426 protein-coding genes, 6 tRNA genes, 1 other RNA gene, 3 pseudogenes and 2 riboswitches (1 of these 438 only partly in view) are annotated in these 457,602 nt (G+C 66.9%); of the genes and pseudogenes, 269 read left to right on the forward strand and 167 right to left on the reverse strand.

Features of this window, described 5'->3' with window-relative positions; all coding sequences use genetic code 11:
- A protein-coding gene (locus tag ABTV68_RS06795) for an ABC-F family ATP-binding cassette domain-containing protein (RefSeq protein WP_433676850.1) crosses the window boundary here: on the reverse strand, positions 1-1,258 show its 5' portion. The gene continues 350 nt to the left of window position 1, outside the view; the window shows 1,258 of its 1,608 coding nt (coding positions 1-1,258); its start codon is at positions 1,256-1,258; its stop codon lies beyond the left edge, outside the window.
- Between the two features lie 408 nt (positions 1,259-1,666).
- On the opposite strand from ABTV68_RS06795, the gene ABTV68_RS06800 reads away from it, so the two are divergent.
- The 4 genes from ABTV68_RS06800 to ABTV68_RS06815 all read left to right on the forward strand — a co-directional run bounded on the left by ABTV68_RS06800 (position 1,667) and on the right by ABTV68_RS06815 (position 5,430).
- Positions 1,667-2,080, forward strand: a complete 414-nt coding sequence (locus ABTV68_RS06800; RefSeq protein ID WP_433676851.1) for a hypothetical protein — start codon at positions 1,667-1,669, stop codon at positions 2,078-2,080.
- Positions 2,081-2,201: 121 nt separating this feature from the next.
- Positions 2,202-3,428, forward strand: a complete 1,227-nt coding sequence (locus ABTV68_RS06805; RefSeq protein ID WP_433676852.1) for an alanine racemase — start codon at positions 2,202-2,204, stop codon at positions 3,426-3,428.
- Complete coding sequence (locus tag ABTV68_RS06810; protein ID WP_433676853.1) at positions 3,425-4,738, forward strand: D-arabinono-1,4-lactone oxidase; 1,314 nt, start codon at positions 3,425-3,427, stop codon at positions 4,736-4,738. Before ABTV68_RS06805 ends, ABTV68_RS06810 begins: the two co-directional genes overlap by 4 nt.
- Before the next feature lie 125 nt (positions 4,739-4,863).
- Complete coding sequence (locus ABTV68_RS06815) at positions 4,864-5,430, forward strand: LemA family protein (RefSeq protein ID WP_433677567.1); 567 nt, start codon at positions 4,864-4,866, stop codon at positions 5,428-5,430.
- A 60-nt stretch (positions 5,431-5,490) separates the two neighbouring features.
- On the opposite strand, the gene ABTV68_RS06820 is transcribed toward ABTV68_RS06815, so the two are convergent.
- Positions 5,491-6,738 (reverse strand): winged helix-turn-helix domain-containing protein, encoded by a 1,248-nt coding sequence (locus ABTV68_RS06820; protein WP_433676854.1) that lies wholly within the window; start codon positions 6,736-6,738, stop codon positions 5,491-5,493.
- 45 nt (positions 6,739-6,783) lie between these two features.
- Here ABTV68_RS06820 and ABTV68_RS06825 point away from each other — a divergent pair, with 45 nt between their 5' ends.
- Both ABTV68_RS06825 and ilvA read left to right on the forward strand, forming a co-directional pair.
- The gene (locus ABTV68_RS06825; RefSeq protein WP_433676855.1) at positions 6,784-7,959 is read left to right on the forward strand and encodes an AI-2E family transporter; all 1,176 of its coding nucleotides are present in this window, start codon (positions 6,784-6,786) and stop codon (positions 7,957-7,959) included.
- Positions 7,956-9,185 carry a threonine ammonia-lyase gene (ilvA, locus tag ABTV68_RS06830; RefSeq protein WP_433676856.1) on the forward strand — a complete coding sequence of 410 codons (1,230 nt, stop codon included), beginning with the start codon at positions 7,956-7,958 and terminating at the stop codon, positions 9,183-9,185. The genes ABTV68_RS06825 and ilvA overlap by 4 nt, the downstream gene beginning before the upstream one ends.
- A 74-nt stretch (positions 9,186-9,259) precedes the next feature.
- On the opposite strand, the gene greA is transcribed toward ilvA, so the two are convergent.
- Positions 9,260-9,751, reverse strand: a complete 492-nt coding sequence (gene greA, locus ABTV68_RS06835; RefSeq protein ID WP_433676857.1) for a transcription elongation factor GreA — start codon at positions 9,749-9,751, stop codon at positions 9,260-9,262.
- 111 nt (positions 9,752-9,862) lie between these two features.
- Positions 9,863-10,258, reverse strand: coding sequence for a DUF4307 domain-containing protein (locus tag ABTV68_RS06840; RefSeq protein ID WP_433676858.1), 396 nt, complete (start codon positions 10,256-10,258; stop codon positions 9,863-9,865).
- Positions 10,259-10,323: 65 nt separating this feature from the next.
- On the opposite strand from ABTV68_RS06840, the gene ABTV68_RS06845 reads away from it, so the two are divergent.
- A complete protein-coding gene (locus ABTV68_RS06845; protein ID WP_433676859.1) occupies positions 10,324-10,578 on the forward strand; it encodes a hypothetical protein in 255 nt (84 codons plus the stop codon).
- A gap of 6 nt (positions 10,579-10,584) precedes the next feature.
- Here the strand turns inward: ABTV68_RS06845 and trhA are convergent, their stop codons facing one another.
- On the reverse strand, positions 10,585-11,289 hold the full coding sequence (trhA, locus tag ABTV68_RS06850; RefSeq protein ID WP_433677568.1) for a PAQR family membrane homeostasis protein TrhA: 705 nt from the start codon (positions 11,287-11,289) through the stop codon (positions 10,585-10,587).
- A 141-nt stretch (positions 11,290-11,430) separates the two neighbouring features.
- Between trhA and ABTV68_RS06855 the strand changes: the two genes are divergently transcribed.
- Positions 11,431-12,216, forward strand: coding sequence for an isoprenyl transferase (locus ABTV68_RS06855; protein ID WP_433676860.1), 786 nt, complete (start codon positions 11,431-11,433; stop codon positions 12,214-12,216).
- 184 nt (positions 12,217-12,400) lie between these two features.
- A complete protein-coding gene (locus tag ABTV68_RS06860) occupies positions 12,401-13,759 on the forward strand; it encodes a PhoH family protein (protein WP_433676861.1) in 1,359 nt (452 codons plus the stop codon).
- Positions 13,760-14,084: 325 nt separating this feature from the next.
- Here ABTV68_RS06860 and ABTV68_RS06865 read toward each other — a convergent pair whose 3' ends face one another.
- The 7 genes from ABTV68_RS06865 to xseA all read right to left on the reverse strand — a co-directional run bounded on the left by ABTV68_RS06865 (position 14,085) and on the right by xseA (position 20,530).
- Complete coding sequence (locus tag ABTV68_RS06865) at positions 14,085-14,744, reverse strand: response regulator transcription factor (protein ID WP_433676862.1); 660 nt, start codon at positions 14,742-14,744, stop codon at positions 14,085-14,087.
- On the reverse strand, positions 14,741-16,243 hold the full coding sequence (locus tag ABTV68_RS06870; protein ID WP_433676863.1) for an ATP-binding protein: 1,503 nt from the start codon (positions 16,241-16,243) through the stop codon (positions 14,741-14,743). Before ABTV68_RS06870 ends, ABTV68_RS06865 begins: the two co-directional genes overlap by 4 nt.
- A 70-nt stretch (positions 16,244-16,313) precedes the next feature.
- The gene (locus ABTV68_RS06875) at positions 16,314-17,708 is read right to left on the reverse strand and encodes a class II fumarate hydratase (RefSeq protein WP_433676864.1); all 1,395 of its coding nucleotides are present in this window, start codon (positions 17,706-17,708) and stop codon (positions 16,314-16,316) included.
- A 26-nt stretch (positions 17,709-17,734) separates the two neighbouring features.
- Entirely contained in the window at positions 17,735-18,382 is a 648-nt protein-coding gene (locus ABTV68_RS06880; protein WP_433676865.1) for a carbonic anhydrase, read from the reverse strand.
- The gene (locus tag ABTV68_RS06885; protein ID WP_433676866.1) at positions 18,379-19,017 is read right to left on the reverse strand and encodes a DUF4245 family protein; all 639 of its coding nucleotides are present in this window, start codon (positions 19,015-19,017) and stop codon (positions 18,379-18,381) included. The genes ABTV68_RS06880 and ABTV68_RS06885 overlap by 4 nt, the downstream gene beginning before the upstream one ends.
- Positions 19,017-19,244: an exodeoxyribonuclease VII small subunit gene (locus ABTV68_RS06890; protein ID WP_404921533.1), complete on the reverse strand. Its 228-nt coding sequence runs from the start codon at positions 19,242-19,244 to the stop codon at positions 19,017-19,019. The genes ABTV68_RS06885 and ABTV68_RS06890 overlap by 1 nt, the downstream gene beginning before the upstream one ends.
- Before the next feature lie 29 nt (positions 19,245-19,273).
- Positions 19,274-20,530: an exodeoxyribonuclease VII large subunit gene (gene xseA / locus ABTV68_RS06895; protein ID WP_433676867.1), complete on the reverse strand. Its 1,257-nt coding sequence runs from the start codon at positions 20,528-20,530 to the stop codon at positions 19,274-19,276.
- Positions 20,531-20,656: 126 nt separating this feature from the next.
- Here xseA and ABTV68_RS06900 point away from each other — a divergent pair, with 126 nt between their 5' ends.
- Together ABTV68_RS06900 and ABTV68_RS06905 are read left to right on the forward strand one after the other, a co-directional pair.
- Positions 20,657-21,718, forward strand: a complete 1,062-nt coding sequence (locus tag ABTV68_RS06900) for a 4-hydroxy-3-methylbut-2-enyl diphosphate reductase (protein WP_433676868.1) — start codon at positions 20,657-20,659, stop codon at positions 21,716-21,718.
- Positions 21,715-22,284: a DUF6264 family protein gene (locus ABTV68_RS06905; RefSeq protein WP_433676869.1), complete on the forward strand. Its 570-nt coding sequence runs from the start codon at positions 21,715-21,717 to the stop codon at positions 22,282-22,284. The genes ABTV68_RS06900 and ABTV68_RS06905 overlap by 4 nt, the downstream gene beginning before the upstream one ends.
- Positions 22,285-22,352: 68 nt before the next feature.
- On the opposite strand, the gene fbaA is transcribed toward ABTV68_RS06905, so the two are convergent.
- Positions 22,353-23,381 (reverse strand): class II fructose-bisphosphate aldolase, encoded by a 1,029-nt coding sequence (gene fbaA, locus ABTV68_RS06910; RefSeq protein ID WP_433676870.1) that lies wholly within the window; start codon positions 23,379-23,381, stop codon positions 22,353-22,355.
- A 187-nt stretch (positions 23,382-23,568) separates the two neighbouring features.
- On the opposite strand from fbaA, the gene glpX reads away from it, so the two are divergent.
- Positions 23,569-24,555, forward strand: coding sequence for a class II fructose-bisphosphatase (gene glpX / locus ABTV68_RS06915; RefSeq protein ID WP_433676871.1), 987 nt, complete (start codon positions 23,569-23,571; stop codon positions 24,553-24,555).
- Between the two features lie 134 nt (positions 24,556-24,689).
- Positions 24,690-24,893 carry a UDP-N-acetylmuramyl pentapeptide phosphotransferase gene (locus ABTV68_RS06920; protein WP_433676872.1) on the forward strand — a complete coding sequence of 68 codons (204 nt, stop codon included), beginning with the start codon at positions 24,690-24,692 and terminating at the stop codon, positions 24,891-24,893.
- Here the strand turns inward: ABTV68_RS06920 and rmuC are convergent.
- Complete coding sequence (gene rmuC / locus ABTV68_RS06925; RefSeq protein WP_433676874.1) at positions 24,874-26,304, reverse strand: DNA recombination protein RmuC; 1,431 nt, start codon at positions 26,302-26,304, stop codon at positions 24,874-24,876. The two genes, ABTV68_RS06920 and rmuC, sit on opposite strands and share 20 nt — an antisense overlap.
- Before the next feature lie 137 nt (positions 26,305-26,441).
- On the reverse strand, positions 26,442-27,035 hold the full coding sequence (locus ABTV68_RS06930) for a 3'-5' exonuclease (protein WP_433676875.1): 594 nt from the start codon (positions 27,033-27,035) through the stop codon (positions 26,442-26,444).
- An 85-nt stretch (positions 27,036-27,120) separates the two neighbouring features.
- On the opposite strand from ABTV68_RS06930, the gene ABTV68_RS06935 reads away from it, so the two are divergent.
- Both ABTV68_RS06935 and ABTV68_RS06940 read left to right on the forward strand, forming a co-directional pair.
- Positions 27,121-27,861: a class I SAM-dependent methyltransferase gene (locus ABTV68_RS06935; RefSeq protein ID WP_433676877.1), complete on the forward strand. Its 741-nt coding sequence runs from the start codon at positions 27,121-27,123 to the stop codon at positions 27,859-27,861.
- Between the two features lie 425 nt (positions 27,862-28,286).
- On the forward strand, positions 28,287-31,430 hold the full coding sequence (locus ABTV68_RS06940; RefSeq protein ID WP_433676878.1) for an ATP-binding protein: 3,144 nt from the start codon (positions 28,287-28,289) through the stop codon (positions 31,428-31,430).
- Positions 31,431-31,470: 40 nt separating this feature from the next.
- Here ABTV68_RS06940 and ABTV68_RS06945 read toward each other — a convergent pair whose 3' ends face one another.
- Complete coding sequence (locus tag ABTV68_RS06945; protein ID WP_433676880.1) at positions 31,471-32,298, reverse strand: ABC transporter permease; 828 nt, start codon at positions 32,296-32,298, stop codon at positions 31,471-31,473.
- Positions 32,295-33,287, reverse strand: a complete 993-nt coding sequence (locus tag ABTV68_RS06950) for an ATP-binding cassette domain-containing protein (protein ID WP_433676882.1) — start codon at positions 33,285-33,287, stop codon at positions 32,295-32,297. The genes ABTV68_RS06945 and ABTV68_RS06950 overlap by 4 nt, the downstream gene beginning before the upstream one ends.
- A gap of 104 nt (positions 33,288-33,391) precedes the next feature.
- Here ABTV68_RS06950 and ychF point away from each other — a divergent pair, with 104 nt between their 5' ends.
- From ychF to ABTV68_RS06965, 3 genes are read left to right on the forward strand one after another with little or no spacing between them, the layout of a single operon-like run.
- Positions 33,392-34,486, forward strand: a complete 1,095-nt coding sequence (ychF, locus tag ABTV68_RS06955) for a redox-regulated ATPase YchF (RefSeq protein ID WP_433676884.1) — start codon at positions 33,392-33,394, stop codon at positions 34,484-34,486.
- Positions 34,487-34,538: 52 nt separating this feature from the next.
- Complete coding sequence (locus tag ABTV68_RS06960) at positions 34,539-35,366, forward strand: TIGR02391 family protein (RefSeq protein ID WP_433676885.1); 828 nt, start codon at positions 34,539-34,541, stop codon at positions 35,364-35,366.
- On the forward strand, positions 35,363-36,478 hold the full coding sequence (locus tag ABTV68_RS06965) for a hypothetical protein (protein WP_433676886.1): 1,116 nt from the start codon (positions 35,363-35,365) through the stop codon (positions 36,476-36,478). The genes ABTV68_RS06960 and ABTV68_RS06965 overlap by 4 nt, the downstream gene beginning before the upstream one ends.
- Before the next feature lie 59 nt (positions 36,479-36,537).
- Here the strand turns inward: ABTV68_RS06965 and ABTV68_RS06970 are convergent, their stop codons facing one another.
- A complete protein-coding gene (locus ABTV68_RS06970; protein WP_433676888.1) occupies positions 36,538-37,194 on the reverse strand; it encodes an AbiV family abortive infection protein in 657 nt (218 codons plus the stop codon).
- 256 nt (positions 37,195-37,450) lie between these two features.
- Here ABTV68_RS06970 and ABTV68_RS06975 point away from each other — a divergent pair, with 256 nt between their 5' ends.
- Entirely contained in the window at positions 37,451-38,983 is a 1,533-nt protein-coding gene (locus ABTV68_RS06975; RefSeq protein WP_433676890.1) for a recombinase family protein, read from the forward strand.
- Between the two features lie 182 nt (positions 38,984-39,165).
- On the opposite strand, the gene ABTV68_RS06980 is transcribed toward ABTV68_RS06975, so the two are convergent.
- The gene (locus ABTV68_RS06980) at positions 39,166-39,786 is read right to left on the reverse strand and encodes a hypothetical protein (RefSeq protein ID WP_433676891.1); all 621 of its coding nucleotides are present in this window, start codon (positions 39,784-39,786) and stop codon (positions 39,166-39,168) included.
- A gap of 745 nt (positions 39,787-40,531) precedes the next feature.
- A complete protein-coding gene (locus ABTV68_RS06985) occupies positions 40,532-40,759 on the reverse strand; it encodes a helix-turn-helix domain-containing protein (protein WP_433676893.1) in 228 nt (75 codons plus the stop codon).
- 74 nt (positions 40,760-40,833) lie between these two features.
- On the opposite strand from ABTV68_RS06985, the gene ABTV68_RS06990 reads away from it, so the two are divergent.
- The 4 genes from ABTV68_RS06990 to ABTV68_RS07005 all read left to right on the forward strand — a co-directional run bounded on the left by ABTV68_RS06990 (position 40,834) and on the right by ABTV68_RS07005 (position 43,347).
- A complete protein-coding gene (locus tag ABTV68_RS06990) occupies positions 40,834-41,631 on the forward strand; it encodes a hypothetical protein (RefSeq protein ID WP_433676895.1) in 798 nt (265 codons plus the stop codon).
- 125 nt (positions 41,632-41,756) lie between these two features.
- Entirely contained in the window at positions 41,757-42,086 is a 330-nt protein-coding gene (locus tag ABTV68_RS06995) for an Lsr2 dimerization domain-containing protein (protein ID WP_433676897.1), read from the forward strand.
- A 198-nt stretch (positions 42,087-42,284) separates the two neighbouring features.
- On the forward strand, positions 42,285-42,752 hold the full coding sequence (locus ABTV68_RS07000; protein ID WP_433676899.1) for a hypothetical protein: 468 nt from the start codon (positions 42,285-42,287) through the stop codon (positions 42,750-42,752).
- A 274-nt stretch (positions 42,753-43,026) separates the two neighbouring features.
- A complete protein-coding gene (locus ABTV68_RS07005; protein WP_433676900.1) occupies positions 43,027-43,347 on the forward strand; it encodes a hypothetical protein in 321 nt (106 codons plus the stop codon).
- Positions 43,348-43,672: 325 nt separating this feature from the next.
- Here ABTV68_RS07005 and ABTV68_RS07010 read toward each other — a convergent pair whose 3' ends face one another.
- From ABTV68_RS07010 to ABTV68_RS07040, 7 genes are all read right to left on the reverse strand, one after another.
- Positions 43,673-43,954 carry a hypothetical protein gene (locus ABTV68_RS07010; protein WP_433676902.1) on the reverse strand — a complete coding sequence of 94 codons (282 nt, stop codon included), beginning with the start codon at positions 43,952-43,954 and terminating at the stop codon, positions 43,673-43,675.
- Positions 43,955-44,058: 104 nt separating this feature from the next.
- The gene (locus ABTV68_RS07015) at positions 44,059-44,202 is read right to left on the reverse strand and encodes a hypothetical protein (protein ID WP_433676903.1); all 144 of its coding nucleotides are present in this window, start codon (positions 44,200-44,202) and stop codon (positions 44,059-44,061) included.
- Between the two features lie 2 nt (positions 44,203-44,204).
- Positions 44,205-44,570 (reverse strand): hypothetical protein, encoded by a 366-nt coding sequence (locus ABTV68_RS07020; RefSeq protein WP_433676905.1) that lies wholly within the window; start codon positions 44,568-44,570, stop codon positions 44,205-44,207.
- A 30-nt stretch (positions 44,571-44,600) separates the two neighbouring features.
- Entirely contained in the window at positions 44,601-46,652 is a 2,052-nt protein-coding gene (locus tag ABTV68_RS07025) for a relaxase/mobilization nuclease domain-containing protein (RefSeq protein ID WP_433676907.1), read from the reverse strand.
- Positions 46,652-47,023, reverse strand: a complete 372-nt coding sequence (locus ABTV68_RS07030) for a hypothetical protein (protein ID WP_433676909.1) — start codon at positions 47,021-47,023, stop codon at positions 46,652-46,654. Before ABTV68_RS07030 ends, ABTV68_RS07025 begins: the two co-directional genes overlap by 1 nt.
- A 1,763-nt stretch (positions 47,024-48,786) precedes the next feature.
- On the reverse strand, positions 48,787-49,116 hold the full coding sequence (locus ABTV68_RS07035; protein WP_433676911.1) for a hypothetical protein: 330 nt from the start codon (positions 49,114-49,116) through the stop codon (positions 48,787-48,789).
- Positions 49,117-50,557: 1,441 nt separating this feature from the next.
- Positions 50,558-51,202: a TetR/AcrR family transcriptional regulator gene (locus ABTV68_RS07040; protein WP_433676912.1), complete on the reverse strand. Its 645-nt coding sequence runs from the start codon at positions 51,200-51,202 to the stop codon at positions 50,558-50,560.
- Between the two features lie 157 nt (positions 51,203-51,359).
- On the opposite strand from ABTV68_RS07040, the gene ABTV68_RS07045 reads away from it, so the two are divergent.
- From ABTV68_RS07045 to ABTV68_RS07065, 5 genes are all read left to right on the forward strand, one after another.
- The gene (locus tag ABTV68_RS07045; protein ID WP_433676914.1) at positions 51,360-52,697 is read left to right on the forward strand and encodes an ABC transporter substrate-binding protein; all 1,338 of its coding nucleotides are present in this window, start codon (positions 51,360-51,362) and stop codon (positions 52,695-52,697) included.
- A gap of 4 nt (positions 52,698-52,701) precedes the next feature.
- Complete coding sequence (locus tag ABTV68_RS07050; RefSeq protein WP_052679080.1) at positions 52,702-53,637, forward strand: carbohydrate ABC transporter permease; 936 nt, start codon at positions 52,702-52,704, stop codon at positions 53,635-53,637.
- On the forward strand, positions 53,634-54,542 hold the full coding sequence (locus tag ABTV68_RS07055; protein WP_433676916.1) for a carbohydrate ABC transporter permease: 909 nt from the start codon (positions 53,634-53,636) through the stop codon (positions 54,540-54,542). Before ABTV68_RS07050 ends, ABTV68_RS07055 begins: the two co-directional genes overlap by 4 nt.
- A 109-nt stretch (positions 54,543-54,651) precedes the next feature.
- Complete coding sequence (locus ABTV68_RS07060) at positions 54,652-56,133, forward strand: GH1 family beta-glucosidase (protein ID WP_433676917.1); 1,482 nt, start codon at positions 54,652-54,654, stop codon at positions 56,131-56,133.
- Between the two features lie 69 nt (positions 56,134-56,202).
- The gene (locus ABTV68_RS07065; protein ID WP_433676918.1) at positions 56,203-58,059 is read left to right on the forward strand and encodes a glycoside hydrolase family 3 protein; all 1,857 of its coding nucleotides are present in this window, start codon (positions 56,203-56,205) and stop codon (positions 58,057-58,059) included.
- Between the two features lie 136 nt (positions 58,060-58,195).
- Here the strand turns inward: ABTV68_RS07065 and ABTV68_RS07070 are convergent, their stop codons facing one another.
- A complete protein-coding gene (locus ABTV68_RS07070; RefSeq protein WP_433676920.1) occupies positions 58,196-59,839 on the reverse strand; it encodes an endo-1,4-beta-xylanase in 1,644 nt (547 codons plus the stop codon).
- Positions 59,840-60,096: 257 nt separating this feature from the next.
- Here ABTV68_RS07070 and ABTV68_RS07075 point away from each other — a divergent pair, with 257 nt between their 5' ends.
- The 3 genes from ABTV68_RS07075 to ABTV68_RS07085 all read left to right on the forward strand — a co-directional run bounded on the left by ABTV68_RS07075 (position 60,097) and on the right by ABTV68_RS07085 (position 64,770).
- Entirely contained in the window at positions 60,097-60,564 is a 468-nt protein-coding gene (locus tag ABTV68_RS07075) for a hypothetical protein (RefSeq protein WP_433676922.1), read from the forward strand.
- Between the two features lie 193 nt (positions 60,565-60,757).
- Complete coding sequence (locus ABTV68_RS07080; RefSeq protein ID WP_433676923.1) at positions 60,758-63,244, forward strand: family 78 glycoside hydrolase catalytic domain; 2,487 nt, start codon at positions 60,758-60,760, stop codon at positions 63,242-63,244.
- Positions 63,241-64,770: a family 43 glycosylhydrolase gene (locus tag ABTV68_RS07085; RefSeq protein ID WP_433676924.1), complete on the forward strand. Its 1,530-nt coding sequence runs from the start codon at positions 63,241-63,243 to the stop codon at positions 64,768-64,770. Before ABTV68_RS07080 ends, ABTV68_RS07085 begins: the two co-directional genes overlap by 4 nt.
- Positions 64,771-65,172: 402 nt before the next feature.
- On the opposite strand, the gene ABTV68_RS07090 is transcribed toward ABTV68_RS07085, so the two are convergent.
- From ABTV68_RS07090 to ABTV68_RS07110, 5 genes are all read right to left on the reverse strand, one after another.
- Positions 65,173-65,787: a GDSL-type esterase/lipase family protein gene (locus ABTV68_RS07090; protein ID WP_433676925.1), complete on the reverse strand. Its 615-nt coding sequence runs from the start codon at positions 65,785-65,787 to the stop codon at positions 65,173-65,175.
- A gap of 89 nt (positions 65,788-65,876) precedes the next feature.
- Positions 65,877-67,046 (reverse strand): glycoside hydrolase family 1 protein, encoded by a 1,170-nt coding sequence (locus ABTV68_RS07095; RefSeq protein ID WP_433676926.1) that lies wholly within the window; start codon positions 67,044-67,046, stop codon positions 65,877-65,879.
- 23 nt (positions 67,047-67,069) lie between these two features.
- Complete coding sequence (locus tag ABTV68_RS07100) at positions 67,070-67,858, reverse strand: SDR family NAD(P)-dependent oxidoreductase (protein WP_433676927.1); 789 nt, start codon at positions 67,856-67,858, stop codon at positions 67,070-67,072.
- Between the two features lie 14 nt (positions 67,859-67,872).
- The gene (locus tag ABTV68_RS07105; RefSeq protein ID WP_433676928.1) at positions 67,873-70,080 is read right to left on the reverse strand and encodes a glycoside hydrolase family 3 C-terminal domain-containing protein; all 2,208 of its coding nucleotides are present in this window, start codon (positions 70,078-70,080) and stop codon (positions 67,873-67,875) included.
- Positions 70,081-70,100: 20 nt separating this feature from the next.
- On the reverse strand, positions 70,101-72,551 hold the full coding sequence (locus ABTV68_RS07110; protein WP_433676930.1) for a glycoside hydrolase family 2 TIM barrel-domain containing protein: 2,451 nt from the start codon (positions 72,549-72,551) through the stop codon (positions 70,101-70,103).
- A 234-nt stretch (positions 72,552-72,785) separates the two neighbouring features.
- On the opposite strand from ABTV68_RS07110, the gene ABTV68_RS07115 reads away from it, so the two are divergent.
- The gene (locus ABTV68_RS07115; RefSeq protein WP_433676931.1) at positions 72,786-73,745 is read left to right on the forward strand and encodes a LacI family DNA-binding transcriptional regulator; all 960 of its coding nucleotides are present in this window, start codon (positions 72,786-72,788) and stop codon (positions 73,743-73,745) included.
- Positions 73,746-73,798: 53 nt separating this feature from the next.
- On the opposite strand, the gene ABTV68_RS07120 is transcribed toward ABTV68_RS07115, so the two are convergent.
- From ABTV68_RS07120 to ABTV68_RS07135, 4 genes are all read right to left on the reverse strand, one after another.
- Positions 73,799-76,408 carry a beta-glucosidase family protein gene (locus ABTV68_RS07120; protein WP_433676932.1) on the reverse strand — a complete coding sequence of 870 codons (2,610 nt, stop codon included), beginning with the start codon at positions 76,406-76,408 and terminating at the stop codon, positions 73,799-73,801.
- A 50-nt stretch (positions 76,409-76,458) separates the two neighbouring features.
- Positions 76,459-78,057, reverse strand: coding sequence for a DUF5597 domain-containing protein (locus ABTV68_RS07125; protein WP_433676933.1), 1,599 nt, complete (start codon positions 78,055-78,057; stop codon positions 76,459-76,461).
- A 121-nt stretch (positions 78,058-78,178) separates the two neighbouring features.
- Complete coding sequence (locus ABTV68_RS07130; protein ID WP_433676934.1) at positions 78,179-79,513, reverse strand: MFS transporter; 1,335 nt, start codon at positions 79,511-79,513, stop codon at positions 78,179-78,181.
- A gap of 160 nt (positions 79,514-79,673) precedes the next feature.
- Positions 79,674-81,263: a DUF5597 domain-containing protein gene (locus tag ABTV68_RS07135; protein WP_433676935.1), complete on the reverse strand. Its 1,590-nt coding sequence runs from the start codon at positions 81,261-81,263 to the stop codon at positions 79,674-79,676.
- Positions 81,264-81,508: 245 nt separating this feature from the next.
- Between ABTV68_RS07135 and ABTV68_RS07140 the strand changes: the two genes are divergently transcribed.
- Both ABTV68_RS07140 and ABTV68_RS07145 read left to right on the forward strand, forming a co-directional pair.
- A complete protein-coding gene (locus tag ABTV68_RS07140; protein ID WP_433676936.1) occupies positions 81,509-83,704 on the forward strand; it encodes an MMPL family transporter in 2,196 nt (731 codons plus the stop codon).
- A 163-nt stretch (positions 83,705-83,867) separates the two neighbouring features.
- The gene (locus tag ABTV68_RS07145; protein WP_433676937.1) at positions 83,868-84,563 is read left to right on the forward strand and encodes a fibronectin type III-like domain-contianing protein; all 696 of its coding nucleotides are present in this window, start codon (positions 83,868-83,870) and stop codon (positions 84,561-84,563) included.
- A gap of 95 nt (positions 84,564-84,658) precedes the next feature.
- Here the strand turns inward: ABTV68_RS07145 and ABTV68_RS07150 are convergent, their stop codons facing one another.
- Positions 84,659-85,600: a LacI family DNA-binding transcriptional regulator gene (locus tag ABTV68_RS07150; RefSeq protein WP_433676938.1), complete on the reverse strand. Its 942-nt coding sequence runs from the start codon at positions 85,598-85,600 to the stop codon at positions 84,659-84,661.
- Between the two features lie 222 nt (positions 85,601-85,822).
- Here ABTV68_RS07150 and ABTV68_RS07155 point away from each other — a divergent pair, with 222 nt between their 5' ends.
- The 7 genes from ABTV68_RS07155 (at position 85,823) to ABTV68_RS07185 (ending at position 96,824) form a co-directional block, all read left to right on the forward strand.
- A complete protein-coding gene (locus ABTV68_RS07155) occupies positions 85,823-87,361 on the forward strand; it encodes an ABC transporter substrate-binding protein (RefSeq protein WP_433676939.1) in 1,539 nt (512 codons plus the stop codon).
- On the forward strand, positions 87,358-88,365 hold the full coding sequence (locus tag ABTV68_RS07160; RefSeq protein WP_433676940.1) for an ABC transporter permease: 1,008 nt from the start codon (positions 87,358-87,360) through the stop codon (positions 88,363-88,365). Before ABTV68_RS07155 ends, ABTV68_RS07160 begins: the two co-directional genes overlap by 4 nt.
- A complete protein-coding gene (locus ABTV68_RS07165) occupies positions 88,362-90,134 on the forward strand; it encodes a dipeptide/oligopeptide/nickel ABC transporter permease/ATP-binding protein (protein ID WP_433676941.1) in 1,773 nt (590 codons plus the stop codon). Before ABTV68_RS07160 ends, ABTV68_RS07165 begins: the two co-directional genes overlap by 4 nt.
- A complete protein-coding gene (locus ABTV68_RS07170) occupies positions 90,131-90,979 on the forward strand; it encodes an ATP-binding cassette domain-containing protein (protein ID WP_433676942.1) in 849 nt (282 codons plus the stop codon). Before ABTV68_RS07165 ends, ABTV68_RS07170 begins: the two co-directional genes overlap by 4 nt.
- Before the next feature lie 33 nt (positions 90,980-91,012).
- Positions 91,013-93,484, forward strand: a complete 2,472-nt coding sequence (locus ABTV68_RS07175; protein WP_433676943.1) for a family 78 glycoside hydrolase catalytic domain — start codon at positions 91,013-91,015, stop codon at positions 93,482-93,484.
- A gap of 254 nt (positions 93,485-93,738) precedes the next feature.
- Entirely contained in the window at positions 93,739-94,716 is a 978-nt protein-coding gene (locus ABTV68_RS07180) for an alpha/beta hydrolase fold domain-containing protein (protein ID WP_433676944.1), read from the forward strand.
- A 758-nt stretch (positions 94,717-95,474) separates the two neighbouring features.
- Complete coding sequence (locus ABTV68_RS07185) at positions 95,475-96,824, forward strand: hypothetical protein (RefSeq protein ID WP_433676945.1); 1,350 nt, start codon at positions 95,475-95,477, stop codon at positions 96,822-96,824.
- 427 nt (positions 96,825-97,251) lie between these two features.
- On the opposite strand, the gene ABTV68_RS07190 is transcribed toward ABTV68_RS07185, so the two are convergent.
- Positions 97,252-99,075 (reverse strand): DUF4209 domain-containing protein, encoded by a 1,824-nt coding sequence (locus ABTV68_RS07190; protein ID WP_433676946.1) that lies wholly within the window; start codon positions 99,073-99,075, stop codon positions 97,252-97,254.
- Positions 99,076-99,354: 279 nt separating this feature from the next.
- On the opposite strand from ABTV68_RS07190, the gene ABTV68_RS07195 reads away from it, so the two are divergent.
- Positions 99,355-99,744: a hypothetical protein gene (locus ABTV68_RS07195; RefSeq protein WP_433676947.1), complete on the forward strand. Its 390-nt coding sequence runs from the start codon at positions 99,355-99,357 to the stop codon at positions 99,742-99,744.
- Between the two features lie 122 nt (positions 99,745-99,866).
- On the opposite strand, the gene ABTV68_RS07200 is transcribed toward ABTV68_RS07195, so the two are convergent.
- The gene (locus ABTV68_RS07200; protein WP_433676948.1) at positions 99,867-103,544 is read right to left on the reverse strand and encodes a hypothetical protein; all 3,678 of its coding nucleotides are present in this window, start codon (positions 103,542-103,544) and stop codon (positions 99,867-99,869) included.
- Between the two features lie 469 nt (positions 103,545-104,013).
- Here ABTV68_RS07200 and ABTV68_RS07205 point away from each other — a divergent pair.
- Positions 104,014-104,298, forward strand: a pseudogene (locus ABTV68_RS07205) (SAVED domain-containing protein); the annotation flags it as partial.
- Between the two features lie 534 nt (positions 104,299-104,832).
- Here ABTV68_RS07205 and ABTV68_RS07210 read toward each other — a convergent pair.
- A complete protein-coding gene (locus tag ABTV68_RS07210) occupies positions 104,833-105,720 on the reverse strand; it encodes a helix-turn-helix transcriptional regulator (protein WP_433676949.1) in 888 nt (295 codons plus the stop codon).
- Between the two features lie 102 nt (positions 105,721-105,822).
- Here ABTV68_RS07210 and ABTV68_RS07215 point away from each other — a divergent pair, with 102 nt between their 5' ends.
- Genes ABTV68_RS07215 through ABTV68_RS07230 form a run of 4 tightly spaced genes read left to right on the forward strand, consistent with a single transcriptional unit; the run spans position 105,823 to position 108,858 of the window.
- Positions 105,823-107,091, forward strand: a complete 1,269-nt coding sequence (locus ABTV68_RS07215) for a multidrug effflux MFS transporter (protein WP_433676950.1) — start codon at positions 105,823-105,825, stop codon at positions 107,089-107,091.
- Positions 107,079-108,110 carry a zinc-dependent alcohol dehydrogenase family protein gene (locus ABTV68_RS07220; RefSeq protein WP_433676951.1) on the forward strand — a complete coding sequence of 344 codons (1,032 nt, stop codon included), beginning with the start codon at positions 107,079-107,081 and terminating at the stop codon, positions 108,108-108,110. Before ABTV68_RS07215 ends, ABTV68_RS07220 begins: the two co-directional genes overlap by 13 nt.
- Positions 108,107-108,514 (forward strand): cupin domain-containing protein, encoded by a 408-nt coding sequence (locus tag ABTV68_RS07225; protein WP_433676952.1) that lies wholly within the window; start codon positions 108,107-108,109, stop codon positions 108,512-108,514. The genes ABTV68_RS07220 and ABTV68_RS07225 overlap by 4 nt, the downstream gene beginning before the upstream one ends.
- Positions 108,511-108,858, forward strand: coding sequence for a carboxymuconolactone decarboxylase family protein (locus ABTV68_RS07230; RefSeq protein ID WP_433676953.1), 348 nt, complete (start codon positions 108,511-108,513; stop codon positions 108,856-108,858). Before ABTV68_RS07225 ends, ABTV68_RS07230 begins: the two co-directional genes overlap by 4 nt.
- On the opposite strand, the gene ABTV68_RS07235 is transcribed toward ABTV68_RS07230, so the two are convergent.
- The gene (locus ABTV68_RS07235; RefSeq protein ID WP_433676954.1) at positions 108,840-109,709 is read right to left on the reverse strand and encodes a helix-turn-helix transcriptional regulator; all 870 of its coding nucleotides are present in this window, start codon (positions 109,707-109,709) and stop codon (positions 108,840-108,842) included. The two genes, ABTV68_RS07230 and ABTV68_RS07235, sit on opposite strands and share 19 nt — an antisense overlap.
- An 86-nt stretch (positions 109,710-109,795) precedes the next feature.
- Here ABTV68_RS07235 and ABTV68_RS07240 point away from each other — a divergent pair, with 86 nt between their 5' ends.
- Together ABTV68_RS07240 and ABTV68_RS07245 are read left to right on the forward strand one after the other, a co-directional pair.
- Entirely contained in the window at positions 109,796-110,029 is a 234-nt protein-coding gene (locus tag ABTV68_RS07240; protein WP_433676955.1) for an NAD(P)-binding domain-containing protein, read from the forward strand.
- Between the two features lie 28 nt (positions 110,030-110,057).
- Positions 110,058-111,044, forward strand: coding sequence for an aldo/keto reductase (locus tag ABTV68_RS07245; RefSeq protein ID WP_433676956.1), 987 nt, complete (start codon positions 110,058-110,060; stop codon positions 111,042-111,044).
- A gap of 498 nt (positions 111,045-111,542) precedes the next feature.
- Here ABTV68_RS07245 and ABTV68_RS07250 read toward each other — a convergent pair whose 3' ends face one another.
- The gene (locus ABTV68_RS07250; protein WP_433676957.1) at positions 111,543-112,841 is read right to left on the reverse strand and encodes a PucR family transcriptional regulator; all 1,299 of its coding nucleotides are present in this window, start codon (positions 112,839-112,841) and stop codon (positions 111,543-111,545) included.
- A 212-nt stretch (positions 112,842-113,053) separates the two neighbouring features.
- On the opposite strand from ABTV68_RS07250, the gene ABTV68_RS07255 reads away from it, so the two are divergent.
- The 5 genes from ABTV68_RS07255 to ABTV68_RS07275 all read left to right on the forward strand — a co-directional run bounded on the left by ABTV68_RS07255 (position 113,054) and on the right by ABTV68_RS07275 (position 117,911).
- Positions 113,054-114,151 carry an alcohol dehydrogenase catalytic domain-containing protein gene (locus ABTV68_RS07255; protein ID WP_433676958.1) on the forward strand — a complete coding sequence of 366 codons (1,098 nt, stop codon included), beginning with the start codon at positions 113,054-113,056 and terminating at the stop codon, positions 114,149-114,151.
- 101 nt (positions 114,152-114,252) lie between these two features.
- Positions 114,253-115,626, forward strand: coding sequence for an APC family permease (locus ABTV68_RS07260; protein ID WP_433677569.1), 1,374 nt, complete (start codon positions 114,253-114,255; stop codon positions 115,624-115,626).
- Between the two features lie 392 nt (positions 115,627-116,018).
- Positions 116,019-116,375, forward strand: a complete 357-nt coding sequence (locus ABTV68_RS07265; RefSeq protein WP_433676959.1) for a DUF6176 family protein — start codon at positions 116,019-116,021, stop codon at positions 116,373-116,375.
- A 204-nt stretch (positions 116,376-116,579) separates the two neighbouring features.
- Positions 116,580-117,341: an alpha/beta fold hydrolase gene (locus ABTV68_RS07270; RefSeq protein ID WP_433676960.1), complete on the forward strand. Its 762-nt coding sequence runs from the start codon at positions 116,580-116,582 to the stop codon at positions 117,339-117,341.
- 177 nt (positions 117,342-117,518) lie between these two features.
- Complete coding sequence (locus tag ABTV68_RS07275) at positions 117,519-117,911, forward strand: VOC family protein (protein ID WP_433676961.1); 393 nt, start codon at positions 117,519-117,521, stop codon at positions 117,909-117,911.
- 10 nt (positions 117,912-117,921) lie between these two features.
- On the opposite strand, the gene ABTV68_RS07280 is transcribed toward ABTV68_RS07275, so the two are convergent.
- Genes ABTV68_RS07280 through ABTV68_RS07295 form a run of 4 tightly spaced genes read right to left on the reverse strand, consistent with a single transcriptional unit; the run spans position 117,922 to position 121,827 of the window.
- Entirely contained in the window at positions 117,922-118,716 is a 795-nt protein-coding gene (locus tag ABTV68_RS07280; RefSeq protein ID WP_433676962.1) for an ABC transporter ATP-binding protein, read from the reverse strand.
- Positions 118,713-119,753: a FecCD family ABC transporter permease gene (locus ABTV68_RS07285; RefSeq protein ID WP_433676963.1), complete on the reverse strand. Its 1,041-nt coding sequence runs from the start codon at positions 119,751-119,753 to the stop codon at positions 118,713-118,715. Before ABTV68_RS07285 ends, ABTV68_RS07280 begins: the two co-directional genes overlap by 4 nt.
- Entirely contained in the window at positions 119,750-120,793 is a 1,044-nt protein-coding gene (locus tag ABTV68_RS07290; RefSeq protein ID WP_433676964.1) for a FecCD family ABC transporter permease, read from the reverse strand. Before ABTV68_RS07290 ends, ABTV68_RS07285 begins: the two co-directional genes overlap by 4 nt.
- Positions 120,790-121,827 carry an iron-siderophore ABC transporter substrate-binding protein gene (locus ABTV68_RS07295; RefSeq protein WP_433676965.1) on the reverse strand — a complete coding sequence of 346 codons (1,038 nt, stop codon included), beginning with the start codon at positions 121,825-121,827 and terminating at the stop codon, positions 120,790-120,792. Before ABTV68_RS07295 ends, ABTV68_RS07290 begins: the two co-directional genes overlap by 4 nt.
- Positions 121,828-122,013: 186 nt before the next feature.
- On the opposite strand from ABTV68_RS07295, the gene ABTV68_RS07300 reads away from it, so the two are divergent.
- A complete protein-coding gene (locus tag ABTV68_RS07300; RefSeq protein ID WP_433676966.1) occupies positions 122,014-122,727 on the forward strand; it encodes a hypothetical protein in 714 nt (237 codons plus the stop codon).
- A 19-nt stretch (positions 122,728-122,746) separates the two neighbouring features.
- On the opposite strand, the gene ABTV68_RS07305 is transcribed toward ABTV68_RS07300, so the two are convergent.
- Complete coding sequence (locus ABTV68_RS07305; protein WP_433676967.1) at positions 122,747-123,349, reverse strand: response regulator; 603 nt, start codon at positions 123,347-123,349, stop codon at positions 122,747-122,749.
- The gene (locus ABTV68_RS07310; protein WP_433676968.1) at positions 123,346-124,506 is read right to left on the reverse strand and encodes a sensor histidine kinase; all 1,161 of its coding nucleotides are present in this window, start codon (positions 124,504-124,506) and stop codon (positions 123,346-123,348) included. Before ABTV68_RS07310 ends, ABTV68_RS07305 begins: the two co-directional genes overlap by 4 nt.
- Before the next feature lie 152 nt (positions 124,507-124,658).
- Between ABTV68_RS07310 and ABTV68_RS07315 the strand changes: the two genes are divergently transcribed.
- Positions 124,659-125,159, forward strand: a complete 501-nt coding sequence (locus tag ABTV68_RS07315; RefSeq protein WP_433676969.1) for a small multidrug efflux protein — start codon at positions 124,659-124,661, stop codon at positions 125,157-125,159.
- Positions 125,160-125,182: 23 nt separating this feature from the next.
- Here the strand turns inward: ABTV68_RS07315 and ABTV68_RS07320 are convergent, their stop codons facing one another.
- The 3 genes from ABTV68_RS07320 to ABTV68_RS07330 are packed head-to-tail and all read right to left on the reverse strand — an operon-like array spanning position 125,183 to position 129,314.
- A complete protein-coding gene (locus tag ABTV68_RS07320; protein ID WP_433676970.1) occupies positions 125,183-126,577 on the reverse strand; it encodes an L-serine ammonia-lyase in 1,395 nt (464 codons plus the stop codon).
- Positions 126,574-127,818 (reverse strand): M20 family metallopeptidase, encoded by a 1,245-nt coding sequence (locus ABTV68_RS07325; protein WP_433676971.1) that lies wholly within the window; start codon positions 127,816-127,818, stop codon positions 126,574-126,576. The genes ABTV68_RS07320 and ABTV68_RS07325 overlap by 4 nt, the downstream gene beginning before the upstream one ends.
- Complete coding sequence (locus tag ABTV68_RS07330) at positions 127,815-129,314, reverse strand: MFS transporter (protein WP_433676972.1); 1,500 nt, start codon at positions 129,312-129,314, stop codon at positions 127,815-127,817. The genes ABTV68_RS07325 and ABTV68_RS07330 overlap by 4 nt, the downstream gene beginning before the upstream one ends.
- A gap of 100 nt (positions 129,315-129,414) precedes the next feature.
- Between ABTV68_RS07330 and ABTV68_RS07335 the strand changes: the two genes are divergently transcribed.
- From ABTV68_RS07335 to ABTV68_RS07355, 5 genes are all read left to right on the forward strand, one after another.
- Positions 129,415-130,413: an Lrp/AsnC family transcriptional regulator gene (locus ABTV68_RS07335; protein WP_433676973.1), complete on the forward strand. Its 999-nt coding sequence runs from the start codon at positions 129,415-129,417 to the stop codon at positions 130,411-130,413.
- A gap of 92 nt (positions 130,414-130,505) precedes the next feature.
- On the forward strand, positions 130,506-131,159 hold the full coding sequence (locus ABTV68_RS07340; RefSeq protein ID WP_433676974.1) for a hypothetical protein: 654 nt from the start codon (positions 130,506-130,508) through the stop codon (positions 131,157-131,159).
- Positions 131,160-131,293: 134 nt separating this feature from the next.
- Complete coding sequence (locus tag ABTV68_RS07345) at positions 131,294-131,842, forward strand: hypothetical protein (RefSeq protein ID WP_433676975.1); 549 nt, start codon at positions 131,294-131,296, stop codon at positions 131,840-131,842.
- A gap of 17 nt (positions 131,843-131,859) precedes the next feature.
- Positions 131,860-132,414, forward strand: coding sequence for a GNAT family N-acetyltransferase (locus ABTV68_RS07350; RefSeq protein WP_433676976.1), 555 nt, complete (start codon positions 131,860-131,862; stop codon positions 132,412-132,414).
- Positions 132,415-132,487: 73 nt separating this feature from the next.
- Positions 132,488-133,297: a DNA-formamidopyrimidine glycosylase family protein gene (locus tag ABTV68_RS07355; protein WP_433676977.1), complete on the forward strand. Its 810-nt coding sequence runs from the start codon at positions 132,488-132,490 to the stop codon at positions 133,295-133,297.
- 115 nt (positions 133,298-133,412) lie between these two features.
- Here the strand turns inward: ABTV68_RS07355 and ABTV68_RS07360 are convergent, their stop codons facing one another.
- A complete protein-coding gene (locus ABTV68_RS07360) occupies positions 133,413-134,414 on the reverse strand; it encodes a hypothetical protein (RefSeq protein WP_433676978.1) in 1,002 nt (333 codons plus the stop codon).
- Between the two features lie 102 nt (positions 134,415-134,516).
- Entirely contained in the window at positions 134,517-134,861 is a 345-nt protein-coding gene (locus ABTV68_RS07365; RefSeq protein WP_433676979.1) for a YciI family protein, read from the reverse strand.
- Between the two features lie 113 nt (positions 134,862-134,974).
- Between ABTV68_RS07365 and ABTV68_RS07370 the strand changes: the two genes are divergently transcribed.
- The 4 genes from ABTV68_RS07370 to ABTV68_RS07385 all read left to right on the forward strand — a co-directional run bounded on the left by ABTV68_RS07370 (position 134,975) and on the right by ABTV68_RS07385 (position 138,431).
- On the forward strand, positions 134,975-135,562 hold the full coding sequence (locus tag ABTV68_RS07370; RefSeq protein ID WP_433676980.1) for a DUF6928 family protein: 588 nt from the start codon (positions 134,975-134,977) through the stop codon (positions 135,560-135,562).
- A 44-nt stretch (positions 135,563-135,606) separates the two neighbouring features.
- On the forward strand, positions 135,607-136,683 hold the full coding sequence (locus ABTV68_RS07375) for a DUF4241 domain-containing protein (protein ID WP_433676981.1): 1,077 nt from the start codon (positions 135,607-135,609) through the stop codon (positions 136,681-136,683).
- A 77-nt stretch (positions 136,684-136,760) separates the two neighbouring features.
- A complete protein-coding gene (locus ABTV68_RS07380; RefSeq protein WP_433676982.1) occupies positions 136,761-137,627 on the forward strand; it encodes an AraC family transcriptional regulator in 867 nt (288 codons plus the stop codon).
- A 288-nt stretch (positions 137,628-137,915) separates the two neighbouring features.
- Entirely contained in the window at positions 137,916-138,431 is a 516-nt protein-coding gene (locus tag ABTV68_RS07385; protein WP_433676984.1) for a CGNR zinc finger domain-containing protein, read from the forward strand.
- Here ABTV68_RS07385 and ABTV68_RS07390 read toward each other — a convergent pair.
- The 4 genes from ABTV68_RS07390 to ABTV68_RS07405 all read right to left on the reverse strand — a co-directional run bounded on the left by ABTV68_RS07390 (position 138,424) and on the right by ABTV68_RS07405 (position 140,388).
- Entirely contained in the window at positions 138,424-138,858 is a 435-nt protein-coding gene (locus ABTV68_RS07390; RefSeq protein ID WP_433676985.1) for a VOC family protein, read from the reverse strand. The two genes, ABTV68_RS07385 and ABTV68_RS07390, sit on opposite strands and share 8 nt — an antisense overlap.
- Before the next feature lie 64 nt (positions 138,859-138,922).
- Complete coding sequence (gene arr / locus ABTV68_RS07395) at positions 138,923-139,330, reverse strand: NAD(+)--rifampin ADP-ribosyltransferase (RefSeq protein WP_433676986.1); 408 nt, start codon at positions 139,328-139,330, stop codon at positions 138,923-138,925.
- A gap of 23 nt (positions 139,331-139,353) precedes the next feature.
- Positions 139,354-139,791, reverse strand: a complete 438-nt coding sequence (gene arfB / locus ABTV68_RS07400) for an alternative ribosome rescue aminoacyl-tRNA hydrolase ArfB (RefSeq protein WP_433676987.1) — start codon at positions 139,789-139,791, stop codon at positions 139,354-139,356.
- Between the two features lie 21 nt (positions 139,792-139,812).
- Positions 139,813-140,388 (reverse strand): 1-acyl-sn-glycerol-3-phosphate acyltransferase, encoded by a 576-nt coding sequence (locus ABTV68_RS07405; protein WP_433676988.1) that lies wholly within the window; start codon positions 140,386-140,388, stop codon positions 139,813-139,815.
- Positions 140,389-140,549: 161 nt separating this feature from the next.
- On the opposite strand from ABTV68_RS07405, the gene ABTV68_RS07410 reads away from it, so the two are divergent.
- Together ABTV68_RS07410 and ABTV68_RS07415 are read left to right on the forward strand one after the other, a co-directional pair.
- Positions 140,550-140,951, forward strand: coding sequence for an MmcQ/YjbR family DNA-binding protein (locus tag ABTV68_RS07410; protein WP_433676989.1), 402 nt, complete (start codon positions 140,550-140,552; stop codon positions 140,949-140,951).
- Positions 140,952-141,090: 139 nt separating this feature from the next.
- Positions 141,091-141,975, forward strand: a complete 885-nt coding sequence (locus ABTV68_RS07415) for a G5 domain-containing protein (protein ID WP_433676990.1) — start codon at positions 141,091-141,093, stop codon at positions 141,973-141,975.
- Between the two features lie 9 nt (positions 141,976-141,984).
- Here the strand turns inward: ABTV68_RS07415 and ABTV68_RS07420 are convergent, their stop codons facing one another.
- The 3 genes from ABTV68_RS07420 to ABTV68_RS07430 all read right to left on the reverse strand — a co-directional run bounded on the left by ABTV68_RS07420 (position 141,985) and on the right by ABTV68_RS07430 (position 144,880).
- A complete protein-coding gene (locus ABTV68_RS07420; RefSeq protein ID WP_433676991.1) occupies positions 141,985-142,347 on the reverse strand; it encodes a nuclear transport factor 2 family protein in 363 nt (120 codons plus the stop codon).
- A gap of 46 nt (positions 142,348-142,393) precedes the next feature.
- Positions 142,394-143,305, reverse strand: coding sequence for a glycoside hydrolase family 3 N-terminal domain-containing protein (locus tag ABTV68_RS07425; protein ID WP_433676992.1), 912 nt, complete (start codon positions 143,303-143,305; stop codon positions 142,394-142,396).
- Between the two features lie 411 nt (positions 143,306-143,716).
- On the reverse strand, positions 143,717-144,880 hold the full coding sequence (locus ABTV68_RS07430; protein ID WP_433676993.1) for an AI-2E family transporter: 1,164 nt from the start codon (positions 144,878-144,880) through the stop codon (positions 143,717-143,719).
- A 102-nt stretch (positions 144,881-144,982) separates the two neighbouring features.
- Between ABTV68_RS07430 and ABTV68_RS07435 the strand changes: the two genes are divergently transcribed.
- Entirely contained in the window at positions 144,983-145,108 is a 126-nt protein-coding gene (locus ABTV68_RS07435; RefSeq protein WP_433676994.1) for a hypothetical protein, read from the forward strand.
- Positions 145,109-145,170: 62 nt separating this feature from the next.
- Here the strand turns inward: ABTV68_RS07435 and ABTV68_RS07440 are convergent, their stop codons facing one another.
- Complete coding sequence (locus ABTV68_RS07440; RefSeq protein ID WP_433676995.1) at positions 145,171-146,655, reverse strand: DHA2 family efflux MFS transporter permease subunit; 1,485 nt, start codon at positions 146,653-146,655, stop codon at positions 145,171-145,173.
- 151 nt (positions 146,656-146,806) lie between these two features.
- On the opposite strand from ABTV68_RS07440, the gene ABTV68_RS07445 reads away from it, so the two are divergent.
- Positions 146,807-147,439 (forward strand): DUF1345 domain-containing protein, encoded by a 633-nt coding sequence (locus ABTV68_RS07445; RefSeq protein WP_433676996.1) that lies wholly within the window; start codon positions 146,807-146,809, stop codon positions 147,437-147,439.
- On the opposite strand, the gene ABTV68_RS07450 is transcribed toward ABTV68_RS07445, so the two are convergent.
- Complete coding sequence (locus ABTV68_RS07450; RefSeq protein WP_433676997.1) at positions 147,440-147,586, reverse strand: hypothetical protein; 147 nt, start codon at positions 147,584-147,586, stop codon at positions 147,440-147,442.
- A gap of 34 nt (positions 147,587-147,620) precedes the next feature.
- On the opposite strand from ABTV68_RS07450, the gene ABTV68_RS07455 reads away from it, so the two are divergent.
- The 4 genes from ABTV68_RS07455 (at position 147,621) to gcvP (ending at position 154,305) form a co-directional block, all read left to right on the forward strand.
- Positions 147,621-149,609 carry an ABC transporter ATP-binding protein gene (locus tag ABTV68_RS07455; RefSeq protein ID WP_433676998.1) on the forward strand — a complete coding sequence of 663 codons (1,989 nt, stop codon included), beginning with the start codon at positions 147,621-147,623 and terminating at the stop codon, positions 149,607-149,609.
- Positions 149,610-149,665: 56 nt separating this feature from the next.
- Positions 149,666-149,751, forward strand: a riboswitch (glycine riboswitch).
- A 1-nt stretch (position 149,752) separates the two neighbouring features.
- A riboswitch (glycine riboswitch) is annotated at positions 149,753-149,837 on the forward strand.
- A gap of 48 nt (positions 149,838-149,885) precedes the next feature.
- Positions 149,886-151,040, forward strand: coding sequence for a glycine cleavage system aminomethyltransferase GcvT (gene gcvT / locus ABTV68_RS07460; protein ID WP_433676999.1), 1,155 nt, complete (start codon positions 149,886-149,888; stop codon positions 151,038-151,040).
- The gene (gene gcvH / locus ABTV68_RS07465) at positions 151,037-151,417 is read left to right on the forward strand and encodes a glycine cleavage system protein GcvH (RefSeq protein WP_433677000.1); all 381 of its coding nucleotides are present in this window, start codon (positions 151,037-151,039) and stop codon (positions 151,415-151,417) included. The genes gcvT and gcvH overlap by 4 nt, the downstream gene beginning before the upstream one ends.
- A gap of 50 nt (positions 151,418-151,467) precedes the next feature.
- A complete protein-coding gene (gene gcvP / locus ABTV68_RS07470) occupies positions 151,468-154,305 on the forward strand; it encodes an aminomethyl-transferring glycine dehydrogenase (RefSeq protein WP_433677570.1) in 2,838 nt (945 codons plus the stop codon).
- Between the two features lie 295 nt (positions 154,306-154,600).
- On the opposite strand, the gene ABTV68_RS07475 is transcribed toward gcvP, so the two are convergent.
- The 3 genes from ABTV68_RS07475 to ABTV68_RS07485 all read right to left on the reverse strand — a co-directional run bounded on the left by ABTV68_RS07475 (position 154,601) and on the right by ABTV68_RS07485 (position 157,888).
- Positions 154,601-155,695: a DDE-type integrase/transposase/recombinase gene (locus tag ABTV68_RS07475; protein ID WP_433677001.1), complete on the reverse strand. Its 1,095-nt coding sequence runs from the start codon at positions 155,693-155,695 to the stop codon at positions 154,601-154,603.
- A 141-nt stretch (positions 155,696-155,836) separates the two neighbouring features.
- Positions 155,837-156,772, reverse strand: a complete 936-nt coding sequence (locus ABTV68_RS07480; protein WP_433677002.1) for a hypothetical protein — start codon at positions 156,770-156,772, stop codon at positions 155,837-155,839.
- 324 nt (positions 156,773-157,096) lie between these two features.
- The gene (locus ABTV68_RS07485) at positions 157,097-157,888 is read right to left on the reverse strand and encodes a CPBP family intramembrane glutamic endopeptidase (RefSeq protein ID WP_433677003.1); all 792 of its coding nucleotides are present in this window, start codon (positions 157,886-157,888) and stop codon (positions 157,097-157,099) included.
- A 453-nt stretch (positions 157,889-158,341) separates the two neighbouring features.
- Here ABTV68_RS07485 and ABTV68_RS07490 point away from each other — a divergent pair, with 453 nt between their 5' ends.
- The 10 genes from ABTV68_RS07490 to typA all read left to right on the forward strand — a co-directional run bounded on the left by ABTV68_RS07490 (position 158,342) and on the right by typA (position 172,389).
- Positions 158,342-159,985, forward strand: coding sequence for a peptide ABC transporter substrate-binding protein (locus ABTV68_RS07490; protein ID WP_433677004.1), 1,644 nt, complete (start codon positions 158,342-158,344; stop codon positions 159,983-159,985).
- Positions 159,986-160,156: 171 nt separating this feature from the next.
- Complete coding sequence (locus tag ABTV68_RS07495) at positions 160,157-161,083, forward strand: ABC transporter permease (RefSeq protein WP_433677005.1); 927 nt, start codon at positions 160,157-160,159, stop codon at positions 161,081-161,083.
- Complete coding sequence (locus ABTV68_RS07500; RefSeq protein ID WP_433677006.1) at positions 161,076-162,017, forward strand: ABC transporter permease; 942 nt, start codon at positions 161,076-161,078, stop codon at positions 162,015-162,017. Before ABTV68_RS07495 ends, ABTV68_RS07500 begins: the two co-directional genes overlap by 8 nt.
- Positions 162,014-163,681, forward strand: coding sequence for a dipeptide ABC transporter ATP-binding protein (locus tag ABTV68_RS07505; protein ID WP_433677007.1), 1,668 nt, complete (start codon positions 162,014-162,016; stop codon positions 163,679-163,681). The genes ABTV68_RS07500 and ABTV68_RS07505 overlap by 4 nt, the downstream gene beginning before the upstream one ends.
- A gap of 82 nt (positions 163,682-163,763) precedes the next feature.
- Positions 163,764-164,306 (forward strand): PH domain-containing protein, encoded by a 543-nt coding sequence (locus tag ABTV68_RS07510; protein WP_433677008.1) that lies wholly within the window; start codon positions 163,764-163,766, stop codon positions 164,304-164,306.
- A gap of 239 nt (positions 164,307-164,545) precedes the next feature.
- Complete coding sequence (locus tag ABTV68_RS07515) at positions 164,546-165,529, forward strand: ABC transporter permease (protein ID WP_433677009.1); 984 nt, start codon at positions 164,546-164,548, stop codon at positions 165,527-165,529.
- Positions 165,530-165,536: 7 nt separating this feature from the next.
- On the forward strand, positions 165,537-166,457 hold the full coding sequence (locus ABTV68_RS07520; RefSeq protein ID WP_433677010.1) for an ABC transporter permease: 921 nt from the start codon (positions 165,537-165,539) through the stop codon (positions 166,455-166,457).
- Positions 166,450-168,570, forward strand: coding sequence for an ABC transporter ATP-binding protein (locus tag ABTV68_RS07525; RefSeq protein WP_433677011.1), 2,121 nt, complete (start codon positions 166,450-166,452; stop codon positions 168,568-168,570). The genes ABTV68_RS07520 and ABTV68_RS07525 overlap by 8 nt, the downstream gene beginning before the upstream one ends.
- A gap of 52 nt (positions 168,571-168,622) precedes the next feature.
- The gene (locus ABTV68_RS07530; protein WP_433677012.1) at positions 168,623-170,323 is read left to right on the forward strand and encodes an ABC transporter family substrate-binding protein; all 1,701 of its coding nucleotides are present in this window, start codon (positions 168,623-168,625) and stop codon (positions 170,321-170,323) included.
- Positions 170,324-170,478: 155 nt separating this feature from the next.
- Positions 170,479-172,389, forward strand: a complete 1,911-nt coding sequence (gene typA, locus ABTV68_RS07535) for a translational GTPase TypA (protein ID WP_433677013.1) — start codon at positions 170,479-170,481, stop codon at positions 172,387-172,389.
- A gap of 53 nt (positions 172,390-172,442) precedes the next feature.
- On the opposite strand, the gene ABTV68_RS07540 is transcribed toward typA, so the two are convergent.
- Positions 172,443-172,991, reverse strand: coding sequence for a helix-turn-helix domain-containing protein (locus ABTV68_RS07540; RefSeq protein WP_433677014.1), 549 nt, complete (start codon positions 172,989-172,991; stop codon positions 172,443-172,445).
- A 103-nt stretch (positions 172,992-173,094) separates the two neighbouring features.
- Here ABTV68_RS07540 and ABTV68_RS07545 point away from each other — a divergent pair, with 103 nt between their 5' ends.
- The 6 genes from ABTV68_RS07545 to ABTV68_RS07570 all read left to right on the forward strand — a co-directional run bounded on the left by ABTV68_RS07545 (position 173,095) and on the right by ABTV68_RS07570 (position 177,505).
- Positions 173,095-173,814, forward strand: coding sequence for an AzlC family ABC transporter permease (locus ABTV68_RS07545; protein WP_433677015.1), 720 nt, complete (start codon positions 173,095-173,097; stop codon positions 173,812-173,814).
- The gene (locus ABTV68_RS07550; protein ID WP_433677016.1) at positions 173,811-174,128 is read left to right on the forward strand and encodes an AzlD domain-containing protein; all 318 of its coding nucleotides are present in this window, start codon (positions 173,811-173,813) and stop codon (positions 174,126-174,128) included. Before ABTV68_RS07545 ends, ABTV68_RS07550 begins: the two co-directional genes overlap by 4 nt.
- A gap of 38 nt (positions 174,129-174,166) precedes the next feature.
- Positions 174,167-174,559 (forward strand): DUF6113 family protein, encoded by a 393-nt coding sequence (locus tag ABTV68_RS07555; protein ID WP_433677017.1) that lies wholly within the window; start codon positions 174,167-174,169, stop codon positions 174,557-174,559.
- Positions 174,560-174,618: 59 nt separating this feature from the next.
- Positions 174,619-174,942, forward strand: coding sequence for a ferredoxin (gene fdxA, locus ABTV68_RS07560; RefSeq protein WP_231089659.1), 324 nt, complete (start codon positions 174,619-174,621; stop codon positions 174,940-174,942).
- Positions 174,939-176,048, forward strand: coding sequence for a succinyldiaminopimelate transaminase (gene dapC, locus ABTV68_RS07565; protein ID WP_433677018.1), 1,110 nt, complete (start codon positions 174,939-174,941; stop codon positions 176,046-176,048). The genes fdxA and dapC overlap by 4 nt, the downstream gene beginning before the upstream one ends.
- 161 nt (positions 176,049-176,209) lie before the next feature.
- The gene (locus ABTV68_RS07570) at positions 176,210-177,505 is read left to right on the forward strand and encodes a citrate synthase (RefSeq protein ID WP_433677019.1); all 1,296 of its coding nucleotides are present in this window, start codon (positions 176,210-176,212) and stop codon (positions 177,503-177,505) included.
- 60 nt (positions 177,506-177,565) lie between these two features.
- On the opposite strand, the gene dapD is transcribed toward ABTV68_RS07570, so the two are convergent.
- Entirely contained in the window at positions 177,566-178,495 is a 930-nt protein-coding gene (dapD, locus tag ABTV68_RS07575; protein WP_433677020.1) for a 2,3,4,5-tetrahydropyridine-2,6-dicarboxylate N-succinyltransferase, read from the reverse strand.
- 91 nt (positions 178,496-178,586) lie between these two features.
- Between dapD and dapE the strand changes: the two genes are divergently transcribed.
- The 3 genes from dapE to ABTV68_RS07590 all read left to right on the forward strand — a co-directional run bounded on the left by dapE (position 178,587) and on the right by ABTV68_RS07590 (position 181,144).
- Entirely contained in the window at positions 178,587-179,657 is a 1,071-nt protein-coding gene (dapE, locus tag ABTV68_RS07580; protein WP_433677021.1) for a succinyl-diaminopimelate desuccinylase, read from the forward strand.
- Positions 179,645-180,877, forward strand: coding sequence for a hypothetical protein (locus tag ABTV68_RS07585; protein ID WP_433677022.1), 1,233 nt, complete (start codon positions 179,645-179,647; stop codon positions 180,875-180,877). The genes dapE and ABTV68_RS07585 overlap by 13 nt, the downstream gene beginning before the upstream one ends.
- 93 nt (positions 180,878-180,970) lie before the next feature.
- A complete protein-coding gene (locus ABTV68_RS07590) occupies positions 180,971-181,144 on the forward strand; it encodes a DUF3117 domain-containing protein (protein ID WP_404923596.1) in 174 nt (57 codons plus the stop codon).
- Between the two features lie 60 nt (positions 181,145-181,204).
- Here the strand turns inward: ABTV68_RS07590 and ABTV68_RS07595 are convergent, their stop codons facing one another.
- Positions 181,205-181,840, reverse strand: coding sequence for an O-methyltransferase (locus ABTV68_RS07595; RefSeq protein WP_433677023.1), 636 nt, complete (start codon positions 181,838-181,840; stop codon positions 181,205-181,207).
- 70 nt (positions 181,841-181,910) lie between these two features.
- Here ABTV68_RS07595 and ABTV68_RS07600 point away from each other — a divergent pair, with 70 nt between their 5' ends.
- Positions 181,911-182,360 carry a Sec-independent protein translocase TatB gene (locus ABTV68_RS07600; protein WP_433677025.1) on the forward strand — a complete coding sequence of 150 codons (450 nt, stop codon included), beginning with the start codon at positions 181,911-181,913 and terminating at the stop codon, positions 182,358-182,360.
- Between the two features lie 12 nt (positions 182,361-182,372).
- Here the strand turns inward: ABTV68_RS07600 and ABTV68_RS07605 are convergent, their stop codons facing one another.
- From ABTV68_RS07605 to ABTV68_RS07615, 3 genes are read right to left on the reverse strand one after another with little or no spacing between them, the layout of a single operon-like run.
- Complete coding sequence (locus tag ABTV68_RS07605; RefSeq protein ID WP_433677026.1) at positions 182,373-183,494, reverse strand: Mrp/NBP35 family ATP-binding protein; 1,122 nt, start codon at positions 183,492-183,494, stop codon at positions 182,373-182,375.
- Positions 183,491-184,021, reverse strand: a complete 531-nt coding sequence (locus tag ABTV68_RS07610; RefSeq protein ID WP_433677571.1) for a DUF1003 domain-containing protein — start codon at positions 184,019-184,021, stop codon at positions 183,491-183,493. Before ABTV68_RS07610 ends, ABTV68_RS07605 begins: the two co-directional genes overlap by 4 nt.
- On the reverse strand, positions 184,021-185,307 hold the full coding sequence (locus ABTV68_RS07615; RefSeq protein ID WP_433677027.1) for a magnesium transporter: 1,287 nt from the start codon (positions 185,305-185,307) through the stop codon (positions 184,021-184,023). The genes ABTV68_RS07610 and ABTV68_RS07615 overlap by 1 nt, the downstream gene beginning before the upstream one ends.
- Positions 185,308-185,455: 148 nt before the next feature.
- On the opposite strand from ABTV68_RS07615, the gene ABTV68_RS07620 reads away from it, so the two are divergent.
- Together ABTV68_RS07620 and ABTV68_RS07625 are read left to right on the forward strand one after the other, a co-directional pair.
- Positions 185,456-186,355, forward strand: coding sequence for a general stress protein (locus tag ABTV68_RS07620; RefSeq protein WP_433677572.1), 900 nt, complete (start codon positions 185,456-185,458; stop codon positions 186,353-186,355).
- Positions 186,352-187,026, forward strand: a complete 675-nt coding sequence (locus tag ABTV68_RS07625; RefSeq protein ID WP_433677028.1) for an alpha/beta hydrolase family protein — start codon at positions 186,352-186,354, stop codon at positions 187,024-187,026. Before ABTV68_RS07620 ends, ABTV68_RS07625 begins: the two co-directional genes overlap by 4 nt.
- 85 nt (positions 187,027-187,111) lie before the next feature.
- On the opposite strand, the gene ABTV68_RS07630 is transcribed toward ABTV68_RS07625, so the two are convergent.
- Together ABTV68_RS07630 and ABTV68_RS07635 are read right to left on the reverse strand one after the other, a co-directional pair.
- Positions 187,112-188,524 (reverse strand): aminopeptidase P family protein, encoded by a 1,413-nt coding sequence (locus ABTV68_RS07630; protein WP_433677029.1) that lies wholly within the window; start codon positions 188,522-188,524, stop codon positions 187,112-187,114.
- A 33-nt stretch (positions 188,525-188,557) separates the two neighbouring features.
- The gene (locus tag ABTV68_RS07635; protein WP_433677030.1) at positions 188,558-189,586 is read right to left on the reverse strand and encodes an endonuclease/exonuclease/phosphatase family protein; all 1,029 of its coding nucleotides are present in this window, start codon (positions 189,584-189,586) and stop codon (positions 188,558-188,560) included.
- Between the two features lie 64 nt (positions 189,587-189,650).
- On the opposite strand from ABTV68_RS07635, the gene ABTV68_RS07640 reads away from it, so the two are divergent.
- A complete protein-coding gene (locus ABTV68_RS07640; protein WP_433677031.1) occupies positions 189,651-190,529 on the forward strand; it encodes a PHP domain-containing protein in 879 nt (292 codons plus the stop codon).
- 39 nt (positions 190,530-190,568) lie between these two features.
- Entirely contained in the window at positions 190,569-191,432 is an 864-nt protein-coding gene (locus ABTV68_RS07645) for a DUF817 domain-containing protein (RefSeq protein WP_433677032.1), read from the forward strand.
- Positions 191,433-191,475: 43 nt separating this feature from the next.
- Here the strand turns inward: ABTV68_RS07645 and ABTV68_RS07650 are convergent, their stop codons facing one another.
- Positions 191,476-192,945 (reverse strand): DEAD/DEAH box helicase, encoded by a 1,470-nt coding sequence (locus ABTV68_RS07650; RefSeq protein WP_433677033.1) that lies wholly within the window; start codon positions 192,943-192,945, stop codon positions 191,476-191,478.
- A 202-nt stretch (positions 192,946-193,147) separates the two neighbouring features.
- Here ABTV68_RS07650 and ABTV68_RS07655 point away from each other — a divergent pair, with 202 nt between their 5' ends.
- Positions 193,148-193,861 carry a ferritin-like fold-containing protein gene (locus ABTV68_RS07655; RefSeq protein ID WP_433677035.1) on the forward strand — a complete coding sequence of 238 codons (714 nt, stop codon included), beginning with the start codon at positions 193,148-193,150 and terminating at the stop codon, positions 193,859-193,861.
- 68 nt (positions 193,862-193,929) lie between these two features.
- Here ABTV68_RS07655 and ABTV68_RS07660 read toward each other — a convergent pair whose 3' ends face one another.
- Positions 193,930-194,220: a hypothetical protein gene (locus tag ABTV68_RS07660; RefSeq protein ID WP_433677036.1), complete on the reverse strand. Its 291-nt coding sequence runs from the start codon at positions 194,218-194,220 to the stop codon at positions 193,930-193,932.
- 1 nt (position 194,221) lies between these two features.
- Positions 194,222-194,446, reverse strand: coding sequence for a DUF3107 domain-containing protein (locus tag ABTV68_RS07665; protein ID WP_433677573.1), 225 nt, complete (start codon positions 194,444-194,446; stop codon positions 194,222-194,224).
- A gap of 197 nt (positions 194,447-194,643) precedes the next feature.
- Here ABTV68_RS07665 and ABTV68_RS07670 point away from each other — a divergent pair, with 197 nt between their 5' ends.
- Positions 194,644-197,967, forward strand: coding sequence for a PD-(D/E)XK nuclease family protein (locus tag ABTV68_RS07670; RefSeq protein WP_433677037.1), 3,324 nt, complete (start codon positions 194,644-194,646; stop codon positions 197,965-197,967).
- Positions 197,964-201,485, forward strand: a complete 3,522-nt coding sequence (locus tag ABTV68_RS07675) for an ATP-dependent DNA helicase (protein WP_433677038.1) — start codon at positions 197,964-197,966, stop codon at positions 201,483-201,485. Before ABTV68_RS07670 ends, ABTV68_RS07675 begins: the two co-directional genes overlap by 4 nt.
- Before the next feature lie 114 nt (positions 201,486-201,599).
- Here ABTV68_RS07675 and ABTV68_RS07680 read toward each other — a convergent pair whose 3' ends face one another.
- Positions 201,600-203,345 carry a phosphotransferase gene (locus ABTV68_RS07680; RefSeq protein WP_433677039.1) on the reverse strand — a complete coding sequence of 582 codons (1,746 nt, stop codon included), beginning with the start codon at positions 203,343-203,345 and terminating at the stop codon, positions 201,600-201,602.
- Between the two features lie 63 nt (positions 203,346-203,408).
- On the opposite strand from ABTV68_RS07680, the gene nudC reads away from it, so the two are divergent.
- Together nudC and ABTV68_RS07690 are read left to right on the forward strand one after the other, a co-directional pair.
- Complete coding sequence (nudC, locus tag ABTV68_RS07685; protein WP_433677040.1) at positions 203,409-204,452, forward strand: NAD(+) diphosphatase; 1,044 nt, start codon at positions 203,409-203,411, stop codon at positions 204,450-204,452.
- Complete coding sequence (locus tag ABTV68_RS07690; RefSeq protein WP_433677041.1) at positions 204,449-206,158, forward strand: ATP-dependent helicase; 1,710 nt, start codon at positions 204,449-204,451, stop codon at positions 206,156-206,158. Before nudC ends, ABTV68_RS07690 begins: the two co-directional genes overlap by 4 nt.
- Here the strand turns inward: ABTV68_RS07690 and ABTV68_RS07695 are convergent.
- Both ABTV68_RS07695 and ABTV68_RS07700 read right to left on the reverse strand, forming a co-directional pair.
- Positions 206,058-206,891 (reverse strand): hypothetical protein, encoded by an 834-nt coding sequence (locus ABTV68_RS07695; RefSeq protein ID WP_433677042.1) that lies wholly within the window; start codon positions 206,889-206,891, stop codon positions 206,058-206,060. The two genes, ABTV68_RS07690 and ABTV68_RS07695, sit on opposite strands and share 101 nt — an antisense overlap.
- A gap of 151 nt (positions 206,892-207,042) precedes the next feature.
- The gene (locus ABTV68_RS07700; RefSeq protein ID WP_433677043.1) at positions 207,043-208,425 is read right to left on the reverse strand and encodes a zinc-dependent metalloprotease; all 1,383 of its coding nucleotides are present in this window, start codon (positions 208,423-208,425) and stop codon (positions 207,043-207,045) included.
- Positions 208,426-208,549: 124 nt separating this feature from the next.
- Between ABTV68_RS07700 and ABTV68_RS07705 the strand changes: the two genes are divergently transcribed.
- Positions 208,550-209,692, forward strand: coding sequence for a YlbL family protein (locus tag ABTV68_RS07705; RefSeq protein ID WP_433677044.1), 1,143 nt, complete (start codon positions 208,550-208,552; stop codon positions 209,690-209,692).
- Positions 209,693-209,756: 64 nt separating this feature from the next.
- Entirely contained in the window at positions 209,757-212,744 is a 2,988-nt protein-coding gene (locus ABTV68_RS07710) for a UPF0182 family membrane protein (RefSeq protein ID WP_433677046.1), read from the forward strand.
- Positions 212,745-212,789: 45 nt separating this feature from the next.
- On the opposite strand, the gene ABTV68_RS07715 is transcribed toward ABTV68_RS07710, so the two are convergent.
- A complete protein-coding gene (locus tag ABTV68_RS07715) occupies positions 212,790-213,311 on the reverse strand; it encodes a GNAT family N-acetyltransferase (RefSeq protein WP_433677047.1) in 522 nt (173 codons plus the stop codon).
- Positions 213,312-213,425: 114 nt separating this feature from the next.
- Between ABTV68_RS07715 and ABTV68_RS07720 the strand changes: the two genes are divergently transcribed.
- Positions 213,426-213,989, forward strand: coding sequence for an OsmC family protein (locus ABTV68_RS07720; RefSeq protein WP_433677048.1), 564 nt, complete (start codon positions 213,426-213,428; stop codon positions 213,987-213,989).
- 43 nt (positions 213,990-214,032) lie between these two features.
- On the opposite strand, the gene ABTV68_RS07725 is transcribed toward ABTV68_RS07720, so the two are convergent.
- Positions 214,033-214,106, reverse strand: a tRNA-Met gene (locus tag ABTV68_RS07725).
- Positions 214,107-214,232: 126 nt separating this feature from the next.
- Positions 214,233-214,306, reverse strand: a tRNA-Met gene (locus ABTV68_RS07730).
- A 135-nt stretch (positions 214,307-214,441) separates the two neighbouring features.
- Here ABTV68_RS07730 and ABTV68_RS07735 point away from each other — a divergent pair.
- Positions 214,442-215,236 carry a carbon-nitrogen hydrolase family protein gene (locus tag ABTV68_RS07735; RefSeq protein WP_433677049.1) on the forward strand — a complete coding sequence of 265 codons (795 nt, stop codon included), beginning with the start codon at positions 214,442-214,444 and terminating at the stop codon, positions 215,234-215,236.
- On the opposite strand, the gene ABTV68_RS07740 is transcribed toward ABTV68_RS07735, so the two are convergent.
- Positions 215,233-216,441: an aminotransferase class I/II-fold pyridoxal phosphate-dependent enzyme gene (locus ABTV68_RS07740; RefSeq protein WP_433677050.1), complete on the reverse strand. Its 1,209-nt coding sequence runs from the start codon at positions 216,439-216,441 to the stop codon at positions 215,233-215,235. The two genes, ABTV68_RS07735 and ABTV68_RS07740, sit on opposite strands and share 4 nt — an antisense overlap.
- A 98-nt stretch (positions 216,442-216,539) precedes the next feature.
- Between ABTV68_RS07740 and ABTV68_RS07745 the strand changes: the two genes are divergently transcribed.
- Genes ABTV68_RS07745 through ABTV68_RS07755 form a run of 3 tightly spaced genes read left to right on the forward strand, consistent with a single transcriptional unit; the run spans position 216,540 to position 220,969 of the window.
- Positions 216,540-218,234, forward strand: coding sequence for a trypsin-like peptidase domain-containing protein (locus ABTV68_RS07745; RefSeq protein WP_433677051.1), 1,695 nt, complete (start codon positions 216,540-216,542; stop codon positions 218,232-218,234).
- A 57-nt stretch (positions 218,235-218,291) separates the two neighbouring features.
- The gene (locus ABTV68_RS07750) at positions 218,292-219,542 is read left to right on the forward strand and encodes a CDP-glycerol glycerophosphotransferase family protein (RefSeq protein WP_433677052.1); all 1,251 of its coding nucleotides are present in this window, start codon (positions 218,292-218,294) and stop codon (positions 219,540-219,542) included.
- Positions 219,539-220,969 (forward strand): CDP-glycerol glycerophosphotransferase family protein, encoded by a 1,431-nt coding sequence (locus tag ABTV68_RS07755; RefSeq protein ID WP_433677053.1) that lies wholly within the window; start codon positions 219,539-219,541, stop codon positions 220,967-220,969. Before ABTV68_RS07750 ends, ABTV68_RS07755 begins: the two co-directional genes overlap by 4 nt.
- A 10-nt stretch (positions 220,970-220,979) precedes the next feature.
- On the opposite strand, the gene ABTV68_RS07760 is transcribed toward ABTV68_RS07755, so the two are convergent.
- Positions 220,980-222,056, reverse strand: coding sequence for a glycosyltransferase family 2 protein (locus tag ABTV68_RS07760; protein WP_433677054.1), 1,077 nt, complete (start codon positions 222,054-222,056; stop codon positions 220,980-220,982).
- A 62-nt stretch (positions 222,057-222,118) separates the two neighbouring features.
- Here ABTV68_RS07760 and ABTV68_RS07765 point away from each other — a divergent pair, with 62 nt between their 5' ends.
- The gene (locus tag ABTV68_RS07765; protein ID WP_433677055.1) at positions 222,119-223,402 is read left to right on the forward strand and encodes a CDP-glycerol glycerophosphotransferase family protein; all 1,284 of its coding nucleotides are present in this window, start codon (positions 222,119-222,121) and stop codon (positions 223,400-223,402) included.
- An 82-nt stretch (positions 223,403-223,484) separates the two neighbouring features.
- On the opposite strand, the gene ABTV68_RS07770 is transcribed toward ABTV68_RS07765, so the two are convergent.
- From ABTV68_RS07770 to ABTV68_RS07780, 3 genes are all read right to left on the reverse strand, one after another.
- A complete protein-coding gene (locus ABTV68_RS07770; RefSeq protein ID WP_433677056.1) occupies positions 223,485-224,450 on the reverse strand; it encodes a hypothetical protein in 966 nt (321 codons plus the stop codon).
- 2 nt (positions 224,451-224,452) lie between these two features.
- Complete coding sequence (locus tag ABTV68_RS07775) at positions 224,453-225,145, reverse strand: NTP transferase domain-containing protein (RefSeq protein WP_433677057.1); 693 nt, start codon at positions 225,143-225,145, stop codon at positions 224,453-224,455.
- A 75-nt stretch (positions 225,146-225,220) separates the two neighbouring features.
- Positions 225,221-226,150: a hypothetical protein gene (locus tag ABTV68_RS07780; RefSeq protein ID WP_433677058.1), complete on the reverse strand. Its 930-nt coding sequence runs from the start codon at positions 226,148-226,150 to the stop codon at positions 225,221-225,223.
- A 79-nt stretch (positions 226,151-226,229) separates the two neighbouring features.
- Here ABTV68_RS07780 and ABTV68_RS07785 point away from each other — a divergent pair, with 79 nt between their 5' ends.
- Genes ABTV68_RS07785 through ABTV68_RS07795 form a run of 3 tightly spaced genes read left to right on the forward strand, consistent with a single transcriptional unit; the run spans position 226,230 to position 229,531 of the window.
- On the forward strand, positions 226,230-227,681 hold the full coding sequence (locus ABTV68_RS07785; RefSeq protein WP_433677059.1) for an ATP-binding cassette domain-containing protein: 1,452 nt from the start codon (positions 226,230-226,232) through the stop codon (positions 227,679-227,681).
- The gene (locus tag ABTV68_RS07790) at positions 227,657-229,219 is read left to right on the forward strand and encodes a hypothetical protein (RefSeq protein WP_433677060.1); all 1,563 of its coding nucleotides are present in this window, start codon (positions 227,657-227,659) and stop codon (positions 229,217-229,219) included. Before ABTV68_RS07785 ends, ABTV68_RS07790 begins: the two co-directional genes overlap by 25 nt.
- Before the next feature lie 45 nt (positions 229,220-229,264).
- Positions 229,265-229,531, forward strand: a complete 267-nt coding sequence (locus ABTV68_RS07795; protein ID WP_231089700.1) for a DUF3039 domain-containing protein — start codon at positions 229,265-229,267, stop codon at positions 229,529-229,531.
- 52 nt (positions 229,532-229,583) lie between these two features.
- Here ABTV68_RS07795 and ABTV68_RS07800 read toward each other — a convergent pair whose 3' ends face one another.
- Positions 229,584-230,909, reverse strand: coding sequence for a nicotinate phosphoribosyltransferase (locus ABTV68_RS07800; RefSeq protein ID WP_433677061.1), 1,326 nt, complete (start codon positions 230,907-230,909; stop codon positions 229,584-229,586).
- A 108-nt stretch (positions 230,910-231,017) separates the two neighbouring features.
- Between ABTV68_RS07800 and murI the strand changes: the two genes are divergently transcribed.
- The 4 genes from murI (at position 231,018) to ABTV68_RS07820 (ending at position 234,226) form a co-directional block, all read left to right on the forward strand.
- The gene (gene murI, locus ABTV68_RS07805; protein ID WP_433677062.1) at positions 231,018-231,842 is read left to right on the forward strand and encodes a glutamate racemase; all 825 of its coding nucleotides are present in this window, start codon (positions 231,018-231,020) and stop codon (positions 231,840-231,842) included.
- Between the two features lie 55 nt (positions 231,843-231,897).
- Positions 231,898-232,629: a ribonuclease PH gene (gene rph / locus ABTV68_RS07810; protein ID WP_433677063.1), complete on the forward strand. Its 732-nt coding sequence runs from the start codon at positions 231,898-231,900 to the stop codon at positions 232,627-232,629.
- Positions 232,626-233,231: an RdgB/HAM1 family non-canonical purine NTP pyrophosphatase gene (gene rdgB / locus ABTV68_RS07815; protein ID WP_433677065.1), complete on the forward strand. Its 606-nt coding sequence runs from the start codon at positions 232,626-232,628 to the stop codon at positions 233,229-233,231. Before rph ends, rdgB begins: the two co-directional genes overlap by 4 nt.
- A 74-nt stretch (positions 233,232-233,305) precedes the next feature.
- Complete coding sequence (locus tag ABTV68_RS07820; RefSeq protein WP_433677066.1) at positions 233,306-234,226, forward strand: cation diffusion facilitator family transporter; 921 nt, start codon at positions 233,306-233,308, stop codon at positions 234,224-234,226.
- 19 nt (positions 234,227-234,245) lie between these two features.
- Here the strand turns inward: ABTV68_RS07820 and ligD are convergent, their stop codons facing one another.
- Positions 234,246-236,609 carry a non-homologous end-joining DNA ligase gene (ligD, locus tag ABTV68_RS07825; protein ID WP_433677067.1) on the reverse strand — a complete coding sequence of 788 codons (2,364 nt, stop codon included), beginning with the start codon at positions 236,607-236,609 and terminating at the stop codon, positions 234,246-234,248.
- Positions 236,610-236,694: 85 nt separating this feature from the next.
- On the opposite strand from ligD, the gene ABTV68_RS07830 reads away from it, so the two are divergent.
- The gene (locus ABTV68_RS07830) at positions 236,695-237,519 is read left to right on the forward strand and encodes a Ku protein (protein ID WP_433677068.1); all 825 of its coding nucleotides are present in this window, start codon (positions 236,695-236,697) and stop codon (positions 237,517-237,519) included.
- Between the two features lie 48 nt (positions 237,520-237,567).
- Here ABTV68_RS07830 and ABTV68_RS07835 read toward each other — a convergent pair whose 3' ends face one another.
- Together ABTV68_RS07835 and ABTV68_RS07840 are read right to left on the reverse strand one after the other, a co-directional pair.
- Positions 237,568-238,251, reverse strand: a complete 684-nt coding sequence (locus tag ABTV68_RS07835) for a DedA family protein (protein ID WP_433677069.1) — start codon at positions 238,249-238,251, stop codon at positions 237,568-237,570.
- Between the two features lie 47 nt (positions 238,252-238,298).
- Positions 238,299-238,380, reverse strand: a tRNA-Leu gene (locus ABTV68_RS07840).
- Positions 238,381-238,540: 160 nt separating this feature from the next.
- Here ABTV68_RS07840 and ABTV68_RS07845 point away from each other — a divergent pair.
- The 6 genes from ABTV68_RS07845 to ABTV68_RS07870 all read left to right on the forward strand — a co-directional run bounded on the left by ABTV68_RS07845 (position 238,541) and on the right by ABTV68_RS07870 (position 243,717).
- Positions 238,541-238,972 (forward strand): hypothetical protein, encoded by a 432-nt coding sequence (locus tag ABTV68_RS07845; RefSeq protein WP_433677070.1) that lies wholly within the window; start codon positions 238,541-238,543, stop codon positions 238,970-238,972.
- Positions 238,973-239,534: 562 nt separating this feature from the next.
- Positions 239,535-240,683, forward strand: a complete 1,149-nt coding sequence (locus ABTV68_RS07850) for a rolling circle replication-associated protein (protein ID WP_433677071.1) — start codon at positions 239,535-239,537, stop codon at positions 240,681-240,683.
- Between the two features lie 119 nt (positions 240,684-240,802).
- Complete coding sequence (locus tag ABTV68_RS07855; protein WP_433677072.1) at positions 240,803-241,168, forward strand: hypothetical protein; 366 nt, start codon at positions 240,803-240,805, stop codon at positions 241,166-241,168.
- Between the two features lie 29 nt (positions 241,169-241,197).
- On the forward strand, positions 241,198-241,434 hold the full coding sequence (locus ABTV68_RS07860) for a hypothetical protein (protein ID WP_433677073.1): 237 nt from the start codon (positions 241,198-241,200) through the stop codon (positions 241,432-241,434).
- The gene (locus ABTV68_RS07865) at positions 241,431-242,825 is read left to right on the forward strand and encodes a hypothetical protein (RefSeq protein ID WP_433677074.1); all 1,395 of its coding nucleotides are present in this window, start codon (positions 241,431-241,433) and stop codon (positions 242,823-242,825) included. Before ABTV68_RS07860 ends, ABTV68_RS07865 begins: the two co-directional genes overlap by 4 nt.
- Before the next feature lie 370 nt (positions 242,826-243,195).
- Positions 243,196-243,717, forward strand: coding sequence for a hypothetical protein (locus ABTV68_RS07870; protein ID WP_433677075.1), 522 nt, complete (start codon positions 243,196-243,198; stop codon positions 243,715-243,717).
- Here the strand turns inward: ABTV68_RS07870 and ABTV68_RS07875 are convergent.
- On the reverse strand, positions 243,714-244,112 hold the full coding sequence (locus ABTV68_RS07875) for a helix-turn-helix domain-containing protein (RefSeq protein ID WP_433677076.1): 399 nt from the start codon (positions 244,110-244,112) through the stop codon (positions 243,714-243,716). The genes ABTV68_RS07870 and ABTV68_RS07875 overlap by 4 nt on opposite strands.
- Before the next feature lie 46 nt (positions 244,113-244,158).
- Between ABTV68_RS07875 and ABTV68_RS07880 the strand changes: the two genes are divergently transcribed.
- Positions 244,159-244,974 carry a hypothetical protein gene (locus tag ABTV68_RS07880; protein ID WP_433677077.1) on the forward strand — a complete coding sequence of 272 codons (816 nt, stop codon included), beginning with the start codon at positions 244,159-244,161 and terminating at the stop codon, positions 244,972-244,974.
- A 92-nt stretch (positions 244,975-245,066) separates the two neighbouring features.
- Here the strand turns inward: ABTV68_RS07880 and ABTV68_RS07885 are convergent, their stop codons facing one another.
- Positions 245,067-246,599: a recombinase family protein gene (locus ABTV68_RS07885; RefSeq protein WP_433677078.1), complete on the reverse strand. Its 1,533-nt coding sequence runs from the start codon at positions 246,597-246,599 to the stop codon at positions 245,067-245,069.
- On the opposite strand from ABTV68_RS07885, the gene ABTV68_RS07890 reads away from it, so the two are divergent.
- From ABTV68_RS07890 to ABTV68_RS07915, 6 genes are all read left to right on the forward strand, one after another.
- Positions 246,598-247,362, forward strand: coding sequence for a CpaF family protein (locus tag ABTV68_RS07890; protein ID WP_433677079.1), 765 nt, complete (start codon positions 246,598-246,600; stop codon positions 247,360-247,362). The genes ABTV68_RS07885 and ABTV68_RS07890 overlap by 2 nt on opposite strands.
- Positions 247,359-248,222, forward strand: a complete 864-nt coding sequence (locus ABTV68_RS07895) for a type II secretion system F family protein (protein WP_433677080.1) — start codon at positions 247,359-247,361, stop codon at positions 248,220-248,222. Before ABTV68_RS07890 ends, ABTV68_RS07895 begins: the two co-directional genes overlap by 4 nt.
- Positions 248,219-249,163: a type II secretion system F family protein gene (locus ABTV68_RS07900; RefSeq protein ID WP_433677081.1), complete on the forward strand. Its 945-nt coding sequence runs from the start codon at positions 248,219-248,221 to the stop codon at positions 249,161-249,163. The genes ABTV68_RS07895 and ABTV68_RS07900 overlap by 4 nt, the downstream gene beginning before the upstream one ends.
- Positions 249,164-249,271: 108 nt before the next feature.
- Entirely contained in the window at positions 249,272-250,627 is a 1,356-nt protein-coding gene (locus tag ABTV68_RS07905) for a sensor histidine kinase (protein ID WP_433677082.1), read from the forward strand.
- Between the two features lie 10 nt (positions 250,628-250,637).
- Positions 250,638-251,285 carry a LuxR C-terminal-related transcriptional regulator gene (locus ABTV68_RS07910; protein ID WP_433677083.1) on the forward strand — a complete coding sequence of 216 codons (648 nt, stop codon included), beginning with the start codon at positions 250,638-250,640 and terminating at the stop codon, positions 251,283-251,285.
- A gap of 34 nt (positions 251,286-251,319) precedes the next feature.
- A complete protein-coding gene (locus ABTV68_RS07915) occupies positions 251,320-251,583 on the forward strand; it encodes a hypothetical protein (protein ID WP_433677084.1) in 264 nt (87 codons plus the stop codon).
- A 34-nt stretch (positions 251,584-251,617) separates the two neighbouring features.
- Here ABTV68_RS07915 and ABTV68_RS07920 read toward each other — a convergent pair whose 3' ends face one another.
- Complete coding sequence (locus ABTV68_RS07920; RefSeq protein ID WP_433677085.1) at positions 251,618-252,130, reverse strand: hypothetical protein; 513 nt, start codon at positions 252,128-252,130, stop codon at positions 251,618-251,620.
- A 128-nt stretch (positions 252,131-252,258) separates the two neighbouring features.
- On the opposite strand from ABTV68_RS07920, the gene ABTV68_RS07925 reads away from it, so the two are divergent.
- Genes ABTV68_RS07925 through ABTV68_RS07940 form a run of 4 tightly spaced genes read left to right on the forward strand, consistent with a single transcriptional unit; the run spans position 252,259 to position 253,649 of the window.
- The gene (locus ABTV68_RS07925) at positions 252,259-252,441 is read left to right on the forward strand and encodes a hypothetical protein (protein ID WP_433677086.1); all 183 of its coding nucleotides are present in this window, start codon (positions 252,259-252,261) and stop codon (positions 252,439-252,441) included.
- Complete coding sequence (locus ABTV68_RS07930; RefSeq protein WP_433677087.1) at positions 252,438-252,842, forward strand: TadE/TadG family type IV pilus assembly protein; 405 nt, start codon at positions 252,438-252,440, stop codon at positions 252,840-252,842. The genes ABTV68_RS07925 and ABTV68_RS07930 overlap by 4 nt, the downstream gene beginning before the upstream one ends.
- The gene (locus ABTV68_RS07935; protein ID WP_433677088.1) at positions 252,811-253,239 is read left to right on the forward strand and encodes a TadE family protein; all 429 of its coding nucleotides are present in this window, start codon (positions 252,811-252,813) and stop codon (positions 253,237-253,239) included. Before ABTV68_RS07930 ends, ABTV68_RS07935 begins: the two co-directional genes overlap by 32 nt.
- A complete protein-coding gene (locus tag ABTV68_RS07940; RefSeq protein WP_433677089.1) occupies positions 253,239-253,649 on the forward strand; it encodes a hypothetical protein in 411 nt (136 codons plus the stop codon). Before ABTV68_RS07935 ends, ABTV68_RS07940 begins: the two co-directional genes overlap by 1 nt.
- Before the next feature lie 7 nt (positions 253,650-253,656).
- Here ABTV68_RS07940 and ABTV68_RS07945 read toward each other — a convergent pair whose 3' ends face one another.
- A complete protein-coding gene (locus ABTV68_RS07945) occupies positions 253,657-254,916 on the reverse strand; it encodes an MFS transporter (RefSeq protein ID WP_433677574.1) in 1,260 nt (419 codons plus the stop codon).
- Between the two features lie 146 nt (positions 254,917-255,062).
- Between ABTV68_RS07945 and prfB the strand changes: the two genes are divergently transcribed.
- The 4 genes from prfB to smpB all read left to right on the forward strand — a co-directional run bounded on the left by prfB (position 255,063) and on the right by smpB (position 258,843).
- On the forward strand, positions 255,063-256,172 hold the full coding sequence (prfB, locus tag ABTV68_RS07950; protein ID WP_433677090.1) for a peptide chain release factor 2: 1,110 nt from the start codon (positions 255,063-255,065) through the stop codon (positions 256,170-256,172).
- Positions 256,173-256,279: 107 nt separating this feature from the next.
- Positions 256,280-257,377, forward strand: coding sequence for a cell division ATP-binding protein FtsE (gene ftsE / locus ABTV68_RS07955; protein WP_433677091.1), 1,098 nt, complete (start codon positions 256,280-256,282; stop codon positions 257,375-257,377).
- Entirely contained in the window at positions 257,374-258,288 is a 915-nt protein-coding gene (gene ftsX / locus ABTV68_RS07960; protein WP_433677092.1) for a permease-like cell division protein FtsX, read from the forward strand. Before ftsE ends, ftsX begins: the two co-directional genes overlap by 4 nt.
- A 78-nt stretch (positions 258,289-258,366) precedes the next feature.
- The gene (gene smpB, locus ABTV68_RS07965) at positions 258,367-258,843 is read left to right on the forward strand and encodes an SsrA-binding protein SmpB (protein ID WP_433677093.1); all 477 of its coding nucleotides are present in this window, start codon (positions 258,367-258,369) and stop codon (positions 258,841-258,843) included.
- 59 nt (positions 258,844-258,902) lie between these two features.
- Here the strand turns inward: smpB and ABTV68_RS07970 are convergent, their stop codons facing one another.
- From ABTV68_RS07970 to ABTV68_RS07980, 3 genes are read right to left on the reverse strand one after another with little or no spacing between them, the layout of a single operon-like run.
- Positions 258,903-260,411: an MFS transporter gene (locus ABTV68_RS07970; RefSeq protein WP_433677095.1), complete on the reverse strand. Its 1,509-nt coding sequence runs from the start codon at positions 260,409-260,411 to the stop codon at positions 258,903-258,905.
- A gap of 5 nt (positions 260,412-260,416) precedes the next feature.
- Complete coding sequence (locus ABTV68_RS07975; RefSeq protein ID WP_433677096.1) at positions 260,417-261,760, reverse strand: M20/M25/M40 family metallo-hydrolase; 1,344 nt, start codon at positions 261,758-261,760, stop codon at positions 260,417-260,419.
- A 53-nt stretch (positions 261,761-261,813) separates the two neighbouring features.
- Positions 261,814-262,473 carry an SIMPL domain-containing protein gene (locus ABTV68_RS07980; RefSeq protein ID WP_433677097.1) on the reverse strand — a complete coding sequence of 220 codons (660 nt, stop codon included), beginning with the start codon at positions 262,471-262,473 and terminating at the stop codon, positions 261,814-261,816.
- Between the two features lie 179 nt (positions 262,474-262,652).
- Between ABTV68_RS07980 and ssrA the strand changes: the two genes are divergently transcribed.
- Positions 262,653-263,022, forward strand: a transfer-messenger RNA (tmRNA) gene (ssrA, locus tag ABTV68_RS07985).
- Positions 263,023-263,086: 64 nt separating this feature from the next.
- On the opposite strand, the gene ABTV68_RS07990 is transcribed toward ssrA, so the two are convergent.
- Together ABTV68_RS07990 and ABTV68_RS07995 are read right to left on the reverse strand one after the other, a co-directional pair.
- The gene (locus ABTV68_RS07990; RefSeq protein ID WP_433677098.1) at positions 263,087-263,623 is read right to left on the reverse strand and encodes a GNAT family N-acetyltransferase; all 537 of its coding nucleotides are present in this window, start codon (positions 263,621-263,623) and stop codon (positions 263,087-263,089) included.
- A gap of 86 nt (positions 263,624-263,709) precedes the next feature.
- A complete protein-coding gene (locus ABTV68_RS07995) occupies positions 263,710-264,189 on the reverse strand; it encodes an ATP-dependent zinc protease family protein (RefSeq protein ID WP_433677099.1) in 480 nt (159 codons plus the stop codon).
- Between the two features lie 26 nt (positions 264,190-264,215).
- Between ABTV68_RS07995 and rimK the strand changes: the two genes are divergently transcribed.
- Complete coding sequence (gene rimK / locus ABTV68_RS08000; RefSeq protein ID WP_433677100.1) at positions 264,216-265,418, forward strand: 30S ribosomal protein S6--L-glutamate ligase; 1,203 nt, start codon at positions 264,216-264,218, stop codon at positions 265,416-265,418.
- A 50-nt stretch (positions 265,419-265,468) separates the two neighbouring features.
- Positions 265,469-266,614 carry a hypothetical protein gene (locus ABTV68_RS08005; protein ID WP_433677101.1) on the forward strand — a complete coding sequence of 382 codons (1,146 nt, stop codon included), beginning with the start codon at positions 265,469-265,471 and terminating at the stop codon, positions 266,612-266,614.
- A 3-nt stretch (positions 266,615-266,617) separates the two neighbouring features.
- On the opposite strand, the gene ABTV68_RS08010 is transcribed toward ABTV68_RS08005, so the two are convergent.
- Complete coding sequence (locus ABTV68_RS08010; protein WP_433677102.1) at positions 266,618-267,283, reverse strand: response regulator transcription factor; 666 nt, start codon at positions 267,281-267,283, stop codon at positions 266,618-266,620.
- Positions 267,280-268,434, reverse strand: coding sequence for a sensor histidine kinase (locus ABTV68_RS08015; protein WP_433677103.1), 1,155 nt, complete (start codon positions 268,432-268,434; stop codon positions 267,280-267,282). Before ABTV68_RS08015 ends, ABTV68_RS08010 begins: the two co-directional genes overlap by 4 nt.
- Positions 268,435-268,590: 156 nt before the next feature.
- On the opposite strand from ABTV68_RS08015, the gene ABTV68_RS08020 reads away from it, so the two are divergent.
- A complete protein-coding gene (locus ABTV68_RS08020) occupies positions 268,591-269,532 on the forward strand; it encodes an alpha/beta fold hydrolase (RefSeq protein WP_433677104.1) in 942 nt (313 codons plus the stop codon).
- Positions 269,533-269,539: 7 nt separating this feature from the next.
- Here the strand turns inward: ABTV68_RS08020 and ABTV68_RS08025 are convergent, their stop codons facing one another.
- Genes ABTV68_RS08025 through ABTV68_RS08035 form a run of 3 tightly spaced genes read right to left on the reverse strand, consistent with a single transcriptional unit; the run spans position 269,540 to position 271,775 of the window.
- A complete protein-coding gene (locus ABTV68_RS08025) occupies positions 269,540-270,526 on the reverse strand; it encodes a glycosyltransferase (RefSeq protein WP_433677105.1) in 987 nt (328 codons plus the stop codon).
- On the reverse strand, positions 270,523-270,726 hold the full coding sequence (locus ABTV68_RS08030; RefSeq protein WP_433677106.1) for a CDGSH iron-sulfur domain-containing protein: 204 nt from the start codon (positions 270,724-270,726) through the stop codon (positions 270,523-270,525). Before ABTV68_RS08030 ends, ABTV68_RS08025 begins: the two co-directional genes overlap by 4 nt.
- Positions 270,723-271,775: an iron-containing redox enzyme family protein gene (locus ABTV68_RS08035; protein ID WP_433677107.1), complete on the reverse strand. Its 1,053-nt coding sequence runs from the start codon at positions 271,773-271,775 to the stop codon at positions 270,723-270,725. The genes ABTV68_RS08030 and ABTV68_RS08035 overlap by 4 nt, the downstream gene beginning before the upstream one ends.
- A gap of 284 nt (positions 271,776-272,059) precedes the next feature.
- Between ABTV68_RS08035 and ABTV68_RS08040 the strand changes: the two genes are divergently transcribed.
- The 3 genes from ABTV68_RS08040 to ABTV68_RS08050 all read left to right on the forward strand — a co-directional run bounded on the left by ABTV68_RS08040 (position 272,060) and on the right by ABTV68_RS08050 (position 273,348).
- A complete protein-coding gene (locus tag ABTV68_RS08040) occupies positions 272,060-272,737 on the forward strand; it encodes a DUF6766 family protein (protein ID WP_433677108.1) in 678 nt (225 codons plus the stop codon).
- A 126-nt stretch (positions 272,738-272,863) separates the two neighbouring features.
- Positions 272,864-273,178 (forward strand): ATP-dependent DNA ligase, encoded by a 315-nt coding sequence (locus tag ABTV68_RS08045; protein WP_433677109.1) that lies wholly within the window; start codon positions 272,864-272,866, stop codon positions 273,176-273,178.
- Positions 273,179-273,272: 94 nt separating this feature from the next.
- Positions 273,273-273,348, forward strand: a tRNA-Lys gene (locus tag ABTV68_RS08050).
- A 231-nt stretch (positions 273,349-273,579) separates the two neighbouring features.
- On the opposite strand, the pseudogene ABTV68_RS08055 reads toward ABTV68_RS08050, so the two are convergent.
- Positions 273,580-273,879: pseudogene (locus tag ABTV68_RS08055) on the reverse strand (GNAT family N-acetyltransferase); the annotation flags it as partial.
- A 22-nt stretch (positions 273,880-273,901) separates the two neighbouring features.
- Here ABTV68_RS08055 and ABTV68_RS08060 point away from each other — a divergent pair.
- Positions 273,902-274,402: a GNAT family N-acetyltransferase gene (locus tag ABTV68_RS08060; protein ID WP_433677110.1), complete on the forward strand. Its 501-nt coding sequence runs from the start codon at positions 273,902-273,904 to the stop codon at positions 274,400-274,402.
- 6 nt (positions 274,403-274,408) lie between these two features.
- Here ABTV68_RS08060 and ABTV68_RS08065 read toward each other — a convergent pair whose 3' ends face one another.
- A complete protein-coding gene (locus ABTV68_RS08065) occupies positions 274,409-275,068 on the reverse strand; it encodes an ATP-binding cassette domain-containing protein (RefSeq protein WP_433677111.1) in 660 nt (219 codons plus the stop codon).
- 85 nt (positions 275,069-275,153) lie between these two features.
- Between ABTV68_RS08065 and aztB the strand changes: the two genes are divergently transcribed.
- From aztB to ABTV68_RS08095, 6 genes are all read left to right on the forward strand, one after another.
- Positions 275,154-276,014: a zinc ABC transporter permease AztB gene (gene aztB / locus ABTV68_RS08070; protein ID WP_433677112.1), complete on the forward strand. Its 861-nt coding sequence runs from the start codon at positions 275,154-275,156 to the stop codon at positions 276,012-276,014.
- On the forward strand, positions 276,011-277,192 hold the full coding sequence (locus ABTV68_RS08075; RefSeq protein ID WP_433677113.1) for an ABC transporter: 1,182 nt from the start codon (positions 276,011-276,013) through the stop codon (positions 277,190-277,192). The genes aztB and ABTV68_RS08075 overlap by 4 nt, the downstream gene beginning before the upstream one ends.
- Entirely contained in the window at positions 277,189-278,097 is a 909-nt protein-coding gene (aztC, locus tag ABTV68_RS08080; RefSeq protein WP_433677114.1) for a zinc ABC transporter substrate-binding protein AztC, read from the forward strand. The genes ABTV68_RS08075 and aztC overlap by 4 nt, the downstream gene beginning before the upstream one ends.
- A 3-nt stretch (positions 278,098-278,100) precedes the next feature.
- On the forward strand, positions 278,101-279,357 hold the full coding sequence (aztD, locus tag ABTV68_RS08085) for a zinc metallochaperone AztD (protein WP_433677115.1): 1,257 nt from the start codon (positions 278,101-278,103) through the stop codon (positions 279,355-279,357).
- A 128-nt stretch (positions 279,358-279,485) separates the two neighbouring features.
- Positions 279,486-280,310 (forward strand): inositol monophosphatase family protein, encoded by an 825-nt coding sequence (locus tag ABTV68_RS08090; protein ID WP_433677116.1) that lies wholly within the window; start codon positions 279,486-279,488, stop codon positions 280,308-280,310.
- The gene (locus ABTV68_RS08095; RefSeq protein WP_433677117.1) at positions 280,310-280,873 is read left to right on the forward strand and encodes a hypothetical protein; all 564 of its coding nucleotides are present in this window, start codon (positions 280,310-280,312) and stop codon (positions 280,871-280,873) included. Before ABTV68_RS08090 ends, ABTV68_RS08095 begins: the two co-directional genes overlap by 1 nt.
- Before the next feature lies 1 nt (position 280,874).
- On the opposite strand, the gene ABTV68_RS08100 is transcribed toward ABTV68_RS08095, so the two are convergent.
- The 5 genes from ABTV68_RS08100 to ABTV68_RS08120 all read right to left on the reverse strand — a co-directional run bounded on the left by ABTV68_RS08100 (position 280,875) and on the right by ABTV68_RS08120 (position 285,597).
- Positions 280,875-282,341 carry a hypothetical protein gene (locus tag ABTV68_RS08100; RefSeq protein WP_433677118.1) on the reverse strand — a complete coding sequence of 489 codons (1,467 nt, stop codon included), beginning with the start codon at positions 282,339-282,341 and terminating at the stop codon, positions 280,875-280,877.
- 34 nt (positions 282,342-282,375) lie between these two features.
- Positions 282,376-282,990: an ABC transporter ATP-binding protein gene (locus ABTV68_RS08105; RefSeq protein ID WP_433677119.1), complete on the reverse strand. Its 615-nt coding sequence runs from the start codon at positions 282,988-282,990 to the stop codon at positions 282,376-282,378.
- A gap of 110 nt (positions 282,991-283,100) precedes the next feature.
- A complete protein-coding gene (locus tag ABTV68_RS08110) occupies positions 283,101-284,339 on the reverse strand; it encodes an MFS transporter (protein ID WP_433677120.1) in 1,239 nt (412 codons plus the stop codon).
- A complete protein-coding gene (locus ABTV68_RS08115; protein ID WP_433677121.1) occupies positions 284,336-284,770 on the reverse strand; it encodes a MarR family winged helix-turn-helix transcriptional regulator in 435 nt (144 codons plus the stop codon). Before ABTV68_RS08115 ends, ABTV68_RS08110 begins: the two co-directional genes overlap by 4 nt.
- A 38-nt stretch (positions 284,771-284,808) precedes the next feature.
- Positions 284,809-285,597 (reverse strand): IclR family transcriptional regulator, encoded by a 789-nt coding sequence (locus tag ABTV68_RS08120; RefSeq protein WP_433677122.1) that lies wholly within the window; start codon positions 285,595-285,597, stop codon positions 284,809-284,811.
- Between the two features lie 114 nt (positions 285,598-285,711).
- Here ABTV68_RS08120 and ABTV68_RS08125 point away from each other — a divergent pair, with 114 nt between their 5' ends.
- The 5 genes from ABTV68_RS08125 to ABTV68_RS08145 all read left to right on the forward strand — a co-directional run bounded on the left by ABTV68_RS08125 (position 285,712) and on the right by ABTV68_RS08145 (position 290,420).
- Complete coding sequence (locus tag ABTV68_RS08125; RefSeq protein ID WP_433677123.1) at positions 285,712-286,482, forward strand: CoA transferase subunit A; 771 nt, start codon at positions 285,712-285,714, stop codon at positions 286,480-286,482.
- A gap of 1 nt (position 286,483) precedes the next feature.
- Complete coding sequence (locus ABTV68_RS08130; protein WP_433677124.1) at positions 286,484-287,131, forward strand: 3-oxoacid CoA-transferase subunit B; 648 nt, start codon at positions 286,484-286,486, stop codon at positions 287,129-287,131.
- Between the two features lie 81 nt (positions 287,132-287,212).
- A complete protein-coding gene (locus ABTV68_RS08135; RefSeq protein WP_433677125.1) occupies positions 287,213-288,397 on the forward strand; it encodes an acetyl-CoA C-acetyltransferase in 1,185 nt (394 codons plus the stop codon).
- A gap of 19 nt (positions 288,398-288,416) precedes the next feature.
- Positions 288,417-288,854, forward strand: coding sequence for an N-acetyltransferase family protein (locus tag ABTV68_RS08140; RefSeq protein ID WP_433677126.1), 438 nt, complete (start codon positions 288,417-288,419; stop codon positions 288,852-288,854).
- Between the two features lie 84 nt (positions 288,855-288,938).
- Positions 288,939-290,420: a DUF222 domain-containing protein gene (locus ABTV68_RS08145; protein ID WP_433677127.1), complete on the forward strand. Its 1,482-nt coding sequence runs from the start codon at positions 288,939-288,941 to the stop codon at positions 290,418-290,420.
- A gap of 38 nt (positions 290,421-290,458) precedes the next feature.
- Here the strand turns inward: ABTV68_RS08145 and ABTV68_RS08150 are convergent, their stop codons facing one another.
- Positions 290,459-290,701, reverse strand: a complete 243-nt coding sequence (locus ABTV68_RS08150; RefSeq protein ID WP_433677128.1) for a hypothetical protein — start codon at positions 290,699-290,701, stop codon at positions 290,459-290,461.
- Between the two features lie 242 nt (positions 290,702-290,943).
- Here ABTV68_RS08150 and ABTV68_RS08155 point away from each other — a divergent pair, with 242 nt between their 5' ends.
- From ABTV68_RS08155 to ilvC, 5 genes are all read left to right on the forward strand, one after another.
- Complete coding sequence (locus ABTV68_RS08155; RefSeq protein WP_433677129.1) at positions 290,944-292,362, forward strand: alpha,alpha-trehalose-phosphate synthase (UDP-forming); 1,419 nt, start codon at positions 290,944-290,946, stop codon at positions 292,360-292,362.
- The gene (gene otsB, locus ABTV68_RS08160; RefSeq protein ID WP_433677130.1) at positions 292,359-293,135 is read left to right on the forward strand and encodes a trehalose-phosphatase; all 777 of its coding nucleotides are present in this window, start codon (positions 292,359-292,361) and stop codon (positions 293,133-293,135) included. Before ABTV68_RS08155 ends, otsB begins: the two co-directional genes overlap by 4 nt.
- A gap of 502 nt (positions 293,136-293,637) precedes the next feature.
- A complete protein-coding gene (locus ABTV68_RS08165; protein WP_433677131.1) occupies positions 293,638-295,440 on the forward strand; it encodes an acetolactate synthase large subunit in 1,803 nt (600 codons plus the stop codon).
- 76 nt (positions 295,441-295,516) lie between these two features.
- The gene (ilvN, locus tag ABTV68_RS08170; RefSeq protein WP_433677132.1) at positions 295,517-296,026 is read left to right on the forward strand and encodes an acetolactate synthase small subunit; all 510 of its coding nucleotides are present in this window, start codon (positions 295,517-295,519) and stop codon (positions 296,024-296,026) included.
- A gap of 66 nt (positions 296,027-296,092) precedes the next feature.
- Positions 296,093-297,118 (forward strand): ketol-acid reductoisomerase, encoded by a 1,026-nt coding sequence (gene ilvC, locus ABTV68_RS08175; protein ID WP_433677133.1) that lies wholly within the window; start codon positions 296,093-296,095, stop codon positions 297,116-297,118.
- 62 nt (positions 297,119-297,180) lie between these two features.
- Here ilvC and ABTV68_RS08180 read toward each other — a convergent pair whose 3' ends face one another.
- On the reverse strand, positions 297,181-297,534 hold the full coding sequence (locus ABTV68_RS08180) for a hypothetical protein (RefSeq protein ID WP_433677134.1): 354 nt from the start codon (positions 297,532-297,534) through the stop codon (positions 297,181-297,183).
- Positions 297,535-297,690: 156 nt separating this feature from the next.
- Here ABTV68_RS08180 and ABTV68_RS08185 point away from each other — a divergent pair, with 156 nt between their 5' ends.
- The gene (locus ABTV68_RS08185; protein WP_433677135.1) at positions 297,691-298,962 is read left to right on the forward strand and encodes an alpha-L-fucosidase; all 1,272 of its coding nucleotides are present in this window, start codon (positions 297,691-297,693) and stop codon (positions 298,960-298,962) included.
- A 47-nt stretch (positions 298,963-299,009) separates the two neighbouring features.
- Here ABTV68_RS08185 and ABTV68_RS08190 read toward each other — a convergent pair whose 3' ends face one another.
- A complete protein-coding gene (locus ABTV68_RS08190) occupies positions 299,010-300,155 on the reverse strand; it encodes an ROK family protein (RefSeq protein ID WP_433677136.1) in 1,146 nt (381 codons plus the stop codon).
- 202 nt (positions 300,156-300,357) lie between these two features.
- Here ABTV68_RS08190 and ABTV68_RS08195 point away from each other — a divergent pair, with 202 nt between their 5' ends.
- From ABTV68_RS08195 to ABTV68_RS08245, 11 genes are all read left to right on the forward strand, one after another.
- Positions 300,358-301,632, forward strand: a complete 1,275-nt coding sequence (locus ABTV68_RS08195; protein ID WP_433677137.1) for an ABC transporter substrate-binding protein — start codon at positions 300,358-300,360, stop codon at positions 301,630-301,632.
- A gap of 39 nt (positions 301,633-301,671) precedes the next feature.
- Positions 301,672-302,583, forward strand: coding sequence for a carbohydrate ABC transporter permease (locus ABTV68_RS08200; protein WP_433677138.1), 912 nt, complete (start codon positions 301,672-301,674; stop codon positions 302,581-302,583).
- A 56-nt stretch (positions 302,584-302,639) separates the two neighbouring features.
- Positions 302,640-303,530 (forward strand): carbohydrate ABC transporter permease, encoded by an 891-nt coding sequence (locus tag ABTV68_RS08205; protein WP_433677139.1) that lies wholly within the window; start codon positions 302,640-302,642, stop codon positions 303,528-303,530.
- Positions 303,531-303,536: 6 nt separating this feature from the next.
- Entirely contained in the window at positions 303,537-304,532 is a 996-nt protein-coding gene (locus ABTV68_RS08210) for an ROK family protein (protein WP_433677140.1), read from the forward strand.
- Positions 304,533-304,597: 65 nt separating this feature from the next.
- The gene (locus ABTV68_RS08215; RefSeq protein ID WP_433677575.1) at positions 304,598-306,172 is read left to right on the forward strand and encodes a M81 family metallopeptidase; all 1,575 of its coding nucleotides are present in this window, start codon (positions 304,598-304,600) and stop codon (positions 306,170-306,172) included.
- A gap of 1 nt (position 306,173) precedes the next feature.
- Positions 306,174-307,529 carry an alpha-L-fucosidase gene (locus ABTV68_RS08220; RefSeq protein ID WP_433677141.1) on the forward strand — a complete coding sequence of 452 codons (1,356 nt, stop codon included), beginning with the start codon at positions 306,174-306,176 and terminating at the stop codon, positions 307,527-307,529.
- Between the two features lie 151 nt (positions 307,530-307,680).
- Positions 307,681-308,394, forward strand: a complete 714-nt coding sequence (locus ABTV68_RS08225) for a copper homeostasis protein CutC (RefSeq protein ID WP_433677142.1) — start codon at positions 307,681-307,683, stop codon at positions 308,392-308,394.
- Positions 308,395-308,730: 336 nt separating this feature from the next.
- Positions 308,731-309,267: a DNA polymerase III subunit gamma/tau gene (locus ABTV68_RS08230; protein ID WP_433677143.1), complete on the forward strand. Its 537-nt coding sequence runs from the start codon at positions 308,731-308,733 to the stop codon at positions 309,265-309,267.
- Positions 309,264-309,617 carry a hypothetical protein gene (locus ABTV68_RS08235; protein ID WP_433677144.1) on the forward strand — a complete coding sequence of 118 codons (354 nt, stop codon included), beginning with the start codon at positions 309,264-309,266 and terminating at the stop codon, positions 309,615-309,617. The genes ABTV68_RS08230 and ABTV68_RS08235 overlap by 4 nt, the downstream gene beginning before the upstream one ends.
- Positions 309,618-309,902: 285 nt before the next feature.
- Positions 309,903-311,495, forward strand: a complete 1,593-nt coding sequence (gene serA / locus ABTV68_RS08240; protein ID WP_433677145.1) for a phosphoglycerate dehydrogenase — start codon at positions 309,903-309,905, stop codon at positions 311,493-311,495.
- A gap of 86 nt (positions 311,496-311,581) precedes the next feature.
- Positions 311,582-312,634, forward strand: coding sequence for a S66 family peptidase (locus ABTV68_RS08245; RefSeq protein WP_433677146.1), 1,053 nt, complete (start codon positions 311,582-311,584; stop codon positions 312,632-312,634).
- A gap of 138 nt (positions 312,635-312,772) precedes the next feature.
- On the opposite strand, the gene ABTV68_RS08250 is transcribed toward ABTV68_RS08245, so the two are convergent.
- Positions 312,773-313,303 carry a TetR/AcrR family transcriptional regulator gene (locus ABTV68_RS08250; RefSeq protein WP_433677147.1) on the reverse strand — a complete coding sequence of 177 codons (531 nt, stop codon included), beginning with the start codon at positions 313,301-313,303 and terminating at the stop codon, positions 312,773-312,775.
- A 127-nt stretch (positions 313,304-313,430) separates the two neighbouring features.
- Between ABTV68_RS08250 and ABTV68_RS08255 the strand changes: the two genes are divergently transcribed.
- From ABTV68_RS08255 to ABTV68_RS08275, 5 genes are all read left to right on the forward strand, one after another.
- On the forward strand, positions 313,431-314,981 hold the full coding sequence (locus ABTV68_RS08255) for an MFS transporter (protein ID WP_433677148.1): 1,551 nt from the start codon (positions 313,431-313,433) through the stop codon (positions 314,979-314,981).
- A 19-nt stretch (positions 314,982-315,000) separates the two neighbouring features.
- Positions 315,001-316,053: a 3-isopropylmalate dehydrogenase gene (locus ABTV68_RS08260; protein WP_433677149.1), complete on the forward strand. Its 1,053-nt coding sequence runs from the start codon at positions 315,001-315,003 to the stop codon at positions 316,051-316,053.
- Between the two features lie 41 nt (positions 316,054-316,094).
- Positions 316,095-317,174, forward strand: coding sequence for a branched-chain amino acid aminotransferase (locus ABTV68_RS08265; RefSeq protein WP_433677150.1), 1,080 nt, complete (start codon positions 316,095-316,097; stop codon positions 317,172-317,174).
- Between the two features lie 89 nt (positions 317,175-317,263).
- Positions 317,264-318,034: a fumarylacetoacetate hydrolase family protein gene (locus ABTV68_RS08270; RefSeq protein ID WP_433677152.1), complete on the forward strand. Its 771-nt coding sequence runs from the start codon at positions 317,264-317,266 to the stop codon at positions 318,032-318,034.
- Positions 318,035-318,095: 61 nt separating this feature from the next.
- On the forward strand, positions 318,096-319,340 hold the full coding sequence (locus tag ABTV68_RS08275) for an MFS transporter (RefSeq protein ID WP_433677153.1): 1,245 nt from the start codon (positions 318,096-318,098) through the stop codon (positions 319,338-319,340).
- A 176-nt stretch (positions 319,341-319,516) separates the two neighbouring features.
- Here the strand turns inward: ABTV68_RS08275 and ABTV68_RS08280 are convergent, their stop codons facing one another.
- Positions 319,517-321,196: a CocE/NonD family hydrolase gene (locus tag ABTV68_RS08280; RefSeq protein ID WP_433677154.1), complete on the reverse strand. Its 1,680-nt coding sequence runs from the start codon at positions 321,194-321,196 to the stop codon at positions 319,517-319,519.
- Between the two features lie 71 nt (positions 321,197-321,267).
- Here ABTV68_RS08280 and gltX point away from each other — a divergent pair, with 71 nt between their 5' ends.
- Both gltX and ABTV68_RS08290 read left to right on the forward strand, forming a co-directional pair.
- Positions 321,268-322,788, forward strand: a complete 1,521-nt coding sequence (gltX, locus tag ABTV68_RS08285) for a glutamate--tRNA ligase (protein WP_433677155.1) — start codon at positions 321,268-321,270, stop codon at positions 322,786-322,788.
- 5 nt (positions 322,789-322,793) lie between these two features.
- A complete protein-coding gene (locus tag ABTV68_RS08290) occupies positions 322,794-323,645 on the forward strand; it encodes a transposase (RefSeq protein ID WP_433677157.1) in 852 nt (283 codons plus the stop codon).
- 197 nt (positions 323,646-323,842) lie between these two features.
- On the opposite strand, the gene ABTV68_RS08295 is transcribed toward ABTV68_RS08290, so the two are convergent.
- A tRNA-Gln gene (locus tag ABTV68_RS08295) sits at positions 323,843-323,914 on the reverse strand.
- A gap of 118 nt (positions 323,915-324,032) precedes the next feature.
- Between ABTV68_RS08295 and ABTV68_RS08300 the strand changes: the two genes are divergently transcribed.
- Positions 324,033-324,665: a hypothetical protein gene (locus tag ABTV68_RS08300; RefSeq protein ID WP_433677158.1), complete on the forward strand. Its 633-nt coding sequence runs from the start codon at positions 324,033-324,035 to the stop codon at positions 324,663-324,665.
- A gap of 90 nt (positions 324,666-324,755) precedes the next feature.
- Here the strand turns inward: ABTV68_RS08300 and ABTV68_RS08305 are convergent, their stop codons facing one another.
- The 9 genes from ABTV68_RS08305 to ABTV68_RS08345 all read right to left on the reverse strand — a co-directional run bounded on the left by ABTV68_RS08305 (position 324,756) and on the right by ABTV68_RS08345 (position 335,173).
- Positions 324,756-325,592, reverse strand: coding sequence for an endo alpha-1,4 polygalactosaminidase (locus ABTV68_RS08305; RefSeq protein WP_433677159.1), 837 nt, complete (start codon positions 325,590-325,592; stop codon positions 324,756-324,758).
- A 9-nt stretch (positions 325,593-325,601) separates the two neighbouring features.
- Positions 325,602-327,353 carry an ABC transporter ATP-binding protein gene (locus ABTV68_RS08310; RefSeq protein ID WP_433677161.1) on the reverse strand — a complete coding sequence of 584 codons (1,752 nt, stop codon included), beginning with the start codon at positions 327,351-327,353 and terminating at the stop codon, positions 325,602-325,604.
- Entirely contained in the window at positions 327,350-329,026 is a 1,677-nt protein-coding gene (locus ABTV68_RS08315; RefSeq protein ID WP_433677162.1) for an ABC transporter transmembrane domain-containing protein, read from the reverse strand. The genes ABTV68_RS08310 and ABTV68_RS08315 overlap by 4 nt, the downstream gene beginning before the upstream one ends.
- Positions 329,023-329,937: an SIP domain-containing protein gene (locus tag ABTV68_RS08320; protein WP_433677164.1), complete on the reverse strand. Its 915-nt coding sequence runs from the start codon at positions 329,935-329,937 to the stop codon at positions 329,023-329,025. The genes ABTV68_RS08315 and ABTV68_RS08320 overlap by 4 nt, the downstream gene beginning before the upstream one ends.
- 45 nt (positions 329,938-329,982) lie before the next feature.
- Positions 329,983-330,987: an ABC transporter substrate-binding protein gene (locus ABTV68_RS08325; RefSeq protein ID WP_433677165.1), complete on the reverse strand. Its 1,005-nt coding sequence runs from the start codon at positions 330,985-330,987 to the stop codon at positions 329,983-329,985.
- Positions 330,988-331,135: 148 nt separating this feature from the next.
- The gene (locus ABTV68_RS08330) at positions 331,136-331,948 is read right to left on the reverse strand and encodes an ABC transporter ATP-binding protein (RefSeq protein ID WP_433677166.1); all 813 of its coding nucleotides are present in this window, start codon (positions 331,946-331,948) and stop codon (positions 331,136-331,138) included.
- Positions 331,949-331,983: 35 nt separating this feature from the next.
- Positions 331,984-333,054 (reverse strand): FecCD family ABC transporter permease, encoded by a 1,071-nt coding sequence (locus ABTV68_RS08335; RefSeq protein ID WP_433677167.1) that lies wholly within the window; start codon positions 333,052-333,054, stop codon positions 331,984-331,986.
- Positions 333,051-334,064 (reverse strand): iron chelate uptake ABC transporter family permease subunit, encoded by a 1,014-nt coding sequence (locus tag ABTV68_RS08340; RefSeq protein ID WP_433677576.1) that lies wholly within the window; start codon positions 334,062-334,064, stop codon positions 333,051-333,053. The genes ABTV68_RS08335 and ABTV68_RS08340 overlap by 4 nt, the downstream gene beginning before the upstream one ends.
- A gap of 305 nt (positions 334,065-334,369) precedes the next feature.
- Positions 334,370-335,173, reverse strand: coding sequence for a helix-turn-helix domain-containing protein (locus tag ABTV68_RS08345; protein ID WP_433677169.1), 804 nt, complete (start codon positions 335,171-335,173; stop codon positions 334,370-334,372).
- Positions 335,174-335,365: 192 nt separating this feature from the next.
- Here ABTV68_RS08345 and ABTV68_RS08350 point away from each other — a divergent pair, with 192 nt between their 5' ends.
- A complete protein-coding gene (locus tag ABTV68_RS08350) occupies positions 335,366-336,028 on the forward strand; it encodes a VOC family protein (RefSeq protein WP_433677171.1) in 663 nt (220 codons plus the stop codon).
- Positions 336,025-337,452: an amidohydrolase gene (locus ABTV68_RS08355; protein WP_433677172.1), complete on the forward strand. Its 1,428-nt coding sequence runs from the start codon at positions 336,025-336,027 to the stop codon at positions 337,450-337,452. The genes ABTV68_RS08350 and ABTV68_RS08355 overlap by 4 nt, the downstream gene beginning before the upstream one ends.
- An 11-nt stretch (positions 337,453-337,463) precedes the next feature.
- On the opposite strand, the gene ABTV68_RS08360 is transcribed toward ABTV68_RS08355, so the two are convergent.
- Complete coding sequence (locus ABTV68_RS08360) at positions 337,464-338,456, reverse strand: diguanylate cyclase (RefSeq protein WP_433677174.1); 993 nt, start codon at positions 338,454-338,456, stop codon at positions 337,464-337,466.
- A 191-nt stretch (positions 338,457-338,647) separates the two neighbouring features.
- Between ABTV68_RS08360 and ABTV68_RS08365 the strand changes: the two genes are divergently transcribed.
- The 4 genes from ABTV68_RS08365 to ABTV68_RS08380 all read left to right on the forward strand — a co-directional run bounded on the left by ABTV68_RS08365 (position 338,648) and on the right by ABTV68_RS08380 (position 341,902).
- Complete coding sequence (locus tag ABTV68_RS08365) at positions 338,648-339,292, forward strand: EAL domain-containing protein (RefSeq protein ID WP_433677175.1); 645 nt, start codon at positions 338,648-338,650, stop codon at positions 339,290-339,292.
- Positions 339,293-339,522: 230 nt separating this feature from the next.
- Positions 339,523-340,977: a glycosyltransferase family 2 protein gene (locus ABTV68_RS08370; protein WP_433677177.1), complete on the forward strand. Its 1,455-nt coding sequence runs from the start codon at positions 339,523-339,525 to the stop codon at positions 340,975-340,977.
- Positions 340,974-341,198, forward strand: coding sequence for a hypothetical protein (locus tag ABTV68_RS08375; RefSeq protein ID WP_433677179.1), 225 nt, complete (start codon positions 340,974-340,976; stop codon positions 341,196-341,198). Before ABTV68_RS08370 ends, ABTV68_RS08375 begins: the two co-directional genes overlap by 4 nt.
- A gap of 86 nt (positions 341,199-341,284) precedes the next feature.
- Positions 341,285-341,902, forward strand: coding sequence for a flavodoxin family protein (locus ABTV68_RS08380; protein ID WP_433677180.1), 618 nt, complete (start codon positions 341,285-341,287; stop codon positions 341,900-341,902).
- 58 nt (positions 341,903-341,960) lie between these two features.
- Here ABTV68_RS08380 and ABTV68_RS08385 read toward each other — a convergent pair whose 3' ends face one another.
- The 4 genes from ABTV68_RS08385 to ABTV68_RS08400 form a co-directional block, all read right to left on the reverse strand.
- On the reverse strand, positions 341,961-342,317 hold the full coding sequence (locus ABTV68_RS08385) for a hypothetical protein (RefSeq protein ID WP_433677182.1): 357 nt from the start codon (positions 342,315-342,317) through the stop codon (positions 341,961-341,963).
- An 81-nt stretch (positions 342,318-342,398) separates the two neighbouring features.
- Positions 342,399-343,781 (reverse strand): Nramp family divalent metal transporter, encoded by a 1,383-nt coding sequence (locus ABTV68_RS08390; protein WP_433677183.1) that lies wholly within the window; start codon positions 343,779-343,781, stop codon positions 342,399-342,401.
- Positions 343,778-344,425 (reverse strand): FHA domain-containing protein, encoded by a 648-nt coding sequence (locus ABTV68_RS08395; protein WP_433677185.1) that lies wholly within the window; start codon positions 344,423-344,425, stop codon positions 343,778-343,780. Before ABTV68_RS08395 ends, ABTV68_RS08390 begins: the two co-directional genes overlap by 4 nt.
- Entirely contained in the window at positions 344,406-344,954 is a 549-nt protein-coding gene (locus tag ABTV68_RS08400; protein WP_433677187.1) for a type 1 glutamine amidotransferase domain-containing protein, read from the reverse strand. The genes ABTV68_RS08395 and ABTV68_RS08400 overlap by 20 nt, the downstream gene beginning before the upstream one ends.
- Positions 344,955-345,140: 186 nt before the next feature.
- On the opposite strand from ABTV68_RS08400, the gene ABTV68_RS08405 reads away from it, so the two are divergent.
- Positions 345,141-346,418, forward strand: a complete 1,278-nt coding sequence (locus ABTV68_RS08405) for an alpha-L-fucosidase (protein ID WP_433677189.1) — start codon at positions 345,141-345,143, stop codon at positions 346,416-346,418.
- 93 nt (positions 346,419-346,511) lie between these two features.
- Positions 346,512-347,195, forward strand: coding sequence for a GntR family transcriptional regulator (locus tag ABTV68_RS08410; RefSeq protein WP_433677190.1), 684 nt, complete (start codon positions 346,512-346,514; stop codon positions 347,193-347,195).
- A gap of 12 nt (positions 347,196-347,207) precedes the next feature.
- Here ABTV68_RS08410 and ABTV68_RS08415 read toward each other — a convergent pair whose 3' ends face one another.
- The 7 genes from ABTV68_RS08415 to ABTV68_RS08445 are packed head-to-tail and all read right to left on the reverse strand — an operon-like array spanning position 347,208 to position 355,004.
- A complete protein-coding gene (locus tag ABTV68_RS08415) occupies positions 347,208-348,137 on the reverse strand; it encodes an amidohydrolase family protein (protein ID WP_433677191.1) in 930 nt (309 codons plus the stop codon).
- Positions 348,130-349,071, reverse strand: coding sequence for an aldo/keto reductase (locus ABTV68_RS08420; RefSeq protein WP_433677192.1), 942 nt, complete (start codon positions 349,069-349,071; stop codon positions 348,130-348,132). The genes ABTV68_RS08415 and ABTV68_RS08420 overlap by 8 nt, the downstream gene beginning before the upstream one ends.
- Positions 349,050-349,829 (reverse strand): ribonuclease activity regulator RraA, encoded by a 780-nt coding sequence (locus ABTV68_RS08425; protein WP_433677193.1) that lies wholly within the window; start codon positions 349,827-349,829, stop codon positions 349,050-349,052. The genes ABTV68_RS08420 and ABTV68_RS08425 overlap by 22 nt, the downstream gene beginning before the upstream one ends.
- 2 nt (positions 349,830-349,831) lie before the next feature.
- On the reverse strand, positions 349,832-351,793 hold the full coding sequence (locus tag ABTV68_RS08430) for a hypothetical protein (protein ID WP_433677194.1): 1,962 nt from the start codon (positions 351,791-351,793) through the stop codon (positions 349,832-349,834).
- A gap of 7 nt (positions 351,794-351,800) precedes the next feature.
- A complete protein-coding gene (locus ABTV68_RS08435; RefSeq protein ID WP_433677195.1) occupies positions 351,801-352,748 on the reverse strand; it encodes a carbohydrate ABC transporter permease in 948 nt (315 codons plus the stop codon).
- On the reverse strand, positions 352,748-353,674 hold the full coding sequence (locus ABTV68_RS08440) for a carbohydrate ABC transporter permease (RefSeq protein ID WP_433677196.1): 927 nt from the start codon (positions 353,672-353,674) through the stop codon (positions 352,748-352,750). The genes ABTV68_RS08435 and ABTV68_RS08440 overlap by 1 nt, the downstream gene beginning before the upstream one ends.
- Positions 353,675-353,726: 52 nt before the next feature.
- Positions 353,727-355,004, reverse strand: coding sequence for an ABC transporter substrate-binding protein (locus ABTV68_RS08445; protein WP_433677197.1), 1,278 nt, complete (start codon positions 355,002-355,004; stop codon positions 353,727-353,729).
- A 164-nt stretch (positions 355,005-355,168) separates the two neighbouring features.
- On the opposite strand from ABTV68_RS08445, the gene ABTV68_RS08450 reads away from it, so the two are divergent.
- Genes ABTV68_RS08450 through ABTV68_RS08460 form a run of 3 tightly spaced genes read left to right on the forward strand, consistent with a single transcriptional unit; the run spans position 355,169 to position 357,434 of the window.
- The gene (locus tag ABTV68_RS08450) at positions 355,169-355,765 is read left to right on the forward strand and encodes an SGNH/GDSL hydrolase family protein (protein WP_433677198.1); all 597 of its coding nucleotides are present in this window, start codon (positions 355,169-355,171) and stop codon (positions 355,763-355,765) included.
- 29 nt (positions 355,766-355,794) lie between these two features.
- Positions 355,795-356,502 (forward strand): hypothetical protein, encoded by a 708-nt coding sequence (locus ABTV68_RS08455; protein ID WP_433677199.1) that lies wholly within the window; start codon positions 355,795-355,797, stop codon positions 356,500-356,502.
- Positions 356,499-357,434 (forward strand): hypothetical protein, encoded by a 936-nt coding sequence (locus tag ABTV68_RS08460; RefSeq protein ID WP_433677200.1) that lies wholly within the window; start codon positions 356,499-356,501, stop codon positions 357,432-357,434. The genes ABTV68_RS08455 and ABTV68_RS08460 overlap by 4 nt, the downstream gene beginning before the upstream one ends.
- Before the next feature lie 68 nt (positions 357,435-357,502).
- On the opposite strand, the gene ABTV68_RS08465 is transcribed toward ABTV68_RS08460, so the two are convergent.
- The gene (locus ABTV68_RS08465; RefSeq protein WP_433677201.1) at positions 357,503-358,138 is read right to left on the reverse strand and encodes an MBL fold metallo-hydrolase; all 636 of its coding nucleotides are present in this window, start codon (positions 358,136-358,138) and stop codon (positions 357,503-357,505) included.
- A 171-nt stretch (positions 358,139-358,309) separates the two neighbouring features.
- Between ABTV68_RS08465 and ABTV68_RS08470 the strand changes: the two genes are divergently transcribed.
- The 4 genes from ABTV68_RS08470 to ABTV68_RS08485 all read left to right on the forward strand — a co-directional run bounded on the left by ABTV68_RS08470 (position 358,310) and on the right by ABTV68_RS08485 (position 361,249).
- Positions 358,310-358,382: transfer RNA gene (locus ABTV68_RS08470), tRNA-Glu, on the forward strand.
- A gap of 212 nt (positions 358,383-358,594) precedes the next feature.
- A complete protein-coding gene (locus ABTV68_RS08475) occupies positions 358,595-358,930 on the forward strand; it encodes a transposase (RefSeq protein ID WP_433674139.1) in 336 nt (111 codons plus the stop codon).
- Positions 358,931-358,938: 8 nt separating this feature from the next.
- Positions 358,939-359,784 carry an IS3 family transposase gene (locus tag ABTV68_RS08480; RefSeq protein WP_433674138.1) on the forward strand — a complete coding sequence of 282 codons (846 nt, stop codon included), beginning with the start codon at positions 358,939-358,941 and terminating at the stop codon, positions 359,782-359,784.
- Positions 359,785-359,935: 151 nt separating this feature from the next.
- Positions 359,936-361,249 carry a CotH kinase family protein gene (locus tag ABTV68_RS08485; RefSeq protein ID WP_433677202.1) on the forward strand — a complete coding sequence of 438 codons (1,314 nt, stop codon included), beginning with the start codon at positions 359,936-359,938 and terminating at the stop codon, positions 361,247-361,249.
- A gap of 57 nt (positions 361,250-361,306) precedes the next feature.
- On the opposite strand, the gene ABTV68_RS08490 is transcribed toward ABTV68_RS08485, so the two are convergent.
- The gene (locus ABTV68_RS08490) at positions 361,307-362,479 is read right to left on the reverse strand and encodes a DUF4349 domain-containing protein (protein ID WP_433677203.1); all 1,173 of its coding nucleotides are present in this window, start codon (positions 362,477-362,479) and stop codon (positions 361,307-361,309) included.
- Positions 362,479-363,033: an RNA polymerase sigma factor gene (locus tag ABTV68_RS08495; protein ID WP_433677204.1), complete on the reverse strand. Its 555-nt coding sequence runs from the start codon at positions 363,031-363,033 to the stop codon at positions 362,479-362,481. Before ABTV68_RS08495 ends, ABTV68_RS08490 begins: the two co-directional genes overlap by 1 nt.
- Positions 363,034-363,300: 267 nt before the next feature.
- Here ABTV68_RS08495 and ABTV68_RS08500 point away from each other — a divergent pair, with 267 nt between their 5' ends.
- From ABTV68_RS08500 to ABTV68_RS08520, 5 genes are all read left to right on the forward strand, one after another.
- Positions 363,301-364,320 carry a TerC family protein gene (locus ABTV68_RS08500; RefSeq protein ID WP_433677577.1) on the forward strand — a complete coding sequence of 340 codons (1,020 nt, stop codon included), beginning with the start codon at positions 363,301-363,303 and terminating at the stop codon, positions 364,318-364,320.
- Positions 364,321-364,399: 79 nt separating this feature from the next.
- Entirely contained in the window at positions 364,400-365,233 is an 834-nt protein-coding gene (locus ABTV68_RS08505) for an ABC transporter ATP-binding protein (RefSeq protein ID WP_433677205.1), read from the forward strand.
- Positions 365,230-365,904 (forward strand): ABC transporter permease, encoded by a 675-nt coding sequence (locus tag ABTV68_RS08510; protein WP_433677206.1) that lies wholly within the window; start codon positions 365,230-365,232, stop codon positions 365,902-365,904. Before ABTV68_RS08505 ends, ABTV68_RS08510 begins: the two co-directional genes overlap by 4 nt.
- Positions 365,901-366,611: an ABC transporter permease gene (locus tag ABTV68_RS08515; protein WP_433677578.1), complete on the forward strand. Its 711-nt coding sequence runs from the start codon at positions 365,901-365,903 to the stop codon at positions 366,609-366,611. Before ABTV68_RS08510 ends, ABTV68_RS08515 begins: the two co-directional genes overlap by 4 nt.
- 55 nt (positions 366,612-366,666) lie before the next feature.
- The gene (locus ABTV68_RS08520; protein WP_433677207.1) at positions 366,667-367,587 is read left to right on the forward strand and encodes an ABC transporter substrate-binding protein; all 921 of its coding nucleotides are present in this window, start codon (positions 366,667-366,669) and stop codon (positions 367,585-367,587) included.
- Between the two features lie 60 nt (positions 367,588-367,647).
- On the opposite strand, the gene ABTV68_RS08525 is transcribed toward ABTV68_RS08520, so the two are convergent.
- Positions 367,648-368,925: an O-acetylhomoserine aminocarboxypropyltransferase/cysteine synthase family protein gene (locus ABTV68_RS08525; protein ID WP_433677208.1), complete on the reverse strand. Its 1,278-nt coding sequence runs from the start codon at positions 368,923-368,925 to the stop codon at positions 367,648-367,650.
- A gap of 302 nt (positions 368,926-369,227) precedes the next feature.
- Between ABTV68_RS08525 and leuC the strand changes: the two genes are divergently transcribed.
- The 10 genes from leuC (at position 369,228) to ABTV68_RS08575 (ending at position 378,089) form a co-directional block, all read left to right on the forward strand.
- Positions 369,228-370,670, forward strand: a complete 1,443-nt coding sequence (gene leuC, locus ABTV68_RS08530; RefSeq protein WP_433677209.1) for a 3-isopropylmalate dehydratase large subunit — start codon at positions 369,228-369,230, stop codon at positions 370,668-370,670.
- A gap of 1 nt (position 370,671) precedes the next feature.
- Complete coding sequence (gene leuD / locus ABTV68_RS08535; protein ID WP_433677210.1) at positions 370,672-371,283, forward strand: 3-isopropylmalate dehydratase small subunit; 612 nt, start codon at positions 370,672-370,674, stop codon at positions 371,281-371,283.
- 9 nt (positions 371,284-371,292) lie between these two features.
- Positions 371,293-372,663 carry a UDP-N-acetylglucosamine 1-carboxyvinyltransferase gene (gene murA, locus ABTV68_RS08540; RefSeq protein WP_433677211.1) on the forward strand — a complete coding sequence of 457 codons (1,371 nt, stop codon included), beginning with the start codon at positions 371,293-371,295 and terminating at the stop codon, positions 372,661-372,663.
- A gap of 4 nt (positions 372,664-372,667) precedes the next feature.
- Positions 372,668-373,417 carry a lysophospholipid acyltransferase family protein gene (locus ABTV68_RS08545; RefSeq protein ID WP_433677212.1) on the forward strand — a complete coding sequence of 250 codons (750 nt, stop codon included), beginning with the start codon at positions 372,668-372,670 and terminating at the stop codon, positions 373,415-373,417.
- Positions 373,407-374,537: an NAD(P)H-dependent glycerol-3-phosphate dehydrogenase gene (locus ABTV68_RS08550; RefSeq protein WP_433677213.1), complete on the forward strand. Its 1,131-nt coding sequence runs from the start codon at positions 373,407-373,409 to the stop codon at positions 374,535-374,537. The genes ABTV68_RS08545 and ABTV68_RS08550 overlap by 11 nt, the downstream gene beginning before the upstream one ends.
- Positions 374,443-375,528, forward strand: coding sequence for a D-alanine--D-alanine ligase family protein (locus ABTV68_RS08555; RefSeq protein ID WP_433677214.1), 1,086 nt, complete (start codon positions 374,443-374,445; stop codon positions 375,526-375,528). The genes ABTV68_RS08550 and ABTV68_RS08555 overlap by 95 nt, the downstream gene beginning before the upstream one ends.
- A gap of 79 nt (positions 375,529-375,607) precedes the next feature.
- The gene (locus ABTV68_RS08560; RefSeq protein WP_433677215.1) at positions 375,608-375,886 is read left to right on the forward strand and encodes a DUF4190 domain-containing protein; all 279 of its coding nucleotides are present in this window, start codon (positions 375,608-375,610) and stop codon (positions 375,884-375,886) included.
- A 23-nt stretch (positions 375,887-375,909) separates the two neighbouring features.
- Positions 375,910-376,476: a hypothetical protein gene (locus ABTV68_RS08565; protein ID WP_433677216.1), complete on the forward strand. Its 567-nt coding sequence runs from the start codon at positions 375,910-375,912 to the stop codon at positions 376,474-376,476.
- A 27-nt stretch (positions 376,477-376,503) separates the two neighbouring features.
- Positions 376,504-377,214, forward strand: a complete 711-nt coding sequence (locus ABTV68_RS08570) for a response regulator transcription factor (RefSeq protein ID WP_433677217.1) — start codon at positions 376,504-376,506, stop codon at positions 377,212-377,214.
- Positions 377,211-378,089, forward strand: coding sequence for a sensor histidine kinase (locus ABTV68_RS08575; RefSeq protein WP_433677218.1), 879 nt, complete (start codon positions 377,211-377,213; stop codon positions 378,087-378,089). The genes ABTV68_RS08570 and ABTV68_RS08575 overlap by 4 nt, the downstream gene beginning before the upstream one ends.
- A 65-nt stretch (positions 378,090-378,154) precedes the next feature.
- On the opposite strand, the gene ABTV68_RS08580 is transcribed toward ABTV68_RS08575, so the two are convergent.
- The gene (locus ABTV68_RS08580) at positions 378,155-378,655 is read right to left on the reverse strand and encodes a DUF3515 family protein (RefSeq protein ID WP_433677219.1); all 501 of its coding nucleotides are present in this window, start codon (positions 378,653-378,655) and stop codon (positions 378,155-378,157) included.
- Positions 378,656-378,725: 70 nt separating this feature from the next.
- On the opposite strand from ABTV68_RS08580, the gene thiL reads away from it, so the two are divergent.
- A complete protein-coding gene (thiL, locus tag ABTV68_RS08585; RefSeq protein WP_433677220.1) occupies positions 378,726-379,754 on the forward strand; it encodes a thiamine-phosphate kinase in 1,029 nt (342 codons plus the stop codon).
- Positions 379,755-379,874: 120 nt separating this feature from the next.
- Here thiL and rsmD read toward each other — a convergent pair whose 3' ends face one another.
- Positions 379,875-380,456 (reverse strand): 16S rRNA (guanine(966)-N(2))-methyltransferase RsmD, encoded by a 582-nt coding sequence (gene rsmD, locus ABTV68_RS08590; RefSeq protein ID WP_433677221.1) that lies wholly within the window; start codon positions 380,454-380,456, stop codon positions 379,875-379,877.
- Between the two features lie 70 nt (positions 380,457-380,526).
- Between rsmD and ABTV68_RS08595 the strand changes: the two genes are divergently transcribed.
- The 7 genes from ABTV68_RS08595 to ABTV68_RS08625 all read left to right on the forward strand — a co-directional run bounded on the left by ABTV68_RS08595 (position 380,527) and on the right by ABTV68_RS08625 (position 386,111).
- Complete coding sequence (locus ABTV68_RS08595; protein ID WP_433677222.1) at positions 380,527-382,671, forward strand: ATP-dependent DNA helicase RecG; 2,145 nt, start codon at positions 380,527-380,529, stop codon at positions 382,669-382,671.
- A gap of 34 nt (positions 382,672-382,705) precedes the next feature.
- On the forward strand, positions 382,706-383,203 hold the full coding sequence (coaD, locus tag ABTV68_RS08600; RefSeq protein ID WP_433677223.1) for a pantetheine-phosphate adenylyltransferase: 498 nt from the start codon (positions 382,706-382,708) through the stop codon (positions 383,201-383,203).
- A 95-nt stretch (positions 383,204-383,298) separates the two neighbouring features.
- Positions 383,299-383,796, forward strand: a complete 498-nt coding sequence (locus ABTV68_RS08605) for a YceD family protein (RefSeq protein ID WP_433677579.1) — start codon at positions 383,299-383,301, stop codon at positions 383,794-383,796.
- Between the two features lie 2 nt (positions 383,797-383,798).
- Positions 383,799-384,008 carry a 50S ribosomal protein L32 gene (gene rpmF, locus ABTV68_RS08610; protein ID WP_018188062.1) on the forward strand — a complete coding sequence of 70 codons (210 nt, stop codon included), beginning with the start codon at positions 383,799-383,801 and terminating at the stop codon, positions 384,006-384,008.
- A 44-nt stretch (positions 384,009-384,052) separates the two neighbouring features.
- Positions 384,053-384,712: a ribonuclease III gene (gene rnc, locus ABTV68_RS08615; protein WP_433677580.1), complete on the forward strand. Its 660-nt coding sequence runs from the start codon at positions 384,053-384,055 to the stop codon at positions 384,710-384,712.
- Positions 384,705-385,595: a bifunctional DNA-formamidopyrimidine glycosylase/DNA-(apurinic or apyrimidinic site) lyase gene (mutM, locus tag ABTV68_RS08620; protein ID WP_433677224.1), complete on the forward strand. Its 891-nt coding sequence runs from the start codon at positions 384,705-384,707 to the stop codon at positions 385,593-385,595. The genes rnc and mutM overlap by 8 nt, the downstream gene beginning before the upstream one ends.
- 39 nt (positions 385,596-385,634) lie before the next feature.
- Complete coding sequence (locus tag ABTV68_RS08625) at positions 385,635-386,111, forward strand: hypothetical protein (RefSeq protein WP_433677225.1); 477 nt, start codon at positions 385,635-385,637, stop codon at positions 386,109-386,111.
- A 16-nt stretch (positions 386,112-386,127) separates the two neighbouring features.
- Here the strand turns inward: ABTV68_RS08625 and ABTV68_RS08630 are convergent, their stop codons facing one another.
- The 4 genes from ABTV68_RS08630 to ABTV68_RS08645 all read right to left on the reverse strand — a co-directional run bounded on the left by ABTV68_RS08630 (position 386,128) and on the right by ABTV68_RS08645 (position 389,466).
- Entirely contained in the window at positions 386,128-386,658 is a 531-nt protein-coding gene (locus tag ABTV68_RS08630; protein WP_433677226.1) for a hypothetical protein, read from the reverse strand.
- Between the two features lie 73 nt (positions 386,659-386,731).
- A complete protein-coding gene (locus tag ABTV68_RS08635; RefSeq protein WP_433677227.1) occupies positions 386,732-387,781 on the reverse strand; it encodes an NAD(P)-dependent alcohol dehydrogenase in 1,050 nt (349 codons plus the stop codon).
- Between the two features lie 88 nt (positions 387,782-387,869).
- Positions 387,870-389,177: a hypothetical protein gene (locus tag ABTV68_RS08640; protein ID WP_433677228.1), complete on the reverse strand. Its 1,308-nt coding sequence runs from the start codon at positions 389,175-389,177 to the stop codon at positions 387,870-387,872.
- 19 nt (positions 389,178-389,196) lie between these two features.
- Positions 389,197-389,466: a hypothetical protein gene (locus ABTV68_RS08645; RefSeq protein WP_433677229.1), complete on the reverse strand. Its 270-nt coding sequence runs from the start codon at positions 389,464-389,466 to the stop codon at positions 389,197-389,199.
- A 45-nt stretch (positions 389,467-389,511) separates the two neighbouring features.
- Between ABTV68_RS08645 and ABTV68_RS08650 the strand changes: the two genes are divergently transcribed.
- Positions 389,512-390,144 carry a hypothetical protein gene (locus ABTV68_RS08650; protein WP_433677230.1) on the forward strand — a complete coding sequence of 211 codons (633 nt, stop codon included), beginning with the start codon at positions 389,512-389,514 and terminating at the stop codon, positions 390,142-390,144.
- Between the two features lie 28 nt (positions 390,145-390,172).
- On the opposite strand, the gene ABTV68_RS08655 is transcribed toward ABTV68_RS08650, so the two are convergent.
- A complete protein-coding gene (locus ABTV68_RS08655; RefSeq protein ID WP_433677231.1) occupies positions 390,173-390,634 on the reverse strand; it encodes a hypothetical protein in 462 nt (153 codons plus the stop codon).
- Positions 390,635-390,686: 52 nt separating this feature from the next.
- Here ABTV68_RS08655 and ABTV68_RS08660 point away from each other — a divergent pair, with 52 nt between their 5' ends.
- A complete protein-coding gene (locus ABTV68_RS08660) occupies positions 390,687-391,841 on the forward strand; it encodes a hypothetical protein (RefSeq protein ID WP_433677232.1) in 1,155 nt (384 codons plus the stop codon).
- 125 nt (positions 391,842-391,966) lie between these two features.
- On the opposite strand, the gene ABTV68_RS08665 is transcribed toward ABTV68_RS08660, so the two are convergent.
- Positions 391,967-393,034, reverse strand: coding sequence for a GNAT family N-acetyltransferase (locus ABTV68_RS08665; RefSeq protein ID WP_433677233.1), 1,068 nt, complete (start codon positions 393,032-393,034; stop codon positions 391,967-391,969).
- Positions 393,035-393,043: 9 nt separating this feature from the next.
- Positions 393,044-393,286 carry a hypothetical protein gene (locus tag ABTV68_RS08670; protein ID WP_433677234.1) on the reverse strand — a complete coding sequence of 81 codons (243 nt, stop codon included), beginning with the start codon at positions 393,284-393,286 and terminating at the stop codon, positions 393,044-393,046.
- A gap of 475 nt (positions 393,287-393,761) precedes the next feature.
- Between ABTV68_RS08670 and smc the strand changes: the two genes are divergently transcribed.
- The 3 genes from smc (at position 393,762) to ABTV68_RS08685 (ending at position 398,768) form a co-directional block, all read left to right on the forward strand.
- A complete protein-coding gene (gene smc, locus ABTV68_RS08675; RefSeq protein WP_433677235.1) occupies positions 393,762-397,268 on the forward strand; it encodes a chromosome segregation protein SMC in 3,507 nt (1,168 codons plus the stop codon).
- A 37-nt stretch (positions 397,269-397,305) separates the two neighbouring features.
- Positions 397,306-398,175 (forward strand): signal recognition particle-docking protein FtsY, encoded by an 870-nt coding sequence (gene ftsY, locus ABTV68_RS08680; RefSeq protein WP_433677236.1) that lies wholly within the window; start codon positions 397,306-397,308, stop codon positions 398,173-398,175.
- Between the two features lie 92 nt (positions 398,176-398,267).
- A complete protein-coding gene (locus ABTV68_RS08685) occupies positions 398,268-398,768 on the forward strand; it encodes a DUF2004 domain-containing protein (protein ID WP_433677237.1) in 501 nt (166 codons plus the stop codon).
- Between the two features lie 43 nt (positions 398,769-398,811).
- On the opposite strand, the gene lipA is transcribed toward ABTV68_RS08685, so the two are convergent.
- Together lipA and lipB are read right to left on the reverse strand one after the other, a co-directional pair.
- Positions 398,812-399,798 carry a lipoyl synthase gene (gene lipA, locus ABTV68_RS08690; protein ID WP_433677238.1) on the reverse strand — a complete coding sequence of 329 codons (987 nt, stop codon included), beginning with the start codon at positions 399,796-399,798 and terminating at the stop codon, positions 398,812-398,814.
- Positions 399,795-400,448, reverse strand: coding sequence for a lipoyl(octanoyl) transferase LipB (gene lipB, locus ABTV68_RS08695; protein ID WP_433677239.1), 654 nt, complete (start codon positions 400,446-400,448; stop codon positions 399,795-399,797). Before lipB ends, lipA begins: the two co-directional genes overlap by 4 nt.
- Positions 400,449-400,541: 93 nt before the next feature.
- Here lipB and ABTV68_RS08700 point away from each other — a divergent pair, with 93 nt between their 5' ends.
- The 7 genes from ABTV68_RS08700 to trmD all read left to right on the forward strand — a co-directional run bounded on the left by ABTV68_RS08700 (position 400,542) and on the right by trmD (position 406,764).
- Entirely contained in the window at positions 400,542-401,135 is a 594-nt protein-coding gene (locus tag ABTV68_RS08700) for a TetR/AcrR family transcriptional regulator (RefSeq protein ID WP_433677240.1), read from the forward strand.
- A 12-nt stretch (positions 401,136-401,147) separates the two neighbouring features.
- On the forward strand, positions 401,148-402,704 hold the full coding sequence (gene ffh, locus ABTV68_RS08705) for a signal recognition particle protein (RefSeq protein ID WP_433677241.1): 1,557 nt from the start codon (positions 401,148-401,150) through the stop codon (positions 402,702-402,704).
- An 11-nt stretch (positions 402,705-402,715) separates the two neighbouring features.
- On the forward strand, positions 402,716-404,599 hold the full coding sequence (locus tag ABTV68_RS08710) for a hypothetical protein (RefSeq protein WP_433677242.1): 1,884 nt from the start codon (positions 402,716-402,718) through the stop codon (positions 404,597-404,599).
- 194 nt (positions 404,600-404,793) lie between these two features.
- Entirely contained in the window at positions 404,794-405,231 is a 438-nt protein-coding gene (rpsP, locus tag ABTV68_RS08715; protein ID WP_433677243.1) for a 30S ribosomal protein S16, read from the forward strand.
- Between the two features lie 5 nt (positions 405,232-405,236).
- Positions 405,237-405,467: an RNA-binding protein gene (locus tag ABTV68_RS08720; protein ID WP_404921255.1), complete on the forward strand. Its 231-nt coding sequence runs from the start codon at positions 405,237-405,239 to the stop codon at positions 405,465-405,467.
- The gene (gene rimM, locus ABTV68_RS08725; protein ID WP_433677244.1) at positions 405,467-406,069 is read left to right on the forward strand and encodes a ribosome maturation factor RimM; all 603 of its coding nucleotides are present in this window, start codon (positions 405,467-405,469) and stop codon (positions 406,067-406,069) included. The genes ABTV68_RS08720 and rimM overlap by 1 nt, the downstream gene beginning before the upstream one ends.
- 2 nt (positions 406,070-406,071) lie before the next feature.
- The gene (gene trmD, locus ABTV68_RS08730) at positions 406,072-406,764 is read left to right on the forward strand and encodes a tRNA (guanosine(37)-N1)-methyltransferase TrmD (RefSeq protein WP_433677245.1); all 693 of its coding nucleotides are present in this window, start codon (positions 406,072-406,074) and stop codon (positions 406,762-406,764) included.
- A gap of 6 nt (positions 406,765-406,770) precedes the next feature.
- Here the strand turns inward: trmD and ABTV68_RS08735 are convergent, their stop codons facing one another.
- Together ABTV68_RS08735 and map are read right to left on the reverse strand one after the other, a co-directional pair.
- Positions 406,771-408,372, reverse strand: a complete 1,602-nt coding sequence (locus ABTV68_RS08735) for a hypothetical protein (protein ID WP_433677246.1) — start codon at positions 408,370-408,372, stop codon at positions 406,771-406,773.
- Positions 408,373-408,387: 15 nt separating this feature from the next.
- Entirely contained in the window at positions 408,388-409,170 is a 783-nt protein-coding gene (map, locus tag ABTV68_RS08740) for a type I methionyl aminopeptidase (protein ID WP_433677247.1), read from the reverse strand.
- Positions 409,171-409,278: 108 nt separating this feature from the next.
- Between map and ABTV68_RS08745 the strand changes: the two genes are divergently transcribed.
- From ABTV68_RS08745 to ABTV68_RS08765, 5 genes are all read left to right on the forward strand, one after another.
- Complete coding sequence (locus tag ABTV68_RS08745) at positions 409,279-409,776, forward strand: MFS transporter permease (protein ID WP_433677248.1); 498 nt, start codon at positions 409,279-409,281, stop codon at positions 409,774-409,776.
- Positions 409,777-409,957: 181 nt separating this feature from the next.
- A complete protein-coding gene (gene rplS, locus ABTV68_RS08750; protein WP_433677249.1) occupies positions 409,958-410,305 on the forward strand; it encodes a 50S ribosomal protein L19 in 348 nt (115 codons plus the stop codon).
- 180 nt (positions 410,306-410,485) lie between these two features.
- Positions 410,486-411,301, forward strand: a complete 816-nt coding sequence (gene lepB, locus ABTV68_RS08755; RefSeq protein ID WP_433677250.1) for a signal peptidase I — start codon at positions 410,486-410,488, stop codon at positions 411,299-411,301.
- On the forward strand, positions 411,298-411,954 hold the full coding sequence (locus ABTV68_RS08760) for a ribonuclease HII (RefSeq protein ID WP_433677251.1): 657 nt from the start codon (positions 411,298-411,300) through the stop codon (positions 411,952-411,954). Before lepB ends, ABTV68_RS08760 begins: the two co-directional genes overlap by 4 nt.
- Before the next feature lie 55 nt (positions 411,955-412,009).
- Positions 412,010-412,339, forward strand: coding sequence for a DUF2469 domain-containing protein (locus ABTV68_RS08765; protein WP_404921264.1), 330 nt, complete (start codon positions 412,010-412,012; stop codon positions 412,337-412,339).
- A 52-nt stretch (positions 412,340-412,391) separates the two neighbouring features.
- Here the strand turns inward: ABTV68_RS08765 and ABTV68_RS08770 are convergent, their stop codons facing one another.
- A complete protein-coding gene (locus tag ABTV68_RS08770) occupies positions 412,392-413,426 on the reverse strand; it encodes a LacI family DNA-binding transcriptional regulator (RefSeq protein WP_433677252.1) in 1,035 nt (344 codons plus the stop codon).
- 131 nt (positions 413,427-413,557) lie between these two features.
- Here ABTV68_RS08770 and ABTV68_RS08775 point away from each other — a divergent pair, with 131 nt between their 5' ends.
- The 11 genes and pseudogenes from ABTV68_RS08775 (at position 413,558) to ABTV68_RS08825 (ending at position 425,701) form a co-directional block, all read left to right on the forward strand.
- A complete protein-coding gene (locus ABTV68_RS08775) occupies positions 413,558-414,847 on the forward strand; it encodes an ABC transporter substrate-binding protein (protein WP_433677253.1) in 1,290 nt (429 codons plus the stop codon).
- Positions 414,847-415,797 carry a carbohydrate ABC transporter permease gene (locus ABTV68_RS08780; RefSeq protein ID WP_433677254.1) on the forward strand — a complete coding sequence of 317 codons (951 nt, stop codon included), beginning with the start codon at positions 414,847-414,849 and terminating at the stop codon, positions 415,795-415,797. The genes ABTV68_RS08775 and ABTV68_RS08780 overlap by 1 nt, the downstream gene beginning before the upstream one ends.
- Positions 415,797-416,636: a carbohydrate ABC transporter permease gene (locus tag ABTV68_RS08785; protein ID WP_433677255.1), complete on the forward strand. Its 840-nt coding sequence runs from the start codon at positions 415,797-415,799 to the stop codon at positions 416,634-416,636. The genes ABTV68_RS08780 and ABTV68_RS08785 overlap by 1 nt, the downstream gene beginning before the upstream one ends.
- A pseudogene (locus ABTV68_RS08790) lies at positions 416,633-418,871 on the forward strand (family 78 glycoside hydrolase catalytic domain); the annotation flags it as partial. The gene ABTV68_RS08785 and the pseudogene ABTV68_RS08790, both read left to right, overlap by 4 nt.
- A 45-nt stretch (positions 418,872-418,916) precedes the next feature.
- Entirely contained in the window at positions 418,917-419,213 is a 297-nt protein-coding gene (locus ABTV68_RS08795; protein ID WP_433677581.1) for an alpha-L-rhamnosidase C-terminal domain-containing protein, read from the forward strand.
- The gene (locus tag ABTV68_RS08800; protein WP_433677256.1) at positions 419,210-420,166 is read left to right on the forward strand and encodes an alpha/beta hydrolase; all 957 of its coding nucleotides are present in this window, start codon (positions 419,210-419,212) and stop codon (positions 420,164-420,166) included. The genes ABTV68_RS08795 and ABTV68_RS08800 overlap by 4 nt, the downstream gene beginning before the upstream one ends.
- Positions 420,163-421,323 (forward strand): serine hydrolase domain-containing protein, encoded by a 1,161-nt coding sequence (locus ABTV68_RS08805; RefSeq protein WP_433677257.1) that lies wholly within the window; start codon positions 420,163-420,165, stop codon positions 421,321-421,323. Before ABTV68_RS08800 ends, ABTV68_RS08805 begins: the two co-directional genes overlap by 4 nt.
- A 158-nt stretch (positions 421,324-421,481) precedes the next feature.
- Positions 421,482-421,844, forward strand: a complete 363-nt coding sequence (locus tag ABTV68_RS08810; RefSeq protein WP_433677258.1) for a YraN family protein — start codon at positions 421,482-421,484, stop codon at positions 421,842-421,844.
- Positions 421,841-423,361 (forward strand): YifB family Mg chelatase-like AAA ATPase, encoded by a 1,521-nt coding sequence (locus ABTV68_RS08815; protein WP_433677259.1) that lies wholly within the window; start codon positions 421,841-421,843, stop codon positions 423,359-423,361. The genes ABTV68_RS08810 and ABTV68_RS08815 overlap by 4 nt, the downstream gene beginning before the upstream one ends.
- 167 nt (positions 423,362-423,528) lie before the next feature.
- Positions 423,529-424,731, forward strand: a complete 1,203-nt coding sequence (dprA, locus tag ABTV68_RS08820) for a DNA-processing protein DprA (RefSeq protein WP_433677260.1) — start codon at positions 423,529-423,531, stop codon at positions 424,729-424,731.
- A 67-nt stretch (positions 424,732-424,798) separates the two neighbouring features.
- On the forward strand, positions 424,799-425,701 hold the full coding sequence (locus ABTV68_RS08825; protein WP_433677261.1) for a tyrosine recombinase XerC: 903 nt from the start codon (positions 424,799-424,801) through the stop codon (positions 425,699-425,701).
- Between the two features lie 109 nt (positions 425,702-425,810).
- On the opposite strand, the gene ABTV68_RS08830 is transcribed toward ABTV68_RS08825, so the two are convergent.
- Positions 425,811-426,395: a murein hydrolase activator EnvC family protein gene (locus ABTV68_RS08830; protein ID WP_433677262.1), complete on the reverse strand. Its 585-nt coding sequence runs from the start codon at positions 426,393-426,395 to the stop codon at positions 425,811-425,813.
- 461 nt (positions 426,396-426,856) lie between these two features.
- Here ABTV68_RS08830 and rpsB point away from each other — a divergent pair, with 461 nt between their 5' ends.
- The 9 genes from rpsB to ABTV68_RS08875 all read left to right on the forward strand — a co-directional run bounded on the left by rpsB (position 426,857) and on the right by ABTV68_RS08875 (position 433,467).
- On the forward strand, positions 426,857-427,720 hold the full coding sequence (gene rpsB / locus ABTV68_RS08835; protein ID WP_433677263.1) for a 30S ribosomal protein S2: 864 nt from the start codon (positions 426,857-426,859) through the stop codon (positions 427,718-427,720).
- A 79-nt stretch (positions 427,721-427,799) separates the two neighbouring features.
- Complete coding sequence (gene tsf, locus ABTV68_RS08840; RefSeq protein ID WP_433677264.1) at positions 427,800-428,627, forward strand: translation elongation factor Ts; 828 nt, start codon at positions 427,800-427,802, stop codon at positions 428,625-428,627.
- Positions 428,628-428,721: 94 nt separating this feature from the next.
- Positions 428,722-429,444, forward strand: coding sequence for a UMP kinase (gene pyrH, locus ABTV68_RS08845; RefSeq protein ID WP_433677265.1), 723 nt, complete (start codon positions 428,722-428,724; stop codon positions 429,442-429,444).
- Positions 429,445-429,524: 80 nt separating this feature from the next.
- Entirely contained in the window at positions 429,525-430,082 is a 558-nt protein-coding gene (frr, locus tag ABTV68_RS08850) for a ribosome recycling factor (RefSeq protein ID WP_231089904.1), read from the forward strand.
- A 6-nt stretch (positions 430,083-430,088) separates the two neighbouring features.
- Positions 430,089-431,135 carry a phosphatidate cytidylyltransferase gene (locus ABTV68_RS08855; RefSeq protein ID WP_433677266.1) on the forward strand — a complete coding sequence of 349 codons (1,047 nt, stop codon included), beginning with the start codon at positions 430,089-430,091 and terminating at the stop codon, positions 431,133-431,135.
- Positions 431,132-431,692 (forward strand): DivIVA domain-containing protein, encoded by a 561-nt coding sequence (locus ABTV68_RS08860; RefSeq protein ID WP_433677267.1) that lies wholly within the window; start codon positions 431,132-431,134, stop codon positions 431,690-431,692. Before ABTV68_RS08855 ends, ABTV68_RS08860 begins: the two co-directional genes overlap by 4 nt.
- A gap of 48 nt (positions 431,693-431,740) precedes the next feature.
- Positions 431,741-432,457, forward strand: a complete 717-nt coding sequence (locus tag ABTV68_RS08865; protein WP_433677268.1) for a transglycosylase SLT domain-containing protein — start codon at positions 431,741-431,743, stop codon at positions 432,455-432,457.
- 12 nt (positions 432,458-432,469) lie between these two features.
- Entirely contained in the window at positions 432,470-432,757 is a 288-nt protein-coding gene (locus ABTV68_RS08870) for a hypothetical protein (RefSeq protein ID WP_433677269.1), read from the forward strand.
- Complete coding sequence (locus ABTV68_RS08875) at positions 432,757-433,467, forward strand: alpha/beta hydrolase (RefSeq protein ID WP_433677270.1); 711 nt, start codon at positions 432,757-432,759, stop codon at positions 433,465-433,467. Before ABTV68_RS08870 ends, ABTV68_RS08875 begins: the two co-directional genes overlap by 1 nt.
- Before the next feature lie 12 nt (positions 433,468-433,479).
- On the opposite strand, the gene ABTV68_RS08880 is transcribed toward ABTV68_RS08875, so the two are convergent.
- The gene (locus ABTV68_RS08880; RefSeq protein ID WP_433677271.1) at positions 433,480-434,532 is read right to left on the reverse strand and encodes an AI-2E family transporter; all 1,053 of its coding nucleotides are present in this window, start codon (positions 434,530-434,532) and stop codon (positions 433,480-433,482) included.
- 163 nt (positions 434,533-434,695) lie between these two features.
- On the opposite strand from ABTV68_RS08880, the gene ABTV68_RS08885 reads away from it, so the two are divergent.
- Both ABTV68_RS08885 and ABTV68_RS08890 read left to right on the forward strand, forming a co-directional pair.
- On the forward strand, positions 434,696-436,537 hold the full coding sequence (locus ABTV68_RS08885; RefSeq protein ID WP_433677272.1) for a glycosyl transferase: 1,842 nt from the start codon (positions 434,696-434,698) through the stop codon (positions 436,535-436,537).
- Entirely contained in the window at positions 436,534-437,460 is a 927-nt protein-coding gene (locus ABTV68_RS08890) for a co-chaperone YbbN (protein ID WP_433677273.1), read from the forward strand. Before ABTV68_RS08885 ends, ABTV68_RS08890 begins: the two co-directional genes overlap by 4 nt.
- A gap of 50 nt (positions 437,461-437,510) precedes the next feature.
- Here ABTV68_RS08890 and glgB read toward each other — a convergent pair whose 3' ends face one another.
- The 3 genes from glgB to glgX are packed head-to-tail and all read right to left on the reverse strand — an operon-like array spanning position 437,511 to position 443,969.
- On the reverse strand, positions 437,511-439,646 hold the full coding sequence (glgB, locus tag ABTV68_RS08895; RefSeq protein WP_433677274.1) for a 1,4-alpha-glucan branching protein GlgB: 2,136 nt from the start codon (positions 439,644-439,646) through the stop codon (positions 437,511-437,513).
- A 1-nt stretch (position 439,647) separates the two neighbouring features.
- Positions 439,648-441,729: an alpha-1,4-glucan--maltose-1-phosphate maltosyltransferase gene (locus ABTV68_RS08900; RefSeq protein ID WP_433677275.1), complete on the reverse strand. Its 2,082-nt coding sequence runs from the start codon at positions 441,727-441,729 to the stop codon at positions 439,648-439,650.
- 38 nt (positions 441,730-441,767) lie between these two features.
- The gene (gene glgX / locus ABTV68_RS08905; RefSeq protein ID WP_433677276.1) at positions 441,768-443,969 is read right to left on the reverse strand and encodes a glycogen debranching protein GlgX; all 2,202 of its coding nucleotides are present in this window, start codon (positions 443,967-443,969) and stop codon (positions 441,768-441,770) included.
- A 127-nt stretch (positions 443,970-444,096) separates the two neighbouring features.
- On the opposite strand from glgX, the gene ABTV68_RS08910 reads away from it, so the two are divergent.
- From ABTV68_RS08910 to ligA, 3 genes are read left to right on the forward strand one after another with little or no spacing between them, the layout of a single operon-like run.
- Positions 444,097-445,263, forward strand: a complete 1,167-nt coding sequence (locus tag ABTV68_RS08910; protein WP_433677277.1) for a cysteine desulfurase family protein — start codon at positions 444,097-444,099, stop codon at positions 445,261-445,263.
- A gap of 9 nt (positions 445,264-445,272) precedes the next feature.
- Entirely contained in the window at positions 445,273-446,367 is a 1,095-nt protein-coding gene (gene mnmA, locus ABTV68_RS08915; RefSeq protein ID WP_433677278.1) for a tRNA 2-thiouridine(34) synthase MnmA, read from the forward strand.
- A gap of 59 nt (positions 446,368-446,426) precedes the next feature.
- A complete protein-coding gene (gene ligA, locus ABTV68_RS08920) occupies positions 446,427-448,778 on the forward strand; it encodes an NAD-dependent DNA ligase LigA (protein ID WP_433677279.1) in 2,352 nt (783 codons plus the stop codon).
- A gap of 50 nt (positions 448,779-448,828) precedes the next feature.
- Here ligA and ABTV68_RS08925 read toward each other — a convergent pair whose 3' ends face one another.
- On the reverse strand, positions 448,829-450,529 hold the full coding sequence (locus ABTV68_RS08925; protein WP_433677280.1) for a long-chain-fatty-acid--CoA ligase: 1,701 nt from the start codon (positions 450,527-450,529) through the stop codon (positions 448,829-448,831).
- A gap of 127 nt (positions 450,530-450,656) precedes the next feature.
- Between ABTV68_RS08925 and gatC the strand changes: the two genes are divergently transcribed.
- The 6 genes from gatC (at position 450,657) to ABTV68_RS08955 (ending at position 456,386) form a co-directional block, all read left to right on the forward strand.
- Positions 450,657-450,956: an Asp-tRNA(Asn)/Glu-tRNA(Gln) amidotransferase subunit GatC gene (gene gatC / locus ABTV68_RS08930; RefSeq protein WP_433677281.1), complete on the forward strand. Its 300-nt coding sequence runs from the start codon at positions 450,657-450,659 to the stop codon at positions 450,954-450,956.
- Positions 450,953-452,488 (forward strand): Asp-tRNA(Asn)/Glu-tRNA(Gln) amidotransferase subunit GatA, encoded by a 1,536-nt coding sequence (gene gatA / locus ABTV68_RS08935; RefSeq protein ID WP_433677282.1) that lies wholly within the window; start codon positions 450,953-450,955, stop codon positions 452,486-452,488. Before gatC ends, gatA begins: the two co-directional genes overlap by 4 nt.
- Complete coding sequence (gene gatB / locus ABTV68_RS08940; protein WP_433677284.1) at positions 452,488-454,002, forward strand: Asp-tRNA(Asn)/Glu-tRNA(Gln) amidotransferase subunit GatB; 1,515 nt, start codon at positions 452,488-452,490, stop codon at positions 454,000-454,002. Before gatA ends, gatB begins: the two co-directional genes overlap by 1 nt.
- Positions 454,003-454,096: 94 nt before the next feature.
- A complete protein-coding gene (locus ABTV68_RS08945) occupies positions 454,097-455,350 on the forward strand; it encodes a DNA polymerase IV (RefSeq protein ID WP_433677285.1) in 1,254 nt (417 codons plus the stop codon).
- 141 nt (positions 455,351-455,491) lie between these two features.
- Positions 455,492-455,812 (forward strand): hypothetical protein, encoded by a 321-nt coding sequence (locus ABTV68_RS08950; protein ID WP_433677286.1) that lies wholly within the window; start codon positions 455,492-455,494, stop codon positions 455,810-455,812.
- 61 nt (positions 455,813-455,873) lie between these two features.
- Positions 455,874-456,386 (forward strand): hypothetical protein, encoded by a 513-nt coding sequence (locus ABTV68_RS08955; RefSeq protein ID WP_433677582.1) that lies wholly within the window; start codon positions 455,874-455,876, stop codon positions 456,384-456,386.
- A gap of 39 nt (positions 456,387-456,425) precedes the next feature.
- Here ABTV68_RS08955 and ABTV68_RS08960 read toward each other — a convergent pair whose 3' ends face one another.
- From ABTV68_RS08960 to ABTV68_RS08970, 3 genes are read right to left on the reverse strand one after another with little or no spacing between them, the layout of a single operon-like run.
- Complete coding sequence (locus ABTV68_RS08960; RefSeq protein ID WP_433677287.1) at positions 456,426-456,905, reverse strand: DUF2017 family protein; 480 nt, start codon at positions 456,903-456,905, stop codon at positions 456,426-456,428.
- Positions 456,902-457,207: an ATP-dependent Clp protease adapter ClpS gene (gene clpS / locus ABTV68_RS08965; protein WP_433677288.1), complete on the reverse strand. Its 306-nt coding sequence runs from the start codon at positions 457,205-457,207 to the stop codon at positions 456,902-456,904. The genes ABTV68_RS08960 and clpS overlap by 4 nt, the downstream gene beginning before the upstream one ends.
- Positions 457,204-457,554: a metallopeptidase family protein gene (locus tag ABTV68_RS08970; protein ID WP_433677289.1), complete on the reverse strand. Its 351-nt coding sequence runs from the start codon at positions 457,552-457,554 to the stop codon at positions 457,204-457,206. The genes clpS and ABTV68_RS08970 overlap by 4 nt, the downstream gene beginning before the upstream one ends.
- Positions 457,555-457,602: the final 48 nt, after the last annotated feature.

Here is a 457,602-nt window from a genome sequence, read left to right on the forward strand (position 1 = left end):
CCGTCGCCTGGACATTCTGCATCGCGCTGGCATCCTCATCGAGCCCATCGAGGCGCTGGGGGAGATGTCCCACGCGATCGGTCAACAGACGGCCGCGCGGGCGATCCGCAACCCCGGGCGATCCGTCCAGCAGTTGAGCGAGCAGCGTCGACTTGCCGACCCCGTTGGGGCCGATCAGGGCCACGCGTTCCGGGCCCTGGATCACGATCGACTGATCGCCGTCTTCGAGTTCGGCGATTCGACGACCACGCGGCACCTCCGGATCCGGCAGTGTGAGGTGGATGTGCTCGTCGTCGCGCACGCGGGCATCAGCGGCGTCCAGCGCGGCCTGTGCCGCGGCGACCTTGTCATCCAGCGTGCTGCGCAGCGCGCCCGCCGATGCCTGAGCGCGGCTGGCGCGGTTGCCGGCCAGGATCTTCGGAATCCCGCCGTCGCGCTGCGTGCGCTTGCCGGTGCGCTCCCGCCGCGCGAGTTTCGTCTCGGCCTCGATACGCTGACGCTTCTCGACCTTCAGCGCCTGTTGGGCGGATCGCGCGGCCTGCAGGGCAGCTCCCTGCTCCTGGGCCTGGTACTCCTGCCATGCGCTGTACGGACCGCCGAACGACTCGAGGGAGCCGGCATGCAGTTCGGCGATGCTGTCCATGTGCTCCAGCAGCTCGACGTCGTGGCTCACGATCACGAGCGCCCCGGGCCAGTGATCGATGAGATCCGCGAGACGGGCGCGCGTGGGACGGTCGAGGTTGTTGGTCGGTTCGTCCAGCAGGGTGATCGCGGTGCGACGCACGCGCAGGCCGGTGATGGCGATCAGCATCGCCTCGCCACCCGAGATCGTCGCCACACGACGATCGAGATCCCGCGCGGAGAACCCGATCTGCTGCAGCGCTTCGTCGGCGCGGGCCTCGATGTCCCAGTCCTCGCCGATCACATCGAAGTGGGCCTGGTCGATGGAACCCGCCTCGATCGCGCGGATCGCGGTGAGCACCGGGTCGATGCCCAGCAGGTGCGCGATCGTGTCCTCTCCGCGCAGGGTGAGCGTCTGGGGAAGATAGCCGACCTCGCCGCTGGTGTCGATTCGTCCGGCGGTCGGGTGGAGTTCGCCCGCGATCAGGCGGAGGAGCGTGCTCTTGCCCGCCCCGTTGCGGCCGATCAGTCCGGTGCGCCCGAGGCCGAAGGCGCCGGTGGTGCTTTCCAGGGCGACGGTGCCGTCCGGCCAAGCGAAGCGGACATCGTGAAGGGTGATCGTGGATGTGGGAGACATGAATTCTCTTTCTCCGCCGGTGCACGGCGGAAGGATCGATGGGAGTCGTCGACCACGCAGCATCAACACAGGCATCGGTGAATGACAGCCCCGGCACGGTCAGCGACAGCGTGAGCGTCGAGCCGCACGGCGAGTGACGACGACAAGGGAGCGGTGGCAGCCGATGTGCGGGCGAGAGGAAACATCGCCGGGGGCTGCGGAGTGGGCATCGCCAGCCGCAGCGCGTCATCGTGAAAGCGCCACCGTGAGAGCGGTGGCTAGGCTCTATCGACCTCGATCAGCTCCATCGGACCGACGCTATCAGAATCCGGAGGAGCTCAGCCGAGGGCAGCCACCTGTGAGACGTCGATGAATTGGATAGGATTTCTCTTGTCGCGCACGCAGCGCGGCTTCATCTGAGGGGGAAACATGCGCCGTTCCATCACGCTGTCCATGCTCGCTGCCACCGTGGTGCTCGCAGCCACCGGTCTCGTCGGCTGCACTGGCGGTGCCGCGAACGCCAACCAGTCCGTCGAGGACGCCTGCAAGGTCGTGCAGACCGAGATGACGTCGTTCCAGACCGAGATGGCGGGCCTTGCTGGCGAGCTCACCTCGGGTGACACGGACGCGGCCAAGAAGGCGTTCAGCACGGTCACCACCAAGCTGGACGACATCGCGGGCAAGGTCGGCAACGCCGAGGTCAAGGACGCGATCTCCGGCATGTCGCAGGCTTTCGGGACGGTGGTCGAGGGGCTTTCGGGCTCCACCCCGGATCCGTCGCTGCTCACCGAGCTGTCGGACTCCGCGAGCAAGCTCCAGACGCTCTGCCCCGGGCTCAACTGACCGAAAGCACACAAGCGCCACGGGAGATCCTCGCCGTCATCGGCGGGGATCTCCTCATGTTCGGCTCGCGTGTGTTCGAGGTGCTTCCCAACATGCGGGAGACAGGTCCTAGGCTGATCCCGTGATCCCGCTCACCACCGCATCCCCCGACCCCCTCGCCTGGCAGTCTCCCGACTCCTGGTGGCCCGCACTGTCGCAGGCCACCGCCGGCATCCCCGCCCCTGTCGCCGTCGTGTCGCACGAGGCACTGACGTACAACACCGCCGACCTCCTGGTCCGCTCCGGCGGTGTGCCGATCCGCGTCGCGAGCAAGTCCATCCGTGTGCGCTCTGTGCTGGATGCCGTGCTCGCGATGCCGGGCTATCGCGGCATCCTGGCCTTCACGCTGGCGGAGGCGCTGTGGCTCGCCGAGGATCACGACGACGTGGTGCTCGGCTACCCCACGGCCGACCGCGAGGCCATCGCGCGCCTGGCCGCCGATGAGCGCCTCGCCTCGCGAATCACGCTGATGGTGGATGACGAGGCTCAGCTGGACCTGGTGGACTCGGTCGTCGCCCCAGCGCAACGGCCCGCGATCCGTGTGGCGATCGACGTGGACGCGTCATGGGAGGCCCCCGCTCTCGGCCATCTCGGCGTCTTCCGTTCCCCGCTGTTCACCGCGGGTGACGCCGCCTCTTTCGCGCGTCGGATCGTGGCGCGCACCGGCTTCCGGCTGGTCGGTCTCATGATGTACGAAGCCCAGATCGCCGGGCAGGGCGACAAGACCGGATCCGGTGACGGCGTGATCCGCTGGATGCAGCGCCGCTCGGGGCAGGAACTCCGGGTCCGCCGCGGGGCCATCGTCGACGCCGTGAGCGCCATCACCCCGCTGGAGTTCGTCAACGGCGGCGGCACCGGTTCGCTCGAATACACCTCCGACGACGAAGCCGTCACTGAGGTCACCGCTGGGTCCGGGCTCTTCGGTGGACACCTGTTCGACGGGTACCGCGCCTTCACGCCGGCGCCGGCGGCTGCGTTCGCGTTCGACGTGGTGCGCCGTCCGCGGCCGGATATCGCCACCGTGCTGGGAGGGGGATGGATCGCATCCGGGCCGCCCCTGGCCTCGCGACAGCCGCTGCCCGTCTGGCCGAGCGGATTGCGCATGCAGGCGCGCGAGGGCGCGGGGGAGGTGCAGACACCGCTGCAGGGCGACAACGCCCGCGACCTGCGCGTCGGAGATCGCGTGTGGTTCCGCCACGCCAAGAGCGGCGAGGGATCGGAGCGCGTGCTCCGATACCATCTGGTGCACGACGGGAAAGTCATCGACGAGCTTCCCACCTACCGCGGCGAAGGAAAGGCGTTCCTGTGACACGACTCGGCGGGAGCTGGCAGAACTGGGGTCGGAGCGCGAGGATCACGCCTCAGCGGGTGGAGCGACCTCGAACGCCGGAAGCGGTGCAGCGCGCCGTTGTCGCCGCCGGCCAGCGCGGGTTGGAGCTCAAGGCCGTCGGTGCCGGGCACTCGTTCACCGGTATCGCCGTGGCACCGGGAGTCCTGCTCGACCTGAGCGATCTGACCGGCCTGGTCAGCGCGGATGCCACAACGGGACGCGTCACGCTGCTGGCGGGCACGCGACTGCACCAGATCCCTCGACTGCTGGCACCGTTCGGGCTGGCGATGCAGAATCTCGGCGACATCGATCGGCAGTCGATCTCTGGCGCCATCTCCACGGGAACCCATGGCACCGGTGCCGGATTCGGCGGGCTCGCAACGCAGGTGGTCGGTGTCACGGTGATCACCGCGGCCGGCGAGTTCCTGCGCATCGACGAGGAACACCAGCCGGAGCTGCTGGGAGCTTTCGCGCTCGGACTCGGCGCGCTCGGGATCCTGGTGGAGGTGACGCTGCAGTGCGTGCCCGCGTTCGTGCTGCACGCGGTTGAGCGACCGGAACCGCTTCAGGACGTTCTCGAAACAGTGCACGAACGCGTGGCTGAGGCGGACCACTTCGAGTTCTACTGGTTCCCGCACACCGAAATCGCACTGACCAAGACCGACACGCGGCTCCCGGAGTCGGCGGTGCGCCATCCGCTGCCGACCGTGGGGAAGTGGCTGGATGAGACGGTCCTCTCCAACGGCGTGTACCGCGTGGCGTGCGCTGCCGGCACCGCGGTTCCGGCCGTGATCCCACCGTTCAGTCGGCTGGCGACGAAGCTCACCGGCAACCGGGAGTACACCGATCTGTCCCACCGGGTCCTGACCCAGAGCCGGACGGTTCGCTTCCGCGAGATGGAGTACGCGCTGCCGGACACGGAGGTCGTGCCCGCGTTCCGCGAGCTGACCGAGCTCATCGATCGGCGCGGCTGGCGGATCTCCTTCCCGGTGGAGGTGCGCTTCGCCGCCGCTGACGACCGGTGGCTGTCGACCGCACACGATCGACCGAGCGCGTACATCGCGGTGCACCGTTACTGGCGGGAGGATCCCAGCGCCTACTTCACGGCCGTGGAGGAGATCATGAGTGCTCACGGCGGCCGGCCGCACTGGGGCAAGATGCACACCCGCACCGCCGAGGATCTCCGCGAGGTGTACCCGCGTTTCGACGACTTCGTCGCCCTGCGCGATCGCCTGGACCCGGACCGGCTGTTCCGCAACCGCTATCTGGACCGCGTACTCGGCGCATGAATGCGCGGCGCGGCTCCCGCTGCGCCGCCTTCGAGTGATCTCTGAGAAATCGCGCACGCGCAGTGGGCGCGCGATGCGCCGATAGAATGTCTGTGACCTAAGGGGGTTCAGCAAACATGGACATGCTGGCTTGGCTCGTTCCGGTGCTGGTGATCGTTCTGATCGCCGTCATCGTCGGCATCTATCTGTGGGCGACCTACAACTCGCTCGTGCAGCTCAACGTGCGCGTCGACGAGGCGTGGAGCGACATCACCGTTCAGCTGAAGCGTCGCGCCGACATGATCCCCGGTCTCATTGAAACGGTGAAGGGATACGCCGCGCATGAACGCGTGGTGTTCGAGAACGTCACCCAGGCACGCGCGGAGACGCTCTCCGCGCAGTCGCCCGGCGCTGCCGGCGTCGCCGAGGGGCACCTGCAGAACGCTCTGAAGAGCCTGTTCGCGGTGGCCGAGGCCTACCCCCAGCTGCAGGCCAGCCAGAACTTCCTGCAGCTGCAGCGCGCCATCGTCGACACCGAGGACAAGATCCAGGCGTCACGCCGCTTCTACAACGGCGGTGTGCGGGAGCTGAACACCAAGATCAAGGTGTTCCCGAACAACCTCTTCGCCCGCAACCTCGGCTTCTCCGAGCGGGAGTTCTTCGAGGTCATCGACGGGGCCGGCATCGCCGAGCCGCCGCGCATCCAGTTCTGAATCCGGGGTGTCCGGAGAGAAACGCCCGTCAGTCCGACGGGCGTTTCTTCGTGTGACGGGCTACCTGGTCCCTCGGTCGTGGCGTCCGCGGTGCTCGGGGTGCAGGGCGAGCGCGTCGGCCACGGCGTCGGCGGCATCTCCCCATCGACCCACGCTGATTCGTTCCAGGCCTTTCCAGGTCGCGGCCCGGCGCAGCTCATCGGCGATGCGCTCGACGACGGCCGGGCGCGGCTCTCCGTCCCACCAGGCGGACTGGACCAGAAGCTCTGACCGGGCGCGATCGGCCTTCAGGTCGACGCGTGCCACGAGCTGGTCGTCGATGAGCATGGGAAGCGAGTAGTAGCCGTACCTGCGACGCGGCTCCGGGGTGTAGATCTCGATGCGGTACTCGACTCCGAACAGCCGTTCCGTGCGGTCGCGGAACCACACCACGGGGTCGAAGGGCGTCAGGAGGGCGGCGGCGGACACCTTCCGCGGCACGCGCGCATCGCGATGGATCCAGGCGGGAAGGGGCCGGCCGTTGCGTTCCCACCCCTCTACGCGGACGGGGACGGCGATGCCGGTGTCTTCGAGATCCCGCAGGGCCGCCAGCACCTCGGCACGGCTGAGGCGGTGGTAGTCGGCGATGTCGGCGGCGGTGGCCACACCATGGAATGCGAGCCCGCGCGCGGTGAGCTCGCGGATGGCGTCCGCACGGGGGACGGGGGCGGCGAGAACCTCAGCGGGGATCACATCGGAGGCGAGTGCATAACGTCGTTCGAACCCGCGCCGACCCGCGATCGCCACTTCACCGGCGAGGAAAAGGCGCTCCAGCGCCCGCTTCGTCGCGCTCCAGTCCCACCACGGTCCGCGGGGACCGGTCGCCGCGTCCTGCTCGATCTCCGCCGGGCGCGACGGCCCTCGCTGAGCCAGCTCGGCACGCACCCAGTCCAGCGTCTGCTGATTGGCCTGGGCCCACGGATCACGAGCGGACACACGAGGCGCGTACTCGTCCATACGGAAGCGCCAGAGTCCCCAGTCAGCCGTGGGGATGACGGTCGCGACATGCGCCCAGTACTCCGTGTAGGACGCGTGGGAGCCGAACGCCAGCCGATCGAGCATGGTGGTGTCGTAGGCCCCCAGCCGCGAGAAGAAGGGCATGTAGTGGCTTCGTGAGAAGACGTTGACCGAGTCGATCTGCAGGACGCCCACCCGTCTCATCACGGCGTGCAGCGACGCCGGCGATACGCGCGCCGGGTGTGCGGAGCCGAACCCCTGCGCGGCGAGTGCGGTGCGGCGGGCGGCGGCGAGCGACAGTGTTTCAGGCACGGCGCTCAGCGTATCGCCAGCCTCCGACACCCGTAGAATCTATGCATGAGCGATCCGAATCCTCGTCCCGGCTTCTTCGAATCGCTGCGCACTCGTGTGGAGACGCCCTCCGACGGAGCCCTCGTCCCCAGCGCGCTGCGCGTGACCACCGCGTACGCCTGGCGAATCCTCGTGATCGCCGGAGCCGTGGCTCTCGTGATCTGGCTGGTGATGCAGCTCAAGCTGCTGGTGATTCCGATCCTCGTCGCGCTGCTGATCACGGCTTTGCTGTGGCCGGCGTTCACCTGGCTGATCAAGCGCGGGCTGCCGCGCTGGCTGGCGATCGTGATCTCCGTGCTCGGCACACTCGTGATCGTGGGCGGACTGCTCACGCTGGCCATCTGGCAGATCTCGCAGCAGGCCACGGCCGTGAAGGACCGCGCCATCGAGGGCTGGGAGATGCTGCGCGAGTGGCTCATCACCGGGCCGTTCACGCTCAGCCCCGAGCAGATCGATGCCTTCATGAAGCAGGCGCAGGAGACGCTCGCCGAGCAGCAGGAACTCCTCCTCAACGGTGCCCTCGCCGTCGGCTCCACGGCGGCTCACATCGGTACCGGTGCCGTTCTGGCCCTCTTCGTGCTGCTCTGCCTGCTCGCCGATGGCGGCGGAATCTGGAAGTGGGTCGTCCGCCTGTTCCCGCGCACCGCTCGTGCTGCCGCGGACGGATCAGGGCGACTCGGGTGGCGAACGGTCGTCAATTACGCCCGCACTCAGCTGCTCGTCGCCGTGATCGACGCGGTGGGAATCGGCCTGTCGGCGTTCTTCCTCGGCGTTCCGCTCGCGGTGCCGATCGGCATCCTCGTCTTCCTCGGCTCCTTCGTTCCAATCGTCGGTGCCGTTGTCACGGGGTTCATCGCCGTGCTCATCGCCCTGGTGTACAACGGCTGGCTGATCGCGGTGATCATGCTCGCCGCCGTGCTCGCGGTGCAGCAGCTCGAAGGTCACGTGCTGCAGCCGTTCCTGATGGGCTCAGCCGTGAAGGTCCACCCGCTCGCGGTCGTGCTGGTGGTGGCCGGCGGCACGATGGTCGCCGGAATCCCCGGCGCCCTCTTCGCCGTTCCGCTCGCGGCTTTCATCAACGTGGTCGCTGTCTCGCTCTCCAGCGGAGCGTGGCGCAGCGGCACTCTCAGCCAGGATCAGCTGATCTGGCGTCAGGTTCCCACAGAAAGGCGGGCCCGATGACGTACGGACCCCTGTTGTCCGACATCGAGTCCGCGGCCGAGAGCCTCAAGCCTCATATCGGCCACACCCCGCTCGAGTTCAGCCAGCATCTGTCGGATCTCCTCGGATCGCGCGTGATGCTGAAGATGGAGAACCTCCAGCGGACGGGCTCGTTCAAAGTGCGCGGTGCCACGTACCGGCTCTCTCGGCTGTCGGAGGAGGAGCGCTCACACGGTGTGGTTGCCGCGTCCGCCGGCAACCATGCGCAGGGTGTGGCACTCGCTGCGCGGGAGCTGGGCATCCCGGCGACCATCTTCATGCCGCTTGGCGTCCCGGTGCCGAAGCTCCTCTCCACGCGCGGCTACGGTGCCGAGGTGGTCCTCGAGGGCGAGACGGTGGAGACCCCGCTGCGGCTCGCGAAGGAGTTCGCCGAGCGCACCGGTGCGATCTTCATCCCGCCCTACGACCACCGCGACGTGATCGTCGGCCAGGGAACACTCGGCCTGGAGATCATGGAAGACGCTCCTGACGTGGAGACGGTCATCATGGGCATCGGGGGCGGCGGCCTCATCGCCGGCGTCGCTGCGGCCATCAAGGAGAAGGCTGCCGCGGAGGGTCGCACCGTCCGCATCATCGGCGTGCAGGCGGAGAATGCGGCACCGTTCCCGGTGTCGCTGGAGGCGGGGGCTCCCGTCGAGGTGGTCACCAAGCCCACCATCGCGGACGGCATCTACGTGGCGCGCCCCGGTGATGTTCCGTTCGAGATCATCCGCGAGCTCGTCGACGAGGTCGTGACCGTCTCTGACGACGACATCGCGCGCGCCATCGTGGCGCTGCTTGAGCGCGCCAAGGTGGTCGTGGAGCCCGCCGGCGCGGTGGGCGTCGCTGCCATCATGGCCGGGAAGGTGCAGGCCGCCGGCACCGCCGTCGTGATCCTCTCCGGAGGAAACATCGACCCGATGCTGCTGCAGCGCGTCGTCGCACACGGGTTGGCCGCCTCGGGTCGCTACATGACCATCCGCATCCCCCTGCCGGATCGCCCCGGTCAGCTGTCGCGGGTGTCGGAGATCGTGTCCCAGGCGGGAGCGAACGTGGTGGAGGTACAGCACACCCGCCACGGCCAGGGATTGCAGATCAGTCAGGTCAGCCTGCAGATCAGTGTGGAGACGCGCGGCGAGGAGCACAAGGAGCTCACCCTGCGCGCGCTGCGCGACGGGGGATTCGCTCCCGTCGTCATCAACGAGTGATACAAGCCCAGAGCCCCGCACACGCGAACTGACGCGGTGTGCGGGGCTCTGGGCTTGCTACGGGACTCGCGGCTCTACTGACCGTTGTAGGTCTCGACCTTGACGATCTCCACGGGGATCTCGCGGCCGTTGGGAGCGGTGTAGCTGCCCTTCTCGCCCTCCTTGAGGCCGAGGATGGCGGCACCCAGCGGGCTGACCTCGCTGTAGACATCGAGCTCGCTGCCGGCGGCGATCTCGCGGTTGCCCAGCAGGAAGACCTCTTCGTCACCCATGATGAGTGCGGTGATCACGGTGCCGGGCTCGACGATGCCACGGCTGGCGGGAGCCTCGCCCACGCGCGCGTTCTTCAGCAGCGACTGGAGGGTGCGAATGCGCGCCTCCTGCTTGCCCTGCTCGTCCTTGGCGGCGTGGTAACCGCCGTTCTCCTTCAGATCGCCCTCTTCACGAGCGATCTCGATGCGCTTGGCGATCTCATCGCGTCCCACCGTCGAGAGGTGTTCCAGCTCGGACACGAGCCGATCGTAGGCGTCCTGCGTGAGGAACGTGACCTGTGCGTCATCAGACATGGCGATCCTTCCCAGGGGGAGGTATATGGAAAAGACGCCCAGCGTGGCAGGGCGTCGGTCTGGTCAGTCTACGAAACTCCGTGGCCGAGGGCCAAACCGGGCGGGTGCCGGTCAGGAGGTCCAGCAGCCTTCGACGAGACCGGTCGTCGCCTCTGCGACGGTGCGGATGATCTCCGTATGACGCTGCTGGTGCGACTCACCCGACTCATATCGGATCACGCGGAAACCAACGATGCCCTGCTCCGGATCCAGCGCCTGCAGCGCACAGGTGACGTCCGTGCCCGGCGTCGTGGAGAACTGGAAGTCCACCGACACCGCGTGCGAATCGGTCACCTCGTAGCCGAGGTTGTCGACCGTGACCGAGTACAGCGATCCGCGCACGGTCATCCAGCCGAGCGCGCCCACGATGATCGCGCCCACCACGGCCACCGCGATCCACCACGCCCGCCGACGGGCGGGGGAGCGGGTGCGGCCGTACCGGTCATCGAGCATTGCGGTGGTCGTCATGGCGTCCAATCGAAGATTAGGCTGGAGTTCCAGGCTAACCTCCCGCGAAAGGGAAAGCAGACCCGATGCACGCATTCGAGGCAATCGTTCGATCGACCTCCACCCCCATTCCGACGCCCACGATGACGGTTCCCGCCGAGTCCGTGACGCCGGGAGTCGCTGGATTCCTCGTCATCGCTCTGCTCGTCGTCGGAGTGTTCGTGCTCGTGTGGGACATGCAGCGTCGGATCCGCCGTGCGCGTTACCGCGACGAGGTCAATGAGCAGCTCGATCGCGAGGCGGCGGAGGCGGCGCGGCAGACCGAGGACGACACGAAGTAAGACCCGCTATGCGGGAACGCCGAGCGAGGGACGCAGCGGCTCCAACGCGATGAGCAGGCACGCGGTCCAGTGGCAGAGGAACGCCAGCACCGTGCACACGTGGAAGATCTCGTGGAAGCCGAAATGTCCCGGCCACGGGTTCGGCTTCTTCAGCGCGTAGACCACGGCGCCGCCGGAGTACAGGAGTCCACCGACCACCACGAGCACCATCATCGCGACGTTGGCGTTCAGCAGATCAACGATGTACATGATGGCTGCCCAGCCCAGCAGCAGGTAGATCGCGACATACAGCCAGCGCGGGGCATTGATCCAGAACACCCGGAACAGGATGCCCAGCACAGTGCCGGACCACACCAGGACAAGCAGCAGCAGGCCCTTCTCCGGTGGCAACGCGAGCACGGCGATCGGTGTGTACGTCCCGGCGATCAGCAACAGGATGTTCGCATGATCGATCCGCTTCAGGACCATCTTGGTGGTGGGACCCCAGTTGAAGCGGTGGTAGAGCGCGGAGTTGCCGAACAGGAGCATGGAGGTGGCCATGAACACCACGCTCGCCCACTTCGCCGGAGCTCCCTGCGCGAGGCAGATGAGCACGATCCCCGCAGCGATCGTCACCGGGAAGGTGCCGGCATGGATCCAGCCGCGCCAGCTGGGCTTGATCTCGATGGTCGCGTCGGAGGCCGCGACTTCCAGCAGGGGAAGCTTCGGCACCGGGGGCGGGGTGTTCTCGCTCGTCACGTTCTGAGCGTACGACTCGCAGCATTCCGTCGGCTGTACATATTCACGGTGTGAAGTCGGCTCCGGCCCCGCCGTGCTCATGTGTCATCCATCCGCGAGCGGTAGCGTAGGGGAGTGAGCACAACGGGTCGATCCGAGGGCGCCGGTTTCCTGTACCGGCTGTACGGTTCACGACTCCGGCGACAGATCAATCCCGCCAAGGTCCCGCGTCATGTCGCGATGATGATCGACGGCAATCGGCGGTGGGCACGTCAGCTGGGATTTCCGAGCCCTGCGCACGGCCACCGCGCCGGTGCGGTCAAGATGCAGGAGTTCCTGCGGTGGTGTGACGACCTCGGCATCTCGGTGGTGTCTCTGTACCTGCTGTCGGCAGACAACCTCCGAAAACGTGACTCCCAGGAACTCGACGAACTCATCCAGATCATCGCGGAACTCGCCGATGCGCTCTCGCGGGAGGCCGGATGGCGGGTGCAGATCGTCGGGCGCCTGGAACTGCTGCCCGAGACCCTGCGCGTCGCGCTGACCGAGGTCGCGGAGCGCACCGCGAACAACGTCGGCATGCACGTGAACCTTGCGGTGGGCTATGGCGGACGCAACGAGATCGTCGATGCCGTGCGCAAGATCATCGAGAAGCACGATGCGCGCGGGGCGTCGATGGAGGAGCTTGCGGCCAACCTGACGCCGGAGATGCTGGGGGAGCACCTCTACACGGGTGGACAGCCCGACCCGGATCTCGTGATCCGCACGTCCGGCGAGCAGCGGTTGAGTGACTTCCTGCTGTGGCAGAGCGCGCACAGCGAGTTCTACTTCGTCGAGGCTCTCGGTCCTGACCTTCGCGAGGTCGATTTCCTCCGCGCCATCCGCGACTACGGAGATCGTGACCGTCGCTTCGGCAGCTGAACGTCGGTCACCTTCCGTTCACCCGCCGTCCTCCGACACGCCACGCCCGGATGTAGCGACCAGGGCTCCGGGGCGCTAGCGTCTGAGCATCGGGCAAGGTGCTCGATCGAGTCGGCTGTGATACCGGACTCGTGGCTCTCGGCCGACGCGATTGATCCGGATGGATCCGGGTTGGGGGTCGGTTGTGACCAATGCAACAGGACAGCGGCACCAGCAGCGGACGCGGCGCGTCAGCACGGATGCGAGCGAGGTGCGCCTGCGCACCTACGTGATCGACACCTCCGTGCTGCTCAGCGATCCACGCGCGCTGTTCCGTTTCGCGGAGCATTCGGTGGTGTTGCCCGTCACGGTGATCAGCGAACTCGAAGGCAAGCGCAACGACCCGGAACTGGGCTATTTCGCTCGCCAGGCGCTGCGCCACCTCGACGACCTGCGAATCGAACACGGCCGCCTCGACTTTCCGGTCGAGGTGGGATCCGGCGGGACGCTGCGGGTCGAACTCGCGAACACAGACACCAGCGTGCTTCCCGCGGGCATTCGGCTGACGGACAACGACACGCGCATTCTCGCCGTCGCGATGCACCTTCAGGAGGCGGGCGAGGACGTCACGATCGTCTCCAAGGACCTCCCGATGCGGGTGAAGGCGGCCTCACTCGGGCTGGAAGCCGAGGAGTACCTTGCCGAGCAGGCCGCGCATTCCGGCTGGAGCGGCATGGCGACCATCCACCTGGGTTCCGACGAGATCGCCGATCTCTACGACTCCGAGGTGGGTTCGCACCCGGACGCCGCCGGCCTGCCGGTGAACACCGGGTTGGTGCTGCACTCGGATCGAGGCTCGGCGCTGGCACGCGTGACCGGTGATGGCGAGTTCCGCCTGGTGCGGGGTGACCGCGAGGCGTTCGGACTGCACGGACGTTCGGCCGAGCAGCGCATTGCGCTGGATCTGCTGCTGGACCCGGAGGTCGGCATCGTCTCCCTCGGCGGCCGCGCGGGGACGGGAAAGTCGGCGCTGGCGCTCTGCGCTGGGCTGGAGGCCGTGCTGGAGCGGCAGCAGCAGAAGAAGATCATCGTGTTCCGCCCCCTGTTCGCGGTCGGCGGGCAGGAGCTCGGCTATCTTCCCGGCGACCAGGGCGAGAAGATGTCGCCCTGGGGGCAGGCGGTGTTCGACACTCTCGGCTCCGTGGTCAGCGGCAACGTCATGGAAGAGGTGCTCGAACGGGGACTTCTCGAAGTGCTGCCGCTGACGCACATCCGTGGACGCTCCCTCCATGACGCGTTCGTGATCGTGGATGAGGCGCAGTCGTTGGAGCGCAACGTGCTGCTGACGGTGCTCAGCCGCATCGGTCAGAACTCCCGCGTCGTCCTCACGCACGACGTCGCCCAGCGCGACAACCTCCGCGTGGGACGCCACGACGGTATCGCCTCGGTGATCGAGACGCTGACGGGTCACGGACTCTTCGCACACGTCACTTTGACGCGTTCGGAGCGCTCCGCGATCGCAGCGCTCGTAACGGAGCTCTTGGAAGATGGAGAGCTGGCCTGACGCCTCGCAAAGATGAGAACAGTCTCACGGTGTTGTCACTATGCTGAAGCGCCGAAACAGGGACAATGGAGATGTCGGCTTTTTGCTGACGTGTATCCCATCTCCCCGGGAGTAACAGAATACGAGGAACTCTCACTGCTTCGGGTGCGGTGAGCATAACGAGCGGTTCGGGTCCGCTCACCTCGGCCCCCCGGCACCATGTGCCGGGGGTTTCTGTTTGTCCCGGCGACGATCAGAGCCCAGGGATCCAGGTGAGTCCGAGAGAGGCATCTCGCGGACTCACCCGAATCCCTGGGCCAGAACGCCCAGCGTGAAGTGATCTGTGTCAGAGCCAGCGGTAGCCAGCGCCGCGGACGGTCTCGATGTGCTCTGTGCCGAACTTCGTGCGCAGATAGCGCACGTAGACATCGACCACGTTCGAACCGGGGTCGAAGTCCAGACCCCACACGCGGCTGAGCAGCTGCTCGCGGCTGAGCACGAGCCCGGGGTTGCGCAGGAACTGCTCCGCAAGGGCGAACTCACGTGCGGACAGGTCGACTTCGCGACCGCCCACCGTGGCCCGACGAGCGAGCATGTCCAGCGAGACCTCACGATGGCTGATCACCATGGAGTTGGCGCTGGTTCCACCCTCGCGCAGCCGCACGCGCACCCGTGCCAGCAGCTCGTCGAACTTGAAGGGCTTGGGGATGTAGTCGTTGGCGCCGCTGTCGAGGCCCTCCACCATGTCGCGCGTGGATGTCCGCGCGGTGAGGAGGATCACCGGCATCGTCGAACCGCTGCCACGGAGATGCGCAAGCACATCGAAGCCGTCCATGGAGGGGAGCCCGACATCGAGCAGCATCAGGGCGAACTCCCCGCTCAGCGCCGTCTGGAGCGCCTCGTTGCCGTCTTCGACGACCGCCGTCATGTACCCGGCCGCTTCCAACCCCTTGCTGACGAAAGACGAGATCCTGGGCTCGTCCTCGGCGATCAGGATTCGAGTCATACGGTGTCCTCTCGGAGCGCCACTGTTCCGGCGCGAATCGGTTGGGGCAGGTTCGACCCCGGTCGCCCGAGGTGAGCCGGCACGCGGATCACGAACGTGGCACCGCCGCCGGGGGTGTCCGTAACGGTACAGGAGCCGCCGTGGGCGCGTGCGATCGCATCCACGATCGCGAGTCCCAGCCCGGTCCCGCCGACATCGCGTCGGCCGCTTCCGCGGTCGAAACGACGGAAGATGCGGTGGCGCATCGCCGGGGGGATTCCGACGCCATGATCACGTACCCAGAGGTGAACCTCGTCGGTGGTGAGTGTGCTGCCCAGCTCGATCGGGCTGCCCTGGGGCGTGTACTTCGCCGCGTTGTCGATGAGCGCGAGCCAGGCCTGCAGCAGGCGATCCGGATTGCCGCGCACGATGGTGTCCGCGCGATCCAGCACCCGCCAGGGGTGCCCCGGGATGGCGACGATCATCTCGCCGATGCGCGCCGTCAGTCGACTGACATCGACCATGCCCATCGTGTACTCGTCATCTTCGACGGTGGCGAGGAGGTCGATGTCCTCCACGAGACGCGTCATGCGATCGAGTTCGGAGATGCCGATTTCTCGAGCCGAGGCGACATCGGCGGGATCCGCGGGGTTCATCATCTCCAGGTGGCCCCGGACGATGGTGATGGGCGTCTTCAGCTCGTGGCGGACGTCGTCGAGCAGTCGTCGCTGGACGTCGACCGAGCCCTCGAGCCGGTCCAGCATCGCGTTGACGGAGCGACCGACGTTGGCGAGGTCATCGGTGCCGCCCTCCGGGACGCGCGCCGCAAGGTGGGAGAGCGAGATCTCCCCGGTGGTGCGCTGCAGGTGCTGCATCGGCGAGAGCAGCCAGCGCCCGAGCACCGCCCAGGTGATCAGACCCACGACGATGAGAATGACGAGAGCGACCGCGCAGAACACCAGCGCGGCCAGGTGCAGCGGGTCCAGTGTCTCGTCGAGGTTGATCGCGCGGATCGAGACACCCGTTGTGGCATCACCCTCGACCGAGACGGGAACGGACACCCACCGCACGGTCGTGCCGTTCAGCTCCGCGGTGCCGATCGCGGGGGAGTTCGTCCGGGTGGATGTGGCGGTTGCCGAGGCGACGAAATCCGTATCGGCGGCCATCGCAGCGCTCAGGGCGCCCGCGGAGCGCAGCGCCACCTCTCCATTGATGATGCCGATTGCCGCTTCACCGTGGCCCACGATGCGGCTCAGCTCTGCGCGCAGCAGCGATTCCAGGCTGGTGTATGAGTTTGGGTCGAGCGAACCCGTCACGACCTCGGCCGGACCGTTGTCGTCGGCGTCGGGAGCGTCGGTCGCGTTCCCGAGCAGTGCATCCGCGTGGGAGAGCAGGTGCTCATCGACACGGGACAGCGCCTGGTTGTACTGCATGGTGAACGCGACGCCGCCGGACGCGATCAGGGAGATCGCCGTGACCACGAGGATCACGGCGAGCATGCGGGCGCGGGTGGAGAGCATGGTGCGCCGTGGGCGCGAGGGGAGGCCCCCCGCGCCCACGGTGCGTTTCACACCCGCGGTCACGCTGCTCTCAGCCCGCGTGGGTCATCGACAGCAGATCGAGCTTTTCGTCCAGCTGCTCCTCGGTGAGCTCGCCGCGCGCGACGTAACCGAGGTCGATCACGGCCTCCCGGACGGTGATGCCCTGAGCGACGGCGTGCTTCGCGATCTTCGCGGCCGCTTCGTAGCCGATCAGCTTGTTCAGGGGCGTCACGATCGACGGCGACATGCCAGCGAAGGCGGCCGCGCGCTCGAGGTTGGCTTCGAGGCCGTCGATCGTCTTGTCCGCCAGCACGCGCATCGCGTTGGAGAGCAGGCGGATCGACTCGAGCAGCGCGGTGCCCATGACAGGGATGGCGACATTCAACTCGAAGGAACCGGACGCTCCGGCCCAGGCGACGGTGGCGTCGTTGCCGATGACGCGGGCGCACACCATCAGCGTGGCCTCGGGAACAACGGGGTTGACCTTGCCCGGCATGATCGATGATCCCGGCTGGAGGTCGGGGATGTGGAGCTCGCCCAGGCCGGTGTTGGGGCCGGAACCCATCCAGCGCAGGTCGTTGTTGATCTTGGTGAGCGAGACCGCGATGGTGCGGAGCGCGCCGGAGGTCTCCACCAGACCATCACGGTTGGCCTGTGCCTCGAAGTGGTCCTTCGCCTCGACGATCGGAAGGCCGGTCTCCTCGGCGAGCAGGGCGATGACCTGCTGCGGGAAGCCGAGCGGGGTGTTGATTCCGGTTCCGACCGCGGTGCCGCCGAGAGGGACCTCTGCGACGCGCACGAGAGCTGCCTGCACTCGCTCGACGCCGAGGCGGATCTGACGCGCGTAGCCGCCGAACTCCTGGCCCAGGGTCACAGGCGTCGCGTCCATGAGGTGCGTGCGGCCGGACTTCACGGCGTCCTTCCACAGGACGGCCTTCTTCTCCAGCGCGGTGGCCAGGTACTCCAGGGCGGGAACGAGGTCCTCGATGAGGGCCTGCGTCACAGCGACGTGAACGGAGGTCGGGAAGACGTCGTTCGACGACTGGGAGGCGTTCACATGGTCGTTGGGGTGCACCGGCGAGCCCAGCTTGCCCGACGCCAGCGTCGCAAGCACCTCGTTCATGTTCATGTTCGACGACGTGCCCGAACCGGTCTGGTACGTGTCGACGGGGAACTGTGCGTCATACTCACCGGTGATCACCTGGTCCGCAGCCCACGCGATGGCATCGGCGATGTCACCATCGAGCGTGCCGAGCCCCTTGTTCGCCAGGGCCGCCGCCTTCTTGATGCGTGCGAGAGCGGCGATCTGGCGCGACTCCAGGCCGGAGCCCGAGATCGGGAAGTTCTCCACAGCGCGCTGTGTCTGCGCGCTGTACAGCGCGTCCTTGGGCACGCGTACTTCGCCCATCGTGTCGTGCTCGATGCGGTATTCAGTCTCAGCCACGTTTCTCTCCTTGTGGGTTCGTGTGATCAGGCAGCCGCGTCCGTTGCGGTGCCCACGGTGAAGTGCGCGTCGACGGCTCCGTCGGCGAGGCGGTAGTTGGCGGCCACGATGGCCAGGCGGCCGGCGGCCACCGCGTCGGAGATGACCTCGGACGAGTGCAGCAACTCGGCCACCGTGGACTGCAGGTGCAGCTTGCCGACCAGCTCTGCCGAGACGTCGACCGACGTCGTCCCGGTGTCCGCCTCGATCTTGCGTGCCGAGGGCACGATCGGTGCGATCAGTCGCCAGACGGCGGGCGGGAGCACCGGTGCGTCGATGGCCGTGGAGTCGATCGCAGCGCGCACCGCACCGCAGGAGTCATGACCCAGCACGACGATGAGGGGAACGTTGAGCACCGCGACCGCGTACTCCAGCGAGCCGATCACCGAGGGCGAGGTGACCTGCCCGGCGTTGCGGACGACGAACAGATCGCCCAGGCCCTGGTCGAAGATGATCTCGGCGGCCAGGCGCGAGTCCGCACACCCGAACAGCGCCGCATGCGGGAACTGCGCGCCCATCGTCTCGTGGCGACGCTCGCTGTCCTGATGCGGGTGGCCCGGGGTGCCGGTCACGAACCGGTGGTTGCCCTCCAGCATCTGGGACCAGGCCTGCGTGGGGGTGAGCTGCTGAGTCACTGCGCGGTTTCCTTCTCGATGGTCGTGGCGAGCTGCGTCGCGAATTCGCGGATGAACTCATCCGTGGTCTTCCCATAGAGCAGCACATAGTCGTCTTCGACCTGCGTGCCCAGTGCCTGTGTGACGTTCCCCGCCTTCTCGACGTCAGGGATGGTGAACACGGTCCACTCGCGGCCGCCAAGCGTCTCCGTTCCCTCGGGAAGAGCTCCCGGAATGCGCAGCAGAGCGTACTTCTCGTCGGCGTTGTAGACGTCGTTCAGGCGAACGAAACCCGTGAGCTTGCTCTTCTCCGTGGGGACATAGGAGGCGTTGAAGAGCGAGTAGTTCGCGTAGGAGTCCATGATCGCGACGTTCGACCACCAGTTCTTCGGCGCATCGATCGCGTAGGTGGCTTGACCGCTGGCGCTGGTCTGCATCGCCGCCACCTTCACCGGGTCTGCCGGCTTGATCTCCGGCGCGCTGCCACGCGGCACCACCCACACGATCACCAGAACGATGAGCATCGTGACAATGAGGGCGGCGATGAGGTTGCGGAAAGTCTGCGACCCGCGGTAGGCGGCCGAGGATGCCGCCTTGCGATCCGCCGTTTCCTGAGGGGTCTCGGGGCGGCCGAGTTCGGCCACGATGCGGGCCATCAGACGGCCTCTCCGGCGGGACGAGCAGCGTCGAGGCGAGCCTTCGCGCCCAGCAGCCATTCCTCACAGCGCTGAGCGAGGCGTTCGCCACGCTCCCAGAGGGCGAGGGAGCGCTCCAGCGTCGGCGCGCCCTGCTCCAGCTGAGCGACGACCTGCGTCAGCTCATCACGAGCCTGTTCGAAGGAGAGCTCGGAGACGTCGACGGGCTCGGCAGTGGCGTCGGTCATGGTTCCATCCTAGTTCGGGCGGCGAGGCGTCATTCGGGCAGTGCACCGGTGGAGCGGGCACCGATGGTTCCGTCGGCGAGCAGGACGACGAGATCGGTGCCGTCCGGTGCTTCCGTCGGGGAGCGGACGATGCCATCGCCCGTGCGCTGGACGATGGCGTAGCCGCGCTCGAGGGTGTGCTGGGGGCTCAGCGCACGCAGAGTGGCGTGCAGCCGCGCCATGGCGGTGTGCTCTCGTTCGATGCGGAGCGACGTCGTGGCGGTCGCACGCGAACGCAGCTGCTCCACCTGGAGCTGGCGCTCCTGCAGCATGCGGTGGGGGTCACGCATCACGGGGCGCGAGCGCAGGTGCTCCAGGCTGGTGAGGTCGTGCTGGATCCGGCTGGCGACTCGGCCGATGATGCGCGCTCGCGCCTCGCGAACCTGGGCCAGCTGCTCCAGGACGTCGGGCACCACGCGCTTGGCGGCGTCGGTGGGGGTGGAGGCGCGGAGGTCGGCGACGTCGTCGAGCAGCGGGCGATCGTTCTCGTGCCCGATGGCACTCACCACCGGGGTGCCGGCCGCGGCGACGGCACGCACAAGCTTCTCGTCGGAGAACGTCAGCAGATCCTGAAAGTCGCCACCGCCACGGGCGAAGATGATGACGTCGACCGCGGGGTCCGCATCGAGCCGCTGGAGCGCCGTGAGTAGCTGCGGCACGGCCTGTTCTCCCTGCACGGCGGCATGTTCGACGCGGAACTCCACCTGCGGCCAGCGCAGCTGAGCGTTTCGCAGGACGTCCTTCTCTGCGTCTGTCCCCTTGCCGGTGATGAGCCCGATTCGCTGCGGCAGGAACGGCAGCGCCCTCTTGCGGGACGGGTCCAGGAGACCCTCGGAGCGCAGCTGTCGGCGCAGCACCTCCAGGCGCTCCAGCAGATCTCCCAGTCCGACGTGACGGATCGAGGAGACCACGAAGGACAGCTCGCCGCGCTGCACGCGGTACTCCGGCTTCGCGCAGACGACCACGCGATCTCCGGTCTTCAGGTCCTGGGGGATGCGTGCGCGAATGCTGGACCAGACGACGAGCCGGATGGCGGCATCGCCGGAGAGATCCCGCAGCGTCGCGAACGTGCCGACCGCGCGAACGTTCCACTCGGTGAGTTCACCCTCGATCCAGGGCGATCCGAGACGGGCGATGTAGTCGCGCATATCGCGGGCGAGGTCGCCCACCTGGGTGGGGGAGTCCGGGGTGGAATCACGGGGACGCACGGGGCCGGTGAACGCCGGTTTCGTGCTCGCGTCGGTCATCTGGTCCCTCTCGTGCCGGTCGTGTTTCTGCCCGTCGAGTCATCCGGGCCGCGGCAGCTTTCGTCGTGCCGGTGTCGTACTCGGGTGTTCGGCGCCATCACAGGCCGATCACCCTAGACTCGAAGGGTGAGTTCCCCTGCCGTCCACCTGCCCGTTCCCCGGATTCCCGGCCGTCGCGGACGTCTTCAGGATATCCCCGTCGACGGACACAAGCGGGTGCTGCTCGCGGCCCCACGCGGCTACTGTGCAGGAGTCGACCGCGCCGTCGTGGCTGTGGAGAAGGCGTTGGAGCGCTATGGCGCCCCGGTGTATGTCCGCAAGCAGATCGTGCACAACATCCACGTCGTGACCGAGCTGGAGAAGCAGGGGGCCATCTTCGTCGAGGAGGTCGACGAAGTTCCCGAGGGAGCGCACGTCGTCTTCAGCGCGCACGGCGTCTCCCCGGCAGTGGTGCAGGCCGCCGCGGATCGCGGTCTGCAGGCGATCGATGCCACCTGCCCGCTGGTGACCAAGGTCCATCGGGAAGCCGTCCGCTTTGCGCGTGATGACTTCGAGATCCTCCTGATCGGCCACACGGGGCACGAAGAGGTCGAGGGGACGGCTGGAGAAGCTCCCGACCACGTCACCATCGTCAACAGCCCCGACGAGGCGGAAACCGTCCAGGTGAAGGATCCCTCCCGCGTGGTGTGGCTGTCGCAGACCACGCTGTCCGTGGATGAGACCATGCTGACCGTCGAGAAGCTGCGCGAGCGCTTCCCCGAGATGCACAATCCGCCCTCGGACGACATCTGCTACGCCACGCAGAATCGTCAGGTGGCCATCAAGAAGGTGGCGAAGGACGCCGATCTGGTGATCGTCGTCGGCTCGGCCAACTCCTCCAACAGCGTCCGTCTGGTCGAGGTGGCGCTGGAGTACGGGGCGAAGGCCGCGTACCGCGTGGACTACGTGGACGAGGTGAAGCAGGAGTGGCTCGACGGTGTCCGCACCGTCGGTGTGACGAGCGGCGCATCGGTCCCGGAGGTGCTGGTTCAGGAGGTGCTCGCAGAGCTGGCCGGTGCCGGCTACGGCGACGTTGAGGAGATTCGCACCGCGGAGGAGGACCTGATGTTCTCGCTGCCGAAGGAGCTGCGTCAGGATGCGTCCGGACGTCAGGACGAGCGGGCACGAGGAGGGCGAACACGAGCATGACCGAGTCGGAATCCCGTCCCCGCCCGCAGTACGGCGAATACGCGACCCCCGAGGAGCAGCGCGCGCACATCCGTGAGCCGTTGCCGACGACGGCCCACCCCGATCCTGCCGAGTTCTCGTGGCCCGACGCGCCTCCGACCGCCGCCCCCGCGGTTCCCGAGCCGACACCGAACGTCGCGCCCACGGACCGACTCATCACCATCGTGATGCTGGCGCTGGGCGCCATGCACGTGCTGATGAGCTCGTTCGCGCTGGCGTCGTACTCCGCCACCATGACCGAGGCGCTCATGATGTTGGGCCTCACCCGTGAGCAGGCCGACGTGCCGCGCAGCGATGTGCCCGGCTATGTCATGGCGGCCGTGCTGATCGCGGGCTTCGCTGCCACGGTGTGGCTTGCGCTTCGCCGCCTGCGCGTGCAGAAGCGGAGCTGGTGGGTTCCGCTCGCCGGCTGGGCGGTGACGTGGGTCATCGTGGTGATCGTGCAGACGGCGACCCTCATGGGCGACCCGGCGTTTCAGACCTACCTCGACCTGGCGATGAAGGGGCTCGAGACTCCGGCTCCGTAAGCTGACGCTTCCAACACGACGATGGCGCGCCCCCGGTGGGGACGCGCCATCGTCGTGTCGTGGCTGGTTCAGCCCTGCGACTTGCCGAAGGAACCGAGCTGCTTGGTGGCCTCGATCACGCGAGCGGCCATGGCCGTCTCGGCGACCTTGCCCCAGGCGCGCGGGTCGTAGAGCTTCTTGTTGCCGACCTCGCCGTCGACCTTCAGGACGCCGTCGTAGTTCTTGAACATGTAATCGGCGATCGCCCGCGTGAAGGCGTACTGCGTGTCGGTGTCGATGTTCATCTTCACGACGCCGTTGGCCACGGCCGTCGCGATCTCCTCGTCCGTGGATCCGGAGCCGCCGTGGAAGACCAGGTCGAGGGGCTTCTCGCCGGTGCCGAACTTCTCGGCGATACCGGCCTGGATCTCGCCGAGGAGCTCGGGGCGCAGCTTCACGTTGCCCGGCTTGTACACGCCGTGCACGTTGCCGAAGGTGAGCGCAGCGATCCAGCGGCCCTGCTCGCCGAGGCCGAGGGCTTCGACGGCCTGGCTGACGTCGCCGACGGTGGTGTACAGCGCCTCGTTGGAACCCTCGTGCTGGACGCCGTCCTCCTCACCGCCGACGACACCGATCTCGACCTCGAGGATGGCGTTGATCGCCTTCATGCGCGGCAGCAGCTCACGGGCGATCTCGATGTTCTCCGCCAGCGGCACGGCCGAGCCGTCCCACATGTGCGACTGGAAGATCGGCTGACCGCCAGCCTTGACCTGCTCCTCGCTGGCCTCGAGAAGCGGGAGCAGGAAAGAGGGGAGCGCATCCTTCGGGCAGTGGTCGGTGTGCACCGCGACGTTGATCGGGTAGTTCTTGGCGACCTCGGTGACGTAGCGCGCCATGGCGAGTGCGCCGGTGGCGCGCGCCTTGACGGTGTGTCCGGCGAAGTAGTCCGCACCACCGGTGGTGACCTGCAGGATGCCGTCGGAACCGGCCTCCGTCAGGCCCTGGAGCACCGAGTTGATGGTCTGCGAGCTCGACACGTTGAACGCCGGGTAAGCGAAGGCGCCGGCCTTCGCGCGGGCGAGCAAGTCGACGTACTGATCCGGGGTGACGACGGGCATAGGTGCTCCTTTGATGAAGATCACGAGGTCGATGCCACTCTACCGAAACGCGAGGGATGCCCGCTTTCACCCCCGTCTCGGGCGAAAGCGTGACCGTCCTGATGGAAATCGTAAATAGTCCGATTCCTTCGTTACGAGGCGCGCAGAATTCCATAAATCCTGACGCGGTGAGTGCCATGCTGGCCCCATGGTGAGCCTGACTGACGATATGAGCCCTCTGCACCCCGACCGCAATCTGGCGCTGGAGCTGGTGCGAGCAACGGAAGCGGCGTCGATTCGCGCTGTTCCCTTCATCGGCCGGGGGCAGAAGGAACGCGCCGACGGTGCTGCCGTCGACGCGATGCGCGCCTTCCTGCGCACGGTGAACTTCGATGGGCGCATCGTCATCGGTGAGGGCGAGAAGGACCACGCCCCCATGCTCTTCAACGGTGAGGCGGTGGGCTCGGGCCGGGGTCCGCAGTGCGACGTGGCGGTGGATCCGATCGATGGCACCTCCTTGACGGCGGCGGGGCGTAACAACGCGCTGTCTGTCATCGCCGTCGCAGATCGTGGCACCATGCTCGACGCGTCCAGCGTCTTCTACATGGACAAGCTGGTCACGGGGCCCGCCGGCGTCGGCGTCGTCGACATTCGGCTTCCGATCGGCGAGAACATCCGCCTGCTCGCGAAGGCGCTCGGCAAGCCCGTCGATGAAATCGTGGTGTCGGTGCTGCACCGCCCGCGTCACGAGCAGTTGATCGAGGAGATCCGTGAGGCCGGTGCCGGTACTCGCCTGATGAGCGACGGTGACGTGGCCGGTGGGATCAACGCCGCACGCCACAATGCGCGCACCGACATGTGTGTGGGCATCGGCGGCAGCCCCGAGGGCATCGTGACAGCGTGCGCGATCAAGGCGCTCGGTGGCCACATCCAAGGGCGACTGTGGCCGCAGACCGACGATGAGAAGCAGCGCGGACTGGACGCCGGCCTCAAGTTCGACTACGTCTACGAGGCGGATGAACTGGTCACGAGCAACAACACGATCTTCGTCGCCACAGGTGTCACCGACGGTCAGCTGGTGTCCGGCGTGCGCCGCGAGGGCGGCTACATCTACACCGAGTCGGTCGTGCTGCGCAGCGCTTCGGGAACGCTTCGTCGCATCACCTCGGAGCACCTCGCGTCGAAGTGGCTGTGAGCCGCCTGTTCGCATATCGGTCACGTTGACCATTTCGTGACCGCGCCTCCCCAGCATCTCGTGACTGTCGGTGCGAGAATGGAACGTGGTGTGGGGGCGTCCGTCCTCACCGACACGAGATCGAGGCGGATGACATGACCACCGACACGACGAGTCCCCGGACCGGCGCACACGCTGTGATCGCCAACGCATCCGACCCCGCGCGTCGTGCAGACGTGTTCTTCCGCGTTCGCCGCGAGCCCGGTCAGGCGATGAGCTCGTGGATTCCCGTCGGAGCTTTCGTCGTGGTCAGCCTCGTCGTCGTCGGCCTCATGCGTTTCATTCCTGGGGGCGCGTAACCTCCAAACGTGCGCGTAGCGCACCGATATCGGCGCTCGTGATCTGATCGGTCACGGGCGCCGTTGACGTATGTGCGGGGGACGCAGCCCCAGTGATGGGTGCGGATGCGACGTCAGGCATGGCGGTGTGGTGGTCGGCGCCGACGGATGCGGTTGCGGGGGTGTCGGACGTCCGAGCCGTGACGAACTCCAGATTCGACGCTGATGCCGACGGGATCTGTCCGTCGGTGAGGAACTCGGCCGCCAGGATGCGCCGAGGAGAAGTCTGAATCTCGGCCGGCTCGGACAGGGCAGAGACCTTCGCCGGGTCGATGCCCGGGAAGCGGCGGGCGGTGACCAGCACCCGGCTCTCGAGCGATCCGGCGAAGCGGTTGTAGGCACCGACGGCACGCTCCAGCGCGGCGCGCAGGTCATCGGTGTGCTGTGCGAGGGTGCCGAGCCGATCGTAGAGCTGGGTGCCGAGCGTCAGCAGTTCCTGCGCCTGCTCGGAGACATCCTGTTGGGTCCACGTGTACGCCACGGTCTTCAGCACCGACCAGAGGCTGACGGGTGAGGCGAGCGCCACGCGCTGCGCGAACGCGTGATCGAGCAGCGCCGGGTCCGCGTCGAGCGCTGCCGACAGCATCGCCTCACTGGGGAGGAAACACACGACGAGTTCGGGGCTGGCGGACAAACCCTCCCAGTAGGCCCTCTTCGCCAGCGCGTCCACATGGGAGCGGACCGCCTTCGCGTGCTGGATCATCGCCGCGGCCTGGTCCGAGTCGTCCAGAGCAGTGGCACGCAGAAAGGCGTCGAGCGGGGCTTTCGCATCGACAGCCAGCGCCTTGTCGCCGGGAAGACGTACCAGCATGTCGGGGCGTCCGGTTCGGCCATCATCCGTCGTGATGCTCACCTGCAGGTCGAAGTCGACATGCCGCGTGAGCCCCGCCGCCTCGACGATACGTCGCAGCTGCGATTCGCCCCACGTACCGCGCGCGGTGGTGGATCGCAGTGCACCGGTGAGCGACTCGGTGGCGTGCCGGAGAGACTCGTCCGTCTCCTGCGCGCGCCGCAGCTGCTCGGCCAGGGCACCGAACTGGGCGTGCCGGTCGCGTTCGAGCGCCGTCACGCTGCGGTGCATGAGCTGGAGCGTCTCCTGCACGGGGGAGAGCGCGGAGAGCACGGCGGCATCCTGTCGCTCGCGTTCTCGCTGGGCGGCCATCTCCTCTCGGAGTCGTTCCTGCGCCTCGGCGGCGAGCTGCTCTTCGCGACTCAGCTGCTCGCGCAGCGCCGCGACCGTCGACTCGGTGGCGGCGAGTCGCGCCAGCAGCGCCGCGTCTCCGGTGCCGCTTCCACCGCGCACTCGCCACCCGATGACGAGGCCCAGCAGCAGGCTGACCACGCAGATCAGTGCGATCCAGATTGCGTCCATGACCCCAGTGTGCCGAGGGGGTCGGACATTGGCTGGGACGCGGACGGAAGACACCGGGCCGCAGAGTCGAGGACGCCCGTACGCGAGGGGCCATGCTCAGTGCTTCTGTGCCTCGCGAGCCGTGGTCAGCGAACGCCTCAGACGAGGACGCTGAGCGCTGCTTCGTCCGGGATGCGGGAGATCCGCACGCCGGTCGCGCCGCTGAGGGCATCGATATCCGCGGACCCGGTGCGCCGCGCGGCGTCGATCACGATGTGCGCGCACGCGAGGGCGTCAGCCGAAGCATCATGGTGCTGGAACTCCAGGAAGCCCGCTGCCGCGGCCGCGTAAGGCAGGCTGTGCGACGGCAGCACGTAGACGCTGCGCGAAAGCTGCACACTGCACATGTATCGGTACGGGGCCAGCTCGTCGCCTGTCGCCGCACACGCGCGTCGCATCACGCTCATGTCGAAACCGGCGTTGTGGGCGACCAGCACATCATCGCCCAGGAAATCCCGGAGCCGAGCGAGCTGTTCCGACCATCCCGGAGCCGAAACCACATCCGCGGGAGTGATGCCGTGAATCTCGACGTTGCGCGGGTGGAATTCGTCGTGGCCGGGCGGTGGACGCATGAGCCAGCCATCGGTGGCGACCACCACGCCATCGCGTACACGAGCGAGACCGACCGCGCACGCGGAGGCTGTGGACGAGTTCGCGGTCTCGAAGTCGATCGCGGTGAAGTCCACAGGCACCCCTCCACCATCTCTCTGATCCGCCGCGTCGTGGTCAGGCGCGCCGGGGTGTTGGCGCCTCCACGGCGCGCCCTAGAGTCGGATGATGGTGAGTCACGACGACAAGTCCCGCTCCTTCGGTGTCGCTGCCGATCTCTATCAGGCCGGGAGACCCGAGTACCCGGTCGAGGCGGTCGCCTGGATGCTGGAGTCTGTCGGCGCGAACGCGCGTGTCGTCGACGTCGGAGCGGGCACCGGAAAGCTGACCCGTGCGGTGCTGGCGGCGGGAGCTGCGAGCGTGACGGCCGTCGACCCCGATCCGCTCATGCTCGCCGGCCTCCATTCGGTACTGCCCGCTGTCCCGGTGCTCGAAGGCACGGCGGAGAGCCTTCCGCTGGCGGACGACAGCGCGGACGCCGTCGTGCTCGGCCAGGCCTGGCACTGGGTGGACCCGGAAGCAGGATCCCGCGAGATCGGTCGCGTGCTGCGCGACGGGGGAGTGCTGGGGCTGATTTGGAACATTCGCGATGCCAGCATCGGATGGGTCGCGCGGATGAGCGAGATCATGCACAACTCGAATGCCGAGGAGATGATCTCATCCGGAGGGCCGCGCGTGGCCGCACCGTTCAGCACCCTCGAGTCCCGATCGTGGGAGTGGTCGCGGGGGATGACACGCAGCGAGCTGCTGGCGATGGCACGCTCGCGCAGCTATCTGATCACGGCAGGCCCCGAGGAGCGGGCGCGAGTCGAAGCCGGCTTGGAGGAGCTCTTCGACGAGATCGGCGCCGTCGGAGACGCTGCCGTCGAGCTGCCCTACATCACGACGGCGTTCCGCGCCGTGTTGTGACGTCTCGGGTGTGGTGATCCGCGCTTCGTCGGGGTTCACGCGCTGTCCGGAATCACGACATCGGAGGAGACGATCGGCGCGGCGTGGACATCTCTTCATAACACCCGACACTCGGGTGGGTGAGGGGGGAACGGTCATGGTCGTCATCATCGTGGGAATCGTCATCGCCGGTCTGGCCGGTCTCGCGCTCGCGTTCGTGTTGGATCGACGCATTGAGGACCAGGACTACGCGGATACCTCGCACGGATAAGTCCCGCGAGTGTTCGGCACCGGTGTGTCCGGCACGCGGCTCGGTTCTGGATCCCTGCGCCTCGGCAAGCGACCAGCCTGGAGTCGGTGGCCGACCCTAGACTGATCGGCATGAGAAATCGGCGGCGCAGGGTGCTCGCGCCGTGGTGGCGTGCCGTCGCTTCCCCACGCCGCGTATGACGGTGCGGCTGGAAGTGCTGGGCCCGGTGCGCCTGGACGGAGCGGAAGTCGCCGGTGTGCCGATGCGCCTGCTGCTGGTCTCCCTCGCGCTCGCCGGAGTGGGCGTGACGCGGAGCGTCTCGGCGCTTGCGGAAGATGTCTGGGGAGAGTCGCAACCACAGAATCCGCGCGCGGCCCTGCAGACGCTGATCTCGCGAGTGCGGGCGCTCGGGGGTGCCGATCTCGTGTCGCGTGAGGCGGCCGGATACACGTTGAGGGCCACGACCGACCTGGATGCCGTGCGTCGATGCCTGACACACCGCCACCAGACTGCCGAAGACGCCGTCGCAAATCTGCAGGCATCCGTCTCCTCCTGGCGTCCGGGCCTCGCCGAGGACCTGGGAAGCAGTTCGCTCGCGGGCAGCCTCGCCGCCGCCGCTGCCAGCCTTCGTGGCGACGTGCTTCGCGCGCTTGCGTCGGCGCAGGCCGCAGCCGGCTGTCCCGCTGACGCAGCGCTCACACTGACCGAGCTCGCCGACCACAGCCCGTTCGACGAGTCTGTGCACATCGCTCTCATGCAGGCGCTCGCGGACGATCAGCGCGTCGCCGAAGCGCTGGCCGTGTTCGCCCGGTTCCGAGAAGGGCTTCGGGACGCCTTGGGCACGGCACCGGGCTCCGCGATCACCGAGCTCAACGCCCGCCTGTTGCGCTCGGAGGATCACGGACCGCGGGTGCGCATCGGAATCCGCGCCACTGCGAACGAGCTGATCGGCCGGGACGCCGAGTTGACTCGAGCCCGCGTGCTCCTGCGATCGTCGCGGTTGGTGACCATCCTCGGTGCGGGAGGACTGGGAAAGACGCGGTTTGCGCAGGCACTCGCCGCCGAGTCGACCGCTCCCGTCGTGATCGTGGTTCCGCTCGCGGGTGTGCGCACCGACGACGGCGTTCCGCTGGCGGTTGCAGCGGCACTGGGAATCAGCGAGACGGCGGCGCATCGCCGCCTCGCTGATCCGCTTCCGCGTCCCGACCTCGGTCAGCGCATCATCGGCGCCCTCGGTGACCGAACGACGCTGCTCGTGCTCGACAACTGCGAGCAGGTGATCGATGGCGCCGCACGGTGGGCCGCCGACCTGCTTGCCGCGGTGCCTGAGCTCCGGATCCTGGCTACCAGCCGGTCGCCGCTGGCGATCGCTGGAGAGAGCGTCCTCGCTCTCGAACCGCTGCAGATCGACGCAGCAGAGGAGGCACCCGCCGTACGCCTCTTCCTCCAGCGCGCTCGCGCCGCGCGTCCGGATGCTCACCTACCCCTGGCGACGATCGCGCGACTGTGCACGCGCCTGGATGGTCTTCCGCTGGCGATCGAGCTGGCAGCCGCCCGGGTGCGCACGATGTCGCTCACCCAGATCGAAGAACGTCTGGAGGATCGGTTTGCCCTGCTGACGACGGGTGATCGGTCGGCACCGGAGCGTCATCGGACGCTCCAAGCCGTAATCGAGTGGAGTTGGGAGTTGCTTCCGGTCGATGCGCGCGAGGCTCTGGCGAGTCTGTCGGTGCTCCCCGGCGGGTTCTCGGCAGCGGCCGCGGCAGCGATTCTCGGGCTGCCTTACGCCGACGACGTGCTGGATGCGCTGGCATCCCAGTCGCTGCTCACCGTCAGCGAAGACATGGATTCGGGCGCCTTGCGCTTCCGGATGCTGGAGACGGTTCGGGAGTTCGGTCTTGATCGGCTGGAAGAAGCGGGGCGTGCGGATGAGGCGTGGGAGGCGGTCATCGCCTGGGCGGTCGCATTCGTGACCGAGCACGGCGCTCCCGCACGCGTGTTCCCCTCGGGGCTTACAGCACGCGGACACCGGGCCATCACGGAGGAGCACGACAACCTCGTCCACGTGCTTCGTCACCTCCTCGACGCGCAGCGCGACGACCACGCTGCTGCACTGTTCGGGGTGCTCGCCCAGTCCTGGTTCATCCGCGGCGCCTTCACGGAGCTCCTCGGATATGCACCCGCGATGTCCGTTGCCGCGGACAGAGCCGACCCCGAGCAGGACCAGTCGTTCATTGCGCTCTCGTTGGCGGCCCTGGGATGCATGATCGCCGGTGATCCTGAAGCCACGCGCGCACTGGCGCTCCTGCGCATCCGTCAGCGACGCCTCGGGGACAATCTGCCGCCCGCTTGGCGCCTCGTCGGTCGTGCGCTTCTCGCATCCGGGCGCGGGGCCGGTCTCGGACACCCCGGACCGGTTGGCGCAGATGACCCGCCGACAGTCCAGCTCGTCGCCGACCTACTGCGCTCGCACGCGGCGGAGAACGATGGTGAGCCCGACGAGGCGATGGCCGCGGCGCGCAGCGGATGGGAGCGCGCCCGAACCCTCGGAGAGCGATGGGCCGAGGGAATGGCCGCGGATCTTGCCGCGCAGCTCGCGGCCCAGTCCGGACAGCCGCAGGAAGCGGGAATCTGGCTGGAACGCGCGGCTGCGGTGTTCCGGGAGTATGACGCTCAGGACCAGCTCAACCACCAGGAGTGGGTTCGTGGCGGAGTGCTGTTGTGCCTGGGCCGCGCTGAGGACGCTCGACGGCTCTTCCAGCGCCTCATCGATGAGGGCGGACTCAGTCAGGACGGGTTGGAGTTGACGTCGATCGGCGCTTATGGACTCGCGGAGGCGGACCTGCTGGACGGAGACCGCGCCTCTGCTGCGGCCTCGTTCGATCGCGCGCTGGCCTCGTTCGCTGAACCCGAGACCCGCCGATCACCATGGTTCCTGATGGCGCTTTCCGGATACCTGAGCGCTGCCGTCCGCTCGCTCGAGCTGCCGCGCGACGATCTCGCCACGTGGGTGCGACGCCTGCGCACGCGGACCATCGCCACGTGTCGGCACCGTCGCGACGGCGTTGATCGCCCCGTCCTCGGGACGGCGCTGCTCGGTTGGTCCGCGTGGGCGGTGCGTGATCCCGCGCTGCGTGCGCGCGGTGTCGAGGCCATCGCGCTGGCGGAGGTGCTGGGCGGCCGACAGAACATGCCGACCCTGAGTCTGCCCGCTCATCTGGCCGATGCGGAGATCTTCGCCGGCCGGGAGGCGGTGGCGAGCGCTCGAGACCAAGCGCGGCGTCTCAGCCCGGAGGAGAGAGTCCAGCGCGGTCTGGCCGTTCTCGGGTACACACGCTGACGCGCAGGAGGGCACCGAACTCAGGTGCCCTCCCGCGATCTCATGCCTTTCGCATGTACGCGCGAACGGTCAGCGGAGCGAAGATCGCGACGATGACGGCGGCCCCCAGCAGCGAGATCCAGGCGTCGCTTCCGAACGCGCCGGCGTTGGTGAGATCCCGCACGGCTGTCACGAGGTGCGACACCGGGTTGATGTTGACGAACCACTGCAGCCAGCTCGGCATTGTGTCGACCGGGACGAACGCGTTCGAGAGGAACGTCAGCGGGAACAGGATGATCATCGAGATGCCCTGCACGCTCGAGGCCGTGCGGGCGATCACTCCGAAGAACGCGAAGATCCAGCTCATCGCCCAGGAGCACACGATCACCAGAACGCCGGCCGCGATCACGGCGAGCAAGCCGCCGGCGGGTCGGAAGCCCATGATGTAGCCCATGGTGAACGTGAGCGTCGTGGCGATCGCGTAGCGGATCGTGTCGGCCAGCAGCGCGCCGGATAGCGGTGCGATGCGGGCGATCGGCAGGGAGCGGAAGCGATCGAACACGCCCTTGTCCATGTCCTCGCGCAGCTGCACGCCGGTCACCACGGAGGTCGTGATGACGGTCTGCACCAGGATGCCGGGGATGATGACCGGCAGATACGACGCGACGTCACCGGAGATCGCACCGCCGAAGATGTACGTGAACATCAGCGTGAACAGGATGGGCTGCAGCGTGACATCCATCAGCTGCTCGGGCGTGCGTCGGATCTTGATGAGTCCGCGGCCGGCCATGGTCAGCGTGTTGCTGAGCGCGAGACCGAGACCTGCCCGACTCTTCAGTGACCGCTCGGCTGCCGGAACGATGGGAGTGGAGGCGACGAGAGTGCTCATACGGAAACCTCTTCACGTGAGGCGGAGGAGTCGGTGTCCTCCGCGGAATGGCCGGTGATGGTGAGGAAGACCTCGTCGAGGGTCGGCTTCTGAACGCTCATCTCCGCGAGGTGGATGCCCGCCTCGCGCAGCGTGATGAGCAGGTCGGCGATGCGGTCGGCATCGGCCATCGGGGCCGTGATGCGTGAGGCTTCGGGGGAGAGGGTGCCGCGGACGCCAAGCGCCTGTTCGACGATGCGGAGCGCGTCCCGGATGTCTGCACTGTCGCGGACCCGGAGTTGCAGCGACGAGGTGCCGACCGAGGCCTTCAGCTCGTCCGCGGTGCCCTCGGCGACGACACGACCGCGATCGATCACGGCGATGCGGTCGGCGAGCTGGTCGGCCTCATCCAGATACTGCGTTGTGAGAAGCACGGTGGAACCCGTGCGAACGAGCTCCCGAATGGTGTCCCACATCTGGCCGCGCGTGCGCGGGTCGAGTCCCGTCGTGGGCTCGTCCAGGAAGATGAGCGGTGGTTGGGCGATGAGCGAGGCGGCGAGATCGAGTCGGCGGCGCATGCCTCCCGAGAAGTCCTTCAGCGGGCGCCGCGCGGCCTCGGTCAGGCCGAAGCGGTCAAGCAGGTCCGCCGCCTTGGTGCGTGCCTCGGCGCGGCTGAGGCCCAGTAGACGGGAGAAGATCATCAGGTTCTCGTTCGCGGAGAGGGCTTCGTCCACGGAGGCGAACTGCCCCGTGACTCCGATCAGCTGGCGGACGATGTGCGGCTCGCGCACGACGTCGTGGCCGAAGATGCGGCCGGTGCCGCCGTCGGGTCGCAGCAGGGTGGCGAGCATGTTGATGGTTGTGGTCTTGCCGGCGCCGTTGGGGCCGAGCACGCCGTAGACGGTGCCGGTGCGGACCTGCAGGTCGACGCCGTCGACCGCTCGGTTCGTGCCGAACACCTTCACGAGGCCGTCGGCCTCCAGGGCCCAGTCGGTGGTGGAATTCGTCATGCCCTGATCGTGCCGGGACGGACTTTCCCGGCACTGTCGTCGCGCTTTCTGGTTCTTTCACGCGCGGACACGGGCGGAACGTCGGCCCCGTAGACTGGTCTCTCGTGGCCCTGACTATCGGAATCGTGGGACTGCCCAATGTCGGCAAGTCCACCCTCTTCAACGCGCTGACCCGCAACAACGTGCTCGCGGCGAACTACCCCTTCGCGACCATCGAGCCCAACGTCGGCGTGGTGAACCTGCCCGACCCGCGCCTGGACAAGCTCGCCGAGATCTTCGGCTCCGAGCGCATCCTGCCGGCGACGGTGTCGTTCGTCGACATCGCGGGCATCGTGCGCGGTGCCAGCGAGGGTGAGGGGCTCGGCAACCAGTTCCTCGCGAACATCCGCGAGGCTGACGCTATCGCCCAGGTCGTGCGCGGCTTCGAGGACGGCGACGTGGTTCACGTCGACGGCGAGGTCAACCCCCGTAACGACATGGAGACGATCAACGCCGAGCTGATGCTCGCGGACCTCCAGACCATTGAGAAGGCCCTCCCTCGCTACGAGAAGGAGGTCAAGCAGAAGAAGATCGACGGCGCCGTGCTGGAAGCGGCGAACGCCGCGAAGGATGCGCTGGAGCGTGGGCAGCTGCTCTCGACCTCGGGACTCGACCTCACGCCGATCCGCGAACTCGGCCTCCTGACCGCCAAGCCGTACATCTACGTGTTCAACGTGGACGAGGCGATCCTCACCAGTGACGAGAAGAAAGCGGAGCTGTCCGCGCTCGTCGCCCCCGCGCAGGCCGTCTTCCTGGACGCGAAGATCGAGTCCGAGCTGATCGACCTTGACCCCGCCGACGCGCAGGAGCTGCTCGAGGCGACCGGTCAGACCGAGTCGGGCCTGGACCAGCTGGCCCGTATCGGCTTCGCCACCCTCGGCCTGCAGACCTACCTCACCGCCGGCCCCAAGGAGTCGCGCGCGTGGACCATCCCGCAGGGCGCCAAGGCCCCGCAGGCCGCCGGCGTGATCCACACCGACTTCGAAAAGGGCTTCATCAAGGCGGAGGTCATCTCGTTCGAGGACCTCGTCGCGACGGGGTCTGTCGTGGAGGCCCGCGCGAAGGGCAAGGCGCGGCTCGAGGGCAAGGACTACGTCATGCAGGACGGCGACGTGGTGGAGTTCCGGCACGGAGGAACGGCTGGAGCCGGGAAGAAATAAGTGATCAGGGATGCGTCGCCGGTTCTCGCTCGTCTGGCAATGGTGAGTTCACATGCCCGAGTTCCAGCAGCCATGGTCGTACCCCGTTCTCAAGGCCATCGCTGACGTACTTGCCGATACTTCCGATGGATTGACTGGCCGTGAGATCGGCGATCTGCTCCTTCGTTTGCGTATGGAGGACCCGATCCCCATGGCGACCAAGCGTGACCGGCTTGCTGAAGCGTTCGTCGCTCGTCAGAACAAAGACCAGAGCTCAAAGCGCATCATTACCTTCATCGTTACTGCGATGGAGCCCGTGCGATACCGCAACCAGCCGGAGCTCTTCACCTATCGTCAGGACCGGCTCAACGAGCACCTCGCCTTCGTTGGTTTGCGGGTTAATGACGAGGGTAGAGTCGCCAAAGGCGCAGTCGCTCGGACGCTTGACGAAGCGTCTCGCCTTGCGACATCGATCCGCGACGAGCTGCGCCGGCGCGGTTGCCATCCTGAAGTGCTCCGATATTGCTCCGTCGAGGTGCTCAAGAAGGCGTACTTCCACGCCTGTCTCGAAGCAACCAAGAGCATCTTCGATCGCCTTCGGCGTCTGACGGGCGCGTCCGGCGACGGGGCTGCGCTCGTCGACGCCGCGTTGGCGCTCGGCAAGTCTGGTGTGCCGATGCTCGCGATCAATTCGTTGCGCACGCAGACCGAGAGAGACGAGCAGGCCGGGCTCGCGAACCTGGTGAAGGGCCTGAACGGTCTATACCGTAACCCGACGGCGCACGACCCACGGCTGAACCGCACGATCACCGAGGTCGAGCTGCTCGAGGTTCTCACGGTGGTTTCTGCGGTCCATCGCAGGCTCGACGGCGTGCCAGCCTCCCGCGGAGGTTTGTCATGAACGAAGACGACGACCTCACCGTCGACCCTGAGGACGAGGAACCTTCGCAGGTCGAAGAAGAGGGGCCGGAGGAACCGGGCGAACGAAGCGACAGGGAGTCGGTTGGCGGCTTCCGCATGTCGGCGAGCTTCTCCCGATCGCTGGCGCCGAACATGGACGACTATGTGGCCAGGATCGTCGCGCCGCTGCAAGAGCACGTGCGCTCGATGATCCCTGACTACAGGGCCATCGCCCGCGAGCTCCTCGCACCGATGACCCAGCGCCTTCAGGAGCAGGTGGCATCGATCGTGGCCGCCGTCCCCAGCTTCTCGATGCCGCCGCTCGATCTGCCCGCGCTGCATGCTCCTGTTCTCAACTCGGCTACCCAGGAGTTGCTCAAGAGCATCTCCGAGCAGCACGCGATCGCCATGGAGGGCCTGCGGTGGGCGCTCGGCCCGCTCTTCGACCCCGAAGCGCTCCGCGGACTTAATCGAGCTCTGCTGCCGCCCAACCTGAAGGACCACGCCGACGAGATCAGAGCAAGCCAGGTCCACGAGTTTGTCGAGCAGGAGGGCATCCCGCTGTATCTCGTGCCGCGGGGGCGGACGGCCCTGCGGTTGCTGCGGGCCAAAGACCTGGCAGAGCGACGACGAGTGCTCGGCGATTGCTACGAGTCGCTCATGGAGGACTGCGCCGCGGTGCTGGAACAGGCAGACCATGAGGTGGTCAGCGATGAGCTGGGCTTCGCTCTCGACGGTCTCGGTGCGATGCGCGCCGGCCACACTCGCTCGGCCCAGGCCATGTTCACTGTCACGCTGGACACGCTGATCTACCGGTTCTATCCCGACCGGAAGGCCCGCGGAGTCATCACGAACCGGAAGAGGGGAGCAGATGTCCCGGATGAGATCGATGAGATGGGAGTTCGAGACGCCTTCGTGTGGTTGCCGATCTGGAACGCGCACGAGGAGTTCTGGAAGCATAAGGGCGACAAAGTGCCGCACTACTACTCCCGCCACGCCAGCGTCCACGGAGTCTCCTCACGCCAGTTCAGCAAGCGGAACTGCATCCAGGTGCTCATGCTCGTCGCGAGCCTCATCGGCTACGCCGACCGGATCGCCCGCGAGTCCGACTAGCGCGTACGAGACCGAGAGCGGCACTTTCCAACTACCGTGTGCCAGCTACCGTGCGTTGCTCACGCCTCGATTCCCTTGAGGTAGTCGCCGTCCCTGAGTTCCTGCGATACGGCGGCCCAGTCTTCCGGGTGGGAGATCGGCAGGAGCCTGTGCTGCTGTTCGCGCGTGCTGTCGTAGGGCATTCCGGCCTCGAGTTTCATCCGGCTGTGGTCCTTGATCAGCAGCATCTCAATGACCCGAGCCGCGGTCCGTAGATCCTCGGCGATGGTCCCCGCCGAGACGTCGGCGGGGGACAGGACCGCTTCGCCCGAGCCATCCATGTCGACGTAGAACCCAGCCATCTTCTCGTCGTTGGCTCGCTTGCCAGCGGCCTCCGCTTCGCTCCTCTTCTTTTCGAAGTGCGCGTCCCAGCCTTCCTGCGACTGGTCCTCCGGGAGATCGTAGGACTCGTAGTCGCCCCAGAACGCGGCGAGCTCTTGGCCGAAGATGAAAGCCTCCATGTATTTGACCGCGTGGCGGCGGCCGTCAGACGTGAGCCGCGGCACCTCGCGCGCGTCCTCGGATCCGGTGCTCCAGGCCTGCTCGAATGTCTGGTAGATCCACAGCGCCTTCCCCAGTTCCTCTTGCGCGAGAACGGTGAGCGAACGTGCGCGGCCGAACGAACCGCTCTCGAGCAGGACATGGGCGTCGGTGATTAGCCCGGAGGCGTTGTCCATGAGCGCCTTCCATAACGTTCGCGCTGTGTTCGGATCCATCTCCACAAGGCGATTCTTCCGTAGAGAAGTTCGAACTGTGGCATAACTTGATGGCGCAATCAGCGGACCCCGCTATGGGGGCGAGTGTTGGGTGCTCGTGCCTGTGGCCTGCCTCGCGCCCGTCTTCCTCAAACCGTGGCACCCTTCTGGTGTGGGGTTGGATCCACGCAAGTAAGTGTTCCGGCACTGCAATGCATCATGGGGATCGGAGTAGAGGATGTCCACCATTTCGATTCGCGCTGCTGTCTACCTCCGCGTCTCCCTCGACCGGAACATGGACGGGCTCGCGATTGATCGTCAGCGAGACGACTGCCTCAAGATCGCGCGAGATCGCGGGTGGCAGGTCATCGAGGAGTACGTTGATCAGTCGAAGTCGGCGACTGACAAGACGAAGAAGCGCCCGGCCTACGACCGGATGGTGGCCGACTATGAAGCGGGCAACTTCGAGGCGATCATCTGTTGGGACCTTGATCGGCTGACCCGGCAACCCCGTCAGCTTGAGGACTGGATCGACGCGGCCAAGGATCGTGGTCTTAAGCTCGTCACGGCCAACGGCGAAGCCGATCTGACGACGGACGGTGGACGCATGTACGCGCGCGTGAAGGCTGCGGTGGCAGTCGGAGAGGTGGAGCGAAAGGCGGTACGCCAGTCGCGAGCTCAGTTGCAGCGGGCGCAGCAGGGGAGGGCGCCCAAGGGAACCCGGCCGCTGGGATATGCGACGAGTGGTGAGGTCATTGCGCACGAGGCTCAGGTCGTTGCGGAGATGTTCCGACTCTTCGCTATCTCGAACGGCACACCGATCGCCGCGATCGCGTCGGCGCTTTCGGGAAAGGCGGGGGCCGAAGCGCCCAGATCCATCCCGCATCTTCCGAAGTTCAGCCGCACACTGATGATCGAGCGTAACGAACGTCGTATGGCGGAAGGGTTGGATCCGAAGCCGGTTCCTCCGGACGGGCCGTGGACGTCCAGCACCGTCCTGGGCATTCTCCGCAATCCGCGATACGCCGGCTACTCGGTATACACGAACCGGAGCGACCGGTCTGACAAGAACAAGCGTCGCAACTGGTATGCACAGATTATCCGCGATGAGGACGGACAGCCGATCAGGGGTCAGTGGGATCCGTTAGTAGACGAACTCACGTGGCTCACTGTTCAGGAGCGCCTGAACGACCAGACGCGCATCACCAACCGAACTGGGTCTACGGCGCGTAAGCACCTCGGCTCGAGCCTCTACCTTTGCGGAATCTGCGATAGGCCCATCACCGCACACTCTCGGGGCTATCGCTGCTCCGAGGGCGGTCATGTCACGCGGTCACGTCCGCACATCGATGAGTTCGTGTTGCAGCTGATTCGCGAACGGCTCGCCAGGCCGGATTTGCAGGACGTGCTACCTGTTCGAGACGAGCCGCGGCTTCTCGCCATTCAGGCCGAGATCAGGGAGCGGCAGGGGCGCATTAAGCGCGCTCAGCACGACTATGACGAAGAGATCACCGAAGCGCACGATTTCCGCCGTATCAGGGACCGGCAGAACGCCGCGATCGCTGATCTCGAAGCGGAGCGACTGCGCCTCAGTGTCGGCAATGACCTGGGTGGTGTTCTCGGTGCGAGCGAACCAGTCAAGGCGTTCGACGATGCTGATCTCGCAGTTAAGCGGCGGGTGATCGACTTCTTTTGCACGGTCCGGCTCCTACCGGCGCCTCGGGGGCGTAAGGGGTTCGATCCGTCTACTGTCGCCGTGGCGCCGAAGTAAAGAAGCCCCTCCGCCGGGAGAAGACGGTGTCCAATAGCTTGACGCTGCGTCATCCGTCGCTGGCGAAGGTCTCACCGGTATAGCTGCTCGCTCACCTCGATACGCAGTCATCCCTCGCATGCGCGTATCCTGCGGTGAAGATGACTGCCGACCGAGGCGCAACGGGGACCGACTGCTCTCGTCTAGGTAGCCAGTTCCTGGCTATAGATGAGCGCTGTATCTACGAGCCGAGGATTGATGTGTTCTTGAAGAATCCACGCAGCCGCTGCGGTCGGGGTGGTCGCCTCGAAAATACCCAACGGTAGACACACGTCTTCACGCGCCTCCCAGTCCAGAACTGAGACGTTCGCGTGGCCCAGTGCCACGACGACCTCCACTCCTAGGTCCCGAACGTCGACGCAGAGCTCTAAGAACCTTTTGCGTCGCGCATCAGGAACATTTGTAGGCGTCCATCGGGGATTCTGTGGAGTCGGGTTTACGCCGCCTCCACGATGGACAAGCAGTATGTCCACTTGGTGGAGGTCGCTTGGGTTCCGCAACAGTTCCTCTAGACGACGTATGAACGGCTTGAGCGGATCCTTGCTGGATTCGTCACCGACCGCGTTCGCGTGGATCGACTTGCCGAGTATCACCTGAGCGCCAGCATGAGCGAAGACCGCTCGAACGTCGTGCGGCGTTGAGCCGGTTCGAGTAGTCATCGGCAAGACGCGAATCGGGTCTCGTTCCGTGTCCACTTCACCCCAGTACGCCGGGTCAAGGCTGCTCGCGGGGTCGGCGTTACCACCCTTCAGATGTTCGCTCACGTGTGTCAGCTTGTGGACCATGTAGTTGAGCTGGTGACCTTCCTGCTCGGCCCAAAGCGTTGTCGTTCGAGTCGTCCAGTAGGCATAGTTCGCGGTTGTGCCTTTCGCCCCATAATCCTGTCCCCTCCTGTATCACAGTCGCCGTAGGAGGATACGGACTTCTGCCCATCGTTCGGCGAGGTGTCGCCAGTCGCTGAGCGGGCGTCTTTCCTCGTCAAGCCAATCGAGCAAGTCGTCCGTAAGGTATCGGTCAAGGCGGAGACCAGTGCCGCCCAGTGTTGACGGACGCTTCGCCCCGAGCCAAGGACTGTCCTTCGCGATGAGATCCATCTTGAGCTGAACGGCTGCAACCCAAATCCCGAATGCGCGAGCAAACCTGACTTCGACTGCGTCGCGGCAGGCGGACACCGCATCAAGGTCGGCTTGGGTGTAGAAGCGAAGGCCAACCTCCACGCCCTGGCCCCCACGAGCTCGCCGTTTCTCAGGAACGCGCTCGAAGGCCACAATCTCGCAACACCGTAGCGACCTTCCAGCTCGACGTTCCAGATCTTCACTTGAACTCGCAAGTGACTCTGCCGCCTGGGAGACGACCCAGGCGGCAGATAGTTGGATCCCTGTCACCTATCTGTCCAATCTTGGTCGAGGCGATGAACGCTGCTCGCACGAAGCCAAGCGCGATCGGACAGAAGATACCAGTCCACCAACGACTCAAGCCTGACGTTGAAGGTGTCGCCTGCAGTTGGGTCTATGCGTCGATTGTCTCGAGCATCTCCGAGGGCTTTACGTCGAGGGCGCGGGCGAGTTTCACGATGACGTCCAACGTCGGGTTGCGGACCCCCCGTTCCAGCCCGCTGATGTACGTCCGATCCATATCGACATGATGCGCGAACGCTTCTTGCGACGTGTATCCGTGCGCCTGACGCAGTGCACGGAGATGCTCTCCGAAGACACGGCGGTGCGCAGGAACGGTCATGTCTCTAAGCGAATCGGTATGATGACTGCGAGTCCACGGACTATGAGTCACATCTGCACTTCGGGGGAAGAGAAATGATCGATAAGTCGAATTGGTCTACTCGACTGGCGCTGGCCGCTGTCATGGCCGCGAGCGCGACGCTCACGATCGCTGGATGTTCCGGCGGCGATTCCGGCGCGACGGCGTCGTCGCCGGAATCAGGCTCGGAATCCGTCGAGCAGCCCACCGCGACTCAGAACATCTACCAGTTCGATGAGGCGCGTGTGATGGACGAGGACGATCAGATCCCGTTCGTCTCGATCGATGCCGACAGCCCGATCACGGTTCGACTGTCGGAGGACCTGGTGGCTGCCGTGGCTGATGGACTCGTCGTCGCGGTAGACCATTTCGTCGTGACCGCCACGGCGTTCTCGACCGGAGTGTGCCGGATCGACGCGGACGTCTTCTACGCAGACGGCGGGCAGGAGGCGCTCTCCGCGCCGACGAGCGAGTACAAGAGTGAACCGCTGCAGAACGTTGCCGCGTCCCTCATCGGCATCTACCCCGGCCGGGAGGATGAGGTGCTGATCGTCGATGCTCCGCCAACCGACGATGAACTCGAGTATGAAGCCAGATACATCACCGCTGACGGTGCCACCCTCACACTGGTCGACGACTGTAGTGACGACCCTCAGGCCACGGACTCGGCGCAGGAGCTCGAGTTCCCGTACACGACGTTGGTGGACGACCTGCCATACCGCACGGGTATCGCCACCGCCTATGTGGGAGTCGCGCCTGGCGGAGGGCAGAGCGGTGGTGTGGGAACGACTGTTGTCCTCACTGGTGAGGTCGACGCTGACGTCAGCCCGACGGGTTCATGGCAGTCGAAGTAGCAACCCGCATCCCCCGGAAACAGCAATCCGCAAGAACGAGATCAGAGAACGGCAGGGACAGTGATGGGGCGCAGGCGAAAACTCTAGGGGCGACGTGCCCCCGGAGAGAACCGAATGGAGCCATCATGGTTACTCGCAACATCAAGGTGTCCGACCTCAGCGGAGAGTCGAACGCCTCCACCATCAAGCTCGGTGCCGACGGCAGCTGGTACGAGATCGACCTCACCGACGACGAGCAGCAGGAGCTGAACCTTCTGCTGAGCGCCTATCTGGAGGTCGGACGTAAGGCTTCCGGGCCCCCGTCGAGGCGCCTCATCCCCAAGACGACCGCTGCAGAGCGTGCTCAGATCCGCGACTGGGCCACGCAGCAGGGCTTCGATGTCGCGCCGCGCGGAGTGATTCCGAAGCGGGCCTATCGCGCCTACATTGCCGCGCACGATGATCGGGCGGCGTGAACTACGCACTGTCCGGCAAATAGGGGCACGCTCGACGGCACCGTGGGTGACGAGGAGTTCTGTGCGGTGCTGCGCCCGACGGCGCGGCACCGCACGAGCTCAATTGGGTGCCGCATGCCGTCCAGCGCTGGGGTGGCGAGCAATGCGTCACGGCGACGCCGGCACGGCAGACGTCCGTCGACGGGAGGAAGACCAGTGATGGGAAGTGATGAAGTGAGCAGACGAGGATCGAACGATATCGATGAGCATGCATTCGCTGGTTGGGATCCGACGAACGAGCTCAGCGAGGATGACCGCGAGGCGATCACGACTCTGGTGACGCTGCGTGCTCGGGATCACACGATGATTGCTGTCATCGACGCAAGGCTCAAGCTGATTGAGGGTGAGCTCGTGCCGATGTGCGAGTGTGGCTGGCGGGGTCGGGTCGAGGGCTGGATGCCGCCCTCTTCGCGCCGGGACTCGAGCCATCAGTTCATCTCGCATAAGAACAACGCCCACGTGATTCGCATTCAGCAAGAGCACGACGCACGCGTCGCAGCGTCTGCGCTGGAGCACGTGGCCGCCGAGTGGACTGGTGAGGTGAGCGTCGCGCAGTGGCTGCGCGCTCAAGCTGACCGCGTCCGCGCGGCGAAGGTCTACGACGGCCAGCATTGGCCCCACGCCTGACGGCGAACGCGTCGAGGGGCTACATAGCGGCGCGAGTTGGGGGAGTGGTTCCACATCTCGCGGGATCGACTCGAGAAGAAGGACGAGCTTCCCACGAATGTCTCTCAATAAGGAGCTAACCTGAATTCGTTGGTCTCCACCGATCCGAAGGGTCGGCGGTACGCGGCAGTGCCGGACCGGCACCGCCGTTGAGCCACACCTTGAACTTTTGCAGCGGAACTACTGATACGAGCGAATCACCGCTCTCCGTTTCGCATGAGGAAGAGGACTCAACATGAACAAGGCTGATCAGGCAGAGATGGTTGTGCTGGAGCAGGCCGCGCACAGCTGGCTGTGCAACGTAACCACGGGAGCGACGGAGCCGTGGCTGCAGCGGATTGAGGCCCAGGACGCCACTCAGTACGAGCCTCAGATGGATACGGTCGTCGAGACGCAGTTGCGCATGCTGGCGGGAATCCGTCTCGGGCTCGACAAGCTCGAGTGGGAGGCGGTCCGTGAGGCGCGCGTGGACGGGTTCTCCTGGGAGCAGATCGGAGCGGCGATGTTCCGGGAACCTGACGAGCTCAAGCAGAAGTACTCCTCAGACTCGATCTGAATAGCCCGTGGCGGCGGACACCTGCAGATCTAGGTGTTCGATGTCGTCGGCTGTCACCTGGAGGGGGTAGCGACATGACGTGTCGCGACCCCCTCCGTCATGTCTGCACGTTCGTCCGCGGCGCCGCACATCGTCGCGCGACGGACAGCGCCGTCCACGCCCGGATAAAAGCCATCATCAGAAACCGGCGAGGATGGTGCGACCGCGCCCAGTCGCCCCGAGGAACTTGTGATTCCGCGGATCTGCCTCGATCCCTGTTGTAGCGTGCGAGTTGGCTCTGCCATCGGAATTGCGGGATACCACCCTGCCAAAATGGGACCCAGAGTCACTCGGCCCTTCCGCGCCTCTCCGCGTCCCAGGTGTCGAACAAAGTTTGTACCTCGGCTGCGGTGAGCGGGCGTGCGGTGCGCGTGACGTAGAAATCAACGAAGCGGCGCACGTCGGATGGGTAGTAGACGGGGCCGGTCGGCGCCATGGCGTGGGCCTTCATCATCATGTACTCGTGAAAGCGCCCCATGTATTCGCCGAGGGCGCCAGCGAGGAGTTCCTCCGAGTAACCGAGCTCGTGATCTGGCTCGGGGAGCGGATCCGCAGCGTGCGTTGCCATGGTCCAATTCTCTCGTTGTCGTCCGGTTGGCGGAAGCTCGGTGCGAGGCCGAGCGGCTCATCTCGGAAGGTAGAGCCGCTCGGCCTCTCGCTACGACGTGCTCGCTACCTCTCGATATCGAGCTGCGGGTATCCCGGACGGTGGTGCACCTCGTCGTCCGTCAGATGGGTGCCCTCGTCGCAGTCGACACAGAAGCGCCAGCCCGCGCCGCCGATGATGTACTGCGCGCCGATTCCGAGGGTCGCCATGATCACATCCCCATGCCGTGCGTCCGGCTCGCGCTGCGCTCCTTCAGGCGCGCGTTCTGCCGCGCCTGAGACTGCTGGCGCTGGGCGATGCGCTTCTGCGCCGCGGTCGGTGCCGGCTTCTGCTCCCCGTGCTTCTGCTTGGCTTCGTCCATCGTCTTGTTCTCCTTCGTCGTGGTCTCTTGCGCGCCTTCAACGCGCGCCGTGCGATGACGGCTCACCGCACGCGCCTGGCCCTGCTGCAACTCGCGCTGAACCTGCTGCATCTCCAGTGAGCTCCCGAACCGGCGCTCGGCCTTCTTCTGCCCCTCGAGCGCGATCGCCGTCTTGATCTTCCGCACCTCGCGCGGGTCGATCCTCTGCTCTGCCATTTCCTCGTCCTCTCACCTGTCTTGCTGGAGCTACATCTCCATGCCCTGACTCTCGGTCTCCGTGGCCTTCTGGTTGTCCCTCCTCTGCCTCATCTGCTTGTCGAGGAGCCGCTGCTGTGCCGCCGTGCGCGATGTCGCAGCCGGCTCCGAGGTCTCACGACTCGGCTCGTAACCGTCGAGCTGCGCGACACGCTGGGCGTTCTTCTGCCGGAGGTGCGCGGTGCGCTCCTGCCCCCGCGAGGTGTAGATCCCCGCGGCGCGATTCGCGTCGATGCGCTCGACGTACCCCGTTTCGAACGAGAGCTCGCGGCGGGCTTCGCGACACTTGTCGGCGTCGCCACGGATGCCAAGCGGATCTGCCTTCGCGTCCCGCTCCAGCGCCGGCATCTTGTCCTTCAGCCGCTGAGCGCGTTCGAATGCCCGCTGGCGTTCCACAGCCTGCTCTGCCCGCTGTGTCAGCCGCGCCTGAAGCTCAGGGTCCAGGTGCCCGTTCACGTACTCGAGGAGCTTCGGGCCGATGCCGATCTCCGTGGCCTGCTGCTCGAATGCAATGCGCTCTTCGGGGGTGTCTGGGAGCTGCTCGCGCCAGCGCTCTTCGAACTCGGCCAGTCCATTGAGGCGACGACGGAGAGTGTCCGTCGTCGCGGGCAGATCGCGGACCTCTGAGCGGAACGCCACCGTCGGGACAGCCGGCGCGGTCGGAGCGGGGGCGACGAAGCGTCGGCGCTTGTAGGGCAGCGGGCGCGGGTCATGCGGGGCCTGCACCGGCTCCAGCTTCTGCGTCGGCTCCGGTGCCTGCTGACTCTGTCCGATTGCCGACGCCCAGGCGGCCTCCGAGGCAGCCTGGAGCTCGACGGTGTGCGCGCGGCGCTGCGCTGCGAGCTCATCGATCCGTCGCAGGTGCTCGAGGTGCATCGCTGACGGCTGCTGCTCAACCGGGCGCTGCTGCGGCTGCTCGTGCGCGCGCACGTTCCGTTTGATCGCTGCTTCGACGTCTCCGCGGCGGAAGCCATCGCCAAGACCCTTGTTCGTGCCGGGACGACCGCCTCGCCGCACGTGGGCACGTGCCGGCTCAGCGAGGGTGCCGTCCGGCTGCAGGAGCATCATGCCGAAGCTGACGTCCTGACCGCGAGCGGCAATCGTGACCCGGTACTCGCGAGCGATCGCGGAAAGATCGTCCCAGGACTGGAAGCGGGGGTCGGAGAGCGCCTCCTTCACGCGTGCTTCCAGCTCGACCTCCGAGAATCGCTCGGCGGGAGGAGCCATGCCCAGATCGGCGGCGATCAGCCGGTCACGCTCCGTGAACTGATAGCGGTCGAACTCGCGCAGCCGGCGGCTCTCGCGTGCCTGCGCGGCCGACGTCGACGTGTCGCGATGCAGCCGCACGGCATTCTCCGCGGCGGTGATCCTCCGCTGGCGGTGGCTCGGCGACAGCGCCGCCGATGCGGGGTCCGCGAGAACGGCGGCACGGGCGGCCGCCATCGCCTGCTCGGCGTTCTGGGACTTGAGTGCCATATCCGCGCGCTGCGTGAAGCCGTTCGCGGCGAGGACGCGATCGTGAGCGATGGCGAGCCGGCTGTGCGTGACGACATTGCTGTCGATGCTCTTGCCGGTCTTCGGGTGAACAGCGCCGACGACGATATGGTTGTGGACGCAGCCGGAGCGGCCGTTGATCTCTGTCGCGATGAGTGCCGGGTGACCCGGGAAGCGCTCCTCGGCCAGCGTCCGGCCCAGTTCCTGAGCTATCGTCCATGACTCCGGATCATGGGGGTCGAGCTCGTCATGCCCGAAGCTCTGGATGAGGCAGTACGCCTGAACATGCGTCGACTGGTAGATCGGCCGGCCGTTCGCATCGCGCGCAGGCACGGGGGTGCCGCTGGCATCGCGCAGGAAGTTGCCTTCAGAGTCCGTCAGCGCGCGCGGGCGCATGCCGTCCTTGCCGTGACGGACTCTGATCTCCTGGAGTCGCTTTTCGAACAGCGGCACCGAGGCGTTGAGAGCTGAGATCGCGACGGCGTCCTTCTTTGCGTAGTTTTGCGCGCGGCCACTCGTGTACGTCGACTGAGACGAGACGTTGACCATCAGAGCACCTCGCCGGAGGCTTCCGCGTCCGCTGCAGCCTCCAGAGTGCTGACCATCTCGACGAGAGCGATCTCCATGCGCTCCAGTGCCGCCTGTGATGACGTCACGGCCTCGATAGCAGAGAGCATCTCCGGGCGGCTGACCGGGCCGTCGTCGAAGTTCACCTTGCGGAGGATGCCGTACATCGACCCCCGCGCGTGCACGACCGCGTTCCGGCAGTCGTTCAGCCCATCCCACAGATCCTGCGGGACATCCACGACGTGCGAGGGCGTCCACGCCTCCGGCTGGCCCGCAAGGATCCGCGCCGCACGCTCGTTGTCGCCGAGGAGCAACCGCAGGGCTTCGGAGAACTCGACGCGATCTACCGCCACACGACGGCTCCTAGCCAGGGCGGAGCGCATTCGATCAACTGCAGCTTCTTCGGCATCACCGAGGCGCACAGCACGCTGACGGGTGTATGTCACAGGCTTCGGACGACGCTGCTTACGAGAGGGAAGAGGAACGACCATGGAAATCCTTCGAGGAGGATCCCTTGCGTCCGGCGTCCGGGAGAGCGGAAGGTCGCCGCCACCCAGAGAGAAACGAGTGTGGACGGTGGCGTTGATACGACCTGCTGTCACCACCAGCCTACGAGCACCCGTACCCCCTCGCAACAGAGACGAGGACCAGTTTGATCCGTATGACAGATACCTCGCATGCTCGGTCATCTGTCCTCCGGATCTGGTCCATCGCGCTGCGCGCTGAGCATGGAAATCGGCTCTCGCCGGACCTCCCCACCTCGCTGCGCTCGGAGGGGCCCCAAGGTCCGGCTCCCACCACAAGGCCTTTGGCGATACCTACGACTCAACGAATGTGACCACTCCGGCGTGCGAGCAGGACCGACCGCAAGGCTGAACATCCCCTGCGGTGCCGCTCTTGTGTCTTGTGGATGTCCTCGCCGGAACACCCACGAGACACAACGGGCAAAGGTATGCACCCCCGGTGCACCAAAGCGTCTCCGAAAAGTCTTTCGGGCGTCTCCAGTGCGTCCGTGAACAGCCCCCGACATGTCTGCGCTGGCTACATCCGTAGTGTGTTCTCGCAGGAACTTCGAGGTGGATGTGCCCCTCGCGTCATTGAAGTGTGCGTGTGGCGTCGCTTGCGCGTCCCTATTGTGCCCCTGATGTGTCCCCGAAGTGTCTCTCTACGGCGCTGCTCACGTCGACGACCACGGCGTACGCAAGACGTCTTGCAGGTGGCTCCGTCGTGTCTCGGTTGTGTCGCTTGGGGTCCCATTACTGGAGCGGGAGCCTTGGCAATTCAGGATGAGCTCTTTGGCGTCTCCAGAGTGTCCGGATGGTGTCCACGTAGCGTCACTTGCGGGACACCGTTGGGCTCGAGTCTTCCTGATCGCGGGCATCGCTACGAGGATTCGCGACACCCGCCCGCGACGTCTTTGAGGTGTCTTCTCGACGTCCTTCAACCGACACATGCGCGACACGATCCGGTTCGGCAACGCCAACGGCAACGGCGACGCATGCTACTAGGCCCGCCGAGAGCGCCCTGAGGCGCACATAGGCGTGCGGAGGAACGCACGACGAGCCTGAGTCCGATCGAGAACCGCGCCTGGATGGTGAGACAGCATCGTCCCTCCAGCGGCGCCGCAACAGGAGGGGACATCGTGTGCGCAGCGTCAGGTCATTGGGGAGGGGATTGAAGGAGCCCCAATCTTGCGCTAGGCCGTTCAACAACGTGACGGCCTCGAGCTCGGAGTGCGAGGGCGGGCGATCGTGGGGGAGTAGGCAACACCGCGGCCCGAGGAGGAAGCTGGATGCCGGTGCCCCGGTCCGCAAAGAGCCGCCACTGAGCGAGTTTCGTGTCGTGCTGCTCGGTCGACAGCTCATGCGTCGTCCCCCAGCGAGCCGCCGCGGGCAGTGGTCATTCTGAGCAAGGCAGAGCTCGCGGTTCTCGACCTCAAGGTGCTGGGTCTTGATATCGATAGTGTCCGGCTGGCCCAAAATTCGCCGCCGTCAGGCGCGTGAGTCGCGTTCGTTGCAGCGACAGTTCTCGCACGATTCGCGCGCGCTCGTCGGTGAGCTGCGCCATCCGCCGCACCTCCTCTGCTCGGAGGGCTTCCGCAGGGGCCTCTCTAATGTCAGGAGGCGAGGAGCTTGCGCAGCTCGTTCTTGCGTTCGGACGTCAGCTGCGGCCAACTCGCGACCATCCTTGCCGCGAGCATCTCGAGGTCCTCCAGATTCGAGGTGCTCTCTCCCGACGGCTGACACCGGCGCTCCTGCAAGACGTTGCGCCGGTGACGTGGCTTTCGCAAGAGCGGGAGATCCGACTCACGAACTGTGACCGTGCCACGACCGTCCACAACTTCGAACGGGACGTGATCTCCACGGAGCCGCTCGCGGATGGTCTGCGGATGCCCGAAGCCCATCTCCGAGAGGTCACGGACCCGGTACACGGGCTCGTCGAACATAGAGCCAGATGCGCTCGACGAAGCGCTCGGCCTCTCGAGTGCAGTTGCAGCGGACATGATAGGGCACCTCACAATGTCGATGTGATGCGCTCTCCTCGTGGAGCAGGATCAGTTCGGTGAACAGATCCATACACGGCAACGCAGTGTCTCAACTGCGGAGCTACACATCGACTCAAGTGCCGCGCCTGTCGACGCGTGTACTCGGCCGCCAGGACCTCTCAATCCCGACGACTGCACTGGTACTGTCACCCAGCTGCTGACCAGCTATCAGTCATGCAGTGGGATGACTCTCGCGAGTCATGGCGACAGACTAGCAACCCTTCGCCAAGTGACATTGCACGTTGAGCGAGACAGAGTGCCTTCTCGAGTTGCGAGTTTTGGCTGTCGATTGGTCAGCAGAAGGCGACTGCCTTCGTCATAAGAGTTCCCGAGTGTGCTGGCGCCTTTAGGCGACCAACCCGACGTCGGTTGTCGCTCGATTGCCCGGAACGACGGGCTATACGCGGATCAGTTGTGCGCGTCAGCTGTCGATGACGGCGCTGTATTCGAACGAGGAGGCAGAGCAAGGACCGACAGATCAGGGACGTCGTGGTCGGGGTCGCGCTCAGGGTGCTCGCGCAAGGCGTGCACTCCGTCGCCAGTGTGAAGACCGCACTTGAGTTCGCATTCCAACCGTGCCTGGCGGTCCTGGCCCGCAGGCCGGGCAGTTTCCGGGCATAGGCGGATACGATCCAGGCAACCTCTTATGGATCGGCATGGGAAAGTCCAAGGGAAGGCACGCGACGTGCGCGCACTTGACCACGGATCTTCGGGCGTCGCCTTCAGTACCCCGGCGTTGGAGATGGCGGCGTGGACCAGCGGCAACATCATGGGCTGGGCTATCACTCCGGCAGAAGGTCGAACTACGTCCCGCTCGTCTACACCGATCGGATCCTCGAGCGCGCCGCGACGTCCTCGGTCGGATCCGTCGGTGACAGTTATAGCTGGCGTCGACGTGCCCCGAGCTAGTGATCCCGGGCTTCGTCCAGCCGCTCGGTTTAGCGGATGGACACGTACTGGTAGCCGCGGTCGGTGCGGTACCAGTTCGTCGAATCACGTGCGGCCACGGTCGATGCGCGAGTCTTCTCGCTGCAACTTGTGCTCGATCTATTTTGCCTGCGAACACCATCGCTGTCTGCGTGCAGCGGCGTGATGGCGGGGACCAGCTCCGGAGGCAAGCGTGAGCTCTGCGAAGTCGATGGCACCGCGTTCCTCGACGGAGCCGACGGTCGTGTTTCGCCCGAGATTCGACAGCTCCAGGGTGAGGGAAGAAGGTGTCCTCAGACGAGCTTCGGCGGTCATCGGTGACTCATTCGTTCCGTTGAGGGGTGTGTGGTCACCCTACGGTAAAAACCGAACAGTTGTCACACATTGAGTGCAGTGTGCCGACGATACGTGCTCGTCATGAACGGGCGGAAGTATCCATCCCCGTCAGCGCCTCGGGGACGGCCGACTCGAAGAACAACACCATAGCGGCGCTCATGTCCGCGGACGGGTCGATGAGCCACTGGAGCTGCACGCCGTCCCACGTTGCGATGAGGAGTCGGCCCAGCAAGTTCGCGTCGCGGTTGGGGGTGATGCGCCCCTGCTTCTGGTCGTATGCGAAAGCGGCCGCAAGTTCCTGTGACTTGCGTTCATAGCGGGTGACGAACCAGTCATGCGCGGGGTGGGTCGGTGCTGACGATTCGGCCGCCAGGATCGCGAACAGTCTCAGCAACTCCGGTCGTTCGACGCTGGAACGCACTCGTTCGAGTGTTGCAGGAACGATGCCGCGCTCGATGCACGCCGCGTTGAAGTCGAAAGCCTCGTTGCCCGAAGTTGTCCCGTCGGACCTCTCCAAGACCGCCTCAAGAAGCTCGTACTTCGTGCCGAAGTGATGGACCACGCTGGTCAGGGCTACATCGAGTTGGCGGGCGATGTCTCGCAATGAACCGCCGTGGTAACCGTGCGTGCCAAACACCCTCGTCGCTGCATCCAGGATGTCGTTGGAGCGCTGCGCGGACTTGGCGTACGGCCCGCGGGTGCCGGCGGATTTCGGTCCAGTCATGAACGCGACCCTACCGACTTCCTTCACCCACGTCACGCCAGCGCGCCCCGACTCGCGCGGCGAAACGAAAATGTAGCACTTGTTCCGAATTCGAGGTATGGTGACCTCACCAAGGGTGGCCCGCGTCCGGGCATGCCATGTTCACAAGGAGGTTGACATGACCACACGCACGTCCCGCGCACGGCGAAGGGTCGTCGTTCTCGGCTCGTTCGTAGCCGCTTCGGCTCTGCTCGCCGGGTGCACCGGTGGAGGTGCCGGAGGGAGCAGTTCCGGAGACACCACGCTCGACGTCATGGTCGGAGCGCAGGATCTGTCTGAGGAGCAGATCGCAGCGTTCGAGAAGGACAACCCGGGCATCAAGATCAAAATCGTGCTGTACGACCTCACGCGCCTGAACACGATGCTCACGTCCGGCAACACGCCGGACATCGCGTTCGGAAACGCGGTCGGTAGCGCGAACTTCAACGCCCGTGGTCTGGCCACCGACCTCACGCCGTACCTCGAAAAGAGTGAGGTGCTGAAGGAAGACGACCTCCAGCCGGTGAACGACGCATTCCGTTGGGACGGCTCCAAGAGTGGTGAGGGCCCGATTTACGGCATCGTGAAGGACTGGAGCCAGGACAACGCGCTCTGGTACAACACGGCGCTGTTCGATGCCGCCGGCGTCCCGTACCTCAGCGACACGGAACCGATCACGTACGACGAACTTCTCGACATCTCGAAGAAGCTCTCCAAGTTCGAGGGCGGCACAACCACCGTCTACGGCCTGGGTATGGAGTGGCAGTGGAGCCTCTACGGTCCTCTCGCTGCGATGGTCGAGCAGCAGGGTGAGAGTCTGTTCAACGACGACCTGTCCGAGATCGACTTCACCTCTGACGCCGCTCAGAAGGCTCTCCAGTGGTTCGTCGACTACGGACAGTCCGGCGTCGGCCCGACGTCCCTCAACCCGCTCCCGGACGGTTCGGACTACTCGACCTTCGCCGCCGAGCGCATGGCAATCAGCCAGGACGGCTACTGGTTCGGAGGCAACTTCGCCGGCGACGACGCACTGAAGACGGTGCGCTTCGCGCCCGCACCCACCATGGGGGACACCCCCGCAGCGATGAGCTTCGGCGGCGCGGGACTGTGGATTCCCGAGCAGGCGAAGGACAAGGACGCCGCCTGGAAGTTCATGGAGTACTTCATGGCGGGTGAGCCTGCCGAGGCGCGTGCCTCCAGCGGATGGGGCCTCCCGTCGCTGAAGTCCCTGTCGGACAAGCTGCCGCAGGAACAGCCGTTTCAGAAGCAGGCGTACACGGTCGTGCAGTCGCAGCTCGACAGCACCGTGCCGCTGCCCGACTCGCCCTACATCTCGGCGGGGCTGCTGCAGGACACCATCGACAAGTACCTGCAGCTTGCCATCAAGGGCGATCTCAGTGTCGAGGAGGCTGGCTCGCAGCTGACCGATGAGTTGAACGACGCGCTCGCCAAGGGCGTCGACCAGATCAAGGAGTAGTTTGATGGCTCGCAAGTGGACCCGGTACCCGAAGCGGACGTTCTACGCGTTCGTCGCACCGTGGGCAATTGGTTTTCTGCTGCTGACCGCAGCGCCTATGGTGTACGGGTTCGTTGTGAGCCTGACCAACTTCGATGGAAGCTCGCCCCGTTTCAAGTGGGTGGGGCTAGCGAACTACATCGAGCTGTTCTCCGACAGCGACGTTTGGGCGGCACTTCTGAGAACGCTGGGTTTTGCAGCTCTCGTCGTGCCGCTCACCGTCGGCGGATCCCTGGGCCTGGCCGTCCTCATCAACCGTCGGCTGAGAGCGGTGGGTCTGTGGCGCACCGTCTTCTTCCTGCCCTCGGTTGTGCCGGTGGTGGCGATGGCCATCATGTGGAAACTCGTCTTCAACAAGGACTCGGGCATTCTCAATGCCATCCTCGGGACGGTCGGGGTTGACCGCATCGCGTGGCTCATCGACCCGATGGTGTTCTACTCGCTCATCATCCTCATGCTGTGGGGATTGGGAGGCGGCATGATCATCATGCTCGCAGCGCTCCAGGGCGTTCCCGCTGAGCTCGAGGAAGCAGCCATCGTCGATGGTGCTGGGCGTTGGACGGTCTTCCGTCACGTGACGATCCCGATGATCTCGCCCATCCTGTTTTTCCAGCTTGTCACTGGCGTCATCACCGCACTGCAAGTGTTCGTGCAGCCGTTGCTGCTGACGAACTCCTCCGGGATCTCCGCCGCAGGCGGCGTCCCCGACAGCACCACGCTGTACATGGTGCAGGTCTATCAAGAGTTCTTCCTCAGCAACCGATTCGGCTACGGTTCGGCGATGCTCTGGATCTTCTTCATCATCATCCTCGGCCTCACCCTCGTCCTGCTGCGCTCCAGCAGGTCCTGGGTCTATTACGAAGTCGACACTGAAGCCGAAAGCGAAGGAGCAAAGCGATGACCATGGAAGACACCTCCACGCGAGCGATGGTCGCGCCGGCTGCTCGCCGCACACCTCGTCGGCGTAACGTTCTCACGAACGCCAAGAAGCGACCGACGGCATGGACGTACATCCTTATCCTCGCGCTCACTGCCTTCTTCGTCGGCCCGTTCATCTGGCTTGTCCTCGCTGCGCTGAAGACGCCTGCCGAGTGGGCCTCGCTGCCCATTTCCATCCTCCCTGAGGAGGCGCAGTGGAATAACTTCGTCTCCGCGCTTACCGATATGAACTTCATCGGGTACGCGGGGAACTCACTCTTCGTAGCGACGACCTACTCAGTCCTCATCACCCTGTCCAGCGCCGCCGTCGGGTTTGGGTTCGCCCGTCTCCGCGCGCCCGGCAAGAAGGCCCTGTTCATGGTCGTTCTCGCGACCATGATGATCCCCCAGATTCTCACTCTCCTCCCGACGTACGTGATGTTCGCGCGTATCGGACTGCTGAACACCTACTGGCCGTGGGTCCTTTGGGGTCTGGCTGCCTCGCCGTACATGGTTTTCCTCTTCCGTCAGTTTTTCTCCTCGCTGCCCAAGGAACTGGAAGACGCAGCCATCATCGACGGCGCGGGATGGTTCCGCATCTTTGTGGCCATCTTCCTTCCGCTGTCCCGGCCTATCCTCATCACCTCATTCCTGCTGTCGTTCACGTGGACCTGGGGTGACTACATCGCCCCGGCTCTGTTGCTCGACTTGGACCGAACGACGCTCGCTGTGGCCATCACGGCCTGGTATCAGGACCCCAACGGCAACGTGATTCCGACGATCCAGGCCGCGGCCGCGGTGATGTACATCATCCCTGTACTGCTGATCTTCTTCTTCGCCCAGCGCTACTTCGTCCAGTCGAACGTCTCCTCCGGGATTAAAGGCTGATCCATCTCCCGGCCGGGCCGTATCGACGGCCTGGCCGGGGCACCACCCCGGGCCGCCCGCTACCAGCGGGTCCCTCGGACTCGTCACACAACCGACAGGAACTGTCTTCATGCATGACCACCTGATCCGAAACGGCACCCTCGCGTTCCCGCCCACCTTCACTCTGGGAGCGGCGACCGCGGCGTACCAAATCGAAGGCGGCGCCACAGAAGGTGGTCGTGCGGCATCTATCTGGGACACGTTCAGTCACACCCCAGGGAAGACGGCGGGCGGCGCCACCGGTGACGTGGCAGCTGATCATTACCACCGCGTGACGGAAGACCTAGGGCTCATGGAAGCCCTCGGTCTCGACGCGTATCGTTTCTCCATTTCCTGGTCGCGCGTCATGCCGCTGGGGGAGGGCGACGTCAATCCGGCAGGTATCGAGTTCTATTCCACTCTCATCGACGGCCTCCTCAGCCGCGGTATCGACCCGGTGGTCACGCTGAACCACTGGGACCTCCCGCAAGCGTTGGAGGACAAGTACGGCGGATGGCGTGGTCGGGAAACGGCCTACGCGTTCGAGAAGTACGCCGAGGTGGTCGGCGCGGCGTTCGGAGATCGAGTCGCGATCTGGAGCACGCACAACGAGCCGTGGAACAACTCCTTCTCCGGCTACGGAAGCGGCGCATTCGCGCCAGGAGGCACCAGCCACGAGGACGCGCTTAAGGCTGCGCATCATCTCAACCTTTCCCATGGTCTGGCGGTGCAGGCACTGCGGCGAACCATCACTCGTCCGGATGCTCGGCTGTCCGTTGCGCTGAACATTTTCCGGGTCCAGGCGCAGACGCCGGCCGACGAGGACGCCGCCCGGCGTTTTGACGCGGTCGCGAATCGCGTCTTCACCGGACCGATGCTCCGCGGTGAGTATGACGCCGACCTTCTCGAGGACACACGCATGTTCACGGACTGGGCGTTCGTTGAAGCCGGCGACCTCGAGGTCGCGCACCAGCCGCTAGACCTCCTCGGTGTGAACTACTACGAAGTCATGCATATCCGTCAGGCGCCAGGATTCGTGCCCGGTAGCGAGACAGCTGGAGGCACGGCATTCCCCGGTTCGGAGCAGGTCGAGTTTGTCCGCCGAGGTGATCTCGCGCGAACCGGAATGGACTGGGGTATCGAGCCGCAGGGACTGGAAGAGCACCTGGTGGCACTGTCCGCGCAGTTCCCCGACCTGCCGATCATGGTGATGGAGAACGGAACAGCCTTCCCCGACGAGGTCGTTGTCGTCGACGGCACGCGCACAGTCCTCGACCTGGATCGCACCAGCTACCTTGCAGACCATGCAGCCGCCACCCATCGCGCCCTGTCGCGAGGCGCGAACGTCGTGGGGTACTTGGTGTGGTCTCTGCTCGACAATTTCGAGTGGGCGGCCGGATACGGCCCGCGTTTCGGCATCATTCACGTCGACTACGAGACACTCGAACGCACCCCGAAGCTGAGCGCCCAGTGGCTCACCAGGCTCTGCTCGACGCGCACGGTGCCGGTGTTGTCCTCGTCCGGCTCTCCGGAGCTCGACGCTCAGCTGGCAACGACGTCTGCGGACCGCTGAGGACGAACGAACAGTTGTGACATCGGCGCACCACGGGGTGTGCCGCCTGACCAGGGATAGGGAACCGCAGTGAAACCGACTCAGGCCGTGACAGAAGACGGAGTGGCTTACCGAGACCTCAATGGCAACGGGGTGATGGACCCGTACGAGGACCCTCGGTTGTCGCCTGAGGAGCGCGTCGCGGACTTGCTGCCCCGTCTCTCGTTGGAGGAGAAGGTGGGGCTCCTCTTTCAGACCGTCATCGAAGTCGGCCCCGGAGGAACCCTCCTGGAAACGTCAGGGCACATCAGTAAGTCGCCCACGTCGACCGTGGTTCGGCACAAGCACATCAACCACTTCAACGTGCACAAGCTCGAATCCGCGGCAGAGGCCGCGTCCTGGAACAACGCACTGCAGGCCCTCGCCGAACAGAACCCGCACGGGATCCCGGTGACGATCTCAACCGACCCTCGGCACTCGTTCACAGAGAACAGCGGTGTGGCATTCTCCGCGGGCCCGTTCTCGCAATGGCCGGACGCCCTGGGGCTTGCTGCTCTGGACGACGACGACGCGATCCGTGATTTTGCCCGACGTGCAGGGAACGAGTACCGCGCCGTCGGGATTCGCGCGGCGCTGCACCCCCAGATCGACCTGGCCACGGAGCCACGCTGGGCGCGGCAGCTGCAGACGTTCGGAGCGGATGAGGAGCGGGTGTCGCGATACACGCGTGCGTACCTGTCCGGGTTCCAGGGTGATGCCTTGGGACCGGGCAGCGTGGCATGCGTCACGAAACATTTCCCTGGCGGTGGGCCACAGAAGGACGGAGAGGACGCGCACTTCCCCTATGGCCGTGAGCAGGTCTACACCGCCGAGGCTTTCCAGACTCATCTTCAGCCGTTCATCGCAGCTATCGAGGCCGGCACGGCAGGCATCATGCCTTACTACGGCATGCCCGTCGGATTGACGATAGACGGCGAACAGATCGAGGAAGTGGGGTTCGGCTATAACCGACAGATTCTCACCGGTCTTCTGCGGGAGAAGCTCGGATTCGACGGGGTTATCCTCACCGATTGGGAGCTGGTGAATGATAACTACGTCGGCGAGCAGGTGCTTCCTGCCCGGGCTTGGGGCGTAGAGCACCTGGATGCCCGCGGCCGAATGCTGAAGATTCTGGAAGCCGGCGCTGACCAGTTCGGTGGGGAAGAGTGCACGGACGTCCTGCTTGATCTTGTCCGCATCGGTCTGGTCGACGAACGACGACTCGATCAGTCGGCTCGTCGCCTCCTTCTCGTGAAGTTTCAGCTGGGCCTGTTCGACAACCCTTACGTGGACGTTGATCAAGCGGTTGAAGTGGTCGGCTCTGCGGAGAACGCTGCGGCAGGGCTGCGGGCTCAAGCGCGCTCGCTGGTCATCCTCGAGAATCGCGACCAGTTCCTTCCGCTCCGCGGCACGCCACGAATCTACGTCGAGGGTGTGGATCCGGTTGTCCTCGAAGGACGTGCCCACGTAGTGTCAGATCCGGCTGAAGCAGACCTTGCCATCGTCCGGGTCAGCGCGCCGTTCCAGCCCCGAAACGACCTCTTCCTTGAGGACTACTTTCACCAAGGGGACCTCGAATTCGCTCCCGGTCTCATCTACCGCCTGCAGCAGATCGCACACAGCACCCGCCTTCACGTAGACGTTGCCCTCGACCGTCCGGCAATCCTTGAACCGCTGACGGGGTTGGTGTCCGGACTCACGGTCAGCTTCGGGGTCAGCGACGAGGCACTGTTGCTCGCACTCACCGGGGGTATCGAACCACGGGGGGTTCTCCCTGTCGAGATTCCACGGTCGATGCACGCGGTTCGTGCGTCCCACGAGAGCATCCTGGGCACGGTGAACCCGCTGTACAGCGTCGGCGATGGACTGCGTCTCGGCTCGGACAGCGAGGCAGCTAGTCGGGCCTAAGTAAGTCCGGGTGCCTGCAACCCTGCCGTTAGGCGGTGGGCTGGCCGCGTCCGCCTTGCGGGGGCGTCAGCGAACGCGGCCAGCGGTTCGGGGTGGGGCGGGCGAACAGAGAAAGCCTGCTCGCCCACCCCGCTGATCAGTCCACCGTTACGACTACGGGTTCAGATGAGGTTGAGCCGTTCGCGTTCGTGAACGTCGCTGTCAGCGTGTGCGCTCCGCGGGCGACACCGTCCAACGTGAGCGTTGCGGTCTGCGCATTCGGGGTCGCTGCGCTCAGCTCGCCAGCCCCGACCTCCACACCGTCGAGGAAGAACGCATACGAGGTGGCGTTGGTTCCCCACCACAGGTTCGCGGTCGCGATGAAGTTCCCATCGCGGTCCCAGTTGTCCGTGCTGACCACCGGCTGTGCCGGTGCGGCGTCGGTGACGGTCACCGTGACAGAAGACGTGTGGGTGACGCCTTCTGAGTTGATGAGCTCGGCGCGGTATGTGTACGTGCCGTTCGCCTTGCCCGAGAACTCCGTTGATGCCGTCTGGGACCTGACATCCACCGCATTCAGCTGCTGGCCGTCTACAAGAACGTCGTTCTCGTAGAGCCGGTAGTAGCTGCCGGGCGTCCCATGCCACAGGTTCATCTCGATGTTGTAGTTACCGTCGCGGAGCCCGGTTGCCCACCCTGCAGTGCTCGACAGAACTGCCGCGCTGGGTGCGGAGCCGTTGTGGATATAGGACTTGAGGGCGTCGCGAACCGCTACGAAGGCCGGCTTCGGATTGAACTCCTCGTCGAACATCGTCGGCTTCGCGCCGGGAAGCCAGGTATAAAGGTGCTTGTCCGTGAAGCCCCACACGCTGATGTCGGTCACCCCAGCCGCGAGTGCTTCAGCGACGACATCTCCGTAGATCTGAGCCTGCGAGATCGGGTCGTAGGTGTGCACATCGAGCTCGGCGATGGTGACCTCGAGCCCGAGCGCGCGATAGTCGTTGATGATGTCGGTGAGCACTCCAGGTGTCGGGCCGACATATGTCTCATGCATCTGCAGGGCCACGCCATCGAGGGGGACGCCATCTGCGACCATGCCTGCGACAAGGTCATAGAGCTCCTGCCGCTTGGCGGGATAGAACTCGACCATGTTCTCGTTGATGAAGAGCTTCGCCGTCGGGTCTGCGGCATGCGCGATGCGCAGCGTTTCGGCGACGTAGTCCGGGCCCATGCGCTCATAGAACAGGTTGTGTTCGAGGCCCTCGCCGCCGAAGGTCGTGAACATCTCCGTGACGATGTCCCACCGATCCATCTTTCCGCTGTAACGCTGCATGATGGTCTCGAAATGCTCGACGACAGCGGCCCGGAACTCTGCCGGATCGGTCTTGGCGACCAGATAGTCGGGGTTGAACGACCGGGAGATGCCGCTGTGAGCTTTGACCTCCATGTCATGCTCCTGCGCGAAGGCAACGAGACGGTCGAGGCCGGCGAAGTCGAAGACGCCCTCCTCCGGCTGCACCATGTTCCACTTGAACTCGTTCTCAGGTGACAGGCTGTTGAACTGCTCGGACAGCGTTGCCCCATAACGGGGGTCCGTGAAGTAGTTGGCGGGGCGGTCGTCCGTTGTGGATTCTGAGGCCTTCACGGAACCAGAGCCGAAAAGGATGCCTGCTTGTTCGGCAAGCTCTCGGATGGTTGGTCCGGAATCGTTGGTGTTGTTTGCCATGGCGGGTGCGGAGGTGATAAGGGATGCTCCAAGGAAGAGGGTAGATACGAGGGCGAGCGTCTTGCGTGTTCTCATGAGTCTCTGATTCTTGTTCTCCGCGCGCAAACCAGCGTCTGCGCGCGGTAGGGAAACTGCAGGGAGGGAACTCGAAAATGTGCGTTGCGGGGCGTCGCAGATCCTTTCTGACTCATCTTTGAGTGGGATCGAGAGCCGCCGGCACACTCATCGTGCTGACGGTTGGAGAAAATGTATCAGACGTACGGATTTCAAGGAACCGCCTGTTGCGCTCCCGCGGCACGGAGGATGAAGTCGCGGGCGCTTACGCTGAGTGGATGGATGACGGTGGGGTCGGTGACGCTCAGCGTTCGATGAAAATCCTCATGAACAAGCAGTACGAGGCGCACCAGTTCGCGCTGGTCGACGTCGCTCAGCTCCGCGAGTGGTGGGAGTCGCCGGTGAACGACATCATGCGAGATCTTCACCGATGTCGAGCGGAGTGTGCCGGCCGCCACGACCCTGCCTGTCAATATGTGCAGGGCATAGATGCCCAGGCGGCCGTGGACGATGCGGCAGCGTACATAAGAAGCCTTCGCGGCGAGGGCGCCATCCCGCTGTCCATCGACTCCGCGACCGTCGGTGTCATGGCTCCGGACGGATCGGCGCAAGCGCTTTTGACGCTGTCCTTGATCCTCGACCCTCTTGTCGTAAACGCGGAGGGGCGATTCGGAGAGGGCCGACATCGGTTGCGCACGATTCTGGGTGAGGGTGTCACGGGGGACGTTCCTGTGATCGTCGGGTGACACGCGTCCCGGGTTTGTTTCCGCGACCGGGGATGTGTGCCGCTCGTCGCCCGCGGCTCCGGAGAACACGAGCGAGCACAGCGCCCACGCGACATACGTTTGACGCGCGTCAATATTCGTGATTACCTGACAGAGTCCTCGTGTCGTTCGCGCGGGGATCACGCTACGGCGAGGCGCACAGAAGGGCCCCGACATGACCACGACCCACCCCGTCCTTTCTCCCGAGGCACAGTTCATCTCGGCAGCGAGAGTAAGCGAGGAGGGGGATCCGGCGCCGTACTTCCGCCGAGAGTTCCAGGTGAGCGAGGGCCTGCGCTTGGCCACGTTGCGCGTAACCGCACTCGGGATCGTCACCAGCTTCGTCAACGGACGACGGGTGGGCGAGGATGTCCTCGCGCCGGGATGGACCGCGTACCAACACCGCATCGCCGTTTCCACGTACGACGTCACCGAACACATCACGCCGGGTGACAACGCGCTCGGAGCGATAGTCGCGGAAGGGTGGGCGGTGGGAAAAATGGGGTTCGAGCTCAAGCGCCATCACTACAGTGACCGCCCCGCTCTGTCGGCTGAGCTGGTGTTGGAGTACGAAGACCGAACCGAAAGCATCACGACGGATCAGAGCTTCCGCGTGGGTGAAGGCGCGGTCCGCTCCGCGAGCATCTACGACGGTGAGGTGTACGACGCTCGGCTGCAGCCGACCGGATGGGATCTGCCTGGATTCGATGACTCCGCTTGGGAGCCGGCGACCGTGCATCCGCAGGACCTCTCCGTGGTGACGGCGGACGGCCCACCGCCCATCCGCCGCACCGAGGAGCTGCCTGTTGCCTCCATCATCTCCACGCCAGGCGGTCGCACGGTCGTGGACTTCGGACAGGTTCTCACCGGGTGGGTCCGCATTCGCGTCAGCGGGGAAAAGGGGCAGACCGTGGTTCTGCGCCACGCTGAGCTTCTCAATGCGCACGGCGAACCAGAGTACGAGACTCTTCGCACCGCTAAAGCAACCGACACCTACACGCTCAAGGGCGACGACGAGGAGACCTGGGAGCCGGACTTCACCTTCCACGGTTTCCGATACGTCGATGTCGAGGGCTGGCCTGGTGAGCTCGACGCGACCGCTCTGACCGCGGTGGTCGTCCACAGCGAGATGAACCGCACCGGGTGGCTGGATACCTCGGATAGCCTGCTGAACCGCCTGCACCAGAACGTGGTTTGGTCCATGCGTGGAAACTTCCTTGGTGTTCCGACCGATTGTCCGCAGCGCGACGAGCGACTGGGATGGACGGGTGATCTCCATGCCTTCGCGCCGACAGCCGCATTCCTGTACGACGTGCGAGGAGTACTCGGGTCCTGGATGAAAGACGTTGCTGCGGAGCAACGTGAGAAAGGGTACGTGCCCTTCTACGTGCCGGACGTATCGACGACTCCCTCGGCGCCGACCGCGCTGTGGAGCGACGTGGTCGTCGGGTTGCCGTCGATCCTCTACCGGGAATACGGTGACGTCGAAATCCTCCGCCAGAACTGGCCGGCGATGACAGCCTTCGTGGACCAGGTCGAGGCTCTCCTCGACCCCACGGGTCTGTGGGGATCGGGCTTTCAGTTTGGCGACTGGCTTGACCCGGATGCACCGGCTGACGATGCGAGCGGCGGCAAGACGGACCGGCACTTGGTGGCCTCCGCGTGCTTCGTGAAAACGGCGCAACAGATGGCGGATGCCGCGCGGGCACTCGGACTGGTCGACGAAACAGCGCGGTACACGGAACTGGCCGAGCGCACCCGCACCGCCTTCCGTACCGAGTACCTGGCCCCGTCTGGACGCCTCGTGAGCGACTCGGCAACGGCCTACGCGCTCGCGATTTGCTACGACCTGCTGGAACCGGAGCAGCGAGTGCGTGCCGGTGAGCGGCTAGCGCAGCTCGTTACAAAGAGTGGCTACACCGTGTCCACGGGTTTCGTGGGAACCCCTCTGGTCGCACACGCGCTCTCCGACACGGGGCACGTCGATACCGCTTACCTCCTCCTCACGGAGAAGGAGTGCCCATCGTTCCTCTATCCGGTGACTCAGGGCGCAACGACCATCTGGGAGCGATGGGATGCGGTCCGTTCTGACGGAACTCTGAACTCCACCGGTATGACCTCTCTCAACCACTACGCGCTGGGATCCATCGCACACTGGATGCACCGTGTCATCGGCGGTCTTGAGGCCGTGGAGCCTGGATACCGTCGTATGCGTATCGCCCCGCAGCCAGGTGGGGAACTCACGTCTGCACTCCTTGTGCACGACACCGTCCTCGGCGAGGTCCGCATCGCATGGAACATCACCGAGGGACAGGTCTCGATGACGGCGACGGTGCCCGAGGGGGCCTCTGCGGAGGTCGTGCTGCCCAACCATCCGGATGGTCTCGAACTGGAGGTGGGGGCGGGAACCCACACCTGGTCCTATGACGTCGGCGTCGAGGAGCACGAGGACTATACCTTCGATACGTCCCTGAAGACCTTGGCCGAGGATCGCACGGCGTGGCGAGCGCTGACTCAGGTCTTCAAGAAGCACCTTCCGTTCCCCATCGATGCATCAGGGCCTGACGCATCGCACGTCAATCTCAACATCCTGCTGGCCGCAGTCCCGCACAGCACCCCGGAGCTCGAACGAGACCTCCGTGAGACGTTGGCCGCGCTGTGACGAATCGAGGCGACATCAACGTCTTCTGCAATCCCCTCGATCTCGCATACCGGTACCAGGACTTTGCCCGCGGACCGTTGCGTGCGGTCTTCCGGGAGGCGGCGGACCCCTCGGTGGTGCGGTTCCAGGACCACTTCTATATGTTCGCGTCGATGAGTGGCGGATTCTGGCATTCGGCTGATCTGCGTCAATGGCATTTCGCCGCCGCGCCTGACCTGCCCGCAGGGGACTACGCGCCAGACGTCCGCGAAGTCGACGGGGCGCTCATCGTCACGGCGTCGAGGCGGAAGCCCGGCAGTCCCATCTTCCGGTCGCGCGACCCTCTCGGCCAAGGCTTCGAGCAGATCAGCGAAAGTGCCTTCGCGTGGTGGGACCCGAACCTGTTCCAGGACCTCGATTCTCGAACGTACCTGTACTGGGGGTGCTCGAACAAAGAGCCGTTGCGAGGCGTCGAAGTGTCTCCGGACTCTTTCCGCCCGCTGGGGGAACCCGTCGACGTCCTGTCGGGTGACATTTCTGCGTACGGCTGGGAGCGAAACGGCGAGAACAACCGGATGGCCCCTCCCGTGACGCTGGGCGAGAAGTTCAGTGCGAAAGCCTTCGGTACGCACAGCCCGTCTCCGTATCTGGAAGGCGCGTGGATGACGCGCCACAAAGACACGTATTACTTCCAGTACGCAGGGCCGGGCACCGAGTACAACGTGTACGCCGACGGCTATTGCACCGCTCCATCCGCCCTCGGCCCGTTCACTCCGTCGCCGCACAACCCGTTCTCGTCCAAGCCCGGCGGATTCATCACCGGCGCCGGCCACGGCAGCACCTTCCAGGACGCGTACGGGAACTGGTGGCACGCAGCCACCATGCGGATCTCCGTTAACCACCGGTTCGAGCGCAGACTGGGTATCTTCCCCGCGGGGTTCGACGATGACGGCGTGCTCTTCTGCAACCAGACCTTCGGCGACTACCCGACGGCCGTCCCCGATGGTCCGGCCGACCCATGGGCAGCGAGTATGGGATGGATGTTGCAGTCGTACCGTGCGCGTGTGGCCGCGAGCTCTGCAGCTGTAGGCCATGGGCCGGAACTGGCTGTAGATGAAGACGTTCGCACCTGGTGGGTGGCTGGCGATGAGAGTCCAGGGGAGACGCTCACCCTCGACCTCGAGCAACCGCGTGAGGTGCATGCCATCCAAATCAACACCGCTGACCACCAGCTCGCTCGCCGCAAGCCCCGCCGGCCCCGCCGTGGTCCGGACGAGCAGCCTGTCGCATTGCGGGCCGTGCATCCGCAGGACCATCCGGTGCGGTACACCGTGGAGACATCCGTCGACGGGGAAGCCTGGTCGATGCTGCACGACGGACGCACCGATGCATCGGATCGCCCGCATCGTCTCCTCGTCCCGGAACACCCGGAACAGGTGCGTTTCGTGCGCATCACGGGCGTGTCGTCGCCTTGGAACGCGCCTCTCGCGCTGAGCGGCGTCCCGGGTGTTCGGACACCACACGGTGCCGGCGCCGCCTCGAGCTGAAGCGACCGTGCGACGGACCGGTCCTCTCGACGCTGAAGTGACCTGGAAGGCTGTGCCTGGGGCTGATGGCTACAACGTCCGGTATGGCTTGCGCCCGGACCGGCTGTATCACTCCTGGCAGGTACTCGCGGCCGAGTCGGTCACCCTCTCTACCCTCAACGCTGGGGAAGAGTACTGGGTCGTTGTGGACAGCTACGGCCCTGGCGGCGTCACGCAGGGGGAGCCGATGCACTTGTCGCGGGACACGTCCGGAGCGATACCTGCTGGATCATGATGGCTCCGCTAGCGAGCGCTCAACACCCAGGGACTCGCGGACTTTGAGACTCTAGCCAGGTGGGGGATTGACCTCTACCTGGCTAGAACCACTGGGTGAGAGCCGGTGGATCGCCGGCTACCGAGCTCTCAAACTGCCTGACCATTTCGCTCCGTGCCCCCAGCTTTGATCGCCGCGACAAGCGGCTGCAGTTCGTGCACCCAGGCTTTGTAACCGGGGCCCGTCAGATGCAGCCCATCGATCGTCATTCCCGGTCGCAAGGCTCCGTCGGAGTCGGAGAGCGCCGGCCACAAGTCGATGTACCGAGCCGCGCACCGGTCCGCGACATCGACCAGTGCCGCATTCAGGCGCAGAACGGATGGCTTCCATCTCGCGCCGCGAGGCATCACGCTCTGGACGAAAACCTGCGCATGCGGTGCGAGAGCTCTCACGCGTGCGGCGATCCGCTCGACGTTCTTCGCGATCACGGGTATCGAGTACCCAAGGGTCAGATCGTTCGTCCCGATCAGCAAGAAGACCGCGGCAGGGTCGTTGATTGTCCCGTCGATCCGTTCCAACACCTGCACCGAGGTCTCCCCGCCAATCCCACGATTGACCGAGTGCTCGCCGGGAAACCATTCCTCCCACAGCCCTCCCTCGGTGATGCTATCTCCGAGGAACACAATGCTGTCGGGCGCAGGCAAGAGCAGTGCGAATTGGGTGCGCCGCGTCTGCTGGCCTTTCCCCATCTTCTTCTCAGTCACGTACAGCGCGGCCTTCAGGCGAAGACGGCTCACTATACGGCGGACAGGCCATAACCATCCGCCAACCGTGTGAGGAGAGGCGCTCACGTCTACACCCGATTTCTGCGAGCGACCTCCCCGAGCCAGTCCAGGCTCGGCTTCGGGTGACGCTCGAAGGTCTCCCGGTCTACTGCGACCAGTCCGAACGTGGGACCCCAATGGCCCCACTCGAAGTTGTCGAGCAGGCTCCAGTGGAGGTAGCCGCGTACGTCGATTCCCTCGGCGATGGCCGACGACAGGTCTGCGAGCGCCTGCGATGTGTAGGCAATCCGAGTGTCATCGTGCGCCGTGGCGATGCCGTTTTCGGTGACGAGGATGGGCACGTCAGGGCCGACGACCTCGCGAGCGTGACGTACGGCGATACCGAGAGCGTCGGGACGGTACGCCCAGCCCATGAGAGTGTTGTCGTCGGCTGCCGGGTGCGGAACGATGCCGTCTGCATCCACAGGCTGGCTCGTGTACGACTGTGTCCCGACGAAGTCATCATCGCGAGATACCTCGAGGTACTTGTCCTCGATGAGGTACTGCACCTCGGCGTACTTCTCCTCGTTGCCGGGAGTCGAGGTCAGCGCCTGGTTGCCGATGGTCCATCCAACTCGAGCCTTCGTGAGACGGAGGACCACGGCCTTCGCGGCACGGTGGGCCGCAATCAGCACGTCGCCGATCTCCTGATCAGGGAGACCGTTCTTCGGGTACTCGTTTCCCAACGCGACCTGTCGCTGGCCGCCATGTGTGATGGCCAAGATGTTGGGCTCGTTGATGGTGATGACCCACTCGACGTCCTCAAGAATCGTGCAGGCCTGCTCGACATATCGCTGGAACGCGTCGACAGCGCCTTCCCCCAGCCATGCCCCGCGGTCTTCGAACCACAGCGGGTGGGTGAAGTGGTGAAGAGTGACGATGGGCTCTAGTCCCAGCTTGCGCGCGGTGAGGATCATGCGTCGATAGTGAGCGAGCTCCGCGCGAGAGAACTGGCCAGGGAGCGGTTCGATGCGCGACCACTCGAGGCTGAACCGGTATGCGGTAAAACCGCGGTCCGACAGCAGCTGCATGTCTTCGCGGTACCGGTGATAGCTGTCCAGCGCGTCCCCGCTGGACTGGACACCGTAGTCTGCGGCCACCTGCTCGAGCCGCCACCAGTCGTTGTTGAGATTGTTGCCTTCGACCTGATGTGCGGCGGTGGCTGCGCCCCAGAGAAAGTGTTCGGGAAAATCTGACATGTCGGAACCATCCTTCGTTCTACTCACAGCACTGACGCCATCTGCTTCGCGATGAGGTTCGTGGTCCACCGCGGCGCCAACCTCACCAGCCGGTCGAGGGCCTTCGCGTCATTGCCGACCACGATTCGGAATGAACCGCGCTCGATGCCGCGAACAATGGCGACGCCTGCATCTCGTGGTGTCGTGGCTCGAACCTTCTTCGATCCCGCATCAAGCATGGCTACGCCGGAGTTCTTGCTGATCTCGGTCGAGATGTTCCCTGGGTAGATGGCGCTCACCTGTACGTTCTCGCCGAGGAGCTCCTGGTGCAAGCCCTCGGTGTACTGCTTGACGGCGCCCTTGCTCGCCCCGTAGAACGTCTGACCTGCAAAGGCGACGAGAGCGGACAAGCTAGACATGTTCGTCAGCGAGGCTTCCGGCCGCTGTCGGAGCGTGGGTAGGAACGCGCGGCACATGTTGACGGTGCCCCAGTAGTTCACTGCGAATACACGCTCGTGCTCCTCTTGGGTGAGGTCGGAGGAGTGGGCGAAACGGTGAATGATTCCGGCAATGTTGACCAGGCCATCCACGTGACCGTGTACGGCTTCGATGGCGCCGGGCAGTTTGGTGGCGCGGGCGGCGTCAGTGACGTCGCCCTGGTGGATACTGACGCGGTTGGGCACGATTGCCAACGCCGCAGTTTGGGCGAGTGCCTCTTCATCACGGTCGATAGCCGCGACCCGCGCGCCCTTTCGTACCAGCTCGAGTGCGATCTCGCGTCCCATTCCGTTTCCAGCCCCGGTTACGGCGAATACTTTTCCTTCGATCTGCATGTCAGCTCCGATGATCAGTGTGTACGGTCGGCGAGCAGCTGCAGCGCCTCGAGCGGCACGGGCAGGCCCGAGATGCGGACGAACTGCCGCATCGTCATAGAGCGCACCTGAGCCATCTGTTCAGCGGGCACTTCTACGGACGCGAACCCCAGGGTCTGGTTGGTCTCTTCCCCGATGGAGGGGTGGTCCAGCCAGGTGGCAATCGCGCTGTCGAGCGTGACTGCGCTGGCGGACTTGTCGCCTTCAAGCTCAATCGCTGCTTCTGCACGGACACTGGATGCGTCGTCCGCAAGCTGCACGCGATATTCGCCCTCCTTCACACTCCAGTCGGCGCGCTCCACGTCCCAGTAGGCGAAACTGCGCCTATCGAGTTCGAACCGCACTTCCCGCGACTCTCCGGGATCGAGAGTGATCTTCTCGAAAGCCCGCAACTCGCGCGTGGGCCGGCGCACGTCACCCGCATTGGTGGAGACGTACACCTGCACCACGTGCGCGCCAGCCCGCTCGCCCGTGTTACGAACGCTCACAGTGACGGACGCGGAGTCAGACCCCGTCACCTCGACGGACTCGAGCGAAGAATCGAACGAGCTGTAGGAGAGCCCGTACCCGAACGGGTAGCGCACCGGCGTCCCCGAACTGGAGAAGTAGCGGTATCCAACGAGCACTCCTTCGCCGTACCGAACGTGGCCCTGTTCCCCGGGGAAGTTCACCCACGACGGGTGATCCTCGAGGCGCAGCGGAATCGTCTCCGCCAGCCGTCCGGATGGGTTGACGGCTCCCGAGAGGATGCGAGCAATGGCGCGTCCGCCGCCCTGGCCGAGAACGAAAGCATCGAGGATCGCATCGACGTCGTCGTGCCAGCCCTCCAGGCTTACGACACCTCCATGGGAGAGTACGACGACCGTGCGCGCAGCAGAGGCGGCGACCCGGCGGATCAGGCGGATCTGATCAGCGGGGAGGTCCAGCGTGTTCCTGTCGAAGCCCTCGGACTCCTGTTCTTCCCCAAGGCCCGCGAAAACCACCGCGACATCAGCACGACGCGCTACGGTGACGGCCTCGTCTGCAAGAGACTCGGCGTCCGGGCTGCCGATGAGGCTGTACCCGGCTGCGTAGGTGACGGTCGATCCCTCACGCTCGAGCAGGGTTCGCAGCTCGGCGAGAGGCTCATCAATCTTGGTGGCGTTGACGTTCGCGCTCCCACCGCCCTGGAAACGGGGCTCGGTCGCGAGAAGTCCGATGACAGCGACGTCCACTCCCTTGGGAAGCGGCAGGACGGCGTGTTCGTTACGGAGCAGTACTGGGCAGCCTTCAGCGACGTCCTGCGCGAGGGCATGGTGGACGTCCACGTCAATCTCGACTCGCTCGGGGCGCGGTCGGGCCGCCAGAGCGGTCAAGAGAGTGACGGCAGCATCGACGGCGTCCATGCTGAGCGCCCCGGATTCTGCCGCCGCACGCAACTGCTCGATGTGCTCAGGTTCGGCGGGCATGGCGAGGTCGAGGCCCGCCTGCACGGCGGCGACCGGGTCGGTGACGGAGCTCCAGTCCGAGACGACGACGCCGTTGAAGCCCCACTCGTCACGCAGCACCTGAGTCAACAGCCACGGGTTCGCCCAGGCGTGAACACCGTTGATCTTGTTGTACGACGCCATCACCGAGCCCGGCCGAGCTTCCCGCACCACGCGCTCGAAAGCGGGGAGGTAGATCTCGCGCAGCGTCCGCTCATCAACGTCCGAGCTAATGGTCTGCCGGTTTGTCTCTTGATTGTTCGCCGCAAAATGCTTAACGGACACCGACGGGCCTTCGGCTTGTAGCGCTGTGGTGTACGCAGCACCGAGGACCCCAGAGATGAGAGGATCCTCGGAGTAGTACTCGAAGTTTCGCCCGCACAATGGGGTGCGCTTGATGTTCACCCCAGGTCCGAGCACGACATCCACACCCTGCGCGACGGCCTCGCGACCGACCGCGGTGCCGACGCGTGCAGCCAGCTCCGGGTCCCAGCTGGAGCCGACGGCCACACCAGGAGGGAAACAGGTGGCGGGATCACTCGCGAAGATCGCCAGATTGTCGTGTTGACCGGACTGGTGTCGCAACCCATACGGCCCGTCAGCGAGGAAGAGTGGCCGGATGCCGGCGGAAGGTACCGAGTGGGTCTCCCAGAACGTGGCGCCTGACAGTAGCGCGAGCTTGTCATCCAGCGGGATGTCCGGGGTGGAATCAGACATGGTTTCTCCTGGGTTGTGGGTCACGCGAGGCGTGGCGCCTCGTGGCTGACAGATGCGTCGGATGAGATGGCCCGCAGGGTGACGGTCGTCTCCCCGCGGTGGCGAGAGCGCGCGGTGATTCGCACCTCGCCCGTCTCCCCGGTCGAGCGGACAATCGCAAGCGCCCGCCCTCGGTAGGTCGTCGTGCGCGCCGAGAGGAACGAGTCCACAGGCGCCGGATTCGCAGTGCCAAACCCGACGAGTTCGGCGGGCCCGCTGACTTCGACGTCAACGTGGTCATCGTCGAGCATCTCGACAACACCGTCCGCGTCAGCCAACTCAACGTGCACGAAGGCGAGGTCGTCACCGTCGGCGAGAAGCGTGTTTGCTTCGGGACGCAACTGTACGCTCACGTCGTCTGACGCAGAACTCAGCTCACTGCGGCTGACCTCTGTGCCATCCCGGTAAGCGATAGCGCGCACGGTTCCGCTCTCCCACTGAGTAGTGAAAGAGAAGCGGAACTCTGTGTTCCGTCCGGCACGCCGACGCCCGATAGAGCGATCACCCACCACCAGCTCGATCTCGTCGGCGGTGCTGTACACCGTGATCTCCGCGCGCTTTCCTTCGCTGCCACGCCATGACCAGCTTTCCACCGCGTCGGTGACGCGCCACGCTGACCGGACGTAGGGCTGGCCGGCGCGGTCGAGTGGGCGAACAGTGATGACGGGCGCGTCAAGCACACCCCAAGCCGCCTGAGCGAGGCGAAGAGACGCGTCAGGCCGACCAGTGAGATCGAACATCCCGGGGCCCGCGACAACATACGGGTACGGTTTCGCCAGTCCGGCCTTCTTCCCGGGCACCCACACGGCCACTCCGGCCTCGCCGAGATACTCCCAGCCCGCCCACACGAAGTCGCCGATCACGGCGGGAATCTCCTGAGCAAGGCGCCACGCCTTCGCAACATCGCTCGGTAGTGTCTCCGAGCCCAAGATGACGCGGTGCGGGTAGCGCTGCGCATCGCCTTTGTAGCGTGCGATCCCGTAGTTGTACCCCGCGACGTCGACCGTGGCGAAGGCCTCTCGCGAGGCGCGGTCCGCGCGGGGGAGGCGGGAGACGACGCTCATTAGTCGTCCGATGTGATTGATCATCACGTTCGCTTCGGTGCTTCCCGCCATCGCCTCCTCGGAGCGATCTCCCTTCGCGCTGTAGGGCGACGCGTTCATCGAAACCATCGCGTTCAGGAAGAGATTGATGGCTACGGTGACCGGCCTGGTGGGGTCCGTGGTGTGGAAGTGCTCCGTGATCTCGCGCGACAGCTCAACGCCCGCGGCGGTGGCTGTCTCCGGGATCTCGTTACCGGACGCGTACATGATGACGCTGGCGTAGTTGCGGTCTTTCGCAATGAGCGCGTCAGCATCGTGGCGCCACGTGTCACGGAATCGGTCCGAGTGGTCGAACCGGGACTTGCGCACGAACCAGTAGTCGGCGAGCTCGTCCAACACGTACATCCCGAGTTCATCGCACGCGTCGAGAAGATCCCGCGATAGTGGATTGTGGGCGCTACGAATCGCGTTGAAACCCGCGTCTTTGAGGATACGGATCCGCCGGTACTCAGCTGCGCGATGGGTCGCCGCACCGAGGAGGCCGTTGTCGTGGTGGATGCATGCTCCGGCGAGGAGTACTCGCTTGCCGTTGATGCGAAGCCCCTGCTGAGCGTCGACACTCACCGTTCGAAGCCCGACTCTACTTCTCCACTCGTCGAGCACGTCGTCGTCTGTCTCGGCAGTCACAAGTAGCTCGTAGCGGAAGGGCGTGTCGGCGCTCCACGGGCGCGGATCAGTGACGTCGAGATGAATAGCGCCGGACGCGCCGTGAAGCAGCCCCTGCGCAACTGTCTCGCCGTTCGCGGTCAGTCGAGCGGTCACGCGGGTGGATGCCGGTGCCTCCCCGGACATGCGCACGTCAACTCGCACGCCTGCGCGAGCGCCTTCGATCTCGGTGGTCGTTACTCGCACGGAGTCGGTGCCGAAGTGTGTCAGCGGTCGAGTGACCACGTGGACGGGCCTGTACAGTCCGGAGCCCGGATACCATCGCTCTGCGGGCTGATCGCGATGGTGAACGATTACGCGTATGTCATTGACCTCGCCGCGTCTCACGACCTCAGTGATAGTCAGCTCTGTCTCGGTGTACCCGCTCCGCACGGTCCCGACCTTCTCGCCGTTGACCGTGACATCTGCGTCACCCTGGACGCCTTCGAAGACGAGCACGACCTCCCCGTCTCCGTGTGGGGCGCTCCACTGCGTCACGTAGTCGTAGTCGCCCCCGCGGAACCAGCCGGTCTCGGCGCCGCCGCTCGCTTCCGGGTCGCGCCCAGCTCGCAGCATCGCATCATCGGGGAGGCGGACGGTGACCTCGGTCCCATCGTCCGAAGTAACCCGCCACGTGGACAACAGCGTGTCGGACCGCGCAGCGGTAGGGCGCATCAAAGTCATCGTCGTCCTCAATCTGGTGCGAGGCCGAGGGGCCCCATGTGCATCAAATCACGAAGATTGACGCGTGTCAAAGCGGATAATCCTGCGCGTCCGAGAGGAGTCTGGGGAGTAGCGTCGACGACTCCCTGACGGCTGCTTCGAAGTCGGGCGGTGACGGGGCTAGGATGTTGACACGCGACAATGGGGCGTGGAGATTTTCTCGTAAACTGGCGAAGGCGCCAGAAGGAGACCGACATGACCAACAGTGCGGACGTGGCTGCGAGAGCAGGTGTCTCTAGGTCGACCGTGAGCCAGATTTTGAACGGCCACGGACATCGGTTTCGCCCGGACATGGTCGACCGCGTGCAGTCAGTCGCGCGGGAGCTCGGGTATCGGCCGTCCATCGCCGGTCGAGCCCTCGCCAGGGGCACCAGTGACATCGTCATCACGCTCCTACCCAATATCTCGCTCGGTCCGCGCCTTCGGGAACTGATTGACAGGGTTACTGATGAACTCGCACAAGCAGGGCGCACTAACCTCATCAGGTTGTCCTCCGGCGACGCGCAAATCGACGAAGCCGTCCTTGCGTTACGCCCCGCGGGGCTATGGAGCGTGGCGCCGCTGGCGCCAACCCAGCGCGCTCGTCTGGACGAAGCGAACGTGGCGGTAGTTGACCCTCCGCGCGAGTATCAGGAAGCCATCGACCGTGAAATCGGCGCGATGCAAGCACGACACCTCATCGAACGGGGCTACACAGCCGTTGCTATCGCAACTCCCGAGGCGCTGCGCGAGCAGCCTTACGCGACGGCCCGTGAGCGAGGAGCACTGGAGGAATGTCAGCGGGCGGGCGTCACGGTGTTGCCGACCATCCGCCTTTCCCTGGAGCGGGGGAGTAGCCAGCAGACGGCCGAGATGCTGCGGGGGCAGAGCGTCGGCATTGCGGCGTACAACGATGACGTCGCGCTCGCCATCATGTCGGCAGCCATTCGCGCCGGGCGCAATGTGCCGGGCGATATCGGAGTCATCGGGGTGGACAACACGATTGCGTCAGGGGTGACTGAACCGTCGCTGACCACAATCGACATCGATGTGCGTTTCAGCGCCCACGAGATCGTGCGGGCGCTTCTCGACGGGCCGGAGGTCTTCACCCTCGACGAGCTTGACACCATGAAGTCGTCGGTCTCGGTGGTCGACGGAGGTAGCACGGCGCGCTGACGTCGGAAGGGCTGGGAGATCGAGGCGATCTCCCAGCCCTTCCTCGGCGCGGTTTAGACCTCGGTGACCTGCGTCAGGAGCGTCTGCGGTAGATCGGCTGGCAGAGCGCCTTGGCTATACATCACTAGTTGATCGAGCGTGAGGCCGGTAGCCTGCGCTAGCGTCTCTTCGTCGGCGCCGTTCAAGGCGTCTGACAAAACTGCCCGTCCCCGGGGGTGACTCAACCAGTCCCCGATGGTGCTCGCGGAGGTCAACGCCGGAACCGCCACCTCCACGCGCGCAACCTCGACGACATCGGTCAGCTCGCCACCCACAGTGACGGTGCTCCAGAGCGCTCGGTTACGAGAGCAATGGTGAACTTCGCCACTCAGCTCGACGCTGCCCTTCAAAGGCGTGGACGCGGACGACCCGCCGATGAAGAGGCGGAGTGCTCCCGGTTCGACTACCCAGCCTTCCCGGCGGTCCCACAACGCGAACATCTCCGAGGGGATCTCGACCAGCACCTGTCGCTCCTCACCCGCGCGGAGGAAGACTCGCTGGAAACCCAGCAGCACGCGAGATCGACGAACGACTCGCGCCACCAGGTCGCGACCGTACACCTGAACGACCTCGTCGCCGTCTCGGTCGCTCGTGTTCGAAACGGTGAATGTGCAGCGGATCACGCCGTCGGTTCCAACCCGGGGTGCCTGGAATGCGAGATCACGGTACTCGAACTGGCTGTAGCTGAGTCCGTGGCCAAAGGGGAACACCGCGCGCGCCGAGCCGTCGACATAGCTGTCGTTGCTCTGCAGCGTCCTCCAGTAGGGAACCGGCGCGGAGCCAACATTCTCCAGCATGGCGATAGGGAGCCTGCCGGCCGGGTTCACGTCGCCGAAGAGTACGGCGGCGGTCGCGGCTCCGGCTTCCTCTCCACCAAGCCAGGCAGAGACGATTGCCGGAGCACGGTCCGCGAGCCAGCCCAGCACGTACGGGCGCGCATGGCTGAGCACGACGATGGTCGGTGTGCCCGTGTCCAGGACAGCTTCCACCAGCTCGCGCTGCACACCCGGTAGCTCGCACGTAGCGCTGTCGAGTCCCTCTCCGACTGTCCCGAAGCCGTTGATGCCAGCCTGGTCGCCGACGACAAGAACGGCAAGGTCGGAGCGTCGGGCTGCTTCGACGGCGGCCGGGATGTCTGAGCGATCCATGCGCTCGACCGGGCACCCCACTTCGTGCAGCACGGTCGTCGCATCACCGGCGCGTTCGCGGATTCCCTGGAGGAAGGTGACGAGCGGCACGGTGTCCACGAGGAGGTCGGCGTCGTCTGCGCCGGTCTTGCCACGCAGTTCCTCGACATCTTCCAGACGAGCCTGCGGGTTCGCCGCGAGAGCGAACCGCTTGGTCATGCTGTCGAGGACCTGGTAGGCGTAGTGCCCGAGCTGGCCCATGGGTCTGTCCGCGTTCGGCCCGATGACGGCGATGGTGCCAGGCGTCGTCGTTAGCGGGAGAAGCGGGACGCCGTTGACCGCGTCGTTCTTGAGCAGGACCACCGAGCGTTCGGCGACCCGCCGCGCCAGCCCACGTGCAGTGGAAGAGTCGAGGGTCTCCGGGATTGAATCGATGTCCACGTAGGGGTTCTCGAAAAGGCCCAAGCGGAACTTTGCCCGGAGGATCGCCGCGACGGCACGGTCCAGCTCGCCTTCGGTGAGCAGTCCCGACTCGACGGCCTCCACAATGCGGTCGGTGGACACGCGGTTGTCGAGGTCGATATCCACGCCTGCGCGAATGGCGTCAGCAAACGAGGCCACCAGCGAATCGCTCACACCGTGCTTGGTATGGAGCTGCCCGATGGCGTCGAGGTCGGAGATGACTACTCCGTCGAAGCCGTAGTCCTGGCGGAGGAGGCCGTCGAGGAGTTCCGGTGACCCGGTGACGGGCACGCCGTCGAGGTCGTTGTAGGACGGCATGATTCCATCGGCACCGCCATCGCGGATCGCCATCTCGAACGGAACACCGTAGAACTCGCGCAGGAGTCGGTCTCCTACCTGAGCGGGCTCGGTATTGCGTCCGCCGTCGCTCGCCCCATAAGCGACAAAATGCTTGAGCGCCGCGATGATTGGACTTGCGGGGACGGCGTTCTGCAGCCCCCGAACGAAGGCCGATGCCGTTGAGCCGACGAGATAGGGGTCCTCACCGTAGGTCTCACCGACGCGTCCCCATCGCGGGTCGCGAGCGACGTCTGCGAGCGGAGACAGCGCCATCCTCGCGCCGAGGGCGGCCATCTGAGATCCGATCTCCGCACCCATCTCCCCGATGAGCTCCGGATCCCACGTCGCTGCCTGAGCAATGGCATCTGGGAAGGTGGTCGCTCCCTGGACCTTGAAGCCGAGGAGCGCCTCCTCCGCGAGAAGGACGGGGATACCCAGGCGTGTGTCCTCGATGTGCTTGCGCTGCAGTTCGTTGACACGCGCCGCCGCCTCCCGGGGCGGCAAGTTCAATGCAGCGATGGCGGCGGTCGCGGTACCCCAGCCTGTTGCAGGCGGGTTGTGTGCATCGACAGCCGTGCCGAAAGGTGACGCCGTCTGGGCGGCTTTCTCTTCGAGCGTCATGCGCTCGAGGAGGTCTCGTACTCGCACCCCCACAGGTTGGGTGGAGTCGCGGTAGGGCAGGTAGTCGTCGTTCACAGCAGGTCCGTTCGTGGGTCAGAAGAGGAAGAGGAAGAGGCGCGGCACGCTCAGATCGCGTACGTGGAGAACCGGGTGATTCCCGTCTCTGGGATACGGGTGGGAATGGCGCGGCCAGGCACCAGCCCGCTCCCGGGGAAGGGATAGGGGATCAGCGAGCCCGAGGCGGTCTCATCGCCATTCAGGTGCAGCGTCGGAACAAGCTCGTCGCCCTCGAGCTCGAAAGCGGTCGCGGAAAGGAAGGAAGCGGTCCGTCCGTCCGTGCCTGCCAGGGTGATCCAGAAACCTCTGCCGAGGAGATAGACCCCGTCCGGGCCGTCCTCGATGACGATGGCGTACCCGGGATAGACCGGTGTGACGTACCCCCACTCATCCTTCGTGTGCAAGGTCACCGTCACGTCGCCGAGGACGATCTCCGCACCTGGGTTCTCTTCGTTCAGGATGACGGCGCGCATCTGCGCGTCCGGATTGACCGCGATGACGGCTGCCGCAGCCCGAAGGAGGTGAAAGGCGTCGGCGAGGGGAGCGAACTCAGGATCCGTCGGCGTATAGGAGTCCACACCGAACGGGGAGACGCCAAGCGCCGCGTGGTTGCCGATGGCTTCGAACATCTGCGGGATGCCGGGAGAGTCGCCGCGCAACTCCGGGATGAGCAGGCGCCCCCGGCGAGCCTTGAAACCGGCGAGTACCTCTGTGATGTCATCAACGTAAATGTCAGGTGCGAGGAAATCGATGTCCGGAGCGAGTTCTTCCCAGATCGCGGCGACCGGCAGAACGGGTCCACCACTCGGATACTGTCCAGGCCGTTTGCCCCCGGCAAGGGCGACCGGTCCGTCGAGTACGCTATCGCGGTCGAGCCAGGCGTTGACGAACAGGGGAACATTCAATTCCGCGCGCCCCGCGGCAGCCACGACCTGCGTGTAGGCGGCGAAACCGGCCGCCATGAACGCTTCGTCAACGCGGTCGCCCGCCGGGAAGACCTCCGCCCAAGTTCCTTCCCTCAGGCTGCCGTGGGCGACCCATTCCGCGTGGAGAGGGGCGTCGACGTCACCGGCAACCGCATGAATGACAGCGGCAGGCACACGGTCATTGAACAGGCGCTCCGCATTATTGCTGCGGTCGCGGGTGTCGCCGAGCAACCCGATCTCGTTCTCAACCTGCACCGCGATCACCGTGCGGTCGGCGTCCACCGCGGCTATGTGCTGCATCAGGGCAGCGAACGCGCGCGCATCGGCCTCGCGTGACGTGGACCCAAACGGCGTGAGATGTTCGGCATGGTGACCGGTCGATAGGAGAGAGCGCGGGAAGCGCTCCGCGTCCCGCTTCACCCATGCCGGGACGTACGTCGAAGCGGCGTTCTTCCACGACCCGAACCACAGAGGGATGAGCTTCAGGCCTCGCGAACGCGCTCCCTCAACCATCGCGTCGACAAGGCGCGTGTCGTAGGAGCCCTCGACCGGCTCGAAGAGGTCCCATGCGACAGGTGCAAGAACCGTGTTGGCGCCGAGGAGCGCGACCGTGTCGAAAGACGCGGTGATCGCCCGTTCGGTGCTTGAGCTGGAGTTATGTACTTCCGCTCCGATGACCACGAAGGGTCGGCCGTCCACGCTCAGGTACGGCCCGGTCCAAAGGTCAGTCGTGCTAGGCAACAGTGTCACTCCATTTCGTGGTCGGGTGCCGACGCGAGAGAAGGCGCCCTGGATAAAAGATGCTTCCGTGTGGCCGGAGAGCTGTCACTCGGCCACACGGCGGCACCGGGGAACTAGCGGGTCACCGCACTCCGCGGACGCGGGCTGCGGTGACTGCGGCGCCGAGGGCAAAGACTCCACCCGCGATGAAGAGGGCTGTGTAGTTTCCGGACCCTCCGCCGATGGCGAGAAGAAGTGGCGCGATGACAGGCCCGATAGCGGTCGCCAGAGTGCCGGACACCTGGTAGATCGACATCCACTTTCCGCCAGCGGCAGGGTCGGGCAAGACGTCAGAGGCAAGGGCGAGATCGACCGAGTTGAACGCGCCGGAACCAGCGGAAATGAGCACGCCTCCGATGATGTAGATCCCGAAGTCAGGTGCGATAGCTGCGATGGCCATACCCGCGGCGATCATCCCCGCCGCGATGTAGATGAATGGCTTACGCCGGCGCAACTTGTCCGAAAGGAACCCACCCAGGATCGTGAATCCGATAGTCGCGAGCAGGGCCAGCCCGCCGGCGACAGCGAGCTGCTGACCCGCCTGTTCCGCGGTGAAGCCGAGTCGGTCCAGGAGGAAGTACAGCTGGTAGGTGCTGAAGAATGCCGTTCCCACTCCGATGCACAGCTTTCCGACCCACACCAGCGAGAAATCCGGGTGCTTGAGTGGGTTGAACAGCAGGCTACGCAGGGACGATCCAACCTTGACGGACTGAAAACGCTCCGGTGCAGGGCTGTCGGGGATGACGAGTACCCACAGCAGCACACCGAGCCCGAAGACGGCGACGGGGGCCAGGAAGAGCAGCACCACGTTGTTCAGCAACAGGCTGCCAACCAGGGTGGCGGAGACGCCGGCAATCGACGCCATAACGCCGCTCAGCGCGCCCAGCTTGCCTCGCTGTGCGGGGGGCACGTGTTCGGCGAGGGTGGGGTTCATGGCGACGCCTACGAGGGATGCGGCGAGCTGAGCGATCACGTATCCGACGAGGATGAGAGGCACGTTCGGCGCGATGGCAATCAGGAACGCACTGATGGCAAAGACCGAGAAGCCGAGAATGAGGAACGGCCGGCGTCGCCCCCAGGCGAACTTGCTTCGGTCGCTGAGTACACCGAGTACCGGTCCTGCCGGCAGCAGAACGATGGCACTGATACCGACGACTAGACCGAGCACGGTCTCCTTGCTCGCGGGGTCGACGAGCTGAATCTTGTAGGGGAGGCTGAAGAGCGCGGGCATGAACAGGCACAGGAAGTACCCGAAGTACGCGAAGCTGTACACGAAGACAAAGCCCGGCCCCACCTTCGGAATGCGCAGCTCCGCCGTCGTGGGATCCTCCTCATCCTCCGCCCGCAAGGTGAGCTGAGATACGTCCTCGATAGGTGTGTTGGTCGGCACGATGTTTGCCGCGTCTTTGCGTCTCATGGGTTTGCCTTCATCACGGGCCCGTCATCGGGCGCTCTGGTCCGAGTCGGCTTCGGGGGGGGCCGATATCGATGTTGATAGGTACAGGGAACCACTGTTTTTGACGCGTGTCAATCCGCTGAGCAACTCGGGTCCGACCGCCCGCCATTTATGCACGCGCCTACCGCGATGGCTCGGCGGGCGGAGCGGTGGCGGGCGGCGGGGTCGCCAACGTGAACCGCACTACGCCACTGCGCCGGCGGATGGAGGGGATGTGGTACGCGTCGGATGGCGGTCGCGGTTCGAGAGACGGCAAGACCACAACGCTGCCGCTTTCTGTCTCGTCACCGTTGAGCTCCCGGTAGACCTCCACGCCGCTTTCGTGAACTCTCAGCTCTTCGACCTTGACGATCTCCGCTCGACCTTCTGCGCAGAAGAACGACAGTTCAGCTCCTCTGCCGCATGCGAGGAACGTGTCCTCAGACTCCTGAACGATGAGCCCATAGCCCCACTCGTGGAACCCGCCAACCCTGTTCGGCTCGCGTCGTGCAATGGCGGTGTACCTCCCCAGTGCAAGCTCTTGCTGCTCGAGCTCGGCATGAAGTCTGAAGCTCCCGATGGGAGGCGCAGAGTTGACCTTTGCGAGGACCGCTAGCGCCCCGTAGGCATCGAACAAGGCCTCACCCTCGGGCAACTCCGTGGTGTCGATGCCGAACGGTGAGACCCCGATGGCGGAGTGCGAGCCCAAGGCGACGAACGCGTCTGCGACACCAGCGACATTTCGGCGCATCTCCGGGATGAGAAGACCGCCACTGAGGCCGATGTAGTCCCTGCAGATCTGGTCGAAGTCCCCGAAGTAGATGTCGGGGACGAGCAAGTCCAGCGAGGGCGCGAGTGCGCTCCAGATCGCTCCCACATGGGGGAGTGGGCCACCGCTGGGGTAGATGCCTGGCTCCTGTCCCCCCGCCGGATTGCCATCTGCAACCTCGAGTTGCGTATACAGCCAGGCGTTCGCGAACAGTGGGAGCGGGTACTGGGCTCTTCCCGCGGCGGCGACTCGCTCGACATGGCGTGCATAGGCCGCCGCCATGAAGGCTTCATCAGTGTCTGTGGTGTCTCCGAACATCTCTGACCACGTGCCTGCTTGGTGTTCACCGCGAGAGCGCCACGACTCTCGAATGCGAAGAGGTGCATCCGTGCGGAGCGCGGCGAGCACGTCTTCCGGGACGCTGCTGCGGTAGGCGTGTTCTGCCGCAGCGCTCCGGTCTCGGGAATCCCCCAGGATTCCGACTTCGTTCTCCACCTGGACCATCACGATGGTTCCTTCGGCGGCATCGATGTCCCGGACGTGCGCCATGAGTGCGGCGAAGGCCCGCGCGTCCGCTTCTGCGGCTTCGGTGGCGAAAGGGGTCAGGCAGTCGCGAGTCTCGTTCGTTCTGATCTCGGCTCGGGGGAAGCGCTCCGGGTCGGATCGCACCCAGTCGGGAACGTAAGTTGAGCGCCCGTTCTTCCATGCCCCGAACCAGAGCGGGATCAGATGCAGATTCTTGTCACGCGCTGTGGAGACGAGCTCGTCGACAAGAGAAAAGTCGAACTCCCCTTCGTGGGGCTCCAGCTGTCGCCACGAGACAGGCGCCAGAACGGTGTTGAGATTCATGCCGTCCAGGGCATCGAAGGCATCTCGAATGGCGGGGCGGCTGCTGCTCGAGGAATTGTGTAGCTCACCCCCGAGGACGACGAAGCGCTGGCCATGGACGTGAAGGTGCTTCACCCCTCCCTCGCTAACAAGCCGGGCGGGCGGGGCTACAGATGGTGTACGTGGCATGGGTCCTCATCGACGAAGTACGGTGGCAAAAATGTAGCAGATGTACTGTTTTCGTTCACGGGTTCAGCGTCGCGTCTACTGCCAACGCAGTACATCGAAGCCTGCGCACGGACCACGCGAGCGCGACGCGGAGAAATCAGAGTTGAAGAAAGCACTCGCGCGCACGCTTATGCGCCTTTCGAAGGACTCTCATGGCTCGACTACTTTCCCGGCTCGGCCGGTTCTCCGCACGTCATCGCTGGGCGGTGCTGATCTCCTGGCTCTTGGCCGTCGCCGTGCTTGCCGTGGTCGCGCTATCCGGGATGAAGTTCGGCGACGGGGGTTTCGATGTTCCGGGCACTCCCTCCAGCGAGGCAATGAGCGTGCTGGATGAGGAATTCCCCCCGGACGACTCGGATGTCGGCTCGTTGCAACTCGTCATCCAGAACCCGGACGGCGACATTGTCGATGCAGAGGCGATGACTAGCATCGCGGATGCGCTCGCCGACGTCCGTGACATCGACGGGGTGGAGTCCGTCTCCGACCCCTTTGACCAGACCCGTCCGTACATCTCCGAAGACCTCTCGACTGCGGTCGCTACCGTGTCCGTGGACAACGCCGCAGATGCAGAAACCGCCACCGAGCGCCTCGCAGAAGTCGCGCAGACTCTGCGTGCTGATGGTCTGAACGCCGAAGTCGGCGGCTCACTCGGTGAAGGGGTGCCGGAGATCCTCGGGCCGAGCGAGATCGTCGGCGCGGCCCTCGCGTTCCTGGTCCTTCTCATCACTTTCGGCTCCCTGGTTGCGGCCGGCGCGAACATGTTCACCGCGCTCATCGGCGTGGCTGTAGGAATCCTCGGTGTGCTGGCGTTCTCCGCGGTGACCCCCATCGGGTCCCTCACCCCGATCCTGGCCGTCATGCTCGGCCTCGCCGTCGGGATCGACTACACACTGTTCATCCTCGCGAGGTTCCGCACCGAGCTTCGCGAGGGGAGAGGCTTGCACAGTGCCATTGGCGTCGCCGTCGGCACTGCCGGGTCTGCGGTCGTCTTCGCCGGAGCCACCGTGATCATCGCGTTGACCGGGCTGACGGTAGTGGGTATCCCGTTCCTTGGAGAGATGGGTCTCGCCGCAGCGTTTGCGGTTGCAATCGCTGTGCTGATGGCGCTGACCTTGGTCCCCGCCTTGCTCTCGTTCATGGGCACTCGGGCTCTGTCGCGCCGGGACCGCAAGCTGGTGGGGACGGACGTCACGGAGAAGAACGGCTTCATCGCCGGCTGGGCGCGTTTCGTCACGAGGCGTCGCGCACTCAGCCTCCTGGGAGGCACGGCACTGCTCGTCGTGGCGGCTGTGCCGCTCATGTCGATGCAGACGGCGCTCACCATGCCGGGAGGAGAGGATCCCGACTCTACGCAGCGCGCCGCCTACGAGATCGTCGCTGACAAGTTCGGCGACGGCGCCCAGGACCCGCTGGTCGTTCTCGTGCGATCCGACAATGTCGAAACGGTGCTTTCCCGTGTCGTCGACAACCTTGCCGAACTCGACAACGTCGACATGGTGATCCCCGCCGCTGTGACGGACGACGGTGACACGGCGATGCTGACGGTCATGTCGAAGTACGGCCCGCTCGATTCGCGCACGACAGACCTCGTGCACGACATCCGCGCCGAGGACGGCGAGATCAGCGGAGCGCAGCTTCTCGTTACGGGAGCAACAGCAATCGGCTTGGATTCCGACGAGCAGCTGCAGTCCGCCCTCATGCTGTACATCGCACTCATCGTCGGACTCTCGCTGGTCCTGATGGTGATCCTGTTCCGTTCGCTTCTCATCCCCCTCGTAGCGACCGCGGGCTTCCTGCTGTCGCTCGGCGCCGGCCTGGGTGCAACGGTCGCGATTTTCCAGTGGGGCTGGCTCGACGTCATCGTCCAAGCTCCGCAGGGGAACCCGCTGCTGAGCCTCCTGCCCATCGTGGTCACGGGCATTCTCTTCGGGCTGGCGATGGACTACCAGGTGTTCCTCGTCTCTCGCATGCACGAGGCTCACGAGCGGGGGCTGGCACCACTGGAGGCCGTGCGCGCGGGTTTCCGACACTCGGCAGTCGTCGTCGTGGCGGCAGCCGCCATCATGGCCGCCGTTTTCGGAGGATTTGCCATGAGCCATTCCTCCCTGGTCGGCTCCATCGCTATGGCTCTCACCGTCGGCGTCATCGCGGATGCGTTCATCGTCCGGATGATTCTCGTGCCGGCAGCGCTCTCGTTGCTGGGCAAGGCAGCATGGTGGATTCCCAAGTGGCTCGACCGCATCCTTCCCGCTATCGATGTCGAAGGGGCAGGTCTTGACCAGCAGCCCGCGCCACGGCCTGAGAACGCCCCGGTTCCCGCGCGTGATGCCGTGGGGGTCGGACGGTGATGGGGCATCAACGATAGTCCGATGGAGCGGGTGAGAGAATCATCCGCATGATGATGACGAGGAGGCGGCGGACAGTGAGCCTGCACCGGTGGGAATGGCCGCTGGACGTCGTCGCCCTCGTCGCCTTCATCGTGGCCGCTGTCACAATCACCGCGGATCGCGCGTGGTGGAAGGTCTCCACGTCGGCTACCGGTGGTACGACGCGACCGAGCGCGAGGTTGCGTTCCCGTTCGGATTCGGGCTCGGCTACACCACGTTCCGCTACGACAGCCTCACAGTCTCCGTCCCGGACGCGGACACTGCCCGCGCGACTGTGCAGGTCACGGTCAGTAACTCGGGGGACCGAGCGGGTTCCGACGTCATTCAGGTCTACGTCGCTGATACCCATGCCTCAGTTGCGCGACCGAAGCGAGAGCTGCGGGCTTTCTCGAAGGTCTGGCTGGAGCCGGGGGAAACTCGGGTGGTGACCCTCGATCTTGACGAACGTGCCTTCGCGTACTGGGGTCGTGGTGGCTGGACTGTCGAGCCAGGGGAGTTCACGATCCACGCCGGACCGAACTCCCGAGACTTGCCGCTGCAGGAGGTCCTGGCGTTCACTATGGACGCGCCCGCCTTTGAACTGGACGACGCGTCAACACTGCTCGAGTGGGCTTCGCACCCAGTAGGGCTGCAAGTCCTGCAGGGCGCGATGGTGAGTATGGGGCAACCCGGTGACGCGCTCACGAACGACGACTCGCTCCCACTATTCGGCACGATGCCCCTGCGAACGATCCTCGGATTCGCGCAGCAGAGCGCAGGCGCCACGCTCGACGTGGAGGCCGTGCTCATGCAACTGCTCGACGCGGTCAAGGAGGGCTGAACGCCTGGGCGGGCGGGCGTCGATGCGAGCGAACGCCCGCCCGCCTGCGTCGCGGTGTCAGTGATGCCTATGACTGGGACTCAGACATCAACGCGTCACGCTGGTGCAAACGTCGTCAGCCCCGGGCGAATGGTCGGGGTTGTCCGGTGATGGACCGGCGTGTCCCGGCCTTTGAGTCTCTCAAGCAGCACGGTCGCGGCGGTCGAACCCAAGTGGACTCCGTTCTGGTCCATCGTGGTGAGTCCGATGAGTGGGTGCGCGGTGATTGGAGCCCCGTCGTAGCCGATGACAGACACCGACTCACGTGTCGCATTTCCCTCGCGAAGTACGGCAAGAACATCGAGCGCGAGGCCGTCATTCGCGGCGAAGACGGCTGTGGCATGAGTCTGGGAGTTGAAGAACTCTGCGATTCCCTCCCGAGGTCGCTCCGGGTCAACCCGTACGACGGTTGGTTTGAGTCCCGCGTTCGTCATGTACGCCTCGTATGCGCGGGCTCGCACATCATGACCGTCGAACGCTGTGTCCAGGCTGCCGGGCAGTGCCAACGTCACATGTGCGATGTTGCGGTGCCCGAGGTCGTGCAGGTGTGTCATCGCGAGAGTCGCGCCGGCTTCGTCATCGCTGCACACCGTGTCGAAGGCATCCGAGCGTTCGTGCCGACCGATGGCAACAATCGGAACACCTGCGGCCATCGCGGTCAGATCCTCGCTGGACACAATGGTTCCAAGCGAGATGACGCCATCGACGGGCCTGTCGATGAGCCGCTCCAAGGCGTTGGCGCTGTCCCAGACGCTGAGAACGGGCAGCGAGATCAGGTCATAGCCTGCGCGCGAAAGCGCCTGAGCGGCGCCGAAGATGATGGTGGGCAGGAAGTCCGTACCGAGGAGCGCCGGCGATTCCACGCCAATCGTGAAGCTCGCCCCGCGCATCGCCCGCGCGGACGCGCGAGGGCGATAGCCAAGCTCCGCGATTGCGGCTTCGACACGCGCCTGCATGCCAGGGCTAACGCCGTACGCGCCACGGATCACTTTCGACACCGCAGCCCGCGAAACACCCGCTCGCGCAGCAACATCTTCGATTCGCGCTCGTCCCACCCTGTGTCTCCTTCTCGAGGTTCACCGCGTCGTGCTCGAAGCGACTCCCTCATCTTAGGTTCGGCCAGCAGCAGCTTCCGAAGCGTGGCTTGACTTATGTAGATTGATCTACATAACATCACTCCTGCACTCACATGTCGAGTTACCAGAACGAAGGAGTTCCCCTTGAAATCCACCCGAACGCGCACCGGCAGCATTCTCGCTGTCGTCGCTGCAGCAGCGCTCGCGCTGACGGCTTGCGCACCGAGCGCCGGCCAGCCCGACTCCGCAACAACCACATTGAAGCTGGGGCTGGCGAACGCACCGCAGTCATTTGATCCCGCTCAGATGGGCGACGCCGGCAACATGCTGCAGTACGCCCAAGCGGTGTACGACTCGCTGCTGTACAAGGCCCCGGACGGCACCATCGAACCGTGGCTCGCCAGCGACTGGTCCTACAACGAGGACAACACCGAACTCACGCTCACGCTGCGCGACGATGTGACATTCGCGAACGGGGAGGAGTTCACGCCCGAGGTTGCCGTCGCGAACCTCGAGCACTTCAAGGCCGGTGGAGGGCCGCAGGGATCGATGCTCGCGGAGCTCGAATCGGTAGCGGTCGCCGGTGACGATTCCATCGTTCTCAAGCTGTCCGCGCCCAACCCCTCGCTGGTGTCATACCTGACGACGGTCGCCGGGCTGCAGGTCAGTCCTGAAGGACTGGCTGACCCCGAGCTGGCAACCACGCCGTCCGGCTCAGGTCCGTACACCTACGACGCGGCGAGCAGCACATCGGGCAGTGTGTACACGTTCGAGAAGCGAGACGACTACTGGAACGAGGCCACGGTCAACTTCGACAAGGTCGAGGTCCGTGTCTTCACCGACCCCGCCGCTATCGCCAACGCCTTCGCATCGGGCCAAATCGACGCTGCCCCAGCGTCGGTCGACACGCTGAGCCAGTTCGAGAACGCAGGCGCCAAGATCGACACTGTTGAAGGCGACTGGTCTGGGTTCATGATCTTCGACCGCACGGGCCAGCTGTCTGAGCCCCTGGGTGAGCTCAAGGTCCGTCAGGCGCTCAACTACGCCATCGACCGCGACCAGGTGCTCGCAACGGTCGTGCACGGCTATGGCACGGTAACCACCCAGATCTTCAGCCCAGAGGATCCCGGATACGTAGCCGAGCTGGACGCGGCCTACAACTACGACCCCGCCCGAGCAAAGGAGCTGCTGGCAGAGGCCGGATACCCGGACGGGTTCGACGTCACGATGATTGTCTTCGCGCAGACCCCCGCAGACACGCTCGCGGTGTACGCCCAGCAGCTGGCCGAGGTCGGGATTCGCGTCACCTGGGAAACGCAGGACCTCAACACGTTCCTTGTCTCGATGACCACAGGCAAGTCGCCAATCAACACCATGCAGTTCGGTGCGAAGGGCGGCTGGGAGATGATCAACCAGCTGGTCGCTCCGACAGCACCGTGGAACCCATTGAACGACCAGGTTGACGAGCTGACCACGCTTATTGAGAGCGTGCGCACAGCAACCGATGAAGCTGCGCAGACGGAAGCCGTCCGGGCTGTGAACACCTACATCGTTGAGAATGCGTGGTTCGCTCCGTGGTTCCGAGTTGCGTCGCCGTATGCGACGAACCCGACGAAGATCTCGGTCGAGATGCAGTATCAGCAGACCATCCCGAGCCTGTACAACTTCTCGCCTGCCGAGTGAGCCTCGGGCGGCCGAGAGTGGCAGTCTCGCTCTCGGCCGGCCGTGTTCAGAGGAACACCATGATTCTTTACTTCGCGAAGCGTGTCGGCTCAAGCATCGTCTTGCTGGTCGTCGTGTCCTTGCTCACCTTCACGCTTCTGAACCTCACCGGGGGAGTGGCGGTTGCGCGCGGCATTCTCGGGCCATTGGCCACCGACGAGCAGGTTCAACAGCGCGCGAGCGAGCTCGGTCTACTCAACCCGTTCTTCGTCCGATTCGGTGAGTGGCTGCTCAACGCAGCCCAGGGCGATCTCGGACGGTCTTGGTTCACCGGCGAGCAGGTGACCAGTGTGCTCACCGCGCGTCTGCCCGTCACCTTGACTATCGCGGTCACCACCGTGCTGGTCACCGCCGTATTGTCGACGGTTCTCGGCGTTGCCGCAGCTGTCTATCGTGGCTGGGTTGACCGGGCCGTCCAGATCATCGCCGTTGTTGGGTTCGCGCTGCCCGGGTTTTGGGTGGCGCTGGTGCTCGTGTCCAGTCTCGCGGTAACTGCAGGACTGTTCCCGGCGACTGGGTACGTGCCATTCAGTACCTCGCCAGGCGGCTGGCTGGCAACAATCACCTTGCCCGTCGCATCGCTTGCCATCGGCTCTATCGCCGCGACTGCCCAGATTCTCCGAGGTTCGCTCATCGACATTCTCGGGTCCGATTTCGTACGAACCCTGCGGGCGGCGGGCGTGCCGGAACGTCGGGTGCTGTTCGTTCACGCGCTGCGCAACGCAGCGCCTCCCTCTCTCACCGTCCTGTCGCTGCAGTTCATCGGACTGCTCGGGGGCACGGTCATCATCGAGAAGGTGTTCGCGTTGCCCGGCATCGGCTCTGTCGCTGAGACCGCGACTGCGACAGGCGACCTGCCGCTTGTCCTGGGAGTCGTCGTGCTCTCCGTCGCGGTCGTCATCATTGTCAATCTCGTCATTGACCTCGTCAACGGCTTCCTGAACCCGAAGGTGCGGATCTCGTGACCTCGCTCACAGTAGTCAACGCTGTCGCTCACACTCCTCGGCGCCGCAATGCGTTCCAACGTTTCCTGCGCGAACCGATGGGAGTGGTCGCGGCTGTCGTCCTCATTGCGATTGTCGCTGTCAGCTTGCTCGCGCCAGTCATCGCCGGCTCCGATCCCAATCAAACCTCGTTGGGTATCACGTTCGCGAGCCCGAGCCTGGAGCACCCGCTCGGCACCGACGGGGTGGGGCGTGATGTCCTTGCGCGCCTCCTCTACGGAGGTCAGGCAAGCCTGCTGTCAGGGCTCATTGTCCTCGTCGTCTCAAGCATCCTGGGTGTGACCTCCGGGCTGCTTGCGGGCTACTTCGGTGGCTGGTTCGACATGGTCGGTGAATGGATCGCCAACGTTCTCATGTCGCTGCCGGGCATCATCATCCTGATGGCAAGCGCCGCCGCGCTCGGCCGGTCCATTTGGATCTCGATGACGATCTTCGGGGTGCTCGTCTCACCGGGCTTCTTCCGCATGACACGGGCGAACGTTCGGTCAGTCCGCAATGATGCATACGTCGACGCCGCGCGAGTATTCGGTCTCGGCACCGGCCGTATCCTGTTCCGCCACATTCTTATCGTCGTCCGGGGGCCGTTGCTGATTCAGATCGCCGGCGCGGTTGGGCTCGCAGTGGTCATCCAGGCCGGTCTGGACTTCCTCGGCCTCGGCGACCCGAGCATCCCCAGCTGGGGAGTCATGCTTTCCGACGCCTTCCGCACGATCTACACCGCGCCGCTGCTGGTTCTGTGGCCTGGCCTGATGATTGGCCTGACCGCGGGCGCTGCGTCGCTCATCGGTAACGCGCTCCGCGACGCGCTCGAGGAAGGCAACGCAACTCGTGTCGCCCCTGGCGCCGCAGCACGGAGCCGGCGTGCACGCGCCGCCGCCGGAACCGCCACAGACCGTGAGCACACGGATACGACGCCGGTCCTCAACATCGAAGACCTCACCGTTGCGTACCAGACAAGTCGCTCACAGGCGGTTGAAGTGGTGCACGGCGTCTCCCTGACGGTGCGTAGGGGAGAAGTGTTGGGGCTTGTCGGTGAGTCGGGCAGCGGGAAGACGCAGACCTCGCTCGCAGCGCTCGGTTTGCTGAGCCCTGGCGGGATCGTCACCGGCGGCAGCATCTACTTCGACGGAAAGCGCATCGACACGGCAACGCCGAAGGCGATGCGGGCGCTACTTGGCAAGCGCATTGCGTACATCCCCCAGGAGCCGATGACGAACCTCGACCCGATGTTCACCATCGGCAGCCAACTGGTGGAGCGCCTCCGCGCGAACACTCGAGTGAGCAAAGCTGAAGCACGTCAGACCGTCAAAGAGATGTTGGATCGGGTTGGCCTCGTTGACGCTGAGCGGGTGATGCGTTCGTACCCTCACCAGATTTCGGGCGGCATGGCGCAACGCGCGCTGATTGCTGGCGCGCTGTCCGCAAAACCCGATCTCCTCATCGCAGACGAGCCCTCAACGGCGCTCGACGTAACCGTTCAGGCCGAGGTCTTGGATCTGCTGCGTGAGCTGCAGCAGGAGATGGGCACCGCGATGCTCCTCATCACTCACAACTTCGGCGTCGTCGCTGACATCTGTGACCACGTCGCAGTGATGCAGCACGGTGAGATCGTCGAGGCCGCCAGCGTGGGCGCGATCTTCGAGAGCCCACAACACCCGTACACGCGCGCGCTCCTCGCCGCGAACCTTGAGGGACGTCCGTCGCGCACGGCACGAGAGGCACACGCATGACCCCCACCCCGCTCTTGTCAGCCCGTGAGCTCATCGTGAGCTACCCGGGAAAGGGATTCCGGTCGAAATCCACGCAGGTGCTGCACGGCGTTTCAGTCGACCTTTTCGCGAAGAGGACGCTCGGGCTGGTCGGTGAGTCTGGTTCGGGGAAGACGACACTTGGGCGCGCACTCGTGGGGCTGGTCACACCGAGCAGCGGCATCATCGAATACGACGGCACCCCGATATCCAGGCGGACGCGCGCAGACCAGAAGCGGCTCTCAAACGAGATCCAGGTCGTGTTCCAGGACCCGTACTCGTCGCTGAACCCGTCAATGACCGTGGCGGACATCCTTGCGGAACCGCTCGTTGCGCGCGGCACCGGGCGGGCGGCAGCACGAAGCAAAGTTCGAGGCTTGCTTGACCAGGTCGGTCTGCCATCGGATGCGTCAGATCGTCTACCCCGTGAGTTCTCAGGCGGCCAGCGTCAGCGAGTCGCAATCGCCCGCGCTCTCGCAGTCGACCCTCGCGTCATTGTGTGCGACGAGCCGGTATCGGCGCTCGACTTGTCCACCCAGCTGCGAATCCTGGACCTGCTCATCGAGATTCAGCGAGACACCGACGTGTCGTACCTCTTTGTCACGCACGACATCGGTGCTGTCCGCTACATCAGCCATGAGGTCTCCGTGATGTATCGAGGCGAGATCCTCGAGCACGGACCGGTCGACCGTGTCATCGACGAGCCCGCTCACGACTACACCAAAAGGCTGATGCTCGCGGCTCCCATCGCCGATCCGAACAAACAAGCAGAACGCCGTGCTCGCCGACGCGAGCTCGCCGCTTCATCAAACACCCCGACGCGCTGATCCATCGACGCGCAGTTCAAAGGACACCAACACATGCACGCTCCTGCCGGCTTCATCGCCGCACCCGGCCCAGCCGACGTCACCGCACCCGCCCCGTACTTCCGCCGAGAGTTCGACGTAGCAGAAGGCCTCGTTCGCGCGAGCCTGTCCGTCACAGCGCTCGGCATCGTGACACCGTTCGTGAACGGCAAGCCCGTGAATGCGGACGACGTTCTCTCACCAGGGTGGACGTCCTACCGCCACCGGCTGAACCTCATGTCGTACGACATCACGGACCAACTGCGCGAAGGCGCGAACGTCCTCGGCGCGATTGTCGGCGAGGGCTGGGCTGTCGGACGAATCGGGTGGGAAGGAGGTCGGCAACTCTACGCAGATCGACCCGCGCTCTACGCACGACTCGAGCTGCACTACGCTGACCGCGTCGACACCGTCGGTTCCGACAGCTCCTTCCGCGTCGGCTCCGGGGCTGTGACAGCGCACAGTCTGTACGACGGCGAAAACTACGACGCGAGACTCGAGCCTGACGGGTGGAACACGAGCGGCTTCGACGCCTCAACGTGGGCGGAGGCAGAAGCCTACGACTGGGACCTCTCGACGCTCGTCGCACCAGAGGGCCCACCGATCCGTCGCATCGAAGAACTCGCACCAATCTCTGTCTCGAGGACTTCGACCGGACGGTACCTCGTTGATTTCGGCCAGAACATCGCAGGGTGGGTTCGGTTCACCGTGGATGGCGACGCCGGCACAACCGTCGTGCTTCGACACGCCGAGCACGTCAACCCGGCAGGCGAACTCGACGTCGAGTCAAATCGCACAGCCGAGGCGACAAACCGATACACGCTTCGCGGCGGGGGAGCGGAGACGTGGGAGCCGAGCTTCACCTTCCATGGCTTCCGGTACGCGGAGATTGAAGGGTGGCCGGGCGAGCTCGCAGCGGACAACCTCCGCGCCATCGTTGTGCACAGCGAAATGACGCGCACCGGCTGGTTCGAAACGTCGAACGCGCTCGTGAACAAGCTGCACCAGAACGTTGTCTGGTCCATGCGCGGCAACTTCGTCGGGCTCCCAACCGATTGCCCGCAGCGAGACGAGCGCCTCGGGTGGACTGGCGACATCAACGCATTCGGACCGACCGCTGCGTTCCTCTACGACGTTCGAGGCGTACTCGGTTCATGGCTCAAGGACCTTGCTGCTGAGCAGTTCGAGACCGGCAACGTGCCCTGGGTCGTCCCGAGCGCCATCCCACAGTGGGAGGGCCCGAACGCACTCTGGACCGATGTCGCGGTGAGCCTGCCGTGGACGCTCTACCAGGAGTACGGCGATCCGCAGATCCTGCAGGACGCCTACCCCTCGATGACGAAGTACGTCAGGCAGGTCGCAGGCTTGCTGGACGAGCGTGGTCTGTGGAGCGCGGGATTCCAGTTCGGCGACTGGCTCGACCCTGACGCTCCACCGAGCAACCCTATGGCCGGCCAGACGAATCGCTATCTTGTCGCGAGCGCGTTCTTCTGCCGCGTGAGCCGAGAGATGGCCGACACAGCAGCGCTGCTCGGAAACGAGGATGACGAACGTGAGTTCACTGCCCTCGCCGACAAGGTCCGTGACGCGTTCCGACGCGAGTACATCGCAGAATCCGGACGCCTGGTCGGTGAATCGGTCACCGCGTATGCGCTCGTCATCAACTTCGGCCTCGTCGAAGATGCTCAGCGTGAACGAGCTGGCGAGCGCCTGGCGGAGCTCGTGGTCGAGCGGGGATACCGGATTTCCACGGGCTTCGCTGGCACCCCGCTCGTGACTGACGCGCTAAGCATGACGGGCCAGCTCGACGTCGCGTATCGAGTCCTCCTCGAGACCGAATGCCCGTCGTTCCTGTACCCCGTGACCATGGGTGCGACGACGATGTGGGAGCGCTGGGACGCAGTCCTGCCGGATGGCTCACTCAACTCCACCGGTATGACATCACTGAACCACTACGCACTCGGCGCAGTATGCGATTGGCTGCACCGCGTCGTGGGTGGGATTCAGCGACTCGAGCCTGGGTACGCGCGCGTGCGCATTGCACCGAACCCCGGAGCCGGACTCACCTCGGCGAAAACTGTCCACGACACGGTTCGGGGCCGGATCGTTGCCGACTGGAGCATCGAGAACGGTCGAGGCACGCTCCATGTTTCGGTACCCGACGGCATGCAGGCGACCGTGCTGCTGCCGGGAGTCGCGGACGCTACCGAGCTTGAGATCACGTCAGGTGAGCACGACTGGGAGTACGCGGTCGACGAGGGATTCGGCGAACCAGCATCGCCCTCGCTCCGATGGTCGATTCGCGACGTCGCTCAGCAGCCCGACGTATGGGACGCAGTTTCCCAGACATTCCAGCGCCACATGCCGACCCTCCCGTTGGACGTCGAATCGAGCCTCGCGACACTGCCATTGTCGTCGTTGATTGAAGCCCTTCCTGGCGTTTCGGACGAGTTCCGAGCGGATCTGGACCGAGCACTCGCGCGGTAACCAACGCATCGCCAGCTCACCGAGAGCGCAGCCCGCGCGCGCCTCGGTGAGCTGGCAGCTGAGCGGAAGCGTCCAATACCGAGTGGTCCACTTCCGTTCCCTGAACAGTGAGGCCTTTCACCTGTCTCGAGTGTCCTCACAGCAGTCGAGACCCCATCAGTAACCCGGTTCACGCGATGGCCCGCGCGGACTGAACTTCGTTCGGTAGGACAGCCGACGAACGAAGAGCCACGTCAAACCCAATGGAGAGTTAGATGCGAAAATCCCTTGTGCGCGCCGCAGTCGCCGCCGCTGCTGCAACCGTCGTCCTGAGCGGCTGCTCAGCGGCAACAGAAACACCCGCGACGACCAACTCGGCGTCGGCTTCGGCCGAGCTTGAGATCGTCGACACCACGTTCGATGGTCCGCACGGCAGCGTGCCGATCCGGATCTATCAGGTCCCCGGCTCTTCACCAGAGAACGGCCTGCTCTGGTTGCACGGCGGCGCGTTCATGTTCGGCGACCTCGAGATGCTCGAAAGCCACTGGGTGGCACAGCAGCTCGCCACCGAAGATCGAGTGGTGATTGCCGTCGACTATCGACTCGCACCGATCCCGGAAGGCCTCGGGCCGGACGCCCCACCCCGAGACGGCCACTTCTTCCCGGTTGCGTCCGAGGAAGTAGCCGCCCTGACAGAAGCACTGATGACAACCGACGACATCTCGGATGCAGACAGCTGGGTCATCGGAGGTGCAAGCGCCGGAGGAAACATCGCGGCCGGGGTGACACTTCGGCTGCGTGATAGTGGCGCAGCTGAGCCGGCTGGACTGTTGATGGCATACCCGTTCCTACACGCAGAACTCCCGGAGTTTCGTCCCGAACTCGTAGACAAACTCGCAGCGCTGCCGGAACCCACCAGCGAGCAGCAAGCGAACACCGGTGCAAGCGATCTCGCCCTCTACTATGTCGGCGGCGACAGCGCCGTCCTGGCAGACCCGTACGCGTTCCCGGGAGGGCACAACCTCGAGAATCTGCCCTCTACGTTCATCGTGAACAGCGATGCGGACTTCTTGCGGGCGTCAGGGGAAGCGTACGCGAGCGAATTGGCAGCCGCCGGTGTGGACGTGCAGGTAGTGCGTGAAACCGGTACCGTGCACGGTCACTTGGATGGGCCAGACAAAGCCGGCTCTTCGGCAAGCATTCACCGGATGGATCACTGGCTCGCTGGCATCGAGTCCGGCACGGCTGATTGAAGTATTCGTGGTTGCTGGTCCCGCTTCATCGCGAGCACGGACCAGCGACCACGAACACTCGGCGAGTGGTAGCCATACATGCACCGATGTGCATGTATGGCTATCTGTATCCCGCTGCCGCCCCTCCTGACGATTCAGGTCTGCACGTCGGTTGAGAACGGGCGGCCATCTCCGCTCGCAGTCAGTTGACGCGGAACGCGTTCTCGTGTCACACGAGTGTTCGCCAAATGTGTGCCAAAAGCGGTCGGCGTTCATATTAGTTGTTGAACGGGTAGTGGAACGGCTTTCACGCCCTCCGCGCGTATTCGCCGACAACGTCAGGTTCGTTCAACTAACGGTCGTTTCTTGAACGCCTGACGAGTGTGTCACTGCGATGTTCGGTTTCGCGGCAGGGGTGCCGGCGCCCGAGCCTCAGCACGTTGTGCCGGAGAACTCGGCGTGTAAGGAACATGTCAGCTGCCGGATCGGCTGAAGCCGCTGATGACCCTGACCCTGACCCTGGCCGCCACTGATGCGCGGCCTTGACCGTACCGGTCGGACAGCGATTGAAGCTCACTCCCGCGCCAGCGCGCGATTCGGTGCTCAAACTCGGGATCGCAAAGCGAACGGTATTAGCGAAAAGCTTGCCTAAGCTCGACGCACGACGTTGCCTTGTGCTGCGCGCCAGAATGGGTTGGCCTGCGATCTGAGCGGGGCCGCCTCTCTCCGCATACGCTGATTGGAATGAACGAGTGAGACGCTTGCGTCATCTGTGGCACATGATCACGTCACGTGCCGAGGAAGCAGATGAAACGGCGGCGCACCGCCGTACGCCGCCCATGGACGAGGACTATGCGCTCCTCCTCGCAGGAGCGGCGCTCGTTGACGTAGTTGCCAAGTGGAACGCCTGGGTCTACCGCAGGGTGGACAGCGTGCATCCACTCACTGGCGAACGCGGCCGAAGGCGTCACTCACTCGACTGCTTGCCGACGCCGGATCCCGCGCTCGCCTTCCATCCTGAGGAACGGTCTTCCCCCAATCCACACGATGTGCGCGGGCAGTTCATGGTTCCGCTCGCATACATCAGGAAGGGGCCGCTTCGCGAGTTCGATGCCCGAGGATCAGACGGAAGTGTCATGCCAGTACTCGGAACACCCGATACCAGTAGGTACGGAGTAGCCATGGTCCGAAGTGAGTTGGCCCGGTCTAGCAGCATTATCCCGCCAGGCGTCATCGATTTGGTCGGAGAAATCGTAGGGCCGACCACTGACGAGGAGGCACTGACCGATGTGGAAACCCTTCTGAGCACAGGGATCTGGCGAGGAACCGAGCGCCTCGACCCGCAGATCTTCGAGGGTAACGACGCCGCTGAACTTCTGCGAACACTCGCCGCTCGATTTCTGCTCATCGGCCTCATCGACGCACAGTGCGCGGGCTCACGTCAGGTCCTGAAATTCTCCTACGACTGGCACGTCGAAGGCTTGCCCCCAAAACACTTCTGGCTGTCGCTTAGGGTCGCGTGCGGGTGGTCCCCGCGAGTACTCGAGGTGCCGCTGGAAGCCGCTTCCGCCGCCGCCAGCTATCACCTCGAGTTCCAGACACCCCCAGAAGCTCGATGCAGACTCCTGAAGTTGCCCGGCGACACTGGCTCATCCGGCCTGTTCGATGACACTCGCAAACCAGTCGCTCACGTTCACGGGCGCTACACCGAGCAGCCGAAAGAAGAAGGGGAGCTTGTCGTGGACCTCCCATTTCGGGGCATGCGTGTAACCGCGACCGTGGCGGCGGCGTTCTCTAGCCTCGTTACTCTCTTAGCGCTTGTGCTTCCTGGCGCAGAGGCCGTATGGCGCAGTGAACCAGAGGGACCTGCGACCGTCCTTCTTGTAGCGCCAGCCGTCCTCTTGGCTCTAGTTGCTTCGCGCGGAGAGAGCGCGCTTGTTCGCGAACCGATGAACATCCTGCGCTTCTTCATACTCTCGTCTGCGGTGAGCCTGTTTCTCGTCGCCGCGAGCTTGGTCGGCGAGCTGCAGGATGGTTGGCTCCACCTGCTCTGGTGGAGCGTGATGGGCTGGAACGGCGTACTGTGTGTGGCGCTGCTCGCCGGATGGTTAGTCAGTGAACGCCGCTAGCCGCTTACCGGCGGGGCTTGCCGACAGCTCAGTCTCGTTGGGTATGCTGAGTCCACGAGAGGAGGGAACGTATGAACGAGTCGTTTAGCCGACGGATCAAGGTAGCGCGAGGTAACGCCGTTCCGGGCGGAAAGATCAGCTCCCTTGGTGCTCGCGGCGCGTCAACCATGGCTGTTTCTTCCAAAGGTTCTGTACAGAGCAACGGCCGCATCTCCTGGGTTGGAAAGAGTCGCTTCGCAGGCTGAGCCGAGAACGATGGAGTGCGGCGTCAGCACGCTGCACAAAGTTGCGAGCAATGCCCGAACGACCGCCGAACGAGCAATCGTCTCTGCTATCAGACGAAGTCCGGGACCGAGCGTTGCGCGCGATTGCTCCAAATCTCATGCCAGGGGTCGCGGCGATTCAAGACTGAATGCTGCCCGAATCGCTACGATGACCGAGCGTCGTCGTCAGTAGCCAGGTCGTGCTCTCGAATCCGAGCAGGCTCCCGTGCCTCCGCTGCCGCCACGTCGTGCATCGCGTTCGAAAAGTCCCAGTCGATGAGCTTCCATGTCAGCCACCATGCGTAGACCGCAGAATCTGAGCCGCGGTTGTCATCTGACACCAACCCGTGGGCATACTCGTTGCGTAGGTTCGGGCCGATTGGGTCGCAGAACAGAGCGCGCAGTTCGAACGCAACGTCTTCGCCGAACACGCGGGTGGCAGCCTCGCGTTCCATGAGCGCAGACAGCCCTATTTCGGTTTGAACGCCGCCCTCGAAGACCCGGGTTTGAACGCCTGCGTTTGTGAGCTGTGTTCGCACGATGTTCTCGATCTGCGGGGCGAGTAGCTGCGCGGCGGTGAGGAAGTCTCCGTCGTATCCGTAGAGCAGAGCTTGCGCGACCATCCGGGCTCGACCTCGGGGGACGAGGGGACTCCTGGACGTGAGATCCAGGAAATGTCCGAGAGTGAGGTGGTGGTTGTTCGTGAGCGCTATCCAGCCAGGCAACACTAGGCCGTTCGTAATCAACCCGATGCGAAGCTCGTAGCTCTCAATCATGCGCCGCCAGGTGTGGGAGGTCACTCCGTGCACCTCGTCATCGGTGCCACCACGAGAGCGCCCAACGACTCTCCCATCCGACGACAAGTGAGTTACGGCCATCAGGGACGTGAGAGGGTTCGTCTTTGAACCCTCTTCTGCCGCGGCCTTCATCGCGTTGAAATCAGCGATCTCGGCCAGGTGGAGGAACTGGTACACGGCTTCGCCGAGAGCGAGTGGCTCGACTGTGGCCCGTGCCGCCCGAGCGATCTCAGTCAGATCGACGGATCTCGACCGAGATCGAAGCAAGCCCATCCCACGTGCATGGGCGGCTGTTATCTCGTGCGCGATCTGCTCTGTTGCCCTTTCGAGGCCGACCGCTGAACGGCGCTCCTTGGGAACAGTGCGCGCAAGCCCCAATGCGCGCTCCAACTCGCTCGCGGCGAACATCGCTGAATCCGGTTGTCCCGTCGCCAGCAGAACCACGGCGTCCGAACGTAAACTCTCGACCACCCACGCGATGTCAACCCATGCATCCTCGTCCGCGCCGCGGACATGATGCCACCTGGCAGCAGCTTCGCGGAACGAGCGACTCGACCCCGGATATTCGTTCAGTTCAGCATGCTGACGCATGGAGCGCGCGATCTGATCGGCGTGCTCGCGCCCGCACCCGTGCTTCAAGAGCAGATCAGATAGCCAGATTGGCTCGAACTCTTCTTGTGGTCGGTCGATTCGTTCAACCATTGCGGCTTCAAGCCGCTTGCCTTGTTCTCCCGTCGGCCCTTTAAAGCGCAGGGCTGTGAGGATGCCCCTGTCGCAATGATGGAGCAGATCAGGCTTCAGTGGCTCGCCCATCACGGCGTCGGCGAGTTCGCCGACAACAGCTGCGTAAAGTTCCGCGCGTTCACGGCCGGTAGATCGAAACGCCAGGACATCCTTCACCCGTATCCGTAGAACTCGGGTCGGAATTTCTGCGGCGACCGCGCTGAGCACGCTCAACTCGTCAGGAGAGAGGTCGTCGGGCACCTTAGTGCGGCGTTGCGCAGTCGCGTAGAAGGGGCCGTACGGGGCATTCCAATCGTCAGGGCGAAGATGAAACGCAGTCAGGTCAGCGAACAGGGAATGCAGAAACTCTGCGTCCGCGCTGCGTTCAGTTTCCTCCTGGCTCAACGCTCCAGGCAGCGCTGCTATCCAGCGCGCAGATGGTGTCGTGTCGCTCGCGGATTCTGTCACCCTGCCATCGTCGCAGATGACACCACGCACGGACTCGCACGTCCCGCCGCGCATGGCTGCCATGTGAGCACGGAGGAAAAAGTCGACGCGCGTGGAGGATCCGGTGTCGCTCAGTCAAGCACGAACCCCGGATTCCCGGGGCAAACGAGCAAACGCGAACAACCCCGAATTGAACAACACCCCCTTCCCCCATGTTCCTGACCGAACAGAGATGACCGCGTCTGGGTACGACGTCGCCGAGATGGCCGTCCGCCCTTTTGCCGGACACCAGATCGTCCAGTGACACTGCTTCTCCTCGCGGAAGGTGTCGCCGACATCGCAAATATCATCCGACCGCAGGCGCGACTGAACACTGATGCCGTCCACACGAGCGAAGGCGAGCTCCGCTTCGAATACTCGGAGCCTCAGCTCGAGGTCATCCTGGACTTGGCTGACGAGCACGGCATCCGCGCCTGGGACGCTGCCGCGTTCATCGCGCAGCAGTTGTTTCCCGACCTCACCATCCTCGACTCGACCAAGGCGCCCGTCGCGACCCTCGACGGGCTCCCGAAGCACAACGGTGTCGACCTGCGCTCCTTCCACGGCGACTCTAACTTCCCGCTGAGCGTCGAGCCGCCGTCCTGGTTCCCGAAGGGCGGGATGCCGAACGTTACGTCCAGCGGGCGCTGACGCCGCGAGGCTGTTGCCCTGTTGACGCCAACTCAGGGCTTCACTCGACCGAGAATTTCGGACCCAGGGATGCCGTCCGTCGCTGCCTGAGATCGAGAAAGCACACACACAAGAGGCCCGGACTACTTTTGCTTCCGTGTGACGCTCATCGTGTCGCCGACGCGCGTGATCTTGCGCACGACTCCCGCAGATTGAAGCTCCTCGAGAACATCGCGCGCGTGAGGTGAGTACGGGATCGGAGTGCTTCTGCCGTGGCCAGGGTCTGCGAGCTTTGACCATGGAGCGCCGAGGAGACGGACGATCTCACGAAGCTCGTCATGCGAGACGTTGGACTTGAACTTCGCTAGCAGCTGCAGAGTGAGATCCACACTGAGCCCGCCTTGGCGAGCTCGTTTGATGCCGCCCGCTTTGGGTGTGTAGTTCGCCCCCTTCAGAGCACGTTCGGCGTAGGCCTGGTGTGCCGCGACAGGCAGTTTCGGGTAGGCAGTGAACGTCTGTACTACCGGATAGTGGACCGAAGCCAGCGCATCGTCCGCGAGCAGCAAGGCGACATAGCTCCCGTCGAGGCTCGTTGGCGAGACGAAATCTCCGAACTCTGTCGACCGTGCAACCGCGTATGCCTGCGTCTCCCAGTCGACCATCAGCCTCGATGCGAAGGCATCGGCGTCATCGAAAAGGAGTCCGTGCTCAAGGAGCATGCCGACGAGCTTCCCGGCGCGCGGCTCGATCTCCGCGGTCGGCAGCGTACCGGGATCTAGCGACAGGGCGAGGGTTACTCTTTGAGACGCGGTAAGCACCGAGGACGGCGAGTTGATGATGGCCAGTGCCACTTCTTGACGGCTCTCCTCGTCATATTTGGAGGACTCGGCGAGCTCGTCAACCTTGGTCAGCGGGATCGCTATGTCGTCGTCGACCTCTTCACGGTCATCGACGTAGTCGGAGACGTTCTCGAAAGTCATCTTGGCGTGTCCGTATCGGAAGAGCGGCCCCCAGACAGTGGCAGGGACGGCGTCGATCTTCTCCAACTCGAATTCAGGATGCGCCATGTTGATGATGTCCGAGCAAGCTTCTGCGTCGGTTCCTCCAGCGACGACGAGAAACCTCTTCAACCACTTCGACGAGTGTGCTGAATGCTTCGTCTCCTCAGACTGGCGACAAGCTTCGAGGTATGAACGGGGAGTCTCTGCGACGAACTCCACCATGTCCGCCTCCACAGCACCCAGTGCATCAAGCGAGATGTCGGATCCGCCGATAAGCACTTCCAGGTTTCGCTGGGTGACCAGATAAGAACGCGACCCGCGGAGCACCTCCACCGCCGCCCGAGGTAGGCCGTCCAGGTCGGGGAGGACCGCCTCGAGCTCGTCGATGAACTGAGCAGTCGTCTTGGCAGATTCGGGGACGGCGTCTGCAGTGAGAGACGGCAGCGAACGGTAGTCACTCTCGATCCGCTTTCGCAACGTCGGACTGAGCGGGTACTCGACATTGCCGTCGCGGTGGGCGATGGCCACATCTATAAGCGCCATGCGGTCTTCTTCGTCCACGGCGGGAGTGGATACGAGATGCTCGAAGACTCTCGGCCAGCGCGTCGCTAGCAACGCGATGAACGCCGCCTTGTGCGTACCGGACTCTAGGTAACGGTCGATGAACTCCTCGATATCGGGATCGTTCATGAGCGTGGTCATCACGATCTTTGCGTCGGCCGCTCGCGATTCGAGCAGGTAGTCGACGATGTCGACGTTCAGCATGCTCTTCTCGAAGAGCACGGACGCCCCTTCGCTCCAGAGGATCGCTTCCACGTCGCTGGAATCCAACTCAAAGTCGGGATCCGCTTTGCGATTGTCGACGAAACGCATGACGTATGTAGTCGCGCGGGGCCTTACGAGCGTTCCATAGAACGACGACATGTGCAGGGGGAAGTAGGAGGTGATGAATCCGTTCGTGACGAGGTCCGACGCTAGTTGCGACGGGAGCACGGCCGATGCCCACGCAGCGAAGGCCAGCCCGTCCGGATTGCCTTCCGTCCCGACTTTATAGCCCCCCTCATTCGCCAAGTCGAACCACGTCATCCGGACCAACGAAGCAAGCTCTTCTTCCTTCGCTGCGATGTCGCGCTCTATGTTGGCCACAACGTTCGACTCAAACTTCTCGAGGTCAAGCGGCATCCCCGTCAACGTCTCAACGACGACCGTGGACAGCTGCATCGCCTGAGTACCGGAGTTGTAGCCGGGAACGTAGGCCTGCACAGTCAGCGGCGCCCCTGCCGCAACGAAGGCTCTCCAGAACTCGGGCGATTGCAGTTCCTCATCATCGACGGCTGCTCCGTTGTACGCGAGCGACGTCGTCGCCAGCCCCGACCCCGGGGCATGAACAAGCGCTTCAACTCGGGTCGTCAGAGCGGAACCGAGAATCGCCGCGTAGTCGCGTACTTCTGTGTTCTCGCGTAGCTTCGTTCGCAGTGCACGCGTCTCTCGGCGAAGTCGGTCAGCGTTAACACGGATGATGTCTCGCGCGATCTCCCACAGCGTGTCGAGCGAGCTTGAGCCGTGGCGGATGTTCTCGAAGTCGGCCATGTGCGCATTCTTGAACAAGACGAGGGCGAATAGCCTGTCCGCCGTCAACTCCGGGACGGGGAGCGCAACGTCTAGAAGGCGGTGCTTGAACACCTCGTATTCGTTGATGATGTTGTGTATGAGGCGCATGTCCGCGAGATGGCGGGCGGCGAGGTCTATTAGGTCCTTCGATACTTTATGGCCACGCTCGTCCAACTCGCTCGCCATCAGATCGCGTGCGTTCCGGTGCGTGATGAACGGCACAACGGGAACGACCAGCTCGAAAAATTTGGTGCGGTTCGCTCGAATCAGTTCCGCGCGCGCCTCGTCGGTGACGCCTTCCAGTTCGTCGCGCCCAAGTCGTTCGAAGACGCTGTCGCGCACTGCATAGATGAATCGAACGTCTCTCCCGCCGAGCTGTTTTGCAGCGTTGAGGATCCCATTGAGGGAATGCAGCGATTCGAAGATGTTCGGGTCGTTGAACCTGTCGAGGTCTTCGATGATGACGATGTCGAGATTCTTGTTCGACTCGAAGAAGTAGATGATCTCGTCGAGGTACTCGTCGAAGTAGCTTGCCGACCGGGAGGGCAACGTAATGGTGGCAGGCCCCGCCGTCACCTTGTCGATTGCAATCCGACCGCGAATGAACGCTCGAACCAGCCATGCGAGAGCTGCCGCGAGAGCTGCAAGAACGAGGAACAGCGCGACCACCCCAACCAGATGCGGTCGCTCAGTGAAGGTGATACCGAGGACCGGCGTGGTGACCACGTCGAGCCCGAAGAGAAGCCCCAGCGAGACCGCGATGGCCGCGGCCATCGCCGCCACGCCCGCCTCCGCCCATCGGTTGTGCCGAACTATTCGATGGAATCGTGAGCCGGATGACTTCGTTGGCTTCTGTTTATACAGGAGCTGCTTGACAATCTCCTTCTGTATCCGGTTCGTCTTCGACGCGGCCGCAGGGTTGGTCTCCGCTGTCGGAACTGGCACGTCTTCCTTGGAACCGAGCGTTAGTAGGGACACTTCGACGACCCGATTCGGGAACGTTCTGGCGATCTCTCGTAGCACACTGCTCTTGCCCGCACCGTACGTGCCAGCGAGGGCGATGTTATGCACGTCCGGGCTTGACTCGATTGTGGACTTGAGAATGGTGAAGTAGACGCCGTGCGCAGAGAAGTTGTATCTCGGTGCGAGCGTCTTGAGGTTCGGCGCAGACCCCTCTACGTGCGTGGGTACCAGCTTGCGTGGTGTCATCGTCTCCCCGTTCCGCGCGGCTCACCCTGCTGCCCAATGGCATCGCCGTCGCCCTGTCTAGTGATCTTATGAGCCCGAGTTGACATCACGGCGAGGGCGTCATCGCAGACCAATGCGCCCGCACCGCGGACCGGAATCGGGACTGGGCAAACACGATGCGAGTTCTGCCTCATGTTCACCCAGCCCTCTTGCACGCGCGGCGCCCCGGAGACCTTGGACCGTCGCGCTATGCCTGGGCGACTAGGAAATCGAGAAGCGCGCCGAGGTCCTCCCACTCTCCCGGATCCACGGATCCCGCTTTCGCACGTGCGACCTTGTCGAAGAATCGCGCTTTCACTTCATCCTTCGACACCCCTTTCGACACTGTCTCGGTCTTCGCAATGGCGCCGATGCCTCTCCTAGTTTTTCTGGGATCAGAGCTTGATGACAAAGGGGACATCCGAGTGTCCCGCGCTTCCGCGATGCCGAGGATTTCGCGTGGTGTTGGCGGAGCAGGCCGGGGTCCGATGCGAATTTCGTTGTCGCGACCACAGGCGTTGACGCAACGGCTACGGAGGTCGTGCTCACGGTTAGTGTCTCCGGTGTGGTCGAGCTGAGTGCGGCACCGGCCGCGGTCGCAGGTCTCCCTCGATTGACCCTAACCGTTGACGCGCCAGGGCCCGATGCAATCCAGACGAAGGCCGACCTTGCCGCCTTCTCGCTTGCGTGGAGGTCAGCGCTCGCACAAGTGGAGATCGATTTTCCCATTGTGTGAGCGTATTCGCATGCTGGCAGCTGTACCCGTTGCAGCCGCGATAGCGTGTGGCCAGCATCACATGCGAGACGCTCAGCCTGCGCGCGTCGTGTACCAACTTGCCGAAGAGGGCTATCTCGAGGCGTTGACCGTATGAACCGAACCTAGTGACGCCTGCCGAAGGGCCGCTGGGCATAGAGGTTCCGTTGGATGGCCGCCCGCAGATCCAACGCGACAGTCAGCGTCGTCCTTCCTGCCGATGTTGTCAGGAACGTGGTTGGATCGGCAGTGGGCGACCGAGCGTTCGTAACTGTGGCGACGTGGTGGAATTCAGGTTCAACGTCTGATTTTAGCTCTGACCAGGACTTTAGGGATCGTCTCGCTGGTCGAGTTTTGATTCAACATTACGGCGACGCCTTAACGCCGAGAAGGAGCCAGTGGGCGCTGTTGCGACGGCAGTGGTGCCCGCTCAACGTGCCCTTCAGTCGCGTTGCTCCGCAGTACGGACCCGAGGTGGCGCATATGAACCGGCCCGACCGTGGTATGGCCCGGCGCTCATGAGTCCTCTGTGATGGTCTGACGTGGGGCGGGCCGGTCGGCGGCCCAGGATGCGAGCAGCCGCAGCCGTTCTGCCGATGGCGAGCCGGGCTCCGCGGTATAGACGAGCATGACGTGGCCGGGTTCGGCGGTGATCGCGAACTCTTCGTACGCGAGCGTCAACTCGCCGACGACGGGATGCTTGAATCGCTTGGTCCCTGCGCCGTGGGTTCGTACGTTATGGGCGCCCCACAGCCTCCGGAAGGTGTCGCTCTGTGTGGACAGTTCGCCGACGAGGTCCTGCAGCGCCCGGTTGTGGGGGTCTCGTCCGGCTTCGGTGCGCATCATGGCGACGCACATGTCGGCGAAGAGGTCCCAGTCGGGGTAGAAGTCGCGTGAGGCCGGGTCGAGGAACTGGAAGCGCGCGAAGTTGGGCGTGCGGCCGCCGTCTCCGATCAGCGGTGAGTAGAAGGCGCGGCCCAGCGCGTTAAACGCGATCACGTCCGATTGGGCGTTGCGGACGACGGCGACACCCTCGGTGAATGCCTCCAGCGCCCAGTGCAGGCTCGGCCGGGCGGCGGGGCTGCGGGTCGCGCGGCGTCGCGGCCGACCGGAGGCAGGGATGCCATCGGCGGCCCTGGCGAGGTCGAAGAGATGCGCGCGCTCGGTATCGTCGAGCTGCAGCGCCCGCGCTACCGCGTCCAGCACCCCGGCAGAGACGCCTGCGATCGCCCCGCGCTCGAGCTTGGCGTAGTACTCGACGCTGACGTCGGCGAGCATGGCGACCTCAGAGCGGCGCAGCCCGGCAACCCGGCGGCCCGTGCCCGCGGGCAAGCCCGCCATCTCCGGGGTCAGCTTGGCACGCCGTGACATGAGGAACTCACGGACGTCGGCTCGGTTGTCCATGCCTCATAGGCTAGGCCGGACCCGGTGCATGAGGGATGCCCTGCCAGTACACCTCTCATCAGGGACTCCCTCGAGCCGTTCGCACGCGGTGTCCTGGATGACGTGACAGCATCCCTCACTTCCGGATCCCGTGTGGGCGCCAGCGGTCCACTGGCGACCCTGCTGCTCGTGCTGACCGTGTTCGGTCCGATCTCGATGGATCTCTACCTGCCCGCGCTCCCGGCTCTGACGACCGAGTTGGGCGCGGCGACCTCGACGGCGCAGCTGACCGTGACCGCCTGCCTGATCGGTCTCGCGGCCGGGCAGCTGATCGCCGGGCCGCTGTCCGACCGATTCGGCCGGCGCGGTCCCGCACTGATCGGTGTGACCGCGTATGTGCTGGTCTCGGCGTTGTGCGCAGCGAGCCCGACCGTCGAGCTGCTCATCGCGGCCCGGTTGGTGCAGGGGCTGGCCGGAGGCGTCGGCATCGTCATCGCACAGGCGGCCGGTCGCGACGTGTACGAGGGCGGGAACCTCATCCGGTTTTACGGGCGCCTCACCGTCATCGGTGGGCTGGCGGCAGTCGTCGGCCCGCTCGTCGGCGGCGCGCTCACGACGATCCTGGACTGGCGCGGCCTGTTCCTCGTTCTCGCGGTGGTCGGTGCGCTCATCCTGGCGTGGGCGGCTCTCGGTCTCCCCGAGACGCTCGCCCCTGGCGGACGTACCGCGGCAGGGTTCGCCGTGATCTGGCGGGACATGCAGACCTTGTTCTCGGACCGGCTTTTCGTCGGCGCGGTCGTCGCGCAGGGCTTTGTCTATGCCGCGCTGTTCGCCTACCTCAGCGGTGCGACCTACGTGCTGCAGGGCGTCTACGGTCTCTCGCCGCAGGCCTATGCACTCGCGTTCGGTCTCAACTCCGCCGGCTTCATGGTGTTCGGCTACCTCGCGGGACGTTTCAGCGAGAAGTGGAGCGTGGTCGGCACCCTGGCGGTCGGTCTCGTGATCGTCGCGCTCGGTGCCGTCGGCGTGCTGATCGCAGGCCTCGCATCCGTTCCCCTGGCCGTCGTCATCGTCGCGCTCTTCCTCCTCGCCGCCGGGACGGCCGTCACCAGCCCGCCCTCTACGACGTTGGCGCTGGCCGACTACGCGCAGATCGCGGGCACCGCATCCTCCGTGCTCGGCGCTGCCCGCTTCGCCTTCGGGGGCATCGCAGCGCCGCTGGTCGGCGTCGCGGGCGCCCTCAGTATCCTCCCGCTCGGCCTGGTCACCACGGTCGCCGTCGCGGCCGCCGGGGTCACCGCCGCTCTCCTTCTTCGACGTCCGGCCCAGGTCACCGCCCCCGCCGGGACCACCCACTCCGTAACGAAAGGACCCCTCGCATGCGTGGAGTAATCATGTACGCACCCCGGGATGTGCGCGTCGAGGAGCGCGCCGACCCGGTCATCGAGGAACCCACCGACGCCGTGATCCGGGTCACCGCAGCCTGCATCTGCGGCTCCGACCTCTGGCCCTACCGCGGGACGGACGCCGTCACCGCGCCCACGCCGATGGGCCACGAGTACGTCGGCGTCGTCGAGCAGGTCGGCGAGGAGGTGTCAAACGTGAAGGTCGGCGACTACGTCGTCGGTTCGTTCTTCGCCTCCGACAACACCTGCGAGATCTGCCGCGCCGGCTACCAGTCGCGTTGCATGCACGCGTTCCCGATGGGTGCGATCGGAACCCAGGCCGAGAAGCTGCGCGTCCCACTCGCCGACGGTACCCTCGTCGCCGTTCCCGGCGCCCCCACCCCTGCGCAGGTGCGCAGCCTCCTCGCCGCGTCCGACGTGCTCGGCACCGGCTGGTTCGCCGCCGTCGCCGCGGAGGCCGGCCCGGGCAAGACCGTCGCCGTCGTCGGCGACGGCGCAGTGGGACTGCTCGGAGTGCTTGCCGCCAAGCGGCTCGGCGCCGAGCGGATCATCGCCATGAGCCGCCACGCCGACCGCCAGGCGCTCGCCCGCCGGTACGGTGCGACCGACATCGTCGAGGAGCGGGGGGATGCCGGCGCCGCAGCCATCAAAGACCTGACCGACGGGTTTGGCGCGCACTCCGTCATCGAAGCCGTCGGGACCCAGGAGTCGATGATGCAGGCGATCCGCGCCACGCGCCCCGGAGGGCACGTCGGCTACGTCGGAGTCTCCCACGGCGTCAAGCTGCCGGGGGAGGAGCTGTTCTTCTCCGGGGTGCACCTGCACGGCGGTCCCGCCCCCGTCCGCCGTTTCCTTCCCGAGCTGATCGAGTCGATCATGAGGGATGAGCTCGATGCCGGAGCAGTGTTCGACCTCACGCTGCCCCTCGCGGCAGCGGCCGAGGGCTACCGGGCCATGGACGAGCGCCGCGCCATCAAGGTGATGCTGGAGACGGAGAACGCATGAACATCGAACCGGCCGTATCCACGATGAAGAACCCGGCGGAGCAGTTTGCTGGCGACGTCTGGGCCGAGCCCATCGCCGCCCCGCACGACGGCGACCAGAGGATGACCGTGGCGCTCGTCCGCTTCGCCCCCGGCGCCCGCACCGCCTGGCACAGCCATGCGCGCGGGCAGTACCTCCGCGTCACCGCCGGGGTCGCCCGATTCGGCGACCGCAACGGCAACATCATCGACGTTCACCCGGGGCAGACGCTCTACACACCTCCGGGCCAGGACCACTGGCACGCCGCGGCCCCCGGCTGCTTCATGGAGCACATCGCCATGTTGGAGGCCGCTGACGACCCCGCGGACACCACGATCTGGAAAGAACACATCACCGACGCCGACTACGAAGGACGAAACGCATGACCGACAACACCCGCGACGGCTGGACCGGAGGGCAGCGTGCCTTCGGCGATTTTGCCCCCGGTCTCGTGCACTACACCGATCAGGTGCTCTTCGACGAGGTGTGGGAGCGCCCCGGCCTCTCCAAGCGCGACCGCAGCCTCATCACCGTGACTGCGCTTCTCGTCGGCGGCAACGTCGACCAACTCCGCTTCCATCTCCCCTTCGCCGTGCAGAACGGCGTCACCCAGGAGGAGCTGATCGAGGCGACCACTCACCTGGCCTTCTATGCAGGCTGGCCCAAGGCCATGTCGGCGATGACCATCGCCAAGGAGCTGTTCGGGGAAGGTCAGGAAACGTCTGCGTGAGGCGCGGACTGCGCAGAGTGCTCCCACGCAGCCAGCAGGGCCAGGCCGTCGGCCGTCGGCGACCCGGGGTCCGCTGTGTAGGTCGTGATGGACGTGTGCGGGTCGCCGGGCAACGTGAAGTCATCGTAGGCGAGATCGAGGCGGCCGACCAACGGATGCATGATCGACTTGCGGCCGCTCGAGTGCCGCCGCACCTCATGACGGGCCCACCGGCCCCGGAAATCGGCGCTTCGCGTGGAGAGCTCGCCGACGAGCGTGGATGTGGCGCGATCGAGCGGGTCCCGGCCGGAGGCCGCCCGCAGGACGGCGACCACGAAGTCCTTCGCATCGTCGTGGTCGACGTAGAACCCTGCCGCCCGCGGGTCGAGGAAGACGAACCGCGAAAAGTTGGCTGGCTGCTCCGCGGAGTCGAGCACCATCGCGTACAACGTGCGTCCGAGGTGATTCGCTGCCAGCAGGTCGAGCCGCTCGCTGATGATGACGGCGGGAACACTCATCGAGTCGATGACCTGCTGCACCGAGGCGGTGATCGGAGTACTCGGCTGTTCGCGCACACGGCGAGGAGCGCCATTCGCGTTGCGGGCGAGGTCGTAGAGGTGGGCCCGCTCGTCGTCGCTCAGCTCCAGGACACGGGAGATGGCATCCAAGACGCCGTCTGACGCGCCACCGATGCGGCCTCGCTCCATCCGTGTGTAGTACTCGACACTCACGCCCGCCAGCATCGCGAGCTCTTCTCGGCGGAGGCCGGGTACCCGTCGCGGTCCGCCGACGTGTCTGAGCCCGGCACGCTGCGGAGTGATCCGTGCTCGGCGACTGGTGAGGAAGTCGCGAACCTCCTGCTCGATCTCCATACGACAACGCTAGCTTCGCCGCCCACGGCGTGGGGGGTCTTGTCAGGGACTCCCAGATCCCGCCCGGCGAACAGAACATGGTGGACATGAAAATAGCAGTACTCGGAACAGGCATGGTCGGTCGCGCCATCGCCTCCCGTCTGTCCGGCCTCGGCCACGAGGTCGTCGTCGGAACCCGCGACGTGGAGAAGTCACACTCTCGCGGTGGGGCAGGCGACCTCGCGCACGTGGGAGTCGAGACGTACTCGCGCCTCTTCTTCGAGCTCTACCAGACGTTCGGCACCTTCGACTTCAACATCAACGTGGTCCGCCCACGCTGATCAATCGCAACACGGAAGGATCGGATCAATGCACACACGCCGGCTCGGACAGGGACTGGAAGTCTCGGCAATCGGTCTGGGCGCCATGGGAATGTCTCAAAGCTACGGGCCGAACCCCGGGGACAGGAATGAGATGATCGCCGTCCTCCGCGGCGCAGTCGACCGCGGCATCACCTTCTTCGACACGGCCGAAGTGTACGGGCCGTACGAGAACGAGGAACTGGTCGGGGAGGCGCTCGAGCCGTTCCGCGGTCGCGTCGTCATCGCCACGAAGTTCGGCTGGGACATCCGGGACGGCAAGAGCGTCGGCCTCGACAGCCGCCCCGAGCAGATACGTCGCGTCGCGGAGGCGTCGCTGCGTCGACTGCGCGTCGACGCGCTCGACCTCTTCTACCAGCACCGCGTGGACCCGGCGGTGCCAATCGAGGACGTCGCAGGCACCGTTGGGGAACTGGTCGCGGAAGGGAAGGTGCGTCACTTCGGGCTCTCCGAGGCGTCGGCATCGACCATCCGTGATGCGCACGCGGTCTTCCCGGTGACCGCCGTCCAGAGCGAGTACTCGCTCTGGACGCGAGACCCGGAGCCGGAGGTCCTGCCGACCCTCGCCGAGCTGGGCATCGGTTTCGTGCCGTTCAGCCCTCTTGGGAAGGGATTCCTCACCGGGACGGTGGATACCTCGACGGCCTTCTCGGAGAACGACATCCGCCGTCGCGTTCCGCGTTTCGAGGACGAGCACCTCGCCCGCAATCAGGCGTTGGTCGATCACGTCGCCGGGCTCGCGGAGCGCGTCGGTGCGACCCCCGGTCAGGTCGCCCTGGCCTGGCTGCTCGCCCAGCAGCCGCGGATCGTGCCGATTCCCGGAACGCGTCGACTCTCGCGCATTGAGGAGAACTGCGCGGCGACAACGGTCGGCCTCTCCGCTGACGAGGTCGCAGACCTCGACGCGCTGGCCGCGCGGATTGGCGTGTCGGGCGAACGTTACAACGACGAACACAGAAGCTACCTCGACCGCTGAGGCGGCGGCATCCACCGCTCGGGCCGCCTAAGCCCGGGCAGGTGGCGTTGCAGCCGCGTTCGGCCTCTGCTGCGAGCTCCCACCTTCCGACTACCGTGCTGCCGGCATTCTTTGCGGTATCGCCCTACTCGGCGTCGACTCAGTACGCACCGAGCCAGCGCTGCGCCAGGCGGCCTGGGCGCGGCTGGCGCGCGATCTCGACCCGGTCCACCTGGACTCCTCATCCGCGCGGGTCCACCGTCCGAGGCAAGGACCGCATGGTTGCGCGTATCGAGAGCGGCCGCCGTTCTGTGCGTCTGGAAGGTAGTCGCTATCGCGATAGCCCCTCGGGCTCCGCCTCGAGGGGCTATCGCCCCGCGTGTGACCGGCTACAGCGAGCAAGATTGTAGGCGTGACGTTTGCTAATCGTGGCGACGTGGTGGAATTCAGGTTCAACGTCTGAGCATATGTTCTCGAAAGCCGCACGAGGTTCGCATGACGCGGGTCGCTCGACGGTCGCTAGGCGTGGCGCAACGCCCGCAGCGCGAGCCACGCGGTCGCGCGGTCGTCGGGGCTGGTCATTGACAGGCCCGTGAGTTCTTCCACCTGTCGGATGCGGGCCGCCAGGGTCTGCCGGTGAATTCCGAGATCCGACGCCGCGGTGCCCCATGTGCCGTTCGTTCTCAGGAACGCATGGAGGGTCTCGACCAGGTCTGTACCCCGAAGCGGCGCGAGGAGTGCCGCCAACCGTGTGCTGTCGGCGGGGGAGAGCCGATCCAAGACCAGCGCGACGGTGGGGATCTCGTTGTAGTGAACGACGACGCGGCGTTCGCTCACGGCAACATCTCGGGCACGACGTGACTGTTCCGCCGAGACCGCGAGTGCGTCGATGCTCGCTGGTGCACCGAAGCCCATGTGGAGCGGGATCGCGAGCTCTGCGGCCCGCTGCGCGACGTCGGCGACATGCTCCTCGCGAAGAAAACCTGACGTGACCCCGCGAGACGTCGTCAGTAGGTGCGCGGCACCGAGCTCGTCAAGCCAGCGGATGACCATCCTCTCCACATCGACATCGGCAGAGCGTGCGGAGACGGAGAATGCGGTCAGTGAGCGGTCCCGGATGCCCCAGTCCTGCGCCGTCCGTTCGGCCGACACCCCGCCGTCTTCGAGCACGCGCATCATTGTGGCGCGGCCCAGGCGTTCGGTGCGGCTGCTGTCATGCGTTCGCAGGAGAAGATCGAGGAGCGCGGCCGCCTGCGAGCTGAGGTCACGCACTCGGCTGGTCGAGCCGCTTCGGGCCATCACGACGAGGAACGCGGAGACGTCTTCATTGATGCCAACGGGATGGACCTGCAGGGCTTGACTGCGGACGCGGACCGGTCGGTGAAACGCGACGGCAACCGCGTCCGCGATATGCAGGCTGCCGGCACCAGATGACGCGATCGGCTGCGCCGCGCGGTCGAGCAGAACGGCCCAGCCGTCAAGACGGTGAGCGAGTTCGGCGACGACTCCGGACACTCCGCCACGCCGCGCAGTCAGCGCCAACACCTTCGCGGCCACCAAGACGGCGCGATCCTCAGCGGCAGCGTCGTTAGCGAGCAGGGCCTGCGCAGTGGACAGCACCGCCTCAGAGGGGACCGTGACGTCGATGATTGCGGCCAAGCCGTCCGGCAGTTCCGGAAACGGCGTGGTGGGAACAACGACCGCGTCCCGAAGCGCCGCGCCGCGCTCATCGTCTCGGAGCACCTCAGCGATTTCATGCGCGGTGCCGACGACGAGGGACGCGAAATGGGGGTGAGGAGCCAGGGCGAAATCGGACACCCGGAGTGCGCTACCGACATGACTTCTCGCATCGAATGCTCCGCCAGGCACAAGTGTGCCGCCCAGGGAGTGGGCGATGCTGCGAAGGTCTCGAGCCATTCTGTCAGTGTAAAGAATGATGAAGCGTGCGGTTTGAAACCGACATAACTGTGAATGACAGGACGTCTCGCGGCTTCCTACGATGAGGCGACTGATCCGCAGAGAGGGACCGCATGCGCGCCATCATTTTCCGAGACACTGACAAGCCACTGGAGCACACGGACGTGTCGCTCGCGGGACCTGGCGCGGGAGAGGTACGCGTGAAGATCGCGGCGGCCGGGGTATGCCACTCCGACCTGCACGTGAAGCGGGGTGAGTGGGACGCTCCGGCACCCATGGTGATGGGCCATGAAGGATCTGGCGTCGTTGTCGAACTGGGCGACGGCGTCACTTCGCTGGCGGTGGGCGACCACGTCGTCCTGAGCTGGGTCCCACCGTGTGGCGAGTGCCGGTACTGCCGGTCTGGCCACGAGGCTCGATGCCAGAAGGTGGCCACGCTAGTCGCACCGAAGGGGGTGCTCTTCGATGGCACCTCGCGCCTCCGCAAGGGCGACGAGACCATCCACCACTACCTCGGTGTCTCATCGTTCGCCGAAGAGGTTGTTGTTCCCGCATCCGGAGCGATCAAGGTCCGTGATGACGCGCCCCTCGACGTCATCGCTGTCGTCGGATGCGCCGTCGCCACGGGCGTGGGCGCCGTGATGAACACCGCCGGTGTCGAGCCCGGATCGCTCGTCGCTGTCATCGGTTGCGGAGGTGTGGGACTCAACGTCATCCAGGGCGCGAAACTCGCCGGTGCAGAACGCATCGTCGCCATCGATGTGCGCGAGGACAAGACGCGTCTCGCAGCCCAGTTCGGAGCAACCGATCAGATCGTCGCAGCAAACGGCGACGCGGTCGAGCAGCTCCGAAACCTGCTTCCGGATGGTGTCGACTACGCGTTCGACGCCATCGGCCGGACGGTGACCACGGAGCAGTCGATTCAGATGCTCGGTCTCGGCGGAGCCGCTGTGATCGTCGGCTTGCCGCCGACGGGGGCACGCGCTTCGTTCGAGCCTCTCGTGCTGGCCGAGGCCGATCAGCGCATTCTGGGGTCCAACTATGGCTCCGTTCGCCCGGCCATCGACATCCCGGCGCTGGTTGACCGCTACATGGACGGCCAGCTGATCCTCGATCCGCTCATCTCCTCCCGGCGGCCTCTCGCCGAAGCGGCGGAGGCGTTCGCTGACCTCGAATCCGGTCAGGCGCTGCGCACACTGCTCATTCCTTGACCCGACCTCTCCCGCCCGAGCCTTTCAACGCTGAAGGATTACCCGTGACCTCCACCCTCCCCACATCCGCCCCAACGGACGCCGGCCTCCGAACAGGAGTGATGAGCGGGCCCGAGCTCGCCGCACAGGCCATCGCCAACATCGCCCCGAGTGCAGTCATCGCGTTCACCGCAGCGTCGATCTTCCTCGGGGCGGGCAACGGCACCATCTACGCATTCGCCCTGGCCACCATCGTGATCCTCTGCGTCGGATACTGCGTCGTCGTGTTCGCTCGCAAGCACGCCGCGGCAGGGTCGCTCTACACGTATGTCTCGAAGGGTCTCGGACCGATCGGGGCCTATCTCGCGGGCGTGGCGCTGCTCATCGGATGCTTCGGCATCGCGGCCGCGTCGCTCATGGGGTCTGTTTCCTACGCCAGCCAGTTCCTGACGCTGATGGGGCTCCCGGCATCGGGCCTCGGGTGGAACATCGCCCTCGCCGTTCTTCTGGGCGGGCTGGCCACGCTCTTCACGATCCGCGGGATCCGGCTGTCGGCTCGGGTATCGCTCGTCCTGGAGCTTCTCTCGGTCGCGATCATCCTGGTGCTCCTCATCGCTTCCCTCGTGTGGATGGGGCCCGCCGCCTGGAATCCGGAGCAGCTGTTCGCCGAGGGGTCGTCGTTCCAGGGAATCGCCGCCGGTATGGTGCTCGGAATTCTCGGGTTCGTGGGCTTCTCATCCGCTGACGCACTCGGACGTGAAGCGAAGAACCCGCACAAGGCGATCCCGCGCGCGATCATCTGGAGCGCGCTCGGCGTCGGCGTGCTGTACGTGTTCGCTGCGTACACGCAGATCGCTGTGCTGGGAGATGACCTCGCGACAGCGGCAAGTCCGTTGGAGAGCATGTCCGCTCTGATCGGCATGCCGGCGTGGTTCGCCCCGGTCCTGACACTCGGTGTCGCCGCATCCTTCTTCGCGGTGGTCGTCGCACCCTTGAACGTCATCGGCCGCATTGTCTACGTGATGGGCAAAGAAGGTGTCGTCCACGAACGATTTGGGCGCACCCACGAACAGCACCTGACCCCGCACCGCGTCCTCGTGATCGCCGGCGCCCTGGCCGTTGCGGTCGACATCGTCTTCCTGTCGCTGGGCGCTGCCCCGATGGAGATCCTGGTGTGGGTGAACACCTGGGGTACCTACGGGTACATGGTCGCGTACGCGCTCGTCGCGGTCGCCTGCGTGATCTACACCCAGCGCAGCGGCGTCAAGAACACCTTCGTGTGGGTGTGCGCGACGATCGCCGTCATCACGATGGGTTACGTCTTCTTCGCCAATGTCTTCCCTGTGCCGGCGTTCCCATTCAACGTGATCCCGTACGTCTTCATCGCGTGCGTCCTCCTCGCGCTGACCCGCTACTGGTACCTCTCCGCCCGACAGCCGGAGGTCATCGCCCGCATCGGCAGGACCGAGACGTCCGCGATGGAGGGTGTCGGCTGACACCGCGACCTTGGCGAGCGACGAGGCGGCGGCACTGGGGTCAGCGCCGCCGCCGGGAACTCTGTACGCTTCACCAGTTCAGAACCCGTCCAGCATCAGATGCCTGAGGTTTGGGCCACCTGCATGACACCAGCGTTGTGAGCGAGGTGCGTAATTCCGCGCGATGAGCCAACACAGGGGCGTGCGCAACGGCCGCTGAATGTGCGTGTCAGAGCTCCATCCGTCGATAGCGTCCGCGCAGGAGATCGGTGCCGGACATCAAGCAGATGCTTGCAGGGCCGGCTCCATGATGGCCAGCACGGCCGGACGTGGGGGAAGCCCGGTTTGATGTCTGAGCATTCTTCGACGTCGTCGTGCCTTCGGGCGAGTAGATCACATGGTTGAGTGCTGCTATGCGAATTGAACTGACCCGCTTCCGAGTCCGAGACGGCGCGCAAACTAAGGTTGACGAGTGGATGGAGTTCCTGAATGCGAATCAGGATGCCGTGCGCGAAACTCTCGAGCCCGAGGCGATGTACGTCGAAACGATCTTCCACGAAGTCGTGGACGGCGTGAGCTTTCTCTACTGGTACAGCGTGCAAGGTGCGAGCGGGCAGTCCGTGAATAATTCGGAACACTGGCTCGACCAGCATCACATCGCCTTCTGGGAGGAGTGCATCGACGACACCTATCCCGGCGAGGATCTCACTCTTCGGGTGCATATGCTGCCCCAACGTGTCGCGGCGGCGATGACGCCACTCGCGGAGTGAAACGACGGGGCTCGACGTAAGGCGATGTCGAGACCACTGAAGGCAATGTAATCCGGTGGCATCGCCGACGGGATTGCTAGCGAGGACGACGAACCAACCGATCTGAATCGTCGCAGGCAGCTCAGGTACGGATTCTACGCACGCAGAACCGGCCGTTGTCGGTGCCCCATGGCGCTGCGGGCAACCGGGGCATACTGTGAAGACATGGAACTGCGCACGAGCAGGACCCTTGTGCACTATGTCGAGCACGGGGCGGGGCGCCCGGTGCTCGTGCTGCACGGCGCCGGCGTGGACCACCGCGAGGCCGAGGGGTGCTTCGAACCGGCGTTCGCGGGGGCCGAGGGGTTTCGGCGGATCTATCCCGACCTGCCCGGGATGGGCCGCACAGCGGCCGACGGTCTCGACAGCGCGGAGGATGTCCTCGCCGTTCTGTGCGAGTTCGTCGATCGGATCACCGACGGGGAGTCGTGTCTTGTCGTGGCGCATTCGGCCGGGGCGCACTTCGCGCTCGGGGTGGCGGCCCGCCGACCGGCGACCGTGGCCGGGCTGGCGCTGATCTGCCCGCTGCTCCCGAACGTGCGGGACGTGCCGGAGCATCGGATCATCGTCGGGTCCGGCGAACTCGGCGACGAGACATTCCGGGAGTACTTCGTGGTGCAGACCCCCGAGATGCTCGAGCGATACGAACGCCTTGTTGTACCAGGGATGCGCCTCGCCGACGAGGCGGCGATGGAACGGATCGGCGAGCGCTGGGAGCTCACGCCCGGGCCGGCGTTCGAGGGACCCGCGCTGATCGTGGCGGGCCGGTTGGATGCGACGGTTGGCTACGCCGCGGCCATCGACCTGGTAGACCGGTGGCTTCGCTCCACCGTGGCGGTCGTCGATGGCGCCGGACACGCGCTTGCGCACGAGAAGCCCGAGCTGCTGCGTGCGCTGGTCCAGGACTGGCTGGAGCGGTGCGAGTAGGCGCCCGGTCGTGCGGGCCGACGCCAGCCGCAACAGCGTATGGGAGTGACGGTGGCACTGCCGGCGGGTTGGCCCGATTTCGGGCAGCCCGAGTGACCCTTGCCGTTCGTCCCGTGAGGCGGTGAGCAGCGCGCCATGCCGGCCAGCGATGTCCGAGGCCCCGGCTACTGTCAGCCCATGACGATTCACCTCGAAGGCATTACCGTTCTCGCCGATGATGTTGCCGCGCTCGCGGACTTCTACGAGCACGCGCTCGGCTGGCCCGTAGAGGTCCGCGAAGGGGCATACGTCGCGTTCGGGGGACAGGGGGTGCGGGTTGCGATCTTCTCTCGCCCGCTCATGAGCGGGTCCACCGACGGGCATCCCGCGTACGCCACTCCGTTCACCGGCCAGGCCTTCGAACTGAACCTTCAGTGTGAAAATGCGGAGGAGGTGGAGCGACGCTACGATCAGCTGGTCGCCGCCGGGGCGACACCGGCCGGGCGACCGGCGCTGCGAGAGTGGGGGCAGTTCACCGGCTTCTTCGCGGATCCGGAGGGGAACATCCACTCGCTGTTCGCGAATGTGTAACGCCCCACCGTCAACCGCGGTGCACGTCCACTGGCACGATCATGGGTGCGCCGGCAACAGGGTCGGGCACGACAACCGCTTCCAGATCGAACACCTCGCGCAACAACTCAACCGTCACGATGTCACCGGGCGCACCCTCAGCCACAACACGGCCGTCGCGCATGGCGATCAGGTGATCGGCATACCGGGTCGCGAGGTTGAGTTCGTGCATCACGACGATCACCTGGGTTCCCCGCTCTCGGGAGAGCCGCACCAGCAGGTGCAGCAGCTCCACCTGGTGCGCGAGGTCGAGGTAGGTGGTCGGCTCGTCGAGCAGGAGGATGTCCGGCTCCTGCGCGAGAGCCATCGCCACCCAGGCTCGTTGCCGCTGTCCGCCGGAGAGCTCATCGATGGAGCGGTGTGCGTACTCCGCCATGCCGGTCACCAGCAGGGCGTCCGCGACAACCTCGTCATCGCGGCGATCACGACCCCCGAGCCAGCCACGATGCGGGATCCGTCCCCGATCGACCAGATCGGCGACGCTGATCCCGTCGGGGGCGACCGGCGCCTGCGGCAGGAGGCCGACGATGCGCGCGACCTCCTTGGTGGGGAGCCGTGCGATCGCCTCACCGTCGAGCAGCACGGACCCGCGGCGCGGCGGGAGAAGTCGTGCCAGCGACCGCAGCAGCGTGGACTTGCCGCACCCGTTGCCTCCCACGATCATCGTGATTCCGGAGTCGGGGAGGGAGAGGTCGAGTCCGTCGATGACGGGCCGGTCGTCGTAGCCGACGGTGAGCCCAACCGCTTCGAGGGTGTGTCGGTTCATACGCGAGTGCGTCCTCTCATCAGGAGCCACAACAGGAAGGGGGCGCCGATCGCCCCGGTGACCACGCCGACCGGCAGCGTGATCGGAAACACGTGCTGCGCGACGAGGTCTCCACCCAGCACGATGATGGCGCCGGTCAGGGCGGACGCGATGGGCAGCGCCGCATCCCGGCGAACGAGCCGCAGAGCGATCGGCCCCGCAAGGAACGCGACGAAGGAGATGGGGCCGGTGAGCGAGGTCGCGACGGCGATGAGCAGCACCGCAGTGAAGATCAGCACAAGACGGGCGCGCTGCGGCCGTGACCCCAGTGCAATGGCCGTGTCCTCGCTGAGCCGCAGCGTCGGCAGCGATCGCGCGGCCAGCATTCCCGCCGCCAGGAGCACCACGAGCACCGGTGCGGTCGGGCCGAGCTGATCCCACAGGCTGCGACTGAGCGAGCCCGCCATCCAGACCGTGGCCTGCTCCGCCGCCTTCACATCGGAACGCGTGAGCACGTAACTGATCACCGCTTGGAGTGCTGCGGCAACCGCGATCCCGACGAGCACGAATCGAAGCCCCGAGATTCCGCGCCGGTACGCGAGAATCCAGATGAGCGCTGCCGTGGCCAGTCCGCCCGCGATCGCGCTGATCGACACGACGAGACCGGAGCCGCCCCAGAGCGAGATGACAGTGACCGCTGCGGCGCTCGATCCGGCGCTGATGCCGATCACATCCGGGCTGGCGAGCACGTTGCGCAGCAGCGTCTGAAACAGCATACCGCCCAGACCGAAGGCCGCCCCTGCCAGCAGGGCGCCGACAACGCGGGGGAGTCGGAGTTCCACGACGGCGAAACTCACGCCCGGCACGGTGTCACCCATCAGCGCGCGCACGACGTCCGTGAGCGCGAGCGTCTTCGGGCCGAACACGAGACCCGCCGCGAGCAGGAGGACGGTGAGCGCGGCGAGTGCCGACACGAGCACGACGTCCTGTGCGACGCGACGTCTACGTAGCTGGCCGAGCTGCGCCGCCACCGGGACCACCACTTCGAGCCGGCTCACAGCCCCACCGCCTTGCGTCGTCTCAGAAGCGCGATGAACACCGGTGCGCCGATGACGCCCGTGATGATGCCGACTTCGAGCACGCCGGGGCGGGCAAGGAGACGCCCGGCGACATCACACACCAGCAGGAACACGGCACCCGCGGCCGCCGAGAGGGGGACGATCCAGCGGTAGTCCGTGCCGACCAGGAAGCGAACGGCGTGCGGCACGGCAAGCCCGACGAAGCCGATCGGGCCGGCGAGGGCCGTTGCGGTGCCGCACAGCAGCACGACCGCGAGCACCGCGGTGAGGCGGGAGCGACCCATATGGACGCCGAGTCCTCGGGCGACATCGTCGCCGAGAGCGAGCGCATTGAGCCGGCCGGAGCACGCGATCCCGAGCACGGCACCGAGCGCGAGGAAAGGACACAGCTGCACGAGCGAGGAGGGGGAGGCGGCAGTCAGCGACCCGAGCTGCCAGAAGCGGAAGCTGTCGAGTGTCGACTCGTCGACGATGAGAATTCCGGTGATCACGGCGCTCGCGATCGCGGTGACCGCAGCACCCGCTAACGCAAGCGTCACGGGGGTCGCGCCTCCGGGGCTTGCCGCCGCGGCACCGTAGCCCAGGAGCACCGCCACCGCAGCGCCCGCGAGCGCGCACCAGATGATCGTGAGCGGTGCCTGCCATCCGAGGATCGCCATACCTAGGACGACGAAGAGGGCGGCACCGGAGTTCACACCGAGCAGACCCGGATCAGCAAGCGGGTTGCGCGCCATGCCCTGCATCAGTGCTCCGCCCATGCCGAGCGCCCCGCCCACGAGCAGCCCCGTCACCGTGGTTGGAACGCGCGAGAGGACAGCCGCCTGATCGGTGGAACCGTCGGGGCGGAAGAACGACTCCCAGACCGTCCCGAACGGTACGGCCCGGACACCGAGCGAGAGTGAAAGCAGGACGGCGACGCACACTGCGCCCACGCAGATGAACAGCACAGCCGTCCGGCTCAGCCGCGCGCGACGGACGTCCGCGCCCGACGCCGGTGTCGACGGGGAACTGACCGTCATCGCACCTTCGCTGCGGCCTCGCCCAGCATCTGTGCGTAGGTGGGCAGGGCCCACGGGATGGACAGCACGGTCGGTGCTGACACGGCCATCACAAGGTCGTCGTCAGTGAGGAAGGCGATCGATCCGTTGGCGACCGCGGGGATGCGGCTGAGGAGCGGGTCGTTCTGCAGGGTCGACAGGTTGCCGCCCTGGACGAACGCGACGGCGACATCGGCGTCGAGGCGGTCCGCCTCCTCGGCCGAGATGGAAGCGACGAAGCCCTTCTCGCTCTTCGCCAGCTCCGTGATCGACGCGGGCGTCGTGAATCCGAGGTCATTCAGATACTGCACGCGAGTGTCGGTCGGCGTGTAGTACTGCACCTTGCCGGGGTCCTTGGCATCCACCCAGATCACCATTCCGGTCTTGCCCGTCGCGGCCGGGTACTTCGCCATCTCAGTGGCGATCGCCTTCTCGGTGTCCTCGATCAGCGTCGCGGCCTCGGCGGACTTGCCCAGAGCGCTGCCCACCATCGTGGTCGAGTCGCGCCACGAGGTGCCCCACGGTGCGTCGGGGTACGCGACGGTCGGCGCAATCCGGCTCAGCGTGTCGTACTCCTGCTCGCTGAGACCGGAATTCGTCCCCAGAATCAGATCGGGTGCGGAGTCGGCGATCTCCTCGTAGGGGATGCCGTCGGTCTCGTCGTGCCGTGACGGAAGCTCTGCCCCTGCTGCGGCGACAGCGTCGGCGGCCCACTCGAGATAACCGTCGCCATCCGGGTCGCCGAACGTCGCCGTCGGCACCGTCACCGGGACCGTCCCGAGGGCGACTGCGGCGTCGAAGCTTCCCCATCCGACCGTGGCGACGTTCTTCGGCGCCGCGTCCACCACAGTCTCGCCGTACACGTGCTCGATCGTCGCGGGGAATGCCCCATCGGCGGTCGGGGCGGAAGAGCCCGTCGCGGCCTCGGATTCGCTCGAACACGCGGAGAGGATGAGTGCGCTCGCGGTGATCAGAGTGATGACGGCTACACGGCGGCGCAAACGGGGGAAGGGCATGGTTCTCCTCAGGACGGAGCAGGGGATAGGTAAGCCTAACCATACCAATCGGAAACGGTGGCCTGCGAGTCGGTGCCCCGTGGTGCCGATGCGCAGGTTTCGCGTTGGACTGCCGCGATCCTGCCTTGTTCCGGCATCCGTCATCGCCTGCGCTGATGTCGCTTCCGCGTCTGCAAGTATGACGTCATGTCCCGCACAGCGAAGTTCTCCAGCATCATGACTGCACTTGCACTCGCCGCCATCGGGATCACCGGATGCACGGCCACCCCATCGGCGGCACCTGAGAAGTCTGAGACATCCCCCGCCACAACGCCGGTCGCCGAGGCATCGCCGACGCAGGCAGCGGAGCCGGTCGCCGACGCTTCGCCGACACCCGAACCGACGGAGCCAGACCCTTGCCCTCGCATGTCCGAGTTCTACAGCTCCACCGGCGGACTGTACTGGGAGCGTCGAGGGACTCTCCGTGACCTGGGCGCGCGTGAGTTCGCACAGGGCGAGGTGACCTTCGACGCCGACGGCAATCCAGTGACCTACACGGTTGCATCCGGCGATGTCGAGGCCGTGATCGCTGAGCGGCTCTGCGCCTACCCGAATCTCGGATCCATGAACCATGTGCGGATGATCCAGCCGGGGCAGGTGCTGTGGCTCACCCCAGACCCCTCGATTCCGTGGTTGTCTTCCTTCGCCGTCGATGACGCGCCGGAGGGGTTCCAGCAGCTTCCCTATGAGCAGGCATTCGAAGCCGCCGGTGATGCGGTTGATGCTGGCGACGTGGACGCTGTCCGGGAGATCTGGAACGACACTCTCAAGGGCATGTTCGTGAACCAGGAAACCATCGACGCCGTCCAGCAGGTTGTCGACTCCGGAGACCTCGACGCGCTTCGCCAGCTGTTCTCCTGACGCACATCCGTCGTCTCACTCAGATCCACCCGCGCTCGCGCGCGTGGATCGTCGCCTGCTGCCGGGTTGCAAGACCCAGCTTCCCGAGCACAGCCGAGACGTGATTCCGCACGGTTCCCGGCGACAGATGCAGCGCGGCAGCGATCTCCGTGATCGTCTCCCCGCGTGCGCCGGCGCGGAGCACATCGAGTTCTCGATCGGTGAGCGGACTGCGCTCGTCGCTCAGCGCGTCGGCGGCGATCTCGGGGTCGACATAGCGGCGCCCGGCGGCGACTTCACGGATGACTGCGGCCACATCGTCGGCGGGTCGTGACTTCGGCAGGAAGCCGTGGACGCCTGCGCCGAGCGCCCGCCGAAGCACGCCCGGCCGCGCGTGACGGGTGACGATCACGCAGCGCGTTGGCACGCTTCGCAGGATCTGAGCGGCGGTGTCCACGCCGTCGATGCCCGGCATCTCGAGATCGAGCAGGCACACGTCCGGCCGCACACGTTCGGCCTCTGCGAGAGCGGCTGCACCATCGCGGCATTCACTCACGACCTCGAGGTCCGGTTCGAGTCGCAGGAGGGACGCCAGCGCCGTGCGGATCATGTCCTCGTCGTCGGCGATGAGCACGCGGATCACGCCGTCACCTCCTCGGGCACCGAAACGGTGACACGGAATCGCTCGCCGGCGTGCGCGGCGTTCACTGTCCCACGCACGCCGTTGATGCGCTCGGCGATGCCGGCCAGACCGCTGCCTCCGCCTCCCCGCGTCTCGCGGGCATCATTCTCGACGGTGAACACCCACGCTCCGTCCCGGTGGACGAGCGAGAGGGATGCCGAGGCTCCGCCACCGTGCTTGAGCACGTTGGTCGTGCACTCGCGAACAACCGGCCCCAGGACATCGGCGGGGGCACCGGCGGCGTCAGGAGCGATGACGAGGTCGACGCGGAGGCCGGCCGCGCGCAGCAGGTCGGCGGCGTTGGCGAGTTCATCCGGAAGCGGCACACCGCGGAACCGCGTGGCCAGCTCCCGGGTGCCCCGGCGCGCTTCGTCCACGCTCGTGCGGGCGAGTCGTACCTGCTCGGCAGCAGCTGCGGGGTCGCGCGCGAGCATCTTCTCGGCGAGTTCGAGCTGCAGGGCGATGACCTGGAGGTGATGTCCCTGCAGATCGTGAAGGTCGTTCGCGAGGCGCAGCCGCTCCTGAGCCGCCGCGAGACGTCCTTCCGCACGACGGGCGCGGTCGAGCTCGCGCACGATGTCCCACCACCACAGCGAGGCCGCCGATACGGGCGGAAGCATCGCGACGAGAAGGCCCATCGCCGCAAGTTCGGTGAGGTGCCCCGAGGGATTGACGCGCGTCGCCTCGATCACCCACGCCGCGATGATCAGCGCGACCAGCAACAGGACGAGCCGGAGCCGGATGCGGGATCGCCACCGAATCAGACAGAGAGCCTGCGCCGAAAGCGCCGTGCCCAGCAACAGGGATCCGCCGGCTGCACCAGCGAGGATCGCTGAGGCGACGCCCCCGAGCACCAGTGGCCACACGGGTCGTTGCGTCGTCGCATCGCCGTCATCCAGCGGTTCACGCCAGTAGCGGATGAGGAGCAGGATCGCGGACGCTGTCGAGCCGGATGCGCCGAAGAGGTACAGCACCGTCGCCGACACGGGAGCGTTCGACGCCAGCACGAGAGCCCACAGCGACAGGCCGAACACCTGCAGCACCATGATGGAAGCCACCGTGTACCACCACGTCGCACGAACATCGCGCGCGTGGGTGGTGGATGGATGAATGCTCACCTCGCACACTGTACGGCCATGACATTTGTCATGGCCCTCGCGGCGAAACCTCCCGGCACCTCATGACACGGTGGCACTGCCGCCCGGCAGGCGTTGTCGGTGGGATGGAATCACCGCGGAACAGGCCGCGTACTCACCTCTCGGGAGCAGCCATGTCGAACTTCGTCTCCGACCTCATCCTCGGTTTCCAGAACCTCGTCGCGGAGGTCCCGGACCTGGTCCAGCCCCTCGTCGTGGCGCTGGCCGGCGCCGTGCCCTTCATCGAGGGCGAAGGTGCCGCGGGCATCGGCATCATCGGCGGCATCCATCCGGTCGTTGCTGCGCTGTCCGCAGCGATCGGCAACCTCATCTGCGTCGCGATCGTCGTGCTGGTGACCTCACGCGTCCGCACCGCTGTGACGAAGCGTCGCACGGGCGATGAGGTTCCGGCTACGGCCCGGCGCGAGAAGTTCGAGCGCGCGTATCACCGATACGGAACTCCCGGGGTGAGCCTGCTGGGCCCGCTGCTGCTGCCCACCCAGTTCACCGCCGCGGCGCTGACCTCGACCGGTGTGCCCCCGATGCGCGTGCTGGCCTGGCAGGCGGCCGCGATCGCGCTGTGGACGACGCTGGTCACCCTGATCATCACTGGTGTCATCGGCGCCGTAGCCTGAGCCTCATCGCGCCAGCGGACGCCTCAGCACTCCACGACGTTGACGGCGAGCCCGCCGCGGCTGGTCTCCTTGTACTTGTCGCTCATGTCGGCCCCGGTCTGGCGCATCGTCTCGATGACCGCGTCAAGCGAGACGATGTGACTGCCGTCACCGTGTAGCGCAAGGCGGGTGGCGGTGACCGCGGTGGTCGCGGCGACTGCGTTGCGTTCGATGCACGGAATCTGCACGAGACCCGCGATCGGATCGCACGTGAGCCCCAGATGGTGCTCCATCGCGATCTCGGCGGCATTCTCCACCTGCTCCGGCGATCCGCCGAGCACCGCGGTGAGTCCGGCCGCCGCCATCGCGCAGGCGGATCCCACTTCGGCCTGGCAGCCACCTTCCGCGCCGGAGATCGACGCATTCGCCTTGATCAGCGAGCCGATCGCGGCCGCGGTGAGCAGGAACGTGCGAACACCCTCGATGTCGGCATCCGGCTCGAACCGCCAGTAGTACATGAGCACCGCGGGCAGGATGCCCGCTGCGCCATTCGTCGGGGCAGTTACCACGCGCCCGCCGCCCGCGTTCTCCTCGTTGACCGCGAGTGCGAAGGCCTGCAGCCAATCGGCGGTCGCGGGGCGACCCGCAGCCTCGGCCGCGAGGATGCTGTCGCGCATGGCGCGGGCGCGGCGCGGCACCCCGAGACCACCGGGAAGGATGCCCTGGGCGTCCAGTCCCGCCTCGACGCAGGCGTGCATCGCCGCCCAAATGGCGTCGAGCCCATCGGTGGTGGCAGCGGAGGAGCGATAGGCGGCCTCCGCCGCCCATGCCACGTCCGCGATCGAGCGTCCCGCCCCGCACAGCGCGAGCAGTTCCTCCCCTGTCCGGTATCCCGGAGCACCGGCGCCCGGCGCCACCGGCACCGGGTCTGCCCCCACACGTTCGACAAACCCACCACCGACGGAGAGATAGGTCTCCTCGAGCACCGGCACCGTGGCGCCCTCGGCAAAAGCGCGCAACGTGAGCGTGTTCGGATGCGCCTGCGGGCGAAAGAACGGGTCGAGCACCACGTGCGCGCTGTCGAACGGAACCGGAGTGGTGCCGCCGAGCAGCAACGGCTGTCCCGCCGGATGCCCCGACCAGGCCCCGCGCACGTCTGCGGGATCGCAGGTCTCCGGATCGAGCCCCGCGAGACCGGCGACGAGCGCATCGGGGGTGCCGTGGCCGAGCCCGGTGGCGGCCAACGACCCGTACAGCACCCCCTCGACGCGTGCGGGACCGTCGGGAAGCGCGGCGAGCGCGCGCCGGGCGAAGTCACGCCCGGCGCGCATCGGGCCCACGGTGTGTGACGACGACGGGCCGATCCCGATGGAGAACAGCTCCAGCGCCGACACGTACACCCCGGTGCGATCCTCGGTGCGGGCGGGTGCCGTCGTCATTCGTCGGCCTGCGGCGACGTGGTCGCGCCGACGGGACGCGCGGCCTGTCGTGCCAGCAGGTCCGCTCGCGAGGCCGGAGTGAGCGCCGCCGTGGCCGCCGCCCATGCCAGTCCGATCGCCGCGTCGATGATCGCCCGGTCCGCGGCCGGCGTCGCCGCGTCCGCCGCGAACCCCTCGGTGTGGGGTGCCGATGTCGATCCATGCACGGCGATGCCGGGGTGGATCGAGGGGATGACCTGCGAGACATTGCCCATGTCGGTCGATCCACCACCGAGGCCTGTCACGCTGATCGGGTTGCGGCCGAGCTCGACGAGGGCGTCGTTCCACGGTTCCGCGAGCAGCGGTTCCTGAAGGAGCGGGTCATAGCGCGGCTCGGTGCGCTCCTGTGTCCACGAGCATCCCGAGGCGATCGCGCCGGCCTCGAAGCACGCGAGCACCCGGCGCTTGGCGTCGCGCAGTTCGTCGAGGTCGAAAGAACGCACCTCCGCCTCGATCACTGTGTGCGCCGGGATGATGTTCGTCACCTCTCCGCCCTGGGTGATCACGGCGGCGGTGCGAACGGTGCCGGGCAGCTGTTGGCGCAGTAGGCCGATCGCGGTGAGCGCGACGGTTGCGGCGTCCAGCGCGTTGACCCCCTTGTCGGGAGCAGCGGCGGCGTGGGCGGCGTGGCCGGTGTACGAGATGCGGAACCGATCGACGGCCTGACTGCTGAAGTCGTCACAGCGGAAGTCGACGCCCGGGCCGCCGTGCACCATGAGCGATACGGTGGCGTCCTCCCAGGCGCCGGCCTCGAGCATGAGGACCTTGCCGCCACCGTGCTCTTCGGCGGGCGTGCCCAGGAGCTTGACCGTGATGCCCGCGTCGTCAGCGATCGCGGCGAGGGCCACCGCGGCGCCGAGACCCGCCGCAGCGATGATGTTGTGTCCACAGGCGTGCCCGATCACGGGCAGCGCGTCGTACTCGGCGCATAGCGTCACGACGAACTCGCCGCTGCCGAAGCTCGCCTCGATGGCGGTCGCAAGGCCGAACGCGCCGACGGTCGCGGTGAACCCGGCATCCCGCAGCGCCGTCGCGATCAACTCGGCGGCCCGATGCTCCTCGAACGCGATCTCGGGGTCGGCGTGGAGCTGGTGGCTTACCGCGAGCAGTCGGTCTTCCCACGCGCGCACGGCATCCGCTGCGCGTTGCTTGGCGTCGCCGAGGGGGATCAGGGCGGTGGATTCAGGGGCGGTGATGGTCATGCGGGCTCTCCTTCGAGGGTGGGGGTGGGGTCTGCCGCGCGGGCAGCATCTGCGGTGCGGACGTCGGCGGGTTCGGGCACGGTGCGCAGGAACAGCGAGAGCGCGGCGATCGCGACACCGATTGCGGCGCACACGCTCCACACGGCCACATAGCCGGCGAATGACGTGGTGACGACAGCCGCGTCACCCGTGCCGATCGTGAGCACGAAGCTGGCCATGATGAGGGCGAAGACGGCTCCGGCCACGGCTCCGGCGGCGGTGCGCGAGGTGTTGTACAGCGCCGAGGCGATGCCGACGGAATCGGCCGGAGCGCGCTTGACGACGATGGTGGGAAGCACGGAGATCAGCAGTCCGTTGCCGAGCCCGCCGATGATCATGCCGGCGATCACGGCCGTGGTCGACGACGAGAGGAGGAGGAACGGCAGGTATCCGACCGTCACGAGGAGGCCACCGAGTACCAGCGTGCCCTTCGACCCGATGCGTCCCGCGGTGCGGTCGCCGAGGATCGAGGCGACGAAGGCTGAGAGGGCCGCGGCAAGGGAGATCAGACCGACGCTGGCTGCGGTGAGACCGAGGCCGAAACCGACTGCATCCGGATCGCTGAGCACGAACACACTCGACGCGGACTGGCTGCCGAAGAGCTGAGCACCGAACAGGAACGCGATGACCAGCGGCAGGCCGATGCCACCCTTCGCGAGGAACGTCACATCGATCAGCGGGTGCGCGACGCGCTTCTCGACGAAGATCCAGACGGCGAGCAGGGCGATGCCGCCGAGGATCACGAGCCAGGTCATCGGGTTCGTCCAGCCCCAGGTCGAGGCGTTCGAGATGCCGCCGAGGGTGGCAAGCAGGCCGATGCCGAGCAGACTCGCGCCGAGCCAGTCGGTGCGCCCCGTGGCGCGAACCGTGGATTCGGGCACGAGGAAGGCGACGACGGGAACACAGAGGGCGAGGAAGATCGCGGGGACCCACAGCACGGCACGCAGGTCGCCGATCGCTCCATAGAGCAGCCCCGATCCGAGCGCGCCGATCGCGGCACCGAAGGTGAGAGCGCCGACGAGCTTGCCGATCGAGCGTCCCGCGGACTTCTCATCGCGGTTGCGCACGATGGCGAACTCAAGTGGAAGGAAGGCCGCGAGCGGAGCCTGCAGCGCGCGCCCGATCAGAAGAACGCCGAAGTTCGGGGCGAGGGCGACGACGATCGAGCCCAGGGCGACGAGAGCCGTGGAGATCATGAGAAGTCGTTTGTGTCCGTAGCGGTCGCCGAGTTTCGCGAGGATCGGTACGCAGACGACGGTTGCGAGCATGTAGGCCGCGCTGACCCAGTTGAGTTGTGCGGCACCGACGTCGAACTCGGAACCGATCGCCGCGAGCAGCACCGGGTACCAGCCCTGGAGCATGCCGGAGCCGAGCTCCATGACGACGAGGAATCCGACGACGCCGCGGAAGGCGGTGCGGGAGGGGGTGGTCGTGCCTGGTGGTGCGGTGACGGCCATGACGTCTCCTTGAGGAAAGGGAGCAGGAATGCAGAAACTCTAAGGAATTACGTCGCCACTCTTCGTTTGGATGCAGGAAAATAGATCATGGAGGCCCGGTATGCAGGATTACGTTCTCGACGATCTCGATCAGCGGCTCGTGCACGCGGTGCAGGTGAGTCCCCGTGCCGCCTGGACGACGCTTGCACCGATCGTGGGCGCTGATGCCGTGACCCTGGCGCGGCGGTGGGCGCGCATGCGCGAACGGGGAATCGTGTATGTCACCGGGTACGCGGACGGCACGGCGGGCCTGGTGGCGTTGATCGAGATCGACTGCAGCCCCGGAGAGACCCTGGCGGTCGCCGAAACGCTGGCGCGCGATCCCGAGCCCTTCACGATCGATCTCACGGCGGGCGGGCGCGACATCCTGCTGACGCTGGCCGCGCCGGACGCTGCCGCATTGGCCGAGTGGACGTTGGAGCGCATTCGCGGCATCGCCGGCATTCGGTCGATGCGCACGCATCTGGTGTCGGCCACCGTGCGGGACGCGCGAGACTGGCGGCTGCGCTCACTCTCGGCCGCAGAAGTCGCGGAGGTCGAAGCGACCGAACCACCACCGCCCTCCGTTCCCGTGCGGATCAGCTACGAGCAGCGACGTCAGCTGACGGCAGAACTCGCCGAGGACGGCCGGATCGGCACGACCGAACTCGCCCGACGGATGGGCATGTCGCCCCGGCGTGTGCGCGACATGATTGCCGAGATGCGGTCTTCCGGGCGCCTGGCGATCAGGGTCGACATCGCCCGTGACCAGACGCCGTGGCCGATTTACGCCTGGTACTTCCTGCGTGTTCCCGCGGCCATGGTCGCCCGCATCGGCACGCAGCTGGGTCGTCTGGAAGAGGTGCGGCTCGTGGTCAACACGGTCGGCGAGTACAACGTGATCATGGCCGTCTGGCTACGCACCCTGCAGGACGTGAGCCGGCTCGAGGCAAAGATCGAGGAGCGCCTCCCGGGCGTCGCGATCGCCGATCGATCGGTGGTGCTGCGCACCGTGAAGCACCTCGGACACCTCCTGGACCGCCGTGGCCGCGTGACCGGTGAGACGATTCCGATCCTCTGACACCGCCGGCAGGGCTGATCTCCGCCTGCGAGGGACTTGTGGACGTCATCCAAGAGTTGACACTCACAAGTCGCGCCCGTACGCTCGCCGTCATGGACGGATCATCGGCGACGGGGCTGTCGCTTGCGGAACTCGCTTCCCTCGTGGAAGCCGGCGGGGGAGCGGAGTCGTCCCGCGCGGCTGACGAGGTCCTGATGATCCGACACGCGGATGAGCTGGTGCGTCGTTCCCGTGAGCGTCTGCAGGAGCTGGTCTCCGTCGCGCGCTCGCACGACGTGTCCTGGCAGGAGATCGGCGGCGCCCTGGGCGTGAGTCGGCAGGCGGCATTCAAACGATTCGGCAGCAAGAACGAGGAAGACATGATGACGGCATCGGTGACAGACCTTTCGGATCGCACGATCGAGGTGTTCGCGCACTTGGACGCGGGCGACTACGAAGCGGTGCGCGCGCACATGACCTACGCCTGCGGTCGCGTCCTGACCAAGCGCAAGCTGATGGGCGTTTGGGATCAGGTCCGCAGCGAATCCGGTCGCCTGGACGCGTGCGTCGATGCGACGACGCAGACCGCGGACGGCAGCACGGCGCTCAGCAAGCTTGCCAATCGGCACCTGAGCACCGGCGCGATCGTGCAGGTGACCCTGCAGCACGAGGCCGGAGAGTGGATCGGTCGTGTGGCCTACAACGGCACCGGCAAGATCACCGGAATCCTCATCGCGGCTCCAGGCTCACGCGACCTGCCGTTCTGACTCTGGGACGACGCTGCTGTGTATGCTGTCTGCGGGTTCGGCGTGGAGAGTGACGCGCACCCGAGGGGGAATCGCATGATCAGCTTCGTCTGCAACCGCCGGCACGAGTCCGAACCGGCGGCCGGGGACGAGCTGTGACGTCCGACGCCGTGTTGGTGGTGCGATATCGGGAGCCCGAGCGCACACGGGCGGAGCAGACGCTTCGGCGTCTGATGCGCACGAGGTCGATCCTCATCATGGTGCTCGCGCTTCTGATCACTCTCTTCGGCCCAGGGCTGTTGCTCCTCGCGGTGATCCACACGGGTGATGTCTCCGTGGGCGGCGTTCTCGCCATCGTCGCGCTGCTCATGATTCCGGTTGCGATGTGCGTGTTCGCGGTGCGGCAGCTGCGGCGAAAGGCTCACCTCCCCGAGCTGGCGGTCACGATCACTCCGCACGCCGTGCTCTTTCCCGCGATCGACCGGCTGACAGCGTTCTCCCCCCGCGCTCGTGCCGAGGAGTGGGCCCGCGAAGGAACGCACGTTGAGATCCTCGCCGCGGCCGGTCTGAACGCGGCCCGCGTGGTGTTCACGCGACAAGACAACGGCAAGCGGCGTCGGCGCACGATCGCGGCGGGCAACCTCGATGTCGACCCCCGCCTCATCGTGGACGTTCTTCGCGGCGCGCGAACCTCCGAGCAGTGAGCGTCGCGCGCCTTCCCATGACGAACAACTCCATTGACGTCGTCGCCCATCATCAACTGACGACGGTGGACCTGAGTCGACTCGCGCGACTGTTTGACGGGGAGTACCTGGGCGGCTTCGGGGAGTGGAACCCGGAACAGCCGTACGGATACGCTGCCCACGGCGTTCACATCGTCGCCCGGATCGGTGATCGCATCGTCGGTCACGTGGGATGGGCGCGCCGCCGCATCACCGTTGGAGACGCTGTCGTGACGATCGCCGGCGTCGGGGGCGTCCTCATCTCCGCGGACGGACGAGGGCGTGGGCTCGGAGCCGAACTCATGAGTCGGGCAGCGCAGTCGATGCGGGAACGCGGCGACATCGAGTTCGGGTATCTCGGCTGCCGCGAAGAGGTCGTCCCCTTCTACGCTTCGTGCGGGTGGTCAAGAATCCACGTCGGTGAGCAATCCATCGGGCGCCACGGTGAGGCCGTACACGAGAGTCCGGGCAGTCCGATCCTGGTTCTGCCGATTGCCGCTCCGCTCGAATCCTGGCCGTCGGGCGACGTCGATCTCCGCGGTCGCGCCTGGTAGATGCCGGGGAGCTGGCGCGCCTGGCGGTCGTGTGCGCTGGCCCTGCCCGACCTGACGGTGCCAGGATGGGCGCATGCCCGAATCTCCGGAGGTGCAGGCGCTCGTCGAGTTCGTCGGCGAGCGGGTCGTCGGTCGTTCGATCACCGAACTGGATGTCGCCGAGTTCCGCGTGGTGAAGACACGCGATCGTCCTCCTGGTTCGCTTGTCGGGGCGACGATCAGCCGCGTGCAGCGTTTCGGCAAGCATGCTGGATTCGAGACGACGGCCGGATGGCTGATGGTCGGATTCGGTCGAAACGGGTGGCTCCGGTGGCGCGATGCGGGTGAGCCGGTCGATGAGCCGCCGGTTCCGGAGGTCATGCGGATCGGCTTGGACGATGGCGAGCGGATCCAGGTGATCGACACCGGCGACTTCCTCGCGGTCACCGCCGCGGTTGTCGACGTCCCCGCGGAGGTTTCGGGTATCGCGACGCTCGGTCCTGATCCGCTGGCACTCGAGTTCTCGCGAGAGGAGCTCGAACGGGCGCTCGGGACACGGCGGAAGCAGATCAAGGCGCTGCTGCAGGAGCAGACATCCATCGCGGGCATCGGCAACGCCTACTCCGACGAGATCCTGCATCGCGCGCGACTGCCGCACGACGTGCATGCGGTCGCACTCGATCAGACGGCGCGGGAGCGACTGTTTCACGCGATCGTCGACATCATGCGCGGCGCCCGTGAAGCCCGCCGCGGGGTCGCGCCGGACCGTCTCAAACAAGCGAAAGTGGAGGCGATGGCCGTTCACGGGCGTGGCGGGCAGCCGTGCCCCGTCTGCGGCACGCTGATCGTGGACGAGATCTTCTCCGGAGCATCAGCCCAGTTCTGCCCTCACTGCCAGGCGTGAGCACGGTTCGTGCCGTCGGATTCGACCTCGACGTAACCCTGTTTTATCACCGCGGATCCGCAACGCCGGATTCTGTCGGGGACGGGCCTGGGCGACCACCGGGACATGTCGTCGGTCAGCCCTTCTCGACGTCGACTTCGACGGAAAGCCCGCCGCGGGCCTCTTCGGGAAGCTGCGCGAGCGCGCGCTCCAGTGCGACAGCATCAGCGTCGTTCGCCGCACGGAACACCGTGCGCGTGTCCGTCGTCCACACGAAACGGATCAGCGCGAGTGTGGGTGCATCGAGCTGCGCGAGCATGATCCGCGCCTCGTCACCGGTGCCGTTCCGCCCGATCAGCACGAGGGGACTGGCGAAGGTGACCGGCAGCGTCAGAGGGGGAGTGGAAGCGCGGATGAGCGCCTGCGCCCCGGCGACATCGGACTCGCGCGCCAGAGTGAGGGTGATCCCGTCCTGATCGCCCCGCACACCGGTGACAGGGAACGCGGGACTCACCAGGGACCACGCCGATTCGGTGTCGTCAAGCCAGTGCCCGGGATCCCCCTCGAGGCGGATCGCTGAACCGGTGTCAGCCACAGAGACGTAGACCCCTCCGGGGCCCGCGAGCGCCGCAAGCCGCTCGGGCGCGGAATGCGCAACGGCGAACGCCGCGCCGATGTCCGGTTCTACCCAGACGCTGACACCCGTGACGCGGGTGTCCTGCGAAGCTCCGTGGACGGTGAGACTGGTGACCATCGGGTCAGCGGCGATCTCCGCAGCTGCGCTCACGGCCGCTGCGGTGACCGCATCGTCGCCGAACACGGACATCGTCACGGTGTCGGTGAGGACGCTAACCTGAACGGGCTCGTCACTGTGTTCGCGGATGAACGCGCCGAGCCGGGGCAGCAGAGTGGCGGTGTCCTCATGAGTGAGATCGTGCGAGAGCGTGACCTTCGCTCGCACGCCGTCGGTGAACGGCATGTTGTCGCCCGTCGTGAGCTCGAGCTCGGCGATCGCCGGATCCCCGCGAAACTCGTTCGCGAAATCGGAACGCGCGCCGGTGCACCCGGTGAGCGCGAGTGTTGCCGCCAAGACGGCGGCGATACCCGCCCAGCGCGTTCGTCGTCGCCCCTGTCGCATGCCATCAGCCTAGGTGTTGTTGCACGGAGTCCTCGCGTCATCCCGCCAGCGCACATCGCCCACAACCGCCGTGGGAGGAAACGAAGGGTGCGATTCTCGCCGTCAGTACACGCGACGGATCTGCTGCGGCCAGCCGCACGCCACAGCGAGCTTCCCGCCCCACATCTCCGCGTCTGCGTCATTTGCCACGTCGATGACCGTGAAACCCCCGAGGTACTGCTCCGTAGGTGCGTAAAGCCCGGACGTCACGACCGTCGCACCGCTCGTCGCGTCGGCCGTCAGCGCGGCATCGACATCTTCCTCGACACCCGCGGCGAACACGAGCACGCCGGCATCGCGCATCTCATTCACGACGGCGTTCGCGAGCGGTCCACGCGAGGCGAACCACTCATCGCTGTGCTCGCCCACCCACTGCTGATTGAAATAGATGATGAACTGGCTCACCATGCTCCCCATTCTCGACCGATGCCGCCGGCCCGCGGACCGTCAGGACATGCTCCCGCGGCGGCTGTCGGTTGGTCAACGGGCTGAGTGTCGATGCCAACCACTAAGGTGTGGTGATGGGGCTGAACTTCTCGTTTCTCGTCTATTCCGTCGACGGCGCCGTCGACCTCACCCGCCCACTTCCGCCGTCCGAGTCGGATGCCGTGATCCGACAGCTCTTCCCACGCACGCCGTATCGACGCACCACCCGGCGTCGGCTGCTGGACTTCGCCTTTCCGGAGCGCACCCTGCCTGTCATCGGCGCGTTCGAAGACGGCCTCCTCGTGATCACACGTGATGCTCACCTCTACGATCCCGATATCCTCCACCAGCGCTACCTGCGGTTCGAGGAATGGCCGGATGTCCGGCTGCTGACCTCGCGTTCGATCAATGACATGTTCGCTTACGGTCACTGGCATGAGGGGCGAATGCTGCGTTGCCTGTCGCTGAACGCGCAAGCGCAGGTGTGGCGGGATCAAGGAAAGCGGGAAGCCTGGGAGACGGACGTCGCGGTCGATCCGCTCCGGTGGTTGGATCTCGCCAATCGTGCGCTGTACAGTGCCCTCCGACTCTCCGGAGACGCGGCGCCCTTCTTCGGGGACGTGGTCGACTGGGAGGACGTACCCGTCTACGAATACAGTCAGCACGTCCGCTTGCGCGAGTGAGCGCCGCCCGGTCCGGAACGACTTCTCCGCGGTAGCCTGACCGCATGACACACGCGAACGCATCGTTCTCGCCCGAAGATCGTGTGCAGCAGTTCATGGTGGACTATGAAACGCAGTGGCACATCGCTGCACCACTGTTCGATTCCCGCGATTCGGCCGCATCGAGGCGACCGTTCGAGGTGTGGAGAGAGCTCATGGAGCAGACCACACGCAATCACTTCACGCTCACGACCACTGTGAATCTTGCGGGAGTGTTCGGGAGACCCGCTGAGTACGGTCCGCAGGCGGAGGTCTTCGTGCGCGCGGACGTCGAGGGCGATACGGCATATGTGATCACCCAGATGACGTCGGGGCTGGAGAGCCTGCACGAGTACGCCCTCCAACGAGAAGGGCAGGACTGGCGGATCGTGTCCATCGCCGATCACTACGACGAACCGACCGCACCGTTCGTCGATCAGCCCACGATCGAGCAGAACCTCACGACCACCGGACCCGCGGCAGAGCTCCGCGAGCTTCCACCGGAGCAACGCGCGCTCGACGAGGTGCGCAACTTCGCCGAACGCGACGTCGTGCGCCCGAAGGATCAGCAGCTGGCACGGGCCGAGGTCTCCTCGCTGGGAACGTTCGTCACGAGCAGTGGTGCGCTCGCGGTGATCGACTTCGGCTACGACAACGACGATGCGCGTCCGCTCGCGCGCACGGTCCCGCCAGGGGCATACCCGGTGGAGCGCGTCACCGCGTTCGGGCGCAACGCCGCGGTCCGGATCCGATTCACCGACGACCAACCCGTGGAATGGCACCCCGCGTCACTCGCCGACAGTGGCCACGTGGTCGGGGTGGACGCCGGATGCGTCTGCATCGTCGACTACGTCGGATACGCCTCGATGTCTCGTCGGTCCAAAGCCGCCGCCCTCACCGCATTCTTCGCAGAGACCCGCCCATGCGCGATGACCTTCGACCTGGCGTCGGGCGGCATCGGCGTCGCGACGGATTCCGGCTACGGCGACGGGAGCTACCCGGTGTACTGGGGTGTCGACTCCGAGGGTCGTATCGCGCAACTCGTGGTGGACTTCATGGTCCTCGTGAATCAGGATGACGACGGAGTTCTGACGACGCTCTGACATCCGATCGGATCGGTCTCACGCTATCGGGCGGGGGCTCGCGGCTCACCGCAGAGTGGATATCGAAGGGAGCCACGATGATCGACATCCTCAACCGCATCGTCGACGAGATCGAGTCACATCTCGGTGACGACATCGACATCGACGCGCTCGCGGCGCGCGCGGGAACCACCGGGTATCACGCTCGGCGCATGTTCTCCTCGCTCGCCGGAATGCCGGTCTCCGACTACATCCGCCGCCGTCGCATGACCGTGGCGGCGGCGGACGTGGTCGGTGATGATGACCTGCTCACCGTCGCCGTGCGGTACGGCTACGGGTCGACCGAAGCCTTCGGTCGCGCCTTCCGCGCCGTTCACGGTGTCAGCCACGGCGACGTGCGCCGAGACGGTGGCCCCCTTCGCAGCCAACCACAGCTCAGGTTCCGCCTGACCGTCGAAGGGAGCATCCCGATGGATGCACGAATCACTCACCGACCCGCTTTCCGCCTCGTCGGCCATGCCGCTCGGGTCCCGCTCATCCACGAGGGCGTCAACCCGCACATTCAAGCCCACATCGCGGGTCTTCCAGTCGAAGAGCACGCACGCCTGAAGGCGCTCAGCAACACAGAACCGCACGGGCTGCTGCAGGTGAGCGACGACGTGGACGCCGACTACACCGAGGGCGCGGAGCTGACCTACCTGCACGGGGTGGCCGTGACGGAGAACGCCGCGGTCCCCGGGGATCTCGATGTGATCGAGGTCACGGACGGATCGTGGGCGGTCTTCCGTTCTGAGGGTCCACACCCCGCAGCCCTGCAGTCGGTGTGGGCCGCCACAGCGACAGAGTGGTTCCCGTCGAACCCGTGGCGCCTGCGTCCCGGTCCGTCCATCGTCGCCGTCATCGACCGCTCGGAGGACTTCACCACCGCGACCTGCGAGCTGTGGCTTCCGATCGAGCGCGCCTGACGTCAGGTGCGTGCCGGTGTGCGAGCGCGGCGCGAATCCGTGCGTGCGACACGCGTCGCGCTCGCCACCGCTCCCAGCACGCAACCTTCAGACGTCACGCGGTAGGTTCCGCACCGGCACTTCTCGTAGCGGATCCACCCCTCGCTCGTGGCGTGCGCTGACTCCGTCGACCAGTCATGCTGGTGCGCCTCGCTGTACATCGTTCCTCCTGCTCGCCGCTGCAGACGCCCGCTGGCGCCGCCCTGTCGACTGTGATGCAATGAGTCAGTGCAGTTCAACCATGACAACATGACGGGTCCACTGCTTGCGGCGGACCTGGTGACGCTGGCGGGTCGCGGGTGGAGTCGCGCGGCCGTTGCCGAGCTGCTCGCCGTTCATGCGATCCGTCGGCGTGAACTGTCGGAGGAAGCGTGCGAGCGACTGCGGCTCTGGGCGGCGAAGTTGCGCACCGCGTTCACGGCCCGTTCCGTGCCGGAGCGGATCGAGGCCATCAACGCGCTTCTGGCCGTGGGCACATCCCACGCGTATCTGACCACGCATGATGAACTCCGCCCGCACCTGCACTTCGCGGCCGAGAACGATGATCTCGTCGCGCGTGTGCAGGCGGTCACGGCCGGAGGCCTGGCGATCTTCTCCGTCGAAGCGGAGGGAGCACGGCTCGGCGCGTGCGAGCGCGACGGATGCCCCGCGGTGTTCGTGGACACCAGCCGCAACGGTCGCCGTTCCTACTGCAGCACCACGTGTGGCAATTACGAGGCTGTGCGCCGTCATCGCGCAACCGCTCGTGCCGGTGGGATCAGCTGATCCGTTCGGCGAGGCCCAGCAGAATCGACTCGGGGCCACGGACGTAGCACAGGCGATAGACGTCCGCGTAGGCGACGACCTCGCCGACGAGTTCTGCACCGTGGTCCCGGAGTCGGACGAGGACATCGTCCAGATCCTCCACCTCGAACATCACGCGAAGATAGCCGAAAGCGTTCACGGGGGCATCGCGATGATCCGCAATCACATCCGGCGCCCGGAATCGTGAGAGCTCGAGGCTGACCTCGCCGCCTGGCGTTCTCATCATGGCGATGTCAACACGTTGATCCACAAGTCCCGTCACACGACCCGCCCACGGGTCGTCGATCGACGTGCGGCCGTCGAGCACCAGGCCGAGCGCCTCGAAGAAGGCGATCGTGGTGTCGAGGTTCTCCACGACGATCCCGATGTTGTCCATGCGCACTGTCATGGCGTCAGGCTACGCCGTGATTCCTCACGCCGGGGGTGGCCGGGGGACGACGATGCGAGGGACCTCAGTTGATGATCTCGCCGCCGTTCGCGTTGACTGCGGCGATGCGGTCGCGCCAGTCCCGCAGCACCTCCGGCGCGAGACGGGTCCAGTCGTCCACCTCCGCGAGCACTCGCAGGGGAGCGGCGCTGCGGTAGGAGCGGGTCGGATTACCGGGGAACTTCTTGTCGGTCACGTTCGGATCGTTCTCGAACTCGCCGGTCGGCTCGACGAGGTAGACCCGCGGGAGACCCTCACCCGCGGCTAGTTCCGCCGCGAGCCCCGCTCCGTCCTTCAGCGCGGTGAAGTAGATGTGGTTCATGACGATCTCTGGCCGGTAGTTCGAGCGGAAACCGGCCGTGAGAAGGTCGCCGACGGACAGCTGGGCCTTGGTCCCGTGGAAGAACGGACCGTCATCGAGGACTGCACTCATCCCGACAGCGTAAGCCCGGCGTATCAGTCGGAGGTCGGACGCCGACGGTTCTGTTTCGTCTCGCTGCGACTGCGCTTGTCCTCCAGGCGGCGGCGCTGGGACGACCGGGTTGGGCGGGTGGCTCGCCGCGGGGTCTCCGGGGCGAGCGCCTCGCGAATCAGCTGAGCGACTCGTTCGCGCGCGGCGACGCGGTTGCGCAACTGCGATCGGTGCTCGCTGGCAGCGACGATCAGGGTGGTGTCGGTGATGCGCGGCGCGAGTCGGGTGAGCACCCGTCCACGCTGCGCGTCGGTCACGGGGAGCAGCGCGAGATCGACGGAGAGTTGAACTCGGGAATCCGCTGTATTGACTCCCTGGCCACCGGGGCCGGACGCGTGGGAGAACTGCTCGACCAGCGCTGCGGCCGGGATGACGAGTCCGCGAGGGATACCCGGACCGGGCATCACGCGAAGATCATCCATGCCTCCAGTGTGCCGTACGGCTCAGCGTGGGTCCTGTTCCTCGCGCAATCGCGGCTCGATGCGATGCTCAGGACGGAGCCCTGCCTTGTCCGCATAGAACGCGCGGATGCGATCCATGTCGGCCGTGATATCTCCGGTGAGCTCCAGCGTGGGGCCGAGACCGGTGGTCATGGTCGTGCGGTCGACGTAGCCGAGCGTGACCGGCATCCCGGTCTCGCGAGCGATGCGATAGAAACCGCTCTTCCAGTGACTGTGGCCGCTGCGGGTGCCGTCGGGTGTGACGACGAGACTGAACACCTCGCCGGAGCGGATGCGGTCGACGACCTCGGAAACGACGCGACTCGGGTCGGAGCGGTCCACGGGGATGCCGCCCAATCGACGCATGATGCCCCCGCGCCAACCGCGAAACAGACTCTTCTTTCCCAGCCAGCGCACGTCGATGCGGAGGGACCAGGCGATGGCCAGCATCAGCACGAAGTCCCAGTTCGAGGTGTGCGGTGCGCCGATGAGGATGCTCGGACGCGTGGGGGCAGGTTCCGTGACCAGTCGCCAGCGAGACAGCGACCAGTACAGGCGTGCGATCAGGCGGGAGAGCATCCTTCCACCGTAGGCGGGGGCATATGCTCGCCATCGTACGTGTATCGCACACGCGCGCTCGGCCGGCGGCCGAGACGTGCGCGGGAACCCGCGGTGCCGAGCGGCGGTGCGTGCTCGATGCGCGCAAGCACGATGTCGGAAGCCACCCGTACGCTCGGACCATGCCAGTGATCGATGACGTGCGCCGAATCGCTGCGGACCTGCCCGGGAGCGAGGAACGCGAGACCACGGCTGGCCCGGCGTGGTTCGTGAGGAACAAGGCCTTCGTCTGGGAGTGTCGCGCCTGGCCGAGCATTCCGGCGGAGCTCCGCGAGATCATCGAGCGCGAGCTGGTTGTCGGAGTGAAGGTCGCCCAATCGATCGAAGCCGACGCCCTGCGGGAGATGCACCCCGACGTGTTCCTGGCGCAGACAACGCGGTGGGGCGAACCGAAGGTGGCGTTCCGCATGGGCGGGATCGATGCAGAACATCTGGAGGAGCTCATCATCGAGTCCTGGCGCGTGCAAGCTCCGCGCTACCTTCGCCGTGAGCTGGATGTGCGGATGGGCTTCGCTGATTCGTGAGGCGTTGGACGGTGTGAGACGGATTCCGTAAGCTGTCCGGAACATTCGAACCCCGTCCCCGGTCCCGACGCGACAGAGCCGTTGCGCGCCGTCCGACCGCGACTCCACCCGAGGGGCGGAGGATTCGGGAGAGGAATCCATGCGGCCCGACGCTCGAAATCTCACGTCTCCGATGCCGACGCAGCAGCAGCGCTCGCTGTTTGCCCGGGTGCCCTGGTGGGCCTGGATCGTCATCGGCGGCGTGACGGTGATGCTAGGTGCGGTTCTGGCACCGCTCATCGTTCTGGTGTCACTCGTCGTCCTCGTGACCGGCATCTTCAGTCTGGTGCGCGGCACTCCAACGTGGTTGGGGCTCGGATCCCGCCGCACTGCGGCTGTCACGGTTGCGGGTGCGGCCGTCGTGCTGGTGATCGCGTCAGTAATCACCTCAGTGACTCAGCACGCGGACAGACCTGCCGCGAGCGCGCCCGTCGGCTTTGCCGCCGCGCAACACACACCGACCGCCCCAGCGCAGCAGGCCGCGACAGCGCCCACCGCGGAAGCGGTGCCGACCCCTGTGGTGGTGGTGAGCGAACAGACGGTCACCGAACCGGTCGCCTTCACCGAATCGGTGGTCGAGGACAACACCATTCCGCGGGGAGAGACGCGAGTCGCAACCGTTGGTCAGAACGGCGAGGTCGCCATCGTGTATCGAGTGACAACGGTCGACGGCACAGAGACCGAGCGTGTCGAGGTATCCCGCACGACGACCCTGGAGCCGGTCACCCAGGTGATCGCGAGTGGCACGTTCGTTGCGCCGCAGACCTTTGTCGGCGATGGAGGCGATCCAGAGGAAGCGGTCGCGGAGAGCGACGGCTGCGACCCGAACTACGCGGAAGCGTGTGTGCCTATCGCATCCGACGTCGATTGCGCGTGGGGAACAGGCGACGGACCCGCATACCTGGACGGCGTTGCCCGCGTCATCGGCTCGGACATCTATGACCTCGATCGCGACAACGACGGGTGGGCGTGCGAGCGCGACTGAGTCGCACGGTCACTTCTTGCGGGCGATCCACCAATCGGTGAACTCCACGGCGCGGCCCTCGTCGTCGAAGCGCACGAGCCAGAGGTTGTCGTAAGTGCCCTGCTTCGGCCCCGTGGGATAAGTGGTGACGCCACGAATCGCGGCGGCATGCGCGTCCTCGACGGCGATGGACCACTCGAACTCCCACGTGCCGGGCTCATCGCGCTCCTCCAGCCAGAACGGGACGATCTCCTCGATACCGGAGGCGATCTGCGACGCGTTCGGGCGCGGGTGGTACACGGCATCCGGAGCGAAGACGGCGGCGATGTCAGCCGGATCGTTGGTCTGCCAGGCGGTGAGGTAACGAGTGACGAAGTCGGTCGCGTTGGTCATGGAGCAAGTCTGCTCCTGACCTCCGACATTGGGCCAGTCGGGTCGGTCAGCTCGAGAGGGCCAGGCGCTGCGCCATGGCCAGGCGCGCGGAGGCATTCACGATGGTGATCGGAAGCCGTCCGTCGGCGACCGCCGCTTCGAGACCATCCAGCAGGTCCGCAGGCGAGATCGGGTGAGGTCCGTCGGCCACGATCACGAGCATCGTCGTGCCGGCGGCCAGTGCCGAAACCGCATTGGTGACACGATCGGCGTACGCAGGATCGCCGGAGTTCTCCAGCATGCCCATGTCGTCCGAGACGATCAAACCGTCGAAGCCCAGATCGTCGCGCAGGATGTCGTGCCAGCGCGGCGACAGCGATGCGGGAAGCGAATCGACCGCCGAGTACACGAGATGGCCAAGCATGACGGCTTCTGCCCCCGCGTCGATCCCTGCTTCAAAGGGCCGGGCTTCGGCTTTCCTCCAGCGCTCGAAATCGAGGTCTGTGTGGGGCAGGGAGGAGTGCGAGTCCCCGGGCGCGGCGCCGTGTCCGGGAAAGTGCTTGAGCGTTGAGAGCACGCCGGCCGAAGCCTCGGCCCTGACGGCGGCGGCGACACGCTCAGACGCGGACCCCGGATCGGTCCCGAGCACCCGCGCGAAGATGAACGAGTTCGGATCAGCAGTGATATCAGCCACGATGCCGAAGTTCGTGTTCAGTCCGGCCCGGCCCACCAGAGCCGCGCGCTGCGTGAAGGCGTCGATCGTGCTCTGCGGCGGCGCATCCGCAAGCTGGTGACCAGCGGGCAGATCGTCCTCGGGCAGCCGCGTGACATCGCCGCCTTCCTCGTCGATGGCGAGGATCAGCGGTGGATCTGCAGACACCGCTCGGGTGATCGCTGCGACGTCGGCGATGCCTGAGCCGATGTTGTCGCCCATCATGATCAGTCCGCCGGGATGGTACGCATCCACGAACGCCTTCATCGCCGCAGGATCAGTTCCAGCGGAGTGAAGGATGAGAAGCGAGGCAAGACGATCGCGCAGGCTCATCGCTGCCACGCGTTCCGCCGCGATATCCGGTGGAGGCGTGGGCGAGGGGGTGATGGAGGGCGACGCCGTTCGCGTCTGCGATGGCGTGGAGTCCGATGTGGATGCCGTCGGGGAGGCGCATGCTGCGAGTCCGAACAGGAGGACGGCCGCCATCACACCCAGGCCACGGCGTATCGGACGGGACGGGGACCGAAGCACAGACACCACTCCACCGTACGTCGGGTCTCCGACGTTCGTCTGGGGCTTAGCTCGAGACAGGATCCGGCCGAACCCTCGTTCCCCACCCACGCCCTGATCAGAACAGTGATCACCCCGGCGCAGGGACGATCAGCACGGCGCTTCTGATCAGTGAGCGTTGCCCTCGGCGGCAGCGGTCTCCATGGGATCGGGGTCGGCGACCTTCCGATCCTGGCGCGGGAAGACCACCTGCTGAAGGATGATGATGACACTCGCCGCGACGGGGATCGCGACCAGCGCGCCCAGGATGCCGCCGATCGCGCCGCCGGCCACAGCTCCGATCACCACGACGGCACCGGGGACGGCGACCGCCTTGGCCATGATGCGCGGGCTGATCACATAGGCCTCGATCTGCATGTAGACCAGGTACCAGATGCCGACGACGATCGCCGGGACATAGCTGTCGCCGCTCGCGAGAGCGCCGATGAGAACGATGGCGGTGTTGATCACGGAGGCGGAAAGCGTTCCGACCAGCGGGATGCACGAGCCGATGAATGCGATGAGGGCGAGGAGGACCGGCATCGGCGCCTGCACGATCAGCATGAGAATCAGCGTGAGCACACCGTTGATCGAGGCGAGGCTCGCCTGGCCGATCACGTAGCGGCCGACCGCCGCTGAGACGTCCTCCATGACGTCGCTGAAACCGGCGCGTTGGTAGGCGGGAACGAATCGCACCGTCACGCGCTTCATGCCGCGCAGCGACGCCATGAAGTACAGCGTGAGGATGAGCACGATGATCACACCGGTCACGCCACTCGCGATGCCGGAGCCCACCTGCACGATGCCGCCGCCGACGGAGAAGATGTTGTTCGGATCCTGGATGAACGCCAGCGCACCGTTCAGAGCTTCCTGGATGTTGGAGCCGTAGCGGGTCGTGATGTCGTGGTACCAGTCGGACGCCTGCACATCCTGGACGACCTTCGGCAGGGTCTGCGTGAGGTTCGCGATCTGCTCGATGATCACCGGCACGATCGCCCACAGGATGCCGGCGAACACGATCAACACGATCGCGACCACGATGCCGACCGCTGCGCCGCGCGGCATACGACGCTCCAGGAAAGAGATGATCGGGTCGAGGCCGAGGGCGAGAAACAGCGCCACGCCCACGTAGACGAGGACCGTGGCCATCTGACCGACGACCACGCCGATCCCGATGGCGACGAGCACGCCCAGGCCTCCCAGCAGGCCCCAGATGAACGGCTGCACTCGGAACGGGCTGGCGGCGACGGATCGCCTGCCGGAAACGGAGAACTCCAGCGGTCGCTTCTTCATTTCCGCTCCCCTCTGCGAACGTGTTCTGACCAGAGTAGTGCGCGGCACGGACAGTCCTCGCCCGACGCCCTCGATGTGCCGCAACGCGAGTAGCATTGCGCCATGACCACTCCGCAGACCACCGTTCAGCCGCTCACCCCCGTCCTCAACGGGCTCAACCTGTTGGGCGATGACGCCGCCGGTGCATCGTGTTGCGGTGGGTCCGCCTGCGGCATCACCGAAGGCTGAACGAAGGTCTGACATGACGAAGGCCCGGGCGATCGCCCGGGCCTTCGTCATGTCATCTGCGCTCAGTGAGCGGGTGCACCCTCGGGTGCGTCCGCCGGCTTGCGGATGAAGAACGACATCACGAAGGTGACGACCGACAGGGAAGCTGCGATCGTGAACGCAGCTCCGGTTCCCGCGGCACCGGCCGCACCCTCCGCTGCACCATGAGCGGTCGCGGATGCCTTTGCCGCCTCCAGGATGGTGATCATGAGGGCGATGCCCGCCGCGCCGGCCACCTGCTGCACGGTGCCGAGCACCGCGCTGCCGTGGGAGTAGTACTTCGGCTGCACCGACCCGAGCGAGGCGGTGAACAGCGGGGTGAACGCCATCGCCAGGCCGATGGACAGCAGCGTCTGGGCGACGCCGATCACCCACACGTTGGTGTCCGCGGTGAGGGTCGTGTAGAACCACAGCACCGCGGCGGCGATGAACGAACCCGGGATCAGCAGCACACGAGGACCACGAGCGTCGTAGATGCGCCCGATGATCGGCCCGAGCAGACCCATGGCGAGCGAACCCGGCAGCAACAGCAGGCCGGAGTCGAGGGCCGAGATGCCCAGCACGCTCTGCAGGTAGAGCGGCAGCACCGTGATCGCGCCGAAGAACGACAGCGACAGGAACAGCATCATCAGGATGGACAGGGTGAAGTTCCGCGAGAGGAACACACGCAGATCCAACAGAGCGTCATCCTTGCGCTGCAGCACCAGCTGACGCCAGATGAACAGCGCCAATCCGATGACACCGACGGCCAGGGATGCGGCGAGCGTGACGCCCGCGAGCGGGCCCGCACCATCGCCGCTTGCCGCTGCCTTCTCCGCGCCACCGATCTGGCTGAGGCCGAACACGATGCCACCGAAGCCGAACGCGGACAACACGATCGAGAGCACATCCAGCGGAGCCTTCTTGGGCTCGCCGACGTTCACCATCCACTTGGCACCAGCGAGCATCGCGATGATGGCGATGGGCAGCACGATGCCGAAGATCCAGCGCCAGCCGATCGAGTCGAGGATCAGGCCTGCCATGGTGGGGCCGATGGCGGGCGCGAGCGACATCACGATGCTCATGCGACCCATGAAGCGACCGCGAGAGGCCGGTGGCACCAGCTCCATGACCGTGGTCATCATCAGGGGCATCATCACGGCTGTACCGGAGGCCTGAACGACGCGCGCGATCAGCAGTACCTCGAAACCGGGAGCGAGGAACGCGATCAGCGTGCCCGCGCTGAACAGCGTGATGGCGGTGAGGAACACCTGGCGGGTGGTGAAGCGCTGGAGCAGGAAACCCGTGGTCGGGATGATCACGGCCATGGTGAGCATGAACGCGGTGGTGAGCCACTGGGCGGCACCGGCGGTGATGTGGAGGTCGTCGATGAGATGCGGGATCGCCACACCCATCGTCGTCTCATTGAGGATGGCGACGAAGGCCGCCGCGAGGAGAAGAGAGAGGAGTCGGTTGGCGTTCGCGGGCATCGCGCCGGAGCGAGTGGGTACGGCGGCGGTGTCGGTCATGAGGTGCTTCCTGATTCAAGTGCTCGAGATGCGAGCTGGTGCGACGGGACGGGTGCGTCCCGAGGACTGCTGGATAAGCGTAACGAGGGGGTCGGACATTGCATTCCCGAGACCGCACAACGCGGGTCGGACGTCGTGGGACGATGGCGCCATGCGTTTCGTGCACATGCCGCTGGTGCGCATCATCACCAGCGCGATCATCGGGGTGGTCGTGGGTCTGTCGGTCGGATCGGTTCTCGGCCCGGCGGCCGGTTCTCTCGCGGGCTGGGGCGCCGCGGCACTGGTGGTCTCTGCGTGGATTCTGCTCGTCGTGTGGCCGATGGATCCGGAGCGAACCCGCACTCACGCGGTGCGGGAGGACCCCGGCCGAGACCTCGCTCGCGCGTTGTCCCTGCTCGGCAGCATCGTGTCGCTCGGCGCGGTCGTACTCGTGGTGCTGCAGAGCAATGCGACCGATCACGCCCGAGCGCGCGTGCTCGCCGCGATCGCCGTCGGCAGCGTTGTCGCCACCTGGATTCTCATCCAGACCGACTACATGCTCCGCTACGCGCGCATCTACTACTCCGAGCCGGTGGGCGGCATCGACTTCAACGAGGACGATGCGCCGCAGTACAGCGACTTCGCCTACTTCTCGGTCGGCCTCGGCATGACCTACCAGGTGGCGGACACGAACGTGCGCACCAAACAGCTGCGGAAGGTCGTGATCGCGCAGACGATGCTGGCGTATCTCTTCGGTGCCGTCATCCTCGGCACCGTCATCAACCTGGTGACGGGTCTGGCCTGATCAGCGCAGGTTGCCGTTGCCCTCACCGTGGACGAGATCGGTCGGGACGGCACGCGGCATGTAGTTCTTCCACAGAACTTCCTCCGGTGCGTCCCGGTCATCGAGCTCGGCGTCGGTGGGACGGCGCGGTTCATTCGGAGTGCTCATGCCGCAACCATAGACCCGGGCATAGGGTGATGGGATGAGTTTCGGCGGATTCGGCGGCGGCATGGGAAACGGCGGACCGTTCCGGGGAGTCGACGCCGATTCGCAGCGAAAGGCCAACGCGGCAGCCCCGCGAATCCCTGATCTGGGTCGACGCGTCGTCGCTCTGTTCCGCCCGTATCGCGGACGCATCCTGATCACCGTGCTGCTTGTGATCGCGGGAGCCGCGGTCGCGGTGGTGCCGCCCCTGCTGGTGCAGCGCGTCTTCGACGATGCGCTCTTTCCCGCGGACGCGCGCCCGCAGCTCTCGCTGCTGATCGCACTGGTGTCGGGGATGATCGGGCTGTTCCTGCTCTCGGCGCTCCTGGGCGTGGCGCAGACGTGGTTCACCTCCACGGTCGGCAACGCGGTGACCGGCGATCTGCGCGTCAAGCTCTTCGAACATCTGCAGTCGATGGAACTCGGCTTCTTCACCCGCACGAAGACCGGGGTGATCCAGTCGCGCCTGCAGAACGATGTGGGCGCGGTGTCGAATGTGCTCACGTCCACCGTGACCAGCATCATCGGCAATACCGTCACGGTCGTCGCCTCGATCGTCGCGATGGTGCTGATCGACTGGCGGCTCACCATCCTCGCGGTCATCCTCATGCCGATTCTGGCGCTCATCCAGCGCCGAGTCGGGCAGGTGCGAGCGCGCATCGCGGGCCAGACCCAGGAGTCCCTCTCGGAACTGAGCTCCATCACGCAGGAGACCCTGAGCGTTTCGGGGATCCTGCTGTCGAAGTCCTTCAATCGGCAGCGCACCGAGTCGGCGCGATATGCCGCGGAGAACACGAATCAGGTGAGTCTGCAGGTCAAGCGGGCGATGAGCGGCCAGGGCTTCTTCGCCGTCGTCCAGGTTCTGATGGCGTCTGTTCCGGCAGTCGTCTATCTCGTCGCGGGCTATCTCATCACCGGGGGTGCGGACACGATCACGGCGGGGACCATCGTCGCCTTCACCACCGTGCAGGCGCGTCTGCTCCAGCCCCTCATGGGTCTGATGCGGGTCGCCCTCGACCTGCAGACCTCCGTCGCCGTCTTCAGCCGGATCTTCGAGTACCTCGACCTCACTCCGGCTATCCAGGACGTCCCGAATGCCACCGCGGTCGCCGATGCGCCCGGTCCGCGGGGCCGGATCGAGTTCCGCGACGTGGTATTCCGCTATCCCGACGCCAGCCCGGATTCCCGAGCGACGCTGGACGGCATCAGCTTCACGATCGAACCCGGCCAGAACGTCGCGTTCGTGGGTCCGTCGGGTGCGGGCAAGACCACGATCCTGTACCTGGCACCGCGCTTCTACGAGGTCAGCGGGGGAGCGGTGCTGTTCTCCGGCGCCGACGTCCGCGATCTCACCCAGGCGTCGATCATCGACAACGTCGGCATCGTCTCCCAGGAGACCTATCTGTTCCACGCGACGATCCGCGAGAACCTGCGTTACGCCAAGCCCGATGCGACCGATGCAGAGCTCGAGGCGGCGTGCCGCGCGGCGAACATCCACCATGTGATCAGCGGCTTCGAGAAGGGCTACGACACCGTCGTGGGCGAACGCGGGTACCGGCTTTCGGGGGGCGAGAAGCAGCGCATCGCGATCGCGCGCGTCCTCCTCAAGGACCCGCCGGTGATCCTGCTCGATGAGGCCACCAGTGCATTGGACACCGTCTCGGAGCGTGTGGTGCAGGAAGCGCTGGACGAAGCATCGAAGGGACGCACGACGCTGTCCATCGCGCACCGGCTCTCCACCGTGATCGGTGCTGACGTGATCCACGTGGTGGAGGCCGGGCGCATTGTGGAATCGGGGACGCATGCCGAACTCCTCGCCGCAGGCGGGTTGTACGCGCAACTCGCCCAGCAGCAGATCGATGCCTCCCGAGTGCTGCGTGAGGACGTCATCCAGGCTCCGGTCGCCCTGGACGCTTCCGTCGTCGTTGACGTCGATGATGATCCCCACCTGGATACCGGGACGATCGCCACCCCGCCGTTGCGATGACGCGTGGCCCAGGCCGCTCGCGACCGCTATGCTGGCCTGACAATCGAACACGACTCATGGTCGCCGCGGGAGAGTCCGTCACGGACACCGAAGGAGCAAGCCTCCCCGCCAATCTCTCAGGTCAACACACCGCGGAGACCCGGTCACTCTGAAAAGCGATCCCACGCGGATCCGCCGACGGTGAAAGCACCCCTGGTGTGAAACTCTCAGGCCCATGACAGAGGGGGAGCTCCAGACGCCGTCCGGCGTCCGGCTCGCCCTTTCGCCGGGAGAATCATGACGGAACCCCGCTACACGCCCCTCCGAGACCGCCACGAGGCACTCGGTGCCGCCTTCACCGACTTCGGCGGCTGGATGATGCCGGTGCGCTACACGTCGGACCTCGCCGAGCACAAGGCCGTCCGCGAGAGCGCTGGGCTGTTCGACATCTCGCACATGGCGGAGTTCCTCCTGGCCGGTGCGGACGCCGCCGCATTCCTCGACTACGCGGTGGCCGGACGCATCTCCACGATGAAGGTCGGCAAAGCCAAGTACTCTCTGCTGCTCGACGAGCGCGGCGGCATCATCGACGACCTCATCGTCTACCGCATGGCCGACGACAGGTTCCTCATCATCTCCAATGCCGGCAACCGTGCCGCGGTGAGTTCTGCGCTCGCGGACCGTGCTTCCGACTGGGACGCGGGTGTGGCCGAGCGCCTCACGGGTGCTGCTTCGCAGCGGGCCGAGGCGCTGGTCGAGGACGTCTCCGACGACATGGCACTGATCGCCGTTCAGGGTCCCGAAGCGCGGGCCATTCTGGAGGCGCTCCCGGGCTTCACCGTGAGCGGCGTGCCGCTCGCAGAGCTCGCTTACTACGCGTGGAGCGAGGGCGACTTCGGTCAGACTCCCGTGTTTATCGCTCGCACGGGCTACACCGGTGAGGACGGCTTCGAGCTGCTGGTGCCGAACTCCGCCGCCGGCGAGCTGTGGGATGCGCTGCTGGCGTCCGGTGTCGGAACGCTGGTACCCGCCGGTCTCGCCGCGCGCGACACGCTGCGTCTCGAGGCGGGCATGCCGCTGTACGGACACGAGCTCTCGCTGGAGACCGCGCCGGCTCAGGCGGGGCTCGGTCGCGTCGTCGCCGCCGACAAGGACGACTTCGTCGGCAAGGACGGCCTGGCGGCGCGGGATCTCACCGACGCCCCCGTGCTGGTCGGCCTCACCGCCGACGGCAAGCGTGCCGGTCGTGCCGGATATGACGTCTACCGGGGCGAGGAGAAGGTCGGGGAGATCACCTCCGGCGCGCTCAGCCCGACGCTGGGTCATCCCATCGCGATGGCTCTCGTCCACCCCTCGGCTGCGGCCGAGGGCACCGAACTTCAGCTGGACGTGCGGGGCACCCGCATTCCGGCCACCGTGACCGCCCTGCCTTTCTACCGGAGGACCAAGTGACCGATCTCAACTCCCTCAAGTACACGTCCGAGCACGAATGGATCGCCCTCGACGGCGACATCGCGACCATCGGCATCACGTCGTACGCCGCGGCGCAGCTCGGCGACATCGTCTACCTCGACCTGCCTGCGGTCGGCACGGAGATCGCGATCTCCTCCGTCGTGGGCGAGATCGAGTCGACCAAGTCCGTCGGCGAGCTCTACGCGCCGCTGAACGGCGAGGTCGTGGAGACCAATCAGGCCGCGGCCGACGAGCCGTCGCTGGTCAACTCCGAGCCGTTCGACGGCGGCTGGCTGATCAAGGTGCGCGTCTCGGGCGATCTGCCCGGTGACCTCCTCGACCACGCCGCGTACCAGGCGCTGGTGGGCGAGGCGTGACCCGCTTCCAGGACCGCCACATCGGGACGGACGCCGCGGCGCAGCAGGTCATGCTGGACGCGCTGGGAGTCACCAGCGACGACGGCGACCTCCTCGGTGCGCTCGTCGAGCGTGCGCTGCCGACCGTCATCCGCGGTGAGCGACCGGAATCCGTGCTGCCGGAGGCGGCATCGGAGGCCGAGGCGATCGCGGAGCTGCGCGCACTCGCATCCCGCAACCGCGTCACCCGTCCGATGATCGGCCTCGGCTACTACGGCACCCTCACGCCGTCGGTCATCCAGCGCAATGTCCTGGAGAACCCGTCCTGGTACACGGCCTATACGCCGTATCAGCCCGAGATCTCTCAGGGGCGCCTGGAGGCGCTGATCAACTTCCAGACGATGGTGTCCGACCTCACCGGCCTCGACACCGCCAACGCGTCCATGCTGGACGAATCGACGGCCGTCGCCGAGGGGATGCTCCTGGCACGGCGGGCGTCGCGCGCGAAGACCGACGTCTTCGTCGTCGACGCCGACGCGCTGCCGCAGACAAAGGCTGTTCTCGCCACGCGCGCGGACGCTGTCGGCATCACTCTGGTCGAGGTCGACTTCGCCGCGGGCGAGGAGATGCCGGCCGAGCTGTTCGGGTCCTTCGTGCAGTACCCGGGCGCGTCTGGTCGCGTCTGGGATATCTCCGGTGTGATCGACGCGACCCACACCGCGGGCGGTCTGTCCGTTGTCGCGGCCGACCTTTTGGCTCTCACTCTGCTGCGTTCGCCCGGTTCGATGGGCGCGGATGTCGCGGTGGGCACCACCCAGCGCTTCGGCGTGCCGCTCGGCTTCGGTGGACCGCATGCCGGATACATGGCGGTGCACTCGGGGCTGGAGCGTCAGCTGCCCGGTCGCCTCGTGGGCGTCTCGGTCGATGCCGAGGGCAAGCCCGCGTACCGACTGTCGCTGCAGACGCGTGAGCAGCACATTCGTCGTGAGAAGGCGACGAGCAACATCTGCACCGCGCAGGTGCTGCTGGCCGTGATGGCGTCGATGTACGCGGTCTACCACGGGCCCGACGGGCTGCGTCGCATCGCGATGGACGTTGCCGGCAAAGCGGCGACTCTCGCATCCTGGCTGCGCAAGGGCGGGTTGGAGATCGCTGAGGACGCCTTCTTCGACACGATCCAGGTACAGGTTCCCGGTCGAGCCGGTGAGGTCGTCGCTGCGGCGCATGCAGCGGGCTACCTGCTGCGTGAGGTCTCGCCTGACGTCGTCGGCATCGCCACTGACGAATCGACGACCTACGAGGATCTGCTCGCGGTGGTCGCCGCGTTCGGCGTTGCATCGCCGGAAGGGATCGTGTTCGGCGCGACTCCGTTCTCGGGAGCTTTCCATGCGCTGGCAGAGGTCTGGGGTGATCTGCGGCGCCAGGAGTCCTATCTGACGCACCCGGTGTTCAGCCTGCACCACAGCGAGACGGCGATGATGCGCTATCTCAAGCAGCTGGCCGATCGGGACTACGCGCTGGATCGGGGCATGATCCCGCTGGGTTCGTGCACCATGAAGCTCAACGCGGCGACCGAGATGGCTGCGATCACCTGGCCGGAGTTCGCGGGGCTGCACCCGTTCGCTCCCGCCGAGGACGTGGCGGGCATTCTGGAGCTGGTGGATCAGCTCGAGACCTGGCTGGCCGACGTCACGGGCTACGACGCCGTCTCGCTGCAGCCGAACGCCGGCTCGCAGGGCGAGCTCGCCGGCCTGCTGGCGATTCGCGGTTACCACCTGTCGCGGGGGGACGAGCACCGCACGGTGTGCCTCATCCCGTCGTCTGCACACGGCACGAACGCGGCTTCCGCGGTGCTGGCGGGCATGAAGGTGGTCGTCGTGGCCACCGATGATCTCGGAAACGTGGATCTCGCCGACCTGAAGGCCAAGATCGCCCAGCATGCCGACGAGCTCGGCGCGCTGATGATCACCTACCCGTCCACGTTCGGCGTGTACGAGAGCGACGTGATGGAGGTCACCTCGGCGGTTCACGCCGCGGGTGGTCAGGTGTACATCGACGGGGCCAACTTCAACGCCCTTGTCGGGATCAGCCGGTTCGGCGATCTCGGCGGCGATGTGTCGCACCTGAACCTGCACAAGACGTTCGCGATCCCGCACGGCGGTGGCGGACCCGGTGTGGGTCCGGTCGCTGCGAAGGCGCACCTGGCGGAGTTCCTTCCGGGACATCCCCAGGCACAGCGCGCTGAGCACGCCGGGGGACACGTTTTCGCGGGTGGTCCGGTGTCGGGCGCGCCGTACGGTTCTGCCGGCGTGCTGCCGATCTCGTGGGCGTACGTGCGCATGATGGGTGCGTCGGGTCTGCGCGATGCGACCGCGGCCGCGGTGCTGTCGGCGAACTACATCGCCAAGCGGCTTGAGGATCACTACCCGGTGCTGTACACGGGTGAGGGCGGCTTCGTCGCTCACGAGTGCATCCTCGACCTGCGTCCCCTCAAGGAGGAGACGGGGGTCACGGTGGACGATGTCGCCAAGCGCCTCATCGACTACGGCTTCCACGCTCCGACCATGTCGTTCCCGGTCGCGGGCACGCTCATGGTGGAGCCGACGGAGTCGGAGGACATCGGTGAGATCGACCGCTTCATCGAGGCGATGATCCAGATCAAGGCGGAGGCCGATCAGGTCGCCGCGGGCGTCTGGCCCGCCGACGACAACCCTCTGGTCAACGCTCCGCACACCGCGGAGTCGGTGATCGCGGGGGAATGGACGCACGCCTACCCGCGCGAGCTCGCGGTGTACCCGGTGCACACCCTGGTGCGCACCAAGTACTGGCCCCCGGTGCGCCGCATCGATCAGGCCTACGGCGACCGCAACCTCGTCTGCGCCTGCCCCCCGATCGAGGCCTTCGCCTAACTCCCGCGTCCTGACCCTCGTGCCCTGACCTGCGTGCCCTGACGCTGGGGCTCGTATCCCGGGCCACCACATCCCGCGAGACTTCCGTCTGTGGGTGAGAATTGCCGCATTGCGGTGTGTGAAGTCTCAGGACATAGTGGACGTTGAGTCTCAGGACATAGTGGACACAGTTATTGGGGCGGTGGGGTGTCGATCTGGCGCGCGAGGCTGGTCATTGGTTTCGTGGTGGGCCAGGTGATTGTGACGATTTGAGTGCCTCGGGAATCGAAGACGGCGACCTCGTCGGTGGTGTGGATCAGCGTGACCCGTTGACCTCTCCATGCTTTGCCCAGAAGGAACTCGCGGCCGAGGTAGCTGATCTGACCCCCGCGACGCGCAACACGATGTTGGACGCTTTCTGAGGGCGCGTCCGCTGTTCGGGCTGCGGGGGCGTGGGGCGCTGCGTGACGATCGGGTCGCCGGGCGGCGCGATCTTTGGCAATGCATCGTAGAGTTCCGCAGGCGCGGTGCGTGGCGGGAGTGCCTGATGCGAGCGGTGATGGTTGTACCAGTCCCGATACTCGTCGAGCGCCCGCTGGAGCTCATCGATCGTCGCCGGATTGCGGGCGGCGATGAAGTTCAGCAGCGTCTGATGCGCTCGCTCGACCTTGCCCTGCGACTTCGGGTGCGAGGGCTTGCCGGTGATCATCTTCACGCCCAGATCACCGAGGAATATCTGCAACGACGTGACCTTGCCCGAGCGTGACATGTTGAATGCCGTCCCGTTGTCCGTGTGTACCAGCACCGGCCGCCCGTACCGGGCGATCGCCCACCGAAATGCGTCGACCACGACAGCCGCTGTTTCCGCCGGCCCGGGGTGCAGAGCGATGTTCATCCGGGTGCAGTCGTCGATGATCTCGATCACCACAACGACGTCACCCGTGGACAGCGTCACCTCCAGCCCGTCGGACTGCCACCGCTGATTCGGGAACTCCGATCGGATCCGCTGGTGTGATCCTTTTGGACGCTTCCTCTTGTTCCGCTCCACCAGGTGCTCACGATCCAGGATCCGCGCGATCGTCGACCGTGAGGGCACCGGGGCGAACCCTGCCCGATCCAGCACGTCCCGGATCGACAACGGCCCGTGATCTTTTCCCTGCTCCTTCAGCTCTCGACGCTTCACGATCACCGCTGCGATCACCGCGTCCGACACCGCGGTCGGACTCGAACGGGGACGCGTGCTGCCCTTGAACAATGCCGCCTCACCCTCGGCCGAGGCCCGCTTACGCACCGCATGGAACCAGGACCGGGAGACCCCGTGCCGCCGACAGAACGCATCAATCGCGCCCCGCCCAGCATCCTCGGGCCACTCCACAACAAGCTGACGAACACGATCAGGGATACGACTCACCCAGCAGATCGTCCACTAAGTCCTGAGACACCAGCATGTCCACAATGTCCTGAGACAGGATCGTCCACTATGTCCTGAGACAGCACATGCCGCATTGCGGTGATTCTCACCCACACACGGAAGTCTCGCGGTGTTTTGCGGTCATGTGGTGCGCTGGTTGAGGAAGAGCCGTCGGAGAGAGGCGAGGCGGGTACCGTCCGCGGCCATGCGCGGGCGCAGGCCCGCTTCGTGCAGCGCACGCTGCAGGCCGTCCACCGTGATGACATCCTCAAGATCCCAGCGCGCGAAGCCTCGTACGCGCGTGCGGATGCGATCCTCCCGTCGTTTCTCGTGTCGGAGTGCCGCCAGGTCATTGGTTTCGACTCGGTACTTCGCGTAGCCGTCGAACTCGCCCCACAGCCGCGCCTGGGGCCACCAGAAGTCGCCGCGGTAGGAGTCGCCGTCGATCGACACCTCGTGCTGGAGAACGGGGGACGGATATCCCAGCCAGGCGATTGCGGCGCGGCTCACGGACTCGCCAGGCGACTCGGCGCGGCCATCCGCGAAGGACGCCAACCACTGGACCTTGCGGACACCCCGTGTCGTTCGCAGCGCGTTGCTTCGCTCCGTGAGCGCATCCGTGGCGCAGCCCACTCGAACCACCGCATCCCAGATCGCCAGCGCTGGCGCCGGTGCCAGCGTCCTCCCGAGATCGACTGCCGTGTCGATCAGGCTGGTGAGCAGGACACCATCGACGTCGATCACGTCTCGCGGAGTCGAACTCGTGTGGAAGACGACATCGCCGCTCCGTGTCGAAGAAGAACGATCGATGGCGAGCACATGAATGTCTCGAGGCTCGCCGAACAGCGGCAGGCCCAGAAGACATGCGGCCGACTCCAGACAGAGCACGGCATCGGGGGATCTGTACAGGAACGCCCGCACGCGCGCTTCGTATCGCTGCCAGGGCGTCAGTTGCCGCCAGGCGTCGGAGCTGATGTAGATGCCGTGGCGTACGCGGTACAGGTCTCGGCGGTCGCGGATTCGTACGGTCTCGTCATGCCCGCGCGAATGCAGCAGGCGGATCGTTGGCTCTTCCATCGCTCCACCCTGCGTGTACGCGCGCCCTCGCACGGCTCGATGCCAGCGGATGTGAATGAACTCCTGTCCTCGAATCGCCTGTGGAGAGCCCGCGAGACTTCCGTCTGTGGGCGAGAAACCCCGCAACGCGCCGATTGTCGCCCACAGACGGAAGTTTCGCGGGAGGTGTATTTGCGGGAGCGGCGACGGCGGTTCGCGTGGGCGGTGACACGAAGGGACGGAGGGTGCCGGAGGGGCGTCGGCAGGGGACAGCAGGGGCGTCGACGGAGGACAGGGGGGGGTGGGGGGGACGGAGGGGGGGTGGGAGGGGGAGGGACGGGTGGGTTAGGAGGCGGGGGCGAAGAGGGGAGCGAGGAAGGGCGAAGCAAGGGCCAGGGGGTAGCCGATGAACGCGATCACGTCGATCAGGGTGTGCGCGATCACGAGGGGCATCACGCGGTTCCACCGCAGGTACAGCCACCCGAAGACGAGGCCCATCAGGATGTTGCCGACCATGGGCCCCTCACCCTGATACGAGTGATAGGCACCTCGGATAAGAGCGGACACCACGATCGTCGCGACGGGCCCGACGCCGAGCCGACGGAACCGGTCGAACAACCAGCCGATCATGATCACCTCCTCCATCACGCCGGATCGAAGGGCGGACAGCGCGAGGGTGCCGATGCTCCACCACGCGAGGGTCGACTCCGACGCCTGCACCGCGACGGTGACGCCGAACATCCGACCCAGGAGGTAAAGACCGATCCCGGGCACCCCGATCACGACGACGAACAGAGCGCCGCGCGCCAGGTCGCTCCCGAAGCGCGTGAAATCGACGCCCATGGCGCGCAGGGCGTTACGTCCCGGCTCCCACAGCAGATAGACGACGAGGCCGACCAGCATCAGATCGAAGAAAACATCGAGGCAGTTGTAAATGATGTCCCACACCGGCACCGTGTCGAGCGTCGGATTGAGCTGTGTGCTCTGCTGCGACAACGGGGTCTCCGACAGCCGACGTCGAACGAGGCGCAGCAGCGAATAGACCGCAGACGCACCGAAGGTGGCACTGAGCACCAGCACCACCTCCCACCGGAGGCGCGTGCGGGTATAGGCGGGGCTCGCGTCGGCAGTCGTCACCTCACGATGCTACGGCTGCCTCCCGCGGGAGGCTCCGTGCTCTTCTGAGCGGTCCAGCGGCCGGAGTGTGCTCATTGCGCGCACCTCGGCGTCGTCGCGGTGCTTCGGGCCGATATCCACGCCGAATCTGCGACCTCGGCAAGCTCGGACCGACGCCTGAGTGAAGGCTGAACGCTGTGCGATGTGATCGTTTCAGTTTGCATTCATAGCCATAAATGCCCACCTGGAACGCCAAGAACCTGGGCACTTTGCCCATCGTCGAGAGGGTTGACATCGGCCTGTCTTGTGTGGCACTTATCACATCGCGCAACGCGGCGGGGTCGGGGTAAAAGATCTGTAACGGTTGGGCGGTGGACTTTGCTCAGATCCCCAGCGGAACCTAAAGTTGCCCTATCCCATTGCGCGTCATCGTTGACGTTGCGTGGATACTTCACCCAATGCACAGGAGGACAAGTGAAGCGCACCAAGATTGCCGTTATCGGCATCGCGCTGCTGAGCGCGGCTACGCTCGCGCTGGCGGGATGCTCGACGGGCGGCGGCTCGGAGAACCCGAGCACCGGCAGCAGCGAATCCAGCGCCAGCGGCGACTCGGGTTCGATCATCCGAGTGATGGGCTCCGAGCCGGAGAACCCGCTCATCCCCACCAACACCAACGAGGTCGGTGGCGGCAAGATCCTCGACTCGCTCTTCGCGGGTCTGGCTTACTACGACGCCAAGGGCGCGCTCGTCAACGACCTGGCTGAGTCCATCACGGTCGACGACGCCTCCACGCTGACCGTCAAGATCAAGGAAGGCAACACCTTCTCCAACGGCGAGAAGGTCACCGCCGACAGCTTCATCAACGCCTGGCAGTACGGCGCGCTGTTCTCCAACACGCAGCTGAACCAGTCCTGGTTCGCTGACATCGAGGGCTTCAGTGCCGACGCGGACTCTCCGCTGACCGGCCTGACCAAGACGGACGACTACACGTTCACGATCAAGCTCTCCAGCCCCGTCGCCGCAGACTTCTCGCAGCGCCTCGGCTACTCGGCCTACTACCCGCTGCCCTCGGTTGCGCTGGAGGACATGGCTGCGTTCGGTGAGAACCCGATCGGCAACGGCCCGTACAAGTTCGCCAAGGAAGGTGCTTGGCAGCACAAGGTCCAGCTCGACCTCGTCAAGAACGACTCCTACAAGGGTGACCGCGTCGCGAAGAACGGCGGACTCACGTTCGTCTTCTACGCCACGCCGGAGGCTGCATACGCCGACCTGCAGAGCAACAAGGTCGACGTGATCGACCAGATCCCGTCGTCGGCTCAGCAGACGTTCGAGTCCGACCTGGGTGACCGCGCCGTCAACCAGCCGGCTGCGATCTTCCAGTCGTTCACCCTGCCCGGCAACCTCGAGCACTTCACCGGTGAAGAGGGCACGCTCCGTCGCGAGGCGATCTCGATGGCGATCGACCGTGCCGCTATCACCAAGACGATCTTCAACAACACCCGCACCCCTGCAAGCGACTTCACCTCGCCGGTCATCTCCGGCTGGTCGGACTCGCTGACGGGTTCCGACGTGCTGAAGTTCGACGCTGACAAGGCGAAGGAACTGTGGGCTCAGGCCGACGCCATCTCGCCCTGGAGCGGCTCCTTCCAGATCGCCTACAACTCCGACGGCGGCCACCAGGCCTGGGTCGACGCTGTGGCGAACCAGCTGAAGAACAACCTGGGCATCGAGGCGTCGGGCAACCCCTACGCCGACTTCGCCTCGCTGCGCACGGACGTCAACGCCCGCACGATCAAGACCGCCTTCCGCACCGGATGGCAGGCCGACTACCCGGCTCAGTACAACTTCCTGCAGCCGCTGTACTCGACGAAGGCTTCGTCGAACGACAGCGACTACTCGAACCCTGAGTTCGACAAGCTGCTCGCCGAGGGTGCTTCTGCCACCGACCAGAGCGACGCCACGGCTGCGTACGCGAAGGCTCAGGAGATCCTGCTGAAGGACCTCCCGGCCATCCCGCTGTGGTACTCGAACGTCAATGGCGGCTACGCCGACGGCGTCAAGAACGTCGAGTTCGGGTGGAACTCGGTTCCGCTGTACTACAACATCACGAAGGGCTGATCAGCCCCGAGGGATACACCCGCGAGGCGGTGACGACAACGTCACCGCCTCGCGGTCTGTGAAAACGGTGTCGTGCGCGTCGAACACGTGGCACGATGCTCTCAGCAGAGGCAACCGCTGCCGCGCACACTCGTGATGGCGTCGGGGCCTCCTCATCTGGAGGGAGGGCGAATGATCGGTTATATCCTCAAACGCCTTTTGCAGGTGATACCCGTCTTTGTCGGGGCCACCCTGCTCATCTACTTTATGGTTTTCGCCATGCCCGGCGATCCCATCGCAGCACTGTTCGGCGACAAGCAGCCGAGCCCCCAGCTGCACGCTGCGCTGCAGGCGCAGTACCACCTCGACCAGCCGTTCATCGTGCAGTACGGGTACTACCTCGCGGGGATCTTCCGTGGCGACCTCGGCACGACCTTCTCCGGTCAGTCGGTGAACGATGTCCTGGCCGCGACGCTTCCCGTCACCGGACGCCTCGCGATCATGGCGATCGGCCTCGAGTTCGTCCTCGCGATCATCATCGGGACGTTCTCCGCTCTGCGTAAGGGCGGAATCCTCGACAACTCGATGCTGATCCTCTCCCTGGTCTTCATCTCCCTCCCGGTGTTCGTGCTCGCGTTCCTCGCGCAGTACTTCCTCGCCGTGAAGCTGCAGTGGTTCAGCCCCACGGTGGGTGCCGACAATGACTGGGGCGGTCTCTGGCTGCCCGCCATCGTGCTCGGCGTCAGCCTGTACGCGGTGAGCATGCGCCTCATGCGCGGGTCCGTCATCGACACGTTGAACCAGGACTGGGTCCGCACTGCGTACAGCAAGGGCCTGCCGCGTCGCCGCGTCATCCCGGTGCATGTGCTGCGCAACTCCCTGATCCCGGTGATCACCAACTCGGCAACCAACTTCGGAGTGCTGCTGGTGGGTGCGACCATCACGGAGGGTATCTTCAACATCCCCGGTGTCGGTAACACCCTGTTCCAGGCCATCCGTCAGCACGAGGGGCCGACGATCGTGTCCTTCGTGACGGTGTTCGTGATCATCTACGTGCTTGTCAACCTCGTCGTGGACATGCTCTACGCTCTGCTCGACCCGAGGATTCGCTATGTCTGACCCCCGCGCGACGCATTACGTCGCTCCACTGCCCGCGGAGACCGTCGCCGTTGACGTGGTCCGCATCTCGGAGAAGCCCTCGAACCTGTGGCGCGACGCGTGGGCTGACATGCGGCGCCGACCCATGTTCTGGATCTCGCTCGTCATCGTCTTCGTGGTGCTCCTGATGGCGGTCTGGCCGACGCTGTTCACCCAGACCCCGCCGAACAACGATTGCCAACTGGAGAACTCCAACGGCGGACCCACAGCGGGGCACCCGCTCGGGTTCACCTTCCAGGGGTGCGACATCTACGCACGCACCGTGTGGGGTGCTCGGACCTCGCTGTCGGTCGGCCTTCTGGCCACCGCCATCGGTGCGATCATCGGCCTCGTGATGGGAGCCCTGGCCGGCTTCTACGGCGGGTGGCTCGACGCCATCCTGTCCCGCATCGGTGACATCTTCTTCTCGCTGCCCTACATCCTCGCGGCCGTTGTCGTGATGAGCGTGCTCGCGCAGTACAAGAACGTGTTCGTCCTGGCATTCGCGATCGGTGGCTTCGCCTGGGCGTCCACTGCGCGCGTGGTGCGCGCAGAAGTGCTCCGCGTTCGTCAAGCCGACTTCGTGATGGCTTCTCGAGCGCTGGGCAAATCGCGATTCGGCACGCTGGTGTCGCACGTCATCCCGAACGCCATCGCTCCGCTGCTCGTCGTCACCACGCTCAGCCTCGCTGCGGCCATCGTGGCGGAGGCATCGCTGTCGTTCCTCGGCGTCGGCCTCGGCAGCGACACCATGTCCTGGGGCAACGACATCAGTCAGGCACAGCAGTCGCTGCGCGTGGCGCCGATGGCCCTCATCTACCCGTCGATCGCGCTGTCCGTCACCGTGCTCGCGTTCATCATGCTGGGCGAGCTCGTGCGAGACGCCCTCGACCCGAGAGCGAGGGCTCGTCGATGACTGATGTGAACGCGCAGCCACTGCTGCAGATTCGCGGCCTGAAGGTCGCATTCAACACGCAGAAGGGTCTCAGAGAGGTGCTTCACGGCATCGACCTGGACCTGTTCGCGGGTGAGACGCTGGCGATCGTGGGCGAGTCGGGTTCCGGCAAGTCCACGACGGCAGCGGCGATCATCAACCTCCTACCGGGTGCCGGCAAGGTGACAGATGGAAGCATCAAGCTCGATGGCGTGGAGCTGACCACCCTTTCGGACAGCCAGATGGTGAAGATCCGCGGAAGCGAGATCGGATACGTCCCTCAGGACCCGATGTCCAACCTCAACCCGGTGTGGTCGGTGGGCTTCCAGGTCAAGGAGGCCATCCGTGCGAACGGACTGGCCAAGGGACGTAAGGAAGTCACCGCACGTGCTATCGAGGTGCTGCAGCAGGCGGGGCTCGCCGACGCCGCCAACCGTCTGCACCAGTATCCCCACCAGTTCTCCGGCGGCATGCGCCAGCGCGCTCTCATCGGCATCGGCCTCGCGGCCGACCCGAAGCTGCTGATCGCCGATGAGCCCACCTCGGCACTGGATGTCACGGTGCAGCGCGTGATCCTGGACCACCTGGCGTCCCTCACGCGTGAGAAGGGGACAGCTGTCCTCCTCATCACGCATGATCTGGGGCTGGCCGCCGAGCGCGCCGAGAAGATCATCGTGATGCAGCAGGGCGAGGTGGTGGAAGCGGGTCCCAGCCGGGAGATCCTGCAGAACCCTCTGCACCCTTACACGAAGAAGCTCGTCGCCGCGGCACCGAGCATCGCGTCGCAGCGCATCCAGGCCGTTGCCGAGAGGCGCGGCATTGAGACGAGCGAGGACATCGCCGGCATCCCGCCGACGGTCAGCGTGCGTGATCTGACCAAGGACTACAAGATCCGTCAGGGGCAGTTCCGTAGCGTTCCGTTCCGGGCCGTCGATTCGGTCTCGTTCGATATCCCGAAGGGCAAGACACTCGCCCTTGTGGGTGAGTCGGGCTCCGGGAAGTCCACGGTCGCGAAGATGGTGCTGAAGCTCGAGGAGCCCACGTCGGGCTCCATCGAGATCGATGGCACCGATATCTCTGGACTGTCGACTCGAGACACGCTTCACCTGCGACGCCGCATGCAGCCGGTCTTCCAGGATCCGTACGGATCGATGGACCCGCTCCGCAACATCGGCAACACGATCTCCGAGCCGCTGGACATCCACAAAGTGGGCGACACCGCATCGCGGCGCGCTCGCGTGCTGGAACTGCTGGATCAGGTCTCGCTTCCGCGAGAGCTGGCGACGCGGTACCCCAACGAGCTGTCCGGAGGTCAGCGCCAGCGTGTGGCAATCGCCCGCGCGCTCGCGCTGAAACCCGACATCGTGGTGCTCGACGAAGCGGTCTCCGCTCTCGACGTGCTGGTGCAGGACCAGATCCTGAAGCTGCTCGCTGAGCTGCAGCAGGAGTTGGACTTGACGTACCTGTTCATCACCCACGACCTGGCCGTGGTGCGCGTCGCTGCGGACCTCGTCTGCGTGATGGAGAAGGGTGTGGCTGTCGAGCAGGGCACGGTCGACGAGATCTTCGCCAACCCGCAGCAGGAGTACACGCAGCGTCTGCTGGCGGCGATTCCCGGTGCCGACATCGAGCTCGGCATCAGCTGAGTCGTCTGTGCACGAGAGGGCGTCCCGCGTGAGCGGGGCGCCCTCTCGGTGTCTGAAGCACACGTCCGGGTAGCATGCTGGAGTGAGCATCGCACCCGATTCCCGTTCCGTCGTCCGTTCCACCTCCGGTGTCATCGCGACGGTCGTGACGGGTGCGCTGGGCGTCTTTCTGTTGGGCGACGCCGTCCTCCGCGCCGGATGGGCGCAGACGATGTCCTGGACGCCGTGGGTGCTTCTGGTGGTCTGGGCGATCTACGTCTCGCTGGCCGCCTCGACGGTGGCTGTGACGGATCACGGGGTCGACGTTCAGAATCTGCTTCGTCGCCACCGTCTGCCGTGGGGGAGCGTGACCGACATCTACATGAAGTACCAGGTCACGATCGAGGCCGGAACCCGCCGGATCGCGTGCTGGGCCGGTCCGTCTGCGAGCCGCCCGCCGCGCGTGCGCAACGGTGCCAGCAGCGTGCCGCGATCGTTGCGTCTCAAGGAGAGCCTGGAAGAGGTGTGGGAGTCGCGTCGACACGACAGCGGCGCCCAGGGGACCCCGGAAGCCAGCTGGGACTGGGTGCTGCTCGGCATCGGTGCCGTGTTGGTCGTCTGGTCTGTGGGCACTCTTCTGTTCTGACTTCGCCTCCGCCACCTCCCGCGACGACACGGCGCCTGACAGAATCATGAGAAACGCCGGTCAGTTGACTGGGCATTCCTTCGCGCAAAATGTTACGTTCGGGTGATCGGCAGTAGTCGGGATGTTGAATTCCCGTGCCCGCGGCTCACCCATGTGGGGTCCGGTGGTGCCCGAGTCCACTCGAGAAAGTGTGCAGGAAAGCGAAATGAGCTCATGACTGCCGAAGCAGGTCTGCGCCGGTGATCTGGTACATCCTCAGGCGCCTGGTCAACTACACGATCCTCACCGTGGTGGCATCGTCGTTGGCATACATCCTCGCAAGCCTCGGGCTGAACCCCGCGCAGAAGTTCCAGCAGCGAAACCCTCCGGTCCCGCCGGAGGTCATCGCCTCGAACCTCGATCGCCTGGGCGTCAACCCCGAGGTGCCGCTCCTGCAGCGCCTCGGCAACTGGCTGCTCGGCATCATCACGCGCGGGGACTTCGGCCTGACGGCCGGATACCAGCCCGTGATCGAGCAGATCGGCGCGCGCGCCGGCGTCAGCCTTCAGCTGCTGCTCGTCGGATCGGTCCTCGGCGCTGTTCTGGGTGTGGTGCTGGGCGTGTGGGGAGCGGTGCGCCAGTACCAGCTGAGCGACCGGATCGTGACGGTCGCGTCGTACATCATCTTCGCGCTGCCCACCATCGTGATGGCGATCCTGCTGATGATCCTCGCGACGTGGTTCAACCAGGCCGTCGGTACGCAGGTCATCCGCTTCACCGGACAGTACTCACCGGGCATCCCGAACGAATTCTGGCCACAGTTCAGTGACCGAGTCGTCCACCTGCTCCTTCCGACTCTCGTGCTCGTCCTGGCGTCGGCGGCGTCGTACAGCCGCTATCAGCGCAGCGCGATGCTCGACGTTCTGGGTGCCGACTACATCCGTACGGCGCGCGCGAAGGGCCGCACGCGCGGCTCCGCGCTGGTCCGTCACGGTGTGCGCGTCGCCCTGATTCCGATGTCCACGTTCTTCGCGTACAGCTTCGGAACGCTCGTGGCCGGATCCACGATGCTCGAGCTCATGTTCGGCTGGCATGGCATGGGTGAGATGAACATCCAGGCCATTCGCCAGAACGACATCAACTCCGTGGCCGGCGCGACCGTCTTCGTCGCCGTGCTCATCCTGTTCTCGTCGACGCTCTCGGAGATCCTCTACGCGGCGCTCGACCCGAGAGTGAGGCGCTGATATGGCGATGTCCGCGAAGAATCTCACCGACCTCGAGGAACTTCCTCTGGCGGCGGAGCAGCGCGCTCCCCGGCCGCAGTCGCGCGGCCGGGTCATCTGGAAGCGCCTGCGGGGCTCCGTGCAGTTCTGGGTCGGCGGCGGCGTGGTCGTCGCGATCGTGCTGTGGGCGCTCATCGGCCCCCTCCTGTGGCCGATCGATCACGTCACACGCGACTACTTGGCGCTCAATCAGGCACCGAGCGCAGCGCACCCGTTCGGCACTGACACGCTGGGATACGACGTCTACGCCCGGGTGATGGCCGGTCTGCGGATCTCGCTCATCGTCGGCTTCGTCGCCGGACCGGTTGCCACGCTGATCGCCGGATTCCTCGGGGCGATCGCCGGCTACCTCGGCGGCTGGTCCGACAAGGTGATCGCCTGGTTCATCGATCTGCTGCTGGTGCTGCCGGCGTTCTTCATCATGGTGCTGCTCTACCCCTTCTTCAGCAAGGCCGGCTGGATCATGATGACCTTCTTCTTCGCCCTCACGGGCTGGATGATCATGGCGCAGGTGATCCGCTCCCAGACGCGCTCGCTGCGTGAGCGCGAGTTCGTGAAGGCAGCGCGGTACATGGGCTTCGGAACGTTCTCCGTCGTCCGCCGTCACATCGTTCCCAACGTCGCGTCGCTGCTGATCATCGACGCGACGCTCGGCGTCGGCGCCATGATCCTCGGCGAGACGAGCCTGAGCTTCTTCGGCTTCGGTGTTCAGGCGCCGGATGTGTCGCTGGGTACGCTCATCGCCGACGGCAACACCGCGGCGGCGACTCGACCCTGGCTGTTCGCCTTCCCAGCCGGCGTCCTCGTCCTCCTCCTGCTCGGCCTCAGCCTCCTGGGCGACGCCCTGCGCGACGCCATCGATCCCACCTCGGGGGTGAACCGTGGCTGACACCCTGTCCGCTGCCGCATCCGAACATTCACAGGCTCGCGCCGGTCGTCCGCTGCTGGAGGTCAAGAACCTCTCGGTGACCTTCCCGCAACGCGGGGGGAACGCCGTGCGAGCCGTCCGCGATGTCAGCTACGAGATCCACGAGGGCGAGTTCCTCGGCATCGTGGGAGAGTCCGGCTCGGGTAAGTCCGTCTCTTCGCTCGCCGTGATGGGACTCCTCCCCGACAGTGCGCAGATCGAGGGGGAGATCCTCTTCCAGGGTCGGAATCTCCTGACCCTCGATGACAAGCAGTACTCGAAGGTGCGCGGCAGCGAGCTGGCGATCATCTTCCAGGACCCGCTGTCCGCGCTCACCCCCGTGTACACGGTGGGAGACCAGATCGCCGAGGCGCTGCAGCTTCACGACCGGTCACTGAGTCGCCAAGCGGCAGCGGTGCGGGCCGTCGAACTGCTGAAGATCGTGGGAATCCCGGATCCCGACCGGCGCGCTCGCGCCTTCCCGCACGAGTTCTCCGGCGGTATGCGCCAGCGCGCGATGATCGCCATCGCCATCGCGAACAACCCGCGGCTGATCATCGCCGACGAGCCCACCACGGCTCTCGACGTGACCATCCAGGCTCAGATTCTCGAGGTGCTGGAGGAGGCCAAGCGGATCACCGGCGCCGCCGTGTCGCTCATCACGCACGACCTCGGTGTTGTGGCGGGCCATGCCGACCGCGTCGCGGTCATGTACGCGGGCAAGCTCGTGGAGACGGCACCGGTGGACACACTGTTCGCGCGTCCGCAGATGCCGTACACGGTGGGCCTGCTGCGCTCCGTGCCGAACATCCGTACGGCCGGCACCGACCGGCTCGTTCCCCTGGAAGGCAGGCCACCGTCGCTGGCCGATCTTCCGACCGGATGCCCGTTCGCGGCGCGCTGCCCGGCAGCCATCGACAAGTGCCGCACCGTGGAGCCCGAGCTCGTCACCACCGTGGACGACGCGACGCACGCGGTCGCATGCCACCGATCTGACGAGATCGCGCTCGGTGTGCTCGCGCGTTCCGACATCTTCCCGCGTCCGGAGCCCCTTCCCGCATCCCAGATCGCCGAGGTGACGGAGGAGCCGATCGTTCAGGTGCGCGATCTGGTGAAGCACTTCCCGCTGCGTCGCGGTGGCGTGTTCCAGCGCCGCGTGGGAACGGTGAAGGCCGTGGACGGTGTGTCCTTCGACCTGCAACCCGGCCGCGTGCTCGCCCTGGTGGGGGAGTCGGGATGCGGCAAGACGACCACGATTCTGGAGCTCATGGAGTTGACCGCTCCACAGAGCGGCCGGATCACCGTCGCGGGCCACGACGTCGCCAAACTCACCCGCGCTGACCGGCGCAGCATCCGCACCGACGTGCAGATCGTGTTCCAGGACCCCGCCGCCGCGGTGGATCCCCGCCTGCCGATCGGCGAGGTCATCGCCGAGCCGCTGCTCGCGCAGGGCGCCAGCCGCGAGACCCGCGACGCACGTGTGGTCGAGCTGCTGGAACTGGTCGGACTCGATCCCGCGATGGCCGACCGGTACCCGCACGAATTCTCCGGCGGACAGCGTCAGCGCATCGGCATCGCCCGCGCTCTGGCCACCAACCCGCGCGTGCTGGTCCTCGATGAGCCCGTGTCGGCGCTGGATGTCTCGGTGCAGGCCGGTGTCATCAACCTGTTGCAGGATCTGCGCGACAAGCTTGGACTGTCGATGATCTTCGTCGCCCACGATCTTGCCGTCGTTCGCCAGTTGGCGGACGATGTGGGGGTGATGTATCTCGGACGGATCATCGAATCGGGCCCGATCGCGGACGTGTTCGACAAGCCGCAGCATCCGTACACCCAGGCTCTGATGTCGGCTGCCCCCATCCCGGACCCCGCCATCGAGCGCACCCGGGAGCGCATCCTGCTGCAGGGCGACCTTCCGAGCCCCGCGGCAGAGATCGTCGGCTGCCGTTTCCGCACCCGGTGCCCGCTGTATGCCACTCTGGACGAGGAAGCGCAGGAGCGCTGCCGTGCCGAGTATCCGCAGCCTCGGCAGTTCGGCTCCGCCGAGGTGGCGTGCCACTTCGTGGAGCGGAACCCATTCGTCGTCACGCCATAAGCGTGACGCCACCCCGTCGCTCGCGACGGACACCAAGAGATGAGGAACACACATGTTGAGAAAGAAAGTGTTCGCCGGTCTTGCCATCCTCAGCGTGGGGGCGCTCGCGCTCGCAGGTTGTGCAGCAGGCGACAGCGGCGGCGGTAACACCAGCACGGGCGGTGCCAGCTCGGCACCCACCGCGGAGGCTCTCCCGCTCGTCGGCTACGAGGCTGTGGCCTACGACGACCTCGCGGACGGCGGCACCCTGAACCTGTCGGTGAACAGCTCGCCGACCGACGAGGGCAGCTGGAACCCGAACCACGCACTGGCGGCCAACGTCGACGTGCAGAACCTTCTGGAGCCGACCCTGGGCAACCTGGGTACTGTGGAGGAAGACGGCTCGTGGGCACCCAACCCCGACTACGCGACCTCGATGGAGCTGACCAGCGAGAGCCCGCAGGTCGTCACGATCAAGCTCAACGACAAGGCCGTCTTCGAGGATGGCACGCCCATCACCGCTGACGACTGGAAGTCCACGCTCGTGGCACTCCAGGGTGCCGAGAGCGGCTACGAGGTCGTCCCGTCGTCGATCTTCGCCGCGATCGGCTCGATCGACGTGGTCAGCCCGACCGAGTTCACCGTGAGCTTCCCCGAGCCCTACGCGGACTGGGGCAACCTCGCGCTCATCCCGGTGCTGCCGAAGGCCATCAACGAGAACAAGGACGACTTCAACACCGGCTACGCCGCGAAGCCTGTTCCCTCGGCGGGCCCCTACGTCATCGACAAGATCGACAACGACGCGAAGATCTACACGATGAAGCCCAACCCGAACTGGTGGGGTCAGAAGCCGAAGCTCGAGTCGCTGACCTTCAAGGTCATCGCGCAGGAGTCGCTGCCGCAGGCCTACGCCAACGACGAGGTCGACGCGCTGGAGATCCTGACCCCCGATGCACTCGAGACCGCGCAGACCAAGGCCGGCGCCGTGGTCGAGCGTTCGGGTGGCGTCACCTGGGCGCACGTGACGTTCAACGGCACGGCTGAGCCCTTCGACGACGTCAACGTTCGTAAGGCGGTCGCCATGGCGATCGACCGCGAGACCATCGCGCGCGTCGCCAACGAGCCGCTGGGCGCCCCCGCCACCGTGCAGGGCCAGTGGACCTTCATGCCCGGCCAGGCCGGCTATGTCGACACCTTCGACGAGAAGGTCGGTTCCGACCTCGACAAGGCGAAGGCTCTCCTGGAGGAGTCCGGCTGGACCAACGCCGACGGCAAGTGGACCAAGGACGGCAAGACGCTGACCTTCGCGGTCACCGTCCCGGCCGGCACGCAGTCCAACATCAACCGCGCCCTGGGCGTGCAGGACTCGCTCAAGAAGCTGGACATCGAGGTCACCCTCAACGAGGTCCCGAGCGAGAACTACTTCACCAACATCGACGCCAAGGACTTCCAGGCCGTGACGTTCGGATGGCAGGGTACCGTGTTCCCGATCGCCTCGGCCGAGACGCTGTACACCCCGGCGGACTCCCCGCAGAACTACCCGGGCATCACGGATGACCGTCTGGCGGACCTGTGGAAGAAGGCGAACGCCGAGCTCGACCCCGAGGCGCGCATCAAGATCGCCAACGAGATCGACGAGGTCATCGCCGACTACATGCCGAGTGTCCCGATCTACCCGTACCCCGAGGTTGTCGCGGTGGACGAGAAGGTCGCGAACTACGGCACGGCCACGTTCCAGTCGAACGACTGGACGCTGATCGGCTACACCAAGTGACATTCACTCTCTGAGTGAGCGTGGGGCGGGATCCATCGGGATCCCGCCCCACGTCGCTTTCCGGCCTTGTACCGTCCAGCCGGCTCGGATGCACGGTGCGGTAGTATTTTCTGTCCGCAGCTCGCGGGCGACTCACAACACAAGGATTTCCCTTCATGGCGCACGCCCTCCGTTCTGACCTCCGTAATGTCGCGATCGTCGCTCACGTCGATCACGGCAAGACGACCCTCGTCGACGCCATGCTGCGCCAGACCGGCTCCTTTGGCGAGCACGCTCACGTCGAGGAGCGCGCGATGGACTCGAACGACCTCGAGCGCGAGAAGGGCATCACCATCCTCGCGAAGAACACCGCGATCACCTACAACGGCAAGCACAGCGACGTCCCGGTCACGATCAACGTGATCGACACCCCGGGTCACGCGGACTTCGGCGGCGAGGTGGAGCGCGGTCTGTCGATGGTGGACGGCGTCGTGCTGCTCGTCGACTCCTCCGAGGGCCCGCTGCCGCAGACCCGTTTCGTGCTGCGCAAGGCGCTGGAGGCGAAGCTTCCCGTGATCCTCGCTGTCAACAAGACCGACCGTCCCGACGCCCGCATCGAGGCCGTCGAGGCCGAGGCCCAGGACCTGCTGCTCGGCCTCGCCTCCGACCTCGTGGACGACGTTCCTGACCTGGATGTCGACGCACTGCTCGACGTTCCCGTCGTGTACGCCTCCGGTCGTGCCGGTGCCGCGTCGCGCAACCGTCCCGCCGACGGCAGCCTGCCGGACAACGACGACCTCGAGCCGCTGTTCGAGGCCATCCTCCAGCACATCCCGGCTCCGTCCTACGATGACGAGGCGCCGCTGCAGGCCTGGGTCACCAACCTCGACTCCAGCCCCTTCCTCGGTCGCCTCGCCCTGCTGCGCGTCTTCAACGGCACGCTGAAGAAGGGCCAGACGGTCGCGTGGGTCCGCGCCGACGGCACCACCAGCAACGCTCGCATCACCGAGCTGCTGAAGACCCGCGCTCTCGAGCGCTACCCCGCCGAGGAGGCCGGTCCCGGCGACATCGTCGCCATCGCCGGCTTCGAGGACATCACCATCGGCGAGACCATCGCCGACCCGGAGGATGTCCGTCCGCTGCCGATGATCCACGTGGACGACCCGGCCATCTCGATGACCATCGGCACGAACACCTCGCCGCTGGTGGGCAAGGTGAAGGGTCACAAGCTCACCGCCCGCATGGTGAAGGACCGCCTGGACCGCGAGCTGGTCGGCAACGTCTCGCTGCGCGTTGAGGACATCGGTCGCCCGGATGCGTGGGAAGTTCAGGGACGTGGTGAGCTCGCGCTCGCCATCCTGGTCGAGAACATGCGTCGTGAGGGCTTCGAGCTCACCGTCGGCAAGCCGCAGGTGGTCACGAAGAAGATCGACGGCAAGGTGCACGAGCCGTTCGAGCACCTGACGGTCGACGCTCCCGAGGAGTACCTCGGCGCGATCACGCAGCTCCTGGCTGCCCGCAAGGGTCGCATGGAGGGCATGACCAACCACGGCACCGGCTGGGTGCGCATGGAGTTCGTCGTCCCCTCCCGCGGCCTGATCGGCTTCCGCACCGAGTTCATGACCACCACGCGCGGCACCGGCATCGCCAATGCCATCTCGCACGGTTACGAGCCGTGGGCGGGCCAGATCGTCACGCGTCAGAACGGCTCCATCGTGGCCGACCGCTCCGGCGTGGTCACGCCGTTCGCCATCATCGCCCTGCAGGAGCGCATGAGCTTCTTCGTGCAGCCGCAGGACGAGGTGTACGAGGGCATGGTCATCGGCGAGAACTCGCGCAGCGATGACATGGACGTGAACATCACCAAGGAGAAGAAGCTCACCAACATGCGCTCCTCCACGGCCGACACGTTCGAGTCGATGACGCCGCCGCGCACCCTGTCGCTGGAGGAGAGCCTGGAGTTCGCTCGCGAGGACGAGTGCGTCGAGGTGACCCCGGAGAAGGTGCGCATCCGCAAGGTGAACCTGGACGCCACCGAGCGCGCTCGCGCCGCCGCGCGTCTGAAGAAGCAGGACGCTAACGCCTGAGGCTGATCGACCGAAACCCCGCGGTGCGCCGCGGGGTTTCGTCGTCTGTGGGCTCAGCGCAGTTCGCTGATGAGCACCGCCATCGTGCCGGGCTCAAGCGCGGTGAACACATGGGGGGCATCTCCGGCGTAACTGAGGTAATCACCGGGGGTCATGGTGACCGGTGCGTCCCGGGGGCCGACGTCGGCTCGACCCGAGATCAGCACCACGTGTTCCGTGGTGCCGCTGAGGTGTGGTCGCGAGTCGCGTGTCCCGCCGGGTTCGGCCTGCAGGAGGTAGATGTCACGGCGTGAGTTCGGGGGAGCGGTCGACAGCAGCGTGGCGCTGTAGGCCGCCGCGGCGGCAGGGACCCCCCTCAACTCGGTCACGCGCAGCAGCGTGGGTCCCGGGGCGGGTTCCGCCACCAGTTCGGCGAACGGAACACCCAGCGCGTCACCGAGGGCCCACAGGGTCTCCACGTTCGGCGTTGTGGCCGCGTTCTCCAGTTGCGAAACGGTCGCCTTGGAAACGCCCGCCCGGCGCGCGAGCTCCGCGGCGGAGAAGCCGCACCGTTCGCGTTCGCGGCGCAGAGCCCGTGCGATCCGTGCGCGAAGTTCATCCATGCGTTCAGTATGACAAACGGTTGCTTCATTTGACTGAACGACCCCGGGCGTTCAGAATGGCAATCGAGCGTTCGTTTGACTGAACGATGGGAGCGAGGATCGGATGGAGCAGGCAGAGCGGTCGGCAGTGCGCCAGGGACTCGCGGTGTCCCTCGCGGTCAGCCTCGACGGGATCACCTTCGGTGCGTTGGCCGTCGCCGCCGGGCTCGACGTCTGGCAGGCTTGCGTGCTGAGCCTCGTGATGTTCACCGGCGGATCACAGTTCGCGTTCGTCGGCATTATCGCCTCGGGAGGCGTTGCCGCGGCTCCGGCCGGCGTCGTCGCCGCGCTGCTGCTCGGCCTCCGCAACACGGTCTATGCCATGCGGCTGTCATCGATCGTCGGCAGGGGTGTGCTGCGGCGGCTCGGTGCCGCTCAGCTCACCATCGACGAGAGCATCGCCGTCGCGGTCACCCAGGAGGAGCCGCGGGCGCAGCGCGTGGGATTCTGGGTGACCGGCATCGCGATCTTCGTCGGATGGAACGTGGCGACTCTTGCCGGAGCGCTGGTGGGTAACCTGATCGGAGATGTCCGTGATTACGGTCTGGACGCGGCGGCGGCCTGTGCGTTTCTGGCGCTGCTGTGGCCGCGGCTGCGCTCCCGGCAGGCGATCGCCGTCGGCGTCGGTGCGGCCGTGGTGGCGACCGTCGCGACGCCCTACGTCATGCCGGGGATGCAGGTGCTGCTCGCCGCCATCGTGGCGATCGTGGTCGGCATCTTCAACCTCTTCGCCGGCGGCGACACGCCCTTCTCCGGCGGCGACACCCGGGCGGTGGCCCGATGACCCTGTGGCAGGCGATCCTCCTGGCGTCGATCCTCTGTGTGGTGGCCAAGATCCTCGGCTACGCGATTCCGCCGCACTGGCTCGAGAAACCCACTCCGGCGCGCACGATGGACCTCACCACGGTCGCGTTGCTCGCGGCACTGGTGGCCTACCTTGCGCTGCACGGCCCGGGACAGTCCTTGCACATCGACGCACGGCTCGCGGCGGTGGGCGTCGCCGCAGTGCTGCTGGCGTTGCGGGCTCCGTTCGTGTTGGTGGTGATCGCCGGTGCCGTGACGGCCGCCCTGCTGCGGCTGTGGGGATGGGCGAGCTGACTCGGGACGTGCCCAGCCCCGGGGAGTACCATCACGGGGTGTCCCTCTCGCGTATCGCCACCTTCGTGATGAGCTTCATCATCGGAGCCGTCTTCGGCACGGCTGGAACCATCGGGTTCTCCTCCGGTGCTGACCTGCTGTATCTGGGGCTCATCCTGGCATTCGTCGGATGCGCCGCGATCCTCGTCTCGCTGCGGATTCTCGCCGAGGACCGGTGGGCGGCCATCGCGGGTGGCGTCGGGATGTACTTGGCCGTGTTCGTGTTCTCGATGCGTGGACCCGGCGGCTCGGTGGTCGTGCCCGACACCGGCCTGTCGCAGGTGTGGCTCATCGGTGTCGGCGTCATCATCCTGATCGTGGCGGCATGGCCGGACTTCCGGCGCCTTCGTGCGGCGGCACCATCGACACCAGAGCAGACGCCGACTCGCTGAGGTCTCGCCACGGGTCCGCGTGCACGGCCCCTCTCCGTCCCGGGACGTAGACTGAGGGGGTGACGTACGTGATCGCTCTTCCCTGCGTCGATGTCAAGGATCGCGCCTGCATCGACGAATGCCCGGTGGACTGCATCTACGAGGGTGAACGCTCCCTCTACATCCACCCCGACGAGTGCGTGGACTGCGGTGCCTGCGAGCCGGTGTGCCCGGTGGAGGCGATCTACTACGAGGACGATCTTCCCGACGAGTGGTCCGAGTACTACAAGGCGAACGTGGAGTTCTTCGACGGCATCGGATCGCCCGGTGGCGCCGCCAAGGTGGGTGTGATCCCGAAGGATCACCCGATCATCTCCGCGCTGCCTCCGCAGGCCGAGGCGTGAGCGTCCGCGACCTCGCGGACTACCCGTGGGACGCCGTCGCTCCGCTTCGTGAGCGCGCGCTGCAGCATCCCGGTGGGCTTGTCGACCTCTCGATCGGGTCGCCGGTCGACGAAACCCCGCAGATCATCCGCGAAGCTCTCGCCGCCGCCACCGAGGCGCACTCCTATCCGCAGACCGTCGGAACGCCGGCGCTGCGTGAGGCCATCGCCGACTGGTTCGCTCGTCGTCGCGGTGTGCCGTCGCTGACCGTCGACCAAGTGCTGCCCACGGTGGGCTCGAAGGAGCTCGTGGCCCTGCTGCCGACGCTGCTCGGCCTCGGGTCGGGCGACATCGTGGTGCACCCCCGCGCCGCCTATCCCACCTACGAGGTGGGTGCTGTCGTCGCTGGCGCCACCGCCGTCGCGGAAGACGATCCCGCCGCGTGGCCGGAGGGCACGCGGCTCGTCTGGCTGAACTCCCCGGGCAACCCGGACGGTCGCGTTCTCGATGTGACCGAGCTGCGCGCCGCTGTCGAGCGGGCGCGTGAGCTGGGTGCCGTGATCGCGGGCGACGAGTGCTATGCCGAACTCGGGTGGGACGCTCCCTGGGGTGCCGAGGCGATCCCGTCGATTCTCGATCCCCGCGTCACCGGCGGCGACGCGTCGGGTGTGCTCGCGGTGTACTCGCTGAGCAAGCAGTCCAATCTCGCCGGCTACCGGGCGGCTTTCCTCGCCGGCGACGGCGATCTCATCGCGCGGCTCACCACGGCGCGCAAGCACCTCGGTCTCATGCTCCCGGCACCGGTGCAACAGGCGATGACGGTCGCGCTGGGTGACGACGCGCACGTCGCGGAGCAGAAGGAGCGATACCGTCGGCGCCGCGAACTGCTCAAGCCCGCGCTCGAGTCCGCCGGCTTCCGGGTGGATCGCAGCGAAGCCGGTCTGTACCTCTGGGCCACCGAAGGGCGCGACGCCTGGGCGAGCATGGATCGGCTCGCCGATCTCGGCATCCTGGCCGGCCCCGGCGTCTTCTACGGACCGTTCTTCCCGCAGCATGTTCGTCTCTCGCTGACCGCCTCGGATGAGCGCATCGCCACCGCGGCCGATCGCCTCCGGGCATCTTCGTAGAGAACCTCCATAGCGGTTCCGCATCCTTTGGCGGGTGCATCAGTAGGTCGCTCGGGCGACTAGGCTGTAAGGACCGGGCGTGCTCGCGCGCGCCGCCGCACGGATCTCTCACGACAGGTCCGTGTCAGACCCCCGACGACCAGAAATCGCAAGGAGGCGCCGTGAACAATGCGGGAGCACAGCCTGAGAAGGCGACGCTGACGATCGGTGAGACCACGGCTGAACTGCCCACGGTGGCAGCGGTCGACGGAGCATCGAGCATCGACTTCGCCACGCTCACGAAGCAGACGGGCTACACGGCCCTCGACTACGGCTTCGTGAACACTGCGGCCACCAAGTCGGCCATCACCTACATCGACGGCGATCAGGGCATCCTGCGCTATCGCGGATATCCCATCGAGGACCTCGCTGAGCACAGCTCGTTCCTGGAGGTGGCGTGGCTGCTGTTGTACGGCGAGCTTCCCACCGCCGATGAGCTCGGCACATTCGATGAGAAGATTCGTCGTCACACCCTCATCCACGAGGATCTCAAGCACTTCTTCAACGCCCTTCCGCACACGGCGCACCCGATGGCCTCGCTGTCGTCCGCCATCACGGCGCTGTCGACCTACTACGAGGGTCAGTACGACCCGCACAACCCGGAGCATGTCGAGCTCAACACCATCCGCATGCTCGCGAAGCTGCCCGTGCTGGCCGCCTACGCGCACAAGAAGAGCATTGGTCAGGCGTTCCTCTACCCGGACAACTCGCTGAGCTTCGTCGACAACTTCCTGCGCCTGAACTTCGGCGTCACGAGCGAGCCGTACGAGATCAACCCCGTGATGAGTCGCGCGCTGGAGCGCCTGCTCATCCTGCACGAAGACCACGAGCAGAACGCGTCCACCTCCACGGTGCGTCTGGTCGGCTCCACGGGCGCCAACCAGTACGCGTCGGTGTCCGCGGGCATCCACGCCCTCTCGGGCCCGCTGCACGGCGGTGCCAACGAGGCCGTGCTGAAGATGCTCGGAGAGATCCGCGACTCCGGCGAGACCGTGAAGCGCTTCGTGGAGCGGGTGAAGAACAAGGAGGACGGTGTCAAGCTCATGGGCTTCGGACACCGCGTCTACAAGAACTACGACCCGCGCGCCAAGCTGGTCAAGCAGTCCGCGGATGAGGTCCTCGCCGAGCTCGGCGTGAGCGACCCGATGCTGGATCTCGCCAAAGAGCTCGAGGAGATCGCGCTCAATGACGAGTACTTCCAGGCGCGTCGCCTGTACCCGAACGTCGACTTCTACACCGGCGTGATCTACAAGGCGATGGGCTTCCCCACGCGAATGTTCACGGTGCTGTTCGCGATCGGTCGACTTCCGGGCTGGCTGGCGCACTGGCGCGAGATGAACCTGGACCCGCAGACGAAGATCGGCCGCCCGCAGCAGCTGTACACGGGAGCACCCGAGCGCCGCTACCCCGGCGCCTGAGCACGGCACAACGCAAGAGAGGCTGGACCGCAACGGTCCAGCCTCTCTTGCGTTGTGCGATCAGGCGTGCAGCGCCTCGTTCAGCGTGACGCCCACACCGGCGCGGGCCACGGCCTCGATGGCGCCGGTGAGCGAGTTACGGCGATAGAGCAGTCCGTCACGGCCCGAGAGATCCGAACCCTTGACGGTGGCGGATGTGCCGCCCTCGGTCAGCACGATCTTCGAACCGGCCGTCACGTACAGACCGGCCTCCACGATGCAGTCGTCACCGAGCGAGATGCCGATGCCGGCATTGGCGCCGAGCAGCGTGCGCGAGCCGATCGAGACGCGGTGCGATCCACCGCCGGAGAGCGTCCCCATGATGGAGGCACCGCCGCCGATGTCGGAGCCATCGCCGACGACGACGCCCTGCGAGATGCGTCCCTCCACCATCGAGGCACCGAGCGTGCCGGCATTGAAGTTGACGAAGCCCTCGTGCATCACCGTGGTGCCGGGGGAGAGGTATGCCCCCAGGCGAACGCGGGACGCGTCGGCGATGCGCACTCCGGTCGGAAGAACGTAGTCGGTCAGGCGCGGGAACTTGTCCAGCCCCTGCACCTGGATGCCCGAGCGCTGCAGCGCCGGACGCAGGCGCGACACATCGTCAGGATGCATCGGACCGGCGGAGGTCCACGCGACATTCGGCAGGTGCGCGAAGATCCCGTCGAGGTTCAGGTCGTTCGGTCGAACGACCAGGTGGCTGAGTGCATGCAGGCGCAGATATGCGTCGGTCGTGGAGCTGACCGGCGTGTCCAGATCGGCCTCCACGCGAACCACCTCGAGGCGCACGCCGCGCAGCTCGTCTTCGTCGGCGTGCGCGTCCAACGCCGCGGTGTCTGTGGTCTCCGGCAGGCGGCCGGTGCGGATCTCGGGGAACCAGGTGTCCAGCACGGTGCCGTCCGCGCGGATCGTCGCGAGGCCGTCAGCATTCACCCATCGTGCATCAGTCATGTCTCCACGCTAGCGGGGTCCGCCGCACGGGCGACGCCGCATGTCCTATCGCGACGTCGGACGCGAAGCAACCGCCGGATACGATGAAGACATGCCGCTGCTCGATCTCACCGCCTCCGCTGTCGACATCACCCGGGCGATCTGCGATATCCCCAGTGTGTCCGGGGACGAGGCGGCGCTGGCCGACGCGATCGTCGCCGCGCTGTCGGAGTACGACCACCTGGAGATCATCCGCGACGGTGACACCATCGTCGCTCGGACGTCTCTCGGGCGTGCCCGCCGCGTGATCATCGCCGGCCACCTCGATACCGTGCCGATCAACAAGAACCTGCCCAGCGAGCTGCGTGAAGTCGACGGCGAGAGCGTCATCTGGGGCCGCGGCACCGTGGACATGAAGGCGGGCGTCGCGGTACAGCTGAAGCTCGCCGTCGATCTCGTCGACCCGACGGTGGACATCACCTGGATCTGGTACGACCACGAAGAGGTGGACAGCTCGCTCAACGGCCTCGGACGCCTGGCCGGGAACCGCCCCGATCTCATGGCCGGAGATTTCGCCATCCTCGGCGAGCCGACCGCAGGTGAGATCGAAGGCGGTTGCAACGGAACGCTGCGGGCCGTGGTGCGCACGCACGGCGTCCGCGCGCACAGCGCACGCGCCTGGGTGGGGGAGAACGCGATCCATGCCGCTGCGCCCGTCCTCGCCCGGCTGGCCGAGTACCGCCCCAAGGAGGTCACGGTCGAGGGTCTGGCCTATCGCGAGGGCCTGAATGCGGTGCGCATCGGCGGAGGTGTCGCCGGCAATGTGATCCCTGACCTCTGCGAGGTGGAGGTGAACTACCGTTACGCCCCCGACAAGTCTCCGGAGCAGGCGGTCGCGCACATCCGCAACGTCTTCGCCGGTTTCGAGATCGAGATCGTGGACCTGTCGGCCGGCGCTCGGCCGGGTCTCGATGCCGAACTCGCCCAGGAGTTTCTGGCCGCGACGGGCGCTCGCCCCAAGCCGAAGTACGGCTGGACCGATGTCGCCCGTTTCTCCGCGCTCGGTGTTCCGGCGGTCAACTACGGCCCCGGCGACCCGAGCCTCGCCCATCATGATCAGGAGCGTGTCCCCGTGGCACAGATCGAGACCGTCGAGGCAGGGTTGCGCGCGTGGCTGAGCTGACCCGCACCGACGAGAGGGCGGCGCGAACCGCACCGCCGACGCGCGTGGTCACCGCGCTGCGCATCACCGGGATCTACGTCGCGGCACGTATCATCACGTTCGCCTTTCTGTTCATCGCCTCCGCGCTGGCAGCTCCCGGATCTCGCTTCGGTCCCGGTCTCGGAATCGAGCGGTTCATCACCGGCTGGGACGGTCAGTGGTACTGGCAGATCGCGTTCCAGGGTTATCCCTCGCCGCTCCCGCTGACAGACACCGGCGCCGTCGCGGAGAACGCGTGGGCGTTCATGCCGCTGTACCCGTGGGTCGCGAACGTCATCGGAATGCCGTTCGGCTCCTGGGCCACGGGTGCCGCGATCACATCGCTCGTGTGCGGTCTGCTGTCCTGCTTCGCGCTCTACCGGTTGATGCGGAACCGTCTCTCGCGCAATGCGTCGATGTGGGCTGTGGTGTTCTTCGCGAACGGTCCGCTCGCGGCGCTATTCCACGTTGGCTATGCCGAGGCGATGTTCACGCTGTTCCTGCTGCTGGCCCTCAACGCGGTGCTGCGCCGCCGCTTCGCCGAGCTCTATGTGCTGATCCCGCTGATGGGCTTCACCCGCCCCGGCATCCTCCCGTTCGCCCTCATGCTCGGTCTCTACGGGATCTGGCGCTGGTTCCGCCGCGATCGGGATCCGCTGCCGCGCATTCAGATCATCCACATCCTCGCCACCGGTGCCCTGGCCGTCCTGGTCGGCTTCTCGTGGCAGATCATCGCGGGGATCGTGACCGGCGACCCGGGTGCCTACCTCAGCACCGAGCTCGCCTGGCGTCGAAACTGGTTGGCGGAGCCTGCGACCGCCTTCATCCCGTTCGAAGCCTGGGGTGCGGCGCTGAACATGTGGTTCGGGCTCTGGCAGGTGCCGGTGTTCCTGGGCTGGCTGACCTTCGGCGTGGTGCTCGCGTTGATCGGGTGGGCCCTGCTGCGCGAACGGCACGTGCTCGCGATGGGCGTGGAGCTGCGCCTGTGGTCGGTGAGCTACATGCTCTACCTGCTCGCCGTGTTCTTCCCGCAGTCCTCCACCCTGCGACTGCTGTTGCCGCTGACGCCGATGGTGGGCGCCGTCGCCATTCCGCGCTCGCCGTGGTGGCGCGGCGGGGTCCTCATCGCTGGCGTGCTCTATCAGTGGTTCTGGATTTACAGCGTCTACGCCCTCGCGGCCACGGTCTACCAGATCCCCTAAGGGGAAATCCCGGGTGACGGATCGCTGTGCATTTCTGGACAACGCCTCAGAACCGATAAACTGATAGCCAGACCAGGATGAAAGGGAGCCGACATGGCAGCCATGAAGCCCAGGACCGGCGACGGACCGATGGAAGCGGTCAAGGAAGGTCGCCTCATCATCGTTCGAGTTCCGCTCGAAGGGGGAGGCCGTCTCGTCGTCTCCGTGAATGACGAAGAGGCCAAGGAACTGCACTCCGTGCTCGGAGGCGTTGTCAACGCCGCGTGACGCACCGCAGACAGTGAAGGCGGTCGGGCAGCAGCCCGACCGCCTTCACTGTTGTCCGGCTCAGCGGTCGGCGAGCACCGTGAGCTGCAGCAGACCCTCGTTCACGGTCGACAGGGCGCCCACGACGGCGGGGGAGGCCTGAACCTCCTGGATCAGGGAGCGATAGGCCCGGGTGATCTCGTCGCGCTGGACCGGATCGGCTACACGTCCGCCGCCGAGAACGCGAGGAATCAGCACGGTGCCGCCGGCGCGCACCAGGCGCAGACCGTGTTCGACGTACGCGATGACGTTCTCCGGGTCGGCGTCGACCAGCACGATGTCATACGATCCCTCGTTCATGCGGGGAAGCACGTCGAGCGCGCGGCCCGTGATGAAGCGCGCGCGAGCAGCCGGAACGCGGGCTTCCTGGAACGACTGGCGCGCGACGCCCAGATGCTCGGGCTCCTTGTCGATGGTCGTGAGCACGGCGTTCGGAGCACCGTGCAGCAGCCACAGCCCGGACACGCCAGCCCCCGTGCCGATCTCCATGATGCTGGTAGCGGCAGTGGTCGCCGCGATCACCGCGGCCTGCGATCCGACCCCCGGCGAGATCGGTGCGGCACCGACCTCCAGCGCGTGCGCGCGTGCGCGCGCGATGTGGTCGGGTTCGATGATGGACTCCCGTGCAAAACGGGCGATCGCATCCAGCTCGCTCATTGCTCCTCCGTATTCAGGCTAGGCGCGGTGTGCGCGACTGTCGGTGAGGCGCGACCGGTAATCTGAATCCATGAACTTCATCCCGGGGCCCGACAAGCTGCTGGTGATCGCGCTGATCGCTGTGGTCCTCGTCGGTCCCGAGCGGCTCCCGCGCTACGCGGAGGGGCTGGCTCGGCTCATCAAGAAGGCCGGCGAGGTGATCCGCGGTGTGAAGGATCGCGCGGCGGAGGAGATGGGGCCGGAGTTCACCGAGACCGACTGGCGCAAACTCGACCCGCGTCAGTACGACCCCCGTCGCATCATCCGTGAGGCCCTGCTGGATGATGTCATGGGTCCGACCCCCACGGCGGCTGCGGCGACGGCGGGCGCGGTCGGGGCCGCCACTGTCGCCGCGCCCGCACCCGCGGCCAGCAGTCCGCACTCCAGCGGGGCGAGTGCGCTGTTCACACGTTCCACCCCGCGCACCTCGAACCGGCTTCCCGCGGGGGAGATCCCGCCCTACGACGCCGAGGCCACCTGAGCCGGTTCGGACTCAGGCCGTGTGGAACGGCAGGGTGCGACGCGCGAGGCCGCGTCCGACGGTGGCAACCCGCTCGGCAAGGCCGATGATCGCGACAGCGGCCGGGTCGGTCGGGTCCGAGACCACCACCGGCTCTCCAGCGTCACCGCCCTGACGCAACGCCATGCTGAGCGGTACGGAGGCAAGGAGCTCGACGGGCTGATCCGGCAGGCTCAGCGCTGCAGCCACGCTCTTGCCGCCGCCGGAGCCGAACATCGCGAACTCCTGACCGTCCGGCAGCGTCATGGGCGACATGGTCTCCACGACGCCGATGACACGCTGCCCGGTCTGACGTGCCACGGTGCCGGATCGAACCGCGACCTCCGCGGCGGCCGGCTGCGGCGTCGTGATCACGAGCACCTCCGCCCCGGGAAGCAGCTGACCCACGGAGATCGCGATGTCTCCCGTGCCGGGCGGCATGTCGAGCAGCAGCACGTCGAGGTCGCCGAAGTGCACGTCCGTGAGGAACTGCTGCACCGTGCGATGCAGCATCGGCCCCCGCCACGCCACGGCACCGTCGCCATCGCGCAGGAACATGCCGATCGAGATCACCTTCACGTCGTGTGCGACCGGCGGCAGGATCATCTCGTCGATCCGCGTGGGAGTGGTCCCGGCGGGAACTCCCAGCAGCCCCGGGATCGAGAAGCCGTGAACGTCGGCGTCGACCAGGCCGACGCGAAGGCCGCGTTGGGCGAGGGCCACGGCCAGATTCGCGGTCATGGTCGACTTGCCCACGCCGCCCTTGCCGCTGGTCACGGCGATCACGCGAGTGAGGGAATCGGGGCCGAACGGCATCGTGCGCGCCGGGCGGCCGTCGCGCAGCCGCTCGGTGAGGGCACGGCGCTCTTCGGGAGTCATCACGCCCACCGTGACATCGACCGACGCAATCCCCGGTACCCGTGCGGCCGCCTCTCGCACTTCACGCTCGATGCGCGTGGCAGCCGGGCAGCCCACGATGGTGAGGGCGATGCCCACCTGGGCGGCATCCTCGGTGACCGTGATGTCGCGCAGCATATCGAGCTCGGCGAGCGTGCGTCGCAGCTCCGGATCGACCACGCCGCCCACGGCGGTGCGGACCTGCTCGGTGAGGCTCACCGCGACTCCTTCTTGGATGCTGTGCTGTCGTGGTGCTCCGCGTTCGCTCGCTCGTCGAGTTCGCTGAGCAGCGCACGCAGCTCGTGGCGGAGCACGTCGCGCGAGACGGACTGCTCGACGAGATCCGTCATCGCCATGCGCAACGCCACGACCTCTCGCGCCAGGTACTCGGTGTCGGCGAGGTTGCGCTCGGCACGCTGCCGGTCCTGCTCGATCTGCACGCGATCGCGGTCGTCCTGCCGGTTCTGCGCGAGCAGGATCAGCGGTGCCGCGTAGGACGCCTGCAGGCTGAGGACCAGGGTGAGCGCGGTGAAGCCGTTGGAGACCTCATCGAAGCGCACCGCGGCGGGCATCAGCGAGTTCCACGCGATCCACGCCGCGCAGAACAGGGTGAGCAGGGCGAGGAACGTGGGAGTTCCCATTGCCCGCGCGATCCACTCGGTGAAGCGCCCGAAGCGGTCGCGGGACTGCTTCGGCTGCGCTCGTCCCCGACGAGCGGGGGAGTCGAGGGCGTTGTCGCGCGCCATCATGCGCCAGACCCCGGAGCGGGGCGGACCACGGGGATCGACCCGGTGGCCTCCTCCTCGTCGTAGGAGCGCCAGTCATCGGGCAGGAGGTAGTCGAGGACATCGTCCACGCTCACGACGCCCACGAGGCGGTGCGCGATGTCGACCACCGGCAGGGACACGAGGTCGTAGGACGCCAGCATGCGCGCGACCTCCGTCGCGGAGGCCGTCGCCTGCACCGGTTCCAGATCGTCCAGGATGGCGCCCAGCCGCTCGTGCGGCGGGTAGCGCAGCATGCGCTGGAAGTGCACCACGCCCAGCAGGCGTCCGGTGGGCGTCTCGTAGGGCGGAAGGGTGACGAACACCGCCGCGGCCAGCGCGGGGTGCAGTTCGTGGCGGCGGATCAGCGCAAGCGCCTCGGCCACCGTGGCCTCCGCCGACATGATGATCGGCTCCGGGGTCATCAGACCGCCGGCGGTGTCGGGGCCGTACTGCAGCAGCGTGCGCACATCCTCGGCCTCTTCGGGCTCCATGAGCTCCAGCAGGTGCTGCAGGCGACCCTCGGGAAGCTGGGCGAGCAGGTCGGCGGCGTCGTCGGGCTCCATCTGGTCGAGGATGTCGGCGGCGCGCTCGTCGCCCAGCTGCTCAAGGATGTGCATCTGCTCGTCCTCGGGCATCTCCTCCAGCACGTCGGCGAGGCGATCGTCCGGGAGCTCCTCCGCGACCTCGATCATGCGCGTCTCAGGAAGGTCAAGGAGGGTGTTGGCGAGGTCGGCAGGCTTCAACTCCGAGTACGAGGCGACCAGCTGCTCGGCGGACTGGGCCTCGCCCGGACGATGCTGCTCGCGTACCTGACCCCACGTCGCGAACGTGGTGGCGCCCTTGGCGAACGGCGACGCGCTGGTCTTCGGACGGCGCAGGAACAGCTGAGTCACGCCCCATTCGCCGATGCGGTTGCGCTCGATGGCCACGTCCTCGATGACCGCGTTGCCGGAGCCGTCGGCCATGTCCACGCGTCGGCCAACCAGCTCGGCGAGCACGCGGACCTCGCCGCCACGCTGTTCGAAGCGGCGGACGTTCATGAGCCCGGTGGTGATCACCTGGCCCTGCGAGATGGACGTCACGCGGCCGATCGAGAGGAACACCTGGCGGCGACCGGGGATCTCGCAGACCAGGCCGATGACGCGGGGCGGGTCGGATTTTCGGTACACCACGACGACATCGCGGACCTTGCCGAGACGATCGCCGGAAGGGTCGAAGACCGTGCAGCCGTGCAGGCGCGCGACGAAAACCCGCTGAGTACTCACGCTCTCAGCGTAGTCGCCGAATGCTGGGCTCCCGGGGGATCGAAAGGTGCGCATGGAAGAATGGACGAAGAGCGCGGTGAGGGCGTGGCGCCACAGCTGTGGTGCCGGTCATCGCGAACGCTGACGGAGGAGAGACAGACCAGTGAGCATGATGGGCCCCCTGGGCGGCAACACGGAGGTCGGCGAGGTCGTCGGGTCGTTCCCCGAGTACACGGGCGCGCAGAAGGCGGTCTCGGCGCTCATCCAGGCTGAGATCCCGGCACGCGAGATCGCGATCGTGGGCCGCGGTCTGCGCTCGATCGAGCGCATCACCGGCAAGCTGGGCTACGCCACGGCAGCGCGTCAGGGCGCTGTGAACGGCATCTTCCTTGGCCTGATCTTCTCGCTGGTGCTCACGTTCGGCGTCGAGCAGAACCTGATGCAGCTGTTCCTCGGCTGCATGGTGGTGGGCGTGGCGCTCGGCATGCTGATGAGTCTGATCGCCTACACGCTCATCCGTCGTCGTCGCGACTACGCCAGCGTCATGCAGGTGGTCGCGGATCACTACGAGGTGACCGTGATGCCCACCAGCATCCACAAGGCACGGCAGGTGCTCGGCACCGCACCGGGTGGGCACCGTCCCCCCGCTCGACCGGCCGCGCCTGCCTCGAACGAGCCGCCGCGCTACGGCGAGCGCGTTGATCCGGCGGCGACGCGCCCCGCGGCGCAGCCGCCCGCGGCTCCGGCATCCCGCCCATCACCGGCGAATGAGCCGCCGCGGTATGGCGTGCGGGTCGATCCGTCGGAGCGTCCGGCCACGGCTCAGCCACCGGCGCCACCCGCTCCCAGCCCGGCCGCGTCCGGGCCGGAGCAGCCGCCCCGCTTCGGCGTGCGAGTGGATCCGGTGACCGGTGCGTCGGCTGACGAGGCTCCGGCCCCGGAGAGCCAGGCACCCACCGAGGCGTCTGCGCCTGCCACCGATGCGGCTCCCGCGGATTCGGTCGGCCCGGCTCCCTCTGAGGCATCCGCCGGCGAAACATCGAACGACGACTCCGAGCGCAAGCCGTGACGCCCAGCGCCACGTCCACGATCCCCGTTCTGCTGCCCGCCGGAACGGAGATCGCGATCCACATCGCCGTCGAACCAGTGGTCGATGCCCGCGCGACGCTCATCCTCGCCCACGGCGCGGGATCGACGATGGATCACGGCTTCCTGGTCGGGATGGCGGCCGCGCTGCGGGGAAGCGGTATCGCCACCGTGCGCTTCAACTTCCCCTACGTCGAGGCTGGTCGGCGGATGCCGGGGCCCGCGACGCATGCGCTCGCCACGTGGGAGGCTGTGGCCGCGCATGTCGACCAGCACCCCGAGCTGTCGGGGCCGACCTGGTTCGCCGGTCGTTCATACGGCGGGCGGATGGCATCGATGGCCGTAGCCGAGGGACTCCCCACGGCGGGCCTGATCTATCTGGGCTACCCCCTTCATGCACCGGGAAAGCCGGAAGCCCCGCGCGCCGATCACCTGCCGAGGATTGCGCAGCCTCAGCTGTTCATCTCCGGCACGCGCGATCCGTTCGTCGATCCTCACTCCCAGCTGGAAGAGGCGGTCGCGGCCTGCATCAACGCGCAGTTGCACTGGGTCGACGGCGGAACGCACGGCTTCGAGGTCAAGGGAAACAAGCGAACGGCGGACGTGATCGGTGCCGAGCTGGCACCAGTCGTGAGCGACTTCATCCTGAGCTGAACGAGGGTCGTCGGCTGACACCGGGGAAGCACGAAACGCCCGCGCGAGGGAACTCCTCGCGCGGGCGTTGTCATGAATGGGCGTTTCAGCCGTGCTGCACGCGTGCCATCCAGGCTTCCACCTCGTCGGCGGTGCGCGGGATCGCGGCCGAGAGGTTCTCAGCACCGTCCGCGGTCACCAGGATGTCGTCCTCGATGCGCACGCCGATGCCGCGGTACTCCGCGGGAACGGTCAGATCGTCCGCCTGGAAGTACAGTCCGGGCTCGATCGTGAAGACCATGCCCTCCTCGATGGTGCCGTCGTAGTACATCTCGCGACGGGCTGCGGCGCAGTCGTGCACGTCGATGCCGAGGTGGTGGCTGGTGCCGTGGACCATGTAACGCCGGTGCTGTCCGCCCCGATCCGCGTCCAGCGCCTCTTCGGCGGTGACGGGAAGCAGGCCCCACTCGGCCACGCGCGCCGCGATCACCGTCATGGCGGTCTCGTGCACCTGGCGGAAGCGGATGCCCGGCTTCACGATGGCGAAGGCGGCATCGGCCGCTTCACGCACAGCCTCGTAGATCTTGCGCTGGATGTCGGTGAAGGTGCCCGACACCGGCAGCGTCCGCGTGATGTCCGCCGTGTACAGGCTGTCGAGCTCGGCACCGGCGTCGACGAGGATGAGGTCGCCGGGACGGACGGCGCCGTCGTTGCGGGTCCAGTGCAGGTACGTGGCGTGGGCGCCCGACGCCGCGATGGTGTCGTAGCCCTCCCAGTTGCCGTCCGTGCGCGCACGCTGGTGGAAGACCCCCTCCACCACCCGCTCACCCTTCGCGTGCGCGATGGCGCGGGGCAGTTCACGGATGATGTCATCGAAACCATCTGCGGTGACTCGCACGGCCTCGCGCATCTGGGCGATCTCGTACTCGTCCTTGACGAATCGCAGCTCGGAGACGAACGAGGTCAGGGCGTCGTCGCTCTCCACGACCAGGTCGCCATCGCGGGCCTCGAAGGAATCGACGTGCGCCGTCCCCAGGCCGAGATCCACTGCGACCGCGCCGAGCGACGGACGAGGGCCGATCCAGAATTCTCCGATCGACGCGTTGGAGTAGAACTCGGACGTGGTGCGGTCGGCGCGCTCACGGAAGTAGAGGGTGGCGGTGTGGCCGTCGTCTGTGGGGTCGAGCACCAGAACGGAGTCGGGCTCCGAGTCGCTTCCCCACCCGGTCAGGTGGCTGAACGCGGAGTGCGCGCGGAAGGGGTAGTCGGTGTCGTTGCTGCGCTGCTTGACGGAACCGGCGGGAATCACGAGACGCTTGCCGGGGAACGCCGCGGAGACGGCGGCACGTCTGCGCGCAGCGAAAGCAGCCTGCTCGCGAGCGGATGCCTGTGCTTCGTCACGCTCGGCCCATCCCTCGGAGATGGTGTCGAGGAACCCCTGCGGGAACGGCTGCTTGCGGTTGCTGACTGCGGGGGTCTCGCTCTCGGCCACGGGGGCCTCGTCACCTGTCGTGCTCATGCCTCCATCCTCTCACGAGGGGGTCGGCGAAGATCAGCCGGTCGGCTCCAGCTGGACGATGAGCGGACGATGATCGCTGCCGGAGTCGTCCAGCGAACGCAGCACCACCGAGCCCGTCGCCGTCCACGACTTCGAGGTCATCACGTGGTCGATTGGAACGCCCGCGAGTGCGGGGATGCCGGTGGGCCAGGTGCCCACGGCACCGTTGCCCGTGACGGCGGCGGCATCGGTGCACTGACCCATCTGCCCCTCACCGGTGCCGAGGGAGGCCATGTGGTCGATCGTGGCGTTGAAGTCCCCGGCCAGGATCACGTTCCCGCCGGCGCACTGATCGGCGATCCACTGCAGATCCTTCTCCCACGCGGACATCTGCGCTGGGCGCGGGGCGACCGCATGGACGGCGACGATCGTCGGACCGTTGCCATCGACGGGCATGGCCACGGCGCTGGGCAGTGAACCCGTGTTGCTGGTGCCGTCCTCCGACGACTGGATCACGGAGTAGTCGCCGAGCTGGGGGGAGATGAGGATGGTGGTCTCCCAGGCCTGCGGACCCTCGTAGTCGGTCTGGTTGAACGAGACGTGCAAGACCCACATCGGGCGGCCCAGGTCGCGCATGGCGACGGCGACGCGCTCGCCCACCGACTCCGCGGTCTCGGGAAGGGAGACGATATCGGCGTCCATGGCCACCGCGGTCTCCGCGATGGTGTCCGCGGGTGTCGCTTCACCCGCCGTGTTCCATGCCATCACGCGCAGGCTCGTCGCGGTCTTGTCCGGCAGCGCCTGCGTGCCGAAACCGCGGACCGCGAGGATCGCACCGTTCGCGCCCGCTCCGATGATGCCGATGATCGCGAGCGAGGCAGCGAATCCGCGGATCGACTTCGCAAAGGAGAGCAGGAGGGCGAGGATGGCCACGCAGACGAAGACGACCGCGAGGAGTCCGCGGGAGGCGACCCCCTGGGCGAACGGGAAGGTGCGCTCGAGATGGAAGAACTGCGGCCACGTCACGATCGCCGTTGCGATCGCGGCGCACACCGTGATCAACAGACCGAGCATTCGCAACACGCTTCCGAGCCTAGGCCGCCCCGCTGAGAGAACGGTCCGCGCACGCCCGCGATACGCTCAGAGGATGACCACCGACGTGCGCTTCCGCGGTCCCGCCGACCTGCACCTGCACTCGTCGCGCTCGGACGGCACCGAGCATCCCCGCGAGGTCATCTCGGCAGCCCACGCGCAGGGATTGCGCACGGTGTCCCTCACCGATCACGACACCACCTCGGGGTGGAGCGAGGCGGCGGCACGCACACGGGAACTCGGCATGACGCTAATCCCGGGCATGGAGCTGTCGACCCGATATCAGTGGCAGAGCATCCACATGCTCGCGTATCTGTTCGATCCCGACGATGCCGACCTTCTCGCCGAGACCGAGCGCATCCGTGAGGACCGCCTCGGACGCGCCGCGCGCATCGTTGGCAACATCGCCGCGGACTACGCACTCACGTGGGACGACGTGCTGGCACAGCGCCTCGAGGATGCGACGATCGGGCGGCCGCACATCGCGGACGCGCTGATCGCCCGCGGCATCGTGCGCGATCGGGAGGAGGCCTTCGCCGGCATCCTGCATCCGCGCACGGGCTATATCGTCCCGCTGTACTCACCCGATCCGCGCGATGCCGTTCGGCTCATCCGCGACGCCGGGGGAGTGCCGATCATGGCGCACCCGGCACCGCACGGTCGCGCCGGCATGCTCCCGATCGCGGTGCTGGAAGAGCTCATCGACCTGGGCCTCGCCGGTTTCGAGATCGACCACCGCGAGAACACCGCCGACGGCAAGCGGGCGCTGCACGCACTGGCCCAGCGACACGGGCTGATCGTCACCGGATCAAGCGACTACCACGGCACCGGCAAACCGAACCGCCCCGGCGAGAACACCACCACCGACGAGAACGTCGTCGCCATCATCAGCCAGGGCTCCGGCACCCCGCCGGTCTATCCACCGGACGCCTGAGTTCGGAATCCTCCCGAATCCGTGCGCTAGGGTCGCCGGGTGCTGAACCCGACGCGGCTCGAAGCCCGAATCGATGCCCGCGCACGCCGACTGCTGGCACGAGCACCACAGACCGGCTGGCGCGGCGCGGCTGTGGAGTTCGCCGTGTTCGTGGCGAAGCAGGCCTGGGCGTGTGTGTTCGGTGCGACGCTGCTGCTGGCCATCATGCTGGTGCGCGTCCTGTATCCGGACGACCTCCCCCTGACGCGCAATGACCTGCTCACCCTCATCGCCGTCGCCATCCAGGTGGTCATGCTGGCCACGCGGCTGGAGGCCGGTCGCGAGGTGTGGGTGATCGTCCTTTTCCACATCACCGGGACGGTGATGGAGCTGTTCAAGACGGACGTCGGCTCCTGGGAGTATGACGCCGGCGGCGTGCTGCGGATCGCGGGCGTCCCGCTGTTCTCCGGGTTCATGTACGCCGCAGTCGGCTCGTACCTGGTGCGCGTGTACCGACTGTTCGATCTCGGATTCGTCCGCTATCCACCCGTGTGGGCGACGGCGATCGTCGCGGCTGCCATCTATGCCAACTTCTTCACGCACCACTGGATCTGGGACCTGCGGTGGGTGCTGACGGCGATCGTCGTGCTGTTGTGGGGCGCGACGGTGATGCACGCACGAGTGTGGCGTCGCACGATCCGACTTCCGCTCGTTCCCGTTTTCCTCGGGGTTGCGGTCTTCATCTGGATCGCCGAGAACATCGGCACGCGGTTCGGCGCCTGGCAGTATCCGGATCAGGCGGACGGATGGCAGCTGGTGTCGCTGTCCAAGCTCTCCAGCTGGGGGCTGCTGATGATCATCTCCGTCGTGCTCGTGACCCTCGTGTACCCACCACGCCCGCCCATACGTCGGCCGATCGCCTGAACGACGAATCCCGCCGTGCAGGCACGGCGGGATTCGATCTGGCTTACTCGGCAGGAGCGGCGGGCGCTCCGCCCGTCGCACCGCCACCACCAGGACGACGACGGCGGCGACGTCGACGCGCGGGCGCGTTGCCGTCGTGATGCTCAGAACCGCCACCGTCGTGGGTACCGGTGCCTTCGGCACGCGGGGCCGCCGCTGTCGCGGTCGCACCCTCGGCGGACGACCCGCCGCTGCGGCGACGGCGACGCGACCGACCCTCGCCGGAGCGGCTCTCACCGCCAGCTGCATCGGAGCGGCGCGGCGTGCGCACGGTGGCCGTCGCCGGTGCCTTCACGATGCGACCCTTAGTTCCCTCGGGAATGTCCAGGTCGGTGTACAGGTGGGGGCTGGAGGAGTAGGTCTCCGTGGGCTCGGGCTGGCCGAACTCCAGCGCACGATTGATGAGGGCCCACTTGTGCAGGTCCTCCCAGTCGACGAAGGTCACCGCGGTGCCGGTGCGGCCAGCGCGGCCCGTGCGACCCGCGCGGTGCAGGTAGGTCTTCTCGTCGTCCGGGATCGTGTGGTTGATGACGTGGGTGACGTCGTCAACGTCGATGCCGCGCGCCGCAACGTCGGTGGCGATGAGAACGTCGCGCTTGCCTGCCTTGAACGCGGCCATGGAGCGCTCGCGCGACTCCTGGCTCATGTCGCCGTGTACGGCCGCTGCGTTGAATCCGCGGTCGCCGAGCTCATCCACGAGCTTCTGTGCTGCACGCTTGGTGCGGGTGAAGATGACGACCTTCTCGCGTCCGTTCGCCTGCAGGATGCGGGAGATGATCTCGTCCTTGTCCAGCGAGTGCGCACGGTAGATGACGTGCTTGATGTTCGCCTGCGTCAGACCCTCGTCCGGGTCGGTGGCGCGGATGTGGATCGGGCTGCTCATGAACCGGCGCGCGAGAGCGACGATCTGCCCCGGCATGGTCGCCGAGAACAGCTGCGTGTGGCGGATCGCCGGAACGCGCTGGAAGATCTTCTCGATGTCGGGAAGGAAGCCGAGGTCGAGCATCTTGTCGGCCTCGTCGAGGACCACCTCGGTGGCCTGCGACAGATCCAGCAGACGCTGGCCGGCGAGGTCGATCAGGCGGCCAGGGGTGCCCACGACGATCTGCGCGCCCGCCTTCAGCTGCTCGATCTGTCCCTCGTACGCCTTGCCGCCATAGATCGCGACGACGGTCGTGGAACGGTTGGAGGTCAGCAGCTCCATGTCCTCGTACACCTGCACCGCCAGCTCGCGCGTGGGAACGACGATGAGCGCCTTCACACCGGGGGTGGGGTCCTGGCCGAGGCGCTGAACCACGGGGATTCCGAACCCGAAGGTCTTGCCGGTTCCGGTCTTGGCCTGACCGATCACGTCTTGCCCGGGCAGGGACAGCGGAATGGTCTGCTCCTGGATCGGGAACGCATCGATGATGCCCTTGGCGCCCAGGGCATCGACGATGTCCTGATCGACGCCGAGATCGGCGAAAGTAGTCACTGTTATTCGAGCCTGTCTGGCAGTGAGCCTGCCGGGATGGAGGTTCCACGCCCTTCTCTCAGCCACAGGCGCGGCGCTCCGATCCGACGCCGGAGCGCATCCAGCCTACCGGAGGCGGCTGCGAGAGCTCCGGATGACGCGCTTCAGGGGCCGGTCCAGCCGGATTCTCTGTCTGCGACGACACTCCCAGTAGGCTGGGCGCGTGGTGAACTGGTTCTGGAAGCGGCGACCCGCCGGGCGCACCCTTCTGCTGCGCGGGCGCGACGAGTTGAGCGATGCGCAGCGCGTCGACTTCTCGGAGCTCGCGCCCGAGATCGATACCTTTCTCGGACAGGCGGCCTACCTGCAATTGGGATACTTCGAGACGCTCAGCCGGCTGATCCGCAACACCCCGGATCTGGACGAGAAGGAAGCACTCTCCAAGGCGGCTGGCGCGGCACTCACCAAGCATCAGGGCCTGTGCGAGGTGATCACCTCCCGCGGCGAAGTCCCCACCGACGTGATGCTCCCCTTCCGCGAGGAACTGGATGCATTCCGCTGGAAGACGATCGGCAAACGGCCCCGCGAGACCATGCTGTCCGTACACATCACCGCGGGGATGCTGGACGACTTCTACATCGCGCTGGCTTCCAGCTATGGCGAGACCGGCCGCCGAGTCGTCCGAATCCTCGGCGCGGACCCCGATCGGGAGGCGATCGCCGAGATCCTCCGGCACACCATCTCCGCCGACGACGAGTGGCGCTGGCTGCTGTCGCTGTGGGGACGACGCCTGGTGGGGGACACCCTGCTCGTCGCCCGCGCCGCGCTTCGACCCGCCCGACTGGACTCAGACGAGGAGAAGCAGGTCGAGCCGGTGTTCACGGCCCTGATGGCGAGCCACGCGAAGCGCATGGACGCACTCGGGCTCGCTTCCTGAACCGCGGATCTCACCGACCCACAGAAAAAGGACCCGCACTTCGGTGCGGGTCCTTCCATGAAGCGTGCTCAGGCGATGCCGAGACGCGCATCCTCCGCGGCGTCGTGCGACAGGCGCTGGCGCGTGAGGATGACCGTGCCGAGGACGGCGACCACGATGGCCGCTCCGAGGCTGGCCACCCACATCCAGACGCTCGACTCCGCCACTCCCGACCAGGTGAGGGCGGTGTAGACGATCGCTGCGGCTGCTCCGCCGAGCGCGCCGCTGACGACGACACCGCGCGATGCGCGCGCGGGAAGCATCGCGTGGGCGGCGGCGCCGAGCAGGATGCCGCCGATGACAGCGAGAAGGATGTACATATCAGGCCACGAACCCGACGCGGCGCGACTCCTCGGTGCCGATCTCGATGTAGGCGAGCGATGCCGTGGGCACGATGTAGGCGTTGCCCTTGTCGTCGCTGAAGTTCACGGAGGCGGCCTTCGACTCCAGCGCCTCGGCGACGGCGCTTCGCACGTCGTCTGCGGACTGGGAGGTTTCGAAGCTGAGCTCGCGACCGATGTTGGCGATGCCGATGCGGATCTCCACGTTGTGTCCCTTCTCTGCCCCGAAAGGGGCGAACATCCACAGCCTATGACACCGGTCGGACCTCACGCCGCGTGCACGCTCAGGGCGAACGCGCGCGTGGTCGATCCGGGTAACGGACGGTGCGGATCGCCGCGCGCGAAGCGGGGAACGGCCCCTTGGGGTCCCGCAATGTCCGACCGTCCCGCTAGCGTGGTCACATGAGCACCGACACCACCACGTCGCCACGGAAACAGGGGGCGACGGTGGGATCGGCGGCCGCGGCAGACGAGTTGGACCCGCGTCAGCATGCGGTCGTTGCGCTGCCCGCGACGGCCGACGCCGTGGTGATCGGCGCTCCGGGCACCGGGAAGACGACCACGCTTCTCGCCCGGGCGCGGCAGCTGCTCGCCAGCGGAGAACGAGGCACTGACGAGCTGCTGGTGCTCACCCCGTCGCGTCTCACCGCCACACGGCTGCGCGACGATCTCGGGCTGTCGGTGGGACGGGCGACGCCGGGTGCGCTGGCACGATCCCTCGGGTCGCTCGCGTTCCAGATCGTTCGCGCGGCGATGGTCCGTGACGGTCGGCCGGCCCCGCAGCTGCTCACGGGCGCCGACCAGGACCGCATCGTCGCGGATCTGCTGCACGGCGATGAACAGGACGCCCAGGAGAGCGGGGGATCATCGCGCTGGCCGGACGAGCTTCCCGCCGCCGCACGCAACGCGAAGGCGTTCCGTTCCGAGTTGCGCACCGTGATCGACGAGTGCACGGAGCTCGGACTCGCTCCGGCGGAGTTGGCCCTTCTCGGGGAGAGGTGGAATCGACCCGTGTGGACCGCCGCGGCGGGGTTCATCGCGGACTACCGCGACGTGACCGCCCGGATGCGCGCCGCGCACCGCGACGCTGCCGATCTGCTTGCTGAGGCGGCGGCCATCGTGCGTGCCGCGCCGTCGGGGTCGGCGGCACTCGCGGCGCTCGGTCCGATCGCGCGGTTGAAGACCGTGCTGATCGATGACGCGCAGGAGCTCACGCGCGGGGCCATCGGTCTCATCGAGGCGCTGCGGTCGCGCGGCGTCGCCGTGGTGGCCTTCGGCGACCCGGACATCGGCTCTGGCGCGTTTCGCGGGGTGACGCCGGAGCTGTTCGCGCAGCTGGCCGTGCTGCTCGGCGACGTTCATGTCCTCGACGAGGCTCATCGAGCGACACCCGCGATCTCGCGACTGGTGCGGGTGGTCACCCAGGCGATCGGAGTGGGTGGTCGCGTGGAACACCGTCGTGCACCGGGGGACGAGCTTGCCGACCCGCGAGTCGGGGCGCTCATTGCGGCCAGTCCCTACGAGGAGGCCGATGCGATCGCCCGCACCCTGCGCGACTGGCATCTTGTCAGCGGAGTCGAGTGGTCGCGCATGGCGGTGATCGCTCACGACACCCGCCAGGTCTCCTCGCTGGAGACCGAGTTGGCGGCCCGTGAAGTGCCCACCCGGGCGGCGGGTGTGCAGCGTCCACTCGGACGTGAGGTCGTCGTGCGTCAGCTTCTCGAGGTGCTGGAGCTCGGCATCCAGGCACCCGAGGACCGTGATCCGGAGAAGCTGGCGGGGGCGCTTCTCTCGCCGTTCGGTGGTCTTGATGCGGTCGGCTTGCGCCGCCTGCGCGCGGCGCTGCGTCATCGAGAGCTTGCCGACGGCGGCACCACGGCGGCGGGAGAGCTGCTGCGGTCGGCGTTCGAGCACCCGTTGGAGTTCGGCCTGCTGGAAGGAGCGGAAGCGTTCGCGGCGGAGCGCCTCGCCACCACGCTGGTGCGCGTGGCCGAGGCCCATCAGCGGGGCGAGACCGTGCACGAGTTGCTGTGGCTGATCTGGGACCGGTCGCGTCGTGCCGGCGAGCGTCTCGCCGATGCCTGGCGGCGGATCGCTACCACCCCCGGTCCGTTCGCCGCTGAGACGGGCCGCGCACTGGACGCCCTGGTGGCGCTGTTCGAGGCGGCGAAGCGTGCCGTGGAGCGGGGAACCGATGCCGATCCCGCCGCCTTCATCCGCAACCTGCTGGGCAGTGATGTCCCCGAAGACACGCTGGCAGCGCCGGAGAGTGTGCAGACCGTCGCGGTCATGACGCCCGCGACCGCCCTGGGCACGGAGTTCGACGCTGTCGTCATCGCGGGCGTGCAGGACGGGGTGTGGCCCAATGTGCGCCTGCGCGGCGGTCTGCTGGATAGCTGGTTGCTGGCGGACGCCGTCGTCGCCGCACGCGCGGGCGACTCGTCCACGAGCGTGCCGCCCGTCGCCGAGCGTCGGCGCTGGGCGCTGCACGACGAGCTCCGCCTTTTCGTTCGAGCCGTCTCTCGTGCCCGCACCCATCTGCTGGTCACCGCGGTCGACGACGATGACACCGGACCCAGCGCGCTGTTCGGGTTTCTTCCGGAGCCGAGGCGCACCGACGATGATCGTGCCAGCGGCCACCCGCTCACCCTGCGTGGTCTGGTCGCCCGCTACCGCCGCGAGCTCACCGCGCCGGCGACCCCGGCACCCCAGCGCATCGTCGCCGCCGGTCAGCTCGGTGCTCTCGCGGCCGCCGGCGTCCCCGGTGCCGCGCCCGCGCAATGGTACGGGCTTGCGCCGGCATCGAGCTCCGCTCCGCTGCGGGACCCTGACCTGGCGCCGGTGCCGGTGTCGCCCTCTCGCATGGAGAACTTCGAGTCCTGCGGCGTGGACTGGGCCATCCGCTCCCTGGGCGGAGACACCCGAACGTCCTCCCAGGGACTCGGGACCATCCTGCATGCCGCGATGGAGGAGGTCGCGGACGGCGACCTCGCCGAACTGCAGCGGGTCGTGGACGAGAGGTGGGGAGAACTGGAGTTCGAGGCGGAGTGGCTTTCCACGAAGGAGAAACGATGGGCGCGCACGCTGGTGGAGCGGCTGCACCTCTATCTGCTGCGCTTCCGATCCGTCGGAGCGCAGCGCGTGGGCGCGGAGGCACCGTTCGAACTGGCGATCCCGCTCGATGAGGAGGCGGGGGCTGAGCACGTGATCGTGCGGTCCCTCGACGCGGAGCGATCGGACCTGAAGCCCGGCGTCCCGTATGCGGTGCTGCGCGGCAGCATCGACCGTGTCGAGGTCTATCCGCCTGGCGTCGGTGAGAACATCCCGCAGGATCCGGATCGTCCCGATGCGTCGCGGGCCATCGTGGTCGATCTCAAGACGGGGCGCAGCGAGAGCCGCGTGCGCGACGACCTCGTCGAGGACGATGCACAGCTTGCTGCCTACCAGCTCGCCGTGGGGGCAGGGGCCATCGCGGGAGCGCACCCCGACGATGCCGCGGGGGCGCGCCTCCTCGTCCTCAGTCAGACGCTCAAGGGCACGCACTGGCGGATCGCGCATCAGGCGCCCCTGGGACCGGAGACCGCAGACGCGTTCGTCCAGCGCGTGGTCGCCGACGCGCGGGGGATGGCGTCCGCGGCATTCACGGCCAACATCGACCAGCACTGCCGGGTCGATCGCTTCGCGATCTGCGGCATTCACACGGTGAAGGCGGTGAGCGCCTCATGACGCTCCTCGGCACCGCAGCGGGTACCGACTGGTCCGGGGCACTGGGGCTGTCGGCGGCCACGATCGCCGCAGCGCTCGGACTTCCCACACCCACGCCGGCACAGCAGGAGGTCATCGAGGCGCCGCCGTCTCCGGCGCTGGTCGTGGCCGGTGCCGGGTCCGGCAAGACCGAGACGATGGCCGGCCGCGTGGTGTGGCTGGTGGCCAACGGGCACGTGCGTCGCGACGAGGTGCTCGGCCTCACTTTCACGCGTAAGGCGGCGGGTGAGCTGGCCGAGCGCATCATGACCAGACTCCACCGCATCGACGCCTTCGGCCGTCGCGGGTTGCTTCCGCATCTGGAAGAGATCGTCGCCACGGGCGTGCTGGCGCAGACGCCCGCGGATGAGCTCCCTGTCCTGCTCGATCGCCTGGCCCGTCGATACGCAACCGGCTGGGACACGACACGCGGGCTCGTGGGCGGAGAAGAGCTGCTGCGACCGCGGGTCGCGACGTACAACGCCTTCGCCGACGCGATCGTGCGCGAACACGCGGCACGGATCGGGCGGGATGCTGAGGCCTCCCTGCTCAGTCAGTCCGGGTCGTGGCTGCTCGCGCGTTCGGTGGTCATCCGCAGCGCGGATCCGCGTTTGGCCGATCGCGACAACGCGCTGTCGACGATGATCGACGCGGTGCAGAAGCTGGCCGACGATGCGCTGGACAACCGCGCCGACCTCGACGAGGTCGCCGCGTACGGATCCGCATTCGCCGACCGCCTGGAGCCCTACATCAAGACGGACGTCACCCCTGCGAACACGGAGAACGCCTGGGCGGCCGGGCGGGGACTGCCCATCATCGCCGGTCTCGCTCAGGACTATGCCCGCGCGAAGGAAGCTCAGGGCGTCCTCGATTTCGCCGATCAGGTGTCCGGTGCGTTGGAGATCATCGAGACCAGTCCGCAGATCGCCGAGGAGCTGCGAGATCAGTACCGTGTCGTGCTGCTGGACGAGTATCAGGACACCTCGGTGCTGCAGACCCGCCTGCTGGCCTCGATCTTCCACGATCACGCGGTGATGGCCGTCGGTGACCCGCACCAGTCGATCTACGGCTGGCGCGGGGCGAGCGCCGACAACCTCGAGGCCTTCGGGTCCGCGTTCTCCCGCGACATCTCGCACCGCACGTATGAGCTGATGATCAGCTGGCGCAACGACGTGTCGATCCTCGCGTCGGCCAATGCTCTCCTCGGTCCGCTGCGCGGACCCGACCGTCTCGAGGTCGGTGAACTGCAACCGCGTCCGGGTGCCGGCGAGGGGATCGTAGACCACGTCTGGGCCGAGACCATCGATGACGAAGCCGAAGCTGTGGCGGAGTGGTTCGAGCGGGTGCGAGCCGAATACGCCGCGCGGGACGGAGATCGCGAGCACACGGGTGCGATTCTGTTCCGAGCCAAGAAGCACATGCAGCTGTTCGCGGACGCGCTCGACAAGCGTGGCATCCCACATCGCATCCTCGGGCTCGGCGGCCTGTTGTCCACGCCCGAGGTCACCGATGTGGTCGCCGCGCTGCGCGTCGTGCACGACCCGTCCGCCGGGTCTTCGCTCATCCGCCTGCTGGTCGGGCCTCGCTTCGCCGTCGGTGTCGCAGACATGGCCGCGCTGCACACCCTGGCCACCACGCTGTCGCGCCGCGGTGCCGACGGGACGCGCTTCTCCGACGAGATGCTGGCTCGCTTGCGGGGGTCAGCAGGGGCGGATGAGCAGCTGTCGATCGTCGACGCGCTGGATGTCGTGCGTTCCCTGCGCCCCGACCACCCGCTGCTGTCAGGTTTCACCGATACGGGCCGAGAACGCCTGCGTGAGGCGGGCGACATGTTCGACCGTCTCCGGCGCTCCAGCGGTCAGTCCGCCCCGGAGCTCATTCGTCTGATCGAGGCGGAGCTGCGTCTGGACATCGAGCTGGCGGCGAACGAGTCCCGCGGCCCGGCACGCGTCGCGTCAACGCAGCTTCGCGCCTTCGGTGACGAGGTTCGGGCCTTCCTCGATGCCGATGAACGGGGAACCATCGGCAGCCTGCTCGCCTGGCTCGCCCACGCCGAGGACACCGATGAGCTCATGCCTCGGCCCGAGCCGCCCCAGCCCGGGGTGGTCCAGCTGCTCACCATTCACGGCGCGAAGGGCCTCGAGTGGGACGCCGCCGCGGTGGTGCGCCTCGTCGAAGACGAGTTGCCGAAGAGCCCACGAACCACCATGGGCTGGTTGTCGCTCGGCACCCTGCCCTTCGAGTTCCGCGGTGACCGCGATGCGCTTCCCGAGCTCGTGATCCCGACGAGCGAGGGTGTCACCCGTACACACATCAACAAGGCGATCGACGACTTCAAGAAGGCGAACAAGGCCTACCAGGAGGAGGAGGAACGGCGCCTCGCCTACGTCGCGGTCACACGCGCTCGCTCCCGCCTGCTGCTGACCGGTGCGGCGTGGGGAGGGCAGACGCGCGCACGCGTTCCCAGTCGCTACCTGCAGACGATGCTGGAGGCCATCGGAGCCGAGGAGCTGCCGACCGAGCGCGCGGAGGGGGAGAACCCGATCCAGCATGGCGGTCGTACGATGACCTGGCCGCTCGACGCGCTCGGCGGCCGGCGGTCGGCCGTGGAGGCGGCTGCGACACTCGTGGCGGCGACACCGCCCGCCGAGCCGTCGCCCGAGCTCGCACGCCTCCTGCGCGAGCGCGAGCTGCGCGCTCAGATCCCCGTCGTCCCGGCCCCCACCCGAATTCCCGCGTCCATGTTCAAGGACTACGTCACGGGGTTCCGTCGCACCACGGATGCCCTCGTGCGCCCGCTGCCCGAACGGCCGTACCCCCAGACCCGCATCGGCACCGACTTCCATGCGTGGATCGAGCACCTCTACGAGATGGTGGGCTCCGGCACGTCACTGGACGATGCGCTCTGGGAGAGCGACAGCGACAACGCTGGCGACATCTTCGTCGTCGACACGGGCGATGACCTGCTCTCGGAAGGCGGAACGTCGGAGTCGGATGCCCTCGCGGGCGAGCGGCAGACGGTTCCCGGAGCCGGGAGCGAACCGAGCGCGGAAGCGGAGCACGACTCGGAACTCGCCCGACACCAGCGTAACTTCCTGCGTTCGGAATGGGCGGGGCTTCGTCCGCTGGAAGTCGAGAGTGAGGTGAACTACGTGATGCGCACCCCCGCGGGTGGCGAGCACATCATGATCTGCAAGCTCGACGCCGTCTTCCGACGCGAGGATCGAGGCGGACGCATCGAGATCGTCGACTGGAAGACGGGACGGCCGCCGGCGACACCACGGGAGCGCCAGGAGCGTCTGCTGCAGCTCGCGCACTACCGCGTGGCGTACCACCACGCGCGCGGGGTTCCTCTGGAGGACATCGACGTCGCACTCTTCTACGTCGGCCACGAGCTGGTGCTGCGTCCCGAGCAGGTCTACACCGAGGAGGAGCTCGCCGTGCTGTGGGATGAGGCCGCCGCCGCGTCCCCGGACGGCAGCGCCGTGGTCACGAACTGACGGGCGGTGCGCCCGGCGCCGACTGACGCGCAACAGTGCGCGGGTCGGCGTGCGCATCTTCACGGGTGTCTCTGCGGACACGCACCCGTGCGAGGCGGGCAGAGCTCGGGCGGACTAGTCCTCCTGCGCCCAGCGGCGGAACGCCGCCTGCGCGGCGCGCTCGGCTTCCTCCAGATCGCGAGACACACGATCGGCGGCGTCCGGCGGGAAGATCAGGGGACCGGAATCGGTGAGTCTGTTGTCTTCGCGGGCATCGGTCAGCACCTCGTCATCGGAGACCAGGGCGACACTGCCGGTGACTGCCGCTTCCGGGACGGGGCTCAGCGCGGATGCAGCGGTCACCTCATCGCTGCCAGAGGAGCTGCGCGGGGAGGCCGATCCGGGTACCTCGTCGAAGAACGCAGGATCGAGAGCCTGTGTGTCGTTCGGGTCCGCGTGTTGCCTGTCGGAATCGCGCGAGTCCGGGCGGGTTGCATCCGAGTGAGCGTCGCTGCCCGGATCGGCATCGAGTTCAACACGATCGACCCGCACTCGCGCGTCGTCGTAGTAGGACGGATCCAGTGCCTGCGTGGCGTTCGGATCGCCGGCCGTATCGCCCAGTTCAACACGATCGACCCGCACTCGCGCGTCGTCGTAGTAAGACGGATCCAGTGCCTGCGTGGCGTTCGGATCGGCGTCGATCTCAACCGCATCGACGCGGCGGCGATCGTCGTCGTAGTACGACGGATCGAGCGCCTGCGTCGCCTGGGGGTCATCGGCGAAGAAGCCGCCGGACAGTGCCGACGTCTCCGTGACGTTGGAGCCGAGGAAAGCGAGGTCCGCCGGGTCATAGGTGTCCGTGTGCATCGACGTGTCCACGCCGGGCGGGGTCGTCTGCGGAACCGTGCGCAGCGCAGCGAGAGCATCATCGATGTCCGCCTTGGCCGTGCGGGGTCGCAGATCATCGTCTCGGACGTCCTCGGCGAGTGTGTCCAGCATGGCGGCGGCATCGTCGACCACGTTCGCCTCCCGCGTGTCCCGGCCGTGGAGCAGCCATCGCGCCACGTCGAGTTCCGAGTGCAGGCGAGCCCGCGCGAGGATCATCTCATCGGGGGCACGGTGGGAGGCGGCGATGTAGGACTGGTACACCGAGTCGATGGCATCCGGGGCGAACATGAGGAACTGCAGATCCACGGCGGGATCGGTGACCTGAAGGGCATGCCAGTCGATCACTCCCGACACGGTCGGGACACCGTCGCGGTCCTCGTATACGAAGGCGGATGCCGTCGCGCCCCCGAGCGTGACGGCAGGTTCGAACTGCCACATGGTGTCGTCATCCAGGACGTCCCGCCAGCGCACCATGAGTCGCACCGGCACGCGGCCCGTCGCCGAGGACTCGTCGAGGACGCGCCGGGCATCCTGGCGGACCTGTTCCGCCGTGCGGTGGGGGAGTCCGGCGTTGCGGACGAAGGACGCGGGCAACGCATGAACGGCCGCGAGAGTCTCACCGATCGATGCGGCGACGCCACGCCCGGGCGGGATCTCGTCCGCGTCCACCTGGTAGCCCGGGACGAACGAGGTGACGAACACACGACGACCGTCCAAGGGGCCCACACCGAGAAATCGCGGCACCTCGAAATCGAGGAGAGCGCGGACGCCGTCCGTGAGGGCGCGCAACGCCAGCGCCTCCGAGGCGAGCTCGACGTCGACCGCTTCGTCGCGCGGGAGGCGAACGACAGCGCGTGTGCCGTCGGTGAGTGTAACCACTGCGGAGTCGTTTCGGCCCTCCCCGTGGGCGGACAGTGCCGTGGTGCCGACGATCTCGACTCCGGGGACTGCGGCCGTGGCCGCCGCGGCTAGAGTGAGAGGAGAGCGTGCCATGTGCTCAGCGTAGGTCGGCCATCGCGGCCCCCGCACACGCCACGCCCGCGAGAAGGGGAGTAGATGGAAGACGCGTCAGCTCCCGGGCCGGTCACCGTGTTCGACCGCAGCGCCGACGAACGCACCGCCCCGGATCTGATCGCCCGCCTCATCGCCGACACGGAGACGCGCGTCCTGCTCATCGACGCGGATCGCGCGCCCGTCGACGCCGACGGCGAGCTTCTGCTTGTGCCGGTGGACGTTGCCCGCGACGTCGCCGCGCGAAGTGCGGCCGTAGCGTTCGGAGCCGCTGATGTCTCCGGCGACGCGACGACGGGCGAGTCGAAGGCGCGCAGCACACCGCCGACCACCGAGCGATTCGCGTTCCTCGGACGCCGTGACGGTGTTGCACTTCTACTTGGGGTTGTACCCGGTGCGGCCGAGCTCGCCGACCCCACGCCTGGCGCGGCGTTCGCGCCCTCCGTCACGTGGGTCTCGTTGCGTGCGCTGCACCCCGCCCTCGGTGCGGCGGATGGCGCGCTGCTGCTGGAAGCCGTGAGCCTCGGGCGCTGGATCCTCGACGCTGGGCACTGTGCCTTCTGCGGAGCCGTCGCCGAACTCACCACCGGAGGATGGGCACGTCGCTGCACGGCCTGCGCTCGCGAGCACTTCCCCCGTACCGATCCCGCCGTCATCGTCGCGGTGACCGACGGTGATCGCATCCTGCTCGGATCCAACGCCCTGTGGGAGCAGCGCCGATACTCGTGCTTCGCCGGCTTCGTGGAAGCGGGGGAGTCGCTGGAGGAGGCCGTGCGTCGTGAGGTGCAGGAGGAGTCGGGCATCGAGGTGGAGAGCGTCGCGTACGCGGGCTCGCAGGCGTGGCCGTTCCCCCGGTCGCTGATGCTCGGCTTCCGCGCGCGGGCGCGGGATGCGCGAACAGCGCATCCCGATGGCGAGGAGATCCTCGACGTCCGCTGGTTCACGCGTGCCGAGATCCGCGCCGCGTACGCCGGGGACTCCGACCTCCTGCTGCCTGGCAAGCCCTCGATCGCGCACGAACTGATCTCCACGTGGGCGGCCGAACCCGACGATGGTGAGCCGAACCCTCCAGCAGGTGAGCGCGCGTGAGCGCGCTGGACGGACTCGACGAACAGCAGCGAGAAGCGGCCTCGGTGCTGCGTGGCCCGGTGTGCGTGCTCGCGGGTGCCGGCACGGGCAAGACCCGCGTGATCACGCACCGCATCGCGCACGGAGTGGACACCGGCGCATACTCGCCGAGCCGGGTGATGGCGGTGACCTTCACAGCCAAGGCGGCCGGGGAGATGCGGGGACGGTTGCGGGATCTCGGCGTGAGCGGTGTCGCCGCGCGCACCTTCCACGCGACGGCCCTCGCTCAGCTGAACTTCTTCTGGCCGCAGGTGACGGGGGAGCCGGCCCCGAGCATCATCGATAACAAGGTCCGCATGCTCGCGCATGCGGCGGACGGCCTGCGGCTGTCGCTGGACACACCGACCCTGCGGGATGTGGCCTCCGAGATCGAGTGGCGGAAGGTGGCGATGCGCAGCATCGACCAGTACGCCCTGACCGGCCGCACGGTCGGGAGATTGTCGAACTCGGAGGTGGTCGGCCTCCAGCAGGCCTACGAGAAGCTGAAGGACGAACGCCGGCAGCTGGATTTCGAGGACGTTCTGCTCGCGTGCGCGGGGATGCTGGAGGCGGAGCCGCGGGTGACGACGGCCGTTCGCGAGCAGTATCGGCACTTCACTGTCGATGAGTTTCAGGATGTGTCGCCGCTGCAGAACCACCTCCTCGGGCTGTGGCTGGGCGATCGCAAGGACATTTGCGTCGTGGGCGATGCGAGCCAGACGATCTTCTCGTTCGCGGGCGCCGACGCGAAGTACCTCCTGGAGTTCCCGCGAACGTATCCCGATGCCGTGACCGTGAAGCTCGAGCGCAGCTACCGATCGGATCCCTCGGTCATCGCCGTCGCCAACGATCTGATGCGCGGACGCCCGGGGGCGCTCACCCTTGCACCCCAGAGGCCGCCCGAGTCTCCGACGCCCGTCGTCACCACCTACGAGGATGAGCGCGATGAGGCCGCAGGTGTGGCCCGCGCCATTGAGAAGCAGATCGCCAAGGGGGCCGCTCCGCAGCAGATCGCCGTGCTCTACCGGGCGCAGATCCAGTCCACCGCGATTGCGGACGCGCTCGCGGCGCGGGGGATTCCCACCACCGTGCTCGGGGGGAAGCGCTTCTTCGATCAGCCAGAGGTGCGTCAAGCGGTGCTCGCCCTGCGAGCGGCAGCCGTCGCGCCCGGCGACCGCGGCTTCCTTCCTGACGTTCGCACGGTGCTGCGGGAGATCGGCCTCACCGACGAGCCACCGCCCGCCGGCGGCGCGCTGCGCGATGCGTGGGAGGCGCGTGCCTCCCTGCTCCGCTTGGCCGAGGCGGCTCCCGAGGGAACCACCATCCGGCAGTTCGCGGAACAGCTCCTCGCCCGCACGAAGGACCAGCACGAGCCGGTGCTGAACACCGTGACGCTCTCGACCCTTCATGCCGCGAAGGGCCTGGAGTGGGACCACGTGCACATCATCGGCTGGGCCGAGGGTCTGCTTCCGATCGCGTACGCCACCTCCTTCGACGCGGTCGACGAGGAACGACGACTCGCGTACGTGGGGGTCACTCGCGCCGCGCGTACCCTCGCGCTTTCGTGGGCGCGGGGGAGCGGACGGGTCATGCGGAAGCCCTCGCGATTCCTGCAGGAGATCGGCAGCCGCAGTCTTCGTGCGGCCGGTGTGTCCGCCAGAGTCGCCGGCTCTCCCTCCGCACGCTGACCGATCGGCTTGTTCCCTCGCGAAGTCGATGGGCAGCACCCGTGCGGCCCGCGGCTGCGACACCCGTCAGGGGCAGGAGCTCGCGGATGAGACCGATGGCCTCCCCGAGAACGACGGGATCGGGGATGGGAGGCTCGCGCTCGGCGAGCTGGGCGACCAGGTGGGGCCACGCCGGATCCGCGTCCCGTTCGGCGAGGGCGACGCAGGACGTGCACGCCGTGATGCCGGGAAGCACCGCCGGACCCACCCGGATCGCATCGAGCTCGATGACGAGGGGAATGTGCACCACATCAGCAGACATCCACGGCGCCGCAGCCACGGGGAGCACCGCGTGGGCGCTGAGCAGGACCACGGGTGGGCGTCCGCGGAAATCGTCGCGGGCAAGCCCCGGCAGTGCGGACAGACCCGCGGCGACGAAGTCCACGATGTCCAGTCCGCGCAGCGCGGGTGCCACCTGGAGCCGCGGCATGAGCAGGCCGGTATCCACTCGCCGGAGTGCGGGATCGATGCGCGCGAGGAAGCCGTCCAGATCGTCCAGTGGTGCCCCGAGCCCCTGGGCGACCCGTGCGAAGTCCTGCTCCGCGATCCCGTGCTCCAACGCTCGCAGCACACGCTCCTGCCAGCCGGGCGGATCGGGGAGCGAGGGCTCGGCATGGAGCCCGAGCTGCAGCGTTCGGGAGTCGCGCCAGAGCGCGGGTCGGTCATCGTCGAGGCGGAGCATCACGGGTGTCATGACGACATCCTGAAGTGCTCACCGGCGGCTGATACGCCTGTGCACAGGGCCGCCCGGCGTGTCCCGCTCCGGACTCGTTCTGGGGAGGAGCGGACGACAGGACCATCGGCCACTGCTGCACACGGATGCAGCGGTGGCCGATCGTCAGGAGTCAGACCGGACGCGGACCCTCCGGACCTTCCGTGTCGCCCGCGGCGTCATCCGTGCCCGTGAAGTCCTCGCCGGAGAGCAACCGCTCCAGGGCGTCGTCCATCTCGTCCCGGGGGGCCTCTTCACCTCGTGCGGCAGCCTGCAGACGCCCGATGATGGCCGTGGGATCGTCGATGTCCTCCGGCGTGGGCAGGAGGTCGGGGTAGTCCCACAGCCCGTCGCGTGCCTCAGCACCGACGGCAGCCGTGATCGCGCGCCACATGGCGCCTGCTTCGCGGAGTCGGCGCGGGCGAAGCTCCAAGCCGACCAGCGCCCCGAGGGCACGTTCGGCAGGGCCGCCCACCGCTCGGCGTCGCCGTACGGCCTCCGCGATGCGCCCGGCATCGGGCAGACGCTGGGTGGCCTCCTCGGTGACCACCTCGACCCACCCCTCGATCACCGCGAGCACGTTCTCCAGCCGCGTGAGCGCCGCCTGCTGCGCCTCGGAGCGGGGCGGCATCAGCGCGCCCGACTCCAGCGCCGCGCGCAGCTCCTCGGGATTCTCGGGGTCGAATCGATCGGCCATCGACTCCAGAGCGCTGGTATCTACTTCGAGTCCGCGGGCGTAGTCCGTGAGCTGGGACAGGACGTGCAGGTGCAGCCACTTCGCGTGGCGGAACAGGCGCGCGTGGGCGAGCTCACGGGTGGCGAGATACAGCGCCAGCTGGTCTTCGGGGACCTCCAGCCCCTGGCCGAAGTCGGCGAAGTTCTGGGGCAGGATCGCCGCCTCGCCCACGGGGAGCAGCGGGATGCCGACATCGCCGCCGGAGACCACTTCCTTGCTGAGTCGGCCGATCACCTGACCGAGCTGCGCGGCGAACAGCGAGCCGCCCACCGATCGCATGATGCGTCCGGCGCCCTCCACCACTCCGCGCATCTCCTCCGGGGCCTGCTGACCGAGCGCGTCGAGCAGTGCATCGGTGATGCTGGTGGCCACGGGCTCTGCCGCCTCCTGCCACACGGGCATGGTCTGCTCCACCCAGTCACCGCGAGTCAGGGAGCGAGCCGGCTGCGCGAGGGCGCTGATGCTCGTGACGCCGCTCAGCCACAGATCGGCCAGCGCGAAGGCCTGATCCAGATCGGCACGCTGGCCGCTGGTCACGCTCAGACCGTCCTGATTGGCGATGTGCAGCGCCGCCGTACGCGCCGAATCCCAGGGGATCGAGCCGTCCGCGCCCGCAAAGGCGCCCTGCATCTGCTGCATGAGACCGGCCAACATGGTCGGGTCGATGTTCATGCCGGTGAGCTTCTGAATCTGCTCGGGATCGATCTGGCCACCCGCTCCGAAGAGCTGGCGGAGCAGGTCCTGGAAGTCGTCTTCCGGGGAACGGTCCTCGTCTGTCACGTCAGCCGCCTTTCAGCGCTTTGCTGGGGTTGCGTTCTACGCTAGTCGCCGGACGGGGCCCGACGAGCGGGTTCGTGGATTCGGCTGTACGCCGCTCGCGAACGTCCTTCCCGGAAAGGAAATCGTGACGTTCTTCGACCCGAATGTGCCACAGCAGAGCATGCCGACGACGAGCGCATCCGAGGAGCGCTGGCGTCCGTCGCGGCGGACGCTGGTGGGCTACGGAGCGCTCGCGGTGGCCCTGGTGTGCATGTTCGGACTCAGCATCCTGCCGACGGGCTACGTGATCGAGATGCCGGGGCCGGTCGTCAACACCCTGGGTTCTCAGGAATCCAATGGTGAGGAGATCCCGCTCATCACCATTCCGGATGAGAAGACCTACGAGACAGCTGGAACGCTTTCTCTCACCACGGTGTCCGTGCGGGGCAATCGCCAGTCGACGCCCAGCTGGTTCGAGCTGGCCGCCGCGTGGTTCGACTCGTCGAAGGCGGTGCTTCCGTTGGACGCTGTGTTCCCGGCGGGCGTGACCACCGAGCAGAAGCAGCAGCAGGACGCCCAGATGATGACCGACTCGCAATCCGCCGCGACGGCTGCCGCGATGACGGAGCTCGGCCATCCGGTGAAGACCACGATCACCATTCCGGCGGATCCGGCCGAGGGAGCACCCGCCGCCGGAGTGCTGAAGGCCGGCGACGTCATCACCAAGGTCAACGGCGTCGCCCCGTCCGGCTCCAGCGACGTGATCGCGGCCGTCACGGGCAGCGACGGGAAGCCGGTCACCTTCACTGTGCTGCGCGACGGCGTCGAAAGCGACTACACGATCACACCCCGGCAGGGAACCGTCAATGGCGAGACGCGATGGCTGGTGGGCGCCTCGCTCTCGGAGTCGTATCAGTCGCCGATCGAGGTCGACATCAAGCTGAACGACATCGGCGGGCCGAGCGCCGGCATGATGTTCGCCCTCGGCATCATCGACAAGCTCACGCCCGGGGAGCTCAACGGCGGAAAGAACGTCGCCGGAACCGGCACGATCGATGCGGCGGGAAACGTGGGTGCGATCGGTGGCATCGCCCAGAAGATGCACGGAGCTCGCGACGCCGGGGCGGACTACTTCCTTGCTCCCGCCTCGAACTGCCAGGACGTCGTCGGGCACATTCCCGACGGACTCACCGTGATCAGCACGTCCACGCTGAGCGAATCGGTCGACGCTCTCGAGGTCATCGCCTCCGGAACGGGTATCGACGCGCTGCCGGGGTGCTCTTCATAACGGAGATCGATCGGTCTCGCATCCTCAGGGACCTTGCTCAGGCGGCCACGCCTAGGATGAAGGGGTGACCACAGCCTCAGCGCCGAATCAGGCCACCCCCAGCACCGGACGACGCGTCGTCGTCATCTCACTCGTGATCGTCGCGGTTCTGCTCGCAGCCTTCTTCCTGTTCTCCAGCGTCTTCGCTGACTTCCTCTGGTACGGCCAGCTCGGCTTCACGGGCGTGCTGACCACCCAGTGGATCGCGCGCATCGCGATGTTCGCGGTCGGCTTCCTCGGGATGGCCGTTCCGCTGTGGACGGTGATCCAGCTGGCGTATCGGATGCGTCCGGTGTACGCGCGACTCAGCTCGCAGCTGGACCGTTATCAGGAGGTCATCGAGCCGCTTCGTCGCCTCGCGATGTGGGGCGTCCCGATCTTCTTCGGTGTGTTCGCGGGACTGTCCGCCGCCAACCAGTGGCAGACAGCTGCGCTCTGGTTCGCCGGCGTGAAGACGTCCGATGTCGACCCGCAGTTCGGTCTGGACACCGGCTTCTACATGTTCGCGATGCCGTTCTACCAGGCTGTCCTCGCCTTCACCTCCGCCGTGCTGCTGCTCTCGCTGCTGGTCACCGCCTTCGTCTCCTACCTCTACGGTGCCGTGCGTATCGGCGGGGGAGAGCTGCGCATCTCCAAGGCCGCGCGCATCCAGCTCGCGATTGTCGCCGGTCTCTACCTCCTGGTGCAGGGCGTGAGCCTGTGGCTCGACCGCTACGCCACGCTGGCCGACTCGAACGCCTCGGTGACCACCAATGCCCTGAATATCACGGGCCCGACGTACACCGTCGCCAACGTCACCATTCCGGGTCTGACGATCCTCGCGATCGTGGCCATCATCGTGGCGATCCTCTTCTTCGTGACCGCGGTCATCGGCCGCTGGCGCTTCCCGCTGGCAGGGACCGCGGTGCTGATCGTCGCGGCGCTGGTCGTGAACGTGGCGATGCCGTGGGCAGTGACCACCTTCCAGGTGAAGCCGAACCAGATCGAGTCGGAGAGCACCTACTACCAGCGCAACCTCGACATGACGAAGAAGGCGTTCGGGATCGATGCGGTCCAGAAGACCGACTTCCAGGCCGAGACGACCGCTGAGGCCGGGCAGTTGCGTGCGGACGCCGAGACCACCGGATCGATCCGCATCATGGACCCCGCGATCATCAATCCGACGGTCCGTCAGCTCGAGCAGGTGAAGCCCTACTACCGCTTCCGCGACACGCTGGACGTCGATCGCTATCAGATCGACGGCAAGACGCAGGACGTCGTGGTCTCGGTTCGTGAGCTCGACATGTCGCAGGCGCCGTCCAACTGGCAGAACCAGGCCCTGATCTACACGCACGGTTACGGGATGGTCGCCGCGGCGGGTAACCAGCGCACCGATGACGGCAGCCCGAAGTTCCTCGAGCAGGGTATTCCTGCCACTGGCTTCCTCACGGAGCAGAACCCTGACTTCCAGCCCCGCATCTACTTCGGTGAGTACTCGCCGCTGTACTCGATCGTGGGTGCTCCGAAGGACGCGGCCCCGGTGGAGATCGACTACCCGCGCGCGTCCGACGGCGACTCGGTCACCAAGACCACCTTCGAGGGCAACGGCGGTCCGAAGCTCGACAACATCTTCACCAAGCTCATCTACGCGATGAAGTTCCAGGCCGGGGACATCCTGTTCTCGAACAACGTCAACAACGAGTCCCAGATCCTCTACGACCGCGACCCGGCCACCCGCGTGTCGAAGGTCGCGCCGTACCTCACGCTCGACAAGGACCCGTACCCCTCCGTCGTGGATGGCCGCATCGTCTGGATCGTGGACGGTTACACCACCAGCGCCACGTACCCGTACTCCTCGGGCGTGAGCCTGACGGATGCCACGAGCGACACCAAGGCCACGGGCCTGATGATCCCGGACAAGATCAACTACATCCGCAACTCGGTCAAGGCCACCGTGGACGCCTATGACGGTCACGTGACGCTGTACGCGTGGGACGAGGAAGACCCGGTGCTGCAGACGTGGCAGAAGGTCTACCCCAACACGCTCAAGCCGCTGACCGAGATGAGCGGTGAGCTCATGAGCCACGTGCGCTACCCGACGGACCTGTTCAAGGTGCAGCGCAGCGTGCTGGGTACGTACCACGTCGATAAGGCGCCGTCGCTGTTCCAGGGAGACAACCTCTGGTCCACGCCGACCGACCCGAATGCGGCGGAGACCGACCAGAAGCTGCAGCTGCCGTACTACCTGACGATGAAGATGCCGGGTCAGGACGAGCCGACGTTCTCGATGTTCTCGAGCTTCATCCCGCGTCCGATCGACGCCGCCAACGCGCGCAACGTCCTCACCGGCTACCTTGCCGTGGATGCCGATGCCGGAAGCGAGGCGGGGAAGAAGAGCCCGGACTACGGCACGCTGCGCATGCTCGTCATCGACAGCGACACCACCGTTCCCGGCCCGGGCCAGGTGAAGAACTCGTTCGACACCGACGACGCCGTGACCCAGTGGGTCAACATCCGTAAGGTCGGTGGCGGAACGCAGATCCTCTACGGAAACCTGCTCACCCTCCCCGTGGGTGGCGGTCTGCTGTACGTCCAGCCGGTGTACATCCAGTCGACGGGTGCCACGAAGCTGGCGCGTCTGCAGAAGGTCCTGGTGTCGTTCGGTGACAGCGTCGCCTTCGAGGACACGTTGAGCCAGGCACTCGACAGCCTGTTCGGTGGTGACTCCGGTGCACAGACCGGTGACACCGACGTCACGCCGGTGGAGACGGATCCGGATGCACCGGTGACGCCGGAGCCGACCCCGGCCCCGACGCCGACGCAGAGTCCGGGAACGACGACCTCGCCCACGCCGGCACCGTCGATCGACACCTCGACGGTGGAGGGTCAGCGCGACGCGCTGCTGCAGGAGGCCAAGACCGCCCTGAGCGACCGCCAGACGGCGATGGCGGCGGGCGACTGGACCAAGTACGGTGAGGCCGACAAGCGGCTCACCGAGGCTCTCGACAAGCTGATCGCGCTCGACGGTCAGTGAGATCCGCGAAGGGGGCGTCTGCTGCGGCAGGCGCCCCCTTCGCGTTCAGGCTTCGTCGCTCACCCGGTACTTGAAGCCGATGTGGGAGTCGGTGAAACCGAGTCGCAGATAGAAGCGGTGCGCGTCGACGCGCGCGCGGTCGGAGGTCAACTGCACCAGGTCAGCGCCGGTCTGCGCGGTCGCGACGTCCATGACCCAGCGCATCACGGCCTCGCCGATGCCCCGTGAGCGCAGATCACTGGCGACGCGTACTGCCTCGACCAGGAGTCGTGTGGCGCCGCGGCGAGCCAGGCCGGGGATCAGGGTGAGCTGAAGTGTCCCGATCACGCGCCCGTCGCCGTCGATCGCGACCACGATGTCGTTCGACGATTCCTCGATGATCGCGCGAAGTCCCCGCTCGTAGTGGTGCCGGTCCGCTGCGTCGTTGCGGTCACCACGCGAGGCGCTGACCGCGTCATCCGACATCAGCCGCATGAGATCGTCGAGGTCGGCGATCGTGGCCCGCCGCAGCACCATCTCACCGCCGCGGATAGTGAGACTGGTCGGGAGGGCGAGGGAAGACAGCATGTGCCCATCCTGTCAGGCGTGCTGGCCGCGCCGAAGGTCGCCGCGCGTCGCCGCGTTGCCTCGCGTTACCGTGCCCCGTTTTTCTGCGGGGGAGACCTGCCTAGGCTCGCCCACATGACAGCTTCCCCCTCGCTTACGATCACCGATTCCATCCCCGAGGTCACCGCCGATGACCGCGCCGAACGTCTCGCGTCGGCGGGTTCGGCCTGGGCGCAGCGCATCGACACGGACCCGACGACTGCCCGGCTCACCTACCGTGTCCGCGGGACGGGCGCGGGTGCCGTTGCCACCGCGATCCGTGCCGGCGGGCATGAGTTCGTCGTCGACGAACCCGCCGCGCTCGCGGGTGACGACATCGGCGCCAGCCCGGTCGAGTATGCGCTCGGTGCGCTGATCTCCTGCCAGGTGGTGGTCTACCGCCTCTACGCACACGTGCTCGGCATCCAGGTCGATGACATCAGCGTCGATGCGGAGGGCGACCTCGATGCGCGCCGTCTGTTCGGCATCGACGAGTCCGTGCGTCCCGGCTTCACCGCCGTCCGCTTGACCGTCGCGCTGGAAGGTCCGGAGCCGGAGGAGCGTTACGAGGAGCTTCGTCGTGTTGTGGATGCGCACTGCCCGGTGTTCGACCTGTTCGCCAACCCGACGCCGATCGATGTCACCGTGCGCAAGCTCTGACATGGCAGAAGGCCCTCATCGTGTGATGAGGGCCTTCTTCTTGTTGCGGGGACAGGATTTGAACCTGCGACCTCTGGGTTATGAGCCCAGCGAGCTACCGAGCTGCTCCACCCCGCGGCACGGGATTTAGCTTATCGGGTGAAGTGCGTCAAACCCTAAAGCGGCCTGTGAGCGGGCGCGTCGCGGTGGCGCTGGCGGCAAAGCCGAAGGCCCCTGATCGAGTGATCAGGGGCCTTCTCATTGTTGCGGGGACAGGATTTGAACCTGCGACCTCTGGGTTATGAGCCCAGCGAGCTACCGAGCTGCTCCACCCCGCGGCACATCAGTAGCCTAACACGCGGTGGAGGGACGGGGCGCATCGGGGCGCTTCCCGGGCGATTCGCCCTACCGCATTCGACGCCTCGCTAGGCTGGCGGCGACGTGAACGAGAGCCGAACACCAGGAGCGATGCGATGACAGTGACGACGGTGGCGGTAGCCCAGTTTGCGCCCGGGGTGGGGGACAACCTCCCGATGATCACCCGGCTCGTGGGAGATGCCGTGGGGCGCGGCGCTCGACTGATCGTCCTTCCCGAGTACTCCGCCTGGTTCGAGACGCCCTTCACCGACGCGCTGGTGGAGCACGCCGAGTCGCTGGACGGTCCGTTCGTGCGTGAGCTCATCGCGCTGGCGGATCGCTTCGGCGTCTGGATCGTGGCCGGCCTCGTCGAACGCGCGGAGGGTATGCGCGTTCACAACACCGTCGTCGCCGTCGACGCGACGGGCGTGCAGGCGGCCTATCGGAAGCAGCATCTGTATGACGCCTTCGGCGACCGGGAGTCCGATCGCATCGCGCCGGGGGCGCTGGAGGCACCGCAGACCTTCCGGATCGCTGATCTCACGTTCGGTCTCATGACCTGCTACGACCTGCGGTTCCCGGAGAGCGCGCGGGTCCTGATCGACGCGGGAGTCGACGTCATGGTGGTTCCCGCCGAATGGGTGCGTGGTCCGCTCAAGGAGGATCACTGGAGCACCCTGGTGCGTGCCCGCGCGATCGAGAACACCGCGTTCGTCCTCGCGGCCGATCAGACGCCGCCGATCGGTGTGGGTCGATCGATGATCGTCGATCCGTCCGGCATCGTGCTGGCGTCGCTGGGCACGCAGGAGGGCCTCGCCGTGGCGACGCTGGACCGCACAGAACTCCAGCGCGTGCGTGCGGTCAACCCCGCGCTCGAGCTGCGACGCTACCGCGTGGAGCCGAAGAGCTAGAGCGTCGCGGTATAGGCCGCGAGGCGTCGCATGCCCTCGTCGACCACGTCGGGGCGCTTGCAGGCAGCGAAGCGCACCAACGAACTCCACTGACGATCGCCCGAGGTGACGAAAGCGGTCAGCGGAATGCCCACCACGCCACCGTCGACAGCCAGGGTGCGGCAGAACTCGTGAGCGTCGCGAACGCCGAGAGCGCCGGCGTCGGCAACCGTGAAGTAGGTCCCATCCGGGGTCCGGGGCTCAAGCCCAGCGGCGTGCAGGCCATCCCCGAGGATGCGCGCCGTGTGCTGCATGTCGCCGGCGAGCGCGTCGAAGTAGGCGTCGGGGAGCCGCAGACCCGCGGCGATCGCGGGCTGGAACGGCGCGGAGCCAGAGAAGGTGAGGAACTGCTTCACCGACAGCACCGCTTCGACCAGATCGGCGGGTCCCGACACCCACCCGACCTTCCATCCCGTGGTGCGGAACGTCTTGCCACCGGAGGAGATGCTGACGGTGCGCTCCGCGGCACCCGGCCGGGTCGCGATCGGATGATGCGCGCGGCCGTCGAAGAGCAGGTGCTCGTACACCTCGTCGGTGACGATGATGGCGTCATGCCGCTCGGCCAGGCGGACGATCTCGTCGCGTGTCTCATCATCGAGGGCGACACCGGTGGGGTTGTGGGGATCGTTCAGCAGAATCACCCGGGTGCGATCCGTGACCGCGGCGGCCAGCTGCTCGAGGTCCGGACGAAAGTCCGGCCAGCGCAGCGGGACGGTTCGCAACCGCGCCCCGGCAAGGGCGACGCACGCGGCATAGGAGTCGTAGTGCGGCTCGAACACGACCACCTCGTCGTCCGGTCCGTCGAGCAGCCCGAGGAGCACGCTTGCCAGCGCTTCCGTCGCGCCGGCGGTGATGATGATCTCCGTCACGGGGTCCGGCGTCAGTCCGTAGAAACGCTGCTGGTGCTCCGCCACGGCGAGGCGAAGATCTGCGTCGCCCCGGCCCGGCGGGTACTGATTCACTCCGCGGGAGATCGCCTCACGTGCGGCGTCGAGCACTTCGGCGGGCCCGTCGGTGTCCGGGAAGCCCTGACCGAGGTTCACCGCGTTCGTGGTGAGTGCCAGAGCCGACATCTCGGCGAAGATGGTGGGGGAGGGAGCGCCGTCTGCAGACAGCAGACCGGCACCCCGAGCCGCTCGACGCCAGGCACCGGGAATCGTTCGCATGCGGCCCAGGTTAGTCGCATAGGTGGAATCCACCCGCAGCATAAGAAACGCACAGAAACCCGGTGCACTCTGAAAGAGCTTTCGGAGAAGGAGCAATCATGAGCGACAACCGCGATGACCGTCACGACGACGCGTCGAACCCGTACCAGACGAACCAGCCCGTGTCGCCGGTCGTCGGCGCTCCCGAGAACCAGCAGCCGCTGACCTCGGAGCCTGCATCGACCACCCCTGTCGCGCCGGCGACACCTCTCTCCCAGACCGCGCCGACGACGCCCGTGACCCCGGGTGCGCCGGTGGCCCCCGTCGCGCCGATCTCCCAGACCGCGCCCACAGTGCCCCTCGGAGCCGGCAGCGCCGGCGCAGGCTTCCCCGCGCCGAGCGCCGGCCAGACCGCATACCCGAGCGCACCGCAGGGCGCCGCTGCGCCCGCCTACGGTGCGACGAACCCCGCACAGGGCACCTTCGGCGGACACACGCACCACCCGCAGTACGGTGCCGCGTTCGGGTCGCCTACCGCGTCGGCCGCCTCGTACGCGGCACCCACCCCGCTGGGCGTCGCCGCCGAGCCGAAGCGCAAGTCGCGCACCGGCATGTTCGTCGGTGCCCTCGTGGTCGGTGCCCTGGTGTGCGGAGCCGCCGGACTTGGCGGTGCGTGGGCGGGGCAGTCGCTGTTCGCGACGAGCGCCTCTCAGTCCGCCAGCGGCCCGCAGACCGTGACGATCAACAACCCGGACAGTGTGAACCAGGTGGCGGCGGTTGCCACGAAGGTGCTGCCCAGCGTCGTGACGATCTCGGTGGACGCCGGCCAGAGCGGCGGCACCGGCTCCGGCGTGGTGCTCAGCAGCGACGGCTACGTCCTCACGAACACGCACGTGGTGACCCTGGGCGGCCAGACGGCAGACGGCACCATCCACGTGACGACCTCGGACGGACGCATCTACACGGCCACCGTGGTCGGGCTGGACCCGCTGTACGACCTGGCCGTGATCAAGCTCACGGACGCCTCGGGACTGACCCCGGTGACGTGGGGTGACTCGACCAAGCTCAACGTCGGCGAGACCGCCGTCGCGCTCGGAGCGCCGCTCGGACTGGACAACACGGTCACACAGGGCATCGTCTCGGCGCTGAACCGGTCCATCCAGATCCAGTCGTCGGCGGTGCCGGACTCCACTGCTGACCAGTCGCAGCAGGACCAGCAGCAGAACGGCCAGAGCCCGTTCCAGTTCGACCTGCCGGGTCAGCAGACGCAGACCCAGTCGCAGGGCTCGATCTCGATCTCGGTGATCCAGACCGACGCGGCCATCAACCCCGGAAACTCCGGTGGTGCTCTGGTGGACGGCGAAGGCAAGCTGATCGGCATCAACGTCGCCATTGCTTCGGCGGGCTCGTCGTCCGCGTCGAGCGAGTCGGGCAACATCGGTGTGGGCTTCGCGATTCCAGCCTCCGTCGCTCAGCGCGTGGCCGAGGAGATCATTAGCAACGGCTCGGCTTCGCACGGTCTCCTGGGTGCCATGGTCGGCGACGCGTCGGCCGTCGAGGGTGCGACGATCGAGGGTGCCGTGATCTCGTCCGGCAGCTCGAGCGAGGCCGGCATCGTGGCGGGAGGTGCGGCAGAGGCCGCCGGTCTGAAGGAGGGCGACATCATCACCAAGTTCAACGGTGTGCCCATCACCAGCGGCGTCGACCTCACCGCGCAGGTGCGTGCTGCGGCCGCCGGGGCCACGGTCCCGGTCACGTACGTTCGCGACGGAAAGACGGAGGAGACGACCGTCACCCTCGGAACCCTGAAGTAACCGGGCGGACACCCGCCCAACGAAGAGAAGGACCCCACCGCGCGATAGGCTCGCCGGGTGGGGTCCTTCTCATTCGGCGCGGGAAACGCGGCCAAGCTCGCGCGCATCCCGTTGTATGCGCTGGGACGGCTCGCCACACTGGTGATCCCGCGCACCGACTCCTGGGTGTTCGGCTGCGGCGCGGGCATCGGTGACGGACCCCTCGAGCTCTGGCGCGAGGAGCAGAAACACGGCGTCAGCGCCGTCTGGCTGGTGGACAACGATCGGGATGCGCGCGACGCCGCTGCGCAGGGGATTCCGACCCGACGCAAGCGCTCGATCGCGGGGTTCCTCGCCACGGCGCGCGCCGGAGTGATCGTGGTCAGCCATGGTTTCGGGGACGTCAATCCGTACGCGGTGAGCGGTGCCTTCATCGTCCAGCTCTGGCATGGAATCCCTCTCAAGCGCATCGGTCTTGATTCGCCGGAGACGGTGCGCAGCCGCTTTCTTCCCCGGTCGGCGCTCGTCTCGCGTGTGCTCGCCCGCATGTACGGGTACGCGCAGTCACGGATCTCGCTGCTTCCCGCGGCTTCGCACCTCGTTCGCGGCCGGCTCGAGTCGGCGTTCGGGCTGCCCGACGAGCGCATCGTCGTGAGCGGCGAACCTCGCGTCGACGTCCTGTCGCGCGGCACCGCGGAGGAGCGTCTGGCGCAGGCGCGCGCGGTGTTGGAGGCCGCCGTGGGCGAGCTTCCCGAGCGGATCCTGCTGTACGCGCCCACCTGGCGTGATGGCGAGTCGGATCCCGCTGTCCCGACCGCGGCGGACTGGCGAGCACTCACCGACATGCTGCAGCGTCACGACGCTGCGCTTCTCATCCGATCGCATCCGCTGGGCGTGGGGGCATACGCCTCGGCCGATCTGACCGACCGGATCCGCCTGCTCGGCAGCGATGTGCTGCGCGATGTCACGCCAGCACTGCCGGCGATCACCGGGCTCATCACCGACTACTCATCGCTGGCCTACGACGCGGGGCTCGTGCCCATGCCCGTGCACTTCCTCGTCCCGGACCTCGAGTCCTATGCCGCGCGACGAGGCTTCTACGCGCGCTTCCGCGATGTCGCGGGCGACGACTACCAGCGCGGCTGGGCCGGCGTCGCGCGGCAGCTTGACGAGACGCTGTCCGATCCCGATGTGCTCGCCGCGCGGGTGGCGCGCGCCGAGCGACTGTCGGAGAAGGTGCATGCCTTCCGCGACGGCGGAAACACCCAGCGCGTGCATCGCGCGATCGAACGCCGGCGCGCCGCGGCCCGGCGGAAGGGACGACGATGACCCAGGTTGAGCTGGGGGAGGACGCCCTCCTCCTCTCCGGCACCGGCGAAGCCCCGGAGCGGATCGAGCTCGTCGGGGCGCGTGCGCGAGTCGCCGCGGTCATCGAGACCTCAGCAGACTCGTGGCGGGCCACACTTCCGCTGCTCGCTTCGCGCCTGGGCGGGCCCGAACTGCCGCTGCCCTCGGGAAGCTACCGCATCGAGCCCGCCGCCGTTGCCGTCGACCTGCACCTGCCCGTGACGCTCCTGCCCATGCTGCGCGTCCGCATGACCGGGGATGAGGTCGTCATCGCGCCGCCGATCGACCCGGTGTACGACTCCGGTGACGGTCAATCGGCACTCGAGCGTCGCTATGTCTCGCAAGCAGGCGACACGCTGGAGAACGCGGTCTTCTTCGAGAGCTTCTACGGACGCAACGCGAGCTGCAACCCACTCGCCATAGACCGCGAACTCGCCGCGCGTGCGCCGGACGTCACTCGCTACTGGAGCGTGGTGGACCGCTCCGTCGAGGTTCCGGAAGGGGCAGTCGCGGTCGTGGAGGGCACGCCGGAGTGGTGGCGTGCACGGGCAGCCGCGCGCCTGCTCGTGGTGAACGACTGGCTGCGACGCCGATACGCACGGCGGCGCGGACAGCGCGTGCTGCAGACGTGGCATGGCACCCCGCTCAAGCGTCTCGCCCTGCACCGACCGGGGTTCGACCCGCGTCGCGCCGTCGCGGTCTGGCGAGAGGCGCGTCGCTGGGACGCCCTGCTCGCGCAGAACCCGTACGCGGCGCGCATTCTGCGAGCGGCGTATGCGTTCCGCGGCGGCCTGTGGGTGGACGGCTACCCGCGCAACGATGTCCTGGTCACGGGCTCCGGCACAGCGGTTCGCGAGCGGCTGGGCATCGCGGCCGATGAGCGCGTGGTGCTGTACGCGCCGACGTGGCGCGACGACAGGGAACGGATCGTCGACTTCCTCGATCCGGTCTCGCTCGCCGAGGAACTGGGAGCCGTGGTCCTGGTTCGCGGTCACTCCCGCACCCTGCTTCCGGGAGAGGACACCAGCGGGCCGCGGGTCCTTGACGTGACCGGCTTCCCCGACACATCGCAGCTGCTGCTGGCAGCCGACGTGCTCATCACCGACTACTCGTCTGTGATGTTCGACTTCTCGGCGACCGGCAAGCCGATGGCGTTCTTCGTGCCGGACATCGAGCACTACCGCGGTGAACTCCGTGGGTTCTACTTCGACCTCGAACGTGAGGCACCTGGCCCGGTCGTTCGCACCCAGCACGAACTGGTGGCAGCGCTCGCGGACGCCACCGCGGCCGATGACTACGCGGAGAAGTACCGACGCTGGCAGCAGCGCTTCAACGATCGAGACGACGGTCGTGCCGCGGAACGCGTGGTCGCTCGGATCATCGATCGCGGCTGGATCGACCTGGACTGATCGGCGCCGGTCAGGGCAGCGGGGTGTTGCGACCGCCGAGCCGAGAGGTATCCACGCTGGCGTGCGCGCCACGCAGGAAGCCCACGAAGAATCCCACACCCCAGGAGAGGTGCATCGTGGGCAGGACGGCGAGCGTCCAGAGGCGATCTCGTATCGTGTCGCCGCCCAACTGTGTGGTGGCGGCGGCGAGGATGACCAGCACGTAGGCCACAACGGGAAGGTGGACCAGGGAGAGGACGAGACTGGTCACTCCCGTCACGACCCCGCTGAGCTGAAGCCCGGCGACGATCAGCGACAGTGCCACATCCAGCACGAGCAGAGGCGGGGCGAAGAAACGTACCGAGTTGCGTCGGCCGAAGCGTCGGACGAGTTCGCCGCGCCACGTCCCGGTGGCGAAGAACTGCCGCACGAGGCGTGACCAGCTCTCCCGGGGCCAGTAGGTGACGGAGAGCTTCGGATCGAACCATACGCGGTAGCCGGCCTGGCGCAGGCGCAGATTGAGCTCCCAGTCCTCGCCACGACGGATGCTCTCGTCGAACAGGCCGATCTCCTCGATCGCGGCACGCCGCATGACGCCGAGATAGGCGGATTCGGCTTCGCCCTCTTCGCCACCCCCGTGGTAGCTCCCGCCGCCCAGACCCACGGGGGAGTTGTAAGCGCGCGCGACAGCTCCCTGGAACGGAGTGCGCCCGTCCGCGTGCATCACCCCGCCCACGTTGGCGGCGCCGGTTCGAGCGAGTGTCTCCAGAGCGCGGCCGGCGTAGCCGGGGGCCAGCTCGGAGTGAGCGTCCACCCGGATGATGACCGGGAACCGAGCCTGGCGAATCGCCAGGTTGAGACCGACCGGGATGTCGGCTCGTGGATTGTCGACGAGCACGATGCGGGCATCGGCTGCCGCCAGTCGGTGCGCCAACGCTGTCGTGCCGTCGGTTGACGGCCCCAGAGCCAGGACCAGCTCGATCGGTCCGTCGATGCGCTGTTCGAGCACCGTGTACACCGCACGTTCGAGGTAGTCCAGCTCGTTCAGCACCGGCATCACGAACGAGACTCCGTCGGCAGGATCCACCGCTGGCTCTCTGTCGCGCATTGTTCGATCATCCCATGCACACGCCCCGGCGGTGGGACAAGCCGCTCCGGTATTCTGGAGGGATGCCCCTTCTTTCCGATGCCCGCAAGGCTGTCGCCCTCGTTCGCCGTGCGATCGCGTCGCGCAACGCGGTCATCGAGGTGCGTCAGCGGCTGCGCGCGGAAGGAGCGCTTCCGCTGCACCGCTTCCAGGTGGCGGTGTACTTCGCGGACAGTGACGTCAACCTGTACCAGATGCGGCAGTGGTATAAGCCGCTGCAGAAGCTGGCGGAGCGATGGCCCGTGCTGATCCTCGCCCGTAATGCGCCTGGCGCGGCCGCGCTGCTGGAAGAGAGCGGGTTGCCGGTCGCATTCGTGCCGAAGGTCGGTGACTTGGAGACGGTCATCGCGCAGCAGGACATCCGCATCGTGCTGTACGTGAACCAGAACACGCGGAACTTCCAGATGTTCCGTTACGGCCGTCGGTGGCACGTGTTCATCAACCACGGCGAGTCCGACAAGATGTACATGACTACGAATCAGTACAAGGCTTATGACTACGCCTTCATCGCGGGCGAAGCGGCCCGCGAGCGGCTCGGGCGCGTGCTGTGGGACTACGATCTGGATCGTCGGGCACTGGAGATCGGCCGCCCGCAGGCCGATCACTTCAGCGGAACACTCCCGTACACGGCGGACGGTCGCACGGTTGTCCTCTACGCGCCCACCTGGGAGGGCGATCGCCCGACGGCGTTCTACGGCTCTGTCGCCACGCACGGCGAGAAGCTGGTGTCGGCGCTCCTCGCCACAGGCCGGCACCGGGTGATCTATCGCCCGCACCCGCGGTCGGGGGTGGAGAACGAGGCCTTCGGCGCCGCCAACAAGCGCATCATCGCGGCACTCTCGGCGGCGAACGCGGCGGATCCGACGGCACAGCACGTGTATGACGACGGGCCCGATCTCGGTTGGCAGCTGGCGGCCGCGGATGTGGCCGTCGTCGATATCTCCGCCATGGTCTACGACCGTCTGGCCACGGGACGGCCGCTGTTCGTCACGCGTCCGTCGGATCCCCGCGCAGATGTGGACACGGCCGGATACCTCAGCGACTGCGAGTGGCTGACGGTGGATCAGGCCGATGACATCGTCGCTCAGATCGAACGCGTCCAGCACGACGAGACGTCCACGGCGCGTCTCGCACTGTGGTCACGTCACTACTTCGGTGACACCACGCCAGGTGCGTCGACGCGGCGTTTCCACGAGGCGATCGACCTGCTCATGCAGCGCTGGCAGGAATGGAACGACGCTGAGCTCTCGGCGCGCCGGGCCGAGGCTGTGGACGAGCACGACCCGGATGAGGTCGAGCCCGACTGAGTGGGTTTGCGGCGTTGCGTCATCGGGCCACGGAATGGTCTGAGACGGCGCGGGTGTACTCACGCACGTGCGGGGCTCATGCTCAGCGAGAGTCCTCGCCGGTGGTGACCTCCGGAGCAGGGGAGTCCTTCGCCGATCCCCGAGGTCGCCGCAGCGCTTCGATGGCAGCCGAGCCCGCCCGGCTCGCCGCGCGACCGCCCGAGGAGGCGACCGTGCCGAGCGTGCGGGCCGCGCCACGGGCGGCGTGACCCAGATGCGACTCCAGTGGCTGGGAACCGGGCTTGGGCTCGATCTCGGCGGGCATGATCATCGGCGCCGGGCCGAAGGCGGTGCGGGAGGAGGACACCACCCGTCGGCCGAGCAGGTGATTTCCGCCGCCACCCACGACGGCACCGATGCCGAAGGGCATCACCTTGCCGATGACCGAGGCGCCGCCGATCTTGGCCAGCTGCGTCATGGCGAGATGCTTCAGCCGGTCAAGCACGGGGCCCATGGCAGCGCGCGGGATCGTCTTGGTGATCAGGTCGCCCCAGAACGTTCCGCGCGCAGCGGCGCGTCCGCTCGCCTCGCCCGCGAACTGACGGATGAGCGCGGTGCCCTCGCTGCCGAGCATGAGCGTGAGAACGAGTGCCCGCGCACGGTCGGGATCAGTGAGTCGAATGCCGTGCACCTCGGTCACCGACTGTGCGAACAGGGCGGTGGCCTCCAGGAAGCCGACGGTTTCGGCGCCGGAGATGGCCAGCGCGATGCCCGTTCCGACTCCCGGGACCACGGCCGTCGCGCCGGCGGCCGCCCCCGTCGTGGTGACAGCGGCGAGGTAGCGACGTTCGAGAATGCGGATGAGCTGGTCGGGTGTCACGTCCGGATGACGCAGGCGAATACCGCGCAGGTGTGCGAGGACGGCGGGTCGTTGCACGCGCAACGCCACGTCGATCGCACGGATCAAGCCGGATGGATCGACCGTATCGGAGTCAGCCTGCGGAGCTTTGCCGCCCTGCCACGGTGCATCCGCCGGCAGCGAATGGATCGTGTGAACCTTCCGCGGCATTGTCAGACGAAGAGGTTCGCCCGCTCGAGGTCCTCAGCGAAGTCGATCTCCACCGCGTAGAGGTCGGAGATGTCCATCGCCTCGATGCGAATGCCGTCCTCGGCGATCGCGAGTTCGAGACCGCGCTCGAAGTAGTCCTGGTCGTCGACGCGCGTGAGCTGGCGGATGAATGCCTTCTTGTCGGCGGCGGAGATGTAGTTGATACCAACGGCCTCGCCCACGCCACCACGAACGGTCTTCGAAAGCTCGGCAACGGTGCCGTCTGCCGCGAGGGTGTACTTGACCTCTTCGTCACTGACCTTGGAGGTGTTGACGGTGACGAACGACTGCTCACGCTCGATGAGCGCGATGGCTCGACCCAGCACGCGCGGATCGAAGACGACGTCGCCGTTCATCCACAGCACACCGGACTTGCCCGTGGCCTGTAGAGCGCGCAGGAGGCTCTTCGAGGTGTTGGTCTGGTCGTACCGATCGTTGTGCACATAGTCGACCTGCGGGAACGCCTCGACGATGGCCTCGGCACGATAGCCGACGACCGTGGTGATGCGTGCAGCAGAGCCGAAGGCGGCACGGATGTTGTCGTGCTGCTGCTGCATGATGCTGCGGCCGTCGGACAGTTCGGTCAGCGGCTTCGGCAGCGAACGACCGAGACGCGAACCCATGCCGGCAGCCAGAATGACAGTCTGAATCTTCACGCTCTTATCGCTCCTCGATACGGTGTTCACTGCCGGTTCACCGGCAGGACACACCCTCGTGTCTCGACCATGGTACTAAGATTTCCGCGCGATATGGCTGTGAACCCGCCCTGTCTCCCGCTCCGCTGGTCGCGGACTCCGCTGAGTGACCCCAATTTCACCGAACTCTGACCCCAATTTCCCCCATCGCCGCCTGGCGCGGAAACGGTCAGGATCCGGTTGATACGTTGAGACGATGAGCACGGCGCCCGATTCCCCTGACGATGTCAACGAACCGCAGGGCGCCGGGGAAAAACCGCGGGTAGCGCCGCGACGCACCGCCGCGGCAACAGGGGCGAAACGCCCGGCCGCGAAAAAGGCCGCCGCCCCTCGACGCACCGCCACGGCACGAGCTGCGGGTGAGGACACGGCCGCCGACGAGGCGCCTGGAAATGCACAGGCTACCGAGCCGGCATCGGCACCTCCGGCACCCGCGCCGCGCCGGCCTCGTACAACCGGTGCGCGTGCGTCCGACGCGAAGCCGGCGACCGCCGCGTCGACCACACCGAAAGCAACGACGGCGAAGAGCACAGTTGCCAAGACGACGGCTGCGACGGGGACGGCTGCGAAGGCGACGGCTGCCAAGGGCGCGGCTGCCAAGATGACGACGGCGATGACGACGACCGCGAAGGCGACAACCGTGAAAGCCGCAACCGCGAAGACCACGCCGACGAAATCTACGCCGGCCAAGTCGGCGACGACAAAGCCCCCGACGACCCGGTCCACAGCGGCGAAGGCTGCACCGGCGAAGGGTGCAACCGTCACGGACGCCGATGCGGCGAAGACGCCGAAGCGATCGGCTGCAAAGACAACGGCCCCGAGGACGACGGCAGCGAAGACGACGGCCGCGAAGACGACGGCAGCGAAGACGACGGCAGCGAAGACAACGGCCGCGAAGACGACGGCCGCGAAGACAACGGCCGCGAAGACGACGGCTCGAGCGGCCACATCGGCACGAACAACCACGCGTCAGCCGGCCAAGAAGGCAGCATCCCCGTCCACCCCGGCCCCTGCTCCCGCCGTCGGCGTCGGTGGCTTGGAGGGCGTGGATTCCGTAGCATCGTCCGAAGACGCCGTCATCGCGGGCGTCGGTTCGGACAGGGGGACCACTGACGTGACGAATGACGCGGCCGAGACTGCAGAGGGTGCCGCCAACGCAGAGGCGGTGGAAACGTCGTCGGACCTGCGGACGCTCGAGAGCGAGTCGACGCAGAACACGTCCGAGGGGGACCCGAACACCATCGCGGCGGATGAAGCGGTTCAGCAGGCTGACTCCGACGACGCGGGGGCCGGCGACGTGCTCACCGACGAACCCGCGTCCGACGAGCCTTCAGCCGACGATGCGGATGCGAGCAACGAGTCGGCCACCGAGAACGCAGAGGCAGAGGCCGACGCCGAAGCAGAGGCCGACGCCGAAGCAGAGGCCGACGTCGAGTCGGACGTACACGCCGACGTTGAAGCCGAAGCCGGCCCCGACGCCGACGTTGAAGGCGAAGCCGAAGCCGAAGCCGAGATGAACGAGCTTCTCGGGATCGCGTCCGAACCCGATGGCACCGCGTTCGATGATGGCGGCGCCGACACTCCCCGCGATGGGTCGGACTCCGGGGGCGCCCTCGATGAGGCAGCCCACGACACTGCGTCCCACCCCGAGGCGCACCTTCTCGCACCGCTTGTGGGTGCCGCCGCGCGCACCCGGCCCGCCGCAGTGACGGAGACCGCGGAGCCGGTGGATCCGGCAAACGCTGTGCTGGTTGCCCGCGGCCTGGTGAAGGACTTCGGTGGCACCCACGCCGTGGACGAGATCGATCTGACTGTCCCGACCGGGAGCTTCTACGGCATCGTCGGCCCGAACGGTGCCGGCAAGACGACCACTTTGTCGATGATCTCGGGTCTGCTGCGGCCGGATCGTGGCACCATCACCGTGGCCGGCATCGATGCGCGGCAGAAAGCTCGGGCGGCGAAGAAGCTCATCGGGGTCCTGCCGGACCGCTTCCGCACGTTCGACCGCCTCACCGGACGCCAGCTGCTGCACTACTACGGCCTCCTGCGTGGACTGAAGCCGGGAGTCGTCGACAAGCGGACTGCCGATCTTGCGCGCGCGTTCGACCTGACCGACGCGCTGGGACGCGCGGTCTCGGATTACTCGGCCGGCATGACGAAGAAGGTCATGCTCGCTGGTGCCATGATCCACAGTCCGCGGCTCCTGGTCCTCGACGAGCCGTTCGAGGCCGTGGACCCGGTCTCCGCAGCGGTCATCCTCGAAATCTTGTCGCAGTACGTGGCGGGTGGCGGCACGGTCATTCTGTCGAGCCACACGATGGAACTGGTCGAGCGCGTCTGTTCCCGCGTCGCCGTGGTGGTCGCGGGCCAGGTGCTTGCCGAGGGCACCGTCGACGAGGTGCGCGGCGATCTGACTCTTGAGCAGCGATTCGTCGAGCTGTCCGGCGGACTCACAGAGGTGGAGGGGCTGGAGTGGTTGCACACGTTCTCCGACTGAGACTCGCGCTGCTGTTCGGTGCGATCCGCGGAGATCGTGCCCAGAGCGCCCGCAACATCATTGGTGCTCTGCTGCTCATCGCCGCGACTGTCGCCGTGTGCACGGCGATCCTGTCGCTGCGTGCCGACAGCGGTGAGGTCGCGCATGTCGTATCCGTGCTCGGCGGGTCAGCGCTGGCTTTCGGGGCAGCCGTCGGCCCCGCCGTCGCCGGCGTCGAAGACCAGCTTGCTCCGCGACGGTTCGCGGTCTTCGGACTGTCGCCCCTCCCGCTCGCGGGCACACTGCTTCTGGGCATGCTCGTGTCCCTGCCATCGCTGGCGCTGCTCGCGGTGGCCGTCTCGCTGATGATCATGTGGACCAGTCAGGGCGTGTCCGCACTCGTCGCGATCACCACGCTGCTGCTGGCGTATGTGTCCTGCCTGATCGTGTCGCGGCTCAGCATGGCCGTAGCGGCCCGATTCGGACGCGACCGACGCAGCCGGGAGATGACCGGGCTGCTCGTGCTGGCGCTCGTGATCGTCATCGTTCCCGTTGTCGTCTTCCTGGGATCCCTGCAGTGGCGGGGTGTCGTCCCCAGCCAGCTCGTCACGCTCACCGAGATTCTCGCTAACACGCCGTTCGGCGCGTCCTGGGGCATCGCGGGCAATGTTCTGAGCGACCACAGCGCTCTCCTCACCGGCGGCCTCGTCGCGGTGGGAACACTCATCGTGTTGGTGGGCGCCTGGTTCCTCGTTGTGCGTCATGCGCTGATCACCACCGAGCGGCCGCAGACCGGTCGCGAACGCGGCCTCGGCTGGTTCAGCGTGCTGCCGGGCAACGCGATCGGTGCCGTCGCGGCCCGATCGCTCGTCTACTGGACGCGTGATCGCCGCTACATCGTCAACGTCGCCGTGGTGCCGATCGCCTCGGTGATCGCGGCGCTGCCGCTCCTCGTCGCCGGCGTGCCTCCGCAGGTCGTGGCGCTTGTCCCGGTGCCGATCATGGCGCTTTTCCTCGGCTGGATGCCGCACAACGACATCGCCTACGACTCCACCGCGATCTGGTTGCACATCGTGAGCGGCGTCCGGGGCCTGGCCGATCGGATCGGGCGGTTGGTTCCCATCGTGCTCATCGCCCTGCCGCTGCTGGCCGTCGCGATCGCCGTATCCATCGCGCTCTACGGCCGCTGGTCGATGCTTCCCGCGCTGGTCGGGGTGGCGCTGTGTCTGTTCCTCACCGGCCTCGGCCTCTCCTCCGTCTCCTCGGTGGTGTCGCCGTATCCGGTGACCCGACCCGGCGACAGCCCGTTCCAGCAGCCGCAGCGAGCCGGTTCGGGCATTGGCGCGCAGGCGCTGGTGCTGATCGGCGCGATCCTGTTGAGCACCCCCGCCCTCGCCGCCGCGCTGCGCGCCGTCGATGGTGACCTTCCCGCCGCGATGGAAACGCTGTGGATCGGGCTGGGAATGGGAGTGGGCGTTCTCGCGGTGGGTGTGGCGCTGGGAGCACTTCTGTTCGAACGGCAGGGCTCGCGCATCATGGAGTTCGCCGAGGCGATCTGAGTTCGAGCCCGTCCCGCGCCGCCATGCGGGCGGTACGATGGGCCAATGAGCACTCCGCTGGACCACCCCGACCAGGGCGGCATCGCCACTCTCGACCGCGAGCTCGAAGAGCTCCTGCGTGAGGAGCACATCGAGCCCGGAGATCACGAGCGCTTCTCGCACTACGCGAAGAAGGAGAAGATCCTCGAATCCGCGCTGACGGGCAAGCCCATCCGCGCCCTGTGCGGCAAGAAGTGGGTCCCCAGCCGCGACCCGGAGAAGTTCCCGGTCTGCCCCGACTGCAAGAAGGTGTACGAGTCGCTGATGAGCTGACTCGCGCAAACGGCCCGCCGGAGTCCGGCGGGCCGTTCTGCAGAGATCGGGGTTATTCCGCGTCCACGAACACGGTCGGGATGATCGGATCGGATTTGCTGAGGGCGAGCCCGCGCACCGGGAGCTCCTCACGCACCATCGCGTGGTGTTCGCGCGCCGCCGTTGTGCCAGCGGGGCCTTCGAAGGTCGCATCGATCTCACCGTGGTCGACGAGGCGAACTTGCAGGGCCCGCGCATCCGGGTGTTCGCTCGCCGTCTCCACCCTCTCGAAGCCGTCCGACACCACCACGAGCTCGGTGGTCGCCTTCCCGCGCTCCAGTCGACGGAAGGCGGCCTTGCGGCCACCGGTGGACGCCTTGTCCGCGCTCTTCTTCGCGACGGCCACCCACCCGCCATCATCGCCCTGACGCGCGACCAGCTTGTAGACCATGCTCGCCGTGGGGTAGCCGGAACCGGTGACCACAGACGTGCCGACTCCGTAGGCGTCCACGGGGGAGACGGCCAGCGCCGCGATGGCGTACTCGTCGAGGTCGCTGGTGACCGTGATCCGCGTGTCCACGGCGCCCAGGGCGTCCAGCTGGGCGCGAACCTCAGCGGCCACGATCGGCAGGTCGCCGGAATCGATGCGCACACCACCCAGACCGGTACCGGCCACGCGGATCGCGAGGTCCACACCGGCGGTGATGTCGTAGGTGTCGACGAGGAGAGTGGTGCCGACGCCGGATGCCTCGATCTGCGAGCGGAAGGCCTGCTCCTCCGTGTCGTGCAGAAGCGTCCAGGCATGGGCGGCGGTGCCCATGGTGGGAATGCCCCAGCGGCGTCCGGCCTCCAGATTGCTGGTGGCGCCGAAGCCCGCGATGTAGGCAGCCCGGGAGGCCGCGACGGCCGACTCCTCGGCAGCACGGCGCGCCCCCATCTCCGCGAGCGGACGGTCACCCGCGGCGACCGACATGCGGGCCGCTGCCGTGGCGACAGCGGAGTCATGGTTCAGCACGCTGAGCGCGAGGGTCTCGAGGATCACGGCCTCCGCGAACGTGCCTTCGACGGTCAGGATCGGTGAGCCGGGGAAGTACAGCTCGCCCTCGCGGTAGCCGGTGATCGATCCGCTGAAGCGGTAGTCCGCAAGGAAGCGTAGCGTCTCCGCGCTGACCACCTGGTTGTCGGTGAGGTAGCGCAACTCGTCGTCTCCGAAGCGGAAGTCGCGCAGCAGGGTGAGCAGCCGCCCGGTGCCGGCCGCCACGCCGAAGCGACGACCGCCGCTGAGACGGCGGGAGAACAACTCGAACACGCAGTTGCGGTGGGCGGTGCCATCACGCAGCGCCGCATCCAGCATCGTGAGTTCATAACGGTCGGTCAGCAGCGCGGAGGAACCGGTCATGCTCGGAATCCTACTCGCGCGCGGAGGGCGCCCCGTCCAGCGTCCGCCGCGACGAGCCGTGGACCGCTGCACGGGGAGCCCACGCGGCGGCGTAGGCTGGGACGCATCATGTCTGACGCACCGATCGGGATCTTCGACTCCGGGGTGGGCGGGCTCACGGTCGCTCGCGCGATCGGGGACCAGCTGCCGAACGAGTCGTTCGTGTACATCGGCGACACGGCGCACACTCCGTACGGTCCCCGCCCGATCGCCGAAGTACGTCGGTTCTCGCTCGAGGTGCTGGACACGCTCGTCGATCAGGGCGTCAAGATGCTCGTGATCGCCTGCAATACGGCATCGGCGGCCGTGCTCCGCGACGCCCGAGAACGCTACGACATCCCCGTGATCGAGGTCATCAATCCGGCCGTCCGCACGGCTATCGCCACGACCCGCAACGGCCGCGTGGGCGTCATCGGGACCGCGGGAACGGTGTCGTCGGGGGTCTACCAGGACATGCTCGGCATCGATACCCGCCTCACCGTCTTCGCTCAGGCGTGCCCGCGCTTCGTGGAGTTCGTCGAGGCCGGCATCACCAGCTCGCCCGAGCTTCTGCGCGTCGCGGAGGAGTACCTGGCTCCACTGCGTGAAGCCGAGATCGACACCCTGGTGCTCGGCTGCACCCACTACCCGTTCCTCAAGGGCGCCATCAGCTACGTGATGGGCCCCGAGGTCTCCCTGGTCTCCAGCGATGTCGAGACCGCGAACGATGTCTACCGCACGCTCGTCACGCGCGGAGAGCTCGCGTCCCCGGACTCCGTTCCGACCCGCACCTACGAGGCCACCGGCACGAGCGAGGCGGAGTTCGTCGCGCTGGCACGTCGGCTGATGGGAACCGAGGTCAACCGGGTCCAGCTGGTCAACACCGCCGCCATCCGCCTTCCCCAGATCAGCTGACGCGCCGCCACAGAGCGGCCCGCGGCACACCATCCCTTCGAGAGGACGCAGACCCATGACCGAGATCGTTCGCGCCGACGGCCGCGCCACCGACCAGCTTCGCCCCGTCACCATCGAGCGCGGGTGGAGCGCGCACGCCGAAGGATCGGCTCTGGTGAGCTTCGGGGGGACTCGTGTGCTGTGCACGGCATCGTTCACCAACGGCGTTCCGCGGTGGCTGACCGGCAAGGGCAAGGGGTGGGTGACGGCGGAGTACGCCATGCTGCCGCGCGCGACCAACAGCCGCAACGATCGTGAGAGCGTCAAGGGCCGCGTCGGCGGACGCACGCACGAGATCTCGCGACTGATCGGCCGCGCCCTGCGCGCCGTCGTCGACACCAAGGCGCTGGGGGAGAACACGCTCGTCATCGACTGCGACGTTCTTCAGGCAGACGGTGGAACCCGCACGGCCGCCATCACCGGCGCGTACGTCGCGCTCGCGGATGCGATCGAGTGGGGACGCGAGAAGAAGTTCATCGGTCAGCGCTCGCAGCCGCTCATCGACTCGGTCTCCGCCGTGTCCGTGGGCATCATCGACGGCACCCCGATGCTCGATCTGGCCTACGTCGAGGACGTCCGCGCAGAGACCGATATGAACATCGTGGTCACGGGTCGCGGTCTGTTCGTCGAGGTGCAGGGCACCGCCGAGGGTGCGCCGTTCGACAAGCGCGAGCTCGACGCTCTGCTCGAGCTCGGTGTCGCGGGCTGCGCGAATCTGCGCGACATCCAGACGGCGGTCCTGGCGTGAGCGTCGATCGCGTCGTCCTCGCCACCCACAACGCACACAAGGTCGCCGAGTTCCAGGCCATCGTCGCGGCGGTTCGGCCCGACCTCACCGTGGTCGCCTACGACGGTCCCGAGCCGGTGGAGGACGGCACCACGTTCGCTCAGAACGCACTGATCAAGGCGCGCGCGGCGGCCGCACACACCGGACTTCCGGCGCTCGCCGATGACTCCGGGCTGACCGTTGCGGTGCTCGGGGCTGCCCCGGGTGTGTTCTCGGCCTACTGGGCAGGACATCAGAAGGACGACGTCGCCAACCGCCGTCTGCTGCTCGATCAGCTCAGCGACCTCGCCCCCGAACATCGCGCGGCGTTCTTCACCTCGGTGATCGCCCTCGTCACACCGAGCGGCGAGGAGCACGCGGTCGAGGGGATCTGGCCGGGGCGACTCGCCACGAGCGAGAGCGGTGAGAACGGCTTCGGGTATGACCCGGTCTTTCTTCCCGACAATTCAGACGGCACACCGGGCACTCGGTCGGCCGCCGAGCTGAGCCCCGCCGAGAAGAATGCGCAGTCGCATCGGTCGCGCGCGTTCGTGGCGCTGCAGCCGCTGCTCGCCGCGCTCTGACGCTGATAATCGTCCTCATTCCCGACTAGGCGAAACGGCCCCGCGCACCCGTGGGGCCCGCCTAGCCTGGAGGCATGCACGATCACGCACCGTCCACCGGAATCCGAGGCGCAGGGAACCGGCGCCTGCTGGCGATCTCCCTGACCATCACCTCGACCGTCATGGTTGTGCAGGTGATCGGCGCCATCCTCTCCGGCTCCCTGGCGCTGCTCGCCGATGCAGCACACATGTTCACCGACGCCTCCGCGCTGGTGATCGCCCTGATCGCCAGCGCCGTCGCCGCCCGGCCCGCGGATGACCGGCGGACGTTCGGGTACCAGCGGGCCGAGGTGCTGGGCGCGCTCATCAACGCGGTGATTCTGGGCGTGCTCGCGATCACGGTGGGCGTCGAGGGCGTGCAGCGGCTCATCAACCCTGGTGAGGCCGAGGTGCAGGGCGGGCTGATGCTCATCATCGCGGTGGCGGGAGCCGTGGCCAACGCGGTCTCGATGTGGCTGCTGTCCGCGGCGCAGAAGAAGTCGATCAACGTCCGCGGTGCGTACCTCGAGGTGATGGGTGACCTGATCGGATCCGTCGGGGTCATCATCGCCGCCATCGTCATCCTCGCCACGGGCTGGGTACGCGCCGATGCCATCGCCTCGCTGTTCATCGCCGCGATGATCCTGCCGCGTGTGTTCACCCTGCTGCGCGAGGTGATCTCCGTGCTGGCTGAGTCCGCGCCGAAGGGCACCGACATCCCGGACATCCGCACGCACATCCTCGGCTATCCCGGTGTCCGGGCCGTCCATGACGTGCATGTCTGGCAACTCACTCGCGGCGCACCGGTGTTCACCGCCCACGTCGTGGTGGATCCGGACGTGCTGAGCGACGGCGGCAGCGCCCGGATGCTCGCCGATCTGCAGGGGTGCCTGTCCCAGCACTTCGACGTGGAGCACTCCACCTTCCAGCTGGAACCAGACGGTCACGCCGAGCACGACGACGTCGTGCACCGTTGATGGCGCAGGGCATGGGCTCCTACGTCTCGCGCACGACGGAGGAAGGATCGATGTCGGCGCGTAGGCCGCGCCAGCGTGCATGACGGAGGTGCCCGTTCGGACTCCAGTCCGCGAACTCGACCTCGCCCACCAGCTCCGGGCGTACCCAGATGGCATCCGACGCGTCCGCGGCGGGGACATCGCTGAACGCCGGCTCGGCTATTCCCAGCGGGACCAGCCGACGCAGCAGCGCTGCCGCAGCCTCCTCGCTGAAACCCGTGCCGACCCGGCCGGCATAGTGCAGCGTGCCGTCGCTCTGCCAGACCCCCATCAGCAGCGATCCGATGGCACCGGTGCGGTTCCCCTTGCCCGGACGAACCCCGCCGATCACGACGTCCTGGGTGGAGGTGAGCTTCACCTTCAGCCAGGATTCGCTGCGAACGCCGGGGCGGTAGGGCGAGGCGGGATCTTTCACCATGATGCCCTCGAGACTGCGATCGGACGCGGTATCGAGGGTGGCGAGAACATCGTCGAACACCGGCGGCACGATGATGGCGGGACCGGCGTCTGCAGCGATGCGCTCGAGCGCCCGGCGTCGCTCGTGCAGCGGCCGGGATGTCAGGTCCTCATCGGCATGCAGGGCGTCGAAGAGGAAGTACGACACGGGGGTGCGTGCCGCCTCGCGCTCGATCTCGAACGCCTTCGTGAGATGCATCCGATCCTGGAGGCGAGGGAAGTCCGGGCGCCCGTTGGCGTCGAGGGCGACGATCTCACCGTCGACGATGGCATCCGCCGCGCCGAAGCGCGCCGATCCTTCTGCGGCGATCTCGGGATAGCGCGCCGTGATGTCGCCTCCGGTGCGGGAGAACAGCCGCAGGCGTGATTGCGACCACACGCCGATGACGCGGACGCCATCCCATTTGAACTCGACCCACGATCCCCATCGACGCGCCGCTGCCACAGCGAGAGGGGCGGTGCTTCCCACCGCGAGCATCGGCGCGGTGAAGCCGGTCGGCGCCGGCTGCGGTGCGTATTTCACCGTCTGCACGGCGGATCGGGTGCGATGCAGCAGCCACTTCGACTTCTCGCCGCTGCCCTCGGTGCGAAGCAGCGCGATGCGCACGTCGCTCGCCGGGCCGCTTCCGCGCAGCGTCACGATGATCTCGTCGGGTCGCCACTTCTCCAGCTCGTAGGTGCCCGTATCCCAGATCGACATCGTTCCCGCACCGTATGCGCCGGCGGGAATGGTGCCGGCGAAGCCCAGATACGAGATCGGGTGATTCTCGGTCTGCACCGCCAGCACGTTCTGCTCACTGCTCTCGGGAAGCCCCTTGGGCACAGCCCAGCTCACCAGAACCCCGTCGCGCTCAAGGCGAAGGTCGTAGTGCAGGTGTGAGGCGTGGTGCTCCTGGATGACGAAGCGCCTCCGGTCGGTGGGCAGCGCATCGGACGAGGCCGGCAACGGCTCCGGCGTGGGGCGGGTGCGCTTGGCGAGGTAGGCGGCGAGGAGCCCGGGTGCCGGGTCGAGTGCCGCGAGCAGATCACCGTCCTCGGCCACGCGGTCCAGCACCTCGGTGAACTCCAGCTGGCGCAGATCCACGGATCCGAGCTCCTCCCACGTGCGCGGGGCCGCGACGGTGGGGCGGAGGCGCCCGCGGAGTGAGTACGGCGCGATCGTTGTCTTCTTGCCGTTGTTCTGACTCCAGTCGATCAGCACCCGTCCCACGCGTGCCGCTTTCGCCATCCCGCTCACGACGAGATCCGGCCGGTCCTGCTCCAGGGCGCGGGCGAGCGCCTTCGCCACTGCGCTGGTCTGCTCGGACGATGCGGTGCCGTCCAGGTGCGCGTACAGATGGATTCCCGAGCCGCCGCTGGTGAGGGCGAAGGGCTCCAGCCCCATGCCGCGCAGGAGATCGCGCGCGAGGAAGGCCACCTCGGCGCACTGGGCGAGCCCCGCGCCTTCGCCCGGATCCAGATCCAGCACCAGCCGATCGGGGAAGGCCGGCTGGCCCTGAGCGTCGAATCGCCACTGGGGTACGTGCAGCTCGAGACTGGCGGACTGCGCGAAGTAGACCAGCGTGGCGGCATCCGTGACCAGCGGATAGTCCTTGGTTCCCGTGCTGTGGTCGATGCCGCTGCGCGGAATCCACGAGGGCGCGCCGGGTTCCAGGTGCTTGGCGAAGAACGGCTCCTGCGGCGCAGCGGCGGTACCGACGCCGTCGGGCCAGCGCTTGCGCGTGACCGGACGACCGACGACGTGTGGTAGCAGCGCGGGTGCGATGCGTGCGTAGTAGTCGATGAGTTCGGCCTTGGTGGTTCCGGTCTCGGGATAGAGCACCTTGTCGAGGTGGCTGAGACGCAGCGAGCGCCCCTCCACCTGCACGTTCACCGATGCCTCTGCCACCTGGTCAGATTAGGACATCGACCGCTCCGGCGCGCGTTCCGCTCCGGGGTGGCAGCGGGACGTCACCGTGGTGTGTACTGGGGCCATGCGCTCCATCTGGAAGGGTGCCGTCACGTTCGGCCTCGTCAATGTTCCGGTCAAGGTCTACTCCGCCACAGAAGACCACGACGTCTCCCTGCACCAGGTGCACAATGCCGACGGCGGGCGGATCCGCTATCAGCGCATCTGCGAGCTCGACGGTGAGATCGTGCCGTTCTCGGACATCGATCGCGCCTACGACAACGGCGAGCAGACCGTGATCCTGACCAAGAGCGACCTGGACGCACTGCCCGCGGAGCGCAGCCGCGAGATCGAGGTCGTCGAGTTCGTTCCGAATGCGCAGATCGATCCGATCCTGCTCGACAAGCCGTACTACCTGGAACCGGACGGCAAGTCGCCCAAGGCGTACCTGCTGCTGCGCGAGACCCTGGAGCGCAGTGATCGCACAGCCATCGTGCGCTTCACGCTGCGGCAGAAGACGCGGCTCGCGGCGCTGCGCGTGCGCGGTGATGTGCTGGTGCTGCAGACGCTGCTGTGGGCGGATGAGGTGCGCGAGCCGGCGTTCGCCTCACTCACCGACGCCGAGCCGGTGTCGGAGAAGGAGCTGGAGCTGTCGGCTGCGCTGGTCGAGACCTACGCGTCCGACTTCGATCCCGCCGGCTTCACCGACGAGTATCAGTCGCAGCTGCGCACGCTCATCGACGCCAAGCTCGAGCGCGGAGATGCCGTCGATACCGAGGAGACCTTCGGTCCGCGCGGCGACACCGGCGGCGGCGAGGTCATCGATCTGATGGACGCGCTGCGCGCCAGCGTGGAGCGCTCCCGCGCCGCCCGCACGGACAAGGCGGGCGGCGAGGCAGCCGCCGGGTGAACGAGTGATGCCCTGCCGAATCGGCAGGGCATCACTCGTTCACCGCTCTCAGATGGTGGGCTCCTCCGTCGGAGCCGCAGCCTTCTCCTTCGCGACCTTGCGGCGCTCGTTGAGGTAGTGCACCAGCGTGACCAGCGCGGAGCCGGCGACAGCCGCGATCAGGATCACGTCGATGTACTCGGTCACGAAGTCGGCGACCCAGGGGATGTAGGCGATGAGGTATCCGACGAAGGTCAGGCCGAAGCCCCACAGGATCGCACCGATGAGGTTGTAGAGGCTGTAGCGCTTCCACGGCATGTGGCCGACACCGGCCGCAACAGGGGCGAAGGTGCGCACGATTGGCACGAAGCGAGCCAGGATCACCGTGATCGGGCCGAAGCGCTCGAAGAACGCGTTGGTGCGAGCCACGTTCTGCTTGCTGAACAGGCCCGAGTCCTTCTTCTCGAAGATCGCGGGTCCGCCCTTATGACCGATGTAATACCCCACCTCGCCGCCGACGAAAGCGGCGAGACCGATCAGCAGGCTGACCCACCAGATGTTCAGACCGAAAACGTTGACCGTGTGGGTGAGCAGGCCCGAGATGATCAGCAGCGTGTCGCCCGGCAACAGGAAGCCGATGAGGAGACCTGTCTCTGCGAAGACGATCGCGCACACCACGAGCAGTGCCCATGGCCCCGCGGCTTCGATGATGACCTGTGGGTCGAGCCACGGGATGAGTCCGAGCTGATGCACTGGCGGATTCCTGTTCTGGTCTGGCGGCAAGAAAGGCCGTCTGGCCGTGCGGGTGGTGGGACTTGAACCCACACGCCCTGAGGCACAGGAACCTAAATCCTGCGTGTCTGCCAGTTCCACCACACCCGCGCAGAATTGATTCTATGCGTTCACCCCCACGTTCACTCTGGGGAAGTGCCGGGGGAGAACCTGTGATCCTGCCATGAATGGTGAGTGCGCGAATCCGTCGGCCTCGCGTGACTGTGGACAGGGATGAATGCGCCGCGCCTGCTCTCGCCAGGATGTCGCCATGCTGTCCACTCGTGTTGCCGTGTCCGATGTCGCTGAGCGGGTGCGTGATCGCCTGCGCGAGGAGCAGATCGACCCGACGCGCGAGCGTGAGCGAGCCCTCCAGGTGGCGCGTTCCGAGATCCACCGGCACAACGATCGAGCGCTGGCGCGCGGCAGTGGCGTGATCGAAGACGAGGCGGAGAGCGTCGCCCAGGTGCTCGCTTCGGTCGCAGGCTTCGGCGCGCTGGAGCCCTATCTCGCTGATGAATCCATCGAGGAGATCTGGATCAACGCTCCCGACCGGATCTTCGCCGCACGCGACGGCCGCGCGATGCGTCTGCCCCTCGCCCTCACGGAGGATGAGGTGCGCTCCATCGTCGAGCGCATGCTCAACGCCACCGGCCGTCGCGTCGACCTGAGCCAGCCCTTCGTGGATGCGTGTGCGAGTTAGCTGATAGTTGTTCCCTCTATGATTCGCCTATGTAGTAGAAAGCCCTGATCAAGTGACTATTCTACTACGTGGAAAACTCTCGTAGAGGCTGCTATTCTCTCTCGAAACGACATAGCTCCCGGATGCTTCCGGACGTAGCCCTGGTATGTACGAGCAAGGCACAGGGAACGTAGCCGACCGGTCGCTGCCTATCAGGTACCGATCCCTCAGAGGACTAACTGACAACTTCTGAGGAACGGAAATGCAACTTCGGTTCGCATTCCAGCTCGCGGTCAGGCGAACTGGAGTGCAATCGTGTCGTGTTGGAGCTTCGAGCAGTGGCTAGAGGAGTCGCTACAGAAGGCGGGTCTTCCTGAAGGGTTCACTGACGAGGAAGTCGTCGGCCTCGGAGAAGAAATCTCCCTGTTCTACGGCGGCCGGTCGTGACCGACCCTGTGCGCGCCCAGGGCGCGAAGCGAAGCGGAGCGCCAGAAGCGCGCGTCAGGGCCCCGCTTGTTCTATGTCTTATATCTCGTCGATCATATAGATCACTGCCCTCTTCTGTGATGCCAGGGGGCACCGCATGGTGATCATCAGGGCGAAGCGATTTGACTCTCCTGAAGACATCATTGAGGCCGCCAAGGCGTTTGACCGGATTGAGCTTCATCCCGATTCCCTGGATGAAAGAGATATTCGACTCCACGTTTCACCCGGCGTGATCCGTCTATCGTACAGAGATGCAAGTCATGATGAGTTTCGTGACGTGCAGGAGCGGCTACAAGGGACCTCTGTGAAGCCAGCTCTCTCGAATAAGGTTCCTATATCCCATTGGTCATCTGGTTCTAGGCGCAAGCTAATGCTTGCAATGGGAGAACTCGACTACGGTCCGATGTTTCAACGTGAAGGTCGCCGAGTGGGAATGGTCACGTTGACTCTTCCGGGTAACTGGATCTCTGTTGCACCTACGGGGAAGGCCTTCAAGAGGCTCATGGAGAAGTTCTTCGATAGATATGAACGAGCGTGGGGCCCACTCCTTTGTGTATGGAAGCTTGAATTCCAGCGTCGCGGTGCTCCTCACATACACTTCTTCACCGATGTTCCATACGCGGAAGTCTCGGCCGTCAAGTCTCGCACCCGCACCGCCTTCAAGCGATTCGAAGGTCTCATGTTTGGCGACTGGCTCAAGGCCACGTGGGCCGATGTTTGCAGTGCTCCAGATCCTGAGGAGCGTGCAAAGCATGAACTCGCAGGTGCCCAGTATGACTTCAACGACCTCGTAGACCCTTACGACGTGGATGGGCTTCGGGTCTATTTTGTTCGGCATGCCGCGCCTGGGAAGGGAAGCAAGGAATATCAGCATCGAGTCCCAGATGAGTGGATGGCAGAGGGCTCGGGTCCAGGAAGGTTCTGGGGCTACAGAGGGCTACGCAAAGTCACTCAGGACATCCCCCTTTCCGGGCCTGAGGCGGTCAAAATCAAGCGAGTACTGCGCCGTATGAGTGCAGATGCACCTCGGGACACGCGCGCGGCGCACATCGGCGGTCCCAGAGTAATGCGGCGCCGCGTGCCGAGACACCAGATCGATCCTGCGACCGGAGAGGTCAAGACCTCGTATCGAACTGTGACGCGCCGGGCGCATCTATTCACGGGTCATAAGGGGGGAGCGCTCATGGTCAAAAGTGGGGCTTCAATAGCACATGCGCTCGCGAGGTTGTTAAGCCTCGAAAACTAGTACAAGATAGAGAATGGCCTGGTATTCCTCGCTCGAATGAATTACGCTCTTCTTAAAGAGAGCGATACTACATCGCTCTCTTTGTTGTTGAAAGAGTAGTTCTCGGAATAGGAAACAAAATGGCTATCAGTATCTTTCCCGTCGATGCGTCGAAGTTTGATCAGGTAATGGTTCTCGGGCACAGCGAAGTGGTGTACGACAACGAAGTTCAGAAGGACGAGGATGGAAATACACTGTTCAACGTCCAGGTCGCTTTGACCTCACGTGACCAGTTCGGTCGCGTAAATGGCGAGGTGATCCAGGTTCGCCAGACCGGTCGCAAGGACAAGCCGCCGGTCGATTTCGTTGGCCCAGCGCAGTTCCCCAATGGGCTCACCGTCTCGATTCGAGTCAACGACAAGGGCTACCTAAACCAGTACTGGAACGCCGATTTGATCGCCCCGGCGACGCCGAAGATCGCTCAGCCTGGCCCCCAGAACGGCTGAGCATCATGAGGATCGTCCAAACCCTACCGTTGGGCGAACCCCTCTTCTTGCAGGGGCTGGCCACCGGGTTGCTAATCGTGCTCGGTGGCTGGCTCCTGCTCGGGGTGATCGACGGCATCGGTCGAATTATCGATCGACACCAGATTCGGCGCATCGATGCCGATCAGAAGTCGCAGGCAGCGTATCGCCTCGGTCGTCGTGATGCGCAAGGCCAGCAGCGGCTTCAGGACTCAGATCTGATGCTCTCGCACAGGAGGTCATTGTGAGCGCCGCCACTGATCCCAAGCAGGAAGAGTCCGGCTTCTTGATGGTAGTCAAGTGGATACTGCTCCGGCTCTGGGCTTTTCCTACCGTCGCGATCATCGTGATCGGGTCGTGCTTCTTCGTCGGCCTCATTGTCGGTCAGCGATGGGGGCAGCTGGTTCTCTGCTGCATCGTAATCACGGCGGCGTACCTCGGTGATCGGCTCCTTCTCAGCGGCAAGCTGCTTCGCACCTACCGAGCGTGGGCGAACGCACACACGGCGGTCCATCGTGTTCGTCTCATCTGGCCCGACTTGATGCAACGCCTCGGACTCAGCTACCGCACTCCGGACGGCGCGCTCCAGTTCCCTCGGGTTCGGCAGGTCGAGGACAATAACGGTCGGCTGCGCATCGTGTTTGACTCGCTCTCCACGCAGCACCTTGGGGACTTCGACAATCTGGCCGAGCGCTTCCGCACTGCATTTGGAGGTGTTCGCGTCTCCCTTGTCGAGCGCGCCGCAGGGACATACGAACTCAATGTCATACGCACCGACCCGCTCGTAAACGGGTTCACAGTCACCCCTGAAGCTTGCCTACCCGGGGACACGATGTCGGCCCAGTTCGGCATCGCAGAATCCGGCTATCAACTCCGACTTCCCCTCGACCAGAATCACGCGCTTTTTGGCGGCATCCCTGGTGCAGGCAAGTCGGTCGCCCTGAACGTCGCCATGTCCAGCATCGCGAATGAGCCCGCCGTCCAGATCATCGGTATCGACTGCCGACGTGGCATGGAGTTCACCGATTGGAGCCCACGGCTCTCAGCGCTCGCCATTGACCAGGAGTCAGCGCTCGATCTGCTTCGCGATGTCAAGAAGATTGCTATCGCGCGCGCCGATGCCCTCACCGCGTCCGGCTATCGCAAGCAGGCGGACAAGGGGTATACGGTCGACGAACCCTTGTTCGTGGTTGTCATCGATGAATGCGCCGAGTTGTTCGACACGTCAACTCCCGAAGCCAAGAAACTCTCCAGTGAGCTTGTCGGTCTCGTCTCGCAGATCATTCGTGTGTACGGGCGTGCCGGTGGCATCTCGATGGTTCTGGCAACCCAGAAGCCCACTACTGATGCGATCCCGTCGATCATCCGTGACAACGTCTCGTTCAGAGTCGCGTTCCGGTGCAAGACTCCTGAGCAGGCGCGTGCAATCTTCGGTGACTCTGCATCGTCTTCTATCTCCCCGACGCGCATCGGTCATGAGCAGAAGGGCTATTGCGTCTTCGAGGACGAACGTGCCAACCATGTCATGGGTCGTTCTGCGTTCGTGTCCGCCGAGTCGGTGCGACAGATCGCCACTGCATCAGCTTCGCTTCGTCGCCCACTCTCTGACTTCATCCCAACTTCGGACGACGTCTCATGAGCCAGCTCGATACCCACGATCTGCCAGACGCATCGGGTCCGTGTTCGGCGCATGGCGACGCCAGTGTCTCCAATTGGCCCCACGGAGATTCGATGCAGATCGTCACCGACGATTTGCCCACCTACCGCAAGCCTGCTTCTCATCTGCGCGATGCGGCTCCTCCCGACACTCGACGTGACGCAGACGTTCGTCAGAGCGGCGTAGTCGGTACTGCGGTGGAACAGAGGAGTGCGGGCGACGGCCCTCGAATCAGCGAATCCCGCCAGGGATCGGGTTCAGCCCGAGCAGAGGCGAGAACGAATCTGTCCCATCGCGCGTACTCCATCCCCTATCTCGGCATTGTTCAAGTTCTATCGATCAGGAGTGAAGCATGACCACGAAGACCCCGCGCTCACCATTCGCGGGCACTCTCGTCCCCGCCATCGTGACCGTTGCCATCGCGCTTGCGCTCGTTCTTGCGTTCATCGCGGTTTCGTTCACGCAGCGAGACTCTGGCGACCTCGCGGCGACGACTTCCGACTCCACACCGTCGGCGAACGCAGCGACCCAAGACGTTGATGCCTTCAAAGCGCTTCAGACCTACACAGGCACGGAGGCTCACGCGACGGCATATGCCGAATGGCAGACCCGTTGGAATCCTGACTACAGCTACGCGCTGGAACCCTCAACGTGCGTGCCCCCACGGCCGGACGATGTCACCCCGCTCGGTGACGATGCCACAGTGATCGTGTACTGCATCGCTACCGCGACATCGCTCGCAGACGGCACGGAGTTCAGCGCTGTTGCTATGTCTCAACTTCGCTACGACGGCGAAGACACCAAGATCATCGGCGGCGGCCTCGGGGTCGGAGCTGATGGAGAGCACCGTATTGCCGCGACCCCAAGCCCCTAAGGCAGAAGCTCCTGCGGTGGCACGTCAAGGGCCGCGGCGAGCCCATAGAGCGTAGTCATCCTTGGGTTCGATGGTGGACCGGCCTCGGATGCCGAACCCCGCCCGGCTTCAATGAGCTGCATCTGGTTCTTCGAGATGCCGGCTTCGTGCGCCAAGGACTCCTGCGACATCCCAGCTGCAAGCCTTAACTCGCGCACACGTTCACCGAACGCACGCGAGCGACTCTTGTTCCAGACCATCCCTTCGATGCTCCGCGCGCCGAGAGGTGCAGGAAACCATATATACCTGGACTTCCATATTGTGTGCGTCCTATGCGAGGATGAGGCTCGTCTGTAGAGCCTGGGGGTCTTCGTGCGTAGAGCGCTGCTGTGTGGGGTTGTTGTTGCGGTTGGCATCGCCGCTGTCGGATGCGCACCATCGGGGAGCGACGCTCAGCCACCGGTGACCACCCCGAGCAGTTCGGTCATCGAGACAGGTGCCCCGTCGGCGTCAAGCGCTCCCACTACCGCAGCAAGTGACACGGTTGAGCAGTCGGATTCATGGATCGGCATGTATCAAGGTGCCTATGGTTGGGGCATCTTCGAGTACTCGCCGGTTACTGGCAAGGTTGACTACTCCTTGTTTGGCCCAGAGTCCGACATCGATAAGACGCCGCTCGATGTTTCTCCGAATCGACAGTGGGTTATCGTCGGCTCTGACAAGGCGGAAGTGCTCGTTTCGAGGATCGACCGATCTGCTCGCATGACGTACAGCATGTCGATGATCCCGCTCAAGTCGCCAGACTGGGATGTGACCGACACTCGCTTCGACGGAAGGACCGGCGCTCGGTTTGGTGGAACGTCCGGAGCAGAGCTATGGATCGTAACGAGAGCCCGATCGACCCCCGATGCACAGGTATGGGGTATCGACGTTGAGTCAGAGAACCCGACGCCTCGCTTGGTTGCGGAATTCACGTTCCCCGCTGATGGCTCGCAGATGTTCAACTTCGTCACCGGCGAACCGGCTCCCAATGATCAGGCATACGCCGAGTTCCGGAACGACAGCCGCAATGAGGGCCTGTACAGTCACGTGAACCTGCCCGGTGGCGCGCAGATCTGGCTCGACGCATCAGGGGGAGAGGGCTCAACGGTTCTTCGCACTTGGTATCGGTCATCCGAATCTGCGGAGTGGGAGGCAGTTGGAAAGCCTGGAGACTTGGGCGCGTCAGGTGATGTGACAGTGCTCGCCTATCCGGCACCTGAGATGCTTCCGAAGTGAGACGCGAAGCTGTCTCGAGCCTGATTCGGTAGCGCCAGAAGCTCTCAGTGCGATTCTGAGCGCCCGATACGTAATTCGACGCGTATCTTCTACTAGTTCGCTTTCTGGTGCTTCTGGTGCGAAGCAGCGGGTCGGGGCCTTGCCTCGCGCCAGATCACGGCAACTCGCTCCGGGTTGAACCGTGCTCCGGACTTGTTTCCCCGCGGTGCGGGAGCAATGTTGATTCGCTCGATGACTCGTCCGATGAGCGATCGGGCGCTCGCCACCAACTGCTCATCCGGTGTCGCCGCTGAGTCGAGCGTCGCTCGCATATCGGCCCAGAACTTCAAGCCGTCGACGATCTGCTGCTGCCGGATTCTGTCGCGGAGCTGCTGAGCCCGTGTCTCCTCGAGCTCAGCGATTCGAGAGTCGAGGCGGTCCAACTGGCGGATCATCTCTGCCTTCGTGATGATGCCATCACTATGAAGGTCGAGCACTTCAAGCCGCCTGTTCTCGATGGAGTCGAGGGGGAGAGGCGCTTCCTCCTCGATCGGAGTGAGCGGAACGTCGAACTGCTCCGTCTTCGATGCACGAGCGCTGATTGCGTCTTTGATGAGCGTCTCCAGTGCGCGGGTGCTGATCGACACCTTGCCACAGGCCCATTCGGCAGTACCTGCATGGCATGCGTACGTGGTCGATGATCGAGACATGACGCATGTGCATCCTGCGCAGTAGACCAGGCCACCGAGGAGCGCCTTGGCAGGGCGGCCGATGTTTGTTCGACGCGCAGGGTCAAGCAGAATCGCTCTCACCTTGAGCCACGTGTCGTCATCAAGAATCGCGTCCCACTGGGCCTTGTAGGTCGCCATGTTGGGTGGCACATCGCCCGAGACCATACGGCGCGCTCGATGCCCAGCCCACTTATCTCGGGCCTCCTGCGGGATGTGCATTCTTAGACCCGCGACCTTGGGGCCAGTCAGCACGGCTTTCAGACGACCCGAGTCGACGTACTTGCCGGTCTCCTCGGTGAACCATCGTGCGGTCGATGCCAAGGACTGGCCCAGGATGATTCGCTGCGCCGCAGCTCTGAGCGCGGGGGCCTGAACAGGATGGTGTTCGAGTACGCCTTTTTCGCCTGAGCTGGATCGCTGGAAGCCAGTGGGAATCTGACCACCATGCCAGCGCCCTTGCTTTGCGAGTTCGAGATGGGCACGTTGCTGACGCTCGGCCTTGTGCTCGACCTCATTTCGAGCGACAGAACCGAGGAGCCGTGCGACCATGCGACCGGTCGGTGTGTTGAGATCTATTTCGCCAGCCGTCACGGTGTAGATCGTTAGGTTGCTGCGTTCAACCAGCTCGATGATGTCTTCTAGCTGACTCGGGTGCCGATACAGCCTGTCGGTGTGCCACACTACGATCCCGTCGAGGCTTCCCGCGGCGATGAGCTGCTTCAAGCTCTCCCATTGCGGGCGCTTGGCATTTCGCTTGTACGCGCTGCGGTCGTTGTCCTCAAACACCGCGATGACGTTGAGGTGCTGCGCCTGCGCCAGTTGCTGACAGTCGTCGCGTTGACGCGCCACTCCGGCGCCGGTCTTCTGCCGATCGTCGCTGATGCGCGTGTAGATCGCCACTCTCGGTGCTGCCATGAGAGCTATCGTATATGCGCTGCGCGTGGATGCGTCGCTGGTCGACGGGTCACGAGTTCACGTCGTCATTCCGGACGTCGTGCGCGCGCACTGGACGGTGAACATCCGGAAGTTCCTCACCCGATTCCGTGATCTGGACGGACTGGTCGACGTCGGAGCGCTTCCGCCGTCGCTCGCGTACAACCTGACGCAGGCGATGACGCAGGGAGCCAGTGTTCTCGTGTCGGGGGCCACCCATGCGGGAAAGACCACGATGCTGAGCGCGCTCATTGCAGCGGAGCCCTCGGAGCACCGCATCATCACCGTGGAGGAAACCTTCGAACTCGCGGTCGACGCCCTTGACGTCGTGGCGATGCAGGGTCGTCAGCCGTCGCTGGAGGGCACCGGTGAGATTCCTCTTCGCCGACTGGTGAAAGAGGCCCTGCGTATGCGGCCGGATCGTCTGGTGGTCGGGGAGGTTCGGGATGCCGAGGCGCTGGATCTGGTGCTCGCACTCAACACCGGCGTGCCGTGTGCCGCCACGATCCACGCCAACAGTGCGGCGGAGGCGCTCGACAAGCTGATGTCGCTCACGCTGTTGGCGGGGCGCAACGTCGACCGCGCTTTTGTGGCCCCGGCGATCGCCCGCAGCGTGGACCTGGTCGTGCACTGCGAACGGCGCGCCGACGGATCCCGGCGCGTGGCCGAGGTTCTCGCGCCCGAGGTCGATGCGGCGGGGGAGCCTGGCGCGCAGGTTCTCTATCGGGCGGAGCGGGCAGCATGACGGCGCTGTGGGCGATCTGCTTCGCGGCGGGTGTGCTCTGCATCGCCTCCGTCTGGCTGTGGCCTCGTCGGGATGAACCGGCACCGGTCGTCAGCCGCCCCGAGTCTGCCATGCGGACGCTGTTGGCCGAGGCGGGCGCATCCGTGCTGTCGCCGGGGGCGCTCACGATCATCGTGACGACGTGTGCGTTCGTGGCGGCATCGGCCGCATGGATCCTGACGCGGCTGCCCGTGCTTGCCGTGCTCGCTCTCGTCGCCGGTGCCGTTGCGCCGTTCTCGGTGCTGCGCGCTCGCCGCGCCCGCCGTCAGCAGGAGCGGCGCTCGGTGTGGCCGGACGTCTGCGATCTCCTGGTCGCCTCGGTGCGGGCGGGGCAGAGTCTTCCGGACGGCGTGGCGGCGCTCGCGGACCTGGCACCATCGCCCGTTCGTGCCGACTTCCGCCAGTTCCGGGCTGATCTGGCCGCCTCCGGTCATTTCGATTCGGCCGTCCTCGCGCTGAAGGAGCGCCTCGCCGACCCCACTGCCGATCGCATCGTGGAGACGCTCCGGATGGCTCGCCAGGTGGGTGGTACCGAGCTTCCGAGCGTGCTGCGATCGCTGTCGACCGCCGTCCGCGCGGAGGCGGCCGTGCGTGGCGAGGTCACCGCGCGGCAGTCGTGGATCCGCGGAGCGGCAGTCGTGGGCGTGGTGGCTCCCTGGGTGATTCTCGGACTCCTCGTCGCGCGCCCCGAGGGCGCTGCGGCATACTCAACGCCGATGGGCGTGCTGCTGATCGCGGCGGCCGCCGGGGTGTCTTTCGTGGCGTATCGGCTGATGATGCGCATCGGACGGCTGCCGGAGCCGCGGCGGTGGTTCCGATGACGACAACGCTCACCGATGCCGCCATCGCGGTGCTCCTCGGCACGGTGCTGGGATGCGGGTTGTGGTCGATCCTCGCCGCGCTTCCGCACTGGTCGGCGCCGCAGCTCATACGACGCATCGCGCCCTACATCCGCGATGTCACCGACCCCGCGGGGACGAGCCTGTCGGAACCGTCGCTCATCGATCCGGCCGCGGGGCTGACGGCGCTGCTGCGGGCCACCTGGCGAGGCGCTCGACGACGCCTGGTGCCGCTTCTGGGCGGGACCGACGCGCTGGCGGCACGGCTGCGCCGTGCGGGGTGGTCGACCCAGTCCGAGCGATTCCGGGAACGCCAGCTTGCCATCGCGCTGGGTGCGGCAGCCCTCGGAGCCCTCGTGACCATCGGCCTGGCGCTTGCCGGACGATTCACGATCCCCGCGCTGCTGCTTCCCGTCGCCTTCGGTACGGCCGGCTTCCTCGGCGCTGATGTGTGGTTGACACAGGCGGTGAAGCGTCGCCGGCATCGCATCGAAGACGAGCTGCCCACGGTGCTCGAGTTCCTCGCGCTGTGCCTGGCGGCGGGGGAGAGCCTGCACGATGCGGTGAAGCGGACCGCCGCCGTCGGCGTGGGCGCTCTCGCCGGCGAGCTGCGGGCTGTCACCCTGGAAACCGGAACGGGCTCCAACCTGGCCACTGCGCTCGCGGCCGCGGGGGAGCGGATCGACGTCCCCGGTGTGAGTCGGGCCTTCGACCATCTGCTGTCCGCGCTGGAGCGCGGCGCTCCGCTTGCAGCGGTGCTGCGCGATCAGGCGTCCGACGCCCGTGAGGACCGAAAGCAGGCGATGCTCGATCAGGCCGGACGCAACGAAGTGACGATGCTGTTTCCTCTGGTCTTTCTGATCCTTCCTCTCTCCGTCTTGCTCGCGGTGTTCCCCGGCATCCACCTGCTGCGCCTCGGCTGAGGTGCGGTGTGCGGGGCCGGACTCGGGCAGGATAGGGGGGATAACCCCCGCGTCAGTTCGTACGCCTCTCGGATGTCGTGACCGGGCGGGATTCGGGAGCCTGGAGGCATGACACAAATGATGCAGAGCCCGTCCCGGACGAGCCCATCCGCACCCGCTCCCGGTCGGGGGTATCTCGAACTCTGGCGCCGCACTCCGGGAACCTTCGTCGCCATCGCCGGCACCTTCGGTCTTGGGCTCGTGACGATCGTCACGCTGGTCGCTCTCTTCTTCACCGGCCTCGCGCTGTCGATCTTCGGCGTCGGCATCTTCCTCGTGGCGTTGTCACTGATCGTGGCACGGCGATTCGCGCAGCGGCACGTGAGAATGCTGCTGCGGTCCGGACTGCCCGCCATCGCCGAGCCGTATCGAGCCCACGCGCAGTCCGATGTCTCCTCGTGGCGCGCGGCTCGCGAGGAGCTGCGGAGCACCCACGACTGGGCGGCGCTGATTCACGGACTCATCGTCAACTTCGTCCTGTCATCGATCAGCTTCTGCCTCGCGCTGCCGTGGATCGCGCTCGCGGTCATGGGACCGCTGACTCCGCTCTGGGAACCGTTCTCGAGCGTGAGCAACCGCGTGTGGGCAGCAGAGCTGATCGAGAACGTCTCGTTCCTGTCGGGCTGGAGCCCGTCCCTCGTGGTGATGGTCGTCCTCGGGAGCGCGGGACTGATCGCGCTGGCGACTCTGCCGCTGGTGCTGCGCGGCCTCGTCGGGATGCAGTGGCGTGTGGCGCGAGCCATGCTCGGCCCGTGGGCGGGGGATGATCTGCAGGCGCAGATCGACGATGAGCGCGAAGCTCGACAGGCTGCGCTGCACGCCGAGGACTCCGATCTGCGACGACTGGAGCGCGACCTGCACGACGGCCCGCAGCAACGGCTCATCCGCCTCCAGATGGACCTCGGATTGCTGGAGCGCCGCGCCAAGTCGGGCGATGCCGATGCTGCGGCGGAACTGGCGGCCCGTGCGCGCGCTGGTGCCCAGGAGACGCTTGCCGAACTGCGCGCCCTGTCCGCCGGTGTCGCGCCGCCTCTCCTCCAGGATCGTGGGTTCACGGCAGCCGTCGAGTCGCTGGCCGAGGTGACCGGCATTCCCGTGACGCTGGATGTGGACCGATCCGTCGACGATCTGCTCTCTTCAGAGGCGGCGCGGAGCCTGTACTTCGTGACGGCGGAGCTCCTCACCAACGTCGTGAAGCACGCCGACGCCGGTCGCGCCGCCGTGTCGGTGGCACGGACGGGGGAGACCGTGGTGCTTCGCGTGGTCGACGACGGCATCGGTGGAGCCGTGGTCCGCAGTGCGCATGGTCTCGCCGGTCTGCAGGAGCGGCTGCGCGGGTTGCGCGGTCAGCTGGAGATCGAGCCGGCAGCGTCGGGAACAGCAATCCGCGTGACGGTTCCGGTGACCGCGGTCGCCGCTCGGTAGGTTGAGGAGCATGTCAGGGCTGCGCGTCGCCGTCATCGAGGATTCGGTTCTTCTTCGCGAAGGGCTGGTTCTGCTCCTGCAGGAGCTCGGCCACACGGTCGTCGCATCGTGGGGTGACGCGGGGCCTCTGGGAGATGGCAGCTCGCTGGAGGCGGACGTTCTGGTGACAGACGTCCGCCTCCCACCCGACTTCCGTGACGAGGGTCTCGTGGCGGCGAAGAAGCTCCGACGTGATCGCCCCGACATCGCCGTGCTGGTGCTCAGTCAGTATGTCGAGGGTGTGTACGCGCGCGAGCTGCTGGCGTCGGGTGAGGGCAGTGTCGGCTACCTGCTCAAGGACCGCATCACGTCGGTGGATGACCTCGACGATGCGATCACGCGCGTGGTCGACGGCGGCACCGTGCTGGATCCGAAGGTGGTGGCTCAATTGTTCGCAGCGCAGCGTGATCCGCTCGAAGCGCTCACGGCTCGCGAGCGTGAGGTGTTGGTGCTGATGGCCGAGGGACACAGCAACAGCGCGATCGCAGAGCGGCTGTTCGTGGGGACGGGTGCCGTCGAGAAGCACGTGCGCAGCATCTTCGGCAAGCTGGGTCTCGAGGAATCGTCGGCCGAGAATCGTCGGGTGCGGGCTGTGATCACGTGGCTGCAGCGGTCGTGACATCGGGCTTCGTGGCATCTGCGACGATGGACAAGTGACCTCCGAAGACGCGACCGCACGTTTGAGCGCCGTGCTGGCAGAATCCGAGAACGGGGGTCTCGCAGATCGCCTCGCTGAGCTTGCGGTGGATCTGCGTGATCGGTCCGGCATGGATCAGCGCACGATGTTCACCCTTTTCAACCGGGCACTCTCCGCGGCCGACGAGGACGATGACCTCGTGCGGGACGCACTCGAAGTCGTCATCGACCGCGTCAGTGGCTGGTGCGAGCCGCACCGGCGCATCTTCCCCGAGCCGTGAGCGATCCGCGGTGCGTGTCCGTATCCGCCTGCGACTAGTAGTCGCAGGCGGCGGCCTCGAACGCTTCTTCGGCCATGACCGTGGCTTTGCCGCCGTACGGGCTCTCCCCACTCAGTACCTCGCCCGGTCTGAGGGACGCGAGCTGCGACAGCATGATGTTCTCAATCGACGGTGTGCGCGCGACATAGGGGAAGACGAGACTGCCGTTCCCACCGGTACCACTCACCTCGAACCCGCCGCCGGCATCGGAGAGGTCCACGTCGTCCACGGTGAGGTGGAAGACCCCCGCGGTGTGAATGCCGAGGGAGACGTCGTCCCGGTCGCCGGGCCGCGCCGGCACTGATGCGGAAGGCGTGGGGAGGATCTCGGGTTCGAACACCAGGAGCTTGTCGATGTAGCCCTCACAGACGACAAGCATGACTGAGAGGGTTCGCTCGCGCAGGTCGTAACCGGTCAGAGCTATCGCCCCGACGACGGCCGGGGAACACCCGGTCAAGCCGGTGATCGCGACCAACAGACCTCCCAGCGCGATGAAGCGGCTTCTCATGCTCGGAGGGTAGTCCTGCGGCGGGCGAACAGGGCAGATGCGTTGCCGAATCGACTTCTTGCCGCGGGGCGCCAGGTGCATGTGGATTGGTGAATTCTCATGATCCGACGCGATGCCACAGTGTGCGGATGTGGAAGAAGCTGAAGACGCGGGTGAGCACGGCTCTTGTGGAAGAACAGGGAGACGTACCCGGATGGGTGCTCATCACGATGATGACCGCCGCGTTGGTGATGGTGATCTGGGCGTTTGCGGGTGATGCGCTGATCAACCTGGTGGACAGCGCGCTGAAGGGCGTCGTCTTCACGCCATGATCGTCGCGAACCGCGTCTGGCGCGACGAGCGTGGCTCCGCCGTTGTCGAGTTCACTCTGGTCGGGACGCTGCTCACCCTGATGACGGTGGCGGTGATCCAGATCGGCATCGTGATCCATGTTCGCAACACCGTCCACGACGCCGCCGTGCAGGCAGCCTATGAGGCGGCTCTCGCCGACGTCGCCCCGGACCAGGTCGACGAGATCGTCCGCACGGTCGTCAGCTCCTCCGTCGGCGCCGATCTCGTCGGGGAAGTCCGAGCTTCCCGCACCGATGCGCTGGGGGTTCCGACGCTCGAAGTCCGGGTCACGGCCGTGTTGCCGCTCATCGTGTTCCTCGGCGTCCCGGACGGGCTGGAGGTGGTGGGGCGTGCGCCGGTGGAGTCGCTGGTGGTCGAATGACGCCGGGTCCGCGTCACTGGAGTTCATCGTGGCGGGCGTCGTTCTTCTCGCGCCGATCATGTACCTCGGCGTAGCGCTGAACAGCGTGCACAACCAGGCGATGGGTGTTCAGACCGCCGCGCGTCAGCTCACGCGCGTGCTGAGTTCCGGATCCGGCTCACCGGACGTTGTCCTGGCCGCCGTAGCGGCGGAGTACGGGATCGATCCGGACGCGATGCGTGTCGAGATCTCCTGCCTGCCCGTCAGTGACCCCTGCCCGGCACCCGGCGCTTTCGTCACGGTCCGCGTCCGCGCGGACGCGGTTCTTCCGCTCGCGCCACCTGTCCTGGATCTGGCACAGTCCACGGCGATCCCGCTGGAGTTCGTTCTCGTGCATCGCGTGCCCGGCGGCCACTGATGCGACTCCGCGACGACTCGGGAAGCCTGCTGCCGCTGGTGATCGGCTATGGTGCGCTGACCGCTGTGCTCATGGTCACGACCATCGACCTCGCCAGTCTCAACATGGCGCAACGTGGCTTGGATGCGGTTGCCGAGGCTGCGGCCCTGGCCGCCGCGGATACGTTCACACTGAGCGTCGCCGACGGCGAGCCCCGCGCCGTGTTGACGGCGCCGGGGGTCGCGATGGGCGCCGCCGCGCTCCTTGAGGCGACGCCCGGTCAAGCCGTGCTTGTCGCATCCGATACGCCGGATGGCACCAGCGCGGTGGTCACGGTGCAGATGATCTGGCACCCGCCGCTGTTCAGCATCGTGATTCCCGATGGCGTGACGCTGAGGTCGACGGCCATCGCTCGTACCGCGATCGGCTAGCGCCTGTTCATCCCTCGCCGGGATCCGGAGCCGTCGGACCACGCTGGGCCCGCGGAATGAACTTCGGCACCCACCGGATGAAGCCCAGTGCACCGGCGAAGGCCACGACGCTCATCAGTCCTGTGGCCCAGGCCAGCGACAGCAGGGCCGTGATTAGCGAGATCAGCACCGGTGCGAGCGCACCACCGGCATCGGTCAGCGTGCGCCACGAGCCGAGGAAGGGTGCGGGATCGTGCTGGGGCGCGACATCCGCGCCAAGCGTGAGCAGGATGCCGCTGGAGAGGCCATTGCCGACACCGAGCACCATGGCGAAGGCGGCGAACCACATCGCCGAACTGGGCAGATCGTGTGTCAGCGCGAGTGCTCCGAAGCCGAGCCCCATGAGCAGCATCGCGGGCAGCGCGGCCCACAGTCGGCCGAAGCGGTCCATCACCTGGCCGCTCGCGTAGAACAGTGCGAAGTCGATCGCGCCGGACAGGCCAACGACCAGAGCGATGGTCTGAGCGTCGAGCCCGATCGAGACGCCCCACAGCGGAAGGATCGCCTGGCGTGCGGATCGCACCGCCGAGAGGGACGCGGCCGCTACCCCGAGTCGTGCGAGAACACCGCGGTGCCGCCACATCGTGCGGAACACGCCCTCGTGCGTCGGGATGATCGCGATACCGCCCGTGATCGGCTCGCCGGTGTCTGCGGGCGAGGCTTCACGCGCTGTGGGGCGCGTGGGAAGCGGTGCGACCGTCTCGGGATCCGGTCCGAAGACCACAAGCGCCACGGCGGCCAGCAGACAGAGGCCGAGGAACCAGATGCTTGCGCGCTCGTCGCCGAACACCCAGAGCAGCCCGGCAGCCACGAACGGACCGATGAACATCCCGAAGCGGAACGACCCGCCCAGCAGCGACAGCGCGCGGGCGCGAAACGACAGCGGAACGCGGGTCGTCATGAACGAGTGTCGCGCCAGAGCGAAAGCCGCCGCGCAGAATCCGATGACGAGCGCCGCCGCCATCAGCATCACCACACCGGTTGCAAACGCAAGGAGGCCGACACCGACCAGTGCGAGGAGGCCGGAGCTGATCATGGTGCGGCGCTCACCGAAGCGGGCCACTGCCCAGCCGGCGGGAAGGTTGCCGCACAGCTGGCCGACCACGAGCGCGGCGACGATGAGCGAGGACATCGCGATGTCCGCACCGAGCTTCGTGGCCAGCACCGGCAGCAGAGGCACGACGGCCCCCTCGCCCAGGCTGAACAGGACGGTGGGGCCGTAGATCATCGGGGCGAGACGTTTGAGGATCTCGCCGGTGGAGGGTGCGTCTGTCACTGTGCTCGCTCTCCGTCTCCTCAGAGAAGACTCCTCCACCCTACGCCGCTCGTCTCACGCCGCAGAGACGCACCTGCGACCGCTAGGCTAAGGAAGCCATGCTCGATTACGAATTCACCTCCCAGATCGCTGCCGTCCGTTCCACGTTCGATGACATCCGTGCCGTCGTGGACGTCGATGCGCTGCGCGCAGACATCGCCCGCCTGAGCGAGGAAGCCGGTGCGCCCGATCTGTGGGATGACCCGGAAGCCGCGCAGAAGGTCACCAGCGCCCTCAGCCACAAGCAGGCCGACCTCGGCCGCGTCGAGGCGGTGGAGCGCCGGCTCGACGACCTCGATGTTCTCGTCGAGCTCGCCAACGAGATGGAAGACGCCGACGCTGAGCAGGAGGCGCGCGACGAGCTGGCGGCCCTGGAGAGCGTGGTGAGCCAGCTCGAGGTGCAGACGCTGCTCGACGGCGAATACGACGAGCGCTCCGCCGTTGTCACGATCCGCTCGGGCGCCGGCGGCGACGACGCCACCGACTTCGCCGAGATGCTCATGCGCATGTACCTGCGCTGGGCCGAGCGCAACAAGTACTCCGTCAAGGTCATGGACATCTCCTACGCCGAGGGTGCGGGGATCAAGTCGGCGACCTTCGAAGTCGACGCCCCCTACGCTTACGGCACCCTGTCGGTCGAGGCCGGCACGCACCGTCTGGCCCGCATCAGCCCGTTCGGCTCGGCCGACAAGCGGCAGACCAGCTTCGCCGCGGTCGAGGTCATCCCCGTGATGGAGGAGGCCGTCGAGGTCGACATCCCCGAAGGCGATCTGCGCGTTGACGTCTTCCGCTCATCGGGCCCCGGTGGACAGTCGGTCAACACCACAGACTCGGCCGTGCGCCTCACCCACATCCCCACGGGGATCGTGGTCTCGATGCAGAACGAGAAGTCTCAGATCCAGAACCGCGCCGCCGCGATGCGTGTCTTGCAAACGCGACTGCTCCTCCTGAAGAAGGAGGAGGAGGCCGCGAAGAAGAAGGAACTCGCCGGTGTGATCACAGCGAGCTGGGGCGATCAGATGCGATCGTACTTCCTCTACGGCCAGCAGCTGGTGAAGGATCTGCGCACCGGTTACGAGGTCGGAAACCCGGCGAGCGTGTTCGACGGCGACCTGGATGGCCTCATCTCGGCCGGAATCCGCTGGCGCAAGCGCAAGACCGAAGACTGAGAATCGACCTCGGCGAGGCGCTGTGCGCGTGACGTCGAGAGAACAATGTGTCTGGGCGGGTGTCGCTGGGCGGTCCCACCAACCCCGCGACGTAGGCTGATTCGGCCATGATTCGGTTCGAGAACGTCACCAAGCGCTACCGCGGTACGCCCCGACCCGCGCTCTCCGATGTCGACTTCGAGATTCAACGCGGTGAGTTCGTGTTCCTCGTCGGCGCGTCGGGATCCGGGAAGTCGTCGTGTCTTCGTCTCATCCTCCGCGAGGATGTCCCCACTGCCGGTCGCGTTCTCGTGCTCGGCAGTGACACCCGGAAGATGTCCAACCGGCGGGTTCCCTACTTCCGCCGACACATCGGGTCCGTGTTTCAGGACTTCCGGCTCCTGTCCACCAAGACCGTGGCGCAGAACGTCGCCTTCGCCCTCCAGGTCACCGGTGCCAGTCGGGCTTTGATCCAGCAGTCGGTTCCCGAGGCGCTGGAGCTGGTGGGTCTGCAGGACAAGGCGAAGCGCATGCCCACGGAGCTGTCCGGTGGTGAGCAGCAGCGTGTCGCCATCGCGCGCGCCATCGTCAACCGTCCCCAGGTCCTGCTGGCGGATGAGCCGACCGGAAACCTGGACCCGGGAACTTCCACCGACATCATGCAGTTGCTCGCTCGCATCAACGCGAACGGCACGACCGTCGTGATGGCGACGCACGAGGCCGGCTTCGTCGACCAGATGCAGCGTCGCGTGATCGAGCTGCGCGACGGGGCGGTGATTCGCGATGATCGTCATGGCGGGTACGGGGACACGTCCTCGATTCCCCGTCTGGAGGCGTTCACCGAACGAGGTGCTGCCTCCGCCGCCGCACTGACGGCGGTACTCGAAGTGCAGCGCGAGGTCGCGGCAGCGGTCGATGCCGGTGACGCCCCGGTGGTTGTCGCAGCCGCCGTGGCTGTTCCCGTCCCGGAATCCGCCGATGAGGTCGCCCCTCCCGCCACGGAGAGCGACTCGCCATTCGGCACCGGAGAGCGTGAAGCTGATCCGGCGGAGGCCGCGCCGGCCATCACGCGCCCGTCGCCCGCTGAGCCCGTCGTCGACGCCGAGGCGCGGCCGATGACACGACCGATCGCGCTGCCCGACGTTCAGGTGGCCGAGCTCGGGGTCGCCGACCGGCTGGGACTGAGCGAGTATGACGACAACGACGAGGTGGGTCCGACATCATGAGGCTGGGACTCATCTTCTCCGAGGTCTTCCAGGGCTTCCGTCGGAATGTCTCGATGGTCATCTCCGTGATCCTCGTCACGTTCGTGTCGCTCACCTTCGTAGGCGCGGCCATCCTCACGCAGTCTCAGGTGGGCAAGCTCCACGACTACTGGGAGGATCGCGCTCAGGTCGAGATCTTCATGTGTACGTCTACCGCGATCGGTGACAACTGCACCGACGGCAATGCGACACCGGAGCAGATCGAGGACGTGCGGGCACAGTTGGGCGGCGGCACGCTCGGGCCCCTGATCGCCAACGTGCAGGAGATCACGCAGGCGGACGCCTATCAGAGCATCATCGACCAGCGCGGTGAGGAATACGCCAGCGTGTTCGCGCCCGACAGCATCAACGCATCGTTCCGTGTGAACCTGAAAGACCAGTCGCAGGTCACCGTGATCGAGGAGGCCTTCCACTCCACGAAGGGCGTGCAGGAGGTCAAGAACCAGATGAAGTACCTGGAACCGCTGTTCCAGGCGCTTCAGGTGGCCACCTATCTCGCGGTCGGAATCGCCGCGCTCATGCTGATTGCGGCGATTCTCCTGATCGCGACGACCATCCGGCTGTCCGCGGTGGCACGTCGCAAGGAGATCGGAATCATGCGTCTGGTGGGTGCGTCCAACCGCTTCATCCAGACCCCGTTCGTGCTGGAGGGAGTGCTCGCGGCTTTCATCGGCTCCGTGCTGGCTTCTGCAGCGCTGTGGGCGGCGGTGCAGTTCGGCGTTCTCGGCTACCTGACGGATCGCGTGACCTTCATTCAGAGTTGGATCGGTCTGAACGATGTCTGGGTGGTCATCCCGATCATCGTGGGTCTCGGTGTGGTGCTCTCCGCCCTGTCAGCCGGGTTCGCGATCCGGCGCTGGCTGCGTACCTGACGCGTCGTGGTCCGGTGCCGTCGGTTGATAGACTGGTCGGCTGCCGCGCGTGCGCGCGGCGATTGAGGAGAGTGTGACATGGTCCGTGAACGCGGGGAGAAGGTCGTTGCGACCAACCGGCGTGCACGCCACGACTACAACGTCGAGAAGACGTACGAGGCGGGTATGGTGCTGACCGGCACCGAGGTGAAGTCGCTGCGGCAGGGACGCGCCAACCTGACGGATGGCTACGCCTACATCAAGGGCAACGAAGCCTGGATCGACAACATCCACATCCCGGAGTACTCGCAGGGGCACTGGACGAACCATTCGGCCAAGCGCGTGCGCAAGCTGCTGCTGAACCGCGACGAGATCATCAAGATCTCGCACGCGGTGTCGGCCGGCGGCTACACGCTGGTTCCCTTGAAGCTGTACTTCCGGGACGGTCGCGCCAAGCTGGAGATCGGTGTCGCGAAGGGTAAGCGCGAGTTCGACAAGCGCCAGACCCTGCGCGAACGTCAGGACAAGCGTGAAGCGGATCGCGCCATGCGGACACGGAATCGCATGGGGGAGTGATCCCGAAGCGATGAGGCCGGCCCGGAGAGTTCTGGGCCGGCCTCATCTTTTCGTCGTGCTCAGACCGTGACCGGCTGTTCCTGGTCGCGGAAGGCCTGCTTCGGCACGAAGCAGAGGAAGATCGCGGCGACGAGCGCCGTGGCCGAGCATACCGCCCACACCGTCATGTAGCCGCTCAGCGAACCGGCGGTCTGGTCGGGGTTCGCGGCAGCGCCCGTCGCGCCGTGGAGCAGGGCGATGCCGAAGACGCACGATGCGATCGCGCCGCCGACCGTCTTGACGGAGTTGGTGAGGCCCGTCGCGACGCCGGTCTGCGCAGCGGGTGCCGCAGCTGCCGCCGCGGAGGGGAGAGCTGCGACCAGGGCGCCGGAGCCGAGACCCACGATCACCATGTTGATGATCACCTGTGCGTAGGTGCCGTGCAGCGGGAGGAACAGCGCGAAGCCGACGCACACCAGCAGCGCCGCGCCGATGAGCGCGAGTCGCGGTGACAGAAGACGTCCGATCACCGGGAAGAGCAGCGCTCCGGTGATCATCGCGATGAGGTAGATGCCGATGATGAGCGAGGTGGCGAAGCCCTGCGTGCCGAGTCCGTAGCCGGTGACGGTCGGGTCGGTGCGTGCGAAGGTGGAGAGCGGTGCCTGCCCGCCGAGTACGCTCACGCCGAACAGACCTGCGGTGACGAACACCGGGCCGAGCGCGGGGTTGCGGAACATGCGGACGTCGATGAGCGGGTCGTCCTGGCGAAGCTCCCACAGGACGAAGGGGATGACCAGCGCCACGCCCACCATCGTCACGAGAATGGAGACGAGGTCGCCCGGGCCGTTGAGGCGCAGCATGCTGAGCCCGCCGGTGAAGGCGATCAGCGCGACAGAGATGAGAACGAGCCCCACGGTGTCGAGTCGACCGCCGGTGTGCTCGGGCGATTCGGTCACACCGAAGAGGATCACGAAGAAGCACAGCGCGACGAGGATCGCCGGAACCAACAGCACCACGGTGAGGGGCAGCGCATCGATCAGCGCACCGCCGAGGAGGGCACCCAGGATCGCGCCGCCCTCGAGCGAGGCGACCAGGATGCCGGCCGCGCGCGCGGTGATCTGCGCGCGCCCTTCGACTCCGCGGGTACGGCTGAAGATCAGGGCGATCTCCATGGGCAGCCACACCACGTAGAAACCCTGCAGGGCCCAGGCGGTGAGGAAGACCCCGAACGAGTCGGAAAAGGGGAGCGCGAAGGATGCGAGCGCTGTCAGCGCGGTGGAAATCAGCAGCATCCGCTTGTGGCCGAACATGTCGCCGAGCTTCGCGAAGGCCGGAACGACGAGTGCCGACAGCATCAGCTGCGTGCCCTCCAGCCAGTTGACGTCGGCATCGGGGATGCCGAGATGGCGGGCGATGTCGGTGAGCATCGGGGTGTAGTAGCCCTGCAGGACGCCGCTGGTGAACTCGACGAAGGCGAGGTAGCCGACGACGCCGGCGAGTCCTGCCCAGGCGATTCGTGCTTTCACGTGATGCTCCTTCGCATCGCTGCGCACCCGCTTCGGGTGGGTGCGCGGGAGAATCGGGTGCATCAACCCTACTGGGGCAGCTGCATGATGAGCGTGCGGTGGAAGAGCTCGCCGCGCTCGAGTTCGGAGACGGCGACGCGCTCGTTCACGCCGTGCAGGGTGGCGCGCAGTTCGGACGACATCGACAACGGGGCGAAGCGGTACACGGACGGGGCGAACCGGTGGAAGTGTCGGGCATCTGTCGCCGCGAACACGATGTACGGCACGGTCAGCGCCGCCGGGTGGGAGGCGGACACGGCCTGTGTGATCAGCGCGAACGGGGCGTTGTCGGTGGCGGATTCCGGCGATGGCTCGTCGCCATCGATCACGGTTACCGTGACGCTGCGATCGTTGATCCGCTTCTCGAGCCGGCGAACCGTCTGGGCGATGGTGGTGCCCAGTGCGAGGCGGAGGTTGATGGTCGCGGACGCCTGCGACGGCAGCACGTTGTCCGCCGTGCCGCCCTCGAACATCGTCGGTGCGATCGTGGTGCGCACCATGGCTGCGGGCTCGCCGCCCAGGCGCGTGAAGGCGATCGCGCTGAGGCGGGGGACGGCGATGAGCAGACGCAGGAGGAGACGGGGTGCGCCGCTGGTGCCCTGGCTCAGTGCGCTGAGCATCGCGGTGATCGTGCGCGGAGTACGTGAGGGGAAGGTGCCGGGAGTGAGACGTTCGATCGCGCGCGCGATGCGACCGACAGCGGTCAGCTTCGGTGGGGCGGAGGCGTGTCCGCCGTCTCCGCGCGCGGTGAGCCGGACGGAGAGCACGCCCTTCTCGCCGACACCGACCATCGCGGCTGTTCCGTCGACGAAGGGCAGCGGTGCGTCGACGACGGCGCCACCCTCATCCAGCACGAGCCAGGGCACGATGCCGCGTTCGTGCAGCACGCGGGCGCCCTCGCGTGCCGCCGCGCCGTGCGACTCCTCGTCCGGGCCGAGCCAGACATATACGTCGCGCTGTGGCGTGAAGTCTGCAGCGAGCAGGTTCTCGACGGCGTCGAGGATGACGACGAGCGGACCCTTGTCGTCGAGGGCGCCGCGCCCGTGGACGTAGCCGTCGCTGATCTCGCCGGAGAACGGATCGTGTGTCCAGTCGTCGCTGAGGTCGACGGGCACCACGTCGTAGTGCGCCATCAGCAGGACCGGGTCCGCGTCGCCCGCGCCCTTCCAGCGGTAGAGCAGGCCGCCCTCACCGATGACCTCACGGTCAAGTTCGGCGTGCAGGCGCGGATAGAGGTCCGCGATCAGGTCTGCGAAGCCCAGGAAGGGTTGATCGCCCCGCTCGGCTCGCTCCGCCGACACGGTGGGGAGAGTGATCATGCGACTCAGCCGCTCCGCGATTCCGGGGCGGACGGTGACGGTGGTTTCTGTCATGAGACCTGTGTGCCGTTCCTTCGTGGTGGGGTGACGCCGCGGAGGGCCGTCCGTCAGGAAGCGCGGAAGCGTGCTTCGACGGTTGCCGCCACGCCGATCGGTCGCGGCTCGAGCTGGAGGCCGCCGCCTCCAGAGCTGTCGGCGAAAGCGCGCATGGCCATGCCCTGCTTGCCCATGGCCGCCTCGGGGGAGTTCAGCAGGCCGGCGTCGGCGATCTCGACGGGCTGCACGGAGGTCAGTCCCAGTGCCGCCGCGTACGCCGTGGCGCGCTGCAGGGCGACGCCGACGGCGGCCTGAGCGACCTGTGATTCTGTGGTGCGTGCGGTGGCGGGTGTGAGCTCCCACGAGATGCCGTCCACGGCGACGCCCTCGCGCTCGGACACGGCAGTGATCCACTCTGAGAGCGCGGCGAAGTCGGTGAACTCGCTGCGTGTGCTCATGCTGGCGTGGTGCACAAGGGGGAGCTGCGCGCCGTCCTGACTCCACGGACGATCGGACCACACCGAAACACGCTCGCTGGACCACTGAGCGACGGTGCCGCGCGCCTGGGCGTCGGTGAGTTCTGCCACGAGGCGATCGGCCAGGGTGGTCGCCTGGGCGAACACGGCGGCGCGATCGGGCCCATCGAGGCGGACGGAGACGGTGGCGACGCCGAGTTCCGCGGACACCCGCGTCTCGTGCTCGCCTCGGACGGAGATGACGACATCGCTCATGGTCTGACTCTAGTGCCGGGGTCCGACGTTGCGACGGGGTGCGGTTCGTGTCAGTGGGGCACGCGGCGGGGCATCCCCGGGCCTGGCACCTGGCCGGATGCTGTAAGCTGGGATGCTCCGGAGCAATCCGGAACTGGTAATTCCACAGTGCGACAGCGGCCCTCCTGACGGAGGAACACGGGGCTGATCGGTTTCGACAGCGCCTGTGAATCCACGAGAAGCGGGCCGAGGATGCAGGGTTATCTCGTGAACGCTCCCTGCAAAAACATAAGTGCCAACGCTAAGCGCACTGACTTCGCCCTCGCTGCCTAAGCGAGCCCGATAGTCCGTCAGACCGTATGTGATTCCGGTACGGATTCTGGCGTCATCTAGGAATCTTGCTGCGCGGTGGCGTCTGGACGCCGCGCGGGACTCTTCCCAGGCTGGGCTTGTCGACTTAGGTGTCTGTGACAAAGGTCGGAGCCGAGCAGAACGTCTGCACAGACTGCGCCCGGAGAAGGCGTGGAGACTCAGCGTTGGACGGGGGTTCGATTCCCCCCAGCTCCACCAGTCGCTGTCGCGAAGAAGAAGCCCCTCGATCCCGGATCGAGGGGCTTCTTCTCTTCTCGGTCGCCTACGCGGAACGGTCGGCCGTCCATTCGGAGCGCAGGATACCCATCCGGACGATGTCCTCGTAGTGTCCGCGCACCCACGCGTGCTCACGCTGGCGCCCTTCGACGACGAATCCGGCCTTCTCGTACGCGCGGATCGCGCGCGCGTTGGAGGCGATCACCTCCAGGTGTACGCGTCGGAGGTTCGCACGCACGAACGCGAATTCCAGTATTTGGGCCATTGCTGCCGTGCCGATGCCCTGACCGCGGGCGGAGGGCGCGAGGGCGATTCCGACCTCTCCATGCCGCGCGAGGTCGTCGATGTCGAACACCCCGATGTTGCCGACCGCGGTACCGTCCGCATCGACGACGAAGCTCACGCTGCCGTCGGGTTCTGCCTCACGCGCGAGGAGCCGCGATTCCCAGCGCTCGCGCGTCGGAATGGCGGGACGCCCCGGATTGCGTTCCTCCCAGGTCTCCAGATCTGCGGCGATCGCGTACAGAGCGTCGAGATCCGCATCGGTGCGTGGGCGAAGGGTGACGACGGGTTTCGTGGGCATGGTGGCACGATACCGCGCGGGTCGAGCCAGAGGGTCCGGCGGGCGGCTCCGGGCGAGGTCGGTCTCCCGTAGCGGGACCTCGTGAATCAGGCGGATTTGCCGCGGTTCGCGAGTCGGATCTGGCGGGACGGCTTGCCGCCGACGAACGACCGGGCGGAGTCCACGAGGAATCCATTCCGCAACGCTTCCCGGCCGATCAGCATGCGAAAGCCCATTTGCGCGCGGTTCGTGAGGGTCAGCTCCGCCGGCATGTCGATGCCGACCAGACGCAGATCGGCGATTACGACGATCCGCCGCTCCACGTGTCCCGACGAGCTGCGGACATCACGCCGATCGTGGACGGGAAGTTCCACGATCTGAGCGTCCGCGTCGGAGAACTGCCACGGGTGCACGGCGAAGCGCACCCACTCGCGACCGTCGTGATCGAACTCGACGATGTCGAAGGCATGCAACGATGATGTGCGCGCACCCGTATCGATCTTCGCCTTGATCCAGGGCAGATCGATCCCGGGCAGCGACACCCATTCTCGCCAGCCCGTGACGGTGATTGAATTGCCTGAGCCCACCCGATCATCATGACAGGAAAACGCAGTTGAAGATCGCCATCCTTTCTCGTGCGCCGCAGGCGTATTCCACGCAGCGTCTGCGTACAGCGGCCGCTCAGCGGGGGCACGAGGTCAAGGTTCTCAATACCTTGCGCTTCGCGATCGACCTCGCCGGAGAAGCGCCGGACCTGGCGTATCGCGGGCGCCGGCTGAGTGACTACGACGCGATCCTGCCGCGTATCGGCTCCTCCATCACCTACTTCGGCACCGCTGTCGTGCGCCAGTTCGAGCAGATGGACGTGTACACGCCCAACACCTCCAACGGCATCGCCAACGCGCGGGACAAGCTGCGCGCCACGCAGATCCTTTCCCGCCACGGCATCGCGCTGCCGCCCACCGCCTTCGTGCGCAATCGCGCGGACGTGCGCCCCGCGATCGAGAGTGTCGGTGGCGCCCCGGTCGTGATCAAGCTGCTCGAGGGCACGCAGGGCATCGGCGTCATCCTCGCCCCGCAGGTGAAGGTCGCCGAGGCGATCATCGAGACCCTGCACTCCACGAAGCAGAACGTGCTGATCCAAAAGTTCATCTCCGAGTCACGAGGCCGTGACATCCGGGCCCTCGTGGTGGGGGACCGGGTGGTTGCCGCGATGCGCCGCACCGCGCAGGGCGACGAGTTCCGCTCCAATGTGCATCGCGGCGGATCCGTCGAGGCCGTGGAGTTGGACGAGGAATATCAGCGCACAGCGGTACGCGCGGCGCAGATCATGGGCCTGCGCGTCGCCGGCGTCGACATGCTGGAGGGCGTCGACGGTCCGCTGGTGATGGAGGTCAACTCATCACCGGGCCTGCAGGGCATCGAAGCGGCGACGAAGCTCGATGTCGCCGGCGCGATCATCGACCACATCGCCAACCAGGTCGCCTTCCCGGAGATCGACGTGCGTCAGCGGCTGGCCGTGTCCACCGGCTACGGCGTCGCCGAACTTCTCGTGCACAATGGCGCGGGCGTGGTCGGCCAGACCCTCGGCGAGGCGGGGCTGTGGGAGCGGGACATCACGGTCCTCACGCTGCACCGGGGCACGACCGTGATTCCGAACCCCCGCAAGCACGTGATCCTTGAGGGCGAGGACCGCCTCCTCTGCTTCGGCAAGCTGGAGGAGATGCGCTCAATGATCCCCGAGCGGCGTCGGCGCGCTCGTGTGCGGAAGCTGCCGAAGGAACCCATCCCCAAGGACATCGGAGCCGACGACTGAGCGGGCGGCACACGCGACGCCACGCGCGTCGCGTGATGACGTGCGCCGGGATGACGGCGGGCCTTCTGGCGTTGACGAGCTGCGCACCTGCGTTCGTGCTCGATCCCGAGTTCGCGGCACAAGAGATCCCGGTCGGGGCGGCATCGACCGACCCGCTCCTGCACGACGACGACTTCCGCGACATGATGGACGAGTTCCCCATCATGCAGAGGTCGATGGAGCTGTCCGTACCGATTCCGGGTCTCTACGGCGCCTACGGTTTGAAGCGCGCCAGCAGGGATGCGGCATATGAGCTCGTCCTCTCGAAGGGCTTCACACCGCAGGGTCTCGCGCTGAGCGATGACCAGGTTTTCGTCTCGGCCTACGACCACAAGCACAAACTGAACTCCGTCGTCTTCGTGTTCGACTATTCGGGCGCGTTCGTGAAGACCATCTCGCTGCGCAACAAGGCGCACGTCGGTGGGATCGGCTACGACCAGGAGGCGCGGGTGCTGTGGATCGGTGACAGACGCGACGGGCGTGCCGCCATCTCGGGCATCCTGCAAGACACCATCGATGCGTACGACATCCGTGCGCTGACGCCGATCGAGTACGCCGTCTCCTACATCGTCGACAGTCTGGAGGGGGTATCCACGCTCGACTTCCATGGTGACCTGCTGTGGGCGAGCTACTTCACCAACGACCCGCATGAGTCACAGATCCAGGTGTTCAGCCTGGACTACTCCGAACCGGACGCCGAAGGATTCGTCGAGCTGACGGATGTCGGCGACACCGAGCGCTCCTACATCGACAAGGACGGCGAGCATCACATCTTCGCCGATCTCGCGCTGACGGCCCCGAAGGAGGTACAGGGTCTCGCCTTCGACGACACGCACCTGTACGTGGCACAGTCCTTCGGTACGAAGAACTCACGCCTCACCCGATACGACCTTGCGGTCGACGAGGACTCCGCAGTCTTCACGAACGGGGTGTCCATCGAGTTGCCCCCGTATCTGGAGCAGATCGCGCTGTCCGGTGAGGACGGTGTCAGCGACATCCATCCGCTCTTCGAAAGTGCGCAACCGGCGTATCGCAAGAAGGTCGACGTCTTCGTCGATCGGATCGTGACGATCACGCACGATGACTTCGAGCGAGAAGCCACCGAAGACGACGGCGCGCCGGAACTCGTTGAGATCGAGGTCACGGCCGCGGACTGAGGGTCAGGGCGAGCCAGGATGCACCAGTCCCGTCTCGTAGGCGAGGATCACGAGCTGTGCGCGGTCGCCGGCATGAACCTTCATCATCGTGCGGTTGACGTGGGTCTTCGCGGTGTGCAGTGAGATGGTGAGATCGTCCGCGATCTCGGCGTTCGAGAGGCCGCGACCGACGAGCTGGAGCACTTCGCGTTCGCGCGGCGTGAGGGGGATCAGCCGCGGATCTGCGGGCTCCGCAGTCTTCGGCCGCGGATCGGTGACCCGCTCGATGAGAGCGCGTGTGGCTGCGGGGGAGAGGAGGGCGTCGCCGTCATGGATGGTGCGGACGGCATGCACGATGTCCTCCGGCTCAGCGCTCTTTCCGATGAAGCCGCTGGCCCCGGCGCGCAGAGCCGCGAGGACGTAGTCGTCCTCTTCGAACGTCGTGAGGACCAGGACCCGCGCGCTGTCCTCCGTGGCATCCGCTCGGATTCGTGCGGTCGCGGCGATGCCGTCGAGCACCGGCATCCGGATGTCCATGAGCACGACGTCGGGCCGGAGCTCTCGGGCGGCGGTCACCGCTTCTTCTCCGTCTGCGGCTTCCCCGATGACGTTGATCCCACCGTCGGCGAGGATCTCGCGCACGGCTCGGCGGATCAGGGGTTGATCGTCGACAATCAGCACGGTGGTCATCGGTCGCCTTCCGCGGGCAGAGGTAGCTCAGCGCGCAGGACGAACTCTCGTGCGCTCCGGTGCGTGTCGATGTGTCCTCCGGCTGCGGATACGCGTTCGCCGAGTCCGCGGAGTCCGTGGCCGCTGCGGGTGGGTGCTGCGTCGCCCGCGATGGGGTTGGTGATGGTGATCTGCAATCCGCATGTCGTCCGCGTGAAACTCACGTCGGCGCGCGCACCGTGTCCGTGCTTGAGCGCATTCGTGAGGCCCTCCAGCAGCACGAAATGAGCCGCGTGGTCGACAGCAGGCGTGAGCGAGGGCAGCTCGCCGTCGCCCGTCACCGCAACGGTGAGACCGTTGGTCCGGAACCGGTCGAAGAGGCCCGCACGCTCGGCGAGACCCGGTTGCGGACGCAGGGTTCGAAGATCATCCGGGTCATCGGCGCGCAATACCGCGAGGAGCGCGCCGATATCCGTCAGGACGGTTCGCGACGCCGACCGAATCGTCGACAGCGCTTCACGGGCGCGTTCGGGCTTCGTCTCGACAGCCGCCGACGCCACGCCCGCGTTCAGGCTGATGACGGAGATCTGGTGAGCAACCAGATCATGCAGGTCGCGCGCGATGCTCACCCGCTCCTCGGCCACGCGGCGCCGAGCTTCCTCCTCGCGCGAGCGCTCCGCGCGCTCGACGCGTTCGGACATGACGATCGTGTACTCACGGCGCGATCGTGTGGCGGCGCCCAGAGCCGCGCCTACCACGATGAAGGCCAGGAACTGCATGGCTCGGGAGTCGACCGGTTCACCCCCGAGAACCAGTGTGTTAGCAATGAAGACCGCGATGATCGTCCCTGCCACAGACACCACCGCGAGCAGGCGAGGAATCCGATCGACCACCGCGAACGCTGCGATGGCTATCGCCATCAGTGCGCTCGCCCCGACAATTCCGCCGAAGGCGAGCACCAGGTCGCACAACAGGGCGATGCCGAGCACGACAAGCGGGGCACGACGCCGGAATAGCAGAGCACCAGCCGGAATCAGGGCCGGAATCAGCAGCCAGCCTTCGGGATGGAACACGTCGTCGGGAAAGGGAAGGACGCCGAGGAGCACGATCACCGCGACCGCGGAGACATCGCCGAGCATTGTCTGGATGCGGGATGGGCGATCGGTGTTCACGGTTCCAGCATTCCACTCGACTCCGCTGAGCGGATCCTCCGGCCGAAGCAGGGGCGCATACCGCGGATGCGGTACACGGGTGTCCGCGCCCGCGCGATGTGTCGCGAGGTGAACGTCGCGAGTCTGGAGGAACTCCACTCGATCAGGAAGGACAGCATGAAGAAGTCGAGGAAAGCGCTCATTGTTCTGGGCAGCATCGCCGCGGTGATAGCCGTCGGCTTGGCGACCAGCACGGTGGTCAACGTCGTGGCGACGAACGCCGAGACGGACGCCATTGAACCCTATGGTCAGCGTGTGGAGGTCGACGGCAAGAGCATGAACGTGCTCGTGGCGGGCGAGGGCGAGAGCATCGTGCTACTGCCGGGCTTCGGAACCTCGTCGCCGGTGATCGACTTCTCGCCGCTGATCGAGGATCTCGCCGCCGATCACCGCGTGATCGCGGTGGAGCCGTTCGGGTACGGACTCAGCGATGGCACGGACGAGCCGCGGACGACGGCGAACGTCGTCAGCGAGGTGCATGAGGCGCTGCAGGAGCTGGGCGTGACGAGCTACACGCTGATGGGGCACTCGATCGCGGGGATCTACGGCAGAGAGTTCGCCGAGCGCTACCCAGACGAGGTGCGGGCCTTCGTGGGGATCGACAGCAGCGTTCCCGGGCAGCCGAACATGGACATGGCGTTTCCCACCGGTCTCCTCGGTGCGCTGAAGAACCTCGGGCTGGTGCGCTTGCTGTCGGGCGTCGGTGGAGACGGTGGCTATGTGGCCCCGTTCTACGATGACCACGACCGCCAGCAGATCGGCCTGCTGACCAATCGCAACAGTCTGGAGCCGACCTACCTCGATGAGATGGCGCGCATCCGCACGAACTTCGCGGATGCCGAAGGAAAGACCTTCCCGGTCGACCTTCCGCTCTTGCTGTTCGTGCAGAAGGTCAATCCGACGAATGACGACTGGCTGCCGATGCATGAGCGACAGGCCGCGACGGTCACGGACGGCACGGTCATCGCCCTCGACGGCGATCACTACCTGCACCACACACAGTCGCCGACCATCGCGCGGGAGTTCCGGCAGTGGGAGGGGGAGCGCCGGCAGGACTGACGCCGGCTCAGGGCTGGTCGGACGCCAGCCGCTCCAGACGAGCGCGGATGCGGCGTTGCGGGTTGGCGGCGAGCGAGAGGCGGTGTCCGCCGTAACGGATACCGCCCCTCAGTCGTCTGGCGATGGCGATCCACGTGCACGTTCCGCGTTCCAGGAGCCACAGCGGAGCCCACAGGGCGGCGGTAGCCGGGAACACGGTGCGGCCGCCGTGCCGGCGTCGCCCGAACTCCGCAAGGACGACGATCACTGAGACCGCGGCCACCAACACGAGGGGCCGGCGCCGAGCGCAGAGCACAGCGGGAACGACGGCCGCCTCCGCGAAGAGCCACGCCGGTTGGGCGAAGCTCTCGTACGCCTGCCGCACCCGCTGCGCGCGGAAGTGACCGAGCGACGCAGGCCGGCGCGCCACGAACAGACCGGGCAGGTCGCGTACGCGCCCGCCCGCTGCTCGGACGGTGCGTTCGAGCTCGAGGTTCTCGAAGAGGCAGTCCCCGTCATACCCGCCGGTGCGGACGAGGAGCCGGCGGCGGACGGCGTAGGTGCCGGGATAGTCCGAGCCGAACGCACGGTTCAGCAGCGAGCGCGCGGTATCCCACCGGGCATGCCAGGGGAGCGGTTCGAAGACGTTCTGCGGTTTGACCAGCTCAGCCTCGTCCAGCTCGGCGACAACAGCTCGCAGGGAGCCCTCGGTGTAGCGCACATCGTCATCCGCGATCACCACGCTGTCGTGTCGCGCCGCGGCGATACCGGTGAGGACACCGCTGACCTTGCCGTTCTCTGCCGTCAAGAGCCCGGGCGCGAGCGGGACGTGGCGAGCCAGGCCCGCCCACGCGTCGGCATGTGTGGCGAACAGATCTGCCGACGAACCGTCCACGATCGTGACGTCGATCCAGCCGGACAGCTCGCGCAGGTAGTCCGTGAGATCGTCGAGATCGTCATCGGAAGTCCACCGCAGGGGGAGCACGCACTCCGCGGGTATCCGCCGGACGGTCACCGGCCCTCCGTGCGGAACCCTGCCGCTTTGTGGGTGCCATCGCAGAACGGCTTGATGGCGGACAGACCACAGCGACAGAGGGCGCTCGTGCGTCGACGGAGGGGGATCGGCTCGCCCTCGACCGTGAAGAGCTCCACGTCGCCGCGCACGAGGAGGGGGCCATCGGGGTATGGCGTGATGGTCGCCGGTCGGATGCTCATGCTGCCCTCCGCTGGCGCAGCGAGGACTGCCCGGCAGACCAGCGCTCCAGCATGTGAGCGCCCACCATGCTGTCCACGGTGAGGCAGGCCGCTGCTCCGAACATGATGTCGGGAAGCAGATCGGGCCGGTCCTCGCCGAGAGCACCGGCGAGGTCTCGACTGGCGATCTGCTCGTGCACGGCGTCGGCCTCCACATGCTCGTCGAAGTAGTCGGTCACTTCCGGGCCGTAGCCCAGACGTCGCAGTCCGTCCCCGTAGAGCCGGTTGGGAATCGACGATGTCATCTCGAACGCTGCCAGGTGACCGACGATCGCCCCCAGGAGACGCCGATTGAGGCCGAACATCGACATCATGTTGTGCGAAGCGAGAGTGATGGCAGGCACATCGTCCACGTACCTTCCGTAGGTGTCATCGAGCCCTGCGCCCCGCATCGAGGCCGCGAAGATCGCGGCGTGCACCCGATCAGGTCGACCGCCGCCGTACTCGTCGGATTGGATCTCGACGATCGCGGCCTTCGCGCGCCCGTGCAGCCGTGGGATCGCCCACGAATGCGGGTCCGCCTCGCGAAGGGTGTAGATCGATCGCTGGATCAGGAACTCCCGTACCTGCGGGTCGGTGGCTTTGCGGGCGACATAGCGGGAGAGGCTCGGTCCGTCCTCGGCACCGGCGAGATGGAACAGTGCCCGGGCAATGGCGTCCTGCGATACCTCGGGCAGCGGAGGCATGGTCACAGCATCGCGAATCGCACGCTCGAACGCCTCCTCGAGAATCGTTCGGGTGGCGATGGCTCGCGGATCCCATTCCAGCCGTGGATCGAACGCGGTGATCGAGCCGTACGCGGAGGCGTAGAGCGCGAACAATGTGAGCTGGATGTCGTCGTCGTGGAGGACATCGGTGCTCGTGTCGAGAACGAGCCGAGCGAGATCGGTATGCGCGGTCCGTGCCGCGTGGCGGAAGCCGGACAGATGGCTGATGACGGCCTCGCTCAGCGGTCCACGGGCCGTGAAAGGGACGCGGGTCGTGTCGAGCGTGTCTGCGGTGAGGGTCACAGTGTCTCCGTTCTCATCCCTGGAGTCTTCGTGGCGGGCACCTCGCTCCGGAACAGGGTTGACGTTGGGAGGTGCACCGGCTATCTGATGTCGGATGCTCGCGACGCTGTCAAGGGTCTACCCAGCGCAGCGCGCCGGTCGGAGTCTGGCGGTTCGCAGCGAAAGGAGCGAACGGATGCAAGATGTCGATCAGCGAGGACCTCGATTCGTGTTCTGGGCGTGGTTGGTTCTGATCGTCGGCGGTCTCTCCGCGATGATCGCGCTGCCACTGGCGGGCCGTTGACATGGGGCGCTGGATTCGCGACAACGGCCTGAGCCTGGCGTTCCTGGTGATCTTTCTGGCGACGTTGGTGGGGGAGTCGCTGGTCGGGCTGGCATACACGAACGAGCAGCTCGCGCAGCACGGCCAGCCCGCGGTCGGATATCTCGACTACGTGACCTCGTCGGACTTCCTCGTGGATGTGGCCGAGAACTGGCAGTCCGAGTTCCTGCAGTTCTTCCTGTTCATCCTCGCAACCGTCTGGCTCATTCAGCGCGGCTCGCCCGAGTCGAAGAAGCCGGGGGATGAGGGCGTCGGGACCGAGAAGGACCAGCTGATCGGCGAACACGCCACTGCCGACTCGCCGCGCTGGGCGCGCGTTCGCGGCTTTCGCCTGTGGTTGTACTCGAACTCGCTGCTGCTGCTGATGGGGTCGATCTTCCTGCTGTCCTGGTTCGCGCAGTCGCTCGCGGGGCGCGTGGTGGCAAGCGAGGAGAACATGCAGCACGGCCTGGAGGAGGTGAGCTGGCTGGAATACGTGGCGTCGCCCGAGTTCTGGAACCGCACGCTGCAGAACTGGCAGTCCGAGTTCCTTGCCGTGGGCGCCATGGTCGCGTTCAGCATCTTCCTGCGACAGCGCGGGTCGAGCGAGTCCAAGCCTGTCGGTGTTCCCCACCACACCAGCAGCGTCGAGGCCGAATAGCTCGCCGCCCGAGTGGTCCGCGTCATGGATTGCCTCAAACATGTGGGTGATACATATTTGTGCTGTCGGCGGTCCGCTGCCTTCAGGAGGACCGCCTCTGCGTTCATGACGAAGTGGAGGTTGCCCATGGGCAAGTTCATCTACGCGGACTCGGTCAAAGTCGAGATCGAGGACCGCGCACTCGCTCACCTGCAGGTGGTCATCAGCAGCAAGCTGCGTCGCAGTGAAGCGTTCACCTTCACCTGGCGTGAGGATTCCAGCGTCGGCGACGGACGCACAAGCGTCTGGCTTCATCCCGCGGTGCCGATCGTGTATCGCTTCTACGGCAGCAGGCGTCCGAAGCTCAATCCGGCGTGGATCGAAGCGCTGGCGTACACTGCCAACTCGCCCTCAGGCCTGCACCTCGTGCCCGAGCCCGCAGAACCCGCCGCGCCGAACTAAGACGGCTGTGACACTCCCGAGCCGACTCCGATTTCACGTTGGAGGCCTCGCCTGGTAATGTTTTCTCTGTTGCCGCAAGGCGCAAAAACACCAAGCACCTCTAGCTCAATCGGCAGAGCAACTGACTCTTAATCAGTGGGTTCAGGGTTCAAGTCCCTGGGGGTGCACCAGCTCAGGCCCCGGAAATCACCTCTCGACCAGGTAATTTCCGGGGCCTTTGTCGTTCGTGTCGGCCACCACGGCGAGCGCCACGCACCACGGCGACGATTCATCCGCGGGAACCGTCGCGCGAACCCGCGCGCAAAGCCATGCCGAGGCTGGGGGAGACGTCGATGAAGCCCCGAGCGATACAGCCGCTGGCCCGGCGGATCCGCGATGAGGGTGACGTACGCACCCTCGGGCGCGCGAGCCTGGATGTCCGCGATGAGCCACTCCATGACGCGGCGACCCAAGCCCTGGCGCTGGTGAGCGGGATCGGTGGCGATGTCGGCGATATGGAAGTACCAACCGCCGTCGCCGATCACTCGGCCCATCGCGACGACGGCACCACTCGCATCCACGACGTGGCACGCGGACCAGCTGCCCGCGATGGCACCGGCGCCCTGGTCCGCGGTCTTCGGCGACAGGCCGGAGTCCTTTCGCAGTCGGAGGTAGTCGGTCAGGGGAGGTGCTTCGCCGATCAGTGAATAGGCGTCTGTCATAGCTCGAGATTACTGTCGGAACATGACGTCGCACGAGGAGATCATCGTCGGTCGCTGGGATCCAGAGAGCGTCGCGCAGTCCCACGCGTTGTCGGTTCTCCTTGGCGACTACCACCGCCAGACCGAAGCGGAAAAGGGGGCCGCGGTCGACTCCATCGATGCGCTGCCGGCGCGATATCGCAGAGAGGTTCTCGATCCCGCTGCCGCCTTCGCTCGCGATGTCGTGCTGCTGGCACACCAGGGGGACCAGGCGGCGGGGTGCGTCGTGATCACCGATGCAGGGGACCGTCGCCTCGAGATCAAGCGCCTCTGGACCGCGCCGGAGTTTCGTGGACGGCGCGTGGCCTCGACGCTGCTCGCCGCGGTTCACGGGCACGCGGCGGTGGTGGGGGCCGACACCCTTCGACTATCGGTGTGGGAGTGGCGGGCCGACGCGATCGGGCTCTACCGGAAGCAGGGTTTCACCGACGCTCAGAGCTGGGAGACTCGCGACGGGCTCATCTGCATGACGCGCCCGGTGTAGTCGCTTTCAACGACTGCAGTCGGCAATGATCCGCCCCGCGTTGAGCTCGACAACACGGTCGGCCGCGGCGGCGACGCCGCCGTCGTGAGTGATGCAGAGCACGGTCGCGCCGCGAGCGGCCTCAGCCGCGAGCAGCCGCGACAGGTGCTCGGTGCTCTCGCCGTCAAGGCCGGCATCGGGCTCGTCGAGCAGGAGGATGTCGGGGCGCTGAACCAGGGCCTGAGCCAGCAGCGCACGCTGGCGCTGACCGCCCGAGAGTGACGCGAACGGCCGCTGCTCCCACCCATCGAGTCCCGCCTGAGCCAGCGCAGCGCTGATCGCGGCACGGGCGTGCGAGCGCCGCACGCGCGTGCCGGCGCGCCATGTGCCGATCCGCACGACCTCGTCGACGGTGAGGGGGAGTCCCGTCAGCCCGTCGATGCGCTGCACGACGAGCGCGACGCTGCCGCGGCGCCGTATGGCGCCGACGGTCGGCTGGCGCGTGCCGGCGACGATCTCCACGAGGGTCGACTTCCCGGATCCGTTCGGCCCCCGTAGAACGGTGACGGCACCGGGATGCAGATCGAGAGTGATGCCGCGGAGCACCTCGCCGCCGTCGTATGCGAAATGCACGTTGTCGAGAGAGAGGGTGGCGTCGAGGGACCGGGTGAGGTTCGGAAGCGTCATATCCTCATGCTAGCTTGTTGAGAACGGTTCTCATTATCAACAACGAAAGTGGTGAGGCGTGGCCTGGTTGTTCGATCCTCTGTCGGTGCAGTTCCTGCAACGCGCGCTCCTGGGTGGAGCGCTCGTTGCCGTGATCTGCGGCGTGGTCGGCACGTGGGTGGTCATTCGCGGAATGGCCTTCCTCGGGGAGGCGATCGGTCACGGCATGCTGCCGGGTGTCGCGATCGCCACGGTCGCCGGAGCGCCGGTTCTGCTGGGTGCCGCCGTGGCGGCAGCTGTCATGAGCGCCACCATCGGGCTGTTGCAGCGCCGAGGACGTCTCTCGTATGACACGAGCATCGGCCTGCTGTTCGTGGGGATGCTGTCGCTCGGGGTGATCATCGTGTCGCACTCCAGGAGCTTCGCGACCGACGCGACCGCTCTGCTGTTCGGTGACATCCTCGCGGTCGGCGCGACAGACCTGATTCCCCTGGCGAGCGCCGCTGCCGCGACCATTCTGCTCGCCGCGGTCTTTCACCGGTCCTTCGTGGTCGCTGCCTTCGATCGCCGCATCGCGCATGTTCTGGGTCGGCGCCCCACGGTCGCCCACCTCGTCCTGGTGGCGCTTGTGACGCTCGCCGTGGTCGCGTCTTTTCCCATCGTCGGGTCGCTGCTGGTGGTCGGTCTGCTTCTCGCGCCCGCCGTGGCGGCGCGGCCGTGGACGCGGACGATCCCGGCGACGATGGTCGTCGCCTCCCTCTTCGGTGTCTTCGCGGTGTTCCTCGGGCTGTTGGTCTCCTGGCACGCCGGAACCGCGGCAGGGTCATCGATCGCTCTGACCGCGGTGGTGCTGGCCTTCGTCTCCGGCGGTGTCCGCGCGGGGATGCGGCGTCGTCGACCGAATCAGTCCGTCGTGCGCGCCGAGCCGACCATGCCCGCCCACGCCCGCATCGAGGTGATCGCATGACGCGTCGTTCGACATTCGCCGTGTGCCTGCTCGTGGTCGGGGCGCTGTTCACCGGGTGTTCCTCGGCGACGCTCTCCGCGACGACGTCCCCGACGGCGGCGGCACCCACCGGGCACGGCGCGATCGCGGGAGCGGCGGAGGTGGCCGAGCCGCCCCTGCAGCTCTTCACCGTCGACGCCGACGGCGCGACGGGAGTTCTCGACCTCCTCGACGGGACTACGGCGCGTATCGACGGCGTTGCTGCGCCGGAGGCTGTCGCGACCGATGGGCGCTACGTCTTCATCTCCACAACCCAGGGTGTGCAGGTCGTGGATTCCGGGGTCTGGACATGGGACCACGGCGATCACTTCCACTACTACCGCGCGCCCTCGCGGGTGATCGGCGTCGTTGCGGGTTCCGGTCCTGCGACAATCGCCACGGGACCCCTTTCCACGGCTGGTTCCACGTCCATCGTGTTCTCCGGCAGTGGCGAGGCGGTCCTGCTCGACAACGCCTCCCTCGCACGCGGCGAGATCAGGGAGACGTTCCGCATCGATGTGGCCGCCCCCGTCGTCGCGGCACCCCTGGGAGACGGCGCGGTGCTCGCCCGCGCGGGGCGCGTGGAGATCGTCGACTCCGCCGGCGAGACCATGACCGCGGACACCGCGTGCACGACACCGTCGGGATCCATCGCAACGCGCGCCGGGCTCGTGATCGGATGCGCGGAGGGTGCGGTCGTGATCGCCTCCGCCGCAGCGGCCCCCGAACTCGTACCGATCCCGGCCGGTGCGCTGGCGCCGACCGCGTTCGACGGGCGCAAGGGACGTCCGACGGTCGCGGCGATCGCGCCCGGAATCGGCTTCTGGCTGCTCGACGCCCGCGCGCGCAGCTGGGAGCTCGTCTCGAGCGCTGCTGATCTCACGCGCGTGGTGGCCGTGGACGACGCGGAGGGCCATGTCGTCGCCGTCGACGCGGAGGGTCGCGTGCGCGTGTTTCGTGGCACAGCTGAGATCGCGGTCACCGAGCCGCTGACGGCCGATCCCACAGGCGCCTCGATTGTGGTCGACGGACAGCGGGCCTACCTGAACGACGCGGCCTCTGGTGTCGTGCATGAGATCGACTACGCCGACAACGCACGGGTCGCCCGCACGCTGAAGACGCCGACCACGCCCGCCTTCTTCGCGGAGGTGGGACGGTGAAGCGCCTCCTCCTCGCCCTGGCCGCGATCACCGTCGCCCTCACGGGGTGCTCGTCACCGGCGGCGGAGGACCGCCCCCGGATCGTGGTGACCACGAACATCCTGGGCGATGTCGTGCGAAACCTCGTGCAGGACGAGGCCGAGGTCGTCGTGCTCATGAAGCCCAATGCCGACCCGCACTCGTTCGAGATCTCCGCGCAGGAGGCGAAGCTGCTGCACGACGCGCAGCTCGTGGTCTCCAACGGCCTCGGGCTCGAAGAAGGACTGCAGCGCAACCTCGATGACTCGACCGCCGGCGGAACGCCACAGTTCGTCGCCGGGGACGTCATCGACGTCCTCGCGTATGCCGCAGACGACGGAGGATCTCCGGCGGCAGATCCGCACTTCTGGACCGATCCGGGGCGGATGATCGACATGATCGACGCCCTGCAACCGGTCTTGATCGACACCGTCGGACTGCCGGAGACCGCGATCGCCGCCAACGTCGCCACCTACCGCGACGAACTGGCGACGCTGGAAGCCTCGATGGCGGAGCAGTTCGCGACGATTCCCACGGAACGGCGCGCCCTGGTCACGAATCACCACGTCTTCGGATATCTCGCTCAGCGCTTCGACTTCCGGGTGGTAGGCGCGATCATCCCCGGAGGGACCACCCTCGCGGCTCCCAGTGCCGCGGACCTCCGGGACCTGACGGGCGCGATCACCACTGCAGGCGTCCGTACGATCTTCGCCGAGTCGTCGCAGCCGGATCGTCTCGCTCAGGTGCTCGCATCGGAGGCCGGCCTCGACATCGAGGTGCGCGAGCTGTTCACCGAATCACTCACGGAACCCGGCGGCGGGGCCGACACCTACCTCACGATGATGCGCGTCAACACCGACCGCATCACCCAGGGCCTCACTCGCTGAGGCATGACAAGAAAGAAGAAGATGCACAACAAGCACTCCACACGTGTCGCGGTCGCGGCGCTCGGAGCGACCCTGCTGGCAGCACTGACCGCGTGTGCGGGCACCGCTTCGGCGGAATCCGCACCCGCCAGCTCGACACCGGCGGCTGCGGAGACGACCGACCACGCGGACCACGCGCACACGCACGCGGAGTCCGGCCGCGTCGTGGTGACGTATGAGAACGGCATCGCCGTGCTCGACCCGCACACCCTGGAGCCCCTGGCTGAGATTCCCACCGAGGCGTTCACCCGCGTCAACTCATTCGGCGACGGGCGGACGGTGGCCGTCACCACCACCGAGGGCTTCCGCTTCCTCGACACGGCGGAGGGGGTGCTCGCCGATCCGCTCGTTCCCGCCACCGCGGCCGGACACGTCGTGGTGCACGACGGCAAGACCGTGCTGTTCGACGACGGCACGGGAACCACCACGGTGTTCGACACCGGCGCGTTCGACGCGGGATACGACGCGCTTCCGGCGTCGACCAGCTACACCGCGCCGGCCGCCCACCACGGCGTCTCGATCGTCCTCTCCGACGGCACGCTGCTCACCACAGTGGGCGACGAGAGCGGGCGCACGGGTGCCGTGGCACTCGCCGCGAAGGGGGACAGCTGGGAGGAGATCGCGATCACCGATCAGTGCCCCGGGATCCACGGTGAGGGAACCGCGCAGAACGAGGCGGTCGTGTTCGGATGCGAGAACGGTGCACTGGTGTACTCGCAGGGTGCGTTCGAGAAGCTCACTGCGCCGGATGCCTACGGCCGCATGGGCAACGCCTTCGTCTCCGAGACGAGTCCCATCGTGGTCGGCGACTACAAGAACGATCCCGATGCCGAGGGCTACCTGCTGGAAGCCGTGACGCTGATCGACACCGAGAAGGGGGAGTACCGGGTCGTCCCCCTGCCCGACAACGTGCGCTACACGTTCCGTGATATCGCTCGCGGTCCGGACGACCTGGCGTACATCCTCAGCACAGATGGTCAGATCCACGTGCTCGACCCGGAGAACGGCGAGATCCTGCGTGCCTTCTCCGTCGTCGCGCCCTGGCAGGGACCGGCGCAGTGGCAGGACCCGCACCCCGCGATCAAGGTGGACGGCGACATCGCCTACGTCACCGAGCCCGCCACGCGCGCCGTCCACGCTGTGGATCTGGCCAGCGGCGAGACGATCGCGACCACCACTCTCGATCACGCGCCCAACGAACTGGCCGTCGCCTCCGACTGACCCCCGTTCGATCGAGCGCACACCATGAGGTGCGCTCGGGCGGAACCCGCCGATCCTGTGCGAACACTGGTTCATCGCACAGCCGATCGGCGGGTTTCCGCGTGGAAGTGCCGGGTAGGGTGAGAGGCGTGACTGCGTCTGCGACCCCCTCCACACCCGCGTCCGAATCCGACGATCTCGCGGCCGACCTTCGTCTGGCGCTCCGACTCGCCGACGCCGCGGATCGCGTGGCGATGTCGCGGTTCGATTCCGCGGATCTCGACGTGCAGGCCAAGCCCGACGCCACCTTCGTCACCGATGCGGACATCGCCACGGAACGCGCCATCCGCGAGATCCTCGATGCGGAGCGGCCGCACGACGGAGTGCTGGGCGAGGAGTTCGGTGTCAGCGGCACGTCGTCGCGGCAGTGGATCATCGACCCGATCGACGGCACGCACAACTACCTCAAGGGCATTCCGATGTGGGGTGTGCTCATCGCCCTCGCTATCGACGGAGTGCCGCAGGTCGGTGTGGTCAGTCAGCCGGCGCTGGGACGACGCTGGTGGGCGGCGACCGGACACGGTGCGTGGACGGCCGGCGCGGAGGGCGATCGTCAGCTCCAGGTCTCCGATGTTGATGACATCGCAAGCGCCAGCGTCAGTTTTCAGAGCATCGCTCAGTGGGACGAGGTCGGTCGTGCCGATGACCTGCTGCGGCTGACGCGTGCCGTCTGGCGGGACCGCGGATACGGCGATGTCTGGCCCTACATGCTTCTCGCGGAGGGACGCCTCGAGTTCGTCGCGGAGTTCGATGTCAAGGAATACGACATCGCGGCGATCGTGCCGATCGTGCGAGAGGCGGGCGGCCGGATCACCGACATCGACGGCGCGGACTCCATCTCGTCACGTTCCGTGCTGGCCACCAACGGCGTGCTGCACCAGCCGTTCCTGGACTTCCTCGGAAGCGCGGATTGATGGCGGCGCGGTTGCTGCGTGTCGGCGTCCTGGTGGCCGCTGCCGCGGTGCTCGCAGGGTGCACTCCCGCGGCCTCGGAGGGCACCACGGCGGCGTCACCTCCCGCTTCCGCCAACGCGACCACACCGGTGGCCGAATCCAGCGAACCGCCCGCGGAACCGATCGAACTGACCTGCGAATCCATGCTCTCCGACGGACTGGTGGCGGGGTACACCGCGCAGGGCTGGACCGCCGTCAGCAATCCGCTCTACATCGGCTCGACACTCATCCCGGACGGGATGTCGTGCACCTGGGGCAACCATGCCGGGGAAGGCAACGACGTCGCTCAGGTGTTCGGGTACGGGACCCTGACGCCGGAACTTGCGACGCAGGCACAGGCGGACCTCGCGGCTCAGGGGTGGGTCACGGAGGAGGACCCCTCCGGCGTGCTCGTCACGGAACCCCGCGACGGAGCCCTCATCAAGGACGCCGACGGATACGGCATGAGCTACCTCTTCGGCGATGGATGGGTTCGGCTTGCGGACACCCGCGAAGCGCTGATCCTCGTCGTCTGGCCGCGCTGATTCAGACTCGCCCGTGCAGCCGCGCGGTGCGCCAGCGTGAGGCGGCGTGCAGGAGAAGCCCGGCGAGGATCGCGGCGCTGAGCGGCGGAACGGTCGCGGACAGCCCGACGGCCGCAGTCGCGAGCACCGGCCCGAGTGTCCAGATCACGCGGTTGGCGGCTGCCATGTCGCCGAACGGCGTCACGATCGGCGCGAGCATGGCCACCGGGAGCGGCGGCTTTCGTGCGTCGGCGATGCGCGCCGTGAGCGCCGCTGCACCTACAAGGGGCACGCAGACGACGGCGCCCACGGCGACGATCCCCGCGAGCACGAGTACCCCGGTCACGACGATCGCAACGACCAGAACAGCCGCGGGCGCAACAAGATGCAGCGCCAGCAGCGCGAGCGGAGATAGCCCGTAGAGCGCTGGCGCGTCGGAGGCCTCGGCGGCGAGCCGCGCCCCGTCGGTGAACGGACCTGCTGCGGCGTAAACGATCACCGCCGCCGGGACAGCGAGCCAGCCCAAGCCCGGAACCGGCAGCGCGAACATGCCCAGAACGGCAGCGCACCCCAGCCCAACCACGGCGACGACGAGACGTCCCGGAGTGCGCGTCCACCCCACAACGTCGCGCCGAAGGAATTGGAGCGACAGAGCGTTCCGGGCCTGCCTCGCGCTCACCGCGAGCCGCCTCCGACCGGCATACGGTATGCCGCGCGTGGCATCCGCCACCGCCGCCGTATCGAGCAACACCGCGCCGTCGATCGCGCTCTCACGTCGTTGGGCCGTGCTCACCAGCGCTGCCGAGTGCAGAGAGTTCAGCAGCGCAGGAATTGAGCTCAGGGCAGCCGCCGCGAGCACCACGGCCACAGCCACGGCGCTCGCCCAGAGGTTGTTGGTTCCGGCCATGAGCGGCGGCGCGGGAACGAATCCGATCCCGATCGCGGCGACCACGATCGCGGCACCGATCAGCGGCGCGGCGCGAACGAATCGCTGACCGGCGAGTGAGCCGACCCCCGAGACCACACCGAAGAGGATCCCGACAACCGACCATCCGATCGCTGGTGCCAGCTCCAGGGCGCCGGCGGAAACCAGTGGCCAGGCCCACGCGGCGGCGACCGAACCGACGATCGCACCAGCGAACGCGCACACGCGCACCACAGGCCCCCCGAACGCGCGTGGGCGGGAGAACGGCGAGTCTGCGAGGAGAGCGGTCATCAGCGGTGTGCGTGCGGCGGGACCCGCGGTGGCGCCGATGATCAATGCCGCACCGACGGCGAGCAGAGCCAGTGCCGGAACGACACTCATCGGTACCGCCGCCAGCATCGGCAGCACGGCAGGATCGACGAGCACGATCCACACTGCGCGCACGGCTGGCGCGGCCACGACGAGTATCACCAGAACACCCAGGTAACCGGAGTAGAGGTGGTCGCCCACGGTTCGCTCTCGCGTCCGCGCGCGACGGAGGACCGGTCGCAGTCGGGCCGTCATCGGACCGGCTCCGCCCGTTGTGTCATCACAGCGCTCATGTCGCGATCCGCACGACGACGTCTGCTGCCTGTTCGACGTCGTCATCGTGACTCGCGATGAGGAACGTTGTGCCCGCGCGGCGACGCGCGTCGATGTTCGCGATGAGCCGGTGGCGCCGGTCGTCATCCAGACGCTGCTCCGGTTCGTCCAGGATCACGATCTCCGCGGGTCGGATCCAGGTGGTCGCCAGATGGAAGAGGCGGCGCTGCCCACTGGAGAGTTCGTGCGGGAATCGGGTGGCGAGCTCTTCGATGCCCCAGCGCGCCAGCTCCGTGTCGGCCGCGACCTCTGGGGCGGCGGAAGCCCAGGTGAGCGCGATGAGGCTCAATTGCTCCCGCACGGTGAGATCGCGAGCGATAGGTGGTGGATCCAGCAGCCCGGCGACCCGTTCGCGGAACTGTCGCGAGCGATCATCGGCTTCCTCGTCGGCAACGCGCACCGTTCCCTCCGTGGGACGGCGACGCCCCGCAACGAGGGTGAGCAGTGTCGTCTTCCCGGAGCCGTTGCGCCCGCGCAGCACGCAGACGGCCCCGCGCGCGACATCCAGGTCGGTCGGGGGAAGGAGGGTGATCCCGTCCAGGGTGACGGTTGCCTGCTCCGCGGTGATCATGTCTCCATGCTGTCATCGGACGCCGCTCGCTGCTCGTGCCCGTCCGGTGCGGCGCGGTTCGGACACGCGGATGGCCCCGACGGACGCGCCGTCGGGGCCATCCGAACACCTCAGTTGGCGTCGCCGATCGCGACGGCCTCCGCCTCCTCCGTGGCGTCGACGCCGCGCATGTCCACACGCGCCAGCCGGGAACGTCCGACCAGCAGCACGAGCGCGGCGATGATCACCACGATGCCGGCGAACACGTAGGGGAGCCAGTCGCCGGCAAGACCAGCGAGCGCAGCCGCCAGCGGCGGAGCGACCGCGCCGCCGAGGAAGCGCACACCGGAGTAGGACGACGAAGCGACTGACCGCGGGAGGTCCGTCGCCTCCATGACGGCCTCCGTGAGAGTCGTGTTGACGACGCCGAGCAGCAGGCCACCGATCACGATCACGACGATGAGTCCCGTCGAGCTCTGGATCGCCAGCGCTCCGGCTGCCAGATCGATCGCGAGCAGCACGAAGGTGGCGATCAGCACGGTGGTGCGGCGGAAGCGCTCCAGCAGGCGCGGTGCGAGCCACACGCTGGTGACGGCGAGGGCGAGTCCCCAGCCGAAGAACACGTATCCCATCTGCATCGTCTCGATGCCGAGAGCGCTCAGTACGAGGGGGGAGAAGGCCAGCAGGATGAAGAAGCCCATGTTGTAGAACAGCGCGGCGATGGCGAGGAGGCCGAGCGCGGGCTGTGCCAGCGCGCGGAAGGGCGCACTGATGCTGACCGGCTTCGGCTTCTCCCCGTCGCCACGCAGCATCGTGATGATCGCGATGAACGCGACAGCCATGAGGATCGCGACGCCGGCGAACGGGCCGCGCCATCCGTAAAGGTGCCCGAGGAGTCCGCCGAGGAGCGGACCGATGGCGATGCCGACGCCCAGCGCCGCCTCGTACAGGATGATGGCCGCTTCGCTGCCGCCGGCTGCGGCCCCGACGATCGTGGCGAGAGCGGTGGAGATGAAGAGGGCGTTGCCCAGCCCCCATCCGGCGCGGAAGCCGATGACGAGATCCACGGTGCCGCTGAGCGAGCAGGCAAGAGCGAACACGACGATCACGGCCAGGCCGATCAGCAGGGTCTTCTTCGCGCCGATCCGGCTGGACACCCAGGAACTGAAGAACATCACGATGCCGGTCACCGCGAGATAGCTGGTGAACAGCAGCTCGGTCTGGACCGGGGAGGCGTGCAGATCGGTGGCGATCGAGTTGAGGATCGGGTCGACCAGACCGATGCCCATGAAAGCGACGACCGAGGCGAAAGCGACAGCCCAGACGGTCATGGGCTGTTTGAGGAGGGACTGCTTGTGAGCAGTACTCATCGATGGGACTCCTGAGTTGATGCGATGCGAGAGGCGAGGATCTCGGAGGCACGGCGAAGCGTCTCCCAGTCCTCGTCGGGAAGATCAGCGAAGAACGGGCTGAGGGCCTCACCGAGCTGCGTCTGCCAGGCCTCGAGCGCGCTGCGCCCGTCGGAGGTGACGGAGATGAGGTTCGCGCGGGAATCGGACGGATCCTCTTCGCGCGCCAGCAGGCCGGCCTCGGTCATCGTGCCGATGAGCCGGGTCATTCCCGGCTGCGTGACGCGGCTGAGGCGGGCCAGCTCGCCGATGCGCTGCGGGCCTTCGCTGATGAGGATCGCGAGGGTGCGCCACTGAGCGGCGGGCGTCTCGTTCTTCGTCGTCACGGCGGCGATCCGCCCGAGGGCGGTGGCCGCACTGACGATGCGGACGATGTCCTGCGTGTTCCTCATCGGTAAAGCATAACAGAGATATATAACGCAGGTATGTATTACGGATGAGGACGACTGGACAGGATTCCGGTGAGCTGATGCGCGTGTGACAGGAGGGCCCGTCCCAGCATCGGAAGGCGATCGGCGCCGAAGCGGAACTGCACTCCCGTCAGACTCAGCGCCCACGCCGGTCGGCCGTCGGAATCGAACACCGCGGCGCCGATCCCGTAGCTGCCCTCCACGATCAGGCCGGGGTTGAGCGCGTAGCCGCGATCACGCGTTTCGGCGATCCGAGTGCGCAGCTGGGCGACGCTGTGCGCGGCTCCGTAGCGCGCACCGAGATCGCCCGCCGAGCTCAGGTACGCCTCGCATTCGTCCGCGGGCAGGAAAGCGAGGATGGCGAGCCCGGCGGATGCGACGCCCAGGGGGAAGCGGACGCCCTCGCTCAGCACGAAGCTGCGGATCGGGAAGCTGCCGTCCTCGCGCACGAGGCAGACGGTCTCATCCCCTCGACGGACGGAGAGGAAGGCGCTCTCCTCGGTGCGCGCCGCCAGGGATCGGACGACGTCACGGGCGAGAGCGGGCACCGAGTAGCGTGCGGCGGCCACGGTACCCATGAGATAGAGCTCCGGGCCGGCGAGCCACGCGCCGGACTGCTCGTGGCGATCCACGAGTCCCTCCGCCTGCAATGCGGACAGCAGGCGATGTGTGGTCGAACGGGTGAGATCGGCAGTGCGAGCCAGCTCCTGGACGGAGGCGCCGCTTTCACCGGCTGCCGTGACGAGGCGAAGCAAGCGCGCCGCTCGGGCTATCGACTGTGTGCCGGGGATGACCGTCTCGGTGTTCATAATGTGGACACTAGCGTCCAAACTCTCCACATGACAGGCGGCCGTCTTTCGATGCGGCCCGGACAGGCGCAGGCTGGAGGGGTCCGCGTTTGCGGTGTGAGGCGAGGAGGCCCGGTGATCGACAAGCAGGTGCCGTCGGCTGCGGAAGCGGTGGCGGATATCACGGACGGTGCGAGTATCGCGGTGGGGGGATTCGGGCTCTCCGGCAACCCGATCGCGCTCATTCAAGCGTTGCTGGCGCAAGGAACCTCTGGGTTGAGCGTCGTGTCGAACAACTGCGGTGTCGACGACTGGGGCCTCGGTGTGCTGCTGAACGCGCACCGGATCCGCAAGATGACCTCGTCCTATGTGGGCGAGAACAAGGAGTTTGAGCGGCAGTTCCTGACGGGCGAACTGGAACTCGAGCTGACCCCGCAGGGCACGCTCGCAGAGAAGCTGCGCGCGGGCGGTGCCGGAATCGCGGCGTTCTTCACGCAGACCGGGGTCGGAACGCAGGTGTCCGAGGGCGGGCTGCCGCGCCAGTACAACGCGGACGGCAGCGTCGCCGTGGCGTCGCCCGCCAAGGAGGTGCGAGTGTTCGCTCCGAGCGGCGTCGAGCGTGAATACGTGCTGGAGGAGGCGATCACGACCGACTTCGCCCTCGTGCACGCGCTGATCGGCGACCGCCACGGAAACCTCGTGTTCCATGAGGCCGCCCGCAACTTCAATCCGCTCGCCGCCATGGCCGGTCGGATCTGCATCGCGCAGGTGGAGCGTCTGGTGGAGCCGGGGGAGATCGATCCCGATGCGGTTCACCTTCCCGGGATCTACGTCCACCGCGTGCTCGAGGTGGGCACCGACATCGAGAAGCGCATAGAACGACGCACCGTCCGGGAGGGGAACTGACATGGCGCTCACACGCGAAGAGATGGCGGCGCGTGCCGCACGCGAGCTTGCCGATGGTTCCTACGTGAACCTCGGCATCGGTCTGCCGACGCTGGTGCCGAACTACGTCCCGGACCATGTCACCGTCGTCCTCCAGTCGGAGAACGGGATCCTCGGCGTCGGCCCCTATCCCACGGCAGATGCGGTCGATCCCGACCTCATCAACGCCGGAAAGGAGACGGTCACGGTGCTCGCCGGGGCGAGCTTCTTCGACTCTGCCACGAGCTTCGGCATGATCCGCGGGGGCAAGATCGACGCCGCGATCCTCGGCGCGATGCAGGTGTCCGCCACCGGCGACCTGGCCAACTGGATGATACCGGGGAAGATGGTCAAGGGCCCCGGTGGCGCCATGGATCTGGTGCACGGCGCCGCGCGGGTGATCGTGCTGATGGAGCACGTCGCCAAGGATGGATCGGCGAAGATCGTGGATGCCTGCACGCTGCCGTTGACCGGCCGTGGCGTCGTGGATCGGATCATCACCGACCTGGCCGTGATCGACGTCACTGCCGATGGACTCATGCTCGTGGAGCTGGCACCTGGCGTATCGGTCGACGACGTCGTCTCGGCGACCGAGCCGCCGCTCATCGTGCCGGAATCTCTGTCTGCCTGACTCTTGACCGCGTGAATCCCTGTTCTTCTGAATCCCTGTTCTTCTGAATCCCTGTTCTTCTGTATCCGTGAGGATGGAATCATGAACCCCACCGATGTCGTCATCGTCGCCGCCGCGCGCACCCCGCAGGGGCGTCTCAAGGGTCAGCTCGCGTCGTTCACCGCCCCGCAGCTGGGCTCGCTCGCGATCCGGGGCGCGCTCGAGAAGGGCGGGATTCCGGCCGACGCCGTCGACGCGGTGATCATGGGCCAGGTTCTTGCTGCTGGCTCCGGGCAGAACGCCGCCCGCCAGGCCGCGGTCGGCGCGGGCCTCGGCTGGAACGTCCACGCCTCGTCCGTCAACAAGGTGTGTCTGTCCGGCCTCACCGCCGTGATCGATGCCGCTCGCATGATTCGCTCGGGCGACGCCACCGTGGTCGTGGCCGGCGGCATGGAGTCCATGACCCGCGCACCGCACCTGCTGATGGGCTCGCGTGACGGATGGCAGTACGGCAGTGTCGAGGTGCTCGATCACATGGCCTTCGACGGTCTCACCGATGCCTATGATCGCGAGAGCATGGGGCTGTCGACCGAACGCCACAACCCACGTTTCGGTGTGGATCGGGAGGCGCAGGATCGCGTGGCCATGCTGTCGCACCAGCGGGCTGCGGCGGCTGCCGATTCCGGGGTCCTGTCTGGCGAGATCGTGAGCGTCGAGGTGCCGCAGCGCAAGGGCGAGCCGGTGCTGGTCACGACGGACGAGGGCGTTCGCCCGGCGACGACGATGGAGACGCTGGCGGGCCTGCGTCCCGCCTTCAGCGCGGACGGGCAGATCACAGCGGGCAATTCGTCGCCGATCTCGGACGGTGCCGCGGCCCTGATTCTCACGTCTCGCGAGCACGCAGCAGCACAGGGGTGGTCGATTCTTGCGGCGGTCGGGGCGAGCGGACAGACGGCCGGGCCGGACAACTCCCTCCAGCTTCAACCGGCGGACGCGATCGCGAAGGCGATGTCGAAGCAGGGGATCACGGCGGACGATGTCGACCTGTTCGAGATCAACGAAGCCTTCGGTGCCGTGGTAGCGGCGTCGCAGCGTGCGTTGGGTGTGGACGAGGATCGCGTGAACATCCACGGCGGCGGGATCGCCATCGGACATCCGATCGGTGCCAGCGGCGCGCGACTCGTGGTGCACCTCGCGCACGAGCTCGCGCGGCGCGGCTCCGGCACCGGTGCTGTGGGCCTGTGCGGCGGCGGGGGACAGGGCGAAGCGCTCATCCTCACTCGCTGAGGGTGCCTAAGCTGAGGGCATGGTGCAGATCCGTGCGGTGTCCCTGATCGATGAGCCCGCGTGGCGTGAGCTGTGGGCGGGGTACCTCTCGTTCTACGAGACCGAGATCGACGAGGCGACCACGGCATCGACCTTTGCACGCGTTGTGGACGGGCGACAGATCAAGGGGGCGATCGCGTGGGACGGGCAGACGGCTGTCGGTCTCGTCCACTGGCTCACTCATCCCGCCACGTGGTCGGTACGCCCCTACTGCTATCTCGAAGACCTGTTCGTCTCGCCGGCTGCCCGCGCCGGCGGTATCGGCACGGCCTTGATCGAGCACGTGACGACGTGGGCACGTTCGAACTCCTGCCACAAGGTGTACTGGCTCACGGCCGAGGGTAACGCCACGGCGCGATCGCTCTACGACCGCGTTGCGCGGGATACGGGCTTCGTCCAGTACGCGATCACGCTCTGAGCCTGACAGTGGGGTCCTCGCGAAGTTCTCCACAGATCTCTGCGAATCGAACAAAAATACGAATGAATGCCTCACGCTGGAGGCATGACATTTGATAGCGAAGCCGATGAACGTCGAGCCGCCCGGGTCAGAGGCGCGAACCAGCCGGCCGCCGAGCGGTCGGGCCGCATGCGTCCTCAGCACACCGCCGGCCACATGCTCGGCCCTTGGCTGGCAACGCCGGAGGTGCTGAACTCCTACATCGATGCGATCGCCGCTGTCACGCGTTCACGCGCCGCCGCCGACGCGATGGAAGCCGCCATGCTCGCGGATCTCGTTGCTCTGTCCGGCGCCTCGGGGGAGACCTCGAACGGCGACCTCGGTCTGCGTGCACTGGCCGCCGAGGTAGGAGCAGTGATCCATGTCAGTGATCGCACTGTTCAACGACGCATGTCAGACGCCTACCAACTCGTGCAGGAGTTTCCTGCGGTGCACGCCGCGCTGTCGGCGGGTGACATCCTGATGGCCCACGCACGAGAGGTTGTCGGTGCCGGCTTGCCGATTCCTGCGGGACCCGCACGCGAGAAGTTCATCGAGCGCGCCCTGATGCTGGCTCGCGTGGAGTCACCGAACCGACTGCGCGGAATGCTGGCCGGTGTGGCGGAGGAAGCGCACGAGGTCGGCATCGCCGAGCGTCACCGTGTTGCCAGCAAAAGTCGAGCGGTGTGGGTCACGGACGACCACGACGGCATGTCCACGCTTCACGCGTGTCTTCCGTCCGTCCTCGCGCACGGCGTGAAGGACCGCCTCGACCAGATGGCGCACGGGCTTCGCACGCAGTATGCCGGTCGGCGCAAAGACGCCGAGCGAGACGCACACGACGATGAAGCCCTGCACCGGGACGAAACTCCGTACGAGGATGTGCGCACCGTCGACCAGATGCGCGCTGACCTTCTTGCAGACCTGCTGCTCACGGGCACGCCGACGAGCGTGGATTCGGCGATCGGGTCGATTCGCGCCACCGTGGCCGTCACGGTCCCAGCACTCACCCTGATGGGCGTCACCGACACTGGCGCAGAGCTCGACGGAGCCATCCCCATCGACGCTGAGACAGCGCGACAGTTGGCTGGTGGAGCCCCTGGATGGGATCGGCTCCTGACGGACCCCATGCATGGCGGAGTCTTAGCGACGGATCGCTATCGGCCCACCGCGGAGATGAAGCGTTTCCTCACGCATCGTCATCAGCACTGTCGGCATCCCGGGTGTCGGGTTCCGGTTCGGTACACGGACATCGACCACAACCAGGAATGGGCGGATGGTGGAAAGACCGACGTTGCGAACCTCGCGCCGTTGTGTCGCCGACACCACACGCTGAAAACCAGCGCCCACTGGAGCATCAATCCGCTCGCGGGAGGCGATCTGGAGTTCGTCACCGCGCTTGGCCGTTCCCACCTGGAGATGCTTGCACCGAGGGCGGTCGGGTTTTCGCCTTGCGGTCCCGAGGTGGATGGCGAGTGGGCAGGAACGGACGAGAATCAGCGCCCGCCACACCCTGACCACCGCGATGAGACGGCACCGCCGTGGTGAGCCGACGCAATGCGAGTCGCTTGCTCCGCGACCGAGGCTCAGCGGAAGCGCTTGAGCTGGCGGCGTTCTTCCTTCGAGGCCTCCGGGTGGGCGACGATGTCGCCGCGCGATTCGCGCCGAACCTCCACGATGGTGCCAATCGCGAGGGCGAGTGTGAGGCCCCACGAAAGCCACGCGACCACCGTGCGCCAGGTGAACTGTTCCTCGCGCGTACCGCGCAGCAAGGAATAGCCGCTCGTGATCGCTCCGATGATCCCCGTGCCGAACAGATACTTGCGCATGCCACAAACTTATCGGCTGAGGCGGGAAATCGGGGCGGAACACCCGCGAGACCGTGGGCGCTGTGCAGGCCTCGCGGGGCAGCAAGGCGAGCACCGGAGTACCCGCGCATGGATGTCGAGATGCGTATGCATAACACAAGTCGGTCGCCGTCGCCACCCGTCCGTGCATCCACCAAACCCTGCGACTCTCGCACTAGCCTGGGGGAGTCCGCGCATCCGAGACCATCAGTCAGGAGGACCGCGTGCCCAAGCCGGAGCTCGTCGTCGTCGCCAACCGTCTGCCTGTCGATCGCATCGTCGAACCAGATGGGTCGACCCACTGGCGTACGTCCCCCGGCGGCCTTGTCGCGGCCCTCGAGCCGGTCATGAAGACCGTGAATGGGGCGTGGGTCGGGTGGCCCGGTCGGGCTGATCTGGACCTCGAACCGTTTGACGCGGACGGGATCCGGCTGCTTCCCATCACGCTGAGTGAGGCGGACGTCGCCGACTACTACGAGGGCATGTCAAACGACACGTTCTGGCCGCTGTATCACGACGTCATCGCCTCGCCGCGATACCGGCGTGTGTGGTGGGACGCCTACGTCCGGGTCAACCGCCGCTTTGCGACCCGTGCCGCTGAAGCCGTCGCTCCCGGCGGCACGGTGTGGGTTCACGACTACCAGTTGCAGCTGGTGCCGCAGATGGTACGGGAGCTGCGCCCCGACGTGACCATCGGCTACTTCCATCACATCCCGTTCCCGGCGAGCGGCATCTACATGCAACTGCCGTGGCGTGTGCCGGTGCTGCGCGGACTCCTCGGCGCCGACGTCATCGGATTCCAACGCCACAGTGACGCTCGCAACTTCCAGACCACCGCGCATCGACTCCTCCAGGTCGAATCCCGCGCGTCTCATATCACCGTCCCCACCGAAAACGGCGGCACGCGCACCGTGCTGGCGAAGGCGTTTCCCATCTCGATCGACACCGCCAGCTATGCGGAGCTCGCGCACCGACCGTCCGTTGTGGCGCGCGCCCAGGAGATTCGCGAGAGCGTCGGCAATCCGCGCTGCATCCTTCTGGGCGTGGACCGGCTGGACTACACCAAGGGCATCCGCCACCGTCTGAAGGCATTCGGTGAGCTCCTCGGTGACGAGCGACTGAGCGTTGCCGATGCGACCCTCATCACTGTCGCCAGCCCGTCGCGCGAGGGCGTCGATGCGTACGCAGATCTGCGGGATGAGATCGAGCTCATGGTCGGTCGGATCAACGGAACCTACGACACCCTCGATCACACCGCCATCCGCTACCTTCACCACTCGTACCCCAAGGAGGAGATGGCGGCTCTGTATCTTGCCGCTGACGTGCTGCTCGTGACAGCCCTGCGCGACGGCATGAACCTCGTTGCCAAGGAGTACGTGGCCGTGCGCGACGACGACCAGGGAGTACTCGTCCTCAGCGAGTTTGCGGGCGCTGCCGATGAGCTCTCCAGTGCGGTGCTCGTCAATCCCCACGACATCGACGGACTGAAGGATGCCATCATGACGGCGGTGAACATGCCGAGCGCCGAGCAGCGGCGCCGCATGCGCTCCATGCGACGCAAGGTCCTCAAGCACGACGTGCAGGCCTGGTCAGCCTCGTTCCTCTCCGCCATGGAGAAGGTGCGCGCGGGAGAGTCGGCATGACGCCGCGGATCATCGAGGAGGTGCGTTCCATCGCCACCACAGAAACGCTCCTCGTCGCACTCGACTTCGACGGCACCGTCTCTGAGCTGGCCGATGATCCGATGTCGGTGCGCGCGATCCCGGAGGCGACGGCGGTGCTCGATGCCCTCAGTCGGATGGACGACACGTACGTGGCATTCGTGTCGGGCCGATCCCTGCGGGATCTGCAGATCATCACCGAACGTCCGCCAGTCTCGCCGATCCTGCTTGCCGGCTCCCACGGCGCGGAATACCTGCTTCCGGCAGCCCTCGCGGACGGCGAGGAGGGCGCGCTGGAAGAGCCGGCGGATGCGCCGCTGCTGCGGGATCGTGCGATGAGCGCTATCGCGGACCTGATGGGGGCCCGCATCGAGGAGAAGAGCGCCGGGTTCGCTCTCCACACTCGGCTTGCGGCACCCGCGACCGCCCACGAGGCCGGGCGCCGCATCGACGAGCTGATGGCGGATTCGGGCTGGCGCCGCCGTGAGGGACACGACGTGATCGAGTACGCGTGGCGAGACGAAGGCAAGGACGACGCCGTCGCCCACCTGCGCGAGCTCACGGGCGCGACCGCCGTGCTGTTCGCGGGAGACGACGTCACCGACGAGGACGCCCTGCGTTCGCTGCGCCCCGACGACCTCGGCATTCGCGTCGGCGGTGGCGACACGGCAGCGCGACTGAGTGTTTCGGACCCGGCGGAACTCGCCGTGGTTCTGAACGTGATCGCGTCCATCCGCGCGCATCGCGACGTCTGACTCTGGTCGCATCCGACGCGGCGGTGCGATGTGTTCGCGCTTGACCGCATGGCACCGCGCGGCCGGTGGCGGGCCGTAGACTCTCCGTATGCCCGCCGCATCGCCCTCGGACGCACCCCGTGCGTCCGATCGATGCGTGCCGTGGGGACGCGGTGTCGGGCAGAACGCGAATCATGTACTACGCTTGATGCACGCTCACCCCGATGTCGGCACAACCGGACCCGGAGCTGGGCGCAGAGCACTCGATCAGGCGATTGTCTTTCCCCTGTTCGTGCGCGATGGTGATCTGAATCGGGTCGATATCGCGGCTCCCTCCCCGGATTCACTCGTCGGGGGAGACGAGCTGGGCTCCGGTGAGTCTCATCGGACGCCGAAATATCCGCGCTCCACCCGACGCGTCCAGGCCACGTCCTCCGGCCCGCCGCTGACTCCGTTCAGCCGCCGCTGCAGCTGACGGCCGCACACTCTTTCTCATCCGCACACAACACACAAGGAATGCATCATGTCCGACGCCTCCGCCTCGGCCGTTCCCCGGCCGCCAGCTCGCACCGCCACTGCGCCCGTGCTCACGGGAGCTGAAGCTGTCGTCCGCACTCTCGAGCTTCTCGGCGTCACGGACGTCTTCGGCCTTCCCGGCGGTGCGATTCTCCCGGTCTATGACCCGCTGATGGACACGACCAAGATCCGCCACATCCTGGTCCGCCATGAGCAGGGTGGCGGACACGCCGCTGAGGGCTACGCATCCGCGTCCGGCAAGACCGGCGTCGCCATCGCGACCTCGGGCCCCGGTGCGACCAACCTCGTCACCGCGATCGCCGACGCCTACATGGACTCCGTGCCCATGCTCGCCATCACGGGACAGGTTTTCTCGACCCTGATGGGAACCGACGCGTTCCAGGAGGCGGACATCGTGGGAATCACGATGCCCATCACCAAGCACTCGTTCCTGGTGACGCGTCCCGAGGACGTTCCGGGTGCCATCTCCGCAGCCTACGAGATCGCCTCGACCGGTCGTCCCGGCCCCGTGCTGGTAGACATCACCAAGGATGCGCAGCAGGCGGAGGCACCGTTCATCTGGCCGCCCAAGATCGACCTCCCCGGTTACCGCCCGGTGACCAAGGCGCACGGCAAGCAGATCCAGGCCGCCGCGCAGCTGCTGACCGAGGCGCGCAAGCCCGTGCTCTACGTGGGCGGTGGCGTGATCCGCGCTCACGCCGCTGAGGAACTGCGCACGCTCGCCGAGTCGACGGGTGCGCCGGTGGTGACCACGCTGATGGCTCGCGGTGCATTCCCCGACTCGCACCCGCAGCACCTCGGCATGCCGGGTATGCACGGCACGGTCCCCGCGGTACTCGCGCTGCAGGAGTCCGACTTGATTGTCGCTCTGGGGGCTCGCTTCGACGATCGCGTCACCGGCAAGGCCGAGCTGTTCGCCCCGCACGCGCAGATCGTGCACGTGGACATCGACCCCGCCGAGATCGGCAAGATCCGTGCGGCCGACGTGCCGATCGTGGGCGATGTCCGCGACGTGCTGATCGACCTCGACGCAGCCTTCCGAGGCCAGTCCGGCGGAGCGAAGCCCGACATCGAGGAGTGGTGGAGCTACCTGGACGGACTGCGCGCGGAGTTCCCGCTGGGATTCGCTCCCACGAGCGACGGCCTGCTGTCGCCGCAGTACGTGATCCAGCGCATCGGAGAGCTCTCCGGTCCCGAAGCCGTGTATGCGGCGGGCGTCGGTCAGCACCAGATGTGGGCCGCGCAGTTCATCAAGTACGAGCGTCCCAACTCCTGGCTGAACTCGGGCGGCGCCGGCACCATGGGCTACTCGGTGCCCGCTGCCATGGGCGCGAAGGTCGCTGAGCCCGACCGCGTGGTGTGGGCCATTGACGGTGACGGCTGCTTCCAGATGACCAACCAGGAGCTGGCCACCTGCATGATCAACGAGATTCCGATCAAGGTGGCTGTGATCAACAACTCCTCCCTCGGCATGGTCAAGCAGTGGCAGACGCTCTTCTATGACGGCCGCTACTCCAACACCGAGCTGAACACCGGGCACGCGAGCATCCGCGTCCCGGACTTCGTGAAGCTCGGTGAGGCCTACGGCGCGCTCGCCATCCGCGTGGAGAAGGAGGACGAGGTCGACGCCGCGATCAAGCTCGCGCTGGAGACCAACGACCGACCCGTGGTCATCGACTTCGTCGTCTCCAAGGACGCCATGGTGTGGCCGATGGTCCCGCAGGGCGTCTCGAACAGCTTCATCCAGTACGCCCGCGAGAACGCGCCTGCCTTCGACGAGGAGATCTGATCATGTCGAGCCAAGCGCTGAATGTCATCCAGTACGCACGCGAGAACGCGCCTTCCTTCGACGAGGAGATCTGATCATGTCGAGCCATGTGCTGAGCCTCCTGGTCGAGGACAAGCCCGGTCTGCTGACTCGTGTCGCGGGGCTGTTCGCCCGCCGCGGCTTCAACATCCAGTCCCTCGCCGTGGGCGTCACCGAGGTGCCGGGCCTGTCCCGCATCACGGTGGTGGTCGACGTCGAGAGCCAGCCGCTGGAGCAGGTGACCAAGCAGCTGAACAAGCTGGTCAACGTCATCAAGATCGTGGAGCTGGAGCTGACGGCCTCCGTGCAGCGCGAGCACATGCTCGTCAAGGTGCGCGCCGACAACAGCACCCGTTCCAACGTGCTCGAGGTGGTCAACCTCTTCCGCGCCCAGGTCGTCGACTACGCGCCCGACGCGGTGGTGGTCGAGGTGACCGGTGACTCGGGCAAGGTGGACGCCTTCCTCCGCGCTCTGGAGCCCTTCGGCATCAAGGAGCTCGCCCAGTCGGGTCTGCTCGCGATCGGCCGCGGTGGCAAGAGCATCACCGAGCGCGTGCTGCGCGGCTGAGCAGCCGACGGCCATCCCACACAACTTCCATCAGAACGTGATTCACGAACAAGGAGAATGCAAGAAGTGACTGAGATCTTCTACGACGCAGACGCAGACCTGTCGATCATCCAGGGCAAGAAGGTCGCGATCGTCGGCTACGGCTCGCAGGGCCACGCCCACGCGCAGAACCTGCGCGACTCGGGTGTCGAGGTCGTCATCGCCCTCAAGGACGGCTCGAAGTCGACCCAGAAGGCACAGGACGAGGGCTTCGAGGTCAAGAACGTCGCTGACGCGACCGCATGGGCTGACCTCATCATGATCCTCGCGCCGGACCAGCACCAGCGCGGCATCTACGCCGACTCGATCCAGCCGAACCTCGCCGCGGGCAAGACGCTGGCGTTCGCACACGGTTTCAACGTCCGCTTCGGCTACATCGACGCGCCGAAGGACGTCGACGTCATCCTCGTCGCGCCGAAGGCACCGGGCCACACCGTTCGTCGCGAGTTCGTCGCCGGCCGCGGTATCCCGGACATCATCGCCGTCGAGAACGACGCGTCGGGCAACGCCTGGGCGACCGCGCTGTCGTACGCCAAGGCCATTGGCGGTACCCGCGCCGGCGTCATCAAGACCACCTTCACCGAGGAGACCGAGACGGACCTCTTCGGCGAGCAGGCCGTCCTCTGCGGTGGCATGAGCCACCTGGTACAGGCCGGCTTCGAGACGCTGACCGAGGCGGGCTACCAGCCGCAGATCGCGTACTTCGAGGTGCTGCACGAGCTCAAGCTCATCGTCGACCTGATGTGGGAGGGCGGCATCGCCAAGCAGCGCTGGTCGATCTCCGACACCGCTGAGTTCGGCGACTACGTCTCCGGCCCGCGCGTTGTGGACGCCAACGTCAAGGCTCACATGAAGGACATCCTCACGGACATCCAGACCGGTGCCTTCGCCAAGCGCTTCATCGACGACCAGGACGCCGGTGCGCCCGAGTTCCTGGCGCTGCGCGCCAAGGAGCAGGAGCACCCCATCGAGGCCACGGGCAAGGAGCTGCGCGCTCTGTTCGCCTGGACCAAGACGGACGACGACTACACCGAGGGTGACGCAGCACGCTGATCCTTTCGAAGGCGGGGCCGGTTTCCGGCCCCGCCTTCGGCGTTCCCGAGAGGCGCCGGCGCCTAGAGCAAGACGTCGAGCTGGAAGGCGCGGGTGTCGCGGCGCAGCAGCGTGGAAAGCTCCCGCAGGCCGTCTGCCACGGGCCCGCTGGTGAGATCAGCAAGCCGGTGAATCGCTGCGGCCGCTTCGGCGGGAGTGTGCCAGATCGGGTTGGGGCCGAGAAGCTCGGCGAGCTGCTCCGGATCGCCCGCGAAGTCCTCGGGTATGTCACGATCGTCGGCGAACGAGCTGAGCCAGCGCACATCGTGCTCGTCCGCGATCGCATCGATCTCGTCGAGTTGGTCGATGAGCAGCTCGCCGTGCTCGAGGGCGGAGGTGTCGCCGTCCTCCCAGCGGATGATGAGTTCCAGAGACATGCCTCCAGTGTTGCAGGCGCGTGTCGTACGCGCGAGGGGCTTCAGAGAGACACACCTCGGATCAATCGACCGCATTTTGGCCCGCAACGCTTCAGAAGGCTCGTATACATCCGATGTCTATGACAGGATGGGAGCAACCTGACCTGGGAGGCGATGATGCGGCAGCAGTGGTTTGACGAGGCGCGATTCGGAATGTTCGTGCACTTCGGGCTGTACAGCGGGGCGGCCCGGCACGAGTGGGTGCAGAACTACGAGCGCCTGACCGATGCGGACTACCGCCAGTACTTCGACAACTTCGATCCGGACCGGTTCGATGCGCGGGAGATCGCCCGCCGCGCGAAGGCGACCGGGATGGGGTACGTGGTGCTCACCACCAAGCACCACGACGGCTTCGCACTCTGGGACTCGAAACTCACGGACTTCACGAGCGTCGCAGCCTGTGGGCGAGACCTCGTCCGCGAGTTCGTCGATGCACTGCGCGCGGAGGGCGTGCGCGTCGGGCTCTATCACTCGGTCATCGACTGGCACCACCCGGACTTCACCGTGGACTGGAATCATCCGCGCCGCGACGACGAGAACGCGCATGCCCTGAACGAGGGCCGCGACATGGCGCGCTACCGGGGGTTCCTGCACGGCCAGGTCCGGGAGCTGCTCACCGCCTACGGCGAGATCGACTACTTCTTCTTCGACTTCACCTATCCCGAGGCCCAGCAGGGCTGGGAGGGCAAGGGGCCGGAGGACTGGGACGCGGAGGCCCTCCTCGCGCTCTGCCGCGAACTGCAGCCCGCCATGCTCGTCAACGATCGTCTCGGAATTCCCGCAGATTTCGTCACGCCGGAGCAGTATCAGCCCACCGCGCCGATCGTCTCCGCTGACGGCACGCCACAGGTGTGGGAGGCGTGTCAGACGCTGAACGGCTCCTGGGGCTACCACCGCGACAACACCGACCAGAAATCGGCCACGCTGCTGGTTCAGATGCTCGCGGACTCGGTGTCGATGGACGGCAACATGCTGTTGAACACCGGTCCCGATGGGCGCGGTGCGATCCCGCCGCGAGACATCGCCACGCTCTCGGCGATCGGGGAGTGGATGCAGCTGCACCGCGATGCGATCGTGGGGGCCGGCCACGCGGACTTCGTCCCGCCACGCGAGGGCGTATACACGCGCCGCGGCGACCGCCTCTACGTGCACCTGTTCTCGTGGCCGCTGGGCTTCGTGCACCTGCCTGAGCTCGCAGGGAAGGTCACGTACGCGCGGCTGTTGAACGACGGCTCGTGGCTCAAGACCTCGGTCACCGATCCGGAGCAGGTCGCGGGACTCATGACGCCCGCCGGCGAAGCCGAGGGCACGCTGACCGTGCATCTGCCGGTTCGTCGCCCCGACGTGCTCGTTCCGGTCATCGAACTGCGCCTCGTCGACGGCGTGTGAGCTGACCCGGCCACCCGCCGACCCCGGCAGCGCGCGGGGTCGGCGGGTCAGCTCTGGGGGATCTCGACGAGATCCAAGGCCAGGTCTGCGGCGCCGAACAGGATCGCGTCTGCCCCGGTTCGCGCGGCTTCGATCCGCAGGGACTTCGTCGCCAGGGGGTGGCAGACCTCGTAGACGCGGCTGCGCACCGCGGCCAGGAACGGCTCCGCAACCGTCAGGCTCCCGGTGAGGAACACGGCGTGCGGGTTGAAGAAGTTCACAACGCCCGCGAGAGCCTGGCCAAGGTGCGTACCTGCGGTTCGCACCAGCGTGGTGGCGACCGGTTCCGCATCGAGGGCGAGAGCAATCACGTCCGCCGGGGTGTGGACGTCCAGCCCGGCGGCCTGCGCCTGTCGAAGCAGGCTGGCACCACTGGCGACCGTCTCGAGGCATCCGGTGTTTCCGCACGAGCACGGCAGGTCGCCGCTGCCGTCGATACGCGTGTGCGTGATGTCACCCGCGGCTCCCGTCGCGCCCCGGTGCACGGCACCATCGACGATGATGCCGGAGCCGATCGCCGTTCCGGCTTTCACCGTGATGCTGTGATGGGTGGCTCCGAAGTGAACCCGATGCTCGCCCAGGGCGGCGAGATTCGCATCGTTGTCCACCGCCACCGGAGCGTTGTAGCGACCGCGCAGGTGCTCATCCACCCGGAAGCCGGGCCAGCCGGGCATCCGTGAGGGTTGTACGACGGTGCCGGTCTCGATGTCCACCGGGCCGGGCAGGCTCACGCCGATCGCACGGATGCGGGAATCGCCGGCGATGCGATCGAAGGCAGCCGTCACCACCGTCATCGTCGCGTCGGGGCCGTCGGCGAGGTTCACCGGCACGCTCATGACCTCTTGCAGGCTGCCGCTCAGCGCGTGGCGTCCGATGCGGGCGTGACCGCCGCCGAGGTCGACGGTGAGAATGACGCCGGCGTCATCGTCGATGTGCAGCGTGCGTGGGCGTCGACCGCCACGAGAAGCGCCATCGGCACCCTCCCGCAGGAGCCCGGCATCGATGAGCGTCTGCACCCGGAGGCCGGCGGTCGAGGGCGCGAGGCCGAGGCGCTCAGCGAGCTGGGAGCGCGAGATCGCCTCGCCATGCGCGACAAGACGGAGCGCATCGCGCAGGGCGGCGTCGTCGGACGGGGCAGGAGTCACGGAAGACATGGGATCTTTCTGTCGAGCGTTCTGTCACGTTACCGGCCCGAGAGCGCGGACGATGCAGCATGACGATTTATCAAGCTTCGGTAAAGGTCCGATGTTCGACTTGTGTCGATCATCGAACTCTGACATGGTGACTTTACACACAACTGCACCAGCTTGGTTCGAGTCTCGAACTAAGTGTCCCCAATCGCCGAGGAGGCATTCAATGAAGAAGTTGCGCGTTGGCGCGGTGGCGGCAGCCGCCGGCATCGCTGTTGTGCTCACCGGTTGCTCCGGCGGCTCCGACGGGTCGAACGCGGGCTCCGGCGGCTCGGGCGACAAGCCCACCATCGTCGTGGACATGTGGTCGGGCAGCGAATCCGACACCAAGGCTCTCCAGGAGCAGGTCAAGTTCGCCCAGGAGGCGAACCCCGACATCAACATCAAGCTGCAGACCGCTCCGTGGGGCGACTACTTCACCAAGCTCACCACCAACATGGCGTCGGGCAACATGGCGTGCGTCTCGGGCATGAGCGGCGCGCAGCTGGGCGGCTACACCGCCGGCTTCCGCGAGCTGAGCGATGAGGACCTCAAGACCGCCGGCCTCGACCTGGCGGACTTCAACGTGGGTGCCGATGGCATCCTCGGCTTCGAGGGCAAGCTGTACGGTCTGCCCTTCGACGTGGCCACCATGCTCGTCTACTACAACCAGGACATGCTGACCGCCACCGGTGCCCCCACGCCGGAGATCGGCTGGACGTTCGACGACTTCGACAAGACCGCCGCCGCCGCCACCAAGGACGGCAAGTTCGGCTTCGGCATGGGCATGGGCGGATACCAGTGGGTGTCGCTGCCCATCTCGATGTCCGGCACCCAGCCGGCGGATGCCGACGGCAAGCTCGAGATCGACAACCCGGACTTCGTCAAGGCCGCCGAGTGGTACGCCGGGCTCGTCACGGACAAGAAGGTGGCCGCCCCCGTGGCCTCCGCCTCCGACACCGGCTGGGGTGAGGACCAGTACTCCAGCGGAAACGCCGCGATGGCCGTTGACGGCACCTGGAACGCTGTGAGCTACCTCACCAACGAATCCGGCTTCGCCGCCGGCATGGCTCCGCTCCCCGCGGGCGCCAAGGGCAGCGTCGGGCCGATCCTCGGCTCGGGCTACGGCATCGCCAAGACCTGCGACAACCCCGAGGCCGCGCTGAAGGTCATGGGCTCGCTCCTCGGCAAGGACGCACAGGATTACATCGCGTCCTCGGGTCGCTCCTACCCGGCGCGCACCGCGTCGCAGCCGCTGTACTTCGAGTCGATCGATGAGAAGTACCGCGACCAGGTCAAGTCCGTGTTCGAGGCCGCCTTCGCCAGCACCACGCCGCTCTACATGACGAAGAACTGGGACAAGCTCGACAACTACATCCAGCCCAACCTGGTCTCCGTCTACAGCGGCCAGATGACCATGGCGGACCTGCTGAAGAACGCGCAGTCGCAGTTCGGCAACTGACGCCTTCGAGCGTCCCGCAGTGAACCGAGAGAAAGCAAGATGACCAAGACGAAGAATCGTCGAGGGTCGCTCGCGCGGGTCGAGTCCCGCTGGGCGCTGGGCTTTGCAAGCCCAGCCCTGGTGGGGCTCGCCCTGTTCACGATCGTCCCGGTGGGACTGTCGATCGTGATGAGCGTCTTCGACTGGCCCGTGTTCGGCGACCGTACCTTCAACGGCTTCGCCAACTACGCGAAGCTGTTCGACCCGAGCAAGAGCCCCGATTTCTGGCCGGCGCTGCGCAACTCCGCGGTGTACACGATCCTCTACGTTCCGCTGAGCATCGCGCTCTCGCTGGCCCTCGCCCTTGGGCTGGGCCCGCGCATCCGCGGTCGCGGCGCGCTGCGCGTCCTCTTCTTCATCCCCGTGGTCACCCCGATGGTGGCCAACGTGCTGGTGTGGAAGATGATGCTGCAGCCGCAGGGCCTGTTCAACGGCGTCTCGCAGTCCTTCTTCGGTATCACTCTTCCCAACTTCCTGGCAGACCCGGCCTGGGCGATGATCATGGTCGTCGCGATGAGCGTGTGGCAGGGGCTGGGGTACAACATGCTGATCTTCTCCGCCGCACTCGAGCAGCTGCCCGACAGCGTGCTGGAGGCCGCTGCGATCGATGGAGCCCAGGGCTTCCGTCGCGTGTGGAGCGTGATCCTGCCGATGATCTCGCCGTCCGTGTTCTTCGCGGCGATCATGACGATGATCACCTCCCTCCAGGTGTTCGCACAGCCCCAGCTGCTCACCGGCGGTGGGCCGGGCAACGCCACCAAACCCCTCGTGATGTACATCTGGGAGCAGGGCTTCACCTTCGGCGACCTGGGCCTTGCCGCGGCCGGCGCCTGGATCCTGTTCGCCATCATCATCGTGATCACGGGACTGCAGTTCACCGCGCAGAAGAAGTGGGTGCACTATGAGCACTGAAACGCTGAGTTCTTCCGTGAACATCGCTTCACCCGCCCAGCAGAACGAGGTGCATCGTGAGCACTGAGACCCTCACTTCTCCCACCACGCGCCTACGCAAGCGCGGGGCGCAAACCACGCCCGCAGCCAAGGTGCGGCTTGTTCTCGCCCACGTGGTCATCTACATCGCGGCGCTGATCTTCGTCGCGCCTCTGATCTACGCGTTCTTCTCGGCGCTGAAGCCGAACGTCGAGATCTTCTCGATGCCGCCGACGCTGATCGGCTCGCAGGTGAAGTGGTCCAACTTCGTCGATGTGTTCCAGTACGGACCCTTCGTGCGCTACATCGTGAATTCCTTCATCGTGGCGATCCTCGGCACTCTCGTCGTCATCATCGTGTCGACAGCGGCCGGCTACGCTTTCGGACGCCTGCGGTGGAAGGGACGAGACGCCGTCTTCATCCTGTTCCTCGCCACCCTGATGGTTCCGGCTGAGGTGCTCGTCATCCCGATGTTCCAGCTGATGCAGAACTTCGGCTGGGTCAACACGATGCAGGCGCTGGTGCTGCCGTTCGCGTTCGGCGCGTTCGGCACCTTCCTGATGCGCCAGTTCTTCCGCGGAATCCCTTTCGAGCTGGAGGAGGCGGCACGCGTGGACGGCGCCAATCCGCTGCGCTCGTTCCTCAGCATCATCCTGCCGCTGTCGAAATCGGCCGTCGCCGTGCTCGCCGTGTTCACCTTCCTGTCCTTCTGGAACAGCTACCTGTGGCCGCTCATCGTGGTCAGTGACACCTCCGCGCTCGGCACGCTGCCGATCGGTCTCGCGAGCTTCGCCGGTCAGAACGGCACGCGCTGGGATCTGCAGATGGCCGCGGCCATCATCTCCATGATCCCCACCACCGTGCTCGTGATCGTGCTGCAGAAGCACCTGGTCAAGGGCATCGCGATGGCCGGCATGGGCGGTCGTTGATCCTTCATGAGCGGTAATGCGCACGCCGTCGATACGGCGTCATACGACGAAGGCGACCTGGTCGCAGGCATCGACATCGGCGGAACCAAGATCGCCGTCCTGGTGACGGGAGCAGACGGCTCCGTGCTCGCGCGCGGCGTCGTCTCCGCTCCCGCCCAGGAGGGCGGCGCAGCCATGGCCGATGTCGCCGCCGAGCTGACGCGGGACCTCGTGAGCCGCGTCGGCGGTCGCCTGCGGGCGGCGGGTGCCGGGGCAGCGGGCGTCGTGGATCCTGTCGACGGGACGATCCTCGCGGCGTCGGCGATGTTCACCGACTGGGTGGGCTTCGGCCTCGCGGCGGCTCTCACCGATCGCCTCGGTGTTCCCGTCGCGGTCGAGAACGATGTCAACGCGTTCCTTCTCGGAGAGGTTGCGGCAGGCGCGGGGCACGGCTCCGATGTGCTCGGCGTGATGCTCGGCACCGGAGTCGGGGGCGCGCTCGTCCTCGACGGCGCCCTCCGACACGGTCCGAACGGCGCGGCCGGTGAGATCGGCCACACCCCGGGCTACAGCGATCGGGTGTGTACCTGCGGTCAGATCGGGCATCTGGAGACGCTGGCTTCGGGCACCTCGATCGCGCTGCGCTATGGCGAGTTGTCCGGAGCGACCGGTCTCGATGGCGCAGAGGTGGCCGAGCTCGCGCGGGGTGGGGACGCTGACGCCATCGCCGTGTTCCATGACGCCGGGCGTGCCGTCGCGCTGGCGTGCGCCAGTGCGGCGACGCTGGTGGACCTGGACGTTGCGGTGATCGGCGGGGGAGTGTCCCATGCGTGGGACCTGCTGGAGCCCGCGATCACCGCGACGCTCCAGACCGATGCGCCCGTGTCGGGTGCCCCGCTCCGGATCATCCCCGCCGCCCTCGGATCGGATGCGGTCGCTCTCGGTGCCGCTGCTGCCGCGCGCTCGCGCGCACTGTCTTTCCTTGAACCATCTCTGTCGGTCGGCAGCCGACCGACAGCCTGAAACTCTTCCCGCGCCTCAGAGAAGGAGCCCCCGTGACCGAACGACCGGAAGCCCACGAGATCTGGATGGGTCCGCTTGCCCCCGTCGCCGAGGGCGGACTCACCCGTCCGCGCATCGGGATCGGCGGCATCTCGATCGAATCCAGCACCTTCTCACCGCACATCTCCGGCGATGAGGCGTTTACCATCCGTGAGGGCGATGACCTGCTGGCGTACTACCCCTTCCTCGATGCCGGGCGTGAGCTGGGGGAGGCCGCCGCGTGGACGCCGATCTCCCACGGACGATCCCTGCCGGGTGGTGCCGTGGCACCGGAGACGTACCAGCGGATGAAGGCCGGAATCGTGGACGGCATCCGCGCCGCGATCGCCGAGAGCGGGCCCTTCGACGGGTTCTTCTTCGACATCCACGGCGCGATGAGCGTGGTCGGCATGGACGACGCCGAAGGCGATCTCGCGGAGGCGGTGCGCCGAGAGCTCGGGCCGGACACCCTCGTGAGCACGTCGATGGATCTGCACGGCAACGTCTCGCGCGTGCTGTTGGACGCCGTCGATCTCCTCACCTGCTACCGGATGGCTCCGCACGAGGACTGGATGAACACCAAGGAGCGTGCTGTGTGGAACCTTCTCGCACGCCTGCGCGGCGAGCACGGTGCCGACCCGCTCGAACGGCGCCCGCTGAAGGCCTGGGTGCCCGTTCCCGTCCTGCTGCCAGGCGAGAAGACGAGCACCCGGCTCGAGCCGGCGAAGGGAATCTACGACGAGATCCCGGGCGTCGAGTCGCTGCCGGGCGTGGTGGACGCCGCCGTGTGGGTGGGCTACGCGTGGGCTGACGAGCCCCGAAACATGGCGATCGTCGTGGTGACGGGCGACGACGCCGAGCTCATCGCGCGTGAGGCCGAGCGCCTGGCGCGGCGGTACTGGGACGCGCGCGCCGACTTCGTCTTCGTCGGTCCGACGGCAACGCTTGACGAGGCACTGGATCGTGCGCTGGCTCCGAGCGCCGCGCGGCCGTTCCTCATCTCGGACTCCGGCGACAATCCCACTGCGGGCGGTGCGGGGGATGTGTCCTGGACACTCGGTCAGCTGGTGGAGCGCGCGGATCTGCAGGAGCCGGGTCGCACCGTCATTCATGCCTCGGTGTTCGATGCCGCCGCCGTCGCGCAGGCCGTCGCCGCGGGCCTTGGCAGCACTGTCACCCTTGAGGTCGGCGGGCGCGTGGATCCCGGTCCGCGCGGTCCCGTCACGATCACCGGCGAGGTCTTCTCGATCACCGACGGCGACCCGGAAGCCGGCACGCAGGTCGTCGTTCGGGCGGGGAGCGTGTTCTCGATCATCACGGAACGTCGGAAGCCGTTCCACCACCTGGACGACTTCCGCATGCTCGGTCTCGAGCCGGAGAGCGCCGATGTCGTGATCGTGAAGATCGGCTATCTCGAGCCGGAGCTTTATAACCTTGCGGCGGACTGGATCCTCGCCCTCACCCCGGGCGGCGTCGACCAGGATCTGCTGCGGCTGGGGCACCACCGGCTCCAACCCGGCGTGTATCCGTTCGATGACGCGGGCATCGAGCCCGATCTGACGCCCGTCGTCACCCGGCGCGGCAACGAATCCGATGTGGCCGACGGCGGAGAGGTGCGCTGACATGATGAACTTCGAGAAGCGCGTCGGTCCTGATTTCGGCGCGGAGGGCCCCGAGTATCCGCTGACCGGAGCGGTGCCCGACTGGTATCGCGATGCGAAGCTGGGCTTCTTCATCCACTGGGGGCTGTATTCGGTGCCGGCGTGGGCGATTCAGCACGGACCCGGGGTCCACATCCCCACGGAGGACGCGTACGCCTACCACCAGTACGCGGAGTGGTACGGCAACACCGTGCGCATCCCGGGCAGCCCCACGTGGCTGCGCCACCAGGAGGTGTATGGCACGGGAACGAGCTACGAGGACCTCGCGGAGCTGTGGCACGCGGAGGCCTTCGACGCCGACGCCGTGGTGTCGGAGCTTGTGGGAGCCGGGGCGAAGTACATCATCCCCACCACCAAGCACCATGACGGCTTTGCGCTGTGGGACACGGCGACCAGCGGCTTCAACGCCGCCCGTCGGGGTCCGCGCCGCGACCTCATCGGCGAACTGCACGATGCCACGCGTCGTCAGGGTGCCCGCTTCGGCGTCTACTACTCCGGCGCACTGGACTGGCACACGGGGGATTTCCCTGCCATCGAGAGCGACACGGATCTGTTCCGGTTCCGTCGCAACGACGAGCAGTACTCCCGGTATGCCGCCGCGCAGCTGGAGGAGCTGGTCGAGCGCTACGCACCGGACGTGCTCTGGAACGACATCGACTGGCCCGATGGCGGCAAGGGGCACGATGAGTTCGCGGTGGCCGCGCTGCTGCGCCGGTACTTCGATGCCGTTCCGGAAGGCGTCGTCAATGACCGCTGGGGCGTACCATACCACGGCTTCCTCACCCGCGAGTACACGCACATCGAGGACGTGCAGGAGAAGGTGTGGGAGTCGACACGCGGCCTCGGCTACTCCTTCGGCTACAACCAGGCTGAGGGGCCGGAGCAGTCCCTGTCCGGCACCGATCTGATTCGGCTGTTCGTCGACGTGGTCAGCAAGAACGGCAACCTACTGATCAACACCGGCCCGCGTGCCGACGGCACGATCCCGGAGCTCCAGCTCGCGGCGATGCGGCAGCTCGGCGACTTCCTGCGAATCAATGGTGATGCGATCTACGCGACCCGTCCGTGGATCCGTGCCGGCGAGCGCCAGGGCACTCCTCGGGCGTACACGTCATCCGTCGTGGGCACCCACGTGCACGTCCTGGATCCTGCAGCCGGGGTTGTGGAACTGCCGACGGAGCTCGCCAGCGGTTCGGATGCGCGGTGGTCGGGGACGGAGGTGGCGACGGTTGTCACTCAGGCGGACGGGACGGCGACAGTCGCGATCCCGGACGCGCTGCGCGGCGCTGCGGTGGCTACGCTGACCGTGCGGGCGTGAGCTGGAGGGAATCGAACCCCCGTCCAGGACGTCGCGAGGAACCTACAGGGTGACGTCGCGCGCCCCGCGCCGTGGTGATGAGGGCGCGCCGCGAGGGACCCGCGTCTCACGACGAAAGCTGTGACCGGATGCTGATGATGGAGACGGACAGATGACCGTGTTGGAGATCGTGGCTCAGTCGCCGCGCGACGCGCGTGTGGCAGTCGGCAACGGCGCGGACCGCGTGGAGCTGTGCCAGGCGCTGATCACCGGTGGGATCACCGCGTCGCACGCGGTGATGGCCGGCGCGGTGGACGCCGTGGGCGGGGAACGCGTGGCGGCGCTGATTCGGCCGCGTCCCGGTGGATACGTCTACGACGACGACGAGATCGACGTCGTTGCGGCCGATATTCGTCACGCGGTGGCGCTGGGCATCGGCGCCGTCGTGATCGGCGCGCTGCGGCCGAACCTCTCGGTGGATGTCACTGCCGTCGAGCGGTGGCGTGAGGCCGCGGGAGATGCCGACCTGGTGTTTCACCGCGCGATTGATGTGCATCCGGACCCGGTCGCGGCAGTGGGCGAACTCGTCCAACTCGGTGTGACGCGGATCCTGACGTCCGGCGGAGCCACGCGGGCGGGCGACGGTGCCGCCGTGCTCGCCGATATGGTGCGTTCGGCCGACGGCCGACTGCAGATCCAGGCTGGCGGCGGTGTGACGATCGACGCGATTCCAGCGCTGCGTGCCGCCGGCGTCGATGCGATCCATCTGTCCGCGCGCATCGCGGTGAGCGACGGGAGTCCCGCCGGCCCCGGCGGCGGTGTCGACGAGTATGACGTCGTCTCCGACGCTCTCGTGCGCTCCGCACGCGCCGCCGCCGACGCCTGACACGGGGTGTTGGCTCCGGTCCCTCGACGTGCGTTGCTCAAGGCGGGTGCCTCGACGTCGGTCCCTCAACGTCGGTCCCTCGACGTCGGTCCCTCAACGTCGGTCCCTCAACGTCGGTCCCTCAACGTCGGTCCCTCAACGTCCGTCCCTCAACGTCGCTCCCTCAACGTCCGTCGTCGTGAGCCGCACACCATTCACCGCGAGACTTCCGTCTGTGGGCGAGAATCCGTGCAACGCGGCGATTGTCGCCCACAGACGGAAGTCTCGCGGGAGATGGGGTGGCGTGAGGGGAGCAGCGTGAGGGGCCGTGGCGAGTGGGGTCCGTAGACTGAGGGCATGAGTACAGAGCCGGACGGCCCGCAGGGCGCTGCCGATCCCGTACCCGACCCCGGCGCAGCCGAGCCGACGCTGGCGCGCGGGTGGCGCGCCGTCGGCAAGGGGGCGGATCGCGTTCACACCGAGGGCGATCCCGTCACCGATGTGCCGGCGGGGGACGAAGACGATGCCGAGGCGCAGTCATTCGCCGGAGATGAGGTCGTTCACGACGACCAGCCCGTCGAAGCGGGAAACGGCGCGCTGCTGGGCATCGGCATCCTCGCCGGCGTCTACCTGCTGTACGTGATCGGCTGGTTCATCGGCGGCAATCGTCTCGACGTGGTCGGCGACCTGCTGCTGGCTAACGGGCCGATCTACACGATTGTCAAGTGGACCGCGATCGCGGCTCCCGCCATCTGGTTCGCGGTGGTGTTCGTGCTCACGCTGCGCAGCCGCACCTGGGTGCGCTTCGTCTGGCTGATCGTCGGCGTCGTCCTGCTCGTGCCGTGGCCGTTCGTCATCAACTGGGAGAGCGCGCTGATGGGAGGCGTCCAGTGAGTGAACCGACGGTCAAGCCGGCCACCCGCGGTGCCGGATCCTGGTTGCGATGGACGGTCGCTGCCCTCTTTGGTCTGATCTACTCCTTCGCGATCTGGGTCGCCGTGTTCGCGCTCGTGCTCGCGTCGCAGGGCAACACCGGGCTCACCCCGGCGGGCGTGGGGGTGGGGCTCATGCCGGTGATCTTCCCCGTGCTGGTGTACGCGGGGGTCGTGCTCGCGGGTCGTCGCCTGTGGGTGTGGAAGCAGGCTCTGCTGTTCCTTGCCGGCTTCGCGCTCGTGGGCGTGTTCTGGTTGGACGTGGTGATGCTGCAGGTCGCCGCGCAGTCGTCGTTGGTCGGCGCCGGCTGATCACGCAGGGCTACGCTCCACACGGAAGTCGTTCCGAGATTCCGCATCACGCACTCTGAACGACGCTTCTGGCAGCGATTCAGCATTCTGCGCGCCTGAGCGCGGGATGCGATCACCGGGTGCTCGATTGCGCGCGCCAAGGGGCGCCCGCTGAATGCGCGTGGAACGTCACGTGAACGGGAGCATCCCCGCCGAGACGGTAGGCTGACACCGATCGCGCCCCCGACGGCGTGCGGCGCATCGGCCCCTCCCATCACGCGAAAAACCGCATCGAAGGATACCTCTGTGACGAAGCCCGTCGTTCTTCTCGCCGAAAAGCTCTCACCCGCCACGATCGACGCGCTCGGTCCGGACTTCGACGTCCGTGACGTGGACGGTACCGACCGTCCCGCGCTGCTGTCGGCCCTGGCTGATGCGGACGCCGTGCTGATCCGATCGGCCACCCAGATCGACGCGGAGGCCCTCGCGGCGGCGCCGAAGCTGAAGGTCGTCGCTCGTGCCGGTGTGGGCCTGGACAACGTGGACATCAAGGCGGCCACCACCGCCGGTGTCATGGTGGTCAACGCCCCGACGTCGAACATCATCTCGGCGGCAGAGCTGACCATCGGTCACATCCTCTCGCTCGCTCGTCGCATCCCGGCCGCGCACGCGTCGCTGTCCGCGGGGGAGTGGAAGCGCAGCTCCTTCACCGGAACCGAGCTGTTCGAGAAGACGCTCGGCATCATCGGTCTCGGTCGGATCGGCGCGCTGATCACCGCGCGCATGCAGGCGTTCGGCATGCGCGTCGTCGCTTACGACCCCTACGTGACCAGCGCCCGCGCGCAGCAACTGGGTGTGGAGCTGCTGAGCCTTGACGAACTGCTCGAGCAGTCAGACTTCATCACCATCCACATGCCGAAGACGCCGGAGACCACCGGCATGATCTCTACGGCGCAGCTGGCCGCGATGAAGAAGACGGCCTACATCGTGAACGTCGCCCGCGGCGGTCTGATCGATGAGGCTGCGCTGGAAGTGGCCCTCACGACCGGTGAGATCGCTGGTGCGGGCCTCGACGTCTTCAGCTCCGAGCCGCCGAAGGAGACCGGCCTGCTCGGTCTGCCGAACGTCGTGGTCACCCCGCACCTGGGCGCCTCCACCGACGAGGCGCAGGAGAAGGCGGGCATCTCGGTCGCACGCTCCGTGCGTCTCGCGCTCGGCGGCGAGCTGGTGCCGGACGCGGTCAACGTCGCGGGCGGGGCCATCGACCCCTACGTGCGTCCCGGGATCGCCCTGGTCGAGAAGCTCGGTCAGTTCTTCTCCGCCCTGGCCAAGTCGCCGCTCACGAGCCTGGACGTGGAGGTGCACGGGGAGCTGAGCGGCTACAACGTGGACGTCCTCAAGCTGGCCGCCCTCAAGGGCGTCTTCACCAACATCGTCAGCGAGTCCGTCTCCTACGTGAACGCGCCGCTGCTCGCCGACCAGCGCGGTATCGACGTGCGTCTCCTCGTGGATGACCAGTCCGACGAGTACCGCAACGTCATCACGCTCACGGGCGCCCTCTCGGACGGCTCGCAGCTGTCGGTCTCCGGAACGCTCACGGGTCCGAAGCAGATCGAGAAGCTCGTCGGAATCAACGGTCTGGCGCTGGAGCTTCCGATCGAGAAGCACCACATCGTGATGGTCTACACCGACCGTCCCGGTATCGTCGCCGTCTACGGCCAGAAGTTCGGCGAAGCCGGAATCAACATCGCCGGCATGCAGATCGCACGTCAGTCCGCTGGTGGACGCGCGCTCTCCGTGCTGACCGTCGACTCGCCGGTCTCGGACGAGCTGCTGGAAGAGGTCAGCTCCGCGATCGACGCCGACGTGTTCCGTCAGATCGAGATCACCGAGGCCTGACCCGGTCGTCGACCGAAGAAGCCCGCCCCGGATCCGGGGCGGGCTCCTTCGCATCTCTCATCGTGCGGGCCGCATAGGGTGGATCGATGGCATCCCCTCGCTTCCGTCCCGTTCCCCACGCCCGCCCCGGCGACCGGATCGCGGTGCTGTCTCCGGTTTTCGCCGCCCCCGCGATCTCCGCCGCGGTTCACGAGCAGGCGCTCCGGCGACTGCAGGACGTCACGGGTCTCATCCCCGTCGAGTACCCGACGACGAGAGTCGCGGACGCCAGCGCGCGCGACCGCGCTCGGGACGTCAACGCCGCCTTCGCCGACCCGCAGATCCGAGCGGTGATCGCGACCCTGGGCGGCGACGACCAGGTGACGATCATCCCGCACCTGGACGCGGCGCTCATTGCGGCAGATCCGAAGCCCTTTCTGGGTTACAGCGACAACACCAACCTGCATTCCTTCCTGTGGGGTCTGGGCGTCCGCAGCTTCTACGGCGGCTCGACGCAGATTCATCTCGGGGCCGGGCCCGCCGTCGACGAGATCCGCGCGCGCTCGCTGCGCGCGGCGCTGCTGGACGGGGGCGACATCGAGCTCACGGAGCCGGGGGAGTCGGAGGACTACGGTCTGGAGTGGACGGATCCGCGCGCTTTGCACGCGTTCGGGGAGCGCGAGACGACGGAACCCTGGACCTGGGCGGGTCCGGCGCGCGTCGTCGACGGTCCGACGTGGGGCGGATGCCTCGAGGTTCTCGACCAGATCGCACTCGCTGACCGGATGCCTTCGGTCGCGGCACTGGGCGGCGCCATCCTGCTGCTGGAGACCAGCGAGACGCTCCCGAGTGCAGATGAGGTGCGCCGCTGGGTACGCGGGCTCGGAGAGCGCGGCGTGCTGGGAGCGGTCGACGGTGTGCTCGTCGCTCGGCCGGTGGTGGCGGAGCGGGGCGTTCCGCTCGCTCCCGCAGCCCAGCGGGCGCGATTGCGCGAGGCGCAGCGAGACGTGATCATCGAGCAGGTGGCGCGATACAACCCGGACGCGGTGGTGTGCGTCGGCGTGCCGTTCGGTCACACCCGGCCGCAGTGGATCGTCCCCCACGGCGGTGTGGTGCGTCTGGACGGGGCGGCGCGCACGGTGACCGCGTCCTACGACTGAGGAAGAGCGGCGCTGCCGCGCTGATGCCGCGCGTGCCGTCCGGGTCTGGCGTGCTGCGAGTCGGTTCAGCCCGTGACGTTGCGGACGAGGGCGATGAGCGCGTCCATGTTGATGGTCTCTGCCACCGAAGCGGTTTCTTCAGCCCGTGACGTTGCGGACGAGGGCGATGAGCGCGTCCATGTCGGTGATCTCGGCCACGGAGCCGATCTCCAGCGCCTGATTGAAGTAGACGCCGTCGGCGACGAGCATCACGAGTGTGAGGGCCGTGTCGTCGGGTACGTGGGGGTCGAGGAAGGCGCGCCAGCTCTCGCGCAGCCGGCGCAGCGCCTCGGTGGCGGTGGGGGAGCCGGAGGTGGCCAGACGTCCCACCGAGGTGATGGCGCGGTCCAGCGGCGAGTTGATGGTGGCGGAGCTGCGGATGAAGGCGTCCACCACGCCGCTGGGTGACGCTGTCATCGCATCGAGGTCCTCGCGCACGAGCCGATCCATGCGCTCGACGAGGGCCTCCTCCATCGCTGACTTCGAACCGAAGTGGTAAAGCAATCCGCCCTTCGAGACGCCGGCGGCGCGCGCGGTGGCGTCCATGGTGGCGGCTCGCTCGCCGTCGTCGATGAGGAGCGCCTCGAAGGCGTCGATCACCTTCTCGCGCGCGTGCGGGGGTCGTGCCATGCCCAGCATCCTCTCATGCGACTTGATTACTATACCGGCTGGACGGTATAACTATACCAACCGGACTGTTGCCCTGCTCCGGTGCGAAGACCGAACAGTTGAGCCTGTTCACGAAACCGAGGAAGAAATGTCTGTCGACACTCACGCCCTGCGTGCCGATATCGAGACCGGTCGAGTCAGCTGGCGCGGCTGGGTTGCCCTCGCGATCCTCATGCTCCCGGTGCTTCTCGTGTCGGTGGACAACACCGTGCTCACGTTCGCGCTGCCGGACATCGCGATCTCGCTGCAGCCGTCGGCCATCGAACAGCTGTGGATCATCGACGCATACTCGCTGGTGCTTGCCGCGCTGCTGGTGACGATGGGAACTCTCGGCGATCGGTTCGGTCGTCGACGCCTGCTCCTCATCGGTGCCCTCGGCTTCACCGTGGTCTCCGCGCTGGCCGCCTTCGCGCCCTCTGCCGGGTGGCTGATCGCCGCCCGTGCCGCCATGGCCATCTTCGGTGCCATGCTCATGCCGTCGACGCTCTCGCTGATCCGCACGATCTTCACGGATGCCGTCCAGCGCCGCTTGGCGATCGCCATCTGGGCGGCGGGGTTCTCCGCCGGCGCCGCTCTGGGGCCGATCGTCGGAGGCTTCCTTCTCGAGCACTTCGCCTGGGGCTCCGTGTTCCTCATGGCGGTGCCCGTCATGATCCCGCTGCTGATCCTCGCGCCGTTCCTCGTTCCCGAGACGCGTGACCCGAACCCGGGTCGGATCGACCCGATCAGCATCGCGCTCTCGATCGCCACCATGGTTCCGGTCGTCTACGGCATCAAGGAGCTTGCGGTGGAGGGTCTGCTCTCGCCGGCGCCGATCCTGTTCGTGATCGGTGTGGGCTTCGGCTGGCTGTTCGTTCGCCGTCAGCTGCGCGCCGACGTCCCGATGCTCGACATGAAGCTGTTCCAGACACCCCGCTTCACCGGCGCCATCCTGGTCAACATGCTCAGCATCTTCGCGTTGGTGGGCTTCCTGTACTTCGTCTCGCAGCACCTGCAGCTCATCCTCGGCCTGACGCCGATGGCCGCTGGATTCGCGCTCGTTCCCGGCCTCGTGGTGATGATCGTGGCGGGGCTCGTGGTCGTGCCCATCGCTCAGCGAGTGGCACCGCGTGTGATCGTTCCGGTCGCTCTGCTGTTCTCCATCGCGGGATTCGTGTTGTCCGCGCTGGCCTCTCAGGAGGGAGCGCTCCTCACGCTGGTGATCGCGTTCGTGCTTCTGGGCATCGGCATCGGCATGGCCGAGACCGTCTCCAACGACCTCATCCTGGCCAGCGCTCCGCCCGCGAAGGCGGGTGCCGCCAGTGCCGTGTCCGAAACCGCGTACGAGCTCGGCGCTGTCCTCGGCACCGCCGTGCTCGGTGGTCTGCTCACCGCGCTGTACCGCACGAACCTCGTCGTCCCCGACGGCGTGGGGGAGCAGGCGGCGGACGCCGCTCGTGAGACGTTGGCCGGTGCGATGGTGACGGCTGAGGAGATCGGCGGCGCTATCGGCGACCAGCTGCGGCATGCCGCGGCGCACGCGTTCGACTCGGGCGTGCTCATCACCGGCCTCATCGGCGCGGGTCTCGTGGTGATCGCCGGGGTCATCGCGGCCACTACGCTGGGAGGGAAGTCCGTCGCACACTCCGACGCGGAGTGATGCCGCCCTGAGGAGAGCAATGTCGCGTGTCGTGAAGCTGGCCGTCATCCCCGGTGACGGGATCGGCCCCGAGGTCGTCGCCGAAGCCGAGAAGGTTCTGGATGCGGTCACGGCCGACTCCGGCGTCACGTTCGAGAAGACCCGCTTCTCCCTCGGCGCCGCGCGTTACCTCGAGACCGGTGACACGCTCACTGACGAGGACCTCGCCGCGATCGCCGAGAACGACGCCATCATCCTCGGCGCGGTGGGCGGTGTCCCCGGCGACCCGCGCCTGAAGGACGCGAACATCGAGCGCGGACTGCTCCTGAAGCTGCGCTTCACCCTGGACCACTACGTCAACCTCCGCCCCTCGCGCCTGTACCCGAACTCCACCAGTCCGCTGGCGAATCCCGGCGACATCGACTTCGTCGTCGTGCGCGAGGGCACGGAGGGTCCGTACGTGGGCAACGGCGGCTCGATTCGTCGCGGCACGCCGCAGGAGATCGCCAACGAGGTGAGCGTGAACACCGCGTTCGGCGTGGAGCGCGTCGTCCGTTACGCGTTCGACCTGGCCGAGCGGCGTCGTCAGAAGCTCACCCTGGTGCACAAGACCAATGTGCTGACGTTCGCCGGCGGCATCTGGCAGCGCATCGTGAACGAGGTGGCGTCGGAGCACCCCGACGTGGCCGTAGACTACTTGCACGTCGATGCGGCAACGATCTTCCTGGTCACGAACCCGTCTCGCTTCGACGTGATCGTCACCGACAACCTGTTCGGTGACATCCTGACCGATCTGGCAGGTGCCGTCACCGGAGGCATCGGCCTCGCTGCTTCCGGGAACATCAACCCCGATGGCACCTTCCCGTCGATGTTCGAGCCCGTTCACGGTTCGGCTCCCGACATCGCGGGCCAGCAGAAGGCGGACCCCACCGCTGCGATCGGTTCCATCGCCCTCCTGCTCGATCACCTGGGGCTCGAGGACGAAGCACGTCGCGTGAACGACGCGATCGAGGCCGATGTCGCCGCACGTGGCGACCAGCCTCGCACCACGACTCAGATCGGCGATGCCATCGCCGAGCGGGTTCGGGCGTAGCCTGATCCCGCGCAGAACGCTTCTTCGAACCAGGATGTGACATGACCACTTCTTCCACCCTCGAATTCCAGGTGACCCGCAACCTCGCGGCCAAGACCGACGCCCAGCGTGACGAGATCCTCGCCAACCCCGGCTTCGGTCAGCACTTCACCGACCACATGCTCGACGTTTGCTGGTCGGAGACCGGCGGCTGGCACCGCCCGCGCGTGCAGCCGTACGGCCCGATCTCCCTCGACCCGGCGGCATCGGTGCTGCATTACGGTCAGGAGATCTTCGAGGGCATCAAGGCCTACCGTCACGCTGACGGTTCCGTCCACACCTTCCGTCCGCTGGAGAACGCGCGACGCCTGCAGCGCTCGGCGCGCCGCATGGCCCTGCCGGAGCTCCCCGAGGAGATCTTCGTCCAGTCGCTGCGCGAGCTGATCGCGGTCGACGGCGCATGGGTTCCCTCCGGTGAGGACCAGTCGCTGTACTTCCGTCCGTTCATGTTCGCCAAGGAGGCTTTCCTGGGCGTTCGTCCGGCGAAGAAGGTGGCCTACTACCTGATCGCCAGCCCCGCAGGTGCCTACTTCTCGGGCGGCGTGAAGCCCGTCAAGATCTGGCTGAGCGAGGACTACGCCCGCGCGGGCAAGGGCGGCACGGGTGCGGCCAAGACGGGCGGAAACTACGCGTCGAGCCTCGTCGCCCAGGCCGAGGCCAGCGACAACGGCTGCGACCAGGTGGTCTTCCTCCGTGACGGCAACGTCGAGGAGCTGGGCGGCATGAACGTGGTCTTCGTCATGAAGGACGGCACGATCGTCACCCCCGAGTCTGACTCGATCCTGCAGGGCATCACGCGGGATTCGATCCTGCAGCTTGCGGAGGACCGGGGGCACACGGTCGAGCGTCGCGACATCTCGCTGGAGGAGTGGCGCGAGGGTGTGCGCAGCGGCGAGATCGTCGAGGTGTTCGCCTGTGGCACTGCCGCCGTGCTGAGCCCGATCGGCCTGCTCAAGGGCGCGGGCTTCGAGGACGAGCAGCCGCTGGGCGAGCTCGCCACGAGCCTGCGTCAGGAGCTCACCGACATCCAGTACGGCCGGGCCGAGGACAAGCACGGCTGGCTCGTGCGCCTCGACGCCTGAGAAGTCAGCGCCGCAGAACGGGGCCCGTGCCACCGCAACGACGGTGGCACGGGCCCCGTCGCGTGCGCGGCGGACGATAGGCTGGAACGGTGAGGATCGCACGTTTCAGCCACCAGGACGCCATCAAGTACGGCATCGTCGACGACACGGATCTCGTGGTGCTCGCCGGCGACCCGATGTTCGCCGGATTCGACACCACGGGGGAGCGGGTGCCCCTGGCTGATGCCGCGCTGCTGGCCCCGGTGATCCCGCGTTCGAAGGTGGTGGCCGTCGGCCGCAACTACGCCGATCATGCGGCGGAGTTCGGGAACGACGTGCCTGCGGAGCCGATGCTGTTTCTCAAGCCCAACACCGCCGTCATCGGTCCAGGCGACGCGATCGTTCGCCCGAACGCGCTCTCGGAGCGCGTGGAGTTCGAGGGCGAACTGGCCGTCGTGATCGGCCGCATCGCGAAGAACGTGACCGCGGAGAACGCGCTGGACTACGTGTTCGGCTACACCATCGGCAACGACGTGACGGCGCGCGACCTGCAGCGCAGCGACGGCCAGTGGTCGCGTGCCAAGGGCTTCGACACCTTCTGCCCACTGGGCCCCGCGATCGAGACCGAGTTCGACCCCACGGTCGGTGTGCTCACCGCCAAGGTCAACGGCGAGATCAAGCAGCAGGCACCGCTGAGCGACATGGTGCACGGCGTGGCCGCTATCATCGCCCACGCCTCTGCGGCCTTCACCCTTCTCCCGGGTGACGTCATCCTCACCGGCACGCCCGCCGGCGTTGGACCGCTGGTCGCGGGCGATGTGGTCGAGGTGGACATCACCGGGCTCGGCATTCTGCGTAACGCCGTGCGCGACGCATCGTGATGCAGGTCCAGGCGCTCCGCGCTGAGCGGCGGGTGCTCCGCACCACGGCATCGGCCACCTCGTGACGGCGTCGGCCGTGCTCGATGAGGCGGCGATCGCGCGGATCCAATCGCGGACCGTGCGCACGCTTGCCGTGGGCCAGGTGCTGGGTGGCATCGCGTTCGGTGCCACGGTGTCGCTCGGCGCCCTGCTGGCGAAGGACATCACGGGGCAGGACGCGCTGTCCGGCTTCGCGACCGCGTTCGTGACGCTCGGAGCTGCCGTCGCCGCCATCCCCCTGGCGCGGCTCGCCGCGCGCCAGGGACGACGGATCGCGCTGACGCTCGGGAACCTGCTCGCGCTGATCGGCATCGTGATCGTCATCTCGGCGGCTTCGTCCGCCACGTTCTGGCTGTTCCTCATCGGTGTCGTTCTCATCGGCACCGGAAACGCAGGAAACCTGCAGTCGCGCTTCGCTGCCACGGATCTCGCCACACCCGCGCGACGGGGGCGTGAGCTGTCCGTCGTCGTCTGGGCGACGACGGTCGGAGCCGTCGCCGGCCCGCTCCTGCTCGGACCGGGGGAAGCTCTCGGGCGCTCGCTCGGGATGCCGGTGCACACCGGCTCGTACCTGTTCTCGCTCGCCGCCCAGGTCGCGGCGTTCCTGCTGTACATCATCGCCCTGCGTCCGGATCCTCTCCGCATCGCCCAGCAGCGCGATGCGGACGCTCCGGCAACCGCCGTCGGTGCCTCCGTGGACCGGCCGCGCGTGGCGCGATATGCGATCTTCGCCGTGGCGGCGTCGCACACGGTCATGGCGTCGGTGATGGCGATGACCCCCGTTCACCTGCAGCACATGACGATGGGCGACGCGACGGTCATCGTAGGCATCACGATCGCCGCGCATGTCGCGGGGATGTACGGTCTGTCGCCGGTGTTCGGCTGGTTGTCCGATCGTTTCGGACGCGTCGCTGTGATCCTGCTCGGCCAGCTGCTCCTTGCGGGCGCGCTGGTGGCCGCATTCGTGGGGAGCGCGTCTCACGCGGGGGTGCTGATCGCCCTCATCCTGCTCGGACTCGGCTGGAGCGCGGCGACCGTCGCCGGCAGCACCCTGCTCACGGAGGCGTCCTCGCTGGAGCGGCGCCCCCGACGGCAGGGCCTCAGCGACTCGCTCATGAGCCTCTGTGCGGGAGTCGGCGCGATCCTCGCCGGGCTCGTGCTCCAGGCGGTCGAGTACCGCGGGCTCGCCGTTGTTGCGCTGGTCCTCGTCATCGCCGTGACAGCGGTGTCGCCGTTCGCCCTGCGCGTTCGCGATCCGCAGGCCTGAGGCCGGACGAGCAGGACTTCGAGCTCGCGCCACGGCTGGAGTGCGTTGAGGCACCGGTGCTCTACTCAGCGATCCCCGAGGCGTCGCGCGGACGTGGGCACGCTGTCGACCGCCGCTTGCGTGCCCGGATGACGGGCTGTGCTGCGGGGGATGGGATCGGCCATTGCCCGAGACCGTCACGGACGGCGGGCGATCGCCTTTCTCATCGGGCGCAGCACAGTCGGCTCAGCCACGGGCAGGTGGAGTCGCAGCGCCCGCGCGCCGCCGACCTCGAAGCTCTGCTCGCTCGGGATCATTCGGCTGTGATCGCGCACCGGATCGGCCGTTCCGGAGTTGCGCAGATACACCGGGTGGGCCCCGGAGGACACCTGCAGTCGCAGCCGGTGACCCACGGCGAAGCGATGGGCGAGAGGTGCGAGTGCGAGCGTCACACTGTTCGCCGCGCCGAGCTCCCGCCGAACGTACCCGTCCGTGACGGTTCTCGAGCGCCCGCGAGCGTCCACATCGCACAACCGGACGAACAGGTCCACGCGCGGATTGGTCGACTCCAGCGAGATCTCGATGCGGGGTTCGCCGATCACCAGGAGATCGTCGGCGAGCGCATCGGAGGTGAACAGGACGACGTCGTCTCGGCGCTCGCGGCGACGCTGGATCCGATACCCCGACTCGAACGGCCCCAGCGTGCGGCCGCCCTCGCTCGGAGTCGGGTCGGTCGGGTCGTAGCGATACGTCACCGTGGCTGCCTGCTTGTCGGCCGCCCCCTCGCGGAGACTGCCTGCCGCGGTCGCCGCCCACACCGTTGGCCGCGCGGGCGGTGGCCACGACTCCACCTCGCGCCAGCCCACGCCACCGGTGACCTCCACGCGTACGTCGGGCAGGTGCTCCAGCGAATCGAAGGCGCGTAGCGCATCACGCACGCCCATCACCGAGGTCTCCGGCGCGCCATGGAGCCAATCACCGATCACGAGCTTTGTGGGCACCCCGCCCGCGACCAGGCCGGCATAGTCCTTCAGCTGCTCCACCAAGAAGAGGTCCTGCCACCCCGCGACCAGGGCGACCGGAGGCACCGTCGCCGGGTCCTGCGCGAAATGCAGCGGCTCCCACCACGGGTCATCGCGATCCGCGTGCTCCAGCCAGTCTCGGAAGAACGGCGGATCCGTTCCCAGTGCGTCCCGGGCTGCATCCGCCGGCGGCACGATGACGGAGCCTCGGCGCAGGGCTGTGGCCGAGCGGAGGATCATCCCGATCCGGGCGAGCAGGGGGCGCTCCTGCATGCGCAGGGCGAAGGTCCACGCGAGCACGGTGTCCATTCCGTAACCTCGGCCGGGATAGATGATCGCGTCATCGAATCGGCGGGCGGACACGGCGATCCCCAGGGCGTCGGGCCGCTCGGGCCCATCGCAGAGAGCCCACTGCGTGACGCCGAAGTAGCTCCCGCCCCAGGCATGCACTCGCCCGGCGGCCCAGGGCTGGGCGCGCAGCCAGCGCAGGGTGCTCTGCCCGTCTGCCGCCTCGTCATGCAGGGGATCGAACGCGCCTCCGGAGCCGAACGTTCCCCGGCAGCTCTGCACGATCACGTGGTGGCCCCGCTCGGCGACGAACTTCGCCACCCCCGCGATGCCCTCACGCCCGTACGGGGTGCGGATCAGCAGTGTCGTGCCGTGAGCATCCGGTGCATGCCAGTGGTCGGTGAGCAGCACCTCGCCGTCGTCGGCGGTCACAGGGAGATCGCGATCCCGTCGAACGTGCGGGTGGGTCGCGGGCGGCATATCGGCTGCCCGCTCGAGGCGCCGATACTCCTTCCGTGCCGCGCGAACCAGCCGTTCGTCCGTCGTCATGTGCTGCTCTCGGGTCACGCGCACGACGATACCCGCCGGGGGCAAGCGTGCCCGTGACGCGCGTCGTGCGGCCGATAGAATACGAGGTGATGTCGACTTCACCTGATCCCCGCACCACGACCGCCTCCGGGGCGGACGTTCGCGTGCGCTTCTGCCCGTCACCCACCGGCCTGCCGCACGTCGGCATGGTGCGCACCGCCCTCTACAACTGGGCCTATGCGCGTCACACCGGCGGCAAGCTCGTGTTCCGCATCGAGGACACCGATGCCGCGCGCGACAGCGAGGAGAGCTACCGCCAGCTGGTGGATGCGCTCACCTGGCTCAAGATCGACTGGGACGAGGGCGTCGAGGTCGGCGGTCCGCACGCGCCGTACCGCCAGTCCGAGCGCAAGCCCATCTACGCCGAGGTGCTGCAGAAGCTGATCGACGCGGGCGTCGTCTACGAGAGCTACTCGAACGCCGAGGAGATCGACGCGCGCAACGAGGCCGCGGGTCGTGCCAAGCAGCTCGGCTACGACAACTACGACCGTGACCTGACCGACGAGCAGAAGGCCGCGTTCCGCGCGGAAGGTCGCGAGCCCGCGTACCGCCTGCGCGTTCCGGACGGCGACTTCACGTATGTGGACCTGATCCGCGGCGAGGTGACCTTCCCGGCGGGTTCGTTCCCCGACTTCGTGATCGTGCGCGCCGGTGGCCACGCCCTGTACACGTTCACGAACCCGGTGGATGACGCGCTCATGGGCATCACGCACGTGATCCGCGGTGAGGACCTCATGCCGTCGACGGCACGTCAGCTCGCGCTCTACGGTGCCCTGATCGACGCCGGCGTGACCGACTTCGTGCCGCGCTTCGGACACATGCCCCTGGTGCTGGGGGAGACCGGCAACAAGAAGCTCTCCAAGCGCGACCCGCAGGCTGACCTCTTCCTGCAGCGCGACAAGGGCTTCATCCACGAGGGTCTGCTGAACTACCTGGCGCTGCTCGGCTGGTCGATCGGTCCGGACCGCGACATCTTCTCGCTGGAGGAGTTCACCGCGGCCTTCGACATCGCCGACGTCAACCCGAACCCGGCGCGCTTCGACCAGAAGAAGGCCGAATCCATCAACGGCGACCACATCCGCCGTATCGATGTCGCGGACTTCACAGAGCGTTCCGTCGCCTACATGACCGCGGCGGGCGTGTGGTCCGAGCCCACGCCGGAGCAGCTGGCGCTGTTCGCGAAGGCGACGCCGCTGGTGCACGAGCGCGTGCAGCTGCTGGGCGAGGTGCCCGGCATGCTGTCGTTCCTCTTCACCGACGCTGTCACCTATGAGGCGGACGCGATGAAGGGCCTCCCCGCGGACGCACCGATGGTGCTGACCGCGTGCGTCGGCGCTCTCGAGGTCGTTGCGGAGGCGGACTTCGACGCCGCCCACATTCAGGACGCGCTTGCCGCGGCCCTCGTCGACGAACTCGGACTGAAGCCGCGCGTGGCCTACGGCCCGCCGCGGGTGGCCATTACCGGTCGCCGCGTGTCGCCGCCCCTGTTCGAGTCGATGGAGCTGCTGGGCAAGGCGGAGACGCTGCGCCGTCTGGACGCCCTCGCGAACGAGCTGACCCAGACCGTCTGACGGCCGTGACGGGCGAACTCGACGAGATCGCGGCCGAGCTCTGCTCCGGTCCGCTCGCCGAGTTCGTCCCCTCGCGCGCGCAGTACGCCGCGCGTGTGGATGACCCGGCGCTGGCGAAGCAGATCCGTGGGCTGCGCAAACCCAGCGTCGCCGCGTGGGTGGTCAACGTCTTCGCCCGGCAGCGCGCCGACCAGCTGGCTGAAGCCCTGCGGCTGGCCGCGGATCTTCGGGAGGCTCAGGAACACCTGGATGCCGCCGCGCTCACCGAGCTCAGCCGTCAGCGTCGGGCTCTGACCAGGCGACTGGCCGAGGATGCGGCACGCTTGGCGACATCGCAGGGGGAGCGGGTCACGGATGCCACGCTCGAGTCGGTCCATCAGACCATCTCGGCAGCGTTCTTCGAGCCGCGGGCGGCTGCGGCAGTGGCATCCGGACGGCTCGTGCGGGCACTGGAGCCCGGTGCCGGTGGTGTCGCAGACCTCGAGGGTGTCGTGGCCGGAAGTCCGCCTTCGCCGCCGGCGGCGGTCGAGGCTCCCGCCGACGAACTCGCCGAGCGGCGCCGTGTACGGGCAGCCGAGGCTGCCGTTCGTGATGCGGAGAAGGCTCGAGAGCGAGCGGATCGCGGGCTCTCGGATCTCATGAAGCGCGCGCAGGAAGCGCACGCGCGCACGGAGGGCCTCGCCGAGCGGGTGGCGCAGCTGGAGGCGGACCTCGCCCGCGTGCGCGGCGCGCTGGATGCCGCGCGTGCCGATGCCGACGCCGCGGATGGGGAGCGCGCGGCGCGCGTGGAGGAGGCCCGCGTCGCTCACGAGCGCGAGGACGCCGCCCGCGCCGCACTGGAGGAGTTGCGGGGCTGACGCCGATGTTCGGCGGGATGGCGGCTCGGCTCCGGTGCCTCAGAAGAGGGTGATGTCGCGAGATGAGGGCGATGACCCGTATGCCAGGCCTATTTTCGGAGCAACTGCCTCATCTGGCGGCATGCCGCTCCAGCGCCTCGAGACGATGACGGGGCAAAGCGAAAGGCCCTCGGTTTCCCGAGGGCCTTTCGTAAGTGCTGGGGTACCTGGACTCGAACCAAGAACAACTGAACCAGAATCAGCCGTGTTGCCAATTACACCATACCCCACCGGTTATCGACCGGCGTCGCAACGTGTTCTAGCTTAGACCACGCGTGCGCACCGGCCAAACTGAGAGCGTATCCCGCGCGCGTCACGGCGTCTAGGGCGCTGTGAGAGGATTGTCGGGTGAGACTCCCCGTATCCCCGGTACTCGTCATCATCGCGGCTCTGGGGGTCGCGACACTCAGCGGATGTTCGGCATCCCCGGAGTCGCCGTCCACCACCGCGACGAATCCTCCCGCGGCGGCGGAGTCGACCAGCTCAACCGAGCCGAGGGCGACGTCCCAGCCGAGCGCACCGGGCGACGCCGAGTCCGCCGCGGCGATCACGTGTGCGGACATCGAGCCGCTTGCCGCGTCGATCACGGGGAACTTCACGTTCTCCGCGGCCGACTCCGTCGAGGCATCGGACGGAACCACCTGTGTCTGGACGAACGACGCGGTCACCTCCGGCTCCACGGATATCGCCGACTACGCTGCGCTGTCCGTCGGCATCGATAGCCTGGCCTGGACCGCGGAGGAGCTCAGCACTCTGCCCGGCGCGACCGACGATCCGCGTGCCGACGCGCTCGGCGGTCGCGTGCTGATCCTGGGCGAAGGCACGACGTTGGGCGAAGTGGGCTCGGTTCAGGTCCTCTTCCCCCGGGGCTCCGTCACGATCGTCGCTACCGGCGCGATGCTGACCGCATCGCCCGACACCGCGATCCCGGTTGATGCAGCGATCGACGTCGCCGCGGCCGTCGCCGGCCTTCGGGGCTAGCGCGCTGCAGGGGCCGCGAACTGCGCGGTCCCGTCCCGATGGATCTTCCTCAAGAACTCGGGCTGAGGCCGCGGGAAGTGACCGCCGTCATCAGCGTGTCGGGCAGGTCTCGAACACGTACTCGCCCGAGTCCGGGGTGCGAAGGTCGCGGTCGCGCAGGATCATGAGCGCAGGCGAATCCGGATCGGCGCACATCTCCTCGAACGTTCGCGGCAGCTCGTCGGTGTACTCGATGTCCAGCACAGCGGCACCGTACACATCGCGATAGGCCGAGCACTCCTCATACGCGGCGCACTCCTCGGTCACCGCGAAGTCGAAGCCTGCATCAGCGCGGAGGCGGGCCGCGTGTTCCGCGGTGTTCTTCTGGCCCACGGCGAGCCCTGCATCGTGGGCGACGTCGGCGAGAAGCCGAGCGAGTTCGAGGTTGTCGTCGAGAGTCATCGCGTCGCCTGACCGGGTGAAGCTGTCGAGATTGTCGAACTCGACAGCATCGAACCCGTCCTCGGCGCAGCCGCGGAGCCACGGAGCGACCACGTCGACGATCGCGGTGCGACGCTCGGCGGACGAGGTGTCCAACAGGATCTCGTCGGGCCACTCCGGGTCATGAACGAGTTCGCCGTCGCGGGTGAGGAGAACGGATTCAGGCCACGACTCCCGTTCACCCGGCTGAGTCTGGAAGGCGTTCACGTAGCAGACCGAATACGCGCCCGGCGCGGGCGGCGCTGTGCGATCCCGCGCCACGACGCCCACTCCGGCGCTCGGCTCGTAGGGGCCGCCCAGCTGGTAGTCGAACGCCGTGGTCGCGGGCCAGGGAGTCGGGCCGTCCGCGGTGGGCGGGACCGTCGGATCGGCGGCACCAGCGCAGCCGGACATCACGGCGACGGTGACGAGCATGACGGCGGCGGTCAGGGAACGCAGGGGAGACACCGGTTCAGCCTATGCGCGCCCGTCATCGGGGTGAGCCGGGGGCCGGGCTGTATCGCGGAGGCGCCGGTAGATTCCGGCCGGTTCGCGCATGAGGGTCGCGTGCGTTCCCTGTTCGACGATGCGACCATGCTCCAGCACCACGATCGTGTCCGCCTGCTCGGCCTGGGCGAAACGATGGGCGACGATCACCGCGGTGCGATCGCGGACGACAGCCGCGATCGCCACATCGAGCGCGTGTCCCGCACCGCCGTGCGCACTGGGCTCATCCAGCACCACGACCAGCGGGTCCGCGAGCAGGACACGGGCGAGCGCTAGCTGTTGGAGTCGCGCATCGTCCAGCTCAGATGTGAGCATCGTCGCCAGACCGTGCGGCAGATCATCCAGCCAGGACGCACCGACGGTGGCGAGCGCCTGGCGCAGAGCATCGTCCGTTGCATCGGGGGCGGCCAGGCGCAGATTCTCGGCGATCGAACCGCCGAATCGGTGCAGCTCCTGCGTGGCGAGCACGGCGCTGCGTCGCCGCTCATCGCCCGCGTGTCGGGCGGGAACACCGCCGAGGCGGACCGAGCCGATCGTCGGGTCGCACACCCCGGCGATGAGTCGGGCGAGAGTGGACTTGCCGGACCCGGAGGCGCCGACCAGGAGCGTCGTGCTGCCCTCGGCCAGCGTGAGCTCCACGGCGTCGAGTGCCGCGGCGCCGCCCGCCGCATAGGAGAACGACGCCCCGCGAATCGTGATGGAGCCTCCCTGCGGCAGCTGTCGTTCGGGGGCAGGCTTCGTCATCTGGAGCACACCGACGAGGCGGCCGAGCCCCGCGCCACCGCGTTGCAGGTCGTCGATGCCCGAGAGCAGCGCGCCGATCGGGTCGAACAGGCGATGAAAGAACAGCGTGGCGGCCGTCACGGCGCCCGCCGTGAGATCCTGCGTGACCGCAAGCCAGCAGCCCACCGCCAAGACCGCGGACAGCCCGAGATACTCGGCGAGATTCAGGCCCACGAAGAACGCGTTGCGTGCGCGACCGGCGCCTCGACCGGTCTCGATGGCGCGATGGCTGCGGTGCGCGATCCGGGCGAGGTGTCGGCGGTGCGCCAGATGAGCGGCGACCGTCTCGGCACCGCGCACCGCTTCGATCACCGCCTGGTTTCGCTCCGCTTCCTCGCGCCGCAGCCGTCGGTAGAGTGGACGTGACCGACGCAGGAATCGCGCGGTCGTGATCGCCTGGATCGGCACCGCGATCAGTGCAGCAGCCGCGAGGCGGAGATCCAGCGCCGCAAGCCCCACCATCGTGAGCGCGATCGTGAACAGCGCGCGCAGGAACTGCGGCACGACGTCGGACACGGCGGCGGTGATCGCCTCGACGTCGCTGGTGACGCGGGAGAGCACATCCGAAGCACCGGCGTCCTCGACGATCCCGGCGTCGATGCGCAGGGCGGCGGAGAGGACATCCTCGCGCAGTTCGGCGAGCGCGCTCTGCAGCACGGACACGAGCAGCGAGCCACCGAAGCGCATCAGCAGCGCCGAAGCGAGCCCGGCGGCGGCGATCAGTGCTCCCCACAGCGCGAGGTGTCCCAGGCTGGCAGCGGCGATGACGGCGTCGACCACGGCGCCGAGCGCTGCCGGAATCACCAGCGCCGCTGCGGAGCCCGCGAGGAGCAGCACGACCGCCCCTGCGAATGCGAGCCGCCGTGGTCGGAGCACGCGAGCGATCTCCCGCCAGCTCTGGGAGGCGTCGGCAATGCGTAGCGTCGTGGAGTGGGTCATGATGTCGTTGATCCGCCTCGTTGCATGGACAGGACCCCGGGTGCGGGCGCCGGAAGCACCTGAGCGCAGGCCGCAAGAAGCAGCGGGCTGGATGTGACCACGACCACAGTCCGACCCAGATCGCGCATCCGGACAGCCACCTGTTGCTCAGTGACGGGGTCCAGTGCCGTCGTCGGCTCGTCCAAGACGACGACGGTGGCGGGTTCATGAAGTGCGCGTGCCAGGAGGACGCGCTGTCGCTCGCCACCGGAGAGACGCAGTCCCGCCTCGCCGATCGGAGCGTCGGGGGAGCCGAGGCGACGGAGCAAGTCGTGGAGCGCCGCCGCATGAACGATGTCATCGTCCCAGCGCGACGGATCATCGACGATGTTCTCGCGCAGCGTGCCGGTGAACAGTGCGGCGTCATGCGGTGGGGCGAGGACGAGTCGCCGATAGCGCTCCACCGCCAGGAGTCGCACGTCGACACCGCCGAGGAAGAGCTCATCCGCTCCCACGGGCGTTCGCAATCCGAAGCGGGCTGCGACGGCTCGCGCCGTCCGCGCGTCCGGGACCGCGATGCCCACGAGCTCCCCTTCGGTAACGGTGACGATTCCCTCCGCTGTGCGCCAGGACAGCGTTGCCGCGTCGGGGCTCACGCCGCGGGACGCGACGACAGATCGACCGACAGCGCACGGCCCGGGTTGATCGGCGGTCCGGAACGGGGCCGTGGCGAGCGCGTGGACACGTACCGCCGAGGCGCGTTTGTGCGACCAGTTGGCTGCGAACGTGCCGATGTGGGCGAGGGAACCCTGCAGGAACTGCGCGAGCGCCACGACCGTCACGAGCTCACCGACCGTGATCACGCCGCGGACGGCCAGCACGGCGGCCACGATGGCGAGCGCCGTCAGAAAGAGCACCGACAGTGCGGAGCTCAGCGCCTGGTACGTCAGCAGGCGCCTCGCCGCGGCCACGGCCGCCCGCAGAGACTGACGAGATGCCGACCGATAGCGCCGCACCATCTCATCTTCCGCGCCGAGCCCTCGCACGATCCGCTGACCGAGCACCGCATCCGTGGCGACAGCACTGGCCGCCGCGACAGCAGTCTGCTCGGCCAATCCCAGGGAGAGGAGCGGGCCGGCGAGCCAACGCATGCCCACCAGGAGCGCGACGGCACCGATCAGCACTCCGATCCCCAGCGGAACCGAGATCAGCATCAGCGCCGTACTTGCCGTGAGCAGCGCCGCCAGCGTGGCTGCCTGCTGCGCGATGCTCCATGACAGACCCGCCAGTCGGTAGGTGTCGCTGGTGGCCGTGGAGACGGCTGCGCCCACTGGGGTGCCCGATCGCGCGCCTCGCGGGTGCAGGATCCGCTCCACCACGAGGTGGCGCAGCTTCTGCTCACCGTGTCCGTAGGTGCGGACCATCCCGAGCGCTGCCCACTGGTAACTCAGCGACATCACCACGAACACCGCGCCCAACACCGCCAGCCAGAACGCCAGGGCGCCTGGGTCGCGGGGAACGATCGCGCGATCGATCACGACGCCGAGGAGGATGGGGACCGACACCTCACCGACCTGATGGAGCATCATCCCCGCTGTGCTCGCGGCCAGACGCCAGCCGCGCCCTTCGTGCCACAGCGCTGCGCGAGTGATCCCGCCGACGCTGGGGGAGGGCGCAGCGGCGTCAGCCGTCACAGCCCGACGTTCTCGTAGAGCTTCTCCACCTCATCGTCGATCTCCTCGGGATCCCGTCCGTCGGCCGAGCGGATCTCCCGCACCCGGGCCGCGAACTCCGCACCGAGCTCGTCATAGCGCGCACGCCACGCCTCCGCACGCTCCTGCCAGTACGCCACGCACTTGTAGTTCTCCGCGGGGAGGCGCCGCTCATGGCGGAGGTGGCGACGCGCGGCGCGGTTGACGCGCCCCTCCGTCGCCACCCACACGTAGGTGTCGTCGCCGGGGGCGAGGCGCTCCAGCTCGGCGACCAGCCGGCTGTCCGCGTGGCCGTTTCCCGATCCCTCGAGCCACACGTACTCCACCCCCTCGACCTCGGCGGTGAGCCGGTGAGCGGGGCTTCGAACCTCCAACACCAGCACCGTCGCCACGTCGGCAGCGGTAGCCTCCGCGATGCGCAGCGCGGCAGGCAGGCCCGGCTCATCGGCCACGAGGACCTGCCGCCGAAGGTGCGCGGGTCGGTCGTACAGTCCGCACGGCGGGTTGATTCCCACCGCGCGACCGGGGCACGCCTGTTCGGCCCATGCGGCCGCGATCCCGCCGTCGTGCACCACGAAGTCCACCACGACCTCCCCGGGGCGATGCGCGCGAATCGTGTACACGCGCATCTCGGACGCCTCGACGCCCTCCGGATACTCCCATCCGCGCAACGAGGTGATGCGCGGCAGGCGCACCTCCTGATCGGGCTCGTCGGGGAAGAACATGCGCACGTACTCGTCGCCGATCCCCGTGGTGGGATAGTCGCGGAGGTCATCCCCACCGAAGCGGATGCGGATGATGCCGTGGTTCGGGCGCTGCACCGTGAGCACCTCTGCACGGTGGATGCGCGGCACGTAGTCGGCCGGGAACGGGGACTCGGCGGGGGTGGCCATGATGTGTTCCTCTCGGAGTCGGACGGGATCGCAGCGGAGCGCGGATCAGAAGTCGTCGAAGTCCTCGACGGCGGAGACGATGCGCTCCACGAAGCTCGTGTACGTGAGTGCGAAGCCGAATCGCTCGGCGAGGTTTCCGTTGATCCAGTGCCCGCTCGCGACCGCCGGGACGCGCGCCAGCAGCGGGTCGAGGTCGGCATCAGCCTCGGCCTTGAACACGAACAGGATGTCGGCGTCGCTCAGGGCGCTCACCGCGCTCTCGAAGCTCAGCACGTGCCCGTTGCCGTTCTGCGTCGCCGGTGCGGAGCTGATCTCCTCGTTGTCGAGGATGGTCAGACCGAGCGCCGGCAGCACGACCTCGAACACCGAGTCGTCGGAGATGACCGTGAAGTTGTCCTCCGGTGCGTGGATGACCGAGGCCACCTTGCCGGCCGTGTAGGCGCCGATCTTCTCGCTCGCGTCCGCGACGGCGCTCTCGTAGTCGGCGATCGCCGCGCTCGCCTTGTCGGCACGACCGAGCAGCGTCAACTGGTCGGTCATCGCCACGAACGGGTCATCGACGGAGGCACCGGCCACGTCGATGCCGTCGTTGACCGCCAGGACGGGAGCGATCTCGTCGAGCTTGAAGTCCTCGCCGTCGTAGTAGTTCCACCACCCGACACCCACCACGATGAGATCGGGCTGGTAGGACGCGACCTCCTCGCGGTTCAGATCGAACGCGGTGTTCTTCAGATGCGCGGCGCTGTCGTCGACCAAGGGAGAGAGGGGACTGTCCTTGCCGTATGCCGTCGCGACGATCGGGTAATCCGCGAGCAGCGCCATCTCCAGTCCGCTGCGGCTGTCCAGCACGACCACGCGCTGCGGGTCCGCGGGGATCGTGGCGGTGTAGCCCTCGTAGGAGAAGTCGATGGTCTCCGAGCTCGTCGATGCGGCGGAGGAGGCGGGCTCGACGGCGGAGCTGGTGGAGCATCCCGCCAGCAGTGCAGCCGAGGCGACGAGCGCTGCGGCCGCGAGAGCAGCGCGACGGAGGAGAGAGGGAGAGGAGGACATGCGATTCCTTGCAGGGCGCTCGGGCGCCGGGTCGAGGGGGGAGGAGGCGGGCCGGTGGCCCATGATCCACGCTAGAAAGCGGCGATGCTGCGTGGGGGACGAGCCGCGTCGCGTTCGGGACATCGGAGGACGCAGACGGGTGCGGACATCAGCGCTCGCGGCCGAGGGGCACCACCATCGGCGTCGCGGTCACGGGGTCGTCGATGATGCGACACCGGAGGCCGAAGACCTCCTCCACCAGCTCCGCCGTGACGATATCCGAGGGATCGCCCTGGGCGACGATGCTGCCGTCCTTCATCGCGATCAGGTGCGTGGCGTATCGGGCCGCGTGATTCAGATCGTGGAGCACCGCCACCAGGGTGCTGCCGCCGCGGTGCAGATCCGTGAACAGCTCCATCAGCTCGATCTGGTGGGCGATGTCGAGGAATGTGGTCGGCTCATCGAGCAGCAGCAGGGGCGTCTCCTGGGCGAGCACCATCGCGACCCAGACCCGCTGCCGCTGACCGCCGGAGAGCTCGTCCACGAGCCGCGTGGAGAGGTTGGTGACGCCGGTGGCGGCCATCGCGGTCAGGACGGCGGCTTCATCGACGTCGGTCCACTGCCGGAGCAGACCCTGGTGCGGATAGCGTCCGCGCGAGACCAGATCGGCCACGGTGATCCCGTCCGGCGCGAGCGAGGTCTGCGGCAGGAGTCCGAGCCGTCGGGCCACGTCCTTGGCCCGATACGAGGCGATCTCCCGCCCGTCGAGGAGGATCCGGCCGTCGAGCGGACGCAGCAGTCGCGACAGCGCGCGCAGCAGAGTCGATTTCCCGCACGCGTTCGGCCCGACGATCACGGTGAAGGAACGGTCGGGGATCGTGACGGACAGGTCCTCGGCGATCACCCGCCGGTCGTAGCCGATGCGCGCGTGTTCTACGGCCAGGCGAGTGCTGGCCGCGCCGGTGCGGTCGGTGAGTGTCATGACTTCTCCTGACAGGGGGACGGAACGGAGCCGGATCAGCGGGACGAGAGGCGCCGCGCTTCGTGGACGAGCAACCAGACGAGGTACGCGCCGCCGAGCACCACGGTGATCGTGCCGACCGGGAGCATGGCGGGCAGAGCGTGCATGGCGAGGTAGTCGGATGCAGCGAGAAGCAGGGATCCGAGCATGGCCGACGCGCCCACAGAGACCCCGGCGCTGCGGGTGAGGCGGCGGGCGATCTGGGGTGCTGCCAGGGCGACGAAGGAGATCGGGCCCGCCGCGGCCGTCACGACGGCGATGAGCGCGACGGACAGGAGCATCAGTCCGAGACGGGCCGGCTCAACGCGGACGCCGAGCGCTTTCGCCGTGTCGTCGCCGAGCTCGAGTTGGCGAAGCGGCCGGGTCATGCCGAGCGTGACCACCAGCAGGGCGGCGGCCAGCACCGATCCCACGCCGGTCTGCTGCCAGGTGATGCCGTTCAGCGAACCGGTGCCCCAGACGGCCGCGACGAGCGCGGTGTCGAGATCGGCCGTCAGCATCAGCCAGGTGTTCACGGAGCTCAGCATCGCCGACACCCCGATCCCCACGATGATGAGCCGGAATCCCTGGACTCCGCGCCGGAAGGCGAGGAGGTACACCAGCGCCGCGGTCGCCACTCCGCCGGCGAACGCTCCTGCGGCGACCTGAAGATAAGTGCCATGCACGACGATCATGACGATGAGCGCGCCCGTGTACGCCCCGGCGGAGAAGCCCACCACGTCGGGACTCGCCAGCGGATTGCGTGTGAGCGACTGGAAGACCGCACCGCTGGCACCCAGTGCCGCGCCGAAGACGACGGCGGCGAGTGCCCGCGGCATCCGCCACTCGATGACGACCGTTCGGGCGAAGTCGTCGGCGGCGCCGAACAACGCGTCCGTGACCTGAGCGAGGGTGAGCGGGTAGTCGCCGCTCACGAGCGCCGCCAGCGTGGTCGCGATGGTGGCGGCGCCGAGTGCCGTGCCAACGAGGAGGGCGCGCAGATCCATCTGCAACCACACGCCACGGATACGCCAGCGGAGTACGCGGCGGCGGCCGCCACCGCGACGCGCGCTCACTGCGGCGGTCACAGCCCGCTCGCCCGTCGTCGGCGGATCAGGGCGATGAGCACGGGTGCTCCGACGAATGCGGTGACGATGCCCACCGGAATCTCGGCCGGGCGCATCACGAGCCGGCCGGCGATGTCGGCGACCAGCAGCAGGATGGGAGCGAGCACGATCGTGATCGCGAGGATCCAGCGCTGATCCGGCCCCACGATCCACCGTGCGACGTGCGGGATCATCAGCCCGACGAAGCCGATGGGACCCGCGATCGCGGTGGCTCCGCCAGCCAGCAGCGTGACGGCGATCACCACCAGGATCCGTGTGCGGAGGACGCTTGCGCCGAGAGCAGTGGCGAGGTCGTCGCCGAGTGCAATGGAGTTGAGCGGTCGGGCCACGATCATCGCGATGAGCAGGCCGGCCACGAGGAACGGAAGCACCGGGAGCACCACGTCGAAGCTGCGCCCCACCACGGTTCCCGCACCCCACCCCCGCATCTTGTCGAAGGCGTCGGGGTTCACCAGGGTCATGGCGCTCGTGAGGCCGCCGAGCACGGCGCCGATCGCCACGCCGGCAAGCACGAGCCGCAGTGGGTCCGCACCACCGCGACCCGCGGAGCCGATCACGTAGACCCCGACCGCCACCGCCAGCGATCCGGCGAACGCGAACCAGACGTAACCGGAGATGGAGCTGATGCCGAAAACGCCCACGCCGAGCGCGACGGCGAACGACGCACCCGCGTTGGCGCCGAGGATGCCCGGATCGGCGAGAGGATTCCGGGTCAGGGCCTGGATCAGCGCCCCTGCCACGCCCAAGGCGACGCCGACGACGAGGCCGACGAGCGTGCGCGGCAGACGCAGATCCCAGATCACGTAGTGCTCATCCTGGTCGGCGGGGGAGATGAGCGCCTCCCATACCGTCGCGATCGGGATGCTGCGCGATCCCACCGAGATGCTGATCAGGACGACCGCGCCGAGGGCACCCAGCGCAACCAGCAGGATCGATGCGCGGGTGAGAGCGCTCCGCCGGGGTCGGGGCATCGATGGAGCGGATGCCGTCGCCGGCGGGACCGGCGCGAGCGGGGAGGGTGCGGTCAACGGGTCATCCTCATGTAGTGGTGCGGGCGCGTCAGTCCGCGCCCTCTTCGAGGCTAGGAAGGCGGCGATCTGCGCGGGGGACATCTCGTGTCCCGTTTCGGACACGGCCACGCCTGCGGTGATGCTCCTCGTGGATGTCCAGCGTTGAGGAGCCAGGGTCGGTAGGCGACTGCAAAGATACGGAGTCAGTCGGACGCTGAATCAGACCCGAACGAGGCCATACCAGTCTCACCGTCCGATGGTGGCGATCAGAGCTGGTCGATGACGTCGCCGGGCGTGTAGCCGACGGTGCGATGGAATGCGGCGACGAACGCGCTCGTTGAGCCGTATCCGACCCGACGAGCCACGCTCTTCACACTCGTCCCGTCCGCGAGCTGCGCCACGGCGGCCCGCATGCGCACGAGGCGACGCCAGCGCGCGAAGCTCATCGCGACCTCCGCGGTGAACGTCCGCGTGAGCGTGCGTGAGGTCATGTTCAGCAGGGACGCCCACTGCTCCAGTGAGCGGTCATCGGCGGGATCGGTGAGCACGGCGTCGACGAGTGGGGCGAGGCGCGCATCGCGGGGTACCGGAACATCCAGCTGTACGGTGTCGGCGGTCTGCAGCAGGTCCATGCACACCTGCTGAGCGCGGAGGCGCTGCTCGATGGTCATGCGGGCGGTGCGCAGGTGAATGAGGAGTTGACGCACCGCCGGATTCAGGCTCACGGCGACCGGACGAGGCCAGGAGCGCGTCCACGAATCGAGGGCGAAGTAGGTCGTGCGCACCGCAGCGTTGTCTCCGACGAAGCCCTCGTGCGCCGTGCCGGCGGGGATCCACAGGCCGACTCCTGGTGTCACCGTCCACCGACGGCCGCCAGCGGACATCGTTACGATTCCCCGGTCGCTCCACACCAGCTCGTGTTCGGTGTGAGTGTGCAGCGGCCAGAATTCCGCCTCATTCGAGGGACGCGTACTCGTGGTGAGCAGGTACGGGCGACGCACTTCGGTGGCGACGTGTTCGACGACCTCCCGCGTGATCGAGGCGGGTGGGGCGGGGGCGAGCAACGTCAACGCGAGACCTCCGAATCGGGTTAGGCAACCCTTACCTTATCAACATCTGATGAACATCGTCGCCTGGCCGGCGGTGGAGAGATGACGCTGCATGACTCGCGGTGTCCGCAGATGAAAGGGAAGCCTGCGCGCGCGGTGGTTCAGGCGCTGTACTGGAGCCCTGCCACCGATCCACCCTCTGAGGAGTCCGACATGACCCGCACCACCCACGCCGCCCCTGCGCTGCTCGACCACATCGTCATCGCCGGCCCCGACCTGAACGAGGTGATCGCCTGGTTCGCAGAGCGCACCGGAGTGACGGCTGCCCCGGGCGGTGCCCACCCGACCGGCACGGCGAACGCCCTGGTCGCGCTCACCGTCGACGGCGAGCGCGTTCCGCACTACATCGAGCTGATCGGTCCGAACCCGGAGGTGGAGCACGAGGCGCCCGTGACGACCTTCGGCATCGATGGCCTCGACGCGCCGCGGATCGTCACCTATGCCGTCCACCCGGAGAACATCGAGGCGACCGTCGCTGAGTCGCGCGAGCGCGGCTACGACCCGGGCGATGTCTGGGACCTGTCGCGTCGTCGCCCGGATGGTGTCCTTCTGGAGTGGCGGCTGACGCGCGGCAGTGGAAACTTCGGGGTGCCTTTCCTCATCGACTGGGGCACGACGCCGCAGCCCGGACTGAGCGACATCCCGACCCTCGAGCTCGTGAGCTTCGAGCGCGTGGTCACCGATGACGCCGAGCTGTCTCAGGTGCACGAGGCTCTCGGTCTTGGCGAGGATGCGCTGGTGCCGCTGGTATCCGGCGACGCCGACGCCTACCGGCTCACCGTTCGCAACGCACAGGGTGACGAGGTCGTGCTGTGACGCTGCACGACAGCGACGTACTGGTCGAGCAGGACGAAGAGGTCTCGGACGCGGTGGAGAATGACGCTGCGGAGCCCGCGGCACCCGTGATCAGCACGTCGGAACGTACCCTCCAGGCAGCGCTCGACTGGCACCTGCGATCCGCACGGCCCGTCGAGGCGGTCACCGTCGTCGAGCAGTCCACGCACGACGGCGCGGGTGCAGATGCGGTCGCGGAAGTCTCGCGTCGGGTCGACGAACTGGACCCGGAGCTGCAGCAGCTCGCAATCGAGCTGCATGACGATCCGGAGATCGGGTTCAGCGAGCGTCGCTCGGTCGCGCGCATCGCCGACGTGCTGCGCCGCCACGGGATCACCGCGGAGATCGGTGCGTTCGGCCTGCCGACCGCGTTCCGTGCCTCGGCCGGCCCCGCGGATGGTCCGCACTTCGCCCTCATCGCGGAGTACGACGCTCTGCCCGGCGTCGGACACGCCTGCGGGCACAACATCATCGCCGGTGCTGCGGTCGGTGCTTTCCTCGCCGCGGCGCCGATCGCGGAGCGCCTCGGTGCACGGCTCTCGCTGATCGGCACTCCGGCCGAGGAGAACGGCGGTGGCAAGGAGCTCATCCTGCGTGCCGGCGGATTCGACGACGTCGATGCCGCCGGAATGGTGCACCCGGGTGCCGGCTCTGCCGTGTCGCCCGTCCTGGCACCGCGGACGACCGGAGTCCGTCGTGTCGCGGTCACCTACCGCGGTCGCGCGGCACACGCGGCAGCGTCACCGTGGTTGGGTCGCAACGCCCTGGACGCCGTCGTGACGGCGTACCAGAGCGTCGCGCAGCTGCGTCAGCACATCCTGCCCATCGACAGGGTGCACGGCATCATCACCGACGGAGGAGCGGTCCCCAACGTGGTGCCCGAGCAGGCCAGTGCGCTGTTCTACGTGCGCTCGGCCGAGATCGAGACCCTCCGTGCTCTGACCGATCGCGTGGTCGATGCGCTGCGAGGAGCGGCACTCGCGACAGGAACCGTTGCGGAGATCGACGTGGACCCCGTGCCCCCGTATCTGCCGCTGCAGCACAACCACGAGCTCACCCGCCGGTGGGTGCAGGCCGTGCGTGACCGCGGTCGCGCCGTTCCGACTTCCCCCGTGGTGCAGGGCCAGGGTGGCGCCTCCACCGACATGGGGAACGTGAGCCACTATGTGCCCTCCCTGCATCCCTCGATCGGACTCGGAGGACCCGACGACGTGCACCCGCACAACGCCGCGTTCGCCGCGCACACGATACAGCCAGCCTCGTTCGCGGCTCTCTCTGACGCTGCCGTGGCGCTCGCGGTGACCGCCGTGGACTTCCTCGCCGACCCGGAGCTGCGCGCCGAGGTCGCGGCGGAGTTCGCGGCTAACGGCGGCCGATTCCGCTGGACGGACAGCGCGGACGAGTGACGCCGTCGGTGTCAGGACTTGTAGCCGTACATCCGCTCATCTGCGCGGCGGATGAGAGCATCCAGGTCATCGTCGGCTGATCGCTCCGCGATGCCGTAGCTGAACGGGACCGGTGACGTGCGGTGCACGCGAGCCATGATGCTCCGGGCAGTGTGCGCGTCGGTCCCGCTCAGCAGGAGGATGAACTCGTCGCCGCCGACGCGTCCGACGAGGTCCGTGTCGCGAACGGCGGAGCCGAGGTGATGCGCGAGCTCCTGTAGCGCGGTGTCACCAGCATGATGTCCGTCCGCGTCGTTCACGGCCTTCAACCTGTCTGCATCGACGAGGACTACCGTGAGTGGCTCACCGCGCCTGTGCGCGCGACGCACCTCGTCGAGGCCCGCACGGCGCAGACCCCGACGATTGAGCACGCCGGTGAGTGGGTCGCCGTCAGAGCGGCGCCGGTAGTAGGTCGAACCACGCATGCCGAGCACCAGGCAGAGTACGGAGAAGATCGTGAACTCGGCGACACCGATCGGTGTGAGTGATCCACCGGCCGCTGGCAGGCCGCGCAGCGTCGCCGCAGCGATGATGGCCACCACGACGGGGTACACGCTCAGCCGAGCGAACCACGACGGATAGAACCAGCCGAGGTACAGCGCGATGATCGGAAACTCGCGCAGACACAGCAGCGTGTGGGCGGTGTCCGTGCCGAAGACGGCGAACAGCGCCAACATGACCCCCGGCGTCAGCGCTCCGATCGCACCGAGCCAGGCGGGCAGGCGCTCACGGAGGGTGACCGCGGCGATCACCACCGCAGCTCCGAGCACGACGCGTGCGGCGGTGTAGATGAGGATGTCGGGCGTCGGCTGCGGCTGCTCGAACATGATGTGCGCGAGTGCGGTCAGAACCAGGGCGCCCGCGAGGGCACCGGTCGCGAAGGCATAGGCTCGTTCGTCGCCGTTGAGGCGCGCGCGCAGCGAACGGCTCGCGCGGTCGACAGCGCCCGATCGGTCATCCGCCATCTCTTCCTCCTTCGCGGGCTTCCCTCGCCGCCTCCGAATGGCCGGTACGTGGTGTTCATCAGAGAGACAGCGTCGAGCGCACTTTATGACGCGAATTCCGGACACAGATGGGGGAACTCGCACTGCTGTGGGATGTGTCTCATGCACGTCGGGCAATAGAGTGAGCACGGCCAGCGAGATGGGAGGTGCACGTGGCGGTCGTGTTCCAGCCCATCGTGGACCTGAGGGACTGCACCCTCGTTGGCTTCGAAGCACTCTCTCGCTTCGCCGACGGACGTCCCCCCGAGCAACACCTCTCAGACGCGCGGGAGCGTGACCGGCTCGTAGACCTCGAACTCGCGCTGCTCTCGGACATTCGCCGCGAGGCCGGGAACCTCCCTGATGGAACCCTGGTGACGTGCAACGCCTCGGGATCCACGTTCGACGCGCTGGAGCGAAACGGCGAGGGGTTCGACCCCCGCCTGCGGTGGGGACTTGAACTCAGCGAGATGTCGGCGCCCGCCGCCTGCACAGCGGCCCGCCGCATCAGTGCCGCGCTCGGCTGTCTCCTTCTTCTGGACGACGCCGGCACCGCTCACTCTACGGTGGAGCGCATCAGCGAGCTCCGCCCCGACATCGTGAAGTTGGACCGGGCCATCGTGGCTCGGCACCGGGACGATGCGAACATCCGGGCGCTCGCCGCTCGTCTCTGCGACGCCGCCCGAGTCGTGGGCGCCCGTGTGCTGGTCGAGGGAATCGAGACGGCAGAGCACGTGACCGTGGCGCACGCTCTCGGTGCCGACTATGCACAGGGGTACCTGTTCGGGCGTCCGGCACCGATCGAACACGTGGGCTGACCAGGGGGAGGCGGGCGCCTCCAGATGATATTCACAGGGCGGAGCACCCGATTCGCCATCGGGGCGTCGTCTAATAGAAGATGCAGGAGTGACGTGGATGTCGGTGGACCCGCGTCCACCGACCACGGTGCACGGATGAAGCAGCGGTGGTCCCGATCCACCTCCTCTCATTCGTTCCCCGTGCGCGTCGGGTATCAGACGAGGGGAGAACTGCTGTGCCCGGGGAAAGAATGGTGCGCAGGTCCGGACTGACAGGCACGCGACGCCTGGCGGGCGTGGTTGTGATCGCGATCACCGTGCTCGCCGCCGCACTGCTGCTCGTCGTGATCACTCTCACCCTGCCGCGGCCCGTGTGGAACCCACGCGAGGGCAGCCTGCTGGGGCTCCAGTTCCGCTACGACGCCGAGGGGCCGACCATCGGCGTGCTGATCGGGGCTGTGCTCTTCGCCAGTGCCGCCGCGGCCGCCGTGGTACTCTACGAGTTGCACGTCACGCGCCGGTCTCGTCGCACGCCTCCCGATGTCGAGGCGCGCCCGCTCGCTCCGCGGCGCATCATGGCGGCCACGCGCGGTGTGTTCGACGGCGAGGTGACGATCACCGCGCTGATTCCCGCCCATAACGAGGCCGACAACCTTCCGGCCACCCTCGCCTCTCTGCGGGCGCAGACCCATCCGCCCGAGCGGATCATCGTCGTCGCCGACAACTGCACCGACGCCACCGTTGCGCTCGCCCGCGCCGCGGGCGTCGAGGTGATCGAGACCGTCGGCAACACCCGCAAGAAGGCAGGGGCGCTGAATCAGGCACTGGCTCAGCTCCTCCCGCAGCTCGGCAACAACGACGGCGTCCTTGTGATGGACGCCGACACACGCTTCGCCACCACCCGGTTCCTGCGGGCGGTGCGCCGCCGGATGACCGCGGACCGCGCGCTGATGGCGGTCGGCGGACTCTTCCTCGGCGAGAGCGGACATGGACTCCTCGGACAGTTCCAGCGCAACGAGTTCACGCGGTACTCCCGCGAGATCCGTCGCCGCCGAGGCAAAGTGTTCGTGTTGACGGGCACCGCCAGCGTGTTCCGCGCACCCGCGTTGCGTGCCGTCGCCGAAGCCCGGGGCGTACTGATTCCTGGCAACGCCGGTGAGGTCTACGACACCGTCGCGCTCACCGAGGACAACGAGATCACCATCGCGATCAAGAGCCTGGGCGGGCTGATCATCTCGCCCGCCGAGTGCGTGGTGGTGACCGAGCTGATGCCGACATGGCGGATGCTGTGGAAGCAGCGGCTGCGCTGGCAGCGTGGCGCGCTGGAGAACCTGGGGGAGTACGGACTCACTCCCACCACGGTGCGCTACTGGTCGCAGCAGATCGGGATCGGATACTCCGTGATCGCGCTGACCTCGTACTTCGTGTTGATCGTCACGATGCTGCTCTCGCTGGACCAGTGGGTGTGGTTCACATTCTGGATCGCGATCGGCCTGGTGTTCATGATCGAACGCGTGGTCACGGTGTGGAGCGGCGGCTGGCGCGCGCGTCTTCTCGCGGCGCTCGTGATCCCCGAGCTGGTGTACGACTTCTTCTGCGACGTGGTCTTCGTCAAGGGCGTCATCGATATGGCCTTCGGACGCGAGGCCACGTGGTCGCATCTGCAGCAGCCCGCCGCGCGTGCGAACGTGGCGGTGCAGGCATGAGCGCGCTGGCGGTGGCGGGAATCGTGCAGGCGGGAATCGTGCTGCCCGAAGGCGTGCTGAACAGCGCTTGGTTCGCGGTGCTCGCGGGCTTCGTCGCCGTCAACACCGTGGTGTACGTCTGTTTGGCGATCTTCAAGATGCTGCCGCCACCGCGGTGGCGCTGGCGCGGACGGTCGCGACGGTCAGAGACGCGGAGCATCCATCCGGACGGTCCTGTCTAGCCCCCGTCACCGGCATCTCCTAGCGTGTTCGCATCCGTCGCGCCACCCCGGTGATCCGGGAGGCACGACCTGCCTACGGTGCCGTCATGACTGAACAAACGACCGTCCTTGTCCTCAACTGCACGCTGAAGCCCGCGCCCGCTGAGTCGAGCACGGGAGCGCTGGCCGGGCTCGTCGCTGGTGCGCTCGCCGACCTCGGGTGCACCGTCGATACGGTGCGGGTCGTCGACCACAGCGTCCAGGCCGGCGTCGAACGGGACATGGGGCCCGGAGACGGGTGGCCGTCGCTGCTGCAGCAGGTGCTGGCGGCAGGCATCGTGGTGTTCGCCACTCCGACGTGGGTGGGTCAGCACTCCAGCGTCGCCCAGCGGGTGATCGAGCGACTCGACGCCGAACTGTCGCAGACAGACGAACGGGGTCGGCCCAGCCTGTACGACCGGGTCGCGATCCCCGTGGTGGTCGGCAACGAGGACGGAGCACATCACATCGTCGGCATCCTCGCACAGACCCTGGGCGACCTCGGGTTCACCGTCGCCGCGCAGACCGGGGTGTACTGGAACGGCGAAGCGATGGGCAAGACCGACTTCATCGCGCTGGACAGCGTTCCCGACATCGTGCGCTCCACCGCACAGACGGCCGCCGTCAATGCCGCCCATCTCGCGCGGTTGCTGCGGGCGCACCCGTACCCCGCTCCCACCCGGTGAAGCCGGGGCGGATGCTGACCCATGACAGCATCCGCCCCCGTGTTCCGTGTTCGCTCCGTCAGATCGGTGTGCCCTCGGGGCGCTGCGGATCCCGGAAGTCGAACTCCGGATCCGTCAGCGGCGCCACCTCCGGATCCTCCTCGGGGGCCGGTGCTCGTTCGGGTTCGGTCGGCGGGGCGATATCCGGATCGCGCTCGGGTACCTGCTCCGGTTCGGGAGCGGGGACACGCAGCGGATCGCTCGCTGCGGCACCGTCGGTCGTGTCCGTGTCCGTGTCCGTGCCCGGCTCGCCATGCAGTCCGTCGTCCGTGCCCGGCAGCTGATCGTCCGTGTCGGCCTCAGGCACCGCTCTTCGGTCGGTCCGGGAAGGGTGGACGTTTGGAGGCAGCAGCCCTTCGTCGTAGATCTCGCTCATGATTTCTCCTTCCGTTCCTCCGAGGTTCGGCGGATCGGGCACGATCGACCACCGGGTTGACAGTCGTCGCAATCGTGCTTTCTACTGTCCGAGCACCACGGAGAAGATGCCGAAGGCACCTGCTGCGCACATGATGACGGCGGTGGTCCAGCCGAGGATGCGCGCCAGCCAGCCGTTGCGGTGCGCGCCCATGAGCTTTCGGTTGCCGGTGATCAGCATCAGCACGATGATGAAGGGACCGGCTGCGATGCCGTTGATGGTGGCGGACAGCACGAGGAGCCCGATCGGATCCACGCCGATGATCGAGAGCGCCACCGCGGTGGTGAGGCCCACCAGCAGCAGCGCGTAGAACGTCCGGGCCTGGTGGGGCTTGCGATCCAGGCTCCAGGGGCGGCCGAGCAGCGCTGCGAAGCCCGCGGCACCGGAGGCGGCGAGGACCAGCACGGCGAGCATGCCGGACCCGATGAATCCGATCGCGAACAGAGCGAATGCGAAATCTCCCGCGATCGGCTGCAGTGCTTTCGCCGCTGCCTCAGCGGAATCGACCTTCTGGTGATGCACGCCCAGCGTCGCCGCCGACGACACGACGATGGCGAACATGATCGCCACGGAGAACAGCATCCCGACGATCACATCGAACCGGCCCAGCCAGAGGTTCCGGCGTGCCTGGGCGGGTGATTCATCATCGAGGGTCAGGGGTTTCGCACGTCCGTTCGTTCCCCGCTGCCGAGTTCGCGCGTCCGAGCGCAGCATCTCCTCGCGCTCCTCCGTCTGCCAGAAGAACATGTACGGGCTGATCGTGGTTCCAAGGACGGCGACCACCAGCCCCAGATACTGCGGTTCCCACTCGAACCCGCGGCCGAGGAGTCCGCTCAGCACGTCGCCCCAGTCGACCGACGCGAACACGACGACGCCCACGTAGGCGAACAGCACCAGGCACAACCACTTGAAGATCCGCGAGATCCACGCGAACGAACCACGCACCACGACGAAGCCGATCACCACTCCGGCGATCAGCGACCATAGGGGCGCGGGTCCCGCGTGCAGCAGGCTCATGCCCTCGCCGATCGCCACGAGATCGGCCGCCGCGTTCACGCTGTTGGCAACCAGCAACGCGGCCAGCAGAACGGTGATCCACGTGCGGGCGCCGCGCTGAAAACGACGACGGATCAGCGCACCGAAGGAGTCGCCGGTGGCCAGGGTCATTCGCTCGCACGCCTCTTGCACGACGATCATGAGGGGTAGCGTGAGAGGAACTGTCCAGAGCAGTCCGGTGCCGTACAGCGCCCCGGACTGAGCGTAGGTGGCGATCCCGGATGGGTCGTCGTCCGCGGCTCCGGTCACGATGCCGGGACCCACCGCCCGCAGGGCGCGGCGGACGCCGCCGCTGTCTTCGCCGCTCCCTGCGGGCTGCTCGTCACCCTCCGTTGTCGGAGAGTGCTCGTCGTGGTGTCGGCCGCTCAATCGTCCTGAACCTCCCAGCGGCCGCTCCACTCCGGATGATCGCGATCGCTGTAGTCCGGGCGGGCGGGCTGCGGCGGCTGATCGGACAGTTCGCCGCCGATGCGACCGCCGAACGGTCGGCCGTGGTCGGCGAACTCGTCGCGCATGAAGACGAACCGCCAAGGCCCCGCCGTGAAACGCGCTCCCGTGCGGAGCACCTCGCTGCGCTCGCCCGGAGGTGAACCCGCCACGTCGCTCCCGGCCGCGGCGGGATTGGCGTTCATCTCGCCCTCGCCGTGCAGCACAAGAACGTACTCGTCGCGATCATCATGGGTGATCGTGGCGTGCAGTGCGTCGATGCCGGGAAGAACCAGCTGACAGCCGGTCGCGGCTCCGATTCGCACCTCGTCCTCGGTGAGCGGGAAGCTGAACCTCTCGACCTCGTCCGTGACCAGCAGGTGCGGGTCACCTGCCCCCCAGGTGGAGTGCGTGGTGGTTGGTGCGGGGCCTGCGTCGGCGTTCGCCGGCATCTCCCGCATGCCCGTGTAGGGGACGTGGGTCTGCTCCGGCTCTTCGGGAACAGCGGTGGCGGGATCCGGTCGCGTCACGCCGGTGGGATCCTCCATTGCTCCTCCCTCGCCGTGCTCAGGCGTGCTGACGCTCATGCCCGCCCTCCCCGATCTCCTCCACGAGCTTGGCGTTGAACGCGGGCAGGTCATCCGGTGTCCGGCTGGAGACCAGCCCCTGATCGACGACGACCTCCTCGTCCACCCAGTCCGCACCCGCGTTACGAAGGTCGGTCTGCAGGCTCGGATAGCTCGTCATCCGACGCCCGTCCACCACACCTGCTTCGACAAGCAGCCACGCGCCGTGACAGATCACGCCTGCCGGTTTGTGTTCCGCGAACATGTCGCGCGCGAACGCGACCGCTTCGCTGTCCATCCGGAGATGATCGGCGTTCACGACGCCGCCCGGCAGCACCAGTGCGTCGAACGAATCGGCGCTCACCTGACCGAGGACGTGATCCACGGGCTGTTCGTGGCCGTTCTTACCCGTGATCGTGCCCGCAGCGGGCGCGAGCATGGCGGGGCTGGCCCCCGCGGCGGTCACCGCGTCCCACGGACCGGTGAGTTCGCTGTCCTCGAAACCGTCCGTCGCGATGAACGCGATGCGCTTTCCCTGAAGCTTCGACATGACTTCTCCTTTCGTTGGACTCGTCATCCCTCCACGGTGCCGAAGGAGAGTGAAGCGGCGTAGGGGATGGCACCGCGGCCGAGGATGTGCTAACCGGTGCGCTGCGCTTGGTCGGACGCCGCGCTCGCCGATGCGCCAGGATGGAACCCGGCGGCGCCGGCCGTCACAGGCGAGCGCGGAGGAAGAATGACCACCGAACAGCACAGGGAGATTCCGCGGCCGACCGCCGCGCAGCTGCGCTGGCAGCGAGCCGGTACCGGCGTCTTCTTCCACTTCGGGATCAACACTTTCGCAGACCGCGAGTGGAGCGACGGCACGCTGCCGGCCGAACTGTTCGCGCCGACGGACCTCGATGTCGATCAGTGGTTGGACGCGGCCGAGCTCGCCGGAGCCCGGTACGTCGTGCTCACCGCTAAACACCACGACGGCTTCTGCCTGTGGCCCACCGCGACCACCGCGTATTCGGTGGCCTCCTCTTCCTGGCGCGATGGAGCCGGCGACGTGGTCCGCGAACTCGCGGACGCATGCCGTGAGCGTGGAATGGGATTCGGGCTGTATCTCTCGCCCTGGGATCGGCACGCACCCGAGTACGCCGATCCGGATCTCTATGACAACCTCTACGCCGCCCAGCTGACGGAGCTGCTCACGGGGTACGGCGACCTCGTGGAGGTGTGGTTCGACGGAGCCGGATCGGAGGGGCGCACCTACGACTGGCCGCGGTTCATGCGGCTGGTGGCGAAACACCAGCCGGAAGCCATGGTCTTCAACATGGGCGCCCCGACCATCCGCTGGGTGGGTAACGAAGACGGTCTCGCGACGGACCCGGTCGACTATGTGGCCGACGCCGTCCCGCTGAGCCAGTACGTCGTGGGCGAGGCGGCGCTCCCGGTGCCACGCTATCTGCCGCCTGAATGCGACGTGTCCATCCGGCGCGGTTGGTTCTGGCACGCGGATGAAAGCCCCAAATCGGTGCCGCATCTCCTCGCGATTCACCAGGGTTCGGTGGAACTCGGCGCCAACCTGCTGCTGAACCTGCCGCCGGATCGCAGCGGTCGCATCGATGCCGCGGATGTCGCGCGTCTCACCGAGTACCAGGCCGAACTGGATCTTCGGTTCGGGCACCCGGTCTCCGCCCGGCTTCACGCTCAGGACGACGGAGTGTGGGAGGCGCAGATCCCCGACGAGATCATCGCGGGTCATATCGAGCTGCAGGAACGGCTCGATGATGGGCAGCGGGTCCGAGAGCACCGCGTCGAGTCCGCGGGGGCGGTGCTGGCCGAGGGTCACACGATCGGTGTGCGGCGCATCCACCGGCTGCCGGACGGCGATGCACGCACGTTCACGGTGACGCTCACCGGCGGTGGCGAACTCGAGGCGGTATTCGTGCACCCAGCGGCGGACACGCGGTATGAGCCGCTGCTGCCGCCGGACTACGCGGCGTCGACAGACGCCCCCGATCGCTGACGGCGGGAGAGGGCATCATCCCGGTATTACCGATAATCGATTACACTCGGAGTGTTCGCTAGCGATTGTCGATTGCAGTTATAGGATCACGCCATGCCCGATGCCCTGGATGCCGTCCCCGAGATTCGTCGCGGACTGCTCTCCGATCAGATCTACGACCTGCTGAAGCAGATGATCAAGGGAGGAACGCTGGCCCCGGGGGAGCAGCTGGTGGAATCCGGCCTCGCAAAGAAGCTGCAGGTGAGTCAGGCCCCGGTGCGTGAGGCGCTGAAGCGGTTGACCCACGATGGACTCGTCTCGCACGTTCGACACCAGGGATCCTTCGTCGCGACCTACTCCGACGAGGAGATCGAGCAGGCGCGCGTTGCCCGTGCCGAACTCGAGACCCTCGCGGGGCGCCTCACCGCGGGCCGGCTCAGCACGGAGACACGCGAGCACCTCGCGGGCCTCGTCGCCCAGATGCATGATGCCGCCGAGGCACGGGAGCTGGGTCGGTTCCGCGAGCTCGACTTCACCTTCCACCGCGCGGTGATCGAGGCGAGCCGCAACGTCTACCTGCCGCGCATGTGGGACATCATCGAGCCGAGTCTGCGCTCGCTGCACCTGCTGGGCGACCCGGACTTCGTCGGCGATTGGGGCATGGTGGCCGACTGGCATGACGAACTCCTCGCCGTTCTCGACGCCGGCGACCCCGACGCTGCGGCAGCGCTGTTCCGCGCGCACGCTGCGGGGACGCTCCGCGACATGGTCGCCGGGTCGCCAGACTCCGCGGACTGAGTCGGTTCGGGCTCAGAAGCCGTAGAGCCTTCGGGCTGTGGCGCCCCAGAAGTCGTCAGCGTCCGCGGCGTCCTCGCCCCACGCTGCCGCGGTCAGCGTGACGATCGTCTCGTGCGGTGCGACGCGGGCCGACATGGGCCAGTCACTGCCGAATAGGAGCCGATGATCGCCGAAGCTCTCGCGGGCGTGCGCGAAGATCTCGCGCACCCTGTCATCCGGCGAGGCGTGACGGATCACGCTGGACACCTTGGCATGGGCGGTCGGCAGGGAGGCGAAGTCCGCGAGCGCTCGGTGCCAGTTCGTGTCGGGCTCGGCGAAACCCAGTCCGAGATGGCAGAGGACGGTGCGCAGTGCGGGATGTCGCGCGGCGAACGCGGTGGCGGCGGGAAGCTGTTCCGGACGCAGCAGCAGCTCCAGCACGAGTCCGTGCTCGCTCAGTCCCTCGGCGAGCTGGTCGAGCCCGGGGATGTCGGACAGATCTGCCCGGGCTGAGCCCGCCGCCAGACGCACACCGGCGAGGTGTCGCCACCCGGGTTGCAACACGCCCGCCCAGCCGTCGGCGCTGGGCTCGTACTGGCCGACTAGGCGCACCGGGCGTGTGGACGTGGAGGTCTCGGCCTCGAGCCACGTGAACTCGCGAAGCGTGTTTGCTGCCTGCACAGCCACGGCGCCCACACCGGCCGAATTCGCCCGCTCGAGATCGCCGATGAGGACGCGAGGCGGAAGATCGAGGTCGGCGCGGAACCACGGGAGAGCGAACGCGTCGACATCCCAGAGGTGAACGTGTGCGTCCAGATGCGCGTGCGGCGAGTGACGCGGTGGGGTGCCGGTCTCTGAGACCCGCGAGACTTCCGTCTGTGGGTGACGATCGGCGCATTGCGTGGATTCTCGCCCACAGATGGAAGTCTCGCGGCTGGTGGGGAGCGCGGTGGGATCAGACACGGGCGAGGTCCTCCCACAGGTGTTCCGGGACGTCGGCGGCGACGTTGGCGACGAACGCGTCGACCTCGTCCGGGGTTCGCGCGCCGACCACCACCGCATCGACGCCGGCGAGCCGGAGGGCGTAGTGCACGGCGGCGTCCGACAGGCGAACGCCCGCGTCGGCGGCGATCTCGGCCATCCGACGCGCACGCTGCTGCATGTCGGTGGACGCTTCGCGATAGTCGAAGTAGGGCGAGCCGATCGGGTCAACCAGGATGCCGGAGTTGAACACGCCCGCGGCGATCACGCCGACGCCTCGCTCCCGAGCCGCCGGCAGCAGCTCACCCTCACCGGTGTGGTCGAGCAGGGTGGTGCGTCCGGCGATCATGACCACGTCCGGATCGCTCTCGCGCACGAACCGCGTCAACGGCTCCGGCCAGACCATACCCACCCCGATCGCCCGAACGACGCCCTCCGCGCGAAGCTGATCCAGCACGGGCATCGCCGTGCTCAGCGCCTCATCCACGTCCAGGGGGTCGTGGAGGTAGAGCAGATCGATCCGATCGGTGCCGAGCCGGCGGAGGCTGCCCTCGACGCTGCGCAAGACGCCGTCCGCGCTGAGGTCCGGTCCGGTGGATGCGCCGACGGCTCCGACCGCTGCGGCACGTCCGTCCTCGTCGAGGATCTCCCGTCCCACCTTCGTGGCGATGCAGACCCGGTCTCGCGCAACATCGGCGAGCGCACGTCCGAGGCGACGCTCGCTCTCTCCCGCGCCATAGTGCGGTGCGGTGTCGAAGAAGCGGACGCCGTGGTCGATCGCGCGTGCCACCGTGGCGGCGCATTGATCGTCGTCCACCGCCGAGAACAGGTTGCCGAACGGCGCGCAGCCGAGACCGACGAGCGTGGCGTCGTCGGCCTCGGTGCGCAGCGGCATCAGCGCTGGGCGGAACGCCACGTCTCGTATTCCTGACGGCTATCGGGGGTGAGCGGGTAGTAGTCGCTGAGCCGGGCGCCCTCGTCGAGACGCATCCGGCTGAAGCTCTCCCACTCTTCATGGTCCACGGCGTCTTCGGCCACGGCGGACACCATCGCCTGCGGAACGATCACGGCGCCGTCGTCGTCGGCCACCACGACGTCGCCGGGCAGACACAGCGCTCCGCCGACGGCCACCGGCACATCGAACGCCCACGGGAACAGCTCCGACTGGGACGCGTAGTGCGGCGTGACTCCGGTGGACCACACCGGAAGGCCGATATCGGCGATCTTTCCGGAGTCGCGAATGCGACCGTCCACCACCATTCCCACGCCGCCGCGGCGCTGGAAGTAGCGGGCGAGGATGTCGCCGACGCAGCCCGAGTGCGCGCTGCCGTACGCCTGCACAACGAGCACATCGTCGGGCTGGATGCTCTCCAGCACCTTCCACAGGGCCGTGTGCTTCTCGACGTACTCCTGGCCCAGACCAGAGGCGAGGTCCTCCCGCTGCGGCATGAACTGGAGCGTGACGGCATTGCCGACGATCCGCTGGCCGGTGCGCAGGGGGCGTGGTCCCTCGATGAAGGAGTGCCGGATTCCCAGGCCGTGCAGTTTCGCGCAGGCGGTGGCGGCGGAGACGCGTTCGAGCGACGCGAGGGTGGCGGCATCGGCGCGGCGGAACTCGGGACCTCGAACGGGAAGCTCGAACTCGGGGCGGATGAGGGTGGCGGTGTCGGTCATGATCATTCCTTCGGTGCGGACGCGTCGGCACGTCCGTCGTGGTGGGGGCGAGTCGTCTCCGACTCGACGGTGAGGGTGAAGCGAGCGGCGTGGGCGGGGGCGAGTTCGACGATGACGGTGCCGCCGGAGACGTCGTCGGATCGAACGGTCAGCTGCTCGCGCGGCGACGCGTAGGCCTCGCTGCGCCCCGGGTAGGCGCTCGTCGCCACACCCTCCGAGCGCACCGCCGTGATGCGCTGGAGCCCGAACGACGACGCGATGATGCGAACCCGGCGAACGTGCACCTGTGACAGGTTGACCAGCTCCACGTCCACCTCGCCCTCACCGAGACGCGTGACGAGCGCCGCCACATCGAGGGGGAGTCCAGGCCGACCCCGGTCCTCATCGCGGTACCGCAGCGCGGTGAGCGGCAGCCCGCCGTTGTAGAGGATCTGCGGCGCCCCCGACACCAGGTGCGAGAGCACTTCGGTGACCACGGGGTTCACGCGCTGCCAGAAATGCAGGTGAACGGTGGTGGGGTCGATGTCGGCGTCCGTCATCAGGGCGACGCGCCGCGACACCTGACCCAGCGCCATCTCGAGCGCGTGCACCGGATAGTCCGGAGCATCGCCCAGGAGGAAGCTCAGCCATGCCGCTTCGTGCCCGGCCTCGGCCTTGTCGCGGAATGCGATCACCTCGGCAGGGTCATGGGGCAGTCCGCGAAGCAGGGTGCGCAGGCGCGCCAGGTCGGCATCGTCGCGGCTGAACCACCACAACCAGAGAGGCAGGTCGAGGCGCGGCGGGCCGTAGTCGAACCACCCGTCGCGACCGTAGCGGTGCGGCACCAGCATGCCGCGCCGGTCGGCATACTCCCCGTACCGCTCCTTCCAGCCGCCCGCGAGACTGAAGCCGGATTCGACCACCGATCCGGAGATCGCGTGAGCGAGAGGGGCGTCCAGAGTCGCCCGGGCCAGATCGAGCGCTTCGTTCGACCCCGTGACGATGGCGTGGTTGATCGCGGCGATCACGGTGGCCATGCCGATGGTCTCCAGACCGTGCGGCCAGGTCCAGCCGTAGTGTCCGCCGTGCCAGGCGCCGTCGTGTAGCCCGCCGACCAGCCCATCGGGGGAGACGTTGTCGGGAATGATTCCGTCGTTGTCGGATGCCCGACGACGCCAGCCGTCGATGTAGTCGATCACCCACTGCGCTGTCGCCGAGTCCCCGTCGTAGAGCCAGCGGTTCACCGCGAGGGTCGTCGCGGCCAGGTTCACGGCCACGTCACCCGCGGCACGGCGCTGCATCTCCTGACCCATCCGGCGAGCGTTGTCCTCGTCGGCGAGGTCATCCCACACCTCGATACCGGGAAGGGAGTCCAGGGGCAGGCCGTACTTGCGCATCTCGGGTTGGTCGGCCCGGTACGCCTGCCACTGCGGACCGAGTCCGGGCAGCGGTCCGAGCGCACCGTTGTGCGGTGCCCGAATGATGTTGTGCTCCGCGTCCCAGTTGCCGTGGCGCGGATCCGTGTACAGCTCCGAGAACCGGCGAGCACGTTCGGCGAATGCCGCATCGTCGGGATCGGCCGCGGAGAGCGCGTACAGGAAGATCAGCGACTCGCCCTGGTGGAACCAGTCATAGCCGTTCTCGTACTCGTCCGTGAGCATGCCGCCCTCGGTGAGCTGGGCGGTCACACCCTCCCAGTGCCGCTTCGCGGACGCGAGGATCTCGTCGCTGCCGCCCAGCGCATAGAAGGTGGGCCAGTTGAAGAAGGGTTCGTACAGGTCGTCCACGCCATCACGGGAATCGAACTCGGGAGTGCGCAGCACGCGACCATCGGCATCGCAGAAGCGGGCGTCGAACACGCGCCACGCCTCCTCCACGGCGTCGAACAGCCGCCGCTCCAGCACCGCCCAGGCGGGGATCCGGGCGAGCGGATAGGTGAGGACACTCATCGGGGGGATCTCCTGGTCGGGGTTCTCGGGGGTCATCGTCGGTTCATCCCTTCGTGGCGCCGGCGACCAGGCCGCCGATGATGTGGCGCTGCATGATGATGAAGAAGATGACCGCGGGTGCGATCGCAAGCAGCAGCGTGGGGAACACCGTGGTGTACGACGTGCTGTACTGGCTCACCGCCGAGTAGACGCCCGTCGTCACCGTGTACAGACCCGAACTCGGTCCGAGGATGATCTGCGGACTGACGAAGTCGTTCCACACGCTGATCGAGTTGAGCACCATGATCGTCGCCACCACCGGACGCATGATCGGGAAGATGCACAGCCAGAAGGCGCGCATCCGCCCCGCGCCATCCAGGGCGGCGGCCTCGTCAATGTCGCGTGGCACCGTTCGCAGGTAGGCCGCGAACAGGAAGATCGTGATGGGCAGCGTCGCGGCGGTCTCGAACAGCAGGAACCCGGGAATCGTGTTGATGAGGCCGAGCACCCGCAGCACGAAGACCACGGGGATCAGCGTCACCTGACCGGGGATGAACATGCCCGACACGAACAGCAGCAACAGACCCAGGTGCCACTTCGATCGGCCGCGGGCGATGACATACGCCACGGGGGCGGACAACAGGATGCCGAACACGTTCACCAGCACCACGAACAGCAGGGTGATGCCGTAGGCCGCCACCACATTGAAGCGCTCGGAGGTGATCGCCGCCCACAGGTACTCGAACGTGAGCGTGTCCAGCGAGAAGCCGAGGGGGTTACGGATGATCTCCTGCTGCGGTTTGAACGCGTTGATGATCATGATGTACATCGGCACGAGCATCACGAGCGCGAGCGCGGACAGCACGACCCACGTCAGCGCGGTGAGCAGGCGTGGACGGCGGATGCGCCGAGGGCCGGAGCGGCGCCGACCGCGACCGTCGCGTGCGGCGAGCGTGCGGGTGTCGGTCGGCTCCTCCGCGAGCGCGACGGTTCCGTCGGTGATCAGGGCCATCAGTCGGCCACCTTCTTCTCGGCGCCACGACGGGCGAGGGTGACGCCGAGCCCGAGCACGGCGGTGATGATGAGCAGCACGACCGACTGCGCGGCACCGAGGCCCAGCTTCGCGTTGGCGAACGAGTCCTTGAGGATCTGGAACACGATGGTCTGCGTACCGGCCGCGGGCCCGCCGTCGGTGAGGGCGAGCACGACGTCGTACACCTTCAGCAACCCGACGAGGGTGAGCACGAGATTCACCGTCAGCACGGGCGCGATGAGCGGCACGGTGACGTTGCGGAACTGCTGCCACGGGCTGGCGCCGTCCACGGTCGCCGCCTCGTAGTACTCCGTCGGCACCGACTTGATGCCCGCGATGTAGAGGATCATGTTGAAGCCGAAGTGCGACCACACGATGGTGGCGATGACGCTCGCCTTCGCGAAGCCGATGTCCGTGAGGAACGGCAGGGGATCCAGTCCGATGGCGCCCAGCACACTGTTGACGGCTCCCTGCGGGCTCAGCATCGCGGCCCAGAGGAATCCGATGATCAGGGCGCTGATGATGTACGGGTAGAAGAAGATGGTGCGAATGACGGTGTTCGCGCGTCCCGGGCCGGAGATGAGAGCCGCGACGGCCAGCCCCAGCACATTGCATGCGATCGTGCCGAAGAAGGCGACCACGGCGGTGAAGATCGCCGCGTCCGTGGTGCGCGGATTGCGGAACGCGTGCGTGTAGTTGTCCAACCCGATGAAGGTGAAGTTGAGGCTGTAGCCGTTCCAGTTGGTGAGGCTCAGCACGAACGCGAGGATCATCGGGACGATGAACATCGCGACGAACACCAGCACGGCTGGCGCGCCCATCAGGAATCCGGGGACGCGCGCACGCCAGCGCATCGCGGGGGAGATTCGCCGCGGCGGCGCGGCAGGACGGTCGAGTGTGACCATAGGAGGCTCCATCACGTGAGCGGGGCGCCCGGATCACCGGGCGCCCCGAGGGTCATTGCGCGTTCGCGACGAACCAGGAGTCCAGCGCGCTGTTGACGTCGGCGGCCGAGGTGCCGCCGAGGAGCGCCTGCACCTGGGTGTTCAGCTCGTCGGCGTATCCGGCGGGCATGGTGCGCTCGCCGTAGCCGTTTCCGGTGGGCGTGTAGCTGGAGGCGGGGGTGTCTGCGACGATCTGCAGCAGCTCCTTGGCCAGATCGTTCATCTCGTACTCGTATCCGTCGCGGTAGTTGCCGTCGACCTGAAGCTGGTCGACGACGGCCGTCTGGTCCGTGGCGAGGTACTCCACGACCTTGAGTGCGGCCTCCTGGTGCTCGCTGGACTTCAGGATCGAGTAGGGGCTCGCGATGTTCGCGCCCATCGCCGGGTTCTTCACCGATGCATCGGCGGGACCGGCGAAGACGCCGATCTCCGGCGGGTTGTCGGCGTTGGCCTCGGCCGCGGCGAACCAGCTGCCCATCGGATACAGCGCGCTCTTGCCGGCCAGGAAGCTCTGCTCGGCATCGGGGTACTTGATTCCCAGCGCGTCGGCGTTGAGATAGCCCTTCGCCACCCAGTCGGCGTAGATGTCCGTGTACGCGCCGGCGGTCTTGCTGAAGGTGAGGTCGCCGGAACTCATCTCCTGGAACCAGTCCGGGTTGTCCGCCACGACGGAGGGGAGTGCGAGCGCCTGGTAGGACATCTGCGACATCCAGTCGCCACCGGTCTGAATGGGCGTCCAGCCCGCGTCCTTCAGCTTCGCCAGGTCGGCGGTGAACTCGTCGAGGTTCTTCGGCGTCTCGGTGATGCCGGCCTCCTCGAAGGCGGTCTTGTTGTAGAACCACAGGCTCTGCAGCTGGATGCCGACGCCGGCCATGTACTGCTTGCCGTCGATGGCGTACTGCTCGGCCAGCGGGCCGTTCGCCGCCCAGTCGTACGCGGACAGGTCGACGAACTCCTGAGCGAGCTCAGGCGTGGGCGCGAGCGACTGGACGATGTCGGGAGCATCGCCGGATGCCAGCAGCCGCGGCAGCGCCTTCTGCACGCCGTCGGCGCCCGGGCTCTGGATGACCACGTCGATGTCGGGGTTGGCGTCCTCGAACGGCTTCACCAGCTCGTTCCACCATTCCTCGGTGAGGTTGGGGGTGATGTTCACGAGGACACGGACTTCGGTCGTACCACCGGCGTCTGCGTCGCCGCCGGAATCACCCGAGCCGCCCGTGCTGCATCCGGTGAGCGCGGCTACGGCGAGCAGAGCGATGCTCGTCGTCGCCAGGGAACGTTTCTTGATCATCGTCGATCCTCTCGTCTTCGAAAGCTCCGGGGGAGGAGGTGAACACGACGATAATCGATAATCGGTAGCGCGTGCAAGACTTTGTCTCAAACATCGGATCACTTCGTGCCCGAGTGGGTGGCGGAGCGTGTTCGTGCCCTAGCCTGATGCGACGAGAGGAACCCATGCTGCACATACATTTCACCGGAGACTCCATCACTGATGCCGGGCGGGATCGCACCGATCCCACTTCGCTGGGCGACGGGTACGTGTCGCTGGTTGCGCGGGCCCCGGAACTGGAAGGCGCCCGTTTGAGCAACTCCGGGATCGCGGGTAATCGAGCGATCGACCTGGTCGAGCGGTGGGAGCGAGACGTGCTGGCGGCGCGACCGGACGTGCTCTCGATCTACGTCGGCATCAACGACGTCTGGCGGCGGTTCGACAGCGGCGACCCTACGACGGACGAGGATTTCGCCGCGCGGCTCCGCGGCGTCTTGGATCGCGTTCCGGCGGGTGTGCGGGTGCTGATGGTCGAGCCGTTCCTGCTGCCCGTGACCCCAGACCAGAACACGTGGTTGCCGGAGCTCGCTGGGAAGCAGCGTGTTGTCGAGGAGCTCGCACGTGAGTACGGCGCTCAGCACGTTCCCTTGCAGGGCCGGCTGACGGAGGCGGCAGGGGAGAGCCCCGCCGCGTGGGCGCCGGACGGAGTCCATCCCTTCCCGCAGGCCTCGCACCTGATCGCCGACGCCTGGCTGGAGGGATACCGCCGACTCACGGTCTGAATCGTGCCGACGCGTATTACGGTGGGGGCATGAGTGGGCGGGACGCGGCGGACAGCGCCGAGCTGAGCCGACTCCAGCGCGCCGTCTATGGTCCCGACGCCGGAGCAGACATCGAAGTCGCACAGGGGCACTTGCTCCAGTTGCAGGCATCGCAGCCGGCCGAACGGGAACCGTTGTGGCGTGGGGAGGCGGAACCTCCCGGGCCGCCGGCGGTTTCGGCGCCGCCACGCCGCGGCGATGGGGCGGGAATGGTGGCCCGCGCGCTGTTCGCGTCGCGACCGGGCTCGCCCACAGAGCGCCTGCTCTGGGGAGGGCTCGGAGCCCTCGCCGTCGTCGTGCTCACGATCGGCGGGTTCTTCCTCGGCGCGCTCATCGCGCCGCACCCCGACCGCGTCCTGATTCCCGTCGTGCAAGCCGATCATGGGGTGGTGGGCAGTGAAGACGTCTCGGACTACCGTGAGTTCGTCGCCGGTCGGTTCAAGATCGGCATCGGCACGGTGACCTACGGCGGTCCCGGACTGCTTCGGTGCCTGTATGTCGGTGGCCCCAGCGCGGATCTGCGCTCGGAGTCCTTGTCGGGTGCGTGCTCACCCGCGAGCGCCTACGGCACCACGTGGGAGATGCAGGGTGACCTGGGAACCGGCAGCTCACTGTTCGGCCTCGGAGTGCGAGATTCGGTTCGATTCATCGAGCGGGACTCCGGGCTCGAGGTCTGGTTGTCGGGGAAGCCAACGTGAGTGCGGAATCGTCGGGAGCTGCGAGCGACAGGAGTCGAGGCGACGCAGGCACTCGCCACGCCGTCGCGGCGGGCGTGAGTCAACCGGAGCTTCGCTTCGGTCGCGTATCTGACCCCGCTCGTGTCGATGCCAGCGGTGGCGACTCCGGTGAGCAGGCGCTGCTCCGTCGAGTGTTCGGGCCGCAGCCGAGCGTGCTCGATCCTGGCGAGGCGGAGGTGGTTGCCAAGGTGATGCGACGACGAGCCGCGGATCAGGTCTCCCGTGGGCCCGCCATGCGGGACCGCCGCCGGCTCACCAGTCCACCGGTCGATTCAGGCGATGGCGTTGCCGGCGATGTGGCGAGCGCTGATGCGAGCCTCGCGTCGACGGTCGACGAATCCGAGGAGGCGGTCGAGGCGGTCGTTGAGGCAGGTCCACGGCGGTCGTTGATGCCGCGCGCTCTGTTTCGCCAGCGGCTGCGGGCGGCGGCCGTCGGCGCGGCGGCAGCGATGGGCGTGGTGGGCATCAGTGTGGTGATCTGGCTCACCTCCCAGCCGCAGCCGACGGTCGTGCTCGCAGGTGAGCCCTTGACCACCGGGGAGGTCGAGGACATCCTCGATTCGGACCTGAACACGTTTCGGGGCTTCGACATCACGGACGGGGTCTCGTTTGGCGAAGCCTACGGTGTTCGCGTGATCGGTGCCACGCTGTCCAACGCCGACTATCCGGGCGCCCTCGAGTGTCTGTGGCTTCTGGGACCCCGGGAGTTCGTCATGCCGCTGTGCTCGGGTGCCCGTGAACGGCCCGACTACCCGCGTCTCCTCGACATCTGGCGTGACGGCGACGCGTTCACCTGGAATCCAACGCCATCGGGTGATCTGCGTCTGATTCGCATCTCGGTGCAGGGTGACCGGCTGGAGATGTGGGAAGAGGTGGTGGACGGATCCGCGTGAGCTGAGCGGTTCATGCCTCAGTTTGCGGCGCGCCCATCCGCCCACTGACTCCGTGCTACGCGCTGCGCTCAGATCGTGATGGAGTCGCCGGGGTCCAGCTCGTGGAATGTGCCGCCGCCCTGTTCCGTGGCCCAGGTGAGGCGTCCGCGATGCATGGTGCGCCCGATCGTCGACAGCGTCATGTCGTGGGTCCCGAACGCTTCGCGCGGTGCGACCTCGAGCACGAAGTCGATCGCGTCGGAGATCTTCAGCCACGGCGCGCCCAGGGGCGCGGCGAGGAGCTTCACGGGCACCCCCGGCGCGGCATAGGAGTCGCCGGGGTAGTAGAACGCATCGTCGACGAGCACGCCCACGTTGTCGATGAGGGGGATCGACCGGTGGATCTCCGCGTGCACGCCGCCGAAGAATCGCAGCACGAAGGGTCCGGCCTGCACCGTGTCGCCCGGTGCGACGACGGTGATGTCGTAACCCGTGGCTGCGGCCGCAACGCCTGCGGGACCGAAGATCGGGATGCCGGGATTGGTCGCCAGGATCTGATCCAGGGTGCGCGGGCTCCAGTGGTCCTCATGCTGGTGCGTGAGCACGATCGCTGCGGTGCGAGGAATCTCGGTGAGGCTGGCGAGGAAGGTGCCCGGATCGATGATCAGCGATTCGCCGTCCTTGTCCAGGACGACGGTGGCGTGCTCGTACTTCGTGATGCGCATGGGATGAGTCAACTCCTTTTGCCCGCCCACGCCAAGCGCGGATGACCGGCAGGCGTCACGGGGGTGAACACGCCCGGGATCGACGAAGTAGGGGGCCGATTTGCAGAGCGGTCCTCCTCTCCTGCATACTAAATGAGTCGCAAGCGCGCCGGAAGGCCGCGAGAGACACTCGGCCCCATCGTATAGCGGCCTAGTACGTCGCCCTCTCACGGCGGTAACGCGGGTTCGAATCCCGCTGGGGTCACCGAGTGAGAACACCCCCGGACAGTCGTCCGGGGGTGTTCTCGTTTCCCCGGACCCCGTCGTCCGTGAGACTCGCACCCCATCGTCCGCGAGTCTCGCCCCGCGTCGCCCGCAAGTCTCACGCCCCATCGCCCGCGAGAATTCCGTCTGTGGGCGACACTCAACGCGTTTGCGGTGACCCGCGGATGGTGGAGGCTGTGTCTCAGGTGATTTATGGAAGAGCAGGGGAAGCGTCCTGAGCGGCGCAAGGGTCAGCAGTGGCATCCGGATCAGCGTGCGGAGGCGGTGCGGATCTATCGGGAGTCGAGGGGGCGCACGATTCGTGCGGTCGCGGATGATCTCGGGGTTCCGTTTCAGACGCTGTATCGGTGGGTGCGGACGGCTCGTGATATCGAGCTGGATCCGTCGGGGACGTTGACGGATGCTGCGCGCAAGCGTGTGCGGAAGTTGGAGGAGGAGAACGCTCGACTGCGCAAGGAACTCGACTTCGAGAAAAAAGCGCGCGCCTTCGTTCAGGAGATCTCTCGCCGGCGGAATGGTTCGCGGTGATCGATCGAATGAAGGCTGATTTCTCCATCCAGTACCTGTGCCGCAAGTTCGGTGTCTCCGAGTCGGGGTACCACGCCTGGAAGACGCGACCGCTGTCGGCGACAGCGCAGTGGCGGGCGGTGTTGCACGCGAAAGTGCTCGGCCTGTTCGTGCGGTCCTTGTATACCGTTGGGCACCGCAAGATCGCCGCTGACCTGAGGATAGATCACGGCTTGCCCGTGAACCCGAAGAGCGTCCTGAAGGCGATGAAGGCGATGAAGCTGATGCCCCGAGCCACCGAGGCGGCGTTCGAGCGGGCCGCGGCCCGGGCCCGGGCGAGCGCCGACCCGGAGGACCTCGTCGACCGTCACTTCTCCGACGTGCTGGAGCCGGGAATGGTGCTCGTCGGCGACATCACCTACGTCCGTACCGATGAAGGATGGCTCTATGTCGCCACTGTCATCGATCTGGCCTCACGTTCGGTGATCGGGTGGGCATCGGGTGCCAGACAGACCGCGGAGCTGGTCGTGACAGCGTTGCGACGAGCGTTGCGCAGCGGGCACGTCAAGGAGAACGCGATCTTCCACTCCGATCACGGCACCCAATACCGGTCGAAGCGATTCGCAGGGTTCTGCCGCAAGCACAGCATCCGAAGGTCGATGGGCAAGAACTTCCAGTGCTGGGATAACGCTGTCGCCGAGTCGTTCTTCTCCAAGCTGAAGCAGGAACGACTCCGCTGGCAGCGCTTCACCACCCGGGCGCAGGCCACGAACGCCGTCGCGGACTACATCCAGTACTTCAACACCGCGCGACGACACCAGAGCCTGGACTACGCCACCCCAGCCGAAAAGCTGACAGAACTCATCGCCGCGTAACCGGCAGAAAGGAAACGAGACACCAACTCCACGAAACGCGGGTCACGCTAGTTGCGCTGATTGTCACCCACAGACGGAAGTCTCGCGGGATCAGAGCGGGTGCATAGGTGCGGGCTGGGGGATCCATAGCGAGCGTCCTCACACTCTGAGCATGACGAAGAACTTCCGCTTCCTGCTTCCCGCGGCCGCCGGCGTCGCGTCGCTCCTCGTCTTGAGCGGTTGTGCTGTCACAGAGACGAGTGGCGCTCGGCCGACGAGCAGCTCCACAGACTCGGCGTCGATGAAGACGGCGAGCCTCGACCAGACCCAGGTGCACGAGATCGCGATCACCGTGGATGAGACCGCGCTGACCGAGATGATCCAGACCTACCTCGACACGGGGGAGAAGGAATGGGTGTCCGCATCCGTCACGATCGACGGCGAGACGTTCGACAACGTGGGGATCAAGCTCAAAGGGAAGTCCTCGCTGCGCAGCATCACCGTGGACACTCCGGCGCAGGACTTGCCGCTTCGCATCCGGCTCGACAAGTACGTCGACGGTCAGGAGTTCGCCGGTATCTCGGACTTCACGATCCGGTCGAACTCCAGCGAGACCTCGATGAACGAGGCCGTGGCGCTGGATCTGCTGAGTGAGGCGGGCCTCGCCTCCACGCTGGCGATCGCGACCCGGGTCTCGGTCAACGGGAGCGAGGAGGCGCTGACGCTGACGGTGCAGAACCTCGACGACACCTGGGTGGACGACTACTTCCCCGACGCAGGCGGCGACAGCGTGCTGTACAAAGCCGAGGCCGACGGAGAGTGGTCGTGGCAGGGAGAGGATGCCGACTACAGCGCCTCCTTCGACATCGAAGCCGGCGCGGACGACTATCAGCCGCTCATCGACCTGCTCGACCTCGTGAACAACGGCTCCGCCGAGAAGATCGCTGCCGAGCTGCCCGGCATGCTCGACATCGACTCATTCGCCACGTATCTCGCGTTCGAAGAGGTGATCGACAACTTCGACGACATCGACGGTCCCGGCAACAACGCCTACCTCTTCTGGGACTCGAGCACGGGGCGGTTCACGGTGGTGGCCTGGGACCACAACCTCGCATTCGGTGGCTCGCCGACGGGCGGCGGGCCCGGCGGGCAGAGGCCGGACGGCGAACAGGGCGAACGGATCGGAGATCCGGATCAGGCACCGCCGTTCGGTGGCGGCGCAGGCGCGCAGAATGCCGGTGGACCGGGAGGAATGACGCGTGACAACCCTCTCGTGTCGGCCTTCACAGCCAACAGCGAGTGGCTCGCGCTCTACGAAAGCCGCGTCACGGAGCTGGAATCCTCGCTGATCGACAGCGGGACTCTCGAGGCCAGCGTCGATGAATGGGAGAACACGCTGACCGCCGGTGCGTCTGATCTCGTCGCGGACGAGACGATCACCACCGAGGGCGACGCGATCCTGGCGAGCGCGGCGACAGCGGACTGAAACGCACGTGACCCCGGCCGCGAGATGCGGCCGGGGTCACGTGGCTGCTGGCGTATGTCAGCCCTTCAGCGCCTCGTCGAGTGCGGCGTCGTCCGCTTCGGCCTGCGCTTCGCCGCTCGCTTCCCGCCGCGCCTGACGACGGTTCCGTACGGCACGGATGATGGGCAGCACGATCAGCAGGATCACGCCGATGACCACCAGCCACGGAATCGCGAACCCGAGGGCGATCAGCAGGGCGTTCCCTGCCGCGATCAGGCCGTTCCAGCCGCTCCAGAAGCCGTCTCCGAATCCGGCGGGATCCGCCGTCACGGAGGTGGTCGCAAGACTGAGGTTGACGGACAGCGTCGACATCGCGACCTGATCCTGCAGGCTTGCGAGCTGCTGCTGCAGCGACTCGAGCTCCGCCTGCCGCTCGGCCAGGGCGCTCTCGGCCGCGACCAGGTCGGCCACCGATCCCGATGCCTTCATGAGCTCCTCGAGCCGTGCGACCGAGGTCGACAGCGAGTCCACGCGGGCTTGGAGATCCACCGTCTGCGAGGTGACATCGGTGCGGTTGATGGACTGCGAGGCGATGGTGCCGAGATCGGCGAGGTCCGCGATCGCTGTCGTGATGTCGGACTCGGGAATCCGGAGGGAAACATAGCCGTAGTCGGCGCGCACGTTTGCCGAGGCTGCCGGATCGATCACTCCGCCCCCGTTGCCGACGCTCTGCGATGCGACATAGCCGCCGTGATTCTGAGCGAAGATCGCCAGCTGCGCGGTCGCGGCCGTGATGTCGTCCACCTGCAATCCGACATCCGCCGTGGTGACGATCTGCGGTTCGACAGGTGTGACAGCCGCAGAGTTGGCGCCACCGCTCGCGGCGAGCGAGTCACCGCGAAGGGCCGACGAATCTGCAGCGCCCTCGAACGCCTTGCCCGCGTCGATGGCGGCGGCATCAGGATCGCTGCTGGCGGCCTCGGACCAGCTGGAGCCGGCGGCGGTGTCCTGAGCCACCGTGGAGGCGATCAGCTGTGGGCCGAGCACCGCGCCGGTGGCGACGACCGCGACGGTCGCCGCAGCGGTGGTCCATCCGGCCGTCAGGCGGCGACGATGGCGACGCGCGCGGTCGGTGCGATCCTGCTGCGTCTGGGCCGCGATGCGGGCGAAGACGACATCCTCCATCCGGTCGATGGTGGATTCGTCGAGCTCGGGAAGTTCGGGCTTCGCGAGCGGCGGGGTGGCCTTCATCAGCTCTCCGATTCGGTCAGGGTTGTCCGCAGGCGGGTGCGAATGCGGGAGAGACGGTTTCGGACGACGCCATGACCGACCGACAGGGAGTCCGCGGCAGCCTGATAGCCGTAGCCTTCGACGACGCACAGTCGGAAGATCTCACGGTCAATCTCGCTCATCGCATCGATCTCGGCCGTGATGCGCTCGGCCAGATCGGCGCCGATGACCTGATCCTCGACGCTCACCGTGTCGGGCACGGTCTCATCGACCAGCTCGGAGCGGTTGGCGAGGTCTCGGCGACGGGAGCGCAGCCGATTGGCCGCCTGGAAGCGGCAGATCGTCGCCAGCCACGGCAGCAGAGAAGATCCCTGCAGCTCCAGACCGGCCAGTTTCCGCCACGCCACCACGAACGTCTCCTGGGTGACGTCCTCGGCATCTGCGGCGTTCGACAGCAGTCCGTACGCGATCCAGTAGACCGGTCGGACGTACTGCCTGTACAGCCGCTGAAAGGCGTGTTCGCTGCCTCCTGCGGCCGCAGCCACGAGGTCGGCATCGTCGAGTACTGCCTCCACGCGCCCTCCTTCTGTTGTCTCTCACCTGACAGTGTGCCGGTGGCAGATATCGTCTCAGACTCCGCTGACACGGACCGCACGCGGCCGCGCGGGTCGACGTCGAACTCACGCTAGAATCGACGAAGCGAGGGGGAGTATCCCGGAAACGCGCCATCGTCATCACGAGCTTCGGCTCCGGTTGCGCACCGCTCATCGAGCGGGGGAGAGACTTTCGGTCATTCGTCATATCCCCGAAAGGCCTCCGTGATCTCCACGACCTTCCTTCCCATGCAGAACGCTCTGCTCGAGCTGCCGCCGGTGTTCGAGATCGGCTCGCTCATCGTGCTGGTCCTGATCCTCGTGGCGGACCTGCTGCTGGTGCTCAAGCGTCCGCATATTCCGTCCACCAAGGAGTCGACTCTCTGGGTGGTGTTCTACGTCACCCTCGCGCTGATCTTCGCCGTGCTGATGTGGATCTTCGCCGACGGCGAGCACGCCGGACAGTTCATCGCGGGCTGGCTCACCGAGTACAGCCTGTCGATCGACAATCTCTTCGTCTTCGTGCTGATCGTGACGCAGTTCAAGGTGCCGCGCCGGTACCAGCAGGAGGTGCTGATGGTGGGAATCATCATCGCGCTGATCCTGCGCGCAGCGTTCATCCTGCTCGGTGCGGCGGTCATCGAGCGCTGGTCGTGGATCTTCTACATCTTCGGAGCCTTCCTGCTCTACACCGCCATCAAGCAGGCGCTGGAGAACTCGTCGGACGACGAGGAGGAGAAGGAGAGCGTCGTGGTCCGCCTCGTCCGTCGAGTCATCCCCGTGACGGACGAATTCGACGGTGCGAAGATCACCACGCGCATCGACGGCCGCCGGTTCTTCACCCCGATGATCATCGTCTTCATCGCGATCGGCGTCACGGACCTGCTGTTCGCGATCGACTCGATTCCCGCGATCTTCGGCATCACCACGAGCCCGTTCATCGTCTTCACCGCGAACCTCTTCGCTCTCATGGGACTGCGTCAGCTGTACTTCCTGCTGGGCGATCTGCTGGAGCGACTGCGCTACCTGCACTACGGCATCGCGGCGATCCTGGCGTTCATCGGCGTGAAGCTCGTCTTCCACGCGATGCACGAGAACTCCGTGCCGTTCCTCAACGGCGGGCAGCCCTTCGAGTGGGCCCCGGAGATCAGCACCTGGACGTCGTTGATCGTCATCATCGCATCGATGTCCATCGCCACGGTCGCCAGCCTCATCGCGTCCGGACGTGAGCGTCGCGACGCGGCGCGTAACGTGGAAACGCTGGACTGACCCGCGGTTTCTTCGCACCAGGGCACCCGCCGCGGCGGGTGCCCTGGTGCGTGTCGGTGGTCCATGGTTGGCTTGACCGGTGATCGAATACCGCGCAGTCCACAAGGAGTATCCCGACGGCACCGTTGCGGTCGTCGACTTCTCGCTCGTGATTCCGGCACGCCGCACCACCGTGTTCGTGGGCTCGTCCGGCTGCGGCAAGACCACCCTGCTGCGCATGATCAACCGCATGGTCGATCCCGAATCGGGCACCATCCTGATCGACGGCGAGGATGTCCGTCAGACCAACCCGGTGCGCCTGCGTCGCAGTATCGGATACGTCATGCAGAACGGCGGGCTGATGCCGCACCTCACGGTGCGAGACAACGTCGCCACGGTGCCCGTCCTCAACGGCGTCTCCCGCTCCCAGGCTCGGCTGCGCGCGGGGGAGCTGCTCGAGTTGGTGGGTCTCGACCCCGACCTCGGCTCGCGCTATCCCGCACAGTTGTCGGGCGGGCAGCAGCAGCGCGTGGGCGTGGCGCGCGCGCTGGCGTCGGACCCCAACATCCTGCTCATGGACGAGCCGTTCGCGGCCGTCGACCCCATCGTTCGAGCGGATCTGCAGCGAGAGACCATGCGGCTGCAGCAGGAGCTCGACAAGACCGTCGTCTTCGTCACCCACGACATCGATGAGGCCTTCCTCCTCGGCGACCAGGTCGTGATCCTCCGCCAGGGGGCCGACGTGGCCCAGCTCGGCTCGCCGAGCGAGATCATCGAAGCGCCGGCTGATGATTTCGTGCGCCAGTTCGTCGGCCTCGACGGCGGACGCCGGAGCCTGCGCGCCAAGCACACCCCCGACGGCACCGTCCTGGTGGATGAGGCCGGCCGTGCGCACGCGCGCCTGATCGATGAGCCGGGCGGGAGCACACCATGACCTGGGTGATCGACAACCTCGGGCTCATCTGGTCGCTGACCCTTGAGCACGTGGCACAGTGCGCCCTGCCGATTCTCCTCGGCTTCGTCCTCGCGCTTCCGGTCGGCTGGGTGGCGCACCGCTACACGCGGGTGCGCGGTGTCGTCCTGAGCCTGGTCGGTGTGCTGTACGCGATTCCCTCCTTCGGCCTGTTCGCTGTGCTCTCGAGCCTGTTCGGAATCGAGTACCTGTCGCCGACGAACCTCGTGGTCGCGCTCACGATCTACGCCGTCGCCCTGATGACCCGCTCCGTCGCTGACGCGTTCGACTCGGTGGACGACGACGCGCGACAGGCGGCCACGGCCATCGGCTACAGCCGCGTGCGCCGGTTCTTCACCGTGGAGCTTCCGCTCGCCGGTCCCGTGCTGCTTGCGGGCCTTCGCGTGGCGACCGTGTCGACGGTGGCGCTCGCCACGGTCGGCATCCTGATCGGCGTGGAGAATCTCGGCTACCTGTTCACCAACGGATCGCAGCGTCGCATCGTGGCCGAGGTCCTGGCCGGCGTGGTGGCGGTGGGACTCATGGCCTGGGTGTTCGACCTCATCCTGGTGGGTCTCGGACGTCTGCTGCTGCCGTGGAACAGGCCCGCGCCCCGGGCGGCGCGGACGCGACGGGTGGTGGCGACCGCATGAATCTCTTCCTGGAGGCCTTCGCCTGGATCTTCTCGCCGGATCGGCTGCAGGGCGGCGCTCTGTCGCTCCCGGCCAACATCGGCCTGCACCTCTGGTACACGCTCGTGAGCGTCGTGATCGCGTCTGTGATCGCTATCCCCCTGGGCTGGTGGATCGGTCACACCGGCCGCGGCCGCAACGTCGCCGTCGTGATCTCCGGCATGGCACGCGCTATTCCCTCCCTCGGCCTCGTGATCCTGCTTGTGATGGTGATGGGCGTCGCGCTCAAGGGTCCGGCGGCGATCGTCGCCTTCGTCGTGCTCGCCATCCCGTCGATCCTCGCCGGCGCCTACTCCGGCATCGACGCGATCGATCGGCGCACCCTTGATGCCGCGCGCGCCATGGGAATGAACCCGTGGCAGGTGCTGTTCCGAGTTGAAGTGCCCCTCAGTCTTCCCCTGTTGATCGGCGGTCTGCGTGCCGCCGCGCTGCAGGTCGTCGCCACGGTCGCCATCGCGGCCTACGTGGGCCTCGGTGGCATCGGCTTCTTCATCCTGCAAGGGATCCAGACCCGCCGGTTCGACCAGATCCTGGGCGCGTCCATCGTGGTGGTCGTGCTCGCCCTCGCCATCGACGCGGTGCTTGCCGTACTGCAGCGCGTCGTCACTCCCGCGGGTGTTCGCATCCGCCTGACCCAGGCACGGGCCGCAGCCGTGGCCACGGCCTGACGCAAGACCCGACCAGAAGCAGTTTCGAGAAATCGTCCAACAGATCGGAGCGATCATGAACCTCACACGACGATTCGCCCTCGCCGCTCTCACCGCGGCTGCTCTCGCCCTCGCGGGCTGCGCCTCTTCCGACCCGCTCGGCGGTTCCTCGTCCACCGGTACCGACGCCACCGGCTCGGCCGCTCCCTCGGGAACGATCGTGGTGGGCTCACAGGCGTACTACTCGAACGAGATCATCGCCGAGATCTACGCCCAGGCGCTGGAAGACGCGGGCAACACGGTGGAGCGCAAGTTCAACATCGGCCAGCGTGATGCCTACATGCCCGCCCTGGAGAGCGGCGAGGTGACGCTCTTCCCCGAGTACACCGGAAACCTGCTCCAGTGGCTGGACAAGGACACCACCGCGACCGGCGACGACGACGTGTACGCCGCGCTCAAGGAAGCGATGCCGGCATCTCTCACGGTGCTGGACCAGGCCCCGGCAACGGACCAGGACTCGTACACGGTGACCGCGAAGTTCGCGTCCGAGAACGGCCTCACCACGATCGAAGATCTGGCGAAGGTGCCGAACCTCACCCTCGGCGGCCCGCCGGAGCTGCAGGATCGTCCGTACGGCCCCAGCGGTCTGAAGTCGATCTACGGCGTTGACGTCACGTTCTCTCCGACGGCCGACACCACGGTGGACGAGCTCATCGCGGGCGGCATCCAGGTGGGCAACGTCTACACCGCCGACCCGCGCATCTCCACCGACGACCTCGTCGTGCTGCAGGACACGAAGAGCATGTTCCTCGCCTCCCACGTGGTTCCCGTGGTGAACAAGGACGTGGCCGACAAGGTCGCGGACACCATCAACGCGGTGAGTGCGAAGCTGACCGCGGATGCGCTGCGTGAGCTGAACAAGGAGAGCACGGTCGATCAGAAGTCCGCTCCGGACATCGCGAAGGCCTGGCTCGCCGACGAGGGCCTCGCGGGCTGACGTCGGGAAAGAACCGCCCCGGTGCATCGCACCGGGGCGGTTCTTCGTGCCAGAGAGGGGTCAGAGCCCGGCGAGTGCCTGGTCGAGGTCGGCGATGATGTCGGCGACCTCTTCGAGACCGATCGACAGCCGCAGGGTGCCGTCGAACACGCCGACCGCCGCGCGCTCCTCGGCCGTGCTGTGCACGTGGCTGGTGGTCGCCGGGTGCAGGACGAGGGAGCGGACGTCGCCGAGGTGGGTCATGTGCGTGATCACGCCGACGGAGTTGACCACGTGCTCCGCAGCCGGACGACCACCGCGAAGGGTAATGGTGAAGACGGAGCCGGCACCACGCGGCAGGATGCGCCGGCCCAGTTCGTAATCCGGGTGGGAGGGGAGGCCGACGTAGTCGACGCGTTCGACGGCGGGGTGCGCGTCCAGCCAGGCCGCCACCTCCGCCGCAGCCGCACTGTGCGCGCGGACACGGACCGACAGCGTCTCGGCGCCCTGGCCGATGAGGAACGCGTTCAGGGGCGAGATGGTGGGGCCGAGTCGCGACGACACGACCTCGCGGGCATAGGTGATGCGGGCGCTTCCGCCCGCGCGCTCCGCGATGCTGGGTTCGCCGTGACGGCCGGCAGCGATCAGATGGGGCGAGCGCGCGCCGTCGCGAGCGGCGTCGAAGTGTCCGCCGTCGATCACCACGCCGCCGAGGATCGAGCCCTGCCCGGAGAGGAACTTGCTCGCGGAGTGAATGACCAGGTCCGCACCCTCCTCCAGCGGTCGGGACAGGTACGGGGTGGAGAAGGTGCTGTCCACGATCAGTGCGACGCCGAACTCGCGGGCCACCGATGACACGAGCGGCACGTCCAGCAGCAGGTTCGCGGCGTTGGAGATGGTCTCGCCGATCAACGCCACGGTGTTGGGCTGCACGGCGTCACGCCAGGCCTGCGGGTCGCGGATGTCGGAGACGAAGGTGGTCGAGATACCGAGGCGGGCCAGAAAGTCGAGGAACAGCCCGCGGGATCCCTCGTAGATGTGGTCCGAACAGACCACGTGGTCGCCCGCACCCGCCACGGCGAGCACCGCCGTGGACATGGCGGCCTGACCCGAGGAGACCAGCAGCGCCTGCGTGCCTCCGTCGAGGGCGGCGAGCTTGCGCTCCACGGCGTCGATGGTGGGGTTGCCGATGCGGGTGTAGCCGAAGCCGGCACCGGTGGAGAAGTGCTCCTCGGCGTGCGTGAAGGAATCGAAGGGGAACCCGGCGGTGAGGTGAATCGGCACGGCGCGCGGCGTGGCCGTGGCGACGTCGGATCCGGCGTGTACCTGGCGGGTCGAGAACCCGTGCTGATCGCTCACTGGCGCTCCTTCTCATCGAGCGTGGCTCATCGCACGCACGCCCAGGATTCCAGGTGCCGCGGACAAGCCGATCATCGTGTGACAGCGCGTGACACGAAATGACGGCTTGGCGTCACATGCGCCAGCCGCGGCGCGTTACGGCGGGGCAGCGGTGGGCGGTCCGACGCCGTTCCCAGCGGTGGTAGCCTCAAAAGATGCGCGCGGGACTGCTTCTCCTTCTCCGCCGCGACGAGCCCTCGTTCTAGGCCTGCTCGTCGCGGAGCCGTTTCGTTGGGCCATCCGCCGATTCTGGAGAGACTGCAATGACCACCACTGACACCGCCCGTCCACGGACCCTGGCCGAGAAGGTCTGGGACAACCACCTCGTCGTCGAGGGTTCCGATGGCGAGCCGGACCTCATCTACATCGACCTGCACCTGGTGCACGAGGTGACGAGCCCGCAGGCCTTCGACGGTCTGCGTGCTGAAGGACGACCGCTGCGTCGCCTGGACCTCACCATCGCCACCGAGGACCACAACACTCCCACGTTGGAGATCGACAAGCCGATCGCCGACCTCACCAGCCGCACGCAGATCGAGACGCTGCGCCGCAACGCCGCCGAGTTCGGTGTCCGCATCCACTCGCTGGGCGACGCCGAGCAGGGCATCGTGCACGTCGTCGGTCCGCAGCTGGGGCTGACGATGCCGGGCATCACGGTGGTCTGTGGCGACTCGCACACGTCCACACACGGGGCGTTCGGTGCGATGGCGTTCGGCATCGGCACGAGCGAGGTCGAGCACGTGATGGCAACCCAGACGCTGCCGCTCAAGCCCTTCAAGACCATGGCGATCAACGTCGACGGCACGCTGAAGCCGGGCGTCACCGCGAAGGACATCATCCTCGCCGTGATCGCGAAGATCGGCACCGGCGGAGGTCAGGGCTACGTCCTGGAATACCGCGGCTCCGCGATTCGCTCCCTCTCCATGGAGGGACGCATGACGATCTGCAACATGTCCATCGAGGCCGGCGCCCGTGCCGGCATGGTGGCACCGGACGAGACGACGTTCGCGTACCTGGAGGGCCGTCCCCACGCGCCGAAGGGCCAGGACTGGGACGACGCCGTCGCGTACTGGCGCACCCTGCCCACCGATGAAGGTGCCGCGTTCGACGCCGAGGTCTTCATCGACGCGGACACGCTGGAGCCCTTCGTCACCTGGGGCACCAACCCCGGTCAGGGCGTCTCGCTCTCCGATGTGGTCCCGTCGCCTGACGATTACGCCGACCCGAACGAGCGCGCAGCTGCCGAGCGCGCGCTGGAGTACATGGACCTCGCCCCGGGAACCAAGCTCAAGGACGTCCACGTGGACGCCGTGTTCATGGGCTCGTGCACCAACAGCCGCATCGAGGACCTGCGTGCGTTCGCGTCGATCATCCAGGGGCAGAAGAAGGCGGACGGAGTCCGCGTGATGGTCGTTCCCGGCTCCGCTCGCGTGCGCCTGGAGGCCGAGGCGGAGGGCATCGACAAGATCGTCACCGACTTCGGCGCCGAGTGGCGCTTCGCGGGCTGCTCGATGTGTCTGGGCATGAACCCCGACCAGCTGGCACCGGGCGAGCGCTGCGCGTCGACGTCCAACCGCAACTTCGAGGGCCGTCAGGGCAAGGGCGGACGCACGCACCTGGTGTCGCCGCTCGTCGCCGCGGCCACCGCGATCCGCGGCACGCTGTCCAGCCCGAGCGATCTGCAGACCGCAGGAGAGGTGGCCTGACATGGAGAAGTTCACGACCCACACCGGTATCGCCGCGCCCCTGAAGCGCTCGAACGTCGACACCGACCAGATCATCCCGGCGGTCTACCTGAAGCGCGTCACCAAGACGGGCTTCGAGGATGCGCTGTTCGCCGGCTGGCGACAGGACCCGGAGTTCGTCCTCAACCAACCCGCGTTCCAGGGCGCGTCGGTACTCGTCGCGGGCCCCGACTTCGGCACCGGATCCAGCCGAGAGCACGCCGTCTGGGCGCTGCGCGACTTCGGCTTCCGTGTGGTCCTCTCGCCGCGCTTCGCGGACATCTTCCGCGGCAACTCCGGCAAGCAGGGTCTGCTCACCGGGATCATCTCGGAGGACGATCTGGAGCGCCTTTGGGCCGCGATCGACGCCGAGCCGGGCGTGTCCATCACGGTGGACCTTCCGGCGCGGACGGCGACACTGGGCGAGCTCACGGTTCCGTTTGAGATCGACGACTACACTGGTTGGCGGCTCTTGGAGGGGCTGGATGACATCGGTCTGACCCTCCGGAACGAAGACAAGATCGCCGCCTACGAGGCGCGTCGCGAATCCTGGAAGCCGCGCACCCTACCGGTGCAGACGTCCCCTGCAGAGTAAGGCCACCGCATGAGCATCACCCTGAACGACATCACCGGAACCGGCGGAATCGCACCAGGGGCGGGGGAGATCCTGTCCATCCGTGGCGGTCGTCCGCTGTCGGGTCGCGTGTCCGTGAAGGGCGCCAAGAACCTCGTCACCAAGGCGATGGTGGCGGCGCTGCTGGGCAACTCCGCGAGCACCCTGCGCGACGTGCCAGACATCAGCGACGTGGCGGTCGTCCGCTCGCTGCTCGAGGTGCATGGCGTTCGCGTGGTGGAGGGCGACGAGCCCGGCTCGCTGCTCATGGACCCGCGTGACGTGGAGTCGGCGCACATGGAGGAGATCGACGCCTACGCCGGTTCCTCGCGCATCCCGATCCTGTTCTGCGGTCCGCTGCTGCACCGTCTCGGTGAGGCCTTCATCCCCGACCTCGGCGGCTGCCGCATCGGTGACCGTCCGATCGACTTCCACCTGGACGCGCTGCGCAAGTTCGGTGCCGTGGTGGAGAAGCTGCCGAGCGGCATCCGCCTCTCCGCACCGCACGGCCTGCACGGTGCCAACATCCACCTGCCGTACCCCAGTGTCGGTGCCACCGAGCAGGTGCTGCTCACCGCTGTGCGCGCCGACGGACAGACCGAGCTCAAGAACGCCGCCATCGAGCCGGAGATCATGGACCTGATCGCCGTGTTGCAGAAGATGGGCGCGATCATCTCCTACGAGCCGAACCGGGTCATCCTCATCGAGGGTGTGAAGGAGCTCAAGGGTTACGACCACCGCGCGATCTTCGACCGCAACGAGGCCGCGAGCTGGGCAGCCGCAGCGCTGGCCACCGACGGCGAGATCTACGTCGAAGGTGCCCGCCAGCAGGAGATGCTGACGTTCCTCAACGTGGTCCGCCGCATGAACGGCGACTTCGAGGTGCACGAGGATGGGATCACCTTCCGCCGCGGCACCGGCGCGATGCGCGGCGTGACCGTCGAGACCGACGTCCACCCCGGCTTCATGACCGACTGGCAGCAGCCGCTGATCGTGGCGCTCACCCAGGCCGAAGGCCAGTCGATCGTGCACGAGACCGTGTATGAGAACCGCTTCGGCTTCACCGACGCCCTCGTCAAGATGGGCGCCGACATCATCGTGCACCCGCACGGTCTGCAGGACGGCCCACGCCGCGTCCCGCGTCGTCAGCTGGAGCAGGCGGCGGTCATCAACGGCTCGACGCACCTCACGGGCGCCGACATCGTGGTTCCCGACCTGCGCGGTGGATACAGCCACGTGATCGCGGCGCTGACCGCGACGGGCGAGTCCACGGTTCGCAACATCGGCATCATCCGCCGCGGATACGAGAAGCTCCTGCCGAAGCTGTCCGGCCTCGGCGCGGACTTCGACGTCATCGGCTGATCGCGTGCGCGCCACTTCGGAGAAGTCGCGTCCCAGCTGGTTCTGGCCACTGGGGGCGGTCGTCGTCCCGTTCATGAGTCTTCTCGCGAAGATCCGGTTCGTGCACCCCGAGAAGCTGCCCCGCGAGGGCGCGTACGTGATGGTGGCCAACCACTACTCCGAGATCGATCCGCTGATCGTCGCGGTGGGCGTCTGGCGTCTCGGTCGTGCGCCGCGGTTCATGGCGAAGGAGTCCCTGTTCCGGGTCCCTGTGCTGGGCTCCGCGCTGCGGGCGACGGGCATGGTTCCCGTCGCACGCCGCTCGACCTCGGCCTCGGCGAAGGAGACGCTCAAGGCGTCGAATGACATCGTCGAACACGGCCGTGGCGTGATCGTGTACCCCGAGGGCACGCTGACACGCGATCCGGACCTGTGGCCGATGCGCGGCAAGACCGGAGCGGTGCGGCTGGCTCTGGAGGCGGGGCTTCCGCTGATCCCCGCGGTGCAGTGGGGGGCGCAGGAGATCCTGCCGCGCTACGGAAAGCTGCGACTGTTCCCGTGGCGCAAGCCCGTTACCCTGGCGTTCGGCGACCCGATTGACCTCAGCGCATATGCCGGGCGCGAGCACTCGCAGTCCGCGCTGACCGAGGCGACGACCCTCGTCATGAATCGTCTGGCTGAGATGCTCGGTGAGGTCCGCGGCGAGCAGCCCCCGGCCGAGCGTTGGAATCCCGCACAGCACGATCAGAAGGAGACCGGCCGCTATGACGCCTAAGCCCTCCGTGCGCGCATCTCGCGTGGCAGTGGTCGGTGCGGGCAGCTGGGGCACGACCTTCGGCAAGGTTCTCGCGGATGCGGGTTCCGACGTCGTGATGTGGGCGCGCCGGCCCGAGCAGGCCGAGGAGATCTCTCGCGCCAAGCGCAACAGCAAGTATCTGCCCGGCATCAACCTGCCGCGGAACATGACCGCCAGCTCCGAGCTGTCGACGGTCGTCGATGGCGCGCACGCGGTGTTCCTGTCGGTGCCCAGCCAGTCGGCTCGGCAGAACCTCAAGGCGCTCCGACCCCTGATCGGCAACCTGGACGTTCCGATCGTCAGCCTCATGAAGGGCGTCGAGAAGCAGTCCGGGATGCGGATGAGTCAGGTCATCGCTCAGGAACTCCAGTGCGATCCGGACAGGATCGCGGTGGCGAGCGGTCCGAACCTGGCGCTGGAGATCGCCCGCGAGCAGCCGACCGCGGCCGTGGTCGCGTCGTCCTCGCGGGAGACGGCGGAGGCGATCGCCCGCCTCGCCTCCAACCGCTACTTCCGCACCTTCACGAACACGGATGTCATCGGCACGGAGTTCGGCGGGGTGTTGAAGAACCTGATCGCGGTGGCCATCGGCATCGTCGATGGTGTCGGCTACGGCGAGAACACCAAGGCGTCGATTATCACTCGCGGCCTCGTGGAGATGACCGATTTCGCCGTGGCATACGGTGCGCAGGCCGGAACGCTGCAGGGGCTGGCCGGACTGGGCGATCTCATCGCCACCTGCCAGTCTCCGCTGAGCCGGAACAACACGGCCGGACGCCTGCTCGGGCAGGGGTACGGCTTTCAGGATGTCGTCACGCAGATGCAGCAGACCGCCGAAGGGCTCGCGTCCGTCGGCCCGGTGCTGCAGCTGGCGGCCGAGGTCGGCGTGGAGATGCCGATCGTGCAACAGGTCAAGATGGTGCTGGATGGCACGATGCACCCCCGGGACATCGCCCCACACCTGACCACCGACGACGACACCCCGCAGGGGGAGAGGACGGACAATGGGCAAGCAGCGGGTGGTGGTGCTCTTCGGCGGGCGCTCCAGCGAGCATTCGATCAGTTCCGCCACGGCGGGCGGGGTGCTGCACGCGATTGATCGCGACCGGTTCGAGGTGATCCCGGTCGGGATCACGCGGGACGGGGCGTTCGTCTTGGAGGAGGACCGCCCGGAGAAGTTCGCGATGCTGGCCGAGGCGATGCCCGAGGTGCGCGACAACGGCACACGGGTGCTGTGGCCGGAAGCCGGTGGCGAGCGGGAACTTCGAGTACGTCAGGCGGATGGCTCCATTTCTGAGCCGATGCCGATCGATGTGGTCCTGCCGATCCTGCACGGACCCCACGGCGAAGACGGCACCATGCAGGGCTTCCTCGACATCCTCGGCCTCCCGTACGCGGGCTGTGGCGTGCTGGATTCCGCCGTCTGCATGGACAAGCACTTCATGAAGGTGGTGCTGAGCGCTGCGGGCATCCCGGTGTCTCCCGGATTCACCGTGACCGCCGCGGGCTGGGCTTCATCGCCCGAGGACATTCGCGCGGCCGCCGCACGGTATCCGCTGCCGTGGTTCGTGAAGCCGGCACGCGCCGGCTCCAGCGTGGGCGTTTCGAAGGTGCACACCGCCGACGAGCTCGACGCTGCGTTGAGCGTGGCGTTCGACGAAGACGACAAGGTGCTCATCGAGCAGGGCATGGCCGGGCGCGAGATCGAGGTCGCCGTGCTGAAGGGCATGCCCGGCGAGCCGTCCCGCGCGTCTCTGCCCGGTGAGATCGTCCTCACCCGCGATTTCTACGACTTCGAGGGCAAGTACCTCGGCGGCGACGGCGTCGACCTGGTCTGCCCGGCGGAACTCGACGAGGAGACCATCGCGCAGCTGCGCGAACTGGCCGTGCGAGCGTTCGACGCCGTCGATGGACAGGGACTTGCCCGCGTCGATTTCTTCGTGACCGCCGATGGCCCGATCGTGAACGAGCTGAACACCATGCCCGGTTTCACGCCGATCTCGATGTTCCCGCAGTGCTGGATCGCGACCGGCCTCAGCTACACGGACCTGCTCACGTACCTCGTCGACAACGCGCTCGCTCGCGCGTGAGATGAGGTGTCGCAGATCTGCGACAGGTCTGCGACGGCCCCGCCACCACGTGTGGCGGGGCCGTTCCTAGTCTGAGGACATGAACCCGCAGATGTCCCCGATCCGTCCCGCTCCCGCTGTCGCAACGGCGTCGACGAACGCGGTGGCCGTCGTCGCCTTCGTTCTTTCCCTCCTCGGTTTCTCCCTGATCCCGGTCATCCTCGGGCACATCGCGCTCGGTCAGATCCGTCGACGCGGCGAAGGGGGAGCAGCGTTCGCCGTGATCGGACTTGTGCTCGGATATCTCGAGCTCGTCGCGATCGTGATCCTGCTGGTTGTGGCGGCCGTCGGCATCCTCGTCGCGGTGACGGCCTCGTGAGCGGGTCCGATACGGTGAAGAACATGAGCGCGTTTCGGGGGAGAGCACTGCTGAGCGCGACGGTGCTTGTGACCATGCTGCTGACCGGCGGCTGCAGCGCCACAATCGCACCGGACCCGAACGCCGGCACCGCGAACAGCGCATCGTCGCCGTCAATCCCCGCCGCCGGGACCGACAGCGGAAGTGCGACGACCGACGCGCCACAGCCGAGCACCGGTGCACAGAACACGGCCTCGGGCACCGGTTCGGTGACGGCGCAAGAACACCGCGCGGCTCTGGCGAAGACCGTGGATCAGCAGCTCACCTGTGGTGGCGGCAACCTGGAGATCACGGAGTTCTCCGTGCGCGTCGAAGTGACCGACGACTGCGACACCATCGTGGTGACGGGCAGCTCGGTGATGGTGCTCGCGCAGAATGTGAAGACGCTAGTGGTCGACGCCTTTTCCACGGACGCCCTGGTGGCATCCGCTGATGCGATTCGTGTGACGAGCAACGGCAGCTCCACCACGGTGCGCTGGGAGAGTGGCGCTCCGTCCATCGAGGACGCCGGTTTTGCGTCGGATCTCCGCCTCAGCGAGTTCGCCGAATGAGTGCGCAGGCTGCAGGGGAGGCGAACGATGACTGAGTCGACGGTGCTGCTCGTGGACGATGAAGAGCCGATCCGCGCCACGCTGGCTCCGTATCTGGAGCGCAGCGGATTCCGCGTCCGCACGGCTGCGGATGGCGAAGAGGCTCTGACCGCCGTTGTCGCCGAACCGGTAGACATCATCGTCAGTGATGTGATCATGCCTCGCCGCGACGGGCGCTCGTTGCTGCGTGAGTTGCGTGGTCGACAGGATTGGACGCCCTTCATCCTTCTGACCCGCGTGGACCAGGCATTCGAACGATCCGCCGCGCTGGACGAGGGAGCCGACGACTATCTGGGCAAGCCGTTCGATCCGCCGGAGCTCGTGAGTCGCATTCGGGCGGTGTTGCGGCGAGCGCGACCCGGACAGCGCTCCCTCGCCTCGGCCCAGGTGCTGCGGGCCGGAGAACTGGAATTCGATCGCACGGCTCGGCGAGTCCGACTGCGCGGGCGGGACGTTGACCTCACACCTCGTGCGACGACGCTGTTGGAGTACCTGATGAGCCATCCTGACGAACTACACACGCGGGATCGACTGCTCGCCACGCTCTGGGGGTACGAGTTCGCGGTGACCACCCGCGCCATCGACCACCGCATCGCCGAGATCCGTCGCGTTCTCGGCGACGACCCGCAGGAGCCTCGGTACGTGGAGACGGTCCAGGCGTCCGGATATCGGTTCGTCGCCGCGGTGAGCGGATCATGACCCGCGCTCGGCTCTGGTGGGCGTTGCTCCCCGTGGGCGTCGGGCTGATCGTCGCGCTGGTTCTCGTCGCAACCCGCACGAACGCGACGCTGGTGCTGTCGCTGCCCTTCGCGACCCTGACCCTGACGGTGGCGGTGCTGGTGTCGTTGCTGTGGATCGCGGTCGTGCTGATTCGTCGAAGTCGGGTCGCCCTCGCGGCACGGGCCGGCGCAGAAGCAGACGCCGCCTCGCGAGCGGAGCGCGCACGGTTTCTTCGTCGGCTCGATCATGAGGTGAAGAATCCGGTCACCGCTATTCGGACGGGACTCGCCACCGGAGATGCGGCTGCTCTCACGATCGCACGTGTGCAGTCGGAGCGTCTCAGCTCGCTGGTCTCCGACCTGGCGAAACTCGCCGAGCTGGAGACTCGTGCTCTGGAACGCGAGGCCGTCGACCTCGAGGTGCTGGCGCATGATGCTGTCGAGGCCGTGGCGGTCCGGTATCCCGAGCGCAGCTATCGCGTCGAGTTCGGCCGCGTGCCGTGGCCGGTTCCCGCAGTCTCCGGGGATCCGGACCTGCTGGCGGTGGCGATCTACAACCTCGTCGGCAACGCCGCGAAGTACTCGGATCCCGGTGCGACCATCGAAGTGCGCGGCACCGAACATGACGGGATCGTGACCGTGGAGGTCGCCGATACCGGATGGGGCATCCCGGCCGAGGAAGTCGACGGAGTCTGGGACGATCTCGCCCGCGGCTCCAATGCGCGCGCCGTCGAAGGTACCGGCCTCGGGCTCCCCGTGGTGCGGGTGATCGCGCGGCGACATGGCGGCGACGCCTCGCTGCGATCGCAGGCGGGTCAGGGCACGCGAGTGGTGCTCACCGTGCCCGTACGCTGACCGGACAGGCTGGTGATCCTGAGCGAAGCGGGTAGGACGTCCCGGGACGGGGGAGTCGGCGCCGGTCAGCTGCTCGGGCGTTCGGTGCAGGTGGCGAGCACGCGGGAGCCGAGCATCGGCTTCGCGAATCGATCCAGCACCTCGGTGGGAGAGAGGCCGTCGGTGCGGGACGAGATGTACAGCTGCACCGCGGGCTCGCGACCGAACGTCGTCACGCGATAGCGGTCCTTATCGGTGGAGTCCACGAGCCAGTCGATGCCAGCGATGGTCTGGCACGGCGTGGTCGAGGCCATCGGAACCTCCACACCGCACGCCATCAGGATCTCCGCCTTCGATCCCCAAGCCGCGGTGGACTGCGCATCGGTCCACACTCGGGGCAGACCGGCGATCGTGTCGTACGAGCCTGTCTTGTTGAGCTGGGCCATCATCGCCGCGCACTGCGGGTCGTCGGCGTTCGGGGCGGCCTCCATCGCGATGGTCTGCGAACATCCCGTCAGCGAGAGAACGAGCGCCGCGGTGGCGAGGGATGCGCCGACGAGGGCGCGGAATCGACGGAGGAAGCTCACCCCTCCAGGCTAACCCGGCCGCCTCCGCGTCTGCCGCGTGGCCGGCTGGGCGCTCGGGTAGCGTGGAGGGATGTCTGAGGCCCCCACTCGCGCCCCCGATGCCCCCGATGCCACCACCCCGATCTCGGCGGTGTCGGAGGCGGAGCTGCTGGCCTGGATCACGGGTCGAGTGCCTGACGCGCGGGTCGACAGCGCGACGCGCCTCGGGATCGGAGACGACGCTGCCGTGCTGCGCTTCAGCGGCGACGCGGTGGTCACGACGGACACCCTCGTGCACGGACCGGACTTCCGCCTGGCATGGTCGGACGCAGTCTCACTCGGGTGGAAGGCGGCGGCGGTCAATCTCGCCGATATCGCCGCGATGGGTGCGCGTCCCACGGCACTGCTGATCGCGCTCACGCTTCCCGCGACGCTGCCGCTCGGGTGGGTCGGCGAGTTCTATGACGGCCTCGTTCAGGCGTGCGGTCGATTCGGCGACGACATCCAGGTGGTCGGCGGGGACGTCACGGTTTCGCCGACGCTGACGATCGCCGTCACGGCGCTCGGGGACCTGCGCGGCGCGCGCGCCGTGCTGCGCAGTGGCGCGCGAGAGGGGGATGTGATCGCCCTCGCGGGTGAGCAGGGACCCGCCGCTCGCGGTCTGCGCGTGCTGTTCGAGCGGTTCCGAGATGAAGACGGCACTCCCGTCCCGATCGACGACGCTCGACTCACCGCCGCCGAGCGGTTCGATGTGAGTCGCCAGCTCCGGCCGGAGCCGCCCGTGAGGCTCGGCGAGCAGGCGGCCGCCGCCGGCGCCCACGCGCTCATGGATGTTTCGGACGGTCTCGTGATGGACGCGCGACGAATGGCGCGAGCCTCCGGTGTGCGCTTCGACTTCGAGGCGGCGCTGCTGGGGGACGATCCCGCGTCGGCACTGGCCGGGGGAGAGGACCACACCCTTCTTGCGGCGTTCCCGGCCGATGTCGCGTTGCCGGAGGGGTTCCGTCGCGTCGGTCGGGTGTACGGGGCGCCCGCCGGAGAGGTGACCGTGGACGGAACCGCCTACGACGCACGCGGCGGCTGGGACCCGTACCAGGACTGGGACACCGCGCAGGGCTAGTCGGGGCCTCTGGGTCATCGAGGAGCGTGTCGGCGCCCACCGTGCACGGGGACCGGCCCGTACCGAGATCCGGACACCCGGGCGGGATCGTCGGCGTTGCGAGCTGGTCGGACGCCGAACTCAGTCCTGAGGGTGTGATTCGTCGGTCGCGGGTTCGCCCCACCAGACGGTGGTGTCGCCGTAGGTCTTGTCGCGCATGGCGGACATCCCGGCCGCAGCCCAATCCGGCGCCGGGGAGCGCTTTGCCCGCTCGACGATGACCACCGCATCGGGCGAGAGCCGTGGTGCCAATGCCGTGAGCACGTCGCCGATCTCGCCGTCGGTCACGTCGTAGGGAGGGTCGATGAAGACCAGGTCCCAGGTCAGGGTGCTCGAACGCAGGAACGGCAGCACGCCGGTCTGGTGGACGCGGGCGCTGACACCGGTCGCCTTCGCGACCGCCGTTGCGTTGCGGGTCGCCACGGCCGCCGCGGCGCGGGCCTTCTCGACGAGGTCCACCGCGCTTGCGCCGCGGCTCGCGGACTCGAGTCCGAGCGCGCCCGAGCCGGCATACAGGTCCAGCACGCGCGCACCATCGATGAGGTCGTGCGTCTCGAGGCTGCCGAACAGCGACTCGCGCACGCGGTCGCTCGTGGGTCGGGTTCCCGCATCGGGAACCGCCAGTCCGAGGCCTCGGGCCGCACCCGCGATGATCCGTGTCACGCTCCCAGCCTATCCACGCCCGGGTCGCTGGCCGAGCGGCAGTGTCCGGGGTCGACAGTAGGCTGGAGGGGTGCAGTTCGGCGTGGATACCAGCCTCGAGACCGCGATCGGTGCGAAGACCGCCGGCGTGCTCGCGAAGGCGTTCGACATGCGCACCGTGGGTGATCTCATCGGTCACTATCCGCGACGCTACGCCAGTCACGGTGAGCTGACGCCCATCCGATCACTGCCGATCGGGGAGCAGGTCACCATCGTCGCCGAAGTGCGCAAGGCGTCGGAGCGTCAGATGCAGGCCCGCCGTGGATCCCTCGTGGAAGTCGTCATCGGCGATGGCAACGGCGAGATGGCGCTCACCTTCTTCAATCAGAAGTGGCGGCTGGGAGAGCTCCGCCCGGGCCGCCGCGGGATCTTTGCGGGCAAGGTGGGCCTGTACAAGGGCGGCCTGCAGTTCGCTCATCCCGAATATGAACTGTTCGACGATGAGTCTTCGGTGGACGCCGCGCGCTGGGCGAACACGCCCATTCCGATCTATCCGGCCACGGCCGCTCTGACCAGCTGGCAGATCCGCAAGACCGTCGAGGCGGTATTGGACAAGCTCGGCCCGGTGCCTGACCCGCTGCCGTCGGAGTTCGCGGCGGCACACAAGTGCATCCCTGCGCGCGACGCGATCGAGGCCGTGCACCGCCCCGAGACGGTGTCGCAGGCGCATGTCGCCCGACACACGCTTCGCATGCAGGAGGCGCTGCTGCTGCAGACGGCATTGCTGCAGCAGCGTGCGGAGGTGCGTCGGCTGCATGCCGTCTCGCGGCCGGCGGGTTCCCTCCTCGAGCGGTTCGACGCCGCCCTGCCCTACGCGCTGACGCCGGATCAGGAATCGGTGGGCGCGGTCATCGCCCAGGACCTTGTGGGCGAGTGGCCCATGAATCGGCTCGTGCAGGGTGAGGTCGGATCCGGAAAAACCCTCGTGGCGCTTCGCGCGATGCTGCAGGTGGCGCAGACGGGAGGCCAGTCCGCGCTGATCGCGCCGACGGAGGTGCTGGCGGCCCAGCACCTGCGATCGATCACGAAGATGCTCGGTCCGCAGCTCGCTCCGGAACTGATCCCGACGCTGCTCACGGGGCAGATGCCGGCTGCCGAACGCCGCAAGGCCGCGCTACGCGTGGCCGCCGGTCAGTCCCGGATCGTCGTGGGAACCCACGCGCTGCTCAGCGAGAGCACGACCTTCGCCGAGCTCGGACTCGTCGTGGTGGACGAACAACACCGCTTCGGCGTGGAGCAGCGCGAGACGCTGCGCGCAAAGGGCACCGCACCGCATGCGCTGGTCCTCACAGCCACCCCGATTCCACGCACCGTGGCGATGACCGTGTTCGGTGATCTCGACGTCTCGACCATCCGAACGATGCCCGCAGGTCGGGCGGGTATCACCACTCACGTCGCCCCGCTGGCCGACAAGCCGAGCTGGTTCGGGCGTGTCTGGGAACGCGCGGCCGAGGAGGTGGCGCAGGGACGTCAGGTGTTCGTCGTGTGTGCAGCCATCGACGCGCAGAAGGAGCTGGTCGACGGTGAGCTCCCGCCGCCGGTGGAAGGCGAGGCCACGGGACCGCAGTGGGGCGTGGTGCAGGTCGCGGAGATGCTCGCCGTGCACCCGTCGTTCGCCGACATCAGGGTCGCCGTGCTGCACGGGAAGATGCACTCGGACGAGAAGGACTCGATCATGCGGGCGTACGCCGCCGGCGAGATCGATGTGCTGATCGCCACGACCGTCATCGAGGTGGGCGTGGACGTCCCGAACGCTTCCACGATGATCATCCTCGAAGCGGATCGCTTCGGCGTCTCGCAGCTGCATCAGCTCCGCGGACGCGTCGGACGAGGCGGCGTTCCGGGACTCTGCCTTCTCGTCACGGAGGCGGAAGACGGCACACCCGCTCGCACGCGGGTGGAGGCGGTTGCGGCGACGCTCGACGGCTTCGAACTCGCGGAGGTCGATCTGGAGCTACGGGGCGAAGGCGATGTGCTGGGCGATGCGCAGTCGGGTGTGCGTTCGTCGCTGAAGCTGCTGCGTGTGGTCAAGGACGCGGACACCATCGCTGTGGCGCGCGCAGAAGCCGAGCGACTATTGGAGGCGGATCCGACGCTCGCCACCCACCCGGCACTCGCCGAGGCGGTCGCGCGTCGTGTCACCCAGGCCGAGCGCGCTGCCCTCGGCAAGAGCTGAGCAGAGTCTGTCGAACACCCCATAGGCTGAGAACATGAACAGCAGGATCGCCGTCGTCCCCGGATCCTTCGACCCGCCCACGCTCGGTCATCTCGATGTGATCACACGCGCCGCGGAGCTATACGACGAGTTGCATGTGCTCGTCGTGCACAACCCGGAGAAGCACGCCATGCTGCCGATCGCGCAGCGCCTGAGCCTGCTGGAGCAGTCGATTCGCGATGCCGGCCTCGCCGGGAACATCGTGGTCGCGTCCTGGAGCATGGGGCTGCTGGTTGACTACTGCGTGGAAGTCAACGCGGGCGTGCTGGTGAAGGGCATCCGCTCGCAGGTGGACGTCGCGTATGAGACCCCGATGGCCATCGTGAACCGCGGCCTCGCCGGAGTCGAGACAGTGTTCCTGCTCCCCGACCCCGCGCACGCGCTCGTCTCCAGCTCCCTGGTCCGACAGGTGGCGGGCCTCGGAGGGGACGTGTCCGCCTACGTGCCGCCGGCCGTTGCCGCCTTCCTCGACACCGGGGCGCGCGACCTCTGAGCCCTGGCCGCACGGTAGACTGGTCGGTTGTGAAGACCACCCGACCCGGACCGTTCTCCCTTCCCGTGCGCGACATCGTGCACCAGCCGGGGGAGATGCGTGAGTTCACGCTCACCATTCCCGCCCCTGAGAAGTGGGGGGAGGGTCTCATCGCCGTCCCCGCGGGTGAGGAGCTCGATCTGGATGTGCGTCTGGAGTCCGTTCACGAGGGCATTCTCGTGACCGCGGACATCCGCACGACCGTCGAAGGCGAGTGCAGCCGGTGCCTGACCGAGTTCACTCAGGGTGTCGAAGTCGAGTTCCAGGAGCTTTTCGCGTACTCTGGAGATGAAGAGACTGACTTCGAGGTTCAAGACAACCACGTGGATCTTGAAACTCCGGTCAGGGATGCGATTGTTCTGTCGCTTCCATTCCAGCCGGTGTGTCAGCCGGATTGCCCCGGTCTTGATCCGGCCACGGGCGAGCGGCTGACGACTGCGTCGGCGGAAGACTCCTCAGCCCCCATCGATCCCCGATGGGCTGCGCTTCAAGGACTCACAGACCAGGCAGCCGGAACGACCGGTTCCGAGCTGCGCAACACGGAAGAGAGCTAGTCATGGCAGGTAACCCCCCGAAGCGGAAGGTCTCCCGCTCCAACACCCGTTCGCGTCGCGCGCAGTGGAAGGCCGAGGCCCCCACGCTCGTCAAGACCATCGAGAACGGCAAGGTCGTCTACAGCCGCCCGCACCAGGCGAAGGTTGTCACCGACTCGCAGGGCACGGAGCTGTTCCTGGAGTACAAGGGCCGCAAGGTCGCTGACATCTGAGACACCTCACCGCGGGAAGCACAGTGACTGAACTGACCGCATTGATGCAGAAGCTCGGCGTCGTCATCGACGCCGAGCTTCTGTCACTTGCGCTGACACATCGCTCGTACGCGTACGAGAGCGGGGGAATCCCGCACAACGAACGTCTCGAGTTCCTCGGTGACTCCGTGCTGGGTCAGGCGACGACCGTACTGCTGTACACGCGCCACCCCGACCTTGACGAGGGCTCCCTCGCGAAGCGCCGCGCCAGCGTCGTCTCGACGGTGGCTCTCGCGGAGGCCGCACGCACGCTGGGTATTGGCGAGTTCTTGAAGCTCGGCCGGGGCGAGGAGCAGACGGGCGGGCGTGACAAGGACTCGATCCTGGCCGACACGACCGAGGCCATCATCGGTGCCACGTACCTCTCGGCGGGTCCCGACGAGGCGACCGCGCTGGTGCATCGCATCATCGAGCCGCTGCTCGCGGACCCCGAGCGCTATGGTGCCGCGGTGGATCCGAAGACGGCGCTCCAGGAGGTCGCTGCCAAGCTCGGCATGACGGCTCCGGTGTACAGCATCGAGGCCGAGGGCCCCGACCACGACCGCCGCTTCACGGCGACTGTGTGCGTGGACGAGATCTGCACCACCGGTACCGGGACGAGTAAGAAGACGGCCGAGATGGCGGCGGCTCTCGCCGCGTGGCACGTGCTCAACGAGCGTGCCTGAACTCCCCGAGGTCGAGGTCGTCCGCGCCGGTCTCGCACCGGCGCTGAGCGGTGCCACGATCACCGGCGTCTCGGTGCTCGACGACCGGGCGCTCACGCGTCATCCGGGTGACGCCGCATCGTTCGAGGCGGAGTTGACCGGCGCCGCCGTGCTCGGTGCTGCGCGCCGCGGCAAATTTCTGTGGTTTCCGCTGGCATCGGGTCGTGCCGTCGTCGGTCATCTCGGGATGAGCGGGCAGATGCTGCTTCGCGAAGCGGATGCACCTCAGGAACGTCATGAGCGGATTCGCCTCATCGTCGATCACCCGGAACACGGTGAGCTCGCTGTGGTGTTCGCCGACCAGCGCACATTCGGATCGCTCGCCGTTGACGAGCTGGTCATCACCGCCGACGCGCTGCCTGCCGGCTGGGGGACGCGGGATGCCCTCATCCCCACTCAGGTGTCGCACATCGCGCGTGACCCCATGGACGATGCTTTCGCGCTCGCCCCGGTACGAGCACGACTCGCCCGAACCGAGTCCGCCATCAAACGAGTGCTGTTGGACCAGAGCGTGGTCAGCGGGATCGGCAACATCTACGCCGACGAGTCGCTGTGGGCCGCGCGGATCCATCCCGAGACCCCGGCACGTGCGCTCTCGACGCGCGCCGTGAACCGGTTGTTCACCGAGGTTCGCGCTGTGCTGGAGAAGGCGCTCGCCGAAGGCGGGACGAGCTTCGACGCACAGTATGTGAACGTCAACGGTCAAGCCGGCTATTTCGCGCACTCGCTCAATGCGTATGGACGGCACGGCCAGCCATGTCCCCGCTGCGGACGGCCGATCACGCGCGAGAGTTTCATGAACCGCGGTTCGCACTTCTGCCCGAAGTGCCAGCAGTCTCGGTAGGGGATCCAGCGCTCAGCGTTGACTCTAGGATTGTGGACCATGAGCGAACCCAGAGGGCGACACATCCCACCTCCAGAGTTGCGCGCACTGCTTGTTTCGTCACCCGAGTTCGCGAATCTGGTCTTGCCCGGGACGTACGCGGACGCGGCGAACTGGAGCGCGCTCCAGAGGGGGTATCGCGTGCACGGGCTCTCCGGTGAGAGCCTGGTGTCGGACCGTGCGGGCGAGTGGCATCCCGACTGGTGGGTGTTCGCGACCAACTACTTCGCCGATCCCTTCTTCGTGGACCTTCGCGACGCCGATGCCGGATTTCCGGTCCGATTCGCGTCGGCCGGCGCCGGACGATGGACTCCGATCCTCGTGGCCGATTCCGTCAGCGAGTTCAGCGGATGGCTGGAACACATCGCCGCGCTCGAGAGCGAGCCTCACACGGCCGGGAGGTATGTCGAGATGGAGCTGCCAGACAATGAATTCTGGGAGGAGGTGGCGGCGACATATCGGGAGGACGATGAGTGAGCGGTGACCCCGCTGCTCAGAGGTTGATCGCGACCACCGTGATGAGCGTCACGATGACGACGACCGCAAGGCCGGCGGCGCAGCCGATCGCCAGGATCGGGCCGTAGCCCAGACGTGAGGTCTGTGCGCCGGACTGCTTCGCCGCGGCGAGAAACGCGGGCCCGCCGCGCTGCTGGAAGGCGTAAGCGCTGCCAGCCACGTTGACCCCGCGGGCGAGGTCGACGCCCATCTCGAACCGCGGCTTGTCCAGGATGTCGGCCATTCCACCCGCGATGCCGTACTGGATGCTCCGGCGGACGGTGCGAGGATTCGCCAGAAGCGGGTAGCTCTGACCCCGGACGACCAGCGTGATGCGCTGAGCAGCGGACTTCACCGTCACCTCGTGGGCGGGCACGCTGAACAGCTGCCGCCAGCCGGACGGTGAGGCGACCCAGAGCGATACGAAGCCGCCAGCCACCTCGGCGCGGGCCGGGAGGTAGTGTCCGGTCGCATTGTCACCGAGCGCGGCATCGAACTGCGCGGCGGGCGGCTGATAGGGAAAGCTCATGATCCCCCACACTACGACAGGCGACGGAAAACGCCGCCCGGATCGCATCCGGGCGGCGCTGTCCATCCGCCGCTTACAGCGTCTTCGTATCGATCACGAAGCGGTAGCGGACGTCGGCCGAGAGCACGCGCTCCCAGGCGTCGTTGATCTGATCGGCGGAGACCAGCTCGGTTTCGGGGTGGATGCCGTGCTCGGCACAGAAGTCGAGCATCTCCTGGATCTCGGTGATGCTGCCGGTGGTGGAGCCCGCCAGCGAGCGGCGTGCCGGGATCAGGGAGAACGCGGGGACGCTGAACGGCTCGGACGGAGCACCCACGACGACCAGCGTTCCGTCCACGTCGAGCAAGCTGAGGTAGGCACGGATGTCGATGCCAGCGGACACGGTGTTGATGATGAGGTCGAGACCGCCGCGCAGTTCGCGCATCGCCTCGCGGTCGGTCGTGTCGACGTAGCGGTGTGCGCCGAACGCCAGCGCGTCGTCGCGCTTCGCGGTCCCACGCGACAGGACCGTCACGTCGGCACCGAGCGCGGCAGCGAACTTCACTCCCATGTGTCCGAGCCCGCCCATGCCGACGACGCCGACGCGCGTGCCGGGTCCGACGTTCCAATGACGCAGGGGCGAGTAGGTGGTGATCCCAGCGCACAGCAGCGGGGCGGTCTTTGCGGGATCAAGGCCGGCCGGGATGGCGAGCACATAGTCCTCGTTCGTGACGACGGCCTGCGAATAACCGCCCTGGGTGATCGTGCCGTCTGCGGGATCGACACTGTTGTAGGTCTGCGTGTTGCCTTTCAGGCAGTACTGGTCGTGCCCCTGCAGACACTGCGCGCACTCGCCGCAGGAGTTCGACTGGCAGCCGACACCCACCAGGTCTCCCACCCGATGGCGAGTGACAGCGCTGCCGACCGCGGCCACGTGGCCGACGATCTCGTGTCCGACGACCTGCGGGTAGGTGATCGGACCCCAGTCGCCGCGGATGGTGTGAATGTCGGAGTGGCAGATTCCGGCGTAGTCGATGTCGATGAGCACGTCGTGCGGGCCGACCTCGCGGCGCTCGATCGTCAGTGCAACGAGAGGGCTGGTCGCATCGAGCGCGCCGTAGGCCTTCACTGTGGTTGTCGTCATGACTCCATTGTTCGCCTCGTAGGAGCATGAGGGCTCGGAAACACACCCCGCAGCCGACGGTGCGATGCGTTTTCGATCTCCCGAGATATCAGCTGCGGGGGAGCGGGGCCGTCAGCCCAGGGAACCAGTCTCGAATCGCCTGACGCTCGCCATCGCCGCAGACGTACCCGTAGCCCACGCTCGTATCGCCGTACCAGAGCGACCACTGGTCGTAGTAGGTGAGGGAGTAGCAGTCGGCCATCTTCTCGCGGCTGCCCTCGAAGTAGCCTGCGGCGAGAAGGCGCTCGGTCTCCCCGTTGAAGTCCTCATGCCGGTAGGCATCGGCGCCCTGGTAGACGTGCGCCAGTTCGTGCACCGTGATCATCTGAACCATCCACTCGTTCGCGAACTGGTCGCCGGGCATGAGATGCACCGTGAGCAGATCGTCACCGTTCACGCATCCGAGCGTGCGCCACTCGTCCGTGATGGTGAGCTCGCAGGCGTCGGCGGCATCCCACCGGATATCGATGAACCCGTTGCCTGCAGCGTCCACGAGGCCCTCGGCGATCGTGCCGCTGTCGTTGTTGCGTCGCCCTGCAGCAGCGTCGATGCGCTGCTGCAGGTTCTGCCGCTGCTCGGCGGCCTGTTGCGTCAGCGACGCTGCGTCCACGCTGGTGAGGGTGGGATCTTCCGCCTGCCGTTCCAACCGACGGAAGTCGTTGGGACGAGCGACCAGTGCGGCGACCGGGTTGCCGTCGATGGCGGAGTACAGCGCGTAGTACGCGTCCCGCTCGGCGGCGAAGGCCGTCATCTGCTCGGCAAGTGCGACCGCTTCCGGGTCCACGGTCGGCGTTGGCGTCGGAGTCGGCGTGGACGCCGGCGGCAGCGTGACCGACGGCACGGTGGGTGATCCCGGACCGGCCGCAGAGATCGCTCCACCCAGCCCGCTCAGCACAACCACGAGCGCGATGACGAAGCCGACGACGCCGACACAGCCGCACCCGGCGAACCAGCAACCCCGTCGAGAACGCGGGGGCGGGGAGGGGTAGCCCACCACGCCAGGCGGCGACACATACGGTCCGGATGGCGTCCTCGGCCGAGGCGCGTACGGGGGAGTGCGGGAGGATCCGCGCGCGGACGGTCGGCGTGGAGTGGGCGCGCCGGGTCGCGGCGCGCCCGGAGCGTGGGCACCGGCTGAAGCTGCGCCCGCGACGGGTCGGCCAGGGACGGATGCGCCTGGTGCGCCGGACATCGCCCCCGGGTTCACGCTCGCGATCCACTGACGCAGTCGCGGATACGTCGCGGGGTTGCGCACGATGATCGCGTGCAGGTCCCAGCGCCGCGTCGCGATGTCCGCGAGCACCTGCGGTGGCGTCCGCGGATCCCCGGCCGCGCGACGATCGTGATCAGCCGTCATGCTTCCCCCTGCACTCATGCTAACCGGACGGGGTAGACGCACCCGTCGGCGAGGGATCTGACGGACCACCACGCGACCCCTTGTGCCCTTCACGGATGAGCTGTCGTCGGAGGATGGTCACGGTGTCCACAAGCAGCAGGCCGAGGTGGCGGTGCACGAAGTAGTCGGCCAGCTCGGCGTCATCGATCGCGTCGCCGGCGATGTCGAGCCGGAAGCCCTGCGTCTGCAACCCGCCGCCGTTCACGAACGTGACGTCCGCGTCGAACTCGATCCGCCACTGTTCGTCCATCCAGTGAGCGTATCGCCCGTCCGATCGGGTCCCTAGACTCGGGCCATGCGCATCATCGAAGTACCCGAGTGGGACTCGAGCTGGGAAGGATACGACCCGCGCTTCCGGCTCTACCTCTTCACTCTCGCCCCCGGTGCCTCCTCGGCGGCCGTGTCCACGCACGACATCCTCGAAGCGAATGTGCACGAGGCGCTGGAGGCTGCGCACATGATGTCGCACGGCGACACGCTGCTCTGGTCGCTCGCGCTCGTCGAGAACTCCGATGGCGCGCGCGGGCTGCGGTGGCTGTCGGGAATGGACTACAACAGCGCGCCCCTGAACGCGGTCGAGTGGCGCGCACGCAGGTTGATGCAGGACCGCTATCTCAGTGCGGTGACGCGTGCAGGTCGGGAACCTCGGCTCCCGGACGGACGTCGTGTACTCCGCATGTTCAGCGACCAGCAGAGCGGGTGGCCGCTGTGGGAGAGCTTCACCGACCACTACATCGTCACCTCTGACCACCTCTCCCTCTCGTCCGAGCTGAGCGAGGATCTCACCGCGTGGAACTCGCGTTTCAACGACCGCGCTCTGGATGACCCACTGCCCGAGGGATGGGTCGAAGACGGCGTGAAGCTCTGGGAACGGCTGGTCGCCGAGATCGGTGATGGGGCGGAGGTGCGCCCCGAGTTCCTGGGCTGATCTGCGGCTGATGCGGGACGGGCGTGACTCAGCTGGTGAACCAGGGCACGCTCGCGTGGGTGGGGGCATCCCCGACGTGTGGGCGCACGGTGAGCGCGTACTCCTCCTCACCGATCGCGGACAGCCCCACGAGGTAGGTGCCGGGTTCGACGGCGAGGCGCCGCGCTGAGGACGTCACCGGACCTTCGTCCGCGAACTGCGCGGCCATCGTGAGCTGCGTGTAGTCGGTGAGCCACAGACCGCCCTCGCCCACGTGCACCACACCGCTCGTCCTCCGCGCCGCCGTCTCCGGCTCCTTTGCCACCAAGGTGAGCGCGGCGCCTGCGGCTTCGTCGCCCGGATACGCCAGGAACAACGAACCGGCATTCATCTGCTCGACGAACCTGCTCAGCAGATCGTCGAGTTCCCAGTCCTCGTCGACGAAGCCGGCGTAGCGGTCGGGCGAAACGACGCAGACGAATCCGTCGTCATCGATCTCATACGCAGTCACACCCCCACTCTAGAGTCGGTGTCGGCGCGCCGCTCATCGTTATGCTGGGTGCATGAAGGGCTGGGGACGACGTATCCTGCTCGTGCTGTTCTGGGGCAGCGTGGGTGCCCTGCTCGCGGGCGGTATCTCGTTGATTCTGGGCGCGGGAGAGGCGAGCGTGTTGCCGTTCGTCGTCGGGACGATCGGTGCCAGCGTGATCGGCCCGATCGCCGCCGTGATGGGGGCGAAGACGGTCACCGGGTCATCGCTCGCCGAGTTGGCGAAGCGGAAGCCCGGGGAGCCTATCGCGGCGGACGCGCCACGGACGATCGCACGCATCGAGTCGCTGCGTGAAGCCGGTGTGACGGTACAGAACTTCCACCACCTGTTCGAGATCGACGTCACGATCTTCCCGCGTACTGGCCAGCCCCGTCGAGAGACCGTCTCGCAGTTCATCACGCTGGGTGACCTGCCGAACCTTGCGACCGGGGCGTTCGTCATGACGGCTGCCACCGACAAAGGAACGGTCGTCGACCTCCGACCCGGACCGCAGTGGAGTGACGCGCTCCGTGCCGGCCCGGAGCTCTACGGACGTATCCCCGCACCGGCCGCGAGCCCCGAGCGCGTGACCCCGGCCGTGGGCATCCGGTTCCCCCAGGCTCGTCCCGGGCGCCGTGCCCTGAATCTTTTCCTCGTCGCGTTGTGCGTCGTCGGAGGCTCCTACGGTTCGCTGCTCTACGTGTTCAACGGCGCCGACAGGCTGAACGTCGCTGTCGTCGAGACTCCCGCGCGCTGGTCGGGGCAGGTGCACGGTCTCTGGGATTCAGCGCGCCTCCCGCTGGAAGTGCGAGACATCGAAGCGCAGTTGGGGGATCGGGCGCTGCAGCACATGATCGTCTTCGGCGACTTCGTCTCGCTCGGCGTGCACAGCGAGTCCGATCCGATCGGTCTGGACACGTATGCCGTGCGCAACGGGCGACTGGATGAGCCATGGGCGTCCACGCGCAGCGAAGGCGAACCGGGATTCCAGCTGTCGGAGATCGACCCGGCGCTCATCCGCGAGGTGACTCAGCGCATCTACGCGGAGACTCCCGGCGCCGAGATCAGCGACGTGCAGCTGCGCAAGTCCGGCGGCCGTCTGGAGCTCACCGTATCGATCGACGGCAAGTACCAGTCCACGTCGCGCGTCTTCGACGGTGCGACCGGTGAGGAGATCCCGCAGGGCTGAGGCGCGATCAGGCCGCGCTGCCCGGGCCTTCGACCGACTGCGGTCTACGCAGATCGCAGCGGTCGAAGGCCTCGGAGCGCGTCATCGTGTCGCCGATGTGCGGCGTGAGGCGGGGTTCACGGCGTTCACGGCGTCAGCCGCTTCTGCCATGCGCCAATGTAGCCGGCGGGGACGAAGCCGAGCTCCTCATTGATGGAGAGCATCGGACGGTTCTCTTCGGCGTTCCACGTGAGGATCCGTGTGGACTCTGGGTTTTGCTCACGCCACCGCAGGATGCCGGCCGTCTTCACGAGCATTCCCAGGCGATGCCCGCGGTGCTCACCGTGCACCAGGGTGTCTCCCTGGAACGTCGTGCTGGCCGGATCCGACATCTCGCGAGCGAGCACGTTGAACGCGACGAGCTCGCCGGATGCGATGTGCCGCGCCACGGTGATCTGCGTGTGATCGCCGGAGGCTGCGCGGCGCTCGTCGCGCTGAATGACGCGATCGGCGGTCCACTTCTCCGGGACGAGTTCCAGCGCGGCCGTCGGGATGTCCGTGGACATCCGCTCGTACAGTCGAGCCATCGGCTCGAGATACTCCGCCGGGGTGGCGTCATCCCAGGCCAGCACCTCGTAGCCTTCGGCCGCCGCGGCGGCTCGTGCCTGGTGCTCGCGTACCGGTGACAGATCTGCGGTCAGGTCGAACGTGCTCTTACGCTCCACCTGCTCGAAACTCCAGCCCCGCCCCGCGAGGAAACGCGCGATGTGATCCTCCGGGATCGTTCCGAACCCGGTCGGGGGTGACAACCGCGGCAGGGCTGGGTCAGGCAGGTGCTCGGCCTCGCCGATCAGCGTGAGTCGACCGAGGCTGCGCGCCTCGTCCTCGATCACCCGCAGCGCGAGGGTTCCGATTCCCTTGCTCTCGAACTCGGGCAGCACGAGGATCTCCGCGTAGGAGGAGGTGGCTCCCTCTTCCAGCGGGGCATGCATGCGCGCGATGCCCACCGGGCGTCCACCCAGCTCGCACAGCCAGAGGCGGTGGAGCTGGGTGGTGCCGGTGAACTCCTGGAGGAAGGCCGCCGGTGTGGTGTCTTCCTCGTTCGTACCGGACGGAATCGAATACACCGCGTTGCGAAGCGCTGTTGCGGCCTCGATGTCGGCCGTGACAGCGGTGTCGTCCGGGGCGATCGAGATCTGTCGGATGGTGGTCATGTCTGCTCCTTATCGGATGATCGAGCCGAACACGATGGCGCGTTGGACGCTCAGCTCGTGCTGCTCGCGGACGGTGTTGCGCTCGTCGTCAGGGCGACGCGTGAGCTTGGGGCGTTCAGCGCGCAGAATCAGCCAGAGGCCGATCCGCAGCGTGATCCGATCGACGAGACCCAGACGAGCCAGGCGCTGCGGCGTCGGCAGCTGTTGAGGGGGGTGGGTCAGGCCCTGCGGCCTGGTGAGAAGAGTGTTCACGATGGTGACCTTCGTTAGATGTGCGCTCGACGCGTGCCGGAGCGCGGTGCATGACGATGCGGACGAGTCGATGACTCGGCGGACGGCGAGGAAGCCGGGACAACGCGATCAGCCGAGTCATCTGCGGCGTCCTGCGGACGGCGCGCTGATGAGTGCGTGGATCGACGTGTGTCGGAGGAGGCGGACGGAGGAGCGGTGCTCTACTCCGGGCTTGCGCTGCTACGCCTCGACGTGACCGAGATCACGACGAAGGGATGCGTCGAAGCCTGCTGCGCGGCCAGCGATGTAGCCTGCGGTTGCAAGACGTGTGTTCATGAACATGGCATCCTCCTTTCGTCGTTTCGGGTTGCGACGCTAGCGCGAAATCGCGAAGGAAGTCAACATTCCGGGCGTGTCGCGGCGTGTCGCGCCTCCCGAGCAGGCGCAGAGGCATCCGGTAACGTGGGCAGGTAAGTCAACGGCCGGGAGGGCACGGATGCACCTGAAGAGCCTCACGCTCAAGGGGTTCAAGTCGTTCGCCCAGCCCACCACGTTCGCCCTCGAGCCGGGGGTCACCGCCATTGTCGGCCCGAACGGCTCCGGGAAGTCGAATGTCGTCGATGCCCTGGCCTGGGTCATGGGAGAGCAGGGGGCCAAGACGCTCCGTGGCGGCAAGATGGAGGACGTCATTTTCGCCGGAACGTCCACGCGTGGGCCGCTAGGTCGCGCGGAGGTGGCCCTCACCATCGACAACGCGGATGGCGCGCTTCCGATCGAGTACAGCGAAGTGACGATCTCTCGCACGCTGTTTCGCAACGGCAGCAGCGAATACGCGATCAACGGCGAGTCGGTCCGCCTGCTCGATGTTCAGGAACTGCTGAGCGATTCCGGTCTTGGACGAGAGATGCATGTGATCGTCGGGCAGGGGCGTCTGGACACCGTCCTGCAGGCCACGCCCGAAGACCGGCGCGGGTTCATCGAAGAAGCCGCGGGAATCCTCAAGCACCGCCGCCGCAAAGAGAAGACGCTCCGCAAGCTGGACGCGATGGAGGCCAACCTCACGCGCCTCAGCGACCTCGCCGGCGAGATCCGACGCCAGCTCAAGCCGCTCGGCAAGCAGGCGGAGATCGCGCGGGAAGCCGCGACGATCGCCGCCGTCGTGCGGGACGCGAAGGCGCGGCTGTTCGCCGATGACCTCGTGGCGCTGCGCACCGCACTCGCCGACGCCGCGCGCAACGAGCAGGAGCGTCATGCTGAGCGTGCTCTCTTGCAGGATCAGGCGGCTGGTCTGCGCGCCCGAATGGAAGTGCTGGAGAAGCAGCAGAGCACCACCGAGGTCGACGCGGCCCGCAGCGTGCTGTTCGGGCTCGAGCAGGCGCAGGAGCGGCTACGAAGCCTGTTCACGCTGGCGAATCAGCGGTTGGCTCTACTGGGCTCTGATGATGATGTTCAGCCCGGGGTGAGCGTCACGCAGGCGGACATCGACGAGGCACGGTCTCAGATCGACGAGATCGCTGCGGGCCTCGGCGACGCTCGCGACGCCGCCGCTGCCGCCGCGGCCGATGTCGTGCGTGCACGTGGGGAGCTGGATGCGCTCGACGTGGAGATCGCCGAACAGAGCGCCCTGGTCAGCGAGCACGATATGCGGATCACGAAACTGCGCGGACAGGCGGAGGCGGCGGCGTCGGCGCTCGCCGCGGTGCGCGGTGCCGTGCTTCGACAGCAGAACGCGTGGGATGCTGCCGACGCCCGGCGTATCGAGGCGGCCGAAGCCGCGGAGCAGCTCGCCGATGACGAGGCGCCGGAAGGCACGACCGCATCCCACACCGAGGCGTATGAGCGCGCCCAACGTGCTGTCACGGCCGCCGAGAGCGAGGTCGAGGGCATTCGTGAGCGCCTGCATGCGGCGGAGCGGGAGGCTGAGGCGCTCACCGCGAAGGCCTCGGCGCTGGGCTCGGCTCTCGCGGTGCGCAACGCAGCCGGAGCGTTGGCGGAGTCCGCGGGGGAGGGAGTGCACGGACTGGTGTCGGATGCCATCGGCGTCACCGCGGGCTACGAGACGGCCATTGCCGCGGTTCTGGGCCCCCTGGCGGAAGGACTGCTGGTCGAGTCTCGAGCCGACGCTCTGCGAGTTGCGGAGTCGGTGCGCGATGAGGATCTCGGCGTCGTCGACATCGCCGTCGCGGACGCTGCGGCACCGACCGCCGACCTGCCTGACCTGCCCGCTACGATCGCGGCGACCAGCGTCGTCAACGCACCCCCCGGAATCCTCGGCGTGCTGCGCAGCGTGCTCATCGCCGACGATCTGGACGCTGCCGTGTCCGCTGCGCCGGCCCTCGCCGATCTCGACGTGCCGATCACGATCGTCACCCGTGCCGGTGAGGTGTGGACGCCGTTCACGCTCCGGGCTGGCTCGGGGCAGACCAGCCGTCTGGAACTCGCCGCCGAGCGCGACGCCGCCGTCGACCGCCTCGCCGAGGTGCGCGTGATCGTCGACAGCCTGACCGATGGACGTGAGGATGCCCTTGACGTGCTGGAGCGCGCGCGACGCACCTCGCGCGACGCGCTGCAGACGCTGCGAGAGTTCGACGCCGCCGTAGCCGCACACGCCGAACGGGTCAGCAAGGTCACGTCACGACTGGAGTCGGCAGCGGCTGAGACCGAGCGCCTGGCGGCTGGGCTCGCGCAGGCACAGGCGGCTGTGGCAGACGCGGAAGCGAAGTCGGAGGCGGCCACCGCGGAACTCACCCGCGCACTTGAGGTGCCCCGCCCCATCCTCGACGCCTCTGCACGCGATGGGCTGCTGGCGGCGCTCGACGCCGCGCGCGAGAACGAGGTGCGCACCCGACTGGAGATCGAGACCCTCCGAGAGCGCGTGCGGTCCGCGGAGACGCGCGCGGTGAGCCTGGAGCGACAGCGCGAGAAGGAGCGCGAGGCTGCCGCGGAAGCAGCCCGTCGCGCGGTGATTCGGCGTGCGCAGCGCCAGGCTGCGCAGGGAGTGATCGACGAGCTTCCGGAGGTGCTGTCCTCGGTCGATCGTTCCGTGTCGGAGGCGCGAGTCGCCCTCGCCGAGGCGGAGGCCGCGCGTGCGGCGCAGTCGCAGGAGCTGATCGAGATCCGCGCGCAGGACAAGGGCGTGCGGGACCGCTTGAGCGCCCTGACCGAGAGCGTCCACTCCCTCGAGTTGCAGATGCATGAGAAGCGCCTCCATGTCACGAGTCTCCTGGAGCGTGTGCAGAGCGAGCTGGGGCTGGACGAGGATGTGCTGGTCGCCGAGTACGGTCCCGACCAGCTCATTCCCGATGAGGCCGACGAGACAGCGGCACCGGTGCCGTTCGAGCGTCGTGCCCAGCAGAAGCGCCTGCAGGATGCGGAGCGGAAGCTGAGCCAGCTCGGCCGGGTCAACCCACTCGCGCTGGAGGAGTTCGCGGCGCTCGAGCAGCGCCACAAGTTCCTCACGGAGCAGCTGCACGACCTCACCCAGACGCGTGCCGACCTGATGACGATCATCGCGGAGCTCGATGAGCGCATGCAGACGATCTTCGCGAGCGCTTTCGAAGACACCCGTGTCGCGTTCGACGAGGTGTTCCCGATTCTGTTCCCGGGTGGTTCCGGATCGATCACGCTCACCAATCCCTCCGACATGCTGACGACGGGCATCGAAGTCTCGGTGCGACCGGTCGGCAAGAAGATCGAGCGACTGTCGCTGCTGTCCGGCGGGGAGCGCTCGCTCGCGGCCGTCGCGCTGCTCACCGCCATCTTCATGGCCCGGCCCAGTCCGTTCTACATCCTGGACGAGGTGGAGGCTGCGCTCGATGACGCGAACCTGGGGCGCCTGCTCGGAGTGTTCGAACGGCTGCGCGAATCCAGTCAGCTTATCGTCATCACGCACCAGAAGCGCACGATGGAGATCGCCGATGCCCTGTACGGCGTCTCGATGCGACAGGATGGCGTTTCCGCGGTTGTCGGCCAGCGGGTCGGTGACCGCGCGGCACGCGTGTAGCGACGGCGGCGAGCAGACCGGTCGGTAGGCTGGGGGCATGGCTGAAAAGTGGTCCCTGGGTCGCGCGCTGCGCGGCATCTTCGTCAAGCCGACGATCGACGAGACGACGTGGGAGGACATGGAGACGGCGCTCATCACCGCCGACTTCGGTCCGGACATCACCGAGCGGATCATCGACGAGCTGCGCGAGAAGGTGGATCGATTCCGTACCACGGACCCCAAGGACCTGCAGCGGATGCTCATCGAGACGCTGGAGGAGCACTTCGCCAAATTCGACACCACCCTCAAGCTCACGGAGCGACCCGCGATCGTGCTCGTGGTCGGCGTGAACGGTGTGGGCAAGACGACCACCATCGGCAAGTTCGCGAACTTCCTGCGCCGCTACGGACGCTCTATCGTGGTCGGCGCGGCGGACACCTTCCGTGCCGCGGCCGTCGAGCAGCTCGCCACGTGGGCCGAGCGTGGGGGAGCGGCCATCGTCCGTCCGCAGCAGGAGGGGCAGGACCCCGCCTCCGTCGCGTTCCAGACCATCCAGTACGCGCAGCAGACCGGCACCGAGATCGTGCTGATCGACACCGCGGGACGCCTGCACACCAAGGGCGGGCTGATGGACGAGCTCGGCAAAATCAAGCGCGTGGTGGAGAAGCTCGCTCCCATCAGCGAGGTGCTGCTCGTGCTGGACGCTACCACCGGTCAGAACGGTGTCATGCAGGCGGAGGCGTTCCTGCAGCACGCCGGCGTGACGGGCCTCGTGCTCACCAAGCTCGACGGCTCCGCGAAGGGCGGCTTCGTGCTCGCCGTGCAGGAGCGCACCGGAATCCCGGTGAAGCTGCTGGGCCAGGGCGAGGGAATCGGCGACCTCACGGGCTTCACGCCGCACGTGTTCGCCGAACAGCTCGTTTCCTGACTCGAGGCCGGACTCTGGCCCATACGCTCCGTATGACGATGATCGCCCCGTGGCGACTTCCCTCGCTCCGCGGAGACTGATTACATAGGCCTATGGCGATCGAACACGACTTCTTCGGATTGCTCGAATCGGGCCCGGACGGCTCGATCTTCTGGTCGGAGACGGTGGAATTCGGCGACCAGTCCGTCACCGTCGACCTCACCGCCCCGGACGAGAACGATGTGGCACCAGACGCGCTCAACATCGCCGCGGCGATGATCACCGGCCTGGAGCATCTGGACCTCCGCTGTCGCGAGGCGATGGTGGGCCAGCTGGGGGATCGCACCAGCGAGGTGACCGAGTATGTGATCTCGCAGGAGGAAGCTCTGGGCGACGATCTGGAGGACTACCTCACGGATGTCTCTGGCGACACCGCCATCGACATCATCAAGGCGATGCGTCTGATGAGCGTGACGATCCTTGCCGACGAGCACGGCGGGACGGATCCGTTCGCGGTACTCGAGTACGCGCTGGATGCGGATTCCACCGATGACGTGCTGCTCGTCAACCTGGCATCGGATGCCTCGGTGCTGTCGGTGACGTCCGCAGATTGAGTGCACGACACCGCCGCCCGATCTCTCGGGCGGCGGTGTCGTGTCAGACGGCCTGTGCGAACTCGTCCGCGTCGGCGAGGTGGCGCAGCTGCTCGGGGATGTCGCGTCCCTTCGAGATCATGGAGCGTGCCCACAGCCGACCGGCTCGGTAGGACGAGCGCACCAGCGGGCCGGCGAGAACCCCGAGGAACCCGATCTCCTCGGCCTCCTCGCGAAACGCCACGAACCGCTCCGGCTTGACCCAGCGATCGACCGGGAGGTGGCGTGGGGAGGGACGCAGGTACTGCGTGATGGTCAGGATGTCGCAGCCCGCATCGTGCAGGTTGCGCATCGCCTGACTGACCTCCTCATCCGTCTCGCCCATGCCGAGGATGAGGTTGGACTTGGTGATCAGCCCGGCTGCACGCGCGCGCGTGAGCACGCCGAGCGAACGGTCGTAGCGGAAGGCCGGTCGGATGCGCTTGAACACCCGCGGTACGGTCTCCACGTTGTGAGCGAACACCTCGGGGCGAGAAGCGAACACCTCGTCCAGGAGTTCCGGACGCCCGGAGAAGTCCGTGGCGAGGAGCTCGACGCCGGTGCCCGGATTGTCCTGATGGATCCGGCGAACCGTCTCGGCGTTGAGCCAGGCGCCCTCGTCAGTCAGGTCGTCGCGGGCGACGGAGGTGACGGTGGCGTAGCGCAGCTGCATCTTCGCGACGCTCTCGGCCACCCGTCGTGGTTCATCGGTGTCGTATTCGGCAGGTTTGCCCGTGGCGATCTGGCAGAAGTCGCAGCGGCGCGTGCAGTCCGATCCGCCGATGAGGAAAGTCGCCTCGCGATCCTCCCAGCACTCGTAGATGTTCGGGCATCCCGCTTCCTGGCAGACCGTGTGCAGTCCCTCGTCCTTCACCAGTGACCGCAGCCCGAGATACTCCGGCCCGGTCTTCGCCTTCGTGCGGATCCACTCCGGCTTGCGTTCGATCGGGGTCTCGGCGTTGCGGATCTCCAGTCGCAGGAGCTTGCGTCCGTCCGGGGCGGTTGCGCTCATGCCGCCACCTCCGCGCGGAGGAGGTCGGGGACCACGTCAACCCCGAAGGTAGCCAGCACGGGTGGCACGAGATCCCGGACACCGATGCGCTCGCCCGTCACCTCACTCACACTCGTGACGCCGGCGTCCGTGATCCCGCACGGAATGATGTGTGCGAAACCGGCGAGATCGCAGTCCGCGTTGATGGCGAAGCCGTGCATCGTCACGCCCCGCTCCACGCGCACACCGATGGCGGCCACCTTGGCGTCCCTCCCGGCCTGCGTCACCCAGACGCCGCTGCGTCCAGCGATCTGTCGACCGTCGATGCCGAACACGCGCAGAGCCGCGATCAGGCGCCGCTCCAGTCCCCGGACGTGTTCGACGACGTCCACCGGGTCGGGCAGGCGAACGATGGGGTAGCCCACCAGCTGCCCCGGACCGTGCCAGGTGATCTTCCCGCCGCGATCCACGTCGATCACGGGAGTGCCGTCGTCCGGGCGCTCGTGGGATTCGGTGCGCTTGCCCGCCGTGTACACCGCCTCGTGCTCGAGCAGGATCAGCGTGTCCGGGCGCCTCGCCTCGACCACAGCCGAGTGAATGTCCCGCTGAAGCTCCCATCCTTCGACATACGGAACCGCTTGGGGGGCGAAGCCCGCCACGTACACGTCCATCTCATTCTCCTCGTGGGCAGTTGTTGAACTGCGTCCAATAATTGCACAGGATCGGATCGTCACGACGGCGAAGCGGCTCGGTACAGTGGGGTCGTGAGTGTGGAGAGCAGACAGGGCAGGCCGCGGGCGTCGTCTCGGGAGACCCTGGCCGAAGCTGCGTGCGAGCTCTTCCTCGAGCAGGGGTACGAGGCGACGAGCGTCGCGGACATCACTGCCCGCGCGGGAGTGAGTCGCTCGAGCTTCTTCAACTACTTCGCCTCCAAGCACGACGTGCTGTGGGCCGGCATCGATGACGCGATCGCGGCACTGGAGCAGCGTCTGCGGCGCGCGCCCGATGGCGCTGCGGAGGCGCTGCTGGCCTTCGCCGACGGTCTCACCCCGGACTCCCTCGCTCTGGCTATCGCGAACGACGAGGCGATGGGTGCGGTAGCGGATCTGCAGCGCGAGAGCACAGCGCGCGCCGCGCGCATCGGTGCCGCCGTCACGGGTGCGCTCCGCGTCACGGGCTGGGCGCCGCTGCGCGCCCAGGTGATCGGTGCCGCCTATGGCTCTGCCGTCCTCGCGGCGGTGGAGCGGTGGGCTCGCGATGGTTCCGGACGCACCGCGCTCGCGGATCGGCTGCGGGAAGCGCTGGCATTCGTGGCGGCGATGCCGGGTGCGACCGCGATCCGCGGCGACCTCACGTAAACTCATAGCATCATGGCTACTTTCGGCACGCTCTCAGATCGTCTCACCGAGACCTTCCGCAATCTGCGCACCAAGGGCAAGCTCACGCCCGCTGACGTGGATGGCACCGTTCGCGAGATCCGTCGCGCCCTCCTTGATGCCGACGTGGCGCTCGAGGTCGTGAAGGAGTTCACCGCCAAGGTGCGCGAGCGTGCGCTCGGCGACGAGGTGAACCGCGCCCTCAACCCGGCCCAGCAGGTCGTGCAGATCGTCAACGAGGAGCTCATCGGGATCCTCGGTGGCGAGCAGCGTCGCCTGCAGTTCGCGAAGACCGCTCCGACGGTCATCATGCTGGCCGGACTTCAGGGTTCCGGAAAGACCACGTTCGCCGGCAAGCTGGCGAAGATGCTGGAGAAGGACGGGCACACGCCCCTCCTTGTGGCAGCCGACCTCCAGCGCCCCAACGCCGTGAACCAGCTCCAGGTGGTCGCCGAGCGTGCGGGTGCCACGATCTTCGCTCCCGAGCCGGGCAACGGCGTCGGCGACCCGGTGAAGGTGTCGCGTGACGGCGTGGAGTACGCGCGTCGTCAGCAGCATGATGTGGTCATCGTCGACACCGCCGGACGCCTGGGCGTCGACGCCGAGCTGATGAAGCAGGCCGCCGACATCCGCCGCGAGATCCAGCCCGACGAGGTGCTGTTCGTCATCGACGCGATGATCGGTCAGGACGCCGTCAACACCGCGAAGGCGTTCCAGGAAGGCGTCGACTTCACTGGAGTCGTGCTGTCGAAGCTCGACGGTGATGCGCGCGGTGGTGCCGCGCTGTCCGTGGCCTCGGTTACCGGCCGCCCCATCATCTTCGCCTCCACCGGTGAGGGCCTCGACGATGTCGAGCCGTTCCACCCGGACCGCATGGCCAGCCGCATCCTCGACCTCGGTGACATCCTCACCCTCATCGAGCAGGCGCAGGCCGCGTTCGACGAGGCCGAGGCGCTGAAGGTCGCCGAGAAGCTCGCCACCGAGCAGTTCACCCTCGAGGACTTCCTCGAGCAGATGCAGCAGCTCAAGAAGATGGGCTCGATGAAGAAGATGCTCGGGATGCTCCCGGGCATGGGCTCCATGAAGCAGCAGCTCGATGACTTCGATGAGAGCGAGATCGGGCGTACCGAGGCCATCATCCGCTCGATGACGCCCGCGGAGCGCCGCAACACGAAGCTCCTCAACGGCTCGCGGCGCCTGCGTATCGCTCGTGGTTCCGGCATGACCGTGACCGACGTGAACCAGCTGGTGCAGCGCTTCGAGCAGGCCGCCAAGATGATGAAGACCGTCGCGCGTGGCGGTGTTCCGAACATCCCCGGTATGGGTCCCATCCCGGGCGGCAAGCCCGGTGCTTCGGCCAAGCGCGGCGGCAAGAAGGTCAAGGGCGGTGGCGTTCCGCGCTCCGGCAACCCGGCTAAGCGCGCCGCGCAGCAGGCGGAGATCGCCGCGGCCCCGGCTGCTCCGACCGGGTCAGGGTTTGGCCTCGGCGGCAACAAGACGCCGACCGCAGAGGACCTCGCCGAACTGCAGAAGCTGCTCGGCAAGGGCTGATCCCTCTCGGCATGATCGACGACTCCCGCTTCGCCGCCGAATCAGCGCCGCGACTGGTCCCGGAGAGCTATCCGGGCGTGTGGCCGGAGCGATCCGCGCTCGTCACGGCGAGCGGTCTGTGGGAGCTGCGTGATCGGGATGGGGTCCCCTTCGGATCCGATCCCGGGCCCCTCACTCGTCTGGGATTGTGCCGCGTGGCCGTCGACGACGACACGCGGGAGCACGTGACGGACGGTGCTCGCACCGCCCCGCAGCTGTCGCGCGTGCTGGAGGGATTCCACGTCGTCGGCATGGATGCGCGGGTGCCGGTGCTCGCAATCGGCTCGAATGCTGCTCCGTCGCAGCTGCGACACAAGTTCCGGGAAATTCCGGACGCGCTCGTGCTGCCATCCGTGCGCGCGCGTGTCCGGGGTGTCGCGCTGGCGTACGCCGGATTCTTCGCAGGCTACGGCGCGCTGCCGGCGACGATCGTCCCGTCGGATGCCGCGGAGCTCGAGCTCCACGTCCAGTTCACGGATGCGAGCCAGCTCGCCAACCTCGATCGCACCGAGGCCCCGCACTACCGCCGCGTGTGGCTCGACGCAACGTCGGGTGTGCGCATCACGCTGGAGACGGGGGAGGAGCTTCCCGGTGTCTATGCATATGTCGCGCGCGGCGGGGCACTCACCGACAGCGCCGGTGACGTGATCGCCGCAGCGATGCGCCCCGGGGATGCGGGGCTGTCTCAGATCGCGGTGGTCGATCGGCTCTGTGCCGTCGACATGATCGCCGGGGTCTGGGGAACGGACGCCACGGCGCTGCGTGCCACGGCCGGCGCGCTTGCGGATGGTGGCGCCGCAGTCCTCGCGGAGGCCGGCCTGCTTGCCGCACCATCCGCGTTCACTCGACTCGCGGACGAGAGCGGGCGGGCCAGCGTCCGAACGTATGGTCGGATGCTCGCCCCCGCATTAGCGATTCCCCAGCCGCACCCCGGACGCGCCACGCTCGTCGCCACGGTGACTCCGGCCGGAATCGAACGCGGCGGCAAGTCGGTCGTGTCGATCTCGCGCCGAGTGCACGAATCTCTCGGTAGCCCCGCTGTCGTGGAGGTCCGCTCACACGCGCTCCTGGTCGGTCACGGAGCCGCGGCACCGTCCGCGGTCGCCGCCGTGGTCATCCGTCCTGACACCCCGGACGCCGCCCCCGACCACGTGGTCGAGATCGATCACGTGCTGCGGATGGCGTGCGGTGTGGAGAACGGCGAGATCGCGGAACTGCGTCCCGTGCGTCTGGAGCGTGGGACCGCGGGCGATCGAGTCGTCGGCAAGCCCACCTACCTCACCATGCGCACGACGCTCGCCGACCCGGCCTCGGCGGAGCGGGACGTCGTGCTCATGAGCCGACTCGCACTGGACATCCTCGGTGTGGGGCCCGGCGATTATGTCGTGGTCGAGGGTGCAGGCACGGGAGAGGGCGACGTGGCCGAAGGGGAGATCCCGACCGTCATGCTGAAGGCGTTCGAGGCTCCCGGCTCCGTCGAGGACACGCGTCAGCGCATCACGGGTGGTACCTGGGGTGCGCGGTTCCCGGCGGCCGAGGAGACTCTGGGCGTCCGTCCCGATCTGCCGCTCGCGTTCCTGGACTTCGAACTGCGCACTCGTCTGGGTATCGCCGGTCAGACGCTCGCCACCGTTCGCGTGCGGCCCGCGCGCCTGCCGCAGTTCTGGTCGGAACTTCGCGAGATGCTGCTCATCCTCGCCGTGGCCTTCCTCGGTGTCGTGGTGGTGGCGCCCTGGCCGTGGTTGCAGATGCTGCTCATCGTCGCGCTCGTCGTGATGTCGCTCTGGCTGATCGTGCAGCGGTTGCGTCGGCGCCTCACCCACGTGCTGCGTCGCGGTTCGAGCCGCGGCCGGTGACCGACGCCGGGTGCCTTCCGCGACACGGTGGGTCCACGTTTCGCGCACGGCGGCGGAATCTGGCAGAATAGAGCTTCGGATTGCGTGCTCGACCCTCTATCCAGCGCGCATCCACCCCAGAGCTTCCGCCGGGTGTGCACCCCACGCTCCAGGCGATCAGTTCGTTATTCCTCTTCTACATTTCTTGGAGAATTGTGGCTGTCAAGATTCGCCTCAAGCGCCTGGGCAAGATCCGGGCCCCCTACTACCGCATCGTCGTCGCCGACTCGCGCACCAAGCGCGACGGTCGCGTGATCGAGGAGATCGGCAAGTACCACCCCACCGAGGAGCCCTCGATCATCGAGGTCGACTCCGACCGCGCTCAGTACTGGCTGTCGGTGGGCGCTCAGCCCACCGAGCAGGTCGCCGCGCTGCTGAAGCTCACCGGTGACTGGGGCAAGTTCAAGGGCGACAAGGACGCGAAGTCCACCGTCAAGGTCAAGGGCGAGCCCGAGGTCTTCGTGGCGGACGCCGCCAAGAAGTCGGTCATCAAGCCCAAGGCGGAGAAGAAGGTGGAGGCTCCCGCTGAGGACGCCGCCGCTGAGGCTCCCGCCGCGGACGAGGCCGCTGCGGCCCCGGCCGACGCCGAGTAATCGCTGTGCTGTCCGCCGCGCTCACACACATCGTCTCGGGGATCGTCGATCACCCGGAGGACGTGAAGGTCACATCGTCCACCTCGTCACGAGGTGAGGTCCTGGAGGTGCATGTGCATCCCGAGGACCGTGGACGCGTGATCGGGCGCGGCGGACGTACCGCGAAGGCACTGCGGACGCTGATCTCGGCACTGGCCGACGGCGCCCGTGTCCGCGTCGACGTCGCGGACGACTGATGCCCGGGCATCAGGACAAGACGCAGCTCCGAGTCGGTCGCCTGGTCAAGGCCCACGGACTCAAGGGCGCGTTCAAGCTCGAGCTCTACACCGACAACCCGGACCGACGTTTCGTCCCGGGCGCGGTGTTCACCCTGCAGGTTCCCGAGTCCTCTCCGTGGCACGGGAAGACCATCACGGTGCGGGAGTTCCGCTGGATGAACAGCCACGCCGTCGTCTTCTTCGAGGGCGTCGAGGATCGCACCGCGGCCGATGAACTCGTGCGCGCGATCCTCTGGATCGACCAGGATGCGGACGCGGAGTCCGATGAAGACGACGCCTGGTACGACCACCAACTCGTGGGCCTCGACGTCGTGCGCGACGGTGCCATCATCGGTCGCCTCGCCCGCGTCGAGCACATGCCGGCGCAGGATCTTCTCATCGTGAAGACTACGGCCGGCGACGAAGTCATGGTGCCGTTCGTGTCTGCCATCGTCCCCGAGGTGGACGTGCGCGCCGGTCGCGTGACCATCACGCCGCCTCCGGGACTCTTCGAGGAACTCGAATCCGCAGCGGACGACGCTGGTGCGGAGGCCGTGCAGGACGCCGACGGCGAGGACTGATCGTGCGCATCGACGCGATCTCGATCTTCCCGCAGTTCTTCGATGTCCTCGAGGTCTCCCTTCTCGGCAAAGCTCGCCAGAGCGGCATCCTCGATGTGCGCGTGCACGACCTGCGCGACTGGACACATGACCGTCACCGCACGGTGGATGACACGCCGTACGGCGGCGGCGCCGGAATGGTGATGAAGCCGGAGCCCTGGGGCGAGGCGCTGGACGCCATCGCCGCGGACAGCGATACGCGTCCGATCTTCATCTTCCCCTCGCCCGCGGGTGAGGTCTTCACGCAGGCGAAGGCGCGCGAACTCGCGACGGCAGAGCACCTCGTCTTCGGCTGCGGTCGCTATGAGGGCATCGACGAGCGTGTCTTCGACTACGCCCGGGAACTCGGCGACGTGCGACTCATGAGCATCGGAGACTACGTGCTCAACGGGGGAGAGGTCGCCGTCATGGCGATGGTCGAGGCGATCGGTCGCCTCATCCCCGGCGTCGTCGGGAACCCCGAGAGCCTGGTCGAGGAGTCCCACGAGGACGGTCTGCTCGAGTATCCCTCGTACACCAAGCCCTCGGTCTGGCGGGACCGCGAGGTGCCGCCCGTCCTGCTCAGTGGCAACCACGGCGCCGTGGACCGGTGGCGTCACGAACAGCAGGTGGAGCGCACACGCCAGCGCCGCCCCGACCTGCTCCCCGAGGACTGATCGCTCTCAGCTCGGGAGGGTGATGCGCTCCGCCATTACGGGCGGCAGCAGATTCCTGATCCGTCGAAGCACGGCGATGGGCGCGGGGGAGTACTCCGGGTGTCGATGGAAGCTCCGCACCAGCGGGAGGAATCGCTCGTCGAACCGACCCGCGAGGGCATGGGCGAGCAGGCTCACCGCGACTCTCATGCCCGGGGCGTCCGGCCGCGCGAGGGCGTGGGCCAGGAACTGCGATGAGGCGTCCAGATCCCCGCGGGACAGCGCCTCGCCGAGAAGTGAGACGAGGGTCTCGAGCATCGGGTCGTCGGGCACCGAACGCGGCAGACGGATGCCGAGCGTGGTGTGTTCGCTCGAGGTGGTGTCGCCAGCGAGCGCCGCGGTGGTCACCGACCACGGCCCGGACGCCACGATCGTCGCGATCGTGGCGTCTTGCACGTCGCCAGCGCGCAGGTCGGACTCGATGAGCTCCGCCAGTGTGTTCGGGCCGGTCACCAGCGACAACACATCGTCACGGAGCCCGGCCAGCCGCTCGACGGCGGGACGGGTCGCGGGCAGTCCGCGGGAGATCAGCTCGAACGAGCCACCGGCGAACAGGTCCGGTGAGGTGGTGACGGACGCCGCGAGGATCTCCCGCAACTCGGCGGAAACTGCTCGCGCGGGTATGACGAAGTCCGCATCGTATCCCGGAGGCAGAGCCCGGCGGACCCGCTCCTCGACGGCGGCGACCCGCAGCGTTGCCGGCACGTCTGCTCCCGCCAGCTCGTCGTCCGTCGCCGAATACAGCCAGACGCCTTCGGCGAACGGGCCGACGGCCGTGATCCAGGTGCTCGCGACATATTCCTCCGAGTCTGAGAGGTGCGCGAGGAGATGCCGAGCGTAGTCATCCGCGACACCGGTGAAAGCCAGGAAAGCGGACGCGGCAAGGCGAACAAGCAGCGATGAGGACGTGCGCACGAGTTGACGGGCACGCTCGACGCGCAATCTGCATTTCGAGTCCTCACCGGATAGCGCGGCCGCGAACCCCGCCAGCATGAGCCGATCGGCAAGCAGCGAGGGATCGTTCGTCTCGAGATCGATAAGGAGCGTTTCGGGCAGCAGACCGAGCAACGCGAGAAGTCGCCACGCCTCGGAGTCGTCGGTTCGCTCGGCGTGCGCGCGGATGATGTCGCCATGCGCCGCGACCGCGTCGGCGTACTCGGTTCGGGCGTCCAGATCTCGCGGCGTCGCGATGAAATGCGTCTCACCCACCGCGATCCGGGCGAGGTACGTCATCGCGGTGACGTTGTCTCGACCAACCAGTTCGGAGAGGAACGGGATCGCCGCACCAGAGGCGGAGAAGACCGAGCCCTGGTGCGTGGTGGCCGAGTACAGACCGAAGGCTCCGTATGCGACGTCGCCGTCGTCGTCACTGGTGATCGCCTCCAGATACAGCGGCGTCTCCGTCGCCGGGCCGTAGGCATCCTCGAGGGCCGCCCAATCGACGTCGGTCAGCCCCTGCGGCGGTGACGTCTGACCGCGCAATGGCGGGCGGTCCAGGCCGTCATCCGCGATCTCCTCATAGTCCCGCTCCTCGAAGGGTGGCAGGACGGCCGGGTCGAAGGCGTCCACCGAGACCGAGGCGGATCAGTCGACGCCGAGGAAGCTGCGGTCGGTGAGGACGATCGGCCCGTCCGCCGTGATGGCGACGGTGTGCTCGCTGTGCGCACCACGGGACCCGTCGGCGGACTTCAGGGTCCAGCCATCAGCGTCGGTCACGAGCTCGTCGGTGGTGGCGAGCAGCCACGGTTCGATGGCGACGACCAGCCCGTCGCGCAGCGGGTAGCCGCGCCCGGCCTTGCCGTTGTTCGCGATGTGCGGGTCGCCGTGCATGGTGCGCCCCACGCCATGTCCGCCGAAGTCGGTGTTGATGGAGTAGCCCTCTGCGTGGCAGACGTCGGCGATGGCCGCCGAGATGTCGCCGATGCGCTTGTCGGTGGTTGCTGTCGCGATCGCGGCGGCGAGTGCGCGCTGCGTGGTGTCGATCAGTCGGAGGTCCTCGTCACGCGCGGTGCCCACGACGAACGAGACCGCCGAGTCAGCGACCCAGCCGTCGACGGACGCGGCGAAGTCCAGGGAGACCAGATCCCCGTCGCGCAGCGTGTAGTCGAAGGGGACGCCGTGCAGCACGGCATCGTTGATCGACGTGCAAATCACCTTGCCGAAGGGACCGGAACCGAACGAGGGCGCGTAGTCGATGTAGCACGACTCGGCACCCGCCTTGCGGATCATGTCGTGGGCGTGGCGATCCAACGTGAGCAGATTCGTGCCCACCTTCGTCTCGTCACGCAGCGTCGCCAGCACCTCCGCGACGAAGCGTCCGGCCGGACGCATCTGCTCGATCTCGGTGGGCGTGCGCAGTTCGATCATGATTTCCCTTCGGTGTACCTCTCATTCTTCCGCATATCCGCAGGGGGAGTGCTGAACGACGTTCGGATTCCGGCCCCATGTCCGGGGGAACGGGGCTAGCATGACGAAATGGTGATCCGTCGCGCGATGTACAGCTGGTTGCTTCCGGCGGCCTTCGTTCTGCCTGTGTGGCTCCTGGTGGGTTGGGGGATCTTCAACCAGAACGGTCTTGCGCTGCTGCCCGTGCTGCTGATCTTCGCCCCGGCGGTCTTCGTCAGCGAGCTCGTCCTCATGCTCCTGGTGCGCTCGCGCCCGGGCGTTCGAGCTCAGCGCGCGCTGTCGTGGTGGGATGTCACCGGGTTCGGCATCTGGCATCTGCTGACCATCGGCGTCGGCTTCTACGCTCAGCCGCTCTTCGCTCTCAACCTGGTGCTGGCGATCCTCGCTGCCGTGGGTGTGCTGTGGCTGTGCCTCTGGCAGCTGTGGACGACGACCAAGACCGCACGCACGCCGCTGCTCATCCGCGAGACCTTCGACCGCGTTCGTCCCGGTGCAACGACGTCAACGACGGTTGAAGACATCGTCGTGGTCGAGGAGTCGCGTCCCGGTCACCCGGCTCACTCCTGACGCATTTGGCGGCACGATCCGCCGCGTGCGATAATTGACGCTTGTGCCGTGATCATGCACGCTTCGGCGAGCCCACGCGAACACTCCGCCACAGGGGAGTACCGGCTGCAAGGCGCACGAACCAGCAATTCTCATTCATTCTTATGCGGCTGACCTGTGGCGGGCGCAGGAAGTGAAGATCATGCAGATCCTCGACTCCGTCGACGCAGCCTCGCTGCGCTCCGACATTCCGGCTTTCTTCCCGGGTGACACCGTCAAGGTGCACGTGAACATCATCGAGGGCTCGCGCTCTCGTATCCAGGTGTTCCAGGGCGTCGTCCTGGGCCGCCAGGGCGACGGTGTCCGCGAGACCTTCACGGTCCGCAAGATCAGCTTCCAGGTGGGCGTCGAGCGCACCTTCCCGGTGCACTCGCCGGTGATCGACCACATCGAGGTCGTCACCCGTGGTGACGTGCGTCGCGCGAAGCTGTACTACCTGCGCAACCTGCGTGGCAAGAAGGCGAAGATCAAGGAGAAGCGCGATAACTGACTCGCGCCTCCGCACAACACCCCGCGACTCCGGTCCGGGGTGTTGTTGTTTTCCCTCCGCCGCGACGCCTGCTTCAGGGCCTTCACAGGCGCGTCGCCGCGCGAATCGCCAGGACCAGGCGATGGAGTGTGGAACCATTGAGTCGGTGCGCGGTTTCTCGTTCGCGCCATGAAGGATGCCATGTCAACTGCCGAGCCGTCAGCCCCGCTCACCCGTCGAGATGCTCGGCGAGCCGCACGCGATGACGCCGAGAATCGCTCGCGCGGGTGGGGTGTGTTCCTTCGCGACGTCGTGGTGATCGTGCTGATCGCGCTCCTGGTGTCGTTCCTGGTGAAGACCTTCGTGGTCCGGTCGTTCTACATCCCGTCAGGGTCGATGGAGAACACCCTGCAGGTGGATGACCGGATCCTGGTGGATGAGCTCACCCCGCGCTTCACCGACTACCAGCGCGGAGACATCATCGTCTTCCGTGATCCCGGCGGGTGGCTCGAAGGACAGGCTCCTGCGCCGTCGAAGGGCGCATTCGTCGACGGTGTGGAGTGGGTGCTCTCGCTCGTGGGCCTTGCTGCCCCCGACAGCTCTGACCACCTCATCAAGCGCATCATCGGCGTGCCCGGCGATCACGTCGTCTGCTGCAACGCCCTGGAGCAGATCGAGGTCAATGGCGTTCCGCTGGAAGAGTCTGCCTATGTGAAGCTCGCCCCCGGGCAGAGCATGCCGAGCGTCGTTCCCTTCGACATCACCGTGCCGGCCGACTCCTACTGGGTGATGGGGGACAACCGCGACCGTTCTCGCGATTCCCGCTACAACCAGGACCAGCCGGCCAAGGGGTTCGTGCCGAGCGAAGACGTGGTGGGACGAGCTTTCCTGCGTACCTGGCCGTTCGATCGTTTCGGCGGGCTCGGTACGACGGGTGACTCGTTCGCGGGTGTTCCCGATTCCGAGTCCGAAGACGAGCCAACAGACGATCCGAGCCCGGCGGCGACAGCGGGATGAGTCCGGTTCTGCCCACGCTCGATCTCGAGCGGGAACTGCTGCGAGAGCACCGCTGGATCATCGCCTGTGACGAAGTGGGCCGCGGAGCCCTCGCCGGCCCGGTGACGGTGGGTGCGGCCTTCTTCGACGCATCCCGACTGTCGGATCCCATCCCGGACGGCCTTCGTGATTCGAAGCTCATCGTCGAGAAGAAGCGTGCAGACGTTGCGGAGCGGGCGGCTGCGTGGGTCGGGGCGAGCGCGTTGGGTTGGGCGTCCGCGCAGGAGATCGATCGGGTCGGCATCATGCGCGCGCTCGGGCTTGCGGCCATTCGCGCGATCGAAGGACTCGCAGCGCTCGAACTCGACCCGGCCGAGGGCATTGTGATCCTCGACGGTAATCACGACTACATCTCACCGGCTGGAGGGTGGGGTTATCGCGTCCGACCCGTGATCAAGGGTGACCGCGATTGCGCATCCGCGTCAGCCGCGTCGGTGATCGCGAAGGTCGAGCGGGATGCGCTGATGGAGCGCCTGCACGTCGACGCCCCGGTCTACGGGTGGGACCACAACAAGGGATACGCCAGCCAGGCTCATCGCGATGCGATCGAGACGCATGGCATCTCCGCACACCACCGCGCGTCCTGGTCGTTCAGCGGCAACACGCTGTTCTGACCCGGACGGCGCCGCGCGCGTGCCCGCCTCCGTCGCGGCATAGGATGGAGGCAATATGGATGAGGAAGCTTTCGATGACTACGACCGCGAACTCGAACTGGCGCTCTTCCGCGAGTACCGCGATGTGGTCCGTCAGTTCACGTATGTGATCGAGACCGAGCGTCGCTTCTACCTCGCCAACGACGTTCAGCTCGAGCGACGTGACTCCGAGCACGACTTCTACTTCGAGCTCACGATGAAGGACGTGTGGGTGTGGGACATCTACCGTGCCGATCGCTTCGTCAAGTCGGTGCGGGTCCTCACGTTCAAGGACGTGAACATCGAGGAGCTGTCCAGCAGTGACTTCCAGCTGCCGGCGGACCTGTCGCTCGACGGCGACCAGTGAGACGGTGATCAGGCGCCCTTCCGCATTGTGGTGCGGAAGGGCGTTCTGTCTTTCAGATGGCGGGTGGCGCGGTCGACGACCGCACGGCGAGGGTGGGGGCTGTGACCTCGTGCACGCTGCGGCGGCGGCCATCGATGCGATCCAGCAGCAGGTCCGCGGCGACACGGCCGATCTCATGACCGGATTGGTCGATCGATGTCAGGGAGACACGGGGCAGTGCTGAGGTGACCGTATTGTCGTAGCCGGCGACCGAGATATCGTCCGGTGTCGCCAGGCCCGCTTCGGCTAGACCGGTCAAGAGGCCGAACGCGGACACATCGGCGCCGGCGTGTACGGCGGTCGGCCGCTGCGGCCGTGAAACGAGCGTCGCCGCGGCGCGGAGACCTCCGTCGTGGCTCCACTCCTCGCGGATCACGTCGATGTGGTTGGCGAGCCCATGACGCTGCATCGCCTCGATGTACCCGAGCTCGCGTCTGTTCTCGGGACGACGATCATCGGCGCTCTCCGGGTCCCAGTGGGTGACGTAGGAGATTCGTCGGTGGCCGAGTCCCACCAGGTGGTCGACGATCAGGTGCGATCCCCGTTCGTCGTCCCCAGCCACGGTGTCGAAGTGGTCGGCGGGTCCGTGCCTTCCCACGACCACCATGGGGATCTCCGCGGCGATCGACTCGAGGTCGGCTGCGGCGACGTGGGGCCCGATGAGGATGAGGCCATCCATCTGACGATCCCGCATCGCCTGGATCATGCGGGTCTGCGACGGCGCGGTCGCACCGCCCGGCCCGATCAGCGGCTCGTATCCGGTGCCGGTGAAGCGCTCGATGACACCGTCGAGGAGGATTCCGAAGAATGGATTGTGAATGTCCGAGACCAGCACGCCGATCGTGAAGGTCTTTCCGCGCATGCCTCGAGCGGAGGCGAGGGGGCGGTAGTCGAGCTCGGCCATGGCCTGCTCGACGCGTTGCCGGGTCTCGGCGCTTACCCCTGCGGCACTGCGCAGCACCAGGGAAGCGCTCGAGGTGGAGACGCCCGCGCGAGCTGCGACATCGCGGATCGTGATGCGGCGCGCGCCGCTCGCGTGTGTCGTCATCGGATGGTGACCTCCCGTGCATCGCATCGTGCTTGACACGACATCGTCGTGCGCCCTACCGTAGCGGACTAGAACGGTCTAGAAGAACGTTCTAGAGGATCTTACCCCCCTGGACCCGATGGAGTGCCCACATGAAAACCCGCCCGCTCCTTGCCACCCTCACCCTTGGCGCGCTATCCGTCGGCCTGCTTGCCGGCTGCACACCCTCCGCGGACAACGGCGGAGACGTCTCATCGCTGACTCTGTGGCACAACTCCGCCGACTCGCCCGCGCTGCTTCAGCTGTACAAGGACTTCGAGACCGAGTCCGGTATCGCCATCGAGCTGGTCGACATCCCGTCGGACGCGTTCGAGACGACAACCCTCACGAAGTTCGCTACGGGAGACCGGCCCGATCTTCTCGAGTACCACCCGAACATCTCCGCGATGCTCACTCTCAACCCCGAGCAGAATATGCAGGACCTCAGCGACATGGACTTCGTCCACGCCTCGGGCGACACCTACGAGTCCAGCGGTTCTTACCGGGACAAGGTGTACGCGGCGATCCTCGGCTTCCCGTCGATCTTCGGGGTGTTCTACAACAAGCAGGTGCTTGACGAGAATGGCCTCCAGCCGCCGACCAACTTCGACGACCTTCACACGATATGCGCGGCGCTTCGGTCCACGGACGTCGCACCCATCTGGGAATCCGGCGGGAGCGCGTGGCCCACCCAGGTTCTCCCGTTGCTCTACGTGGCGGATGCGAACGACGGGGGCGACTATGGCTGGAAGGTCGCGTCGAATGAGACGGCGCTGAACGAGCCTGGCGGAGCCTTCAGCGAAGCGCTCGATGCCTATCAGAGCCTCGCGGACGGTGGGTGTCTCAATGCCAATGCCACGTCAGCCACATTCGAGGACGGCCTCCGCGCGGTCTACGACGGCGAAGCCGCGATGACGGCGCTGCACTCCGACACCTACGCCGCACTGCTCGGCTATGCCGAGGGCGACGGCGATGCGCTGTCGGCGCGAGTCGGCTTCGTCCCGGTGTCCGCACGCTCGGCCGTTGCCACCTACGCGAGCGGTCCGTTGGGCACGTACTACGCGCCGAAGACGGGTGACCCCGCGAAGGAGGCGGCGGCACGCGAGTTCATCGCCTTCGCCACGGGCGCCGGATATCAGAAGTTCATCGACGATGCGCAGGCGTTTCCCGTGATCAGCACCGCCCAGACGCCTGACGGCTTCAGTGGTCTGCAACTCGACTTCCAGGCAGCATACGCAGGCAAGGCGAACATCGCGTTCAACTCGAACATCGCCGGGTTTGGAGGCTTCGCCGCTGAGACGACGAAGCTGCTCGCCGGACAGGCGACACCCCAGCAGGTCGCGGACAGCATGGTGGCGCAGGTGGAGCAGGCTTCCAAGGCAGCGGGCGTCGACGGATGGTGATGCAGTCCACACAACCCGACGAGACGACGACTCCCACGTTCCCGCGCACCCCGGTGCGCGCGAGCGTGGGAGCGGAGGGGCGCGTCCGGCCGCGTGCGCGAGGAGGATGGGTGTGGTTCGCCCTCCCGTCGATCATCCTGGTCGTCGTCTTCTTCCTCGTCCCCTTCCTCCTCAACATCCCCTTCGCGTTCTCGTCCTGGAGCGGATACACGAACGACGTCTCGTTCGTGGGCTTCGACAACTGGGTGTTCCTCTGGAACTCCGGGGTGCTCGCCCCCGCCACCGCGCTCACCCTGATCTACGCCGTGATCGCGATGCTCATCCAGAACAGCGTCGCGCTGAGCCTGGCCGTGGCTCTTCGTCACACGGGACGGCTGAACTCGTTCTATCGATCCCTGTTCTTCCTGCCGGTTCTCATCTCGCCGCTGGCGGCGGGGTACATCTGGCGCGCCATCGTTCAACCGGATGGTGTGCTCAACTCTTTCATCGGCGTGTTCATCCCCGGTTTCGACTTCGCCTGGCTGGGCGACCCGGTCTGGGCGCTCATCACCGTCGCGTTCGTCGACGCGTGGAAGTGGTCGGGCATCGCCACCCTGGTGTACATCGCCGGGCTGAACGGGATTCCCGCGTCTCTCCTCGAGGCCGCGGAACTGGACGGTGCGAACGCGTGGCAGCGTTTCTGGCGCGTGAGCTTCCCGCTGCTCGCGCCAGCCTTCACGTTCAACGTGGTGACCACCCTCATCGGCGCGCTGAGCGCGTTCGACATCGTGGCGTCGACCACTGGCGGTGGCCCCGGGGTGGCGACCCGGTTGCTCAACGTCGCTGTGCAGCAGCAGTTCGGCCAGTCGTATTTCGGCACGGCGAGCAGTCTGAGCTTGACCGTCACCATGCTGGTGGTGCTCATCGCCGTGCCGCTCGTGGCCTGGTTGCGCAAGCGGGAGGTCGCCTGATGTCCGCCTCCGCGATCCGTCCGCTCGCTGCGCTGAAGTATGCGGTGATCACGCTGTTCGCGTTGCCCTGGGTGGTGATCCCGGTATGGCTCGTGATCGTCAATTCCTTCAAGACCGCGGGCGAGGCGGGCGCACTCTCGCTCGCGCTGCCGGGCCAGTGGTCGATCCTCGAGAACTACACCGCCGTCTTCGTCACCGGTGGCTACCTCACGGGATTGCGCAACAGCCTTCTGGTGGCGGTGCCCACGATCGCCGCGACCCTGCTGCTCGGGGCGATGGCGGCGTGGGCATACGCGCGCAGCCGCAAACGCTCGTTCCAGTTCTTCTTCTACCTCACGTCCCTCTCCGTGCTCCTGCCCCCGGCGATCATCCCGACGATCTACGTGCTGAGCACGCTGCACCTCGATGGATCGCTCGCCGGCTACGCACTCATGATGGTGGGCACGAGGATGGGCCTGATCGTCTTCCTCATCACAGGATTCGTTCGCGGGATTCCCGAGGAACTGGAAGAGGCCGCCGCCATCGACGGGGCGTCGCGAGTCAGGATCTTCCGTTCCATCATGCTGCCGCTGCTGCGGCCGACGCTCTTCGTCGGCGGGGTGCTGCTGGTGATCGGCGTGTGGAACGACTTCTTCTTCGCGTTGCTCCTGCTGAAGACCAGCGCGAACGCGACGCTGCCCCTGACGCTCTACAGCTTCGCGTCAGCGTCCACGACGTCGCTGAACTGGAACCTCGTCTTCGCACACGTCGTCATGACGAGCCTTCCTCTGGTGATCGTGTATCTGATCGCACAGAAGCGGGTGCTCGCCGGGCTCACCGAAGGAGGGGTGAAGGGATGAGTGTCGAGGACGTCTCCCCGGTCTCATTCGAGCACCTCGGAGCGGACGTGTGCGGGATCGGGGTGGCGACTCCACGGCTGTCGTGGACGGGGCCGCGCACGACTGATGGCTACGACGTGGAGGTGTGCTTCGACGACGGCTCGGTCCTCGTGCGCCGCGACGTCGGCGGGACCGCGTTTCGTCCCTGGCCCGCGCGTCCCCTGCGTTCCCGCGAGGGTGCCGTCGTGCGGGTGCGCCCGGTCGACGCGTCGGGTGCTTCGGGGCCCTGGAGCGTGGGGTCACGGGTCGAGGCCGGCCTGCTCTCCGCCTCGGACTGGCTCGGTGAGTTCGTGGGGGACGGGACGACAGACGCGGGCCGCGCACCGGTCGTTTTCCGATCCATTCCGGTCACCGGGGACGTGGTGCGGGCGCGTGTCTACGCCACGGCACGCGGGGTGTACTCGCTGGAGATCGATGGACATCGCGCCGATGACGCCGTGCTTGAGCCCGGCTGGCAGAGCTACGGGCATCGAGTCCGCTATCGAACCTACGATGTGACCGAGCGCATGCGGCCCGGGGCGGTGACGGTCGCCGCGTGGCTGGGCGACGGCTGGTACCGCGGTCGCCTCGGGTTTCCTCTGATCAGTACCCGCGCCGCCTATGGCACCCGGCTCGGTGCCCTTCTGCAGGTGGAGATCGACTACGCGGACGGACACCGGGACGTCTTCGCGACCGACGCCACCTGGCGCTGGACGGCAGGCCCGATTCTCGCCGCCGACCTCTATGACGGGGAGACGTACGATGCCCGCGCGACGCCCCGTCTCGACGTCGAGTGCTCACGCCCCGTCGTTCTCCTCGGTCGCCCGCAGACCGATCTCACAGCGCCCACGGGGCCTCCTGTGCGGGCCACACAGGTCGTTCGTCCGCAGCGGATCTGGCGGTCGCCGTCCGGTGCGCAGCTCGTCGACTTCGGCCAGAACCTCGTGGGCTGGCTGCGGGTGCGTCCCCGCGGCGAAGCGGGGCGAACGATCACGATGCGGCACGCGGAGGTTCTCGAAGGAGGCGAGCTTGCACGTGCTCCGCTTCGCTCTGCGAGGGCGGAGGACCGATACACGCTGCGAGGCACAGCTGATGAGGTGTGGGAGCCGCGCTTCACCTTCCACGGGTTCCGCTACGCGCAGGTGGACGGGTGGCCGGGGACGATCGAACTTGACGATCTGGACGCCGTCGTGATTCACACGGACATGGCTCGCATCGGACACTTCACAAGTTCGGATGCACGGGTCAACCGGCTGCACGAGAACGTCGTCTGGGGAATGCGGGGCAACTTCGTCGACATCCCGACGGACTGCCCGCAGCGGGACGAACGGCTGGGATGGACCGGTGACATCGCCGTGTTCGCGTCGACCGCGGCCTACCTGTACGACTGCGCCGGGATGTTGACGTCATGGTTGACCGATCTCGCCCTCGAGCAGCATCACGATGGCCTGGTGCCGTTCTTCATCCCGGCGCTGACGTTCCCTGCCGACACCGCCCATCTCCCCGGGCTCGCGCTCAGTCATGTGGCGCTCTGGGGAGATGCTGCCGTCCTGGTACCCCTGGCGCTGTACGAGTCGACGGGCGATATCGAGATCCTGCGGGCGCAGTACCCGAGCATGGTCGCCTGGGTCGAAGGGGTGGCGCGGCTGACGGGCGAAGACCAGATCTGGCAGCACGGCTTCCAGTTCGGGGACTGGCTCGACCCCGCGGCCCCGGCAGACAATCCCGCGGCCGGCGCGACTGATCCAGCCTTCGTAGCGACCGCCTATCGTGCTCACAGCGCGCGATTGCTCTCCCGAGCAGCGCACCTGCTCGGACTGGCAGACGACGCCGCGCGTTTCGCGAGCCTCGCCGATGCGGTGGGAGACGCCTTTCGTGCGCGGTTCTGCGATCCGCGCACGGGCGCGCTCGCGGTGGACACGCAGACCGCGCACGCCCTGGCGCTCCGCCTGGACCTCGTTCTCCCCGAGCATCGGCGCGGTGGGAGCTCGTCTCGTGGAGCTCGTCCGCCTCGCCGGACATCACCTCACAACGGGGTTCGCGGGTACCCCGCACCTGCTTCACGCACTCAGCGACGTCGGGGCGATCGATGACGCGTATCGGGTTCTGCTGCAAGAGGACTGTCCCTCCTGGCTGTACACCGTCGATATGGGCGCCACCACGATCTGGGAGCGCTGGGACAGCATGCTCCCGGACGGATCAGTGAATGCGGGGGAGATGACCTCGTTCAATCATTACGCCTTCGGGTCCGTGGCGGAGTGGATGCACCGCGTGATCGGCGGGCTCAGCGCGCTGCAGGCGGGCTACGCGCGCTTTCTCGTCGCCCCGCGCCCCGGTGGGGGCATGACACACGCATCGACGTCTCATCGATCACCCCACGGGCTGATCGAGGTGAGCTGGATGCTGATCGAGGAGGAACTCATCGTGGATATCACCGTTCCGCCAGGCACAGTCGCCGTCGTCGATCTGGGAGAGGCCGTGCCGGTGATCGAGCGCGGCGAGGGACGACACCGCGTGCGTTCGCATGCCATGCGCACGACAGCGGAGGTGGGCGCATGACGTCGGCCGCGCTGTACGACCCCGCTCATGACCTCGGTGCAGAGCAGATCCGCGCACAGATCGCGTGGCTGGAACGGGAGGGACCGATCCCGGATCCTCGCACCGACATCGACACCGCCTCTCTGACCGCTCGATTTCCCCGGCTCCGTCATGTGTGGACCACACCGCTGATCGTGCCGTCCCCGGATGCGGAGCTCCGGGCTCGTGTGTATCATCCCGTGGCCAATGGTCGCGGGGTCGGGCTGGTGTGGATTCACGGGGGAGGGTGGATCGGCGGAGACATCGACCGACCGGAGGCGCACTGGGTGTCGCTCGAGCTCGCCGCTCGCGGTGTCGCCGTTGTCTCCCTCGGATACCGGAAGGCGCTGCACGGCGTGCGGGCACCGCAACTGGAAGATGACGTCCTGCGCGGATGGCACGCGGGCCGAGATGCCCTCCGTGGGTTGGGCATCTCAGCCGAAGCCGTGCATCTCGGCGGCGCGAGTGCCGGCGCGGCACTCTCCGCCGGTCTGAGCCTGCGCCTCCGCGACGATGACAATCCCGCCCCGGCATCCGTCATCCTGGTGTACCCCCTGGTGCACCGAGAGCTACCGCCCGTGACCGCCGAGGTCGCAGGGTCCGTCCGTGGACTACCCACCGAGCGGGTGATCTCCCCGGGAGCGGTCTCCGCCTACACAGCCAACGTGCTGGGCGGGGACGCGGCAGCGAGGTACCTGTTGCCTGGCGATGTGCCTCCGCTCGATGGTCAATCGCCGATACTGATCATCGCCGCCGAGCGGGATCTGCTCCGCGGGTCGAGCGACCGCTACGCCGAACAGCTCCGCGACGCCGGCGTCGCGGTCGTCAGTGAAGTGACCGCGAACGTCGTGCACGGCTATCTCGATGATCCGGGGCTGCCCGAGGCGAGCAGCAGCATCGACCGGATGGTGCGGTGGATGGCGGACCGAACGTGACCGGCGACGCCGCGCTCGCGGCAGCGCTCACGGCCGAGATCGGAACCGTGCTTGCGGCCCATGAGGCTCCGGACGCGCAGTTCGCGCTCGCCTACGGCGGGCGGGTGATCGCGCAGGGCTCGTGCGGGGCAGTAGATGACTCGTCCCTGTTCTGCGCTTTCTCGGCCTCCAAACCGGTCTTCGCCAGCCTCATCTTGCAGCTCATCGGGCAGAAGGAGCTCTCGCTCGACACGCGGATCGTGGACCTGTGGCCGGAGTTCGGTGCGCACGGCAAGGGCGACATCACCCTGGAGCACCTCCTCCTCCACACGGCGGCCATCCCCGGCTGGTTCCCGGTGCCGCCCGCAGTGTTCTCGCGTTCGGAGCGCGCACGTCAGGCGGAGGGACTCGTCGTCGAGTGGACGCCGGGGTACGGCACCGGCTATCACAGTGTCTCGGCCCACTGGGTGATGGCCGAGATCGTGATGCGTGTCACCGGTAAGGACTACCGTGCGGCGCTGCGCCAGCGAATCCTCGATCCGCTCGGGCTGGAGCGGATCCGGTTCGGCGTTCCGGTCTTCGACTCACACCGCCCACGCGCGATTCGGAGGATCGGCGAACCCCGCCCGGAGCAGTTCACGGCCCTGTTCGGCGCGGCGGTTTCTCTTGCGGACGTGATCGCCGCCGAGGAGGCGGCCCTCGCACACGCGGAGAACGCGGAGGTCATCGCGCTCGGGACCCCGGGAGCGGGGATGATCACCGACGCCGCTTCCCTGGCGCTCTTCTACCAGGCGCTTCTGCACGATCCCCGGGGTGTGTGGGACGGCGGGCTCCTCCGCATCGCGACCACGGAGGTCCGCAACGCACTGCCGGAACCATCGCGCGCCGGCGCGTCCGCCAATCGCGCGGTCGGCGGGTTCGTGGTGGCCGGGAACGAGCGCACGGTGCAGACGATCCCGGAGATCGGCATGGCGCGTCCCGTTCGCTGGTTCGGCACACGCGTGTCGGATCGCACCTTCGGACATCGCGGAGCCGGTGGTCAGCTCGCGTTCGCTGATCCGGATCGGGGTCTCTCGTTCGTCTTCCTCACCAGCGACTACGTGCGTGACGTGGTGCAGGACGAGCGGCGTGCGCTGGAGATCGCCGATGTCGTGATCGACGTGTTCGACGCACACTGAGCCTCAGCGGGTCTCCACGGGCGCGCTCGCCGCCGTGATTGCTGGTTGCGGGTGCGCAATGAGTCCTCGCTTCCTCCCCAGGCGCAGCGCACGGCAAAGTGATTCGACATCGGTGCCTCCCGTGCCCGCCGCACTCGCGGATCGACGAGCCTCGGGGAATGGCAGCGAAGGATGAACGTGGTCGGGCGGGCGAGGATCGTGCGTGCGCGTATCTGCAGGCCCAGGGTTTTCGCGTGGTCTCGCGCAATTGGCGAACCGCCGCGGGAGAACTGGATATCGTCGCGGTCCGCGGAAGGACACTTGTCGTCGTTGAGGTAAAGACCCGCCGCACGGTCGACTATGGCGACCCGCTCGCCGCAGTGGACGCGCGCAAGCTCGCACAGGTGTGGCGTCTGGCCCTCGGCTGGGTGCGGGAGCATCCCGAGGCGTCACGCGGACGCACCGTGCGCGTCGATGTGATCGGGATCACGGGCGAGGACCCGGCCACGGCGGATCTCGCTCACCTGGAGGACGTCCGATGAGCGTGGCACGGACGTGGGCCGTGGCACTCAACGGCATCGACGGTGCGATGGTCGAGGTGGAGGCGGACCTGTCCGCGCATACTCCGGGATTCGATCTGATCGGCCTTCCCGACAAGGCACTCGGTGAAGCGGCGAGACGGGTGCAGAACGCCTGCGCGAATCAGGAGCTCGCTCTGCCTCGTCGGCGCATCACGGTCAACCTGTCACCGGCCAGTCTGCCCAAGCGCGGGGCCGGGTTCGATGTCGCGGTGGCGATCGCGGCGCTCGCGACAGAGCTTCCGATGGATGCGGCATCGCTCGCGCGGACTGCTCACGTCGGTGAGCTGGGACTGGATGGGCGCCTGCGGCCGCTGCCCGGAGTCCTCCCCGCAGTGCACGCCGCAGTGCGTGCCGGAATCGAACGCGTGGTGGTACCGGCGGCATGTCGGGCCGAGGCGGAGCTGGTCTCCGGGGCGGATGTCGTGGCCGCGGTGAATCTCACGGATGTCGCGCGCGCTCACGGTGCTCAGGTCGACCCGCGAGAGGAGCAGCCGCTCCCGACCGCCGCCGTCATGCTCGACGACGCCCCGGATCCACCGGACCTGGCCGATGTGGTCGGGCAGCGCACCGCCGTCGATGCGCTGATCGTCGCTGCGGCCGGCGGACACCACATGCTCCTCAGCGGCCCACCGGGTGCGGGAAAGACGATGCTGGCGGCCCGGCTTCCCGGCCTGTTGCCTGACCTTGACGAACATCGCGCCCTCGACGTCGCCTCGGTCAGATCCCTGTGCGGGGAGCCCGTGCTGCGGTTGCCGCGCATCGCTCCCTTCGAGGCACCCCATCACTCCGCGACGATTCCGTCGCTCGTCGGCGGGGGATCGGGCGTCATCCGTCCCGGTGCCATCGCGCGAGCCGCGCACGGCGTCCTCTTCTTGGATGAGGCGGCCGAGTTCGCCTCCTCGGCCCTCGATGCGCTGCGTCAGCCGCTCGAGTCGGGGACGATCACCATTCACCGGACGGGGGCCACGGCCTCCTATCCGGCGCGGTTCCAGCTGATCCTCGCCACCAATCCCTGTCCGTGTGGCAATTACGGTGTTCGTGGTGCGGAGTGCACGTGTCCGGCGGCGGCCGTACGACGATATCTGGCTCGGTTGTCTGGTCCGCTCCTGGATCGGATCGACATCGAGCTGCCGGTGACGCGTGTGACGGTCGCCTCGGGCGGAGAACGTGTGACGACCGCACAGGCGCGCGAGCGTGTTCTTGGGGCACGTGATCGTGCGCGCCGACGCCTGGCGGACACACCGTGGCAGATCAATGCCGAGGTGGCGGGGCCCTGGCTGAGAACGGGGCCGCGACGGCTCGGATCGACAGTGGCGTCGCCCCTGGATCAGGCACTTCGTCGCGGGGCGCTGACGCTCCGCGGCTATGACCGTGTCCTGCGACTGGCGTGGACGCTCGCGGACCTCCGCGGCGTCGACGAACCGGAACTGGATGACGTCGGCCGCGCGCTGGCGCTGAAGAGGGGAGTGGGGCTGTGACTGAGCGAGATAGAGAGGTCGCGACGGCGATGACGCCGGGAGTGGACCGATACAGAGCGAGAGGCGCAGACGAACAAGCGTCTTCGGTGGCGACGGGAGTGGGCTGTGACGGCGTGGGAGGTGGGAGCCGGACCAGAGGTTTCGGCGGAGATGGGAATGGTCGGATCATGAGTGAGCAGGATGACGTGCAGGCGCGGGAGAACGAGCCCATCGCGATCGGAGGAGCGCCACCGGATGGGCGACGTCGTCATCCGTCCGATGAGGCTCCTGCCCGCGTCGCCTGGAGTCAGCTGATCGAGCCGGGCGATGCGGACGCCGGAGTACTGATTGCTCGACACGGTGCTCGCGAGGCCTGGGCGCTGCTGCCCCGTGGTGCGTCCGCTGTCGTGGCGGCGGCACCGAGCAGTGAGTCTGCACGCTGGCGCAAGGCGTACGCCCGGTGGGCGCCGCGCCTCAGCGCCGTGGATCTCGATCAGCAGTGGGAACGAGCCCGCCGATGCGGGGCGAGGCTCCTGCTTCCTGGCGACCCCGACTGGCCGCACGGTCTCGACGACCTTCAGGAGTCACAGCCCCTTCTGCTCTGGGTGCGTGGAGATCCGGAACCGCTGAACAGGGAGCCGCGCGTTGCGATCGTTGGCGCGCGTGCATCGACCGGTTACGGGGAGCACATCACGGCAGAGATCGCGGGGGACCTGGCTGCCCGCGGTGTCGGGGTGGTCTCCGGGGCGGCCTACGGCATCGACGGAGCCGCGCACCGCGCCGCCCTCGCATGTGATGGGGCGACAGTCGCCGTCCTCGCCGGGGGCGTCGACCGCGTGTACCCGGCAGGTCACGCCGCCCTGATCGCCGAGATCGCTCGTTCGGGTGCGGTGGTCAGTGAGGCACCGCTCGGCAGCGAACCCACGAAGTGGCGCTTCCTGGCACGAAATCGACTGATCGCGGCGATGACGGATGCCACCCTCGTGGTGGAGGCGGGCTGGCGCAGCGGCTCGCTGAACACTGCGGGCCACGCGGCCTCGCTGGGGAGGCCGCTCGGCGCCGTCCCTGGTCCCGTCACGTCGGCCGCGTCGTCGGGCTGTCATCGGCTGCTGCGTGAGTATGACGCGGTGTGCATCACCGGAGCGGACGACGTGATCGAGCTTCTGCCGGGTGCCTCGGTTCCCGCTGTTGACGAGGTGCCCAGCGAACTCCCGGAAGCCGGACGCCTGGACGCCGTTCTGTCCACGCGGATCGTCCGCACGACGGAGGATCTGGCAGCTCGTGCCGGCATCTCGACCGCAGATGCGGAGGCACTGCTCGGGCTGTGGTCACTCACCGGCCGCGTGGAGCGAGACGGCGCGGGATGGCGTGCCGTGCGAGCAAGGCAGTGAGGAGCGAAGGAGGGCGAATGCGGCATGGCGCGGCCCCGCTCTGACGGCCAGCCGCGAGGATCGACGTGTGGAACTGAGCGCGGCGACGGAGAATTTCGTCGAGTACCTTGCGCGGGTGCGGCGACTCTCGCCGGCGACCGTGCGGGCCTACCGCAGTGACCTCGCCGATCTTCGCACGGCCGTGGGCGACGGAGAGCTTCGCAGCGTCGGTCTCGAAGAACTGCGCGATTGGCTGTGGCGCGCGAGTCAGCGCGGCGATGCGCGGAGCACGATCGCGCGACGAACCGCGGCGGCACGAACCTTCTTCGCGTGGGCGCTCGAGGAGGGCATCGTCGACCATGACCCCACGCTGCGCCTCGTCACGCCGAAGAAGCCTCAGAATCTGCCCGCCGTTGCCACGGCCGATGGCGTGCGGGAGATGCTCGACGCACTGAGGGTACGCGCGGCCGAGGGTGACGCGTCGGCGCTCCGCGATCACGCCATTCTGGAGCTCCTGTATGGGGCGGCGATCCGCGTATCCGAACTGTGTGGGCTGGATGTGGCGGACATCGATCGCGAACGCGCCACGATGCGCGTGCTCGGTAAGGGATCCAAAGAGCGCGTCGTGCCCTTCGGTGCTCCAGCTCTGGCGGCTCTCGACGCCTATCTCGTACGATCTCGGCCCGCGTTGCAGGCGCGCGCGGAATCGACCGGTCCCGCGCTCTTCCTCGGCACACGTGGCGCACGGATCGGGTCGCGAACCGTGTATTCCATCGTGGCGCGAGAGCTCGGGCCGGTTCTCGGCGAACGAACCGTGGGTCCCCATGCACTGCGCCACTCGGCCGCCACCCACCTCATCGACGGCGGTGCCGACCTCCGGGCCGTCCAAGAACTCCTCGGACATGCGAGTCTCGGCACGACGCAGATCTACACGCATGTCTCCTCGGAGCGTCTCACCGCCGTGTACCGAACGGCCCATCCTCGCGCCTGACGGTCACGTCACGCAGATCTCCACGCACGTCTCACCGGACCACACACATGTCCTTGGAGCGTCTCACCGCCGTGTATCGGTCGGCTCACCCCCGCGCATGACGGTCACGTTACGGCGAGCCGGCGTCGGAGCAGCACGGCAGAAGGATCGCTCGCGGAACTCCTCCGAGCAGAAGCAGAGGATTGATGTACTCGCCGTTCAGACGAACACCGAAGTGCAGCTCGCCATTTGCCGTGTGGCCTCCCGACGCGATGGTGCCGACGTCCTCGGCCGCGCGAACGAGAGCCCCGACCGCCAGATCGGAGCGCACCGGCTCGAGCGTCGTGACGAGCCCGTCGCCATGGTCGATGGTGAGAAGGGGACGGTCGACCACGGTTCCGACGAATGCGATCACTCCATCGGAGGGAGCACGCACGACGACGCCTGAACCACCGGCGAGGGACACGAGATCAATGCCACGGTGCCCCGCACCATAGGCGTGCGGGGGAGCGAGGAAGGGCCGGGTGACGCGCACGGCGCCCTCGATCGGCCAGGACCACCGCTCGTGGCCGGGAAGTGTCACAACCGGGCCGGCGCTCCCGCGCTCGACAAGCCGAAGCGGCTCGAGATCGGCCCGTGCGGGAGTCCCCATCGACGCCGCCATCGACGCACTCGCGTTCCCCACGAGCAGCAGCATGACAGCGATTCCCAGCATGAGCCTTCGTCCCCGGTGCGCACTCGCCGAGGCTCTTCCTGCCGGCACGAGTGTCCGCATCACCCAGTGCTGGGACCGTCGGAGGTTGCCGGGTCGAGGGTCGGAACGGGTGTGGTCACGCTTCATCGCCCCATGCTCGCCGCGTGCGGGGCGTCGCGCTTGCTCGATGCGGGACGAGGGAACAGATGCCCGCTACATCGACCCTGGGGAGGACGCAGCGCAGCATGATCATCGCCCGTCGAACACACAGCACCACGCACCGCGTTCACCTCGCGCACTGCTACACTGGACGAGCACTCCGCATGTCGGAGTGACTTCGCGTGCCTTGCACGACCACGGTCGTGGCACACATCCCCAACGGTCCTTTCGAGGCGGGGCTGTGTCTGGCACCAGGTAGTGGACATCCACACAAATCAACCGCAACCACGGCGCCCCGTGCGCCCAGAAACAGGAGAACGACCATGGCAGTCGTCACCATCCGCCAGCTGCTCGACGCAGGTGTGCACTTCGGACACCAGACCCGCCGGTGGAACCCGAAGGTGAAGCGATTCATCCTCACCGAGCGTTCGGGTATCCACATCATCGACCTGCAGCAGTCGCTGGCCTACATCGACCGCGCTTACGACTTCGTCAAGGAGACGGTCGCCCACGGCGGCACCATCCTCTTCGTCGGCACCAAGAAGCAGGCGCAGGAAGTCGTCGCCGAGCAGGCGACCCGCGTGAACCAGCCCTACGTCAACCAGCGCTGGCTGGGTGGTCTGCTGACCAACTTCACTACGGTCTCCAAGCGTCTTGCGCGCATGAAGGAGCTCGAGGAGCTCGACTTCGAGAACCCGTCCGCTTCGGGCTTCACCAAGAAGGAGCTCCTCCTCAAGAAGCGTGAGCTGGACAAGCTCCACAAGTCGCTCGGTGGTATCCGCCACCTCACCAAGACGCCGTCGGCCATGTGGGTCATCGATGCCAAGCGTGAGCACCTCGCCATCGACGAGGCCAAGAAGCTCGGCATCCCCGTGATCGGCATCCTCGACACGAACGCCGACCCGGACGACCTGCAGTACCCGATCCCGGGTAACGACGACGCGATTCGCTCCGTCGCGCTGCTGACCCGCGTGATCGCCGACGCAGCAGCCGAGGGTCTCATCGCCAAGCACCAGCCGGCCGACGAGCAGGCCGCTGAGCCGCTGGCCGAGTGGGAGCGCGAGCTGCTCGAGCAGGGTGCTCCGGTCGCCGAGGGCGCTGCCGCTGAGGTCGCCGCCACCGAGACCGCTGCGGACGAGGCCGGCGCTGAGGCCCAGGCCGAGGCCGTGGAGACCGAGGCCAAGTAAGCCATCAGCGGGTGGCGCGTGAGCGCCACCCGCTGCCCATCCATTACAGCTGCCACTTACATCACAGAGGAGCCACACAATGGCAAACTTCAGCATCGCCGACATCAAGGCTCTCCGCGAGCAGCTCGGCACGGGCATGGTCGACACCAAGAAGGCGCTGGAGGAGGCTGACGGCGACGTCGCGAAGGCCACCGAGATCCTGCGCCTCAAGGGCGCCAAGGGCAACGCGAAGCGTGCCGACCGCTCCACCAGCGAGGGCCTGATCGCCGCATCCGAGCAGGACGGCAAGGTCACCCTGATCGAGCTCGCCTGCGAGACGGACTTCGTCGCGAAGAACGAGCGCTTCATCGCGCTCGCCGACAAGGTGCTGGCCGCTACCGCTGCCGCCGCTGCCGACTCGGTCGAGGCCGCTCTCGCCGCTCCCGCCGGAGACCAGACGGTCGCCGAGCTGATCAGCGACGAGGCCGCCATCATCGGCGAGAAGGTCGAGCTGCGTCAGGTTCGCACCATCTCGGGTGAGAAGTTCGAGGTCTACATGCACCGCACCAACAAGGACCTGCCCCCGCAGGTCGGTGTGGTCGTTGCCTACACCGGTGACGACGCTGAGGCCGCTCGCGCCATCGCGCAGCACATCTCGTTCGCGAACCCCTCGTTCCTGAGCCGTGACGACGTCCCGGCCGAGGACATCGAGAAGGAGCGCGAGATCGTCACGAAGATCTCTCTCGAGGAGGGCAAGCCGGAGGCTGCCCTGCCGAAGATCGTCGAGGGTCGCGTCAACGCGTTCATCAAGCAGGTCGCCCTGCTCGACCAGGACTACGCCCGTGACAACAAGCTCACGGTCGCCCAGGTGGCGAAGGACGCCGGCATCACGGTGACCGCGTTCGCCCGCTTCAAGGTCGGCGCGTAAGACCTTTTTCGGGGCCCGGATCGTTTCACGATCCGGGCCCTTCTTCACGCACACACACCAGCGCGATACGGTTGAGCGCGACGAGAGGAACAACGTGACCACGACAGAGAAGACCGGACGCCGTCGCGTCCTGCTGAAGCTCTCCGGCGAGGCCTTCGGCGGCGGACAGCTGGGCGTGAACCCCGATGTGGTCAGCGCGATCGCGCGCGAGATCGCCGAGGTCGTCGACACGGTGGAGGTCGCGATCGTCGTCGGCGGTGGCAACTTCTTCCGCGGCGCCGAGCTCAGCCAGCGCGGCATGGAACGCGGGAGAGCCGACTACATGGGCATGCTCGGCACCGTCATGAACGCCCTCGCGCTGCAGGATTTCCTGGAGCAGGCCGGTGCCGCGACGCGCGTGCAGTCCGCCATCCAGATGACCCAGGTGGCCGAACCCTACATCCCGCTGAAGGCCGAGCGTCACATGGAGAAGGGCCGGGTCGTGATCTTCGGCGCCGGCGCTGGTCTGCCGTACTTCTCCACCGACACGGTCGCCGCCCAGCGCGCCCTGGAGATCGGTGCGACCGAGGTGCTTGTCGCGAAGAACGGCGTCGACGGCGTCTACTCCGCCGACCCCCGCACCAATCCCGATGCCGTGAAGCTCGACCACGTGACCTACAGCGATGCGCTGCAGCAGGGCCTGAAGGTCGTCGACTCCACCGCCTTCAGCCTCTGCATGGACAACGGCATGAAGATGCGCGTGTTCGGGATGGAGCCCGCCGGTAACGTGACCCGGGCTCTGCTGGGTGAGGAGATCGGAACCCTCGTCACCGCCTGACGCTCCGCAGGCACCCTCACAGGGACCGGGAAGCGGTCCCACTAGACTGACATCAGCTGTACTCAATGAATGGAGCAGGCATGACCGCCGCCGCTGTGATCGCCGACACCAAGGCCAAGATGGAGCGTGCCGTTGAGGCCGCCAAAGAGGACTTCTCGACCGTCCGTACGGGTCGCGCCAACCCTCAGCTGTTCCAGAAGGTCATGGTCAACTACTACGGCACCATGACGCCGCTGGCCCAGCTCGCCTCGATTAACTCGTCCGAGGCTCGCACACTGCTGGTGACGCCCTACGACAAGGGCGCGCTGCGTGACATCGAGAACGCGATTCGCGACATGCCGAATCTCGGTGCCAACCCGTCGAACGACGGCAACGTGATCCGTGTGACGCTTCCGGAGCTCACCGAGGATCGCCGCAAGGAGTTCGTGAAGCTCGTCAAGACCAAGGGCGAGGACGCGAAGGTCCAGGTCCGTGGCATCCGTCGGAAGGCGAAGGACGAGCTGGACGCGCTCAAGAGCGAGGTCGGCGAGGATGAGGTCGCCCGCGGCGAGAAGGAGCTGGACGCTCTGACCCGCGCGCACACCGACCTCATCGACGAGGCGCTCAAGCGCAAAGAGGCTGAGCTGCTCGAGGTCTGACCCGGCATGACGTCCGATTCCCACGGGAACTCTGAGCCCGAGCAGCCGGCGACCGACGTCTCGTCGGACACCGGCGCTCGGGCCTTCCCGGCGCACCTGAAGGCTCGACGCGAGGAACTGGAATCGCAGGTGGCCCATGCGCGCGAGAACTTCGACAAGCAGGTCGCCCACGCCCGTGAGAACTTCGACGAGGCGCAGGAGCGGATCAAGGCGCGCACCGGACGCGATCTCATCGGCGCGATCCTCATCGGTCTCGCGCTCGGCGCGATCGTGCTGGGCTCACTGCTGTTCCTGAAGTGGATCTTCGTGATCCTCGCGGTGGTGGCGGCCGGTGCCGCGGTCTATGAGCTCGCGCGCGCGTTCCAGACCGCCGGACGTCGCATCGATCTGATTCCCCAGCTCGTCACGGCGGTGGCCCTCGTCGGCTCGGCGTACGTGGCGGAGACCTGGGCCCTGTGGGTGCTGCTGTTCGCGGGAGTCAGCCTCATCGTCGTCTGGCGCCTCATCGCACAGATGAGCGCGCAGGACGGTCGCGTGCGGCGCGCCGTCCTCGACGACATCTTCGCCAGTGTCCTGATCCCCGTCTACATTCCGTTCCTGGCAACGCTGGCACTGCTGGTGCTGCGCGAGGACAACGGACAGAACTGGATCATCCTGTTCCTCACCGTCGTGGTCTCCGCCGACACCGGGGCCTACGCGATCGGTCTGTGGCTGGGCAAGCATCCGATGGCACCGCGTGTGAGCCCCAAGAAGACATGGGAGGGACTCGGCGGAGCGGCGCTGTTCGCTGTCGTGACGGCCACCCTCATCTGCATCTTCCTGTTGGGTCTGCCCTGGTGGGCGGGTCTCGCCTGCGGACTCGCGCTGCTGCTGACGGCGACCTTGGGCGATCTCGGCGAGTCGATGATCAAACGCGATCTCGGCATAAAGGACATGAGTTCCTGGATCCCCGGTCATGGCGGCATCCTGGACCGTCTGGACAGCATCCTGCCCTCGGCCGTGGCTGTCCTGGCCCTCCACCACTTCCTCTCACCTCTGGCGGTTCTCTCGTGAGTTCGACTCCTTTCCCGCGCGCCACCGGTCGCACCAAGGGCTACGAGCAGCGTTCTGTTGACAGCTTCCTCGCCCACGCACGATCCGCGTTCGAGCGGCGCGACGATGCCGTCGCGCTCACGGCGGACGACATCCGCCAGGCCGCCTTCCCGCTGGTGAAGAACGGCTATGAGATCGCTCCCGTAGATGCCGCACTCGGACGGATCGAGGACGCCTTCGCCGCGCGTGAGCGCGACGCCCGCATCCGCGCGGTGGGCGTCGACGGCTGGGTGGAGCAGGCCCGGACGACCGCACAGATCGTGCTGGAGCGGATCTCACGACCCCGCGGACACCGATTCCGTCGCGCCGGCGTGCTGCGCTACGGCTATCGGATCGACGAGGTGGACCTTGTGACCGACAAACTCGTGGGCTACTTCGAACACGGTGATCGCGTGACGCCGGAGCAGGTGCGCGCGGCGGCCTTCCGCATGCAGCGCAACGGTTACGCGGAGGAACAGGTCGATGCGGTGTTGGATGCCGTCGTCGAGGTCATGCTCGCCGTGACGCCCACGCGCTGAGCATCTCCTGATGCCATCGGCGCAGGCTCCGGGTATAGTTATCCCATTGTGACTTCTGCTAACGAGACGAATCCCGTAGAGCGGCGCGGTGAGAAGCGCGCTGCACAGCGTCAGACGAACGCTCCGCAGCTCGTCGTGAAGAAGGCCCGTCGACGCAGCGCGATGGCCGTGTTCTCGGCTCTCGCCGCCGTCGGTTTCGTCGGAGCGACGGTCGCTCCGGTCGCGCTCGCGAGCACTGGTCCGGTGGCAGCTCCGGCACCCACAGCCACCTCCTCCACGGCCTACCAGCTGTCGGCTAGCGGAGCGCAGGCCTTCACGGCCGCGGATGCCGTCGTCAGCGGTGAGGTCTCCCGCGACTCGTACATGTCGTATCAGACGCCTACCCCCACTCCCACTCCGACTCCCACCCCGGAGCCCGCCTCTGTCAAGAACGACAGCGGCAGCGGCAAGAAGAGCAGCGGCGGGGACGCCCCCAAGTACAGTGGTGGCGGATCGCCGTCCGAGTGGATGGCAGCCGCCGGGATCGCTGAAAGCGACTGGGGCTACGTCGACTACATCGTGAGCCGGGAGAGCAGCTGGAATCCGAACGCCACGAACTCGAGTTCGGGTGCGTGCGGCCTGGTTCAGGCGCTGCCGTGCTCGAAGGTGCCCGGCGGAGGGTACGATCCTGTCGCGAACCTGACCTGGGCCAACGGGTACGCCGTGGGTCGGTACGGCTCGTGGGCGGATGCGTACAACTTCTGGGTCAACAACCACTGGTGGTGACGCTGTCTCGCTATGCCCCGATCGAATCGACGTCGACCGGAGGATTCTCGCGCTGAGGATTCCCTTGCCCGCATGATCGCGGGCTTCAAGCGCACCGAGGTGCGTCGCGGCCAGGAATGGTACGTGCAGCCCGTCTCCGAGCGCCAGGCGCAGAAGGAATACACCTGCCCGGGCTGCGGACGCATCGTGGCCGTTGGTGTCGCGCACCTCGTCGCGTGGCGCGCCGACGGCGTCCTGGGCGACACCGCTGATCTGGGCGCTCGGCGCCATTGGCACACGCACTGCTGGAGGATCAGCTGATGGAAATCCGTGGCGCGGTTGAGCTGCCCGCTCGTCGCGAAGACATCACCCTGCGGACGCAGGACGACCTGACTCTCGTCGGCGAACTGGCCGTCCCGCTCGACGGGACGCCGGTCGCCACGCTCGTCACCCTGCACCCGCTGCCGACGGCCGGGGGGTTCATGGACTCCCACATCCTGCGCAAGGCCGCGGCGCGACTGCCGGCGCTGGCCGACCTCGCCGTGCTGCGCTTCAACACCCGGGGCACCTCGTCGCCGCGGGGGACCAGCGAAGGTGCGTTCGAGGAGGGGATCGGTGAGGAAGCCGACCTCGCAGCGGCCATGGACTTCGTGCACGAACGCGGGCTGCCACGGCCCTGGCTCGTGGGCTGGTCCTTCGGGACGGAGCTGGCGCTGAAGTATGGACGCGACCATGACATCGAGGGAATCATCCTGCTGTCGCCGCCGCTGCATCGCGCCACCGCTGAAGACGTCGCAGCGTGGGCGGGTGAGGACTGCCACGTGGTGATCCTCGTCCCGGAGCTCGACGACTATCTGCGACCTGACGAAGCGCGCGAACGGTTCGCGAGCATTCCTGATGCGCGGCTGATCTCCGTTGACGGGGGCCGCCACCTGTGGGTCGGGGAGAACCAGACCTACCGTGTGCTCACCGAGATCGTGAGCGCGGTCAACCCGTCCGCCCTCCCGCTGCCGACCGACTGGGAAGGCTGAGCGCCCGCGAGGTCAGCGCTCGTTCTGGCGCGGAATGATCACCTGACGGTAGATGATCAGCAGGCTCGCGGCCACCGGGATGGCCACTAGGGCTCCGAGCAGGCCGCCCAGCGCACCTCCGGCCAGCGCCGCGATGACCACCACGGCACCCGGAACGGACACCGCGCGATTCATGATGCGCGGCGAGATCACATACGCCTCGATCTGCATGTAGATGAGGTAGTAGACCGCCGCGATGATCGCCGTCGTCGCCGATCCGCCATCCGGGATCAGCCAGCACGCGATGACGATGATCGCCGAGCTGGTGAGTGTCCCCACCAGCGGAATGAGTGATCCGCAGAACGCCATCACCGCGAGAACGGCGCTGAACGGCGCATTGATGATGGAGAGGAAGAAGAAGCTCAGCAGGCCGTTGATGAGACCGAGCGTCACCTGACCCATGACGTAGTAGCCGACCGAGTCGATGATCTGCTCGGCGATGTCGATGAACCGTTCGCGACGCGATGCGGGCACCAGCTGGTACACGGACGCTTTGAGGGCCGGCGTGGAGGCGGTGAGATAGATCGTGAGGATCAACACGATGAACGCGCCGAACAGTCCTTGAATCGCCCCCAGACTCAGATTGACCACCTGCGAGCCGAAGTCGCCGATGCTGGACAGTGCCCACTCCTGTGCCTGATCCAACACGTCCTGCACCCGCAGATTGGGGAACAGGTTCGTCAGCCATTTCTCCAGTTCGCCGATGAGATCCGGCATGGTGATGATGCGGATCACCTGATTCACGAGCAGCGTCACCTGGTTGATGATGAGCGGCAGCACGATGGCGACGATGCCCGCGAACACGCCCAGCACGACCACCACGGTGATCAGCACGGCGGCCCAACGCGGCACACGTCGGCGCTCCAGGAAGGAGATCACCGGATCGAGTCCCAGGCTCAGGAACAGTGCCGTGCCGACATAGAGGAGAACGGCACCGAGGCTTTGGACGCCCGTGATGAGGGCGATGCCGACGCCCACGCCGAGCGTTGCGACCAGGGCGGTGCGGAACGGGTATTGCAGCTTCATGATTCCTTCGCCGGTCGGAGTGCTCCCGAACAACATAGTGCGCCGAGGCCGAATGGCCCGGTAACCCGGCACTGTCGGGACAACTTTCAGTCAGGTTCGCTAGTCTGTTTGGTCGAGTGTCTATCCGCTCCGTGCCCCGCGCGGAGATGTGAGGAGAAATTTCGTGCGTTTTGTCTGGGCTGTCGCATCCTTCGTGATCGCGGCCATTCTCATCGCTGGCGGCATCGCCCAGCGCACCGTGTTCCTCGGTCCCAACACCGAGCGTGCTGAACTCGGCGTCTCCGCCGACCAGCCGTACACGATGATCGATGGCGAGGTCTTCAACAAGCTGCCGGGCGTTCAGACTCTGATGGTCGGGGGCTCAGGCGACATCTTCGGTGCCATCGCGGTCAAGGAGGATGTCGCGGCGTGGCTGGCCGACAGCTCGTACAACCACGTCACTCTCGCTGACGATGGATCGATCACCTCGACGGTGGTCGCGCCCACCGAGGAAGCCCCGGCCGCGGATGAGACCGTCCAGAAGGGGATCGACGCGGCGACCGCTGCGGGACTGATCACTCCGAATTCGGCCAGCCCGGTCGGATCGGACCTGTGGACCGATGAGTTCACGACGGACACCGGCTCCATGATCCGCAAGATGCGACTGCCGGACACGATGGCCGTGCTGATCGCCACCGACGGCCAGAACCCGGCGCCCAGCGACATCGCCCTGTCCTGGGCGATCGACAATTCCACGCCATGGGCGGGCCCGCTGGTCGTGCTCGGCGGTATCGCCCTCATCGTCGGCATCCTGCTGTACGTTCTCGGGATCCGCCATATGCGACGATCCCGTGGTCCGCGACGCCGCGGAGTTCCACCTCTGCCGGAGACGCAGCCGATCAGTGTGGGCGAGCTGGATGCGGCGGAGAAGGGTGTGATCAGTTCGGGTACGAAGAAGCGTGGTCGCCGCTCGCTCATTGCCATTCCCGCGCTCGTCGTCTCCGGCGCTCTCCTGAGTGGATGCACCGCCGATGCCTGGCCGAAGTTCGACGAGCCCACTACGACACCGAGCCCCACCCCGACGGTGATCGTTCCGGAGGACCAGGAGAAGCCGTCGGTCACCGAGCAGCAGGCCGAGAAGATCCTCGATCGCATTGCGACCACCGCGGCCGCGGCCGACAGCTCGCTCAGTATCGATGTCGCCTCCACGCGTCTGTCTGATGCGGTGCTGGCCGCGCGCGCCACGAACTACACCCTGCGCGCGACGCTGCCGGACGTGCCTGCCCTCACGGCTGTTCCGTCGAAGCCGTATCAGATCATCGTTCCGGAGGCGAAGAGCGGCTGGCCCCGGACGATTCTCGCGGTGTGGCAGGACGAAGCCGACACCACGGTCGCTCCGCGCATCCTGATTGCGACCCAGAACGACGCCTGGAGCCCCTACAAGGTCTCCTACCTGGCCCAGCTCGAAGCGTCGGCGCAGACCCCCAACCTCGCGCCGGCCGAGCTCGGTGCCAACCTGGTGCGTCCGGATTCGTCACTCCTGGTGATGGCTCCGGATCAGGTGGCCGGGGCATACGCCGACGTACTCGACAAGGGCGCCACGAGCGAGTTCGCTGCGAGCTTCAACCTGGACGTCGACACGTTCCTGCCGAAGATCACGGCCGGACGCCAGCAGCAGCTCGACACCTTCAACACGACAGCGGAGGGCCAGACCGGAACGCTGGAGTTCGCCGCTCGCGCCGGCGCATCGGCACCCGTCGCTCTGATGACCGTCGACAACGGTGCCATCGTCGCGGTCAACGTCGAGGAGACGGAGACCTCGAAACCGTCGGTGGCCGACGCGGTGATCAAGCTGGACGGCAACCCTCGGGTGACGGCGCTGACTGGCGTCACGCAGTCGCAGACCGGTTTCCAGACCACCTACTCCGACCAACTGTTCTTCTTCGTCCCCGGCCAGTCGTCGGGGGAGAAGATCCGACTGCTGGGCTTCTCCAGCGACATCCTGAAGGCTGAGGTACTCCCGTGAGCGATGCCCCCGGCGCCGTGCTGCGTGGCGCTGTCGATCTGTCCTCTCTCCGCAATCGTCCGAGCCCCGAACAGACGGCGGCCGCGCAGGGAGCGGCGGAGCTGATCTCGACCGTCACCGAGGCCGACTTCCAGAAGATCCTGGACCTGTCGCGCTCGGTCCCCGTGGTGGTGAATCTGTGGTCCGCGCGCAGCGAGGCCAGCCAGCAGCTGACCGCGACTCTGGAGGCTGTCGTTCGCGCCCTGGCGGGTCGTGTCGTGCTCGGCAACGTCGACGCCGATGCGAATCCCGGAATCGTGCGGGCCTTCGGCGCGCAATCGGTGCCCTTCGTGGTCGCCGTCATCGCGGGCCAGCCGTTGCCGATGTTCAACGGTGCGGCCGATGACCAGCAGGTGCGCGAGGTGTTCGCTCAGCTGCTGCAGGTGGCTGCGCAGAACGGTGTGACGGGCACGATTGAGGCCAGCGCGAGTGCCGGCGATACCGAAGCCGCTGCGCCCGCCGAGAAGCCGCTACCGCCGCTGCACGCCGAGGCGTACGACGCGATCGAAGCCGGCGACTACGCGCGCGCTGTCACCGCTTATGAAGCGGCGCTGGCGGAGAACCCGCGGGATGAGGACGCTCGTGCCGGCCTCGGCCAGGTGAAGCTCCTGCAGCGGGTGCAGAATGCCGATCTGCAGGCCGTCCGGGCCGCAGCCGCCGCGGCACCGACGGATATCGACGCTCAGCTGGCCGTCGCAGATCTGGACCTCGCCGGTGGACACGTCGAGGACGCCTTCGACCGTCTTCTCGAGCTGTTCGCCGCGCTTCCCACCGACGAGCGAACGCCGGTACGTGAACGACTTCTGGAGCTGTTCGGGCTGGTCGGCGACTCCGACGCGCGCGTCATCCGAGCGCGCGGACGACTGTCGTCGTTGCTGTTCTGATTCGGTGACCAACGACAAAGGAGCACCCGTACCGGGTGCTCCTTTGTCGTTCACTCGTGGGTGAACCAGATCGTGCCCAGCGAGGGAACGGTGATGCTGGTGAGGCCCGCGTCGTCGGCGGTGACGCTGCCGAAGTTGCCGACGCCGCTACCGCCGAACTCCGCCGCGTCGGAGTTGAGAACCTCGTGCCAGACTCCCGGCTTCGGCAGGATGAACGGCAGGTTCGCCACCACAGAGCCCGAGAAGTTGGTCGCCGAGACGACGTGACGTCCCTTTCGATCGACACGGTCGAAGGCGACGATGTTCGTGTTCCATGCCGGAGCGCCGAGGAGTGAGAACGCCGAGCCATCACGATCGCGCTCCCACAGCGACGGCTGCTCGCGGTATGTGTGGTTCAGGGCACCCACGAACGACTGCAGCTGACGATGGCTGGGTTGATCCAGCATCCACCAGTCCAGACCGCGTCCCTCGCTCCACTCCGAGAGCTGACCGAACTCCTGACCCATGAACAGCAGCTGCTTGCCCGGATGCGCCCACATGTATCCGAGGAAGGCGCGTGCCCCGGCGAGCTTCGCCGCGTGATCGCCCGGCATCCGGTTGAGCAGGCTTCCCTTGCCATGCACGACCTCGTCATGGCTGATCGGCAGCACGTACTGCTCGCTGAAGGCGTAGTGAAAGGAGAATGTGATCTCACCGTGGTGATGTCCACGCCAGAGCGGATCGCGCGACACATACTGCAGCGAGTCGTTCATCCACCCCATGTTCCACTTGAAGCCGAAGCCCAGGCCGCCGGAATCCGTGCTGGCCGTGACACCGGGGTAGCTGGTGGATTCCTCGGCGATCATCGCGATGCCCGCGTTGCGCTTGTACGCGGTGGCGTTCACCTCCTGGAGGAACGAGATCGCCTCGAGGTTCTCGCGCCCGCCGTAGACGTTCGGCTCCCATTCGCCGTCCTGACGCGAGTAGTCAAGGTACAGCATCGACGCCACAGCATCCACGCGCAGTCCGTCGACGTGGAACTCCTCCAGCCAGTACAGGGCATTGGCCACCAGGAAGCCGCGCACCTCGTTGCGACCGTAGTCGAAGATGTACGTGCCCCAGTCCTTGTGCTCACCTCGCCGCGGATCGGGATGCTCGTACACGGCTTGACCGTCGAACTGGCCGAGAGCAAAGGCATCCTTGGGGAAGTGGCCGGGTACCCAGTCCATGATCACGCCGATGCCGGCGCCGTGGAGTCGGTCAATCAGGTACCGGAGATCGTCGGGCGAGCCGAAGCGACTCGTGGGCGCGTAGTAGCCCGAGACCTGATAGCCCCAGGATCCGCCGAAGGGGTGCTCGGCGAGCGGCATGAACTCGACGTGCGTGAAGCCGAGGGCACTCACGTGCTCGATGAGCGGGTCGGCAGCATCACGGTAGGACAGACCCGGTTGCCAGGAGCCCAGGTGCAGCTCATAGACGGACATGGGACGCACGGACGGATCGGTGACGGTGCGGCGGGCGATCCATTCGGCGTCGTTCCACACGTAGTGCGAGCGAGTGACGCGGGATGCGGTCGCCGGCGGCATCTCAGCGGCCTGTGCCATGGGGTCGGCCTTGAGGATCCAGTCGCCGCGGGCGGTTCGGATCTCGTACTTGTAGATCGTGCCCTCGCCGAGTTCGGGAACGAAGAGCTCCCAGACGCCGCTGCTGCCCATGGAGCGCATCGCATGGCTGCGGCCGTCCCATTCGTTGAACGGACCCACCACACGTATACTCCGGGCATTCGGCGCCCAGACGCTGAACGCGACCCCGTCGACGGCGTCGTGCGTTCGCACGTGGGCGCCCAGGACGCGCCAGAGCTCTTCGTGCCGGCCCTCTCCGATCAGGTGCAGATCCAGCTCGCCCACCGTGGGCGTGTGGCGGTACGGGTCATCCGCGATCCAGGGCGCGCCATCGCGGTAGGTGGTCTCCAGCGTGTAGGCGCGCGGCTCGCCCGAGGCGAATCCCTCCCACACGCCGGCGAGGCGGTGGGTGAGCGGAAGCGACGTGCCATCGGCGAAGCGTGCGGTGACGGTCGCTGCGAGCGGGCGGCGGGCGCGAACCACTACGCCGTCTGAGGCGGGATGGATTCCCAGCACATCATGCGGAGCGTGGTACGCGCCTTCCGCTACGGCGCGCAGTGTGTCGGTCGAAATCGTCTCGCTCATGTCAGCCCTTCACCCGCAGGACGTGCGCGGCGCGCGTGAAAGCGTCCAGGCGCACGTACGCATTGTCCGTCCACTCCCACACCTCGCCGGAGAGCAGGTCCTCCACTTCGAACGGCGAGCCCAACGGCACCCCCCAGACCGTCGTGTCGAGGTGCACGGTGGTCTCCCGTACAGAGTGCGGATCGACGTTGACGACGACGATGATGGTGTCGGCCGTGCCGTCGGGGGAGAGCTCCGCGGGCAGATGCTTGCTGAACACGAGGATCGCGTCGTCGTCGCTGCCGTGAACGCGGAAGTTGCGCAGCTGCTGCAGCGCCGGATGTTCCGCGCGGATGGCGTTGAGCCGAGTGATGAGCGGCGCCAGGGTGCGCCCGGTGGCGTCGGCCTCTGCCCAGTCACGGGTCTTGATTTCGTACTTCTCGTTGTCGATGTTCTCCTCGGCGCCCGGACGAGCGACGTTCTCGAACAGCTCGAAGCCGGCATAGACGCCCCACAGCGGGGCCGCGGTGGCCGCGATGATCGCGCGGATGGCGTACGCGGCACGTCCGCCAAACTGCAGATACTCCGTCAGGATGTCGGGAGTGTTCACGAACAGGTTCGGGCGCATGAAGTCCGCCGTCTCCTGCGACACCGAGGTGAGGAACTCCTCGAGCTCCTGCCGCGTGTTGCGCCACGTGAAGTAGGAGTAGCTCTGTTGGAACCCGGCGGCCGCAAGAGACCGCATCATCGCGGGACGGGTGAACGCCTCCGCGAGGAAAACCACGTCAGGGTGCGTATCGTTCACGGTGCGGATCAGCCACTCCCAGAACGCGAGTGGCTTGGTGTGCGGGTTGTCGACGCGGAAGATCTGCACGCCCTGCGCGATCCAGTGCTCCACGATGCGCAGCACCTCGGCACGAATGCCCAGCGGATCGTTGTCGAAGTTGACCGGATAGATGTCCTGGTATTTCTTCGGCGGGTTCTCGGCGTACGCGATCGTGCCGTCGGGGAGGGTCGTGAACCACTCCGGATGAGCGGTGACCCAGGGATGGTCGGGGCTGGCCTGCAGGGCCAGATCCAGTGCGACCTCGATGCCGAGGTCTCGGGCGGCGGAGACGAAAGCTCGGAAATCGTCGAGGGTGCCGAGGTCCGGGTGAACGGTGTCGTGACCGCCCTCCGCTGCGCCGATGGCCCATGGTGAGCCGGGATCGTTCGGTCCTGCGTCGAGAGTGTTGTTCGGACCCTTGCGGTTGGTGCGGCCGATGGGGTGGATGGGCGGCAGATACAGCACCTGGAAGCCCATCGCGGCGACCGCCGGCAGGCGATCGATCGCGGTCACGAATGTTCCGGAGGACACCGTTCCGTCGGCGTGGCGGATCGCCCCCTCAGACCGCGGGAAGAACTCGTACCAGGCGCCGTAGCCGGCACGCTCGCGCTCCACCAGCAGCGTCCGCTCCTCGGACGCGGTGACGAAGGACTGAACCGGGAAGTCGTCGAAGAAGGCGGCGAGGTCGGGGTCTTCGACCACGTCGAGCGCGCTCTCCGCGGAGGTGCCGGTGGCGCGCAGCGTCTTCGCGGCGGCCTGCAGCTTCGCCTTTGCCCCGCTGGGCAGCTTCTTCTCGGATCGCGCGCGGTCGAACAGCGCCGCGCCCAACTCGCACATCACCGCGACGTCGACGCCGGCTGGGATCTTGAGGGACGCGGCGTGGTGCCACGTGGCCCACTCGTCGGCGTAGGACTCCACGCGGAATCGCCAGGTGCCCTGCTCGAGCGGCACGACGTCGACCTGCCAGTGGTCCAGTCCATCGCCGGTGGACGTGAGCCGGTGCAGCGACTCCTCACCGCTCGGCGACCAGAGCCGCAGTTGGACTCCGATCAGATCGTGTCCCTCCCGGAACGCCGTCGCCCGGAACGGAATCGCCTCGCCCACGTAGGCCGATGGCGCGAATCCTCCCGGAGCGCCGGGAAGCACCTCCTGGACCGGGATGCGTCCCGAACGGGTGTCGGCGTCCGCTCCCGGGGAGACGGCGGGCGGGAGCGAGCGAACCGGCACGGGCCGGGTGCTTCGCCACGGACGGGTGAGAGAGCGGTTCTTGGCAGCCACATGAGCAACCTACCGCGCGCCTCGGCCCCGTCACATCACTATTGCACCGGGGCGTCTTCCTGCCCTGTGACAGCAACGGTCGCAGAATCGGTGACCGGCGTGTCGGAGGACTCGACCCGGAGCGCTGCCGCATCGATCGCGTCATCGGTGAGCTTCTCGTCGTCGGAGTCGACGCCGAACAGGTGCATGGCCGTGCTGGTCAGCGTGACGGTGTCGCCCGGTGCGTACGTGAGACGCTCTGTCTGCGGCACCTCCTCCTCGCTCGACCAGAGCGAACGGTACCTGGTCACACCGGGGATACGGGGCAGACGGACGACGATCGGCGACTCGTTGCCATGGATCATCAGCAGGATCTTGTTGCGCGGATCCCCGTCGTGCAGCGTCTCCGCCGCGAAGTACTGCAGCGTGCGGTGCCCGGCATTCTGCCACCGGTCCGCCGACATCGTCTCGCCGTTCTCGTCGAACCACTCCATCTCGCTGGCGCCCTCGACATGCTCACCGAGCACCGCGTAGCGGCTCGGGCGCAGGGCGGGGTTCTCGCGCCGGATCCGGGTGAGCGTCGACACATGCGCGCGGAGGTCGTGCTGCCACGGTTCGTGCTGCCAGCTGAGCCAGGTCATCGGCGAGTCCTGGCAGTAGGCGTTGTTGTTGCCGTGCTGAGTCCGTCCGGTCTCGTCGCCCGCTGTGATCATCGGGGTGCCGGCAGACAGCAGAAGCGTGCCGAACAGGTTGCGGATGGCCTTGCGCCGCGTCGCGCGGATCGCGGCGTCGTCGGTCGGGCCCTCGGCGCCGTGGTTGAAGGAGCGGTTCTGATCCGCCCCGTCGCGGTTGTGCTCGCCGTTGGCGAGGTTGTGCTTCGTTCCGTACGAGACGAGGTCGCGCATCGTGAAGCCGTCGTGCGCGGTGACGAAGTTGATGCTCGCGAGGGGGCCGCGTTCATTAGAGAACGTGTTCGACGATCCGGCGAGGCGCGTCGCGAATCCGCCGATGCCGGTGGGGGCGATGCCGGCCCGACGGGCGTAGTCGATGTCGCTCAGCCAGAAGTTGCGTACCCGGTCGCGGTAGCGGTCGTTCCACTCCTGCCACCCCGGACCGAAGTTGCCGGTCTGCCAGCCGCCCAGGCCGACGTCCCACGGCTCGGCGATGATCTTCACGTCGGAGAGCGCGGGATCGGTACGGATCGCCTGCAGCAGCGGGTGCTCGGCGGTGAACTCATGTCCCGCGTCGCGCCCGAGGGAGGTGGCCAGGTCGAAGCGGAAGCCGTCGACGCCGACCTCCCGCGCCCAGTACCGCAGCGAGTCCAGCACCAGCCGGGCGGTGGCCGCCTGGGAGGTGTTCAGGGTGTTTCCGCAGCCGGTGGTGTCGATGTATGAGCCATCGTCGCCCTGCCGGTAGTAGGTCGCATCGTCGAGACCACGAAGGCTGGTCGTCGGGCCGCCGGGTCCTTCTTCGGACGTGTGGTTGTAAACCACGTCGAGGATGACCTCGATGCCGGCCTGGTGCAGGAGCTTCACCATGCCCTTGAACTCGCGCAGCACCGCGGCCGGGCCCGCACGGCGCGCATCCGCGGTCGCGTACGCGGCGTGTGGCGTGAAGAAGGAGACGGTGTTGTAACCCCAGTAGTTCGACAGGCCGAGATTCAGCAGACGCGGTTCGGAGCTGAACGCGTGGATCGGCAGCAGCTCCACGGCGGTGATGCCGAGCGAGCGGAAGTGTTCGATCATCGCCGGGTGGGCGAGACCGGCGTAGGTGCCATGAAGGGCCGGCGGCACGTCGGGGTGACGCTTGCTCAGACCCTTGAGATGGCCCTCGTAGATGATCGTCTCATCGAGCGGAACCGCGGGCTTGGCGACGTCCCCCCAGTCGAAGGTCTCGTCGATGACGACGCTGCGGAAGTCCTCATAGCCGTCGCCCGGGATCAGTCCGCGCGAGTACGGGTCGATCAGCATGCGCTCGCTGTTGAAGCGCGAGTCGGCAGGTCCGGTCGCACGCAGCATGTAGGGGCTGCCGACATGCAGCAGATCGGTGGTCGCGCTCCAGACGTCACCCTCCCCGCGCGTCAGGGGGACGGTGTCGGTCACCCAGTCGAGATCGTCGTCATTGAAGACGAGGAGTTCCACCGCGGTGGCATCGTGGGAGTGCACGCGAATCGTGGCGGTGCCATCCGCCAGACGGACGCCGAGCCCGTCCAGGGCGGCGTCGAGGAACGCGGGCGGCTGCGTCGGGTCGGAGCTGTCCATCCCACCAGGGTACGGCGAGATTGCCCTCGCGCGCGTGCATTCATCCACCGTTCTCTCCACGCCCGTCGCCGAGCGGGTGGTGCATTCCGCCGGCCTAGGGGCTGTGTGTGCGTGGGAGAGTGGAAGGGTGAGTGCATACCTGGATCACGCCGCGGCCACTCCGATGCGGCCCGAAGCCCGCGAAGCCTGGATCGCCGCGGTCGGGGAACTGGCGAATCCCTCATCCATCCACGGCGCCGGCCAGCATGCCCGACGAGTGCTGGAGGACGCGCGCGAGGCCGTGGCGCGGGTGGTGGATGCAGATCCGATCGAGGTGGTCTTCACCTCGGGTGGGACGGAGTCGATCAATCTGGCGCTGAAGGGCGCCTGGTGGTCGCGGGCGGCGGATCGCGATGTCGTCGTGCTGCCCGACGGCGAACACCACGCCACGATGGACACGGTCGAGTGGCTGCGCACCGCGCAGGACGCGAAGGTGCGTGCGGTGGCGCTGACGGGCCAGGGGCGCATCGAGCCCGCGACGTTCGCCGCAGCGCTCGGTCCCGATGTCGTGCTGGCCACCGCGCTGTGGGCCAACAACGAGGTGGGGACGGTGAATCCCGTCGCTGACCTCGGTGCGGCAGCGCAGGAGGCCGGCGTTCCTTTGCACCTGGACGCCGTTGCGGCGTTCGGCCATCTGCCGCTGTCCTTTGCTCGGCTGCGTGGTGAGCGCGGCGCGGGAGTCGTCGCGCTGAGTGTGTCCGCGCACAAGATCGGGGGACCACCGGCGACCGGAGCGCTGGTGGTGTCACGATCGGCACGGCTCGCCGCGCTGCATCACGGCGGTGCCGCCCAGCGAGACCTCCGTGCGGGAACGCAGGACGTCGCGGGCGCGGTCGCCTTCGCCGCGGCCGCGGAGACGATGGCGGCACAGCGCGAGACGGAGGCGGCGCACGATGCCGCGCTGCGGGATCGGCTGCGGGCCGGCATTCTGGCCGCCGTGCCGGACGCTCAGGTGCTCGGCGCGGAGGAACGGCTGCCGGGGAACCTGCACGTACTGTTTCCCGGTGCGTCGGGGGAGTCGCTGCTGTACCTGCTGGATCGCGCCGATGTCGCGGTGTCGACCGGCTCCGCGTGCACGGCGGGAATCGCCGAGCCCTCGCACGTGGTGCGAGCGATGGGGCGCGATGAGAGGGACGCCCGCAGCGTGCTGCGCTTCAGCCTGGGTCGCACCAGCACCAACGACGACGTCGACGCCGTTCTCGCGAACATCGCGTCGGCCTATGCCGCAGCGACCGGGGCCGCGCGGCGCTCGTAGACTGGTCGTATGCGAATTCTGGCGGCGATGAGCGGTGGCGTCGACTCGGCGGTGGCCGCGGCGCGAGCCGTCGAGGCCGGGCACGAGGTGGTGGGGGTGCACCTCGCGCTGTCCCGCGCGGGCGGCACGCTTCGCACGGGCAGCCGCGGCTGCTGCACGATCGAGGACGCCATGGACGCTCGTCGGGTGGCCGACAAGCTGGGCATCCCGTTCTACGTCTGGGATTTCTCCGAGCGATTCCGCGACGACGTGATCGCCGATTTCATCTCGGAGTATCAGGCCGGTCGCACGCCGAATCCGTGCATGCGCTGCAACGAGAAGATCAAGTTCGCCGCGCTTCTCGAGCGCGCGATCGAGCTCGGCTTTGACGCCGTATGCACGGGGCACTACGCGAGTCTGCGGGACGGGGATCGCGGTCTGGAACTGCACCGCGCCGCGGATGACGCGAAGGACCAGTCCTATGTTCTGGGCGTTCTCACCGCCGAGCAGCTCGCTCACACGTACTTCCCACTGGGGGATACGCCGTCCAAGGCCGTGGTGCGCGCCGAGGCTGCCGAGCGCGGTCTGCTCGTCGCATCCAAGCCGGACAGTCACGACATCTGCTTCATCCCCGACGGCGACACCCGCGGCTGGCTGGCCGAGAAGGTCGGCACAGCCACCGGCGACATCGTAGACCGCGAGGGGCGCGTTGTCGGGTCTCACGAAGGGGCGCACGCCTACACGGTCGGTCAGCGGCGAGGACTTCACCTCGGCGTTCCCGCGGCGGACGGCAAGCCCCGGTTCGTGCTGGAGGTCCGTCCGGTCTCGAACACCGTCGTCGTCGGTCCGAAGGAAGCACTCGCGATCGGACGGATCTCGGGCGCGCGGTTGAGCTGGGCGGGAGCCGAGCCGATCGACGGCGAGTTCGCGTGCGACGTGCAGATCCGAGCCCACGCCGACCCCGTTCCCGCTCATGCCGTGTGGGGGGAGGACGGGCTGGCGGTGACGCCGGTCGATCCGCTGGACGGTGTGGCGCCAGGACAGACCGCGGTGCTCTATGACGGCACGCGTGTGATCGGCCAGTTCACCATCGATCGCACCGAGTCTGCTGTTCCGGTGGGCTGATCGGCGCGCCCGGAGAACTCGTCCGCGTCGATGTCCGAGGCACCGAATACGCTGGATGCGTGACCGGCACTGCAGATGAAACACCCCGTACCCTCGACGAGGCGCGGGCGGAGGCGGAGCGCCTCACCAGCCTGATCATCGACGCGCGCGATGCGTACTACGGCGCGGATTCCTCGCCCGTTGACGACGCCACCTACGACGCGTGGATGCATGCTCTGGAGGCCATCGAGGCAGCCTTCCCTGAGGTGCAGGGGCAGGATTCGCCCACGCTCAGTGTGGGGGCGGCCGAAGGCAGCATGCTCGCCCCGATCACCCACGCCGAGCGCATGCTCAGCCTTGACAACGTCTTCTCGCCCGAGGAGCTCCGCGACTGGTGCGCCAAGACCGCGCTGGCCGCGGGCGCCCCGGTTCGCTGGCTCACCGAGCTCAAGATCGACGGGCTTGCCATCTCGCTGCGCTACGAGAACGGCGTGCTCACCTCCGCCGCCACACGCGGCGACGGTCGGGTCGGGGAGGATGTCACGGTCAACGCCCTCCGCGTGGCGGGGATTCCGTCGAGGCTGGCCGGAAGCGGACACCCCGCGCTCGTGGAGGTGCGTGGCGAGGTCTTCATCCCTGTCGCCGAGTTCGAAGAGCTGAACGCGCTGCAGGCGCGCATGCGGGATCAGGTGATCGCCGACATGACGCCGCGGTCGGGTCAGGAGAAGGCGGAGAAGAGCGCGCAGCGCCGCTTCCCGGCGTTCGCCAACCCGCGCAATGCCGCCAGCGGAGGCCTGCGCCAGCAGCTCGACAAGAAGGACGGGCTGGAGCTGGCCGCCGGTGAGGCGCGGCTGGCTTCGCTGCGTCTGTTCGTGCACGGCATCGGGGCGTGGCAGAACCCGCCGGTGTCCTCTCAGAGCGAGGTCTACGAGCTGCTCAGCGCGTGGGGTCTGCCCACGAGCCCGTATCCACGCGTGCTGGACGATATCGATGCCGTCCTGGAGTTCGTGGCCTACTACGGTGAGCACCGACACGATGTCGCTCACGAGCTCGACGGCATCGTCGTCAAGGTCGACGACCTCGCGCTCCACGACGAGCTGGGCGCGACATCGCGCGCGCCGCGCTGGGCCATTGCCTACAAGTACCCGCCGGAGGAGGTACGTACCAAGCTCCTCAACATCGCCATCGGCGTGGGGCGCACCGGTCGGGCCACGCCCTACGCCGTGATGGAGCCGGTGTTCGTCGCTGGCTCCACGGTGAGCTTCGCCACGCTTCACAATCAGGACGTGGTCAAGGCCAAGGGCGTGCTGATCGGCGACACCGTGGTGCTGCGCAAAGCCGGTGATGTCATCCCCGAGGTGCTCGGTCCGGTCGTGGAGCTGCGGGACGGCACGGAGCGTGAGTTCGTCATGCCCGACTCCTGCCCGGAGTGCGGATCACCGCTGCTGCCGGCAAAGGAAGGGGACATCGATCTGCGATGCGTGAACACGCGCTCCTGCCCCGCTCAGGTGCGGGGGCGGGTTGAGCACATCGGCTCGCGCGGCGGACTCGACATCGAGGTGCTCGGTGAGGTCACGGCGGCGGCACTCACGCAGCCGCGTCATCCGGAGCGCCCCGTGCTCGACACGGAGGCCGGGCTCTTCGACCTCACGCTGGAACAGCTCGTGCCGATCGTGGTCGACGTTCGCGATGCGGAGACCGGCGAACTCAAGACGGATGAGAAAGGCGAGCCCGTTGTTCGCGCGCCGTTCCAGAAGGTCACGCGCGTGTATCCGCCGGGGTTCGAGAACGCCACCGCTGCCGAGCGGCGCGCAGCGGGAGTCACGAAGAACTTCCCGCTCGTCGAGCCGGGCGCGCAGGCGATCAAGCTCCTCGCCGAGCTGGAGAAGGCGAAGACGAAGGACTTCTGGCGTTTCCTGGTCGCACTCAACATCCGCCACGTGGGGCCGGTCGCGGCCCGGGCTCTGGCGCAGTGGTTCGGATCGCTCGAAGCGATCCGTGCGGCAACGCGGGACGAGCTCGCGGCGGTCGAAGGCGTCGGCGGGATCATCGCGGATTCGCTTCTCGACTGGTTCGAGGTCGACTGGCATCAGGAGATCGTCGCTCGGTGGGAGGCGGCCGGTGCTCAGCTGTTCATCCCCGGTCACCCCGGACCCGGTGCGGCCGTGGTCGAGGGTGGCGTCCTGGACGGCCTCACCGTCGTGGCCACCGGTTCGCTCGAGGGATACACCCGCGAGGGGGCTCAGGAGGCGATCCTCCGCGCGGGCGGCAAGGCGGCATCCAGCGTCTCGAAGAAGACGGACTTCGTCGCGGCCGGGCCCGGTGCCGGATCCAAGCTCGCAAAGGCCGACGAGCTGGGTATCCGCGTTCTCGATGCCGCGCAGTTCCACATCCTCGTCACCGAAGGACCGGACGCGCTGCCGCCGGTGTGAACCGGTTCGGCCATCACGAAAACCCGCGGGGTTTCGTGATGGCCGGAGGGTCAGCTTCCGGTCGTGATCCCGAGGATCTGCTGCTTCACCTGACGGCGCAGCACCTTTCCGATCATCGACTTCGGGAGCTCATCCACGACGAACACGCGGCGCGGCACCTTGTACGGCGTCAGGAGACCGCGGGCGTACTCGCGGATCGCCTCCACGTCCACGGACGCGCCCGGACGGAGGACGATGGCCGCGACGACCTCCTCGCCGGAGTGGTCGCTGGGCAGACCCACGACGGCGGCGTCTTCGACGTCTTCATGTTGGCGCAGCGCGTTCTCGACCTCCGTCGGCGCGACGTTGAAGCCGCCCGTGATGATCAGCTCCTTGATGCGGTCCACGATGCGCACGAAGCCGCCGTCGTCGATGGTCACGATGTCGCCGGTGCGGTACCACCCGTCCACGAACGCCGCCTCGGTCTCCTCGGGCTTGCCGTAGTAGCCGGAGAACACCTGCGGTCCGCGCACCACCAGCTCGCCCTCGGCTCCGGCGGGCACGTCCTGCGTGGGGTTGTCCGGATCCACGACGCGGCACTCCGTGCCGGGGAGGGGGAGCCCGACTGTTCCCGCCACGCGGTTGTCCGCGACCGGATTCGCCATCAGCACGGGCGAGCACTCGCTGAGCCCGTACCCCTCGACCAGGAAGCCGCCGGACGCCGCCTCGAAGGGGACCACGAGTTCGTGTCGAAGCGCCATCGCACCCGAGATAGCCACCTCGGTGCCCCGGATCGAGATCCCCTTCTCGACGGACCGAGCCAGGAGCCGCTCCGCGATCGGCGGCACGAGCGGCAGGAACGTCGCCGGATGCTTCTTCATGACATCGAGCACCAGATCGGGATCGAACTTCGGGAACAGCACCAGGCGCGCGCCCATCGACATCGCGAACGTGAGGCAGAGGGTCAGGCCGTAGGCGTGGAACATCGGCAGCACGGCGTAGACCACGCACCCGTTGCCGCGGGTGATCGAGGGCACCCAGGCGCGTGCCTGCGCCGCGTTCGACAACAGGTTGCGGTGGGTGAGCGCGGCCCCCTTGGGAGCACCGGTCGTGCCGCTCGTGTACTGGATGATGGCCAGGTCATCGGTGGAGGGCTGCGCCCAGCTGCCGGGGAGCCGGCCGGCCGACACGATCTTCTCCCACGGCACTGTCCCGCGCACCGGCGTGTACAGCGCATCCCGCGACTCGCGAGCCTTTGCGACCGGCAGGCGAAGCGCAAGACGCATGGTGGCGGGCATCGCACGGGTCACGTCGACGGAGATCAACGTGGAGACGGCGAGGTCCTGCGGGAAGGCCTGCACGTCCGCCACCACCTTGTTCCAGACGATGGCGTGCTTCGCCCCGTGATCCTCGAACTGCTTGCGCAGTTCCCGCGGGGTGTACAGCGGGTTGTGCTCCACCGCCACAGCCCCGAGCCGCAGGACGGCGTAGAAGGCGACGATGTGCTGCGGACAGTTCGGCAGGATGATCGCCACCGTGTCGCCGGCGCGCACCCCCTGATCGCGAAGTCCCTGGGCGGCGCGCTCGATCTGCTCGAGGAGCTGCGCGTAGGTCGTCTCGCGTCCGAAGAACTCCAGCGCTGGTGCCTGCGGGTAGTCACGCGCCGACGCGATGACGATGTCCACGAGGGAGCCGGAGACGGGTGCGAGGTCCTCAGGAACACCGGCGGCGTAGCTGGCGATCCACGGGCGAGGCGGGTCATAAGTGGTCACCCGCTCAGCCTACGACCGCGACGCGACGCGCCCGGTGCGGATCGCGGATCGAGCGGCCCGCCCGCGCCCGTGACCCGGCTGTGACCTACTATCGGAGAGCGTCGGTGGAGGGAACTAGACTGATCGGGTGTCTGAAATCACCCCCGAACTCGTCCGTCATCTCGGCGTGCTCGCGCGGATCCAGCTCTCCGACGAGGAGGTCGAGCGACTGACCGGTCAGCTCGGCGCGATCGTCGACAACATCGCCAAGGTGTCGGAGGTCGCAACCCCCGACGTTCCCGCGACGAGCCACCCGATCCCGCTCGCCAACATCTTCCGTCCCGACGAGCCGCAGCAGCCGCTGTCGGTCGCGGAGGTCCTGCAGAATGCGCCGGACTCCGATGACGACCGCTTCCGCGTGACCGCGATCCTGGGAGAAGAGCAGTGAGCGACATCATCCGCCTGTCCGCCGCCGATCTGGCGGCGAAGCTGCGTGCCGGCGAGGTGTCGGCCGTTGAGGCCACCCGCGCCCACCTCGACCGCATCTCCGCGGTGGACGGCGACGTGCATGCCTTCCTCCACGTCAACGAGCACGCCGAGCGCTACGCGGCCGACATCGACCAGCGCCGTTCCGCGGGCGAGGAGCTTCCGGAGCTCGCGGGTGTCCCGCTAGCCGTGAAGGACGTGCTGGTGACCACGGACATGCCCTCCACCTCCGGGTCGAAGATCCTTGAGGGTTACATGTCGCCGTACGACGCGACCGTCGTCGCACGCGCTCGCGCGGCCGGCCTCATCGCCATCGGCAAGACCAACATGGACGAGTTCGCCATGGGCTCCTCCACCGAGCACTCGGCCTACGGCCCCACGCACAACCCGTGGGATCTGGACCGCATCCCCGGCGGTTCCGGCGGCGGTTCTGCCGCGGCTGTGGCCGCGTTTGAGGCTCCGCTGGCGCTCGGTTCGGACACCGGCGGCTCCATTCGTCAGCCCGCGCACGTCACCGGAACGGTCGGGATGAAGCCCACCTATGGTGCCGTCAGCCGGTACGGTGCGATCGCGCTGGCGTCGAGCCTCGACCAGGTCGGTCCGGTCACCCGTACGGTGCTGGATTCCGCGCTCCTGCAGGACATCATCGGCGGTCACGATGCCAACGACGCCACTTCGCTGTCGGAGCAGTGGCCCTCGTTCGCCGCTGCCGCCCGCGAAGGTGCGCGCGGGGACGTGCTGAAGGGGCTCAAGATCGGTGTCATCACCGAACTGCCCGACAGCGGTTTCCAGCCCGGCGTTGCCGAGTCCTTCCGCGCGGCACTGGCCACGATGGAGGCGCAGGGGGCGGAGATCGTCGAGATCAGCGCCCCGCACTTCGAGTACGGCGTCGCCGCGTACTACCTGATCCTCCCCGCGGAGGCATCCAGCAACCTGGCGAAGTTCGACTCGGTCCGGTTCGGCCTGCGCGTCACGCCCGACGGCGGCGCAACAGTCGAGGACGTCATGGCTGCAACCCGCGAAGCCGGTTTCGGCGAGGAGGTCAAGCGACGCATCATCCTCGGCACCTACGCGCTGTCCGCGGGATACTACGACGCGTACTACGGCAGCGCACAGAAGGTGCGCACGCTCATCCAGCGCGACTTCGACAACGCATTCGAGAAGGTTGACGTCATCGCGACCCCCGCGGCACCGACGACAGCGTTCAAGCTGGGCGAGCGCATCGGCGACCCGCTGCAGATGTACCTGAACGACGTCACCACGATCCCCGCCAACCTGGCGGGCGTTCCCGGCATCACGCTGCCGTCCGGTCTCGCATCCGACGACGGTCTTCCGGTCGGCATCCAGTTCCTGGCTCCCGCCCGAGAGGATGCGCGCCTGTACCGCGTCGGTGCCGCGCTCGAGACGCTGCTGGTCGACCAGTGGGGCGGTCCGCTCCTGGAGCGTGCACCGCGACTGCCGGGCGAGACGACTCACGAAGGCGAGGCACGCTGATGGCCGACAAGCTGATGGACTTCGACAAGGCTCTGGAGCTGTTCGAGCCGGTGCTCGGCTTCGAGGTGCACGTCGAGCTCAACACGCGCACGAAGATGTTCTCGTCCGCGCCGAACCCCGCGCACCCGGACAACCACGACGCCGGCCCCAACACGCTGGTCGCTCCGGTGGACATGGGCCTTCCGGGCTCGATGCCCGTGGTGAACGCGCAGGCGATCGAGTCCTCGATCAGCCTGGGCCTTGCTCTCGGCTGCTCGATCGCACCGTCCAGCCGATTCGCGCGGAAGAACTACTTCTACCCTGACCTCGGCAAGAACTACCAGATCTCCCAGTACGACGAGCCGATCGCCTTCGAGGGATCCGTCGAGATCGAGCTCGAGGACGGCACGCTGGTGAGCATCCCGATCGAGCGCGCGCACATGGAGGAGGACGCGGGCAAGCTCACGCACGTCGGCGGTTCCACCGGTCGCATCCAGGGTGCCGAGTACTCGCTCGTCGATTACAACCGTGCCGGCGTGCCCCTGGTGGAGATCGTCACCAAGCCGATCTTCGGGGCCGAGCACCGGGCACCCGAGTACGCCAAGGCGTACGTGGCCACCATCCGCGACATCGCGAAGGCGCTCGGCATCTCCGAGGCGCGCATGGAGCGCGGAAACCTGCGTTGCGACGCGAACGTCTCGCTGCGCCCTCGAGGCCAGGAGAAGCTCGGCACGCGCACCGAGACGAAGAACGTCAACTCGATGCGGTCGGTCGAGCGTGCGGTGCGCTACGAGATCCAGCGGCAGGCGGCGATCCTTGCCGATGGCGGCACCATCACGCAGGAGACCCGGCACTGGCACGAGGACACCGGCCAGACCTCGGCCGGTCGTCCCAAGTCCGACGCGGACGACTACCGGTACTTCCCGGAGCCCGACCTCGTTCCGGTGCAGCCGTCTGCCGAACTGATCGAACGACTCCGTGCCGCTCTGCCCGAGGCTCCGGTGGCTCGTCGCCGTCGCCTCAAGGCGGAGTGGGGCTTCACCGACCTCGAGTTCCAGGACGTCAACAACGGCGGTCTGCTCGACCAGGTGGCGGCGACGATCGCCGCCGGTGCCAGCCCAGCCGCCGCGCGCAAGTGGTGGACCGGTGAGATCACCCGCGTCGCCAACGCCTCGGAGCGCGACGCCGCCGAGCTGGTGTCGCCCGAGCACGTCGCGGCTCTGCAGCAGCTGGTCGACGCCGGCACCCTGACCGACAAGCTTGCTCGACAGGTGCTCGAAGGCGTCATCGCGGGCGAAGGCGATCCGCAGACGGTCGTCGATGCGCGTGGTCTCGCCGTCGTGTCGGACGACGGCGCGCTGATCGCCGCCATCGACGACGCGCTGATCGCGCAGCCGGATGTGCTGGAGAAGATCCGCGACGGCAAGGTGCAGGCCGCGGGCGCGGTCATCGGTGCCGTGATGAAGGCCATGAAGGGCCAGGCCGACGCCGCGCGTGTGCGTGAGCTCGTGCTGGAGCGCGCGGGCCAGATCTGACCCGCGCTCACGATGTGGGGCTCGTCCTACGGACGGGCCCCACGTCGTTTCCCGGACGCGGCCCAATGTCCGTGGTCCGCGAGAAGATGGAGACATGGGTCGAGGTGATGGCAGTGGGCGCATGGTCTCGGGGCCCGGCGCCGACGACACCGGTACAGGCATCCTCCATGTCGACATGGATGCGTTCTACGCGTCGGTCGCCGTGCTCGACGACCCATCGTTGGCGGGCAAACCGCTGATCATCGGTGCACCTGAGGGACGCTCGGTGGTGTCCAGCGCTTCCTACGAGGCACGCCGGTACGGTGTTCGCGCAGCGATGCCGGTCGCTCAGGCGTTGCGGCTGTGTCCCTCGGCCATCATCGTGTCACCGGACTTCCATCGCTTCGTCGAGGTCTCGCGTCAGGTCATGGCGATGTTCCGTGACGTCACGCCGCTGGTGGAGCCCCTGTCGATCGACGAGGCCTTTCTTGACGTGCGTGGCGCTCGTCGGCTGTGGGGTTCGCCGCGGGAGATTGCGGAGAAGCTCCGCGCGCGTGTGGAGCGGGAGGCAGGCATCACCTGCAGCATCGGCGTGGCCGCGACGAAGCACGTGGCGAAGATGGCGTCCACGGTGGCCAAGCCCGATGGCCTCCTCGTGGTCCCGGACTGGGCCACAGACCAGTTCCTCGCTCCGCGCCCGGTGAGCGCCATCTGGGGTGTGGGCCCGAAGGCCGCGGAGACACTCGCATCCCGCGGCATTCGAACCGTGGCCGACATCCGTGCGGGCACGGAGCATCAGCTCGTGCGCGCGCTCGGTCAGGCGATGGGAGAGCAGGTCTGGCGTCTGGCTCATGGGATTGATCCACGGCCCGTGTCGACGGAGCGCGTGGAGAAGAGCATCGGGCACGAGGAGACCTTCGAGCAGGACGTCACCGATCACGCGTTGCTGCGCAGCGAGTTCCGTCGCTTGGCGGATCGCGTTGCGGCACGCCTGCGGGCCGGATCCTTCGAGACTCGAACCGTGGCGGTAAAGGTCCGTTTCGACGACTTCACGACGTTGAGCCGATCGCAGACGCTGGCCGAGCCCACCGATGTGGGGCGTCGGATCGGCGAGGCGGCATGCGAGCTCTTCGCCTCGATCGACGCGCGCGCACCCGTTCGGCTGATCGGTGTCCGTGCTGAACGACTTCAGCCAGCCGGTGGGGGAGGCATGGGGCTCTGGGACGACGACGCGGATTGGCGCGCTGTCGACACAGCCTTGGACGGCGCCACAGCCCGCTTCGGGAGTGGCGCTCTCACCCGTGCCTCTGCGCTGGGACGACGTGATCGTTACGCGGAGCCGAAGGCGCGAAGCCTCGACGACGTGTGATCCGCCGCGGGCATCGGCGAATGCTGCGCGCGGCGGTTTCGGCGAACAGACGGCTGGGCGGGGGCGCCAATCCTCGCGTTCGGGGCGGCGAGATCCGCGCTGGCGGGTGCGGCGGCGCCAACCGCGGGGTACGGTGGAGCCATGCCCAACCTCGCACTGGAACTCGGCAAGCTGACGGCCTCCGCAGGCGTCACCAGCGTCTACGGAGAGCAGCAGGACGTCGATGGTGTTCGCGTCATCCCGGTCGCCGCCACGTGGAGTGGCTTCGGCGGGGCCGAGGAAGACGGGAAGGGATCGGGCGGTGGTGGCGGCGGTGTCTCGCTTCCCGTCGGCGCGTACATTCGGCGCGGCGATGACATCCGCTTCGAGGCGAACCTGATCTCTCTGCTCGCCGTGGGTATCCCGTTCGTCTGGGTTGCCGGGCGCTCCCTCGCGCGCATCATCCGTGCGCTCAAGCGCTGAGTTCACCTCCGAGGCATCGGACCCGCTCGATCACGCACTGCGTGACGCGGTCGCGGCCGTGATGAGGATCGTGAGCGATCGGTCACGAGCAACGATCCTGATCGACGGCAGAAGCGGCGCCGGAAAGAGCAGCTTGGCTCGCCGGCTGGCCGATGTGTGGCCGGACCCGGAGCCGACCGTGCTGCCCCTCGATGCGGTCTATCCGGGTTGGGACGGCCTGGAAGCCGGGGCGCAGGCGGTGATCCGCGACATTCTGACACCGCGGGCCGCGGCACGCGACGGGCACGTGAGCGGCTGGGACTGGGTACAGCATCGTCCCGCAGGGCACTCGGCCGTGCCGCACGATCGCGGCCTGATCGTCGAGGGCTGCGGCATCCTGCGGGCGGAGTCCGCGTCACTCGCGGACGTGACCGTCTGGGTAGATGCGCCAGCCGGGGCGCGCCGTGAGCGTGCTCTGCAGCGCGACGGTGATGCGTATCGTCCCTATTGGGACCGGTGGGCGGCCCAGGAGGACGAGCATATTCGCGGCCATCGGCCACAGGCGCATGCGGATCTCGTCATCTCGCTGCCGTAGACGGGGGCGTTATCTCGTGCGCCGGGGTGGCTGACCGGATCACGAGCCGGTGACGACGACCTGCTCCAGGAGGTAGCCGAGCCATTCGTAGATCCCGTATACCGCGCTGTTCTGTTCCGGCTCCGAGATCACCCCGCCCGGGGCTGGACCGCCTACGGCAAGACCGAGACGCGATGCCAGAACGAGGCGCAGACCCGCGAGAGTACGCATCCAGGCGGGTGTCGTGTTCGCGCCCAACGGAATCACGGCGGGATGCTGCCCCGACACACCATCGGCATGTGCAAGAGCATCGGCGACGACCGTCGCATCCGCCTGGCGTCGAGCGATGCTGTCGGCCTCGGTCAGGCGGCGGAATTCGCGGCTGGAGTCCTCGTCATCCGAGTACACGCTGGGTGAGAGTCTCGCGAGTGCGGGATCGTCAGCGGCTGAGCCCTGCTCAAGCACCTCGATGAACTGAGACAGCAGGTCGGAGAGGACCGCGCGTTCCTCCGGAGAGAGGATGAATCGACCGCCGGTCATTGCGGCGCCTGTCGAACGGTCGCCCACAGGCCGTAGTCATGCATCGCCTGGGCGTGCAGTTCCATCTGCTCTCTGGCACCCTCCGCGACGACAGCGTGACCGTCGTTGTGCACTCGGAGCATGAGGGCGTTGGCCTTGTCCGCGCTGAAGCCGAAGTAGTCGCGGAACACCCGAACCACATAGCTCATCAGGTTCACGGGGTCGTCCCACACGACGGTCTGCCACGGGCGGTTCGGCACGGCGTCCTCATCCAGCCGGTGGTCGCTCTCCTGCGCGATATCCGGGAAAGCCAGCGCAGTCATGCCCACCCCAGCTCATGCAGGCGTTCGTCGTCGATGCCGTAGAAGTGCGCGATCTCGTGAACGAGCGTGGTATGGATCTCGTCGCGCAGCTCGTCGACGGACTCGACCGCGTGCAAGTGTGGTTCGCGGTAGACGATGATGCGGTCCGGAAGGTCTCCCATGCCGTAGCGCTCGCGCTCTGTCAGCGCGAGACCGTCGTACAGCCCGAGCAGATCGAGCGAGCCATCCTCGGGGCGATCTTCAACGACAAATACCACGTTATCGAGCCCGTCGACCATGTCGTCGGGAAGGAGATCGAGTTCTTCGATGACGAGTGCTTCGAACGCTGCGGCGTCGAGGTCAATCATCCTTCGAGCGTACCGACTTCCGCGCGCCTGCGTCGGCGTTCGCCGGCG

Origin of the sequence: Microbacterium gorillae (assembly GCF_050990725.1) — a bacterium.
Classification (GTDB): domain Bacteria; phylum Actinomycetota; class Actinomycetes; order Actinomycetales; family Microbacteriaceae; genus Microbacterium; species Microbacterium gorillae_A.

Coding starts and splice junctions, on each gene's coding strand:
- ABTV68_RS08645 (WP_433677229.1), bottom strand. CDS start 389,466: ATGGACGAACAGTGGCGGATCGAGTTCGACGCGGACGTCACGTTCGTG.
- ABTV68_RS08945 (WP_433677285.1), top strand. CDS start 454,097: ATGGGTCGAGGTGATGGCAGTGGGCGCATGGTCTCGGGGCCCGGCGCC.
- ABTV68_RS08955 (WP_433677582.1), top strand. CDS start 455,874: ATGAGGATCGTGAGCGATCGGTCACGAGCAACGATCCTGATCGACGGC.
- ABTV68_RS07110 (WP_433676930.1), bottom strand. CDS start 72,551: ATGACTTTGATGCGCCCTACCGCTGCGCGGTCCGACACGCTGTTGTCC.
- ABTV68_RS08375 (WP_433677179.1), top strand. CDS start 340,974: ATGAGCGCGCTGGCGGTGGCGGGAATCGTGCAGGCGGGAATCGTGCTG.
- ABTV68_RS07445 (WP_433676996.1), top strand. CDS start 146,807: ATGCGTTTCGTGCACATGCCGCTGGTGCGCATCATCACCAGCGCGATC.
- ABTV68_RS07170 (WP_433676942.1), top strand. CDS start 90,131: ATGACCCCCACCCCGCTCTTGTCAGCCCGTGAGCTCATCGTGAGCTAC.
- ABTV68_RS07350 (WP_433676976.1), top strand. CDS start 131,860: ATGACGAACAACTCCATTGACGTCGTCGCCCATCATCAACTGACGACG.
- ABTV68_RS07315 (WP_433676969.1), top strand. CDS start 124,659: ATGTCGAACTTCGTCTCCGACCTCATCCTCGGTTTCCAGAACCTCGTC.
- ABTV68_RS07745 (WP_433677051.1), top strand. CDS start 216,540: ATGAGCGACAACCGCGATGACCGTCACGACGACGCGTCGAACCCGTAC.
- ABTV68_RS07595 (WP_433677023.1), bottom strand. CDS start 181,840: ATGAGCGAGCTGGATGCGATCGCCCGTTTTGCACGGGAGTCCATCATC.
- ABTV68_RS06945 (WP_433676880.1), bottom strand. CDS start 32,298: ATGAGCACTCTCGTCGCCTCCACTCCCATCGTTCCGGCAGCCGAGCGG.
- ABTV68_RS08100 (WP_433677118.1), bottom strand. CDS start 282,341: ATGACGGCCCGACTGCGACCGGTCCTCCGTCGCGCGCGGACGCGAGAG.
- ABTV68_RS08340 (WP_433677576.1), bottom strand. CDS start 334,064: ATGCCCCGACCCCGGCGGAGCGCTCTCACCCGCGCATCGATCCTGCTG.
- ABTV68_RS07025 (WP_433676907.1), bottom strand. CDS start 46,652: ATGGTCAACGTCTCGTCTCAGTCGACGTACACGAGTGGCCGCGCGCAA.
- ABTV68_RS06940 (WP_433676878.1), top strand. CDS start 28,287: ATGACGGTGCGGCTGGAAGTGCTGGGCCCGGTGCGCCTGGACGGAGCG.
- ABTV68_RS07850 (WP_433677071.1), top strand. CDS start 239,535: ATGGTGATCATCAGGGCGAAGCGATTTGACTCTCCTGAAGACATCATT.
- ABTV68_RS07055 (WP_433676916.1), top strand. CDS start 53,634: ATGACCATGGAAGACACCTCCACGCGAGCGATGGTCGCGCCGGCTGCT.
- ABTV68_RS08560 (WP_433677215.1), top strand. CDS start 375,608: ATGAACCCGCAGATGTCCCCGATCCGTCCCGCTCCCGCTGTCGCAACG.
- map (WP_433677247.1), bottom strand. CDS start 409,170: ATGATCGAACTGCGCACGCCCACCGAGATCGAGCAGATGCGTCCGGCC.
- ABTV68_RS08380 (WP_433677180.1), top strand. CDS start 341,285: ATGACTGAACAAACGACCGTCCTTGTCCTCAACTGCACGCTGAAGCCC.
- ABTV68_RS07380 (WP_433676982.1), top strand. CDS start 136,761: ATGATCGACATCCTCAACCGCATCGTCGACGAGATCGAGTCACATCTC.
- ABTV68_RS08605 (WP_433677579.1), top strand. CDS start 383,299: ATGCGTGAGTTCACGCTCACCATTCCCGCCCCTGAGAAGTGGGGGGAG.
- ABTV68_RS07270 (WP_433676960.1), top strand. CDS start 116,580: ATGGAACTGCGCACGAGCAGGACCCTTGTGCACTATGTCGAGCACGGG.
- ABTV68_RS07430 (WP_433676993.1), bottom strand. CDS start 144,880: ATGAAGAAGCGACCGCTGGAGTTCTCCGTTTCCGGCAGGCGATCCGTC.
- ABTV68_RS07900 (WP_433677081.1), top strand. CDS start 248,219: ATGACGACAACGCTCACCGATGCCGCCATCGCGGTGCTCCTCGGCACG.
- clpS (WP_433677288.1), bottom strand. CDS start 457,207: ATGACTGCGCTGGCTTTCCCGGATATCGCGCAGGAGAGCGACCACCGG.
- ABTV68_RS08625 (WP_433677225.1), top strand. CDS start 385,635: ATGAGCGAACCCAGAGGGCGACACATCCCACCTCCAGAGTTGCGCGCA.
- lipA (WP_433677238.1), bottom strand. CDS start 399,798: ATGAGCGCAACCGCCCCGGACGGACGCAAGCTCCTGCGACTGGAGATC.
- ABTV68_RS07255 (WP_433676958.1), top strand. CDS start 113,054: ATGCGCGCCATCATTTTCCGAGACACTGACAAGCCACTGGAGCACACG.
- ABTV68_RS07680 (WP_433677039.1), bottom strand. CDS start 203,345: ATGGCACGCTCTCCTCTCACTCTAGCCGCGGCGGCCACGGCCGCAGTC.
- ABTV68_RS07755 (WP_433677053.1), top strand. CDS start 219,539: ATGACCCAGGTTGAGCTGGGGGAGGACGCCCTCCTCCTCTCCGGCACC.
- ABTV68_RS08030 (WP_433677106.1), bottom strand. CDS start 270,726: ATGAGCATCCGACCGGCGACCATCACGCCATACCCCGATGGCCCCCTC.
- typA (WP_433677013.1), top strand. CDS start 170,479: ATGGCGCACGCCCTCCGTTCTGACCTCCGTAATGTCGCGATCGTCGCT.
- ABTV68_RS07910 (WP_433677083.1), top strand. CDS start 250,638: ATGTCAGGGCTGCGCGTCGCCGTCATCGAGGATTCGGTTCTTCTTCGC.
- ABTV68_RS07390 (WP_433676985.1), bottom strand. CDS start 138,858: ATGACAGTGCGCATGGACAACATCGGGATCGTCGTGGAGAACCTCGAC.
- glgX (WP_433677276.1), bottom strand. CDS start 443,969: ATGGACAGCTCCGACCCGACGCAGCCGCCCGCGTTCCTCGACGCCGCC.
- ABTV68_RS08330 (WP_433677166.1), bottom strand. CDS start 331,948: ATGACACTCACCGACCGCACCGGCGCGGCCAGCACTCGCCTGGCCGTA.
- ABTV68_RS08880 (WP_433677271.1), bottom strand. CDS start 434,532: ATGAAGCTGCAATACCCGTTCCGCACCGCCCTGGTCGCAACGCTCGGC.
- ABTV68_RS08410 (WP_433677190.1), top strand. CDS start 346,512: ATGCCCGATGCCCTGGATGCCGTCCCCGAGATTCGTCGCGGACTGCTC.
- ABTV68_RS07330 (WP_433676972.1), bottom strand. CDS start 129,314: ATGGCCGTCACCGCACCACCAGGCACGACCACCCCCTCCCGCACCGCC.
- ABTV68_RS07295 (WP_433676965.1), bottom strand. CDS start 121,827: ATGCCCTTCCCCCGTTTGCGCCGCCGTGTAGCCGTCATCACTCTGATC.
- ABTV68_RS08370 (WP_433677177.1), top strand. CDS start 339,523: ATGGTGCGCAGGTCCGGACTGACAGGCACGCGACGCCTGGCGGGCGTG.
- ABTV68_RS07355 (WP_433676977.1), top strand. CDS start 132,488: ATGCCCGAATCTCCGGAGGTGCAGGCGCTCGTCGAGTTCGTCGGCGAG.
- dapD (WP_433677020.1), bottom strand. CDS start 178,495: ATGACTGATGCACGATGGGTGAATGCTGACGGCCTCGCGACGATCCGC.
- ABTV68_RS07080 (WP_433676923.1), top strand. CDS start 60,758: ATGACCACGACCCACCCCGTCCTTTCTCCCGAGGCACAGTTCATCTCG.
- ABTV68_RS08350 (WP_433677171.1), top strand. CDS start 335,366: ATGACCCGCACCACCCACGCCGCCCCTGCGCTGCTCGACCACATCGTC.
- ABTV68_RS07980 (WP_433677097.1), bottom strand. CDS start 262,473: ATGAGCGATGTCGTCATCTCCGTCCGAGGCGAGCACGAGACGCGGGTG.
- rmuC (WP_433676874.1), bottom strand. CDS start 26,304: ATGGACGCAATCTGGATCGCACTGATCTGCGTGGTCAGCCTGCTGCTG.
- ABTV68_RS07105 (WP_433676928.1), bottom strand. CDS start 70,080: ATGTCTGATTCCACCCCGGACATCCCGCTGGATGACAAGCTCGCGCTA.
- ABTV68_RS07115 (WP_433676931.1), top strand. CDS start 72,786: ATGACCAACAGTGCGGACGTGGCTGCGAGAGCAGGTGTCTCTAGGTCG.
- ABTV68_RS07455 (WP_433676998.1), top strand. CDS start 147,621: ATGAGTTTCGGCGGATTCGGCGGCGGCATGGGAAACGGCGGACCGTTC.
- ABTV68_RS07940 (WP_433677089.1), top strand. CDS start 253,239: ATGCGACTCCGCGACGACTCGGGAAGCCTGCTGCCGCTGGTGATCGGC.
- ABTV68_RS08425 (WP_433677193.1), bottom strand. CDS start 349,829: ATGACCGACACCGCCACCCTCATCCGCCCCGAGTTCGAGCTTCCCGTT.
- ABTV68_RS07010 (WP_433676902.1), bottom strand. CDS start 43,954: ATGGCAACGCACGCTGCGGATCCGCTCCCCGAGCCAGATCACGAGCTC.
- ABTV68_RS08550 (WP_433677213.1), top strand. CDS start 373,407: ATGACGCCTAAGCCCTCCGTGCGCGCATCTCGCGTGGCAGTGGTCGGT.
- ABTV68_RS08165 (WP_433677131.1), top strand. CDS start 293,638: ATGTCCGACGCCTCCGCCTCGGCCGTTCCCCGGCCGCCAGCTCGCACC.
- murI (WP_433677062.1), top strand. CDS start 231,018: ATGTCTGACGCACCGATCGGGATCTTCGACTCCGGGGTGGGCGGGCTC.
- ABTV68_RS08180 (WP_433677134.1), bottom strand. CDS start 297,534: ATGTCTCTGGAACTCATCATCCGCTGGGAGGACGGCGACACCTCCGCC.
- coaD (WP_433677223.1), top strand. CDS start 382,706: ATGAACAGCAGGATCGCCGTCGTCCCCGGATCCTTCGACCCGCCCACG.
- ABTV68_RS07185 (WP_433676945.1), top strand. CDS start 95,475: ATGATCACGTCACGTGCCGAGGAAGCAGATGAAACGGCGGCGCACCGC.
- ABTV68_RS08385 (WP_433677182.1), bottom strand. CDS start 342,317: ATGAGCGAGATCTACGACGAAGGGCTGCTGCCTCCAAACGTCCACCCT.
- ABTV68_RS08575 (WP_433677218.1), top strand. CDS start 377,211: ATGACCCGCGCTCGGCTCTGGTGGGCGTTGCTCCCCGTGGGCGTCGGG.
- aztD (WP_433677115.1), top strand. CDS start 278,101: ATGACAAGAAAGAAGAAGATGCACAACAAGCACTCCACACGTGTCGCG.
- ABTV68_RS08775 (WP_433677253.1), top strand. CDS start 413,558: ATGAAAACCCGCCCGCTCCTTGCCACCCTCACCCTTGGCGCGCTATCC.
- ABTV68_RS07450 (WP_433676997.1), bottom strand. CDS start 147,586: ATGAGCACTCCGAATGAACCGCGCCGTCCCACCGACGCCGAGCTCGAT.
- ABTV68_RS08480 (WP_433674138.1), top strand. CDS start 358,939: ATGAAGGCTGATTTCTCCATCCAGTACCTGTGCCGCAAGTTCGGTGTC.
- prfB (WP_433677090.1), top strand. CDS start 255,063: ATGCTCGATTACGAATTCACCTCCCAGATCGCTGCCGTCCGTTCCACG.
- xseA (WP_433676867.1), bottom strand. CDS start 20,530: ATGACCGACGCGAGCACGAAACCGGCGTTCACCGGCCCCGTGCGTCCC.
- ABTV68_RS07280 (WP_433676962.1), bottom strand. CDS start 118,716: ATGAACCGACACACCCTCGAAGCGGTTGGGCTCACCGTCGGCTACGAC.
- ABTV68_RS08565 (WP_433677216.1), top strand. CDS start 375,910: ATGAGCGCGTTTCGGGGGAGAGCACTGCTGAGCGCGACGGTGCTTGTG.
- ABTV68_RS07070 (WP_433676920.1), bottom strand. CDS start 59,839: ATGAGAACACGCAAGACGCTCGCCCTCGTATCTACCCTCTTCCTTGGA.
- ABTV68_RS07740 (WP_433677050.1), bottom strand. CDS start 216,441: ATGCGAACGATTCCCGGTGCCTGGCGTCGAGCGGCTCGGGGTGCCGGT.
- ABTV68_RS07265 (WP_433676959.1), top strand. CDS start 116,019: ATGCGAATTGAACTGACCCGCTTCCGAGTCCGAGACGGCGCGCAAACT.
- ABTV68_RS08465 (WP_433677201.1), bottom strand. CDS start 358,138: ATGCGCATCACGAAGTACGAGCACGCCACCGTCGTCCTGGACAAGGAC.
- ABTV68_RS08265 (WP_433677150.1), top strand. CDS start 316,095: ATGACCACTTCTTCCACCCTCGAATTCCAGGTGACCCGCAACCTCGCG.
- ABTV68_RS08660 (WP_433677232.1), top strand. CDS start 390,687: ATGAAGGGCTGGGGACGACGTATCCTGCTCGTGCTGTTCTGGGGCAGC.
- ABTV68_RS07670 (WP_433677037.1), top strand. CDS start 194,644: ATGAGCACCGACACCACCACGTCGCCACGGAAACAGGGGGCGACGGTG.
- ABTV68_RS07590 (WP_404923596.1), top strand. CDS start 180,971: ATGGCAGCCATGAAGCCCAGGACCGGCGACGGACCGATGGAAGCGGTC.
- lipB (WP_433677239.1), bottom strand. CDS start 400,448: ATGGACGTGTACGTGGCGGGCTTCGCCCCCCAAGCGGTTCCGTATGTC.
- ABTV68_RS06845 (WP_433676859.1), top strand. CDS start 10,324: ATGCACGCATTCGAGGCAATCGTTCGATCGACCTCCACCCCCATTCCG.
- smc (WP_433677235.1), top strand. CDS start 393,762: ATGCACCTGAAGAGCCTCACGCTCAAGGGGTTCAAGTCGTTCGCCCAG.
- ABTV68_RS07260 (WP_433677569.1), top strand. CDS start 114,253: ATGAGCGGGCCCGAGCTCGCCGCACAGGCCATCGCCAACATCGCCCCG.
- ABTV68_RS08325 (WP_433677165.1), bottom strand. CDS start 330,987: ATGTCCTCCTCTCCCTCTCTCCTCCGTCGCGCTGCTCTCGCGGCCGCA.
- ABTV68_RS07200 (WP_433676948.1), bottom strand. CDS start 103,544: ATGACACCACGCAAGCTGGTACCCACGCACGTAGAGGGGTCTGCGCCG.
- ABTV68_RS08145 (WP_433677127.1), top strand. CDS start 288,939: ATGACATTTGATAGCGAAGCCGATGAACGTCGAGCCGCCCGGGTCAGA.
- ABTV68_RS08815 (WP_433677259.1), top strand. CDS start 421,841: ATGAGCGTGGCACGGACGTGGGCCGTGGCACTCAACGGCATCGACGGT.
- ABTV68_RS08040 (WP_433677108.1), top strand. CDS start 272,060: ATGGGGCGCTGGATTCGCGACAACGGCCTGAGCCTGGCGTTCCTGGTG.
- ABTV68_RS06960 (WP_433676885.1), top strand. CDS start 34,539: ATGCCCGAGTTCCAGCAGCCATGGTCGTACCCCGTTCTCAAGGCCATC.
- ABTV68_RS07735 (WP_433677049.1), top strand. CDS start 214,442: ATGACAGTGACGACGGTGGCGGTAGCCCAGTTTGCGCCCGGGGTGGGG.
- ABTV68_RS07335 (WP_433676973.1), top strand. CDS start 129,415: ATGCAGGATTACGTTCTCGACGATCTCGATCAGCGGCTCGTGCACGCG.
- ABTV68_RS08485 (WP_433677202.1), top strand. CDS start 359,936: ATGACGAAGAACTTCCGCTTCCTGCTTCCCGCGGCCGCCGGCGTCGCG.
- rpmF (WP_018188062.1), top strand. CDS start 383,799: ATGGCAGGTAACCCCCCGAAGCGGAAGGTCTCCCGCTCCAACACCCGT.
- ABTV68_RS08405 (WP_433677189.1), top strand. CDS start 345,141: ATGACCACCGAACAGCACAGGGAGATTCCGCGGCCGACCGCCGCGCAG.
- tsf (WP_433677264.1), top strand. CDS start 427,800: ATGGCAAACTTCAGCATCGCCGACATCAAGGCTCTCCGCGAGCAGCTC.
- ABTV68_RS08010 (WP_433677102.1), bottom strand. CDS start 267,283: ATGACCACCGTGCTGATTGTCGACGATCAACCCCTGATCCGCCGAGCC.
- ABTV68_RS08875 (WP_433677270.1), top strand. CDS start 432,757: ATGGAAATCCGTGGCGCGGTTGAGCTGCCCGCTCGTCGCGAAGACATC.
- ABTV68_RS07820 (WP_433677066.1), top strand. CDS start 233,306: ATGCACGATCACGCACCGTCCACCGGAATCCGAGGCGCAGGGAACCGG.
- ABTV68_RS06865 (WP_433676862.1), bottom strand. CDS start 14,744: ATGACTCGAATCCTGATCGCCGAGGACGAGCCCAGGATCTCGTCTTTC.
- ABTV68_RS07420 (WP_433676991.1), bottom strand. CDS start 142,347: ATGACCAACGCGACCGACTTCGTCACTCGTTACCTCACCGCCTGGCAG.
- ABTV68_RS07600 (WP_433677025.1), top strand. CDS start 181,911: ATGAACTTCATCCCGGGGCCCGACAAGCTGCTGGTGATCGCGCTGATC.
- ABTV68_RS07970 (WP_433677095.1), bottom strand. CDS start 260,411: ATGCACCCGATTCTCCCGCGCACCCACCCGAAGCGGGTGCGCAGCGAT.
- arfB (WP_433676987.1), bottom strand. CDS start 139,791: ATGGATGATCTTCGCGTGATGCCCGGTCCGGGTATCCCTCGCGGACTC.
- ABTV68_RS07230 (WP_433676953.1), top strand. CDS start 108,511: ATGACCGACAACACCCGCGACGGCTGGACCGGAGGGCAGCGTGCCTTC.
- ABTV68_RS08800 (WP_433677256.1), top strand. CDS start 419,210: ATGACGTCGGCCGCGCTGTACGACCCCGCTCATGACCTCGGTGCAGAG.
- ABTV68_RS07830 (WP_433677068.1), top strand. CDS start 236,695: ATGCGCTCCATCTGGAAGGGTGCCGTCACGTTCGGCCTCGTCAATGTT.
- ABTV68_RS07020 (WP_433676905.1), bottom strand. CDS start 44,570: ATGGCAGAGCAGAGGATCGACCCGCGCGAGGTGCGGAAGATCAAGACG.
- ABTV68_RS08450 (WP_433677198.1), top strand. CDS start 355,169: ATGCTGCACATACATTTCACCGGAGACTCCATCACTGATGCCGGGCGG.
- ABTV68_RS08785 (WP_433677255.1), top strand. CDS start 415,797: ATGTCCGCCTCCGCGATCCGTCCGCTCGCTGCGCTGAAGTATGCGGTG.
- ABTV68_RS08855 (WP_433677266.1), top strand. CDS start 430,089: ATGACGTCCGATTCCCACGGGAACTCTGAGCCCGAGCAGCCGGCGACC.
- ABTV68_RS08190 (WP_433677136.1), bottom strand. CDS start 300,155: ATGTCTTCCGTGACTCCTGCCCCGTCCGACGACGCCGCCCTGCGCGAT.
- ABTV68_RS08435 (WP_433677195.1), bottom strand. CDS start 352,748: ATGGCCCTGATCACCGACGGAACCGTCGCGCTCGCGGAGGAGCCGACC.
- ABTV68_RS07905 (WP_433677082.1), top strand. CDS start 249,272: ATGACACAAATGATGCAGAGCCCGTCCCGGACGAGCCCATCCGCACCC.
- ABTV68_RS08075 (WP_433677113.1), top strand. CDS start 276,011: ATGACGCGTCGTTCGACATTCGCCGTGTGCCTGCTCGTGGTCGGGGCG.
- ABTV68_RS08760 (WP_433677251.1), top strand. CDS start 411,298: ATGAGTCCGGTTCTGCCCACGCTCGATCTCGAGCGGGAACTGCTGCGA.
- ABTV68_RS08710 (WP_433677242.1), top strand. CDS start 402,716: ATGATCGACGACTCCCGCTTCGCCGCCGAATCAGCGCCGCGACTGGTC.
- ABTV68_RS06935 (WP_433676877.1), top strand. CDS start 27,121: ATGGTGAGTCACGACGACAAGTCCCGCTCCTTCGGTGTCGCTGCCGAT.
- ABTV68_RS07530 (WP_433677012.1), top strand. CDS start 168,623: ATGTTGAGAAAGAAAGTGTTCGCCGGTCTTGCCATCCTCAGCGTGGGG.
- ABTV68_RS07660 (WP_433677036.1), bottom strand. CDS start 194,220: ATGTACATCCTTCTCGCTGTCATCGGCGGCATCCTGCTCGGCGCCGCC.
- ABTV68_RS07425 (WP_433676992.1), bottom strand. CDS start 143,305: ATGAAGGCGTTCGTGGATGCGTACCATCCCGGCGGACTGATCATGATG.
- ABTV68_RS08570 (WP_433677217.1), top strand. CDS start 376,504: ATGACTGAGTCGACGGTGCTGCTCGTGGACGATGAAGAGCCGATCCGC.
- leuD (WP_433677210.1), top strand. CDS start 370,672: ATGGAGAAGTTCACGACCCACACCGGTATCGCCGCGCCCCTGAAGCGC.
- gltX (WP_433677155.1), top strand. CDS start 321,268: ATGTCGACTTCACCTGATCCCCGCACCACGACCGCCTCCGGGGCGGAC.
- ABTV68_RS08870 (WP_433677269.1), top strand. CDS start 432,470: ATGCCCCGATCGAATCGACGTCGACCGGAGGATTCTCGCGCTGAGGAT.
- ABTV68_RS07550 (WP_433677016.1), top strand. CDS start 173,811: ATGACCCTGTGGCAGGCGATCCTCCTGGCGTCGATCCTCTGTGTGGTG.
- ABTV68_RS07365 (WP_433676979.1), bottom strand. CDS start 134,861: ATGGTGAGCCAGTTCATCATCTATTTCAATCAGCAGTGGGTGGGCGAG.
- ABTV68_RS07300 (WP_433676966.1), top strand. CDS start 122,014: ATGTCCCGCACAGCGAAGTTCTCCAGCATCATGACTGCACTTGCACTC.
- ABTV68_RS07005 (WP_433676900.1), top strand. CDS start 43,027: ATGAACAAGGCTGATCAGGCAGAGATGGTTGTGCTGGAGCAGGCCGCG.
- ABTV68_RS08110 (WP_433677120.1), bottom strand. CDS start 284,339: ATGAGTACTGCTCACAAGCAGTCCCTCCTCAAACAGCCCATGACCGTC.
- ABTV68_RS08230 (WP_433677143.1), top strand. CDS start 308,731: ATGAGTACAGAGCCGGACGGCCCGCAGGGCGCTGCCGATCCCGTACCC.
- ftsY (WP_433677236.1), top strand. CDS start 397,306: ATGGCTGAAAAGTGGTCCCTGGGTCGCGCGCTGCGCGGCATCTTCGTC.
- ABTV68_RS07000 (WP_433676899.1), top strand. CDS start 42,285: ATGGGAAGTGATGAAGTGAGCAGACGAGGATCGAACGATATCGATGAG.
- ABTV68_RS08135 (WP_433677125.1), top strand. CDS start 287,213: ATGAACCCCACCGATGTCGTCATCGTCGCCGCCGCGCGCACCCCGCAG.
- ABTV68_RS07290 (WP_433676964.1), bottom strand. CDS start 120,793: ATGACGGTCAGTTCCCCGTCGACACCGGCGTCGGGCGCGGACGTCCGT.
- ABTV68_RS06995 (WP_433676897.1), top strand. CDS start 41,757: ATGGTTACTCGCAACATCAAGGTGTCCGACCTCAGCGGAGAGTCGAAC.
- ABTV68_RS08770 (WP_433677252.1), bottom strand. CDS start 413,426: ATGACGACACACGCGAGCGGCGCGCGCCGCATCACGATCCGCGATGTC.
- ABTV68_RS08260 (WP_433677149.1), top strand. CDS start 315,001: ATGTCGCGTGTCGTGAAGCTGGCCGTCATCCCCGGTGACGGGATCGGC.
- ABTV68_RS08220 (WP_433677141.1), top strand. CDS start 306,174: ATGATGAACTTCGAGAAGCGCGTCGGTCCTGATTTCGGCGCGGAGGGC.
- ffh (WP_433677241.1), top strand. CDS start 401,148: ATGGCTACTTTCGGCACGCTCTCAGATCGTCTCACCGAGACCTTCCGC.
- ABTV68_RS07610 (WP_433677571.1), bottom strand. CDS start 184,021: ATGGCGCGCGACAACGCCCTCGACTCCCCCGCTCGTCGGGGACGAGCG.
- ABTV68_RS07545 (WP_433677015.1), top strand. CDS start 173,095: ATGGAGCAGGCAGAGCGGTCGGCAGTGCGCCAGGGACTCGCGGTGTCC.
- ABTV68_RS07495 (WP_433677005.1), top strand. CDS start 160,157: ATGATCGGTTATATCCTCAAACGCCTTTTGCAGGTGATACCCGTCTTT.
- ABTV68_RS08320 (WP_433677164.1), bottom strand. CDS start 329,937: ATGGCCACCCCCGCCGAGTCCCCGTTCCCGGCCGACTACGTGCCGCGC.
- ABTV68_RS06985 (WP_433676893.1), bottom strand. CDS start 40,759: ATGACCGTTCCTGCGCACCGCCGTGTCTTCGGAGAGCATCTCCGTGCA.
- ABTV68_RS07275 (WP_433676961.1), top strand. CDS start 117,519: ATGACGATTCACCTCGAAGGCATTACCGTTCTCGCCGATGATGTTGCC.
- ABTV68_RS06870 (WP_433676863.1), bottom strand. CDS start 16,243: ATGCTCTCCACCCGCGCCCGCATGCTCGCCGTGATCCTCGTGGTCACG.
- gatB (WP_433677284.1), top strand. CDS start 452,488: ATGGCCGACAAGCTGATGGACTTCGACAAGGCTCTGGAGCTGTTCGAG.
- ABTV68_RS08195 (WP_433677137.1), top strand. CDS start 300,358: ATGAAGAAGTTGCGCGTTGGCGCGGTGGCGGCAGCCGCCGGCATCGCT.
- ABTV68_RS08500 (WP_433677577.1), top strand. CDS start 363,301: ATGCAGAACGCTCTGCTCGAGCTGCCGCCGGTGTTCGAGATCGGCTCG.
- ABTV68_RS07620 (WP_433677572.1), top strand. CDS start 185,456: ATGATGGGCCCCCTGGGCGGCAACACGGAGGTCGGCGAGGTCGTCGGG.
- ABTV68_RS07415 (WP_433676990.1), top strand. CDS start 141,091: ATGCGGCCCGACGCTCGAAATCTCACGTCTCCGATGCCGACGCAGCAG.
- ABTV68_RS08005 (WP_433677101.1), top strand. CDS start 265,469: ATGACGGCGGGCCTTCTGGCGTTGACGAGCTGCGCACCTGCGTTCGTG.
- ABTV68_RS06950 (WP_433676882.1), bottom strand. CDS start 33,287: ATGACGAATTCCACCACCGACTGGGCCCTGGAGGCCGACGGCCTCGTG.
- ABTV68_RS08250 (WP_433677147.1), bottom strand. CDS start 313,303: ATGGCACGACCCCCGCACGCGCGCGAGAAGGTGATCGACGCCTTCGAG.
- ABTV68_RS08115 (WP_433677121.1), bottom strand. CDS start 284,770: ATGAGGAACACGCAGGACATCGTCCGCATCGTCAGTGCGGCCACCGCC.
- ABTV68_RS07895 (WP_433677080.1), top strand. CDS start 247,359: ATGACGGCGCTGTGGGCGATCTGCTTCGCGGCGGGTGTGCTCTGCATC.
- ABTV68_RS06905 (WP_433676869.1), top strand. CDS start 21,715: ATGACCGAGTCGGAATCCCGTCCCCGCCCGCAGTACGGCGAATACGCG.
- ABTV68_RS07035 (WP_433676911.1), bottom strand. CDS start 49,116: ATGTTCGACGAGCCCGTGTACCGGGTCCGTGACCTCTCGGAGATGGGC.
- ABTV68_RS08960 (WP_433677287.1), bottom strand. CDS start 456,905: ATGACCGGCGGTCGATTCATCCTCTCTCCGGAGGAACGCGCGGTCCTC.
- ABTV68_RS07855 (WP_433677072.1), top strand. CDS start 240,803: ATGGCTATCAGTATCTTTCCCGTCGATGCGTCGAAGTTTGATCAGGTA.
- ABTV68_RS08515 (WP_433677578.1), top strand. CDS start 365,901: ATGAATCTCTTCCTGGAGGCCTTCGCCTGGATCTTCTCGCCGGATCGG.
- ABTV68_RS07240 (WP_433676955.1), top strand. CDS start 109,796: ATGAAAATAGCAGTACTCGGAACAGGCATGGTCGGTCGCGCCATCGCC.
- greA (WP_433676857.1), bottom strand. CDS start 9,751: ATGTCTGATGACGCACAGGTCACGTTCCTCACGCAGGACGCCTACGAT.
- ABTV68_RS07770 (WP_433677056.1), bottom strand. CDS start 224,450: ATGCCGCGGAAGGTTCACACGATCCATTCGCTGCCGGCGGATGCACCG.
- rnc (WP_433677580.1), top strand. CDS start 384,053: ATGCAGAAGCTCGGCGTCGTCATCGACGCCGAGCTTCTGTCACTTGCG.
- ABTV68_RS07060 (WP_433676917.1), top strand. CDS start 54,652: ATGCATGACCACCTGATCCGAAACGGCACCCTCGCGTTCCCGCCCACC.
- ABTV68_RS07370 (WP_433676980.1), top strand. CDS start 134,975: ATGGGGCTGAACTTCTCGTTTCTCGTCTATTCCGTCGACGGCGCCGTC.
- ABTV68_RS08685 (WP_433677237.1), top strand. CDS start 398,268: ATGGCGATCGAACACGACTTCTTCGGATTGCTCGAATCGGGCCCGGAC.
- ABTV68_RS07760 (WP_433677054.1), bottom strand. CDS start 222,056: ATGCGCGACAGAGAGCCAGCGGTGGATCCTGCCGACGGAGTCTCGTTC.
- ABTV68_RS08445 (WP_433677197.1), bottom strand. CDS start 355,004: ATGATCAAGAAACGTTCCCTGGCGACGACGAGCATCGCTCTGCTCGCC.
- ABTV68_RS07140 (WP_433676936.1), top strand. CDS start 81,509: ATGGCTCGACTACTTTCCCGGCTCGGCCGGTTCTCCGCACGTCATCGC.
- ABTV68_RS08810 (WP_433677258.1), top strand. CDS start 421,482: ATGGCAGCGAAGGATGAACGTGGTCGGGCGGGCGAGGATCGTGCGTGC.
- ABTV68_RS07040 (WP_433676912.1), bottom strand. CDS start 51,202: ATGACTGGACCGAAATCCGCCGGCACCCGCGGGCCGTACGCCAAGTCC.
- rplS (WP_433677249.1), top strand. CDS start 409,958: ATGCAGATCCTCGACTCCGTCGACGCAGCCTCGCTGCGCTCCGACATT.
- ABTV68_RS07245 (WP_433676956.1), top strand. CDS start 110,058: ATGCACACACGCCGGCTCGGACAGGGACTGGAAGTCTCGGCAATCGGT.
- ABTV68_RS07720 (WP_433677048.1), top strand. CDS start 213,426: ATGACAGCTTCCCCCTCGCTTACGATCACCGATTCCATCCCCGAGGTC.
- ABTV68_RS07340 (WP_433676974.1), top strand. CDS start 130,506: ATGGACGGATCATCGGCGACGGGGCTGTCGCTTGCGGAACTCGCTTCC.
- fbaA (WP_433676870.1), bottom strand. CDS start 23,381: ATGCCCGTCGTCACCCCGGATCAGTACGTCGACTTGCTCGCCCGCGCG.
- ABTV68_RS08795 (WP_433677581.1), top strand. CDS start 418,917: ATGCACCGCGTGATCGGCGGGCTCAGCGCGCTGCAGGCGGGCTACGCG.
- ABTV68_RS08765 (WP_404921264.1), top strand. CDS start 412,010: ATGGATGAGGAAGCTTTCGATGACTACGACCGCGAACTCGAACTGGCG.
- ABTV68_RS07095 (WP_433676926.1), bottom strand. CDS start 67,046: ATGTCAGATTTTCCCGAACACTTTCTCTGGGGCGCAGCCACCGCCGCA.
- nudC (WP_433677040.1), top strand. CDS start 203,409: ATGGAAGACGCGTCAGCTCCCGGGCCGGTCACCGTGTTCGACCGCAGC.
- ABTV68_RS07225 (WP_433676952.1), top strand. CDS start 108,107: ATGAACATCGAACCGGCCGTATCCACGATGAAGAACCCGGCGGAGCAG.
- ABTV68_RS07845 (WP_433677070.1), top strand. CDS start 238,541: ATGCTGTCCACTCGTGTTGCCGTGTCCGATGTCGCTGAGCGGGTGCGT.
- ABTV68_RS07765 (WP_433677055.1), top strand. CDS start 222,119: ATGCCCCTTCTTTCCGATGCCCGCAAGGCTGTCGCCCTCGTTCGCCGT.
- ABTV68_RS08255 (WP_433677148.1), top strand. CDS start 313,431: ATGTCTGTCGACACTCACGCCCTGCGTGCCGATATCGAGACCGGTCGA.
- ABTV68_RS07520 (WP_433677010.1), top strand. CDS start 165,537: ATGTCCGCGAAGAATCTCACCGACCTCGAGGAACTTCCTCTGGCGGCG.
- ABTV68_RS07360 (WP_433676978.1), bottom strand. CDS start 134,414: ATGCGACAGGGGCGACGACGAACGCGCTGGGCGGGTATCGCCGCCGTC.
- ABTV68_RS08140 (WP_433677126.1), top strand. CDS start 288,417: ATGGTGCAGATCCGTGCGGTGTCCCTGATCGATGAGCCCGCGTGGCGT.
- arr (WP_433676986.1), bottom strand. CDS start 139,330: ATGAGTGCAGTCCTCGATGACGGTCCGTTCTTCCACGGGACCAAGGCC.
- ABTV68_RS08475 (WP_433674139.1), top strand. CDS start 358,595: ATGGAAGAGCAGGGGAAGCGTCCTGAGCGGCGCAAGGGTCAGCAGTGG.
- otsB (WP_433677130.1), top strand. CDS start 292,359: ATGACGCCGCGGATCATCGAGGAGGTGCGTTCCATCGCCACCACAGAA.
- ABTV68_RS08095 (WP_433677117.1), top strand. CDS start 280,310: ATGGCGGCGCGGTTGCTGCGTGTCGGCGTCCTGGTGGCCGCTGCCGCG.
- ABTV68_RS07925 (WP_433677086.1), top strand. CDS start 252,259: ATGTGGAAGAAGCTGAAGACGCGGGTGAGCACGGCTCTTGTGGAAGAA.
- ABTV68_RS08440 (WP_433677196.1), bottom strand. CDS start 353,674: ATGGTCACACTCGACCGTCCTGCCGCGCCGCCGCGGCGAATCTCCCCC.
- ilvN (WP_433677132.1), top strand. CDS start 295,517: ATGTCGAGCCATGTGCTGAGCCTCCTGGTCGAGGACAAGCCCGGTCTG.
- ABTV68_RS06840 (WP_433676858.1), bottom strand. CDS start 10,258: ATGACGACCACCGCAATGCTCGATGACCGGTACGGCCGCACCCGCTCC.
- ABTV68_RS07505 (WP_433677007.1), top strand. CDS start 162,014: ATGACTGATGTGAACGCGCAGCCACTGCTGCAGATTCGCGGCCTGAAG.
- rpsB (WP_433677263.1), top strand. CDS start 426,857: ATGGCAGTCGTCACCATCCGCCAGCTGCTCGACGCAGGTGTGCACTTC.
- ABTV68_RS07695 (WP_433677042.1), bottom strand. CDS start 206,891: ATGACACCCGTGATGCTCCGCCTCGACGATGACCGACCCGCGCTCTGG.
- ABTV68_RS07975 (WP_433677096.1), bottom strand. CDS start 261,760: ATGACAGAAACCACCGTCACCGTCCGCCCCGGAATCGCGGAGCGGCTG.
- ABTV68_RS07500 (WP_433677006.1), top strand. CDS start 161,076: ATGTCTGACCCCCGCGCGACGCATTACGTCGCTCCACTGCCCGCGGAG.
- ABTV68_RS08520 (WP_433677207.1), top strand. CDS start 366,667: ATGAACCTCACACGACGATTCGCCCTCGCCGCTCTCACCGCGGCTGCT.
- ABTV68_RS07320 (WP_433676970.1), bottom strand. CDS start 126,577: ATGACGACGGCACCCGCCCGCACCGAGGATCGCACCGGGGTGTACGTG.
- ABTV68_RS07015 (WP_433676903.1), bottom strand. CDS start 44,202: ATGGCGACCCTCGGAATCGGCGCGCAGTACATCATCGGCGGCGCGGGC.
- ABTV68_RS07045 (WP_433676914.1), top strand. CDS start 51,360: ATGACCACACGCACGTCCCGCGCACGGCGAAGGGTCGTCGTTCTCGGC.
- murA (WP_433677211.1), top strand. CDS start 371,293: ATGAGCATCACCCTGAACGACATCACCGGAACCGGCGGAATCGCACCA.
- ABTV68_RS07100 (WP_433676927.1), bottom strand. CDS start 67,858: ATGCAGATCGAAGGAAAAGTATTCGCCGTAACCGGGGCTGGAAACGGA.
- ABTV68_RS08665 (WP_433677233.1), bottom strand. CDS start 393,034: ATGACCACCATCCGACAGATCTCGATCGCCCCGGACGACACCGCTGTC.
- ABTV68_RS06920 (WP_433676872.1), top strand. CDS start 24,690: ATGACCACCGACACGACGAGTCCCCGGACCGGCGCACACGCTGTGATC.
- ABTV68_RS08185 (WP_433677135.1), top strand. CDS start 297,691: ATGCGGCAGCAGTGGTTTGACGAGGCGCGATTCGGAATGTTCGTGCAC.
- gcvT (WP_433676999.1), top strand. CDS start 149,886: ATGACGGAACCCCGCTACACGCCCCTCCGAGACCGCCACGAGGCACTC.
- glgB (WP_433677274.1), bottom strand. CDS start 439,646: ATGAGCGAGACGATTTCGACCGACACACTGCGCGCCGTAGCGGAAGGC.
- ABTV68_RS08245 (WP_433677146.1), top strand. CDS start 311,582: ATGGCATCCCCTCGCTTCCGTCCCGTTCCCCACGCCCGCCCCGGCGAC.
- ABTV68_RS07640 (WP_433677031.1), top strand. CDS start 189,651: ATGACCACCGACGTGCGCTTCCGCGGTCCCGCCGACCTGCACCTGCAC.
- ABTV68_RS08225 (WP_433677142.1), top strand. CDS start 307,681: ATGACCGTGTTGGAGATCGTGGCTCAGTCGCCGCGCGACGCGCGTGTG.
- ABTV68_RS08210 (WP_433677140.1), top strand. CDS start 303,537: ATGAGCGGTAATGCGCACGCCGTCGATACGGCGTCATACGACGAAGGC.
- ABTV68_RS08020 (WP_433677104.1), top strand. CDS start 268,591: ATGAAGAAGTCGAGGAAAGCGCTCATTGTTCTGGGCAGCATCGCCGCG.
- dapE (WP_433677021.1), top strand. CDS start 178,587: ATGCCGCTGCTCGATCTCACCGCCTCCGCTGTCGACATCACCCGGGCG.
- lepB (WP_433677250.1), top strand. CDS start 410,486: ATGTCAACTGCCGAGCCGTCAGCCCCGCTCACCCGTCGAGATGCTCGG.
- ilvA (WP_433676856.1), top strand. CDS start 7,956: ATGACGTACGGACCCCTGTTGTCCGACATCGAGTCCGCGGCCGAGAGC.
- ABTV68_RS06800 (WP_433676851.1), top strand. CDS start 1,667: ATGCGCCGTTCCATCACGCTGTCCATGCTCGCTGCCACCGTGGTGCTC.
- ABTV68_RS06885 (WP_433676866.1), bottom strand. CDS start 19,017: ATGGCCCGCATCGTGGCCGAACTCGGCCGCCCCGAGACCCCTCAGGAA.
- ABTV68_RS06890 (WP_404921533.1), bottom strand. CDS start 19,244: ATGACCGACGCCACTGCCGAGCCCGTCGACGTCTCCGAGCTCTCCTTC.
- ABTV68_RS07885 (WP_433677078.1), bottom strand. CDS start 246,599: ATGGCAGCACCGAGAGTGGCGATCTACACGCGCATCAGCGACGATCGG.
- ABTV68_RS07440 (WP_433676995.1), bottom strand. CDS start 146,655: ATGACCGACACCGCCGCCGTACCCACTCGCTCCGGCGCGATGCCCGCG.
- ABTV68_RS07540 (WP_433677014.1), bottom strand. CDS start 172,991: ATGGATGAACTTCGCGCACGGATCGCACGGGCTCTGCGCCGCGAACGC.
- ABTV68_RS08430 (WP_433677194.1), bottom strand. CDS start 351,793: ATGACCCCCGAGAACCCCGACCAGGAGATCCCCCCGATGAGTGTCCTC.
- ABTV68_RS06990 (WP_433676895.1), top strand. CDS start 40,834: ATGATCGATAAGTCGAATTGGTCTACTCGACTGGCGCTGGCCGCTGTC.
- ABTV68_RS08360 (WP_433677174.1), bottom strand. CDS start 338,456: ATGGCGGATGACCGATCGGGCGCTGTCGACCGCGCGAGCCGTTCGCTG.
- mnmA (WP_433677278.1), top strand. CDS start 445,273: ATGCGAATTCTGGCGGCGATGAGCGGTGGCGTCGACTCGGCGGTGGCC.
- ABTV68_RS08970 (WP_433677289.1), bottom strand. CDS start 457,554: ATGATTGACCTCGACGCCGCAGCGTTCGAAGCACTCGTCATCGAAGAA.
- ABTV68_RS08510 (WP_433677206.1), top strand. CDS start 365,230: ATGACCTGGGTGATCGACAACCTCGGGCTCATCTGGTCGCTGACCCTT.
- ABTV68_RS07210 (WP_433676949.1), bottom strand. CDS start 105,720: ATGGACAACCGAGCCGACGTCCGTGAGTTCCTCATGTCACGGCGTGCC.
- ABTV68_RS07800 (WP_433677061.1), bottom strand. CDS start 230,909: ATGACCGGTTCCTCCGCGCTGCTGACCGACCGTTATGAACTCACGATG.
- leuC (WP_433677209.1), top strand. CDS start 369,228: ATGACCACCACTGACACCGCCCGTCCACGGACCCTGGCCGAGAAGGTC.
- gcvP (WP_433677570.1), top strand. CDS start 151,468: ATGCTGGACGCGCTGGGAGTCACCAGCGACGACGGCGACCTCCTCGGT.
- ABTV68_RS07990 (WP_433677098.1), bottom strand. CDS start 263,623: ATGCCCACGAAACCCGTCGTCACCCTTCGCCCACGCACCGATGCGGAT.
- ABTV68_RS08745 (WP_433677248.1), top strand. CDS start 409,279: ATGGTGATCCGTCGCGCGATGTACAGCTGGTTGCTTCCGGCGGCCTTC.
- dprA (WP_433677260.1), top strand. CDS start 423,529: ATGAGTGAGCAGGATGACGTGCAGGCGCGGGAGAACGAGCCCATCGCG.
- ABTV68_RS08215 (WP_433677575.1), top strand. CDS start 304,598: ATGGGTCCGCTTGCCCCCGTCGCCGAGGGCGGACTCACCCGTCCGCGC.
- ABTV68_RS08780 (WP_433677254.1), top strand. CDS start 414,847: ATGCAGTCCACACAACCCGACGAGACGACGACTCCCACGTTCCCGCGC.
- ABTV68_RS07875 (WP_433677076.1), bottom strand. CDS start 244,112: ATGCCAACCGCAACAACAACCCCACACAGCAGCGCTCTACGCACGAAG.
- ABTV68_RS07375 (WP_433676981.1), top strand. CDS start 135,607: ATGACACACGCGAACGCATCGTTCTCGCCCGAAGATCGTGTGCAGCAG.
- rimM (WP_433677244.1), top strand. CDS start 405,467: ATGCCCGGGCATCAGGACAAGACGCAGCTCCGAGTCGGTCGCCTGGTC.
- ABTV68_RS07050 (WP_052679080.1), top strand. CDS start 52,702: ATGGCTCGCAAGTGGACCCGGTACCCGAAGCGGACGTTCTACGCGTTC.
- ftsX (WP_433677092.1), top strand. CDS start 257,374: ATGAGGCTGGGACTCATCTTCTCCGAGGTCTTCCAGGGCTTCCGTCGG.
- ABTV68_RS07075 (WP_433676922.1), top strand. CDS start 60,097: ATGGATGACGGTGGGGTCGGTGACGCTCAGCGTTCGATGAAAATCCTC.
- ABTV68_RS08200 (WP_433677138.1), top strand. CDS start 301,672: ATGACCAAGACGAAGAATCGTCGAGGGTCGCTCGCGCGGGTCGAGTCC.
- ABTV68_RS08395 (WP_433677185.1), bottom strand. CDS start 344,425: ATGAGCGTCAGCACGCCTGAGCACGGCGAGGGAGGAGCAATGGAGGAT.
- ABTV68_RS08830 (WP_433677262.1), bottom strand. CDS start 426,395: ATGCTGGGAATCGCTGTCATGCTGCTGCTCGTGGGGAACGCGAGTGCG.
- ABTV68_RS07920 (WP_433677085.1), bottom strand. CDS start 252,130: ATGAGAAGCCGCTTCATCGCGCTGGGAGGTCTGTTGGTCGCGATCACC.
- ABTV68_RS07180 (WP_433676944.1), top strand. CDS start 93,739: ATGCGAAAATCCCTTGTGCGCGCCGCAGTCGCCGCCGCTGCTGCAACC.
- ABTV68_RS08045 (WP_433677109.1), top strand. CDS start 272,864: ATGGGCAAGTTCATCTACGCGGACTCGGTCAAAGTCGAGATCGAGGAC.
- ABTV68_RS07220 (WP_433676951.1), top strand. CDS start 107,079: ATGCGTGGAGTAATCATGTACGCACCCCGGGATGTGCGCGTCGAGGAG.
- ABTV68_RS08130 (WP_433677124.1), top strand. CDS start 286,484: ATGGCGCTCACACGCGAAGAGATGGCGGCGCGTGCCGCACGCGAGCTT.
- ABTV68_RS08400 (WP_433677187.1), bottom strand. CDS start 344,954: ATGTCGAAGCTTCAGGGAAAGCGCATCGCGTTCATCGCGACGGACGGT.
- ABTV68_RS07630 (WP_433677029.1), bottom strand. CDS start 188,524: ATGAGCACGACAGGTGACGAGGCCCCCGTGGCCGAGAGCGAGACCCCC.
- ABTV68_RS06965 (WP_433676886.1), top strand. CDS start 35,363: ATGAACGAAGACGACGACCTCACCGTCGACCCTGAGGACGAGGAACCT.
- ABTV68_RS08150 (WP_433677128.1), bottom strand. CDS start 290,701: ATGCGCAAGTATCTGTTCGGCACGGGGATCATCGGAGCGATCACGAGC.
- ABTV68_RS07435 (WP_433676994.1), top strand. CDS start 144,983: ATGACCACTCCGCAGACCACCGTTCAGCCGCTCACCCCCGTCCTCAAC.
- ftsE (WP_433677091.1), top strand. CDS start 256,280: ATGATTCGGTTCGAGAACGTCACCAAGCGCTACCGCGGTACGCCCCGA.
- ABTV68_RS07715 (WP_433677047.1), bottom strand. CDS start 213,311: ATGCTGTCTTCCCTCGCCCTCCCGACCAGTCTCACTATCCGCGGCGGT.
- ABTV68_RS07235 (WP_433676954.1), bottom strand. CDS start 109,709: ATGGAGATCGAGCAGGAGGTTCGCGACTTCCTCACCAGTCGCCGAGCA.
- ABTV68_RS08635 (WP_433677227.1), bottom strand. CDS start 387,781: ATGACGACAACCACAGTGAAGGCCTACGGCGCGCTCGATGCGACCAGC.
- glpX (WP_433676871.1), top strand. CDS start 23,569: ATGGTGAGCCTGACTGACGATATGAGCCCTCTGCACCCCGACCGCAAT.
- ABTV68_RS08640 (WP_433677228.1), bottom strand. CDS start 389,177: ATGACGGCTGATCACGATCGTCGCGCGGCCGGGGATCCGCGGACGCCA.
- ABTV68_RS07795 (WP_231089700.1), top strand. CDS start 229,265: ATGAGCACTCCGCTGGACCACCCCGACCAGGGCGGCATCGCCACTCTC.
- ABTV68_RS08555 (WP_433677214.1), top strand. CDS start 374,443: ATGGGCAAGCAGCGGGTGGTGGTGCTCTTCGGCGGGCGCTCCAGCGAG.
- frr (WP_231089904.1), top strand. CDS start 429,525: ATGACCGCCGCCGCTGTGATCGCCGACACCAAGGCCAAGATGGAGCGT.
- ABTV68_RS08120 (WP_433677122.1), bottom strand. CDS start 285,597: ATGAACACCGAGACGGTCATCCCCGGCACACAGTCGATAGCCCGAGCG.
- ABTV68_RS07385 (WP_433676984.1), top strand. CDS start 137,916: ATGACGGGTCCACTGCTTGCGGCGGACCTGGTGACGCTGGCGGGTCGC.
- ABTV68_RS07410 (WP_433676989.1), top strand. CDS start 140,550: ATGCCAGTGATCGATGACGTGCGCCGAATCGCTGCGGACCTGCCCGGG.
- ABTV68_RS08490 (WP_433677203.1), bottom strand. CDS start 362,479: ATGAAGGCCACCCCGCCGCTCGCGAAGCCCGAACTTCCCGAGCTCGAC.
- rph (WP_433677063.1), top strand. CDS start 231,898: ATGACCGAGATCGTTCGCGCCGACGGCCGCGCCACCGACCAGCTTCGC.
- ABTV68_RS07870 (WP_433677075.1), top strand. CDS start 243,196: ATGACCACGAAGACCCCGCGCTCACCATTCGCGGGCACTCTCGTCCCC.
- thiL (WP_433677220.1), top strand. CDS start 378,726: ATGTCTGAGGCCCCCACTCGCGCCCCCGATGCCCCCGATGCCACCACC.
- ABTV68_RS07480 (WP_433677002.1), bottom strand. CDS start 156,772: ATGGAAGAGCCAACGATCCGCCTGCTGCATTCGCGCGGGCATGACGAG.
- ABTV68_RS08065 (WP_433677111.1), bottom strand. CDS start 275,068: ATGACGCTTCCGAACCTCACCCGGTCCCTCGACGCCACCCTCTCTCTC.
- ABTV68_RS07325 (WP_433676971.1), bottom strand. CDS start 127,818: ATGACCATCACCGCCCCTGAATCCACCGCCCTGATCCCCCTCGGCGAC.
- ABTV68_RS08630 (WP_433677226.1), bottom strand. CDS start 386,658: ATGAGCTTTCCCTATCAGCCGCCCGCCGCGCAGTTCGATGCCGCGCTC.
- ABTV68_RS07175 (WP_433676943.1), top strand. CDS start 91,013: ATGCACGCTCCTGCCGGCTTCATCGCCGCACCCGGCCCAGCCGACGTC.
- ABTV68_RS07930 (WP_433677087.1), top strand. CDS start 252,438: ATGATCGTCGCGAACCGCGTCTGGCGCGACGAGCGTGGCTCCGCCGTT.
- ABTV68_RS08455 (WP_433677199.1), top strand. CDS start 355,795: ATGAGTGGGCGGGACGCGGCGGACAGCGCCGAGCTGAGCCGACTCCAG.
- ABTV68_RS07890 (WP_433677079.1), top strand. CDS start 246,598: ATGAGAGCTATCGTATATGCGCTGCGCGTGGATGCGTCGCTGGTCGAC.
- ABTV68_RS07405 (WP_433676988.1), bottom strand. CDS start 140,388: ATGCTCTCCCGCCTGATCGCACGCCTGTACTGGTCGCTGTCTCGCTGG.
- ABTV68_RS08950 (WP_433677286.1), top strand. CDS start 455,492: ATGCCCAACCTCGCACTGGAACTCGGCAAGCTGACGGCCTCCGCAGGC.
- ABTV68_RS08105 (WP_433677119.1), bottom strand. CDS start 282,990: ATGATCACCGCGGAGCAGGCAACCGTCACCCTGGACGGGATCACCCTC.
- ABTV68_RS06825 (WP_433676855.1), top strand. CDS start 6,784: ATGAGCGATCCGAATCCTCGTCCCGGCTTCTTCGAATCGCTGCGCACT.
- ABTV68_RS08060 (WP_433677110.1), top strand. CDS start 273,902: ATGACGTCGCACGAGGAGATCATCGTCGGTCGCTGGGATCCAGAGAGC.
- ABTV68_RS08650 (WP_433677230.1), top strand. CDS start 389,512: ATGCGCATCATCGAAGTACCCGAGTGGGACTCGAGCTGGGAAGGATAC.
- ABTV68_RS06970 (WP_433676888.1), bottom strand. CDS start 37,194: ATGGACAACGCCTCCGGGCTAATCACCGACGCCCATGTCCTGCTCGAG.
- ABTV68_RS07945 (WP_433677574.1), bottom strand. CDS start 254,916: ATGATCTACGGCCCCACCGTCCTGTTCAGCCTGGGCGAGGGGGCCGTC.
- ABTV68_RS08310 (WP_433677161.1), bottom strand. CDS start 327,353: ATGACCCACTCCACGACGCTACGCATTGCCGACGCCTCCCAGAGCTGG.
- smpB (WP_433677093.1), top strand. CDS start 258,367: ATGGTCCGTGAACGCGGGGAGAAGGTCGTTGCGACCAACCGGCGTGCA.
- ABTV68_RS07130 (WP_433676934.1), bottom strand. CDS start 79,513: ATGAGACGCAAAGACGCGGCAAACATCGTGCCGACCAACACACCTATC.
- ABTV68_RS06975 (WP_433676890.1), top strand. CDS start 37,451: ATGTCCACCATTTCGATTCGCGCTGCTGTCTACCTCCGCGTCTCCCTC.
- ABTV68_RS07675 (WP_433677038.1), top strand. CDS start 197,964: ATGACGCTCCTCGGCACCGCAGCGGGTACCGACTGGTCCGGGGCACTG.